This window comes from Pseudomonas sp. TE21394 (assembly GCF_054057835.1).
Genome location: NZ_JBSRZR010000001.1, coordinates 4,273,669 through 4,724,763, shown reverse-complemented (window position 1 = coordinate 4,724,763; position 451,095 = coordinate 4,273,669). Strand labels below are relative to the sequence as shown.

The 451,095-nt window shown below is 64.1% G+C and carries 418 protein-coding genes and 10 pseudogenes (2 of these 428 cut by a window edge); 200 read left to right on the top strand and 228 right to left on the bottom strand.

From position 1 onward, the window contains the following. On the top strand, positions 1-1,355 hold the 3' portion of the coding sequence (locus ACVWZT_RS21720; RefSeq protein ID WP_457471311.1) for an efflux transporter outer membrane subunit. It extends 49 nt beyond the left edge of the window; the window shows 1,355 of its 1,404 coding nt (coding positions 50-1,404); its start codon lies beyond the left edge, outside the window; the stop codon is at positions 1,353-1,355. Between the two features lie 86 nt (positions 1,356-1,441). Here the strand turns inward: ACVWZT_RS21720 and ACVWZT_RS21715 are convergent, their stop codons facing one another. Both ACVWZT_RS21715 and ACVWZT_RS21710 read right to left on the bottom strand, forming a co-directional pair. Further along, positions 1,442-1,999, bottom strand: coding sequence for a TetR/AcrR family transcriptional regulator (locus tag ACVWZT_RS21715; protein ID WP_457471310.1), 558 nt, complete (start codon positions 1,997-1,999; stop codon positions 1,442-1,444). Positions 2,000-2,231: 232 nt separating this feature from the next. Beyond that, a complete protein-coding gene (locus ACVWZT_RS21710; protein WP_457471308.1) occupies positions 2,232-2,912 on the bottom strand; it encodes a TetR/AcrR family transcriptional regulator in 681 nt (226 codons plus the stop codon). A 164-nt stretch (positions 2,913-3,076) separates the two neighbouring features. On the opposite strand from ACVWZT_RS21710, the pseudogene ACVWZT_RS21705 reads away from it, so the two are divergent. After that, a pseudogene (locus tag ACVWZT_RS21705) lies at positions 3,077-3,330 on the top strand (transposase); the annotation flags it as partial. Between the two features lie 246 nt (positions 3,331-3,576). On the opposite strand, the gene ACVWZT_RS21700 reads toward ACVWZT_RS21705, so the two are convergent. Beyond that, a complete protein-coding gene (locus ACVWZT_RS21700; RefSeq protein ID WP_457471306.1) occupies positions 3,577-4,527 on the bottom strand; it encodes a hypothetical protein in 951 nt (316 codons plus the stop codon). 300 nt (positions 4,528-4,827) lie between these two features. Between ACVWZT_RS21700 and ACVWZT_RS21695 the strand changes: the two genes are divergently transcribed. Further along, the gene (locus tag ACVWZT_RS21695; RefSeq protein ID WP_457471305.1) at positions 4,828-5,418 is read left to right on the top strand and encodes an ImmA/IrrE family metallo-endopeptidase; all 591 of its coding nucleotides are present in this window, start codon (positions 4,828-4,830) and stop codon (positions 5,416-5,418) included. A gap of 483 nt (positions 5,419-5,901) precedes the next feature. Here the strand turns inward: ACVWZT_RS21695 and ACVWZT_RS21690 are convergent, their stop codons facing one another. Beyond that, complete coding sequence (locus ACVWZT_RS21690; RefSeq protein ID WP_457471304.1) at positions 5,902-6,309, bottom strand: hypothetical protein; 408 nt, start codon at positions 6,307-6,309, stop codon at positions 5,902-5,904. A gap of 439 nt (positions 6,310-6,748) precedes the next feature. On the opposite strand from ACVWZT_RS21690, the gene ACVWZT_RS21685 reads away from it, so the two are divergent. Next, the gene (locus tag ACVWZT_RS21685; protein ID WP_457471303.1) at positions 6,749-7,363 is read left to right on the top strand and encodes a class I SAM-dependent DNA methyltransferase; all 615 of its coding nucleotides are present in this window, start codon (positions 6,749-6,751) and stop codon (positions 7,361-7,363) included. A gap of 62 nt (positions 7,364-7,425) precedes the next feature. Here the strand turns inward: ACVWZT_RS21685 and paaX are convergent, their stop codons facing one another. Beyond that, a complete protein-coding gene (paaX, locus tag ACVWZT_RS21680; RefSeq protein WP_296233392.1) occupies positions 7,426-8,349 on the bottom strand; it encodes a phenylacetic acid degradation operon negative regulatory protein PaaX in 924 nt (307 codons plus the stop codon). Between the two features lie 77 nt (positions 8,350-8,426). Next, positions 8,427-9,026 carry a phenylacetic acid degradation protein PaaY gene (gene paaY, locus ACVWZT_RS21675; RefSeq protein ID WP_457471302.1) on the bottom strand — a complete coding sequence of 200 codons (600 nt, stop codon included), beginning with the start codon at positions 9,024-9,026 and terminating at the stop codon, positions 8,427-8,429. A 352-nt stretch (positions 9,027-9,378) separates the two neighbouring features. On the opposite strand from paaY, the gene paaF reads away from it, so the two are divergent. The 16 genes and pseudogenes from paaF (at position 9,379) to ACVWZT_RS21595 (ending at position 25,085) form a co-directional block, all read left to right on the top strand. After that, a complete protein-coding gene (gene paaF, locus ACVWZT_RS21670; protein ID WP_457471300.1) occupies positions 9,379-10,152 on the top strand; it encodes a 2,3-dehydroadipyl-CoA hydratase PaaF in 774 nt (257 codons plus the stop codon). A gap of 34 nt (positions 10,153-10,186) precedes the next feature. Next, positions 10,187-10,978, top strand: a complete 792-nt coding sequence (paaG, locus tag ACVWZT_RS21665) for a 2-(1,2-epoxy-1,2-dihydrophenyl)acetyl-CoA isomerase PaaG (protein ID WP_296233395.1) — start codon at positions 10,187-10,189, stop codon at positions 10,976-10,978. Between the two features lie 2 nt (positions 10,979-10,980). Then, positions 10,981-12,498 (top strand): 3-hydroxyacyl-CoA dehydrogenase PaaH, encoded by a 1,518-nt coding sequence (gene paaH, locus ACVWZT_RS21660; RefSeq protein ID WP_457471298.1) that lies wholly within the window; start codon positions 10,981-10,983, stop codon positions 12,496-12,498. Beyond that, positions 12,491-12,931 carry a hydroxyphenylacetyl-CoA thioesterase PaaI gene (gene paaI, locus ACVWZT_RS21655; RefSeq protein ID WP_296233397.1) on the top strand — a complete coding sequence of 147 codons (441 nt, stop codon included), beginning with the start codon at positions 12,491-12,493 and terminating at the stop codon, positions 12,929-12,931. Before paaH ends, paaI begins: the two co-directional genes overlap by 8 nt. Further along, positions 12,924-14,144 carry a 3-oxoadipyl-CoA thiolase gene (gene pcaF / locus ACVWZT_RS21650; RefSeq protein WP_457471296.1) on the top strand — a complete coding sequence of 407 codons (1,221 nt, stop codon included), beginning with the start codon at positions 12,924-12,926 and terminating at the stop codon, positions 14,142-14,144. Before paaI ends, pcaF begins: the two co-directional genes overlap by 8 nt. Before the next feature lie 118 nt (positions 14,145-14,262). After that, complete coding sequence (paaK, locus tag ACVWZT_RS21645; RefSeq protein WP_457471294.1) at positions 14,263-15,582, top strand: phenylacetate--CoA ligase PaaK; 1,320 nt, start codon at positions 14,263-14,265, stop codon at positions 15,580-15,582. Between the two features lie 194 nt (positions 15,583-15,776). Further along, complete coding sequence (gene paaA, locus ACVWZT_RS21640) at positions 15,777-16,766, top strand: 1,2-phenylacetyl-CoA epoxidase subunit PaaA (protein ID WP_296233400.1); 990 nt, start codon at positions 15,777-15,779, stop codon at positions 16,764-16,766. Positions 16,767-16,791: 25 nt separating this feature from the next. After that, positions 16,792-17,073 (top strand): 1,2-phenylacetyl-CoA epoxidase subunit PaaB, encoded by a 282-nt coding sequence (paaB, locus tag ACVWZT_RS21635; protein WP_170029893.1) that lies wholly within the window; start codon positions 16,792-16,794, stop codon positions 17,071-17,073. 8 nt (positions 17,074-17,081) lie between these two features. Continuing rightward, a complete protein-coding gene (gene paaC / locus ACVWZT_RS21630; protein ID WP_457471292.1) occupies positions 17,082-17,840 on the top strand; it encodes a 1,2-phenylacetyl-CoA epoxidase subunit PaaC in 759 nt (252 codons plus the stop codon). Next, positions 17,827-18,360: a 1,2-phenylacetyl-CoA epoxidase subunit PaaD gene (gene paaD, locus ACVWZT_RS21625; RefSeq protein WP_457471291.1), complete on the top strand. Its 534-nt coding sequence runs from the start codon at positions 17,827-17,829 to the stop codon at positions 18,358-18,360. The genes paaC and paaD overlap by 14 nt, the downstream gene beginning before the upstream one ends. 15 nt (positions 18,361-18,375) lie before the next feature. Next, positions 18,376-19,452 (top strand): 1,2-phenylacetyl-CoA epoxidase subunit PaaE, encoded by a 1,077-nt coding sequence (gene paaE / locus ACVWZT_RS21620; protein WP_457471289.1) that lies wholly within the window; start codon positions 18,376-18,378, stop codon positions 19,450-19,452. A gap of 78 nt (positions 19,453-19,530) precedes the next feature. Then, positions 19,531-19,839 carry a DUF485 domain-containing protein gene (locus tag ACVWZT_RS21615; protein WP_457471287.1) on the top strand — a complete coding sequence of 103 codons (309 nt, stop codon included), beginning with the start codon at positions 19,531-19,533 and terminating at the stop codon, positions 19,837-19,839. Next, positions 19,830-21,398, top strand: a pseudogene (locus tag ACVWZT_RS21610) (cation acetate symporter); the annotation flags it as partial. The gene ACVWZT_RS21615 and the pseudogene ACVWZT_RS21610, both read left to right, overlap by 10 nt. Before the next feature lie 36 nt (positions 21,399-21,434). After that, positions 21,435-22,667: an OprD family porin gene (locus ACVWZT_RS21605; protein WP_457471285.1), complete on the top strand. Its 1,233-nt coding sequence runs from the start codon at positions 21,435-21,437 to the stop codon at positions 22,665-22,667. 36 nt (positions 22,668-22,703) lie between these two features. Next, positions 22,704-24,761, top strand: coding sequence for a phenylacetic acid degradation bifunctional protein PaaZ (gene paaZ / locus ACVWZT_RS21600; RefSeq protein WP_457471283.1), 2,058 nt, complete (start codon positions 22,704-22,706; stop codon positions 24,759-24,761). A 153-nt stretch (positions 24,762-24,914) separates the two neighbouring features. Beyond that, complete coding sequence (locus ACVWZT_RS21595) at positions 24,915-25,085, top strand: hypothetical protein (RefSeq protein WP_296233410.1); 171 nt, start codon at positions 24,915-24,917, stop codon at positions 25,083-25,085. 26 nt (positions 25,086-25,111) lie between these two features. Here the strand turns inward: ACVWZT_RS21595 and ACVWZT_RS21590 are convergent, their stop codons facing one another. Together ACVWZT_RS21590 and ACVWZT_RS21585 are read right to left on the bottom strand one after the other, a co-directional pair. Then, positions 25,112-25,381 carry a DUF6555 family protein gene (locus ACVWZT_RS21590; RefSeq protein ID WP_296233412.1) on the bottom strand — a complete coding sequence of 90 codons (270 nt, stop codon included), beginning with the start codon at positions 25,379-25,381 and terminating at the stop codon, positions 25,112-25,114. Positions 25,382-25,525: 144 nt separating this feature from the next. Then, positions 25,526-25,735: a con-10 family general stress protein gene (locus tag ACVWZT_RS21585; protein WP_114170448.1), complete on the bottom strand. Its 210-nt coding sequence runs from the start codon at positions 25,733-25,735 to the stop codon at positions 25,526-25,528. A 264-nt stretch (positions 25,736-25,999) separates the two neighbouring features. On the opposite strand from ACVWZT_RS21585, the gene ACVWZT_RS21580 reads away from it, so the two are divergent. Both ACVWZT_RS21580 and ACVWZT_RS21575 read left to right on the top strand, forming a co-directional pair. Further along, positions 26,000-30,139: a CheR family methyltransferase gene (locus ACVWZT_RS21580; RefSeq protein WP_457471280.1), complete on the top strand. Its 4,140-nt coding sequence runs from the start codon at positions 26,000-26,002 to the stop codon at positions 30,137-30,139. A gap of 91 nt (positions 30,140-30,230) precedes the next feature. Then, the gene (locus ACVWZT_RS21575) at positions 30,231-30,629 is read left to right on the top strand and encodes an NUDIX hydrolase (RefSeq protein ID WP_296233417.1); all 399 of its coding nucleotides are present in this window, start codon (positions 30,231-30,233) and stop codon (positions 30,627-30,629) included. A gap of 24 nt (positions 30,630-30,653) precedes the next feature. On the opposite strand, the gene ACVWZT_RS21570 is transcribed toward ACVWZT_RS21575, so the two are convergent. Both ACVWZT_RS21570 and ACVWZT_RS21565 read right to left on the bottom strand, forming a co-directional pair. After that, a complete protein-coding gene (locus ACVWZT_RS21570) occupies positions 30,654-31,205 on the bottom strand; it encodes an ATP-dependent Clp protease proteolytic subunit (RefSeq protein ID WP_296233421.1) in 552 nt (183 codons plus the stop codon). Positions 31,206-31,255: 50 nt separating this feature from the next. Then, a complete protein-coding gene (locus ACVWZT_RS21565) occupies positions 31,256-31,642 on the bottom strand; it encodes a low affinity iron permease family protein (RefSeq protein ID WP_296233423.1) in 387 nt (128 codons plus the stop codon). 192 nt (positions 31,643-31,834) lie between these two features. On the opposite strand from ACVWZT_RS21565, the gene ACVWZT_RS21560 reads away from it, so the two are divergent. From ACVWZT_RS21560 to ACVWZT_RS21540, 5 genes are read left to right on the top strand one after another with little or no spacing between them, the layout of a single operon-like run. Further along, the gene (locus tag ACVWZT_RS21560) at positions 31,835-32,752 is read left to right on the top strand and encodes a DUF72 domain-containing protein (RefSeq protein WP_457471278.1); all 918 of its coding nucleotides are present in this window, start codon (positions 31,835-31,837) and stop codon (positions 32,750-32,752) included. Then, positions 32,749-33,534 (top strand): endonuclease/exonuclease/phosphatase family protein, encoded by a 786-nt coding sequence (locus ACVWZT_RS21555; protein WP_457471276.1) that lies wholly within the window; start codon positions 32,749-32,751, stop codon positions 33,532-33,534. Before ACVWZT_RS21560 ends, ACVWZT_RS21555 begins: the two co-directional genes overlap by 4 nt. Next, positions 33,531-34,733: a cardiolipin synthase ClsB gene (gene clsB / locus ACVWZT_RS21550; RefSeq protein WP_457471275.1), complete on the top strand. Its 1,203-nt coding sequence runs from the start codon at positions 33,531-33,533 to the stop codon at positions 34,731-34,733. The genes ACVWZT_RS21555 and clsB overlap by 4 nt, the downstream gene beginning before the upstream one ends. After that, positions 34,733-35,680, top strand: a complete 948-nt coding sequence (locus ACVWZT_RS21545) for a lysylphosphatidylglycerol synthase domain-containing protein (protein ID WP_457471273.1) — start codon at positions 34,733-34,735, stop codon at positions 35,678-35,680. Before clsB ends, ACVWZT_RS21545 begins: the two co-directional genes overlap by 1 nt. A 33-nt stretch (positions 35,681-35,713) precedes the next feature. After that, a complete protein-coding gene (locus ACVWZT_RS21540; protein WP_457471271.1) occupies positions 35,714-36,142 on the top strand; it encodes a hypothetical protein in 429 nt (142 codons plus the stop codon). A 79-nt stretch (positions 36,143-36,221) separates the two neighbouring features. On the opposite strand, the pseudogene ACVWZT_RS21535 reads toward ACVWZT_RS21540, so the two are convergent. Then, a pseudogene (locus ACVWZT_RS21535) lies at positions 36,222-36,456 on the bottom strand (metallothionein). Beyond that, positions 36,453-36,917 carry a phosphotransferase system, HPr-related protein gene (locus ACVWZT_RS21530; protein ID WP_296233435.1) on the bottom strand — a complete coding sequence of 155 codons (465 nt, stop codon included), beginning with the start codon at positions 36,915-36,917 and terminating at the stop codon, positions 36,453-36,455. The pseudogene ACVWZT_RS21535 and the gene ACVWZT_RS21530 overlap by 4 nt, the downstream one beginning before the upstream one ends. Before the next feature lie 151 nt (positions 36,918-37,068). Between ACVWZT_RS21530 and ligD the strand changes: the two genes are divergently transcribed. Then, positions 37,069-39,588: a DNA ligase D gene (gene ligD, locus ACVWZT_RS21525; RefSeq protein ID WP_457471270.1), complete on the top strand. Its 2,520-nt coding sequence runs from the start codon at positions 37,069-37,071 to the stop codon at positions 39,586-39,588. Between the two features lie 35 nt (positions 39,589-39,623). Here ligD and ku read toward each other — a convergent pair whose 3' ends face one another. The 9 genes and pseudogenes from ku to ACVWZT_RS21480 form a co-directional block, all read right to left on the bottom strand. Further along, positions 39,624-40,484: a non-homologous end joining protein Ku gene (gene ku, locus ACVWZT_RS21520; RefSeq protein WP_457471269.1), complete on the bottom strand. Its 861-nt coding sequence runs from the start codon at positions 40,482-40,484 to the stop codon at positions 39,624-39,626. A 74-nt stretch (positions 40,485-40,558) separates the two neighbouring features. After that, positions 40,559-41,464: an SDR family oxidoreductase gene (locus ACVWZT_RS21515; RefSeq protein ID WP_457471267.1), complete on the bottom strand. Its 906-nt coding sequence runs from the start codon at positions 41,462-41,464 to the stop codon at positions 40,559-40,561. A 112-nt stretch (positions 41,465-41,576) separates the two neighbouring features. Further along, entirely contained in the window at positions 41,577-42,164 is a 588-nt protein-coding gene (locus tag ACVWZT_RS21510) for a phosphorylase family protein (protein ID WP_296233443.1), read from the bottom strand. A gap of 45 nt (positions 42,165-42,209) precedes the next feature. After that, complete coding sequence (locus tag ACVWZT_RS21505; RefSeq protein WP_457471265.1) at positions 42,210-43,367, bottom strand: carboxylate-amine ligase; 1,158 nt, start codon at positions 43,365-43,367, stop codon at positions 42,210-42,212. 6 nt (positions 43,368-43,373) lie between these two features. Beyond that, on the bottom strand, positions 43,374-44,327 hold the full coding sequence (locus ACVWZT_RS21500; RefSeq protein WP_457471264.1) for a methyltransferase: 954 nt from the start codon (positions 44,325-44,327) through the stop codon (positions 43,374-43,376). Further along, positions 44,327-45,673, bottom strand: a complete 1,347-nt coding sequence (locus ACVWZT_RS21495; RefSeq protein WP_457471262.1) for an iron-containing redox enzyme family protein — start codon at positions 45,671-45,673, stop codon at positions 44,327-44,329. Before ACVWZT_RS21495 ends, ACVWZT_RS21500 begins: the two co-directional genes overlap by 1 nt. A gap of 21 nt (positions 45,674-45,694) precedes the next feature. After that, positions 45,695-45,892, bottom strand: coding sequence for a hypothetical protein (locus ACVWZT_RS21490; RefSeq protein WP_296233449.1), 198 nt, complete (start codon positions 45,890-45,892; stop codon positions 45,695-45,697). A 62-nt stretch (positions 45,893-45,954) separates the two neighbouring features. Continuing rightward, positions 45,955-46,074, bottom strand: a pseudogene (locus ACVWZT_RS21485) (KGG domain-containing protein); the annotation flags it as partial. 304 nt (positions 46,075-46,378) lie between these two features. After that, positions 46,379-47,260, bottom strand: a complete 882-nt coding sequence (locus ACVWZT_RS21480; RefSeq protein WP_296233451.1) for a Dyp-type peroxidase — start codon at positions 47,258-47,260, stop codon at positions 46,379-46,381. A gap of 182 nt (positions 47,261-47,442) precedes the next feature. On the opposite strand from ACVWZT_RS21480, the gene ACVWZT_RS21475 reads away from it, so the two are divergent. After that, entirely contained in the window at positions 47,443-48,336 is an 894-nt protein-coding gene (locus ACVWZT_RS21475; RefSeq protein ID WP_296233452.1) for a bile acid:sodium symporter family protein, read from the top strand. A gap of 33 nt (positions 48,337-48,369) precedes the next feature. Here the strand turns inward: ACVWZT_RS21475 and ACVWZT_RS21470 are convergent, their stop codons facing one another. Then, positions 48,370-48,837, bottom strand: a complete 468-nt coding sequence (locus ACVWZT_RS21470) for a sterol desaturase family protein (protein ID WP_457471259.1) — start codon at positions 48,835-48,837, stop codon at positions 48,370-48,372. Positions 48,838-49,225: 388 nt separating this feature from the next. On the opposite strand from ACVWZT_RS21470, the gene ACVWZT_RS21465 reads away from it, so the two are divergent. Both ACVWZT_RS21465 and ACVWZT_RS21460 read left to right on the top strand, forming a co-directional pair. Continuing rightward, positions 49,226-49,939 (top strand): MgtC/SapB family protein, encoded by a 714-nt coding sequence (locus tag ACVWZT_RS21465; protein WP_296233456.1) that lies wholly within the window; start codon positions 49,226-49,228, stop codon positions 49,937-49,939. A gap of 28 nt (positions 49,940-49,967) precedes the next feature. After that, positions 49,968-50,477 (top strand): GNAT family N-acetyltransferase, encoded by a 510-nt coding sequence (locus tag ACVWZT_RS21460; RefSeq protein ID WP_457471257.1) that lies wholly within the window; start codon positions 49,968-49,970, stop codon positions 50,475-50,477. A gap of 40 nt (positions 50,478-50,517) precedes the next feature. On the opposite strand, the gene ACVWZT_RS21455 is transcribed toward ACVWZT_RS21460, so the two are convergent. Further along, complete coding sequence (locus ACVWZT_RS21455) at positions 50,518-52,086, bottom strand: sensor domain-containing diguanylate cyclase (protein ID WP_457471255.1); 1,569 nt, start codon at positions 52,084-52,086, stop codon at positions 50,518-50,520. A 151-nt stretch (positions 52,087-52,237) separates the two neighbouring features. Between ACVWZT_RS21455 and ACVWZT_RS21450 the strand changes: the two genes are divergently transcribed. Further along, positions 52,238-52,738, top strand: coding sequence for a DUF4142 domain-containing protein (locus ACVWZT_RS21450; RefSeq protein WP_296233462.1), 501 nt, complete (start codon positions 52,238-52,240; stop codon positions 52,736-52,738). A gap of 8 nt (positions 52,739-52,746) precedes the next feature. Beyond that, positions 52,747-52,998, top strand: coding sequence for a hypothetical protein (locus ACVWZT_RS21445; RefSeq protein WP_457471253.1), 252 nt, complete (start codon positions 52,747-52,749; stop codon positions 52,996-52,998). A gap of 76 nt (positions 52,999-53,074) precedes the next feature. Here the strand turns inward: ACVWZT_RS21445 and ACVWZT_RS21440 are convergent, their stop codons facing one another. After that, the gene (locus ACVWZT_RS21440; RefSeq protein ID WP_296233465.1) at positions 53,075-53,239 is read right to left on the bottom strand and encodes a DUF6021 family protein; all 165 of its coding nucleotides are present in this window, start codon (positions 53,237-53,239) and stop codon (positions 53,075-53,077) included. 57 nt (positions 53,240-53,296) lie between these two features. Continuing rightward, the gene (locus ACVWZT_RS21435) at positions 53,297-54,283 is read right to left on the bottom strand and encodes a DNA-binding protein (protein ID WP_457471252.1); all 987 of its coding nucleotides are present in this window, start codon (positions 54,281-54,283) and stop codon (positions 53,297-53,299) included. Positions 54,284-54,523: 240 nt separating this feature from the next. Between ACVWZT_RS21435 and ACVWZT_RS21430 the strand changes: the two genes are divergently transcribed. The 3 genes from ACVWZT_RS21430 (at position 54,524) to ACVWZT_RS21420 (ending at position 57,210) form a co-directional block, all read left to right on the top strand. Beyond that, positions 54,524-55,129: a helix-turn-helix transcriptional regulator gene (locus ACVWZT_RS21430; RefSeq protein ID WP_457472131.1), complete on the top strand. Its 606-nt coding sequence runs from the start codon at positions 54,524-54,526 to the stop codon at positions 55,127-55,129. A 138-nt stretch (positions 55,130-55,267) separates the two neighbouring features. Continuing rightward, positions 55,268-56,266, top strand: a complete 999-nt coding sequence (locus tag ACVWZT_RS21425; protein ID WP_457471250.1) for a threonine/serine dehydratase — start codon at positions 55,268-55,270, stop codon at positions 56,264-56,266. Beyond that, positions 56,263-57,210 (top strand): ornithine cyclodeaminase family protein, encoded by a 948-nt coding sequence (locus tag ACVWZT_RS21420; RefSeq protein WP_457471248.1) that lies wholly within the window; start codon positions 56,263-56,265, stop codon positions 57,208-57,210. Before ACVWZT_RS21425 ends, ACVWZT_RS21420 begins: the two co-directional genes overlap by 4 nt. Before the next feature lie 12 nt (positions 57,211-57,222). On the opposite strand, the gene codA is transcribed toward ACVWZT_RS21420, so the two are convergent. Genes codA through codB form a run of 3 tightly spaced genes read right to left on the bottom strand, consistent with a single transcriptional unit; the run spans position 57,223 to position 60,948 of the window. Beyond that, a complete protein-coding gene (codA, locus tag ACVWZT_RS21415) occupies positions 57,223-58,464 on the bottom strand; it encodes a cytosine deaminase (RefSeq protein ID WP_457471246.1) in 1,242 nt (413 codons plus the stop codon). Between the two features lie 4 nt (positions 58,465-58,468). Continuing rightward, entirely contained in the window at positions 58,469-59,686 is a 1,218-nt protein-coding gene (locus ACVWZT_RS21410; protein WP_457471245.1) for a PucR family transcriptional regulator, read from the bottom strand. Then, the gene (gene codB, locus ACVWZT_RS21405; protein ID WP_457471243.1) at positions 59,683-60,948 is read right to left on the bottom strand and encodes a cytosine permease; all 1,266 of its coding nucleotides are present in this window, start codon (positions 60,946-60,948) and stop codon (positions 59,683-59,685) included. The genes ACVWZT_RS21410 and codB overlap by 4 nt, the downstream gene beginning before the upstream one ends. Before the next feature lie 445 nt (positions 60,949-61,393). On the opposite strand from codB, the gene ACVWZT_RS21400 reads away from it, so the two are divergent. The 4 genes from ACVWZT_RS21400 to ACVWZT_RS21385 all read left to right on the top strand — a co-directional run bounded on the left by ACVWZT_RS21400 (position 61,394) and on the right by ACVWZT_RS21385 (position 69,240). After that, complete coding sequence (locus ACVWZT_RS21400; RefSeq protein ID WP_457471242.1) at positions 61,394-64,786, top strand: Ig-like domain-containing protein; 3,393 nt, start codon at positions 61,394-61,396, stop codon at positions 64,784-64,786. Positions 64,787-64,823: 37 nt separating this feature from the next. Then, the gene (locus tag ACVWZT_RS21395) at positions 64,824-65,807 is read left to right on the top strand and encodes an SCO family protein (protein WP_457471241.1); all 984 of its coding nucleotides are present in this window, start codon (positions 64,824-64,826) and stop codon (positions 65,805-65,807) included. An 81-nt stretch (positions 65,808-65,888) separates the two neighbouring features. Next, positions 65,889-68,213, top strand: a complete 2,325-nt coding sequence (locus ACVWZT_RS21390; RefSeq protein WP_457471240.1) for a putative bifunctional diguanylate cyclase/phosphodiesterase — start codon at positions 65,889-65,891, stop codon at positions 68,211-68,213. Between the two features lie 76 nt (positions 68,214-68,289). Continuing rightward, on the top strand, positions 68,290-69,240 hold the full coding sequence (locus ACVWZT_RS21385) for a site-specific integrase (RefSeq protein ID WP_457471238.1): 951 nt from the start codon (positions 68,290-68,292) through the stop codon (positions 69,238-69,240). 60 nt (positions 69,241-69,300) lie between these two features. Here the strand turns inward: ACVWZT_RS21385 and ACVWZT_RS21380 are convergent, their stop codons facing one another. Both ACVWZT_RS21380 and ACVWZT_RS21375 read right to left on the bottom strand, forming a co-directional pair. Beyond that, the gene (locus tag ACVWZT_RS21380; protein ID WP_457471236.1) at positions 69,301-70,440 is read right to left on the bottom strand and encodes a glycerate kinase; all 1,140 of its coding nucleotides are present in this window, start codon (positions 70,438-70,440) and stop codon (positions 69,301-69,303) included. 142 nt (positions 70,441-70,582) lie between these two features. Next, the gene (locus tag ACVWZT_RS21375) at positions 70,583-71,680 is read right to left on the bottom strand and encodes a sugar diacid recognition domain-containing protein (protein WP_457471235.1); all 1,098 of its coding nucleotides are present in this window, start codon (positions 71,678-71,680) and stop codon (positions 70,583-70,585) included. Between the two features lie 163 nt (positions 71,681-71,843). Between ACVWZT_RS21375 and ACVWZT_RS21370 the strand changes: the two genes are divergently transcribed. The 3 genes from ACVWZT_RS21370 (at position 71,844) to ACVWZT_RS21360 (ending at position 76,007) form a co-directional block, all read left to right on the top strand. Continuing rightward, positions 71,844-73,172, top strand: coding sequence for an MFS transporter (locus ACVWZT_RS21370; RefSeq protein ID WP_457471233.1), 1,329 nt, complete (start codon positions 71,844-71,846; stop codon positions 73,170-73,172). A gap of 232 nt (positions 73,173-73,404) precedes the next feature. Continuing rightward, positions 73,405-74,925 (top strand): FAD-dependent oxidoreductase, encoded by a 1,521-nt coding sequence (locus ACVWZT_RS21365; RefSeq protein WP_457471232.1) that lies wholly within the window; start codon positions 73,405-73,407, stop codon positions 74,923-74,925. 71 nt (positions 74,926-74,996) lie between these two features. Next, positions 74,997-76,007, top strand: a complete 1,011-nt coding sequence (locus ACVWZT_RS21360) for an aldo/keto reductase (RefSeq protein ID WP_457471231.1) — start codon at positions 74,997-74,999, stop codon at positions 76,005-76,007. A gap of 58 nt (positions 76,008-76,065) precedes the next feature. Here ACVWZT_RS21360 and ACVWZT_RS21355 read toward each other — a convergent pair whose 3' ends face one another. The 8 genes from ACVWZT_RS21355 to hisN all read right to left on the bottom strand — a co-directional run bounded on the left by ACVWZT_RS21355 (position 76,066) and on the right by hisN (position 84,075). Further along, complete coding sequence (locus ACVWZT_RS21355) at positions 76,066-77,136, bottom strand: metal-dependent hydrolase (RefSeq protein WP_457471230.1); 1,071 nt, start codon at positions 77,134-77,136, stop codon at positions 76,066-76,068. Positions 77,137-77,291: 155 nt separating this feature from the next. Continuing rightward, positions 77,292-78,053, bottom strand: a complete 762-nt coding sequence (locus ACVWZT_RS21350; RefSeq protein WP_296233492.1) for a 1,6-dihydroxycyclohexa-2,4-diene-1-carboxylate dehydrogenase — start codon at positions 78,051-78,053, stop codon at positions 77,292-77,294. Positions 78,054-78,194: 141 nt separating this feature from the next. Further along, the gene (gene benC / locus ACVWZT_RS21345; RefSeq protein WP_457471227.1) at positions 78,195-79,205 is read right to left on the bottom strand and encodes a benzoate 1,2-dioxygenase electron transfer component BenC; all 1,011 of its coding nucleotides are present in this window, start codon (positions 79,203-79,205) and stop codon (positions 78,195-78,197) included. Between the two features lie 74 nt (positions 79,206-79,279). Further along, positions 79,280-79,765: a benzoate 1,2-dioxygenase small subunit gene (benB, locus tag ACVWZT_RS21340; protein WP_457471226.1), complete on the bottom strand. Its 486-nt coding sequence runs from the start codon at positions 79,763-79,765 to the stop codon at positions 79,280-79,282. Next, positions 79,762-81,120 carry a benzoate 1,2-dioxygenase large subunit gene (benA, locus tag ACVWZT_RS21335; RefSeq protein ID WP_457471224.1) on the bottom strand — a complete coding sequence of 453 codons (1,359 nt, stop codon included), beginning with the start codon at positions 81,118-81,120 and terminating at the stop codon, positions 79,762-79,764. The genes benB and benA overlap by 4 nt, the downstream gene beginning before the upstream one ends. Positions 81,121-81,234: 114 nt before the next feature. Beyond that, on the bottom strand, positions 81,235-82,191 hold the full coding sequence (locus ACVWZT_RS21330) for an AraC family transcriptional regulator (protein ID WP_457471222.1): 957 nt from the start codon (positions 82,189-82,191) through the stop codon (positions 81,235-81,237). 251 nt (positions 82,192-82,442) lie between these two features. Continuing rightward, positions 82,443-83,174: a hypothetical protein gene (locus tag ACVWZT_RS21325; RefSeq protein ID WP_457472130.1), complete on the bottom strand. Its 732-nt coding sequence runs from the start codon at positions 83,172-83,174 to the stop codon at positions 82,443-82,445. Between the two features lie 109 nt (positions 83,175-83,283). Further along, on the bottom strand, positions 83,284-84,075 hold the full coding sequence (gene hisN / locus ACVWZT_RS21320) for a histidinol-phosphatase (protein ID WP_457471220.1): 792 nt from the start codon (positions 84,073-84,075) through the stop codon (positions 83,284-83,286). A gap of 126 nt (positions 84,076-84,201) precedes the next feature. On the opposite strand from hisN, the gene ACVWZT_RS21315 reads away from it, so the two are divergent. Beyond that, a complete protein-coding gene (locus tag ACVWZT_RS21315; RefSeq protein ID WP_296233502.1) occupies positions 84,202-85,092 on the top strand; it encodes a universal stress protein in 891 nt (296 codons plus the stop codon). A 240-nt stretch (positions 85,093-85,332) separates the two neighbouring features. Continuing rightward, positions 85,333-87,474 carry a TonB-dependent siderophore receptor gene (locus ACVWZT_RS21310; RefSeq protein WP_457471218.1) on the top strand — a complete coding sequence of 714 codons (2,142 nt, stop codon included), beginning with the start codon at positions 85,333-85,335 and terminating at the stop codon, positions 87,472-87,474. A 30-nt stretch (positions 87,475-87,504) separates the two neighbouring features. Here the strand turns inward: ACVWZT_RS21310 and ACVWZT_RS21305 are convergent, their stop codons facing one another. The 4 genes from ACVWZT_RS21305 to ptrR all read right to left on the bottom strand — a co-directional run bounded on the left by ACVWZT_RS21305 (position 87,505) and on the right by ptrR (position 90,459). Continuing rightward, entirely contained in the window at positions 87,505-88,026 is a 522-nt protein-coding gene (locus ACVWZT_RS21305) for an acyloxyacyl hydrolase (RefSeq protein WP_296233504.1), read from the bottom strand. Between the two features lie 195 nt (positions 88,027-88,221). Continuing rightward, on the bottom strand, positions 88,222-88,968 hold the full coding sequence (locus ACVWZT_RS21300; protein WP_296233505.1) for a phytanoyl-CoA dioxygenase family protein: 747 nt from the start codon (positions 88,966-88,968) through the stop codon (positions 88,222-88,224). Positions 88,969-89,022: 54 nt separating this feature from the next. Beyond that, positions 89,023-89,466, bottom strand: coding sequence for a carboxypeptidase regulatory-like domain-containing protein (locus ACVWZT_RS21295; protein WP_457471217.1), 444 nt, complete (start codon positions 89,464-89,466; stop codon positions 89,023-89,025). A gap of 126 nt (positions 89,467-89,592) precedes the next feature. Continuing rightward, positions 89,593-90,459 (bottom strand): putrescine utilization regulator PtrR, encoded by an 867-nt coding sequence (ptrR, locus tag ACVWZT_RS21290; RefSeq protein WP_296233592.1) that lies wholly within the window; start codon positions 90,457-90,459, stop codon positions 89,593-89,595. A 107-nt stretch (positions 90,460-90,566) separates the two neighbouring features. On the opposite strand from ptrR, the gene ACVWZT_RS21285 reads away from it, so the two are divergent. Next, the gene (locus tag ACVWZT_RS21285; RefSeq protein WP_457471216.1) at positions 90,567-91,952 is read left to right on the top strand and encodes an aldehyde dehydrogenase family protein; all 1,386 of its coding nucleotides are present in this window, start codon (positions 90,567-90,569) and stop codon (positions 91,950-91,952) included. A 35-nt stretch (positions 91,953-91,987) separates the two neighbouring features. On the opposite strand, the gene ACVWZT_RS21280 is transcribed toward ACVWZT_RS21285, so the two are convergent. Both ACVWZT_RS21280 and ACVWZT_RS21275 read right to left on the bottom strand, forming a co-directional pair. After that, a complete protein-coding gene (locus tag ACVWZT_RS21280; RefSeq protein ID WP_457471214.1) occupies positions 91,988-93,898 on the bottom strand; it encodes an AAA family ATPase in 1,911 nt (636 codons plus the stop codon). Between the two features lie 59 nt (positions 93,899-93,957). Then, on the bottom strand, positions 93,958-94,893 hold the full coding sequence (locus ACVWZT_RS21275; protein WP_457471212.1) for a helix-turn-helix domain-containing protein: 936 nt from the start codon (positions 94,891-94,893) through the stop codon (positions 93,958-93,960). 182 nt (positions 94,894-95,075) lie between these two features. Between ACVWZT_RS21275 and ACVWZT_RS21270 the strand changes: the two genes are divergently transcribed. From ACVWZT_RS21270 to ACVWZT_RS21255, 4 genes are all read left to right on the top strand, one after another. Then, the gene (locus tag ACVWZT_RS21270) at positions 95,076-96,434 is read left to right on the top strand and encodes a glutamine synthetase family protein (RefSeq protein ID WP_296233510.1); all 1,359 of its coding nucleotides are present in this window, start codon (positions 95,076-95,078) and stop codon (positions 96,432-96,434) included. 70 nt (positions 96,435-96,504) lie between these two features. Beyond that, positions 96,505-97,593, top strand: a complete 1,089-nt coding sequence (locus tag ACVWZT_RS21265; RefSeq protein ID WP_457471210.1) for a polyamine ABC transporter substrate-binding protein — start codon at positions 96,505-96,507, stop codon at positions 97,591-97,593. A 13-nt stretch (positions 97,594-97,606) separates the two neighbouring features. Next, positions 97,607-98,902: an NAD(P)/FAD-dependent oxidoreductase gene (locus ACVWZT_RS21260; protein ID WP_457471208.1), complete on the top strand. Its 1,296-nt coding sequence runs from the start codon at positions 97,607-97,609 to the stop codon at positions 98,900-98,902. 110 nt (positions 98,903-99,012) lie between these two features. Next, positions 99,013-99,693 (top strand): DUF3313 domain-containing protein, encoded by a 681-nt coding sequence (locus ACVWZT_RS21255; protein WP_457471206.1) that lies wholly within the window; start codon positions 99,013-99,015, stop codon positions 99,691-99,693. A 128-nt stretch (positions 99,694-99,821) separates the two neighbouring features. Here the strand turns inward: ACVWZT_RS21255 and ACVWZT_RS21250 are convergent, their stop codons facing one another. Next, a complete protein-coding gene (locus ACVWZT_RS21250; RefSeq protein WP_457471204.1) occupies positions 99,822-101,198 on the bottom strand; it encodes an L-serine ammonia-lyase in 1,377 nt (458 codons plus the stop codon). A gap of 146 nt (positions 101,199-101,344) precedes the next feature. On the opposite strand from ACVWZT_RS21250, the gene ACVWZT_RS21245 reads away from it, so the two are divergent. After that, positions 101,345-102,295, top strand: a complete 951-nt coding sequence (locus tag ACVWZT_RS21245) for a LysR substrate-binding domain-containing protein (protein ID WP_296233516.1) — start codon at positions 101,345-101,347, stop codon at positions 102,293-102,295. A gap of 27 nt (positions 102,296-102,322) precedes the next feature. Here ACVWZT_RS21245 and ACVWZT_RS21240 read toward each other — a convergent pair whose 3' ends face one another. The 11 genes from ACVWZT_RS21240 to ACVWZT_RS21190 all read right to left on the bottom strand — a co-directional run bounded on the left by ACVWZT_RS21240 (position 102,323) and on the right by ACVWZT_RS21190 (position 114,393). Further along, positions 102,323-103,744 (bottom strand): undecaprenyl-phosphate glucose phosphotransferase, encoded by a 1,422-nt coding sequence (locus ACVWZT_RS21240; RefSeq protein WP_296233517.1) that lies wholly within the window; start codon positions 103,742-103,744, stop codon positions 102,323-102,325. 171 nt (positions 103,745-103,915) lie between these two features. After that, positions 103,916-104,668, bottom strand: coding sequence for a WecB/TagA/CpsF family glycosyltransferase (locus ACVWZT_RS21235; protein WP_457471202.1), 753 nt, complete (start codon positions 104,666-104,668; stop codon positions 103,916-103,918). Continuing rightward, positions 104,668-105,855, bottom strand: a complete 1,188-nt coding sequence (locus ACVWZT_RS21230; RefSeq protein ID WP_457471200.1) for a glycosyltransferase family 2 protein — start codon at positions 105,853-105,855, stop codon at positions 104,668-104,670. Before ACVWZT_RS21230 ends, ACVWZT_RS21235 begins: the two co-directional genes overlap by 1 nt. Further along, the gene (locus ACVWZT_RS21225) at positions 105,852-107,054 is read right to left on the bottom strand and encodes a glycosyltransferase (protein ID WP_457471198.1); all 1,203 of its coding nucleotides are present in this window, start codon (positions 107,052-107,054) and stop codon (positions 105,852-105,854) included. Before ACVWZT_RS21225 ends, ACVWZT_RS21230 begins: the two co-directional genes overlap by 4 nt. Before the next feature lie 60 nt (positions 107,055-107,114). After that, positions 107,115-108,116 (bottom strand): VirK/YbjX family protein, encoded by a 1,002-nt coding sequence (locus ACVWZT_RS21220; RefSeq protein ID WP_457471197.1) that lies wholly within the window; start codon positions 108,114-108,116, stop codon positions 107,115-107,117. Between the two features lie 10 nt (positions 108,117-108,126). Then, positions 108,127-109,104, bottom strand: coding sequence for a glycosyltransferase family 2 protein (locus ACVWZT_RS21215; RefSeq protein WP_457471195.1), 978 nt, complete (start codon positions 109,102-109,104; stop codon positions 108,127-108,129). Positions 109,105-109,109: 5 nt separating this feature from the next. Further along, complete coding sequence (locus ACVWZT_RS21210) at positions 109,110-109,634, bottom strand: serine O-acetyltransferase (protein ID WP_457471193.1); 525 nt, start codon at positions 109,632-109,634, stop codon at positions 109,110-109,112. Between the two features lie 8 nt (positions 109,635-109,642). Then, on the bottom strand, positions 109,643-110,599 hold the full coding sequence (locus ACVWZT_RS21205; RefSeq protein WP_457471192.1) for a glycosyltransferase family 2 protein: 957 nt from the start codon (positions 110,597-110,599) through the stop codon (positions 109,643-109,645). Beyond that, on the bottom strand, positions 110,592-111,209 hold the full coding sequence (locus ACVWZT_RS21200) for an acyltransferase (protein WP_296233526.1): 618 nt from the start codon (positions 111,207-111,209) through the stop codon (positions 110,592-110,594). Before ACVWZT_RS21200 ends, ACVWZT_RS21205 begins: the two co-directional genes overlap by 8 nt. 104 nt (positions 111,210-111,313) lie before the next feature. After that, a complete protein-coding gene (locus ACVWZT_RS21195) occupies positions 111,314-112,780 on the bottom strand; it encodes an FAD-dependent oxidoreductase (RefSeq protein ID WP_457471189.1) in 1,467 nt (488 codons plus the stop codon). A gap of 236 nt (positions 112,781-113,016) precedes the next feature. Beyond that, positions 113,017-114,393: an oligosaccharide flippase family protein gene (locus ACVWZT_RS21190; protein WP_296233529.1), complete on the bottom strand. Its 1,377-nt coding sequence runs from the start codon at positions 114,391-114,393 to the stop codon at positions 113,017-113,019. 93 nt (positions 114,394-114,486) lie between these two features. Between ACVWZT_RS21190 and ACVWZT_RS21185 the strand changes: the two genes are divergently transcribed. The 3 genes from ACVWZT_RS21185 (at position 114,487) to galE (ending at position 119,714) form a co-directional block, all read left to right on the top strand. Then, on the top strand, positions 114,487-116,013 hold the full coding sequence (locus ACVWZT_RS21185) for an O-antigen ligase family protein (RefSeq protein ID WP_457471187.1): 1,527 nt from the start codon (positions 114,487-114,489) through the stop codon (positions 116,011-116,013). A 5-nt stretch (positions 116,014-116,018) separates the two neighbouring features. Continuing rightward, positions 116,019-118,631 (top strand): cellulase family glycosylhydrolase, encoded by a 2,613-nt coding sequence (locus tag ACVWZT_RS21180; protein WP_457471186.1) that lies wholly within the window; start codon positions 116,019-116,021, stop codon positions 118,629-118,631. Positions 118,632-118,739: 108 nt separating this feature from the next. Next, a complete protein-coding gene (gene galE / locus ACVWZT_RS21175; RefSeq protein WP_296233533.1) occupies positions 118,740-119,714 on the top strand; it encodes a UDP-glucose 4-epimerase GalE in 975 nt (324 codons plus the stop codon). A gap of 95 nt (positions 119,715-119,809) precedes the next feature. Here the strand turns inward: galE and ACVWZT_RS21170 are convergent, their stop codons facing one another. The 9 genes from ACVWZT_RS21170 to ACVWZT_RS21130 form a co-directional block, all read right to left on the bottom strand. After that, positions 119,810-120,616 carry a CpsD/CapB family tyrosine-protein kinase gene (locus ACVWZT_RS21170; protein ID WP_296233534.1) on the bottom strand — a complete coding sequence of 269 codons (807 nt, stop codon included), beginning with the start codon at positions 120,614-120,616 and terminating at the stop codon, positions 119,810-119,812. A gap of 10 nt (positions 120,617-120,626) precedes the next feature. After that, the gene (locus ACVWZT_RS21165) at positions 120,627-122,189 is read right to left on the bottom strand and encodes a GumC family protein (RefSeq protein WP_296233536.1); all 1,563 of its coding nucleotides are present in this window, start codon (positions 122,187-122,189) and stop codon (positions 120,627-120,629) included. A gap of 19 nt (positions 122,190-122,208) precedes the next feature. Next, the gene (locus ACVWZT_RS21160) at positions 122,209-123,324 is read right to left on the bottom strand and encodes a hypothetical protein (RefSeq protein ID WP_296233538.1); all 1,116 of its coding nucleotides are present in this window, start codon (positions 123,322-123,324) and stop codon (positions 122,209-122,211) included. 24 nt (positions 123,325-123,348) lie between these two features. Next, positions 123,349-123,903 (bottom strand): polysaccharide biosynthesis/export family protein, encoded by a 555-nt coding sequence (locus ACVWZT_RS21155; protein WP_296233540.1) that lies wholly within the window; start codon positions 123,901-123,903, stop codon positions 123,349-123,351. Between the two features lie 226 nt (positions 123,904-124,129). Further along, positions 124,130-124,306 carry an EPS-associated small membrane protein EppA gene (eppA, locus tag ACVWZT_RS21150; RefSeq protein ID WP_289135584.1) on the bottom strand — a complete coding sequence of 59 codons (177 nt, stop codon included), beginning with the start codon at positions 124,304-124,306 and terminating at the stop codon, positions 124,130-124,132. 249 nt (positions 124,307-124,555) lie between these two features. Further along, complete coding sequence (locus ACVWZT_RS21145; RefSeq protein WP_457471185.1) at positions 124,556-125,098, bottom strand: helix-turn-helix domain-containing protein; 543 nt, start codon at positions 125,096-125,098, stop codon at positions 124,556-124,558. Between the two features lie 99 nt (positions 125,099-125,197). Beyond that, positions 125,198-126,616: a short-chain fatty acid transporter gene (locus ACVWZT_RS21140; protein ID WP_296233543.1), complete on the bottom strand. Its 1,419-nt coding sequence runs from the start codon at positions 126,614-126,616 to the stop codon at positions 125,198-125,200. A 191-nt stretch (positions 126,617-126,807) separates the two neighbouring features. Continuing rightward, entirely contained in the window at positions 126,808-127,464 is a 657-nt protein-coding gene (locus ACVWZT_RS21135) for a CoA transferase subunit B (protein WP_186674200.1), read from the bottom strand. Positions 127,465-127,499: 35 nt separating this feature from the next. Continuing rightward, the gene (locus tag ACVWZT_RS21130) at positions 127,500-128,198 is read right to left on the bottom strand and encodes a CoA transferase subunit A (protein WP_457471182.1); all 699 of its coding nucleotides are present in this window, start codon (positions 128,196-128,198) and stop codon (positions 127,500-127,502) included. Between the two features lie 140 nt (positions 128,199-128,338). Between ACVWZT_RS21130 and ACVWZT_RS21125 the strand changes: the two genes are divergently transcribed. After that, positions 128,339-129,244 (top strand): LysR family transcriptional regulator, encoded by a 906-nt coding sequence (locus ACVWZT_RS21125; RefSeq protein ID WP_296233547.1) that lies wholly within the window; start codon positions 128,339-128,341, stop codon positions 129,242-129,244. Then, positions 129,232-130,053, top strand: coding sequence for an aldo/keto reductase (locus ACVWZT_RS21120; protein WP_457471180.1), 822 nt, complete (start codon positions 129,232-129,234; stop codon positions 130,051-130,053). The genes ACVWZT_RS21125 and ACVWZT_RS21120 overlap by 13 nt, the downstream gene beginning before the upstream one ends. A 95-nt stretch (positions 130,054-130,148) precedes the next feature. Here the strand turns inward: ACVWZT_RS21120 and ACVWZT_RS21115 are convergent, their stop codons facing one another. The 4 genes from ACVWZT_RS21115 to lexA are packed head-to-tail and all read right to left on the bottom strand — an operon-like array spanning position 130,149 to position 135,879. Then, positions 130,149-133,229: an error-prone DNA polymerase gene (locus tag ACVWZT_RS21115; RefSeq protein ID WP_457471178.1), complete on the bottom strand. Its 3,081-nt coding sequence runs from the start codon at positions 133,227-133,229 to the stop codon at positions 130,149-130,151. Then, on the bottom strand, positions 133,226-134,644 hold the full coding sequence (locus ACVWZT_RS21110; RefSeq protein ID WP_457471177.1) for a Y-family DNA polymerase: 1,419 nt from the start codon (positions 134,642-134,644) through the stop codon (positions 133,226-133,228). The genes ACVWZT_RS21115 and ACVWZT_RS21110 overlap by 4 nt, the downstream gene beginning before the upstream one ends. Before the next feature lie 6 nt (positions 134,645-134,650). After that, on the bottom strand, positions 134,651-135,271 hold the full coding sequence (gene imuA / locus ACVWZT_RS21105) for a translesion DNA synthesis-associated protein ImuA (protein ID WP_296233553.1): 621 nt from the start codon (positions 135,269-135,271) through the stop codon (positions 134,651-134,653). Further along, positions 135,271-135,879: a transcriptional repressor LexA gene (gene lexA / locus ACVWZT_RS21100; protein WP_457471174.1), complete on the bottom strand. Its 609-nt coding sequence runs from the start codon at positions 135,877-135,879 to the stop codon at positions 135,271-135,273. Before lexA ends, imuA begins: the two co-directional genes overlap by 1 nt. A 99-nt stretch (positions 135,880-135,978) precedes the next feature. Here lexA and ACVWZT_RS21095 point away from each other — a divergent pair, with 99 nt between their 5' ends. Together ACVWZT_RS21095 and ACVWZT_RS21090 are read left to right on the top strand one after the other, a co-directional pair. Beyond that, positions 135,979-136,635 carry an HAD family hydrolase gene (locus ACVWZT_RS21095; RefSeq protein WP_296233558.1) on the top strand — a complete coding sequence of 219 codons (657 nt, stop codon included), beginning with the start codon at positions 135,979-135,981 and terminating at the stop codon, positions 136,633-136,635. A gap of 33 nt (positions 136,636-136,668) precedes the next feature. Continuing rightward, positions 136,669-137,579, top strand: a pseudogene (locus tag ACVWZT_RS21090) (LysR family transcriptional regulator). A gap of 21 nt (positions 137,580-137,600) precedes the next feature. Here the strand turns inward: ACVWZT_RS21090 and ACVWZT_RS21085 are convergent. From ACVWZT_RS21085 to ACVWZT_RS21070, 4 genes are all read right to left on the bottom strand, one after another. After that, positions 137,601-138,374: an IclR family transcriptional regulator gene (locus ACVWZT_RS21085; RefSeq protein WP_457471173.1), complete on the bottom strand. Its 774-nt coding sequence runs from the start codon at positions 138,372-138,374 to the stop codon at positions 137,601-137,603. A 65-nt stretch (positions 138,375-138,439) separates the two neighbouring features. Further along, positions 138,440-139,897: an amidase gene (locus ACVWZT_RS21080; protein ID WP_457471172.1), complete on the bottom strand. Its 1,458-nt coding sequence runs from the start codon at positions 139,895-139,897 to the stop codon at positions 138,440-138,442. Next, positions 139,894-141,204, bottom strand: coding sequence for a citrate-proton symporter (locus ACVWZT_RS21075; protein WP_296233563.1), 1,311 nt, complete (start codon positions 141,202-141,204; stop codon positions 139,894-139,896). Before ACVWZT_RS21075 ends, ACVWZT_RS21080 begins: the two co-directional genes overlap by 4 nt. Before the next feature lie 80 nt (positions 141,205-141,284). Next, positions 141,285-142,460 (bottom strand): M20 aminoacylase family protein, encoded by a 1,176-nt coding sequence (locus ACVWZT_RS21070; RefSeq protein ID WP_296233564.1) that lies wholly within the window; start codon positions 142,458-142,460, stop codon positions 141,285-141,287. A 281-nt stretch (positions 142,461-142,741) separates the two neighbouring features. Here ACVWZT_RS21070 and ACVWZT_RS21065 point away from each other — a divergent pair, with 281 nt between their 5' ends. After that, a complete protein-coding gene (locus tag ACVWZT_RS21065) occupies positions 142,742-145,258 on the top strand; it encodes an excinuclease ABC subunit A (RefSeq protein ID WP_457471171.1) in 2,517 nt (838 codons plus the stop codon). Between the two features lie 37 nt (positions 145,259-145,295). Here ACVWZT_RS21065 and ACVWZT_RS21060 read toward each other — a convergent pair whose 3' ends face one another. After that, positions 145,296-146,171 (bottom strand): AEC family transporter, encoded by an 876-nt coding sequence (locus tag ACVWZT_RS21060; RefSeq protein ID WP_457471169.1) that lies wholly within the window; start codon positions 146,169-146,171, stop codon positions 145,296-145,298. A 157-nt stretch (positions 146,172-146,328) separates the two neighbouring features. On the opposite strand from ACVWZT_RS21060, the gene ACVWZT_RS21055 reads away from it, so the two are divergent. The 14 genes from ACVWZT_RS21055 (at position 146,329) to ACVWZT_RS20990 (ending at position 161,512) form a co-directional block, all read left to right on the top strand. Next, on the top strand, positions 146,329-147,624 hold the full coding sequence (locus ACVWZT_RS21055; RefSeq protein ID WP_296233569.1) for an MFS transporter: 1,296 nt from the start codon (positions 146,329-146,331) through the stop codon (positions 147,622-147,624). 106 nt (positions 147,625-147,730) lie between these two features. Beyond that, complete coding sequence (locus ACVWZT_RS21050; protein WP_296233571.1) at positions 147,731-148,042, top strand: hypothetical protein; 312 nt, start codon at positions 147,731-147,733, stop codon at positions 148,040-148,042. A gap of 48 nt (positions 148,043-148,090) precedes the next feature. Then, positions 148,091-148,642, top strand: coding sequence for a YbhB/YbcL family Raf kinase inhibitor-like protein (locus tag ACVWZT_RS21045; RefSeq protein ID WP_457471167.1), 552 nt, complete (start codon positions 148,091-148,093; stop codon positions 148,640-148,642). A gap of 548 nt (positions 148,643-149,190) precedes the next feature. After that, positions 149,191-150,300 carry a 3-deoxy-7-phosphoheptulonate synthase gene (locus tag ACVWZT_RS21040; protein WP_457471165.1) on the top strand — a complete coding sequence of 370 codons (1,110 nt, stop codon included), beginning with the start codon at positions 149,191-149,193 and terminating at the stop codon, positions 150,298-150,300. A gap of 32 nt (positions 150,301-150,332) precedes the next feature. After that, positions 150,333-150,614 carry a peptidylprolyl isomerase gene (locus ACVWZT_RS21035; protein WP_003258780.1) on the top strand — a complete coding sequence of 94 codons (282 nt, stop codon included), beginning with the start codon at positions 150,333-150,335 and terminating at the stop codon, positions 150,612-150,614. A gap of 13 nt (positions 150,615-150,627) precedes the next feature. Next, a complete protein-coding gene (locus tag ACVWZT_RS21030) occupies positions 150,628-152,553 on the top strand; it encodes an extracellular solute-binding protein (protein ID WP_457471164.1) in 1,926 nt (641 codons plus the stop codon). Continuing rightward, positions 152,550-153,608 carry a microcin C ABC transporter permease YejB gene (locus ACVWZT_RS21025; RefSeq protein ID WP_457471162.1) on the top strand — a complete coding sequence of 353 codons (1,059 nt, stop codon included), beginning with the start codon at positions 152,550-152,552 and terminating at the stop codon, positions 153,606-153,608. The genes ACVWZT_RS21030 and ACVWZT_RS21025 overlap by 4 nt, the downstream gene beginning before the upstream one ends. Next, positions 153,608-154,624 (top strand): ABC transporter permease, encoded by a 1,017-nt coding sequence (locus tag ACVWZT_RS21020; RefSeq protein ID WP_296233581.1) that lies wholly within the window; start codon positions 153,608-153,610, stop codon positions 154,622-154,624. The genes ACVWZT_RS21025 and ACVWZT_RS21020 overlap by 1 nt, the downstream gene beginning before the upstream one ends. Positions 154,625-154,660: 36 nt before the next feature. Further along, positions 154,661-156,043, top strand: coding sequence for a sigma-54 interaction domain-containing protein (locus tag ACVWZT_RS21015; protein WP_457471159.1), 1,383 nt, complete (start codon positions 154,661-154,663; stop codon positions 156,041-156,043). Positions 156,044-156,313: 270 nt separating this feature from the next. Next, complete coding sequence (locus ACVWZT_RS21010) at positions 156,314-157,705, top strand: GntP family permease (protein ID WP_457471158.1); 1,392 nt, start codon at positions 156,314-156,316, stop codon at positions 157,703-157,705. A gap of 10 nt (positions 157,706-157,715) precedes the next feature. Continuing rightward, entirely contained in the window at positions 157,716-158,486 is a 771-nt protein-coding gene (gene hbdH / locus ACVWZT_RS21005) for a 3-hydroxybutyrate dehydrogenase (protein ID WP_457471156.1), read from the top strand. Positions 158,487-158,541: 55 nt separating this feature from the next. Beyond that, positions 158,542-159,021 carry a serine protease inhibitor ecotin gene (eco, locus tag ACVWZT_RS21000; protein WP_296233586.1) on the top strand — a complete coding sequence of 160 codons (480 nt, stop codon included), beginning with the start codon at positions 158,542-158,544 and terminating at the stop codon, positions 159,019-159,021. A 164-nt stretch (positions 159,022-159,185) separates the two neighbouring features. Beyond that, positions 159,186-161,138, top strand: a complete 1,953-nt coding sequence (locus ACVWZT_RS20995) for an acetoacetate--CoA ligase (protein ID WP_457471154.1) — start codon at positions 159,186-159,188, stop codon at positions 161,136-161,138. Between the two features lie 98 nt (positions 161,139-161,236). Continuing rightward, entirely contained in the window at positions 161,237-161,512 is a 276-nt protein-coding gene (locus tag ACVWZT_RS20990; RefSeq protein ID WP_296233266.1) for a peptidylprolyl isomerase, read from the top strand. Positions 161,513-161,518: 6 nt separating this feature from the next. Here the strand turns inward: ACVWZT_RS20990 and ACVWZT_RS20985 are convergent, their stop codons facing one another. Then, positions 161,519-162,142, bottom strand: coding sequence for a LysE family translocator (locus tag ACVWZT_RS20985; protein WP_457471153.1), 624 nt, complete (start codon positions 162,140-162,142; stop codon positions 161,519-161,521). 129 nt (positions 162,143-162,271) lie between these two features. On the opposite strand from ACVWZT_RS20985, the gene ACVWZT_RS20980 reads away from it, so the two are divergent. Together ACVWZT_RS20980 and ACVWZT_RS20975 are read left to right on the top strand one after the other, a co-directional pair. After that, positions 162,272-163,081 carry a helix-turn-helix transcriptional regulator gene (locus ACVWZT_RS20980; protein WP_296233263.1) on the top strand — a complete coding sequence of 270 codons (810 nt, stop codon included), beginning with the start codon at positions 162,272-162,274 and terminating at the stop codon, positions 163,079-163,081. A gap of 106 nt (positions 163,082-163,187) precedes the next feature. Further along, positions 163,188-163,802, top strand: coding sequence for a LysE family translocator (locus tag ACVWZT_RS20975; RefSeq protein WP_457471151.1), 615 nt, complete (start codon positions 163,188-163,190; stop codon positions 163,800-163,802). Here the strand turns inward: ACVWZT_RS20975 and ACVWZT_RS20970 are convergent. Then, on the bottom strand, positions 163,750-164,475 hold the full coding sequence (locus tag ACVWZT_RS20970; RefSeq protein ID WP_457471149.1) for a metallophosphoesterase: 726 nt from the start codon (positions 164,473-164,475) through the stop codon (positions 163,750-163,752). The genes ACVWZT_RS20975 and ACVWZT_RS20970 overlap by 53 nt on opposite strands. A 74-nt stretch (positions 164,476-164,549) precedes the next feature. Between ACVWZT_RS20970 and ACVWZT_RS20965 the strand changes: the two are divergent. From ACVWZT_RS20965 to ACVWZT_RS20955, 3 genes and pseudogenes are all read left to right on the top strand, one after another. Further along, positions 164,550-165,064: pseudogene (locus ACVWZT_RS20965) on the top strand (DUF3016 domain-containing protein). A gap of 72 nt (positions 165,065-165,136) precedes the next feature. Further along, positions 165,137-165,865 carry a carbon-nitrogen hydrolase family protein gene (locus ACVWZT_RS20960; protein WP_296233258.1) on the top strand — a complete coding sequence of 243 codons (729 nt, stop codon included), beginning with the start codon at positions 165,137-165,139 and terminating at the stop codon, positions 165,863-165,865. A gap of 12 nt (positions 165,866-165,877) precedes the next feature. Then, the gene (locus tag ACVWZT_RS20955; protein WP_457471147.1) at positions 165,878-166,117 is read left to right on the top strand and encodes a hypothetical protein; all 240 of its coding nucleotides are present in this window, start codon (positions 165,878-165,880) and stop codon (positions 166,115-166,117) included. A 4-nt stretch (positions 166,118-166,121) separates the two neighbouring features. Here the strand turns inward: ACVWZT_RS20955 and ACVWZT_RS20950 are convergent, their stop codons facing one another. From ACVWZT_RS20950 to ACVWZT_RS20915, 8 genes are all read right to left on the bottom strand, one after another. Next, positions 166,122-166,622 carry a methylated-DNA--[protein]-cysteine S-methyltransferase gene (locus ACVWZT_RS20950; RefSeq protein WP_296233256.1) on the bottom strand — a complete coding sequence of 167 codons (501 nt, stop codon included), beginning with the start codon at positions 166,620-166,622 and terminating at the stop codon, positions 166,122-166,124. Between the two features lie 79 nt (positions 166,623-166,701). Further along, positions 166,702-168,387 carry a fatty acid--CoA ligase gene (locus ACVWZT_RS20945; RefSeq protein ID WP_457471145.1) on the bottom strand — a complete coding sequence of 562 codons (1,686 nt, stop codon included), beginning with the start codon at positions 168,385-168,387 and terminating at the stop codon, positions 166,702-166,704. Further along, complete coding sequence (locus tag ACVWZT_RS20940; RefSeq protein ID WP_457471144.1) at positions 168,384-170,162, bottom strand: acyl-CoA dehydrogenase C-terminal domain-containing protein; 1,779 nt, start codon at positions 170,160-170,162, stop codon at positions 168,384-168,386. The genes ACVWZT_RS20945 and ACVWZT_RS20940 overlap by 4 nt, the downstream gene beginning before the upstream one ends. Further along, complete coding sequence (locus ACVWZT_RS20935; RefSeq protein ID WP_457471142.1) at positions 170,155-172,620, bottom strand: efflux RND transporter permease subunit; 2,466 nt, start codon at positions 172,618-172,620, stop codon at positions 170,155-170,157. The genes ACVWZT_RS20940 and ACVWZT_RS20935 overlap by 8 nt, the downstream gene beginning before the upstream one ends. 15 nt (positions 172,621-172,635) lie before the next feature. Beyond that, the gene (locus tag ACVWZT_RS20930; protein WP_457471140.1) at positions 172,636-173,631 is read right to left on the bottom strand and encodes a WD40/YVTN/BNR-like repeat-containing protein; all 996 of its coding nucleotides are present in this window, start codon (positions 173,629-173,631) and stop codon (positions 172,636-172,638) included. Between the two features lie 21 nt (positions 173,632-173,652). After that, positions 173,653-175,011, bottom strand: coding sequence for a DUF1329 domain-containing protein (locus ACVWZT_RS20925; protein WP_296233248.1), 1,359 nt, complete (start codon positions 175,009-175,011; stop codon positions 173,653-173,655). 38 nt (positions 175,012-175,049) lie between these two features. Further along, positions 175,050-177,005 (bottom strand): DUF1302 domain-containing protein, encoded by a 1,956-nt coding sequence (locus tag ACVWZT_RS20920; protein ID WP_457471138.1) that lies wholly within the window; start codon positions 177,003-177,005, stop codon positions 175,050-175,052. Between the two features lie 74 nt (positions 177,006-177,079). Beyond that, on the bottom strand, positions 177,080-177,658 hold the full coding sequence (locus tag ACVWZT_RS20915) for an RBBP9/YdeN family alpha/beta hydrolase (RefSeq protein WP_296233246.1): 579 nt from the start codon (positions 177,656-177,658) through the stop codon (positions 177,080-177,082). 193 nt (positions 177,659-177,851) lie between these two features. On the opposite strand from ACVWZT_RS20915, the gene ACVWZT_RS20910 reads away from it, so the two are divergent. Further along, a complete protein-coding gene (locus ACVWZT_RS20910; protein ID WP_457471136.1) occupies positions 177,852-178,856 on the top strand; it encodes an AraC family transcriptional regulator in 1,005 nt (334 codons plus the stop codon). A 90-nt stretch (positions 178,857-178,946) separates the two neighbouring features. Here ACVWZT_RS20910 and ACVWZT_RS20905 read toward each other — a convergent pair whose 3' ends face one another. The 7 genes from ACVWZT_RS20905 to ACVWZT_RS20875 all read right to left on the bottom strand — a co-directional run bounded on the left by ACVWZT_RS20905 (position 178,947) and on the right by ACVWZT_RS20875 (position 185,394). Further along, on the bottom strand, positions 178,947-179,969 hold the full coding sequence (locus tag ACVWZT_RS20905) for a YeiH family protein (RefSeq protein WP_457471135.1): 1,023 nt from the start codon (positions 179,967-179,969) through the stop codon (positions 178,947-178,949). Further along, positions 179,966-180,292: a Rieske (2Fe-2S) protein gene (locus ACVWZT_RS20900; protein WP_457471133.1), complete on the bottom strand. Its 327-nt coding sequence runs from the start codon at positions 180,290-180,292 to the stop codon at positions 179,966-179,968. The genes ACVWZT_RS20905 and ACVWZT_RS20900 overlap by 4 nt, the downstream gene beginning before the upstream one ends. Then, the gene (locus tag ACVWZT_RS20895) at positions 180,289-180,942 is read right to left on the bottom strand and encodes a DsbA family protein (RefSeq protein ID WP_296233241.1); all 654 of its coding nucleotides are present in this window, start codon (positions 180,940-180,942) and stop codon (positions 180,289-180,291) included. Before ACVWZT_RS20895 ends, ACVWZT_RS20900 begins: the two co-directional genes overlap by 4 nt. Beyond that, entirely contained in the window at positions 180,939-182,255 is a 1,317-nt protein-coding gene (locus tag ACVWZT_RS20890) for an MFS transporter (protein ID WP_296233239.1), read from the bottom strand. The genes ACVWZT_RS20895 and ACVWZT_RS20890 overlap by 4 nt, the downstream gene beginning before the upstream one ends. 189 nt (positions 182,256-182,444) lie before the next feature. Beyond that, positions 182,445-183,497 (bottom strand): BKACE family enzyme, encoded by a 1,053-nt coding sequence (locus ACVWZT_RS20885; RefSeq protein WP_296233238.1) that lies wholly within the window; start codon positions 183,495-183,497, stop codon positions 182,445-182,447. Positions 183,498-183,551: 54 nt separating this feature from the next. After that, positions 183,552-184,400 (bottom strand): TauD/TfdA dioxygenase family protein, encoded by an 849-nt coding sequence (locus ACVWZT_RS20880; protein ID WP_296233237.1) that lies wholly within the window; start codon positions 184,398-184,400, stop codon positions 183,552-183,554. 13 nt (positions 184,401-184,413) lie between these two features. Then, positions 184,414-185,394 (bottom strand): quinone oxidoreductase family protein, encoded by a 981-nt coding sequence (locus ACVWZT_RS20875; RefSeq protein ID WP_457471130.1) that lies wholly within the window; start codon positions 185,392-185,394, stop codon positions 184,414-184,416. Between the two features lie 227 nt (positions 185,395-185,621). Between ACVWZT_RS20875 and ACVWZT_RS20870 the strand changes: the two genes are divergently transcribed. Both ACVWZT_RS20870 and osmE read left to right on the top strand, forming a co-directional pair. Then, positions 185,622-185,828 (top strand): hypothetical protein, encoded by a 207-nt coding sequence (locus ACVWZT_RS20870; RefSeq protein ID WP_457471129.1) that lies wholly within the window; start codon positions 185,622-185,624, stop codon positions 185,826-185,828. A gap of 60 nt (positions 185,829-185,888) precedes the next feature. After that, positions 185,889-186,245, top strand: a complete 357-nt coding sequence (gene osmE / locus ACVWZT_RS20865; RefSeq protein WP_296233233.1) for an osmotically-inducible lipoprotein OsmE — start codon at positions 185,889-185,891, stop codon at positions 186,243-186,245. 2 nt (positions 186,246-186,247) lie between these two features. On the opposite strand, the gene ACVWZT_RS20860 is transcribed toward osmE, so the two are convergent. The 8 genes from ACVWZT_RS20860 to ACVWZT_RS20825 form a co-directional block, all read right to left on the bottom strand. Further along, positions 186,248-186,607 (bottom strand): hypothetical protein, encoded by a 360-nt coding sequence (locus ACVWZT_RS20860; RefSeq protein ID WP_457471127.1) that lies wholly within the window; start codon positions 186,605-186,607, stop codon positions 186,248-186,250. A gap of 113 nt (positions 186,608-186,720) precedes the next feature. Next, positions 186,721-187,191 carry an anti-virulence regulator CigR family protein gene (locus tag ACVWZT_RS20855; protein ID WP_296233230.1) on the bottom strand — a complete coding sequence of 157 codons (471 nt, stop codon included), beginning with the start codon at positions 187,189-187,191 and terminating at the stop codon, positions 186,721-186,723. A 94-nt stretch (positions 187,192-187,285) separates the two neighbouring features. Further along, positions 187,286-188,473 (bottom strand): HlyD family efflux transporter periplasmic adaptor subunit, encoded by a 1,188-nt coding sequence (locus tag ACVWZT_RS20850; RefSeq protein ID WP_296233228.1) that lies wholly within the window; start codon positions 188,471-188,473, stop codon positions 187,286-187,288. After that, the gene (locus ACVWZT_RS20845) at positions 188,463-190,625 is read right to left on the bottom strand and encodes a type I secretion system permease/ATPase (RefSeq protein WP_457471125.1); all 2,163 of its coding nucleotides are present in this window, start codon (positions 190,623-190,625) and stop codon (positions 188,463-188,465) included. The genes ACVWZT_RS20850 and ACVWZT_RS20845 overlap by 11 nt, the downstream gene beginning before the upstream one ends. Continuing rightward, on the bottom strand, positions 190,615-191,886 hold the full coding sequence (locus tag ACVWZT_RS20840; protein ID WP_296233225.1) for a TolC family protein: 1,272 nt from the start codon (positions 191,884-191,886) through the stop codon (positions 190,615-190,617). Before ACVWZT_RS20840 ends, ACVWZT_RS20845 begins: the two co-directional genes overlap by 11 nt. After that, positions 191,886-199,535 (bottom strand): Ig-like domain-containing protein, encoded by a 7,650-nt coding sequence (locus ACVWZT_RS20835; protein WP_457471124.1) that lies wholly within the window; start codon positions 199,533-199,535, stop codon positions 191,886-191,888. Before ACVWZT_RS20835 ends, ACVWZT_RS20840 begins: the two co-directional genes overlap by 1 nt. A gap of 778 nt (positions 199,536-200,313) precedes the next feature. After that, entirely contained in the window at positions 200,314-202,125 is a 1,812-nt protein-coding gene (locus ACVWZT_RS20830) for a DAHL domain-containing protein (RefSeq protein ID WP_457471122.1), read from the bottom strand. After that, positions 202,122-203,060: a cytochrome-c peroxidase gene (locus ACVWZT_RS20825; protein ID WP_457472128.1), complete on the bottom strand. Its 939-nt coding sequence runs from the start codon at positions 203,058-203,060 to the stop codon at positions 202,122-202,124. Before ACVWZT_RS20825 ends, ACVWZT_RS20830 begins: the two co-directional genes overlap by 4 nt. 158 nt (positions 203,061-203,218) lie before the next feature. Between ACVWZT_RS20825 and ACVWZT_RS20820 the strand changes: the two genes are divergently transcribed. After that, positions 203,219-204,586 (top strand): HD domain-containing phosphohydrolase, encoded by a 1,368-nt coding sequence (locus tag ACVWZT_RS20820; protein WP_457471121.1) that lies wholly within the window; start codon positions 203,219-203,221, stop codon positions 204,584-204,586. An 84-nt stretch (positions 204,587-204,670) separates the two neighbouring features. On the opposite strand, the gene ACVWZT_RS20815 is transcribed toward ACVWZT_RS20820, so the two are convergent. Next, on the bottom strand, positions 204,671-204,964 hold the full coding sequence (locus tag ACVWZT_RS20815; RefSeq protein WP_457471119.1) for a hypothetical protein: 294 nt from the start codon (positions 204,962-204,964) through the stop codon (positions 204,671-204,673). Positions 204,965-205,071: 107 nt separating this feature from the next. On the opposite strand from ACVWZT_RS20815, the gene ACVWZT_RS20810 reads away from it, so the two are divergent. Together ACVWZT_RS20810 and ACVWZT_RS20805 are read left to right on the top strand one after the other, a co-directional pair. Then, the gene (locus ACVWZT_RS20810; RefSeq protein WP_457471118.1) at positions 205,072-205,737 is read left to right on the top strand and encodes an SOS response-associated peptidase; all 666 of its coding nucleotides are present in this window, start codon (positions 205,072-205,074) and stop codon (positions 205,735-205,737) included. A gap of 83 nt (positions 205,738-205,820) precedes the next feature. Continuing rightward, positions 205,821-206,858, top strand: a complete 1,038-nt coding sequence (locus ACVWZT_RS20805; RefSeq protein WP_296234819.1) for a sensor domain-containing diguanylate cyclase — start codon at positions 205,821-205,823, stop codon at positions 206,856-206,858. Between the two features lie 228 nt (positions 206,859-207,086). Here ACVWZT_RS20805 and ACVWZT_RS20800 read toward each other — a convergent pair whose 3' ends face one another. Continuing rightward, positions 207,087-208,058, bottom strand: a complete 972-nt coding sequence (locus ACVWZT_RS20800) for a GlxA family transcriptional regulator (RefSeq protein ID WP_457471117.1) — start codon at positions 208,056-208,058, stop codon at positions 207,087-207,089. A 139-nt stretch (positions 208,059-208,197) separates the two neighbouring features. Between ACVWZT_RS20800 and ACVWZT_RS20795 the strand changes: the two genes are divergently transcribed. Further along, complete coding sequence (locus ACVWZT_RS20795; RefSeq protein WP_457471116.1) at positions 208,198-208,839, top strand: HD domain-containing protein; 642 nt, start codon at positions 208,198-208,200, stop codon at positions 208,837-208,839. A gap of 260 nt (positions 208,840-209,099) precedes the next feature. On the opposite strand, the gene ACVWZT_RS20790 is transcribed toward ACVWZT_RS20795, so the two are convergent. Both ACVWZT_RS20790 and ACVWZT_RS20785 read right to left on the bottom strand, forming a co-directional pair. Then, positions 209,100-209,549, bottom strand: a complete 450-nt coding sequence (locus ACVWZT_RS20790; RefSeq protein WP_457471115.1) for a carboxymuconolactone decarboxylase family protein — start codon at positions 209,547-209,549, stop codon at positions 209,100-209,102. Between the two features lie 301 nt (positions 209,550-209,850). Continuing rightward, entirely contained in the window at positions 209,851-210,018 is a 168-nt protein-coding gene (locus ACVWZT_RS20785) for a hypothetical protein (protein ID WP_457472155.1), read from the bottom strand. 519 nt (positions 210,019-210,537) lie between these two features. Here ACVWZT_RS20785 and ACVWZT_RS20780 point away from each other — a divergent pair. From ACVWZT_RS20780 to ACVWZT_RS20770, 3 genes and pseudogenes are all read left to right on the top strand, one after another. Continuing rightward, positions 210,538-211,285 (top strand): annotated as a pseudogene (locus tag ACVWZT_RS20780) (site-specific integrase); the annotation flags it as partial. Between the two features lie 20 nt (positions 211,286-211,305). After that, positions 211,306-212,892: an ABC-F family ATPase gene (locus tag ACVWZT_RS20775; protein ID WP_170029732.1), complete on the top strand. Its 1,587-nt coding sequence runs from the start codon at positions 211,306-211,308 to the stop codon at positions 212,890-212,892. A gap of 185 nt (positions 212,893-213,077) precedes the next feature. Then, on the top strand, positions 213,078-214,256 hold the full coding sequence (locus tag ACVWZT_RS20770) for an MFS transporter (RefSeq protein ID WP_457471113.1): 1,179 nt from the start codon (positions 213,078-213,080) through the stop codon (positions 214,254-214,256). On the opposite strand, the gene ACVWZT_RS20765 is transcribed toward ACVWZT_RS20770, so the two are convergent. Further along, positions 214,218-215,264, bottom strand: coding sequence for an alpha/beta hydrolase family protein (locus tag ACVWZT_RS20765; protein ID WP_296234834.1), 1,047 nt, complete (start codon positions 215,262-215,264; stop codon positions 214,218-214,220). The two genes, ACVWZT_RS20770 and ACVWZT_RS20765, sit on opposite strands and share 39 nt — an antisense overlap. Positions 215,265-215,464: 200 nt before the next feature. Between ACVWZT_RS20765 and yghU the strand changes: the two genes are divergently transcribed. The 4 genes from yghU to ACVWZT_RS20745 all read left to right on the top strand — a co-directional run bounded on the left by yghU (position 215,465) and on the right by ACVWZT_RS20745 (position 219,859). Further along, positions 215,465-216,304: a glutathione-dependent disulfide-bond oxidoreductase gene (gene yghU / locus ACVWZT_RS20760; RefSeq protein WP_296234836.1), complete on the top strand. Its 840-nt coding sequence runs from the start codon at positions 215,465-215,467 to the stop codon at positions 216,302-216,304. 141 nt (positions 216,305-216,445) lie between these two features. Next, a complete protein-coding gene (locus ACVWZT_RS20755; protein WP_457471111.1) occupies positions 216,446-218,149 on the top strand; it encodes an amidase in 1,704 nt (567 codons plus the stop codon). Positions 218,150-218,270: 121 nt separating this feature from the next. Continuing rightward, positions 218,271-218,945: a helix-turn-helix transcriptional regulator gene (locus tag ACVWZT_RS20750; protein WP_457471109.1), complete on the top strand. Its 675-nt coding sequence runs from the start codon at positions 218,271-218,273 to the stop codon at positions 218,943-218,945. Further along, positions 218,942-219,859, top strand: coding sequence for a pyridoxal-phosphate dependent enzyme (locus ACVWZT_RS20745; RefSeq protein WP_457471107.1), 918 nt, complete (start codon positions 218,942-218,944; stop codon positions 219,857-219,859). The genes ACVWZT_RS20750 and ACVWZT_RS20745 overlap by 4 nt, the downstream gene beginning before the upstream one ends. Positions 219,860-219,877: 18 nt before the next feature. Here the strand turns inward: ACVWZT_RS20745 and ACVWZT_RS20740 are convergent, their stop codons facing one another. Beyond that, entirely contained in the window at positions 219,878-220,048 is a 171-nt protein-coding gene (locus tag ACVWZT_RS20740; RefSeq protein WP_170029725.1) for a KGG domain-containing protein, read from the bottom strand. A gap of 272 nt (positions 220,049-220,320) precedes the next feature. Here ACVWZT_RS20740 and nspC point away from each other — a divergent pair, with 272 nt between their 5' ends. Next, complete coding sequence (nspC, locus tag ACVWZT_RS20735) at positions 220,321-221,418, top strand: carboxynorspermidine decarboxylase (protein WP_457471106.1); 1,098 nt, start codon at positions 220,321-220,323, stop codon at positions 221,416-221,418. 31 nt (positions 221,419-221,449) lie between these two features. Beyond that, positions 221,450-222,694: a saccharopine dehydrogenase family protein gene (locus ACVWZT_RS20730; protein ID WP_289131435.1), complete on the top strand. Its 1,245-nt coding sequence runs from the start codon at positions 221,450-221,452 to the stop codon at positions 222,692-222,694. 57 nt (positions 222,695-222,751) lie between these two features. On the opposite strand, the gene ACVWZT_RS20725 is transcribed toward ACVWZT_RS20730, so the two are convergent. Together ACVWZT_RS20725 and ACVWZT_RS20720 are read right to left on the bottom strand one after the other, a co-directional pair. After that, positions 222,752-223,792, bottom strand: a complete 1,041-nt coding sequence (locus ACVWZT_RS20725) for a class I SAM-dependent methyltransferase (RefSeq protein ID WP_457471104.1) — start codon at positions 223,790-223,792, stop codon at positions 222,752-222,754. 119 nt (positions 223,793-223,911) lie between these two features. Then, entirely contained in the window at positions 223,912-224,775 is an 864-nt protein-coding gene (locus ACVWZT_RS20720) for a type 1 glutamine amidotransferase domain-containing protein (protein ID WP_296234845.1), read from the bottom strand. Between the two features lie 118 nt (positions 224,776-224,893). Between ACVWZT_RS20720 and ACVWZT_RS20715 the strand changes: the two genes are divergently transcribed. From ACVWZT_RS20715 to ACVWZT_RS20695, 5 genes are all read left to right on the top strand, one after another. Further along, the gene (locus ACVWZT_RS20715; RefSeq protein WP_296234858.1) at positions 224,894-225,829 is read left to right on the top strand and encodes a LysR family transcriptional regulator; all 936 of its coding nucleotides are present in this window, start codon (positions 224,894-224,896) and stop codon (positions 225,827-225,829) included. A gap of 48 nt (positions 225,830-225,877) precedes the next feature. After that, positions 225,878-227,215: a UDP-glucose dehydrogenase family protein gene (locus ACVWZT_RS20710; protein WP_457471102.1), complete on the top strand. Its 1,338-nt coding sequence runs from the start codon at positions 225,878-225,880 to the stop codon at positions 227,213-227,215. Continuing rightward, the gene (locus ACVWZT_RS20705) at positions 227,203-228,177 is read left to right on the top strand and encodes an NAD-dependent epimerase/dehydratase family protein (RefSeq protein WP_457471100.1); all 975 of its coding nucleotides are present in this window, start codon (positions 227,203-227,205) and stop codon (positions 228,175-228,177) included. Before ACVWZT_RS20710 ends, ACVWZT_RS20705 begins: the two co-directional genes overlap by 13 nt. Positions 228,178-228,478: 301 nt before the next feature. Continuing rightward, entirely contained in the window at positions 228,479-229,699 is a 1,221-nt protein-coding gene (locus ACVWZT_RS20700) for a putative DNA modification/repair radical SAM protein (protein WP_457471099.1), read from the top strand. Beyond that, positions 229,690-230,538, top strand: a complete 849-nt coding sequence (locus tag ACVWZT_RS20695) for a TIGR03915 family putative DNA repair protein (RefSeq protein ID WP_457471097.1) — start codon at positions 229,690-229,692, stop codon at positions 230,536-230,538. Before ACVWZT_RS20700 ends, ACVWZT_RS20695 begins: the two co-directional genes overlap by 10 nt. Positions 230,539-230,610: 72 nt before the next feature. On the opposite strand, the gene ACVWZT_RS20690 is transcribed toward ACVWZT_RS20695, so the two are convergent. From ACVWZT_RS20690 to icmH, 7 genes are all read right to left on the bottom strand, one after another. After that, positions 230,611-230,868, bottom strand: coding sequence for a PAAR domain-containing protein (locus ACVWZT_RS20690; protein ID WP_296234852.1), 258 nt, complete (start codon positions 230,866-230,868; stop codon positions 230,611-230,613). Then, complete coding sequence (locus ACVWZT_RS20685; protein ID WP_457471095.1) at positions 230,865-231,656, bottom strand: DUF6708 domain-containing protein; 792 nt, start codon at positions 231,654-231,656, stop codon at positions 230,865-230,867. Before ACVWZT_RS20685 ends, ACVWZT_RS20690 begins: the two co-directional genes overlap by 4 nt. Before the next feature lie 13 nt (positions 231,657-231,669). Next, positions 231,670-234,897, bottom strand: a complete 3,228-nt coding sequence (locus tag ACVWZT_RS20680) for a T6SS effector BTH_I2691 family protein (protein WP_457471093.1) — start codon at positions 234,895-234,897, stop codon at positions 231,670-231,672. After that, positions 234,894-235,601 carry a hypothetical protein gene (locus ACVWZT_RS20675; RefSeq protein WP_457471091.1) on the bottom strand — a complete coding sequence of 236 codons (708 nt, stop codon included), beginning with the start codon at positions 235,599-235,601 and terminating at the stop codon, positions 234,894-234,896. The genes ACVWZT_RS20680 and ACVWZT_RS20675 overlap by 4 nt, the downstream gene beginning before the upstream one ends. Positions 235,602-235,662: 61 nt before the next feature. Continuing rightward, complete coding sequence (locus tag ACVWZT_RS20670) at positions 235,663-235,833, bottom strand: hypothetical protein (RefSeq protein WP_457471089.1); 171 nt, start codon at positions 235,831-235,833, stop codon at positions 235,663-235,665. Then, positions 235,833-237,911, bottom strand: a complete 2,079-nt coding sequence (locus ACVWZT_RS20665) for a type VI secretion system Vgr family protein (RefSeq protein WP_457471088.1) — start codon at positions 237,909-237,911, stop codon at positions 235,833-235,835. The genes ACVWZT_RS20670 and ACVWZT_RS20665 overlap by 1 nt, the downstream gene beginning before the upstream one ends. Positions 237,912-237,926: 15 nt before the next feature. Continuing rightward, entirely contained in the window at positions 237,927-238,793 is an 867-nt protein-coding gene (gene icmH, locus ACVWZT_RS20660; RefSeq protein WP_457471086.1) for a type IVB secretion system protein IcmH/DotU, read from the bottom strand. A gap of 224 nt (positions 238,794-239,017) precedes the next feature. Here icmH and treS point away from each other — a divergent pair, with 224 nt between their 5' ends. The 3 genes from treS (at position 239,018) to ACVWZT_RS20645 (ending at position 242,503) form a co-directional block, all read left to right on the top strand. Next, a complete protein-coding gene (gene treS / locus ACVWZT_RS20655; protein ID WP_457471084.1) occupies positions 239,018-241,084 on the top strand; it encodes a maltose alpha-D-glucosyltransferase in 2,067 nt (688 codons plus the stop codon). Between the two features lie 81 nt (positions 241,085-241,165). Further along, entirely contained in the window at positions 241,166-241,792 is a 627-nt protein-coding gene (locus ACVWZT_RS20650; protein ID WP_296232833.1) for a riboflavin synthase subunit alpha, read from the top strand. Positions 241,793-241,801: 9 nt separating this feature from the next. Then, complete coding sequence (locus tag ACVWZT_RS20645) at positions 241,802-242,503, top strand: YoaK family protein (RefSeq protein WP_457471083.1); 702 nt, start codon at positions 241,802-241,804, stop codon at positions 242,501-242,503. Here the strand turns inward: ACVWZT_RS20645 and proP are convergent, their stop codons facing one another. From proP to ACVWZT_RS20610, 7 genes are all read right to left on the bottom strand, one after another. Continuing rightward, positions 242,504-244,006, bottom strand: coding sequence for a glycine betaine/L-proline transporter ProP (gene proP, locus ACVWZT_RS20640; RefSeq protein ID WP_457471081.1), 1,503 nt, complete (start codon positions 244,004-244,006; stop codon positions 242,504-242,506). It abuts the gene before it with no gap. A gap of 140 nt (positions 244,007-244,146) precedes the next feature. Continuing rightward, positions 244,147-245,121 carry a porphobilinogen synthase gene (gene hemB, locus ACVWZT_RS20635; RefSeq protein WP_457471079.1) on the bottom strand — a complete coding sequence of 325 codons (975 nt, stop codon included), beginning with the start codon at positions 245,119-245,121 and terminating at the stop codon, positions 244,147-244,149. 120 nt (positions 245,122-245,241) lie between these two features. Then, positions 245,242-246,135, bottom strand: coding sequence for a PA4780 family RIO1-like protein kinase (locus tag ACVWZT_RS20630; RefSeq protein WP_457471078.1), 894 nt, complete (start codon positions 246,133-246,135; stop codon positions 245,242-245,244). Between the two features lie 87 nt (positions 246,136-246,222). Beyond that, positions 246,223-247,614 (bottom strand): GABA permease, encoded by a 1,392-nt coding sequence (gabP, locus tag ACVWZT_RS20625; RefSeq protein ID WP_457471077.1) that lies wholly within the window; start codon positions 247,612-247,614, stop codon positions 246,223-246,225. A 150-nt stretch (positions 247,615-247,764) separates the two neighbouring features. Next, positions 247,765-249,015, bottom strand: coding sequence for an L-2-hydroxyglutarate oxidase (gene lhgO / locus ACVWZT_RS20620; RefSeq protein ID WP_457471075.1), 1,251 nt, complete (start codon positions 249,013-249,015; stop codon positions 247,765-247,767). 113 nt (positions 249,016-249,128) lie between these two features. Further along, positions 249,129-250,106, bottom strand: coding sequence for a glutarate dioxygenase GlaH (glaH, locus tag ACVWZT_RS20615; protein ID WP_457471074.1), 978 nt, complete (start codon positions 250,104-250,106; stop codon positions 249,129-249,131). Continuing rightward, on the bottom strand, positions 250,103-250,414 hold the full coding sequence (locus ACVWZT_RS20610) for a hypothetical protein (protein WP_457472154.1): 312 nt from the start codon (positions 250,412-250,414) through the stop codon (positions 250,103-250,105). Before ACVWZT_RS20610 ends, glaH begins: the two co-directional genes overlap by 4 nt. Between ACVWZT_RS20610 and csiR the strand changes: the two genes are divergently transcribed. The 3 genes from csiR (at position 250,305) to ACVWZT_RS20595 (ending at position 253,156) form a co-directional block, all read left to right on the top strand. Then, positions 250,305-251,003 (top strand): DNA-binding transcriptional regulator CsiR, encoded by a 699-nt coding sequence (csiR, locus tag ACVWZT_RS20605; RefSeq protein WP_296232850.1) that lies wholly within the window; start codon positions 250,305-250,307, stop codon positions 251,001-251,003. The genes ACVWZT_RS20610 and csiR overlap by 110 nt on opposite strands. Before the next feature lie 103 nt (positions 251,004-251,106). Next, positions 251,107-251,787, top strand: coding sequence for a response regulator transcription factor (locus tag ACVWZT_RS20600; protein ID WP_225778030.1), 681 nt, complete (start codon positions 251,107-251,109; stop codon positions 251,785-251,787). Further along, positions 251,765-253,156: a sensor histidine kinase gene (locus ACVWZT_RS20595; RefSeq protein ID WP_296232853.1), complete on the top strand. Its 1,392-nt coding sequence runs from the start codon at positions 251,765-251,767 to the stop codon at positions 253,154-253,156. Before ACVWZT_RS20600 ends, ACVWZT_RS20595 begins: the two co-directional genes overlap by 23 nt. Before the next feature lie 136 nt (positions 253,157-253,292). Here the strand turns inward: ACVWZT_RS20595 and cysS are convergent, their stop codons facing one another. Together cysS and ACVWZT_RS20585 are read right to left on the bottom strand one after the other, a co-directional pair. Further along, complete coding sequence (cysS, locus tag ACVWZT_RS20590; protein ID WP_457471073.1) at positions 253,293-254,675, bottom strand: cysteine--tRNA ligase; 1,383 nt, start codon at positions 254,673-254,675, stop codon at positions 253,293-253,295. A 9-nt stretch (positions 254,676-254,684) separates the two neighbouring features. Further along, positions 254,685-256,388 carry a glutamine--tRNA ligase/YqeY domain fusion protein gene (locus tag ACVWZT_RS20585; protein ID WP_457471072.1) on the bottom strand — a complete coding sequence of 568 codons (1,704 nt, stop codon included), beginning with the start codon at positions 256,386-256,388 and terminating at the stop codon, positions 254,685-254,687. Between the two features lie 248 nt (positions 256,389-256,636). Here ACVWZT_RS20585 and ACVWZT_RS20580 point away from each other — a divergent pair, with 248 nt between their 5' ends. Beyond that, on the top strand, positions 256,637-257,137 hold the full coding sequence (locus ACVWZT_RS20580; RefSeq protein ID WP_296232857.1) for a peptidylprolyl isomerase: 501 nt from the start codon (positions 256,637-256,639) through the stop codon (positions 257,135-257,137). Next, positions 257,134-257,856 (top strand): UDP-2,3-diacylglucosamine diphosphatase, encoded by a 723-nt coding sequence (locus ACVWZT_RS20575; protein WP_457471071.1) that lies wholly within the window; start codon positions 257,134-257,136, stop codon positions 257,854-257,856. The genes ACVWZT_RS20580 and ACVWZT_RS20575 overlap by 4 nt, the downstream gene beginning before the upstream one ends. Before the next feature lie 95 nt (positions 257,857-257,951). Here the strand turns inward: ACVWZT_RS20575 and pvdQ are convergent, their stop codons facing one another. Further along, complete coding sequence (pvdQ, locus tag ACVWZT_RS20570) at positions 257,952-260,264, bottom strand: bifunctional acylase PvdQ (RefSeq protein WP_457471070.1); 2,313 nt, start codon at positions 260,262-260,264, stop codon at positions 257,952-257,954. 197 nt (positions 260,265-260,461) lie between these two features. Here pvdQ and ACVWZT_RS20565 point away from each other — a divergent pair, with 197 nt between their 5' ends. Further along, entirely contained in the window at positions 260,462-260,836 is a 375-nt protein-coding gene (locus ACVWZT_RS20565; RefSeq protein ID WP_457471068.1) for a fe2+ zn2+ uptake regulation protein, read from the top strand. A gap of 36 nt (positions 260,837-260,872) precedes the next feature. Here the strand turns inward: ACVWZT_RS20565 and ACVWZT_RS20560 are convergent, their stop codons facing one another. Continuing rightward, complete coding sequence (locus ACVWZT_RS20560; RefSeq protein ID WP_133324186.1) at positions 260,873-261,061, bottom strand: hypothetical protein; 189 nt, start codon at positions 261,059-261,061, stop codon at positions 260,873-260,875. Between the two features lie 152 nt (positions 261,062-261,213). Between ACVWZT_RS20560 and ACVWZT_RS20555 the strand changes: the two genes are divergently transcribed. From ACVWZT_RS20555 to ACVWZT_RS20540, 4 genes are all read left to right on the top strand, one after another. Beyond that, the gene (locus ACVWZT_RS20555; RefSeq protein WP_457471066.1) at positions 261,214-261,672 is read left to right on the top strand and encodes a hypothetical protein; all 459 of its coding nucleotides are present in this window, start codon (positions 261,214-261,216) and stop codon (positions 261,670-261,672) included. A gap of 250 nt (positions 261,673-261,922) precedes the next feature. Next, positions 261,923-262,303, top strand: a complete 381-nt coding sequence (locus ACVWZT_RS20550) for a Mor transcription activator family protein (RefSeq protein ID WP_170029688.1) — start codon at positions 261,923-261,925, stop codon at positions 262,301-262,303. 66 nt (positions 262,304-262,369) lie between these two features. Then, positions 262,370-263,032, top strand: coding sequence for a DUF2589 domain-containing protein (locus tag ACVWZT_RS20545; protein ID WP_457471064.1), 663 nt, complete (start codon positions 262,370-262,372; stop codon positions 263,030-263,032). 64 nt (positions 263,033-263,096) lie between these two features. Then, positions 263,097-263,651: a DUF2589 domain-containing protein gene (locus ACVWZT_RS20540; protein WP_457471062.1), complete on the top strand. Its 555-nt coding sequence runs from the start codon at positions 263,097-263,099 to the stop codon at positions 263,649-263,651. Positions 263,652-263,669: 18 nt separating this feature from the next. Here the strand turns inward: ACVWZT_RS20540 and ACVWZT_RS20535 are convergent, their stop codons facing one another. Genes ACVWZT_RS20535 through ACVWZT_RS20525 form a run of 3 tightly spaced genes read right to left on the bottom strand, consistent with a single transcriptional unit; the run spans position 263,670 to position 269,786 of the window. After that, positions 263,670-267,344 (bottom strand): translocation/assembly module TamB domain-containing protein, encoded by a 3,675-nt coding sequence (locus tag ACVWZT_RS20535; protein ID WP_457471061.1) that lies wholly within the window; start codon positions 267,342-267,344, stop codon positions 263,670-263,672. After that, complete coding sequence (locus ACVWZT_RS20530) at positions 267,341-269,083, bottom strand: autotransporter assembly complex protein TamA (RefSeq protein ID WP_296232875.1); 1,743 nt, start codon at positions 269,081-269,083, stop codon at positions 267,341-267,343. Before ACVWZT_RS20530 ends, ACVWZT_RS20535 begins: the two co-directional genes overlap by 4 nt. A gap of 52 nt (positions 269,084-269,135) precedes the next feature. Continuing rightward, entirely contained in the window at positions 269,136-269,786 is a 651-nt protein-coding gene (locus tag ACVWZT_RS20525) for a GNAT family N-acetyltransferase (RefSeq protein WP_296232876.1), read from the bottom strand. 165 nt (positions 269,787-269,951) lie between these two features. Between ACVWZT_RS20525 and xthA the strand changes: the two genes are divergently transcribed. Further along, entirely contained in the window at positions 269,952-270,764 is an 813-nt protein-coding gene (gene xthA / locus ACVWZT_RS20520) for an exodeoxyribonuclease III (RefSeq protein ID WP_296232878.1), read from the top strand. Between the two features lie 76 nt (positions 270,765-270,840). On the opposite strand, the gene ACVWZT_RS20515 is transcribed toward xthA, so the two are convergent. After that, positions 270,841-271,593: an anti-sigma factor family protein gene (locus tag ACVWZT_RS20515; protein WP_296232880.1), complete on the bottom strand. Its 753-nt coding sequence runs from the start codon at positions 271,591-271,593 to the stop codon at positions 270,841-270,843. Next, positions 271,590-272,111, bottom strand: a complete 522-nt coding sequence (locus tag ACVWZT_RS20510) for a sigma-70 family RNA polymerase sigma factor (RefSeq protein ID WP_457471059.1) — start codon at positions 272,109-272,111, stop codon at positions 271,590-271,592. Before ACVWZT_RS20510 ends, ACVWZT_RS20515 begins: the two co-directional genes overlap by 4 nt. Before the next feature lie 124 nt (positions 272,112-272,235). Here ACVWZT_RS20510 and ACVWZT_RS20505 point away from each other — a divergent pair, with 124 nt between their 5' ends. From ACVWZT_RS20505 to ACVWZT_RS20485, 5 genes are all read left to right on the top strand, one after another. Then, a complete protein-coding gene (locus ACVWZT_RS20505; RefSeq protein ID WP_457471058.1) occupies positions 272,236-273,288 on the top strand; it encodes a catalase family peroxidase in 1,053 nt (350 codons plus the stop codon). Then, on the top strand, positions 273,285-273,818 hold the full coding sequence (locus ACVWZT_RS20500; protein ID WP_296232883.1) for a cytochrome b: 534 nt from the start codon (positions 273,285-273,287) through the stop codon (positions 273,816-273,818). The genes ACVWZT_RS20505 and ACVWZT_RS20500 overlap by 4 nt, the downstream gene beginning before the upstream one ends. Before the next feature lie 85 nt (positions 273,819-273,903). Further along, a complete protein-coding gene (locus ACVWZT_RS20495) occupies positions 273,904-275,109 on the top strand; it encodes an MFS transporter (protein WP_457471056.1) in 1,206 nt (401 codons plus the stop codon). An 82-nt stretch (positions 275,110-275,191) separates the two neighbouring features. Then, complete coding sequence (locus ACVWZT_RS20490; RefSeq protein WP_087500627.1) at positions 275,192-275,737, top strand: cupin domain-containing protein; 546 nt, start codon at positions 275,192-275,194, stop codon at positions 275,735-275,737. Between the two features lie 52 nt (positions 275,738-275,789). Further along, the gene (locus ACVWZT_RS20485; protein WP_296232888.1) at positions 275,790-276,071 is read left to right on the top strand and encodes a DUF7693 family protein; all 282 of its coding nucleotides are present in this window, start codon (positions 275,790-275,792) and stop codon (positions 276,069-276,071) included. Here ACVWZT_RS20485 and ACVWZT_RS20480 read toward each other — a convergent pair. Both ACVWZT_RS20480 and ACVWZT_RS20475 read right to left on the bottom strand, forming a co-directional pair. Continuing rightward, on the bottom strand, positions 276,044-276,658 hold the full coding sequence (locus tag ACVWZT_RS20480) for a 2-hydroxychromene-2-carboxylate isomerase (protein ID WP_457471055.1): 615 nt from the start codon (positions 276,656-276,658) through the stop codon (positions 276,044-276,046). The genes ACVWZT_RS20485 and ACVWZT_RS20480 overlap by 28 nt on opposite strands. A 30-nt stretch (positions 276,659-276,688) precedes the next feature. Next, complete coding sequence (locus tag ACVWZT_RS20475; protein WP_457471053.1) at positions 276,689-277,420, bottom strand: SDR family oxidoreductase; 732 nt, start codon at positions 277,418-277,420, stop codon at positions 276,689-276,691. Positions 277,421-277,509: 89 nt separating this feature from the next. Here ACVWZT_RS20475 and ACVWZT_RS20470 point away from each other — a divergent pair, with 89 nt between their 5' ends. Next, a complete protein-coding gene (locus tag ACVWZT_RS20470) occupies positions 277,510-278,073 on the top strand; it encodes a TetR/AcrR family transcriptional regulator (RefSeq protein WP_457471052.1) in 564 nt (187 codons plus the stop codon). Continuing rightward, a complete protein-coding gene (locus ACVWZT_RS20465) occupies positions 278,060-278,650 on the top strand; it encodes an eCIS core domain-containing protein (protein WP_457471050.1) in 591 nt (196 codons plus the stop codon). The genes ACVWZT_RS20470 and ACVWZT_RS20465 overlap by 14 nt, the downstream gene beginning before the upstream one ends. Before the next feature lie 51 nt (positions 278,651-278,701). On the opposite strand, the gene ACVWZT_RS20460 is transcribed toward ACVWZT_RS20465, so the two are convergent. Next, positions 278,702-279,694: a bile acid:sodium symporter family protein gene (locus ACVWZT_RS20460; RefSeq protein ID WP_457471049.1), complete on the bottom strand. Its 993-nt coding sequence runs from the start codon at positions 279,692-279,694 to the stop codon at positions 278,702-278,704. A 120-nt stretch (positions 279,695-279,814) separates the two neighbouring features. Between ACVWZT_RS20460 and ampC the strand changes: the two genes are divergently transcribed. Then, positions 279,815-280,957, top strand: coding sequence for a class C beta-lactamase (ampC, locus tag ACVWZT_RS20455; protein WP_457471047.1), 1,143 nt, complete (start codon positions 279,815-279,817; stop codon positions 280,955-280,957). Positions 280,958-281,257: 300 nt separating this feature from the next. Continuing rightward, on the top strand, positions 281,258-281,590 hold the full coding sequence (locus ACVWZT_RS20450; RefSeq protein WP_296232897.1) for a hypothetical protein: 333 nt from the start codon (positions 281,258-281,260) through the stop codon (positions 281,588-281,590). Between the two features lie 46 nt (positions 281,591-281,636). Here ACVWZT_RS20450 and ACVWZT_RS20445 read toward each other — a convergent pair whose 3' ends face one another. The 4 genes from ACVWZT_RS20445 to ACVWZT_RS20430 all read right to left on the bottom strand — a co-directional run bounded on the left by ACVWZT_RS20445 (position 281,637) and on the right by ACVWZT_RS20430 (position 283,680). Beyond that, a complete protein-coding gene (locus tag ACVWZT_RS20445; protein WP_296232898.1) occupies positions 281,637-281,948 on the bottom strand; it encodes a hypothetical protein in 312 nt (103 codons plus the stop codon). A 139-nt stretch (positions 281,949-282,087) separates the two neighbouring features. After that, entirely contained in the window at positions 282,088-282,276 is a 189-nt protein-coding gene (locus ACVWZT_RS20440; RefSeq protein WP_003253897.1) for a hypothetical protein, read from the bottom strand. A 139-nt stretch (positions 282,277-282,415) separates the two neighbouring features. Further along, entirely contained in the window at positions 282,416-282,736 is a 321-nt protein-coding gene (locus tag ACVWZT_RS20435; RefSeq protein WP_296232900.1) for a YbjQ family protein, read from the bottom strand. Positions 282,737-282,795: 59 nt separating this feature from the next. Continuing rightward, entirely contained in the window at positions 282,796-283,680 is an 885-nt protein-coding gene (locus ACVWZT_RS20430) for an EamA family transporter (RefSeq protein WP_296232901.1), read from the bottom strand. A gap of 234 nt (positions 283,681-283,914) precedes the next feature. Here ACVWZT_RS20430 and ACVWZT_RS20425 point away from each other — a divergent pair, with 234 nt between their 5' ends. Beyond that, the gene (locus tag ACVWZT_RS20425) at positions 283,915-285,312 is read left to right on the top strand and encodes a purine-cytosine permease family protein (RefSeq protein ID WP_296232902.1); all 1,398 of its coding nucleotides are present in this window, start codon (positions 283,915-283,917) and stop codon (positions 285,310-285,312) included. 160 nt (positions 285,313-285,472) lie between these two features. On the opposite strand, the gene ACVWZT_RS20420 is transcribed toward ACVWZT_RS20425, so the two are convergent. Beyond that, complete coding sequence (locus ACVWZT_RS20420) at positions 285,473-286,084, bottom strand: FMN-dependent NADH-azoreductase (protein WP_457471044.1); 612 nt, start codon at positions 286,082-286,084, stop codon at positions 285,473-285,475. Positions 286,085-286,216: 132 nt separating this feature from the next. Here ACVWZT_RS20420 and ACVWZT_RS20415 point away from each other — a divergent pair, with 132 nt between their 5' ends. Both ACVWZT_RS20415 and ACVWZT_RS20410 read left to right on the top strand, forming a co-directional pair. Beyond that, positions 286,217-287,119, top strand: coding sequence for a LysR substrate-binding domain-containing protein (locus tag ACVWZT_RS20415; RefSeq protein WP_296232904.1), 903 nt, complete (start codon positions 286,217-286,219; stop codon positions 287,117-287,119). Continuing rightward, on the top strand, positions 287,112-287,498 hold the full coding sequence (locus tag ACVWZT_RS20410; protein ID WP_457471042.1) for an MmcQ/YjbR family DNA-binding protein: 387 nt from the start codon (positions 287,112-287,114) through the stop codon (positions 287,496-287,498). The genes ACVWZT_RS20415 and ACVWZT_RS20410 overlap by 8 nt, the downstream gene beginning before the upstream one ends. Here ACVWZT_RS20410 and ACVWZT_RS20405 read toward each other — a convergent pair. Both ACVWZT_RS20405 and ACVWZT_RS20400 read right to left on the bottom strand, forming a co-directional pair. Beyond that, positions 287,480-287,893 carry a DUF1294 domain-containing protein gene (locus ACVWZT_RS20405; RefSeq protein WP_457471039.1) on the bottom strand — a complete coding sequence of 138 codons (414 nt, stop codon included), beginning with the start codon at positions 287,891-287,893 and terminating at the stop codon, positions 287,480-287,482. The genes ACVWZT_RS20410 and ACVWZT_RS20405 overlap by 19 nt on opposite strands. Continuing rightward, entirely contained in the window at positions 287,886-288,716 is an 831-nt protein-coding gene (locus tag ACVWZT_RS20400; RefSeq protein ID WP_457471037.1) for an undecaprenyl-diphosphate phosphatase, read from the bottom strand. Before ACVWZT_RS20400 ends, ACVWZT_RS20405 begins: the two co-directional genes overlap by 8 nt. A 240-nt stretch (positions 288,717-288,956) precedes the next feature. Between ACVWZT_RS20400 and ACVWZT_RS20395 the strand changes: the two are divergent. From ACVWZT_RS20395 to ACVWZT_RS20340, 12 genes and pseudogenes are all read left to right on the top strand, one after another. Then, positions 288,957-289,775 (top strand): annotated as a pseudogene (locus ACVWZT_RS20395) (cache domain-containing protein); the annotation flags it as partial. 138 nt (positions 289,776-289,913) lie between these two features. Continuing rightward, a complete protein-coding gene (locus tag ACVWZT_RS20390; RefSeq protein WP_414707190.1) occupies positions 289,914-290,648 on the top strand; it encodes a methyl-accepting chemotaxis protein in 735 nt (244 codons plus the stop codon). A gap of 113 nt (positions 290,649-290,761) precedes the next feature. Further along, positions 290,762-291,328 (top strand): nicotinamide riboside transporter PnuC, encoded by a 567-nt coding sequence (gene pnuC, locus ACVWZT_RS20385; protein WP_457471036.1) that lies wholly within the window; start codon positions 290,762-290,764, stop codon positions 291,326-291,328. Further along, positions 291,325-291,894, top strand: coding sequence for an AAA family ATPase (locus ACVWZT_RS20380; protein WP_457471035.1), 570 nt, complete (start codon positions 291,325-291,327; stop codon positions 291,892-291,894). Before pnuC ends, ACVWZT_RS20380 begins: the two co-directional genes overlap by 4 nt. 297 nt (positions 291,895-292,191) lie before the next feature. Then, complete coding sequence (locus tag ACVWZT_RS20375) at positions 292,192-292,629, top strand: hypothetical protein (protein ID WP_296232910.1); 438 nt, start codon at positions 292,192-292,194, stop codon at positions 292,627-292,629. A 1-nt stretch (position 292,630) separates the two neighbouring features. Continuing rightward, a complete protein-coding gene (locus tag ACVWZT_RS20370; RefSeq protein WP_457471033.1) occupies positions 292,631-293,209 on the top strand; it encodes an adhesin in 579 nt (192 codons plus the stop codon). Between the two features lie 50 nt (positions 293,210-293,259). Next, positions 293,260-294,711 carry a heme utilization protein gene (locus tag ACVWZT_RS20365; protein WP_457471031.1) on the top strand — a complete coding sequence of 484 codons (1,452 nt, stop codon included), beginning with the start codon at positions 293,260-293,262 and terminating at the stop codon, positions 294,709-294,711. Positions 294,712-294,773: 62 nt separating this feature from the next. Then, positions 294,774-295,454 carry a C39 family peptidase gene (locus ACVWZT_RS20360; protein WP_296232913.1) on the top strand — a complete coding sequence of 227 codons (681 nt, stop codon included), beginning with the start codon at positions 294,774-294,776 and terminating at the stop codon, positions 295,452-295,454. Between the two features lie 45 nt (positions 295,455-295,499). Further along, positions 295,500-296,252: a hypothetical protein gene (locus ACVWZT_RS20355; protein WP_457471029.1), complete on the top strand. Its 753-nt coding sequence runs from the start codon at positions 295,500-295,502 to the stop codon at positions 296,250-296,252. A gap of 46 nt (positions 296,253-296,298) precedes the next feature. Continuing rightward, a pseudogene (locus ACVWZT_RS20350) lies at positions 296,299-297,580 on the top strand (hypothetical protein). Between the two features lie 135 nt (positions 297,581-297,715). Then, the gene (locus ACVWZT_RS20345) at positions 297,716-299,917 is read left to right on the top strand and encodes an LTA synthase family protein (protein WP_457471028.1); all 2,202 of its coding nucleotides are present in this window, start codon (positions 297,716-297,718) and stop codon (positions 299,915-299,917) included. Positions 299,918-300,012: 95 nt separating this feature from the next. Continuing rightward, the gene (locus ACVWZT_RS20340; protein ID WP_457471026.1) at positions 300,013-300,741 is read left to right on the top strand and encodes a DUF899 domain-containing protein; all 729 of its coding nucleotides are present in this window, start codon (positions 300,013-300,015) and stop codon (positions 300,739-300,741) included. Positions 300,742-300,810: 69 nt separating this feature from the next. On the opposite strand, the gene ureG is transcribed toward ACVWZT_RS20340, so the two are convergent. From ureG to ACVWZT_RS20270, 14 genes are all read right to left on the bottom strand, one after another. Beyond that, entirely contained in the window at positions 300,811-301,434 is a 624-nt protein-coding gene (gene ureG / locus ACVWZT_RS20335; RefSeq protein ID WP_296232919.1) for an urease accessory protein UreG, read from the bottom strand. Between the two features lie 11 nt (positions 301,435-301,445). Further along, complete coding sequence (locus tag ACVWZT_RS20330) at positions 301,446-302,120, bottom strand: urease accessory protein UreF (RefSeq protein WP_296232920.1); 675 nt, start codon at positions 302,118-302,120, stop codon at positions 301,446-301,448. Further along, on the bottom strand, positions 302,120-302,665 hold the full coding sequence (locus ACVWZT_RS20325) for a HupE/UreJ family protein (protein ID WP_296232921.1): 546 nt from the start codon (positions 302,663-302,665) through the stop codon (positions 302,120-302,122). The genes ACVWZT_RS20330 and ACVWZT_RS20325 overlap by 1 nt, the downstream gene beginning before the upstream one ends. A gap of 17 nt (positions 302,666-302,682) precedes the next feature. Then, a complete protein-coding gene (gene ureE, locus ACVWZT_RS20320; RefSeq protein ID WP_296232922.1) occupies positions 302,683-303,192 on the bottom strand; it encodes an urease accessory protein UreE in 510 nt (169 codons plus the stop codon). Positions 303,193-303,202: 10 nt separating this feature from the next. Beyond that, on the bottom strand, positions 303,203-304,906 hold the full coding sequence (gene ureC / locus ACVWZT_RS20315) for an urease subunit alpha (protein ID WP_457471023.1): 1,704 nt from the start codon (positions 304,904-304,906) through the stop codon (positions 303,203-303,205). Beyond that, positions 304,903-305,220 carry an urease subunit beta gene (locus ACVWZT_RS20310; RefSeq protein ID WP_457471021.1) on the bottom strand — a complete coding sequence of 106 codons (318 nt, stop codon included), beginning with the start codon at positions 305,218-305,220 and terminating at the stop codon, positions 304,903-304,905. The genes ureC and ACVWZT_RS20310 overlap by 4 nt, the downstream gene beginning before the upstream one ends. Before the next feature lie 19 nt (positions 305,221-305,239). After that, positions 305,240-305,542, bottom strand: coding sequence for an urease subunit gamma (locus tag ACVWZT_RS20305; RefSeq protein ID WP_186674355.1), 303 nt, complete (start codon positions 305,540-305,542; stop codon positions 305,240-305,242). A 9-nt stretch (positions 305,543-305,551) separates the two neighbouring features. Next, positions 305,552-306,385 carry an urease accessory protein UreD gene (locus ACVWZT_RS20300; RefSeq protein ID WP_457471019.1) on the bottom strand — a complete coding sequence of 278 codons (834 nt, stop codon included), beginning with the start codon at positions 306,383-306,385 and terminating at the stop codon, positions 305,552-305,554. Between the two features lie 230 nt (positions 306,386-306,615). Further along, positions 306,616-307,530 (bottom strand): site-specific integrase, encoded by a 915-nt coding sequence (locus ACVWZT_RS20295; RefSeq protein WP_296232926.1) that lies wholly within the window; start codon positions 307,528-307,530, stop codon positions 306,616-306,618. 234 nt (positions 307,531-307,764) lie between these two features. Continuing rightward, positions 307,765-310,038: an ATP-dependent DNA helicase gene (locus ACVWZT_RS20290; protein ID WP_457471017.1), complete on the bottom strand. Its 2,274-nt coding sequence runs from the start codon at positions 310,036-310,038 to the stop codon at positions 307,765-307,767. Then, complete coding sequence (locus ACVWZT_RS20285; protein WP_296232929.1) at positions 310,035-311,684, bottom strand: VRR-NUC domain-containing protein; 1,650 nt, start codon at positions 311,682-311,684, stop codon at positions 310,035-310,037. The genes ACVWZT_RS20290 and ACVWZT_RS20285 overlap by 4 nt, the downstream gene beginning before the upstream one ends. Before the next feature lie 126 nt (positions 311,685-311,810). After that, the gene (locus ACVWZT_RS20280) at positions 311,811-313,184 is read right to left on the bottom strand and encodes a GntR family transcriptional regulator (protein WP_457471015.1); all 1,374 of its coding nucleotides are present in this window, start codon (positions 313,182-313,184) and stop codon (positions 311,811-311,813) included. Then, positions 313,184-314,569 carry a hypothetical protein gene (locus ACVWZT_RS20275; protein WP_457471014.1) on the bottom strand — a complete coding sequence of 462 codons (1,386 nt, stop codon included), beginning with the start codon at positions 314,567-314,569 and terminating at the stop codon, positions 313,184-313,186. The genes ACVWZT_RS20280 and ACVWZT_RS20275 overlap by 1 nt, the downstream gene beginning before the upstream one ends. 512 nt (positions 314,570-315,081) lie before the next feature. After that, positions 315,082-316,104, bottom strand: coding sequence for a zinc-dependent alcohol dehydrogenase family protein (locus tag ACVWZT_RS20270; RefSeq protein WP_296232934.1), 1,023 nt, complete (start codon positions 316,102-316,104; stop codon positions 315,082-315,084). 206 nt (positions 316,105-316,310) lie between these two features. Between ACVWZT_RS20270 and ACVWZT_RS20265 the strand changes: the two genes are divergently transcribed. From ACVWZT_RS20265 to ACVWZT_RS20255, 3 genes are all read left to right on the top strand, one after another. Further along, positions 316,311-317,225 (top strand): LysR family transcriptional regulator, encoded by a 915-nt coding sequence (locus ACVWZT_RS20265; RefSeq protein WP_112249302.1) that lies wholly within the window; start codon positions 316,311-316,313, stop codon positions 317,223-317,225. A 305-nt stretch (positions 317,226-317,530) separates the two neighbouring features. Further along, positions 317,531-318,124, top strand: coding sequence for an N-acetyltransferase family protein (locus ACVWZT_RS20260; RefSeq protein ID WP_457471011.1), 594 nt, complete (start codon positions 317,531-317,533; stop codon positions 318,122-318,124). After that, the gene (locus tag ACVWZT_RS20255; protein WP_296232938.1) at positions 318,121-318,480 is read left to right on the top strand and encodes a cupin domain-containing protein; all 360 of its coding nucleotides are present in this window, start codon (positions 318,121-318,123) and stop codon (positions 318,478-318,480) included. Before ACVWZT_RS20260 ends, ACVWZT_RS20255 begins: the two co-directional genes overlap by 4 nt. Positions 318,481-318,592: 112 nt before the next feature. On the opposite strand, the gene ACVWZT_RS20250 is transcribed toward ACVWZT_RS20255, so the two are convergent. Next, positions 318,593-319,135, bottom strand: coding sequence for an AAA family ATPase (locus tag ACVWZT_RS20250; RefSeq protein ID WP_457471009.1), 543 nt, complete (start codon positions 319,133-319,135; stop codon positions 318,593-318,595). Between the two features lie 802 nt (positions 319,136-319,937). Between ACVWZT_RS20250 and ACVWZT_RS20245 the strand changes: the two genes are divergently transcribed. Together ACVWZT_RS20245 and ACVWZT_RS20240 are read left to right on the top strand one after the other, a co-directional pair. Then, positions 319,938-321,185 carry an MFS transporter gene (locus ACVWZT_RS20245; protein WP_457471007.1) on the top strand — a complete coding sequence of 416 codons (1,248 nt, stop codon included), beginning with the start codon at positions 319,938-319,940 and terminating at the stop codon, positions 321,183-321,185. A gap of 7 nt (positions 321,186-321,192) precedes the next feature. Further along, complete coding sequence (locus ACVWZT_RS20240) at positions 321,193-322,446, top strand: arsenic transporter (RefSeq protein WP_457471005.1); 1,254 nt, start codon at positions 321,193-321,195, stop codon at positions 322,444-322,446. Positions 322,447-322,511: 65 nt separating this feature from the next. Here ACVWZT_RS20240 and ACVWZT_RS20235 read toward each other — a convergent pair whose 3' ends face one another. Beyond that, a complete protein-coding gene (locus ACVWZT_RS20235) occupies positions 322,512-323,399 on the bottom strand; it encodes a MerR family transcriptional regulator (RefSeq protein WP_296232945.1) in 888 nt (295 codons plus the stop codon). A 147-nt stretch (positions 323,400-323,546) separates the two neighbouring features. On the opposite strand from ACVWZT_RS20235, the gene ACVWZT_RS20230 reads away from it, so the two are divergent. The 7 genes from ACVWZT_RS20230 to ACVWZT_RS20200 all read left to right on the top strand — a co-directional run bounded on the left by ACVWZT_RS20230 (position 323,547) and on the right by ACVWZT_RS20200 (position 329,041). After that, positions 323,547-323,993, top strand: a complete 447-nt coding sequence (locus ACVWZT_RS20230; protein ID WP_457471004.1) for a PAS domain S-box protein — start codon at positions 323,547-323,549, stop codon at positions 323,991-323,993. Between the two features lie 104 nt (positions 323,994-324,097). Then, a complete protein-coding gene (locus tag ACVWZT_RS20225) occupies positions 324,098-324,520 on the top strand; it encodes a nuclear transport factor 2 family protein (RefSeq protein ID WP_457471002.1) in 423 nt (140 codons plus the stop codon). Next, the gene (locus tag ACVWZT_RS20220) at positions 324,517-325,269 is read left to right on the top strand and encodes an SDR family NAD(P)-dependent oxidoreductase (protein WP_457471000.1); all 753 of its coding nucleotides are present in this window, start codon (positions 324,517-324,519) and stop codon (positions 325,267-325,269) included. The genes ACVWZT_RS20225 and ACVWZT_RS20220 overlap by 4 nt, the downstream gene beginning before the upstream one ends. 5 nt (positions 325,270-325,274) lie before the next feature. Next, a complete protein-coding gene (locus ACVWZT_RS20215) occupies positions 325,275-326,522 on the top strand; it encodes an NAD(P)/FAD-dependent oxidoreductase (protein WP_296232950.1) in 1,248 nt (415 codons plus the stop codon). Further along, on the top strand, positions 326,519-327,328 hold the full coding sequence (locus tag ACVWZT_RS20210; RefSeq protein ID WP_457470999.1) for a DUF1365 domain-containing protein: 810 nt from the start codon (positions 326,519-326,521) through the stop codon (positions 327,326-327,328). Before ACVWZT_RS20215 ends, ACVWZT_RS20210 begins: the two co-directional genes overlap by 4 nt. Beyond that, positions 327,303-328,550, top strand: coding sequence for a class I SAM-dependent methyltransferase (locus tag ACVWZT_RS20205; RefSeq protein WP_457470998.1), 1,248 nt, complete (start codon positions 327,303-327,305; stop codon positions 328,548-328,550). The genes ACVWZT_RS20210 and ACVWZT_RS20205 overlap by 26 nt, the downstream gene beginning before the upstream one ends. Positions 328,551-328,552: 2 nt before the next feature. Continuing rightward, entirely contained in the window at positions 328,553-329,041 is a 489-nt protein-coding gene (locus ACVWZT_RS20200) for a DUF2878 domain-containing protein (protein WP_457470996.1), read from the top strand. Here the strand turns inward: ACVWZT_RS20200 and ACVWZT_RS20195 are convergent. From ACVWZT_RS20195 to ACVWZT_RS20145, 11 genes are all read right to left on the bottom strand, one after another. Next, entirely contained in the window at positions 329,015-329,161 is a 147-nt protein-coding gene (locus ACVWZT_RS20195; RefSeq protein ID WP_170029600.1) for a DUF2256 domain-containing protein, read from the bottom strand. The two genes, ACVWZT_RS20200 and ACVWZT_RS20195, sit on opposite strands and share 27 nt — an antisense overlap. Next, entirely contained in the window at positions 329,158-330,699 is a 1,542-nt protein-coding gene (locus tag ACVWZT_RS20190; protein WP_457470994.1) for a cryptochrome/photolyase family protein, read from the bottom strand. The genes ACVWZT_RS20195 and ACVWZT_RS20190 overlap by 4 nt, the downstream gene beginning before the upstream one ends. Then, entirely contained in the window at positions 330,693-330,998 is a 306-nt protein-coding gene (locus ACVWZT_RS20185) for a DUF6482 family protein (protein WP_457470992.1), read from the bottom strand. The genes ACVWZT_RS20190 and ACVWZT_RS20185 overlap by 7 nt, the downstream gene beginning before the upstream one ends. After that, entirely contained in the window at positions 330,995-331,531 is a 537-nt protein-coding gene (locus ACVWZT_RS20180) for a DUF3833 domain-containing protein (RefSeq protein WP_457470991.1), read from the bottom strand. The genes ACVWZT_RS20185 and ACVWZT_RS20180 overlap by 4 nt, the downstream gene beginning before the upstream one ends. Before the next feature lie 14 nt (positions 331,532-331,545). Further along, positions 331,546-332,061 carry a chalcone isomerase family protein gene (locus ACVWZT_RS20175; RefSeq protein WP_296232962.1) on the bottom strand — a complete coding sequence of 172 codons (516 nt, stop codon included), beginning with the start codon at positions 332,059-332,061 and terminating at the stop codon, positions 331,546-331,548. A 107-nt stretch (positions 332,062-332,168) separates the two neighbouring features. Beyond that, positions 332,169-334,607: a TonB-dependent siderophore receptor gene (locus tag ACVWZT_RS20170; RefSeq protein WP_457470989.1), complete on the bottom strand. Its 2,439-nt coding sequence runs from the start codon at positions 334,605-334,607 to the stop codon at positions 332,169-332,171. 76 nt (positions 334,608-334,683) lie between these two features. Beyond that, entirely contained in the window at positions 334,684-335,514 is an 831-nt protein-coding gene (locus ACVWZT_RS20165; RefSeq protein WP_296232966.1) for a FecR family protein, read from the bottom strand. Then, the gene (locus tag ACVWZT_RS20160) at positions 335,511-336,035 is read right to left on the bottom strand and encodes an RNA polymerase sigma factor (RefSeq protein WP_457470988.1); all 525 of its coding nucleotides are present in this window, start codon (positions 336,033-336,035) and stop codon (positions 335,511-335,513) included. Before ACVWZT_RS20160 ends, ACVWZT_RS20165 begins: the two co-directional genes overlap by 4 nt. Positions 336,036-336,128: 93 nt before the next feature. Further along, complete coding sequence (locus ACVWZT_RS20155; RefSeq protein ID WP_296232969.1) at positions 336,129-336,773, bottom strand: DUF2238 domain-containing protein; 645 nt, start codon at positions 336,771-336,773, stop codon at positions 336,129-336,131. A 33-nt stretch (positions 336,774-336,806) separates the two neighbouring features. Further along, the gene (locus ACVWZT_RS20150) at positions 336,807-337,031 is read right to left on the bottom strand and encodes a DUF2188 domain-containing protein (RefSeq protein WP_457470986.1); all 225 of its coding nucleotides are present in this window, start codon (positions 337,029-337,031) and stop codon (positions 336,807-336,809) included. Between the two features lie 14 nt (positions 337,032-337,045). Further along, entirely contained in the window at positions 337,046-337,204 is a 159-nt protein-coding gene (locus tag ACVWZT_RS20145; protein ID WP_225778124.1) for a hypothetical protein, read from the bottom strand. A gap of 46 nt (positions 337,205-337,250) precedes the next feature. On the opposite strand from ACVWZT_RS20145, the gene ACVWZT_RS20140 reads away from it, so the two are divergent. From ACVWZT_RS20140 to ACVWZT_RS20130, 3 genes are all read left to right on the top strand, one after another. Then, positions 337,251-337,559 (top strand): hypothetical protein, encoded by a 309-nt coding sequence (locus ACVWZT_RS20140; protein WP_296232973.1) that lies wholly within the window; start codon positions 337,251-337,253, stop codon positions 337,557-337,559. A gap of 20 nt (positions 337,560-337,579) precedes the next feature. Then, positions 337,580-338,275 (top strand): type 1 glutamine amidotransferase domain-containing protein, encoded by a 696-nt coding sequence (locus ACVWZT_RS20135; RefSeq protein ID WP_457470984.1) that lies wholly within the window; start codon positions 337,580-337,582, stop codon positions 338,273-338,275. A 192-nt stretch (positions 338,276-338,467) separates the two neighbouring features. Continuing rightward, the gene (locus tag ACVWZT_RS20130; protein ID WP_296232975.1) at positions 338,468-338,878 is read left to right on the top strand and encodes a response regulator; all 411 of its coding nucleotides are present in this window, start codon (positions 338,468-338,470) and stop codon (positions 338,876-338,878) included. A gap of 58 nt (positions 338,879-338,936) precedes the next feature. Here the strand turns inward: ACVWZT_RS20130 and ACVWZT_RS20125 are convergent, their stop codons facing one another. The 4 genes from ACVWZT_RS20125 to ACVWZT_RS20110 all read right to left on the bottom strand — a co-directional run bounded on the left by ACVWZT_RS20125 (position 338,937) and on the right by ACVWZT_RS20110 (position 341,188). Further along, positions 338,937-339,743 (bottom strand): DUF3618 domain-containing protein, encoded by an 807-nt coding sequence (locus ACVWZT_RS20125; RefSeq protein WP_457470981.1) that lies wholly within the window; start codon positions 339,741-339,743, stop codon positions 338,937-338,939. Then, positions 339,740-340,168: a phage holin family protein gene (locus tag ACVWZT_RS20120; RefSeq protein ID WP_296232978.1), complete on the bottom strand. Its 429-nt coding sequence runs from the start codon at positions 340,166-340,168 to the stop codon at positions 339,740-339,742. The genes ACVWZT_RS20125 and ACVWZT_RS20120 overlap by 4 nt, the downstream gene beginning before the upstream one ends. Further along, positions 340,168-340,764 carry a hypothetical protein gene (locus ACVWZT_RS20115; protein WP_457470979.1) on the bottom strand — a complete coding sequence of 199 codons (597 nt, stop codon included), beginning with the start codon at positions 340,762-340,764 and terminating at the stop codon, positions 340,168-340,170. The genes ACVWZT_RS20120 and ACVWZT_RS20115 overlap by 1 nt, the downstream gene beginning before the upstream one ends. Positions 340,765-340,936: 172 nt before the next feature. After that, positions 340,937-341,188: a hypothetical protein gene (locus tag ACVWZT_RS20110; protein ID WP_296232980.1), complete on the bottom strand. Its 252-nt coding sequence runs from the start codon at positions 341,186-341,188 to the stop codon at positions 340,937-340,939. Between the two features lie 178 nt (positions 341,189-341,366). Here ACVWZT_RS20110 and ACVWZT_RS20105 point away from each other — a divergent pair, with 178 nt between their 5' ends. Together ACVWZT_RS20105 and ACVWZT_RS20100 are read left to right on the top strand one after the other, a co-directional pair. Then, the gene (locus ACVWZT_RS20105) at positions 341,367-342,587 is read left to right on the top strand and encodes a zinc-dependent alcohol dehydrogenase (RefSeq protein WP_296232981.1); all 1,221 of its coding nucleotides are present in this window, start codon (positions 341,367-341,369) and stop codon (positions 342,585-342,587) included. Next, positions 342,584-343,000 carry a short chain dehydrogenase gene (locus ACVWZT_RS20100; protein WP_457470977.1) on the top strand — a complete coding sequence of 139 codons (417 nt, stop codon included), beginning with the start codon at positions 342,584-342,586 and terminating at the stop codon, positions 342,998-343,000. The genes ACVWZT_RS20105 and ACVWZT_RS20100 overlap by 4 nt, the downstream gene beginning before the upstream one ends. A 52-nt stretch (positions 343,001-343,052) precedes the next feature. Here the strand turns inward: ACVWZT_RS20100 and ACVWZT_RS20095 are convergent, their stop codons facing one another. Together ACVWZT_RS20095 and ACVWZT_RS20090 are read right to left on the bottom strand one after the other, a co-directional pair. Beyond that, positions 343,053-343,577, bottom strand: a complete 525-nt coding sequence (locus tag ACVWZT_RS20095) for a hypothetical protein (RefSeq protein ID WP_296232983.1) — start codon at positions 343,575-343,577, stop codon at positions 343,053-343,055. 149 nt (positions 343,578-343,726) lie between these two features. Further along, the gene (locus tag ACVWZT_RS20090) at positions 343,727-343,960 is read right to left on the bottom strand and encodes a PLDc N-terminal domain-containing protein (protein WP_457470976.1); all 234 of its coding nucleotides are present in this window, start codon (positions 343,958-343,960) and stop codon (positions 343,727-343,729) included. A gap of 188 nt (positions 343,961-344,148) precedes the next feature. Between ACVWZT_RS20090 and ACVWZT_RS20085 the strand changes: the two genes are divergently transcribed. From ACVWZT_RS20085 to ACVWZT_RS20075, 3 genes are read left to right on the top strand one after another with little or no spacing between them, the layout of a single operon-like run. Then, positions 344,149-344,652: a CinA family protein gene (locus ACVWZT_RS20085; RefSeq protein WP_296232985.1), complete on the top strand. Its 504-nt coding sequence runs from the start codon at positions 344,149-344,151 to the stop codon at positions 344,650-344,652. Between the two features lie 11 nt (positions 344,653-344,663). Next, positions 344,664-345,170: a hypothetical protein gene (locus ACVWZT_RS20080; RefSeq protein WP_457470974.1), complete on the top strand. Its 507-nt coding sequence runs from the start codon at positions 344,664-344,666 to the stop codon at positions 345,168-345,170. Positions 345,171-345,182: 12 nt separating this feature from the next. After that, a complete protein-coding gene (locus ACVWZT_RS20075; RefSeq protein WP_296232988.1) occupies positions 345,183-345,626 on the top strand; it encodes a DUF421 domain-containing protein in 444 nt (147 codons plus the stop codon). Here ACVWZT_RS20075 and ACVWZT_RS20070 read toward each other — a convergent pair. Together ACVWZT_RS20070 and ACVWZT_RS20065 are read right to left on the bottom strand one after the other, a co-directional pair. Beyond that, the gene (locus ACVWZT_RS20070) at positions 345,610-346,680 is read right to left on the bottom strand and encodes a M28 family peptidase (RefSeq protein ID WP_457470972.1); all 1,071 of its coding nucleotides are present in this window, start codon (positions 346,678-346,680) and stop codon (positions 345,610-345,612) included. The genes ACVWZT_RS20075 and ACVWZT_RS20070 overlap by 17 nt on opposite strands. Positions 346,681-346,749: 69 nt before the next feature. After that, a complete protein-coding gene (locus ACVWZT_RS20065; RefSeq protein WP_296232992.1) occupies positions 346,750-347,046 on the bottom strand; it encodes a DUF6555 family protein in 297 nt (98 codons plus the stop codon). Between the two features lie 191 nt (positions 347,047-347,237). Here ACVWZT_RS20065 and ACVWZT_RS20060 point away from each other — a divergent pair, with 191 nt between their 5' ends. Both ACVWZT_RS20060 and ACVWZT_RS20055 read left to right on the top strand, forming a co-directional pair. After that, positions 347,238-347,702, top strand: a complete 465-nt coding sequence (locus ACVWZT_RS20060; protein ID WP_296232993.1) for a hemerythrin domain-containing protein — start codon at positions 347,238-347,240, stop codon at positions 347,700-347,702. Between the two features lie 50 nt (positions 347,703-347,752). Next, on the top strand, positions 347,753-347,998 hold the full coding sequence (locus ACVWZT_RS20055; protein ID WP_296232995.1) for a hypothetical protein: 246 nt from the start codon (positions 347,753-347,755) through the stop codon (positions 347,996-347,998). A gap of 18 nt (positions 347,999-348,016) precedes the next feature. On the opposite strand, the gene ACVWZT_RS20050 is transcribed toward ACVWZT_RS20055, so the two are convergent. After that, positions 348,017-348,730, bottom strand: coding sequence for a DUF72 domain-containing protein (locus ACVWZT_RS20050; protein ID WP_457470969.1), 714 nt, complete (start codon positions 348,728-348,730; stop codon positions 348,017-348,019). A gap of 146 nt (positions 348,731-348,876) precedes the next feature. Between ACVWZT_RS20050 and ACVWZT_RS20045 the strand changes: the two genes are divergently transcribed. From ACVWZT_RS20045 to ACVWZT_RS20020, 6 genes are all read left to right on the top strand, one after another. After that, the gene (locus ACVWZT_RS20045) at positions 348,877-349,050 is read left to right on the top strand and encodes a hypothetical protein (protein WP_457470967.1); all 174 of its coding nucleotides are present in this window, start codon (positions 348,877-348,879) and stop codon (positions 349,048-349,050) included. A 245-nt stretch (positions 349,051-349,295) separates the two neighbouring features. Beyond that, a complete protein-coding gene (cyoA, locus tag ACVWZT_RS20040; protein ID WP_457470965.1) occupies positions 349,296-350,219 on the top strand; it encodes a ubiquinol oxidase subunit II in 924 nt (307 codons plus the stop codon). A 5-nt stretch (positions 350,220-350,224) separates the two neighbouring features. Continuing rightward, positions 350,225-352,198, top strand: coding sequence for a cytochrome o ubiquinol oxidase subunit I (gene cyoB, locus ACVWZT_RS20035; protein ID WP_457470964.1), 1,974 nt, complete (start codon positions 350,225-350,227; stop codon positions 352,196-352,198). A gap of 3 nt (positions 352,199-352,201) precedes the next feature. Further along, the gene (cyoC, locus tag ACVWZT_RS20030; RefSeq protein ID WP_296233002.1) at positions 352,202-352,813 is read left to right on the top strand and encodes a cytochrome o ubiquinol oxidase subunit III; all 612 of its coding nucleotides are present in this window, start codon (positions 352,202-352,204) and stop codon (positions 352,811-352,813) included. Continuing rightward, entirely contained in the window at positions 352,813-353,151 is a 339-nt protein-coding gene (cyoD, locus tag ACVWZT_RS20025) for a cytochrome o ubiquinol oxidase subunit IV (protein WP_296233003.1), read from the top strand. The genes cyoC and cyoD overlap by 1 nt, the downstream gene beginning before the upstream one ends. A 45-nt stretch (positions 353,152-353,196) precedes the next feature. Further along, complete coding sequence (locus ACVWZT_RS20020) at positions 353,197-354,321, top strand: mechanosensitive ion channel family protein (RefSeq protein WP_457470962.1); 1,125 nt, start codon at positions 353,197-353,199, stop codon at positions 354,319-354,321. A gap of 34 nt (positions 354,322-354,355) precedes the next feature. Here the strand turns inward: ACVWZT_RS20020 and ACVWZT_RS20015 are convergent, their stop codons facing one another. After that, complete coding sequence (locus ACVWZT_RS20015) at positions 354,356-354,574, bottom strand: hypothetical protein (RefSeq protein ID WP_225778150.1); 219 nt, start codon at positions 354,572-354,574, stop codon at positions 354,356-354,358. 281 nt (positions 354,575-354,855) lie between these two features. Between ACVWZT_RS20015 and ACVWZT_RS20010 the strand changes: the two genes are divergently transcribed. Next, on the top strand, positions 354,856-355,365 hold the full coding sequence (locus tag ACVWZT_RS20010) for a ferritin-like domain-containing protein (RefSeq protein ID WP_296233005.1): 510 nt from the start codon (positions 354,856-354,858) through the stop codon (positions 355,363-355,365). 43 nt (positions 355,366-355,408) lie between these two features. Here ACVWZT_RS20010 and ACVWZT_RS20005 read toward each other — a convergent pair whose 3' ends face one another. From ACVWZT_RS20005 to ACVWZT_RS19990, 4 genes are all read right to left on the bottom strand, one after another. Next, positions 355,409-356,287, bottom strand: coding sequence for a manganese catalase family protein (locus ACVWZT_RS20005; RefSeq protein ID WP_457470960.1), 879 nt, complete (start codon positions 356,285-356,287; stop codon positions 355,409-355,411). A 60-nt stretch (positions 356,288-356,347) separates the two neighbouring features. Then, positions 356,348-356,635 (bottom strand): general stress protein, encoded by a 288-nt coding sequence (locus tag ACVWZT_RS20000; RefSeq protein WP_457470958.1) that lies wholly within the window; start codon positions 356,633-356,635, stop codon positions 356,348-356,350. A 345-nt stretch (positions 356,636-356,980) separates the two neighbouring features. After that, positions 356,981-357,778, bottom strand: a complete 798-nt coding sequence (gene xth, locus ACVWZT_RS19995; protein WP_457470956.1) for an exodeoxyribonuclease III — start codon at positions 357,776-357,778, stop codon at positions 356,981-356,983. Continuing rightward, a complete protein-coding gene (locus tag ACVWZT_RS19990) occupies positions 357,775-358,017 on the bottom strand; it encodes a hypothetical protein (protein ID WP_186674449.1) in 243 nt (80 codons plus the stop codon). Before ACVWZT_RS19990 ends, xth begins: the two co-directional genes overlap by 4 nt. Before the next feature lie 159 nt (positions 358,018-358,176). On the opposite strand from ACVWZT_RS19990, the gene ACVWZT_RS19985 reads away from it, so the two are divergent. Continuing rightward, the gene (locus ACVWZT_RS19985; protein ID WP_296233010.1) at positions 358,177-358,584 is read left to right on the top strand and encodes a low affinity iron permease family protein; all 408 of its coding nucleotides are present in this window, start codon (positions 358,177-358,179) and stop codon (positions 358,582-358,584) included. 77 nt (positions 358,585-358,661) lie between these two features. Further along, complete coding sequence (locus tag ACVWZT_RS19980) at positions 358,662-360,449, top strand: thiamine pyrophosphate-requiring protein (protein WP_296233012.1); 1,788 nt, start codon at positions 358,662-358,664, stop codon at positions 360,447-360,449. Between the two features lie 77 nt (positions 360,450-360,526). Here ACVWZT_RS19980 and ACVWZT_RS19975 read toward each other — a convergent pair whose 3' ends face one another. The 11 genes from ACVWZT_RS19975 to pedF form a co-directional block, all read right to left on the bottom strand. Continuing rightward, positions 360,527-361,141 (bottom strand): hypothetical protein, encoded by a 615-nt coding sequence (locus ACVWZT_RS19975; RefSeq protein WP_457472126.1) that lies wholly within the window; start codon positions 361,139-361,141, stop codon positions 360,527-360,529. A 666-nt stretch (positions 361,142-361,807) separates the two neighbouring features. After that, positions 361,808-363,532: a PAS domain-containing hybrid sensor histidine kinase/response regulator gene (locus tag ACVWZT_RS19970; protein WP_296233014.1), complete on the bottom strand. Its 1,725-nt coding sequence runs from the start codon at positions 363,530-363,532 to the stop codon at positions 361,808-361,810. Beyond that, positions 363,516-364,679, bottom strand: a complete 1,164-nt coding sequence (gene ercA, locus ACVWZT_RS19965; protein WP_457470953.1) for an alcohol dehydrogenase-like regulatory protein ErcA — start codon at positions 364,677-364,679, stop codon at positions 363,516-363,518. The genes ACVWZT_RS19970 and ercA overlap by 17 nt, the downstream gene beginning before the upstream one ends. Positions 364,680-364,768: 89 nt before the next feature. Beyond that, positions 364,769-365,041 (bottom strand): pyrroloquinoline quinone biosynthesis peptide chaperone PqqD, encoded by a 273-nt coding sequence (gene pqqD, locus ACVWZT_RS19960; protein WP_296233017.1) that lies wholly within the window; start codon positions 365,039-365,041, stop codon positions 364,769-364,771. Between the two features lie 51 nt (positions 365,042-365,092). Then, entirely contained in the window at positions 365,093-365,164 is a 72-nt protein-coding gene (gene pqqA, locus ACVWZT_RS19955; RefSeq protein WP_003253598.1) for a pyrroloquinoline quinone precursor peptide PqqA, read from the bottom strand. Positions 365,165-365,434: 270 nt separating this feature from the next. Beyond that, on the bottom strand, positions 365,435-366,955 hold the full coding sequence (exaC, locus tag ACVWZT_RS19950; protein WP_296233018.1) for an acetaldehyde dehydrogenase ExaC: 1,521 nt from the start codon (positions 366,953-366,955) through the stop codon (positions 365,435-365,437). Between the two features lie 164 nt (positions 366,956-367,119). Then, a complete protein-coding gene (gene pedH / locus ACVWZT_RS19945) occupies positions 367,120-368,904 on the bottom strand; it encodes a PQQ-dependent alcohol dehydrogenase PedH (RefSeq protein WP_457470950.1) in 1,785 nt (594 codons plus the stop codon). 167 nt (positions 368,905-369,071) lie between these two features. Continuing rightward, on the bottom strand, positions 369,072-370,004 hold the full coding sequence (locus ACVWZT_RS19940) for a quinoprotein relay system zinc metallohydrolase 1 (RefSeq protein ID WP_457470948.1): 933 nt from the start codon (positions 370,002-370,004) through the stop codon (positions 369,072-369,074). Between the two features lie 41 nt (positions 370,005-370,045). Continuing rightward, on the bottom strand, positions 370,046-370,807 hold the full coding sequence (locus tag ACVWZT_RS19935) for a quinoprotein dehydrogenase-associated SoxYZ-like carrier (RefSeq protein ID WP_457470947.1): 762 nt from the start codon (positions 370,805-370,807) through the stop codon (positions 370,046-370,048). A gap of 43 nt (positions 370,808-370,850) precedes the next feature. Further along, a complete protein-coding gene (locus ACVWZT_RS19930; RefSeq protein ID WP_457470945.1) occupies positions 370,851-371,726 on the bottom strand; it encodes a substrate-binding periplasmic protein in 876 nt (291 codons plus the stop codon). Between the two features lie 5 nt (positions 371,727-371,731). Further along, positions 371,732-372,193, bottom strand: coding sequence for a cytochrome c-550 PedF (gene pedF, locus ACVWZT_RS19925; protein WP_296233026.1), 462 nt, complete (start codon positions 372,191-372,193; stop codon positions 371,732-371,734). Positions 372,194-372,446: 253 nt separating this feature from the next. Here pedF and exaA point away from each other — a divergent pair, with 253 nt between their 5' ends. Continuing rightward, positions 372,447-374,327 (top strand): quinoprotein ethanol dehydrogenase, encoded by a 1,881-nt coding sequence (gene exaA / locus ACVWZT_RS19920; protein WP_457470943.1) that lies wholly within the window; start codon positions 372,447-372,449, stop codon positions 374,325-374,327. 64 nt (positions 374,328-374,391) lie between these two features. Beyond that, positions 374,392-375,051 (top strand): pentapeptide repeat-containing protein, encoded by a 660-nt coding sequence (locus ACVWZT_RS19915; protein ID WP_457470942.1) that lies wholly within the window; start codon positions 374,392-374,394, stop codon positions 375,049-375,051. A 106-nt stretch (positions 375,052-375,157) separates the two neighbouring features. Here ACVWZT_RS19915 and ACVWZT_RS19910 read toward each other — a convergent pair whose 3' ends face one another. Both ACVWZT_RS19910 and ACVWZT_RS19905 read right to left on the bottom strand, forming a co-directional pair. Next, positions 375,158-375,796 (bottom strand): response regulator, encoded by a 639-nt coding sequence (locus ACVWZT_RS19910; protein WP_457470940.1) that lies wholly within the window; start codon positions 375,794-375,796, stop codon positions 375,158-375,160. Beyond that, on the bottom strand, positions 375,793-377,070 hold the full coding sequence (locus ACVWZT_RS19905) for a histidine kinase (protein ID WP_457470939.1): 1,278 nt from the start codon (positions 377,068-377,070) through the stop codon (positions 375,793-375,795). The genes ACVWZT_RS19910 and ACVWZT_RS19905 overlap by 4 nt, the downstream gene beginning before the upstream one ends. A gap of 157 nt (positions 377,071-377,227) precedes the next feature. Between ACVWZT_RS19905 and ACVWZT_RS19900 the strand changes: the two genes are divergently transcribed. The 6 genes from ACVWZT_RS19900 to ACVWZT_RS19875 all read left to right on the top strand — a co-directional run bounded on the left by ACVWZT_RS19900 (position 377,228) and on the right by ACVWZT_RS19875 (position 382,545). After that, the gene (locus tag ACVWZT_RS19900) at positions 377,228-378,421 is read left to right on the top strand and encodes an ABC transporter substrate-binding protein (protein WP_457470938.1); all 1,194 of its coding nucleotides are present in this window, start codon (positions 377,228-377,230) and stop codon (positions 378,419-378,421) included. Positions 378,422-378,453: 32 nt separating this feature from the next. Further along, positions 378,454-379,443 carry a YVTN family beta-propeller repeat protein gene (locus ACVWZT_RS19895; RefSeq protein WP_457470936.1) on the top strand — a complete coding sequence of 330 codons (990 nt, stop codon included), beginning with the start codon at positions 378,454-378,456 and terminating at the stop codon, positions 379,441-379,443. Further along, positions 379,440-380,180, top strand: coding sequence for an ABC transporter ATP-binding protein (locus tag ACVWZT_RS19890; protein WP_296233037.1), 741 nt, complete (start codon positions 379,440-379,442; stop codon positions 380,178-380,180). Before ACVWZT_RS19895 ends, ACVWZT_RS19890 begins: the two co-directional genes overlap by 4 nt. Next, the gene (locus ACVWZT_RS19885; protein WP_457470935.1) at positions 380,177-380,968 is read left to right on the top strand and encodes an ABC transporter permease; all 792 of its coding nucleotides are present in this window, start codon (positions 380,177-380,179) and stop codon (positions 380,966-380,968) included. Before ACVWZT_RS19890 ends, ACVWZT_RS19885 begins: the two co-directional genes overlap by 4 nt. Before the next feature lie 294 nt (positions 380,969-381,262). Next, entirely contained in the window at positions 381,263-381,823 is a 561-nt protein-coding gene (locus ACVWZT_RS19880) for a PQQ-dependent catabolism-associated CXXCW motif protein (RefSeq protein ID WP_457470933.1), read from the top strand. Positions 381,824-381,879: 56 nt separating this feature from the next. Continuing rightward, a complete protein-coding gene (locus tag ACVWZT_RS19875) occupies positions 381,880-382,545 on the top strand; it encodes a response regulator (protein WP_457470931.1) in 666 nt (221 codons plus the stop codon). Positions 382,546-382,550: 5 nt separating this feature from the next. On the opposite strand, the gene ACVWZT_RS19870 is transcribed toward ACVWZT_RS19875, so the two are convergent. From ACVWZT_RS19870 to pstS, 9 genes are all read right to left on the bottom strand, one after another. Continuing rightward, positions 382,551-384,461 (bottom strand): PAS domain-containing hybrid sensor histidine kinase/response regulator, encoded by a 1,911-nt coding sequence (locus tag ACVWZT_RS19870; protein ID WP_457470930.1) that lies wholly within the window; start codon positions 384,459-384,461, stop codon positions 382,551-382,553. Beyond that, positions 384,430-385,593 carry a nitric oxide-sensing protein NosP gene (gene nosP / locus ACVWZT_RS19865; protein WP_457470928.1) on the bottom strand — a complete coding sequence of 388 codons (1,164 nt, stop codon included), beginning with the start codon at positions 385,591-385,593 and terminating at the stop codon, positions 384,430-384,432. Before nosP ends, ACVWZT_RS19870 begins: the two co-directional genes overlap by 32 nt. Positions 385,594-385,869: 276 nt before the next feature. After that, positions 385,870-387,054, bottom strand: coding sequence for a porin (locus ACVWZT_RS19860; protein ID WP_457470926.1), 1,185 nt, complete (start codon positions 387,052-387,054; stop codon positions 385,870-385,872). Between the two features lie 267 nt (positions 387,055-387,321). After that, complete coding sequence (locus ACVWZT_RS19855; RefSeq protein WP_296233048.1) at positions 387,322-387,921, bottom strand: hypothetical protein; 600 nt, start codon at positions 387,919-387,921, stop codon at positions 387,322-387,324. Next, positions 387,921-388,619 (bottom strand): hypothetical protein, encoded by a 699-nt coding sequence (locus ACVWZT_RS19850; RefSeq protein ID WP_457470924.1) that lies wholly within the window; start codon positions 388,617-388,619, stop codon positions 387,921-387,923. Before ACVWZT_RS19850 ends, ACVWZT_RS19855 begins: the two co-directional genes overlap by 1 nt. Positions 388,620-388,665: 46 nt before the next feature. Beyond that, positions 388,666-389,427 (bottom strand): phosphate ABC transporter ATP-binding protein PstB, encoded by a 762-nt coding sequence (pstB, locus tag ACVWZT_RS19845; RefSeq protein ID WP_296233200.1) that lies wholly within the window; start codon positions 389,425-389,427, stop codon positions 388,666-388,668. A 73-nt stretch (positions 389,428-389,500) separates the two neighbouring features. Further along, positions 389,501-390,394, bottom strand: a complete 894-nt coding sequence (gene pstA / locus ACVWZT_RS19840) for a phosphate ABC transporter permease PstA (RefSeq protein WP_186676964.1) — start codon at positions 390,392-390,394, stop codon at positions 389,501-389,503. Beyond that, a complete protein-coding gene (pstC, locus tag ACVWZT_RS19835; protein WP_296233051.1) occupies positions 390,394-391,359 on the bottom strand; it encodes a phosphate ABC transporter permease subunit PstC in 966 nt (321 codons plus the stop codon). The genes pstA and pstC overlap by 1 nt, the downstream gene beginning before the upstream one ends. Before the next feature lie 72 nt (positions 391,360-391,431). Next, a complete protein-coding gene (gene pstS, locus ACVWZT_RS19830; RefSeq protein ID WP_296233053.1) occupies positions 391,432-392,463 on the bottom strand; it encodes a phosphate ABC transporter substrate-binding protein PstS in 1,032 nt (343 codons plus the stop codon). 289 nt (positions 392,464-392,752) lie between these two features. Between pstS and ACVWZT_RS19825 the strand changes: the two genes are divergently transcribed. From ACVWZT_RS19825 to ACVWZT_RS19815, 3 genes are all read left to right on the top strand, one after another. Then, positions 392,753-393,118 carry a hypothetical protein gene (locus tag ACVWZT_RS19825; RefSeq protein ID WP_457470921.1) on the top strand — a complete coding sequence of 122 codons (366 nt, stop codon included), beginning with the start codon at positions 392,753-392,755 and terminating at the stop codon, positions 393,116-393,118. A 46-nt stretch (positions 393,119-393,164) separates the two neighbouring features. Then, complete coding sequence (locus tag ACVWZT_RS19820) at positions 393,165-394,604, top strand: MFS transporter (protein ID WP_457472124.1); 1,440 nt, start codon at positions 393,165-393,167, stop codon at positions 394,602-394,604. 95 nt (positions 394,605-394,699) lie between these two features. Continuing rightward, positions 394,700-395,080: a termination factor Rho gene (locus ACVWZT_RS19815; protein ID WP_296233056.1), complete on the top strand. Its 381-nt coding sequence runs from the start codon at positions 394,700-394,702 to the stop codon at positions 395,078-395,080. A gap of 26 nt (positions 395,081-395,106) precedes the next feature. On the opposite strand, the gene ACVWZT_RS19810 is transcribed toward ACVWZT_RS19815, so the two are convergent. Next, entirely contained in the window at positions 395,107-395,355 is a 249-nt protein-coding gene (locus ACVWZT_RS19810; RefSeq protein ID WP_296233057.1) for a hypothetical protein, read from the bottom strand. A gap of 326 nt (positions 395,356-395,681) precedes the next feature. On the opposite strand from ACVWZT_RS19810, the gene ACVWZT_RS19805 reads away from it, so the two are divergent. The 5 genes from ACVWZT_RS19805 to ACVWZT_RS19785 all read left to right on the top strand — a co-directional run bounded on the left by ACVWZT_RS19805 (position 395,682) and on the right by ACVWZT_RS19785 (position 401,462). Next, the gene (locus tag ACVWZT_RS19805; protein WP_457470919.1) at positions 395,682-396,908 is read left to right on the top strand and encodes an MFS transporter; all 1,227 of its coding nucleotides are present in this window, start codon (positions 395,682-395,684) and stop codon (positions 396,906-396,908) included. A 653-nt stretch (positions 396,909-397,561) separates the two neighbouring features. Further along, complete coding sequence (locus tag ACVWZT_RS19800; protein ID WP_457470917.1) at positions 397,562-398,971, top strand: circularly permuted type 2 ATP-grasp protein; 1,410 nt, start codon at positions 397,562-397,564, stop codon at positions 398,969-398,971. Between the two features lie 3 nt (positions 398,972-398,974). Then, positions 398,975-399,925, top strand: a complete 951-nt coding sequence (locus tag ACVWZT_RS19795; protein WP_296233062.1) for an alpha-E domain-containing protein — start codon at positions 398,975-398,977, stop codon at positions 399,923-399,925. Continuing rightward, entirely contained in the window at positions 399,922-400,701 is a 780-nt protein-coding gene (locus ACVWZT_RS19790) for a transglutaminase family protein (RefSeq protein WP_457470915.1), read from the top strand. Before ACVWZT_RS19795 ends, ACVWZT_RS19790 begins: the two co-directional genes overlap by 4 nt. A gap of 38 nt (positions 400,702-400,739) precedes the next feature. Next, the gene (locus ACVWZT_RS19785; RefSeq protein WP_457470913.1) at positions 400,740-401,462 is read left to right on the top strand and encodes a peptidase; all 723 of its coding nucleotides are present in this window, start codon (positions 400,740-400,742) and stop codon (positions 401,460-401,462) included. Between the two features lie 65 nt (positions 401,463-401,527). On the opposite strand, the gene aroE is transcribed toward ACVWZT_RS19785, so the two are convergent. Genes aroE through ACVWZT_RS19760 form a run of 5 tightly spaced genes read right to left on the bottom strand, consistent with a single transcriptional unit; the run spans position 401,528 to position 405,366 of the window. Next, a complete protein-coding gene (gene aroE, locus ACVWZT_RS19780) occupies positions 401,528-402,346 on the bottom strand; it encodes a shikimate dehydrogenase (RefSeq protein WP_457470911.1) in 819 nt (272 codons plus the stop codon). After that, positions 402,343-403,575: a CaiB/BaiF CoA transferase family protein gene (locus ACVWZT_RS19775; protein ID WP_457470909.1), complete on the bottom strand. Its 1,233-nt coding sequence runs from the start codon at positions 403,573-403,575 to the stop codon at positions 402,343-402,345. The genes aroE and ACVWZT_RS19775 overlap by 4 nt, the downstream gene beginning before the upstream one ends. After that, positions 403,572-404,027 (bottom strand): MaoC family dehydratase, encoded by a 456-nt coding sequence (locus ACVWZT_RS19770; RefSeq protein ID WP_296233070.1) that lies wholly within the window; start codon positions 404,025-404,027, stop codon positions 403,572-403,574. The genes ACVWZT_RS19775 and ACVWZT_RS19770 overlap by 4 nt, the downstream gene beginning before the upstream one ends. Then, entirely contained in the window at positions 404,024-404,422 is a 399-nt protein-coding gene (locus ACVWZT_RS19765; RefSeq protein ID WP_296233071.1) for a VOC family protein, read from the bottom strand. The genes ACVWZT_RS19770 and ACVWZT_RS19765 overlap by 4 nt, the downstream gene beginning before the upstream one ends. Beyond that, positions 404,419-405,366, bottom strand: coding sequence for a ketopantoate reductase family protein (locus tag ACVWZT_RS19760; RefSeq protein ID WP_457470907.1), 948 nt, complete (start codon positions 405,364-405,366; stop codon positions 404,419-404,421). The genes ACVWZT_RS19765 and ACVWZT_RS19760 overlap by 4 nt, the downstream gene beginning before the upstream one ends. A 93-nt stretch (positions 405,367-405,459) precedes the next feature. On the opposite strand from ACVWZT_RS19760, the gene ACVWZT_RS19755 reads away from it, so the two are divergent. From ACVWZT_RS19755 to ACVWZT_RS19745, 3 genes and pseudogenes are all read left to right on the top strand, one after another. Further along, positions 405,460-406,371: a LysR family transcriptional regulator gene (locus tag ACVWZT_RS19755; RefSeq protein ID WP_457470905.1), complete on the top strand. Its 912-nt coding sequence runs from the start codon at positions 405,460-405,462 to the stop codon at positions 406,369-406,371. A gap of 133 nt (positions 406,372-406,504) precedes the next feature. Next, entirely contained in the window at positions 406,505-406,966 is a 462-nt protein-coding gene (locus tag ACVWZT_RS19750) for a hypothetical protein (RefSeq protein WP_296233075.1), read from the top strand. Positions 406,967-407,161: 195 nt separating this feature from the next. Next, positions 407,162-407,557 (top strand): annotated as a pseudogene (locus tag ACVWZT_RS19745) (tetratricopeptide repeat protein); the annotation flags it as partial. A 10-nt stretch (positions 407,558-407,567) separates the two neighbouring features. On the opposite strand, the gene ACVWZT_RS19740 reads toward ACVWZT_RS19745, so the two are convergent. Next, on the bottom strand, positions 407,568-408,272 hold the full coding sequence (locus ACVWZT_RS19740) for an SDR family oxidoreductase (protein WP_296233077.1): 705 nt from the start codon (positions 408,270-408,272) through the stop codon (positions 407,568-407,570). Positions 408,273-408,360: 88 nt separating this feature from the next. Then, a complete protein-coding gene (locus tag ACVWZT_RS19735; RefSeq protein ID WP_457470903.1) occupies positions 408,361-409,266 on the bottom strand; it encodes a LysR substrate-binding domain-containing protein in 906 nt (301 codons plus the stop codon). A gap of 203 nt (positions 409,267-409,469) precedes the next feature. Between ACVWZT_RS19735 and ACVWZT_RS19730 the strand changes: the two genes are divergently transcribed. Together ACVWZT_RS19730 and ACVWZT_RS19725 are read left to right on the top strand one after the other, a co-directional pair. Continuing rightward, the gene (locus ACVWZT_RS19730) at positions 409,470-410,375 is read left to right on the top strand and encodes a LysR family transcriptional regulator (RefSeq protein WP_296233081.1); all 906 of its coding nucleotides are present in this window, start codon (positions 409,470-409,472) and stop codon (positions 410,373-410,375) included. A gap of 99 nt (positions 410,376-410,474) precedes the next feature. After that, entirely contained in the window at positions 410,475-411,071 is a 597-nt protein-coding gene (locus ACVWZT_RS19725; protein WP_457470901.1) for a hypothetical protein, read from the top strand. 20 nt (positions 411,072-411,091) lie between these two features. On the opposite strand, the gene ACVWZT_RS19720 is transcribed toward ACVWZT_RS19725, so the two are convergent. Then, the gene (locus tag ACVWZT_RS19720; protein ID WP_457470899.1) at positions 411,092-411,970 is read right to left on the bottom strand and encodes a DMT family transporter; all 879 of its coding nucleotides are present in this window, start codon (positions 411,968-411,970) and stop codon (positions 411,092-411,094) included. Between the two features lie 247 nt (positions 411,971-412,217). On the opposite strand from ACVWZT_RS19720, the gene ACVWZT_RS19715 reads away from it, so the two are divergent. Continuing rightward, positions 412,218-413,042, top strand: coding sequence for an aldo/keto reductase (locus tag ACVWZT_RS19715; RefSeq protein WP_457470897.1), 825 nt, complete (start codon positions 412,218-412,220; stop codon positions 413,040-413,042). Positions 413,043-413,067: 25 nt separating this feature from the next. On the opposite strand, the gene ACVWZT_RS19710 is transcribed toward ACVWZT_RS19715, so the two are convergent. From ACVWZT_RS19710 to ACVWZT_RS19695, 4 genes are all read right to left on the bottom strand, one after another. Next, positions 413,068-413,562 (bottom strand): GNAT family N-acetyltransferase, encoded by a 495-nt coding sequence (locus ACVWZT_RS19710; protein ID WP_296233087.1) that lies wholly within the window; start codon positions 413,560-413,562, stop codon positions 413,068-413,070. A 104-nt stretch (positions 413,563-413,666) separates the two neighbouring features. Beyond that, complete coding sequence (catA, locus tag ACVWZT_RS19705) at positions 413,667-414,602, bottom strand: catechol 1,2-dioxygenase (protein ID WP_457470895.1); 936 nt, start codon at positions 414,600-414,602, stop codon at positions 413,667-413,669. A 43-nt stretch (positions 414,603-414,645) separates the two neighbouring features. Further along, entirely contained in the window at positions 414,646-414,936 is a 291-nt protein-coding gene (catC, locus tag ACVWZT_RS19700; protein ID WP_296233090.1) for a muconolactone Delta-isomerase, read from the bottom strand. Between the two features lie 63 nt (positions 414,937-414,999). Then, the gene (locus ACVWZT_RS19695; protein ID WP_457470893.1) at positions 415,000-416,127 is read right to left on the bottom strand and encodes a muconate cycloisomerase family protein; all 1,128 of its coding nucleotides are present in this window, start codon (positions 416,125-416,127) and stop codon (positions 415,000-415,002) included. A gap of 134 nt (positions 416,128-416,261) precedes the next feature. Here ACVWZT_RS19695 and ACVWZT_RS19690 point away from each other — a divergent pair, with 134 nt between their 5' ends. Beyond that, positions 416,262-417,134 (top strand): LysR family transcriptional regulator, encoded by an 873-nt coding sequence (locus ACVWZT_RS19690; protein ID WP_296233093.1) that lies wholly within the window; start codon positions 416,262-416,264, stop codon positions 417,132-417,134. A gap of 165 nt (positions 417,135-417,299) precedes the next feature. Here the strand turns inward: ACVWZT_RS19690 and ACVWZT_RS19685 are convergent, their stop codons facing one another. From ACVWZT_RS19685 to ACVWZT_RS19675, 3 genes are all read right to left on the bottom strand, one after another. After that, the gene (locus ACVWZT_RS19685) at positions 417,300-418,793 is read right to left on the bottom strand and encodes an aldehyde dehydrogenase (RefSeq protein ID WP_457470891.1); all 1,494 of its coding nucleotides are present in this window, start codon (positions 418,791-418,793) and stop codon (positions 417,300-417,302) included. Between the two features lie 70 nt (positions 418,794-418,863). Then, entirely contained in the window at positions 418,864-420,246 is a 1,383-nt protein-coding gene (locus ACVWZT_RS19680) for an aspartate aminotransferase family protein (RefSeq protein ID WP_457470889.1), read from the bottom strand. A 43-nt stretch (positions 420,247-420,289) separates the two neighbouring features. Then, positions 420,290-421,132 (bottom strand): helix-turn-helix transcriptional regulator, encoded by an 843-nt coding sequence (locus ACVWZT_RS19675; protein ID WP_296233096.1) that lies wholly within the window; start codon positions 421,130-421,132, stop codon positions 420,290-420,292. Positions 421,133-421,408: 276 nt separating this feature from the next. Between ACVWZT_RS19675 and ACVWZT_RS19670 the strand changes: the two genes are divergently transcribed. Then, positions 421,409-422,785: an APC family permease gene (locus ACVWZT_RS19670; RefSeq protein ID WP_457470887.1), complete on the top strand. Its 1,377-nt coding sequence runs from the start codon at positions 421,409-421,411 to the stop codon at positions 422,783-422,785. A gap of 154 nt (positions 422,786-422,939) precedes the next feature. Next, the gene (locus ACVWZT_RS19665) at positions 422,940-424,298 is read left to right on the top strand and encodes an 8-oxoguanine deaminase (protein ID WP_457470885.1); all 1,359 of its coding nucleotides are present in this window, start codon (positions 422,940-422,942) and stop codon (positions 424,296-424,298) included. A gap of 71 nt (positions 424,299-424,369) precedes the next feature. Here ACVWZT_RS19665 and ACVWZT_RS19660 read toward each other — a convergent pair whose 3' ends face one another. Continuing rightward, positions 424,370-424,861, bottom strand: a complete 492-nt coding sequence (locus ACVWZT_RS19660; RefSeq protein ID WP_457470883.1) for a GNAT family N-acetyltransferase — start codon at positions 424,859-424,861, stop codon at positions 424,370-424,372. 154 nt (positions 424,862-425,015) lie between these two features. On the opposite strand from ACVWZT_RS19660, the gene ACVWZT_RS19655 reads away from it, so the two are divergent. Both ACVWZT_RS19655 and ACVWZT_RS19650 read left to right on the top strand, forming a co-directional pair. Beyond that, on the top strand, positions 425,016-425,615 hold the full coding sequence (locus ACVWZT_RS19655; RefSeq protein WP_457470881.1) for a biliverdin-producing heme oxygenase: 600 nt from the start codon (positions 425,016-425,018) through the stop codon (positions 425,613-425,615). Between the two features lie 183 nt (positions 425,616-425,798). Next, the gene (locus ACVWZT_RS19650; protein WP_457472122.1) at positions 425,799-426,167 is read left to right on the top strand and encodes a hypothetical protein; all 369 of its coding nucleotides are present in this window, start codon (positions 425,799-425,801) and stop codon (positions 426,165-426,167) included. A 41-nt stretch (positions 426,168-426,208) separates the two neighbouring features. Here ACVWZT_RS19650 and ACVWZT_RS19645 read toward each other — a convergent pair whose 3' ends face one another. Further along, positions 426,209-426,355, bottom strand: a complete 147-nt coding sequence (locus ACVWZT_RS19645) for a DUF2986 domain-containing protein (protein WP_296233101.1) — start codon at positions 426,353-426,355, stop codon at positions 426,209-426,211. 154 nt (positions 426,356-426,509) lie between these two features. Between ACVWZT_RS19645 and ACVWZT_RS19640 the strand changes: the two genes are divergently transcribed. Both ACVWZT_RS19640 and ACVWZT_RS19635 read left to right on the top strand, forming a co-directional pair. Further along, entirely contained in the window at positions 426,510-428,288 is a 1,779-nt protein-coding gene (locus ACVWZT_RS19640) for a phosphoethanolamine transferase CptA (RefSeq protein ID WP_457470880.1), read from the top strand. Positions 428,289-428,403: 115 nt separating this feature from the next. Then, complete coding sequence (locus ACVWZT_RS19635; protein WP_457470879.1) at positions 428,404-428,877, top strand: hypothetical protein; 474 nt, start codon at positions 428,404-428,406, stop codon at positions 428,875-428,877. 48 nt (positions 428,878-428,925) lie between these two features. Here ACVWZT_RS19635 and ACVWZT_RS19630 read toward each other — a convergent pair whose 3' ends face one another. Then, the gene (locus ACVWZT_RS19630; RefSeq protein ID WP_296233105.1) at positions 428,926-429,831 is read right to left on the bottom strand and encodes a LysR family transcriptional regulator; all 906 of its coding nucleotides are present in this window, start codon (positions 429,829-429,831) and stop codon (positions 428,926-428,928) included. 193 nt (positions 429,832-430,024) lie between these two features. On the opposite strand from ACVWZT_RS19630, the gene ACVWZT_RS19625 reads away from it, so the two are divergent. Beyond that, the gene (locus ACVWZT_RS19625) at positions 430,025-430,411 is read left to right on the top strand and encodes a VOC family protein (RefSeq protein WP_296233108.1); all 387 of its coding nucleotides are present in this window, start codon (positions 430,025-430,027) and stop codon (positions 430,409-430,411) included. A gap of 154 nt (positions 430,412-430,565) precedes the next feature. Here ACVWZT_RS19625 and ACVWZT_RS19620 read toward each other — a convergent pair whose 3' ends face one another. From ACVWZT_RS19620 to ACVWZT_RS19610, 3 genes are all read right to left on the bottom strand, one after another. Continuing rightward, a complete protein-coding gene (locus ACVWZT_RS19620; protein ID WP_296233110.1) occupies positions 430,566-432,245 on the bottom strand; it encodes an MFS transporter in 1,680 nt (559 codons plus the stop codon). A 181-nt stretch (positions 432,246-432,426) separates the two neighbouring features. After that, the gene (locus ACVWZT_RS19615) at positions 432,427-432,837 is read right to left on the bottom strand and encodes a VOC family protein (protein WP_296233112.1); all 411 of its coding nucleotides are present in this window, start codon (positions 432,835-432,837) and stop codon (positions 432,427-432,429) included. A 71-nt stretch (positions 432,838-432,908) separates the two neighbouring features. After that, positions 432,909-433,835, bottom strand: coding sequence for an alpha/beta fold hydrolase (locus tag ACVWZT_RS19610; protein ID WP_296233115.1), 927 nt, complete (start codon positions 433,833-433,835; stop codon positions 432,909-432,911). 186 nt (positions 433,836-434,021) lie between these two features. On the opposite strand from ACVWZT_RS19610, the gene ACVWZT_RS19605 reads away from it, so the two are divergent. Continuing rightward, a complete protein-coding gene (locus tag ACVWZT_RS19605; protein ID WP_457470876.1) occupies positions 434,022-438,920 on the top strand; it encodes an NEL-type E3 ubiquitin ligase domain-containing protein in 4,899 nt (1,632 codons plus the stop codon). Between the two features lie 3 nt (positions 438,921-438,923). On the opposite strand, the gene ACVWZT_RS19600 is transcribed toward ACVWZT_RS19605, so the two are convergent. Further along, positions 438,924-441,395: a UvrD-helicase domain-containing protein gene (locus ACVWZT_RS19600; RefSeq protein WP_457470874.1), complete on the bottom strand. Its 2,472-nt coding sequence runs from the start codon at positions 441,393-441,395 to the stop codon at positions 438,924-438,926. 220 nt (positions 441,396-441,615) lie between these two features. On the opposite strand from ACVWZT_RS19600, the gene ACVWZT_RS19595 reads away from it, so the two are divergent. Continuing rightward, positions 441,616-442,314, top strand: coding sequence for a pirin family protein (locus ACVWZT_RS19595; protein WP_296233120.1), 699 nt, complete (start codon positions 441,616-441,618; stop codon positions 442,312-442,314). Between the two features lie 57 nt (positions 442,315-442,371). On the opposite strand, the gene ACVWZT_RS19590 is transcribed toward ACVWZT_RS19595, so the two are convergent. After that, a complete protein-coding gene (locus tag ACVWZT_RS19590) occupies positions 442,372-442,860 on the bottom strand; it encodes an isochorismatase family cysteine hydrolase (protein ID WP_457470872.1) in 489 nt (162 codons plus the stop codon). 214 nt (positions 442,861-443,074) lie between these two features. Beyond that, on the bottom strand, positions 443,075-451,095 hold the 3' portion of the coding sequence (locus ACVWZT_RS19585; RefSeq protein WP_457470870.1) for a peroxidase family protein. It continues 3,073 nt past the right edge of the window; only the last 8,021 of its 11,094 coding nucleotides appear in the window; its start codon lies beyond the right edge, outside the window; it ends in the stop codon at positions 443,075-443,077.

The window sequence follows — 451,095 nt, the reverse complement described above, 5'->3', positions numbered from 1 at the left end:
CCGGTTGCTCCCTGGCGCCCACCTACCAGCGCCCAGAAGCACCGGTGGCGGCCAAATGGGGCGATGCTGCCGGTCCTGCCGGCCGTTCGGTGGAGCAATTGCAATGGCAGGCGTTCATCGTCGACCCGGTGCTACGTCAGCTGATCGCCAGTGCCCTGGACAACAACCGCTCCTTGCGCCAGACCCTGCTCGACATCGAGCAGGCCCGTGCCCAATATCGGATCCAGCGAGCCGACCGGGTGCCGGGGCTGAACGCCAGCGCCGCCGGCAATCGCCAGCACCTGCCGTCGACGCTTTCCAGCGATGGCCTGGAAGGGGTCAGCAGCACCTATCAGGTGGGGCTGTCGCTGCCGGAATACGAAGTGGACCTGTTCGGCCGTGTCAAAAGCCTGAGCGATGCGGCACTGGAACAGTACCTGGCCACCGAGGAAGTCGCGCGTGCCGCGCGCATTGCCTTGATCGCCGAGGTGAGCCAGGCCTACCTGACCTTGGACGGTGCCGAGCGGCGCCAGGCGCTGACCCGCCAGACCTTGGCCAGCCGCGAGGACTCTTTGGCGTTGGTCGGTCAGCGTCGCGCTGCCGGTACGGCCACGGCGCTGGACCATCAGGAGGCGTTGGGGCTGGTCGAGCAGTCTCGTGCCGAACTTGAGGTCACCGTGCGCCAACAGCGCCAGGCCTACAATGCGCTGGTGCTGTTGCTGGGCAGCGCCGAAGCGGCCAAAACGATGCCCACTGAACGCCCGGATGAGCCCATGGTGCTCAATGACATTGCGCCGGGTACACCCTCGGCATTGATCGAGCGTCGCCCCGATATCCTCGCCGCCGAACACCGGCTGCGTGCGCGCAATGCCGATATTGGCGCGGCGCGGGCAGCGTTTTTCCCGCGTATCAGCCTGACCGGCAGCTTTGGGACTGCCAGTGCGCAGATGTCCGGGCTGTTCGACGGCGGCTCGCGTAGCTGGACCTTCATGCCGCAATTGTCGCTGCCGTTGTTCGACGCCGGGCGCAACCGTGCCGGGCTCAGCCTGGCCGAGGCACGCAAGGACTCGGCCGTGGCCGCCTATGAAGGCGCGATCCAGGTGGCCTTCCGCGAAGTGGCCGATGCGCTGGCCGCCACCGAAACCCTGCGCCGCGAGCAGGCTGCGCGAAGGGCACTGGCCGATACCAGCCGGGTGACCCTGGCGCTGGCCAAGGCACGTTACGAGGGGGGAGTGGACAACCATTTGCGCTACCTGGACGCCCAGCGCAACAGCTACGTGAACGAAGCGGCCTTCATCGACGCCAGTACCCAGCGCCAACTGGCGTTGGTCGACCTGTTCCGCGCACTCGGTGGTGGTTGGCCGAGCAAGGGCTGAAGTAGCCTCCTTTGGTTGGCATGTCCAGCCACTTGGCCCCAGGGATCAATACCCTGGGGCCTTTTTTTAAAGCGTGCGCAGACAGCTCAGCGGGCGGGTGCCGCTGCGCCGTCGAGGAACATCAGTTCCAGCGTCTGCACGGACGTCGCGCTGGCCGCCCGCCCGCGTCGTTCGGCATCGACGATGCCGTACACCATGCTCAGGAACATTTCGGTGAAGATCGCCGCGCTGATATCGATACGGAACGCCCCCGCCTGCTGGCCGCGCAGGAAAAAGGCATCCAGGGCGTCGGCATAGGCTCGCCACGGGCGGTTCGCTTCGCTGTCGTCGAACGAGTCCGGGCGGTACTGGAAGAGCAGGAAGATCATCATCTCGCGATGCTTGAGATGCTCGACGATTAGGCGATGCAGGGCTGCGGTCGGTTCGCTGCCGTGCAAGTCAGCGTTGCCGATGACCTGGGAGAGGACCTGGTCGCCGTAGCGTTTCAGCATGTTCACCAGGTTGTCACGGGTGCCGCAGAAACGGTGCAGGGTGGCCTTGCTCACGCCCGCCGCCTCGGCCAGCTCCTTCAAGGTGGCTCGGGGGTGGACGACGATCGCGTCGGCCAGCGCTTTGAGCAAGCGCTCATCGGTAGGGAGGTGCATCAGAAGATTCCACACTGCGTATCGTATAGGCATTGTGAAGGAAAACGGCTTATAGGGCACCATTTGAGTAAATAATGTCTCAACCAAGGCTTGCAGGTCGCAGCCGTGCGGGCGCTTGCTTGCGCGTGCACCAGGCACCGCCTTCCTCGGCGTGGCTGAACGAGGGAGGCGGCGAAGTCCAGGGTAGAGTGACAAGCACTTCTGAAAAGGCGCCGGGATTACCGAAGGCGGCTTAGGGCTTGGCGGTTTTGGGTGGAGAGATCATGACAATGAAGGCGTCAATCAAGGCCTTCCCGCGCTCTGCGCTAACGTGCTCGGATTCGAAAGGCAGCATCATCAGCCAGCCATCACTGAACGCGGCAATGTGATCGGCTAACGCATCGGCCGGCACATCTTCACGGATCTGGCCCTGTCGCTGGCCGGCCTCCAGCACAGAAGTGGCGACCTCGCGGAAGTTTGCATAGCGCTGCTTGATAACGCTGGCGAACGCGGGCTGGTGCCGGGCATGGGTGAGCAGTTGTAGCCATGCAAGCCAGTTGCCTGGCTCGTCAAGGCTGATCCATTGGTGCCACTGCTCGATGAGCGACTTGATGTCGACCTGATCGAGGTCGATGTCCAGCAATGCGTCGACCTTGTCGAACAGGGTCTGCGCAACGGCACTGACCATTTCTTCCTTGTTGGCAAAGTAGTAGGTCACCGCGCCTGTGGTGCACCCGGCGTGCTGCGCCACCTTGCGCATTGTGGCGCCGGCATAGCCTTCTTGCGCGATCACCGCGATTGCTGCCGCCAGCAACTCGGACCTTTTGGCGTCGCGATCTCCAACCGGGCGCCCACGACGGGCAAGCGGTTCGGATTCGCATTCATTGGCCTTGGCCTTGGCGTTGGGGGCAGGGCGGGGGTGTGCTTCAGGCATAGGGAGGCGATTTCATCGGTCAACCAAAAGAAGCGGCAGTTTGCCACAGCACGGCCGACGCGCGCGACGTCAGTGGTTGGCGGGGCTTGTGCTCTTACCTACCGGCTTTGGTCGGCCAAGTGAGCGGCGATGAACTGCATTGCGACCTTGGCTGGTAGGGGCCGTTGACCGAAAAAGGCAAACCTGTCGCCGATGTCGCCCAGCGCCTGGGCATGTGCGTGCTCAGCCTTTATGCCTGGATCAAGGTCTACAACAAGCCCCAAGAGCGGCGTCAGCAAGACAATGATCAGCAGGCTGAACTGCGCAAGCTGTGCGCTGAACTCAAGCGCGTTACAGAAGAGCGAGACATTTTCGAGAAGGCCGCCGCGTAATTTGCCAAGGAGTGCGGCTTACGTACGCCTTAATCAAGAAGCACTCGTATGAGAAAGGCTAGTTTCTGAGCTTGGAGAGTGTCTAGGAAACCAGGGGCGATTCAGTTCTTGTGCCAGCAGGCGGGCGATGCTGGAGCTGTAGCGTGGATACATAACAATTCGATAGGCCCCTCAGCCTGGACGCCATAGGACTGTATCTCCCGGGATAGTCTGAGCGCGTAGTGCTCGCTTAGCATCCATGGCAGGCCCGAACCACCATCGGCATATGCGTCGGGTGGCTCAGGCTTCACTAGCTACTTGTCGTACTTGGAAGGCAATGGGCAGTCGTAGTTAACGTCAACCATGTCCAAGTTCTTCAGCTCGAAATTGGCGTAGCTCGTCCCCTGTGACGTCCGTACTGTGGGTTGTCCGTACAGAAACACAAACGCAGTGGGTTTGGACTGCTGAGAGATCTTTGCAAGCCTGGTAGCCATGAGGTTTTTGAGTTTGTAGCGCTCGACGAGCGTGTCCGAAACGAAGCTTGAGGTCGTCAGGCTTTCGGTTCCGCGCATCAAGCATTTCTTGAACTTGATTCGGTACGCGTCATTTTTTCTAGTGCGATCGATGTAGGCCCACCCATAGTAGATGACAGGGTGGTCGGGGAGGTCATTCAGATCCTGCTCCCAGATACATTTGAAAATGCTGCCGTAGGCCACATCCTGGCCGGCAATATTGAGCCGACGAAACTCCAAGGTGTTGTCGGATCGATATCGGATATACCGGCTTACTACAGAGCGCACGGAGTAAATGGGGCCTACGATCCCCGATTCACCCAGCTTGGTCGCGTAAGGCCTTGTGGTTCTAGCGCGTTGTTTCGCCACATGCACATCAGCGCTGGGATCCAGAGTCGGTTCGTCATAGTACGAGTCGGGTCGGTCAAGCTTGAACACGTCAACAATGGACTCGTCGACGGTTTTGCGCTCCTGCCCGTCGGGGCCGCTCGGCTCAACCTCAAGGTCGATCACCTTCCCGTTGATGATCCCGCATGCCTCACTATGCTCTCCGTAAATCTTGAAGTGCGGCACGACCCGCATGCTCTGCACCTCCTTGTCCAAATTCGCACAGGTCACCTGGGCCGCACAGTCCGCTCCAGGGCAAACGAAGGCTCGTTTATTGGTAATTACACCTGCCCAAAACAGGTCATAGGCTCGATCGGGATCGACAAAATCTCCAGCCTCAATGCTGAACGCAACATCCAATGCCATGCTTCTTGTCAAACCTCCGGTAATCCTTTCGATGGCCCCCCAACGCTACAGCGGGCGACATCAAGGGTTTGATGTGTGGATAGCGGTCTGGCACGCCCTCGTCGGCCACCGCCGTAGCCGAATCCTCGCACACAATCTGGAGCAGGGCGAACCTAAAGATGGCGAAATGAAATCACCTTATTTCTTATGCCAAACCCCTCCACCGTTCATCTGAAAACCCATGTAGTGGGTTAGCCATATATTGAAACCACTACATGTTGGGCTAAATTGTCTTTGACAGCCTACATGTGGTATTCTGCCATGAACGAAGCTTCAATCGAGAAAGCAGCGACTGACCTGCTCGTGCAGATTTACCGTGATCGCCGGTACCTGTGGCCAGATCAAGAAATTCCACCGATGATGATGCGCAGCCCCCGAATCGCCGCCATGGTCTGCGGCTACGACTATCACGAATATCCCACCCTGGGAGACACCCAGTTCAACCGGCATAAAACCGGTACTCGCATTGCAGGCCTGATTGACCGTCAATCCAATAAGATCGCTGTCGCGACCGAGTTTGGTGACAAAGTTCAGCTCTTCACGGGGGCCCATGAAGTCGGCCATCTTGTGTTGCATGAGGAAACCGTCATGCATCGCGACCGCGCGTTTGATGGCAGCCCGTTGCAAACACCACGTGCACCCGCAGAGCGACAGGCCGATCGCTTCGCGGCCTGCTTCCTCATGCCTCAAAAGCTGGTGAGGGAACGTTTCGAATTTATGTTCTGCTGCAAGGGACAGCTGCGCTTCAGCGACGTGATTGCCTATCACCTCGACCCCAACAATCCGGATCGGCTCCTCTACGCGCCAAAAGAGTCGGGAGAACGTGAACTGGCTCTGGCGCGATGGCCATAAAGCGGGCAGGGGGCACAGCATACAAGCGAAGGCATTCCTGGGCGCGACTGCAAGAGGAGTGAGCAGGCGTCAGTATGGACGCTCGAAGAGACGAGACGAGGCCTGATGGCCGAAACACGGTTAACGACAGCCGTCCCCGCAGGGCCACGATCAACCCATCCATCATTAGAATGCGAATATCAGTTGTCACTCAGGAACACGCTTGCGACTAACCAACATAACAGTCAAACCGCGAATCTTCTCAGAGGCACTGGAGATCTCTGGATCATCAGATCCAGCTGCGCTATTAGCCAAAGCGTCTCTGATGGAAGCAAGGATGCGTCCGAGCACTTTCGGATAGTAAGAACCCCGATCATCTTTGGGAAAATTGGAATCGATGGGAGGGGGCGGAGCGGATCAATATTCAGGTAACGCAGGTAACGACCAAAGACTTCATCGAAATGGGGTGCCAACGGCAGCCAGCCATCCTTCGCTGAGCAAAGCTCAACCCAACGTCGCAACGTTTTCACGTGAGGCTGAAGTATTTTTGAGGTAAAAATCCAGAAACTGCGTCGCGCAGCGAATCTCTCGCTTCCAGACATTTTTCTCGATCTCGCCGTCATCACCAATTGATCTGGATTCAAGGAACGGGCGCCAGATTGGGTTTATAGACCAACCCTCAAATGCGACACCGGGTTCCTGTACGAAGCGAGCCTGTTTGCCGTACACAGTCCAAGCTTTTGGCGGGTTGAGCACAAACTCTGCGTAGTTCTCAAAGTCTTTGCGGCGCCAGTCAACGACTGACAGACCATGAGCAAAGCTCCAATTGAGCATTTTCTCCAGGACCCATAATGCAGCTGTGGTACTGGCGGTGAGGATTTCTGCGCCCCAATTGTGAGCAATCCAATTCACATATCGGTCGACGTATCAGATGTTGATGAAGGGATGGGCTGCCGGGTGTATCTGCGCTAGCCGATCAGCCACAGCTAGATTCGTAGGAAAGGATCGAAGCTGATTTGGCTCCAGTAAACGTAGGGAGGGAAAATCGGGAATGGGATGAACGGCCGAGTCATGAAAGAACCGGCGCTAGAATGAGGGATGGCTCCTTTAACCTGTAGCAGAAAGCTGCAGCATTGCCATGGTGAATGTCATGGTCGAATGGGATTGAGGGCGAGTGGGATCAACCAAAGGTATGTGGGATAGGACAACAACATAATGAACACAAATGACATAGCACTTAATTTAACATAATACTCATTATGCGCAGATTCGTATTTCCCACGAAGGCTACGCTCCGATACATTTACCCATCGCAGACGTTCGACCTTCACACCCACGGATGCCCCAATCCATGCCTTATCATCCATCCGCCGATCAGATCATCAGTCTCTACGATCGCCACGCATCGAGCTGGAACGATCTGCGCTCCAATCATTTCGTTGATCGCAAATGGATCGAACGCTTCCGCTCGTTGTTGCCACCTACGGCAATCGTTCTGGACCTGGGTTGCGGCTCCGGTGTACCTGTAGCACGTCATCTGATCGATGCCGACATGTCTGTTGTCGGTGTAGATTCGTCCACCCAGATGCTCGCCTTGTGCAGCAAACGATTTCCAACGCAGGAATGGATTCTTGACGACATGCGTACGCTAGCGCTCGGTCGCCAGTTCACTGGCATTCTCGCCTGGAACAGCTTTTTCCATCTCAAGCCTGACGACCAGCGCCAGATGTTCCCGGTGTTCGAGCGCCACGCTGCACCCGGTGCGCTGCTGATGTTTACCAGTGGGCCTGCACATGGTGAAGCCTTGGGTAAATTCCACGGTGAAACGCTCTATCACGCTAGCCTGGATCCTGAGGAATACACCGCTCGATTGAACGACCACGGTTTCGGGGTGCTGGAGCACATCGTGGAGGATGCGGAATGTGGCGGGCAAACGGTCTGGCTAGCCCGGCGCCTGCCCGGATAACATGCGTTTCACATATAACTACACTAAATATTCATTTAGCGTAGTTATAACTGAGCGATCCCCTACAGCAGGCCGCCAAAACGCTTGTAGAACCCTTCATTCACATCCGGCAGCGGACCATCAGCCGTCTCCAACGCAGCATTCAGCCACTCTTCTGCCTTGGCAAATACCAGGCGATACAGGTTACGGCACAGCTGTCGCGCGGCCCTTCCCTCCCAATCACCTGGCAGCAGCTCGTCCGGCAGTTGCGGATCGCGCAGCAACAGCCGGCGGTATTCGTGGATCAGCAGCGTACGGGCCAGGAAGCAATCCTGCCCATCCAGTTGTTGCTGCTCTTTCAAGCCTTGCCAGAGCGGCCGGAACAGTTGGATGAACTCGCTGTACTGCTGCCCCAGCTCGTCAATGCGCCAGCTTTCCCGGACCTGCGCGCGCATGGCCTTGGAGGCAAGCACTTCCTGGGTATGGGTTTCGAAGACGATGCTGTCGTCAGCGGCTTCCAGCTCGCGCAAGGTCGCCGTCAAGTCGGCGCGGTCAGCGCGTGGGCAGCCCAGCAGGTTCGGCGCCATGGCACCAAACCCCTGCCACTCCAGTTCTTCACGCAACGCTTTGCGCTTGCCAGCTTCGAGCTGCGACAGCAATACCAAGGTCCAGGCGCCGTCCCAGGCGGGTTGGCTGGGGCTGTAGACCCTTTTGAAAGCTTTTTCGAAGCGCCGCCGGCCAGTACCCGTCAGGCTGTAATAGCTGCGCCGACCAACCTTCTCGGCGGTCAGCCAGCCTTCCTTGGTCAGGCGGAAGATCGACGTGCGAATCAGCCGCTCGTTGATGCCAACCGGTTCCAGCAGGTTGATCAGGCTGCCCAGCCAGACGGTGCCACCGTGGGGTTCGATGGCGTCGCCGTACAAAGTGATGATCAGGGAACTGGCACGGATCGGCGTCTGTTCCTGGAAGCGGGTGATCAGGTTGTTCAGTGGGGCAAGATTGCTCATGGGCGAACTGTGCGCGGATAAAGCACCGACTATACCTGTGCGGCAGACCGTCTGACCATGGCGTGACGCTGCCAGGCTCATGCCGGTGTCGAACCTTTGGGTCTGACACCGGTGTCTTCCATGCGTGGGCGCTCGGGCTCGGCTTCGTTCAGTGGCAGGCATTCAACCATGCTATTCATGCAGCGTTGTGCCAGGTGTTGGTACTCGGCGGTGCCGCGCTGCTTCCAGGCTAGCTCCTGTTCGCTCAGCGAACGTTTGACCTGGGCTGGCGACCCCATCACCAGGCTTTGTGCCGCGCATGCGAAACCCGCTTTGACGAATGCAGTAGCCGCAACGATGCAGCGTGGCGCCACCCGGGCACCGTCCATGACCACGGCGTTCATGCCGACCAACGAGTCTTCACCGATGCGGCAGCCGTGCAACACGGCGCCGTGCCCGACATGCCCGTTGCGTTCGACCACCGTATCGCCCCCGGGGAAGCCATGCATCACACAGGTGTCCTGCAGGTTGGCTCCCTCCTCCAGCACGATGCGGCCGAAATCCCCCCGCAGCGATGCCAGTGGGCCCACATAGCAACGCGGGCCGATGATGACGTCGCCAATCAGCACGGCGCTGGGGTGCACATAAGCGGTGGGATGAACCACGGGCGTCAGGCCGTCCAGTCGATAGCAAGGCATGGCTAAAGCTCCTGAAATGATAAAAATCGCTTCCGGATCTTGTATCGCATTTAAGCGGCCGTCAACCGCCTGGCTCATGTATCACTTTTTCCGCCGGGGATGACTTTCGTAATCCGCAAAGCCCAGCGAATAACCTCCGCGCTGCAATCTGTCCAAGCGCTTGGGTAGAGTGGCTGTCATGCTGGCGTCCATGCATACAAGATACAGCAAATCATTTTTAATGTTGCATTAGTGTATCGCATGGTGCATATACTGGTGCCACCTGGACGTGGCCCAGCATTACGTCCCTGCAGACAATTCCAATAAATGCCGGCCCCACGAGGTGCCGTGCGAGCAGCCAGAGGAACCCGACATGCCGCGATATCTCGACGTGCAGGCGCCCGAACAGGCCGTCCGGCTCATTACCCTGCAGCGGTCCGAGGCCTTGAACGCCTTGTGCACCGAGCTGCTCGCAGAACTGGCCGCTGCACTGAGGGCGGTCGAGAAGGATGCACAGGCCCGCGTGGTCATCATCACCGGTGATCGCAAGGCATTCGCCGCCGGCGCGGATATCCGCGAGATGGCCGAGCGCGATCTGGTGGGCATCCTCAATGATCCCCGCGTTGCTCACTGGCAGGACATCGCTGCTTTCAGCAAGCCACTGATCGCTGCGGTCAACGGCTATGCCCTGGGCGGCGGATGTGAGCTGATGATGTGCGCCGACATCGTCATCGCCGGCACCGATGCACGCTTCGGCCAGCCGGAAATCAACCTCGGCATCATCCCCGGCGCCGGCGGCACCCAACGCCTGCTGCGGGCCGTAGGCAAGCCGCTGGCCATGCAAATGGTCCTGACTGGCGAGACCATCACCGCTCGCCACGCGCTGCAGGCGGGCCTGGTCAGCGAAGTCACCCTGCCCGAACTCACGATAGAACGCGCCATGCAGGTCGCCCGCAACATCGCTGCCAAGGCGCCGCTGGCGGTGCGCCTGGCCAAGGAAGCACTGCTGAAGGCCGCTGACACCGACCTGGCCAGCGGCCTGCGCTTCGAGCGTCATGCCTTCACCTTGCTGGCCGGCACCGCCGACCGTGACGAAGGTATCCGCGCTTTCCAGGAAAAACGCCAAGCCCGCTTCCAGGGCCGCTGATCATCCTTCCCTAGCCTGACGAAGCGAGTCTGTCATGACCTTCCAGCACATTCTGTTTTCCATCGAGGACGGCGTCGCCCTCCTCTCCTTGAACCGTCCCGAGCAGCTGAACAGCTTCAATACCGCCATGCATCTGGAAGTACGCGAAGCGCTCAAGCAGGTGCGCCAGAGCAGTGATGCACGGGTGCTGCTGCTGACCGCCGAAGGCCGCGGCTTTTGTGCCGGCCAGGACCTCTCCGAGCGCAATGTCGCACCCGGCGCCGAGATGCCGGACCTGGGCGAATCAATCGAACGCTTCTACAACCCGCTGGTGCGTACCCTGCGTGACTTGCCATTGCCGGTGATCTGCGCGGTCAATGGCGTGGCGGCCGGCGCCGGTGCCAATATCCCGCTGGCCTGCGACCTGGTGCTGGCGGCACGTTCGGCCAGCTTCATCCAGGCGTTCTGCAAGATCGGCCTGGTGCCGGACTCCGGGGGGACCTGGCTGCTGCCGCGCCTGGTCGGCATGGCACGGGCCAAGGCCCTGGCCATGCTGGGTGAGCGCCTCGGCGCAGAACAGGCCCAGCAATGGGGGCTGATCCACCGCGTGGTGGATGATGCAGCCCTGCGCGACGAGGCCCTCACCCTCGCCCGCCAGCTCGCCACCCAGCCAACCTATGGCCTGGCCCTGATCAAGCGCGGCCTGAACGCCAGCTTCGACAATGCTTTCGATGAACAGCTGGAGCTGGAGCGCGACCTGCAACGCCTGGCCGGGCGCAGCGAGGACTACCGTGAAGGGGTCAGCGCCTTCGTCGACAAGCGCACCCCGGCATTCAAGGGGCGTTGATCATGAGTGCACTTGCAAGCAATGCACCGGTGGCGGTGATCGGCGCGGGTGCCATGGGGGCTGGCATCGCCCAGGTCGCAGCGCAGTCCGGTCACCCGGTCAAACTCTACGACAACCGCCCTGGTGCTGCTGTGCAGGCGGTGGCCGGTATCGATCGGCAACTTGCCCGGCTGGTGGAAAAAGGCACCTTGCAGCCCGCCGAACGGGAAGCGATCAGCGCCCGGCTGTGCCCGGTGGAGCATATTGAGGCCCTGGCCGATGCGCGCCTGGTGATCGAGGCCATCGTCGAGAACCTGCACGTCAAGCAAGCGTTGTTCACCCAGCTGGAAGCCCTGTGTGCCGCTGACTGCATCTTGGCCAGCAATACGTCGTCGCTGTCCATCACCAGCCTGGCCGCCGAGCTGGAACGCCCGCAACAGGTGGTCGGCATGCATTTCTTCAACCCCGCACCGCTGATGGCGCTGGTCGAAGTGGTGTCGGGCCTGGCGACCGCGCCGGCCGTTGCTGCATGCATCCATGCCACCGCCAAGGCCTGGGGCAAGCAGCCAGTGCATGCGCGCTCCACGCCAGGTTTCATCGTCAACCGCGTGGCGCGGCCATTCTACGCGGAAAGCCTGCGTCTGCTGCAGGAAGGCGCAGCCGATTGCGCGACGCTGGACGCGCTGTTACGGGATGCCGGCGGATTCCGCATGGGCGCATTCGAGCTGACTGACCTGATCGGCCATGACGTCAATTACGCGGTCACCTGCTCGGTGTTCGAAGCGTTCTATGGCGACTTCCGCTTCCAGCCTTCGTTGATGCAGAAGGAGCTGGTCGACGCCGGCCGTCTCGGACGCAAGACCGGCCAGGGTTTCTACAGTTATGCCGAAGGGGCCGAGCGTCCGCGGCCACACGAACTGTACAGCTCGGCCACAGCCGAGGCCTGCGTCGTCGAAGGCCATCTCGGGGTGTTGCAGCCGCTGGTCGAGCGCCTGCGCGCAAGCGGCATCACCGCGACCCAGCGTGCCGGTAGTGGCCTGATCCACGTCGGCGATGCCACCTTGGCGCTGTCGGATGGCCGCCTGGCCAGCCAGCGGGCACGGCAAGACGGCCTGCGCAACCTGGTGCTGCTGGACCTGGCATTGGATTACCGCAGCGCCACGCGCCTTGCCATCAGCTGGTCGGCGGACACCAGCGACCACGCGCGCGACCAGGCGGTGGCCTTGCTGCAGCGCGCCGGCCTACGGGTTACCCCTGTCGCCGACCTGCCCGGCCTGGTGGTGTTGCGGACTGTGGCCATGCTCGCCAACGAGGCCGCCGATGCCGTGTTGCAAGGCGTCGGCAGCGCCGCCGACATCGACCTGGCCATGCGCGTGGGCGTCAACTACCCCTGTGGCCCGCTGGCCTGGGCGGCGAACATCGGCATTGCCCAGACCCTGCGTGTGCTCGACAACCTGCAGCGCAGCTACGGCGAGAGCCGCTACCGCCCTTCCCTGCTGTTACGCCGCTGCGAAGCCGAAGGAGGCAGCCTGCATGACTGAAGTCGAACTGGCACAAGCCTGTGCCGACACCTTGTACGCCCGCGACCTGGCCACCCAGGGCCTGGGCATCCAGCTGCTGGCCGCCGGCCCTGGCCAGGCATCCCTGCGCATGCTGGTACGCGCCGACATGATCCAGGGCCATGGCACCTGCCACGGCGGCTTCCTGTTCGCCCTGGCCGATTCGGCGTTCGCTTTCGCCTGCAACAGTTATGACCAGGCCACCGTCGCCCTGGGCTGCAGTATCGACTACCTGGCCCCGGCACTGCGCGGTGACGTGCTCACCGCCCAGGCCAGCGAGGTCAGCCGCAAGGGCCGCACAGGCCTGTACCAGGTCCGCATCGAGAACCAGCGTGGTGAATTGTTGGCGATGTTCCATGGCAAATCCTACAAAGTGCGCGGCACGGTGCTGACGCAGGAGACGCAAGATGACTGAACACACCCAGGCCGATGCCTTGATCATCGACGCCGTGCGCACCCCCATCGGCCGATATGCCGGGGCCTTGAGCAGTGTGCGGGCCGATGACCTGGCGGCCATTCCACTCAAGGCGCTGATCCGCCGCCACCCGGAACTGGACTGGAAGGCCATCGACGACGTGATCCTCGGTTGTGCCAACCAGGCGGGCGAGGACAACCGTAACGTGGCGCACATGGCCAGCCTGCTGGCCGGGCTGCCCATCGAGGTGCCCGGCACCACCATCAACCGCCTGTGCGGTTCCGGCCTCGACGCCATTGGCACTGCCGCCCGTGCCCTGCGCTGCGGCGAAGCCGGGTTGATGCTGGCCGGTGGTGTGGAGTCGATGTCGCGTGCGCCGTTCGTCATGGGCAAGGCGGAGCAGGCGTTCGGCCGCGCGGCCGAACTGTTCGACACCACCATTGGCTGGCGTTTCATCAACCCTTTGCTGAAGGCGGCCTTCGGCACCGATTCCATGCCGGAAACCGCCGAAAACGTTGCCCAGCAGTTCGGCATTTCGCGTGCCGACCAGGACGCGTTCGCCCTGCGCAGCCAGCACAAGGCTGCTGCGGCCCAGGCGCGTGGCCGCCTGGCACGGGAAATCGTGCCGGTCGAAATCGCGCAGCGCAAAGGCCCGGCCAAAGTGGTCGAGCACGACGAGCACCCGCGTGGTGACACCACCCTGGAGCAGCTGGCCAGGCTTGGCACCCCGTTCCGCGAAGATGGCAGCGTCACCGCCGGCAATGCCTCCGGTGTCAATGACGGCGCCTGCGCGCTGTTGCTGGCCAGCAGCGTCGCCGCCCGTCGCCACGGCCTCAAGGCCCGCGGGCGCATCGTCGGCATGGCCGCGGCCGGGGTTGAACCGCGGCTGATGGGCATGGGGCCGGTACCGGCCAGCCGCAAGGTCCTCGAGCTGACCGGGCTGACCTTGGCCGACATGGACGTCATCGAACTCAACGAGGCCTTTGCCGCCCAGGGCTTGGCGGTACTGCGCGAGCTGGGCCTGGCCGACGACGACAAGCGGGTCAACCCCAATGGCGGAGCCATCGCCCTGGGCCACCCGCTGGGCATGAGCGGTGCACGCCTGGTCACCACTGCCCTGCACGAATTGGAGGAAAGCGCCGGGCGCTACGCCCTGTGCACCATGTGCATCGGCGTGGGCCAAGGCATCGCGATGGTCATCGAACGCCTTTGAGCGGCGCCGACCACCGGCCCGTTACCGAACCGAACGCAGCCGTATATGCTGCGCTCATGACACTCACCGCGCAGCCTGCAACCGCTGTGCGGCGTACAAGAACAATTCGAGTGAAGCCATGAACATGTACCATGATGCCGATCGTGCCCTGCTGGACCCGATGGAAACCGCCAGCGTGGATGCCCTGCGCCAGCACCAGCTGGAGCGCCTGCGCTGGAGCCTGAAGCACGCCTACGACAACGTACCGCTGTACCGCCAGCGCTTTGCCGAGTGCGGCGCCCACCCCGACGACCTCAAGTGCCTCGAAGACCTGGCGAAGTTCCCGTTCACCGGCAAGAACGACCTGCGCGACAACTACCCCTACGGCATGTTCGCCGTGCCCCAGCAGGAGGTGGTGCGCCTGCACGCCTCCAGCGGCACGACTGGCAAGCCGACGGTGGTCGGCTACACCCAGAACGACATCGACACCTGGGCCAACGTGGTGGCCCGCTCGATCCGCGCCGCCGGTGGGCGCAAGGGGGACAAGGTGCATGTTTCCTACGGCTATGGCCTGTTTACTGGCGGGCTGGGCGCGCATTATGGCGCCGAACGCCTGGGTTGCACGGTGATCCCCATGTCCGGCGGCCAGACCGAGAAGCAGGTGCAGCTGATCCGCGACTTCCAGCCCGACATCATCATGGTTACCCCGTCCTACATGCTCAACCTGGCCGACGAGATCGAGCGCCAGGGTATTGACCCGCACACGCTCCGGCTGCGGCTGGGTATTTTTGGGGCCGAACCCTGGACCGACGAGCTGCGCCGCTCCATCGAGCAGCGCCTGGGCATCGATGCCCTCGACATTTATGGCCTGTCGGAAATCATGGGCCCTGGGGTGGCGATGGAATGCCTCGAAACCAAGGACGGCCCGACCATCTGGGAAGACCATTTCTACCCCGAGATCATCGACCCGATCACCGGTCAGGTATTACCGGACGGCCAGCTGGGTGAGCTGGTGTTCACCTCGCTGAGCAAGGAAGCGTTGCCCATGGTGCGCTACCGCACCCGCGACCTGACCCGGTTGCTGCCCGGCACCGCCCGGCCGATGCGGCGGATCGGCAAGATCACCGGTCGCAGCGACGACATGCTGATCATTCGCGGGGTCAACGTGTTTCCGACCCAGGTCGAGGAACAAGTGCTTAAAATAAAACAGCTTTCCGAGCTTTACGAGATACATTTGTATCGAAAAGGAAACCTGGACAGTGTGGAGGTGCATGTGGAGTTGCGTTCGGACTGCCAGCACCTTGATGAAGGCCAGCGCAAGCTGCTGGTGGCTGAGCTGACCCGGCAGATCAAGACCTATATCGGAATCAGCACTCACGTCTGCCTGCAGCCCGGTGGCACGCTCAAGCGCTCCGAAGGCAAGGCTTGTCACGTGTTCGACAAACGGTTGGCCAGCTGATTCATTCGGCTGCCTGTCTGGCCCCGGCATCGTCCGGGGCTTTTTTTGCGTTTTTCCGACTGGCCTCTTCGCGGGTTTACCCGCGAATGGGCATCAATGTGATATACAAATATTATTCGATACAAATGAAATTGTTTGACGTTGTGTTTTGTATCGCTTACAAATGACTCATGCCTTAGCAGGAGTCGCAGCACATGTACGCACAGCTAGTGGAAACCGGAGTCAAGCGCGTCAAGTCGCTGGAAGAGATGTCGCCCGAGGAGCGCAACTTCCAGGAAAAGATCGACGCCGAAATCAAGATAGAGGCCAAGAACTGGATGCCCGAGGCCTACCGCCAGACCCTGATCCGGCAGATCTCGCAGCACGCCCATTCGGAAATCGTCGGTATGCTCCCAGAAGGCAACTGGGTCACCCGTGCCCCCAGCCTGAAGCGCAAGCTGCAGCTGATGGCCAAGATCCAGGACGAAGCCGGCCATGGCCTGTACCTGTACAGCGCCATGGAAACCCTGGGCGCCGACCGTGACGAAGAGATCGCCAAGCTGCACGACGGCAAGGCCAAGTATTCGAGCATCTTCAACTACCCCACCCTCAGCTGGGCCGACATGGGCGCGGTGGGCTGGCTGGTGGATGGCGCCGCCATCGTCAACCAGGTGGTACTGCAGCGCACCTCCTACGGCCCTTACTCGCGCGCCATGATCCGTATCTGCAAGGAAGAGAGCTTCCACCAGCGCCAGGGCTACGAAATGCTCCTGACCATGATGCGCCACGGCACCCAGGCGCAGCGCGACATGGTCCAGGACGCCATCAACCGCCTGTGGTGGCCGGCGCTGATGATGTTCGGCCCCAGCGACGAACATTCCCCCAACAGCGCCCAGTCCATGGCCTGGAAAATCAAGCGTCAGACCAACGATGAACTGCGTCAGCGCTTCATCGACCAGACCGTGCCGCAGCTGGAGCTGCTTGGCTGTACCGCCCCTGATCCGGAACTGAAGTGGAATGCCGAGCGCGGCCACTATGATTTTGGCGAAATCCAGTGGGACGAGTTCTACGAAGTGATCAAGGGCAATGGCCCGTGCAACCAGGAACGTGTCGCCACCCGGCGCAAGGCCATCGAGGACGGCGCCTGGGTACGCGAGGCTGCGGTGGCCTACGCGCGCAAGCAACAGAACAGGAACGCCGCCTGAGCGGCGATTGATGCGGAGATCGAAAATGTCTGTCTGGACCCTCTATGAAGTGTTCGTGCGCAGCAAGCACGGCCTTAACCACAAGCATGTCGGCAGCGTGCACGCTGCCGATGCGGCCATGGCCATCGAGAACGCCCGCGAGCTGTATACCCGCCGCAGCGAGGGCGTAAGCCTGTGGGTGGTACCCTCGGCCCTGATCACCGCCTCCTCCCCTGACGACAAAGACCCGCTGTTCGCCCCGGCGGACGACAAGGTCTATCGCCACGCCAGCTTTTACGAACTGCCCGACGAAGTCGGGCACATGTGAGGTTGGCCATGCACAAGCACGATCTGATCCCATACCTGCTGCTGCTCGGCGACAGTGCCCTGGTGCAGGGCCAGCGCCTTTGCCAATGGTGTGGCCGGGCCCCGGCCCTCGAAGAAGAACTGGCCCTGATGAACGTGGGCCTCGACCTGGTCGGCCAGGCGCGTAACTGGCTGGAATATGCCGCCGAGCTGCTGGATGATGGCCGCGACGCCGATGCCCTGGCCTTCCGTCGCGACGAGCGGGCCTACCGCAACCTGCTGCTGGTCGAGCAACCCAATGGCGACTTCGCCGTGACCATGACCAAGCAGTTCCTTTATGACGCTTGGCATTTCGCTGTGCTCCAGGGCCTGGCCGGCTCTCGCGACGAGCGAATTGCCGGGATCGCTGCCAAGGCCCTGAAAGAAGTCACCTACCACCTGCGCCGTTCCAGCGAATGGGTACAGCGCCTTGGCGGCGGCACCGAAGAAAGCCGCCAGCGCATGCTTGCAGCCATCCCGGCACTGTGGCGCTTCACCGTTGAACTCAGCACTGGCAGTGCCAACGAGGTAAAACTGGCCCAGGCAGGTATCGCCGCCGACCCGGCCAGCGTCGGCGCAGGCTGGCTGCAGCAGGTTGGCGAAGTCTTCGCTTCGGTCGAACTGCCGCTGCCCAAAGCCGCCAGCCAGTTCTACCTGGATGGGCGCAAAGGTCTTCACACCGAGCATCTTGGCCTGCTGCTGGCCGAGATGCAGTTCCTGCCAAGGGCCTACCCCGATGCAACCTGGTGAGCTGATTGCCGGCGACCGTGGCGCCCGCGCTCCACGCGCGGACGACCTGGCACGTGCCTGGGCGGTGCTGGCCCAGGTCATGGACCCGGAAGTGCCCGTGGTCAGCGTGGTCGACCTGGGCATCGTCCGTGGCCTGGACTGGCGTGCTGGCCATCTGCACCTGGTGGTCACGCCGACCTACTCCGGCTGCCCGGCCACCGAGGTGATCGAGGCGGATATCCGCCAGGCGCTGGAGCAGGCGGGTTTCCCGGCCCCTGCGCTGGAGCGCCGGCTGACGCCGGCATGGACCACCGACTGGATCAGCGAACTGGGCCGCGAACGCCTGCGTGCCTATGGCATCGCCCCGCCGCAAGGCAGTGGCAGCAAGCGCAGCCTGCTCGGCGAGGTGCCCCAGGTGTGCTGCCCACAATGCGGCAGCGCCCATACCGCATTGCTCAGCCAGTTCGGCTCCACCGCTTGCAAGTCGCTGTACCGCTGCCGCGAGTGCCTGGAGCCGTTCGACTATTTCAAATGCATTTGAGCCGTGGAGAACGCCATGAGCCCGTTTCACAACCTGACCATCAAGCAAGTACGCAACGAGACCCGCGATGCGGTATCGATTGCCTTCGACGTGCCCGAGCACCTGCGCGAGACGTTCCGCTTCACCCAGGGCCAGTACCTGGTCATGCGCACCCAGCTGGACAACGAAGAAGTCCGCCGTTCCTATTCCATCTGCAGCGCCGTGCAGGACGGCGAGCTGCGCGTGGCGGTCAAGCGCGTGCCTGGCGGGCGCTTCTCGGCGTTTGCCAATGACGTACTCAAGGCCGGCCAGCAGCTGGAAGTGATGCCGCCGTCGGGCAGCTTCTTCGTGCCGCTGGACCCGGCCCGCCAGGGCAATTACCTGGGGGTCGCCGCCGGCAGCGGCATTACCCCGGTCCTGTCGATCATCGCCACCACCCTGGCCAGCGAACCGCACAGCCGCTTCACCCTGCTGTACGGCAACCGCTCCAGCTCCGGCGCACTGTTCCGTGACAGGCTCGAAGACCTGAAGAACCGTTACCTCGACCGCCTGAACCTGATTTTCGTGTTCAGCCGCGAACAACAGGATGTCGACTTGTACAACGGTCGCATCGATGCCGACAAGTGCGGCCAGCTGTTCTCGCGCTGGCTGGATGTTGCCAGCCTGGATGCGGCGTTCATCTGTGGCCCGCAGGCAATGACCGAGACCGTGCGCGACAGCCTCAAGGCCAATGGCATGGCCAAGGACCGCATCCACTTCGAACTGTTTGCCGCCGCCGGCAGCGAAGCCCGACGCGAAGCCCGCGAGGCGGCGCGCCAGGTGGACTCGGCGCTCAGCCACATCACTGTCATCAGCGATGGCCGCGCCCTCACCTTCGACCTGCCACGCAATACCCGCAACGTGCTGGACGCTGGCAATGCCGTCGGCGCCGAACTGCCGTATTCGTGCAAGGCCGGGGTGTGCTCCACCTGCAAGTGCCGGGTCATCGAAGGCGAGGTGGAAATGGACAGCAACCATGCCCTGGAGGATTACGAAGTGGCGGCCGGGTACGTGCTGTCGTGCCAGACCTACCCGGTGAGCGACAAGGTGGTACTCGACTTCGACCAGCTCTGAAACCGCCCAAACAGCAGCGACAGGCAACACCCGCGTGACCTCATCAAAAACAATTACAACACCCAGAGATCGCAACCCATGACCCCCGAACGCATCGAAAGCATCGTCAACCACCCCGACTTCCAGCACCTGGTCCGGCGCAAACGCCGCCTGAACGGCGGCCTGACCCTGGCCATGCTGGTGACCTACTACGGCTTCGTCCTGCTGGTGGCGTTTTCCCCCAGCACCCTTGGCCAGTCTCTCAGCGGTGGCGTGACTACCGTCGGCATGCTGGTGGGCGTGCTGATGGTACTGCTGTCCTTCGCCCTCACCGGCATCTATGTGCATCGTGCCAACAACGCGCTCGACCCGCTCAACGACAAGGTCAAGCAGGAGTGCGCACAATGAACTGGACAGCCATCTCGATGTTCATGGTGTTCGTCTGCTTCACCTTGCTGGTCACCCGCTGGGCTGCCCTGCGCACCCGCTCGGCCAGTGACTTCTATACCGCCGGCGGGGGCCTCAGCGGCATGCAGAACGGCCTGGCGATCGCCGGCGACATGATCAGCGCCGCCTCGTTCCTGGGTATTTCGGCGATGATGTTCCTGAACGGCTACGACGGCCTGCTGTATGCGCTGGGCGTGCTCGCCGGCTGGCCGATCATCCTGTTCCTGATCGCCGAGCGCTTGCGCAACCTGGGCAAGTACACCTTCGCCGACGTGGTCAGCTACCGCCTGGCGCAAACCCCGGTGCGCCTCACCTCGGCATTCGGCACCCTGGTGGTGGCGCTGATGTACCTGGTCGCGCAGATGGTCGGCGCCGGCAAGCTGATCGAGCTGCTGTTCGGCATCAGCTACCTGTATGCGGTGATGCTGGTCGGCGTGCTGATGGTCGCCTACGTCACCTTTGGCGGCATGCTCGCCACCACCTGGGTGCAGATCATCAAGGCAGTGATGCTGTTGTCCGGCACCAGCTTCATGGCGTTCATGGTGCTCAGGCACTTCGGCTTCAGCACCGAGGCGATGTTCGCCAGTGCCGTGGCCGTGCATGCCAAGGGCCAGGCGATCATGGCCCCAGGCGGTTTGTTGTCCAACCCGGTGGATGCCATTTCGCTGGGGCTGGGCATGATGTTCGGCACGGCCGGCCTGCCGCATATCCTGATGCGCTTCTTTACCGTCAGCGACGCCAAGGAAGCGCGCAAGAGCGTGTTCTATGCCACCGGCTTCATCGGCTATTTCTACCTGCTGCTGATCGTCATCGGCTTTGGCGCCATCGTCATGGTCGGCACCGAGCCGTCCTATCGCGATGCCACTGGCGCGATCATCGGCGGTGGCAACATGGTCGCCGTGCACCTGGCCCAGGCGGTGGGTGGCAACCTGTTCCTCGGTTTCATCTCCGCCGTGGCCTTCGCCACCATCCTCGCCGTGGTTGCCGGCCTGGCGTTGTCGGGAGCTTCGGCCGTATCTCACGACCTGTATGCCTGCGTAATACGCCAGGGCCAGGCCAGCGAACAGGAGGAAATGCGCGTGTCGCGCCTGGCCACCCTGCTGATCGGTCTGCTGGCGGTGATCCTCGGCCTGCTGTTCGAGTCGCAGAACATCGCCTTCCTCTCCGGGCTGGTACTGGCGGTGGCCGCCTCGGTCAACTTCCCGGTACTGCTGCTCTCGATGTTCTGGAAAGGCCTGACCACCCGTGGCGCGGTGTGCGGCAGCATGGCCGGGCTGCTCTCGGCGGTGCTGCTGGTCGTCCTGGGGCCGGCGGTGTGGGTCAACGTGCTGCATCACGAACGCGCGCTGTTCCCATACAGCAACCCGGCGTTGTTCTCCATGAGCCTGGCGTTCCTCGGCGCCTGGGTGTTCTCGGTCACCGACAGCTCCGAACGGGCCAGCCAGGAACGTGGCCGCTACCTGGCGCAGTTCATCCGCTCCATGACCGGAATCGGCGCTGCTGGCGCCAGCAAGCACTGACTCCAAGGAAGAACAACCATGTCGGCTAGAACAACAATGAACCGCACACACTTGCTGTCGGCCGCCTGGCTGGCGAGCCTCACCCTGCCGTTGCCGGCGCTGGCGGACTTCGTCGGTGACAGCCACGCCCGCCTGGAGCTGCGCAACCACTACCTCAACCGCGACTTCCGCCAGAGCAACGCAGCGCAGGCCAAGGCCGAGGAATGGGGCCAGGGCTTCACCGCCAAGCTGGAGTCGGGTTTCACCGAGGGCCCGCTTGGCGTTGGCCTCGACGCCATGGGGCAGCTGGGGATCAAGCTCGACTCCAGCCGCGACCGCCGCAACACTGGCCTGCTGCCCTTTGGCCCGAACAGCCATGAACCGGTCGACAACTACAGTGAACTGGGCCTGACCGGCAAGCTGCGGCTGGCCAAGAGCACCCTGCGTGTAGGCACCCTGCAACCGATCCTGCCGGTGGTGGTGTACAACGATACCCGCCTGCTGGCCTCCACCTTCCAGGGCGGGCTGTTGAACAGCCAGGACCTCGCCGGCCTGACCCTCAATGCCGGCCGCCTGACCCAGGCCAACCTGCGTGACTCCTCGGGCCGCGATGACATCGGCTACGGCGCCGCCAGCAGCGACCACCTGGACTTCGGCGGCGGCAGCTATGCCATTACCGCTGGAACCAGCGTCAGCTACTACTACGCCAAGCTCGAGGGCATCTACCGCCAGCAGTTCGTAGGCCTGGTCGATACCCGGCCGCTGGGCGAGGGCCTGAGCCTGCGCACCGACCTGCGCTATTTCGATAGCCGCGAAGACGGCGCCGAACGTGCCGGCACCATCGATAACCGCAACTTCAACGCCATGTTCACCCTCGGCGTGCGGGCCCACAAGTTCACCGCCACGTGGCAACAGATGTCCGGCGACAGCGCATTCCCGTTCGTCAACGGCGGCGATCCGTTCACCGTCAACCTGGTTACCTACAACACCTTCACCCGCGCCGGGCTGGACTCCTGGCAGCTGCGCTACGACTACGACTTCGTCGCCATGGGCATTCCCGGCCTGAGCTTCATGACCCGCTACACCGACGGCCGCCACGCCGAAACCGCCACGCTCAGCAACGGCCGTGAGCGCGAGCGTGACACCGACATCACCTACGTCATCCAGAGCGGCCCGTTCAAGGACGTCAGCCTGCGCTGGCGCAACGTCACCTTCCGCTCCGGCAATGGCCTGACCAACGCCGTGGACGAAAACCGCCTGATCATCGGCTACACCCTGGCGCTGTGGTAACAGCTCCCCTTACCTCTGTACAGCATGGAGAACAGCATGTCTGCCGCCCCTACCCTGCAAAGCTTCATCGCCGGCCGCTGGCTCGGCCAGCACGGCGCCCAGGCCTTGCGCAGCGCCCTCGACGGCCACGTGCTTGCCTATAGCCCCGAGGAACGCCCGGACTTCGCCGAGGCCGTGGATTTCGCCCGGGCCCGCGGCATCGCCAGCCTGATGGCCATGGACTTCCAGCAACGCGCCGCGCGCCTGAAAGCCCTGGCCCTGTACCTGGCCGAGCGCAAGGAGCAGCTCTACGCCCTGTCCCACCACAGCGGCGCCACCCGTGCCGACAGCTGGATCGACATCGAAGGTGGCAATGCCACGCTGTTCTCCTATGCCGGCTTCGGCAGCCGCGAGTTGCCCTCGGGCAACCTGGTCCACGAAGGCCCGGCCATCCCGCTGGGCAAGCAAGGTCACTTTGCCGGCAGCCACATCCTGGTGCCGCGCGCCGGCGTGGCGGTGCATATCAATGCCTTCAACTTCCCCATCTGGGGCATGCTGGAGAAGTTCGCGCCAACGTTCCTGGCCGGCATGCCCTGCATCGTCAAGCCAGCGACCTCGACCAGCTACCTGACCGAGGCCGTGGTGCGCCTGATGCACGCCTCCGGCCTGTTGCCGGAGGGCAGCCTGCAACTGGTGGTCGGCAGTACCGGCGACCTGCTCGACCGCCTGCAAGGCCAGGATGTGGTGACCTTCACCGGCTCTGCCGACACCGCCGCCAAGCTGCGTGTCACGCCGAACCTGGTGGGCAATTCGGTGCCGTTCACCGCTGAAGCCGACTCGCTGAACTGCGCCATTCTCGGCCCGGACGTGACCCCGGACAGCGAGGAATTCGAGCTGTACATCAAGGAAGTGGTGCGGGAAATGACCACCAAGGCCGGGCAGAAGTGCACCGCCATCCGCCGCGCCATCGTACCGGCCAGACACCTTGATGCCGTTGCCTCGCGCCTGCGCGAGCGGCTCGCCAAGGTGGTGGTCGGCGATCCTTCGCTGGAAGGCGTGCGCATGGGCGCCCTGGCCTCTCATGACCAGCAGCACGATGTCGCCGAGCGCGTGCGCAGCCTGTTGCAGAGTTGCGACCAGCTGTTCGGCGCCAGTGACGGTTTTGCGCCGCGTGGCGAAGGCGTGGCCGAAGGTGCGTTCTTCGCCCCGACCCTGCTGCAGGCGCGCGACCCGCATGCCGAGGGTGGGGCCCACGATATCGAAGCGTTCGGCCCGGTCAGTACGCTGATGGCCTATGACGACCTCGACGAAGCCCTGGTGCTGGCCGCCCGTGGCAAAGGCAGCCTGGTGGCCACCCTGGTCACCGCTGACCGTGGCGTCGCCGCCAAGGCCATCCCGGTCGCTGCTGCCTGGCATGGCCGCCTGCTGGTGCTCGACCGCGAAGCGGCCAAGGAGTCCACCGGCCACGGCTCGCCACTGCCGCAACTCAAACACGGTGGCCCGGGGCGTGCCGGTGGCGGTGAAGAGCTGGGCGGCCTGCGCGCAGTCAAGCACTACCTGCAGCGCGCGGCGGTGCAGGGTTCGCCGAGCATGCTCACGGCAGTTACCGGCGAGTACGTGCGCGGTGGCGCAGTGATCGAAAGCGAAGTACACCCGTTCCGCCGTTACTTCGAGCAGCTGCGCATCGGCGAATCGCTGCTCACCCACCGCCGTACCGTGACCGAAGCCGACCTGGTCAACTTCGGCTGCCTGTCGGGCGACCACTTCTACATGCATTTCGACGAAATCGCCGCCAGGCAGTCGCAGTTCGGCAAGCGCATCGCCCATGGTTACTTCGTGTTGTCGGCGGCCGCCGGGCTGTTCGTGTCCCCGGGTGCGGGGCCGGTATTGGCCAACTACGGCCTGGATACCCTGCGCTTCATCAACCCGGTAGGCATCGGCGATACCATCCAGGCACGCCTGACCTGCAAGCGCAAGATCGACCAGGGCAAGACCAGCCCGCTGGGGCAACCGCAAGGCGTGGTGGCATGGGACGTGGAGGTGACCAACCAGCTGGGTGAGCTGGTGGCGAGCTACGACATTCTGACCCTGGTGTTGAAACAGCCGGCAGCATGATCGCTGCCACTGGTCGGCATCTGCCTCGATGCGAACGATCGTCCCCCGCGTCATCGGGTTCTGATGGCATGAGGGGTGGTCAATGGCTTCGCCTCTCACTCCTGTGTTGGCCCGCCGGCCTGGCGGGCCTTTTTTACTGCAATGGAGAAGGGCATGAACGACAAGCAGTGGCTGGGCGGCGGGAATGTGCAGGATGACTGGCCGGAACTGGCGCCGGACGAGCGCAGTGACAAAGTGGACGATCCCGATACCGACCCCAATCTGACGGATGACGAGCAGAATCGGCCTGGGGTACCCGCCAGCGATCCCGAATCCGGGGCTTGAACGGCCGGTGTATCGGCGAGCCGGTCTCAGGCGGTAGTGACAGGGTCTTGCAGCGGCTGGCCAGGCTTGCTGCCGGAGGCCCGCCAGCTCACATCCGTCACCCCATAGCGCTCGGCCATGGGTTTGCTTACCTTGCGGATCTTTTCGCGGCCGAACTTGGGAATGATGCCGATACCGGCGTCGCAGCTGGCCCAATGCCAGGCTTCGGCATTGTCCATCCGTTCCAGGCGGATGATGAAGCTGCGCTGCTTGCCGTGTAACCGGTAGTCGATGATGTACAACTGCGGATTAGGCATCGCGTGGCCCTCCTCTTTTCCATGGATGACTTCGTGTTGAGTCGAGCGCGCCGCGAAGATTCAAAAAGATTGTGAAACGCTTCGTATGAAAGATGGCCCGGCGCAACCTGCGCCGGGCCATCGCTGCTGTTGCCAGCCGCCGCGCTACTGGTTGCGACCGCCGCCGTGGCTGTTCTGCCCACCTTTGCGGCCTGCTTCCGAGGCGCGTTCGCGGTCATTGGCGAAATTGCCGCCGGAGGCCTGGCCACCTTTCTGCCCGGCGCGGGACGCTTTTTCGCGGTCGTTGGCGAAGTTGCCCGGGTTGGTTTCCTTGGTGCCGCCACGTTGGCTGGTTTGATCTTGATCGCGAGCCATGTCGTTTCTCCTTGCGGTTGGAATGGTAGTCACGGTCCGTATACCGTGCCTTTACTCCGAACCCAGGCGGCGCTGTGCGGTCATTCCAGTTGCGGGTTTGCGGACGAGTGGCGCCAAATGACCGGTAGGTCGCAAATTGGCGCACTGCCTTTTAACCCTCTGTCCACCCCCTCGCGATTGCCGCGCCAGCCTGCCTATAATGGCATCTCACAAGCCCGGCGATGCGTCGATGGGCCTTCTGTCAGGTCTGTACAAGGCACCGCCATGAAGTCGACTGCTAACCAGCCCGCCTCGCCGCAAAATCCCAACCTGAGCCCCAGCCACCTGGACTTTCCCGTGGTCGGCATAGGCGCCTCGGCAGGTGGCCTCGAGGCCTTGTGCACGTTGTTCCGGCAAATGCCGGCCGATTCGGGCATGGCATTCGTCATCGTCCTGCACCTGTCGCCCGACCACCAGAGCGTGGCCGATCGCATCCTCCAGGAAACCACCACTATGCCGGTGCGCCAGGTGACCGAGCCGGTGCCGATCGAGCGCAACCATGTTTACGTGATATCGCCCGCCAACCGCTTGTCGACCAACGACGGTTACCTGCGGGTAACGCCGGCCAATCGGCGGCGCGGTGACCATGTGGCCATCGACCTGTTCTTTCGTGACCTGGCTGACGTGCACAAAGACCATGCTTTCTGCGTGGTACTGTCCGGTAGCGGAGCCGATGGCGCGGTCGGGCTGTCACGCATCAAGGAACAAGGCGGCGTCACGCTGGTACAGGCGCCCGATGACGCGCAGTACGACAGCATGCCGCGGGCGGCCATCGACACGGGTATGGTCGATATCATCCTGCCGGTTGCGGAAATTCCACAGAAACTGCTGGAGCTATGGCAGAACGCTTCTCGGGTGAAGCTGCCGCGGATCGATGACGATACCCTGCCGCCGGCGCTGGGCACCCGGGCAGGCGACGCGCAGGCGTCCGAGCCGTTGCTCGAGGAGATTCTCCTGCAACTGCGCAGTGTCACCGGGCATGACTTCCAGCATTACAAGCGTGCCACCGTGCTCCGGCGTATCGAGCGCCGCCTGCACGTGACCGGGCAAGCCGACCTTGGCGCTTACCTGCGCTTTTTGGAACAGCATCGCGAAGAGGCGACTGCGCTGTTGGCCGACATGCTGATCGGTGTCACCAACTTCTTCCGCGACCGCGAGGCCTTCGAGGCGCTGGAACGCCATGTGCTGCCGCAGCTGGTCAGCCAGCCCGAGCCCGCCGAGGGCGCGAGCGAAATACGCATCTGGTCTGCTGGATGCTCCACCGGCGAAGAGGCCTACAGCCTGGCCATGCTCGCCTGCGAGCAACTGGCCATGGAGCAGCGCGACAGCCAGGTCCAGGTATTTGCCACCGACCTGGATGAGCGGGCGATCGGTGTCGCCCGCGCCGGTTCCTATCCGGAGGCGATCGTCACCGACGTTCCGCCTTCGCGACTGCGCCAGTTCTTCGTCAAGGAAGACCAGCACTACCGGGTACGCAAGGAAATTCGCGAGAAGGTCCTGTTCGCCCGGCACAACCTGTTGTCCGATCCGCCGTTCTCGCAAATCGGCCTGATCGTCTGCCGTAACCTGCTGATCTATCTCGACCGCGAGATCCAGGAGGACATCCTGCAGATGTTCCATTACGCCTTGCGGCCGGGGGGATATCTGTTCCTGGGCTCGGCAGAGTCCGCCGACCTGGCAGGTGAACTGTTCGCCGTGGTCGACAAGCGCAACCGTATCTACCGTGCCCGCGACGTGAGTGCGTTGGGTCGCCGCTCAGGCCGCCAGTTGCCGGGGCCGGACATCAACCGTCTGCCCCAGGCTGCCGGCAGGCAGGACAAACCCGGGCGTAAACCCGCCTACGCCGAGGTGCACCACCGGGCGTTGGCCCGTCGGACACCGCCCAGCCTCATCATCGACGGCGAAGGTACCATCCTGCACCTGAGCGAGGGTGTCGGGCGCTTCATGCAACTGGCGGGCGGCGAACTCAGCCGCAACCTGTTGAACCTGGTGCTGCCAAGCTTGCGCCTGGCCCTGCGCAGCACCTTGTTCCAGGCTCGCCAGGGGCCTGAAGCAATAACCTCCCGGCCGGTGGAGCTGGACGAAGGTTCCGAGCGGGTGCAGGTGGAAATCACCGTGCAGCCGCACAAGGACGAAGTGAGCGCTGGCGAGTACCTGCTGGTGGTATTCGAAGCGCACGCCGCTGGCCCGTCGTTGCCCAACGCCGAGTCGATCCGCCAGACCGACAGCATGGTGTTGCACAACCTCGAGCGCGAGCTGCAGCGCACCCGCCTGCAGTTGCAGGAAACCATCGAACAATGGGAAATCTCCAGCCAGGAACTGACCGCCTCCAATGAAGAAATGCAGGCGATCAACGAGGAACTGCGCTCCGCCAGCGAAGAGCTGGGCACCAGCAAGGAAGAGCTGCAGTCGATCAACGAGGAACTGCTGACGGTCAACTTCGAGCTGAAGAACAAGGTCGAGGAAACCGACAAGGTCAACGACTATCTCAGCAACCTGATCGCCAGCACCGATATCGCCACGGTCTTCGTCGACCGCAACCTGCATATCCGCTGGTTCACCCCGCGCGCCACCGACCTGTTCAACATGCTGCCGGTCGACACCGGCCGCTCGCTGCTCGACATCACCCATCGGCTCGACTACCCCGCGCTGGCCAATGATGCCCGCACCGTGGCCCAGGGCGAACACATCATCGAACGCGAGGTCGGCGGCCATGACCAACGCTGGTACCTGGCGCGGTTGCTGCCGTACCGTTCGAGCGAGCAGGACATCGATGGCACGGTGCTGACCTTCATCGACATCAGTAAGAGCCGGGCGGCCGAGGAGCGCGTGCGCCTGGGTGAGGAGCGCATGCGCGTGGTGGCCGAGAGTACCCATGACTTCGCCATCATCCTGCTCGACGAACAGGGCCTGGTCACCGACTGGAACACCGGCGCCAGCCTGATGTTCGGCTACGGCAAGGCTGACGTGCTGGGCCAGCATTACCGCCTGATCTTCACCGAAGAGGACCGTGCCCACGGCGTTCCCGAACAGGAGCTGCATGCAGCCCGGGTCAACGAACGTGCCCAGGACGAGCGCTGGCACGTGCGCAAGGATGGCAGCCGGTTCTACTCCAGCGGCGAGATATCCCAGCTCAAGGGCAGTACCCTGCGCGGGTTCGTCAAGATCGCCCGCGACCTCACGGGGCACAAGCGCCTGCACGACGAGCAGAGCAAGCAGTTGGCCGAGTCGCAGAGCAACAGCCACATGAAGGACGAGTTCTTCGCCATCATGTCGCATGAACTCAAGCATCCGCTCAACCTGATCCAGCTCAACGCGGAAATCCTCCGGCGTTTGCCGACGGTCGCCCAGACTGCAGCGGCGAGCAAGGCAGTGAAGGCCATTCGCGAGGCCGTCAGCAGCCAGGCGCGAATCATCGATGACTTGCTCGATGTCGCACGCATTCGTACCGGCAAGCTGAAGCTGAAGACCGCGCCGGTGGATATCTGCGCCATTCTGCAGGGCATCCATGCGTTGGTGCAGAGCGAGCAACCTGCCTGCCATGTGGCGTTGGAGCTGCCGGCTGATGGTTTGCCCTTGTTCATCGACGGTGACAGCACACGGCTGGAACAGGTGGTCTGGAACCTGCTCAACAATGCGCTCAAGTTCAGCCCGGCGGGCGGGTTTATCCGCCTGGTGCTGAGCCATGATGAAGCACAGGTGTGGGTGCGTGTCATTGACCAGGGGGTTGGCCTGCCGGCGGACAGCCTGGAGCATATTTTCGACCTGTTCAGCCAGGCCACGCCGCAAATGGGCAACCACTCGCGTGAAGGCCTGGGCATCGGCCTGTCCCTGGTCCGCCAACTGGTCGAAGCACACGGAGGCAGTGTCCACGCGGATTCGGCGGGCATCGGCCAGGGCTGTACGTTCACCGTCAGCCTGCCGCTATTGGAAGCGGGTCGGCGGCCAGCCGCGGCGCCAGCGGATGCCGCAACCGACGGCCGCCTGAGTGGCATCCACGTATTGTTGGTGGATGACTCGCCGGACGTGCTGGAAGTGATGCAGCAGTTGCTGGAAATGGAGTGCGCCCAGGTCAGCGCCTTCACTGACCCGCGTCAGGCGCTGGAAGCGGCCGCGGCCAGCACCTACGACATCATCCTCTCGGACATCGGCATGCCGGTCATGGATGGCCACGCCTTGATCAAGGCCCTGCGCGGTCTCAGCCACCTGCAGACCACCCCGGCGATCGCGTTGACGGGCTATGGCGCCAGCGCCGACCAGCACAAATCACGCCAGTCGGGGTTCGACCGGCACTTGAGCAAACCGGTCGGTTACGACGAGTTGGTCGAGGCGATCGAAACCTTGCATGGGTCCGAACCCTACTGACCATCCATCCTTTTTTGCCAGGGTAAACACAACGTTCATTGCGCTTCGGGTGACTAATTCCCTATAGGAATAGCGTCACCCAGGAGTGTGCATGAAACCGCTGAAAGCTCGCGCAACCGTTATTTGCCGCCACGCCAAGCACGCCCATAAATGGCTCTGGGTCAGGAAACCCAAGGCAGCGTGGACCCTGCCGGGCGGCAAGGTCGAACCGGGGGAAACGCCGCTACAGGCTGCCGAGCGCGAGCTGCTGGAAGAAACCGGCTTGCAGGCGCAGAGCTTGACCCTTTTGATGCGCCATGAAACCCCAGAACGCGTGCATTACGTATTCGAAGCCGAATTCGCCGACGCGCCGCACCCCACCGCCCAACGCGAAATCGCCGACTGTTGCTTCGCCCATATTGACCGGGTGCCGGTGCTCAAGGATGAGATCAGACTGCTGATCCGCTCGTTGCTGGCATGTGACCAGGCGACCGCCGCTTCCATTCGCTAGCACCTGGCACCGGCCTGGGCGTGCTCAGGCGTGCACGCTCCACTGGCAGGCATCCGCCCCGATCGGCAATTCATCGATGGCGTGAATCATGCCGCTCTCCAGCGCCTCCTGCGGGCCCAGAATTCGTGGGTACGCCATCAGGTAGCGCGGCACGTCCAGCACCTCGCTGCTGCCCTCGGTACGCTCGGCGACAATCTGCGCATAAAGACGCAGGTCGTAATCCAGGCTCATGGCGTATTCGGCCATGCGCGAATGGTCCACCGAACCGTGCAGTGTCCAGTGGAACGGGTGGAACAGGAACTTGCTATGGGCGCAGGCAGTGCGGTGTTCGCCCGCCAGGAACAAGATGTTGCCCATCGACTCCACGGTTCCCAGGTTGTGCGTGTGCAGCGGGATCGGCAGCCCGCGCAGGAAATTGTACAAGGTGAAGCCATAGCTGCATTCACCGCCCATGGTGGCGATGTTCAGCTGCAACAGCTCGGCGCCCTGTTGCAGGGCTTTCGCACACGTGCTGATGAGGTTGCCGCAGGTGGAGGAGTTGATCGGGCCGGTAAAGTGAATGATGTGTCTGGGCATGCTTGCCTCCAGGAGTTAACGGTATTCATTCCAGTGAAATGGGCAGGCCGTCAGTCTGCGGGCGGGTCGTGTCGCTGGTCGCGGCCCTCTTCGCGCTCGCCCATGCGTTGGTATTGCTTGCGCAGTGCGTGCAGTTCGGCGGGATCCATGTCTTCCAGGTCGAGCAGCGCCTTGTGCGCGCGTCTGGTCGTGCGCAGCAGTTCGTCAATCTTGATGTGCAGCTCATCGTTGTCGCGGTTTTGCGTGTTCTGGATGAGGAACACCATCAGGAACGTGATGATGGTGGTCGACGTGTTGATGACCAGCTGCCAGGTGTCGTTGTAGTCGAACAGCGGCCCGGTCAGGGCCCAGGCCATTATCAGCAACAGGGCAATGGCGAAACTCAGCGGGCGGCCGGTCCAGTTCGCCAGCCATTGCGCGAAACGGTCGAATTTCATGGCATCGCTCCTCACCGTAACCACAGCTGTGGCAGCGTGCGCCACCTTCAGGCTGCTAAAGGGTGGAATCGCAAGGGGCGGCAAAGTTCAATCCCGGCGCTGGATACACCGCCGATCGATCCTGCTTGAACCCTCGTGCAACTGCGCCGGTCGCAATTGATGAACCGGTGCAACGAGCAATAAGGAGGCAGCGTGAGCGAAGTGCGCATTGGCATTTCAGGATGGCGCTACGGCCCCTGGCGAAAGGATTTCTACCCCAAGGGCTTACCCCAGGACGACGAGCTGGCGTTTGCTTCACGGGCGGTCAATACCATCGAAATCAACGGGTCGTTCTATAGCCTGCAGACACCAGAGCGCTATCGCAGCTGGGCCCGGGCCACCCCGGATGATTTCGTTTTCGCGGTCAAGGCGCCCCGCTACATCACCCATATACGGCGCCTGAAGAACATCGAACAGCCAATGGCCAACTTCTTCGCTTCCGGGCCCTTGCTGCTCGGGGACAAGCTGGGGCCGTTCCTGTGGCAGTTTCCGCCTAGCATGAAATTCGATGAGGCGCTGTTCCAGGCGTTCCTGCAGCTTCTTCCGCGTGACCGCGCCGCGGCGCGGCGCTGTGCCGAGGGGTGCGCCGAGCGCCTGCAGGGCAACGGCGGCACTGCCATCGAAGGCAATCAGCGCCTGCGCCATGCGGTGGAAATACGCCATGAGAGCTTCTTGTGTGAAGCCTTCGTCAAGCTCCTGCGCAAACATCAGGTGGCCTTGGTCGTCGCCGACAGCGCCGGTAAATGGCCCTATGTGGAAGACGTGACGGCCGACTTCGTCTACATGCGCCTGCATGGCGACGTAGAGTTGTACAGCAGCGGCTATACCTCGCGGGCACTGCGACGCTGGAAAGAGCGCATCCTGCTCTGGAGCGAAGGCCACCAGGCCGACGACGCCGAGCTGATCGTGCCAGGGCCGCCACCTGGTGCCGCGACACGTGACGTCTATTGCTACTTCGACAATGACCAGAAAGTCCATGCCCCCTACGACGCCCGGCGCCTGCTGGAAAAACTGCACCTGGATCACCACTTGATGACCGAACCCGGTGTGGAACCCGAGGTGGACCTGTGAACAAGACCTTGCCCACGCCCCGTTGCATCATCGACAAGATCACTGCCGTGCACCGGCTGAACGTGCTCACCCTCAACGTGCACAAGGGTTTCACCTTCTTCAACCGGCGCTTCATCCTGCCGGAACTGCGCGAGGCCGTCCGCGCCACCGGCGCCGACCTGGTATTCCTGCAGGAAGTGCATGGCAGCCACCAGCAGCATGCCGTGCGCCACCCGCAATGGCCGGACACGCCACAGTACGAATTCCTGGCCGACAGCATGTGGCCGCAGTTCGCCTACGGGCGCAACGCCGTGTATCCCCACGGCGACCATGGCAATGCCCTGCTCTCGAAGTTTCCCATCACCCGGTTCGACAACCTGGACGTTTCTGTCCACGGCAACGAACAACGCGGCCTGTTGCACTGTCAACTGGAGGTGCCCGGCCATGAGCAGGTGCATGCCGTATGCGTGCACCTTGGCCTGCGCGAGGCCCATCGACAAAGCCAGGTGAAGCTGCTGCTCGAGTTGCTGGACCGCTTGCCGGCCTACGCGCCGGTGATCATTGCCGGTGATTTCAATGACTGGCGGCTCAAGGCCGATGCGGTGCTTTCGCAGCGCCTGGTCGAGGCCTTTGGCGAGCGGTTCGGTACCCCCGCCCGCAGTTTCCCTGCGCGCATGCCGCTGTTGCGGCTGGACCGCATCTACCTGCGCAACGCCATGCCCGGCAAGGCGCAAGTATTGTCCAACTATCCGTGGTCGCACCTGTCCGATCACGCCCCTCTGGCTGCGGAGATCACGCTGTGAAACGACCCTGGGTGGATGGCAACAGCGTAGAGCTGTTGATCAATGGCGAGGCGTTTTACCCCCGCGTATTCGAGGCCATCGGCCAGGCGCGCGAGGAGGTCCTGCTGGAAACCTTCATCATCTTCGATGACAAGGTCGGCCAACAGCTGCAACGGGTACTGATCGATGCGGCACGCCGCGGCGTGCGGGTGGAGGTGGTAGCCGACGGATACGGTACCGCAGACCTGCCAGCCAGCTTCATTGCGGCGATGACCGATGCCGGGGTGAGCTTTCACCTGTTCGACCCGCAGCCACGCCTGGTGGGCATGCGCACCAACCTGTTCCGGCGCCTGCACCGCAAGATCGTGGTCATCGACGGCGAACGGGCGTTTATCGGCGGTATCAACTATAGCGCAGATCATCTGGGCGATTTCGGGCCCATGGCCAAGCAGGACTATGCCGTGGAAGTCACCGGCCCGGTGGTGGCGCAGGTGCATGCCGTCAGCCGTCGCCTGATGTCGCCTGTGCTCGAACCGCCCAGCGAGGTACGCCCGGTCACCGCGCCGACTGGCGACATCACTGCCGTACTCGTCGAGCGTGACAACGGCCAGCGCAGCACCGCCATCGAAGCGTATTACCTGGAAGCCTTGCGCAATGCCCGTAAACGCGTAATGGTGGCCAACGCGTACTTCTTCCCCGGTTATCGGCTATTGCGCGAGCTGCGCAATGCCGCCCGGCGCGGTGTCGAGGTTATCCTGATCCTGCAGGGCCAGCCGGACATGCGCTGGGTCAGGGCGCTTTCCCGGCTGCTGTACAACTACTTGCTGCGCGACGGTGTGCGCATTCACGAGTACTGCGAAAGGCCCCTGCACGGCAAGGTTGCCCTGGTGGACGATGAATGGTCGACAGTCGGCTCGAGCAACCTCGACCCGTTGAGCCTGGCCTTCAACCTCGAAGCCAACCTGTTCATTCGCGACCGCCGCTTCAACCAGCAACTGCACCAGCACCTGAGTTCGCTGGCCAACCAGCAATGCAAGCCGGTGACACTCGAGCGCATGGTTCGCGGCTATTGGTGGCGGGCACCGCTGATATTCCTGTGCTTCCACGTGATCCGCCAGTTCCCGCGCATCGCCGGCTGGTTGCCTGCCCACCGCAAGCGCCTGAAATCGTTGCAGCCGGAGGTAGAGACGCAAGGCAACCTGCACGAGGGCAACACCTGATGGAGCGAAAGCGTTGGCAAACCTGGGCAAAGCGCCTGTTCACCCTTCTGTTCCTGGTTCTCATCCCGGTGCTGCTGTTCACCTTGGCACGCAACCTGGACTGGAACGAAGTGCGGCAGTCCTTGCTCGCCTACAAGCCTGGCAGCCTGGCAATCGGGCTGGCAATGGCGCTGTGCAGCTTCCTGATCTTTGCCAGCTACGACCTGCTGGCCCGCACCTATACCGGCCATAACCTGCCCGCGCGGCAGGTGCTACCGGTGGCCTTCGTGTGTTATGCCTTCAACCTCAATTTCACCACCTGGGTCGGCGGCGTGGCTTTGCGCTACCGGCTTTACAGTCGCCTCGGGCTGGACACGCCAACCATCACGCGCATTCTCACCCTCGGCCTGCTGACCAACTGGATGGGCTACATGCTGCTTGCCGGCGGTGTGTTCGCCTTGCGCCTGGTGGAGCTGCCGTCCAATTGGCCGGTCGGCACAGGCGGGCTGCAACTGATTGGCTTCCTGTTGCTGGCCATCACCGTTGCCTACCTGCTGGCGTGTGGCATGGCCAAAAAGCGTACCTGGCAATGGCGCGACCATGAACTGACCTTGCCTTCCCTGCGCCTGGCGTCATGCCAGGTGGCGCTTGGAGCCAGCAACTGGGCGGTGATGGCGTTGCTGATCGACTGGCTATTGCCTGAACAGGCGTTCTACCCGGCGGTGCTTGGCGTACTGCTGATCAGTTGCGTGGCGGGCGTGGTGGCGCACATCCCGGCCGGGCTGGGTGTGCTGGAGACGGTTTTCCTCGGCTTGCTGCACGGCCAGTTCGGCCAAGGCAGCCTGGTGGCGGCCCTGCTGGCGTACCGTACGCTGTATTACCTGATCCCGCTGGTGTTGGCGGTGATGACCTACCTGATACTGGAAAAACGCGCCAAGGCCATGCGCCGGCGCGAAAAAACGGCTTGAATATCGACAACGGCCCAAGGCCGGGAGGTGATCATGCGAATTGCCTTGGTGACACTGATGCTCATGAGTCTGGTCAGTGGCAAGGTGCTCGCCGAAGCCTGCGATGTAATGACCCGCTCATCCAGCGAAGCGGTGCGGCCAGTGGAGCAGCACACCTGCTACACCTACGGCAATATGCCGCCTGAAGCGATCAACTGGTCCTGCAGCAACCAGAACAAGGACATGCTCAGTACGGAGAAGCGCAAAGTGGCGCGCTGCGCCGACGGCAGCGTGGGCAGCTGCATTGCCCCGCTGACCCAGGAAGCCTTGGCCAACCCCAAGGCCGCGGGGAATGACCAGCCTTCCACCCGCCCGACCTTGCCCAAGGATGCCCGGGTGGTGACCTACTACTACGACACGCCGAGCCTGGGCCAGGCGCGGACGGACTGCGAGCGCAGCAATGGTATCTGGCAGACCCATTGAAGCCACTAGCGGGGCTGCTTGCAGCCCTTCGCGGGCGCACCCGCGAAGGAGCGGCAAACGGCCATTTCAACGGCGCTCATCACGGCGAGATCGGATCACTCGCCGGGAAGGTTTCATCCAGCGCATTGTCGACATTGCTTTCGTTCGGCTGCGCTACCTGGGGCTACCTGGGCGCAGTTGCAGCCCGGCATGCGGCAGGGTTCGCCGTTGCGATGCCCGGTAGCACAGGCCTCACAGCAGTAAGCCTTGCCATCCTGAGGCGCGGCATCGACGGTGCAGGTACATTCCTGGCAGGCACAACGTAATTCATTCATGGCTTGCCCTCCTCGTCTTCATCGATCACGTCGTCGGTCCACGGTTCGCCATCCAGCGGCGCGGAGCGGGCCAGCTCGGCCTCATCGAGACCGATACCGCCGCCGATCTCGTCGGCGTCAACGTGGCGCAGGGACTTGTCCGCCGGGCCGCCATGGCCAGGTTCGTACGGGTCACGTGCGCCCGACTCGTCGAACAGGGTATCCGGGCTGAGGTCGTCGTAGCTGACGTTGTCTTCGTGCAAACTGTCGCCCAGCGTCTCGCCACCCGTCATGCCGCTTTGCGCAACGCGGCGGGCCGGGAATTCGTGGGCGACTTCCTGCGGCGGGCGCTCATCACCCGCCCGTCCTTCGCGGTCGTCGAGGCGATCATTGAAGTCCAGCTCATGCACGCTGCCCATGCGGTCTTCGGTATCGTCGATCTCGGTCGGCGTGTAGGGTTTGGGGTCTTCAGGTCTGGACATGGATTGTCTCCCTCCGTTGGCTTACTCATGGTCGACTACGCCAGGCGCCGGAAGATTCAGAGTTTCTTGCAAAACTGCAGCGGCTTTTTTGAACTCCCCCTGCCCCGGCTGCCTCCCAACGATAAGACAGCGAATCGCCCCGGAGCCTGCCATGGCCAAGCCCCTCGAGGAATACGCGCGCAAACGCGATTTCAACGCCACGCCCGAACCCAGCGGCGAGCAGAAGCGTACCCGGCGCGCCCATGCCCTGCAGTTCTGCATCCAGAAGCACGATGCCAGCCACCTGCATTACGATTTCCGCCTGGAACTGGATGGCACGTTGAAGAGCTGGGCCATCCCCAAAGGCCCATCGCTCGACCCCAAGGTGCGCCGCCTGGCCGTGCACGTCGAAGACCACCCTTTGGACTACGCCGATTTCGAAGGCCACATCCCCGAAGGGCATTATGGTGCAGGCGACGTGATTGTCTGGGATCGCGGCATCTGGGAGCCGGAGGGTGACGCCCGCGAGGCTTATGCCAAAGGCAAACTGCGTTTTCGCCTGCAGGGCGAAAAGCTCAGCGGTGTCTGGAACCTTTTCCGCACCCACCTGGCCGGGAAGAAGGAGCAGTGGATGCTGGTCAAGTCCCACGACAGCCAGGCGCGCAGCGAAAGCGAATACAGCATCGTCGACGCGCAGCCCGACAGCGTGCTCAGCGACCGTACCCTGCTGCCCAAGCGCGGCAGCGGCAAGCCGGCCAAGGCCAAGCCGGCAGCCGGCAAACGCTCGGCCACAGGTAAAACTGCGCCGTTGCCAGACCTGTTGCAACCGCAGCTGGCCACGCTGGTCGACTCGCCACCGGCAGGCGACTGGCGCTACGAAGTGAAGTTCGACGGCTACCGCATCCTGGCGCGCATCGACGGCGATGACATTCGCCTGTTTACTCGCAACGGTCATGACTGGAGCGCGAAAATGCCGCGCCAGGTGGCTGCCCTGCGTCAACTTGGGGTTGACTCGGCCTGGCTGGATGGCGAGATGGTGGTGAACAACGAGCACGGGGTGGCGGACTTCCAGGCCCTGCAGAACGCGTTCGACACCGCCCACGACGAACAGATCACCTATTACCTGTTCGACCTGCCGTTTCTCGGCGGCCGTGACCTGCGCCAGGTGCCGCTGCAGGACCGGCGCGAAACGCTGCGCCAGTTGCTGGAAGCCAATGAGTCGGACAACCTGCTGTTCTCGGCCGATTTCGACCAGCCGGTGGAGTCACTTCTGGACAGTGCCTGCCGCCTGGACCTGGAGGGGCTGATCGGCAAACGCGTGGACAGCACCTACGTCGGGCGGCGCAGCGCCGACTGGGTCAAGCTCAAGTGCAAGAAACGCCAGGAATTCGTGATCGTCGGCTTTACCGAGCCGAAAGGCAGCCGCAATGGCTTCGGTGCCCTGCTGCTGGCACTGCATGACAACGACAGCGGTGAGTTGCGTTACGCCGGCAAGGTCGGCACCGGCTTCAGCGCCACGACGCTGGAGAGCATCCATGCGCGGCTCAAACCGCTCGAAATCGCCAAGCCCGCCCTGCCCAAGCCTCCTACCGGGGCTGAGGCCCGCGGCGTGCACTGGCTGAAGCCACACTTGCTGGCCGAAGTGGCCTACGCGCAGATGACCCGCGAAGGAATCGTGCGCCATTCGGTATTCCACGGCCTGCGCGACGACAAACCGGCCACCGCCATCGACCTGGAGCGCGCCATGCCCGGCAACACCTTGCCCAAAACCAAAACCAAAGCCAAAGCCACAGCCAAGCCCGGCAAGACCCCGGAGCACATGGCAGACCTGCGCCTGACCCATCCCGAGCGCGTCATCGACGCCAGCAGCGGCGCCACCAAGCGTGACGTGGCGGAGTATTACGCCGAGGTCAGCCAGTGGATCCTGCCGCAGCTCAAGGACCGCCCGGTGGCTTTGGTACGCGCCCCTGACGGGCTGGCAGGCGAGTTGTTCTTCCAGAAAAACGCCGGCCAGCTGCACATCCCCAATGTGCTCAGCTATGACAAAGCCGAAGCCGGCCAGGCGGCGATGATCATCAATCGTCCCGATACCCTGCTGGGCGCCGTGCAGATGAACATGCTCGAATTGCACACCTGGAACGGCACCGACAAGGACTTCGACAAGCCCGACCGCTTCGTCCTCGATCTCGACCCGGACCCCGCGCTGCCCTGGAAAGCCATGCTGGAGGCCACCCAGCTGACCTTGACCCTGCTCGACGAGCTGGGCCTGAAGGTGTTTCTGAAAACCAGCGGCGGCAAAGGCATCCATGTGGTCGTGCCGCTGACCCGCAAAGCCAGCTGGGACGAGGTGAAAGACTTCAGCCACGCCATCGTCAATTACCTGGCCAGGCTGTTCCCCGAGCGCCTGAGTGCCGTGTCCGGGCCGAAGAACCGCGTGGGGCGCATCTTCATCGACTATCTGCGCAACGGCAAGGGCGCCACCACCGCCTGCGCCTACTCGTTGCGGGCGCGCGAAGGGTTGCCGGTGTCGGTGCCGATCTGGCGGGAAGAGCTTGCCCAGTTGAAGGGCGCCAACCAATGGAACATCCACAATCTGCGAGAGCGCCTGGCGGAAGTCGACGACCCCTGGGCGGACATGGGCAAGGTGCGTCAGTCGATCACCGCGCGCATGCGCAAGCTGCTGGGCCAGTAGGAAGCTGGTCTGGCAACTGGCTCGGTTGAGGAAAGTCAGGACGCCTTGCGCGTGCGCTTGGCGGGCTTCTTCTCTGCCGCCGGCTTTTTCTTGCTGGGCGCCCCGCCCTTGCCGCCAAGGCTGCGCTTGAGCAGCTCGGTAAGGTCGATGATATCGGCACCTTTTTCCGTGCCGGTTGCCTCGCCTGTTTCCACCGTTTCGATCTTGCCTTTGCTGGCCTTTTCTTCCACGAGGTCGAGGATGGTCTGGCGGAAGGCGTCATGATATTCATCTGGCGACCAGGCACCGCTCATGTCCTCGACCAGCCGCTTGGCCATCTCCAGCTCGCGCTTGTCCACCTTGGCTTCGGTGACGCTGCTGTCCAGCTCCAGCGTGTCCAGCCCACGCACCTCTTCCGGCCAGCGCAGGGTAATCATCACCAGCGCCTCGTCCAGCGGCCGCAGCAAGGCCAGGTGCTGGCGGGTATGCAACACCACCGTGGCCAACGCCACCTTGCCGGTGCTGGCCAGGGTTTCACGCAGCAATGCGTAGACCTTGCCGCCACGCCGGTCGGGGCTGAGGTAATAAGGCGTGTCGAAATGCTGCAGGGGAATATCACCGGCTTCGACGAAGGAAAAGATATCGATGGTCTGCGTCGCCTCGGGGCGGGCCTTGCGGATCTCTTCCTCGCTGATCACCACATAGCGGCCCTTTTCATACTCCACCCCTTTGACGATGTTTTCCTTGTCGATTTCCTTGCCGGTGACCTTGTTCACCCGCTTGTAGCCCACCGGTTCCATGCTGCGCTTGTCGAGCCAGTCGAAGTCCACACGCTCGGTGCGCACTGCGGTATTCAGGGCCACGGGGATGTGCACGAGGCCAAAGCTGATGGCGCCTTTCCAGATTGCCCTTGCCATGAATCTGCCCCCCGGGTTGCCTTGTCGATACCACAAGTGACTGCACCCAGCCGCGAAGGTTTAGCCGGCCAGCCCTATGGCAGCGGATTGCCGCCGGTCACACCGAACACCTCGCCGGTAATGTAGCTGGACTCCTGGCTGGCCAGCAGCACGTACACCGGCGCGCACTCGGCCGGCTGGCCAGGGCGCTTCATTGGCGTCTGTGCGCCGAACTCGGGGATTTTCTCCGGCGGCTGGCCGCCACTGGGCTGCAGTACCGTCCAGATCGGCCCCGGGGCCACGGCGTTGACCCGGATGCCGCGCTCGATCACTTGCTTGGCCAAGGCCTTGGTGAAGGCAACGATGGCGGCCTTGGTGGTGGCATAGTCGAGCAAGGTGGCCGATGGCTGGTAGGACTGGATCGAGGCCGTGTTGATGATGGTGGCGCCCGCCGGCATCAGCGGTACCGCAGCCTGGCACAGCCAGAACAGGGCGTAGACATTGGTTTTCAGGGTGTGGTCGAACTGCTCGTGGGTGATCTGGCTGATGTCCTTGCGCGCCTCCTGCTTGCCGGCGACATTGACCAGAATGTCCAGGCCACCGAGCTGTTCGTGAGCCTGCTCGACCAGTTCCTTGCAGAACTGCTCGTCCTTGAGGTCGCCGGCAATCGCAACCGCCTTGCGGCCTTCGGCTTCGATCAGCTTGATCACCTCACGGGCATCGGGTTGCTCGATGGGCATGTAGTTCAGCGCGATGTCAGCCCCTTCGCGGGCAAAGGCGATCGCGACTGCGCGGCCGATACCAGAGTCTGCGCCGGTGATCAGCGCCTTGCGCCCGGCCAGGCGGCCGAACCCTTTGTAGCTGGCTTCGCCGTGGTCGGGCTTGGGCTGCATGTTGACGTCCAGGCCGGGCGCGGGTTGGCCCTGGGCCGGAAACGGTGGGTGCGGATACTGGGTCAGCGGGTTCTGCATGCTGAACTGGTCTTTGGGTTTGTTGGGCATGGGAGCCACTCCTCTGCTGAAACCGGGCTGGCCCGCAAAAGGGCCGATACCGGTTTCGAGGACAACCCCCGGTCGATGGTTTGCAAAACCTGGCGCTAGCGCCGACCAGCGGTCACACCTGGCTGAACAACACCCGCTTGAATGCCTGCGCCGCCAGGTGCACCTGCACCGCCCAGTCCCCGGCCGCATCGCTGCCGGCATCGTCGGAGATATATTTCAGGCAGACGAAGGGAATGCCTTCGCTGCGCGCGATCAAGGCCAGCACGTAGGCCTCCATGTCGACCACGTCGTACGGTGCGTCGCCGTGGTTGATCTCGAAACTGTCGCCACTACCGCAGGTTTCCAAGGGCAAGCCGGGGATCACCACGCCATGCTCCAGCAGTACCGGAATATCCGACAGCGGCGTTTCGTAACGGGCGAAGCCCAGCGGGGTCACATCCATGTCACGCTGCAAGAAGCGGTTGCAGCACACCACTTCGCCTTTGCCATGGCGCAGGCTGCCAGCAGACCCCAGGTTGACGATCAGCCTGGGTTTGCTGGTGGCGATGGCTCGTGTCAGGCTGATGGCGGCATTGACCTTGCCGATGCCGGTGAACAAGGTGTTCATCCCGGCGAACACGCTGCCCGCCTCGGCCTCGAGAGCGAAGACGAACAAGGTGTCAGCCAGTGAAATATCAGGGAATTGCTGGGTCAACATCATGCTTCGGGTGTCCGGGTGGCTGGCAAAGGGCGCCGCCATTGTCGTTCAACCCTGCGCGATTGCAAGTGCCGTGGGGTTGCGAAGAGGGTATTTGCCGACCTCCGCCAGTACCTGGTCGACTACCAGGCGTAGCGCTTGCGACGCAGTCTTGCCGCTGCCGCGGGCGTGCTCGAAGCAGGCCAGCTGGCGGTCTGCACTGGTGCCTTCGGCCACGATCCGGTGCGCATGCAGCATTGCGCGCTCGGCGTCTGCCGTGTCCACTGGAAATGCCTCTTGCAACTGGGCGAGCCAGCCGTGGGCGGAAACAGCCTGCTGTTGCCGCTGGCCGATGAAGGAACCGTGGCGGCCATGGCGCATGGCACGCCAGTAGTTTTCCTGCGCTACCCAGCGCAGCTCGCGGGTCAGTGGCTCGGGTTCGTGCCCCCTGTGCACACAGTGCTCGACGATATGCCGGAACAACCCGGCGATACACAGTGCATCTTCCAGGTCCGGGCACGCATCACAGATGCGCAGCTCAACGGTCGGGTAGCGCCGCGACGGGCGCACGGCCCACCAGAAGTCGCCATCCTTGGCCAGCGACCCGGTACGCTGCAGCAAGGCCCGGTAACGCTCATAGGCGGACCAGTCAGGCAACGGTTCGGGCAAGCCCATGTGTGGCCACTCGCCACAGATCACCCGGCGGTAACTGAGGTAGCCCGTATCCTGGCCGCACCATAACGGCGACGAAGTGCTCAGCACCAGCAGCAGCGGCAGCCACGGCACCAGGCGATTGATCAGTTGCATTCGGTCGCACCCTTCCGGCACGCCGACATGCACATGCAAGCCATTGACCAGGCTGCGTCGCGCCACGTGCTGGTAGTCATCGAACAACTGCCGGTAATGCGCCGCGGTGGCCGGTTTCTGCTTCTGCCACTGGGCAAACGGGTGGCTGGCGGCGCCGTACAGGCCCATGCCGTCCTGCGCCAGGGCTTCGCCAAGGCGCTGCCGGCTGTGGGCAAGGAACTCCCGTGCCTGGTGAAGGTTGGCGAATACCGGGGACGCCACTTCGATCTGGCTGCGGAACATCTCCTGGGCAAACGACGTGCCCAGCCCTTCCCGGCAGCGCCTGGCCACAGCTGGCAGCGGCGCCACCGGAACGCGGCCGGTGGCAAGGTCTACCAGCAGGTATTCTTCTTCGATGCCGAAGGTGCAAGGCGCTGGCATAGCGGCTCAGCCATTGCGGGTGACGGTGAGGGTGACTGCGGCGATGCGCTCGACCTGTTCATAGCCGCGTTCGCCCAGTTGCTCGCCGAACACGTCCGGGTCGACCTCACGGTAGACCCAGGACCACTCAGGGCCCGCCAGGCGCAGGCGGATCGCTTCGAGCAACGGGTCCCGGCCTTCGATAATCGCCACCCCGGTATAGAGCAACAACGAGCCACCGGGGCCGAGCCGCTCGCGGGCCAGTTCGACGATGCGTAGCGATAGCTCGGCCCCCATCGTTCCACCACCGTGACGGTAGGTGCGCTCCTGCACATCGAACATGTACGGCGGGTTGGCGACGATCAGGTCGAACAGGCCGGTAATGCCGTCGAGCAGGTTGCTAGGCTCTACCGAGACATTGCTCAGCCCCGCCAGCGCTGCATTGATCGCGGTGTAGCGCAATGCGAGTGGGTTGATGTCCACCGCGGTGACTTGGGCGTGCGGCACGGCCTGGGCCACCAGCAAGGCACCCACACCAGTGCCGCAGCCAATGTCCACGGCATGCTCGACGCGCTTCGGGTTGCGTTGCAGGTGGTCATGGATCACCTGGGCGAAACGGTAGCTGTCCGGGCCGAAGAACACGGCGTCGCTGGCTTCGGTGGGGTAAGCCGAGTGCACCAGCAGCAAGTTTTCGATGGTGGACCAGCGCACAGTGCTCACCAACCACTCACCCCGCGTGGCCAGCACCTGAGCCTGGCGTAGCTGATCCAGCTCGTCGGCAGATACCAGCGACGCGAGAAACGGGCGGCTCCAGCCGAATACATCGCGCAGTGTCCTCGCCCGCTCCGCCCCCGGGCGAGCATTGACCCGGGCATGGGTGGCCGGGGTGACACAGGTGAAGCGGTAGCCGTCGGCACGCAGGCGCTTGCCTAACTGCAGCAAAGCCTGGTCTGCCTGGATCTGTCGTGGGTCAAGCTGCATCAGCGAGGTTCCTCCTGGGCCAGGCCGGTGGCCCGCAGGTAGCCCTGGGTCGCCAGCAATCCTTCCGGTGTGGCATGACGGTTACCGGCCATGCTGTCGATCAAGGCCTCGATGTCGGCCTCGATGTCGGTTTCCTGCGTTGTGCGCTCCAGTGGTGCATCAAGCTGCAATGACGCTTCCCAGCGGCCCGGCATCACCCGTGAGACAGGGGCTTGCCAGCCCGCCGCGATCCAGTCGTGCCACAGTTGTTTTTCGTAGGCGGTGAACACACCGTACATGGGCGCCGCCGGGCCATCGATGAGGGCCCACCAGCGGCTGTTGCCTGGCGCCTCACCGCGGCGGATCCAGCCCTGCGCTTGCAACGCATCGAGGAACGCGGGCATGCAGCCTGGCTCGGCCAGCCACTGGTTGACGGTGCGCTTCTGCAGGCGGCAATGGTCGGAATGCATGAACTGCCCGAAGTGTCGCTTGTGCTCAAGTACTCGTAGCAGCTCGGCCTCCAGCTCGAAGCTGTTGATCAGGCTGGGCGTATCGACACCCAGGTCATTCAGGCGGTAGCCCAGGCGAACGCGTTGGTAGAAAGCGCCCACATCATCCGCCGGGCACAACTGGCGCAGCGCCTGGATGGACAGGTGCGCATGCCCGCTCGCGGCGTTGTCGATGGTCACGTGCAACTGGAAGTAATGGCCATCGATGCCCAGTTCCGCCAGTTCGTAGGTGGTGATCAGCAAATGCAGTGGCGGTTGTTCGTAGCCCAGGTTGTAGCCGATGAGCTCGGCAAGGAAGTCGTCGGCGTTCCGCCCCAGGGCCAGTTGCAAGACGCCTTGCAGGTAACGCTGGTCGTCCAGTTCAGGCAGGTCGAGACAGCCCAGCCGGCTCAGCAGCCGTTGGTAGATCAGTACGTGGTTGCAACGCGGATCGCCACCGCCCAATTCTTCCAGGTAGGTACGGATCAGGCCGTGATAACGCGGATCACGCCACTGCCGTAAGGTGCCATGCAGCCATGCCCCGTCCACTGCCTTGGTGGGGGCGACTTGCTGCAGGAACCACAATGCCTGGGCGCGATTGGCAAAGTAGCGCCGTGGGCTGCCCTGGCGGCGTTGCGCCAGGTAGGCTGCGTAGGCTTCAGCGACCTGTGCAGCATGCCCGGCGCTCCAGGCTTCCAGGTGCTCAGGGTGGGCAGGCAGGTCATCCTGCATACCTTGCACCCGAGCCAATTGTTCGCGCAACCACGCGGCGCTCTCGGCGTCACTGCCGGCCAGCAATGCCTGGTAACGGGCGTGCAGGCTGGGCCCTTTCGCCGAAGCCGGTACCTTCGCGGCGGTCTTGCAGGTCATCACCGTCATGCCGTATTCCTTTTGCGGGTGTTATTGGCTGGGTTTCTGCCCGGGCATCGGTTCAGGGTCTGGCGCAGGTTGCGTAGCCGGCTTGTCGCCGGGCTGCTGCATCTGCAGGGACGGTTTGCTCTGGTCGGCATCCTTCGCGGGGTGATCGCTGTCACGGTCGAAACAGCCGCCGACCAGTGTCAGGGCGCCCAGCAGGGCTATCAGGGAAGGCAATCGCATGGGGGCACTCCTTTTCGGCATAAATCGCAGTGCCAGGCTACCCCGGCACTGCGTAGCCTCACTTACGAACGGCCGCCCTTGCGGCTCGATTCACTGCTGCGGCCGCCACCGGAATGCTGGCCGCCCTTGCGCCCGGCTTCGGAGGCTTTCTCGCGGTCATTGGCAAAGTTGCCTGGGTTCTTGTTACCACCCTGGCTGCCTTGTTGATTGCCGCTACGGCTGTTCTCTTTGTTGGCCATGGTCTTAAACCTCATATGACTTTGGAATGCACAGCATTAGCTGCCGTACACCTGTTCGGAGTTCGGTCATATCGAGGGATTCGGTTTATTGCGAAGCGTTCGGACCAGCGGCATTAAATAAGCGGCAACGCCATATTTGGCGCGCCACAGAGTCGCATGGCGGGGCCTTCGGGATGGGCAGCCCAGCGGCAGCATTGCGCGACCGCAGTGCCCCTGGTGAATGTACCAGGGGCGGGATGCCCGGCTGTCAGGCCGATAGCAACAGGCGCAGGTCGACACCCGCTTCTGTCATGGGAGGGCACCAGTAATAGCCACCGCTCAGCGGCCGGCTGAAGCGGTACAGGCCGTCAATGATGCCGTCCTCCAGGCCGCTCATGCGCCGCAACTGCACCTCGAAGGCGTCGAAGCTGCGGCCCAGCGCGACGAACGCCAGGCCTGCTCCACGGGTGTCTGCCCAGGACACCGAGCGACGTACCATGAACGCCTCCGGCGCGAAGCTCTCCTGGGCGGTCCGCTTGACATGTGCAGATGCCGGCGCGTCATCCAGTTCTTCGTTGTCGCTCAGGCGGCGACCGATAATGTCGTCCTGCGCCTGCTGGGGCAGCGACTTGAAATACTCCAGGTCATGCTTCCACAGCTGGAACGCAGCAAAGCACGAGCCGTCGAGGCCTGGCAGGCCGGCCTTGAGGATGGCGGCCTCGACCGCCGCCTCATCACGTGGGTTCTCGGTGCCGTCTTCATAACCGGTCAGGTCTCGGCCGCCCTGGTGGAGGAAGCCGTCCACGTGGTCCACCAGGCTGAACGCCGGGCTCAACAGCTGTTCCAGCGCTTGGGCGTGCAAGTACAGGTCGCCACGTTCCTCGCCGCGCAGCCACAGCCACAGGGCATGCTGGGTACTGGGGTTCTCCACCACAGCGTCCAGCTGCGGAAAAGGCCTCAAGCCATCGACAAGGCCGCCCAGGGCTTTAGCCAGTGGCGCACCGACGCCCAGCGACAGGCCCACGCCGTCAACCTGGCTGGCCAGCGCATCCAGCGCTGCCGGCACCGCTTCCAGTGTTTCGATGGCGAAGAACAGGTGACGGGCGTGAACCGGCACCGGTGTGGCAAGCAGACCTTGCTGAAACGGCATGACAGGCTAATCCTCGGTAAAACCGGGAATGCTACTGTGCCGACAGGCGTGCTGCAACGCGACATGCCGCCTCGCTGGGCGGCGGTAACGGCAACAAATGGTTACTAAAGCTGGCGCTTTGCGATTAGCTATCAATCACGGCCGGCCTACACTTCTGCAACCTATGGCCGCGGGGACCTGCCATGACTGCTTCACCGTTGCTCACTGCCGTTCTTCCGCTGGCCCTGGGCATCATCATGCTCGGCCTTGGCCTGTCGCTGACCCTGGCCGATTTCGCTCGCGTGGTGAAGTACCCCAGACCGGTGGTGGTGGGCCTGGCCTGCCAGCTCCTGCTGCTGCCGCTGGTGTGCTTCCTGATCGCCAACGGCTTCGCCCTCGAACCAGCACTGGCGGTCGGTCTGATGCTGCTGGCCGCCTCGCCAGGCGGCACCACGGCCAACCTGTTCAGCCACCTGGCCCATGGCGATGTGGCCTTGAACATCACCCTGACGGCGGTCAATTCGTTGATCGCGATCCTGACCATGCCGTTGCTGGTGAACCTGTCGCTGAGCTGGTTCATGGCGTCGGACCAGGCCATCCCGCTGCAGTTCGCCAAGGTCATGCAGGTGTTTGCCATCGTCCTGCTGCCGGTGGCGCTGGGCATGCTGGTTCGCCATTTTGCCCCCGCCTTTGCCGCCCGCATGGAGAAACCGATGAAGCTGCTGGCGGCGCTGTTCCTGGCCTTCACCATTGTCCTGGCCCTGGCCAAGGACTGGCAGACCGTGGTCGAATACGCACCGCTGGTGGGCCTGGCCGCGCTGCTGTTCAACCTGCTGAGCCTGGCCGTGGGCTACTGGGTGCCGCGCCTGCTGGCGATTCCCAAGCGCCAGGCGATTGCCATCGGCATGGAGATCGGCATTCACAACGGCACCTTGGCGATTGCCCTGGCGTTGAGCCCTTCGCTGCTGAACAACGCGACCATGGCAGTGCCGGCGGCGCTGTACAGCCTGATCATGTTCTTCACCGCGGCAGGGTTTGGCTGGTGGGTCAGCCGCGGGCTCGTGGCGCTGCAGGCCAACGGTGAGGCAGTGAACTGAAGACAGTGCCGGCGCCAGGGCCAGCCGCAATTGTCACGGCCGGCTGCGCCTGCTGCGCAACTGCCGTCTCAACTCCTGCAACGGCGGTGCGTAGAAGAACCCGAACGATACGCTCCCGGTGCGCCCCTTCACCGCATGGTGCAACCGGTGCGCGCGGTGCAGACGCTTGAGGTAGCGGTTGACCGGGCGTGGCTTGCGCGGCCAGTGCCGATGAGACAACCCGTCATGCGCCACGACGTACAGCATCCCGTAGCCCGCCACGCCACCGCCAATCCACTGCAAGGGCGCATAACCGCTCTTGCCCAGGGCAACCAGCGCCGTGGCGACCAGCCCCAGGGCCAGCAGGTACAGGTCGTTGGTTTCGAGCATGCCCAGCTGTGGCTCATGGTGCGAGCGGTGCAGCCACCAGCCCCAGCCATGCATGATGTACTTGTGAGCCAGCGTGCCAACGCCCTCCATGACCACCAGGGTGGCAAACAGCACGGCGAGATTGAACAGCATGGAACGTTCCGGGTGGTGGCGAAGGGAGGCGCAAGGGTACCGATTGCCGGCATTTTTTTCCATGCAGGCTGGGCAGTTGCGAGCGTCAGGCTGATGACAACCACTGTCACGTTTTCACCCTTGACCTCTTCTACCACGCGGCGTAAGGTCCGCAACGCAAATTTTGCATTGCCGAAACAGGAGACCGCCTTGGACAGTAGCCCCAGTGACATGCGACAGGCCCCCGTGGCCCAGTAGTCCGGCAGTGTCCGTCCCTGTCTGGCTGCCCTGGCTGGACGGTGGTTTCTCACCCCTCTTCCCCTCCTCGTGGTCCTGCGCATTTTCTGGTTTTTCAACCGCGCCTGATGGTGGCGTTCATGCGGGCACGCGCCCGTGGAAGAGGTTTGCTATGGATTGGAAAGTATTTCTGCTGCGCGTCAGCACCGCTTTGCTGTTGGGTGCGCTGATTGGCGCCGAACGTCAACTGCGTCAACGTCTGACCGGGCTGCGCACCAATGCACTGGTCAGTACTGGCGCCTGCCTGTTCGTGCTCATGACCCAGGCGGTGCCAGGCATGGTGCCTGGTGACGCATCGCGAATCGCTGCCTATGTGGTGTCGGGCATCGGCTTTCTCGGCGGCGGCGTGATCATGCGCGATGGCTTCAACGTACGCGGCCTGAATACCGCAGCCACCTTGTGGTGCACCGCCGCCATCGGCGTGCTGTGCAGCCTGGGCTTGCTGCTAGAGGCAACGCTGGGCAGCCTGATGGTGCTGTGTGCCAACATCCTGCTGCGGGACATCGCTCAGCGCCTGGACCGCCAGGAAATGGTGCCGGCCAGCGAGGTGGAACAGCGCTTCGAAGTACGCATCGTTTGTCGCAACGAGGATGAGATCCAGGTTCGCAGCCTGATGCTGCACAGCCTGGGCGATCCGCAGTTGCGGTTGCAGTCACTCCACAGCGAAGACCTGAGCAACCCCGCCCGCCTGGAGGTACGTGCCGAACTGCTGGGCGCCGCGCAGGCGCCGGCGCAGCTCGAGCGCCTGGTCAGCCGGGTAAGCCTGGAAAAGGGGGTAAGCTCGGTGCGCTGGCAACTGCAACCCCAAGTGTCCGGGGCAGACTAGGACCTACCACTTTCGAAAAGACTGATTCATGCGTATCCGCCCTACTCTCGAGCACGATATCCAATGCCTGCCTGAGGTGGAACGCTCGGCTGCCCGGGCCTTCGCTGACTGGCCGACACTGGCGTGGCTGGCGCAGGCCGAGGTGCTGGGTGTTGATGCGCACCAAGCCTTCGTCACTGCGGGCACCAGTTGGGTTGCCGAAGACCCACAAGGACGTGTGCTCGGTTTTGCCTGTGCCCGGCGCGAGCGGCATGCGTTGCACCTGTGCGAGGTTTCCGTGCGTCGGGAGGCCCAGGGGCAAGGTGTCGGGCGCGCCTTGTTGCGGCAGGTGGTGGACGTCGCGCGCCGGGAGGGTGCCCACGAGCTGACCTTGACCACGTTTGCCGATGTGCCGTGGAATGCGCCGTTCTATGCACGTTTCGGCTTTGAAAAGGTTGATGAGGAGCGGCTGGATACGCGCCTGCGAGACATCCTTGCTGTTGAACGTGCCCATGGCCTCGCCGGGCGCTGTGCCATGCGCCTGGCTTTAGGGCGCTGACCCCTGGCGTGTAGTGCGCCGCCAGCCGCGGCGAGCAGGCTCAGGAATCCGCTTTTGCCCAGCTTTTTTCCGCCACGCAGTAGGTGTCCCGGCCCTGACGTTTGGCCTGATACAAAGCCGCATCCGCTGCCGCCATCAGCCGCTCGGCGGTGACTTCCTCCTGCGCCGGGTTCCCCGTGGCTATGCCGGCACTGCAAGATACCCGTCCAAGTGGGCTGCCGGCATGTTCCAGCATTTGCCGGCGCAACAGCTGCTGTACCTCCTGCACCAGCAGTTCCGCTCCTCGGGCGTCGGTGTCGGGCAGCAGCAGGGTGAATTCCTCGCCGCCATAGCGCACTGCCAGGTCGGCCGGGCGCTTGAGCGCCTGTTGCAGTACTTCGCCGATGCGCCGCAGGCATTGGTCGCCCGCCGGGTGGCCATAGCGGTCGTTGTAGGCCTTGAAGTAGTCCAGGTCGAGCATCACCAGGGTCAGCGAATAGCCTTGGCGCCGCGCCCGACGCAGCTCCGCTTCGAACACCGCATCCAGCCGCCGACGGTTGCCCAGCCCGGTCAGGCTATCGGTCAAGGCCAGCGACTTGAGGGTCTGGTGTGCCTGGTGCAGCGCTCGCTCGATGACGATCCGCTCGCGCAACTGGCGCAGTACCACGCCACCGAATGCCGCCAGCCCCAACAGCATGATCAGCAACACGACCATTGATTTGATTGCGTCGTGCCGCCAGGGCGCGACGATCGACTCTCGCGACAAGCCCGCCTCCACCACCAATGGGTAGCTCGACAGCGCACGATAGGCATATAGCCGCGGCGTGCCGTCTACCACCGCGACTGCCTCCACCAGGCCTTCTGCTGCGTAAGGCAGGTGGTTGCGGAATACCTCGCTGTTGGCCAGGCTGCGGCCGACCACCTGTTCGACGAAGGGCCGCCGGACCAGGATGGTGCCGTCGCGCATGGCCAGGACCAGCGCGCCACGTTCGTCGATCTTGAAGTCGCCGTAGTAATGCACGAACCAGTCGACTTTGATAGTGCCCAGCAACACCCCGGCGAAGCTGCCGTCGGCATGCTCCAGCCGCCGGGAAATGGGAATGATCAAGGCCCCCGTGGAGCGGCTGCGCACCACAGGCCCGATGTGTACGTCTCGGTCGCTGTGGGTGCGGTGATAGATGAAGTAGCCGCGGTCGGCATTGTTGGCGTTGGGCGGTATCGCTGCCTGGTCGGTGACGATCCAGTTGCCCTGTGCGTCGTACACGAACAATCCATGCAGCTGGGGCATGATACTTTTCTGCTGTACCAGCAAGGCGTGCAAGCGCGGCCGGTCGATGTGGTCGAAACCATCTCCCTCCAGCCGCTCGGCCAGGGCTGCGGTGATGGCATCCACCTGGCGGATGGAGTCTTCGGCGTGTTGCGCCGTGGCCCTGGCCAGGTTGGTGACCATGTTCTCGGCATTGGTGAAGGCATACCGGTAATCGCGCCAGATGCGCCAGCTTTCGACCACGACGAAGGCCAGCATCACCAACAGCATGAACGCCAGCACCAGGCGGAACAGCGCCACGGCACGGCCCTCAACGGTTATGGCGAAAAGCCCGTCCTCGTCCTTATTCCTGGCTGCGCACATTGAAATCCCTGGCCACCCACGTTTGCCGCTGTTCACTATAGTTCACCAGCATATGGACACCGCCGGCCAGGAAAAAGATTAAACCTTTGCCCCGCATTCACCCTCAACCGTACGCGACACTGAGGTCGCGTCACGGTTTAAGGAGTGAGGCATGAGCAATCTCTTCATCAAGCGCGTCGGTTTTTCCATGGTGCTGGGCCTGGCATCGGTACATGCACTGGCGGCGAGTTCCGATGATTTTGTCGAAGCCGCCACCGAGTCCGGCATTGCCGAAGTGGTCACCGGTAAGCTGGCCCAGGAGAAGAGCCAGAACACCGAGATCAAGACATTTGCCCAGCAAATGGTCACTGACCACACCCAGGCCAACCAGAAACTCGCTGATATCGCCCGCAAGCTGGACATTTCCGTACCCGATGAGGCAGCGATCACTGACAAGGTCAAGAAAATGATCCTGGAATGGCGCGAAGAGTCCTTCGACAAGGCCTACATCAACAACCAGGTGGATGCTCACGAAAAGGCGGTGGAACTGTTCAAGAAAGAGGCTGCCTCGTCTGACAAGGCCGAGCTGAAGGCCTTCGCCAGCGAAACCCTGCCCAAGCTCGAGCAGCATCTGGAGCACGCCAAGGCACTTCAGGCCAAGCATGGCAAGTGAGGCCCGCCATGACTAACGATGCATTGAAGGCCGAGGTTCTGACCCGCCTGCTGCACGCCCACCCTCAAGGGCTCGGTAAGGAGGTGCTGGACAATTACCGCGGTGAGAAAGCGGTGGCCGGCATGCTCAAGACCTTGCAGGAAGCCGGCCTGATCCAGGACGGCAGCGTGACGGTCAGCAGCGACCACCAGATCAGCGTGAACTACCCGATCAAGCTGTCTGCGGCGGGCGTGGAGGCTGCCGAGCAAGCCGACACTTGAGTGTCGGCTTGCTCGGCCCTTGCTGTCGTCGGCAAGCCAGCGCCCTTTGGGTGGCTGGCTTGCCGGCAATTCGCCCCTAGCGCTTTTTCTCGATGTCTCTGGGGGGCTTGGCCGGCCCTTGAGGGTCGACTTGCGGGTCCTCGAGATCGGGTGAATCCGGGTCGAAGCCCAGGTCAGGCTTGTTGTCGGCCTGCTCGGACGAATGAGGCCCTTCTTTGCGTTCGGGTTGGGTTTCAGGCATGGCGCTATCTCCACCGGGAATGTATACGGAAGAAAGCCCCGGCCCGAAAAAGTTTGATCAATCTTCAGCCTCGGCCAATTGCGCCTTGCACTGCGCCAACGCTTCATCACGTTCCACAAGCTGCTGGGCAAGCTGCTGCAACTGCCGCGCCTGTTCCGCGCACAGGTCGCGCTGTTGCTCCAAACGTTGCGCCTGAGCATCCAGCTGCCGACGCATTTCCTCGCTGGCGCCCTGCGCCTGGGCCAGGATCGTGCGCAGGCCCTGGATCTGCGCGTCACGCTGCTCCAGCAATTCATCCTGCGCCCTGCAGGCGCTGGAGGCCTGGCGGTGTTCACCCAGCAAACGCTCGTTATCACGGTGCAGGCGGGTCAGCTCGTCCTGTTTGACGATCATGCCCTGCTGCAACTGGCGCACTTCCACCTGCAGTTGCTGCAGTTGCGCTTCGTGACGGCGTTGTTCCTGCTCGCGCTGTTCGCGGCTGGCGGTGCGGTAGTGTTCCAGCGCGTCGCGGGCATGGCGGTGCTTGTCTTCCAGCGACTTGATCTGCTCGTCCTTGTCCGCCAGGCGCAGCTGCAGTTCGCCCAGTGACTGGTTGAGGCTGGCACTGCGCAGCTGTTCGGCTTGCAATGTGCTTTGCGTAGAAAGCAGCTTTTCCGATTCGGCGGCCAATGCGGTTGCGTCGATCTGATGCTGTTGTTGCGCAGCAGCCAGCGCCTGCCTGGTGGTTGCCAACTGCGCTTCGAGCTGCTCGCGCTGTTCGCTGAAGCGGCGCTCGGCCTGCTCGACCTTCAGGTCCGCCTCATCCTGCAGTTGGTTGGCCAACTGCCCGACCATTCGGCTCAACACCTCGCTCAGCGCAAGGCCGCCAGCGGCGGCCACAGGTTGCTGACCGCTCAGCTCCTTCAGGTAGCGGTGAATGGTGGTTTTGGAACCGGTGTTGCCCAGCTCGATACGGATGGCATCGATGCTGGGGTTTTCGCCCCGGGCAATCAGCGCCTGACGCGCCTGCTGCACTACAACCTTGTTGATACCACCCCGGGCCATGTCTGCTCCTACAATTTTGTAATGTGATACGTACCATGTAATTACATACCGATTATGCGGGCCAGCGGCCGTTCCGGCAAACCATTGCTGACAAGTAATAATCACGGCTTATCGCATGTGAGTGGTAGAACAAGCGGTTTCTGGCCGCCAGCAAACGTACGCCGCGGCGCTTGCAAGACGCCTTGTGTCGGTGGTGCTTTGCAGCCACCATGGTGCCTGGCACTCGACCCGCGACCGAAAATGACCCTGGAAAACTACAAGGCAATCGCCGACAGCATCGCGCTGCTGCTGTACCCGCACGCAGAAGTCATCATTCACGAACTGCGCAGCCAGACCGTCGTTCACATCGCCAACAATTTCTCCCAGCGTGAACTGGGCGACGATTCGGCGATCGACCACGAACTGGAAGACCTGCTGAACGGGGTCAACCTGGGCCCGTATGAAAAGCTCAACTGGAACGGCCAGAAGATCCGCTCCATCAGCAGTGTGCTGCGCAACCAGGCTGGTGAAGCCGAGCACCTGATGTGCATCAACCTGAATGTGTCGGTGCTGGAGCAAGCCCGCGCGGCGCTGGATGCGTTCTTCCAGATGAGCCGGCTGGTGCCGCAGCCCGATTCGCTGTTCCGCAACGACTGGCAGGAACGCATCAATACCTTCCTGCATGCCTGGCTCGGGGAACGCAACCTGTCCCTGCAGACATTGCGGGCCAAAGACAAGCGCAACCTGGTGCAGGCATTGCATGCCGAGGGCGCGTTTGAGGGGCGTAGCGCTGCCGATTACATCGCCAAAGTGCTCAACATGGGCCGGGCGACGGTGTACAAGTACCTGAAGGAACTGCGCACCTAGGCGGCAGGCAACGCCTTCAGTTTTGTACAGGACGTTGCGAGCCAGGCAGTGGCGCGAGTGGCAGGTGCATCCCCTTGCCAGCCATGGACAATATGTCTATGGTGGACATACTTTCCATGCGCCTTCAGGAGTGCAGTCATGTTCCCCGCCACAGGTTCACCCACCGTCGATGCCACTGACCTCGACACGCTGTACCAGGCGATCAAGGATGCCCATGTGGCGCTGCGCCCAGCCGTCAGCATCACACCGCTGACCTACAGTGCCCGGCTCTCGGCCATCAGCGGCTGTCATGTGTTGCTCAAATGCGAGCATTTGCAACACACGGGCTCGTTCAAGTTTCGTGGGGCCAGCAACAAGATCCGCCTGTTGCCTGAGGAGCAGCGCTGCAAAGGGGTGATCGCCGCATCTTCCGGCAACCACGGGCAGGCGCTGGCACTGGCAGGTAAAGGCGCTGGGGTGCCGGTCACCGTGTACACCAGCAACGGCGCATCGGCCTACAAAGTACAGGCCATGCGCGCGCTTGGCGCTGAAGTGGTGGGTTTGCCCAGCGACCCGTTGGGGGTCGAACTGGAGGCTGCCAGGCAGGCCCAGGTCCAGGGCAAACCATTCGTCTCACCCTATAACGACCCGCAGGTCATTGCCGGGCAAGGCACCATCGGCTTCGAGCTGTTCGAACAGGCACCGGACCTGGACGCCGTGTTCGTGGCCGTCGGCGGTGGCGGAATGATCTCCGGTATAGCTGCGGCCCTGCGGGTACTCAAGCCAGGTACCGATATCATCGGCTGCTGGCCAGAAAACGACCCGGCGCTGGAGCAGTCGCTCAAGGCCGGCAAGATCATCGACGTGGCCGCGCGCGAAACGCTGTCCGATGGTACAGCCGGCGGCGTCGAGCCTGGCAGCATTACCTTCCCGCTGTGCCAGGCGTTGCTGACCGACACCGTGCTGGTCAGCGAGGCCGAAATCAAGGCCTCCATGCGCGAGATCGCCAGCAGTGAACGCTGGATCATCGAAGGTGCCGCGGCCGTCGCCGTCGCCGGCATGCAGAAGCTTGCCGAGCGTTACCGTGGCAAGCGCGTCGCGGTGATCCTGTGTGGTCGCAACATCGTGCTGGACGCGTTCCTCGAGGCTATCCAGTGAGGTGCTTCAGCAAGGCGCAAATCGTGGCCAGCCTCGACCCCGAGGTCGCACTGCGTGGCCTGGAACAAGGCTTCATCGCCTTCTCGGCGGGCAAGGTCCAGGTGCCACCGATCCAGGGCTTCAGCTTCCCAGGCGCGAACGGCGACTGCTGCGTTAAGTCGGCCTATATGGAGGGTAGCGCCACCTTCACGGTGAAAATCTCGACTGGCTTCTATGACAACCCGGGCAAAGGCCTGCCGAGCAACGATGGCTTGATGCTGGTGCTGTCTGCGCAAACCGGGCAGCCCTTGGCGCTGCTGCATGACGAGGGTTGGCTGACCGGCATGCGCACCGCCCTGGCCGGGCGTATTGCCGCACGCTTGCTGGCACCGCCGCAGGTCACTGCCATCGGCATATTGGGCGCGGGCATGCAGGCGCGGATGCAGCTTGAACAGCTGGGCGCCATTACCGATTGCCGTCAGGTCATGGTCTGGGGCCGGCAGGACAGCGGGCTGGCCGCCTACCGTGCGTTTGCCCGCACGCTGGGTTATGAAGTGCGCACCACGCAGGACGCCGCCGAGGTCGCTGGGGCGGCAAACCTGATTGTCTGCACCACCCCTTCCCGCCTGCCGCTGTTGCGCAGCGAGTGGGTCCGACCCGGCACGCACATTACCGCTGTGGGTGCCGACGGGCCCGGCAAGCAGGAGCTGGACCCGGCACTGGTGGCCAGGGCCGCGCGCATCGTCGTCGACTCGGTAACGCAGTGCAGCCAGTACGGCGAGGTTGCCCACGCCTTGCGCAGCGGCCAGATCGACACGACGCAACTGATCGAACTGGGTACCTTGCTGGCCAGCGGCGCCCCTGGGCGGGAGCACCCTGACCAGGTTACCCTGGCCGACCTGACCGGTGTGGCGGTACAGGATGCACAGATCTCAAGCTGTGCTCTGGCAGCGTTGACCGCCTGAGGCCACGCCGCCTCAGGCAAAACGCTGTACTTGCTCCGGTGTCCGCTGCATCAGCACCTTGCCATGGCGCACCGAGACCAGCGCATGCCCCTGGCTGCGTACCATTTCGTAATCGTCCGGCGCCGACAGCAGCAGCAGGTTCGCCGGCCGCCCCTTCGCGATGCCGTAGCCCTCCCCCAGGTTCAGGGTACGGGCGCTGTTGTCGGTGATCAGGTCCAGGCAGCGCTGCAGGTCTTCGTAACCGAGCATGTGGCAAATGTGCAGGCCGGCTTCGAGAATACGCAGGATGTTGCCGTTGCCCAACGGATACCACGGGTCGACGATGGAATCCTGACCAAAGCACACGTTCATCCCGGCACGATCGATCTCGGCCACGCGGGTGACGCCTCGGCGTTTCGGGTAGTTGTCGAAACGCCCTTGCAGGTGAATGCTCTCGGTCGGGCAGGAGACGAAATTGATACCCGACAGCTTGAGCAGGCGAAACAGCTTGTAGCAGTAGGCATTGTCGTAGGAGCCCATGGCCACCGTGTGGCTGGCTGTAACCCGGGCCCCCATGCCGCGCACTCGGGCTTCCTCGGCCAGCACTTCCAGGAAACGCGACTGGGGGTCGTCGGTTTCGTCGCAATGCACGTCCACCAGGCAGCCGCTACGCTCGGCCAGGTCCATGAGGAACTTCAGCGAGGCCACGCCCTGGTCGCGGGTGTTCTCGAAATGCGGAATGCCGCCCACCACGTCGGCGCCGATGGCTACCGCCTCGGTCATCAGCGCCCGGCCGTTGGCATATGACTCGATGCCTTCCTGGGGAAAGGCCACGATCTGCAGGTCGACCAGGTGACGCACTTCGTCACGTACCTCGACCATGGCCTTGAGCGCGGTGAGCTTCGGGTCAGTAACATCGACATGGGTCCGCACATGCTGGATACCATGGTCCACCAGCATGCCGATGGTCTTTTTCGCGCGGCTCTTGATGTCGTCGTGGGTGGTGATTTCCTTGCGCTCGGCCCAGCGTTCAATACCTTCGAACAGGGTACCGCTCATGTTCCACTTCGGCTCGCCGGCCGTCAGCGTGGCATCGAGGTGGATGTGCGGTTCGACGAAAGGCGCCACCACCAGGTTCTGCCCGGCATCCAGGTCACCCGCGGACGTGGGCGCCACCTCATCGGCCTGGGGCACGATGGCGGCAATGCGCGCGCCGTCCAGTTCGATGCGGAACAACCCAGGCTTGCCGCGCAGGCGTGCGTTGATAATGTTCATGCTGTTACTCCTTGCAGTGGTCTTCGCTCATACGCCAGATCAACAGGGCGACCGAAGCATTCATGCGGAAAAGCGGGTCGTCGAGCGACTGCCCGCTGAGTTGTTCGATGCGCACAATGCGCTGATTGATGGTATTGCGATGCAGCCCCAGGCGCTGCGCGGCCCTGAGCGCGTTGCCGTTTTCCATGAGCAAGGCATCCAGGGTGTGCACCAGCGCATGGGCGTGCTTGCGCCCCGGGGCAATCAGCGGCCCGAGGGTGCGGCTGACGAAGTCATCGATCAGCGAGCGGTCGAGAATACCTTGCAGCAGGCGCAGTACGCCCAGTTCGCTGAAATTGCAGTAGCCATTGGCCGGGCGCAAGTGCTGCGCCACATCCAGTGCCTGGCGCGCCTCGTTGAGGGCCTGGCGGTAGTGGGCGCAATCGTCGGCGAGGCTCGACAGGCCCATGTGCAGGCCCAGTTCACCGGTCGCGGCGCGCAACTGCCGGTACAACGCCGCCAATATATCGGGCAGGTCGTGCGTGTCGGCCAGCAACACCACGAACAGGTCGCCAGGTAATTGCGCGCTGACGCTGCCCGGGCGTTGCCGGCACCAGGCATCGAGCTGGTCCTCCAGGGCCTGGCGGGTCGCTTGCCAGGTCCGCTCGCCGCGGGCCAGCCCGTGCCGCTCGAACACGCCGTCCACGCCTGTCAGGCGTACTGCCAGCACGCGCCGCGGTGCATCCAGCGCCAATTGCAGGTGCGCTGCCCGCTGCCGGGCAATCGCCAGGCTCGGGTAGTCACCGGTGAGTAGCTGGCCGAGGATGTCATTGCGCGAGCGCCGGGCCTGGCTCATCTGCACCAGCGCCGTACCGATCAGGTGGGTGACCACCACCATCTTCAGTGCGTACGGCTGCTCGATCAGCGGCAAGCCCAGCTGCTCGGCACGGGCAATAACGGCGGGCGGGATGCTGCGTATGAAGCTGCCGCCGGTTAGAATCACCATTCCGGCAATGCCCACAGCCTCACCATCCTCCATCAGGCTCAGCAGGTTGGCCTCGCCGCGTGGATGGTTTATTCCGGTGACAAACACCAGTTCACCCCCCATTACCCATTCGGCGATGCCTTCGTTCTCTGCCACATAAGGCCAGCGCACCCGCCGGTACAGGTTGCGCGCCCCGGCCAGCACGCGCAGTTCGTGCAGGCCGGGCAACTGCAGGATCTGCTCCAGCGCCAGGCTCACGGCTCGGTGCCTGCCTGGCCTGGTGCCCGGCGCCGTGCGCCCAGCTCGACGAGGACGATGTAGCACAGGGCCGAGGCGCCAATACCGACCAGTGGGGCGATCCACGGCGAGGTGCAGGCCAGTGCCGCGCCCACGGCATAGGCCACCAGCCCGGTCAGGTTGTAGCGCGGCAGGCTTGCCGTGCCCAGTGCCGGGAACCTGCCGCGATGGCGATACCAGAAATCGGCCATGATCACCCCACCCACCGGCGGAATGATCGAGCCCAGCAGCACCAGGAACGGGATCAGCATTTCGTACATGCCGCCGATCGCCAGCACAATCCCGACCCCGGCTGCCGCCAGCGTTGCGCTGCGCCGACGCTCGCTGCGCAGCAGGTGGCAGGCGGCGGCCGAGACGTTGTAGATGGTCGGCCCCTGGATGGTCCACAGGTTCAGGCACAGCATGACCACCGCCGCGAACGACAGGCCCTGCAGCATCATCACCTCGACGATATCGGCCTGCTGGTAGACCATCGCGCACCAGGCTCCGGCCACCACCATCAAGCCGTTGCCCAGCAGGAATGCCACCACGCTGGCAATGACCGCCACCCGGCCGCTACGCGCCAGCCGAGTCCAGTTGGTTGCCTGTGTGGCCCCACTGGCGAAGGTGCCGAAGACCATGGTCACAGCAGCCGAAAAGGTCATGGTCTCGTGCGGTAGCACCGCGGCCAGGCCGGCAAGGCCACCGGCATCGCGGGTGGCGATGTACATCGACACCAACAGCAGCACGAACATCAGCGGCACCGACACCCGCGACAGCACATCCAGCCCCTTGAAACCGATGATGGCCGTCATGCTGAAGCCCAGGCCGAACAGCACCATCAGCGGCATGCTGACGCCCTCCGCCAGCCCCAGCAGCCGGACCAGCACGATGGCCACCGTGGCCGTACCCCAGGCATACCAGCCCAGTTCGGCGAAACCCAGCAGGAAGTCGGAAAGCCGGCTACCCGCCTCGCCGAAGCAGAAGCGCCCCATCAGCACGGTGTTCAATCCGCTGCGCGAGGCGATGAACGCCAGGGCTGCGGCATACAGGGCCAGCAGGCTGTTGCCGATGGCGGCTACCCATAACATGTCGACAAAATTGAAGGCCATGCCGAGCTTGCCGCCGGCGAACATCGTGCCGGTAAAGAAAGTGAAGCTGAACAGGACCATCGCGATCGGCAGCAGGCCCTTGCGGGCGGACTGCGGGGCTTCGCTGAGCGGAAATTCGCTGGATGAGCTCATTGCACGGGGCTCCAGGTTGTAGTCGGGAGCAGGGAGAGCAAGATGCAGGCCGCTTTTACTGCGCCGGCCATGCTGCCCGGAGCAGGCGCGTCGCACTACAAGCGATGTGCAATGTGCACATTGAAGCGCAGAACATGGGAATTGGAAGTGTGCCGCGTGACTTCATTTGAGGCGCAAGCGCACCAAAGCAGGACGGGGTTGTGTCGTTGCCGCCCAGCGAGACATGGCGTCTGGAAGCAGTCAGGCGCCATGCCCCAGACGTTGGGTAATGGGTGACCCGCGAGTGGGGGGCTATCCCCGTTTTTGACGCCGTGGCTGGTCACGCGCCCTGGACGCCGCAACGGCCTGATTGCCAAGCGGTTATGTTCCTGGCACTTGGCACAAGCGTTGCTCGGGCCGTGGTAACCAGCAAAACGCCACGAAGCCGTGAGCGAGGCACAAGCCAATGAAAACACCTGTCGCGACCCGCCCTTCCAGGCATGTATTCCCGCTCTCCTCCGTCACTGCGCTGATGCTCGGCCTCGGGTTGGCCACGGCGGTAGGCGCCCCCATGGATGACAACAGCATGCCCCCGCCGACCGACCCGTCGGCCTATACCGACCAGCCAGCCGATCCGACCCAGGCCTTGCTCGACCTCTACAGCATGCCAGAGGGCAACCAGGGCTCGCTCGAGTTGGCCAATGGCGCGTACGGCGATCGCAACACGGTGCTCGCCAACAATGTATTGCCACCGACCCTGCAAACTGCCAACAAGTACCCCACCAACGGCAAACCCAGCCCCTTGTTCGGGGCGCTGCCGTTTACCCAGCAGTTGCTCCTGTTCGAAGAGTTCGGCACGGAAAAACTCGACCCCACGCTGCCGCCTGCGCCCCTGACCTTCCCTGTACCCACCCTGGGTGCCGCACCGGCGCAGGACCCGGACGTGGTCGCCCGTAGCGGCCCCAGCGGCAGCGCACTGGAAGCCTTCCTCAAGCAACCGGGCCTGTACCCGTTTCCGACCCAGTATTCCAACGTGCTCGACCGCAACCCGTGGAAGGCGCAGATCGAGATGTTTCTCAACCGGCACCCTGTCGGCTCGCCGGCCGAAGGCCGGCCACCAGGAAAAGGCTGGTCGCACCAGCGCTGGAACGAGTTCTATCCGCAGGCGGGGTTCAAGACCGCCCAGGCTGGTGCGCGCATCAACCTCGGGTTGCGCGACCGTAAACAGTTGCACAACTATGCCGTTGGCGAGTTCGCCCCGGGCGGCCTGTATTACCAGACCTCCGAAATCCCGAACACGCAGGGTACCACCCGCGGCATCGACACCCGCTTCCACCCGAAAATGCCGCTGCAGAACCACAAGTCGGTGTGGACCTTCGACGGTACGTTCCCGCCCAAATTGCTGATGGTGCGCTACGGCCAGCCAATCCTGATGCGCCACTACAATGCCTTGCCCATCGACCCTGCAGCGAACAACGGGTTTGGCCTGCACACCATTTCCACCCACGAGCACAACGGCCACTCACCCGCTGAAAGTGACGGTTTTGCCAACGCGTACTTCTTCCCGGGCCAGTACTACGACTACCGTTGGCCGTTGCAGCTGGCCGGGTATGACACCATCAACACCCGCGCCCAGGACCCACGGGCGGCGTTCCCCTGCTCGCCGGGCGACACCCTGTTTGTCAACGATGCCAGCCCAGGCCTGAAAACCTGCCAGAACGGCAGCATCAAGATTCGCGGTGACTGGCGCGAAACCATGAGTACCCACTGGTTCCACGACCACATGATGGATTTCACGGCGCAGAACGTCTACAAGGGCAACGCCGTGATGATGAACTACTACAGTGCCCTGGACCGTGGCAACGAAGCCTTGCAGGATGGCGTGAACCTGCGCTTCCCCAGCGGTTCCGGCATGCCATGGGGTAACCGCGACTACGACGTCAACCTGATGATCGCCGACAAGGCCTGGGATGCCAAAGGCCAGCTGTGGTTCAACCCGTTCAACACCGACGGTTTCCTTGGCGACCAGATCCTGGTCAACTGGCAGTTCCGGCCCACCCTCAAGGTACGTGCGCGCAGCTATCGCTTCCGTATCCTCAACGGCTCGGTGTCGCGCTACTTCAAGTTTGCCGTGGTTCGCGAAATCGCCGGCACCAGTGGCGAATTCAAAGGCCCGGTCGGCTCCAACGTGTCGTATGCACGGGTGCCGTTCCACATGATCGCCAATGACGGCAACATCATGGAACATGCTGTGCCGTTCGACGGCAGCATGGACCTCAACGGCGACGGCAACCTGCAGGACAACAACGGCATCCTGCCGCTGCAGGCCATCGCCGAGCGCTACGACATCATCATCAACTTCGCCAGGAACGGCATCAAGGTCGGCGACAAGCTGTACTTCGTCAATCTCCAGGAGCACCAGAGCGGCAAAGGCCCGGAAGGCGCCATTGCGCTGGCCGACGTGCTGTCGGAAAAGTACAAGGCGGTGATCAAGCAGACCAGCCAAGGCCCGCAGTGGGACAACGGCGACCCGGCGATCGGCAAATTCCTGCAGCTGGTGGTTCAGCCCTACAGCGGCCAGGACCTGAGCATGAACCCGGCGGCCTACGAGCCGGCCAAGCCAGGCAAGGCTGCGGGCATGAAGATGCTGCCGCTGACGATTGACCGCAACTCGGCTACCGACCTGGCCAAGCTCAAGGATGCCCGCCACCGCGAATTCATCTTCGGGCGCTCCGACGGTACCGACAGCAAGCCCTGGACGATCAAGAGCGAAGGCGGCTTCGGCTACAGCATGGACCCCCGCCGCATAACTGCTGCGCCGCAACTGGCCAACCAGTCCACCGATGCTGGTTTCAGCGGCGACGGCACCCTGGAAGTGTGGAAAATCATCAACGGCGGCAATGGCTGGAGCCACCCGGTGCATGTGCACTTCGAGGAAGGCGTGATTCTCAGCCGCGACGGCAAGGCCCCGCCAGAGTGGGAAAAATGGGCCCGCAAGGACGTGTACCGCATCGGCCCGGAGGCCGACTCGTCAGAGGAAGTGGAAATGGCCATCCGCTTCCGCGAGTTTGCCGGTACCTACCTGGAGCATTGCCACAATACCCAGCATGAGGACACCTCGATGCTGCTGCGCTGGGACCTCGAGCACCCGGGCCAGTTCCAGGTCATGCCGACACCTTTACCGGGCTGGGACGGCGTGGAATACGTGGCTTCGGTTGGCCTGCCAACCTTCCGCACCAACAACACGGGCGACGACGATCCGGACAACAAACCGCCGGTTGCAGCCAACGACAGCGCCGCGACCACTGCCGGCAAGCCGCTGACCCTGAGCGTGCTGGCCAACGACACCGACCCGGAAAACAACCTGCCGTTGACAGTTGTCGGCCTCAGCCAGCCGGACTCCGGCCAGGGCAGTACCAGTACCGATGCCACCAAGGTGGTGTACACCCCACCGGCCAGCGTGACGACGCCGTTCACCGCCCGTTTCAACTACACGGCCCGCGACGCCAAGGGTGCCGAATCCGTGGCCCCGGCCACGGTCAGCATCGCGGTCAGCCCGGCTGCGGTGATGGACCAGATCCAGGTGACCAGCGCTACGGTGCAGGTGCTCAGCGCCAACCAGTTTACCTGGGAGGTCACCGGGACCACCACGGTGGCTGCAGGCAACAGCATCAGCGTGACCGCAGCCACCACCGCCGGCCCGTTGAACCTGGGCGTCGCCAGCATGACGGCCAGCGGCAGCGGGGCCACCTGGCGGTTGCTGGTGACCACCAGTGGCTATGGCCCGGCCACGCCAGCGACGGTGACCGTGAAGTCGACACTCGGGCAGAGTGTGACAGCGCCGGTCAGGTACAAGTGATTTGCAGCCGGGCTACCGGTAACCGGAGGACCGTATCATGTCCGGCACATGGCGCATTCTGCTCGTGCTCTCGCTGTTCGCGGCCAGCATTCCCTTCTGGCCGCTACAGCCGCAACAGCCCAACGCAGCACAAACTGCATCGCCCTGGGGGGCCGACTATTTCCCCAACATTCCGTTGCTGACCCAGGACGGCGAGAAAGTGTATTTCTTCGACGACCTGATCAAGGACAAAGTGGTCGCCATCAATTTCATCTTTACCGGCTGCTCCGACTCCTGCCCGGTCGAAACCGCACGCCTGCGCCAGGTGCAGAAGATCCTCGGTGACCGGGTGGGCCAGGACATCTTTTTCTACTCCATCAGCATCGACCCCTTCAACGACACCCCCGCTACCCTCAAGCGCTACGCCGAAAAGTTCGGCATCGGCCCCGGCTGGACGCTGCTCACCGGCGAACCGGCCGACATCGAACAATTGCGCCGCAGCCTGGGCCTGTATATCGAAGGCCTGGAAAACGGCCGCTCCAAGGATCACAACCTGAGCCTGATCATTGGCAACCAGGCCAGTGGCCGCTGGATGAAGGCTTCGCCTTTTGAAAGCCCGTACATCCTCGCTGACCGCCTGGGCAACAGCCTGCACAACTGGAAGCAGGCCATCGCCAAGCCGCTGGACTACGCCCAGGCGCCGGAGATTCGCCCGCTCAGCAGTGGCGAGCAGTTGTTCCGTACGCGTTGCTCGTCCTGCCATACCTTGGGTAACAGCGAGCCGGGGCAGCGCGGAATCGGCCCCGACCTGCTGGGCGTTACCCGCCAGCGTGACGCCGAATGGCTGGCCCGCTGGCTCAAGGAGCCCGACCAGATGCTGGCGCAGAAAGACCCCCTGGCCATGCTGCTGTATGAACAGTACAACCGCCTGGCCATGCCCAACCTGCGCCTCAGCGATGGCGAAGTCGGTGCGTTGATGCGTTACATGGAGGAGGAAACCGCGCGCCTGCAGGCTCCACTGGCGGATAAGGGAACTCCTTAAAGGCTATTGGCCATCAGTCATGAAGTTGTCACCTTACTGTCGTATTTTCAGGCCATTACCCAGGGTCGGGAACTGTCAGCAGTGATTCGCCGTTCGCTTTCCTCCGCCAGCCTACTGCGGCTGCTGATTCTCATGCTCTGCGCCGCAACCTTGGCCTTTCTCTGGGGGTTGCACCTTGCACAGAAGGCTAGCGCAAGGCAGGACGCCTTGGCGGCCAAGGCTGCCGAGCACCTGAACCTGGCCAGCCTCGTTGGCGAAAGCCTGCGCCAGCTGGTCGACCGCGCCCAGGCTGTTGCTCGGGCCACCCAGGACGACATGAAGACGCTGCGCCTGGGCAATTCAGGCCTGGCGAAGCGGCTTGGCGAAGACCCGGTATTCGAGCGCATGGGCCTGTACGACCGCCAAGGCCGGCTGCTATCGGCCAGCCATGCCGACGTCGCCGCCGAGCTGCCCCAAGGCTGGTTGCAGCAGCTGCAACAACACGTCGCCGAGCACGGTTTCAAGCCGCTCCTGCCCAGCGTGCAGGCCCCCAGCCAGCCGGCCACCGCGCCCGACTGGCGGCTTTCCTTCGTGCTGCCGCTGACCAACCTGCAAGGTGATGCAATCGACACCATCCTGGTGGTGCAGCTGGACAGCGGCTACCTGGCGCGGCTGCTGCAGCACATCGACCTGAGCGGCAGCGGGCTGGTGCGCCTGCTGCAGGGCGATGGCCTGGAGCGGCTGCGCATCGACACCAGTGGCGTGATCGTGCCCGATGACGCGCTGCAGCCAGGGCTGCCAGGTAACACCAGCGAGGCCGGCATGCTCACCCAATACGCGACCGGCGTCCCGTACCAGAGCCTGTTCCGGCGCGTACCCGAGCGGGGTTTCAGCATCGTGGTCAGCCAGCGCCAGGACGAGATCCTGGCGCCTGCCACGCGGGCCGACGCCCGGCAGTTCTGGCTCACCCTGGGCATGACCCTGATGATTCTCGCCAGCCTGCTGTGGACCTTGCGCCTGCTGCGCAAGCGCCAGGAGGCCTTCAGTGCGCTGGAGCAAGCCCAGCAGGTCAACCGGCAACTGATCGAGCGCCTCGAGGACGAGCACCGGCGCAGCAGCCACGCCGCCGCCACCGACCACCTCAGTGGCTTGCACAACCGCCGCCAGTTCGTCGAGGTGGCCGGTCAGGTGCTGACTCGTCAGCGCGGCAGGCGCCGGCTGATGGCGATTCTGTTCATCGACATGGACCGTTTCAAATCGATCAACGACTCGCTGGGGCACAAGGTCGGTGACCTGCTGCTGCAAGCCGTGGCCGGGCGCATCCAGCGCCTGCTGGAGCCTGGCGACGAAGCGTCGCGCTTTGGTGGCGACGAGTTCGTGGTGCTGCTGGCCGGCGAACGCAGTGAAGCGCAGATCAATGCCTGGGTTCGTGAACTGGTGCAGAAACTCTCGGCCACTTACGCCCTGGATGGCCAGGAGGTCAATACCAGCCCCAGCGTTGGCGTCAGCATCTGCCCGCGCGATGGCCAGGACATCGACAGCCTGATCCGTAGCGCCGACGCGGCGATGTACTCGGCAAAGCAGGCCGGGCGCGCCCAGTACCGCTTTTTCGACCCGTCACTGAACCTGGCCGATATCCAGGCCTTCACCCTGGAACAGGCCTTTGGCAGCGCTTTGGCCGAGCGCCAGTTCGTGCTGCACTACCAACCGCAGATTCGTCTCGACACCCAGCAGGTGCTGGGCTACGAAGCGTTGGTGCGCTGGGACCACCCCGAGTTCGGCCTGCTCTACCCGGACCGCTTCATCGGCCTGGCCGAGCGCAGCGGTTTCATTGTCGAGCTGGGCTGGGAGGTGCTGCGCCTGGCCTGCGAAGCCTTGGCAGGTTGGGCCGCGCGCGGCGGCGAGACGCGGCTGGCGGTGAACGTATCCGCCCTGCAACTGCGTCAGGCGGGCTTTGCGGCCCAGCTGCTGGACCAGTTGCAGCAGTACGGCATCGCCCCACAGCGGCTGGAGCTGGAAATTACCGAAACCACCATTCTCGACCCCGAAGGCACGGCAGTGGCGCACCTGCACTGCCTGCGCAGTGCCGGCCTCGGTATCAGCCTGGACGACTTCGGCCGTGGTTATGCCGGCTTTGCCCACCTGCACACGCTACCGTTGAGCAAGCTGAAGATCGACCGCTCGCTGATCGCGCCGCTGTCCAACAGCCATGACGACAGCCCGATCGTGTCCTCTACCATCATCCTCGCCAAGCGCCTGGGCCTGGAGGTGGTGGCCGAGGGTGTGGAAACCCGTGAACAGGTGGTGTGCCTGAAGCTGGCCGGCTGCGATATTGCCCAGGGCTACCACTTCAGTCGGCCGTTGTCGCCAACGCAGCTGCGTGACTACCCGCCGTTCAAGCGCAGCGGGGCCCAGGCTTGCGTGTGATGCCGGTGCCTGCAGCGCAGGACAGGCACGGCGTTTCGGTTTATCGTGGTGTCCATCGCCAACCGACCCTCGCACCATGACCGACATCGAGCGCTACCTGCGCGCCGCCACCCGTGACAACACCCGGCGCAGCTACCAGGCCGCCATCGAGCACTTCGAAACCCACTGGGGCGGCTTCCTCCCGGCCACGGCCGAGACCATCGCCCGTTATCTGGCCGACCACGCCGAACAGCATGCCGTCAGCACCCTGCGCCAACGGCTCGCCGCGCTCAGCCAGTGGCACGTTGCCCAAGGCTTCCCCGACCCGACCAAGGCCCCATTGGTACGCCAGGTGCTGCGCGGCATCCGCTCCTTGCACCCGAACCCGCCCAGGCAGGCCGCGCCGTTGTTGCTGCAGCACCTGCAAAGCGCCGTGCAGTACTTCGAAGCGGAGGCCCACCAGGCCCGGGAACGGCATGACCTGGCCGCCCTGCGTCGGGCCCGCCGCGACGCGGCCTTGCTGTTGCTGGGCTTCTGGCGCGGTTTTCGTGGCGATGAACTGGCGCGGCTGCGCGTCGAGCACATCCAGGCCCAGGCCGGTGTCGGCATCACCCTGTTCCTGCCGCGCAGCAAGGGCGACCGGGAAGCGCTGGGCGTGCAACACCGCACCCCGGCGCTGAAGGCACTGTGCCCGGTGACGGCCTATCTGCAATGGCTGGAGGTGGCCGGCATCGCCCACGGGCCGGTGTTCCGCAAGCTCGACCGCTGGGGCAACCTGAGCGAAACCGCACTCAACAGCAACAGCCTGGTCGGCCTGCTGCGGCGCATGCTTGAACGCGCCGGAGTGCCGGCGGCGCTGTACACCGGTCATTCGTTGCGCCGTGGCTTCGCCACCTGGGCAACGGCCAACGGCTGGGAACTGAAAGCGTTGATGAGCTACGTGGGCTGGAAGGACGCCAAGTCAGCCTTGCGCTACATCGACGCGGCGCAGCGCTTTGGCGAGCTGGCCGTGCTTCCGGCCAGCCAGGCCCAGACGCTGCTACCCTGAAGTTGCTGGCGACCGCCTTCGCCGGCGCCATGTCGGAGCGAGCGTGCCTGTATCGCGCGGTCAGCTCTGCCTTGCACGGCGCCACAAGCGGCCGATATCACAGGCGCGCGCCCGCAGCAGTTCGGCAGCATCGGCACAGGCCTGCTCCAGGCTCATCGGCCCGCCGGCCAGGGCAAAGGCAGCGTCGACGCCATGGGCGTACAGCTGCTGGTAGCCTTCACCCAAGGTTCCGGCCAGCACCACCACTGGCACCCCATGGCGCTTGGCCAGCCGCGCCACGCCCAGTGGCGTCTTGCCGCGCAGGGTCTGGGCATCGAAACGTCCTTCGCCGGTTATCACCAGGTCAGCGTCCCGCACCAGTTGCTCCAGGCCGGCCAGCTCGGCCACCACTTCCACCCCTGGGCGGAACTGCGCCCCCATGAACGCCCGGGCCGCGAAGCCCATGCCACCGGCCGCGCCACAGCCAGGATAGTCACGCTCGTCCTTGCCCAGCAGTTGCGCACAGTGGTTGGCAAAGTGTCCCAGAGCCTGGTCCAGCGCCTGCACCTGTTGCGGGCTGGCCCCCTTCTGCGGGCCGAAGATCGCCGAAGCGCCGTTGGCGCCACAAAGTGGGTTGTCGACGTCTGCTGCCACTTCGAACTGCACCTCGGCCAGGCGCGGGTCAAGGCCGCTGGCGTCGATGCGAGCCAGCCTGGCCAGGGCCAGGCCGCCCTCTTCCAGTGCCTGCCCGTCAGCGTCCAGCAGGCGCAGCCCCAGCGCCCGCAGCATGCCGCTGCCGGCATCGTTGGTGGCGCTGCCGCCGATAGCCAGCACCACCCGTTGCGCGCCGGCGGCCAGGGCAGCGGCAACCAGTTCGCCGGTGCCCCAGGTGCTGCTGCGGCAGGCATCGCGCTGGCCGGTCGGCACCAGTTGCAGGCCACTGGCCTGGGCCATTTCGATGATTGCCGTACGGCTTTGTGGCAACCAGCCCCAGCCGGCTTCGATGCGTTGCCCCAACGGGCCACGCACGGTCTGCTGGCGCAGTTCGCCATGGCTGGCGGCAAGAATGGCCTGCATGGTCCCTTCGCCACCGTCGGCCATCGGGCACTCGAGCAGCTCGGCTTGCGGCCAGGCTTCGCCCAGGCCCGCGGCGATTGCGCGGGCGACACCGGCGGCGTCGAGGCTGTCCTTGAACGAGTCGGGGGCGATGACGATCTTCATGGGGATTCTCCTGTCCTGATCAGCGGCATGCTGACAGGTGGCCGCCACGCTGGCCTCGGTCGCTTGCACAAAACCTGGGACGGGTTGTTTGGGCAAATGCCTTCGGACCCGGAGCAGGCTTTTTGCCAGGAGCGGCCAGCGGTCAGTCGGCAGGCAGCAACTGCAAACCCAGGTACAAGCTGAGCATACCCTCCATGCGCAGCGGGTCCACTTCAGCCAACTCGGCGATGCGCTCCAGGCGGTAGCGCAGGCTGTTGCGGTGAATGCCCAGCGCGTCGGCACAGGCCTGGCTCTGGCCGTCATGGGCACACCAGGCGCGCAGGGTGGTGAGCAACTGGCCGTTGCCGTCCTTGGCACGGATACGCTGCAGCGGCTCCAGCAATTCAGCCAGCGCATCATCGTTGCGGTGCCGCCACAACAGCGCTGGCAACCGGTAGCGCTGCAGGCTGAGCAGGCGCTCGCCAGGTACCACCTCGCGCCCATAGGCCAGCAGGTCACGCACCCGGCGGTAGCCCCGGCGCAGTTGCTCCAGGCTTTGTGCGGCGCTGCCCAGAGCCAGACGCTCGACCACCCAGCCATGGCGTTCCAGGCGCTCCAGCAGGCGCGGCTCGTCGAGCGCCACCCCGGCGGGGCGGCACCACAGCAACGACTGGCGGGCCGGGCTGACGCACCAGCTGTCCGGGTAGCGGCTGGTCAGCCATGCGGCCAACGCCTCGCCAGGCGCCCCCGATGCCAGTTCGAACAGGCAGGGCACACGTGGCAGCTGGGGTTTGAGCCCCAGCTGCCGGGCTTCGTCAAGCAGCCGGGGCGAGTCACCGCTGCCGCCCAGCAGCAGCGCCAGCAAGTCGTCGCAGCGCTGCCGCCGCCATTGCTGGTCGGCTTGCAAATGACGCTGGGCCAGCAGCATTTCGGCGGTCATGCGCACCAGCTCGCCGTAAGTGCGCAACTGTTGCGGGTCGCCGGTCAAGCCAAGCACGCCCATCAGACGGCCATCGAGCATCAGCGGCAGGTTCACCCCCGGCTGCACGCCCTTCAGGCATTTGGCCGCGTCAGTATCCAGTTCGACGATCCGGCCGTTGGCCAGCACCAGTTGCGCGCCCTCGTGACGGGTGTTGATACGCTCCGGTTCGCCGCTGCCAAGGATCAAGCCCTGGCTGTCCATCACATTGACGTTGCACGGCAGGATGGCCATCGCCCGGTCAACGATATCCTGTGCCAGGTCATGGTCGAGTTCGAACATTCAAGGGTCCTTGCAGTGTTAGGCTTTTGGGCTGGGGCACAGCAGTGCGGCGCAAGCGCTGTGCAAAAGCACAAAGACAGGCACGCCGCCGTCCCCGAGACTCGTCAGGGCGAGCGCCGGAACAGGCGACGCGGCGACAACCATAACAACAGAGAACCCGATCATGGCATACAGCCCCGCCCCTGACCAAGGCACGGACACTCACCGCAATGCGCTGTACCGGCGCATCACCCTGCGGCTGATTCCGTTCATTTTCATCTGCTACCTGTTCAACTACCTGGACCGCGTCAACGTCGGCTTCGCCAAGCTGCAGATGCTCGACGCGCTGCAATTCAGCGAAACGGTGTACGGCCTTGGCGCCGGCATCTTCTTCATCGGCTACGTACTCTGCGGCCTGCCGAGCAACCTGGCGCTCAACCGCTTCGGTCCGCGGCGCTGGATCGCGCTGATGATGATTGCCTGGGGCAGCCTGTCCACCTGCCTGCTGTTCGTTACCACACCTGCCGAGTTCTACGCATTGCGCCTGCTGACCGGCGCCGCCGAAGCCGGCTTTTTCCCCGGCGTGGTGCTGTACCTGTCGCGCTGGTTCCCGGCGGCCCGCCGCGGCCGCATCATGGCCCTGTTCATGTCGGCGATCCCGGTATCCGGCCTGCTCGGCGGGCCGTTCTCGGGCTGGATCCTCGAGCACTTCGCGGCCGGCCAGCACGGCCTGGCCGGCTGGCAATGGATGTTCCTGATCCAGGGCCTGCCAACGGTTGCGCTGGGTGTGCTGGCGGTGTTCCTGCTCAGTGATGGCTACCACAAAGCCAGCTGGCTGAGCCCGGCAGAACGCCAACTGATCGCCGCCGACCTGCAGGCCGACGCCGACCACAAGCCGGGCACCACCGGCGACGGTCTGCTCGCCGTGCTGGGCAACCGGTTGATCTGGACCTTCGGCTTCGTCTACTTCTGCATCCAGAGCGGTGTATACGCGATCAACTTCTGGCTGCCGTCGATCATCAAAAACATGGGCTTCGACAACCCGTTGCTGATCGGCTGGCTCAGTGCCATCCCGTACTTGCTGGCCGGGGTGTTCATGATCCTCTGCGGGCGCTCGGCCGACCTGCGCAACGAACGTCGCTGGCATTTGGTGGTGCCGATGCTGATGGGCGCCACCGGCCTGCTGATCGCGGTGAACTTCGCCAGCAACCCGGCCATCGCCATCCTCGGCCTGTCGATCGCCACCATGGGCGCCCTCACCGGCCTGCCGATGTTCTGGCCGATGCCGACCGCGCTGCTCAGCGCCAGCGCGGCCGTTGCCGGCCTGGCGATCATCAACTCGGTGGGGCAGATGGCCGGCTTCCTCAGCCCATACCTGGTCGGCTTCATCAAGGACCAGACCGGCTCCACCGATGCCGCGCTGTATTCGCTGGCGGCGTTGATCGTGCTCGGTAGCCTGGTGGCCTTGCGCGTGACGCGCGCCGGGGCGCTGGACACAGCACGGGCCAGTTGAACCCTTCTTGGGTAAACCCGCTCCTGCACGGTTTCGAATGCTCGCCGTACCTGTAGGAGCGGCTTCAGCCGGTGCACGCCATCGCGTGCGCTGCCTGCTTCGCGGATAAATCCGCTCCTGCACACGGCTTCGAGCCGACGCCAGCAGTGGCGTGCCTCTCCGATCGTCAGCCCGACGCATCCCTGCTCCAGCCCAGGCGTCAAATGGTTGCAAGGCCCTCAGGAGAACGCCGATGACCCAGCACGCCGTGGCCAGCCTGGCCCAACTTGACGAACACCGCCCCCTGCGCGTGCAGGCCGGCAGCGAAGAGCTCATCCTGATCCGCCAAGGCGACCAGGTGCACGCCTACCAAGGCAGTTGCCCCCATGCAGGCGCTCCGCTCGATGAAGGCGTGGTGTGTGGCGGCCTGCTGGTCTGCCCTTGGCACAAGGCCGCGTTCGCCGTCGACGAAGGCGCGCTGTGCGAGCCGCCGGCCTTGACCGACCTGCGCCGCTACAAGGCCTGGGTCGAAGGCGACCAGGTGTGGGTCGATGACCAGGCCTTGCCCGCCATCGAACCACCCCGGCACAGCGACGCCCGCTGCTTCGTGGTGGTCGGCGCCGGTGCTGCCGGCAGCGCCGCAGTCGCGACCCTGCTGGCGCATGGCTTCGCCGGCCGCCTGGTCTGGATCGACCAGGAACGCCAGCCCGCCTACGACCGTACCTCACTCAGCAAATTCGTGATCGCCGGGCAGATGTCGCCCGACGAAGTGCCCGCCCTGCTCGGCGCCGGCGTCCTGCGCAAGGGCCGGCTGGAACGCAAGCATGGCAAGGTGCGCCTGCTGGACAGCGAGAAGCGCCAGGTGACCCTGGCCGACGGCCAGCAGATCGACTATGACGCCTGCCTGCTGGCCACCGGTGGCAAGGCGCAGCGGCCGGATATCCCGGGCGTCGAGCTGCCCGGGGTGTTCACCCTGCGCTCGCGGGAGGATGCCGCGCGGTTGCTTGACGCTGCCGAGCCCGGCCAGCCGGCGGTTGTCGTCGGCGACGGTTTCATCGGCCTGGAAGCGGCCTCGGCGTTGCGCAAGTATGGCGTGCAGGTGCACCTGGTTACCCGCCATCAGCTGCCCCTGGCCCGCCAGCTGGGTGAACGGATCGGCCGCACTGTTCGCGAGCTGCATGAGCGCAAAGGGGTCGTCTTCCATGGCCCCACCGAAGTCCAGCGCATCGAAGGCCAAGGCAAGGTCGAGGCGGTGTTGCTGGCCAATGGCGAACGCTTGCAGACGCCCCTGGTGCTGCTGGGTACCGGGGTAAGGCCAGCCACCGCGTTCCTTCAGGGTGTGCGGCTGGGTGCCGACAAGTCGCTGCAAGTGGATGCCGAAATGCGTGCCGCAGAGGGCCTGTGGGCTGCGGGCGATATCGCCACCTTCCCGCTCAGCGGGCGCCCGGTGCGTATCGAACACTGGCGCCTGGCCCAGCAGCACGGGGTGATTGCCGCTGCCAACATGCTCGGCGAACAGCGCCGCTACGCCGACGTGCCATTCTTCTGGACCTACCAGCACGGCCGCACCTATGAGGTATTGGGGCATGCGCGGGACTGGAACCGTATCGAATTCGTCGGCGCGCCGGAGCAAGGCGACTTCATCGCCCTGCAATGTGTCGATGAACAGGTCGAGGCGGTCATTGCCAAAGGCTATTCCGATGCCATGGCGACGCTGTCCCAGCGCATGAAGCGCCCCTTGAGCCTGGTGCAGGCTTTGGCCCTGATCGGCTGAGCGATGCCTTTCAATGCGCCCCGCTTGCGTGTAAAACAGCCAGTTCAGCCGACTGCAAAAGGACCACGCGCATGATCTACCGCCGCCTCGGCCATAGTGGCCTGCAGGTTTCCGCCCTGACCTTGGGCAGCATGATGTTCGGCGAACAGACCCGCACCGAGGACGCCTTGCGCATCATCGACAAGGCCTGGGACCAGGGCATCAACTTCATCGACACAGCCGACGTCTACAACGCCGGGCGCTCGGAAGAAATCGTCGGCGAAGCGGTCGCCCGCCAACGCCAGGACTGGATCGTCGCCAGCAAGGTCGGCTTCGGCCCGGCCGATGGCCTGCCCAACCGCAGCGGGCTGTCGCGCAAGCACATCTTCAACGCCCTGCACGCCACCTTGACGCGCATGGACATGGACTACCTGGACATCTACTACCTGCACCGCGAAGACCACCAGGTGCCGCTGGAGGAAAGCGTGCAGGCCATCGGCGACCTGCTGCGCCAGGGCAAGATCCGCTATTGGGGCGTATCCAACTTCCGCGGCTGGCGTATCGCCCAGGTGTGCCACATTGCCGAGCGCCTGGGTGTTCCCAGGCCGGTGATCAGCCAGCCGCTGTACAACATCGTCAATCGCCAGGCAGAAGCCGAGCAACTGACAGCTGCCGCCGCCCATGGCCTGGGCGTGGTGCCGTACAGCCCGCTGGCGCGTGGCGTGCTCAGCGGCAAGTACGCACCGGGCGCCGCACCGGCCACTGGCAGCCGTGCCGGGCGCCAGGACAAGCGCATCATGGAGGTGGAGTGGCGCCAGGAGTCGCTGGCCATTGCCCGACAGATCCAGGCCTATGTGCAGGCAAAGGGCGTGGGCATGGTCGAGTTTGCGATTGCCTGGGTACTGAACAACCGGCTGGTCAGCTCGGCGATCGTCGGGCCGCGGACGGAAGAACAGTGGGATACCTATGGCGGCGCCCTGGCGGTGCAGATCACTGCCGAGGATGAAGCCTTCATCGATTCGCTGGTAACCCCCGGGCATGCGTCGACGCCGGGGTTCAATGATGTGGCGCATTATGTGAGTGGGCGGTTGGCCCGCAGCTGACCCTCCTGTGCTGGCCTCTGCGTGGGTCATGCCCGCGAGGAGGCCAGCCGGGTCCAGCTCAGTGTTCGGCCGTACGGCCCCCCAGGTAACGGTCGGTCCAGGCAGCCAGCGGCAACGGCGGTTGCTGTTCGACGATACGTCGCCAGATCAGCACCAGGTCATCGCCATTGAACATCGACCCCGGCCCGGCGCCCTGCCACAGCGATGGGGCATCGGCAATCCAGCGTCCCCGGCTGTCGCGATGAGCCATGCTGAAGCGGAACGTATAGTTGCCGGGTATCCCCATGCGCAGGTCGGTAACCACCAGCGCATCGCCGACCTGGTCGTAACGCAGCCAGTCATCGGTGAACCAGCGCAAGCGTTGGTGCAAAGGATGGTCGGCGAGCGCTCCGGCCAGTTCAAGGTTACGCGGCAAACGCTGCATTTCCGGAGCCTGCCGGTCGAACATGCTGCTGATGCCTTCGTAGTAACCGCCGTCCGGGGTCTTGGCCAGCACGCGCCAGACCAGGCTGTTGAACGCGATAGGCACCGCACGCACCTCGCTTACGACAATGCCTTGCTGGTCGAGCGCTGCCTCGAAGCGCTGCTCGGCGGCCATGCGCCCGGCCAGGCCGAAACCCAGGTAGGCGGTGCTGAACAGCAGGGCCAGGCTCAGCCACCGCGCCGCCTTGGCCGTCACCCCCCGGATGCTTGCATAGATCACTGCTGCCAGCAGCGGCAGGGTGTAGACCGGGTCGATGATGAATACCGCTGCCCAGCTCAGCGGGGTGGTCTGCAACGGCCAGAACAATTGGGTGCCGTAGACCGTGAAAGCATCCAGCACTGGGTGGGTGACCAGCACCAGCCAGAATGCCAGGAACAGCCTGGGCAAGGTATAGCCTTTGCCGGGCCAGCACCTGCCGACCAGCCAGGCCAGCAACAAGGCCAGCCCGCTGAGCACGAACAGCGAGTGGGAAAAGCCGCGGTGGTAGGTCATCTGCGACACCGGGTCGGCGTAGCGGATGATCACGTCGAGGTCGGGCAGCGTGGCCAGCGCCGCACCATACACTAGCGAACGACGGCCCTGGATGCGGCCAAGCACGGTACCTTGCAGGGCGGCGCCGAGAACGGCTTGGGTGATTGAGTCCAAGGGTGGCATTCCTGAAGGGTCGGTTTGCGAAAGCTACCTCCATCCAGCCGCGAGGCGCAATTCCCCTCTCACAAAACGCGTACACCGGTTTGGTGCAGGAGCGGCCTTGCCGGGTTCCTGTCCAGAACCATTGACGTGTATGCCCGTACAACCGCTCAGCCGAGGTCGCCTCCCCCCACCGGCAACGTCACGCCGGTGATGTACGAGGCCTCGTCGGAAGCGAGGAACAGAATTGCGCCCACCTGCTCGTCGATGCTGCCGTAGCGGTGCATCAGGCTACTGTCGAGGGTCTGTTCGACGATCTGCTGGTACCAGCGCTTTTCCTGCTCGGTCTGTTCGGCGCTGTTGCGCGGCACGCGCCGCGGTGGCGCTTCAGTGCCGCCGGGCGCAGTGGCGTTGACGCGGATGCCGCGACCGGCCGTCTCGAACGCCAGGCAGGCGGTGAGCGCGTTGACGCCGCCCTTGGCTGCCCCGTACGGCACACGGTTGATGCCACGGGTGGCGATCGACGAGACATTGACGATGGCGCCGCTGCCACGCTCGAGCATGTAGGGCAAGGCGGCGTGGCAGCACCACAGCGTGGGGAACAGCGAGCGGCGCACTTCGGCTTCGATCTGCTCCACCTGGTAGTGTTCGAAAGGCTTGGCCCAGATGGTGCCGCCGACGTTGTTTACCAGGATGTCGAGGCGGCCGAAGGCAGCCACCGCGCTGGCCATGACCCGCGCGCAGTCGGCATGCTGTTCGAGGTCGGCAGTGAGGGTGAGCATACCCTCGCCGGCCAGTTCGTGGACCAGCTCGGAGCGGTCTACCGCGACCACTTGCGCGCCTTCGGCCTTGAGCCGCCAGCACACGCCCCGGCCGATGCCCTGGGCGGCGCCGGTGACCAGGGCGACCTTGCCTTGGAATCTGTCGTTCATCTTGCACATCTCCGCCTGCCCGCAGTCCCTGTGGGGGGCGGGTTTACCCGCGAAGACATCCCAAAGCCGCTGTATCTGCTGGCCTCTTCGCGGGTGAACCCGCTCCCACAGGGGGCGGTGTAATGTTCGGAATAAAAGGGATCAGGCCGCCGCCGCGAACTTCTCGTAGTAGAAGTTCGTCGGGGTGATTCCCTGCTCACGCACGTACTGGCTCACCGCCTCGACCATCGGCGGCGGGCCGCACAGGTACACGTCGACATCGCCATCGTTGAGGTGGTGCGGCTCGATGTGCTGGGTCACGTAACCCTTGCGTGGGTATTGGCTGTCGGGGTTGGCCACGCAGGCGCTGAAGGTGAAGTTGGGTATGCGCGCCGCCAAGGCCTGCAGGCGGTCGAGCTCGACCAGGTCGAAGTCGTTGGTCACCCCGTAGATCAGGTGCAACGGGTGCGCGCTGCCCTGCTCGGCGATCTTCTCCAGCATTGCCGTGAACGGTGCCAGACCGGTGCCGCCGGCCAGCAACAGCAGCGGGCGCTGGATCGGCCGCAGGTAGAAGCTGCCCAGTGGCCCGGTCAGGGTCATGCTGTCGCCGATCTTGGCCAGGTTGCTCAGGAAGCTGCTCATCAGCCCGCCCGGCACGTTGCGGATCAGGAAGCTGACCTCACCATCCTTCTGCAACGAGCTGAACGAATAGGCGCGGCTCTGCCCGCTGCCCGGCACCATGAGGTTGACGTACTGGCCGGGCAGGAAAGCCAGGCGGCTGAGAGCCTCCCCCCTGAGTGACAGGGCAATGGTGCTGGCCGACAGCTGGCGCAGGTCGCTGATCGCGGCCTCGAAACAGGCCTGCTCGGTCTTGCACAGCTGCGACGAGGCTGGAATGCGGATCACGCAGTCGCTTGCGGCGCGCATCTGGCAGGTCAGCACGTAGCCGTCGGCGATTTCGTCGTCGCTCAGGGCGTCTTCGATGAAGTTGTCGCCCTGCTCGTAACGCCCGGACTCGGCCTTGCACTTGCAGGTACCGCAGGCGCCGTCGCGGCAGTCCAGCGGAATGTTGATGCCCTGACGGTAGGCAGCGTCGGCCACGCTTTCATGGCCGCTGGCTTCGATGAAGCGGGTTACCCCGTCTTCGAAATTCAATGCGATCTGGTAGCTCATGTTGCACCTCGCGGGGCGAGCCGGGCCACGGCGCATCGCAGGACGCACCGGGCAGCACTGGCAAAAACCCTGGTTCAGATGTGGTAGATGTCGATGACCTGGCGCACGTAGTCGTTCTTCAGCACCACCTTCTTGGCCTTGATCAGCGGCTGCTCGCCGCGCAGGTCGAGGGTGTAGAAACTGCTGCCGAAGTAACTGTCGGTGGTCTTGTAGCGAAAGCTCAGGGTGTGCCAGTTGAAGCGCACCTGGCATAGCCCCTCTGCCTGCCCGACGATCTCGATGTTGCTGATGTTGTGCGAGGTGCGGGTGTCGGGCACGGTCGCGCTGGACCGCTCGGTCTTGATGCGGAACACGCGGTCTTCCAGGCCGCCGCGGTTGCCATACCAGATCAGCGAGATTTCGCTTTGCGGGTCTTCGGTCAGGGTGTCGTCATCGTCCCAGCTCGGCATCCAGAAGGTGGCATCGCTGGCGTACAGCTCCAGCCACCGGTCCCACTGGGCATCGTCCAGGTAGCGCGCCTCGCGGTAGAGGAAGTCGCGCACGGTGTCATACAGGCTCATTGCACGGCCTCCACGGGGATCAGTTGCTGTTCGTCCTTCAAGGCCTGGATCATGGTGTCCTGCCAATACTTGTGCTGCAGCACGAACAGGCCTTCGTCCTCGGTGCGCACGCCAGACAACAGCGGCTTGAGCTCGATCTCCCTGGCCGCCTCGTCGGCGCCTTGCACCCAGTGTGCAGCCCCACGGGACATGTCGTTCCAGCCACTGCCGCCGCCGTAGCCGGTCTGGCACGAGCGGAACTCTTCGAGGTCGTCCGGGGTGGCCATGCCGCTGACATTGAAGAAGTCTTCGTACTGGCGAATGCGCTTGGCGCGGGCATCGGCGCTCTCGCCTTTCGGTGCAATGCAATAGATGGTGATTTCGGTCCTGTTCACCGAAATAGGCCGGGCGATGCGGATCTGCGAGCTGAACTGGTCCATCAGGTACACGTTCGGGTACAGGCACAGGTTGCGCGAGTTCTCGATCATCCAGTCGGCACGCGCCTGACCGAAGTCGGCCGCCAGCTGTGCACGGCGCTCATAGGCCGGGCGATCTTCCGGGTTGGCCCAGCGGGTCCACAGCAGCAGGTGGCCATGGTCGAAAGAATAGAAACCACCGCCCTGCTTGGCCCAGGCACCGGCGCTCATGGTCTTGATCTCCTCGCCGGCTTCGCGCTGCTTGCGCTGGTTCTGGGTGGCGGCATAGTTCCAGTGCACGGAACTGACGTGGTAGCCGTCGGCACCGTTTTCCGCGGTGAGTTTCCAGTTGCCTTCGTAGATATACGAACTGGCCCCACGCAGCACTTCCAGGCCTTGTGGCGACTGGTCGACAATCATGTCGATGATCTTGGCCGACTCGCCCAGGTGTTCAACCAGCGGTTTGACCTCGGCTTTCAGGCTGCCGAACAGAAAGCCCCGGTACGACTCGAAGCGCGCCACCCTGGTCAGGTCGTGGGAGCCATCGCAGTTGAAGCTGTCGGGGTAGCCAGCGTTGCCTGGGTCCTTCACTTTCAACAGCTTGCCGCTGTTATTGAAAGTCCAGCCGTGGAACGGGCAGGTGTAGCTGGAGCGGTTGCCGCGCTTGTGCCGGCAGAGCATGGCGCCACGGTGGCTGCAGGCGTTGAGGAAGGCATTCAGCTCACCGTCCTTGTTGCGCGCGATGAAGATCGGCTGGCGCCCCATGGTCAGGGTGAGGAAGTCGTTGTTCTCGGGGATCTGGCTTTCGTGGGCCAGGTAGATCCAGTTGCCCTCGAAGATGTGTTTCATCTCCAGATCGAACAGGCGTGGGTCGGTGAACATCTCGCGCTTGCAGCGGTAGATGCCCTTTTCACGGTCGTCCTCGAGCAAGGCATTGAGGTAGTCGAATCCCAGTGACATGGCCAGGGTCTCCCTTGTTATTGTTTGGACCTGGTCAGGTTAGGGACTGGTAGGCGGCGGCAATATCCGCTTTGTGCGCGGTACTATCCATTTTGTGCAGGTTGTAGTGGTGGCTCAGCGCCGATTGCGCAAGGTCTCCGAGGGCAGCTCGCCAAACTGCTGCCGATACACCTCGGAAAACCGCCCCAGGTGCAGGAAGCCATAGTCCATGGCCAGTTCGGTCACGCTGCGCACGCTGCAACTGGCATCGCCCAGGCAGGCATGCACCTGTGCCAGCTTGCGTTGGCGTACATACTGCTTGGGCGTGGTGCCCAGGTGGCGGTCGAACAGTGCATACAACGAGCGCAGGCTCATGCATGCCTGCTCGGCCAACGCTTCGGCGCAAAGCTCGAGCTTCAGGTTGCGTTCGATATAGTCGAGGATGCGTTCCAGGCTTGCACCAGTTGAACCCAGGCACTCGCGGCGGATATTGGTGCTCATCAGCGTCAACAGCTTGCTGGCGACGATCTGGCTGTAATGGCCCTGCACCCTTGGCAGCGAATCAGTGACTTCCGCTTCATGGCAAACCATCGCCAGCAGGTTGACGAAGCCGTCCAGCTCTTCCAGCCGGTAGTGGTTGCGCAGGAAGCGTACGCCGCCATCGGGCCGATGCCAGCGCTGTTCGTCACAGATCGACTCGAGCAGCCGGGACGGCACCTTGAGAATGAATTTCTCGCAGTCTTGCGAATAGGTCAGGTCGACCGGGTCATCCGGGTTGATCAGCAGCAACTCGCCTGGCACCAGGTGCTGCTCACGCTTGGGCCCGCGCCACAGGCAGTTGCCATTGAGCAGTACCTGCAGGTGGTAGATGGTTTCCAGCGCTGGCGAGGTGACCCGCACGCTGCCACCGTAGCTGATGCGGCACAGGTCGAGTTCGGCAAACTTGCGATGGCTGAGGCTGGCTTGCGGATGGGTAGTGTGGGACAGGCCGATGCAATGCTGGCCGACATGCTGGTTGACATAATCGGACACAGCATAAGGGTCGGCGTGATGAAACACGCTACTACGCTCGCTCAGCAGGCGGCTTTCCATAGGCAAGACACTCGGTATCGTTGTTGTTCTGTTCGCCGCGTGCTACGGCCCGTTGGACTGTGGTTGCGGCTGTCACGGCCAGTCTATCGAGCCGGTTGGCGGACGCGCGGGCAAGCGACAACCGGTACATCGGCTCACTTAAGCAAAATGGCCGGGGGTGGGCAATGCAGCGGCGCGAATGGCTGGGCGATTGGCGCACAGTTTGCTGCCCACAGGTGTTCGGTTATCGAACGCTTTTTCTCGGCCGCCTTTCATTGCACAGGCAGAAAGTTCATCAACAAAAGGCTCTGGGCATAATTCAGACCAATCCGCCGGTAGCGCTCATCCAGCAACTCGGCAAGCAAATCCAGGCGTGCCACGATCTTGCCGAACTCCACGGCAAAGCTGAGGTTGCTGCCTTCCTCGGAGATTTCATTGGAGAACAGTAACAGCTCGCCATTGGCATCCTGCCGCTGGCTCAGCATCCAGGTAGCCTTTTCGATATTGCGTGCAGCGTTGTTGACGAACAGCGGGTCGATCGTATCGGTCATGTAGAACTCGGTACGACCGCCATGCGCGGTGATCAGCATGCCGCCGATGGCGTAGATGAACGCGCCTACCCGATCGCCGCGAAACTCGGGGCTCAGGGCATAGCTCAAGGCCGCCAGGTCGCGGCGCTGGCCCAGTTGCGGCAGTGGCTGGCGTTGTTCGATGGCGATGCGGATCTGCCGCTCGGCAGTGGCTGCATCCACGTACCCGGACAGCTTCCACTGGCTGGGGTTGCGCAGGTACAGCTTGTTCATCAGCAGGTACAGGCTCTGCAGGTTGTCGCGCATGGACAGCGTGGCCATGCGGTCGACGCTGGTCTGGAACAACTCGCTGGGCTTGCCTTGACTGAACTGGTCGAGCATGTCACGGCCCTGGTCCTGGGTGCAGGCGCACAGGCAGGTGACGGCACCGGCAAGCAGCAGGCGCGCGAGAATGTGGGTATTGCTTGCAACCATCGGCACCGGGTCGATATTCGGCGGCTGCACCGGGGATCGGCGCAGCCTGGCCAAGCATAGAGCCCGGAAAGGGGAAAAAGTGCAGTGACAAGCCGTTGCAACACATCGCCTACATGGCGTGGCGCAGCATCTCCACCATCTGCGCATGCAGCGCCGGGTCACCGCAAGCCACCACGCACCCACCCTGCTGCGCGCTGCTGCCATCCCACGCGGTGATCACCCCACCCGCCCCTTCGATGATCGGCATCAGCGCCTGGACGTCATACGGCTGCAGGCTGGCCTCGACGATCACGTCGACAAACCCGCTGGCCAGCATGCAATAGGCATAGCAATCGCCGCCGTAGCGCAACAGCCGCGCCTTGCCGGCAACCGCCTCGAATGCAGCCTTGCGTTCAGCGGTGTCGAACATGTCCGGGGTGGTGCACATCAGCGTGGCCGAGGCCAGGCCACTGCAGGCACGGGTGTTCAACGGCGTACCGTTGCGCCAGGCACCTTCCGGCGTGCCGACGAAGCGCTCGCCGGTGAATGGCTGGTTCATCACCCCGACCAGCGGCTGCGTGCCGTCGTTAAGGGCAATCAGTGTGCCCCATAGCGGCAGGCCGGTGATGAAGGCGCGGGTGCCATCGATCGGGTCGAGTACCCAGGTCAGCGGGCTGCTGCCAACCGCCACACCGGCTTCCTCGCCGAGAATGCCATGCTCGGGGTAACGGGCCTGGATCAGCGCGCGCATGGCATCTTCGGCCGCCTTGTCGGCCACGGTCACCGGGTCGTACAAACGCCCGCCCTTGTCCTCGACATCCAGGCTGGCGCGAAAGTAGGGCTTGATCGCTTCAGCGGCAGCATCGGCCAACTGCTCGGCAAAGGCGCGGTACTCGCCGATCTGTGCAGCACTCAGGGACATGGGACAGGCCTCGTGACAAAGATGGGGCACGCATCATACCCGACACATCGCCCCGCTGTACGCTGCACCGGTCTAGACTGAACATGACCAGATCACCCGGGGGGCTGCCACACGTGGAGGTGTGCGATGAGCCAGTTCAAGCGTCTGTTCGTCATGCTCGGCCCGCAGATGCGTCACACGCCGGCGCTGCAGCGCGCGGCGGCGTTGGCGGAATCCAACGGGGCCTTGCTGGACATCAATGTGTTCGTCGACGACGTCGACACCTTCGGCCTGATGAGCGATAGCCGCGAACGCGAACGGCTGCTCAGTGACAACCGCCAGTGGCTGGCGGACGAAGCCGAACAACTGGCCAACGCCGGCCTGGATGTGTCCACCGAGTTGCTGCTCACTCGTGATCCATTGGGCAGCGTGCTGGAACGGGTCGAACGCCTGGGGTGCGACCTGCTGATCAAGGACGTGCAGCACGAACCCGTGCTCAAGCGCCTGCTGGTGACGCCACTGGACTGGCAGTTGCTCAAGGACAGCCCGGTGGCCGTGCACCTGGTCAGCGATATCCGCCTGCCCCTGCCCCGGCAGATCGCTGCCGCAGTGGACCTGAACAGCCACGGTGCCGGCGAGCACCTAGACGAGCAGGTGATCCACTGTGCCCATGCGCTGGCCCTGCAGTGCAACGCCGAACTGCACCTGCTGCATGTGTGCGATGCGGCCAGGACCCACATTGCCGACTTCGGCGCCGGCACGGTCACCATGCCCGGCTTCGATGGCAACCTGCGGACCGCCCAGCGAGCGGCGTTCAACCGCCTGGGCGACCACCATCAGATCCCGCTGGAGCGTCGGCACTTCCTGGAAGGCTCTGCAATCAAGGCCATTGCCCAGTTCGTCGGCCACAGCCGGGCAGATGTAATCGTGATGGGCAGCCACCGGCACGACGCCCTGCAGACCTTCCTGGGCGGGACCACGGCGCATGTGCTGGAGCACCCGCTGTGCAATGTGCTGGCAATCAAGGCGGTCCGCTGAGTGCCGGCCTGCCTGAACCAGCCTGTTCGCGCCCGCCCCCACAGGTTCGTCACAAATGCCATGAGCTGTGATGGACTTGCAGGAGCGGGCGTGCTCGCGAAAGCGCCAGCGCCGATTGACCCGCCCGGTATCTGGTACACCAGTGCCATATAAAAATAATGCATTTGATAATGATTCGTAGTAGTTTTGCCTCGTTTCAGCTCCCTACCTTCAGCGCCCTACCTCAGGATCGTCCCGTCGATGCGTCGCACGTTCGTTTCGCTTTGTGTGCTTCATGCCGTCTCCCCGTTGGCCTTTGCCGAGCCAGAACCGCTCGGCACGCCGTCCCAGATCGAACTGCAGGCGCTGAGTATTACCAGCAGTGCCGACAGCGAACGTGCCGATGGCCCGGTGGAGGGCTACAAGGCCACCCGCTCGGCCAGCGCCACCCGCACCGACACCGCGCTGCACGAAACCCCACAATCGGTCAGCGTGGTGCCCAAGGATGTCCTGCAAGACACGGGCGCCACACGTCTGCAGGACGGCCTGGACTACGCCGGCGGTGTCGGGCGTGCCAACAATTTCGGTGGTCAGGGGCTGACCACCTTCACCGTGCGCGGTTTTACCACCGGCGAGTTCTACCGCAACGGCTTCCCGATCAACCGCGGTTACCCCAACGCCCCGGACGCCAATACCGTCGAACGCCTGGAGGTGATCCGTGGCCCGGCCAGCAGCCTGTATGGCCGCGGTGATCCCGGCGGTACCTTCAATGTGGTCAGCAAGCAGCCGCTGCCGGAGTCGAAGGTTACCCTGGGCAGCCAGTTCGATGACCAGGGCATGCACCGTGCCACCCTGGACGCTACCGGGCCGCTGAACCAGGATGGCTCGCTGGCCTACCGCCTCAACCTGCTGGGTGAAGGAGGCGACAGCTTCCGCGACGACGTGGAAAGCGAGCGCTATGACGTTGCGCCGGTGCTCAGTTGGCAAGTCAATGACACTACGAAGATCGTCTTCGAAGGCGACTTCATGCGCAACAATCACCCGCTGGACCGTGGCCTGACCCGCTTGCCCGGCCAGCTCGGTACTGCCTCGCGCGACACCAACATCTGGGAAAAAGGCAGCGACAACCTGCTGCACAACGACAACAACATGGCCCAGCTGCGTTTCGAGCACCTGCTCAATGACAACTGGACACTGGGCGGCGGCATGCAGTGGCTCGACGGCTCGCTCAAGGGCAACGCCGTGGAGGCCAACGCATTGCAGGCCGATGGTCGTACACTGGGGCGCAACTTCAACTACCGCAAGCTGGAGTGGACCGACCGCGACTACCAACTCAACCTCACGGGCCATTTCGACACTGGCGGCTTCAGCCATACCCTGCTGACAGGTATCGAGTACGAGGACTACGACTACAACTCAATCATTCAACGCTCCGCCAGCGGTGCCGGCGCCTATCCGATCGACCTCTTCGACCCGGTTCTGGGCCAGCCCCGCCCAGCTCTGACCCGCATCACTACCCACGACAAGGAAAACCTCAAGACCTGGGCTGCATTCATCCAGGACCAGGTGGCCCTCACCGAGCGGCTGAAAGTGCTCGCCGGGGTTCGCTTCGAGCGTTTCGAGCATGATTACGACGACAAGCTGCCGGCGAACCGCGACTTCAGCAAGGCCGAAAACGGCGTCACGCCGCGCTTCGGCGTGATCTACGATCTGACCGATACCGTCGCGGTGTACGCCAACACCGCCCGTTCGTTCAAACCCAACACTGGCACGCCCGCCGGCAACGGCAGCGGTGGCTTCGACCCGGAGAAAGGCAAGTCCTACGAACTGGGTGTGAAATGGGAGGCGCTCGATCGGCAACTGAGCGTCGACGCGGCGATCTACCACATCGTCAAGGAAAACGTACTGGCCAACGACCCGAACGACCCCACCGGTACCTACAAGATCGCCGCCGGTGAAGTGCGCAGCCGTGGCCTGGATATCAACATCGCCGGCAACCTCACCCCTGAATGGCGGATGATCGGGGGCTATGCCTACGTGGACGCCGAAGTGACCGAGGACACGACGCTGCCCAAGGGCACCCACCTGGCCAATATCCCGCGCAACAGCTTCAGCCTGCTGAATACCTACGAGTTCCAGGATGGCCCGGCCAAGGGGTTGGGGTTGGGCGTCGGCGTGAAGTACGTGGATGACCGGGCCGGGCAGACAGCTGCCAGCACCTACACCATGGAAAGCTACAGCGTGGTCGACCTGTTGAGCTTCTACAAGGTCAACGAACACGTGCGGCTTAATCTGGATGTGAAGAACCTGTTCAACAAAGGTTATGACGAAGGAGCGTTCAACAACTACGTCTACCCGGGAGCACCACGGACGGTGCAGGCTGGCGTTTCCTATACCTTCTGAATCGCCGGGGCCGCTAAGCGGCCCCCGGTCTCAGAAACCTTTGCTGTAGAACAGCGAGTACGACTCGATCCCATCGTTAGGCTGCTTGAGCCCGGCATTGGAGTAATGCATCGCGCGGATCCCGACCTTCTGCTCCCCGGGCAACTTCAGGCCAAAGCCGATGCGGTCTTCGAAGTTGAATGCCGAGCCCAGGCGCTGGTCGCCGACGTCGGTCTTGGAAAACGCCGCCAGGCCAATACCGGCCTCGATGTACGGGGTGTAGCTGAACCCGCTGAATTCGTAGGTGAATACCGGGCTGAACGACAGCGAATGGGCGCCACTGGCCTCACCGCCTTCCCAGTAGGTGTAGGCGGCATCCCAATAGCCGCTCACGTAGCCGGTGCTGCTTTCCAGCCATTTCTTGTCCCAGTCGAACGACAGGCCGATACGGTAGGTCATGTCGCCTTGGCCAGTGGCGCCAATGGCGCCGGACACCTGCGCTGCCTGGGCCAGGTTGGCCCCGGCAAACGCCAGCACCGCAGCGGCCAGCGAAGCTGCTAGACGGGTTTTCATCAATAACTTCTCCTGATGGTCTACACGACAAGCGGGGTCTTGTGCCCCTCGATATTGTGGGTAACCGCTACCTGAGCATCGGTCACACGAAGTAATACTTTTCTGATTATTATCCAGATAATCCGAAAGTTGAAAGTCTATTGCCACTATTGGCTAATGACTTCGCTCAGCATCTGGCGTGCCGGGGATGGCGCCTCAGTCGTACTCCGCTTCCGTATGTTCACCCAGCAGGCGTCGTTGCCGGGGCGTGGCCGCCTCCAGCACCTGCGGATTGAAGCGCCAGTTCAGGTAAGGTGAAAACTTCTGCGCCACCATGCGACGGCCATAGTGAACCTGCAGCATGTCGCGCTCACGGGCATGGCTGCAGTTGGCGCCACCGCCATGCCAGACATCACTGCGAAACAGCAGCGCGTCCCCGGCCTTGCACAGCACCGGCTCGGCCTTGCGGCCCTGCCACTGGTCTTCGCCAGCCTGCGGCGGTCGCGCCGCGCGGTGGCTGCCGGGCACGATCCAGGTCGGCCCGATCTCCTGGTCGATGTCGCTCAGGTACAGCTGCGCCGTCAGGATCTGCACGGGTTGCAGGAAGTCGCCGCGTTCGCTGAGCCAGTCGGGCAACTGCATGGGCAGGTGGTCCAGGTGCAGGGCCATGCCTGGGTAGCCCGGGTGGCTGCGCCACGCGGTCTGCCCGATCACATGGCAGTCGGCGCCCAGTGCCGCCTCGGCCAGGGCAATCAGCGCTGGCAGGTCGAGAAACGGCAACCACAACGGGTTGCGGTTGAACACGCATTTGTAGTGTTCCAACAGCCCCTGGTAGTCCCAGTGGATGGGCTGCAAGTCATCGATTGCGCAGCGCAACAAGGCGATGCGCAAGGGGTCGAGCACCGCCGGTAGCAGCACGTAGCCCTGCTTGTCCAACGTTTGTAGTTGCTGCTCCAGGCTCATGACAATGCGCCTCTTGCAGGCGGGAGTACACCCGTACTCCCGCCGCGTTCGCCATCAACGCCAGTTCAGGTTGACGGTCGCCGGTGATTTGCCGTCGACTGTCACGTCCTGTTGCACCGTCTCGCCCTGGGCGGTGCCAGTGATCTTGTATTTGCCCGGCGGCAATTGTACGTACAGCAGCGGCCCGGCATCCTGGATGCTGAGCACAGGCTGCCCTTGAGCATTCTGGATATCCACGCTGGCACCGCTCTGGAACTTGCCTTCCGGGCCAGTCGAGAGTTCGACGTGAAGATCATAGCCCGGGGTCTTGCGCAGGGCATTGGCCTCGTCCTGGCCGATGCCGCCTTGCAGGTAGCGGACGCCGTTCTGTTCCTGTGGCTGCAACTGCACGGCCTGCATGTCGATCGGGGCATTCAGGTCGGCGCCGGCCGCCAGGGTCCAGGGCAGCGCCAGGCCGACCAGCAGTGCCACGCCAAGGGCATAGTGATGTTTACGCATGGTACGACCCTCCGTTCGAGGATGGCTTACCTATTATCTGATCGTGCTCAGCAAACAGTGTTCGTGCAGATGCGTGGTCGCCTGGATGAAATTCGCTTTGATGGGCAACTGTGCGCTGCCTGGACATCAGCTTGTGCGGCGTTCTTCAAGTAGCTTCACGAACATGCTCAAACTGCGCGACACCGTACCCCGTCGCCACACCAGCCAGGTTTTCAGGTAGCGGAAGTCCTCTGACATCGGCCAGGCGCTGACTGTGCTGCAACCGGGCATGTTGTCGAGCATGCTGCGTGGCATCATGGCAAGGCCGGCGCCGGCGCTGACGCAGGCCAGCATGCCGTGGTACGACTCCATTTCGTGGATCTTGCCTGGTACCGCCTGGTCCTGGACAAACCAGTTCTCGAAGTGGTGGCGGTAGGAACAGTTGGCGCGGAAAGCATAGATGTTCTCGCCATTGACCTCCCGGGCGCGGGTTACCGGGGCATGGTTGAGTGGTGCAATGACCATCATTTCTTCCTCGAATACCGGCATGCCCTCCAGCGTCGGGTGCAGCACCGGCCCGTCGACGAATGCCGCCACCAGGCGCCCGGACAACACGCCCTCGAGCATGGTCCCCGATGGCCCGGTAGACAGGTCCAGGTCGACCTTGGGGTAGCGTTGGTTGTATGCCGCCAGCAAGGCCGGGATGCGCACTGCCGCCGTGCTTTCCAGCGACCCCAGAGCGAAGGTGCCTTGCGGGTCCTCGCCGGCCACAGTCAGGCGCGCCTCGTGAACCAGGTCGAGGATACGCCGGGTGTATTCGAGGAAGTTCCAGCCTGCCGGTGACAGGCGCAGGCGGCTCTTTTCACGAATGAACAATGCCACGCCAAGGTCTTCCTCCAACTGCTTGATGCGTGTAGTCAGGTTCGACGGCACCCGATGGATGTGCTGCGCGGCGGCGCTGATACTGCCCTGCTCTGCTACCGCCTTGAAGATCTCCAGTTGCACCAGGTCCACAGTCATTCTCCAAACGTGAATGTTTCGCTCATTATTATTCAGTTTTCATTAAAGCCCTAGCCCACTAGTCTGGCGTCTCGGATCAACGACTACGAGAGTGTCCCGCCATGAGCGCGATCAGCAGCCTGAGCCACGCCATCTCCCTCGACCCGTACAGCGGCGAGCAGATCGGCGCTTACCCGTTCGACACCGACGCCGCACTGGAAGCGGCGCTGCAACGTGCCAAGGTTGGCTTCCGCCAGTGGCGCCAGGTGTCGCTGGGTCAGCGCAGCGAATACTTGCTGGCGCTGGCCAGCACGCTCGAAACCAAGGCCGAAACCTTCGCGCAGATGATCAGCCGCGAAATTGGCAAGCCGATCGCCCAGGCCCGTGGCGAGGTCAGCAAATGCGTCGGCCTGTGCCGCTGGTACGCCGAGCACGGCCCGGCGATGCTCGCTGCCGAGCCGACCCAGGTGGAAAAGGCCCGCATCGAATACCGCCCGCTGGGCCCGATCCTGGCAGTGATGCCGTGGAACTTCCCGGTATGGCAGGTACTGCGCGGCGCCGTGCCGGCGATCCTGGCCGGCAACACCTACGTGCTCAAGCACGCCCCGAACGTGATGGGCAGCGCTTACCTGCTGGGCGAACTGTTCAAGGATGCCGGCCTGCCAGAAGGCGTGTTCGAGGTGCTGAACGTCACCCCGGACGGGGTCACCCGTGCCATCAACGACCCGCGCATCGCCGCCGTGACCCTCACTGGCAGCGTACGGGCCGGCATGGCCATTGGTGCGCAGGCTGGCGCGGCGCTGAAAAAGTGCGTGCTGGAACTGGGCGGCTCCGACCCGTTCATCGTGTTGGCCGACGCCGACCTGGATGCCGCCGTGAAGGCGGCCGTAATCGGCCGCTACCAGAACACCGGCCAGGTCTGCGCAGCGGCCAAGCGCCTGATCGTCGAAGCCAGCGTCGTGGAAGAATTCACCCGCCGGTTCGTCGACGCCACGCGTGAGCTGAAGGTGGGCAACCCGCTGGAAGACGATACCTACATCGGCCCGATGGCCCGTTACGACCTGCGTGAGGAGCTGGATGGCCAGGTCCAGGCAAGCATCGTCGAAGGCGCTACCCTGCTGCTGGGCGGACACAAGGTCGACGGCGTGGCCAACTTCTACGCACCGACCGTGCTGGCCAACGTCACCCCGGACATGACGGCGTTCCGCCAGGAGCTGTTCGGGCCGGTGGCGGCGATCATCAGTGCCCGTGATGCGGATCATGCGGTTGAGCTGGCCAACGACAGCGACTTCGGCCTGGCCTCGACCATCTACACCGCCGACTATGCGTTGGCCGAGCGCATGACTGCAGCCCTGGATACCGGTGGCGTGTTCATCAACGGCTACTGCGCCTCCGACCCCCGCGTGGCGTTCGGCGGGGTGAAGAAGAGCGGCTTCGGGCGCGAGCTGTCGCACTTTGGCGTGCGCGAGTTCACCAATGCGCAGACGGTTTGGCTGGATCGCAACTGAATTGATGCCGCGGGGCCGCAAAGCGGCCCCAACACTCAATCCCGAACCTGGTCCTTGACCCAGTCCAGCATTCCGCCCGGCACGATCAGTTCATGCCGCGCCCGCGAACAGGCGGTGTACAACCCGGCCAGCATCCGCGCGCGCTCGTTGCGGTTCCCGGCCACCTGCGGCGCCACCATCAGTTCCGGCGACACCATGACCCGGGCAAACTCCATGTTCTTCACATCCCGTACCCGCCCCAGGAACAGCTTGGGCGCCTTGTCCCAGCGGTAACGGCTCTTGGCCCGGGCAAAGTGCTCGGGTGTATAGCCCTTGCGCAGCATATTGGCCACGGCAACGAATGCCTTGTCATCGCCTTTGTCCTGTTCCAGCACCTGCCAACTGGCATAACGGAACAGCATCGGGTGACGTGGCCGGGTGCCATGACGATACAGTTCGATGCAGTCCTCGACGAACAGCTCGAAGTCCTTGCGCGCGCTTTTCAGCAGCACGAACGGCACGCTCAGGTGCGTCAGGCGCTGGAACCAGCCGAACAGGCCCCACTCGTCGTCGACGATCAGTGCGGTGGGCTGTTCGGGAATGCTGACCGTGTCGAAGAAGCTGACCCGGGTGTAATGCTCGGCACTGCCGCTGAAGGCGCCCTGGATTGCCGCCGGATGTGCCTGGATCAGCGGGTTGAGCACCTTGTCCATGGCCGGCCCGGCGCGCAGTGAGCGGTCGATGCAGCGTTGGCGAATGAAGCTGCCATGGTGCGGGCTGAGGCCGTTGAGGTTCTGCAACTCGTCACCCAGGGCAATGATCGACTGCGGGCTGCGGTCGAGCACGGCGAGCATCGGCGCCGACAGTTCGTGGGCCTCGTCGACGATGACATGGGTGTAGCGGCTGTCGATCACCTCAGCGGTCAGTGACAACAGTTTGACCCGGTGATAGTCGCGTACCGGCAACTGGATTTCCCGGGCTGACGGGCGAATCAGCTCTTGCCAGTACAACCGTGCCTTTTCCAGCAGCACTTCTTGATCCAGTGGCGTGGTCCCCGGCCCGGCCCACGGCAGATGGTGCAGCTGCAATTGGCTATCGGCGCTATGGCAGAACGTCCGCACGGCGCGAATGCACAACGTTACCACCTGCCGGGCAGCAAGCGGGCCGATGTCGGGAATGCCCAGCCAGCGGACCACCTGCGCATCCTGCGGGCGCCACGACAGCTTGGTGCGGTAGGGATCGCGCAGGCGCCAACCGTTGCTGGTGAGGTCGCGGTTGAGCAGTTCGTCGGCCAGTTGGCCGAAGGTCAGCGCCGTATAGGCCGCGGCGTCCTTGACCCGCGCCTGCAAGGCGCGCAACTGGCCTTCGGTCAACGCCAGCAACAGCGTTCGCTGCGGATCGAGCAGGCGGGCGAACTGATGAATCAGGAAGGTCTTGCCAGTACCGGCGAACCCCTGCACGGCCACCGATTCGTCGATACCACTGAGAAACTCGCGCAACAGCCGGTGCTGCTGGTCGCTGAGCATCAGGTCGCTGGCCAGCGACGGCAGGTGCACCGGGTACAGCGGTGTTGCGCGCTGGCGGTAGCTGTCGGCGAACTGGAAGTTCCACTGGCCTTCGGCGTCCAGCAGTTCGTCGGCCTGGTACGCCACTTCGCTGGACAACAGGGCGATACCGTTGTCGCCGAGCATGCCCAGGCCCATCGCGAAGGCTTCACGGTCGAAGTGCTGCCCCACCTGGCCCTGGAAACGCCCGGGTGCGGCGCTCTCGACCTCATTGGCGATGCGCACGATTTCAGCGAAACGGCGCTCCTGCGCGTCAGCCGAGGCCACGGCGGGCTGGCGCGGCAGGTTTTGCACGAACAGCACTGTAGCGGCTTCCAGCAGGCTGGCGGTACTGAAGAACTCGGTAGCGGGCTCGCTGGCGAGGCGGTCGGCCTGGTCGCTGAGCAAAGGCAGGTAGAACATCGGCACCTCGGGTGGAAACAGGCCGGCACGATAGCAATTTTTGCGCGGCAATGCAGGGCTCAGTGCTGCCTGGGCTTGCAGCCGCTTTCCGGTACCCAGCCCCTGCCCCGCTTCAAGGTCTCACTGGGAAATTCCTTGAACAACTGCCGGTAACTCTCTGAAAACCTTCCCAAATGCCAGAATGACCAACGCATCGCCACCTCGGCCACGGTCGCGCCCCCGTTGCGCAACAGGTCGCGCCGCGCACCGTTGAGCCGACGCAGGCGCAACCAGTGCGCCGGTGACATTCCGGTAAACGCCTTGAACGCCTGCTGCAACTGGCGCAGGGAAACCCCGGCAACCGCCGCCAGTTCCACCAGGTTAAGGGTCTCTTCCGGGCAATCGGCCGCCCACTCGCTGACCCGCCGCATGATCGCCCGTTCCTCGTCACGCCGCCCCAGGGCCAAGCCCTGCAGGCGTTGGCAAGCGTTGTCGAGGATGAACAGGCAGTCATCCAGCAGCTGTTCCGCCAGTGCCTGCCCCTGCAACGGGCAGTCGGCCTCGCCCAGGCGGGTCAGCGTGGCGCTCAGCCAACTGCCGAACAGCGCATTCTGGCCGCTGCCCAGGGGCACCATGAACAAACCTTCGAGGCGCTGTGGGTCCAGGCCATGGCTGGCCAGGAATGCCTGGTCGAACACCACCGCCACTTCTTCGTAGTTCTCCGGTGTGATCCAGATGTTGCGGCTCTGTTCGTTCAACAGGTACAGGCTGTTCTCGCTGCGGTCGAAGCAGAACGCCAGCGAACCGCTCGGTGCCCGGAAAAACTGCTCTACCCGGGTGTTCAGGCGTTCCTCGTATACCTCAACGCCCTCCAGCCCCAGGCAACGCAACTCACCGCTGAAATGCCCGGGCGACATCTGCCGGTATTGCTGCTGCCACGCCGGGGTGACACGCACCTGTTCGGTGACATCGGTGGTGTGGAAGGCCTGGACTTGCAGGGCATTGGCGGTTGTCACGCGCGGTCCTAGTTGCACTCTTCTGGTGCATTCATTTCCGGAGAAAGTGGATAGATCGGCCACAGGGGCTGCGACCAAGATAGTCTCCAGCGCGTCAACTGGGAAGCGCAACGCCTTCGAAACCCGGTAACGGGGTTCGTCGGACACCCGCTCCCCCACTGAAACCCAACCAAGAGGTCTGTATGAACGCCCCCTTCGATCAGCTGTCCAGCTGGCTGAAAGAACACCGGATCACCGAAGTCGAATGCGTGATCAGCGACCTGACCGGCATCGCCCGCGGCAAGATCGCGCCCACCGCCAAGTTTCTTCACGAGCGTGGCATGCGCCTGCCCGAGAGCGTGCTGCTGCAGACAGTCACTGGCGACTACGTTGACGATGACATTTACTACAACCTGCTGGATGCCGCCGACATCGACATGGTCTGCCGCCCCGACCCGACTGCGGTTTACCAGATCCCGTGGGCGATCGAGCCGACCGCGATCGTCATCCACGACACCTTCGACAAGCGGGGCAACCCCATCGAACTGTCGCCACGCAACGTGCTGAAGAAGGTGCTCAAGCTCTATGCCGACCAGGGCTGGCAGCCGATCGTGGCGCCCGAGATGGAGTTCTACCTGACCCAGCGCTGCGAAGACCCGGACCTGCCGCTGCAGGTGCCACTGGGGCGTTCCGGCCGTGCCGAAAGCGGGCGCCAGTCGTTCTCGATCGATGCCGCCAACGAATTCGACCCGCTGTTCGAAGATGTCTATGACTGGTGCGAGATCCAGGGCCTGGACCTGGATACGCTGATCCACGAAGACGGCCCCGCGCAGATGGAGATCAACTTCCGTCACGGCGACGCGCTGGACCTGGCCGACCAGATCACGGTGTTCAAGCGCACCATGCGCGAGGCGGCGCTCAAGCACAATGTGGCGGCCACCTTCATGGCCAAGCCGATCACCGACGAGCCGGGCAGCGCCATGCACCTGCACCAGAGCGTGGTCGACATCGCCAGCGGCAAGCCGATCTTCGCCAATGAAGACGGCAGCATGAGCCAGCTGTTCCTGTACCACATCGGCGGCCTGCAGAAGTACATCCCCAAGCTGTTGCCCATGTTCGCACCCAACGTCAACTCGTTCCGCCGCTTCCTGCCGGACACCTCGGCCCCGGTGAACGTCGAATGGGGTGAGGAAAACCGCACCGCCGGCCTGCGCGTGCCCACCTCCAGCCCCGAGTCGATGCGCGTGGAAAACCGCCTGCCCGGTGCTGACGCCAACCCGTACCTGGCCATCGCCGCCAGCCTGCTGTGCGGCTACCTGGGCATGGTCGAGCGCATCGAGCCCAGCGCCCCGGTGCAGGGCCGCGCCTACGAACGACGCAACCTGCGCCTGCCGATCACCATCGAAGACGCCCTGCAGCACATGGAAGACTGCGAGACCGTGCAGCAGTACCTGGGCAAGCAGTTCGTCCAGGGCTACGTGGCGGTCAAGCGTGCCGAACACGAGAACTACAAGCGGGTGATCAGCTCGTGGGAGCGTGAGTTCCTGATGCTCAGCGTCTGAACCGGCCCTCGCCGCTGCTACCCGGCAACACCCCACCGAACTCGAACAACAAGACCAACGAGGTGTCCCCATGCGTCATCTTCACACCCTGATACCCGCCGCGTTCACCCTGCTGTTCGCCAGCACCGGCCACGCCACCCCCTCGGTCAGCGTGTACAACTGGACCGACTACATCGGCGACACCACCTTGGCCGACTTCCAGGCCAGCAGCGGTATCAAGGTGGTCTATGACGTGTTCGATTCCAACGAAACCCTGGAAGGCAAGCTGCTGGCCGGGCGCACGGGTTATGACGTGGTGGTTCCGTCCAACCACTTCCTCGCGCGCCAGGCCCAGGCCGGTGCCTTCATGCCGCTGGACCGCAGCAAGCTGCCCAACTGGCAGCACCTGGACCCCAAGCTGCTCAAACAGCTTGAACAGAACGACCCCGGCAACCGCTATGCCGTGCCCTACCTTTGGGGCACCAACGGCATCGGCTATAACGTCGACAAGGTCAAGGCGGCCCTCGGCGTCGATCATATCGACTCATGGGCAGTGCTGTTCGAGCCCGAGAACCTGAAAAAGCTCAAGCAGTGCGGCGTTGCATTCATGGACTCGCCCGACGAACTGTTCCCGGCCGTGCTCAACTACCTGGGCCTGAACCCGCGCAGCGAGAAGCCGGCCGACTACGCCAAGGCCGAAGCCCGACTGCTCGAACTGCGCCCCTACATCACCTACTTCCATTCCTCCAAGTACGTTGCCGACCTGGCCAATGGCGATGTCTGCGTGGCCTTCGGCTATTCCGGCGACGTGTTCCAGGCCGCCAACCGCGCCGTGGAGGCGAACAACGGGGTGAAGGTCGCCTACAGCATTCCCAGGGAAGGCAGCAACCTGTGGTTCGACCTGCTGGCCATCCCCAAGGATGCCAACAACCCTGAACAGGCCCTGGCGTTCATCAACTACCTGCTCGATCCCAAGGTGATCGCCAAGGTCAGTACCACGGTCGGCTATGCCAATGCCAACCCAGATGCCCAGGCCTACATGGATGCATCGCTGGTCGACAACCCCGAGGTCTACCCACCCCAGGAGGTGCTGGACAAGCTGTATATCTCCAGCACTCCGAGCCCGAAGATCATGCGCGTCATGACCCGCTCCTGGAGCAAGATCAAGTCCAACCGCTGAGCCGAGAACAGCCATGTCCTTCACGACCCAACACGCCGCCTCGTACTACGCCGCCACGGCACGCGATGCGGCGCCCTACCCCAGCCTGGACGGCGAACAGACGGCCGACGTATGCGTGGTTGGTGGCGGGCTGACCGGCGTCAACACGGCGCTGGAGCTGGCCGAGCGCGGCCTGTCGGTGGTACTGCTGGAAGCCCGGCGCATCGGCTGGGGTGCCAGCGGACGCAACGGCGGCCAGCTGATCCGTGGCATCGGCCATGACGTCAACGGTTTCGCCCGGCATGTCGGCCAGGACGGCGTGCGTTATCTGAAGCAGGCCGGCATCGATTCGGTAGCGCTGGTGGCCAGCCGCATCGCCCGCTACGGCATTGCCTGCGACCTGCGCTGGGGCTTTTGCGAACTGGCCAATACACCCGCCCAGTTCGCCGCGTTCCAGGATGAACTGGACGATCTGGCCGACCTCGGCTATCGCCCTGAAACCCGCCTGGTCGGTGCCGACCAGCTGCACGAAATCGTCGCCAGCGACCAGTACGCTGGCGGCCTGGTCGACATGGGCTCGGGCCACCTGCACCCGCTTGATCTGGTCCAGGGTGAAGCACGTGCCGCCCACGGCCTGGGCGTGCGCATCTTCGAGCGCAGCCCGGTGCTGCGCATCGAGCATGGCCACCAGGTGGTGCTGCACACCGCCCATGGCAAGGTGCGCGCAGCCAACCTGGTGCTCGGTTGCAACGCCCACCTCGATGAACTGGAACCGCGCCTGAGCGGCAAGGTGCTGCCGGCCGGCAGTTACGTGGTGGCTACCGAGCCACTGCCTGAAACGCTGGCCACCCGGCTGATCCCGCAGAACATGGCGCTGTGCGACCAGAAGGTCGGCCTGGACTATTACCGCCTCACGGCAGACCGCCGGCTGCTGTTCGGCGGCGCCTGTCATTATTCCGGCCGCGACCCCAAAGACATCGCTGCCTACATGCGGCCCAAGGTCCTGAAGGTATTCCCGCAACTGGCCGAGGTGCGGATTGATTACCAATGGGGCGGCATGATCGGCATCACCGCCAACCGCTTTCCTCAGGTCGGCCGCCTCAGCCAGCAACGCAACGTGTATTACGCCCAGGGCTATTCAGGGCACGGCCTGAATGTCACGCACTGGAGCGCCAGGCTGCTCGCCGAAAGCATTGCGCTCGGCCACAGCCGCGGGCTGGACGTGTTCAGTGCGGTGCCGCACCTGACCTTCCCCGGCGGCAAGGCACTGCGCTCGCCGCTGCTGGCGCTGGGCATGTTGTGGTACCGCTTGCGCGAGGCACTGGGCTGAACAGCCGCGACAGATGGGCGATTTTCATGGCGATTGAACCCAGGCACTGGCCATCTGTCGTGCACCTGCTAGCGTTGTTCTGGCCGACCCACCATGGATGCATTTTCATCATGAAATCATTGCCCCGCATTACCCTGTTGTGCGCCGCAGTGCTCGCCGTTGCTGCCTGTTCCAGCAACCGCGTGGACCCCAAGGACTACTCCGGCTTCCTCAAGGACTACAGCCGCCTGGCAGAAGCCAGGAGCCCCTCGGGCGCTCCGGTGATGCGCTGGATCGACCCCAAGGCCAACGTCAACCAGTACAGCCAGGTATTCATCGAGCCTAGCCAGTTCTACCCCCGGCCACAGCCGACGGAAGTCATCTCGGCGCAGACGCTGCAGGAAATCACCCGCTACTTCAATGAGGCCCTGCGCCGTGAGATGGGCAGCGTCGTGCCCCTGGCCAAGGGCCCCGGGCCCGGGGTGCTCGTGGTGCGTCCTGCGATCACGGCGGTGTCCACCCGCAACGAAGGCCTCAAGCCTTACGAGATCATTCCCATCGCGTTGATCTCGGCCGGCGTGAACACGGCCATGGGCGGTCGCGACCAGGATGTGGATGTTGGTGTGGAGGCTGCGTTCCTGGATGGTGCCAGCCAGAAGGTGCTGGCCCAGGTAGTGCGCAAGGGTGCAGGGCAGGAACTGGAGAACAAAACCACCAAGCTGACCCTGAACGACGTCAAGCCGGTGCTGGATGGCTGGGCCAAGGACATGCGCGCGAGCTTCCTCGAAGCGAAACAGAAAGCCCGCCAGTAACCGCCCGTACATAGGCCTTTTCGCGAAAAGGCCGCAAAGCGGCCCCGGTATTTCAGCGCAGAAAAAGGACACGGGGGCTGCTTTGCAGCCCTTTCGCGGCACAAGGCCGCGCTAACCGGTCTGGTTACTCAACACTCCACGAACGCAACAGCCAAACCGCCGCGCGAGGTTTCCTTGTAGTTGGCATGCATGTCCGCCCCGGTATCACGCATGGTGCGGATCACCCGGTCCAGCGAGATGAAATGCTCGCCATCCCCGCGCAAGGCCATCTGCACGGCGTTGATCGCCTTCACCGCCGCGATCGCGTTGCGCTCGATGCAGGGCACCTGCACCAGGCCGCCGACCGGGTCGCAGGTCAGGCCCAGGTTATGTTCCAGGGCAATCTCGGCGGCGTTTTCCAGTTGCGGCGGTGTCGCGCCAAGCACCTGCGCCAGGCCGGCAGCGGCCATCGAACAGGCCGAGCCCACCTCGCCCTGGCAGCCGACTTCCGCCCCGGAGATCGACGCGTTCTTCTTGCACAGGATACCGACCGCCGCTGCGCCCAGAAGGAAGTCCACCACATCCGCATCGCAGGCGCCGGGGTTGAACTTCATGTAGTAGTGCAACACCGCAGGGATGATCCCGGCGGCGCCATTGGTGGGCGCGGTGACCATGCGCCCGCCTGCGGCGTTCTCTTCGTTCACCGCCAGGGCGAACAGGTTGACCCACTCCATGGCACTGAGGGTGGAACCGATCACGTTGGGCTTGCCCAGCTCCTGCAGGCTGCGATGCAAGCGCGCTGCACGCCGCTTGACATGCAGGCCGCCAGGCAGGATGCCTTCGTTGCGCAGGCCGTTGTCGACGCATTCACGCATGGCCGCCCAGATCCGCAGCAGGCCCTCGCGCACTTCGGCCTCCGGGCGCCAGGCACACTCGTTGGCCATCATCAATTGCGCCACGCTCAAACCATGAGCCTTGCACAAGGCCAGCAACTGCGCAGCGCTGTCGAATTCGTACGGTAGCTGCACCGCGTTCGCTTCGCCGGGTGGCGCATCGATCTCGGCCTGCTCGACGACGAAACCACCGCCCACCGAATAGTAGGTCTGGCGCAACAGGCTGGCCTGCCCGTCCAGGGCCTCCAGGCTCATGGCGTTCGGGTGGTAGGGCAGGTTTTCGTCGAGCAGCAGCAGATCGCGGCTGTACTCGAACGCCAGCGGGTGGCTGCCATCGAGCATCAGGCAATGCTCCTGCATGACCTGGCCAATGCGCGCCTCGATGGTGGCCGGGTCGATACGGTCCGGCCACTGCCCCATCAGGCCGAGCAGGCAGGCGCGGTCGGTGGCGTGGCCAACGCCGGTGGCCGACAGCGAACCATACAGCCGCACCTCGACACGGCTTACCCGGCCCAGCAGACCTTGCTCACGCAGGGCCTGGGCAAAGGTCGCCGCTGCCCGCATGGGGCCGACGGTGTGGGAGCTGGACGGCCCGATGCCGATTTTGAAAAGGTCGAAAACACTGATAGCCATGCTAATGCCTGACCGTGAGCGAGTATGAACCCGCAGCACGGTTCTCTGAAAAAATTGAGCGGTATTGCGATTTTGCGCGATACTGCCGCGCTGGCTCACGGATGACCAACGAAACTTTCTAAGCAAGGCTTTAGTGGTACTAAACAATGCGTCGACAACTCAATGGCCAGCTGTTCGTCTGGCTGCATGTGTTTGCCTGTGCGGCCCGGCACTTGTCCTTCACCCGCTGTGCCGAAGAACTGCACATCACCCCGGGAGCGGTCAGCCAGCAGATGCGCCAACTGGAAGAACGCCTGGGTTATCGGTTGTTCCTGCGCCGGGCGCGCGGCGTGGAACTGAGCGCCGAGGGGCAGCGCCTGGCGCAGACCGTGGCCGAAGCCTACGGCAGCATCGAAGCTGAATTGCTGCGCCTGGATGCGGGCGAAATCCGTGGCACCTTGCGCCTGCGTTCGATCCCGTCGTTCCTGGCCAAATGGCTCACGCCGCGCCTGCCGCGCTTCCAGCAACGCTACCCGGACATCGAACTGCGGCTGGTGGCCGAAGACAGTGCCCAGGCATTGACCCCCGGTGATTTCGACCTGGCCATCGACCTGAACGACGGCAGTTACCCCGGCATGCTGTCGACGCCGCTGCTGGACGAGCAGATCTTCCCGGTGTGCTCTCCCGCCCTGCTGCGCGGACGCCCGCCACTGCACGGGCCGGCGGATCTGGCGCACTACCCGCTGCTGCACGACATCACCGCCTGGCGTGGCAGTTCGGAATATGCTGAATGGGAGTTCTACCTGGAAGGCATCGGTGCCGCCGGTCTCGATGTACGGCGCGGCCATACCTTCAACCGCAACCACCTGACCATCGAGGCGGCGATCGCCGGCAGCGGCGTGGCCATCGCGCGACGCACCCTGCTCAATGACGAATTGGAGCGGGGAGCGCTGATCGTGCCGTTCGGGGTGCCGATTGCCAACCACAAACGCTACGTGGTGCATTACCCGCCGGGCGGGTTGAACCAGCCCGGCGCACGGGCGGTGCATGACTGGCTGGTGGAAGAAGCACGGGGGTTCAGGGCGTTGCACCCGCTGGGCAAGGAGCAACCCGCCTGAGGGCAGTGTTCACAGGCGTGATTCGGCTCAATAAGCCTGCTTACCGGTGAATGCGTTCAACGTACGCAACAGGATCACGAAATCCAGCCACAGCGACCAGTTGTTGATGTACTCGATGTCCGAGTCGACGCGCTGGATCATCTGCTCGATGTCCTTGGTCTCGCCCCGGAACCCGCGCACCTGTGCCAGGCCGGTCATGCCAGGCTTGATATTGTGGCGGGCGAAGTAATCGACGATGTCCTGCGAATACAGCGTGTCATGCTGCAGGGCATGCGGTCGCGGCCCGACCAGCGACATTTCCCCGGTCAGGACATTGAACAGCTGCGGCAGCTCGTCCAGGCTGGTACGGCGGATGAACGCACCGACCCGGGTCAGCCGCGGGTCATTCTTCTGCGCCTGCCTGATCACGCCCTCCTCCGGCTGGTGCACATGCATGCTCCTGAACTTCCAGATACGGAACGCTTCCCCGGTCCAGCCGGTGCGTTCCTGGCGAAAGAACACCGGGCCCCGGCTATCCAGCTTGATCGCTACTGCCACGGCCAGCAGCACCGGCGAGGCAAACAGCAGGATCAGCGCCGCCAATACCCTGTCCTCGAGGTTTTTCAGGAACAGGCTCGTACCCGTCAGCGGCGTCTCCGACAAGGTCAGCACCGGAATGCCGGCGATTTCCCGCACGCTGTGGTTGATCAGGCGCAAGGAGAAGATGTCAGGCACCCAGTTCACCGCAATGCACTTGTCGAGCAACTTCAGGTACACATCGTTGATGACCTCGGAACCGCCCAGTGGCGTGACCAGGTACACCGTGCGGATGGCGTGCCGGGCGACGATCTCGTCCAGCGCGGCGATGTGCCCGAGCACCGGCAGGCGTTGCTTGCCCTCGGCAACCTCGCGCCCCGGCTCGTCAGGCTCGTCGATCAGCACGCAGCCCAGCACCCGTTCGCCGAACCAGGGGTTATTACTGATTTTCTGATAAAGGAAATTGGCCAGGTCACCGGCGCCGATGATCAGGGCATTGTCCAGCCGCGCATGTGCGCTGAAGCGCTTTTGCAGTTCTCGCACGGCAAAGTGCAGGAACAACTGGGCGATGTAGCCGATGAAGAACAGTTGCACGACCAGCAACCGCGAGTAGGTTTCGCTCTGTTTGGTCAGGAAGGCCATCACCACCAGGAAGCAGAAGGTCGCCGACCACGCCTTGAACAGCCGGAACGCCTTGATCGATAAACCGACGTTGGTGCGGTAGATCGCATAGTGATCGTAGATCACCGCCAGTGCGCCAATCAGCAACAGCAACATGATCACGTAATCGGAGGTGATATAGCCGAACCGCTCGTAGATCAGGTACCAGGCGATACCGGTGACGGCTATTCCGTCGAGACCGGCCTGGATGGCGTTACTGACGCTGCTTCTTCTCTGAAGCAAGGAACGACTGCTTCTGGGTTCGAAAACCATCTCAGACCTCATCAATTCACGCGCAGCAAGTCCTTTTGATCAAACCGCAAGCCTGGAACGGCCCATGCAAAACCAGCGAAACAGCATCGTGCAGCCCACCGCCTTGCTCTCACTGTAGCAGCCAGCCGCCATCAACGTGCCAGCCCCACCGACCGCGCGGGGTCCGTCCGTCTACACGCTGCGTCCGCTGCCCCCTGCACTGCGGCGGTACAGCAAAGCGCGCAGCAGGAACAACGGGTTGCCCGCCACATAGCGCATGAACAGGCGCTTCGGTTCGCGCGACAACCGGTACAACCATTCCCCGCCCACACGCCGCAGCCACAGCGGCGCTCGGCTGACCTTGCCGCCGAGAAAATCGAGGATCGCCCCACCACATACGATCAGGCACGGTTCACCGGTGGCCGCCAACTGCGCCGCTACCGCCTCCTGCCTGGGCATGCCCATGCCCAGCACGATCAGCTCGGGGCGCTGCTCCCTGGCCAGTTGCAGATAGGTTTCCAGGCTGGCAAATCCATCATGGACCGATACCGGCACCACCCCGAACAGGGTGGCGCTGCGCTGCGCGGCCTGGTCCAGGTAGGGTTGCCGGGTGCCCCAGAATGCCACTCGCCGCCCGCGGTAGGCAGCCATCAGCCGGGGAATGAAGTCGGTACCATTCATGTTGAGCCCGGGCCCCAGGCCGAGGTGGCGATAGAGAATCGCCATGCCGGCGCCGTCACGCAGCAGCACGTCGGCCGCCGACAATGCCTGAGCGTACGCGCCGTCGCGCACGACCAGGTTCATCGCATGGGCATTGACGAAACCGAGCACGGTCGGGCTCTGCACGACGGCCAGCCGGTCGAGCAGGCGCTGCGCGGCAGCGTCGTCAGCCACGGCTTCGAGCTTGTCGATGATGCCGGCCCAGCGCTGCTGCCATTCAGCCATCAGTCTTCATCCCGCTTCGAACGTACCCAGTCAACCTGGCGCTTGATCAGGAACCCCAGGTACATGGGGACCTTCCTTGCCGCGTAGAACGGTGCATACAGCAATACGGAAAACGGGATCAATTCACGACAGAAACGCGCCCACGCCAGCATGACGGCAAGGCCCAGCAGCGCCAGCGCCCACAGGGCGATCCACGCCGGTGCCGCGACGCCGAACAGCAGGTAAGCCGCCCAGGCCACCAGGTTGACCCCGAGCAAGGCCAGCACCAGCAATGCCAGGGGCGGCACCAGCAGGTCGAGGGTCATCGCCAGCAAGCTGCCGTTGCCTTGCCTGACGGCGGCCAGCGCACGCTTCGGAGCATCGCTCAGCATCAACCCCAGATGGCCATGCTCCCAGCGGGTGCGCTGGCTGTTCAGGCCCTGCTGACTGGCCGGGAACTGGCTGGTGATCAACGCCTCGGGGCAGAAGACCGGGGGTTTGCCTTGCTGGCACAGATCCAGGCCCAGTTTCACATCCTCCACCAGGTGCCCATTGGCCAGGTCGACCAGGGCCAGGTCACGCCAACCGAACGCCATGCCCGCGCCCATCAATTGGCAAGGCAGGCCCAGCCGCGCCCAACCGCGCGGGCGCACCAGGTTCTTGACCCGCCAGGCGAATTCGGCGATCTGGACTTTCGTTCCGGCCCCCGCCGGGGCATGCGTCAGGTACAGCGCCTGCACCGGCCGCGCGACTTCGTGGCAACGACGCGCCAGGCGCTCGATAGCGCCTTCGCCGACCCGGCAATCGGCATCTATCACGATCACTACCTCGGGCGGCTGACGGGCCAGGTGGCGCACGCCAAAGTCCAAGGCATAGCCCTTGCCACGCAAGCGCAGGTCGTGGCGTTCGACCACCTCCGCGCCGGCCTCGCGGGCCAGTTGCGCGGTGTCGTCGGTGCAGTTGTCCGCCACTACCAGCAACCGGTCGCCAGCCTGCAATTGCGGGGCGATGCTCGCCAGCGTGGCGTGGATGATCGAAGCTTCGTCATGCGCTGGCACCAGCACTGCCACCTGCGGACGCCTGTTGCCGCCCAGGGGCTGCGCCTGCCTCGGCAGGCAAGCCAGCAGCACTTGCCCCAACAGCAGCAGTACTGGCAACAGGACGATGAGCGCCAGGATGCCGAGTAACCAAGCCAATACACTGATCATGCGGATGCCTTGAAATAATCGGCCAACCGGGCCGCCTCGGTGTCGATATCATGCCGTTGCAGCACACGCTGGCGGGCCGCCTCGCCCATACGTTGCAGCACCTCGACAGGTTGCGCCAGGCACTCGGCCATGGCCGTCACCAGCTCGTCAACGGCGCCGGCGGGAAACAACCAGCCGTTCTCGCCCGGCTGAACCAGCTCGGGAATGCCCGCCACATAGGTCGTCAGCACCGGTCGGCGCAAGGCCATGGCCTCCATGATCACCACTGGCAGCCCCTCGGCGAAGCTGGGCAGCACCAGTGCGCGGGCGGCAAGGATCTCTTCGCGCACCTGGGCACTGCTGATCCAGCCGGTGATACGTACCTGGCGCTGCAAGCCATACCGGGCAATCAATGCCTCGACCTGCCCACGCATCTCGCCGTCACCGGCCAGCACCAGCTCGAAACCGACCGGTCGGGCGGCCAATATCCGCGCGGCTTCGAGCAACAGCAGTTGCCCTTTCTGCTCGCACAAGCGCCCGACACACACCAGCCGCGGCGCCGCCGGCAGGCTGACCGGCGCCACCTCGTGGAAACTGCGCTCGAGGCCGCAATGCACCACCTTCACCTTGGCCCAGTGGTCGTGTGCCACCCAGCGCAACACCTGGCTGCGCCCATACGAACTGACGGCCGCGACGAACGCGGCACGCCGCACCTTTTCGCCCATGTGCAGAAATTGCGGTTTGTCGAATTCCTCCGGGCCGTGCACGGTAAAGCTGTAGGCCGGCCCACCCAGCACATGGGCCAGCATCACCACCTCGGTGGAATTGGTGCCGAAATGGGCGTGCACGTGTTGTGCCTTGCCTGCCTGCAGCCACTGCAGCACCTGGCAGGCCTCGGCCAGGTAGACCAGGTGGTAGGGCCAGGCGCGGTCGGCGCGCAGGCCGAGGCGCATGGCCAGCCACAGCGCGCCGAAGAACTGCCGTGGCTGCCCACAGAGTACTTGCCAGGTGGGTTTGAGCAGGCCCGCGATGCCGCTTTGCAGCACATAGCGAGTCTTGTCGCGTTCGTTTGCGTCTTCGCCGTCCTGCAGTTGCGCGTCCCAGCCGCGCAGGGCAATACGCTGCACCGCTACCCCCTGGCGCTCCAGCGCAAGGATTTCGCGGCGGATGAAACTGTGGCTGACCTTCGGATACTGGTTGATGAAATAGGCAATGCGCATAGGAATCCAGATCAAGACCCGCATGATGAACCCTTGGACCTCCCACAGTACCGCCAGCGTTTACTTCAAGCTGTCGACTACCGGTGGCCGGCGTCCCGCCGATGCTCCTGCGTCAGGTGCATCCCCCTGCTTCTCTTGTAGTCCAAGGTTGTGACCGCTGCCTGCCAAAGCTGCCTGCAAACGTGCGAAAACATCGTCGAGTAGCGCCTGACGGCGGCGGTACATCGCTCGTTTCTTGGCCGCAATGTCCTGTTCCGCGCGCTGCGCCGGGGCCAGCGGCAGCTCAAAGAAGTCCGCACGATGGCAGGTCATGCCGCCATGCTCCTGCCATATCACGTCATAGTTGGCGGCCAGCTCCTGACCCTTGTCGTTGCCGAAATACGGGTGCCGGTGGTGGCGACAGGCATCAGTGACGGCGTACAGGTGTTCCACGCCCAGCATCCTGGCCAGGCACCTCAACGCTTCGAGCAGCAGGCTACGCGGGCGTAGCCCCTCGAAATCCTTGGTCAGGTCGCGGTAGATGGCCAGCGAGGTCTCGCTGTCGACGCCCTTGTGGATGCCTTGCACGGCGCCGATGAACAGGCACAGTTCGCCTTGGCTGCGGCACAGGGTAAATGCCAGGGAGGCCACGCGCAGGTCATTCTGGAACAGGTTCAGCACCAGTTCGCCTTCACGCTTGAACCAGATCGGCCGGTCGAGCAGCAGGCGGCAACCTGGCGAATGGCTGGTCAGCTCGCACACTACCCGGCTGTCGGCCCGGTCCAGCAGCAACAGCGACGGAAATTTTCCGGCCACCACCTCGAAATGCGATGCCACCACCTCCAGGCGCTGCGGCGCTTCCCAGCATTTGCTGATATAGGGCCATTGCACGACGCCGAGGCAATCCCCGCCCAGCCGGCGCCAGCGCCCCTGGCCAAGTGCCTGGGCCATGCGTTGCAGGAAGGCATTCAGCTCGGGCCAATGCCGGGCCATCTGGCGCATCAGCCGGTATTTGTTGTTCAGCGCCCGCAACGAGTAGCCCGGTTGCAGGGTGAACACGCTTCTGATGATCGTGCCGAGCATCCGTGGTCCCTCATTTGTATTCGATCAAGGCCGGTTTGCCAGCCATGAAGTGCTGGCGCAGGAACCTCAGCTGACCGAGCATTTCCGGAAACTTGCCCAATACCAGGAACACTGCCCGTAGCCAGTTCTCTCGTACCGATCGGCCTCCGCGACGAGCCAGGCGCCAGGCCTGCAGCGGGTAGACCAGCAACAACGCCAGGCCCCAGGCGCCAAGCGCCAGGCAGGTCAGCAGGGTCGCCAGCGGTATGCCCAGGCCCCAGACCCAGGCCCGGCGTGACTCGCGCAGCCAGTGCCGCTCCGGCGCCTGGCCATGCAGGTAAGCGCCTTCTGCATAAGCATGGCCGGCACGCAGGCTGCGTCGCCACCATTGGCTGAAACGAGTCATGCCGGCGTCGTGCAGGGTCATCTCGACATCCAGGCGCCAGACCTTCCAGCCCCTGGCTCGCAGGCGCACGCACAGCTCGGGCTCTTCGCCGGCGATCAGCCCGCTGCGGAAGCCGCCAACAGCGGCGAAGGCGTCTGCCCGCATCAACGCGTCGCCACCGCACGCCTTGGCTTCGCCGATCGGGGTATCCCATTCCAGGTCGCAGAGCAGGTTGTAGACCGAGCGTTGCGGGAAACGCTCGCGGCGCCGGCCACACACCACCGCCACATGAGGGTGGCGAACGAGAAACGCCTGGGCCGTGGCCAGCCAGCCAGCGTCGACCTCGCAATCGCCGTCGACGAACTGCACCAGGCGCAGCGACGGCAGCAGCCGTTGCAAAGCGGCAAAGCCTTCATTGCGCGCACGGGCGGCGGTGAACGGCTGGCCCATGTCCAGCGCCAGCACTTCCACCCCGAGGCTACGGGCCAGGTGCGGTGAACCATCGGAAGAACCCGAGTCGACGTACAGCACCTGGTCCGCGCCATGCGCCAGCGACCGCAGGCAACGCTCGAGGCGCTGGCCTTCGTTGCGGCCTATCACCACCACGCCAAGCCCGCTCGCCATGGGTTTCACCCGGCCGGCGCCGTGGTGGCCGCCCGCCTGGCCTTGACGGTGGCCGGTACCCCCACCGCCAGCGAGTCGTCCGGCACATCCACCAGCACCACGGCGTTGGCACCGATCACCACGTTGTTGCCAATGCGAATGCTGCCCAGCACCTTGGCCCCGGTACCGATATCGACATTGTTGCCGAACACCGGTGCAATCGGCTCGTTGACGTTCTTCAGGCCCACCACCACACCGTTGCGGATACGACAGTCATCGCCAAACCGGGCATAGCCGCTGATCACGATGCCGCCGAAATGATCGATGACGAAGTTGCGCCCAATCACCACTTCGCACGGCAGCTCCACACCGGTGATGATCTGCACGCATTTGTACAACACCTTGTACAGCATGGAACACAGCTTGCGCAGCAGCGCCGGGCGCACGCCATAGCGCCAGCGGCCGAAGCGGTACACCAGCAGTACCCAGAAGCCCTGGGCGCCCCAGTCGCCGCCATGGGCGCGCAGGTCGGCACGGATATTTTCGAACATGGCTCCCCCTACCGGGTCGGTTGGCTGGCGTACCGGGTCTTGAACAACAGGGACCAGGTCGCCCGACAGTGACGCCAGCAGGCACGGATCGCGCCCCAACCGCGTCGTTTCAACAGCGCCTTGAGTGCCAGCAGCAGGTCGCCCAAGGTCACCAGCAACATGTGCAGGGCAAGCCCTGCCCGCCCGTGATGCTTGCGGAAGTACAGCAATTCGCTTTCGATCTGGTAGGCCGAAATCTGTCGGCTGGCCGCCTCCAGTTCGGCTACCGAGCGGGAGCTCTCGCCGCCAATGTGCACCACTGTGGTGTGCGGGTAGAACACCACTTTCCAGCCCGCCGCCTTGACCCGCTTGCAGTGGTCGACTTCTTCGTAATAGAGAAAGTAGCGCGGGTCGAACAGGCCTACCTGGTCGAGCACTTCACGGCGCACCAGGTAGAAGCAGCCAGGCAGCCAGTCGCATTCGCGGACCGACGCGTGGTCCCAGTCCATCTCGTCGACCATCTTCAGGCGTGGAAAGAAGCGCCCTAGCCCGGTACGCCCGACGAAGACATTGAGCGGTGTGGGAAAGTAGCGGCAACTGGGTTGCAGGTCGCCATCGCGGCCCTCCAGGCGCACGCCCAGGACGCCGCACTCGGGGTGCGCCTCCATGTAATCGAGGGTCTTTTGCAGGGAATCGGCAGCCACGAAGGCGTCGGTGTTCAGCAGCAAGGCGTACTTGCCCTTCAAGTGCGCCAGCAGCTGGTTGTTGGCCCGGCCGAAGCCGACGTTGTGCGTGTTGCTTAACAGCAGCGCCTGCGGGCACACCTGGGCCATGCGCTGCACCGAGTCATCCACCGAGGCATTGTCCACCACCAGGTAGTTGGCCAGGCGTTCACCATCAGCCCGGCGCAGCGCATCGAACATCGGCTGCAGCAGGCCGGCCGTGTTGAAGTTGACCACCATGACATCGACCGGTTTGCTAGCCATTGCCGCCCTCCCCGAAGAAGTACTGGCGCCTTTGCGCCATCAGCAGCGGTTCCAGTTCGGGGTCATAGGCACCGTTGCGCTGCTTGACCAGGCCGATCCACGGGTAAGCTTCGCAACGCGCCTCGACCCGTTTGATCAACTCCTCGGTGGTGCAGATGAATTGTGCCGGGTTGCCGCCGAACACCGTGCCCGGCGGCACGTCCTTGGTCACCACCGCGCCTGCGGCGACGATCGACTCGGGACCGATGGTCACACGCGGCATGATGATCGCCCCGTGGCCGATGAAGCAGTTGTCCTTGATGTCGATGAATCCGACCGAGTCCAGGTGCTTGCCGAAGCGGTGCTCGATCAGCAACACCACCCCGTCATGACCGATCAGCGTGCAGTCGGCCAGGCCCACGCTGTTGCCAATGCGCACCAGCGAAGGGTCGAGGAACTTGCTGCCCGGGTTGGCATGGAAGTGCCTGCCCACCGAATGAAAGTTGCCCCAACGGGTAAGGAAGGCGCCCCACTCAAGCGGAGTGGGTCTGCAGAACCTGCGGTAGAACGAGGCTCCTCGCCCGGTTGCATGAACATAATGCGCTACTGCCTTGCGTATCCATCCGTTCATCCTGCCAGCCTCGCAATCAAAGCAATCTGGACTGTTTCTGAGGCGCATCCGGTCTCGTTGTCATGGGTGCCGACCGCGCGCACTCAACCCGTTTCCCACCTGTATCACCCCACTGCTTGCCTGGCTCCGCTCATCCTGGCATCGAGGTGGTCGGCCAGGCGAAGGGCAAACTGCAGCAGCGGCAGGGTCGGATTGGAAGCACCGCCTGTGGCAAAGATGCTGCTGCCGGCGATGTACAGGTTTGCAACACCGAACACCTTGCAGTTGCTGTCGACGACACCGGCTTGCGCGGAGGATGCCATGCGCGTGGTGCCCATGTGGTGGGCATGCGGCGACATCTTCAGCGGTATCGAGGTGTCATAGACAAAGTCGTTGAGCTTGATGAAGCCCAGGTTCATGTCGGCCCAGCGCTTGGCCAGCTCGCTGCCGATGCACTTGATGGTGTGCCGGTCATCGGCGCTCAGGGCCCAGTTGACGTTGACCTTGGCCAAGCCCAGCGCGTCCCTCTCGTCCAGCAGCGAAATGCGGCTGTGCGGGTTGGGAAACTGCTCTATCAGCGTGCTGATGAGGCCGTCGCCGGGGCAACTGAACTGGGCCACGAAGGCAATCTTGCTGGCGACCCCCATGTCACAGGCCAGGTTTTCCAGGAAATGCTTGACCTCGGCAGTGCGGCCGTAGGTTTGCACCTCGGTCAGCAAGGCGGCCCTGACATTGCCCTTGCCGGCCTTGTACTCGTCAGTGAAGGTATCGGTAGTGAAATACTCGCGCGGCTCAGGGGCCAGACCCGAGCGGAGGATGAAGGTGCCCAGGTCGATGTTCAGGTGTTCCATGAAACAGCCGCCGACCAGCCCGTCCTTGCTGACGATGCCCGCGCTGCGCAACGATTCGCTGTTGAGCAGCTGCCTGGCATTCTCGATGCCACCGGTGGCCAGCACGAAGTTGCTCGCCACCAGGCGCTGGCGATTGCCCTGGTAATCGGACAGCACCACGGCGGCCAGGCGGCCAGTGGCCTCGTCGAACGCCAGGTCCACGCAATTGCAATTGATGAATACATCCAGGCCTTCGGTCTGCTCGAGCGCCGCAGCGTACTTCTGCGCAAAGCGGGTCGGCGGGCTGAGCAGAAAGCGGTCTGGTTCGAATTCGTCACCGACCAGTCCGCTGTTGATTGCCGTGAAATCCGAGCCAGGCGGCAAGTCGACGATCTCCATGGCGGCCGGCAGGTAAGCGGCAATTTCCGAATAAGGGATGGGCCAGCCCGGCAGGCCGCCAATGGGCGGCGTGGCGAAATCCGAGGCGGTGAACGGCCGGCAACGGCCGGCCCAGTGGTTGGATGTGCCGCCCAGGTAACGCAGGCGGGACACCTGGGCATACAGCTCCAGGCCGGTGGATTTGCAGGCATACAAGTCTTGCGACCGCGACGAGTACTCACGCCCGCCACCCTCGGCAAGCAGCACTCGCCAGCCGGCGGCCGCCAGGCGCAGCCCCAGGGTGATGCCCGCCGGGCCAGCGCCGATGATGCATACGTCATAGACGTCGCGCAGGGTCTTCTGCGACTGAAAATCGTTGATCATGCTTGCTCGTTCCGGAAGTAACGGGACGGCAACACCCAGCCATTGATCAGCACGTACCCGTGCCTGTCGACACGGTCACCCGCACTGGCCGCTGTAACACCGAACACTGCTCCCCCGACACCCAGCAAGACACAACTCTGGATAAAGCGCCTGCGTCCCGGCTGCGCAGCACAAAAAGTCAACTTACCCATGGTCCAATAGCCTGTGTCCGTTGAAATCTCACCCGGCAAGCCGCATCACAGCCAGTTGAAAAAGGCTGTCAGCAGCGCCCCGCAAAGCGCCCCGACCAGTAGCATCGGCAGCACTATCAGTTCACGTTTGAGGCTGAAGATACCCAGCTTGCAATTCACATACACGATCAGCACCAGCGTTGGCAGGGTGTGCAACGCCACGCCCCAGATCGCCCAGTCGACACCGCCAAGCGCCAGCAACAACGGCAACAACCCCCACAGCGAGACCAGGCGGATGATGTTGTCGATGGCCTGGTACTTGGTCAGGCCCAGGGCAATCCACACCTGGTGTGCCAAGGTATAGCGCAAGGTGAGGAACGACAGCGAAAGAATCGCCAGCATCGGCCCGGCTTCACGGTAGCGGTCGTCGTACAGCCAGCCGATCAGCAGCGGGCTGGCGGTGAGGAACCCACCACAGATGAACAGCACCAGCAGGTCGACCAGCAGGCGAAAGCGGTGGTAAAGCGCCTTCAGGCGCTCCTTGTCATCGGCCCTGGCCGCTTCGCTGAAGGCCGGCAGCGCCACCGCCCCGAAAACCTTCATCAGCGCGGTCTGCACGGCACCCAGGATCAGCACGGCAATCGAATAGACGCCCAGTTGCGCTGTCGTCATGCTGGCACCGAACCAGATGCGGTCACCGTACATGGCCAGCACGCCGACCATCGACGACAACAGGATCCAGCGGCCAAACACGATCAGTTCTTTCAGCGCATTGCGCTCCCAGTGCAAGCGGTTGTGCGGCCCCTCGAGCACGGTGTGGCCAAGCAGGGTCCAGGCCAGGGCCGACACCAGGCCGGCGATGACCAGCGCCCAGACCGAGCGGGTCAGGTAGCCCAGCACCAGCATCACCACCAGGCCCATCACTTGCGAGGCAAGGTCGACCAGCACCACGCGCTTCTGTTGGAAAGTTCGTACCGCCACATCTATCTTGGTGGACTGGAACCCCCAGATCACCGCCGACAGCCCGGTGGCTGCCAGTACCCAGGGCAACACGGGTTCGGCATAGGTTGCGTCCGCCGGCCACACGTCAGCCAGCTGGGCAAACCAGGCGGCCAGGGCCAGCAGCAAGGTCAGGACAAACAGCACGAAGCCGCGGATGATCTGCACCGTCCATGCGGTATCGAGAAAATCCGGGTCGTCGCCGCGCGGGCTCTGGACGATGTTCTGCCGCAGGCCGACATCGGACAACAGATGCAGCAGTACCGAAACGGTGTTGGCAATCACCATCACCCCGAACATTTCCGGCACCAGCAAGCGGGCCATGAGCAGATTGCCGCCGAGGCGCATCAGCTGTGACGCCACCTGCGAGACCAGGTTCCACGACCCGGCCCTGAGGGCCCGCTGGCGCAGGCTCGCGGTGGCTGACACATCAATCGACGGCATGACTTCGATCTCTGACTGACTAAAAAGTCACTATAGTTTCAATTAGCCACGACGCTAGCCGATGTCCCACCGAGGGAAAGGTGCACTTAGCCGATGCCTGAACATTTTCGCGCCTTGATCGTCATCCTGTTCCTGGCTAGCGTGGTCTTCCTGCTGGCCCGGCGGCCTGCTACCGAGCTGATCCCGCCTGGCGACTTCAAGCGCAGGCGCAACCTGTGGTTCCTGCTGACCGTGCTGGCCTTCGTCTCGCACAGTTTCTGGCTGTACCTGGGTGCAGGCGCGGTGATCCTGTACCTCGCCGGGCGCCGCGAGCACAACCCCATGGCGCTGTTCTACATGTTGCTGTTCGTGATCCCGCCGGCTTCGTTGCAGGTGCCGGGGTTTGGCCTGGTCAACTACCTGGTCGACCTCAACCATATCCGCTTGCTGACACTGTGCGTGCTGTTGCCGGCTGCGCTGGCCCTGCGCCGGCAAGGTGACACCCTGCGTTTTGGCCGCACCTGGCCCGACCGGCTGCTGGCAGCCGGGCTGCTGCTGATGAGCGCGCTGTACCTGCGTGAAACCACCCTGACCGACACCCTGCGCCAGACGCTGTACCTGTTCATCGACGTGCTCCTGCCGTATTACGTGGCCAGCCGTGCCCTGCGCCAGATCAGCGACTTCAAGGACACCCTGCTGGCCTTCGTGCTCGCGTCGTTCGTGCTGGCCCTGATCGGCGTGGCCGAATACGTGCGCCATTGGCTGTTGTACAGCGCCCTGATCGATGCCATGGGCGTGCCGTGGAGCATGTCCGGCTACCTGAGCAGGGGCGGTTCGTTGCGCGCCAGCGTCACCACCGGCCAGGCCATCGTCCTGGGTTATGTGATGAGCGTGGCCATCGGCCTGTTCCTGTTCCTTCAAGGTTACCTGCGCCACCCCTGGCAGCGGCTGATGGGCGTGCTGCTGCTGGCCGCCGGGCTGTTCGCGCCGCTGTCGCGCGGCCCGTGGATCGGTGCCATGGTCATCGTGGTGGTGTTCATCGCCCTGGGCAGAGGTGCGCTCAGGCGCCTGGTGCTGCTGGCCGCGGCCGGCATGCTGGCCCTGCCCCTGCTGACTGCCGTGCCGGGTGGCGACAAGGTACTGGACCTTTTGCCGTTCATCGGCAATGTGGACAGGGAGAACATCACCTATCGCGAGCGGTTGATGGACAACTCATGGATCGTCATCCAGCGCAACCCGCTGTTCGGCTCGTTCGATTTCCGCAACACACCGGAAATGCAGTCGATGATCCAGGGCGAAGGCATCATCGACATCGTCAACACCTACATCAACCTGGCGTTGCGGGTCGGCCTGGTCGGGCTTGGCCTGTTCGTGGCGTTCTTCGCTGCCGTGCTGCACGGTATCCGCAAGGCCATGCGCAGTTTCCCCGACAAGGACGACGAGCGCCGCCAGCTCGGCCGCGCATTGCTGGCGACGCTGGTCGGCATCCTGGTGATCATTTTCACTGTCAGCAGCATCACCTTCATCCCGGTGGTGTACTGGACCATCGCCGGGCTGGGCGTGGCTTATGTCCAGATGGTGCGCCGGCTTGACGACAGCCAGGTCACCGCGCTGGCCGACGCGGATCTTCAAACCGGGTAATGCCTATGAACCTGCCCCACCTGCACCGCTCAATCGTTCAAACCCTGCGGGCCTCGGCCATGGCTGGCCTGGCCTTGCTGCCATGGGCGGGCTGGGCATCGGAATGGCAAGCCAGTGTCGATGAACAGAATGGCCTGCCCACGGTCACCCACGGCGGTGGGCCGGTGATGAAAGCCAGGTTCGACTTCTGGGCGGCCAACTGGAGCTGGACGGGCTTCGAGACCACGGTCAAGGTCAACGGCCCCTACCACTACACCCTTCAGGGTAAGAACAAGGCACTGGATTTCGACCTGACAGCGGATATCCGCAAGCCGCAGGCGCAAACCCTGAGCTGGGTCTTCGACCTCGACGCCCACAGCCGCCAGGCCGGGGTAATGGGCGGCGGCCTGGTGTTCCAGTTCGACCCGGCGCACATTGCCGGGGACATGGGCGCCCCACAGCTGCTGCCCGGCAAGCGTGGCTGGTCATGGGGCAAGCCCGACCAGGGCCGACGCATCGAGATGCGCTTCGATCCGCCGCTGGCCAGGTTGTATTTCGAACGCGGCAACCCATCCGAGGTGCGTGCGTTCATCTACGACGACCCGATCAATGCCGGTCGGCAGCAGATCAAGGCGGTATTGAACATTACCGGCGACATCGACCTGGGGCCAACCCCCAGCGAGCGCTTCGGTCTGGCCGACCCGGCCAGCTGGCCCGATGACCAGCTGGACTGGCGCACCTCGCCGGTAGACCTGTCATTTCTCAACGCAGCGGAAAAGCCCGCAGGCAAGCGCGGCTTCGTCAAGGCTGTCGGCGAGCAACTGATGTTCGCCGACAACACCCCGGCGCGCTTCTGGGGCACCAACCTGTCCGCCTATGCATTGTTCAAGAGCCCGGACGAAGAAATTCGCCTGCAGGCCAGGCGCCTGTCGGCCCTGGGCTTCAACCTGGTGCGCCTGCACCACCACGACTCGCCGTGGGTCAGCCCGAACGTGTTCGGCGATGGCACCCTGGTGCGCACTACCCGCCAACTCGATGCCGAGTCGCTGCGCAAGCTCGATGTGTGGATCAAGGCGCTCAAGGACGAAGGCATCTATGTCTGGCTGGACATGCATGTACAGCGGGCGCTTACCGCCAACGACAACATTGACGACTTCGATGAAATCGCCAAGGGCCAGGACCGTGTCGACCTGAAGGGTTACGCCTATGTGAACCGCAGCATCCAGCAGGCCATGCAGCGCTTTGCCGAGCAGTACCTGAGCCACGTCAACCCCTACACCGGCCTGGCCTACAAGGACGAGCCGGCCATTGCGGCGCTGCTGATAACCAACGAGAACGACCTTACCCAGCATTACGGCAACGCCTTGCTGCCGGACAAGGACGTGCCCCGCCATAGCGCGCGCTACATGGACGCGGCCAGGGCGTTCGCCCGCCAGCATGACTTGCCGGGCGACCTTGTCTGGCGTGCCTGGGAGCACGGCCCGTCGAAGCTGTTCCTCAATGACCTGGAGCAGCGGTTCAACGTCGAGATGATTGCGCACCTGCGCAACCTCGGCGTGAAAGTGCCGATCGCCACCACCAGCACCTGGGGCGGCAATGGTCTTAGTGCGCTGCCGGCACTGAGCACAGGCGATGTGATCGATGCCCACAGCTACGGCGCCAACGGCCAGCTGGAAAAGAACCCGCTGAGCAGCGACGGCATGATCGACTGGCTGGCCGCCGCCCAGGTGGTCGGCAAGCCAATGACCGTCACCGAGTGGAACGCCGAACCCTTCCCCCTGCCCGACCGCCATTCGCTGCCGCTGTACGTGGCCGCTACTGGCAGCCACCAGGGCTGGGACGCCATGCTGCAGTATGCCTACAGCCAGCAAGCCTTCAATCCCGGCTGGCGCACGGCGGATAACTGGCACGCCTACAACGACCCGGGCATGCTCGCCACCCTGCCTGCTGCCGCCCTGCTCTACCGCCGCGCAGACGTGCGCCAGGCCACTACCCGCTACGTATTCGCGCCGACACCCGCCATGCTGTACAACCAGGAGATCACCCCGCGCAATTCGCCACTGTTGCGCACGGCCATGGAAAAGGGCCAACTGCAGATCGCCCTGCCGCAGACGCCGCAACTGCCCTGGCTGCAACCGGCGGCCATTCCGGCCGATGCACAGCTGCTGCAGGACCCGGGGCAAGCCTTGCTAGCGGCCAACGCCAGCGAAGCGGTGACCGACACCGGTGAACTCAGACGCAACTGGCAACAAGGCATCTACACCATCGACAGCGCGCTGACGCAAGCCGCCACCGGTTGGCTGGGTGGCCGCTCGATCAGCCTTGGCGCTATCCAGGTGCAGGCACAGACACCCTATGCCAGCGTCGTGGTGCAAAGCCTGGACGGCCAGCCCCTGGGCCAGTCGCGCGAATTGCTGGTGTCGCTGGGTACCCGTGCCGTGCCCAAGGCCGATGCAAATACACCGTTCAACGTCGAGCCGCTTGCCGGCGCCCTGACCATCAAGGCGCCTGCCGGCCTGAAGCTGTTCGCCCGCGAGGCGCCGGCGCAGCTGAAACCTTTGCCGGTGGCTTACCAGGATGGGCATTACCGCATCACGCTGGACGGCCAGTACATGTCCAATTGGCTGTTCTTGAAATAGGGCATATGGCCATCTACCCTCAGACAGACCTGTAGCTGAAGCGCCCGCCCGGTCTCGACCAGGGATGATTCACTGCGGCTGTACAACAGCAGAGTCCGGGAGGCATGGATGAAGTTTCTGGTTGTCGGTGGCGCAGGCTACATTGGCTCGCACATGGTCAAGCACCTGCTCGGCACTGGCCATGAGGTGGTGGTCGCCGACCTGGTCGCGCCCGGCCCAGGCGTGCAGTGGGCGAAGCTGGACATCGCCGACGAGCCCGCGCTGGACGTGCTGTTCGCCGTTTGCCATTTCGATGCGGTGTTCCACTTTGCCTCGTTCATCCAGGTGGGCGAATCTGTCAGCGCGCCCGGCAAGTACTACCAGAACAATGTCGCGGCGACCCTTACCCTGCTGCAGGCCATGGTCAACGCCGGTATCCGCTACCTGGTGTTTTCTTCCAGCGCTGCCGTTTATGGCAACCCGCAGTATGTGCCGATCGACGAAGCGCATGCCAAGGGGCCGATCAACCCGTATGGGCTGAGCAAGTGGATGGTCGAGCAGATTCTCGAGGACTTCGACCGCGCCTATGGCCTGAAGTCGGTGTGCCTGCGCTATTTCAATGCTGCGGGCGCCGACCCGCAGGGTGAGCTGGGCGAGCGACATGACCCGGAAACCCACCTGATCCCGCTGATCCTGCAGGCCGCTTCGGGCCGGCGTGACGCAATCACGGTGTATGGCCGCGACTATGACACCGCAGACGGCACCTGCATACGCGACTACGTGCATGTCAGCGACCTGGCAGCGGCCCATGCGCTGGCGGTGGACTACCTGCTGGCCGGCGGCGAGCGCACCGCGTTCAACCTGGGCAATGGCCTGGGCTTTTCCGTGCAGCAGGTAATCGATATGGCCCGCGCCGTGACCGCCCGGCCGATACGCAGCCTCGATGCCCCGCGCCGTGCCGGCGACCCGCCGCGGCTGGTGGCGGATGCCGGCAAGGCCATGCGTGTGCTGGGCTGGCGCCCGGAATTTGCCGAACTGGAGCAGATCGTGCGGCATGCCTGGCAATGGGAACTGCAGTATCCGTGGCCGGTGCGCCAGCGCTAGGGCGCACCGGCGCAGCCGTGGCCCTGTATTGGGTCGCCCGCTGCGCGGGCAAACCCGCTCCCACAGGGATGCGCTGGTCTGCTTGCAGGCAAGGTTCAGTAATAAGTTCGCGGTTGCTCATCTGCCTTGTTCAGCACCGTGCCGACCAGGTTCACCCTGGCCAGGTGGTGCAGGCAATCCTCGATTTCCTTCTTGTTGTTCATGCCGTTGGCCACCACCAGCAATACACAGTCGAACTTGGGTATCACGGTGATTGCATCGTCAGAGCTGAGCAACGGTGGCAAATCGAAAATGCAGATGCGCGATTCATAGCGGTTGCGCAGGTCGCTGATCAGGTTGCCCACCTTCGGCGAGGACAGCATTTCGGTAGACATCGGCACCGGCACCCGGGTTGGCAGCACCACGAACCGGGGCAAAGTCGGGTTGACCAGGCAGTCCTGCAACTCGGCCTGGTCGCTGAGGAACTCGTTCAATGACTGCTCCATGGGCAAACCCAGGCTACTGCCGACTTTCGGCCGACGCAGGTCGAAATCCACCAGCAACGCGGTCCGGGTAGTGTAGTGGGCGATACTCATGGCCAGGTTGATGGCCAGCACGGTCTTGCCCGCTTCAGGCGTTGGCGACGTGATGGCCAGGGTCCGCCAGCCGTTTTCTTCCATGGTCCTGAGCACTTGCGTGCGCAGCAGGTCGATCGGCCCGTTCATGTTGGAGTTCTTGTTGTACGCCACGATGCGGTGGCGCTCCAGATGCTCCGCGCGCAGCGGCACCACCTTGGTGTTGACGTAATCGAACTGGCCAGGCACTTCCGCCAGCGCCGTGCCGGGGGCGGGTGACAAGGCCTGGGGGGTACCCGGGGTCACCGGGTGAAGATTGTTGCCCACAGCCGGCTTGGTCCTGTCCATCACTGCTTCCTTATGCAAACCGAGACATGACTTTCAACAGCAGCACATCCAGTGGCATGTAGAACACGTGCACCAGCACTATCAGGATAGCTACCAGCACCAACGCCGCCAGCAACAGCCAGTTGCGCCAACGCCTGCGCCGGGCCACGTCGGCCTTGGTGTCGATATACGGCAGCGCCACCAGCACCCGTCGGCCCAGCAGGTTCTCCAGAGCACCGACGCCGCGAATGCGCTGGTTGAACATTTCCAGCAACATCACCAGCGCCCCAGCGCCCGCCGGTGCCAGCACCAGGCCCAGCGCGGCGATCTTCTTGCGGTTGGGCTTGACCGGCTTCTCCGGCAGCAACGGTGGCTCCAGCAGGACAAAGCGCTCGGCCTTGTTTTCCTGCTCGAGGCTTTCGGTAATCTTCGCGCCCATTTCCTTGGCACGGATTTCTTCATACTTCTTGCGCGCGTTGTCATGGTCACGCATCAGCGTGACCAGGCCCCGCTCGACCTGCGGCGCCTCGAGAATCTCGGCCTCGTAGCCTTCCATCTTCCTGGTCAGTTCGCGCTTCTGCTCGGCCAGTGAAGCGATGCGCACCTGTGCCGCGCTGATCCTGGCCCGCACACGGGCAGCGTCGAGGCTGCTGGTGGAAACCGCCGCCGTGGCATTGCCGCTGGCTTCGAGGGCCTGGATCTTGCGCTTGACCGCCACCACATCGGGGTGAGCTTCCTTGTAGCGGCTCAGCAGCCGGGCATACTCGGCCTTCAGGCTTGGCAGGTCCTGGGCTTCATCGGCAGCGGCCATCCGCGGGCCATCGACGGCCTTGGTGGCCAGCCCGGCATTGGCCGCAGACAATTCCAGTTCCAGGTAACGCAACTCTTCCTGGGCGGCCTTGTAGTCACGGTCGACCTCGCGGAATTCCAGTTCCGAGCGCGACAGCATGTTCATGCGCAGGGTCTGGTGCTCGGGCAAGGCATTGGCATGGGCCTGCTTGAAGTCCGCCAGCTGGTTCTCCAGGCTGGCCAGCTCGGCCCCCAGCTTGTTCGCTTCCTGGGTCAGGAATTCGGTGGTTTCGTTGGCGCGCTCGGTGCGCTGCTTGAGGTTCTCGTTGAGGAACAGCGTGACCAGTTCGTCGGCGACTTCCTTGGCCACTTCCGGCTGGCGGTGCTCGAACGACACATTGAACGCCACGGTCGCTTCACCGCGCCCGCGTACATAGGTGGTGAGGCTCTGGACCACGGTGGCACTGCGCATCTGCTCGATCCGGTCGCTTTCGCTGAAGCGGTGGTCGGCAAACAGGTTGTACTTGCCGATGATGCGCAACAGGTTCTCGCGGGTCATCACCCGCTGGCGAATCACCTCGATGCGTTCATCGGCAAAACTGGTGTTGTTGGTCGAGACCAGTTCGGGTGAAATCTGCTGCGACTCCACCAGGATGGTGCCGGTCGCCTGGTAAATGGGTGGCACCATCACGGCAACTGCGACGGTCGCCGCCAGAATGACTACGATGCTGCCCCCCAATAGCAGGGCCCGGTCCTTGATTATGGCGATGTAATCTCTGAGGGACAGCTCGTAATCGGACTTCATGGGGCCACCTACCTGAAGTTCAGATGTCGGGGTACCTGTACGTCAATGTCAAACCCACGATCGTAGCGCTCGCATCGGCTTCGTGATCCTGCTGCCGTTCCTTGTACATCAGCGACAGGCGCAGGTCCCAGTACGGCGAAAACTCGCGGCTGGCCCACACGCTGTAGGTCTGCAGGGTGTTGGGCGTCTGCCCTTTGCTGTCCTGCCAGGCGGCATCGGCACCTACCCGGGTGCGCTCACCGAGCGCATAGCTCCATACACCGCGCACCTGGTCCAGTTCCGCGAAGCCGCCTTCGGCGCTGGCTACCGTGCTGCGTTCGGCGGTGAAGCTGGCAAGCGCACGCACTCCGGTGTACAGCAACGCGACACCACCCTCCCCGCGCCCGCCACCTTCGCTACCAGAGACCTGAGTGGCCCCCACGTGCGCATCGGCGCTGAAGCTTTCGGACAACTGATACTTCACCCCGACCGCCGGGCTGTAACTGTTCGAGGCCGTCGCCGTCTGGTCCTGTTCGGGCTCGTAACGCCGGACACCGAAGCGGCTATACACATCAGCCCGCTCGCTCCAGGCGTAGGTCCAGGTGAACACGTTGCCCAGTTCCTCGTAACCCGTCAGCGTACTGATGTCATAACGGGCACGGTTGTAGGTGGTCTCGTTGCTCAACGTGCTGCGCTCGGTAACGGCCTGGCTCCAGTTGCCGCTCAAGGTATAGAGCTTCTGCGTGCCATCGGTGGTGACCACGCCGGTATCCAGCACCGTTCCCGACAACGTCGAGCTTTCGTTGTAACGTGCCAGCAGGCCAAAACGCCCGCGTTCGGTCTGGCGTTGCCAGCCCAGGCTCACATCAGGGTCCTCACGGTTGTCCACCACTGCCGTATCGGACGAGCGCATCACATGCATGCCCAGCCCCAACCGCAGTTCGTCACGATCGAAGGTGCCGATCAGGGTGTAATCGGGCGCGATGATCGTGCGCGTTATGCCCTTTTCTCCCGACGACAGCAGCAACGGGTTGCTGTCATATTCGACCGAAGTTGGTACTACTACCGTCGACTGCCAATTTGCCGCCAGCACCGCGTCCGTAAATGGCAATACCAGGATTGCCGTTGCAATGCGAGTTGTTCTAAGAAGAGGCATCAAATGTTCTTATTAAAGGCGAGATCAAGGAACGACCAGCGTATCGCCAGCCTGAAGTTGGATGTTGGTAGACATATCCCTGCCAGACACCAGGTCTTTATATCGCACAGGCAGTATTTTTTGGGAAGTGCCGGTACCGCGCACCACCTTGATTTCGCTTTCATCGGCAAACTTGTCGAGGCCACCCGACATGCTCAGCGCCTGCAGCACTGCGGTAGGGCCGGCCATTTGTACCGGCCCGGGCTTGATGACTTTGCCTTGTACATAGACCAGGTTGCCGGCGATGCTCTTGACGACAACGCTGACGTTCGGGTCGGGGAGGAATTTTTCGAGTTTGGCGGCAACTTGTTTTTCAACCGCCGTCACATCCAGCCCGGCAACTTCGATGCGCCCGGCCAGAGGGAAAGTGATACTGCCATCGGGCAATACGGTGGCTTCCTGACGCAGGCTGTCTTCCTGCCACACCGAAACCATCACCACATCGCCGGGGCTGAGCAGGTAGGTACTGTTCGGCTCGGCATTGCCGGCACCAGACCAAACCGCCAACAGGCAAAGCACGGCAAACATTGAACGCAGCATGAGGGTCCCTCCGGCCCAAAGGCCCGACGAAGAGCACTGAATGAGAACAGCCCGCCAACTCTCGCTCCGCTTTGCGGCCTACACTCGCCGCGACGGCCTCACCTTCCTTGACGCCCTTACCTTGACGCTGTGCAGCCTGAGTTGCATTGTTTGCAACCATGGACCTTCAGGGGCTACTGGCAATATAGCAACGGTTGGCAAATTGACAAGGAAGCCCGCGGCAGGCTCAGATTTTCCTTCTATTGGCGACCGCCACAAAACCCACGACAGCAAAGGCAAACAACCAACCTGCGGTTGAAACAGGCATGATACTGTTCTGGTTGATGTATAAATCCGCAGCGCGCGCCGCGCCACTTAACAACGCCAGCAAAAACATCGCCTTGATTATCAGAGCCGTGCGCATACGCCCCTCCTTTAAAGAGGAAATTCAATGAGTTATTGGCGTGGTGTTGCGGGAGTTGTTGGGCTGTTGAATTGAGCTTATGAGCACAAACCCACTGCGTCAATGATCCGACACAATAATAAAATTCAATGAGCACATGGCCAGCTCGTCAAAATGCCGACAGGCAGATTGTGCGTCAGCGTGTGCCCCGGCTGGCGGCAACGTTTCATCGGTGAGAACAGCCGAAGCCTGGACACAAGGCCCCGTCGTTCATTCCTCGGTGTGGTGTACAACAACCAGCAATTGCGCCGGCAGTGGCCCCACCGAGCGTAACCGGTGCGGGGTCTGAGCGTTGAAATGCAGGGCATCGCCTTGCTCCAGCAGGACCCGCTCGTTCATGAAATCCACTTCTACCTGCCCACTATGGACAAACAGGAACTCCTCGCCCAGGTGTTCCTTGAATGTGGGGTCGCTGAACTCGAGCGGCGGCTGGATCAGGAACGGCAACAGGCTGCGTTGCCCCACCTGGCTGGTCAGGGCCGCGTAGCCCGGCCCGGTCCCGTCGCCCACCAGGGCCTGACGCTCGGCATGGCGCACCAGGCTGTAGCGGCCCGGGCCGGCCTGTTCTTCGGCGAACAGTTCTTCGACATTGACGTTGAGCGCCCGCGCCAGTTTCAGCGCGGCGGCGATAGACGGTGTGTTCAGGCCACGCTCGACCTTGGACAGGTAACTCTTGGTCATGGCGGTCTTTTCGGCCAGTGTTTCCAGGGTCATCCCCAGTTTCTTGCGCAGCAGTTTCAATCGGATAGACATGTGACGCGGGTTTCCCAGGCGAAGGCGGCCTGGCAATGATACGTGTACTGCCGAGGAAATGCTGGGGCTGCTACGCAGCCCCACACCTGCTGTCGAACTTCATGGCATGACCGGCGGCACATATTGCAGTGTGGTACCCAGCGCCCACAGCAGCACCAGCACCAGCGGCACATGCACCAGCAACTGCACGAACGAGAAGCCGATCAGGTCACGTGCCTTGAGCCCCAGCACACCCAGCAGGGGCAGCATGTAGAACGGGTTGATCAGGTTCGGCAACGCCTCGGCGGCGTTGTAGATCTGCACCGCCCAGCCGAGGTGGTACTGCAGGTCGTTGGCCACCAGCATCACGTAGGGTGCCTCGATGATCCACTTGCCGCCCCCGGAGGGGATGAAGAAGCCCAGCACTGCCGAATACACCCCCATCAGCACGGCGTAGGTGTCATGCGTGGCAACCTGGGTGAAGAACACGGAAATGTGGTGGGCCAGGGTCTGTTCATCGACGCCCTTTACCTGGGTGAGGATGGCCGCGATCGAGCCATACAGCGGGAACTGGATCAACACCCCGGTGGTAGTCGGGACCGCACGGGCCACTGCATCGAGGAAGCTGCGCGGGCGCCAGTGCAGCAAGGCACCGAGCATGATGAACAGCAGGTTGTAGGTATTCAGCCCGGAGATGGCGGTAATTGCCGGTTTGCTGGCGAACTCCTGGTACAGCCAGCCGGCAGCCAGCGCCACCAGCAGCAGGATCAGAATCGGGCTGTGCTCCAGCCACTCGCCCGGACGGGTGCGCTGCGGCGCCGGTGGCGCGCTGAAGCTGGGGTCGACCCCGCAGTCCTGGGCGCTGCGCGCGCTGTTCGGCCCTGGCGCGGTGGCGTAGGCGATGACCAGCGAGACCACCACCAGCGCGGCCAGCATCACCCCGGACTGCCAGAGAAAGATGGTTTCGGTGAACGGGATCACCCCGGTAATCGACAGGATCGAGGGTGGCAGGCTGGCCGGGTTGGCCTGCAGTTGCGCAGCCGAAGACGACAGGCCCAGTGCCCAGACGGCGCCCAGCCCCAGGTAGGCGGCGGCGCCGGCAGCGCGGTAGTCCATCTGCAGTTCGGTACGCCGCGCCAGGGCGCGCACCAGCAGGCCGCCGAACACCAGCGACAGGCCCCAGTTGAGCAGCGAGGCCAGCATCGAGATCAGCGCCACCCAGCACACCGCAGAGCGGCCATTGCCGGGAATGCGCGCCAGGCGGTCGATCAGCCGTGCGGCGGGCGGCGAACTGGCCACCACGTAGCCGCCGATGACCACGAAGGCCATTTGCATGGTGAACGGGATCAGGCTCCAGAAGCCATCGCCAAAGGCCTTGGCGGTATCGGTCGGTTTGGCGCCCATGGCCAGCGCGCCGATGCACACCAGCAGCACTGCCAGAGCAGCAAACACCCAGGAGTCAGGGAACCAGCGTTCGGCCCAGTTGGAGCAGCGCAAGGCAAAGCGGGCGGAGCGACTGTCTTGGATTTCAGCGGCCACGGTTCAATTCCTCTTGTTGGTATTATCGGAAACATCAGCAAACGCAAAACCCCTGTAGCAACGGCCTTGTGTCGCCAAAGGGCCGCGAAGCGGCCCCCTCGATCTCGGCGTCGATGCCAAAATCGCGGGGCTGCGTCGCAGCCCTCTGGCGGCACAAGGCCGCTGTTACAGGGGCAATGTGCGGCGAATGCCTAGAAGGTCATTTCCTTCACGTCATCCGGTACGATCAGCTTGCCTGCGGTCTTCTCGATGATTTCTTCAACGCTCACCCCCGGCGCGGTTTCGCGCAGGATGAAGGCGCCGTCTTCGATTTCCAGGTAGGCCAGGTCGGTCAGCACCTTGCGGATGCAGCCGGCACCGGTCAGCGGCAAGCTGCACTGCGGCAGCAGCTTGGACTCGCCGTCCTTGGAGGCGTGGGTCATGGTGACGATGATGTTCTCGGCACCGGCTACCAGGTCCATGGCGCCGCCCATGCCCTTCACCAGCTTGCCCGGAATCATCCACGAGGCGATGTTGCCGTGCACGTCCACCTCGAAGGCACCGAGCACGGTCAGGTCGACGTGGCCGCCACGGATCATGGCGAAGGATTGCGCCGAGTCGAAGATCGAGGCGCCACGACGGGCGGTGACGGTCTGCTTGCCGGCGTTGATCATGTCGGCATCCAGGGTGCTTTCAGTCGGAAACTCGCCCATGCCGAGCAGGCCGTTTTCCGATTGCAGCATGACATCCATGTCGGCGGGCACATAGTTGGCCACCAAGGTCGGAATGCCGATACCAAGGTTGACGTAGTAGCCGTCTTTCAATTCACGGGCGACGCGTTGCGCCATCTGTTCGCGGGTCAGTGCCATGGTCAGGGTCTCTTTGTTGTTCTGCTGGACGGCGCTCAGGCCTTGACGGTGCGCTTTTCGATACGCTTCTCGAAGGTGCCGACGATGACGCGGTCGACGTAGATGCCCGGGGTATGGACTTCGCTGGGCAGCAGCACGCCGGGTTCGACGATCTCTTCCACTTCGACCACGGTGATCTTGCCGGCGGTGGCTGCCAGCGGGTTGAAGTTTTGCGCGGTGTTGCGGTACACCACGTTGCCATAGTGGTCGGCCTTCCAGCCCTTGACGATGGCGAAGTCACCGGTGATGGATTGTTCGAGGATGTACTTGCGGCCGTTGAACTCGCGCACTTCCTTGCCTTCGGCTACCGGGGTGCCGTAGCCGGTGGCCGTGTAGAAGGCCGGGATGCCGGCACCGCCAGCACGCATCTTCTCGGCGAGGGTGCCTTGCGGGGTCAGTTCCACTTCCAGCTCGCCGCTGAGCAGCTGGCGTTCGAATTCGGCGTTCTCGCCTACGTACGAGGCAATCATCTTGCGAATCTGCCGGTCTTCCAGCAGCACGCCAAGGCCGAAACCATCGACGCCGCAGTTGTTGGAGACCACGGTCAGGCCCTTGACGCCACGCCGCTTGATTTCGCTGATGAGGTTTTCCGGGATGCCGCACAGGCCAAAACCGCCTGCCAGTACCGTCATGTTGTCGGTCAGGCCTTCGAGGGCCTGCTCATAGGTTGCAACGCGCTTGTCCAGTCCGGCCATGCTGATCCGCCTTTTGTAGTTGTTGAACCGACGAGGCTGTCGGTGAGCGTGTGACGACATCTTCACCGCAAGCGACTGATTTGTTAATTTTGTTTTCATCATCGATTGATAATTTTTGCAAAACAACCAGCAGGCCAGTCATGAACGTCAAGCAACTGCGTGCCTTTGTCACGGTGGCCAAGTACCAGAGCTTCGCCCAGGCCGGTGAACACCTGCATGTCTCGCAACCGGCCCTGAGCCTGACCATCAAGGCCCTGGAAGAAAACCTGGGGGGTGCCCTGCTCAGCCGTACCACCCGCAGCGTCAGCCTGACCGCCGAGGGCGAGGTGCTGCTGCCGCTGGCCCGGCGCCTGCTGGCCGACTGGGACGACACCGAAGAGATGCTGCGCCAGCGCTTCACCCTGCAACTGGGCCGGGTGTCGGTGGCGGCCATGCCGGCCTTCGCTGGCAACCTGCTGCCGCATTCGCTCAAGGTGTTTCGCCAGCGCTACCCGAAGGTCAACGTCACCGTGCACGATGTGATCAACGAGCAGGTACTGGAACTGGTGCGCCATCGCCGCGTCGAACTGGGCATCGGCTTCGAGCCGGACAACATCGATGGCCTGGACTTTCACCCGCTGTACATGGACCGCTTCGTCGCCGTGGTGCCTGCCGACTCGCCCCTGGCCCGATTGCCCCAGGTCAGCTGGGTGCAACTGCTGGCCGAAGACTTCGTGGCCCTGCAGCGCCCATCGGCGGTGCGCCTGTTGATGGAGCAGAACGTGGCGGCACGGCACGGCAAACTGGCGGTGGCGTTCGAAAGCCACCAGCTTTCGACGATCGGCCGCATGGTTGCCAGCGGCCTGGGGGTGAGTGCCGTACCGGCGCTGTGCATCAACCAGATGCAGGAGCTGGGTGCCCGCTGCGTGCCCCTGGTCGAGCCGACGGTCGAACGCCGCATTGGCGTGATTGCCCTCAGCGAGCACAGGCTTTCCACGGCGGCGCAGGCGCTGCTCGAGGTGTTGCTTTCCAATACCCGCATTCCGGAGGTGACATGCGTTACATGACACTGGCAGGTTCGAGCGTTCCGGCCATCGGCCAGGGCACCTGGTACATGGGTGAAGATCCAGGCCGCCGGGCGGCCGAGGTGGCGGCGCTGCAACAAGGCATCGAGCTTGGCCTGAGCCTGATCGACACCGCCGAGATGTATGCCGAAGGCGGCGCGGAAACGGTCGTTGGCCAGGCCATTGCCGGGCGCCGTGACCAGGTGTTCCTGGTCAGCAAGGTCTACCCGCACAATGCCAGCCGGCGCGGCATGGCAGCCGCCTGCGAACGCAGCCTTGCGCGCCTGGGCACCGATTGCATCGATTTGTACCTGCTGCACTGGCGGGGCCAGCACCCGCTGGAAGAAACTGTCGATGCATTCGAGCGCTTGCGCGAGCAAGGCAAGATCAGGCGCTGGGGCGTGTCCAACTTCGATGTCGACGACCTGCGCGAATTGCACAACCCCGATTGCGCGACCAATCAGGTGTTGTACAACCCGGCCCAGCGCGGCATCGAGTTCGACTTGTTGCCGTGGTGCAAACAGCGCGCCCTGCCGACCATGGCTTATTGCCCGCTCGCCCAGGCTGGGCGCCTTTTGCAGCACTCGGTGCTGGCGCAAATCGGTGAGCGACACGGCGCCACGGCGGCCCAGGTGAGCCTGGCCTGGGTGACCCGCAACGACGGGGTGATCGCCATCCCCAAGGCCGTGACACCCGAGCATGTGCGGCTGAATGCGGCGGCGGGTTCGCTGACCTTGAGCAGCGAGGACCTGCGGGCGATCGACCGCGCGTTCCCGCCGCCGACGCGCAAGCAGCACCTGGCGATGGTCTAGCGACAGGCACGAATCGAACGCGATCCTTGTAGGAGCGGTCACCACGTCACCTGCTTCGGGGATAAATCCGCTCCTACGGGGGTACCCGTAGTGCTTTAATGGAAATCCCGGCTGCGCACCTCCAGCCCCTGCAGCAACTGGCTGACATCTTCCAGCCGCCGCGCAATCAAGTGGCGCACTCCGTCGGCCTGCTCCAGCCGCCCGCTGACCTTGAGCAACTGCGCCCCCACCAGCGCCCGCCGCTGCCGCTCGGCCAGGTCGCGCCACACCACGACATTGACCATGCCGTGCTCGTCCTCCAGGGTGACGAAGGTCACGCCACTGGCCGTCTGCGGCCGCTGGCGGCCCACCACCAGCCCGGCCACGGCAATGTTGTCACCATGCTCGACACCTTGCAGTTCGTGCGAACTGCGGCAGCCCAGCGCCCTCAGACGTGAACGCAACAAGGCCAACGGATGCGGCCCAAGCGTGGTGCCCAAGGTCTGGTAATCAGCCATCAGGTTCTCCGCCAGGCTGGGGACAGGCAGTTCGACGTCGCCTTCCGGCACGGTTTCCACGTCGGCGAACAAGGGCAGCTGCGGCTGCACCGCCGCCACCTGCCAGCGCGCCTGATGGCGATCACGAGCCAGGGCGCGCAGCGCGCCAGCATCGGCCAGCTGGGCGCGGGCACGCGCGTCGAGCCTGGCGCGCAGGCACACGTCCTCGACATCGCGCCATGCCCGCTGCGCCCTCGCCTGCACCAGGCGCCTGGCATCGGCCTCGGCAAAACCACGCACCAGGCGCAAACCCATGCGGATGGCCAGGGCCTCGCCCGCGTCAGGTTCAAGCGTGCAGTCCCAATCACTGTGGCAGACATCCACCGGCCTGACCGCAATGCCCTGGCGCCGGGCTTCTTGCAGCAACTGGTCGGGGCTGTAGAAACCCATGGGCCAGCTGTTGACCAGCGCACAGGTAAAGATCGCCGGTTCATGGCACTTGAGCCAGCTGCTGGCATAACACAGCAAGGCAAAGCTGGCCGCGTGCGATTCCGGGAAGCCGTAGCTGCCAAAGCCCTTGATCTGCTCGAAGATGCGCTCGGCGAACGCCAGCGCGTAGCCATTGCGCAACATGCCCTGCACCAGCCGCTCGCGGTGCGGCTCCAGGCCGCCATGGCGCTTCCACGCAGCCATGCTGCGACGCAACTGGTCGGCCTCGCCGGGGCTGTAGTCGGCGGCGACCATGGCCAGCTCCATCACCTGCTCCTGGAACAACGGCACCCCCAGGGTGCGCTCGAACACGGCCTTGAGCTGCGGCGAGGGGTAGGTCACCGGCTCCTGCTTCAGGCGTCGGCGCAGGTAAGGATGGACCATGTCCCCCTGGATCGGCCCGGGGCGCACAATCGCCACCTCGATGACCAGGTCATAGAAGGTTACCGGGCGCAGCCGAGGCAGCATGGCCATCTGCGCACGCGACTCGATCTGGAACACGCCCATGGTCTCGGCGCGGCTGATCATCGCGTAGGTGGCCGGGTCTTCGCCGGGAATGGTCGCCAGGGTCAAGTTCCGGCCACGGTGGCGTTGCAACAGGTCGAAGCAACGGCGCAGGGCGCTGAGCATGCCCAATGCCAGCACGTCGACCTTGAGCAGGCCGACCATGTCCAGGTCGTCCTTGTCCCACTGGATCACCGTACGCTCCGGCATCGCGGCATTTTCCACCGGCACCAGTTCGTCCAGGGGTTGCTGCGAAATGACGAAACCGCCCGGGTGTTGCGACAGGTGCCGGGGGAAGCCGATCAACTCACCGGCCAGCACCAGCACCCGCCGCAGCGCAGGGCTGCCCGCCTCGAAACCGGCCTCGGCCAGGCGCTGGTCATCGGGTATGCGATCGCTCCAGCGGCCACAGCACTTGGCCAGGGCATCCACTTGGTCGGCCGGCAACCCCAGCACCCGCGCTACATCCCGCACCGCACCGGCGGCATGGTAGGTGTTGACCACCGCGGTGAGTGCCGCGCGGTGCCGGCCATAGCGACGGAACACATACTGGATCACTTCCTCGCGGCGGTCATGCTCGAAGTCCACGTCGATATCCGGCGGCTCGTTGCGCTCGCGCGAGAGGAAACGCTCGAACAGCAGGCGGTGCTCCATGGGGTCGAGTTCGGTGATGCCGAGGACGAAACACACCACCGAATTGGCAGCCGACCCCCGGCCCTGACAAAGAATGCCCTGGCTGCGGGCGAAGGCGACGATGTCGTGCACGGTCAGGAAATAGCTCTCGTAGCCCAGCTCCTCGATCAGCGCCAGCTCCTTGGCCAGCACATCCCGTACCTTGCCACTCGGGCCCTGCGGCCAACGCAACGGCAACCCCTGCTCGCACAGTACCCGCAGCCAGCTCGCCGGGGTATGGCCCTGGGGTACCAGCTCGCGAGGGTACTGGTACTTCAACTCACTCAACTCGAACTGGCAGCGCGCCGCGATGGCCAAGGTCTCGGCCAGCAGTTCGGGGGGATAGAGTTCGCCCAGTTGCGCCTGGCTGCGCAGGTGCCGCTCGCCATTGGCAAACAGAAAGCGCCCGGCCTCGGCCACCTGGCAGTGCTGGCGGATGGCGGTCATGCAATCCTGCAAGGCGCGGCGGCCACGCACGTGCATGTGCACGTCACCGCAGGCCACGGCACGGATGCCGACCCTTGCGGCCAGGCTGCGCATGCGTTCGAGGTGCAGGGCATCGTCACTGCCGCGGTGCAGGTGCACGGCCAGCCACAGGCGCTCAGCGAACACGCTGTACAGCCATTGCCCCGTGGCGGTATCGGTGCCGTCATCGGCCACCCACAGGGCCAGCAGGCCATGCTGGTGCTGCAGCAGATCATCGCGAAACAGCTGGTATTCGCCCTTCTGCGCGCGCCGCCGGGCCCGGGTGATGAGCGCGCAGAGGCTCTGGTAGCCCGTCAGGTCCTGCACCAGCAGCACCAGTCTGGGGCCGTCCTGCAACTGGACTTCACTGCCCACGATCAACTGCAACTGGTGTTTCCTGGCCGCCTGCCAGGCCCGGACGATGCCGGCCAGGGTGCATTCGTCGGTGATCGCCAAGGCCTGGTAGCCCTGCTCGCGCGCACGGCGGAACAGCTCGTCGGCGCTCGACGCGCCGCGCTGGAAGCTGAAGTTGGACAGGCAATGCAGTTCGGCATAACCCGGGGTGCTCATGCGAACCAGCCTTGCAGCCACAACGGGCCAGCCTGGCTCAGGTCGCGGTAGGCCCAGCCACGCAGGCCATCGCGGGTTTCGATGCGGTAGTAGTCACGGCGCACGTCACCGCCATCCCACCAGCCCGACTCGATACGCTCGGCATGGCCCTGCACGCGGTAGCAGGTTTCGTCCAGCCTCATCGGCGCCGCCAGCAACCAGCCCGGGCGGCTGCCAGGGGCCACCGGCAAGCTGCCCGGGCCGCCCTGCTCTACCCGCTGCCAGGCGCATTCGGGGCGGTGGTCGGCGGCCACGCTCAGGCTCTTGACCGCGTCATCGCCAAGGCGCGCGCGCAGCCGTTCACGCAATTGCTCCCAGGGTTGCGCCTGTTGCGCCCGTGGGTCGAACAACGCCTGGTGCTGCGGCACGAACGGTGGCAAGTCCTCAGCCACCAGCCGCAGGTTGCGCACCGGCGCGGGAATGCGCAGCGGTTCCAGGCGCCCGCGTGCCAGCTCGAACAGCATTGCGGCATCGCGTTCGGCGGCCAGCAGGCCCACCTTGAGCAAGGTGTCCGGCCCGTCGGCGTGCTCCAGGTGCAGGCAGAACCGCTGCACGCCGCAATCACGCCCGGCGAGGAAGGCGGCCAGGTCGTTGAGCATGCGCCGCAACGGAAACAGCAGGGCCTGGTGTGATTCGACGTCGAAGTTCAGCTCCAGCCGGGTTTCGAAACGGTCGGGTGGCTGGTAGAAGGCCAGGCCCAGGTTGCGCAGGCCAAGCAACTGGTCAAGGTGCAGCTGCACCTGGGCCGCAAAGCGCCTGGCCAAGGTATCGCGGGGCAAGGCCAGTACCTGGCCCAACTGGCGCAGGCCCATGCGCGCAAAGGCCTCGGCAGCCTGCGCCGGCAGGCCGATACGCTCGATCGGCATGCCCAGCAGCGCCGCCCGGGTGGCATCGGCATCGCCAACAGCCAGGCCATCGTGGCCGTTGGCAAGCATGCGCGCCGCCACCGGGTTGCTGGCCAGGACGATGCGTTGGCGCAGTCCCAGCTCCGCCAGTTCCTGACGCAGGCGTGCCTCGAACGCCGGCCAGGGGCCGAACAGTTGCAAGCTGGAGCCCACCTCCAGCAACAGCGCGCGTGGGTAGTGCAGGCTGACCTGGGCACTGAAGCGGTAGGCCCAGGCCGCCAGCAACTGCTGCACCTGATCGATGCGCCTGGGGTCGGCTTCGACACAACTGAAGCCCTCGGCCAGGGCGCGTGCGGCGGTCAGGGTTTGCCCGGCACGCAAGCCGAGGGCGGCCGCTGCCGGGTTGACCGCCTGCAGCACCCGGCGTTGGGTCGGCCCGGCAAGCAGCACCAAGGGGGTATCGGGGTCGTCACGCTCGCGCAGGACCGTGTCCAGCGCCAGCTGCGGAAACAGGATGCAGGCCCAGAGCATGATGCATCAGCCCCGCCCCGGGCAGGCGATGGGCAGCGCCGGTGGCATGCCGCCCCGGCTTTTCAGCACACGCCATTGCGCCGGGCGGGTGTCGATGGCAATGCGCAGCGCGGCGGGTGAAGGGTTGTGCGCTGCCTGTTGCGGCCGGCAGGCAAAGGCCAGTGCCTGGCCGGTTTCGGCGGCCACCTGCAGGCGCCGCAGGGCGCGGTCATCGGCCCGTTCCGGCCAGCACAGCACCGCCGCACAACTGCCGGAGCGCAGGCACTGTTCGGCAGCCCACAAGGCATCGGCAGGTTCGGCGTCCACCTGCACCAGCCAGCGCAGGTCCACCCCGGCAGCCTGCCAGGCCGGGGCGTAAGGAATGAAGGGCGGTGCCACCAGCACCACCCGGCCAGCGTCGGCACTCAGGCGCGCCAGCGTTGGCCACAGCAATTGCAATTCGCCACAGCCGGGGCTGGCCAGCAACAGTTCGCTGAGGGCCGCTGCCGGCCAACCACCTTCCGGCAGGCGTTCGTCGAGAGCGGCATGACCGGTGGGCTGCAGCCCCTGCGGCCGCGCCTGGGCCTGCCGGCCGCGCCATACCCGGCGCTGGTCGAGCAGCCGGTCGAGGTCGACCACCGCGCCCATCAGTCACGCCTCAGCAAGCCGCAGAATACGCCTTCGATGAAGAACGCCTGTTCAGGGCGGACATCGATGGGCGCATAAGCCGGGTTGCGCGGCAACAGCCGGTAACCGCGGCCCTGGCGCTGCAGGCGCTTGATGGTCACTTCACCGTCCAGGCGCGCGACCACGATCTGCCCGTCGCGGGCGTCGGCCTGCTGCAGGATGCCGACCAGGTCGCCGTCGAAGATGCCGTCGTCGATCATCGAGTCGCCACGCACTTTCAGCAGGTAATCAGGGGTACGGCGGAACAGGCTGGGGTCGAGCAGCAACTGCTCGTGGATGTCGAGGTCCGGGCCGATGGGGGCGCCTGCCGCCACCTGGCCGAGCACCGGTATTTCGAGGATTTCCGGTCGGCGCAGCGGTTCGGCCAGGCGAATGCCGCGCGCCTGGTTCGGCGTGACATCGATGTAGCCGGCCTGGCACAGGGCGGTGATGTGCTTGCGGGCGACGCTGCGCGAGGCGAAACCGAAGCGCGTGGCGATATCGGCCAGGCTCGGTGGCTGGCCGTGGTCGGCGATGCGCTCGCGGATGAAGTCGAGGATCGCGCGGCGTTTGGGGGTCAGAGTATCCATGGAGCACATTTGTACTCTTTCCGGAGCACGCTGAACAGCCCCCTTCGTCGTCAGCTTTCGCTATGATGCCCAGGCGCGTGTTTTTTATCTGGATACCCAATGCTGACTGCCCTGCTATTCGACCTCGACGGAACCCTTACCGACACCGACACCTTGCACCTGCAGGCGTTTCGCCAGTTGCTGCACGAGCATGACGGCCGCGAACTGAGCCAGGCACAGTTCGAGGCCCAGGTCAGCGGCCGCGCCAACGGCGAGCTGTTCGCCGAGCTGTTTGTTGGCGCCAGTGCCGAGCAATGCCGGGCACTGGCCGAGCGCAAGGAGGCGCTGTTCCGCGCCCTGTCACCCAGCCTGGAGCCGATGCCGGGCCTGCTGCGCCTGCTGGAACATGCCCGCGCGCATGCGCTGGGCCTGTGCGTGGTGACCAACGCACCGCGGCTCAATGCCGAACACATGCTGGGCGCCATGGGCCTGGGCCGGCACTTCGAGCACGTGCTGGTGGCCGAAGAACTGGCGCGGCCCAAGCCGGACCCGCTGCCCTACCTGACCGGGTTGCAGCGGTTGGGGGCCGAGGCCGGGCAGGCACTGGCCTTCGAGGACTCGCTGCCAGGGGTGGCGGCGGCGAGTGGCGCAGGGATCTTCACCGTGGGCGTGGCCACGACCCAGACGCCGGAACGCTTGCTGGCGGCGGGGGCCGGGTTGGTGATCGAAGATTTCAACGACACCGCATTGTGGGCGTTGATCAAGGCCATGCAGTGACCTGACGCCGCTCCTGCAAAAGGCGCTCGAGCCATGCTCATCGACGAAGAACTGACCCTCAAGAAGCTGGAAACCTTCCTCGCCTTCATGCGCACCGGCAACCTTGGCCGCGCCGCCGCCGAGCTGGCGACCAGCGCCGTCAGCGTGCACCGCGCCATCCATTCGCTGGAAAGCGCGCTGCGCTGCCCGCTGTTCAAGCACGAAGGCCGCCAGCTGATCCCACTGGAAAGCGCCTATGTGCTGGAAAAGAAAGCCCGCCAGTTGATCCAGGACGCCGAGCAGATGGTGCGCCAGACGCGTGAAGCTGCCGGCTTCTATGCCGAACGGTTCCGCCTGGGGGCGCTCTACTCGCTGACGGTGAAAACCGTGCCCAAGCTGGTCATGGGCCTGAAGCTGCGCCGCAGCGAACTCAATATCGACCTGACCCTGGGCTCCAACGTCGACTTGCTGCAACGCCTGAAAAACCATGAGCTGGAGGCCATTCTCGTTTCGCTCGACGAAAGCGTCAGCGACGCGGCCTGCGCGCATTTGCCGCTGTTCTCCGACGACATTTTCCTCGCCGTGCCCACCGACTCGCCTTTTGCCGGGCAGGCCGAGGTGGACCTGGCCGACCTGGCCGACTCCACCTTCATCACCCTGACCCAAGGCTTCGCCACCCACCGCGATGGCCACGGGTGTTCCAGCAGGCCGGCTTCGAGCCCAAGGTGGCCATGCAGGTCAACGACATCTTCACCCTGCTGAGCATGGTCAGCTCGGGCGTGGGCTTTGCCCTGCTGCCCGGGCGTATTGCGGCGGTGTACGAAAACCGGGTCAGGTTGATCGCCCTGAAGCCGCAGTATCGCGTGCAGCAGCATATCGGTGTGGTGTTTCTGAAGGCGCGGGAGCGGGAGCCGAACCTGTTGGCACTGTTGGCGGAATGCCGGATGTATAGCCTGGAGCGCTGACTGGGCATTTTTTCGGTTTCCTCAAATCGTCAAAGCCCGCTGCACCTCGCCCACCGTTGTCGCCAGGCTGCGCAGATGCAGGCTCGACACCCGCTCCACCGGTGCCTGGTCCAATGGCCAGTGCAAGGCAATGCTGCCCACCAGGCGCCCTTGGGCATGCACCGGCAAGGCGATCGCCCGGATCAGGAACGGCAAGCGCACCGGGTATTCCCAGTGCCCTTCGGTTCGTTGGCCGAACCCTTTGCTGGCGTCTTCCTCGATATCACGCAGCACCGCCTCGTCGCCGAGCTGCTCGTGGGCCGCCAGGCGCTGCACTTCAGCCTCTGCCAACTCGCCCAGGCATGCCCGGCCCATCGCCGAGTGAAACAGGCTGGCATGGTGGCCGACGATCTGGCAGGTGTGCGGGTAGCGCTTGCGCAATATTTGCGGAACAACACTCTCCATCACTTCCAGGCGCTCGCCGTCGAAGCACGACAGGTCGGCGACCAGCCCGGTGCGCTCGCTCAGCTCCAGCAGCATGGGCGCGGCGCTTTCCACCAGACGCCGCTTGAAGCGCAACTGGCGGTCGCCGAACAGGCGCCGGGCGCTCAGGCGGTAACGCCGGTCGCTGAGGCCACGGTAGACCCAGCCCTGCTCCTGCAGGGTGGCCAGCATGCGCGATACCGTGGCCTTGGGCAGCGCCGTCAGGTAATGCAGTTCTTCCAGGCCCAGGGCCTGGTGTTCTCCCAGCAGGTCGACGATGGCCAGCGCCCTTTCCACCGAACGCACACCGCCTGTGTCTGTCGTGATCCCCATAGGAATGACCTCCCTGTAGCTGGATGCTCAGGATAGCCAGCAAGATCCGCGCCTGCGCGGCGCCTTCATGGCATATGCAGGCGCAGAGGTGGGCGCCGCTCGACCCAGCGGGTGAGCTGTTCGTGGGCGTAGGCCAGCTGCAGCAGCGCATGGTCGGCCTGGGCCGGGCCTATGATCTGCAGGCCCATGGGCAGCCCGGCGGCATTGAAACCGACCGGCACGCTGATGCTCGGCAAGCCGGCCAGGGTCGGCCCGATCACCACTTCCATCCAGCGATGATAGGTGTCCATCGCCCGCCCTCCGACCACCGTCGGCCACGGCTGCCGTGCATCGAAAGGGAACACCTGGGCCGTTGGCAACAGCAGGAAATCGTAACGCTCGAACAGCTTGGCCAGCGCGCGGTACCAGGCGCTGCGGTCCAGCGAAGCCTGGTACAGCGCCGCCGCGCTCAGTTGCAGGCCACCCTCCACTTCCCACTGCGCCTCGGGCTTGAGCAGGGCCCGCGTGGCCGGGTCGGCATAGGCCGCCGCCAGGTTGCCGTGCACCAGGAAGTGGCGATGGGTCAGCCAGCATTGCCACAATCGCGCCAGGTCGAACGCCGGCTGGCACGCTTCGACCCGGCACCCCAGTTCAGTGAAGTCCGCCAGTGCCGCTTCGCACAGGTTCAGCACCCCGGCGTCCATCGCCAGATAGCCCTCGTAGTTGCCCAGCCAGCCGAGCCGCACACCACCAAAATCGCGCTGCAAGCCTGCAGCAAAATCATACCGGCCCTGGCTCAGCGACAATGGCGCGCGCTCGTCAAAGCCTGCCTGGACCGACAACAGCCGTGCCACATCCACCACGCTACGCCCCATCGGCCCCTCGGTGGCCAGCTGCTGCACGAACAGTTCCGGCGCCGGCCCATGGGGCACCCGGCCCTGCGACGGGCGCAGGCCATACACGTTGTTGAACGCCGCCGGGTTGCGCAGCGAGCCCATCATGTCACTGCCGTCGGCGACCGGCAGCAGGCGCATGGCCAGCGCCGCTGCCGCCCCGCCGCTGCTGCCACCTGCCACCAGAGCCGGGTCGTAGGCATTGGTGGTGGTGCCGAACAGGCGGTTGTAGGTCTGCGAGCCGAGGCCGAACTCGGGCACGTTGCTCTTGCCGACAATCAGCGCGCCGCTGGCCCGTACCCGCGCCACGCTGATCGCGTCCTGCCCGGGCACCTGCTCGGCAAACAGCGGCGAGCCCAGCGTGGTGCGCAGCCCTGCGGTGGCGGCCAGGTCCTTGATTGCCTGGGGCATGCCATGCATCCAGCCGCGCGAATGGCCACCGGCCAGCTCGCGATCACGTTCGTCGGCCTCGGCCAGCAGCGCCTCGGCCGGGCGCAGCGACACCAGCGCATTGACCTGCGGGTTGAACCGTTCGATATGCGCCAGGTAGGCCTGCATCACCTCCCGGCACGACACCTGGCGAGCATGGATGGCCTGCGACAGTGCCTCGGCGTCAAGGGCAACGATGGGGTCGATGGCAAGCGGCATCACGGTTTCACTCCCAGGTTCAAGGCGGCAGGTTTGAGCGTGCGTGGGGCTTCCTTCAGGCAATAGGTGCCCAGCAGCGTCAGCAGGCAGGCAAACAGGACGTAGAATGCGGGCGCCACTGGCGTGCCGAGCACCTTGCTCAACCAGGTGACGATCAACGGAGCGAAGCCACCAAACACCATCACCGCCACGTTATAGGCCACCGACACACCGGTGGAACGCACCTCGACCGGAAACTGCTCGGCCAGCGCCGTGGGCGCCGGGCCGAAGAACCCACCGATGGCGGTGCACAGCAGCAATTGCATCACCAGCAAACGCTCCAGCGATGGTGCCGCGGCCACCCACACATACAACGGATAGACCATGACGAAGAAGGCCAAGGTAAAGGCCATCAGCACCGGCCGCCGCCCCAGCCGATCGGACAACGCCCCGGAAAGCGGAATCACCACGGTCATCAGCCCCACGGCGAGCATCTGCACCAGCAGCACCTGGTCCAGCGGCAGCCCGAGGTTCTTGTGGGCGAAGGTCGGCATGTTCACCAGCACCACGTAGAACGATACCGTCGCGCCACAGGCCAGGCCCATCGACACCAGCAGGCTGCGCCGGTATTCGCGCAGCACCTGCCACAGGCTGGGCGACTGGCCCTTGGCCTGGCGGCGCGCCACGACGAACGCCTCGGGCTCTTCCATGTGCTTGCGGATCCACAGCCCAACCGGGCCGATCAGCAGGCCGAGCACGAACGGAATACGCCAGCCCCAGCTGTCCAGCGCTTGCGGCGTGCACAGGTGGGTCACCAGGGCCACCATCGCCGCACCGGAAAACACCGCCAGGCACTGCCCGACCAGTTGCCACGAGCCATACAGGCCCTTGCGCCGAGCCGGCGCGCTCTCCACAAGGAATGCCGTGGCACTGGCGTACTCGCCGCCAGTGGCGAAGCCCTGCAGCATGCGCGCCACCACGATCAGCATTGGCGCAGCCATGCCGATGGCCAGGTAGTCCGGGGCAAAGGCAATCATCGCAATCGACACCGTCATCAACCGGATGATCAGCTGCATGGCCGCCTTGCGGCCCTTGCGGTCGGCGTACATGCCCAGCAGCACGCCACCCACCGGGCGCATGAAGAAGCCGACGCCAAAGGTGGCCAGGGCCATCAGCAGCGACGCGTATTCGTCGTCGGAGGGGAAGAACTGGCGGGCGATGATGCTGGCCAGAAAGCCGTAGACGATAAAGTCATACCATTCCAGGGCATTGCCGACGACAGCGGCGACCACTTGCCGGGTACGCGACACGCCGGTGTTCGAAGTCTGCATAGGAAAAACTCCACACAAGGATTGGGTGATCGCCCGGCGCAGGCGCGGCCGGGTTCCAGCGGCAGTCTCAAAAGCAAGGCTCAGGCGGGCGCGAGCCAGCGCTCTGCCAGCGCGCCCCAGTAGGCGGCGCCGGTAAGCAGGATGTCGTCGTTGAAGTCATAGGCCGGGTTGTGCACCATCGGCCGCGATACGCCATTGCCGATGAACAGGTAGGCGCCCGGGCAGCGTTGCAACATCCAGGCGAAGTCTTCACTGCCCATCAACTTGCGGGTGTTGCCATCCACGGCCTCGGCCCCCAGCAACTCCACCCCGACCTGGGTGGCGAAGGCATTTTCCGCAGCATGATTGACCAGCACCGGGTAGGCCGGGCGGTGTTCGATGGTGGCACGGCAGCCGAAGCTCGCGGCCTGGCTGACGATGATCGCCCGCACCCGCTCCAGGGCCTGCGCCCGCACCTCGGCGTTCAGCGCGCGCAAGCTCAGGCGCAGCAGCGCCTGTTGCGGAATCACGTTGGCGGCCTCGCCGGCCTGCAAGGCGCCGACAGTAACCACCGCCGCCTCCTGCGCATCGATATTGCGCGCCACCACGGTTTGCAACGCCATGACCACACTGGCCGCCGCCACCAGCGGGTCGACCGTCAGGTGCGGCATCGAACCATGCCCGCCAACCCCGTCGAGGGTCACCGTGAGCAGGTCCTGCGAGGCCATCATCGGCCCCTCGCGAAAGCCCAGGTGCCCGGCTGGCAGCCCGGGCATGTTGTGCATGCCGAACAGCGCATCACAGGGAAAGCGCTCGAGCAGGCCATCGGCCAGCATCGCCTCGGCGCCGCCCTGGCCCTCCTCGGCCGGCTGGAAGATCAGCGTCAGCGTGCCGTCGAACTGCCGGGTCGCCGCCAGGTAGCGCGCGGCGCCAAGCAGCATGGTGGTATGCCCGTCATGGCCGCAGGCATGCATGCAGCCCTGGTGCCGGCTGCTGTAGGCGGCGCCGGTGGCCTCGTGGATAGGCAGCGCGTCCATGTCGGCGCGCAGGCCCAGGCGGCGTGGGCTGCTGCCATGGCGCAGGACGCCGACCACACCGGTCTTGCCGATGCCGCTGTGCACTTCATAACCCCAGGTCTCGAGCAATCGGGCGACCAGCGCCGCGGTGCGGTTTTCTTCGAAGCCCAGTTCCGGGTGAGCGTGGATATCGTGACGGATTGCGTGAAGGTCGCCGGCCACATCGTTCAGCCAGGCCAGGATGTGCTGATGTCGGGACATGTAGAGTCTCCTCGCGCGGGTGGTTTCCCGTTCTTGTTGTTCGCCTTGAGGTCACGACGGTTGAGGCAGGTCGTGCTGGACGACAGGTTTGCGCGAGTGGCGCGGGAGCACAATTGAATGTGGTTCCACGCTGCGGAACCGGTTGGGAATGAGAACTGCCAAGGCCCGGATCACGACGGCCGTGCACAGCCTGCATGGAAGCGGTTTCAGACGCGAAGAGGCCGGCACAGCCCAGGCAAATGCTGCTACCGTGAGCGCTCCCGACCGCCGAGGACCGCCCGATGCCGCCACAGCCAACCACCCCCACCGGTTTCATCCGTGTCCGTGGCGCCCGCGAGCACAACCTGAAAAATATCGATGTCGATATCCCCCGCGACGCCCTGGTGGTGTTTACCGGCGTATCCGGTTCGGGCAAGTCCTCGCTGGCCTTCTCGACCCTGTACGCCGAGGCGCAGCGCCGCTATTTCGAATCGGTGGCGCCCTATGCCCGTCGCCTGATCGACCAGGTGGGGGTACCGGACGTGGATGCCATCGAAGGCCTGCCGCCAGCGGTGGCCTTGCAGCAACAACGCGGCACGCCAAGTGCGCGTTCCTCGGTGGGCAGCGTGACCACCCTGTCCAGTTCGATCCGCATGCTCTATTCCCGTGCAGGCCACTACCCGGCTGGCCAGGCCATGCTGCATGCCGAGGATTTTTCGCCGAACACGCCCCAGGGCGCCTGCGCGCAATGCCATGGCATGGGCCGGGTCTACGAGGTCAGCGAAGCGACCATGGTCCCCGACCCATCGCTGACCATCCGCGAACGTGCGGTGGCGGCGTGGCCGATGGCCTGGCAAGGGCAGAACCTGCGCGACATCCTGGTTACCCTGGGCTATGACGTCGACATCCCCTGGCGCGACCTGCCGCAGGCACAGCGTGACTGGATCCTGTTCACCGAAGAAACCCCCACCGCGCCCGTGTATGCCGGCCTGACCCCGGCCCAGACCCGCGCGGCGCTCAAACGCAAGCAGGAGCCCAGCTACCAGGGCACGTTCATGGGCGCGCGGCGCTATGTGCTGCACACCTTCATGCATTCGCAGAGCGCACAGATGCGCAAGCGCGTGGCCCGCTTCATGCGCCCCAGCCCCTGCCCGCTGTGCCAGGGCAAGCGCTTGAAGCGCGAGGCGCTGCAGGTGACCTTCGCCGGCCTGGACATCGCCGAGCTGTCGCAGCTCCCGCTGCAGGCACTGGCCGCGCTGTTGCGCAAGGTGGCAGCGGCGGACTACCTGGCGCAACAGCACGACGCGCCGACCCTGGAAAAACGCCTGGCCGCCCAACGTATCGCCCACGAACTGCTCGAACGCCTTGACACCCTGCTGGAGCTTGGCCTGGGCTACCTGGCCCTGGAGCGCAGTACCCCAAGTTTGTCTTCCGGCGAACTGCAGCGCCTGCGCCTGGCAACGCAGTTGAATTCGCAGCTGTTCGGCGTGGTCTACGTGCTCGATGAGCCATCCGCCGGCCTGCATCCGGCCGACAGCGAAGCCCTGTTCGCCGCGTTGCAGCGCCTGAAGCAGGCCGGCAACTCGGTGTATGTGGTGGAGCACGACCTGGACACCATGCGCCGTGCCGACTGGCTGGTGGATGTAGGGCCGGCCGCCGGCGAGCATGGCGGGACCATTCTCTACAGCGGCCCGCCCGCAGGCCTGGCCCGGGTCGAACAATCCTGTACCCGCAGCTACCTGTTCAACGCAGCGGCGCACGCCACGCACACGCCACGCCAGGCCTGCGACTGGCTGAAGCTCGACGGCATCACCCGCAATAACCTGCACAACCTCAGCGCCGCGTTCCCGTTGGGCTGTTTCACTGCTGTCACCGGCATTTCCGGCTCGGGCAAGTCCAGCCTGGTCAGCCAGGCCCTGCTGGAGCTGGTGGGTGCCCACCTGGGCCATGCCGAGACGCGCAACGAGCCCGAGGAGCAGAGCCTGGAAGACGCCCCCGAACAGGCCAGCAGCGGCCAGGTGAGCGGCGGGCTTGGCAGCATCAAGCGCCTGGTTCAGGTCGACCAGAAGCCGATCGGCCGCACACCCCGCTCAAACCTGGCCACCTATACCGGCCTGTTCGACACAGTGCGCAAGCTGTTCGCCGCCACCGAGCAGGCCAGGGCCCATGGCTTCGATGCCGGGCGCTTTTCTTTCAACGTGGCCAAGGGCCGTTGCGCCAACTGCGAGGGCGAAGGTTTCGTCAGTGTCGAATTGCTGTTCATGCCCAGCGTCTATGCGCCCTGCCCGACCTGCCAGGGTGCCCGCTACAACCCCGACACCCTGGCAGTGACCTGGCAAGGCATGAACATCGCCCAGGTGCTGCAGTTGACCGTCGACCAGGCCCTGCAGGTGTTCGCCGAACAACCACCGGCACGGCGCTGCCTGCAAGTGCTGCAGGACATCGGCCTGGGCTACCTGCGCCTGGGTCAGCCAGCCACTGAACTGTCCGGCGGCGAGGCGCAGCGCATCAAACTGGCCACCGAGCTGCAACGCATGGCCCGTGGCGCGACGCTGTATGTACTGGACGAACCCACCAACGGTTTGCACCCACGGGACATCGACCGCCTGCTGGTGCAACTGAACCGCCTGGTCGATGGCGGGCACAGCGTGGTGGTAGTGGAACATGACATGCGGGTGGTGGCGCAAAGTGACTGGGTGATCGACATCGGGCCGGGAGCCGGGGACGCCGGGGGCCAGGTGGTGGTCAGCGGGACACCGCAACGGGTGGCGCAGTGCGGGCAAAGCCGGACCGCGCCGTTTCTTGCCAAAGCCCTGTAAGCCCAGCACCGGCCCCGGCGCAGCGGCCGGTGCAGGCCTACAGCCACCAGGCCAGCACCACCGGCAACCAGGCAAACGACAGCATGGTCGAGCACATCACCAGGTTTGCCACCTGCTCTGGCTCACGCCTGGCGCGCACCGCCATCAGGTAATTGAACACCGCCACCGGCATCGCCGATTGCACCATCAACACCGCCCGCTCCAGGCTGTCCATGGCCAACGCCATGCCCACCACCCAGCCCACCGCAGCGCCCAGGCCGATGCGCAAGCCGCCCAGCAGCATGCCGCTGCCGACCTGGCGCAGGCGAATGCTGGCCAGCGACACACCCAGGGTCAGCAACATCAGCGGTATGGTCGTGCCGCCCAGCAGGTTGGCGGTATTGGCCAGCCAGCGCGGCAGTTCGAAGTCGAGAAAGATGATCGGCATGGCGCCGGCCAGGCTGATCACGATGGGGTTGCGCAGCAATGCCTTGAACGACGCGGCAGTCCCGGAAATGGCCATGCCCAGGGTGAACTGCACGATCGACAGGGTCAGGAAGAACGCCACTGCCAGGGCCAGGCCATGTTCGCCGAAGGCATACAGGCTGATGGGCAGGCCCATGTTGCCGGTGTTGGGGAACATGAACGCCGGCAACAGCACCCGCCAGTGTCGGCCGGTGGCGCAGCATACCAGCCAGCCGGCCAAAGCCATGCCCAGGGTGCACAGCAGGCAAGCCATGGCCATGCTGGCGAAGGCTTGCGGCTGCAGTTCGGTACGGCTGAGGGTGGACAGCACCAACGACGGGGTGCCGATGGTCATCACCAGCCGGGCGATGAATTCGGTGGGGTAGTCCAGGCCCTTGCGGGCCCAGGCATAGCCGATACCGGCAACAATGAACACCGGGGCCAGGACTGCGAACAGTGAGGCGAACATGGGGCCTGCCTTCCTTGGGAATGGGGCCGCATTATGCCGCAGACTGCGGCGTCTCGTCGCATGCCTGGCCCCCTTGGGCAAAACCGCTCAAGCCCTTAGAATCGCGCGTCCTTTTCGCCCGTCGCCCTGGCGGGCCGCCCCCCCACTCGAGGTACCTATGTCTCCGCGTTTGCTGGCCATGGCGCTGGCGCCCCTGCTCGGGCTGTTCATCATTGCCCTGGGCAACGGCTTCATGTCTTCCCTTACCACCCTGCGCCTGGGCGCTGCCGGCGAATCGGCCACCACCATCGGTGTGGTCTCGTCTACCTACTTCATCGGCCTGACCCTGGGCGCGATCTTCAACGACCGGCTGATCCTGCGTATCGGCCATATCCGCGCCTACACCAGCTTCGCCGCGTTGATCGCGGTGACCATCCTGCTGCAAGGGCTGTTCTACGAAGTCACCTGGTGGTCGCTGCTGCGTCTGGTCAACGGCTGGGCGGCGGTGGGCGTGTTCCTGGTGATCGAGAGCTGGTTGTTGCTGGCCGGGGACGCCAAGATCCGTGGTCGTCTGCTGGCGCTGTACATGATCGCCTTCTACGGCGCCGGGGTGATCGCCCAGGCCGGCCTGGGCGAAATCACCCAGCTGGGTGACACCGCACCGTTCATGCTGGCCGGCGTGCTGGCTGCGCTGTCGGTGCTGCCGATCGTGATCCTGCCACGGGTGTCGCCTTTGCTGGACCAGGTCGAACCGCTCAAGCCGCGGCAGTTGCTGGGCGTCGCACCATCGGGCCTGGTCGGCTGCTTTGGTTCGGGTGTGGCCATCGCTGCCATCTATACCCTGCTACCGCTGTACCTGCAACGCATCGGCCTGGAGGTGGGTGAGGTCGGCAACATGATGGCCTGGGTAATCCTCGGGGCCATGCTGCTGCAATACCCGGTCGGGCGCTGGTCCGACCGCAAGGACCGCCAGGATGTACTGATCGCCCTGGCAGCGCTATGCATGCTGCTGTCACTGGTGACGGTATTCCTGCCATCGGACTCGGTCCTGCTGCCGGCCATGTTGTTCCTGCTCGGTGGCGGCGTGTTCACCCTGTACCCGGTGGCGGTCAGCCACGCGGCCGACCGGGCGCCGTCCGATGCGCTGGTGCCGATGATCCAGGGCCTGTTGCTGATCAACTCGCTGGGGTCCGCCATGGCGCCGGTGGCGATCTCGCCGATGATGACCGAATTCGGCGAGCCCGGCCTGTTCTGGGCCTTCGCCGTGGTCAACCTGGCCATGGTGTGCTTCTTCATGTGGCGCCGTGGCAAGCGCCCGGCGGCAGAACACCCGGCGCCGTTCACCGCTTCGACCACCTTCTCGCCGACCGGGGCCGAGTTGCGAGTGACTGAAGACCTGATGCACGCAGCCCAGGAGCATCCACCGCTGGCCGACAACGAGCCTGTGCCCGGCGGCCGTAGCGCAAGCCACTGAACGAAGGGGCTGCTGCGCAGCCCCGTTACCACTCGTCGCGCCGATGGCACCGCGCCTCTCGTCCCCGGCCAAACGAATGACAGATCATCTGCCCAGGAGTGTTGCCATGATCCGCATTCGTCCCCTTTCGCTATCCCTCGCCCTGGCCCTGGCCACATTGGCCGGCACCAGCCTCGCGGCTGGCGAGAGCACCAATACCGACACCCGCCCGCAAGCCGACCAGAGAGGTGGCAAGACCGCCGGTGAAGGCAGCAGCGTCAACAGCCCGGGCAGCAGCAGGGACAACGACAGCAGCGACACCGGCAGCAACAGCGATGCCGCCGACGGCGCCGCTGGCGGCTCCAACAGCACCGGTGAGGCCACCGGCTCCGGCGCGGGCCACACCGGCGGCAATGCCGAGGACCAGGACAGCCGTTGAGGCAGCGCTGGGCTACACTGCGCCGAAACGCCCCAGCGAGGATTCGCCATGCACCTCACACCCTGGCTGCTGGTTGCCCTGCTCGCGGGCGGTCCCCTGGCTGTCACGGCTGGCCAGGGCGCGCTGTCGATCAGCTCATCATCGTTTACCGACGGCGGGATAATCGCCTTGGCACAGGTTGGCCTGGACCCGGCCTGCGGCGCCGGCGAAGAGCGCAGCCCGCAACTGAGCTGGGACAACCTGCCCGCAGGCACGCAGTCGCTGGCCCTGATCCTGTTCGACCCGGACGGCGGCAAGGGCCTCGGCGTGGTCCACTGGCTGGTCTACAACATCGACCCGGGCCAGGATGGACTGAAGGAAGGCGCCGCCGGCCTCACCGGGCAACGCGTTACGGTGGGGCGCAATTCGCGGGGCACGCTCAGCTACCGTGGCCCCTGCCCGCCAGCCGGTGACAACCCGCACCACTATGTGTTGACCCTGATCGCCACCGACCTGCCGCCAGGCACCTTGCCCGAAGGGCTGGACCGCACCAGCCTGCTGCAGTTGCTGCAAAACCATGCGCTGGGCGCGCAGAGCCTGGTCGGGCGCTACGGGCATTGAACCGGTCAGCCCAAGTAACAAATGATCAACGCCATAGCATTTACTCATTGAATGGGCTGGCCGAACTGAAGTAAGCTCGGGCTCATTCACTGGAGAGCAACATGCCGAAACACACCCGCAACCACGCCAACCACACCGGTCGCAACCTGCGCCCTGTGCTGGCTGTTGCCGGCTGCATGGCAGCTGCCAGCTATTACTTCGGGTATTGGTTTAGCCACTAGGCGCCGATACCCACACGGCGCCCACCTTCGAGGGGCCGCCGAACATGAGAATACTCAAACCCCCGGTCGGCCCCCGACCGGGGGTTTTGCTTTTCAGGCCTTTGTCCCACACCGATGCACATTGAGGACCGATTCATGAACTACGCCACTTATTACTCCGCCAACAGCTACGCCTGGCGATTTAGCCAATCCCGTTCGGGCCAGCCTGCCGCCTCCGTTCGGTCTACCACAGGTGGCAACGCAGCAACCCATTCAACGATCTGTCGAACACCTCGATAGGGCCGACAGCGCGGGCCACAACCCGCCGTCCGCCCAGGGAAATACGCCATGCAAGCTTCCAGCCTCGCCCTGCCCCTGACCCAGCCGCAAGCGGCCAATACCACCGTCAGCCAGCGTCTGCCCAGCCCGCACCTGCTCAAACAGCAAATGCCGCTGTCGAGCGAACTGGCCCAGCAAGTCCATGCCCAGCGCCAGGCCATCCGCGACATCCTCGACGGCCACGACCAGCGCCTGCTGGTGATCGTCGGCCCATGCTCGATCCATGACCCGCGCTCGGCCCTGGAATATGCCGACCGCCTGGCCGCCCTGAGCCGCGAAGTTGGCGACCAGTTGCTGCTGGTAATGCGTGCCTATGTCGAAAAACCGCGGACCACGGTCGGCTGGAAAGGCCTGGCCTATGACCCGCACCTCGACGGTAGCGACGACATGCACGCAGGCATCGCCCTGTCCCGCGGGCTGATGCTGAACATGCTCGAACGCGGCCTGCCGATTGCCACCGAGCTGTTGCAACCGATGGCCGCCGGCTATTTCGATGACCTGCTGGCCTGGGCCGCTATTGGCGCGCGTACCACCGAATCGCAGATCCACCGCGAGATGGTCAGTGGCCTGGAGTTGCCGGTAGGCTTCAAGAACGGCACCGACGGCGGCATCGCCATCGCCAGCGACGCCATGCGCAGCGCCGCCCACCCGCACCGCCACTTCGGCATGGATGCGCAGGGCTACCCAGCCATCATCGAGACCTTGGGCAACCCGGATACCCACCTGGTATTGCGAGGTGGCCACAAAGGCCCTAACCACGATGCAGAGAGCATCGCCATGGCCCGCCAGGCACTGGCCAAGGCCGGGCTGCAGGCGCGCATCATGGTCGATTGCAGCCACGCCAACAGCGGCAAGGACCCGGCGCGCCAACCTGCCGTGTTCACCGACGTGCTGGCGCAGCGTTTGGCCGGCGACCGCTCGATCGTAGGCGTAATGATCGAGGGCCACCTGTTCGATGGCTGCCAGGCACTGGGCAAGGGGCCACTGAAATACGGTGTGTCGATCACCGACGGTTGCCTGGGCTGGGCGTCGACCGAAACCCTGTTGTGCCAGGCCGCGGAACAACTCCGCCAGGCCGCGTGCAAGGCTGGCGAGACATACCCCGGACAAGTGCGCTAGGCTTGCCTCTTTTCCCCCAAGGAGCAGTACCCATGGCCCGTGCAACCGCCCGCCACATCCTGGTCAGCAGCGAAGAGAAATGCAACGAACTGAAAGCCCAGATCGAAGCGGGTGCCGACTTCGCTGAAATCGCCAAGGCCAACTCCACCTGCCCGTCCAGCCGCCAGGGTGGCGACCTGGGCTCGTTCGGCCCGGGCCAGATGGTCAAGGAGTTCGACACCGTGGTGTTCAGCGCCCCGGTCAATACCGTGCAAGGTCCGGTGAAGACCCAGTTCGGCTACCACCTGCTGGAAGTGACCAGCCGCCAGGACTGAGCCCTCAGCGCCGGTGAAGGTCCCTGTGGAAGCGGGTTCCCCCGCGGACGCGTCAGCGCAGGCAGCCCGGTTGCCTGCATGGCCGCATTCGTGGGCAAGCCCGCTCTTGCAGGGGGTGCGTTGCCTGTTCCTGCTTTGCCTTGCCTTCGAAGCCCACGCCGCCCCCACCCACGCCCTCACCGTCTACGGCGAAGCGCCCCGTTACAACGCCAGCTTCCAGCACTTCGACTACGTCAACCCCGACGCGCCCAAGGGCGGCATCCTGCGCCGTTCGGCCATCGAGATCGGCCAGTTCGACCATATCCTGCCGTACATCGACAAAGGCATCGGCGTCAGCGAGGTCGATGGCCTGCTCTACGCGCCACTGGCCATGCGTTCGTTCGATGAGCCCTATACCGTCTATGGCTTGATTGCCCGGCGCATGGAGCGCGGCCCGGATGACGCCTGGCTGCGTTTCGACATCGACCCGCGTGCCACCTTCGCCGATGGCAAGCCGGTGCGCGCCGAAGACGTGCGCTTCACCTTCGAGCTGCTGATGAGCAAGGGCAGCCTCAGGTACCGCACCCAGTTCGCCGACGTTGCCGGGGTGGCCGTGGAAAGCTCGCGGCGTGTGCGTTTCGACTTCAAACCCGGGCACGGTCGTACCCTGGCGCTGGACCTCGCCAGCCTGCCGGTGCTGCCCGAGCACGACTGGCAGCAGCGCGATTTCGCCAACGGCGCCGGCTTCGACAAGCCAGTCGGCAGCGGGCCATACCGTATCGGCCGCATCGACAACGGCCGCAGCATCACCTTCGAGCGTGACCCGAGCTGGTGGGCACGGGACCTGCCGGCCAGCCGTGGCCGCTACAATTTCGACAAGCTGCGCATCGAGTACTTCGGCGACACCGAGGTGGCGCGGCAGGTGCTCAAGGGCGGCGGCTACGATTACAACCGCGAGTTCTCCGCCACCGCCTACACCTTGGGCTACGTCGGCGCGCAACTGGATGACGGGCGCCTGCAGCGTGCCCATCTGGGCCCGGCCAAGCCGCAGGTTGCCCAGGGCTTCGTATTCAACCTTGACCAAGCGCAGTTCAAGGACCGTCGCGTACGCCAGGCACTGGGCCTGCTGTGGGATTTCGAATGGAGCAACCGGCAGATGATGCGCAACCTGTATATCCGCCAGCAGAGCGTGTTTTCCAACACCCCGCTGGCCGCGCGCCAATTGCCCGATGCCGGTGAGTTGAAACTGCTCGGACCGTTGCGTGGCCAGGTACCGGACGAAGTCTTCAGCCGCGTGTTCAGCGCGCCGGTCACCGATGGCTCGGGGATCATCCGCCAACAACAGTTGCAGGCCCTGGCCCTGCTCGAACAGGCCGGCTGGCACCCGCAGGGCGATCGCCTGGTCGACAGCCAGGGCACGCCGTTGGCATTCACCTTCCTCAACGGCCAGGCGGGCATGGAGCGCCTGCTCCTGCCGTGGAAGCGCAACCTGGCGCAGATCGGCGTGACGCTGAACATCCGCAATGTCGACTCGGCCCAGTACGTCAACCGCCTGATGGCCCGCGATTACGACATGATTGTGACCGGCTACCCGGTCAGCCTGTCGCCTGGCGCCGAGCTGTACAACTACTTTGGCTCGGCAGCGGCCCACGACCCCGGCTCGAACAACCTGATGGTGTTGCAGGACCCTGCCGTGGATCACTTGGTCGACGGCCTGGTGCGCGCTGCCACCCAGGCCGACATGCTGCAGCATGCCCGCGCCCTGGACCGGGTGCTGCAATGGAACTACTACTGGATCCCCAACTACTACCCGCCTGGCAGCTCCACCGTGTGGTGGAACCGCTTCGGCCGGCCCAAGGTCCAGGCTGCCTATGACGAAGGCCTGGACACCTGGTGGGAGATCAGCCCCAGCGCGCTGACCAATGCGCAGATGGCCGAGCGCCTGAAGGCTTCGCCATGACCGGTTACATCCTGCGCCGCCTGTTGCTGATCATTCCGACCCTGCTGGCGATCCTGCTGGTCAACTTCGCCATCGTCCAGGCGGCGCCGGGCGGCCCGGTGGAACAGGCCGTGGCGCGCCTGCAAGGGCTTGGCGCCGGTGCGCCCGCTGCCCGGGCCGAGGTGGTGCATGGCGAGTCCCGCGCCAGCCGTGGGCTGGACCCGAAGCTGATCGAAGAGATCAAACGCCAGTACGGTTTCGACAAGAGCGCCCCCGAGCGCTTGTGGCTGATGCTCGGCCAATACGCCCGGCTGGACTTCGGCACCAGCTTCTTCCGTGGCGCCAAGGTCACCGAGCTGATCCTCGACAAGCTACCGGTTACCCTGTCGCTGGGCTTGTGGGCCACGCTGATCACCTACCTGGTCTCGATCCCGCTGGGCATTCGCAAGGCGGTACGCCATGGCAGCCGCTTCGATGCCTGGAGCAGTGCGTTGATCGTGGTCGGCTACGCCCTGCCCTCGTTCCTGTTCGCCCTGCTGCTGATCGTGGTGTTCGCTGGCGGCACCTCGCTCAACTGGTTCCCGGTGCGCGGCCTGGTCTCGGACAACTTTGACGAACTAAGCCTGCTGGGCCAGGTCGCCGATTACTTCTGGCACCTGGTGCTGCCGGTAGGCGCGCTGGTCATCGGTGGCTTCGCCACTCTCACCCTGCTGACAAAGAATGCGTTCCTCGACGAGATTTCCCGGCAATACGTGGTCACCGCCCGGGCCAAGGGCCTGAACGAGCGACGGGTACTGTATGGCCACGTATTGCGCAATGCCATGCTGCTGGTGGTTGCCGGGTTGCCGCAGGCGCTGATCACGGTGTTCTTCGCCGGCTCGTTGCTGATCGAGGTGATCTTCTCGCTCGATGGCCTGGGCCGCATGAGCTATGAAGCGGCAGTGTCGCGAGACTACCCGGTGGTGTTCGGCACGCTGTTCATCTTTACCCTGGCGGGCCTGTTGATCCGCCTGGTCGGCGACCTGTCGTATACCCTGCTCGACCCGCGCATCGACTTCGACACGAGGGCGCACTGATGCTTTCGCCGGTCGCGCGCCGTCGCCTGCAGCGCTTTCGCCGCAACCGCCTTGGCTGGGTGTCGCTGTGGCTGTTCGCCTGCCTGTTGCTGTTGAGCCTGTGTGCCGAGCTGGTGGCCAACGACAAGCCGTTGCTGCTGGGCTACAAGGGCGAGGTGTATGTGCCGGCGCTCAAACGTTACACCGAGCAGCAGTTCGGCGGTCAGTTGCCGTTCCAGCCCGACTACCGCAGCGCCTATGTGCGCCAGCTGATCGCCGACCAGGGCGGCTGGATGCTGTTCGCGCCGATCCCGTTCAGTGCCGATACGCCCAATTACGACTTGCAGGTGCCCACGCCCAGCCCGCCCAGCGCCAGCAACTGGCTGGGCACCGACGACCAGGGCCGCGACGTGCTGGCTCGAGTGTTGTACGGCACCCGGGTATCGTTGCTGTTCGCCTTTGCCCTGACCGTGGTCAGCGTACTCATCGGCGTGGCGGCCGGCGCCCTGCAGGGCTACCACGGCGGCTGGGTCGACTTGCTCGGCCAGCGCCTGCTGGAGGTTTGGTCAGGGCTGCCGGTGCTGTACCTGCTGATCATCCTCAGCGGCTTTGTCGAACCGGACTTCTGGTGGTTGCTGGGGATCATGGCGCTGTTTTCCTGGCTCACCCTGGTCGATGTGGTGCGCGCCGAATTCCTCCGAGGGCGCAACCTGGAGTACGTGAAGGCGGCCCGGGCGCTGGGCTTGGCGGACAGCCAGGTGATGCTGCGGCACATCCTGCCAAACGCGATGAACGCCACGCTCACTTACATACCGTTCATGATGACCGGGGCAATCACGACCCTCACTGCACTGGACTTTCTTGGTTTCGGCATGCCGGCCGGAAGCGCTTCGCTGGGTGAGCTGGTGACCCAGGGCAAACAGCATCTGGAGGCGCCGTGGCTGGGCTTTACCGCGTTCTTTGCACTGGCGGTGATCCTCTCGCTGCTGGTGTTTATCGGCGATGCCTTGCGCGAGGCGTTCGATCCCAGGGGGTAGGCCAGGCCTGCTCATACATGTTTTGGAATTTGACCCATGCACGACAGCGACAGCCTCAAGGACTACCCCCAGGTTCGGCAACTGGCGATCCGCTCGCTGTTCGAGATCATCGAGCAGTCCAGCGAAGGCACGGTGATCGTCGACCGCCAGGCGCGCATTGTCTGGATGAACGAACGCTATGCCCGGCGTTTCGGCCTGGCCGATGCCGCCGGCGCCATCGGCCAGCCGTGCGAGGCGGTGATTCCCGGTAGCCTGATGCGTGAAGTGGTGACCAATGGCCGGCCGATCCTGCTGGACATGCTCGACACCCCGAACGAGCCGCTGGTGGTCATGCGCCTGCCGATCCACGACGACCAGGGTGGTTTGATCGGCGCCATCGGCTTTGCCCTGTTCGACCAGCTGCGCAGCTTGTCGCCGCTGCTCAAGCGCTATTCCAGCATGCAGCAGGAGCTGGCCTCGACCCGCTCGCAGCTGCGCGCCCGCCAGGCCAAATACAGCTTCGCCCAGTTCGTCGGCAGCAGCGCCGCCAGCCTGGAGGCCAAGCGCCGCGCCCGGCGTGGCGCAAGCAGTGATTCGCCGGTGTTGCTGCTGGGCGAAACCGGTACCGGCAAGGAACTGCTCGCCCATGCCATCCACGCAGCGTCGGCGCGCGCGCACAAGGCCTTCGTCAGCATCAACAGCGCCGCGATCCCTGAGACGCTGCTGGAGGCCGAGTTCTTCGGCACTGCCCCCGGCGCCTTCACCGGCGCCGACCGCAAGGGCCGCAGCGGCAAACTGCAACTGGCCGAAGGCGGCACGCTGTTTCTGGACGAGATCGGCGACATGCCGCTGGCGCTGCAGAGCAAGCTGTTGCGCGTGCTGCAGGAGAAGGAGTACGAACCGGTAGGCTCGAACCAGATGCTGCGCAGCGACGTGCGCATCATTGCCGCCACCTCGATCGACCTGCAGGCAGCCATCGCCCGCGGCGCGTTCCGCGCCGACCTGTATTACCGGCTCAACGTGCTGCCGATCGAGGTGCCACCGCTGCGCCAGCGGTTGGAAGACCTGCCGGCCCTGTGCGAAGCCATCCTCAGCGAGCTGGGCAGCCAGTATGAGCTGGAGCCGGAAGCGCAGCAGCTGCTGGCACGGCATGCGTGGCCGGGGAACATCCGCGAATTGCGCAATGTGCTGGAGCGCGCCACCTTGCTGGCGGACCAGCCGCGGCTCGGGGCTGGCGACCTGCATACGGCGTTGGGGCCGTTGAGCCCGGTGGCGCAGGCGCCCATACGCCAGAGCTACCGCGAGGCCTGCGCGCAGTTCGAGCGCGAGTTGATTGCCAGGACATTGGCCGAGCATCAAGGAAACGTGCCTGAGGCTGCAGCGGCGTTGGGGTTGGGACGGTCGACCTTGTACAAGAAGATGGTGGCGCTTGGTCTCTGATTCGAGACTTTTATTTTCTATTTGGAGACGGCTGTAATGGCGCTGCCCTCGTTCGCGACACGAGGCTGCTCCAACCGGTGATCGCGACGTCCGTGTAGGGGCGGCCTTGCGTCGCGACGGGCGGCAAAACGGCGCGAAAATCTCAAATTAGAGACTGAAATCCACATAAAAACAAAATAATCATATAAATCAATCAGTTACAAATTGGCACGATTCCCGCAAAGGCCTGGGCACCGATAAAAACAAGACTCACCCAGGAGACCTACCCCGATGACCGTGCTCATCGCCCTCGCCGCCTTGGCCCTGCTGATGCTCGCCGCCTACCGTGGCTACAGCGTAATCCTTTTCGCCCCGATCGCCGCCCTCGGCGCCGTGCTGCTCACCGACCCGGCCGCCGTGGCTCCCGCATTCACCGGGGTGTTCATGGAGAAGATGGTCGGCTTCATCAAACTTTATTTCCCGGTGTTCCTGCTGGGGGCGGTGTTCGGCAAGCTGATCGAGCTGTCAGGCTTCTCCCGCTCGATCGTCGCCGCGGCCATCCGCGTGCTGGGCACGCGCCAGGCCATGCTGGTGATCGTGCTGGTCTGCGCCCTGCTCACCTACGGCGGTGTTTCGCTGTTCGTGGTGGTGTTCGCGGTGTACCCGTTCGCGGCCGAAATGTTCCGCCAGAGCAACATCCCCAAACGGCTGATTCCGGCCACTATCGCCCTGGGCGCGTTCTCGTTCACCATGGACGCCCTGCCCGGCACCCCGCAGATCCAGAACATCATCCCCAGCACCTTCTTCAACACCACCGCCTGGGCTGCGCCCTGGCTGGGCCTGATCGGCACGCTGTTCGTGTTCTGTGCCGGCATGGCCTACCTGCAGCGCCAGCGCAACAAGGCGCAACGTGCCGGCGAAGGCTACGGCAGCAACTTGCGCAACGAACCGGAAACCGCCGCCGACCTGGCCTTGCCCAACCCCTGGCTGGCCTTGTCGCCGCTGCTGCTGGTGGGCGTGATGAACCTGCTCTTCACCCACTGGATCCCGCAATGGTACGGCCCCAGCCACAGCCTGCAACTGCCCGGCATGAGCGCGCCGGTGCAAAGCGACGTGGCCAAGCTCACGGCAATCTGGGCGGTGCAGGCGGCCTTGCTGGTGGGCATCCTGATGGTCCTGGTATGTGCCTTCGGCGCCATTCGTGCGCGCCTGGCCGAGGGCAGCAAAAGTGCCGTGGCCGGCGCCTTGCTGGCGGCGATGAACACCGCCTCGGAATACGGTTTTGGTGCGGTGATCGCCTCGCTGCCGGGCTTCCTGGTACTGGCCGACGCCCTGCGCGGCATCCCCAACCCGCTGGTCAACGAGGCCATCACCGTGACCTTGCTGGCCGGTATCACCGGTTCTGCCTCAGGCGGCATGAGCATCGCCCTGGCGGCCATGGGCGACAGTTTCATCGCCGCGGCCAATGCCGCCAACATACCGCTGGAAGTGCTGCACCGGGTAGCGGCCATGGCCAGCGGCGGCATGGACACCCTGCCGCACAATGGCGCCGTCATCACCTTGCTGGCGGTGACCGGGCTGACCCACCGCGAGGCCTACAAGGACATTTTCGGTATTACCCTGATCAAGACCCTGGCGGTGTTCGTGGTCATCACCATGTTCTACGCCACCGGCATCGTCTAAGGAGCATTGCATGACCCTCAACGGCAAGACTGCACTCGTCACCGGTTCAACCAGCGGCATCGGCCTGGGCATTGCCCAGGTGCTGGCCCGCGCGGGCGCCAACATCGTGCTCAATGGCTTTGGCGACCCGGCAGCGGCAATAGCCGAGATCGCCCGCCACGGGGTGAAGGTGGTGCATCACCCGGCCGACCTTTCGGACGTGGCCCAGATCGAGGCCCTGTTCACCCTGGCCGAACAGACCTTCGGCGGCGTCGACATTCTGGTCAACAACGCCGGCATCCAGCATGTGGCGCCGGTGGAGCAGTTTCCGCTGGAAAGCTGGGACAAGATCATCGCGCTCAACCTGTCGGCCGTGTTTCACGGCACCCGTCTGGCCTTGCCTGGCATGCGCACGCGCAACTGGGGGCGCATCATCAATGTTGCTTCGGTGCATGGCCTGGTCGGTTCGACCGGCAAGGCCGCCTATGTGGCGGCCAAGCACGGGGTGGTGGGCCTGACCAAGGTGGTGGGCCTGGAAACTGCCACCAGCAACGTGACCTGCAATGCCATCTGCCCAGGTTGGGTGCTGACCCCGCTGGTGCAGAAGCAGATCGACGATCGTGCGGCCAACGGTGGCGATCCGCTACAAGCGCAACACGATCTGCTGGCTGAAAAGCAGCCCTCACTGGCTTTCGTCAGCCCCGAGCAGCTGGGCGAGCTGGTACTATTCCTGTGCAGCGAGGCCGCAAGCCAGGTTCGCGGTGCCGCCTGGAACGTCGACGGTGGCTGGCTGGCCCAGTGAGGGACGGCCTGGATCTGGCGCTGGCCTTGCATTCGTTTATCTGCAAGGAGGCCCTATGCGCCCAACCCCGATGACCGCGACCCTGGCCCTGACCCTGGTGGCTGCCGCGCACGCGTCAGCTGCCAGCCTGAAGGATGTCGCGCCCTACCCCGAGGCGGAAAAAGGCTTCACCCGGCAGGTCATTCACCTGCCCGCGCAGGCCGATGAATCGGCCTACAAACTGGAAATACTTGCTGGCAAGACCTTGCAGGTGGACTGCAACCGTCAACGCCTGGGCGGCAGCCTGGAGGAACGCACCCTGGAAGGCTGGGGCTACAGCTACTACCGCCTGGACAAGGTCAGTGGCCCGGCCAGCACACTGATGGCCTGCCCCGACGGCAAGAACACCGAGGCCTTCGTGCCTGTGGTCGGCGAAGGCTTCCTGCTGCGCTACAACAGCAAGCTGCCAGTGGTGGTGTATGTGCCCAAGGATGTCGAAGTGCGCTACCGCATCTGGAGCGCATCGCCGGACGTGCAAAAGGCTAAAGTAGAGTAGACACCGTTCCTTGTAGGAGCGGCCTTGCGCCGCGATGGGCTGCGAAGCAGACCCGGATTTTCAGCTTCGCAGCACAAATTGCCGGGCCTGCTTCGCAGCCCATCGCGGCGCAAGGCCGCTCCTACAGGTTCACTCCCATATCTGGCAGTAGCAGGAGGTTCGGCATGAACGATGTGCTCTGGCGCCCCTCCACGGCGCAGATCGAGGCCAGCCGGATGGATGCCTTCCGCCGCTGGGTCAACCTGCGCTACAACCTGCAACTCGATGACTACCAGGCGCTGCACCGCTGGAGCATCGAGCAGCGCGCGGCTTTCTGGCACTCCCTCGCCGACTATTTCCACGTTCACTGGCACACCCCGCCCAGCCAGGTGCTGCGCGAAAGTGCGCAGATGCCCGATGCCCAGTGGTTTGCCAACGCCACCCTGAATTTCGCCGAGCACCTGCTGCGCCGTCGCGACGACCGTCCTGCCGTGATCGCCATACGCGAAGACGGTCAACGCCAGGTATTCACTCATGCCCAGCTGGCCGCCCAGGTAGCCGGGCTACAGAACGCCCTCAAGGCTGCCGGCATCGTCCCTGGCGACCGGGTCGCCGCCATCATGCCCAATACCTGGCAGACCCTGGTCGCCATGCTGGCTTGCACCAGCCTTGGCGCTGTCTGGTCCAGCTCGTCACCCGAGTTCGGTGTGCACGGCATCATCGACCGTTTCGGCCAGATCGGGCCCAAGCTGCTGATCGCCTGCGCCGGCTACCAGTACGCCGGGAAAGACATTGACCAGGTGGACAAGGTCAACCAGGTGTGCGCGCAGTTGCCCGGCCTGCAACAGCTGGTCGTGGTACCGCATACCCGCAGCGGCACGCACGCCGCCGAGTTCCAGGCCGCCAGCGTCAGGCTGTGGGATGACTTCTACCAGCCCGGGGGCGAGCCGCGTTTCACCCCGCTGCCGTTCGACCATCCGCTGTATATCCTCTACTCCAGCGGTACCACCGGCGTGCCCAAGTGCATCGTCCACCGCGCCGGTGGCGTGCTGTTGCAGCACCTCAAGGAACACGGCCTGCACAACGACCTGAAGGCCGATGAGGTACTGTTCTACTACACCACGTGCGGCTGGATGATGTGGAACTGGCTGGCCAGCGGCCTGGCGCTGGGCGCTACGCTGGTGCTGTACGACGGCTCACCCTTGCACCCGGGGCCAGAGCGCCTGCTCGACCTGATCGACGCCGAGGGCATCCACGTCTTCGGCACCAGTGCCAAGTACCTGACGGCGCTGGAGCAGGCCGGCCTGGAGCCGGCGGCCAGCCACCGCCTGAGCGGCTTGCGGCTATTGCTGTCGACAGGCTCGCCGTTGTCGCCGCACAGCTACGACTACGTGTACCGCAAGTTCAAGGCCGACCTGTGCCTGGCCTCCATGTCCGGCGGCACCGACATAGTCTCCTGCTTCGTGTTGGGCAACCCGACCCTGCCGGTGCGCCGTGGCGAAATCCAGTGCAAGGGGCTGGGTATGGCAGTGGAGGTGTGGAACGAGCACGGTCAACCGGTGCAGGGCGAAAAAGGCGAGCTGGTGTGCACGCGCCATTTCCCCTGCATGCCATTGGGCTTCTGGCATGACCCGGACGGCCGCCGTTATCACGACGCTTATTTCAGCCAGTTCCCCGGCGTATGGGCCCAGGGCGATTACGCCGAACAGCGCGCCGAGGGCGGGCTGGTGATCCATGGCCGCTCCGATGCCGTGCTCAACCCGGGTGGTGTGCGCATTGGCACGGCGGAGATCTACCGCCAGGTGGAAAAGGTCGAGCAGGTACTGGAAAGCGTGGCCATCGGCCAGGACTGGAACGGCGATGTACGGGTGGTGCTGTTCGTGCGCCTGCGCGATGGCCTGCACCTGGACGATGCCCTGCGCCAGCAGATCCGCCAGGTCATCCGCCATTACACCACGCCGCGCCATGTGCCGGCAGTGATCGCCCAGGTCGATGACATTCCGCGGACCATCAGCGGCAAGGTGGTGGAGCTGGCGGTACGCAATGTGGTGCATGGCCTGCCGGTGAAGAACACCGACGCCCTGGCCAACCCCGAGGCGCTGGAGCAGTTTCGCGAGCGCAAGGAACTGCAGACATGATGTCTATCGCCGCTCCGACAGGCAATGCGCAATGGCTTCAGCGCGGGTGAGTCAGGCATAATGCGCACTTTTTTGCACCACGAAGCACAGGTACTGCCATGAAAGCCCAAGCCCGCCACATCCTGGTCAAGACCGCTGACGAAGCCGAAAAGCTCAAGCAGCGCATCGCCAATGGCGAGGCTTTCGATGTGCTCGCGAAAAAGTTCTCCATCTGCCCCTCGGGCAAGCGCGGCGGAGACCTGGGCGAGATTCGCCCCGGGCAGATGGTCGGCGCCATCGACCAGGTGATCTTCAAGAAGGCCCTGCGCGTGGTTCACGGGCCGATCAAGAGCAAGTTCGGCTACCACCTGGTGCAGACCTTCTATCGCGACTGATGGGCGCTAGCGCCGCGCAGCCAGCAGGCCGAGGCCGGCGCAGCCCAGCAGGGAGGCGCTGACCCGGTTGAACCGCCGGCGCGGGCCAGGCTGGCTGAACCAGCGCTGCAGGTACGCGCCAAGCCCTGCGTAGATGGCGATGGCGGCCCACTCCAGCAGCAGGAACAACCCACCCAGCCAAAGAAACTGCTCGCCCACCGGGGTGGCGCTGCCGACCGAGACGAATTGCGGCAGGAAGGCGGTGAAGATCAAAATCGCTTTCGGGTTGCCGGCTGCCACCCAGAACTCCTGGCGGGCCAGGCGCCAGGTACCGCGCGGGTGGTCAGCGGCCACCCGCGCCTCGCCCACCGGCGCCCGCCACAGCTGCCAGGCAATGTAGAACAGGTACGCCGCGCCGAGCACCTTGATCGCCAGGAACAGGTATTCGCTGGTATGCAGCACCACCGCCAGGCCCATGGCGGCCAGGGCGATCATGCCGCTGAAGGCGACGATACGCCCGCCACCGGCCACGCAGGCCGTGCGCAGGCCATAGCGGCTGGCATTGTGCAGCGACAGCAGGTTGTTAGGCCCCGGAGCCATGTTCAAGGCAAAGCAGGCCGGGATGAACAGCAGCAGGCTCGAAAGATCCATGATTTTTCCCTCTGGCAATCAGTGCCTATTCCGGCGTCTGCGGGCCTGGCGGTCAAGTTACAGCCGGTGTAAAAAACTGTATGGGTGCGCAGTGCCTGATAAGCTGCAGGCCCTACCGAGGACTCCGTGATGCCGCGTACCCATGCCGCGTTGTGGCGCGACCCGGCCCTGCCGCATGTCGAGAGCCGCCGCGCCTGCCATAGCCGGGCCTGCTACAAGGCCCACAGCCACCCGACGTTTTCCATCGGTGCGGTGGATGCTGGTGTCAGCCATTTTACTGGCGCCGGCAACGGCCAGGAACGCCTGACGCCTGGTACGCTGGTCATGGTCCCGGCCCAGCGTGTGCATGCCTGCAATCCCGAACCCGGGCAGGCCTGGAGCTACCAGATGCTGCATGTAGCTGGCGACTGGCTGGCAGAATTGCGCCTGGAGTCGGCGCTGGGCGGCGCCGGCCCCGGTGAACCGGCACGTATCTGCCGGGACCCGGAGTTGTATCGGCAGTTCTGCGAGCTGAATCGCTTGCTGTTTTCCAGCGCCAGTAGTGCGCAGAAGGATGCCGCGCTGATTGCCTTCCTGGGTGACCTGGATGTTACCGCGCATCCACCGCTGGCGCCGGCACCGGCGCTGGGGGCGAGCGCCTTGAGTGGACTGCTCGCTCGCATCGAGGGCCTCGACCCTGCGCAGTTGAGCCTCGATGCACTGGCCCGCGAGTCGGGGTTTGGGCGTTACGCGTTGATCCGCGCCTTTCGCGCGGCCACCGGGTTTACCCCGCATGCCTACCTGCTCAATGCGCGGGTCAACCGTGGCCGCCAGCTGCTCGGTGAAGGGCAGGCGCTGGCAGAAGTGGCCTACCGGCTGGGTTTTGCCGACCAGAGCCATTTCCAGCGGGTGTTCAAGGCCTATGTGGGGGTGACGCCCGGGCAATACCGAGGGGGCTGAAGGCGCGCGTGGGCGGCACAGGCTGGCGGGCTTTGCAATATTGTTCAATACGCTGTGGACGCTAGAAGGCAGAGTCTGGCTTTTCCACCACCGCAGCCACCCCTCCATGCAGCAGTTCCTGATCATCGCCCTCGCCCACTTTCTCGCCCTGCTCTCCCCCGGGCCGGATTTCTTCCTGGTCGCACGCACCTCCATCAGCAGCGGCTGGCGGGTCGCCAGCGGCGCCTGCCTGGGTATCGCCCTGGCCAATGGCGCATTCATCGCCATGGCCTTCACTGGCCTGTCGGTGCTACAGGAAGGCAGCCCGCTGTTCAGCGCCCTGCAACTGGCCGGTGCCGGTTACCTGTTGTACATCGGCGTGCTGTTCCTGCGCCACGCCGGGCGCTCCGGGCTGGGCGGCGTCACGGCCAGCCAGGCTGTGGCAGGCTGGTGGCGGAGCCTGGGCATGGGCTTCCTGTCGGGCATTCTCAACCCGAAGAACGCGTTGTTCTATGCCAGCCTGGCCAGCATGGTCGCCAGCACCGGCGCCGGCTGGAAAGCGGCCTGCGCCCTGTGGCTGTTCAGCATCGTGCTGCTGTGGGACCTGCTGGTTGCCGTGGCCATCGGCAACCCAGTGGTGCTGCGGCGTTTCGCTCGCATCCTGCCGTGGCTGGAACGGGCCTCGGGGGTCATGCTGGTGGTATTGGCCTTGGCGCTGTTGCTGCACCTGGCGCAGCGCTGAGCAGTTGCAACGTGGCCAGGTCCATGAGGCTGAAATGGCCGCTGGCCCAGCCGCCGGTATCCAGGTGCCAGACATTACCCAGCTGTTTGGCCTGCAACACCGGCGTGTGGCCGACCAGCAAGGCCCGCAGGCCTTTCACCGGCCGGGTATCGCCTTCCTTGAGGCGCCGCCGCGACCACTGGCACACCTCCAGCATCTCGGGGTCGTCATCCAGCTCCAGCCAGGTACGCAACACCTCCCAGTCGGCAAACGGACTGTCGGCATGCAGCAGGCCAACCAGGCCGCCGGCGGTTTCCACTTCGAGGGCAATGGGCAGTTGCTCGAAGCGTTCGACAAAACGCAATTGCTCGCCCGGCGGCAGGTCGAGAAACCAGCCACCGCCCGCCGCACGATACATGTCCAGGTCGAGCCGCCCACCGCGCAGGCGGGTGATCGCCAGCGCTTCGTGGTTACCCTGCACAGCATGCAGCCAGGGCTGGGCCAGCCATTCCAGCGCAGCTTCGCTGTGCGGCCCGCGGTCGACCAGGTCGCCGACGCTGAACAGGCGGTCCACCGCCGGGTCGAACCCCACCGCCTCCAGGCACGCCTGCAGGCGCTGGAAGTGGCCGTGGATATCACCCACTGCCAGGTCCCGTCCCCGCGTGTTGGCGGCTACCCGCCGAAACCGTTTCATGGCAATGTCCCTCTGCTGCTGCCGCCTTGCCGGAGTAAAATGGGGGCACGCCCGCGCCACTGCGCAGGTGCATCATGCATACCGTGCTCAGGTGTGCCGTGCTCATGGCCTTGTCACTCCACAGCATGGCACACGCAGCACCTGCCGCGCAGGTCGAAGTGCGCTTCGACCACCCGGAACAGTTCCGCGATGCCAGCCTCGGCAGCCACGGTCACGAACGTGGCGCCGATGCCTATGTAATGAAAACCCTGACCGGTACTTGCAGAAGCTGGGCCGGCGCTACCTGCAACCGGGCCAGCGGCTGGCCATCGACATCCGCGATATCGACCTTGCCGGGCGCTTCGAGCCCTGGCACGGCCAGGCTTACGGTGTGCGCTTCATGCGTGATATCTCCTGGCCGACCATCGACCTCAGCTACACCCTCAGCCAAGCTGGCAAACCCGACCGGCAGGCCCGGGAGCGGGTCAGCGACAGGATGTGCCTCAGCCGCCCAGGCCGGCTCACTGGCAGCAACGACCGCCTGTATGCCGAGAAAACCATGCTGGACGACTGGTTCCGCCAGCGTTTCGCCGCTCGTCCATCGTTCTGAAAATCCTTCACTGGAACAGGCGTTGTTAGCGGGAGTATGCTCGACTCTTCAAACTGCCAGGGATGGTTTTTCATGAAACTGTGCGCCGTGCAATCAAGGTCTTTCAAGGGCGATGTGCAAGCCAACCTGGAGCGCCACCTGGCCTGCATCGAGCAGGCCGCGGCCCTCGGTGCCGAACTGGTGGTGTTCCCGGAACTGTCGCTGACCGGTTATGAGCCAACCCTCGCCCGCCAGGCGGCCCTGCCAGTCAGCGCCGCACGGCTGGACCCGCTGCAGGCAGCCTGCGACCGGCTTGGCATCACCGTTGCCGTGGGCCTGCCGCTGCCGACCCCTGAAGGTATTCGCATCGGCATGCCGATCTTCAGCCCCGGTGTGCCGCGCCAGGCCTATGCCAAACGGCGCCTGCATGATGACGAGCTGCAGTACTTCACGCCAGGCGACCAGGCATTGCAGCTGCACTTGGGCGAACATCGCGTGGCGCCGGCGATCTGCTATGAGTCGATGTTCATGGCACACGCGGTGGCAGCGCGCGAGCAGGGCGCCGACCTGTACCTGGTCAGCGTGGCGAAAACCGCAAAGGGCATCGACGAAGGTCATGCGCATTACGCCGAGGTCGCCCGCGAGCTGGGCATGCCGGTGTTGCTGGCCAACTGCGTGGGGCCGGCCGACACCTTCATCGCTGCCGGCGGCTCGGCGGCCTGGGACCGCCAGGGGCGCTTGCTGGCCAGGCTGGATGATCACGGCGAAGGGATGATCGTGTTCGACACCCGTAGCGCTGCAGCTATCGCTGTGTCCCTGTAGACCGCTCCCGGCATGATCTATTTGACTCTGGCAGTGCTGAGCTATGCCTGCACTTACTACCTGAGCGGTCTGCTCATCCAGGGCCAACTGGCTGATGTCGCCGAGGGCCTGCGCCACCGCCCCGATGCGCCGACACCCGGCGAGTACCTGCGCAGGGTCAGGCCATACGCACGCCGAGCCCGGCGCCAGTACACCCTGCTGGCCGGCTCGATACTGGCCGTGTTGGCCTGCCTGGTCGCCAGCTGGTTCTGACAGGCTAGAAGTCCAGCGCCAGGCTTTGCCGGCCCTCCAGCGCCAACAGGTACTGCTTGGCCGCGAGGCCGCCGGCGAAGCCGGTCAGGCTGCCCGAAGCACCGATCACCCGGTGGCACGGGGCGATGATCGAGATCGGGTTGCGGCCATTGGCGGCACCTACCGCGCGCACCGCGGCAGGGTTGCCGATATGCCGGGCGATGTCGCTGTAGCTGCGGGTTTCGCCAAACGGTATCGCCAGCAGCGCGGCCCAGACCTGGCGCTGGAACGCAGTGCCGGCGAAATCCAGCGCCAGCTCGAAACGCTGGCGCTTGCCGGCGAAATACTCGCTGAGCTGGCGGGCGGTTTCCAGCAGCACCGGGCACCTGTCGTCGCGGTGCAGGGTGCCGAGGCGCACGCGGTTTTCCCGTTCCGTTTCCCACAATACGGCGGCCAGGCACTCGTTACGGGCCACCAGGGTCAAGGTGCCGACGGGTGACTGCATGAAAGTGAATGCGCTGGACATGGCTGGCTCCTGCGAGATTGCGTTGCGCCCACTGTACGCATGCACAACCTCGCCTGCATCCGCTTTCTTGCCCTCGCAATCAGGCAACCGGCCGGGCCTGTGCCGTCACTGTATCCAGCGTCTGGCGAATGCGCTTCTTGTCGAGCTTGCCCACGCTGGTCTTGGGGAGCTCTCCTACACAGCGTACTTGCCGAGGTATCGCCCACTTGTTCAACTGCCCCCGTTCGACAAACGGCTGCAGGTACCCGGCCAGTGTGGCCTGGTCGAACTGCATGCCGTCACGGCAGACCACCAGCGCCAGCGGTTGCTCTCCCCAGTGCGGGTCCGGAATACCGACCACCGCTACCGACGCGACGGACGGGTGCTGGCTGATCAGGCTCTCCAGGGCTACCGAGCTGACCCACTCGCCGCCGGTCTTGATCACGTCCTTGATTCGGTCACGAATACGTACCACCCCCGCCGCATCGATGCAGGCCAGGTCTGCGGTGTGCATCCAGCCGCCCAGCCACAAGGCTGCGCCCTGCTCCGGTTCGTGCAGGTAGCCTTGGGTCAGCCATGGCGCGCGCACCACGATTTCACCCAGGCTTTCGCCGTCGTGGGGCACCTCCCTGCCCTTACTGTCGACGATGCACAGGTCCACCAGGGCAATCGGCACGCCGGCTTCGATACGCAGCGACAGTTGCTCGGCCATGGGCAATGCCAACTGCTCGGCGCTGAGGTGGGTGATGCTGAGCAGCGGACAGCTTTCCGACATGCCGTAGCCACAATGCACGCTGATGCCGCGCTCGCTGGCGCGCTGCGCCAGGGCCATGGTCAGGGCGCTGCCACCCAACAGCATCTTCCAGCCCGCCAGGTCGGCGCGCCGCCCCTCGTCGCAGTCCAGCATCATCTGCAGCACCGTGGGCACGCAGTGGGAAAAGGTCACGCCTTCCTCGCGGAACAGACGCACCAGCCGGTTGGGCTCGTAGCGCCCGGGGTAGACCTGCTTGATGCCCAGCGCCGTGGCGACATAGGGTATGCCCCAGGCATGCACGTGGAACATCGGGGTAATGGGCATGTACACGTCGCCTGTGCGCAGCAGCGGCGCTTCGCCACAAGCCGCCAGGGTGCCCTGCTCGACCAGGGTATGCAGCACCAGTTGCCGATGGCTGAAATACACACCCTTGGGGTTGCCGGTCGTGCCGCTGGTGTAGAACAGCGTGGCCAGTGAGTGCTCGTCGAAGTCGGCGAACTCGAACTGCGGCTCGGCAGCCGCCAACAACCCTTCGTACTCGCCCAGCAGCGGTACGCCCTGCGGTTCGGGGTCAGCGTCGCTGAGGCGGATGAAGCCCTCGACCGTCGGCAGGTCATCGCGTAACTGCGCCATCAATGGCAGGAAGTCGTCATGCACCAGTACCAGGCGGTCTTCGGCGTGGCTCATGGTGTAGCGCACCTGCTCGGCAGACAGCCTCACGTTCACCGTATGCAGCACCGCACCCAGCATCGGTACGGCGAAGAAACATTCCAGCGCACGGTGGCTGTCCCAGTCGAGCAAGGCCACGGTGTCGCCAGGCTTGACCCCGGCAGCGGTCAGTACATTGGCCAGGCGCTGGATACGTTCGAGCAACGTTGTGTAGCTGTAGCGCAGCTTGTCGGCGTAGACGATCTCCTGGTTGGGCTGGTAGCGCACGCCCGACAACAGCAGGCGCTTGATCAACAGCGGGTAGGCATAGGCCTGCTCGGCCGCCGGCATGATACGGGTGGGGACTCTGGTAGCCTTGTTCATAGCTGGCCGGCCTCGAGCAGGTACAGGCTGTCGCTGCCGGCTCTGACACTGGCGCTCAGCGAATGGATGCGCGGCAGCAGGCGTGCAAAGTAGAACCGCGCGGTGCCCAGCTTGCCATGGTGGAACGGCTCGGGCGCCGGGTGGCCCTGGCAGACCACGGCCATGCGTGCCCACAGGTAGGCATAGAAGGTGTAGCCAAACACGTGCAGGTACTCCACCGCCGCCGCACCCAGTTCGCGCGGGTTGTCCTGGGCGCGGTCGAGCAACCAGGCGGTCAGCTCGTCGAGATTGCGCACGGCCGCCAGCAGCGGTGCGCTGAACTCAGCACAGGCTGCGGGCAGCGCCTCGGCAAACGCGCCGATTTCGGCGGACACACTGCGATAAGCCTGGCCACCATCGGCCAGCAGCTTGCGCCCCACCAGGTCGAGGGCCTGGATGCCGTTGGTGCCTTCGTAGATCTGGGTGATGCGGCAGTCGCGGATCAACTGCTCCTGGCCCCACTCACGGATGTAACCATGGCCGCCGAGCACCTGCTGGCCGTGCACGGTGGTCTCCAGCCCCATGTCGGTGAGGAACGCCTTGGCCAGCGGTGTGAGCAATGCCACCCTGGCCTCGGCACGGGCGCGCGCGGCGGCGTCTTCGCTGTACTTGGCCAGGTCCAGTTGCAGCGCCACATACGTGGAAAACACCCGCCCGCCTTCGTTCAACGCTTTCATGATCAGCAGCATGCGCCGTACGTCCGGGTGGACGACGATCGGGTCGGCACTTTGCGCCGGCGCTGCGGCGCCGTTCGGCGCGCGGCCCTGCAAGCGGTCACGGGCGTAGGCGATGGCGCCCTGGTAGGAGCGTTCGCCCAGGGCCAGCCCCTGGATGCCTACGCCCAGACGCTCGTAGTTCATCATGGTGAACATGGCATTGAGGCCCTTGTTCGGCTCGCCGACCAGGTAGCCGATGGCATCGTCGAAGTTCATCACACAGGTGGCCGAGGCCTTGATGCCCATCTTGTGCTCGATCGAACCGCAACTCACCGCATTGGCTTCGCCCAGCGCACCGTCGGCGTCAACCAGTACCTTGGGTACCAGGAACAGCGAGATGCCCTTCGGCCCGGCGGGCGCACCCGGCAACCGCGCCAGCACCAGGTGGATGATGTTCTCGGTCAGGTCCTGTTCACCGCCGGTGATGAAAATCTTGGTTCCGGTTATGCAGTAGCGGCCATCGGCGCTTGGCTCGGCACGGGTGCGGATCAGCCCCAGGTCGGTACCGGCATGCGGCTCGGTAAGGCACATAGAACCCGTCCAGCGCCCTTGGTACATGGGCGGCAGGTACAGCGCCTTCAACGGTTCGCTGGCATGGTTGAGCAGCGCCAGGCAGGCTCCGGCGGTAAGCATCGGGTACAGGCCGAACGACAGGTTGGCGGCATTGAGCATTTCCTCGAGCTGTGCGCCGATCACTTTCGGCATGCCCATGCCGCCATATTCCGGGGCACCGGCAACGCCCACCCAGCCATCGGCAGCGAATGCCCGGTAGGCATCGGCGAAACCGTCAGGGGTATGTACCTGCCCGGCGTCCCAGCGGCAGCCTTGCTCGTCTCCCCTGCGGTTGAGCGGCGCCACCACCTCGGCAATCAGCCGGCCGGCCTGTTCGAGCACGGCCCGGGCAGTGTCGCCATCGACCTGCTCGGCCAGGGCGGGGGTCAGCGCCCACCAGGCCGGGATGTCGAACACTTCGTTGAACAGAAAATCCATGTCGCGCAGTGGTGGAAGGTAATCAGACATGAGGCGAGCACTCGGTTTCTTGGGTTTGCGGAAGCGGCGTGGCCTGGGCCTCGGCAGGCACCGAAGCGGCCAGGTCACGCAGGAGGAAGTGCGATAGCGCAGGGATCAGCACCAGCGCGCCGAGCATGTTCCACAGGAACATGAAGGTCAGCAGCAGGCCCATGTCGGCCTGGAACTTGATCGGCGACCAGGCCCAGCCGACCACCCCGGCCGCCAGGGTGATGCCGACCAGCCCCACCACCCGGCCAGTGAAGGCCACGGCTTTCTGGTAGGCCTGGGCCAGGCTCAGCCCGGCACGCTGGTAATGCAGCTGCACGCTGAGCAGGTACAGCGCGTAGTCCACGCCGATGCCAACGCCCAGGGCGATCACCGGCAAGGTGGCAACCTTGATGCCAATGCCCATGGCCACCATCAGCGCCTCGCACAACGCCGAGGTGAGCATCAGCGGCAGGATCGCCACCAACGTGGCCCGCCAGCTGCGGAAGGTGAACAGGCAGAACAGCGTGACAGCCAGGTAGACCAGCACCAGCATGCGATTGTTGGCCTCGCGCACCACGACATTGGTGGCCGCTTCGATACCGGCACTGCCGGCAGCCAGCAGGAACTGCTGCCCGGCGCTGCTGTTGGCCTGGGCAAAGCGCTCGGCCACGGCCGCCACCTTGGCCAGGGTGTCGGCGCGGTGGTCCTTGAGGTAGGCAATGACCGGCATCAGCGAGCAGTCGTTGTTGAACAGCTCCGGGGCATTGACCGAGGCCTGCTGGGCAGCGTAGTTGAGCACGTCCTGGTTGCGCTGCAGGCTGTTCAGGCGCGGGTTGCCTTCGTAGGTACCGGCAGTGATCTGGCGTACGGCGTTGGCCAGCGACACGGTAGTCTGCACCTCTGGCAATTGCTGCAGTTCCCAGGCCAGGCGGTCAGCCAGGATCAGCGTCTGGTATTGCAGGCAGCCTTCCGGGGCGGTCTTGACCATGACCGCGAAAGTGTCGCTGGACAGCGCGTAATGCTGAGTGATGTAGGCGTTGTCGCGGTTGTAGCGCGAATCCGCGCGCAACTCGGGTGCGCCACTGTCCAGGTCACCGACCTTCAGCTGCTGGCTGCCCCAGATACCGACTGCCCCCAGCGCCAGGGCTGCCAGCAATGCGGTGCTGGCCCATTTGCGTTCGGTGAGGCGATCGAGCAAGTCCCAAAGCCGACCGAAGCCTCGATGCCGCGCGGCACGGGCATCAATAGCCAGCGCTCGCTCGGCTGCCTTGCGGCCGACCCCGACATACGACAGCGCCACCGGCATCAACAGCAACGAGGTGAAGATCAACACCGCCACACCGATGCTCGCGGTGATGGCCAGGTCCTGGATCACCGGGATATCGATCAGCATCAATACGGCAAAGCCCACCGCATCGGCCAACAACGCAGTGACCCCGGCGGCGAACAGGCGGCGGAAGGTATAACGCGCAGCCACCTGACGGTGGGTGCCACGGCCAATGTCCTGGAGAATGCCGTTCATCTTCTGCGCGGCGTGCGACACTCCGATGGCGAAGATCAGGAACGGCACCAGGATCGAATACGGGTCGATGGCATAGCCCAGCCAGGCAACGAGGCCCAGCTGCCACACCACCGCGGTCAACGAACACAGCACCACCAGCAGCGTACTGCGCACGCAGCGGGTATAGGTGTAGATGATCGCCAGGCTGGTCAGCACTGCGAGGGCGAAGAACGCCATCACCTGAACCAGGCCGTCGATCAGGTCGCCCACCAGCTTGGCGAAGCCGATCACATGGATACGGTATTGGCCGCTGGCCTGGTACTGGCTGCGTAACTGTTCGAGCTTTTCCGAGAAGGCGTGGTAGTCGAGGCCTTTGCCCGTGGCCGAGTCCTGATCGAGCAACGGCACGATCAGCATGCTCGACTTGAAATCACGCGCCACCAGGCTCCCGACGATATTGGCGCGCTCGATGTTCTGCCGCAGTTGCTCGATATCGTCTGGCGCGCCGTGATAGCTGTCGGGCATCACCGGGCCGCCCTGGAAGCCCTCCTCGGTCACCTCGGTCCAGCGCACCGCCGGGCTCCACAGCGACTTCAACCAGGCTCGGTCCACGCCCTGGCTGAGGAACAGCTCGTCGTTGATGTGCCGCAGGGTCTGCAGGTAACCCGGGTCGAAGATGTCGCCCCGGGTGTTCTCCACTACCACCCGCACGGCATTGCCCAGGCCACGCAGCGATGAGCGATGTTCCAGGTAGTTGTGAATGTAGGGGTGGCTTTGCGGCAGCATCTTGTCAAAGCTGGGGCGCAGCTCAAGACGGGTCAGCGCCATGTAGCCCAGCACCAGGGTGGCCAGCAGCATGCCCAGCACGAACGGCAGGCGGTGGTTGAACACCAGGCGCTCCAGGCCGTTGCCCGAGTGCGCGTCAAAATCGTCGAGGTTGCGGATTACCGGTAGGGTGTCTTGGCGGGTAGCGGCCATCGGGGTCTTCTCTTGTCATGGGTGCAGCGTGGAATTACCGACCGGGTTGCGCACGCCCCGCTCACCCACCAGCACCAGGCCGTTGCCGGTGTCGATAGCGAGCGCGGTCACCGGGCCCCGGGTGCTTTGCGGCACGGGGCTGAAACTGGCACCGTCATCCCGGCTGAACAGCAGGTCGCCTGCCTGGCTGGCCAGCCACAGCGTTCCTTCACGGTCGACCCCGGCAGCGCTGATGCTGGTAGTGATACCGGTGCTTACCGGCTGCCAGTGCTGGCCGCCGTCAGTGCTGCGGTAGACGTGCCCACGCAGGCCGTACACCAGCAGCAGGCCGGGCTTGCCCAGCGCGCCAAACAACGTGCCGGCATAAGGCGTTGCGACACGGATGAAGCGCTCGCCATCACGCTTGAGCAGCAGGCCCTGCTCGCCGGTGATGTACAACTCTTCACCGATGGCGGCCAGGCTGGTCAAGTGCAGGTCTTGCGGGTTGTCGCCATGGCCGAGCCAGGGTTGCCAGTGCTCGCCGCCATCCGTGGTGTGCAACAACAGGTTGAACAGGCCCACCGCATAGCCGTTGCGCGCATCGCTGAACCACACATCGAGCAGGGCGTTGTCACTGCCCGAGCCCGGCAGCCGTTCGGCCAGCAGCCGACCATCCAGTTGCTTGTGCCAATGCACACCACCATCGCGGCTGTGCAGCACCACACCGTCATGGCCGACCGCCCAGCCCAGTTCGGCGCTGGCGAAGCTCACGGCGTTCAGGTCGGCGCTGACCGGCACCTGGGCTTGCTGCCAGCGCGCGCCGTGGTCGTCGGAATACACGATGTGCCCGCGCGGCCCCACCGCCACCAGGCGTTGCCCGGCCAGGGTGACATCGCGCAAGGTGCTGCTGGCAGCCAGCGCAGTGGGCATCGCAGGCAGGTCCAGCACATCGGTGAAGGGCGCCGCCTGTACCGCGCCCTGCAGCGTGGCCAGGGCCAGCATCACCACGCTGCATCGTTTGAAGACAGACATTGCCACCTCTGCTCGGTAGGTTCAGCGAATACCGTTGCCGGCCAGCGACTCGGGCGACCACTGGGTTTTCGACAGTGGGTCGATGTAGCGGATGCCGCCGTAGGCACCAACCACGCCGTTGAGGTTGTAGGTGCCGCCGATCAGGTCGTAGATCATGAACGGCGTGGCGTCCGGGGTCTGCTTGTCGTAGCTCTGGGTGAGGAACGCGAACGAGCCGCGGTACAGCTGGCCACGGGCGTCGTACTGGTCCGACGCCAGGGCGATCCAGCTGTCTTCGTCAAGATAGAAGCGACGCTTGTGGTAGATGTGGCGCGCGCCGTCCTTGAGCTTGCCTTCCACCACCCATACCCGGTGCTTCTCCCAGCGCACGAACTGCGGCGCCAGGTGGTTGGGCGTGATCAGCTGCTTGACGTCGGTGTTGTAGGTCAGCTGGTAGGTGTTGTACGGCACGTACATTTCCCGCTTGCCGACCAGGGTCCAGTCGTAGCGGTCCAGCGCACCGTTGAAGACGAATACATCATCATAGGTCCCCGAGCCCGAGGTGCCCGGGTTGGGCGTGTCATAGGCCAGGTTCGGCGCCAGCTTTACCCGGCGCTGGCCAGGCAGGTACTGCCAGGCACTGCGGGGCTGCACCAGCGGGTTGGCCGCATCGCGCAGCATCATCGCTTCGCCGGCGCGGCGGGCAGGCCCGGTGTACACCAGCTTCATCTGGTAATAGGTGTCCTTGGCGCCGATCGGCCTGGCCATGTCCTCGTAGATCGGGTAGCTGATGTTGGCCTGGCCGGTGGTCGAAAGTGATGGCTTGCCGGCTGCATCGACGTTCCACGAGTCGTACTTGGCGGTCATGCTCACGCCCTGGTAGCGCAGCAGGAAGTTCCACATGGCCTCGGCGCCGTTCTGCGGAATCGGGAACGGGATGCCCGGCAGTACGTTGTCCACTGCGGTGCCACCCTCCTTGCTGTTGGCACCGGTGGCGTTCTTGCGGGTGTTGTCGAGCACCGCCTGGGGCAACGCCACGCTGCGGTGGGTCGGGTAGACATCGACGCGGTAGCTGGGGTAGCGCTTGAGCAGCTCGAAGGTGGTGGCGGTCAGCTGGTCTTTGTACTGCTCGGCGTTCTTGCCATCGATGACCAGCACCGGCTTGTCGCTGGCGAACGGGTCGGGGCGCATGCTGGCACCGGTCTGGTAACCCGGCGGTGGTGCCAGCAGGCCGCCCTGGTAGGCCGGGATGGAGCCATCGGCATTGCCACCCTTTTCCGCGCCAATGGCGGTCAGGCTGGTGCCCAGGCGCGCGGCCTGGTCATTGGAAACAGCGGCCTGGGCAGCATTCAGCGCAGCCAGGGACAGGCACGAGGCCAGCAGGGTACGTACGCATTTCATGATGTTTGTCTTCCTGTGCAGGCTCTGGGAAAGAGGACTCAGAAGGTCGTCTTGACAGTGAGATACAGGGCGCCACGGTCCTCGGTGGTGGCCCCGCCACCGGAGAACGAGGCATAACCGCCGCCGTAGCAGGTGTAATCCTGTTCGCCGTCCAGGGCGTTGGGGGTGCTGCCATCGGTCTGGCCATCCTTGCAGGCCTTGGTCTCACCGAAGCTGTCGACGTACTTGAGGTCGACGAAGTACTGGTTGTAGAGCGCGGCGCTCACGCCCACCGCGTAGTTGCCGGTGTTCTCGGCGCCGCCGCCCTGCACCGGCGACACGCCGTCGACGCCGACGTTGACCGATAGCGGCATGCTCAGGTCCATGCCCGGTAGCACCTGGTACCAGGTGGGGGTGAAGTTGACGGCGATGCCCCAGTTGTCGCGGGTGGCCTTGTCGATGCCGCGGTAGCTGCTCTTGCCCTTGTACAACGCCGCGTTGTGGCTATCGAGCTTGAGCAGGTTGCTGTAGAACAGTTCGCCAAGCAGGGTTGCCGAGTCGAACAGCGGCGTGTCGGCAATGGTCATCAGGCCGCTCAAGGTCCAGTGCAGGGTGTCGCCGGTGGCGCTCAGGCTGTCGCCATCCTTGGGCACGTCGTAGATCACGCCACTGCTGGGCAGGCGTGCCGGCAGCAGGCCGAAGCCGCCGCCCAGGCCAGCTTGGCCGGGGGCGCTGACGATTGTCGGGATGCTCGCCAGCGGCATGTTGTGGCGGATGTTCAAGTCGCTGCCGACACTGACGCCGCCGACATCCTTGGACAGGCTCACGCCGTAGATATCGATGTCGTCGGCATAGGCGAACTGGTAGGTAGTGCTTTGCAGCGAGTTGTAGAGGTTGCCGACCGCGCCCTGGCGGCTGCCCGGCGGGTTGCCGAACGGGCCGTTGGCGACAGTCATGCCGCGTGCATCGAGCCAGGCTTGCGGGAGGATCTCGGATGTCTTGCGGTAGTAGAACCCGAGAGTGCCGCCCAGCCACTCTGGCGACCATTTGGCCATGACGCCCCAGTCGCCGCTTTTGCCCGGTTTCAGATCATGGCCACGGCGGATGCTGGTCAGCGCACCGCGCAGCGGAATCAGCCCCGGTGTGCCGGTGTGACCGAGCAGGAAGCTTTGGGCGCCCTCGCCTACCACGTCCGAGCCGCCATAGTAGGTACCAGCTTCAGGCAGGCGGGCAGCATCCCAGTCGAAGAAGTATTGGGCACCCAAGGTCAGTTCGGCGTTGACCAGGAACGAGGTCGACAGCTGGTTGCGCGGCACGAACAGTTCCTTGGCTTCAGTGCCCGGCGAGGCAGCCAGTTTGGCCAGGTCCAGGCCGGACTGGCCGTAGCTCAGCGAGTGCACCGGGTTGAGCAGGGTTTCCCCCCAGAACAGGTTGTGCTGGCCGAGTTTGGCGCTGACCTGCGAGGCCTCGCCGACTTCACGGCTGAAGAACACGAAGGCATCCAGCACTTCACCGGACGGGCCACTGTAGTAACGCTGGGCGTAATTGCTCAGGTGCGGGCTGCCCAGCGGCACGCCGGTACCGGGCAAACCATTGAGGCTGGGGTTGATACCGGACTGGTCACCGTTACCGTTGACGAACGGGTTGCTGTTCGAACCGGTGTTGTCGTAGGCCTTGTCATACCAGCTGGCGGTACTGACACGGAAACCGGTATTGCCTTGGTAGACCACGTCCAGCTCGGTCAACAGGTCGATGCGGTTGGCAATGTTGGTGCCGGCCTTGCGGAAGTTGTAGTCACCGTCGTTGCTGTTGGGCGTGCCCAGCAGGCGCTGGTCAGCGCTTTCGGTGCGCACGCCATAGTTGTACTTGACGGTGTTGTCGAAACGCACGGCCCAGTTTTCGTCGCCAGTGTCGACTTCGAACGCTTGGGCGGCAGGCAGCGAGAGCAGACTGATGGCGCAGGCGAGCAGGCAGCGCTGTGGTTTCACAGCACGGTGAATGCGGTGTTCTGGCATTACGATGGCTCCACATATTGTTATTGTTTTTTACGCCGCCCGTCTCATGCGGGCGTGGCTGGGGCGTCCATGCGCTATTGCAGGTTCGGGTTATCCAGACGACGGACCAGGGCTTCGGCCAGTGGCCAGTGACCGAAGCCGGAAGCCGGGTTGAGGTGTCCAACGGCACCCAGGCTGACCAGTTCGCTGCCCCAACGACGGGCCAGGTCGCCAGCCGCGGTGTAGCTGGCCAGGGGGTCGTTGCTGCTGGCAGCTACGATGCTCGGGAATGGCAGCGCTGCCTCCGGCACAGGCGCCCAGCCGTGCTCGGCCAGGCTGGCCGGGCTTGGGTAGTGGGCCGGCCAGGGTGCGCCGAGGTCCGGTGGCGCCGCCAGCAGTGCCCCTTTGACTGCGCGCTGATAGCGCGCGGCCCAGTGGGCGACCATCAATACCCCGGCGCTGTGGGCCACCAACAGCACCTCGCCCTCGATCTGCTCCAGTTCACGCTGGATCGCCTCAACCCTGGCCGTGCAGCTCAGCCGGTCAACCTGCAGCGGCGGTACGCTGCGGACCTTGGCCAGGCGGCTGGCGAGCAGGGTCTGCCAATGCCCGGCGACATGCTCGCGCAGGCCAGGGACAATCAACACGGTGGCAGTGGTTTGCAGTTTGTCCACGTTGAACCTCGTATCGGGATGCAGCTCTTGAGGTTCACAGTAAACAGCGCGCCCTTGGGGTGCTTCACATTGCGCGTCAGAGGCTTTTCATTTGATGACAAAGGGCTTGCCAGGCTTTGCTTTTCAATTCATGACACGCAGGCTATAAGGCACACAACGCATGTCGGCATACCCAACATGGAAAACAACAATAATGCCTGCCCTCGTCCGTGCCGCCAGTTTGACCAACTACCTCGAAGTGTCCCGCCACCTGGGCCTGAACCCGCATGCATTGCTGGCGCAGGTCGGCCTCAGTGCCGCGTTGCTCGATGACCCCAACCGGCGGATCCCGGTTGCCAGCGTCATTGCCTTGCTGGAAGCCTCGGCCAGCGCCAGCCACTGCGAAAGCTTCGGCCTGCGCATGGCCGAATTGCGGCAACTTTCGGATTTCGGCGAAATCAGCCTGCTGCTCAGCCACCAGCGCACCCTGCGCGATGCCTTGCAGGTGATCGTGCAATACCGACACCTGCTCAATGACGCCCTGGCCATTCATATCGAGGAAGCCGGCAAGACGGTGGTCATTCGTGAGGAGGTGATCAACGGGCGCGCACCCTGCAGCCGCCAGGCCACCGAACTGGCCATCGGCGTGATGATGCGCCTGTGCGCGGCCCTGCTGGGTGCCCATTGGCACCCGATCAGCGCCAATTTCACCCACGCGGCCCCGTCCGACCTGGCAACTCATCGGCGTATTTTCGGCTGCACGCTGGTGTTCGGCAGTGAGTTCAACGGTATCGTCTGCCCCGCCGCCGATCTCGACAGCGCCAGCCCCCAGGCCAACGAAGCCATGGCCCGCCTGGCACAGCGTTACCTGGACAGCCTGCCGGCAGGCGGCACCCCGTCGCTGGAGCTGGAACTACGCAAGACCATCTACCTGCTGCTACCCATGGGCCGCGCGACCATCGAGCAGGTGGCACAGACGCAGGGCATGAACGTGCGCACCTTGCAGCGGCGCCTCGAAGAAAACGGCTTGACCTTCAAGCACCTGATCAACGGCGTGCGCCGCGACCTGGTGATGCGCTACCTGGAAAACCCCGGTTATTCGCTGGGGCGCATTGCCGACATGCTCGGTTATTCCATGCCCAGTTCATTCACCCGCTGGTTCATCGCCCAGTTCGGCATGCCGCCGGCCAGCTGGCGGGCCCGGCACGATGAAGTGTAGGAGCGGATTTATCCGCGAAGCAGGCGACCCCGTGGACGGCACCGGCTTTGCCGGTGATCGCGGCTGAAGCCGCTGCTACCAGTGAATGCGTCAGGCGGAAGGTTGCAGCCCCCAGTGCATCAACGCCAGCACCAGCAGCACCAGAAACACGCTTTCCCCAACCATCAGCGCAATGGGTTTGAAGCCGACAGAGGCCAGCGCCTTGAGCTGGGTCTTCATACCCAGGGCACTGATCGCCACCACCAGGCAGCCGCGCGACAGGTCATTGATGCCGCCCTGCACCGCCACCGGCACCCACCCGGTGCTGTTGAGGCAGGCCAGAAGCAGGAAGCCGACCGCAAACCAGGGCAACAAGGGTGGCCGCTGGCCACCAGTTTCAAGGCCGTGGCGACGGGTGATCATCGCCGCGCAGACAATGACCGGCAGTAGCATGGCCACCCGCATCAGCTTGACCACAGTGGCGATGTCACCGGTCTCGGTGGACATGCTGTAACCCGCCCCCACCACCTGAGCCACATCGTGGATGGTTGCGCCAAGGAAGACCCCGGCCTCAGCAGGCGACAAGTGCAGCCACTGGACAATCATCGGATACAGGATCATCGCCAGGGTCGACAGCGCCGACACGCCGATCACGGTGAACAGCGTCGCATGCTCCTTGCGCGGGTGCTGGGGCAAGGCGGCAGCCAGCGCCAACGCCGCCGAAGCGCCACAAATGGCCGTCGCCCCTCCGGTGAGCATGCCGAACAGCCGTGAAAAACCCAGCGCCTTGGCCACCACCACCGAGGCGAAGATGGTCACCACCACCAGGGTGACCACCAGAACCACGGGTTTCCAGCCAAGGCTGGCGATCTGGTCGAGGGTGATGCGCATGCCAAGCAGCGCTACACCCAGGCGCAGTACTGTGCGCGCGGTGAATTCGATGCCGGCCTTGCAGGGGCCATCGAACGCGAGAAAATTCAGTGCCATCCCCAGCAGCAGGGCAAACAGCATGACTGGCGCCCCATAGTGCTCACTGAGAAAGCTGGCGGCAGCGCCCACGATCAGGCTGACCACCACCCCTGGGGCGAGGGCGCGGACGCGTTGATGGGCAGCGCTCAATGCCAGTGTGTTCATTGCTCCGCCTCCTCATTATCAAACACGATGTAGACCTGCCCACCCTGTTGTTCGACCGGGTAACTGGCAACCTTCAATGCCGTGGAATTCACCAGATAGCCGCTGGCCAGGTCGAAACGCAGGCCATGCGCGCAGCACTGGATGACCCGACCTTCCAGGCGCCCGCTGCACAACGACGCGCCCTGGTGCGGGCAGCTGTCGTCGATGGCGTAGAGCGAATCGGCGACATTGAACAGCGCGACGCTGCGCCCTTCGCAGGTCAACAGCGCACGGCCGTTGCGCTCCGGGACCTGGCTGGGGGCCAATGCAATGCGCCGGCTCATGCCCGTTCAACCTCTTGCAGGGCTGCGATCATGGCGGTGAACAGCACCTCGGCGGGTTGCGCGCCAGCAATGAGTGGCCCCTGGTTGAAGCGAAATCGCGGCACGGCGCTGCCTGCGCGCCCTGCCCCATCGAGGAACGGGCTGCCGTCGTCGCGCAGGCAATCGGCAAGCTGAACAGCTTGCAGCCCGAAACGCCGGGCGATGCCGAGCAACACGCGGCTATCCCCCAGGTCACGGCCCTGGTGGAAATAGGCAATGAATAGTTGTGCCAGCAAGGCTTCCTGTTGCGAGGAACCCAGCAACCCGGCGGCCCGCTGCAGCAGCCGATGGGCATTGCCGGTATTGGGCATGCGGCGGATGCGCGAAAAATCGATGTCTTCACCGACCACGCTCGCGGCGGCGCGCACCTGCGCCTGGCGCTCGCGGAGCGCCTCCTCGCTGCCCAGGCGCTGCAGGTAGAACGCATGGAACGGCAGGCCGCTGGCCGGTAAGCCTGGCAGCAACTGTACGCCGCGCCAGTGCAGTTGGACTTGCAGCTGTGGCCGTTCGCGACGCAACAGCAACAGGGCGGCCTGCAGGTGCCGCTGGCCGATCAGGCACCATGGGCAGACCAGATCGAAGAACACCTCGACGGACAACAACTGTTTCACGGTTTCAACTCCCGGGGTGCGCCGGCAGCTTCGTGGGCCGGCGTGTGCAGACGCTCCATGTCACCTTGGTAATGCCGTTTGGCAAGGAAGAACACCAGCGCTGCGCCGATGCTCATCAGCGGTACCAGTTGGAAGGCCGCCTGCAGGCCGATCAGGTCGGAGATACGCCCGGTGACCAGCGGCCCGGTGGCCAGGCCCAAGAGGTTGTTGGCCAGGGTCAGGGTGGCGAATGCCGTGCCGTGCACCGCAGCGTGGGTGAGGTTGGCGACCATCGCACTGGACGGGCCGTTGGTGCCGGCGGCAATCATCATGCCCAGGCAGACAAGCACCAGCTGGGCGGTACCGGCTGGCAACGCGAAGGCAATGGACAACAGCGCGCAACTGCCCAGGCAATAGGCGATGGCCAGGCTGATCTTGCGCTCCGGGCGGTGCCGCCCGAGGCGATCGCAGAGCATGGCGCAGAGGATCATGCCAATGCCGCTGCACAGCACGATCACTGCTGCAATCGCCCCGGCGCGGTCGGTGTCCATGGCGTAATAGCGGTTCAGGTAGCTGGGTATCCAGACGATCACTGTGCCACCGACGAACAGCTGCAGGCCGCTGCCGACATAGGCCGCGATGACCGAACGGCTGCTGTACAGGCTGCGTAGCGGTCGGCTGGCGTTGCCCTGCATCGGTTGGACGCACTTGGGAGCAATGCGCGCTTCCTTGACGATCAGCGGGTACAACGCTGCCAGCATCAGGCCGAACAACGCCATGCCGGCGAATGCCCAGCGCCAGCCCAGGTGCTGGGCCAACACGCCGCCCAAGGCTATGCCCAATACCGAGCCGAACATGCCGCCGGCCATGAAGGCGCCGGCCAGGGTCGAGCGCATGTCGCGAGGGAACACGGCGACCACCACGGCGATGCCGACACTGCCATAGGCCGCCTCGCCGACCCCGACCAGAAAGCGCGCGATGAACATTTGCGGATAGTTTTCGGCCAGGGCACAGCCGAGGGTGGCCAGGCTCCACAGCACTGCCATCAGTACCAGGCTGCGTACCCGGCCGAAGCGGTCGGCCAGCAGCGACAACGGGAAGGTCAGCAGGCCGACCATCAGCGCGACGATGCCGCTGAGCAGGCCGAGCTGGCTGTCGCTCAGCGCCCATTCGCCCTTGAGCAGCGGGAACACTGCATTGAGCACCTGGCGCGACATGTAGTCGGAGATCAGCAGGCCGAAGGTCAGGGCGAAGACCACCCAGGCATAGCGCCGGGGGACGCTGTGGGCAGTGTCGGTGCCGGGTTTTTCGGCGCTGGCGAGGTAGGTGGCCATGTTGCCTCCTTGGGTGTGGGGCGTGAGGTTGTTCTTGTTGTTATGGGTTACAGCCAACATTCGTGTTGCTTTTGCGGGCCTCTTCGCGGGCTCGCCCGCTCCCAGAGGGACAGCGGCGACCTTTGGGCCAGTACCGCACCTGCGGGAGCGGGCATGCCCGCGAAGAGGCCGGGCCCTGCCGTACCTGCATCAGCCGCGCTGCGGCACGCCCTTCACACCCGGCTGGCGATTCGGCGCCATGCCGTTGGCCTTGAGGGTCTGCTCGATGCTGTCGTACTGCTGCCCGATGCGGTAGATGGCGCGGGCTTGCTTGCCAGTGGCAATCTCCCGTCCGAGTTCATGGGCCACGCGCACGGTCTGCTGGATCTGCTGCACCGAGGTGAAGCGCTTGCCCTGCTGGTCGATGATGGTGTCTTCGTTGCCACAGCGCGGGTGCAGGCCCATGGCCAGGGCCATGGTGTTGAACGGCAGCACGTTCTTCAGCAGCGACTCGGCGGTCAGCGTGCAACCGTCCGGCGCGCGGTGGATGAAGTTGAAGAAGTTGAACGGGTTGGGGCCGTCGAAGCCGCCACCAATGCCGATCCAGGTCAGGTTCAGCGGGCCCATGTAGTCACCGCGGCGGACGATGCGCTCGAGGGTTTCCAGGGCATGCATGCCGGTCAGCTGGAAATGCGGCTGGATGTTGCTGGCCTGCAGGCGGCGCAGGTGTTCGCGCACCCAGGCCGGGCCGGCCGGCACGGTCATCTCGCTGTAGGCGGCATGGATCGCCGGGCTGGCCAGCGAGGTGCCTTGCAGGTATTCGGGGTACAGCAGCTCCATGATGTTCATCTGCGTGGTGTTGATGGCGACGGTCACCTGGTCGGGGCGCGGCGTCAGCTCGGCAAGCATGTGCCGGGTGTCGTCCGACAGCCACTTGGCCGCCTCGCCCTCGCTTTCCGGGGCGAAGGAAATCGACCCGCCCACCTGGATGATCATGTCCGGCACCGCTTCGCGCACCCCGGCAATCAGCTCGTTGAACTTGGACAGGCGCTTGGAGCCTTTGCCGTCCAGTTCACGCACGTGCAGGTGCAACACGGTGGCGCCTGCTTCGTAGCAGTCGACGGCCTTCTGCACCTGCTCGTCCATGGTCAGCGGGATATCTTCCGGGAAGTCTTCGGGCATCCACTCGGGGCCATAGGGGGCCACGGTGATCACCACCTTTTCCATGTTTTCCGGGTGCAACGAATCGTCGAAGAATTGCATGCTGTAGTCCTCGCTATTGTTATTGTGCGGTTGCCGCCGAGCGTGGCGGCCGGCCTAGAACGTCGGGCTGCCCTTGATCCCGGCGCGCTCCATCTTGCGATGGCACGGCGGGTAGTCCATGACGGCGTAGTGCTGGGTGCTGCGGTTGTCCCAGATCGCCACGCTGTCGGGTTTCCAGCGCCAGCGCACCTGGTACTCGGGCAGGTAGGCCTGGCTGATCAGGTAGCGCAGCAGGTCACCAGCGCCGGGGTTGGCGTCCTGGCCGAAGCGCACCCGCTGCGGGGTGTGGTAATTGCTGAAATGGGTGGTGAAGGCGTTGACGAACAGCACCTGTTCGCCCGTTTCCGGGTGCGTGCGCACCACCGGGTGCTCGGCATCAGGGAACTGCGCCTTCAGCGCCAGGCGCTTTTCCAGCGGCATGGCGGCACCAAAGCTGGCTTCGATGCTGTGACGGGCGCGCAGGCCTTCGATCCTGGCCTTCACATCGCTCGGCAGGTTTTCATACGCCAGTACCATGTTCGCCCACATCGTGTCACCGCCCACCGGCGGGCATTCGATGCAGCGCAGCACGCAGCCCATGGGCGGTGCTTCGCGCCAGGTGGCATCGGTATGCCAGGCGTTTTCATAACGGTCATTGGGCTGGTCCGGGCACTTGTAGATCTGCACCAGGCCCGGATGCTCAGGGTCGCTCCCAGCCACCGGGTGGTCTTCCAGGTCGCCGAAGCGGCGGGCAAAGGCGACGTGTTCGGCGCGGCTGAAGTGCTGGTCACGCAGGAACAGGACACGGTGGCGGAGCAACTGCGCGCGCAGCTCGGCGAACAGGTCGTCGTCGTGAATCGCGTCGGCCAGGTTGACCCCGCCTACCTCGGCACCGATCGCGCAGGTCAGTTGTTCGATGTGCATGCTGTTGCCCTCTTCAGATGACGAAGATCGACGAGCCGGTGGTCTTGCGCGCTTCCAGGTCACGGTGGGCCTGGACAGCATCCTGCAACGCATAGTGCTGGTTGATTTCGATACGGATGCGCCCGCTGCTGACGTGGTCGAACAGCTCGCCGGCCAGGTCGGCCTTTTCCGCCGGGTCGGCGATGAAGTCGGCCAGTGCCGGGCGCGTGAGTTGCAACGAACCCTTGACCGCCAGCAGCTGCGGGTCGAACGGCGGGATCGTGCCCGAGGCGGTGCCGACGCAGACCATCAGGCCACGGCGCTTGAGTGAATCGAGCGAGCCCATGAAGGTGCTCTTGCCCACGCTGTCGAACACCACGTTGACCCCTACCCCGTCGGTCAGCTCACGCACGCGCGTGGCCACGTCCTCGACGCTGTAGTTGATGACATGGCTGCAACCATGCGCGCGGGCCACTTCGGCCTTGGCCTCGCTGGACACGGTGCCGATCACGTTCAGCCCGAGCAACCGCGCCCACTGCGCGACGATCAGGCCGACCCCACCCGCGGCAGCATGCAACAGCAGGCTGTCGCCAGGCTTGAAGTCATGCAGCCGCCGCAGCAGGTAGGCGCTGGTCAGCCCACGCATGGTCATGGCCGCGGCCGTTTCGAAGGCGATGGTGTCCGGCAGCTTGATCAATGCGGCAGCCGGAATCAGGCGTTCGGTGCAATAGGCGCCCAGGGTATTGAGAAAGCCGGTGTAGGTGACCCGGTCACCGACCGCCACCTGGGTCACGCCCTGGCCCAGGGCCTCTACCACGCCGGCAGCTTCCACGCCGATGCCGTTGGGCAGCGGGATCGGATAGGTGCCGTTGCGGAAATAGGTGTCGGCGTAGTTCAGGCCAACCGCCACCTGGCGCAAGCGCACCTGCCCCGGGCCGGGTTCGCCGACCTCGGCGTCCTCGTAGCGCAACACCTCGGGGCCACCGGTCTGATGGAAACGTACGACTTTGGACATGCTTGTCTCTCCAATCATCGATCTGGACGCCAGGCGTCAGTTCTGGGTGATTGGACTGTAAGCCCTTGGCGTGCGGGGCGCTTCGCATCGGACGACAGCGGGTTTTCATTTCATGACAGCGCGGCTGCCGAGCTGCGCTGCGCACTCGCTGATTTATTCATGAGCCACCTTGATGGTTGCCCATGGCCAGACTAATACTTAGGTCTCTGCCTGGGGAGGCACGAAACATGCAACCAAGATTCGTTATCGTTCCGGCTGTACCGATCGAAAAGGAGTCGTTCCACCTGGGTGGTCGCTATTACGCCGCTACCGTTTGCGGGGGCTTCGACATCTACGACAATCAGGCCAAGGAACGGCTCAAGCCCAGTTATCCAAGCAGGACGGATGCGCAGGTGCACTGCGAGCAGATGAACAAGCGCTTTGATGCAGGGTGATCGCCGCCATCCGGCGCAGGTGACTGCCTCGATCCGGTGGCTTTCCAGCGGAGCACTGCCATGAGCAAACCCTTTCCGGTCATGATCCTGGCGCTGACAGCGCTTTCTGCCTGCGCCTCGAACTCGGCGCAGTACCGCGACCAGCCACTGGTGGCGAAAGTCGACAACGGCATGAGCAAAGACCAGGTCGTTCAGATCGGCGGCAAACCTGATGCCGAGACCAAGCGCACGGCGGTACCTGGCACGTGTTTCGACTACCTGCTCGGCAAGGCCGGCAACCGCCAGCCCTACAGCGTCAGCTTCGATGGCAGCGGCAAGGTGGACCACACGGCGTTCATGACCTGCGCCGAGTGGAGCAACACCCAGCGCAAGGCCCGCCTACCCAGCATGGGCGGCTCAAGCGGCTCGGGCTACTGAACTCATTCGAGGCATTCTTTCGCGGCCTGGCGCAACTTGTCGCCTGACAGGAAACTGCCCTTGTAGAAGGTCGCGCGGCTGCCCTGGCGATAATCGACCACGTCGAGCACATCGTCGGACGCTACCGCGCTGGGTGCCGTCAGCCGGTAGCCGTGAGCAATGGATTTCTGCGTGGCCTGTGGCGCCAGCGCTTGCCACTTTGGCAGTACGCAGGCGGCATACTGCTGGGGCGATTTGTTGGTCAGTTTGCTGGCAGTCGGTTTACCGGGGCTGGCGCAGCCAGCGAGGCTGGCCCCGAGCACAGCGGCGAGAAAGATACGAAAGGTAGACATGTGCAATTGCCTGTGAGGAATCCGCGGCATTCTAGCGGGGGGCGCGAGCCGATACCAACCAACCAAAGTAGCGCAGCGATTCCCGGCAGGCAGCAACCGCTCCCCCTGGCCGTGATTGCACCTGTGGGAGCGGTTTGCCCGGTTCAATCCAGCGCGCCGTTCAGCACCTCATAGATGATTCCCGTGGCGACTGCCACCAGGATCAGGTCCACCCCCGCCTGCATCCACTCATAGCCGTCGTAATGAGGCAGCTGCCCCAGCAGCCGACCATCGAGCTTCTTGGCGATACCCGGCGGCAGCGGTTTGCCCCGGGCCAGGTTCTTCTGGATACCCGGCGGCAAAGCCGGCCCTGGATTCCAGTAACTGCGGTGCCCGGCGAGGATATCGAGCACGTAGCCACGGTCAATCGAAGGGTTGCCATGGCTACCACCACCGCCGCCACCGTGCCCCTGGCCCTGGCCTTGCGGGCCCTGGCCGTGCTGCCCCTGGCTGTGCTGGTTCTTGCCATGCCCCTGCCCTTTACCGTTATTTGGGTCGGCAAGGGAAAGCGATGGCCCCACGGCCAAGGCGATCGAGGTAACCACAGCAACTACTGACCATCGACGCTTCACCATATCTGTTTCCTTACACAAGTAAGTCGTTCCTGTACTGTAGATCAATACCCAAGTCAGCGTGAATGGCCCCGGAGGCCGAGCGATGCTGTCGCGCTCAGTACAGACGGGCTTTGATCAGCGGGCGCAACAGGTAATTGAGCACGCTGCGCTTGCCGCTGAGGATATCCACTTCCGCAACCATGCCGGGAATGATGGGCAGCACCTCCTCGCCGCGCTTGAGCTGACTACCGTCGGTGCGGATCAGTACCTGGTAATACGACTCCTTGCCGTGCGGCGTGTCTTCCTCGATGGTATCGGCGCTGATCTGCTCCAGGGTGCCCTTGAGGTCGCCATAGATGCTGAAGTCGTAGGCAGTGATCTTCACCTTCGCCGGCATGCCCGGCACCAGGAATGCCACGTCGCGCGGCTTGATCTTCGCCTCTACCAGCAGGCGGTCCTCCACCGGGATCACTTCCATGATTGCCTCGCCGGGCTGGATCACCCCGCCGCGGGTGTTGATCAGTATGGTGTTGACCCGCCCACGCACCGGCGAAACGATCCCGGTACGGCGCAGCTGGTCCTGGCGCTGCTGGACGATCGGCTCCAGGGCGCTGAGGTCGGCCTTGCGCTGTGAGCGCTCGGTGTAGGCATCCTGGAAATAGCTGCTCTTCAGTTCGCTCAGCTTGCCATTGAGGGTAGCGATATCCTGGCTCAACCGCAGCGCCTCCATCTGGCTGACGGCGCGCCTGGCGACCAGGGGGCGGACCAGGTCGAGCTGGCTTTGCGCCAGGCTGATCTGCCTCTGGATCGCCTGGCTGCCTTCGAGCAGCTTGTCCCGCCGCGACTTGAACAGCTCGCGTTCGGAGCGCGCCAGCGGTCCCTGCGGATCGACGTCCGGCGGGAACTCGATGGCGGCCTTGCCCAGTACCTCGGCATCCAGCCGGGCGATGGCCGCGCGCAGTACGCTGGCCTGGTTGGCCGATTCCTGGAAGTTGGTAAGAAAGCGCGTCTCGTCGAGGCGCAGCAATGGCTGGCCGACCTCCACCAGGTCACCTTCCTGCACCAGCAGGCGATCGAGAATCCCCCCTTCCAGGCTCTGGATTTTCTGGATGCGACTGAACGGCACCACCCGTCCGTCACCGCGGGTCACTTCGTCGAGCTCCGCCCAGAAGGCCCAGGCGACGAACAGCACGACGCTGCCGAGCAGGGTGTAGAGCAGCGGGCGGTAGACCGGGTGAGTCGTCGCCAGCAGTGGGTCGGCCAATTGCTCGCGCAGCTTTGCGGCGTGCTTCTCAACTGCCATGGCCAGCTCCTTCGGCAACTTGCGGCGCCTGCACCTGGTTACCCTGCACCACCTGGTTCAGCGGGCCGTCCATGATCACCTGGCCGTTGCGCAGTACCACGGCGCGGTCAACCAGCGCCAGCACGCTTTTCTTGTGGGTGGTGAGGATCAGCGTACGCCGGCCCAACCAGTTCTGCAGATAGTCGATTACCAGCTTTTCGCTATTCTGGTCGAAGGCTGCGGTCGGCTCGTCCAGCAGCAGGATCGGCGGGTCCTGCAGCAACACCCGCGCCAGCCCCACCGCCTGGCGCTGGCCGCCGGACAGACTGGCGTTGCCCTGGATCGGCATGTCCAGGCCCAGCGGGTGGCTACGTACGAAAGTGCCCAGCCCTACGCCATCGAGGGCTTCAAGCAACTCTTCGTCGCCCAGTGCGGCGTTCGCCAGGTTGAGGTTATCGCGCAGGCTACCGTGGAACAGCGCCACGTCCTGCGGCAAGTAGCCGATGCCACGCTGGCGGTCGGCCGGGTCGAGCTGACTGAGGGCGATGTCGTCCAGCAGCAACCGACCGGATTGCGCATCGAGCAAGCCGCTGAGCAGACGCAGCAGGGTCGACTTGCCGGCGCCGTTACCGCCCAGCAGCGCCACTCGCTCGCCGGCCTGGATGTTCAGCGCCTGTACATCGACCACGGGTGGGCTGTCGCCATGGGCCAGGCGCAGCGCCTCCAGACGGTAATGGCCGTAGAGCCGCTCGCGGTGCACGAAACGCTTGCCGGCGGGTCGCTCCTGCTCCGCCGACATGAGTTGATCGAGCCCCTCCAGTGCCACCTTGGTGTGCTGCCAGCGGCCAAGGATGGCGGCAGCCTGGGACAGCGGTGCGATGGCCCGCGAAGCAAGGATTGAACAGGCCACCAAGGCACCGACAGTCATCGCCCCGTCGGCGATCCGGTAAACGCCGAACACTACCACCCCGACATAGCACAGTTGCTGGACGATGCTCGCCGAGTAGCTCAGCGTCGAGGCCAGGGCGTGAGTCTTCATCGCGTTACCGGCCAGTTCCCCGGTAAGCGTCTCCCACTTTTGCCGGCAGCGGCCTTCGGCACGCGTGGCTTTGACGGTCTCCAGGTGCTCGAAGGCTTCGAGCAGTACACTGTTCTTCATCGCCCCTTCGCGCAGGTTCTGCCGCGACAGGTGCCCCAGCAGGCGTTGGGTCAGTAACCCCGGCAGGACCATCAGCACGCAAGCCAGCAGCGGCACCCAGACCACATGGCCGCCGATCACAGCGATGATCAACAGGAATATCGCCACAAACGGCAGGTCGCTGATCAGTGCGGCACTGGACGAAGTGAAGAACTCGCGGACCGACTCGAACTCCCGTACCTGAGTGCTGAACGCCCCGAGCGACGCCGGTTTGGCGGCAATCCGGGTGCTCAGCACGCGAGCGAACAGCAGGCTCGACAGTTGCAGGTCGAGGCGCTTGCCGAGCACATTCAGCAGGTGCCCGCGCAGGATCCGCAATACGCCGTCGACGACGATCGCCAAGGCTACGCCGCTGGCGAGGATCCACAAGGTATCGAAAGCCGCATTGGGCACTACACGGTCGTACACCTGCATGGCGAACAGCGCTGAGGCGACGGCCAGGATATTGGCTACCAGGGCGGTCAACGTGACTTCCGCATAGGAGCGCCAAAGCCGTTTGAGCGGCCCGAAGAACCAATGCTCGGGCAGGCTGCTTGCGTAGTCACCGACGCGCCCGTCCGCGCGGTAGCGGCACTTGGCGAACACCGCCGTGCCACTATAAAGCGCCTCCAGCGCGGGCAGGGCCACACATTCGCGGCCACCGCCACTCTGCGGCACCAGCACCTCGCACTGGTCACCTTCAACACCAACCAGCAGCAGGCAGCGACCATCGCCGAGCAACAGCAATGCCGGCAGCAGGTAGGCATCCATCTGTCGCAACGGCAGCTCGGCAACCCGGGCCGTGATGTCGGCGCGGCGCAATGCGCGGGCAACCAGGCGCAGTGGCAGACGCCCGTGCTCCAGTGCCATGCCGTCCACCAGTTCGGCATCACTCAGTGGCCGGTCCAGTTGCCGGCACAGCAGCAGCAGGCCCTGGCGCAGCGGGTCATCGTGGTTCAGGGGGACGACATTATCCGGCGCTTGTTCAACTTCCATGATTCAACCGATTCTCCAGTAGAGCCCCCAACAGTCCGACCTGGGCGGCCGCGCGGTACTCGATGCGCTTGCGCTCGATGTGCAGACTGATCAATTGCCGCTCGGCTTCGAAACGCTCGCGCTGGACGTTGAGCAAGTCGATCACGTCGCGCCGGCCGACTTCGAACTGTTCGCGGTACAACTCGCCGACCTGTTCCGCTTCCGTCACTTGCTGGCTCAACGACTGTTCCCGCCAACGCAGCGTGTCACCGTTGTCGAACAACGTCTGCAATTGCCGGCGAATATCGCGCTGCATCGCGTCGGCGGTCCATCGTGCCGACTCCAGCCGCTGCTGGGCGGCGGTCGGCCGGCGGAAATTGGAGAGCCCCTGGAAGGTGTCCATGCGAAAGCGCAGCGACATAACCGAGTCGCTTTCCGGACGGCCGCCGATCTCGCGGCGCAATGCCGAAGCCTCCAGGTTCAATTGCGGTAGCAATGAGGCCTTGGCTTCGCGCACTTGCGCCTCGGCAACGTTGGCGTCCTCCACTGCCTTGCGCTGCAAGGGCGACTCGCGGATCACCCGCGCCAGATCGCTGCTGGCCAGGTAGCGTTGCAGCGACATCGGCTCGGGCTCGACCAGTTCCGAAGGGTCCTGGCCGACCAGGATCGCGTATTGGTTGCGGGCGTCCTGCAGGTTGCCCTTCTCCAGCGACAGCTGCTCCTGGGCACGCGCCAGTTCAAGGTTGGCGCGGTCCAGCTCACTGCGATCGGCGTAACCGTCGCTGCCCCGCGCCTGGGTCATCTCGCGGATGCCATCCAGGCGCTGGATATGCTGGCGCACCGTCTCCACCCGACGCTCCGACGCGAGTACGTCGAGGTAGGTCTCAACGATATCCAGCGCCGCATCATCGCGCGCCACCAGCACCGCCTCGGACAACTTGCGCTGGGTTGCGCTGGCGCTGTCGACCTTGCTCGTTACCCGTCCCCAGTCATACAGCATCTGCGATACGGTGAGGTCGTAGACGACTTCACCGAGGTCAAACTCCTGCGGCCCTCCAGACATCGCGACGGTGGGGTAATAGCCGCCCTTGGCAATCTCCACCTCGGTGCCGGCACGATCGGCTTCGGCCATTGCCGAACGCACCTCGGGGTGGATCGCCAACCCCGCCCTCACCGCCTGGTCAATCGGTATGGCCGGGGCAGACAACGGCACGCCGAGGCACAGCAGCCACAGGGCTGCCTGGCCACGGGGCCTTCCCTTGAGCACAGACACCCCACGCATCACACCACGACCTGTACCGTATTGTCCTCGATCAGCAGGGTACTGCTGCCAAAGCTGTAGACATCGTAGGTGATGCCGTTGATTTCCTGGGTGGTGCCGGTATTCACGGCTCCCACCACGTTGAGGGTGTCGTTGTTCTCCCCAGTGACCTGCAGGACATTGTTGCCATCGGTGATGGCGTCGACTTCTGCCGCGGTCAGGGTCAGTACGCTTCCCGAATCGCCGCTGCCGAGGTCGATGCGCTCGATGTTGCTGAGCGTGCCGACGCCTACGGCGTTGTAGTCGAGGTCGATGCCATCGGCCAGGATCAGGGTATCGAAGCCCGCGCCACCATCAATGGCAGTGAAGTTGGTCGCGGTGACCTGGATGGCATCGTTGCCGTCACCAGCCACTACCTGGTCGCCGCTGCCCACGTTGAAGATCAGGTCGCTGCCATCGCCTGCGTTGATGTGCTCCGAGCTGCCGCTGGCTCCGGACATGACATCGTCTCCGGCGGTACCGTTGACGTCGATCTGGCCGATGTTGAGCGACAGACCGTTGGGCGTCAGCGTGATGCCGTAGGCTGCGCTGTCGTTGCCGTTGGTGTCGGTGGCGACGACGTTGAACGAGATCTGCGAACCGAGGTTGAGGATATCGGTGATGTTCAGCCCCAACTGCGTGAGAACAGTCGGGCTCAGCAGGTTCAGCGAGAAGTTGCCGCCGCTGTCCGCCTGGATCGGCAGTAGCTCGACATTCAGCGCTGGGGTAATGACCCGGATCACCACGCTGGAGTCCGGCTCGGTAGTGCCGCTGAAGCCGAACCGCGGGTTGAGCGGGTTGAGGCTGACATCGACGCCAAAATTACCGACGGTCACTGGCTGTTCAATGCTGCTGCCGACGCCGATGGTTGCCACATTGCTCGGGTTGCCGGCCGGGTCCTGGCCGCTCACCGAAACCTGGGCATTCAACAACTGGTCCAGGGTCAGGTCGATATCCAGGTCGGTGAGCAGGTTCAGCGAAGCCAGCCCGCTGTTGTCGGCCGTCAGCGTGGCGGTGGCAGTGACCCCGCCGACGTCAACGAGGACTGTCAGCTCGGTACCTGGGTCGGTGGAGATGGTCAGGATGCTGCCCACCAGCGACAACACCGGAGTCGCTGGCGCAATGGTGTCAACGGTGAACGGCACCGGGGTCGACGTGGTACCGCCATCGATATCGGCAGTAACGGTCGAGGCCCCCTCTGGGAACGGCCCCATGCCACCGCCAGGCAGAAGGGTCACGGTAATGCTGCCGGCAAGGATGTCGGCGGCGGTAAGCGTATGCGTTACCTGTGTTTCGTAGCCGTTCTGCCCGGCGAACGCAACAGTGATCACCTGGCCAGCCTGCATGCTCGGGCGGATCGCTACATCGACCTGGATACCGTCGCTGATCTCGGCTGCGTTGAGCCAGCTATCGGCAGCCTCCGGCAGGCTGATGGTCGGCGGCGCCAGATCCGGCGCGTTGATCGTCGCCGGGCCGCTGAGGTTGCCGGCAGCGTCCACGGCGACCACGGCGACCAACTCGCCGGCTATCAACGGTGGCGCGAACGGCAAGCTGAAGTTGCCGCTGCCGTCGGTGTTGACCGTGATCGGGTTGGCGGCGTCGCCGTCGATCACGATGCGTACCTGGCTGTTCGGTTCGGCGGTACCGGTCAGCAGAGCGCCATCGGCACTGATGCTCAGCAGCGGCGCCGACGGTGCTACCGAGTCGACCGTGGTGCTGGCCGGTCCGCTGGTATTACCGGCTGGGTCTTGGGCCACGGCGTTGACCACCGTACCGTTGGCCAGTGGCGTGCCGGGCGTGAACGACCAGTTGCCACTGCCATCGGCAGTCGTCTCGCCGATCGGGTTGCCGCCACCGTCGGTAAGGATCACCTTGGCTCCGGCTTCAGCGGTACCGCTGATCACAGCGCCGTTGCTCGGGTTGATGACCGGCGCAGCCGGGGCCACCGCGTCAACGGTGACGCTGGCCGGCCCGCTGGTATTGCCGGCCGGGTCCTGGGCCACGGCATTGACCACCGTTCCGTTGGCCAGTGGCGTGCCGGGTGTGAACGACCAGTTGCCGCTACCATCGGCGGTTGTCTCGCCGATCGGGTTGCCACCACCGTCGGTGAGGATCACCTTGGCTCCGGCTTCAGCGGTACCGCTGATCACAGCGCCGTTGCTCGGAGCGAGCGTCGGCTGGCCGGGCGCTACCGAGTCTACCGTGGTGCTGACCACGGGGGAGCTGGTATTGCCAGCCGAGTCCTGGGCCACGGCGTTGACCAGCGTGCCGTTGGCCAACGGTGTGCCAGGCGTGAATGACCAGTTGCCGCTGCCATCGGCGCTCGTCTCGCCGATCGGGTTGCCACCACCGTCGGTGAGGATCACCTTGGCTCCGGCTTCGGCGGTACCGCTGATCACACTGCCGTTGCTCGGGGCGAGCGTCGGCTGGGCGGGCGCTACCGAGTCTACCGTGGTGCTGACCAAGGGGGAGCTGGTATTGCCGGCCGGGTCCTGGGCCACGGCGTTGACCACCGTACCGTTGGCCAGTGGCGTGCCGGGCGTGAACGACCAGTTGCCACTGCCATCGGCGGTCGTCTCGCCGACCGGGTTGCCGCCACCGTCGGTGAGGATCACCTTGGCTCCGGCTTCAGCGGTACCGCTGATCACAGCGCCGTTGCTCGGGTTGATGACCGGCGCAGCCGGGGCCACCGCGTCAACGGTGACGCTGGCCGGCCCGCTGGTATTACCGGCCGGGTCCTGGACCACGGCATTGACCACCGTTCCGTTGGCCAGTGGCGTGCCGGGTGTGAACGACCAGTTGCCGCTACCATCGGCGGTTGTCTCGCCGATCGGGTTGCCACCACCATCGGTGAGGATCACCTTGGCTCCGGCTTCAGCGGTACCGCTGATTACAGCGCCGTTGCTCGGGTTGATGAGCGGCGCAGCCGGGGCCACCGCGTCAACGATGACGCTGGTCGGTCCGCTGGTATTGCCAGACGGGTCCTGGGCCACGGCGTTGACTACCGTAGCGTTGGCCAGTGGCGTGCCGGGCGTGAACGACCAGTTGCCACTGCCATCGGCAGTCGTCTCGCCGATCGGGTTGCCGCCACCGTCGGTGAGGATCACCTTGGCTCCAGCTTCAGCGGTACCGCTGATTACAGCGCCGTTGCTCGGGTTGATGAGCGGCGCAGCCGGGGCCACCACGTCAACGGTGACGCTGGTCGGTCCGCTGGTATTGCCAGACGGGTCCTGGGCCACGGCATTGACTACCGTAGCGTTGGCCAGTGGTGTGCCGGGCGTGAACGACCAGTTGCCACTACCGTCGGCGGTCGTCTCGCCGATCGGGTTGCCGCCACCGTCGGTGAGGATCACCTTGGCTCCGGCTTCGGCGGTACCGCTGATTACAGCGCCGTTGCTCGGGTTGATGAGCGGCGCAGCCGGGGCCACCGCGTCAACGGTGACGCTGGCCGGACCACTGGTATTGCCGGCCGGGTCCTGGGCCACGGCACTGACTACCGTGCCGTTGGCCAGTGGCGTGCCGGGTGTGAACGACCAGTTGCCGCTACCGTCGGCGGTTGTCTCCCCGATCGGATTGCCGCCACCGTCGGTGAGCAGTACCTTGGCCCCGGCCTCAGCGGTACCACTGATTTGCGCACCATTGCTCGGCTCGATCGTCGGTGCGGCCGGTGCCAAGCCGTCAACCGTAACGACTGCCGGCGCGCTTTCGATGCCGCCGGGGTTGCGCGCCACGACGTTGACCACGGTGCCATCGGGCAACGGTATGCCGGGCGTGAACGACCAGTTGCCGCTGCCGTCGGCGGTGACTTGGCCGATCGGGTTGCCGTTGCCATCAGTGAGGATAATGGTGTTGCCGGCATCGGCGGTACCGCTGATCACCGCACCATTACTCGGCTCGACCTGCGGAATCGACGGTAGCGACGAATCCACCGTCGTGCTACCAGGATTGCTTGTGTTGCCGGCAGCATCGGTCGCCGTGGCGTTGACCACAGTTGCATTTGCCAGTTGCGTGGCTGGCGTGAAGCTCCAGTTGCCGCTGCCATCGGCCGTTACCTGGCCGATCGGATTGCCGCTGCCATCGGTCAGGGTCACGGTGCTGTTCGGCTCGGCAGTACCATTGATCACGGCGCCGTTACTCGGGTTTACCACCGGCGCGCCCGGAGCTACAGCGTCCACCGTGGTGCTGCCTTGACCGCCAGTGTTGCCGGCCGGGTCCCGCGCCACGGCATTGACTACCGTGCCGTCCGGCAACGGGGTCGCGGGGGTGAAGCTCCAGTTGCCACCACCGTCGGCGGTGGTCTGGCCGATCGGGTTGCCGTTGCCATCGGTGAGGATGACCGTGCTGCCCGCCTCGGCGGTACCGCTGATCTCACTGCCATTGCTGGGATTGACCACGGGTGCGGCGGGTGCCACCGAGTCCACCGTGATGGCAGCCGGTGAGCTGGTGTTGCCGGTCGGGTCGGTCGCCGTGGCGTTTACCACGCTGCCGTTGGGCAACGGGCTGCCGGGGGTGAAGCTCCAGACGCCGTTGCCATCGGCGACGACCTGGCCGATCGGGTTGCCGCCAGCGTCGGTCAGGGTCACGGTGCTGCCCGCTTCGGCGGTGCCGCTGATGGTGGTGCCATTGCTCGGATTGATGACTGGCGCCGCTGGCGCGCTGGAATCTACGGTGACCGTCGCTGCCGGGCCGGTGTTGCCGGCCGCGTCGCTCGCCGTGGCATTGACCACGGTACCAGTGGGCAGCGCTGTACCCGGAGTGAAGCTCCAGTTGCCACTGCCATCGGCCGTTACCTGGCCGATCGGATTGCCGTTGCCATCGGTCAGGGTCACGGTGCTGTTCGGCTCGGCGGTACCGCTGAGGCTGCTGCCGTTGCTCAGATTGATGGTGGGCGTGCCCGGAGCCACAGCATCGACGGTGGTGCTGCCTTGCGGGCCGGTGTTGCCGGCCGGGTCCTGGGCCACGGCATTGACCACAGTGCCGTCCGGCAACGGGGTCGCGGGGGTGAAGCTCCAGTTGCCATTGCCGTCGGCGGTGGTCTGGCCGATCGGGTTGCCGTTGCCATCGGTGAGGATGACCGTGCTGCCTGCCTCGGAGGTACCGCTGATCTCACTGCCATTGCTGGGATTGACCACGGGTGCGGCGGGTGCCACCGAGTCCACCGTGATGGCAGCCGGTGAGCTGGTGTTGCCGGTCGGGTCGGTCGCCGTGGCGTTTACCACGCTGCCGTTGGGCAACGGGCTGCCGGGGGTGAAGCTCCAGACGCCGTTGACATCGGCGACGACCTGGCCGATCGGGTTGCCGCCAGCGTCGGTCAGGGTCACGGTGCTGCCCGCTTCGGCGGTGCCGCTGATGGTGGTGCCATTGCTCGGGTTGATGACTGGCGCCGCTGGCGCGCTGGAATCGACGGTGACCGTCGCTGCCGGGCCGGTGTTGCCGGCCGCGTCGCTCGCCGTGGCATTGACCACGGTACCAGTGGGCAGCGCTGTACCCGGAGTGAAGCTCCAGTTGCCGCTGCCGTCAGCCGTTACCTGGCCGATCGGATTGCCGTTGCCATCGGTCAGGGTCACGGTGCTGTTCGGCTCGGCGGTACCGCTGAGGCTGCTGCCGTTGCTCAGGTTGATGGTGGGCGTGCCCGGAGCCACAGCATCGACGGTGGTGCTGCCTTGCGGGCCGGTGTTGCCGGCCGGGTCCTGGGCCACGGCATTGACGACGGTGCCGTCCGGCAAGGCCGTTGCCGGGGTGAAGCTCCAGTTGCCGTTGCCGTCGGCAGTGGTCTGGCCGATCGGGTTGCCGTTGCCATCGGTGAGGATGACCGTGCTGCCCGCCTCGGCGGTACCGCTGATCTCACTGCCATTGCTGGGATTGACCACGGGTGCGGCGGGTGCCACCGAGTCCACCGTGATGGCAGCCGGTGAGCTGGTGTTGCCGGTCGGGTCGGTCGCCGTGGCGTTTACCACGCTGCCGTTGGGCAACGGGCTGCCGGGGGTGAAGCTCCAGACGCCGTTGCCATCGGCGACGACCTGGCCGATCGGGTTGCCGCCAGCGTCGGTCAGGGTCACGGCGCTGCCCGCTTCGGCGGTGCCGCTGATGGTGGTGCCATTGCTCGGATTGATGACTGGCGCCGCTGGCGCGCTGGAATCTACGGTGACCGTCGCTGCCGGGCCGGTGTTGCCGGCCGCGTCGCTCGCCGTGGCATTGACCACGGTACCAGTGGGCAGCGCTGTACCCGGAGTGAAGCTCCAGTTGCCACTGCCATCGGCCGTTACCTGGCCGATCGGATTGCCGTTGCCATCGGTCAGGGTCACGGTGCTGTTCGGCTCGGCGGTACCGCTGAGGCTGCTGCCGTTGCTCAGGTTGATGGTGGGCGTGCCCGGAGCCACAGCATCGACGGTGGTGCTGCCTTGCGGGCCGGTGTTGCCGGCCGGGTCCTGGGCCACGGCATTGACCACAGTGCCGTCCGGCAACGGGGTCGCGGGGGTGAAGCTCCAGTTGCCATTGCCGTCGGCGGTGGTCTGGCCGATCGGGTTGCCGCTGCCATCGGTGAGGATGACCGTGCTGCCCGCCTCGGCGGTACCGCTGAGCCCGGTGCCATTGCTCGGGTTGACCACCGGTGCCGAAGGTGCCACGCCGTCGATGGTTATGTTGGCGGCTGGGCTGCTGTTGCCGGCGGCATCCTTGACCACCGCCTCGACTACGGTGCCATCGGGTAGTCGAGTGTCCGGGGTGTACGACCAATTACCGTTGCCATCAGCAGTGGTCTGGCCGATGGCGTTGCCGTCGCCGTCGGTGAGGACCACCGTACTGCCCGGCGCGGCGGTACCGCTGAGGTTCGATCCGTTGCTCGGGTTGATCTGCGGCGCGTCAGGGAAGTCAGGGGCTTGCACGGTCGCCGCCGGGCTGCTGTTACCGGCAGGGTCGGTCACTACCACAGTCACCGTCTCGCCGTTGGTCAATGGCGGGTTCAGTGGAATCTGGAACTTGCCGTCGGGGCCGACCAGCACGCTGACATCCGCTCGCCCGTCGCCGTTGCTGTCGACCCCCACGGTGGCGCCAGGCTCGGCCGTGCCACTGATGCTGCTGCCATTCGCGGCGATCTGTAAGCCGCTGGCCGGTGCTGGGGGCGTGGTGTCAGGCGGTACGCTACCATCGACACTTGCACTGCCACCTCCTCCGCCACCGCCGCTGTTGGCGATGGCGACACCGCCACCGACGATCGCAGCACCGGCCAGCAGTGCCGCGCCGGGACTCAGCCCGGCAATGGTACCGTCAGTGGCAGTCAGTGACTCGAACCCGGCCAGGCTTTCCTGGGCCACATAGCCAGCCATCAATGGCCCATCGCCAGCGACCGCCGGCAGGTCGACGGCCAACAGTTTGTCCCGGTCTACCAGATACAACTGGCTGACAGGTTGCCCCTCGACATAGAAGTTGGCGATGCGCAGGTTTTCGCCGGACTTCAGTTGCACGATCAGGTCAGTACCACTTTTTGAATACCCCGCCACACTTTCAGGCGCCAACTCCAGAGCAACATTACTACTTTGGGAGAGGGTCAGTATTCCGTTGCTGGGGATCGAAATGGGGGCGGCAGAGGAAACACTTTGAGCGAGAGGAGATATTTTCGCCTGTATCGACATGACTGACAGTCCCTTTGTCAACATTACGACCGAGTGGTCGCACTCGTTGATTCAGAAATAGCATGCCGCCGATAAAACGCCAGTATCACTTTATCAATAGTTCTGGCGGATACGCCGGTACCGTTACCCCACCTTGCAGTTGCACTTGTGCAACGAGCGTATGCAGCATTCTACGGGGGCATGGGCCTTCTGAGCCGAACAATCCACTCGAGTAAAAGTTGCGGCTTATCCAAGTTTTACATTCAGCTTGAGCAAGCACATTCATACCCTTGTGTTCAGTTGAGTGATTGCGGAGGAAAGTGCAATCCATTTGCATCTATCACGGTGTAAAAGGACGCCTGCCACAGCCTGTGGCGATAGGATTAAGTTTCATTTGCGCAGCGGAAGTTGGGCAGGACTATCCGGGCAAGGTCATTGAATAGCGCAGGTAGAAGTAACTTGATAGTGGCGCGGCAATCCGTGGGTCACTGACAGGTCGAGCGCGGCTAGGCTGCAACGCGCAACATGGCGCTACCCCCGATGGAGTATTCGCCAGCAAACATACAAGCCGAAAGCCCCGCTTCCGGGTGTCGCTCCCCAAAGGTGGGAAGGTCAGGCGATGGCCTGCAGAAACACCCAGGTCGCGGCGAAATCCAGTAGCAACACGGCCGTCACCACGAAAATCATGTAGAAGCGGTCGTCCCGGTTCATTGTTGCGCCCTCCGGAGGTTCGATTTCCCCTGGGTCACAGCAATTTGCATTCCACCCTTGCTGTCCCCTCCCCGAGGCTGAGGCGAGCTCAGGCCGAGCGGGACTGGTGGATAGGCAGTTCCACCCTGAACGTCGTACCGACACCCACTTCACTGGTTACATGGATTTCGCCTCCATGACGTTTGATGATGCCGTACGAAAGCGACAATCCCAGCCCGGTGCCCTGGCCAATCGGTTTGGTCGTATAGAACGGATCGAAGATCTTCTGCAGGCTCTCGGCCGGAATGCCACACCCGTTGTCCGCGACCTCGATCCACACCCACGCGTCATTGGCACCGGTACGCAGGGTTATCCTGCCACGCTCGGCGCCCATCGCCTGGGTGGCATTGACCAGCAGGTTCATGACCACCTGATTGATCTGCGAAGGCAGGCATTCGACCTGCGGCAAAGGGTGGTAGTCCTTGACCAGGTCGGCCTTGTGCCGGAGTTCGCTGGCCACAATGTTCAACGTTGATTCTATGCCCTGCTGCAGGTCTGCCAGCTGCCAATCCTGGCTGCTGTCCACCCGCGAGAAGTCCTTGAGGTCCTTGACGATCCGCGCAACGCGGCTGATACCATCCTTGGATTCGCGGATCAGTGCCGGGATATCCTCCAGCAGGTAGTCCAGCTCGATTTCCGTACGCAGCTTCGCCAGCTCCGCGCTCAGCCCATGCGGAATCAGGGTGTTTTCGGCGTCAGCATAGGCCTTGAGCATGTTCTGCAGACGGCCGAAATAATCGTCCAGGGCGCCGAGGTTGGACGAGACAAAACCGATCGGGTTATTGACTTCATGGGCAACACCCGCGGCCAGCTGGCCGAGCGAGGCGAGCTTTTCCGACTGGACCAGCTGGTTCTCGAGCAGCCGGCGCTCGTCCACTTCGCGTTGCAGGGCTGCGCTGGCCTGGCCAAGCGCCTGGGTACGCCGTTCAACTCGCTGCTCCAGTTCGTCGTTGGCGCTGACCAGCGCCCGGTTGACCCGGTTTATTTCGGCGTAGCTGCGCATCAGCCACACCCCCATGTACAGCAACAGCAATACCAGCAGGGTGGAAAACACCAGCAGGTAGAAATGGTAGCGCTGGGCCGTCAGCGTGGCTGCCTGCTCGTCGCGGTCCAGCATCAGCGCAATGGCGTCCAGGCGTTCGGCGATCGGCACGGCCTCGATCGCTTCAAGCAGCTGATCGACCTTGGGTTGCTCGTGCAGGATCAACTCGATGTGTTTGCTGATGGTATCGATGGGTGCCTGAAAATCGACCGGCAGGCGCTCTTTGTTGACTGAAAGATTGTTCAGGCCGACAAGGATATCGGCAGCCTTGTCCTCGGTGGTGGTGTGGGCAAATTCCAGGCTGCTGAGCATCAGGTCGTAGGTATCGCTGGTGATCCTGCGCAGGCGGAGCGCGTCGGCGTCGACCAGTTGGCCAAGGTGCACCTGGATGACATCGGCTGCATCCGGGAGAAAAGCCAGGGAGTTTCGCAGGATTGCGTTGTGCGTCTTGAAACGCGAAACCAGCAGGATCTTGTCATCGAAGGCTTGCTGGTAATCGCCAAAGGCGGCCTGCCAGCCGGGTATCGCGGTTTTCCCGATGCGTGCCTCAAGCGTGCGGAACTCCCGCCACAGGCGTTTCATTTCCATCAGCGGCAGCACCAGCGGGTCGTAATTGTAGTTGGTGGTAGTGCGCGCCTTGAGCACCGCACTTTCCCACTGGGCGTCGTACTGCTTGATCTGGCGAATCAGGTCACGCGCCTGGGCGTAGCTACCGCTTTCATCAGACTTGGACATCCAGTACAGATAGACCAGCACGGACGCCAGCAGCATGGCGCAGGCAGCCAGCAGCAGCAGGCTGCGCCGAGCATTCAGTTTCATAGAGGTTTGCCCTCCCACTGGCCGGTGAGGGTCTGGAGAAACTTGATGATCAGCGCTTTATCACCCTCTCTTGGGGTACGCCCCAACTGATAATGGAACATGGCGTCGACGGCGGCCTCCAGGGTGGGTACCGAACCGTCATGAAAGTAAGGGGCAGTGACCGCTACGTTGCGCAGGCTGGGGACTTTGAACAGGTTCATGTCCTCCGGGTCGCCGGTCACCTTGTAGCGCCCTTGATCGGCCACCGCGGGGTTGCCTCGGTTGGCGAAATAATCATCGAACACACCCAGCTTCTGCAGCATGTTGCCGCCGATGTTCACGCCCTGATGGCAGGCGATGCAGCCGTATTCCTGGAAGCGCTGATAACCATACTTCTCTTCCAGGCTGAGGCTGCTGGTGTCCCCCTGCAGGTAGCGGTCGAAGCGTGAAGCAGGTGTCAACAGGGTACGCTGGTAGGTGACCAGGGCATCTTCGATATCGTGAGCGGCCACGGGTTTGCCATAGGCTGCGGCAAACCCCACGCGATAGGCCGGGTCGCCGGCAATTCGCCGGACCACCGTGGCCCAGCCATTTTCTGTTTCGCTTGCGCTGGCGGTTGCCAGGTGCACCAGGCCGTCAAACGATTGTGCACGCCCATCCCAGAACTGCAGGAAGTTCAGGCTCGCATTGAAGACGCTGGGGGTATTGACGGCCATGGGTTTGCCATCGGCACCCGGCGAGCGCGCCTGACCGTCTGCGCCCGCCCGATCCAGGCGATGGCAATCGGCGCAGGACTGGGTGCCATTGGGCGACAGCCGTGGGTCGTTGAACAATTTGCGGCCCAGCTCCACCCGCGCAGGGTCAAGCGCAGGCACCGCCGGCAAGGGCGTCAGCGGCCCACCGATGCTCTGAGCCAAGGCCAACGCCGGCGATACCGTCAGCAACGTGGCAACCATGCGAACCTGCAGACCGATCAGCACAGCACAAACCTCCCTGGCAAGATGCACGCTGTCTCGGAGCATAGTGAGGCCAATCGAGAAAAGCGAACGCCAGGGCAAATGTCATCTAGGCTGTAACCAGGGAGCGTCTGAGTGAAACCGGCCAGGAGGGACCCATGGAGCTACCCGTTACCGATGGTGCAGCAGACAAAGCCGTGATACTTCTGGTGGACGACGAACCCTCGATTCTCAATAGCCTCCGTCGTTTGCTCCGCAGCCAGCCCTACGAAGTCCTTGTTGCCGAAAGCGGCGCCGATGCCCTGCAACTGCTTGAGCAGCGGCCGATCAATCTGGTGATGAGCGACGCACGCATGCCCAACATGGACGGTGCCACGCTATTGGCACACGTGCATGAGCGGTTCCCCGCCACACTGCGTATTCTGCTTACCGGGTACGCTGACACGGACACCATCGCAAAAGCCATCAATGATGGGCACATCTACCGCTACATCAGCAAACCCTGGAATGATGAAGAACTGTTGGTCACCTTGCGCCAGGCCTTGGCCCACCAGCATTCGGAAAGCGAGCGAAAGCGCCTGGAACAACTGTCCCAGGCCCAGATCCAGCAACTGAAGGCGCTCAACGAGAGCCTTGAACAGCGCGTAGCGGCGCGCACCGCCGAGTTGCAGCAGACGGCCGACATGCTCGACCTTGCCTATGAAGAACTCAAACGCAGTTACGTAACCAGCACCGAGTTCTTTTCGCAGCTGGGCAACATGCGCCTGCCCAAGGCCAAGCAGACCAACCGGCAAGTCATCGACCTGATACGGGTGTACTGCACCAGCCATGGGCTGGACGAAGCGACCTGCCGCAACCTGACCATGGCGGCTGCGCTTTACAACATCGGCAAGATGAGCTGGACCGACAGCATGCTCACCTGCCCGGCCGATCTCATTCCTCCCCAGGAACGCGAGCTGTACCGCTCATACCCGAAACAGAGCGAAGCGCTGGTGATGACCCTGGACCCCATGAAAGAGGCCGCGCAACTCATCCTCCACCATCAGGAGCGCTGGGACGGCAGCGGTTTTCCGGGCCACCTCAAGGGCGCGGACATCCCGTTGGGTGCCCGCTGGCTGAAAATGGCCGTGGATTTCATCGAATTGCAGCGCGGGCTGGTCCTCGAGCGCCAACTCAATAGCGATGAGGCCCTGCTGTATATCCGCAAATATGCCGGGAAATTGTACGACCCGGACCTGGTGGAAGACTTCGTTGTTGTTTGCGCCGAGTACATGCGCGACATCACCCTGACCGACCCGGCCATCAAGGTGTTGAGCACGCACGAGTTGGCAGATGGCATGATCCTGGCGCGTAACCTCCATGCCGACAACGGCATGTTGCTGTTGAATGCCGGCAAGGTACTGAGCGGCCTGCTGGTAAAGAAACTGATTGCCTTCGAAGAAATGGAAGGCGGCAAATACAGTGTGTTCGTCAGAATTCCCGAGGAGGCCGGCAGCGTGCAACCCGCGCCGGCAACGGCGGGCTGACTCAAGCCGGGGCGAACAAAACCCGCGGGGGTTTCTCCAGGCGGGCAAGGCCCCGCCACATGGCAGCTGGGCTGCAGACCGTGATCATTCCGCCCGACACCACCACGACTGGGCGAACAATATCCCGTCGATTTCCTCGACCCCGTTGATGTTCATCCCGAGCTGGGCCATGCCATTGACCCTGGCATCGTGCAGCCGAGGAATGATGTCCGGCCCGGGCGTCGGGTTGAACAGCCAGGCCTGGGTCGACACCCGGCCCAGCGGTTCGCTGTGGTGGTCGCCGATGTGGACATCGGCACGCAATGCCGGAACCTTCCGCAACTGGTCGGATGGTATGGCGATGCCGCGCTCCCGGCGACAAACGATGAGGAAATACATACTGCACCGATACTGTATATGGATACAGTATTTGAGCACCGTCCTGCAGCGCCGCACCAGTACCACTCGGCGGACTATGCTTACACGGCAAGGCAGGAGGGTGACGTATGTGTGGCAGGCTGAGCCAGTACCGGGGCGTCCATGACTTCGTTGCAACCCTGAGCCTGCCGCAGGCGTGGAGAAACAACGTCGGCGACCAGCCGCTGGGCCAGTACAACATCGCTCCGACTACGCCAGTCGCCGTGCTGCGGGTGGATGCCGCAGGCCTGCGGGCGGACCTGGTGACATGGGGATGGCGGCCGCATTGGGCGACTGACCGCGCTGCGCCAATCAACGCCCGCGTGGAAAAGGTGGCGCAAGGCCCGTTCTTCCGTGCGATCTGGCCATACCGGGCGATAACGCCCGTCGACGGCTGGTACGAATGGGTTGATGAAGGCGGGCCGAGGAAACAGCCTTATTTCATACGACGTCGGGATGGCCACCCTGCCCTGTGCGCATCTATCGGCCAGTTTACCGGCAACGCGGGCGATGGCTGCGTAATCATCACCGCAGATGCGCAAGGCGGCCTGGTCGATGTGCACGACCGCAGGCCTGTCGTGCTCTCGCCGGAATCGGCACGCGCGTGGCTCGCCGCCGACATGCCGAGCGCGCAGGCGGAGCAACTTGTGCTCAACCTCGGCGAACCCGCTGATCGCTTCGAATGGTACCGGGTGAGCGCGGCCGTGGGAAATGTGCGCAACCAGGGCGCCGAGATGATTGACCCGCTGCCATGACCTATGCTGTGCTTGTTTCGCCCCCCATACGGTAGTCGCCAGCCAGTTGCAGAAGCAACGAACCGAGGAATGGAGCCCCTGATATGCCAGCTTGCCCCTTGCCCGTAGACGAAGCGCTGCGCCAGCGCACACTCGACGACATGAACCTGGTCGATACACCTGCCGAACATTATCTTGATACCTTGGTGCGGCTTACCCAGGACCTGGCTCACGTCGACACTGTGCTGATCAGCCTCATCGACCAGGACCGCCAGTGGTTCAAGGCACGCATAGGGCTCGAGGCCAACGAGACGACACGCAGTATTTCCTTCTGCGGCTACGCGATTCTCGGCGAAGATACCTTGATGGTTCCCGATGCCAGGCAGGATACGCGCTTCGTCGACAATCCACTGGTGCTCAACCCGCCCTTTATCCGCTTCTATGCCGGCCACCCCTTGCGCGCCGGAAATGGCAAAGCGATCGGTACGTTGTGCATGTTCGACCCTCGGCCGCGCGAGCTCAGCAAGGCGCAGCAGGCGCATTTCAGGGACCTGGCCACCCTGGCGGAAGGCTATCTGCAACTGCGTGCCCTGGCGCAGATCAACCGCGACCTGCGCCTCGAAATGGACCGTGAACAGCGCAAAGCCTTGCTCGACCCGTTGACCCAGCTATGGAACCGCGGCGCGCTGGCGGCTTTTGAAGGGCACCTACGGCGATTGGCGGACCAGCATCACTCGCAGCTGGGGGCGATCTATGCGGACCTTGATCATTTCAAATCGATCAATGACAAGTACGGCCATGCCGGTGGCGACAAAGTGCTCTGCGAATGTGCCCGGCGTCTGCGCGCGGCACTGCGTCCCGATGACCTGCTGGTACGTCACGGCGGCGAAGAATTTGTCGCCATCTTGCAGGTCAAGGACGGCGACGAACTGCGACGCATTGCCGAACGAATCCGGGAACTGGTCGGTAGCACAGCGATGCAGTTGCCCAACGGTCAACAGAAGGTCAGCCTGAGCATAGGCTGCACCCTGTTCGCCAGTGCGGAATCGATGGAGGACGCGCTGAACCGCGCTGATACCGGGCTGTACGCCGCCAAACAGCAGGGACGCGACCAGGTCGTCTACCGGGCGCCACCCGTGTGAGCGGAGCGTGGACCCGGGGCTGGCAACAGGCCGTCGTGCTTCATGTTCCGCCTGTCATAACGTGACAGACGCCCGCAATTGGCCAGCACGCATAGGCATCGAGACCCATTTCCGGTGTTCTGCCGACCTAGCGCCCGCTTTCGACCCAAAGCGGCCCTTGGCGCCGGGCTGCTAAAGTCCCAAAGCCAGTTTGGAGCAGTACAGCCTTTTATCAAACGGTCCCTGTTCTCAACAAGGTCGCGCATAGCGTTTGCGGTATTCCGCAGGGGTAACGCCCATATGACGGACGAAAGCTCGGCGCAATGTGTCTGCGTTAGCGAATCCACACATGGCAGCTACCTGCTTGGGCGCATCATTTCCAGCCTCCAGCCGTTCGCGAGCAGCATTCACCCTCATCTGCTCCACCCAAGCTGCCGGCGTCATGCCCACATCATTTTGAAAGATTCGGGCAAAATGCCTTGGGCTTATGCCCATACGCTCTGCCAGATTCGCAACCCCATGATCCAGAGCCGGATTTGCCGTGACATACCGCTGCAATGCCTGTAGAGCAGAGCGCCCTGTGGGTGAAGTAGATCCTTGACGGCTGAACTGCATCTGCCCACCGGTTCTTTTGAAGTACATGACCAAGTGGCCTGCTACGTCCTTCGCGATTTCATCGCCCAAATCCTCCTGAACCAACGTAAGCGCAAGATCCAGCCCAGCCGTTACACCCGCAGCTGTCCTCAAATTTCCGTCATGGACCTGAATGGCATCCGCCTCCACGGTAACTTGTGGGTATCTTTCAGAGAGAGGCTGCGCCACAGCCCAGTGGGTAGTGACCCGACGGCCATCAAGTAGCCCCGCAGCTGCAAGGGCAAATGCGCCAGTGCATACCGAACCGAAGCGCCTGCACAACGGAGCACGCTGGCGCAGCCAATCCAGAATCCCTGATCGAAGGTACTGGTCGGCAGCTTGAGGGGTTCCGGCTATCAGCAAGGTATCAATTGCATCAATCTCCTCTCCGATCCAGGCATCAGGAAGTAACCGGGTACCCGAAGAGCTCACCAATGGACCAGGTTCACAAGCAAGTAGAAGTAACCGATAGGCTTCGTACCCAGCTTGCCGGTTGGCTTCAGCGAATACGTCCAAAGGACCGCAAGCATCCAGAAGTTGAACCCCTGGCATGCCCAGAATAGCGAGAGTTACTGGGGGGTGAGACATAACGGCTCCTGAATGGAGGGCAGAGCGCCCAAGTCCGATACTGGCTGACAATGGCAGGATTTGACGCAACAAGTCAATTGATGCCATGCACCTGGGCACTCAGACTGGAGTCCTCACTCACCCTACCCAGGATCTCCATATGACTAACGCCATTGCTGGCATTCACGTACCTCAGAGTTCGATGGCCCGAGAAATCACCGAGCTTGTGCGGGACACCGCCTCGCCCCTTCTTTTCCATCATTCGAGCCGTGTCTTCTATTTCGCATCGCTTGCTGGTAAGCGACTGGGCCTGAAATACAACGACGAGCTTCTCTACGCAGGTTGCATGTTCCATGACATGGGCCTGACCCACCAGCACAGCAGCGATTGTTGTCGCTTTGAAGTCGATGGAGCGAATGCCGCGCGTGATTTTCTCCAAGCTCATGGCATCAATGAACGCGACATAGAACGCGTATGGACTGCAATTGCACTTCACACCACTCCAGGGATTCCAGAGCACATGCACCCGCTCATTGCATTGGTCACTGCTGGCGTAGAGACCGATGTTCTCGGGTTACACCACGAGAAGCTCAGCGCAGCTGAGCGGGATGCCGTGGTTCAAGCACATCCACGTGGCGATCAATTCAAAGAAGCCATCATCCAGACGTTCTATGACGGCATCCGCCACAAGCCGCAAACGACATTCGGCAACGTCAAGGCTGATGTGATAGCCGACAAGGAGCCTGGCTTCCTGGCGGGTAACTTCTGCAGCATTATTCGCCAGTCCTGCTGGCCGAGCTAAAGGAAAGGGGCCGCATTACGGCCCCTTCGTTTCCGGGTTGCCTAGGCAAAGTCTTGACCACAACGAGCAGGCGAGCAGCTTGGCTACCTGAGGCTTGAAGGTGTCTACGAAAACAGGAGCCATTCGGCCCGCTATCTGTAGATCGAGGCGATGCGGCTAAAATTGATGCCGATTTCCACACCCTTGCAAGGCGGAAAGCCGAGCTCCAACTTGGCGACTTCCCAGGTAGGCTCCGCTTCCCAAGGTCAGGCGGTTAACCGCTAAGCCTTCGCGGCAGGTTTGAGCCTGAACGTAACCCCCATCCGGTTGAAAGCATTCATTGCAGCAATTGTGGCAGTCAAATCTACCAAGTCTCGCTCGTTGAAAACTGCGGAGGCAGCAGCGTAAGCCTCGTCCGAAACATGGGTCTCGCCCACGTTGGTCACCTCTTCTGCCCACTTCAACGCAGCGCGCTCCAGGTCGGAGAAGAGGTGCTCCGCCTCATGCCAAACCGCGACTAGCAGAACCTTATCAACGGACATGTGGCCTTTGATCAAGTCGCGAGAGTGAAGATCGATGCAATACGCGCAACCATTGATCTGCGATACTCGAAGGAAAACCAGATGGATCAACTCCGGAGGCAGATTCGTTCCGGTGGTTACATAGTGGTGTAACCCGGTCAGCGCTTTTGCCGCACCGGGAGACTTTTCAAACCAATTCATGCGAGCCATACCTACTCCATAAGCGCTTTCGTAAACACAGACGCATTTTATGGCGTACGCGGCTCGGCTCATGGAGCCAATCCGCTGTAATTTCTGGGCTCCAATATTTTTGGATATCAAGCGCCGAATGAGGCTAGCTTTATGCAGCGGAAGGTGGCGGGTCGCTTTTCTAGATAGGAACGATCAGTCAGCATAAAAGACCAGAAGTAGCGATACGGTTTCTTCCAGCGGGGCGGCAGCATCGCACAGTTGCGCTCGAATACAGGCCCCTCTGTCTCAAGTGTTGAGGGCGCCAGGTAGAAGAACAGGTTCAGTGCGCGCCCTGCAGCCGCCAGCGATGCAATCGGGTACCGATGGGCTGGCCGATCAAAGTGGCGAAGCGGCTCTGGCGGGCTTTCGCATTCCAAAGGAATGTCAGATGGCTATCACCGAAATCGGCTGCAGGGCCCATGCTCGACGCAAGATCTTCGACCTGCATGTGGCGAACATGTGTTCTCCGGACGCCTACAAAGTACCCGCCAAGGGGTAGTGTTCAATACGGCACTCATGGGGATGGCCATCACCTTTACACGTCCCATCCAGATATCGGTAGTTGATGTGCATCAACTGGCCTTTTTTGGGCCACTGCCTGCGTGGGAGCGTGCTTTGGTAATCAGCAGTTTCCGGTACGAATGTGATAGTCCCCCCCTTTTCCGGACATTCTGCCGTAGTCGATGCCTGGCTTACCTTCACGACCTGGGCCTGTAGCTTTGGATAGGGAAGCTTCAACACATCAGTGATAAGGAGCTCCATACGGCAAATTTGCCAGGTCGATGCTTGTACTGGCTGGCACATTACGAAGAAGGCAACGGCAAATAGGGCGTAGCGAGTTGCACGGTAGTCCATTATTGGCCCTGCATTGAATATTGATATCCGAGGCATTATCAGACGTGGGCTCACCGAATCATAGGGCAACCCTGTCTCGCGCGCATTCAGCCAAGTCGATGCCCGTCCAAGAGCTGGCACCAGGCTGAACTATAAAGGCACTCTGAGCCTATGCTGGGTGCCGCACCTCGCCTTGGTGCATATTGATTTGATTACATCGACGCCCCTGAGGCGAATCTTCGCCACCGCCGCCTGGACTTCACCGCCGGTCAAGCGCAATGCGATGGTGAAGCCGTCAACCATCCTGCGCTCAGCGGTGGTACTGGACGGTCTGATCACCAGGAACGCGGCTGAAGCCATACAGCTGCCAGCACGCTCGAGGAAAGAGGTCGTTCCTTTTACCTTGGACGAGGCGAATCTGATCATTGCCGAGATATACAAGCATCCTCATCGGCCGAGCAAGAACTAGGATAGGTTTTCGTTGCTCAACGACAGGGCCTTGCACGCCTTGGAGCTCGCCAGGCAGTACGCAGAGCGCCGCAGGCTGGGCAAAGGGCAACTTATCGAATCGCCGTTCGTCTTCCCGCCTGGGAAGAATGGAGAGCACGTCAAGCAGACGTCGGACCTGCACCATCAGTGGCGCCCGATCCTCAAAGGCTTGGGTCCGATACCGCCCCCGTATAACTGCCGCCACACCTATGCGACAATATGCTTAATGTCTGGTCTCAACCCCCGCATTTATCGCCCAGCAGCTCGGGCATAGCGTGCAGATGCTCTTGTCGACTTATGCGCGCTGGATTAACTCGTAAAACGACTGGCAGGAGCTGGAAAAGCTCCAAATTGGTCCGAAATTGGTCCGTAGCTGCGAAGAAGCCACGTAAGTTATTGATAGGTAAGCTCCTTGATCTCCACCGCCAACATCACCATGCAGTTCGGCTCCAAGCCGCTGTTCGAAAACGTTTCCGTCAAATTCAACAACGGCAACCGCTACGGCCTGATCGGCGCCAACGGTTGCGGCAAGTCGACCTTCATGAAGATCCTCGGTGGTGACCTGGAGCCATCCGCCGGCCAGGTCATGCTCGAACCGAACACGCGCCTGGGCAAGCTGCGCCAGGACCAGTTCGCCTACGAGGAATTCACCGTGATCGACACGGTGATCATGGGCCACGCCCAGCTGTGGAAGGTCAAAGCCGAACGCGACCGCATCTATTCGCTGCCGGAAATGACCGAGGAAGACGGCATGGCCGTCGCCGAGTTGGAAACCGAGTTCGCCGAAATGGACGGCTACACCGCCGAATCGCGCGCCGGTGAACTGCTGCTGGGCCTGGGTATTCCACTGGAGCAGCACTTCGGCCCGATGAGCGAAGTGGCCCCTGGCTGGAAGCTGCGTGTGCTGCTGGCCCAGGCGCTGTTCTCGGACCCGGACGTGCTGCTGCTCGACGAACCGACCAACCACCTGGACATCAACACCATCCGCTGGCTGGAAAACATCCTCACCGCGCGTAACAGCACCATGGTGATCATTTCCCACGACCGGCACTTCCTCAACAGTGTCTGCACCCACATGGCCGACCTGGACTACGGCGAGCTGCGCCTGTTCCCGGGCAACTACGACGAGTACATGACCGCCGCTACCCAGGCGCGCGAGCAACTGTTGGCCGACAACGCCAAGAAGAAGGCGCAAATCGCCGAGTTGCAGACCTTCGTCAGCCGCTTCTCGGCCAACGCCTCCAAGGCCAAGCAGGCCACCTCGCGCGCCAAGCAGATCGACAAGATCCAGCTGGCCGAGGTCAAGCCATCGAGCCGGGTAAGCCCGTTCATCCGCTTCGAGCAGACCAAGAAGCTGCACCGCCAGGCCGTGACCGTCGAGAAAATGTCCAAGGCGTTCGACGACAAGGTGCTGTTCAAGGACCTGGGCTTCACCATCGAAGCCGGCGAGCGCGTGGCGATCATCGGCCCCAACGGTATCGGCAAGACCACCCTGCTGCGCACCCTGGTCGGTGAAATGACCCCGGACAAGGGCGAAGTGAAGTGGACCGACAGCGCCGAAGTGGGCTACTACGCCCAGGACCACGCTCACGATTTCGAAGAAGACATGACCCTGTTCGACTGGATGGGCCAGTGGACCTCCGGTGAACAAGTGATCCGCGGCACCCTTGGGCGCATGCTGTTCTCCAACGACGAGATTCTCAAGTCGGTGAAGGTGATCTCCGGTGGTGAGCAAGGCCGCATGCTGTTCGGCAAGCTGATCCTGCAGAAGCCGAACGTGCTGGTCATGGACGAGCCGACCAACCACCTGGACATGGAATCGATCGAGGCGCTGAACCTGGCGCTGGAAAACTACCCGGGCACCCTGCTGTTCGTCAGCCACGATCGGGAGTTCGTGTCGTCGCTGGCCACCCGCATCATCGAGCTGTCGGCCGATGGTGTGGTGGACTTCAGCGGCACCTACGATGACTACCTGCGTAGCCAGGGTGTGCTGGTCTGATTGAAGGGCCAGGCCTGGCCATTTGCGTGGCCGGGCCGGCTTCTTCGCGGATAAACCGGCGAACAATCCACCCCTGTCCCGAACGCTGCCCTTCCCCAACGAATAATTCGTTAGCCTGCTTTCTTTTCCTCCACGCAACGGCCATGATGGGGACCACGCCCAACCGCCCGCCCGCGAACGAGCCCATGACCGCGCAACAACCTGCCGCCGGCATCACCCGGCAGATCCTGTCGATCGTCTTCTACACCTTCATTGCCTTTCTTTGCATCGGCCTGCCGATCGCCGTGCTGCCCGGCCATGTGCACGACCAGCTGGGCTATGGCGCAATCGTCGCCGGTGCGACCATCGGCCTGCAGTATCTGGCCACCTTGCTCAGCCGCCCCTTTGCCGGGCGGGTGGCGGACACCCTGGGCGGGAAACGGGCCATTCGTTTCGGTCTGCTGGGGATCGCCGGCTGCGGGCTACTGACGTTGCTGTCGGCCCTGACCGTGACGCTACCGCTGCTGAGCCTGGCACTACTGCTCGGCGGTCGGGTGCTGCTGGGTATCGCTCAGGGGCTGATCGGTGTGGCCACGTTGAGTTGGGGTATCAGCCAGGTCGGTCCCGAGCACACCGCGCGGGTGATCTCATGGAACGGGATTGCTTCCTACGGTGCCATCGCGATTGGCGCGCCCCTGGGCGTGCTGGCGGTAGATGGGCTGGGCTTTCGCGTGCTGGGGCCAGCGCTGCTGATACTGGCGCTATTGACCCTGCTGGTGTTGCGCAAGCGTTCGGACGTGGTCGTGGTCCGCGGCGAGCGCCTGCCGTTCTGGGCGGCCTTCGGACGGGTCGCGCCGTGCGGCCTGGGCCTGACCCTCGCGTCGATCGGCTACGGCACCCTGACCACCTTCGTTACCCTTTACTACCTGGAGCGAGGCTGGGTCGGCGCAGCCTGGTGCCTGAGCGCCTTTGGCCTGTGTTTCATCCTTTCGCGGCTGCTGTTCGTCAACGCAGTCAACCGGTTTGGCGGCTACAACGTCGCCGTGGCCTGTATGGCCACCGAAGTGCTCGGGTTGAGCCTGCTGTGGCTGGCACCTTCGCCGCCGTGGGCACTGGTTGGCGCCGGCCTTACCGGCTTCGGGCTGTCGCTGGTGTACCCCGCGCTGGGGGTCGAGGCGATCAGGCAGGTACCTGCCAGCAGCCGCGGCGCCGGGCTGGGCGCCTACGCGGTGTTCTTCGACTTGGCCCTGGCCATCGCCGGGCCGCTGATGGGCGCAGTTGCCGTGCACCTGGGGTATGCGTTGGTCTTCGCTGTGGCGGCCCTGCTGGCCCTGGCGGGCGTCGGCCTAACGCTGTGGCTGGCGCGGCAGGCTCGTCGCGGCTGAGCGCTCGGCCGGCTGCGGCGCGCCCAGCGCCTGGCTGAAGAACGCTGCGGTTTCGCGCTGCAGCGAATGGTGGATATTGCGGCGATCCACACCTTCGGCGTCCTTGCACAGCGCCGGCATGCGCGCGTATTGCTCGCTGTCGCAACGGGCCATGAACACGAAATGCCCAGCGCCGGCCAGCAGGCGATAGTCTGCAGTAACCGGCAGCTTGCGAGCCAAGGCTTCGGCGTTACGATCCACCGCCACCAGCTGGTCGTTGTCACCGCTATAGATCAGCACCGGCAAGCGCACCCCGGCCAGGGTATGGCGGTCGAACAACAAGCTCAGCGGCGCCATCAGCATCAGCGCGCCCACCCGCTGGTCAGCCATGGGCGCCAGCTCGCTGCGGTCGGCGATCAGTACCCCGTGCGTCCTGCAGGCATCGGCGTCGTTCGGGCGCTCCAGGCAATACCGGCGCAGGCGGTCCAGGTCGGGGCGCGCACCGGAAACAATCAAGGCGGTTTCACCGCCGGCCGAATAGCCGATCACCCCCACCTTGGCGTTGTTCAGATAAGGCCCCAGCAAAGCATCCTCGCGGGCCGCGGTGATCGCGGCACTGACTTGCAGCGGCCGGCCATACAGGTTGCTCAGGGTCCCCAGGCGGCTGTGATCGCGGGCATTGTCGCCCGGGTGCACCACCGCCACCACCACAAACCCCCGACGCGCCAGCGAGGTGGCCAGGTAATGCAAGGCCAGCGGGCTGCCAGTGTTGCCATGAGACAGCACCAGCAAGGGGAATTGGCCCAACGCTACCGGCGCTTCTTCAGCCACGTCGATCGGATAGCCGTCCAGGCGGCTGCTGCGGGTTCTGCCAACAGCCGGGTAGAACGCCAGTGCTTGCATGGGCCGGGCGTCGACCGGATCGGACAAGCTCATGTGGTGCAGGCCGGCAACCCAGGGCGTGGCCTCGGCTTGGGTCAGCAGGCCGCCGCACAGAGCCAGGGCCAGCAGGCAGCGTGGAAGAGTCATCGGCCGACGGGTCCTTGCCGGGTGAAGCGATTACCCAGCATAGAACCGCGCTGGCCAGTGGCGGATGAAACCTGGATTAAACCGATGCCGTGCGCGTGACGCTTGCGTACGGTGCATTTGCGCTTTTCATCGAACCCGTGGCATAGATACAGGCCGACGTCTTCAAGTGTTCATATCGCGCCACCCAAGGAGATTCCTGCATGAGCAAGCCCGCCTACGTGCCACCCAAGGTCTGGCGTAACGACGCAGCGTCCGGCGGCCAGTTCGCCAGCATCAACCGCCCGGTTGCCGGCCCGACGCACGACCAGGACCTGCCGCTGGGCAAGCACCCGCTGCAGTTGTACTCACTGGCCACGCCCAATGGCGTCAAGGTCACCATTGCCCTGGAAGAACTGCTCGCCCTGGGCCACCAAGGCGCCGAATATGATGCCTGGCTGATCCGCATCGGCGAAGGTGAGCAATTTTCCAGCGGTTTCGTTCAGGTCAACCCCAACTCGAAGATCCCCGCATTGCTCGACCGCAGCGTCGAGCCGCCGGTGCGGGTGTTCGAGTCGGGCTCGATCCTGCTGTACCTGGCAGAAAAATTCGGCGCCCTGCTGCCCGAGGCGCCGGCAGCCCGCACCGAGAGCCTGAACTGGCTGTTCTGGCAGATGGGGGCGGCACCTTACCTGGGCGGTGGCTTTGGCCACTTCTATGTCTACGCGCCGGAAAAGTTCGAGTACGCGATCAACCGCTTCACCATGGAAGCCAAGCGGCAGCTGGATGTGCTCGATCGGCGCCTGGCGCAAAGCCGCTACCTGGGCGGCGAGCAATACAGCATCGCCGATATCGCCGTGTGGCCGTGGTATGGCCAGTTGGTGCGCGGTAACCTGTATGGCGCGGCGGAGTTCCTGGCGGTGGACGAATACCCGCATGTACAGCGCTGGGCCGAGGAAATTGCCCTGCGACCGGCAGTGCAGCGCGGCACCCGGGTGAACCGTACCTGGGGAGATGAAAGCAGCCAGGTGCCAGAGCGGCACGCGGCGTCCGACCTGGACTGAAAGACGGTCGGGGGCCGTTACCCGGCCCCCGACAATGCCCGCCTGCATGAAACCATTTGCCCCCGCGCAAACCTGCGCCGGCCAGGCCCTTCTTGTACACTCCTCGCATTAGCCCCCACCTGCACATTTTTTGGTGAAAGCATGATCGAGGTAACCGAGGTTTCCATTGCCGAGCTGCGCGACGCACTCGAGTCGGGCCGCACGACGGCGGTCGAACTGGTCAAGGCCTACCTGGCGCGCATCGACGCCTATGACGGCGCCGACACCGCCACCGCCCTGAACGCCGTGGTAGTGCGCAACCCGCAGGCTCTGGCCGAGGCCGAGGCGTCCGACGCCCGCCGCGCCAAAGGCCAGCTGCTGAGCCCGCTGGACGGCATCCCCTACACGGCCAAGGACAGCTACCTGGTCAAAGGCCTGACCGCTGCTTCCGGCAGCCCGGCGTTCAAGGACCTGGTAGCCCAGCGCGACGCTTTCACCATCGAGCGCCTGCGTGCCGCCGGCGCCATCTGCCTGGGCAAGACCAACATGCCACCGATGGCCAACGGCGGCATGCAGCGCGGGGTGTACGGCCGTGCCGAAAGCCCTTACAACGCCAATTACCTGACCGCACCGTTCGCCTCGGGCTCGTCCAACGGTGCCGGCACCGCCACTGCAGCCAGCTTCAGCGCCTTCGGTCTGGCCGAAGAAACCTGGTCCAGCGGCCGTGGCCCGGCGTCCAACAACGGCTTGTGCGCCTACACGCCGTCGCGCGGGGTGATCTCGGTGCGTGGCAACTGGCCGCTGACACCGACCATGGATGTGGTGGTGCCGTATGCCCGCACCATGGCCGACCTGCTGGAGGTCCTCGACGTGGTGGTTGCCGACGACGCCGACAAGCGCGGCGACCTGTGGCGCCTGCAGCCCTGGGTACCAATCCCGCCGGCCTCCCAGGTGCGCCCCGCCAGCTACCTCGACCTGGCCGTGGATGCCAGCGCGCTCAAGGGCAAGCGCTTTGGCGTGCCGCGCATGTACATCAATGCCGACCCCGCGGCCGGCACCTCCGAGAAACCCGGCATCGGCGGCCCGACCGGCCAGCGCATCAACACCCGCGCCAGCGTGATCGCGTTGTGGCAGGAGGCACGCCAGGCGCTGGAGGCGGCCGGCGCCGAGGTGCTGGAAGTGGACTTCCCGTTGGTATCCAACTGCGAAGGCGACCGCCCGGGCGCGCCGACCGTGTACAACCGCGGCATCGTCAGCAAGGCATTCCTGCATGACGAACTGTGGGAACTGTCTGGCTGGGCGTTCGACGACTTCCTGCGCGCCAATGACGACCCCAAGCTCAACCGCCTGGCCGACGTCGATGGCCCGCTGATCTTCCCCCACGACCCGGGCACCCTGCCCAACCGTGAGGACGACCTGGCGGCTGGCATGGACGAATACGTCAACATGGCCAAGCGCGGCCTGAAGAGCTGGGACCAGATCGAGACCCTGCCCGACGGCCTGCGCGGCCTGGAAAAGACCCGCAGGATCGACCTGGAAGACTGGATGGACAACCTGGGCCTGGACGCGGTGCTGTTCCCCACCGTGGCCGACGTGGGCCCGGCGGATGCCGATGTCAACCCGGTTTCGGCCGACATCGCCTGGAGCAATGGTATCTGGGTGGCCAATGGCAACCTGGCGATCCGCCACCTGGGCGTACCGACCGTGACCGTGCCGATGGGCGTCATGGCCGACATCGGCATGCCGGTGGGGCTGACCTTCGCTGGCCGGGCTTACAGTGACAACGCGCTGCTCAGCTTCGGTGCAGCCTTCGAGGCGACCGGCTCGCGCCGCATGATCCCGCCGCGCACGCCGCCGCTGGGTTAAGCGACAGCGGGCCGCTTGGCGGCCCATTCGCGGGTTCGCCGGCGGTTGGGCTTGAAAAAGCAAATCGCAAAATTCAACTTTACGTGTAAAAATACACAAAACGTTGATTTTGCGATTTGCCATGTCCCTGATGCCCGAAGCAGAACGCCGGCTCACCCTCACCGTCCTCAAGGCCGCCATCCAGGCCATGGGCAGCGTTGCCCCACGCAACCTGGAAATACTCCTGCACGACCTTGACCACCCGGAACGCTCCGTGGTGGCGATCGTCAACGGCCACCTTTCCGGCCGCGGTGTCGGCAGCCCGATCCTCGCCGCCCCGGAACAGGACCAGGGCTTCAAGGCGCTCATGCAAGCCTCGGCCGATCAGCAAGGCTGCGCGCCGGTGGTCGTTCCCGACTACCCCACCACCCTCAAAGGCCGCACCTTGCGCAGCGCCACGGCGATCTTCCGTGACAGCACCGGCCACCCCTTCGCCAGCCTTTGCGTCAACACCGATGTCACCGGCCTGGACGCCGCCATGAGCTTCCTCCAGCAATTCCAGCCCCTAGCTACGGCCCCCACGGTCACCGAGCCCGCCGACATGGAGCTGCTGATGAGCGAGATCATCCAGGCCTCGCTGCAGCGCAGCGGCCAGGGGCGGATGAACAAGCAGGCCAAGGTCGAGGCTGTACGGGTGATGCAGGAGCGTGGCCTGTTCATCGTCAGAGGCGGGGTGGAAAAAGCTGCCAGTGCCCTGGGGGTGACCCGCTACACCATTTACAACTACCTCGAGCAACTGCGCGGAGCCAGCCGATGACCTTGCATATCCCTACCCCCTTGATCGAATCCCGCCCGCTGTCGCTGGCAGCCGGGTGCAACATCTGGCTCAAGCTCGATGCCCTGCAACCCTGCGGCTCGTTCAAGTTGCGCGGTGTCGGCCATGCCTGCGAAGTGCAGCATGCCCGTGGCGCGCGGCATTTCGTTTCCTCCTCGGGCGGCAACGCGGGTCTGGCGGTCGCCTATGCCGGGCGCAAGCTGGACGTGCCGGTCACCGTGGTGGTGCCCGAAACCACCACCGAGCGGGCCAGGGAACTGCTACGCCTGGAAGGCGCCAAGGTGGTGATCCACGGTAGTTCCTGGCAGGAAGCCAACACCCTGGCGCAAACCCTGGTGGCCCAGGGTGATGCTTTCATCCACCCGTTCGACGACCCACTGCTGTGGGCCGGGCACGCCAGCCTGGTGGATGAGGTTGCCGAGGCCGGCCTGAAGCCGGATGCGGTGGTGCTGTCGGTAGGCGGTGGTGGCCTGCTCTGCGGGGTGGTCGAGGGGCTGCAACGCAACGGCTGGGGTGATGTACCGGTGCTGGCCGTGGAGACCACAGGCGCGGCGTCGTTGCATGCGGCCTTGCAGGCAGGGGAGCCGGTGGAGCTGGACCGTATCGACTCGGTGGCCACGTCGCTGGGGGCAAAGCGTGTTGCCGATCAGGCACTGGCCTGCGCAACCCGGCACCCGCTGCACAGCCATGTAGTCAGCGACCGTGCCGCGCTCGAAGCCTGCGAGCGCTTTCTGCTGGATCATCGTGTGCTGGTAGAACCGGCCTGCGGTGCCGCGCTGGCGTTGGCTCATGACGCGGTCGCGCTGGCCGGCTACCGTAACGTGCTGGTGGTCGTGTGTGGCGGGGCCACCGCTACCCTGGCGCAGATCCACGCCTGGCTGGCCGTGGCCGAATAAAGCGCTGGCGCGGTGAAGTCAGCCTTCGCCGCGCCGACGCGAACCGCCGTGGCTGTGTTGCCCGCCCACACGTGCTTTCTCCGCACGGTCCTGCTTCAGGTCCTTGCCAGACCCGCCCTTGCGCCCCGCGTCATGAACCCTTTGCGGATCATCGGCAAAACCGTGGCCGTTGTCGTGATGCTTGGTCATGCTCCATCTCCTGAATCGAACAGTGCCCAATGTTGGAGGCCTGACCGGGCAGATGATTGCCTTGCCCTGACCAATGGCTCAGGTCAACTGCCGAGGTCATGGATAATGATCAGGATGGTCACATGAACATGTTCTACTGAGCCCGCCACGACCGGAAAAGCCACTGCAAGGTCAGCAACCCTGACGAAATGCACATCCCACCCTTTCGGTCTGCGGCGAGTGAAGGCACAATGCGTGTCCTTTTTTTGGCCGGCCTGGCCGGGGGCCTTTAAATGATCAAGACGCCGTACTACCTCATCGATAAAACCAAGCTGCTGGGCAACATGGAGAAGATCGCCTACGTGCGCGAACACTCCGGTGCCAAGGCACTGCTCGCCCTCAAGTGCTTTGCCACCTGGTCGGTCTTCGACCTGATGCAGCAGTACATGGACGGCACCACTTCTTCTTCGCTGTACGAGCTCAAGCTCGGCCGCCAGAAGTTCGCCGGCGAGACCCACGCCTACAGCGTGGCCTGGGCCGACGACGAGGTCGAGGAAATGCTCGAGAACTGCGACAAGATCATCTTCAACTCGATCGGCCAGCTGCAGCGCTTCGCCGAACAGTCCGAAGGCAAGGTCCGCGGCCTGCGTGTCAACCCGCAGGTCAGCAGCTCCGACTACCTGCTGGCCGACCCGGCCCGCCCGTTCAGCCGCCTGGGCGAATGGGACCCGGCCAAGGTCGAACAGGTGATTTCGCAGATCTCCGGCTTCATGTTCCACAACAACTGCGAAAATGGCGACTTCGGCCTGTTCGACAAGATGCTCGGCCACATCGAAGAACGCTTCGGCCACCTGCTGCACCAGGTTGAATGGGTCAGCCTCGGTGGCGGCATCCACTTCACCGGTGAAGACTATGCCCTGGACGCCTTCTGCGCGCGTCTGAAAGCCTTCTCGGAAAAATACGCCGTGCAGGTGTACCTGGAGCCGGGCGAAGCGGCCATCACCAACAGCGCCTCGCTGGAAGTGACCGTGCTCGACACGCTGTACAACGGCAAGCACCTGGCCGTGGTCGACAGCTCGATCGAAGCGCACATGCTCGACCTGCTGATCTATCGCCTCAACGCCAAGATGGCCCCGAACGACGGCGCACATAGCTACATGGTCTGCGGCAAGTCGTGCCTGGCCGGCGACATCTTCGGCGAATACCAATTCGACCGCCCGCTGGCCATCGGTGATCGCCTGTCGTTCGTCGACGCGGCGGGTTACACCATGGTCAAGAAGAACTGGTTCAACGGTCTGAAAATGCCATCCATCGTGGTCAAGCAACTCGACGGCAGCGTCGAAGTGGTGCGCGAGTTCGGTTTCGAAGACTACGTTTCCAGCCTGTCGTAAGACCGGCTTTCAGTAAGGAGCAAGGGATAAATTGAAGAAGAACGTTCTTATCATTGGTGCAGGAGGTGTCGCCAAGGTGGTGGCCCACAAGTGCGCGCAGCATAACGACGAACTGGGTCGTATCGCTATCGCGTCACGGAACATCTCCAAATGCCAGGCCATCATCGACAGCGTCAAGGCCAAGGGTAGCCTCAAGGTACCCGCCGACATCCAGGCCTTCTCGCTCAATGCCCTCGATGTCGAGGCGACCAAGGCACTGATCCGCGAGACCGAATCGCAGATCGTGATCAACGTCGGTTCCGCCTTCCTCAACATGTCGGTGCTGCGTGCCTGCATCGATACCGGTGTCGCCTACCTGGACACCGCCATCCACGAAGAGCCGGGCAAGATCTGTGAGACCCCGCCGTGGTACGGCAACTACGAGTGGAAACACCTCGAAGAGTGCCAGGCGAAGAACATTACCGCCATTCTCGGCGTCGGTTTCGACCCGGGTGTGGTGAACAGCTACGCCAAACTGGCGCAGCAACAGTATTTCGACAGCATTGACTCGATCGACATTCTCGATGTCAATGCCGGTTCGCATGGCAAGTACTTTGCCACCAACTTCGACCCGGAAATCAACTTCCGCGAATTCACCGGGCAAGTCTGGAGCTGGCAGAACAGCCAGTGGACCAGCAACAGCATGTTCGAAGTCAAGCGTACCGACGACCTGCCAGTAGTCGGTTCGCAGAACCTGTACCTGACTGGCCATGATGAAGTTCATTCGCTTTCGAAGAACCTCAACGTGCCGAACGTGCGTTTCTGGATGAGCTTCGGCGAACACTATATCAACGTGTTCACCGTGCTGAAGAACCTGGGCCTGCTCTCCGAGCAACCGGTGAAAACCGCCGAAGGCCTGGAAGTGGTACCGCTGAAGGTGGTCAAGGCCGTACTGCCGGACCCCGCCTCGCTGGCCCCGGGCTACACCGGCAAGACCTGCATCGGCGACCTGGTCAAGGGCACCAAGGATGGCCAGCCGCGCGAAGTGTTCATCTACAACGTGGCCGACCACGAAGAAGCCTACGCCGAGACCGACAGCCAGGGTATTTCCTACACCGCCGGGGTTCCGCCGGTGGCTGCCGCCCTGCTGGTTGCCCGTGGCGAGTGGGATGCCAAACGCATGGTCAACGTCGAGGAGCTGCCAGCAGAGCCGTTCCTCAAGGCGCTGGACGTGATGGGCCTGCCGACCCGCATCAAGGATGAAAAAGGCGACCGTCCGTGGGACGCTGAAGCCTAAGCAGCAAGCCAGAGGGGGTGCCGACAAGGCGCCCCTTCTGCTTTGCAGGCCCGGCCTCTACTTGCGGGCCTCCAGGATCAGGTTGAACGGTGTCTGCGTCGCCCGCCGGAACCGGCCGAACCCCGCCTCCTCGAACACCGCACGCAAGCGCGCCTCCCCGGCCTGGGCGCCCAGCCCCAACCCCACCTCCTGGGATAACGAGTTCGGCGTGCAGATGAAGGTCGATGCCGCATAGAACAGGCGCCCGACCGGTGTCAGGTTGCCCTCCAGCGAGTCCTCGGCATACGGTTCCACCAGCATTACCGTGCCATCGGCTTTCAAGGCGCGGTAAGCATGCCTGGCGGCCCCCACCGGGTCGCCCATGTCGTGCAGGCAATCGAAGAAGCACACCAGGTCATGGTCATGTCCCGGATAGTCCTTGGCACTGGCCTGCTGGAACGTCACCCTTCCCGCCAACCCCGCTTCGCGCGCACGCTCGTTGGCCGTGGCGATGGAAGGCCCGTGGTAGTCGTAGCCAATAAAGGTGGAGGCCGGAAACGCCTCGGCCATGACCAGCGTCGAAGCACCATGCCCGCAGCCGACGTCGGCCACCTTGGCGCCCGCCTGCAACCTGGCCACCACGCCCTCAAGCGCCGGTAGCCATTCGGACACCAGAAAAGTGCGATAACCCGGCCGGAAGAATCGCTCGGTGCCGCTGAACATGCACGGGTGATGATCACCCCAGGCCAACCCGCCGTCACCGCGCATTGCTGCAACCAGCTTGTCCTTGTCATGGAACAGCGCCGCCACTACCGCGGCGCCACCGGCCATGTAGGCGGGGGAGTCTTCCAGCGCCAGGGCCTGTTCTTCGGGCAATACGAAGCGGCCCTGGTCATGCACCATGTAGCCCGACGCAGCCTGGGCATTGAGCCACTCGCGCACCAGCCGTGGGTGGCAACCGGTCTTTGCCGCCAGTGCCTCGGGGGTGGTCGGCTGGCTGTCGGCCATGGCCCGGTAAAACCCCAGTTCGTCGCCGAGTATCACATTGGCCAGGGTCGCCGCGGCGCCCATGTCGCCTACCAGCTTGCCCATGAAATCGTGAAGCCTTGCCTCGTCCATGACCTGCCCTCCTCTGCAAGAAGGCCATCGCCAGCGAGGGACGTCCGCTCCGGGGAGGCGGTGGTCGGTTGGATGGTGTTGGCCTGCCGAGCGCTACCCGGTGCAGGCCACTGGTAAGTCTAGTTGCCCTGTTCGCGGCGCTGTGCCTGCTCGGCCAGTTTTTCCAGCAGTGCCTTGGCCAAGGCCTTGTCCGAGAACGGGTTCTGCGCGGTGATCAGTTCGCGGTCCACCACCACGTTGGGTTGCCAGGCCTTGGCGTAACCCATGTCGCCCCCCGCCATCGCCATGGCGCCAGCCGGGTAGAACAACAGCCGCTGGCCGTTGAGCGAGCCCTCGAATACCTGCTCTTCAGGATCGGAGAAGATGGTCATCCGGTAGCCCTTGTACACCCAGTCCCTGGCCGCCGGCTTGGCGCCCCGTGCCAGCGCGGCCTGGTAGCCTGCCGGGTCCTGCTGGGCCGAGAGCAGGGCGATGGGGCCATGGCAGATGGCTGCGGTAGGTTTGCCGGCCTGGTGGAAATGCCGCAGCAAGGCGCCCACCTCCGGGTTGTTGGCGAGGTCGATCAAGGGCGCATGGCCACCGGGGATGAACAGCCCGGCATAACGGCTTGGATCAGCTGCCAGTACCTCGCTCACCGACAGGGTATCGTCGATGTCAGGCAGGCTTTGGACGACCTTTTCGATGCGCTTCATCTCGGCCGCATCACCGGCAAAATAGCTCGGGTCGATCGAGCGCGGGTCGACGCTCGGGGCGTTGCCCTTCGGCGTTACCAGCACCAGCTTGTAGCCAGCCTTGAGCAACTGGTCGGCTGGCACGCCGAACTCGTTGAGGTAGTAACCGGTGGGGTAGCGCTTGCCGTCCTGCAACGGCAGCTGGTGCTCGCTGGACAACAGCACCAGCACCTCGCCCCTGGGCGCGGCCTGGGCACCGGCGGCAAGCAGGGTAACAGCCGCGGCAAGGGCAAGCCTGGACATCTGGATCATGCAGCAATCTCCTCGATCACATCCGTGGGCCGTCCGTGCATGGCGGCCCGATGCGCTCATGCTAGTGGCTGGGCTATGATTCGATAATTCGAAAGCTCGCATGCCTGTGATCCAGAAAATGAATATCGCCAGCAAGGACTTCAACCTGCTGTACCTGTTCCATGTGCTGTACCAGGAACGCAACGCCACCCTCGCCGCCCAACGCATGGCGCTGAGCCAGCCGGCGCTCAGCCACAAGCTCAACAAGCTGCGCCATCAGTTTGGCGACCCCTTGTTCGTGCGCGCGCCCCGCGGCCTGACGCCAACACCACGTGCCCACGAACTGGCGCCGCAGGTGGAACGCCTTGTGGTGAGCCTGGAAGGTTTCTATGAGCGCTGCGAAGGCCGGGACTTTCTCGCCCGCCCTGCCCGCCTGCACCTGTACAGTACCGATTATGTCGAGCAGACGCTGCTACCCGGGCTGCTGCCGATCCTGCGCAGCGAGGCGCCGAACCTGACCCTGGTCACCCACAACACCCGCGGCCAGCTACCCCGTGAAGCGCTTGAGAAAGGCACCTGTGACCTCGCCGTGGCCGGGTTCTATACCGACCTGCCCGACACCTTTCACCAACAGCGCCTGCTCAGCGAACCGCTGGTGGTGCTGGCGTCACGCAGCCATCCTGGCCTGGGGAAAGGCCTGGACCTCGACGCTTTCCTCGCCAGCGACCATCTGCTCACCACCCTCACTGGCGACCTCGATGGCCTGGTCGACCGCGCTTTGCACAGCCAGGGCAAACAGCGCCGGGTGGTGGCAGGCCTGTCGAGTTTCATCGCCCCTGCGCGCCTGCTGCGCGGCACCGACCTGCTGCTGACCTGCTTGCGCTCGCTGGCCATCGAGGCCACCGCACGGGATGACGAGTTGGTCATGTACCCGCTGCCGCTGGCCCTGCCGGTGATCGAGGTGATGCAGATCTGGCACGAGCGCACCCATGCCGACCCGCTGCGGCGCTGGTTCCGCCAACAGCTATGGGCGGTCGCCCAGCAGGCTGCCCGCAGCACGGGTAACAATTCCTAAACAACAATGTGACATTTTTTTTCAGCTTTCTCGCCAAGGAGCTGTCAAATGAAGGTCACGGTGTTCGGTACCGGCTATGTTGGCCTCACCCAGGCAGTGTGCCTGGCCCAGGTGGGGCACTCGGTGTTGTGCATGGATGTCGACGCCGCACGGGTCGCCACCCTCAATGCAGGCCATTGCCCGATCTTCGAGCCCGGCCTGGCACCCTTGCTGGAGAACAACCTGGCTTGTGGCCGGTTGCGCTTCACCACCGACGCCGGCGCAGCGGCGCACTTTGCCAGGCTGCAGTTCATCGCCGTCGGTACCCCGCCGCAGGCTGATGGCAGCGCCGACCTGAGGCAAGTCTTCGCGGTGGTCGACAGCATCCTCGAACATGCCGACGGCCCCAAGGTGATCGTCAACAAATCCACCGTCCCCGTTGGCACAGTGCACCGCATCAAGGCGCGCATTGCCCAGGCCGTGGCCGACAGCAGCCGCTTCCAGGTGATCAGCAACCCCGAGTTCCTCAAGGAGGGCTCAGCAGTGGACGATTGCATGCGCCCGGAACGTATCATCATCGGCGGCGCGCAACCCGCCGAGGTAGAACTGCTGCGCGAGCTGTACCTGCCGTTCAGTCGCAACCGCGAGAAGCTCATGGTGATGGATGCGCGCAGTGCCGAGCTGACCAAGTACGCGGCCAACTGCATGCTGGCGACCAAGATCTCGTTCATCAACGAAATCGCCAACCTGGCCGAGCACCTGGGCGCCGACATCGAGATGGTGCGCCGTGGCATAGGTTCGGACCCGCGCATCGGCTACGACTTCATCTATGCCGGCTGCGGCTTCGGTGGCTCGTGCTTCCCCAAGGATCTGCAAGCCCTGCGCCGCTGTGCCGAGGCCGAAGGCTTCGAGCCGCAGCTGCTGCGTGCGGTGGAGTCGGTCAACGAGCGGCAAAAGGGCCGGCTGTTCGGCAAGATCCAGCGCCACTACCGTGGCGGCCTGCGCGGCAAGGTCTTCGCCCTGTGGGGGCTGTCGTTCAAGCCCAATACCAACGACATTCGCGAAGCCTCCAGCCGGGTGCTGCTGGAAGCGCTGTGGGCCGCCGGTGCTCGGGTACAGGCCCATGATCCGCAGGCCATGGACGAGATCCAGCGGCACTATGGCGCACGTAGCGACCTGCGCCTGGTGCCCTGCAAGGAGGATGCGCTACGCGGTGCCGATGCCCTGGTGATCGTTACCGAATGGCAGGATTACCGCGTGCTTGACCTGGACAAAGTGCTGCAGCAACTGGCCGACCGGGTGGTGTTCGACGGGCGCAACCTGTTCGAACCGGAGCACATGGCCGCCGCCGGCCTGACCTACTATGGCATTGGCCGTGGCCAGGTGCAGCCGGCATGTCGGTACTGATTACCGGCGTGGCCGGTTTCATCGGTTATCACGTTGCGCGGCGCCTGTGCGAGGCCGGCATCGAGGTGGTCGGCATCGACAACCTCAGTGCCTACTACAGCGTCAAGCTGAAGCTGGGGCGCGTGCAGCAACTGTTCGACTTCGCCAACTTCCGCTTCCATACCCTCGACATCACCCACCCGGCTGAACTGCAGCAATTGTTCGCCGGGCAGCCGTTCAGCGAGGTGATCCACCTGGCGGCGCAGGCCGGGGTGCGTTATTCGCTGGACCACCCCGGTGCCTATGGGCGGGCCAACCTGGTTGGCTTTCTCAATGTGCTCGAGGCCTGCCGCCAGCGGCCGCCCCGCCACTTCATCTATGCCTCCAGCAGCTCGGTGTACGGGGCCAACGTCAAACTGCCGTTCAGCGTCGACGACCCGGTCGAGCGCCCCCTGTCGCTCTATGCCGCCAGCAAACGCGCCAACGAGCTGATGGCGTACAGCTATGCCCACCTGTACCAACTGCCGACCTCCGGGCTGCGTTTCTTCACCGTCTACGGCCCCTGGGGCCGCCCGGACATGGCTCTGTTCACGTTCACCCGCGCCATTCTCGAAGGCCGGCCAATCGCGGTCTACAACAACGGCCTGATGGCCCGCGACTTCACCTACATCGACGACATCGTCGAGAGCATCGTGCGCTTGCGCCTGAAGCCGCCAGTGGCGGCCGGAGGGCAACCGCCCTGTCAGTTGTTCAACATCGGCCGCGGCCAGCCGGTACGGCTGCTGCAGTTCATCGAATGCCTGGAGCAGTCCTTGGGCATCCAGGCCCAGCGCGACTACCTGCCGCTGCAACCCGGTGACGTGCTGCAAACCTGGGCCGATGTGGGTGGGCTGGAGCGCTGGATCGGCTACACCCCCGGCACATCGCTGGCACACGGCGTCAATGCGTTCGTGGCTTGGTACCGCGACTACTACCGGGTCTGAACCGCCTGGCTACGACAGGGTCACAAGCCGCCCATGACAGCCCCTAGTGCCGAGCGGCAGCGCCCAGGCATGTCTGTCACTTCGCCTGGACGGGCCCTGCCGGTAACCCGCCAGCGTTGCGCCGCCCCCGGAATGCGGCGGCGCTTGCAGGAGCATTCAGCGCCCACACCTTCTGCGCCGGGTTCAGTTGGCCGTTCGAACACGTGCCACAGGACACGATGAGTTGCATGAACTTCAAATGCACTTGCAATCGGCGCCTTCTCAAAATACTGTATGAATAATCAGTATACGGTATGACACCATGCAACTCATCGCCAAACTCGGCATCCTCGCCGACGCCGCCAAATACGACGCTTCCTGCGCTAGCAGCGGCGCGCCCAAGCGCAATTCGCGGGGGGGTGATGGCCTGGGTGCCACCAACGGCATGGGCATCTGCCACAGCTACACCCCCGACGGCCGTTGCGTGTCGCTGCTCAAGGTGCTGCTGACCAATTTCTGCCTGTACGACTGCCAGTACTGTGTGAACCGCCGCTCCAGCAACGTGCCCCGCGCCCGTTTCACACCTGAGGAAGTGGTGCGCCTGACCCTGGATTTCTACCGGCGCAATTGCATCAGCGGGCTGTTCCTCAGCTCCGGCATCATCCGCTCGGCCGACTACACCATGGAGCAGTTGATCCGCGTGGCTCGGCTGTTGCGCGAGGAACATCACTTCCGCGGCTACATCCACCTCAAGACCATCCCCGATGCCGACCCGCTGTTGATCGAACAAGCCGGTCGCCTGGCCGACCGCCTCAGTGTCAACATCGAACTGCCCACCGAAGCCAGCCTGAAGCGCCTGGCGCCGGAAAAGCAGGCCCACACCATTCGCCAGGCGATGGGCGTCATCCACCAGGGCCAGCAAGCCGTGGCCAACGAACCCAAGGCCCCGCGCTTCACCCCTGCCGGGCAGAGCACCCAGGTGATCGTCGGTGCCGACAATACCGACGACAGCACTCTGCTGCGCAATGCCGAGTCGCTGTACCAGGGCTATGGCCTCAAGCGCGTGTACTACTCCGCCTTCAGCCCGATCCCCGACAGCCCGGGCAGCGTGCCCTTGGCGGCACCGCCGCTGCTGCGTGAACACCGCCTGTACCAGGCCGACTTCCTGTTGCGGGGTTATGGCTACCAGGCCAGGGAACTGCTCGGCCAAGGCGATAACCTGGCCTTGGACATCGACCCCAAGCTGGCCTGGGCGCTGGCCAACCGAGAGGTGTTTCCGCTGGATGTGAACCGCGCTGAACCCGCGCTGCTGGCGCGCATTCCGGGTATCGGCCTGCGCAGCGTACAGCGCCTGGTGGCGCTGCGCCGCGAGCGGCGCATTCGCTATGACGACCTGATCCAGCTGCGTTGCGTGCTGGACAAGGCGCGGCCGTTCATTGTCACCAGCGACTACCGCCCGGCCCAGGCCGAGCTGCGCAGCGGCCTGTTGCGGGCCCGTTTGCGAGAGCCACAGGCACCGGTGCAGATGGGGTTGTGGGGATGATTGCGCTGGACTGCGATGACCTGTTCGTGACCTGGCGCGAGCAGGCGCGCGTGTTGTTGGGGCATGGTGTTGATCCCGCGGAAGTTACCTGGTCGCAGGGGCCGATGGCTGACTTGCTGGCCATACCGACAGCGCTCCCTGAAGGCCCCGGCCCGTTTCGTGCCAAGGTACCGGCGGCCCTGCTCGACCTGTTGGAACAGGCCGCACGCTACCGTGGCGAGCAACGCTGGAACCTGCTGTACGAGGTGCTCTGGCGTGTGGCCCACGGCGACCGCACCGCAATGCTGGCGGGGGATCGGCTGGGCAGCGAACTGCATCGGCGGATCAAGCAGGTCAGCCGCGAGGCGCATCACTTGCACGCCTTTGTACGTTTCGTGCCGTTGCCAGACGCCTTGGCCACCCACCTGCAGCTAGACCTTGTGGCTTACCACGAGCCGGCCCATGACATCCTCGAAAGCGCCAGCCCGCACTTCGCCGACCGCCTGGGGCGCCTGCGCTGGTTGATCGCCACCCCGCGCGATGGCATACGCTTCGATGGCCAGGCGTTCGACTACCACCGGCAATGCCCCGATACCTGGCGCGGCTGGGCACGCAATGCCGAGGACCCGGGTGCCGAGCTATGGCGCACCTATTACCGCCATACCTTCAACCCCGCCCGCCTCAACCCCGATGCCTTGCGTCTGCACATGCCGGGAAGGTTCTGGCGACACTTGCCCGAGGGCATGCTGATACCGCAACTCGAAGGTCTGGCGCGCCAGGGCAAGCAACGCGACGGCCAGGCGCTGGAAGTGGCAGCGCAGGCTGGCAAACAAATCAGCAAGCCAACACGGTCGGTGTAAGAGCCAGCTCGCCCGCGAAGCAGGCGGTACGGTGCTTGGGTTACTCCAGGTGCCCGGGGCAAGCCGTTAGCGTCAATCCAGCATCCAGCCCGTATCGCCCTCTTCCAGCACACCACCATGATCGGTTCGATCGCCCTTGCGCGCCACAGCTGCACCTTCAATCAGAAAGTGCGCAGCACCACTGATTATTACGGCGCCACACGTGGTGCGGTCGCCTACTCTGGCAACCGGCCTGCCATTGAAGGTGTACGCGGAACTGCCGCTTTCTACCTGGTTGGTGCCATGTAGCGGGCAGACATGCCGATGGCCTACGAGTACCACGGGTTTCAACGGATCTCTCCTTCAGACGGGGCAGTACGGGACTCACGGTCAATGTCCTCTGGCCAATGAACCTTTGGCGCCAGACAGTGCATGTGGCTCAAGCCATCGTCGTCGTTCCAGTCACGGGGTGGGTGGACGAACTTCGGCAGCGCTTCAGGGCCTTGCTGCATGAACAGCCGGGCGATGGCCCAGTAGGCTTCGCCTCGGTAGAGGTCGTGGCTGAAGAGCACGCGGTCGATGACTTCGTCGGTTTCGGGGTTGCGGACCGACAGCATGACGTTTTCGGTCACCCCACCGTGACCGGGGGCGTAGACTCTGTAGACTTCGGCGGTTACGTCGTCCCAGTTGTAAGCGACTGGTTTGACGCCCCAGTGTTTGCGGCTGAGCAAGTACAGGTAGTGGTATCTGAACTGATATATATAGATTTTTCGGCGTAAGCGATTAAAACGTATTGGCTCGTCTCGCGGAAGTTCTAAATCTAGCCTGACAAATGCGCTGACGAGCCATATGCAAATTAGAGGCCCGAGTATCAAAATAATCATCATCATCCAATCGAAGGCCTGGGCGTAATCAATGAGGCCCCAATACACCTGTATCGCTATGCCAAACAAGAATAGCAGCATCGGAATACCAAGCAACGCCAATACGCCACGTAGAAGCAAAGTGGATCTAGGCAACTCTATGTACACATCATTGGCATGACTGGGCGGCGGATTGACATTGCTTAAACTCAGGCGGGATATGGGCACTTCATTAACGCTCGGTAGATCGTAGCTCCAGCCTAGCGCTCGTTTCATTATTGCTCCTGGCTCACGCGCCCTCATTTTCCCTCCGTTGGCTTAGCTCAATATACGCACTTTCAATTTGTCGATCCGGCCAATACATCACCAGCAATGTTGCTGCGACAATGGAGTGCGTTCCAATCGTCGGGATGAGCTCTATAACCCCAGAGATAGACAGCTGAGGCAGCTCATTGAGTCCCGAAACAGGAAAGTATTGTTTGTTAATAGTGAAATCGCTATTGTAGTCGGGTAGCCTCGGCGGAGAAAAACTAGAGAAATTGACCGACGTGGAAACGCCAGTTGAGCGATGTGCATGAAGCTCATCGACAATCAGCGTCTCTCCTCCCGTGTAGTCCGGGAATTGGCCATCACCTCGGCGATGAACTATTAGGTACCAGCGATACGCTGATGCGCCATCTCTATAGTGAGGTAGCACAATCTTAAATTTTAGTTTTTGTTCCCGTTCAAGGCTGATCAGTCCTCCTATCCGTGGAGCGGCAGGGTCGCTTGCTAACTTCGATTCAAAGTGGAATTCTGCCTGTACACCCAGCGTAGCGGCGTTGAGCTCTGCAAATGCAATGTCTGCAGACTCCGGACTATTCCAGTGAATGACTGGCGTCTCATCTGCCTTTCCAAAACAGCATCGTCGAGCCCACCGCTCCAGAGCAGATGACTCATTTTCTTCAGCGCTTTTGCTTAGCGCATATGCAATCAGCGCCAGCATCACAGCGAGGCCTACAGGTCCCAATAAAGTGGACTTCAATACTGCTCCAGCGAAGGCAATGGCACTGGCCCCGTGAAAGCTCACAGCCAACCAATATTGCGTGGCTGCTACACCATCTCCCGCTGCCGATGCGCGTTTAGCAGCAGAGATTGCCTGTGCTGCTTCAATAAAACCGACGACAGCGCCTACCACAGCACCGATCTTCACCAAGGTCTTGCCGGTGGCAGTAGCACCGTTAACCCATGGCATACCGCTATAGGCACTTGCCCTCAGGATAAGCCCCACCAGCTCAATCTGCCCACCCAACACGCCCAGATAGGATCCTTGCAACGCCAACTTGGCCTCATGCGCCTTGGGCCCAATTTCCGCTTCCGCCTTTTCCTGATTCCTGCCCAGGCTGTCCTGCTGCAGATACAACCCGCCTATCGCCAACAGCACTTCCCAGCTCCCAGCCACCCCGCGCAACCCGGAAAAACCGGTTCTTACCAATCGCGCCGCCTGCTGCGAGGTGATCTTCATCCCTTGCAACAACCTGCGCGCATCGCTTTCCAACGTCCCCGCCGCCACCGAGATGTCCACCAGGGCAAGCTGCGCCAAGCTGCTCGCCTGGTTCACCCCTATGCTGGCTTCCTTGAACAACCGCCCATGCACTTCCTCGGCCGTGCCCTCGACCCACACCGTCACGCTGATCATCGTGTGGGTGAAGCGCGGGTCGAGCACGGCCAGGCTCATCAGCCCGTGCTGGATGATCGGCCGCACCTTGCGCATCGCCTTCATCGAGCCAAACTCGAAATCGTCGATGTTGCGTTGCATCCGGTCCCGCGCCGCGGCAATGGAGGCATTGGCCTTGTGCTGCAATTCGCGTAGGTGCTGGCTCTGCAGGGCGTAGTACTCGCCCAGCTTCATCTTCACTTCCAGCTCGATCAGCTGTACGCCGTTGTAGAGATACTGCGTGGCGCTGTTCAGTTGCCGCACGGCTTTCTGGATGCCAGGCGACAGGCAGGGCGCCAGTCGCTGACTGGCTGCATTGAGCGCGCTTTGCGTTTCGGCGATGGCCTGCTTGAGGGTCGTGCGCAGGCGCAAGCCGGCGTCGTCGCTGGCAATGATCTTGCTCAACATGCCGTAGAGCTTGTCGCTGTCGTTCCAGTTGATCGCTTCTGTGGCAGAGAAACTGGGCAGCAGCCCGGCCAGCAGTGCCTGGTCGCGCATCAGCAAGGAGCGATAGGGCGGGCTGTTCGGCTCCTGCAGCCATTTCAACCAAAGCAGTTCGCTGGTGCCGGAAGCGGGAACATGCGGTTCAAGGCTGGTGACGACCGCTTCTGTAACGCCGCCACCCAGACACAGGGCCATGGTCTTGGTGTAGGCCACCCCGGACTCACGGTCTTTACCGTCGTAGTCGTACGCCTCGACCACCTTGAACATCGGCGTATCGAACAAGGCAACGTACGCTTGCGCGTCCTGGTCGATGTAACGCTGAAACTCACGTTCCTGCTGGTCGTATTCAGCCTGGAACGCGGCCCGTTGCGGTTCGTGATAGCGCTGTTCAAGCCGCTCGTCACTCTCCTGCTGCTTGCGCTCGACCAACTGTTGTCGCGCGACTGCCGGGTCGGTGAACACCGGCGGGCCATCACCGCTCAGCGGCTCCAGCGACGGCACTTCCTGCGCGGCCCGCTCCCGCTTGGTGGCACGGATGATCTGCAGGATCTGCGAGGTTTGCAGCTGATAGACGCGCATCGGCTCTTCGCGCCAGGCCTGGCGCTTCACGACCCAGTTCAGGCGTTGCTGGTTGTACTCCTGGATCAGCCCGACGGTGTCGTCGAGCACCACGGCCAGCACGCCGTTTTCCAGTTGGTGGCGGTTCATCGCATTGATCAGGTAGCCACGCAAGGCGAACCGGCGCAGCCAGCGGCTATGGAAGCCATGGGCGCTGTCGAACGGTGAGCACGCCTGCTGTGCGTACTCGAACACCTGCTTGTCGACCTGCAAGTTGTCGGGCGTCATGGCGATGCCCAGCAGCTCGGGATGGTTGCGCGCCTGGGTCAGGTCCAGCCCTGCGAAGCGTTGCGCCGGTGCCTGGCCCCGCTTGTAGGCGTTCAGCACACTGACCGGCCAGGCGTCGCTGGAAAAGGCCAGCCAGGCACTGCTGTATCGGTCGGTGTCGAGGTTGAGAAAGGCCGAGGGAATGTCGTGGTCTTCATGCACGCACCTTTCCGGCAAAGGGGCTGGCGGGCCATACGGTGGCTCGTACGGGTTGAAGCGGCGCAGATGGCCCTGCGAGCTGACGGCATAGGCGTGCCAGACCTGCTGGTCGAGCAGCACGTACAGGTAGCCCATGCGCAAGGTGCGCAAGCCGATCCTGGTCGAGATATGCAGGTTATCCGCCACGGTGACGACACACTCGGGGCGGGTGTCTGGCACCAGCGCGCGGCGCAGCGGCAGGATCGGCAGGCCCTGGCGCTCGCAGGACATGCACTGGTCGTGCGGCAGGCCGGCTTCGGCCGCCGCGATGGCGATGCGTTGACTGATGGTCATGAACGACTCTCGGATGTCGGCAGGGATTCGGTCAGGCGGCGCCATTGCTCCTCGGAGTAACGGGCCAATGCAGGCGCAAGGGGGCGTTGTTGCCCAACGAATGAGCTGATCAGTTCGCGAACCGCAGCAACGTTGTGCAACCGAGGATGAATACACAGTTGGTGGAGGGCAAAAACCGCGATGTCCTCCGCTTCGCTCAACCCCAGCGCCCGCGCATCATCGATGTGGTTCGATGCACGCACGGCGGCAAACGGCGGAATCGAACATGGGTAGGCCTCGCTCGCCCCAGCCCGCAACGCTCTCCAGATGCCCAAAACGCATTCCACCAACGCCGCATCGTCCTGGATCCGCTGGGCAGGCTCTGGCAGAGGATGACGCTGCTGACCCAGCCCTTTCAGGTTTACCAGCCGCCCTCCACTGCTGAGGAACAACCATTTGCTGACCGGCCACCACGGGCCCTGCTCAACCTGCTGGTAGGTCGCTGCGAGCAGTTCCAGGCGAACCGGTTCGTAGACTGGATAGAAACTGAACGCCCCTTTGCCATCGGGTACCCGGCACAAGGCCGCTAGGTGCGAAGCAATCGTGACCGATGGCGCCTCACTGAAGAGCCAACCGCACAGGTAGCGCCGACGCTGATACAAACCTTGCTGCGCCGCCCGCGCTGTCTGTTCCAGCAATGAGCGACTGGGCGCGGCTCCAGGCATAGCCAGACAAACCAGTACGGGATACAAATGGGGCGCATGGGCTAGATCGGCCCTTGGCACGTTAATCAGTGCAGGCTCGCCCAAAGCGCTGCGCAGCTGCGCAGCTGCGCAGCTGCGCAAGCAAGGCGTGGTCGCCATTGTCAGGAAGCGCAAGCGGGTCGATCAGCACATGGCAATGCAAATGGGGTTCGTACTGTTTTTCAATGAGGTTGGCCAGGCCTTCGAAGCCCATCAGAGCTGGCCCTCACACTTGTCGCTGGGGTTCGGCGTCAGCAACAGTGACTGGGCGTCGCCTGTGCCCTTGGCGAGCGCCGTGGTTCGCCCCTGCAGGTCGAGTGCCAGCCCATTGATGGTGATGCCTCGCTCATCCAGCAGAATGCTGCCACCCGCGGTTCTGAATTCGATGCGTTCGCTGGCCCGCACCTGGTAGATCGTCGTGTGGTGCTCCATACCCTGCCCGACAGTGACCTTTTGCATACCTTTGACGACAAGCTCGCTGTCATTACCGACAGACACCTGCTGATTGCCTCCCGTTGATCCGCTCCGGTTGTTGCCGACCTTCTCGACCAGGTCCTGCCTGATATCCAGGCGGCAGGTCTGCCCGACCAAGCGGGTATGGTCGCGCCCGACTTCTTCGCGCAAGTCATTGCCGATGCTGGATTGCTCGTCATGCCCTACCTGCTCGACACGGTTGCGCCCGACACGCGTGGTCTCATCATTGCCAACGACATTGTTCTGGTCCCGCTGGGCGTGGATGAACACCTCCTCCTTGCCCAGTTCATCCTCGAAACGCAGCTCGTTGAAGCCGTTGCCCTTGTGGGTCTGGCTCTTGATGGTCATGCGCGTCTTGTGCTGCGGCAAGTCATAGGGCGGCAATTGGTCGCCGCAGTAGGTACGCCCGATGATCAGTGGCTGGTCGGGGTCGGCGTTGACGTACTGGATGATCACGTCCTGGCCGATGCGCGGGATGGCCATCGAGCCCCAACTGCCGCCCGCCCAGCCCTGCGACACGCGCACCCAGCAGGAGCTGAATTCGTTGTCCCGGCTCTCGCGGTCCCAAGGGAAGCTGACCTTGACCCGCCCCCATTCGTCGCAATAGATCTCTTCACCCGGCGGGCCGACCACGGTGGCCATGTGCGGGCCGTCGATACGTGGTTTGGCCAACGGCGCCGGGCGCCATTCGCCTCTTCCCGGCACCAGCACCGCTGCCTGCTGGTAGCGCGTGCCTTGCTCACTGCCAGCAGCCTCTTCCTGCAGGCTGGTGAACTGGATGCCCTCGTGGTGCACGCGGATAGTGCGCCAATGCACATTGAGGTCCTCGCGAGGATGTTCGACCAGGGTGAAGCTCAACCCCGGTTGCAGGCGCACATCGTCACCCTCCACCTCGGCGAGGCGGGCGTCATGGCGCAGGGCCGTGAGGCGGGTGGCGGTGAAGGGGACACCGACCGCATCGCGCTTGTAGCGGCCTGGATAGTCGAAACGCTCATAGTCCAGCGACTGATGGGTGATGCTGCTGTCGCTCGCGCGATGTTCCTGGCGGTACTGCGGGTTGGTGAAGGTGTAGTCCCGTTGCACCTGCTTTGCGGTACGCACCTGCTCGCTGTAACGCAGGCTCCACAGGCAGGGTCGGGCCTGATCACCACCGCTGTTGGCGCGGTACAGCACCCGGTCGGGACCGACGTCGTCCTCTTCATGGAAGCCTTCGTCATCGTCTTCGCATTTGATGGCACCACGACTGAGCTGACCCAGCGCCAGCAGCCGATCGCTGATGACCAGCTGGTGATATTTCGGCGTGTGTTCGAAGCGGTAGACGAAACCCTCCTCGGCGGCCAGGCGGGCCATGAAGTCGAGGTCGGTTTCACCGGCCTGTACGCAGAACTCTCGCACCTGATGTGCGCTGGTACTGTTGATTTCGAAGCGGCTGATGCCCTGGCGCTGGAGCATCAGTTCGAGAATCTGCGGCACGCTCTTCTGCTGGAAGATGCGCCAGTTCGAACGCAGCCCGGCCCGCGCCAGCACGGGTTCGACCAGCGCGCGGTAACGGGTGCGGAAATGGCCTGTCTCACCCTGGCTGAAGCGGCTGACCAGGCCGTGCACATAGCGTAGCGGGCGTTTGCCGCGCCACAGGGTGAACAGTGCCGGTTTGTCGAGCACCGCGCCGAAGTCGACGTCGCTGTCGAAACTGATCAGCTCCAGGCTCAGCTGGAACGGTGAGCTGAGCGCTTCGTCGAGTTCGAACGAAACCACTTCGAACTCAAGCCGGCTCGCCAGCGGCTGAAAGGTAAAGCGCAACTCGGATTGGCTAGGCATGCAGGTTACCCCTGGCTACGGCTGCAGAATGATGCTGTCGAGCGATTCCAGGACCTCGCCGGTGATCAGGCTCAGGCGGTAGCTGTAGTAGCAGTAGGCGCACACCATGGCGACGGCAGACACCACCAGCGGGCTCCACCAGGGCCAGGTCCGGCGCCGCCGGCGATAGGGACGATCGACAACGTTGGTGTAGGGGTCGCAAATGCTTGCGGGGGTGGGACCACGCAGTTCGCGAAGAACCTTGTGCATGCGTGAAATCAGCGCATTGATGATTTCATCGCCCTTGGGATCGAGCGCGTACTTGCCCTTCAGGCCCAGGCAGAAACAGAAGTACAGGAACTCCAGCACATCCTGGAACTCCGCAGGCGACTGCATCATTCGCTCCAGCAGCACGAAGACCTTTTCGCCACCGTGGGTTTCGTGGTGGAACACACTCAATAACGGTTCCTGGCTCCAGCACGAATTGCAGCCCCAGGGGCGGCTCATTACCGCCTCGTCCAGGTACAGGCACAGCGCGTAGGAGTACGCTTCGAGATGCGCAGCGGGATAGCCGTGCTGCTGGATTTCCTCGCGGATGGCGCTGATCTGCGTTTGCAGGGTCTTGTGCACGTATTCGATGTTTGGCAGGTCATCCAGGGTGCGCAGGCGAATGACCAGGCCGAACAACGGGTTTGCCGCGTCGAGCATCAGGTTGTCGAGGCCGCCGCGTAGCTGGAACTCAGGGTCGGCCGGGTAACCTGCCAGCTCTGCCGCCGCAGCCAGGTAGGGCGACTGAGCTTCCTGCGGCGCCTCGAGCATGGTGTTCAGGCTGTTTTCCATGACGTCGTGAGCAGCCTTGGCGCCCCCGATTTCTTCAGGTGGGTTGAAGCGTGGCCGGGGCATGAGAAGGTCCTTGTCTTCCAGCAGACTGAAGGCATGAACGCTATCGGGGAAGCCATTCTGGGAGAAGTCGGGGCCTTCCCAAGCCGTTGTAGGACATTTCGACTGGCCTGTGCCGGGTCTGGAAACAGCCCCAAACGCATCGCCTGCAACCAATGCATCCAAGTGAAACGTTCCGCCTGCAAAGCCGTCATAACCTGAGCCGGTGAACGCAATGAGGAAGCGCAATGACCCAGCCCGACCCGTCCTATGTCAAATGGCTCGAAGAGCGCGCCATGCTTCAGGCAGCCCAGCAGCGTACCCATCTGTACTCAGGCCAGTCGCGCCTGTGGCAGCAGCCTTACGCCGAAGCCCAGCCGCGCCGGGCCATCGAGATCGCCTCGGTCTGGCTGACGGTCTACCCTGACGCCATCATCGCCCCCGAGGGCTGTTCGGTACTCGGCGCCCTGGCCCACGAAGCGCTGTGGAAACGCCTGTCGGAGATCGGCGTCCAGGGCCTGCACACCGGCCCGATCAAACTGTCCGGCGGCCTTCGTGGCCGCGAACTTACGCCCAGCGTGGACGGCAACTTCGACCGCATCAGCTTCGACATCGACCCGCAGTACGGCAGCGAGCAGGAGCTGATCCAGATGAGCCGCATGGCCGCCGCACACAATGCGGTGACCATCGACGACCTGATCCCCTCGCACACCGGCAAAGGCGCCGACTTCCGCCTCGCCGAGCTGGCCCACGGGCCCTACCCGGGGCTGTACCACATGGTCGAGATCCGCGAGGAGGACTGGCCGTTGCTGCCGGACGTCCCCGCCGGACGCGATGCGGTCAACCTGCTGCCGGCACAGTGTGATGAACTCAAGGCTCGGCACTACATCGTCGGCCAGTTGCAACGGGTGATCTTCTTCGAGCCCGGCGTGAAGGAAACCGACTGGAGCGCCACGCCGCCGGTGACCGGGGTGGACGGCAAGACCCGGCGCTGGGTATACCTGCACTACTTCAAGGAAGGCCAGCCGTCACTGAACTGGCTGGACCCGACCTTCGCCGCGCAACAGATGATCATTGGCGATGCCCTGCACGCCCTGGACTGCCTGGGCGCGCGCGGCCTGCGCCTGGATGCCAACGGCTTCCTCGGCGTAGAAACGCGCGCCAGCGGCACAGCCTGGTCGGAAAGCCACCCGCTGTCGCTGGTCGGCAACCAGCTGATCGGCGGCATGATCCGCAAGGCTGGCGGCTTCAGTTTCCAGGAACTGAACCTGACGCTCGACGACATCGCGCAGATGTCCAAGGGCGGTGCCGACCTGTCCTATGACTTTGTCACCCGGCCCGCCTACCAGCATGCTCTGCTGACCGGCGACACCGAGTTCCTGCGCCTGATGCTGAAAGAGATGCATGCCTTCGGCATCGACCCGGCCTCGCTGATCCATGCCCTGCAGAACCACGACGAGCTGACCGTGGAGCTGGTTCACTTCTGGACCCTGCACGCCCATGACATGTACCTGTACAAGGGCCAGACCCTGCCCGGCGGCATCCTCCGTGAGCACATCCGCGAAGAAATCTACGAGCGGCTGTCCGGCGAACATGCACCCTACAACCTGCGCTTCGTCACCAATGGCATCGCCTGCACCACAGTCAGCCTGATCGCCGCGGCACTGGGCATCCGCGACCTTGGGCAGATCGGCCCGGCAGAGGTCGAGCTGATCCAGAAGGTGCACCTGTTGCTGGTCATGTACAACGCCATGCAGCCGGGCGTGGTGGCACTGTCCGGCTGGGACTTGGTGGGCGCCCTGCCCTTGCCCGCCGAAGCGGTGGCAGAGCGGATGACGGATGGCGATACCCGCTGGATTCACCGGGGCGGTTACGACCTGGCCGGGCTCACCCCCCAGGCCGAAACCTCGGTGCGTGGCCTGCCGCGGGCGCGGGCGCTGTATGGCAGCCTGGACAGCCAGCTGGAAAACGGCGATTCGTTCGCCTGCAAGGTGAAAAAGCTACTGGCGGTGCGCCAGGCCTATGGTATAGCCAGCAGCCGCCAGTTGCTGGTATCCGACGTCAACAGCCCCGGGTTGCTGGTGATGGTGCATGAGTTGCCGGCCGGGCGCGGCATCCAGATCACTGCGCTGAACTTTGGCCAGGAAGCGATAGCCGAGGAATTGCAGTTGACCGGGTTCACCCCGGGGCCGGTGGTGGACATGATCAATGAGACGGTCGAGGGGGACCTGACCGAGGACGGGCGGCTGATGCTCAACCTGGACCCGTACGAGGCGCTGTGCCTGCGTATCGTCAATAGCAGCGGGCATGTCTGAACCAGCCTGGCCAGGCTTGCATTTGCCGCGCCACGGGCATAGCGTTCGGAAGTTTTCTTTCTCTGTGCCCAGGAGCAACCCATGTATACCGGCATCGTCCAGGCTGTCCGCCCGCTGCTTGAAGTGACCAGCTACCCGGGCCACAACCAGTTCACCATCGACCTTACCCCGGCGCTGCTCGACGAACTGAAGATCGGCGCCAGCGTCAGTGTCGAGGGGACTTGCCTGTCGGTGACCGAGATTGACGGCACGCGGGTCAGGTTCGACGCCATGACCGCCACCCTCGAGCGCACCAACCTGCGCTTCTTCAAGCCTGGCCAGGGCGTCAACATCGAACGCTCAGCGAAGATGAACGCCGAAGTCGGCGGCCACCTGATGGCTGGGCACATCGCCACCACGGCAGAGATCGTCGAGCTGTCGATCCAGCCGACCGGCGCCTTCATCAGGTTCCGCATGCCGGCGCAATGGGGCAAGTACGTATTTGCGCGCGGTTTCATCGGGGTCAACGGCTGCAGCCTGACGGTCGCCGACGTGGAAGACAACGTAGTCACCATCAATCTGATCCCCGAAACCCTGCGCCAGACCACCTTCGCCCGTTACCAGGCCGGCGAGTTGCTGAATATCGAGGTCGACCACCAGACCATGGTGCTGGTGGATGTAGTGGAACGCACCATCAAGAGCACCCTCGCTCGCGAACTGCCGCGCTGAGGACCAGGCATGCTGCCCAACGCCCTCCCCGCACGCACGGCACGCCGGCTGCGCCTGCAGATCCTGCGTGGCCGTGTCGGCCTTGGCCTGGTTGCCGGCCTGTCGGTCCTTGCCGGCATGACCGACGCCATCGGCCTGCTGGCCTTGGGCGACTTCGTGTCGTTCATGAGCGGCAACACCACGCGCCTGGCAGTGGCCATCAGTGAAGCGGACCTGGCCATGGTGCTGCGCCTGAGTGGCGCCGTGCTCGGTTTTGTCGCCGGTAATGCACTGGGCGTGCTGTTGGCGCGCGGCTTCCGCCGCCGGGCCTGGCCAGTGCTGCTGGTGGTCGCCGTACTGCTGGCCTTCGCCGCAGGCTGGCGCCTGGGCAATACCTTCCCGGCGCTGCTCGCCGCCACCTTGGCCATGGGCATGATCAATGCCGTGGTCGAACAGGTGAACGGCCTGCCAATCGGCCTGACCTACGTCACCGGCGCCCTGTCACGCTTCGGCCGTGGCCTGGGGCGCTGGCTGCTGGGCGAGCGGCGCAACGGCTGGCGGGTGCAACTGGTGCCCTGGGCCGGCATGCTGCTAGGCGCTGCGCTAGGTGCCTGGCTGGAGCAACGCCTGGGTCTGCAAGCCCTGGCCGGCAGTTGCACGCTGGCCTGCGTGCTGGCCTTGGTGTCGCGCTTCATTCCCCGCTCGTGGCAGCGTGGCTACATGCCACGCTGATCAGTCGATGCGCGGGTGCTGCTGCACCAGCAACTTGCGCTTGGCCTCCAGTTCGGCAATCTGCGCATCGATGTCCTCGATCTTCTGCTCGATATTGTCGTGGTGCTCCTGCAGCAGTTCGCGCGCTTCCTCGATATCCGATGCAGCCGGTGCCGCGCCGCGTAGCGGCTTGTTGGCGGTTTCCTTCATGGTCAGGCCGGTGACCAGCCCCACCGCGGCAATCACCATCAGGTAATAGGCCGGCATGTACAGGTTGCCGCTGCTCTCCACCAGCCAGGCAGCGAGGGTCGGCGTAAGCCCGGCAATCAGCACCGAGATATTGAAGGCGCTGGCCAGGGCGCTGTAGCGGATGTGCGTGGGGAACATGGCTGGTAGCGTCGAGGCCATTACCCCAATGAAGAAGTTCAGCAGCACGGCAATGATCAGCAGCCCGGCAAAAATCACCCCTAGCACACCGCTGTTGATCAGCATGAAGGCTGGGATGGCCAGCACGAATAGCCCGACGCTGCCGACGATGATGAACGGGCGTCGGCCGAACTTGTCGCTGAGCAGCCCGATCATCGGCTGCACGAACAGCATGCCGATCATGATCGCGATGATGATCAGCACGCCGTGGTCTTCGCTGTAGTGCAGGTTGTGCGACAGGTAGCTGGGCATGTAGGTGAGCAGCATGTAGTAAGTGACGTTGGTGGCGATCACCACGCCGATGCAGGTCACCAGGCTGCGCCAGTGCTGGGTGGCGACTTCCTTGAACGAGACCTTGGGCCCGGAGGCCAGCCCTTCGCGGTCGCCCTGCTCCAGCTTGTCGACGTGCTGCTGGAAGGCCGGCGTCTCCTCCAGCGCGTGGCGCAGGTAGAGGCCGATGATGCCCAGCGGCAGGGCGAGGAAGAACGGCAGGCGCCAGCCCCAGTCGAGGAACTTGTCCTCCCCCAGCACGGTAGAGATCAGCACCACCACGCCGGCCCCCAGCACGAACCCGGCAATCGAGCCGAAGTCCAGCCAGCTGCCAAGAAACCCGCGCTTGCGGTCGGGCGCGTATTCGGCGACGAAGATCGAGGCGCCGGTGTACTCGCCCCCTACCGAGAAGCCCTGGGCCATCTTGGCCAGCAACAACAGGATCGGCGCCCAGATGCCAATGCTGGCATAGGACGGTATCAAGCCAATGGCGAAGGTGCTGAGCGACATGATCACAATGGTCGCCGCGAGGACTTTCTGCCGCCCGAAACGGTCACCCAAGGCACCGAAGAACAGCCCGCCCAATGGCCTGATCAAGAAGGGCACTGAGAACGTGGCCAATGCCGCGATCATCTGCACACCGGGGTCGGCGTTGGGAAAGAACACCTTGCCCAAGGCGTAGGCGACGAAGCCGTAGACACCGAAATCGAACCACTCCATGGCATTACCCAGGGCGGCTGCGGTAATCGCCTTGCGCATCTTGGCGTCGTCGACGATGGTGATGTCCTTGAGGCCGATTGGCTGGACGCTTTTCTTGCGAGGTTTCATGTCCGTATCCCTGTCGATAAATGCTCTAAGGGATGAGATACAACGGGACACTAAATAATTCAGCGCTTACTGCTTTTTCGTGCTTTCTCGGCAGCTGGAAGCCGCTGCGATGACAGCGGCTTACACGCGCAAAGGCCCGGTCAGATACCGTCGCGGGCCAAGTCCATGGCGAAGTAGGTGAGGATCAGGTCGGCACCAGCACGCTTGATCGCGCCGATGCTTTCACGCACCACCCGGCCTTCATCGATGGCGCCAGCCAGGCCGCCGAACTTGATCATCGCGTATTCGCCACTGACCTGGTACGCGGCCAGCGGCAGGCGCGAGGCAGCACGGATATCGGCAATCACGTCGAGGTAGGCGCCGGCCGGCTTGACCATCAGCACGTCGGCCCCTTCCTGCTCGTCGAGCAGCGACTCGCGCACTGCTTCGCGGCGGTTCATGGGGTTCATCTGATAGCTTTTGCGGTCCCCCTTCAGCGCGGTACCGCCGGCTTCGCGGAACGGGCCATACAGTGACGAAGCAAACTTCGTGGAATAGGCCATGATCGCGGTGTCGTGGAAACCGGCACTGTCCAGCGCGCTGCGGATGGCCTGCACCTGGCCGTCCATTGCCGCCGAAGGGGCGATGAAATCGGCACCGGCAGCGGCGGCGATGACTGCCTGCTTGCCCAGGTTGGCCAATGTGGCATCGTTGTCCACGCCGTGGTCATGCAACACGCCGCAGTGGCCGTGGCTGGTGTATTCGCAGAAACAGGTGTCGGACATCACTACCATTTCCGGCACGGTGTCCTTGCAGATCCGCGACATGCGCGCGACCAGGCCGTTTTCGTTCCAGGTGTCGCTGCCAACGGCGTCCAGGTTGTGCGAAACGCCAAAGGTCATCACCGACTTGATGCCGGCACGGGCATAGCGCTCGATTTCCTGGGCCAGCAGCTTCTCGGGGATGCGGTTGACGCCCGGCATGCTGGTGATCGGCACGAAGTCGTCGATGCCCTCTTCAACGAAGATTGGCAGGATCAGGTCTTCAAGGCGGAACTCGGTTTCCTGGAAGATCGTGCGCAGGGACTCGTTCTGGCGCAGGCGGCGAGGACGAACGGACGGGAATTGGTTGGACATGACTGCTCCAGGGAATTTGAACGGCGTATACCTTATGCCTGTCCCGCGCCAGTGAAAAGGCCAAATGACGAGATATTGTCGTGCGTCAAAGGCAAAGGTTGCTGCGGCACAGGCGACCTGTTATCGAAGCCAGGGCGGCGTCGGCTCATCGGCCCCAGCCGGCCCATGCTCGGCTTCGGCGCGCGCCGCACGCCGGCGCGCATCATCCCGCCGGGCCGCATCGATCTCGCGCATGATGCCAGCGACGTCGGCATCCTGCGCGGCCTCCTCGTACAGCCCTGTCAGCGGGCTATCCGGGCGCAGTTCGCCCGCCTCGTACAAGGCCCACATTTCCTGCGCGTACCGGGTATTTTTCAGCTCCGGCGCAAAACGCCCGAAATAGTGCGCCATGTTGGCCACATCGCGTTGCAACATGCTGAAGGCATGGTTGTTGGCCGCTGCATCCACAGCCTGCGGCAAGTCGATGATCACCGGGCCGTCGGGGCCGAGCAGCACGTTGAACTCCGACAGGTCGCCATGCACCAGACCGGCACACAGCATCAGCACGATCTGGCGGATGACGAAGGCGTGGAAGGTGCGGGCTTCCTCGGCCTCCAGATGCACGTCGTTCAGGCGCGGTGCCGCGTCGCCGTCGGCGTCGGTCACCAGCTCCATCAACAGCACGCCGTCCTGGAAGTCGTAGGGGTGTGGCACGCGCACGCCGGCAGCGGCCAGCCGGAACAACGCCGCCACTTCGGCGTTCTGCCAGGCATCCTCGGCTTCCTTGCGGCCATACTTGCTGCCCTTGGCCATGGCCCGCGCCTGACGGCTGTTGCGGACCTTACGGCCTTCCTGGTACTCGGCGGCCTGGCGGAAACTGCGCTTGCTGGCTTCTTTATAAACCTTTGCGCAGCGTACCTGGCTGCCGCAGCGCACGACATATACGGCAGCTTCCTTGCCACTCATCAATGGCCGCAGTACTTCATCGACCAGGCCGTCTTCGATCAGGGGTTCGATTCTTTTCGGTGTCTTCATCAGGCTGCGTTCGGGGTCCTGGCTGTGATGGCGGACATCCTCTCACAGCCGGGAGCGACTTGCTCGTCTGTCTTCAGCGCGCCAGGATCATGCGCCCTGCCCCGCACCACCTGGCACCATCCCGCGTGCGCGGCGCCGGGTAACCAGCAGGCCGGAACACACCACCAGCAGCGCCAGCACCAGGGTCGACACCACCTCTATGCGGTGGTCCGGACGGAACAACATCAATACCAGCACGGCGCTGATGAACAGGATCACCGCCCAGGTCAGCCACGGGAACAGCCACATGCGGTAACCCAGGGTCCTGCCCTGGATGGTCAGGCGCTGGCGCAGGCGCAACTGGGAAACGGCAATCACCAGGTACACCAGCAAGGCAATCGCGCCGGAGCTGGCCATGAGGAAGCCGAATACCTTGGCCGGTACCAGGTAATTGGCAATGACCGCCAGGAACGCCGCCCCGGTGGACAGCAGTACCGCCACCACCGGCGTGCCACTACGGCTGGTCAGTTGCGCGCAGGCCGGCGCATCACCGCGGCGACTCAGCGAGTAGACCATGCGCGAGGCGGTGTACAGCGATGAGTTGAGGCAACTGGTGACCGAAGTCAGCACGACAAAGTCGATGATCGCCTTGGCATGCGGCACGCCGAGGGTATCCAGCACCGTGACATAGGAGCCCTCGCTGGCCAGGCGCGGGTCGGTCCATGGCACCAGGGCGATGACGATGAAAATCGACAGAATATAGAACAGCGTGATCCGCCAGATCACCGAGTTGGTGGCCCTGGAGATGTGCTTGCCCGCTTCATCGGACTCGGCTGCGGCGATAGTCACTACCTCGGCACCGAGGAACGAGAACATGGTGATGAGCATGGCACTGAGCACCGCGCCGAAGCCGTTGGGCATGAAACCGCCCGTGTCCCACAGGCGCGACACGCCGCTGACAGCGGAGCCCGGCAGCAGGCCGAAGATAGCGCACGCCCCCAGCGCGATGAAGCCGACGATGGCCAGCACCTTGATCAGCGCCAGCCAGAACTCGAACTCACCATAGTTCTTCACGCTGAACAGGTTGGTCGCGGTCAGCAGCAAGGTGATGACCAGCGACAGCACCCAGATTTCCAGCTGCGGAACCCAGGAATTGATAATGGTGGCGGCGATGTTGGCCTCGATCGGGATAATCAGCACCCAGAACCACCAGTACAGCCAGCCGATGGTATAGCCGGCCCATTTGCCGATGGCGAGGTCGGCATAGGTAGAGAACGAACCGGTGTCCGGCGAGGCCACCGCCATTTCCGCCAGCATGCGCATTACCAACACCACCAGGGCACCGGCCAGGATATAGGCGAGGATGGTGGCCGGCCCGGCTTCGGCAATCGCCCGGCCGGAGCCGACGAACAGGCCGGCACCGATCACGCCGGCAATGGACAGCATGGTGACATGCCGTGATTTCAATCCATGACTCAAATTGTTGTTGTGGTTTTGCATGGCGCTACCTTGTTGTTTTTGTCATGCCCACGCAGGGGCCGCCGGCTTGCACGTCACCGGCGCAGGCGCGAAAAAGCCCGCCCTGCCCTGGAGGGTGAGCAGGGCAGTACGGGGTTGGTTAAACGAAACCGCAGGGTGTGTACGGCTACTTCAGCTGGCTGCCCGCTGCCGCGGCATCAGGTCGGCCTTTGGCGTATTGCTGCCCTGGCGGCTGACTTGCTCACAGACTTTCTCGACGATGTAGGCACCGATCGGGATGGCAGACGTGGCAGCCGGCGACGGGGCATTGCAGACATTGACGCTGCGCGCGGTGTTGACGAACAGGAAGTCGTCGATCAGCTTGCCGTCTCGCGACACGGCCTGGGCACGCACACCGGCCGGGTAAGGCGTAAGGTCGGCCTTGGTGATGCTCGGGCAGTACTTTTGCACCTGCTTGAGGTAGCCGCCCTTGAACAGCGAGTTCTTCATCTCGATCAGGCCCGGGCGGAAGTTCTTCGCCAGTACCTTGAGAATGCCGGGGGTGGTCAGGGTCTGGAACAGGTCGCCAGGGCTGATGTCAGTCTTGCGATAGCCCTCGCGCTTCATCGCCAGTACGGCGTTGGGGCCGACGGTGACGGTGCCGTCGATCATGCGCGTCAGGTGCACCCCGAGGAACGGCATGGATGGGTCGGGAATCGGGTAGATCAGGTGGTTGACGATCTGGTTGTGCTGCTGGGGCAGCAGGTAGTATTCACCCCGGAACGGGCAGATGACGAACTCGGTGCGCAGGCCCAGCATGCTCACCACGCGGTCGGCCATCAGGCCCGAGCAGGTCACCAGGAAGCGGCTGCGCAGCTCGTCGCCCGGGGTGCGCACGATCACTTCGCTGGCCAGTTCCTGCAAGCCGACCACCTCGGCGCCATAACGGATTTCGCCACCGGCACGCTGGAATTCGGCGCCCATCGCCGCTGTCACCTGGGCGTAATTGACGATGCCGCTGGAGGGCACGAAGATGCCGCCCAGGCCCACGATGTTGGGCTCGCGCTCGTGCAGCTCGGACGCTGACAGCCAGTAGCGTTCCAGACCATTGGCCGCGGTGCGCTCCCACAGCGCCTTCATGCGTTGCATTTCCAGTGCGTTGGTGGCCACCAGCAGCTTGCCGCACTCGTCGAAGCGGATGCCGTGCTGGGTGCAGAAGGCTTTGGTGGCCTTGTTGCCTTCCAGGCAGAAGCGCGCCTTGAGGCTGCCCGGGGTGTAATAAACGCCGGCGTGGATCACGCCGCTATTGTGGCCGGTCTGGTGGCGGGCCGGTCCGGACTCTTTCTCCAGCAGGAGAATCTTCGCATCCGGATAGACCTTGACCAGGTGCATGGCCGTGGACATGCCCACAATGCCACCGCCGATGATGATGAAATCGTACACAGCCTTACCTCACACGCAGGCTTTGCCTGGCTGGCTCACCAAGGTCGCACGGACCCTGGTGGCATCGTCTGTTACCTGAACGCACGGGCGGGCGCCCGCCCCGCGCATTGTCATTATTGCCCGCGCTGGTACAGCGGTTTGGGGAAGGCGAGGTAACCGCGCTGGCGCATCAGCTCGCGGCGCAGGCCTTCATGTGGCGTGAAACGGTCGCGGCCATGCAGCCAGAACAGGTTGTTGATGAGCAGGAAGCTGCCCACGCCGACCGGTACCGAAAGCTTCTTCGCACTGCCTTCCAGCGATTCCGACAAGGCGTTCAGCCAGATGCCTTCTTCATAGTTTGCCGGCTGCACGAACTGGTCAATGTAGCGCATGGTCGGGCGGCCTTCAGCATCGGTGTCGAATACCGCGTGGAACACATCCTCGGACACCTTCTTGCTCGGCGGCGCGGTCCAGCGCATTTCGCGACGTGCCAACGGGTGGCGGAAGAACTCGTCGCACTGCTCCCAGTCATCCAGGTGCAGCAACAGCGAGTTGCCGCCTTCCATGTTCTTTTCGTCGATTTTCAGCATCAGCACGTAGTCGGTGATCTGGTTGACGAAAGTGCCGTCATTGTGCAGCTCCATGACACGGTGCGGCTGGCGCAGGTAGCTGTCGGAATTGTCGGTATTGACCACCACGAAGCGGGCATAGAACTGGCCACTCATGGCGTCGTAATTGCTGCGCCCGATCAGGTGTGCGCAAGCGGTGGTGAACTTGACCATGTCTTCGGCCTGGCTCACGTCATCCAGGCCGACCGGGTTGATCAGCATGCCGCCGCTGGTGCGATCGAGGATGGTGTTGAGCAATACCGGACGCAGGGTGCCCTGGCACAGCTCATCGAGGATCTCGCCGACGCGGAAACGCAGGAACGACTTGTATTCCAGCGCCTGTACCGGCCACTGGGCAACGGCCTGGACGAACGCTTCGACCGTTTCGCGGGTAAAAGTGATCTCCAACAGGCGCGGCGACTGTGGTGAAGGGGCGATGGTGTAACCATGCGGTTCGAGCGGCAGTGGCATCACAAGTTCGTCGATCTGCGTAAAAGCGTTCATGGCAATGTCCTGGCAAGAAAAGGTTGATGGCGCCGTCCGGTCATGACGTGGATCTGTGCGGGTGTCACAGAAAATATCGCCATAAATATAAAATGTCTACATTTTTGTTTTTCAGCGACAATTTTCTCGTTTGTCCATTGTTTTTCGCCAGCAGGCGCTTTCGGTATGATCGCCAAAACGGTTTGAGGAAACAGGACCTTGGAAGCGCTCGCCCCCCGACAAAACTCAGCATTCAGCGGGTATGAGAGGCTCAAGAAGGACATCATCCGCGGCGTGTTCAAGCCCGGGGAAAAGCTGTTGATGAGCACGCTGAAGGAACGTTACGACCTGGGTGTCGGCCCTTTGCGCGAGGCGCTGTCGCAGCTGGTAGCCGAGCATCTGGTCAACGCGATCAGCCAGAAGGGCTACCGCGTGGCGCCCATGTCGCTGGAGGAAATGAACGACATCTACGATGCCCGCGCCAACCTGGAGGCGATGATCATCACCCTGGCCATCGAGCGCGGGGATGATGCCTGGGAAGCGTCGATACTGGCCCACTCGCATACCCTGGCCAAGGTGGTGGAGGTGAAAACCCGCGAGCAGCGCCTGGATGTCTGGGATGAACGGCACAAGGCGTTCCACACCGCGATCGCATCGGGTTGCGGCTCCCGGCATCTGCTGCAGGCGCGTACCTACCTGTTCGACCAGGCCGAACGCTACCGGCACCTGTGGCTGACCCAGACAGTGTTTTCCGAGCAGGCCCTGGAACTCAAGCGCCAGGAACATGCGGCACTGGTCGAAGCGATTCTCGCCCGGGACGCCAAGCGCGCCAGTGCCATGATGCGTTCACACCTGATGACCCCGGTGCCGATCATTGCCCAGATCATGCATGCCGAAGGCATCGGCGCGCACGTGTAAGACGCGGCCCTGCCCGTCCAGGCGCCTAGATGAATTTTTCTTAAATCGCCGGTTGACTATTCTTTGGCACAATCAACTTTCCATCAGATGCCCGGAAACCAGCATGCCTCGCGTACTGACCATCGAAGACGACGCCGTCACCGGCCAGGAAATCGTCGCCGAACTTACCAGCCACGGCCTGGAAGTGGATTGGGCCGACAACGGCCGTGAAGGCCTGGCCAAGGCCATTGCCGGCGGCTACGACCTGATCACCCTGGACCGCATGCTACCCGAGGTCGACGGGCTGACCATCGTCACTACCCTGCGCAACCTCAAGATCGCCACGCCAATCCTGATGATCAGCGCCCTCTCGGATGTCGACGAACGGGTGCGCGGCCTGCGTGCCGGCGGTGACGACTACCTGACCAAACCGTTCGCCTCCGACGAGATGGCTGCACGGGTCGAGGTCCTGCTGCGCCGCAACAGCGTGCCCGTCACCCAGACCCGCCTGCAGGTTGCCGACCTGCAACTGGACCTGATCAGCCATGAGGCCCGACGCGGCGATCAGACGCTCAACCTGCTACCCACCGAATACAAGCTGCTGGAATACCTGATGCGCCACAGCGGCCAGGTGATCACCCGCATGATGATCTTCGAAGAAGTCTGGGGCTACCACTTCGACCCGGGCACCAACCTAATCGACGTGCACATTGGCCGCCTGCGCAAGAAGATCGACTCTCCCGGCCAGTCGCCGCTGATCCGTACGGTGCGGGGCTCCGGCTATGCCATTGCTGAACCCGTCTAAAGGCTGGAGTTCCTCGACCAGCCGCCTGCTGGCGCTGTACAGCTTCCTGTTCGTGGCCTGGAGCAGCATCCTCATGGGGGTGCTGTATTTCGAAGTGTCCAGCTACCTGAACAAGCTCACCCGCCATTCCATGCTGCAGCGCCAGCACCTGTTCGCCCACATGAGCGGCAAGCAGCTGGATGACGCCCTGGTCGCCAGCCAGGCCCTGGAAGAGCGCAGCTTCGACGCCTATGGCCTGTTCGACGGCCAGCTCAAGCCGCTTGGCGGGCGCATTCGCACCATCCCGGCGGAACTCAAGCTCGATGGCAAGGTTCACGAGCTCAAGCGCTGCCTGGACGCTGCCGACCCACACATGCCGCGCGACAGCTGCGATGCCGTGGCGATCAAGGTGCAGGACGGTCGCTGGCTGGTGCTGGTACGTGACAACGGCTCGCTGTTCGTGGTCACCCGGATCATCCTGCATGCACTGCTGTGGGGCATCTCGTTGACCCTGATCCCCGGCTTTGCCGGCTGGTACCTGCTGCGTCGCAGGCCGCTCAAACGCATCCGCGCGATCCAGGCCCAGGCCGAGCTGATCGTCGCCGGCGACCTCACCCACCGCCTGCCGTTGTCGGCCCGGCGCGACGAGCTGGACATGCTCGCGGCCATCGTCAACGCCATGCTCGATCGCATCGAGCGGTTGATGCACGAGGTCAAGGGCGTCTGCGACAACATCGCCCACGACCTGCGTACCCCGCTCACGCGCCTGCGTGCCCAGCTCTACCGTATTCGCCAGCAGAGCGACAGCGATTCCACCCAGGCCGAGGCGCTGGACCAGGCCATCGGCGAGACCGACACCTTGATGGCACGTTTCCGCGGGCTGCTACGGATCAGCGAACTGGAAGACCGGCAACGCCGCGCCGGTTTCGTACAGCTGGACCCACACGCCTTGCTGGTGGAGCTGCATGACTTCTACCTGCCCTTGGCCGAAGATGGCGGCATTCGCCTGGAACTGCAGCAGCCCACGGAATTGCCGGCCTTGCATGGTGACCGCGAACTGTTGTTCGAGGCCTTGGCCAACCTGGTGGGCAACGCTATCAAATTCACTCCCGAAGGTGGCCAGGTGCGAATGAGCGCGACGCAAGACGACAACGGCCTGCACCTGGCCATCGAAGACAGCGGGCCAGGCATTCCCGAAGACGAACGCGCTGCGGTGCTGAAGCGGTTCTATCGCAGTGAGGAAGGCCATCGCCATGCAGGGTTCGGGCTGGGGCTGTCGATCGTTGCGGCGATCGTCGACCTGCACGGGTTCGGGCTGGAAGTGGGAGCAAGCGAGTTGGGTGGGGCCAAGCTGGTTCTGCATTGCCCGTTGGCCACGTCAGGCAAGTAGACAATGGGGCTGCTTTGCAGCCCATCGCGGCACAAGGCCGCTCCTACAGGGGCGACGCAAGCATCCTATGCTGCGCTATTCCTGTAGGAGCGGCCTTGTGCCGCGATGGGCCGCAAAGCGGCCCCGTCTGTACTGATCAGTCAGCCAGGCGCCAGGTAGTACTACCCTTGCTGTCTTCCAGCACAACCCCCATGGCGGTCAGCTGGTCGCGAATACGGTCGGATTCGGCCCAGTTCTTGTCCGCACGCGCCTGCAGGCGCGCCTGGATCAAGCCCTCGACCTCGGCGGCATCCACCTTGCCTTCAGCACCGGCACGCAGGAAGTCATCGGCGTCCAGCTGCAGCACACCCAGCACGTCGCCCAGTTCGCGCAGTCGCCCTGCCAGGCCGGCAGCCGCGTCCGGGTCGCTGTCACGCAGGCGGTTGATCTCGCGCACCAGGTCGAACAGCACGGCGCAGGCTTCGGGGGTGCCGAAGTCGTCGTTCATCGCCACGCTGAAACGCTCGACAAACGCTTCGCCACCCTTGGCTGCAACCCGCGGCAGACCACGCAAGGCGTGGTAGAAGCGCTCCAGGGCACCCTTGGCATCGCGCAGGCTGTCTTCCGAGTAGTTGATCGCGCTGCGGTAGTGGCTGGCCACCAGCAGGTAACGCACCACTTCCGGGTGGTACTTTTCGAGCACGTCGCGAATGGTGAAGAAGTTGTTCAACGACTTGGACATCTTCTCGCCGTTGATACGGATCATGCCGCAGTGCATCCAGGCGTTGGCGTACTGCTTGCCGGTGGCTGCCTCGCTCTGGGCGATCTCGTTCTCGTGGTGCGGGAACTCCAGGTCGCTGCCACCGCCATGAATGTCGAAGCTTTCGCCCAGGCAGCAGGTGGACATCACCGAGCACTCGATGTGCCAGCCCGGCCGGCCCGGCCCCCATGGCGATGCCCAGCTCGGCTCGCCCGGCTTGGCGCCTTTCCACAGGACGAAATCCAGCGGGTCCTGCTTGGCTTCATCAACCTCGATGCGCGCACCGATACGCAGGTCTTCGATCTTCTTGCGCGACAGCTTGCCGTAGCCGACGAACTTGCCGACCCGGTAGTACACGTCGCCGTTGCCCGGGGCGTAGGCGTAGCCCTTGTCGATCAGGGTCTGGATCATCGCGTGCATGCCGGCGATATGATCGGTGGCGCGCGGTTCCTGGTCCGGCGGCAGGATGTTCAGGCGCCGCTCGTCTTCGTGCATGGCGTCGATCATGCGCGCGGTCAGGGCGTCGAAGGTTTCGCCGTTCTCGTTGGCCCGGTTGATGATCTTGTCATCGATGTCGGTGATATTGCGCACATAGGTCAGCTCGTAGCCGCTCTTGCGCAGCCAGCGGGTAACCAGGTCGAAGGCCACCATGCTGCGGCCATGGCCGAGGTGGCAGTAGTCATATACGGTCATGCCGCACACGTACATGCGCACCTTGTTGCCATCCAGTGGCTTGAAGACTTCCTTGGCTTTGCTCAGGGTGTTGTAGATGGTAAGCACGGCGGTTCCTCAGCTGCCCCAGGAGTCACGCAGGGTGACAGTGCGGTTGAACACCGGGCGGCCCGGCTGGCTGTCTTTCAGGTCGGCGCAGAAGTAGCCCTCGCGCTCGAACTGGAAGCGGTCCTCGGGCTGGGCTTGGGCCAGCGACGGCTCGGCACGGCAGCCGTGCAGCACCTGCAGCGAATCCGGGTTGATGTTGTCCAGGAAGCTGCCGCCCTCCTCGGTCTTTTCCGGGTTCGGCGAGCGGAACAGGCGGTCGTACAGGCGCACTTCGCACTCGACGCTACCCTCGGCCGGTACCCAATGGATAACCCCCTTGACCTTGCGGCCTTCAGGGTTCTTGCCCAGGGTGTCCGGGTCGTAAGAGCAGCGCAGCTCGACGACGTTGCCGTCGGCATCCTTGATGGCCTCGTCGGCGCGGATCACGTAGCTGCCGCGCAGGCGCACTTCACCGGCCGGTTCCAGGCGCTTGTAGCCCTTCGGCGGCGCTTCCATGAAGTCGTCGCGGTCGATGTACAGCTCACGGGAGAACGGCAGCACGCGTACGCCCATGTCCTCCTTCGGGTGGCGCGGCAGCTCGAGCTGCTCGACCTGGCCTTCCGGGTAGTTGGTGATGACCACCTTCAGCGGGCGCAGCACGCACATGGCGCGAGGTGCCGTACGGTCCAGGTCGTCACGGATGCTGAACTCCAGCATCGACATGTCGACCACGCCGTCGGAACGGTTGGTGCCGATCATTTCGCAGAAGTTGCGGATCGAGGCCGGGGTGTAGCCACGGCGACGGAAGCCGGACAGGGTCGACATGCGCGGGTCGTCCCAGGCTTCGACGTGCTTTTCGTCGACCAGCTGCTTGAGCTTGCGCTTGGAGGTAATGGTGTAGTTCAGGTTCAGGCGGCTGAACTCGTACTGGCGCGGGTGGGCCGGCACCGGCAGGTTGTCGAGGAACCAGTCGTACAGCGGACGATGCCCTTCGAACTCCAGGGTGCAGATCGAGTGGGTGATGCCCTCGATGGCGTCCGACTGGCCGTGGGTAAAGTCGTAGTTGGGGTAGATGCACCACTTGTCACCGGTCTGGTGGTGGTGGGCATGGCGGATGCGGTACAGGATCGGGTCGCGCAGGTTCATGTTCGGCGACGCCATGTCGATCTTGGCCCGCAGCACGCGCTCGCCGTCCTTGAACTCACCGGCCTTCATGCGGGCGAACAGGTCAAGGTTCTCTTCTACGCTGCGCTCACGGAACGGGCTGTTCTTGCCGGGCTCCTTGAGGCTGCCACGGTATTCCTTGGCCTGCTCGGGGGTGAGGTCGCAGACATAGGCCTTGCCGCGCTTGATCAGCTCGACCGCCCAGTCGTGCAGCTGGTCGAAGTAGTCGGAGGCGTAGCGCACATCACCGGCCCAGTCGAAGCCCAGCCACTTGACATCGCTCTGGATGGCGTCGATGTACTCCTGGTCTTCCTTGGCCGGGTTGGTATCGTCGAAACGCAGGTGGCAGACGCCACCGAATTCCCTGGCCAGGCCGAAGTTCACGCAGATCGACTTGGCGTGGCCGATGTGCAGGTAACCGTTGGGCTCCGGCGGGAAACGGGTGACGATGCGGCTGTGCTTGCCCGAGTCCAGGTCGGCCTGGATGATCGGCCGCAGGAAGTTCGCAGGGACAGCGGGGGCGCCTTTGGCAGCGGCGTTGGGCGCGTTGTCGGCAGTGGGCTTGCTCATAGGATCCTTGAATGCACGTAGCCGGCCTGGGTAGGCCGATTGAATCAAAGGGCCTATCATAGCCGAAGCAGTCAAGCTGCTGACAGTCGGGCCCGGACAAACAGGCGTGATTTATCACGGCTTTTTGCCGCAGCCTGGCAAAATGGCCAGTGCGCGCCATGTGTCGCGACCGCCTGATCCTGCGTCAGGTGGTAACCCGCGCCCTGCGCACCCTAATTCCCGATTGCCTTGAAAGAGCGAGTTTCAGCATGTCCAAAGTCAAACTGAGCACCAACCACGGCGACATCGTCCTGCAACTGGACGCCGAAAAAGCGCCGCTGACTACCGAAAACTTCGTTCAGTACGTCAAGGATGGCCACTACGACGGCACCGTATTCCACCGCGTGATCAAGGGCTTCATGATCCAGGGCGGCGGCTTCGAGCCTGGCATGAGCCAGAAGAAAACCCGCGCCAGCATCCAGAACGAAGCCGACAACGGCCTGAAGAACAAGAAGTACAGCATTGCCATGGCCCGTACCATGGAGCCGCACTCCGCCTCGGCGCAGTTCTTCATCAACGCCGCCGACAACGACTTCCTCAACCACAGCGGCAAGAACGTGCAGGGCTGGGGCTACGCGGTGTTCGGCGAAGTGATCGAAGGCCGTGAGATCGTCGATGCCATCGAGAAGGTCGCGACCGGTTCCAAGGCCGGCCACCAGGACGTGCCGAAAGACGACGTAGTCATCGAGAAAGCCGAGATCATTGAGTGATCCTGCTGATCTCCGATCTGCACCTGCAAGAAGAACGCCCGGACATTACCCGGGCGTTTCTTGATTTGCTCGATGGCCGTGGCCGCCACGCGGAGGCCTTGTACATTCTCGGCGACTTCTTCGAAGCATGGATCGGCGACGATGCCATGACGCCGTTCCAGCAGTCAATCTGCCAGGCCTTGCGGCGCTTGAGCGACAGCGGTACGGCCATCTACCTGATGCATGGCAACCGTGATTTCCTGATTGGCCAGGCCTTCTGCGAAGCTGCGGGCAGCACGTTGCTGGCCGATCCCAGCGTGATCGAACTGGGCGGCGAACAGGTGTTGCTGATGCATGGCGACACCCTGTGCACCCGCGACCTCGGTTACATGAAGATGCGCCGCCTGCTGCGCAACCCGCTGAGCTTGTGGGTGCTGCGTCACCTGCCGCTGGCTGCGCGCTACAAGCTGGCGCGCAAGCTGCGCAACGAAAGCCGCTCGCAAACGCGAATGAAGGCCACCGAAATCGTCGACGTTACCCCGGAAGCAGTGCCGCAGGTGATGGCCGCGCAGGGTGTGCGCACGCTGGTGCATGGCCATACCCACCGGCCGGCGATCCACAAGCTGGTGGTCGATGGACAACCGGCGCGGCGTATCGTGCTGGGTGACTGGGACCGCCGGGGTTGGGTCTTGCAGGTTGATGAACAAGGCTTTCAGCTGGCGCCGTTCGAGTTTTCCTGACGCTGTAGCACTGGCACAAACTGGTTGCTTCGCGGATAAATCCGCTCGCAGGGACTGCACCGCTTGCTGTCATGGTGCAGTGCCTGGGAAGCGCCTCAAGGCTGACTGGCCAGCGCGCCCTTGTCTTCCTCACTGATCACATACTGCCGGTATTCAGGATCGGCCCGGATTTGTGCCTCGGTAAACGGTAATGGCAGCAGTTGCTTGGCCGCGAAGGCCTTGGTCTGGTCGCCGAAGTGCGCCGAACCGGCTTCGCTGGACTGAGAGAACGCCAGCAACCCGCGCGCCTCCGGCCCCTTGTCGGTAAAGCTGACCAGTTGCAGGTAGCTGGTACCACTGACCACCAGCCGCTTGCCCTGCCCGTGCGGCACGCTGTGGATCGCGTTGTACACGCCCAACCCTTGCGGGCCGCCCGGCACCGGCGTGCCATCGACTGCCTGTTGCACCTGGCCCCAGCGCACCTGCCCTGCCACACCACTCTCACTCACCTGCCTGAGCGAAGCCAGCGCCGCCTGGTGCAGACGCTTGCGTACCGCTGCCTGCTCGACCGCCAGGCCACGCGGGGTGTGCTGTGGGTCAGCCGGGTCGAAGGCCACTCGCCAGCTTTGCGGGTGCTCGGCCAGCGCCTCGAACAGGTTGTTGAAGTGTACCAGGCCAATGCCACTGTCGAGGTCGGCCTTGCCGTTCCAGGCCGCCAGGCTGCTGCATACGGCCTGCACGTCTGCGGCGGCGCCACGGCACCACTGCAGCAGGTCGGGCAGCACCAGGCTGGCCAGGTAGACCTCATCGTCGGTCACCATGCGTTGCAGATCATCGATACCCAACCGGGCCTTGCCCTGCAGGCGTTCTAGGGCAAAACGGCCACGCATGCCCAGCGGCTGGTCGCTACGGCTTATCAGCGGCGAATAGCCGGTCAGCGGCTGCGCCGGGTTGGTCATCCAGGCCGGGTCGTTGGAGTTCTGTACGAAATCGCTGCGCTGAAGGCTTGGCAGCAGGCGTGCCGGGAAGATACCCGGCTGTGCCGCCTGCGTATCCACCTTCCATGCGCACGCGCTGCGCGAACCATCCAGCACTACCAGGCGACCCTGGGCCTGCGGATTGCTGCAGGTGTCCAGCAACTGCTGGTCAACATAGGGCACCACCGACTGGTTCAGGTACAAGGCCTGGCCGTCCTGGTCCACCGCCAGCGTGTTGACCCAGGGAATACCCTGCAACTGGCCGATCGAACCCTGCAGCGTTGCCAGACTGTCGGCGCGGTTGATCTGGTACCACTGCTGCAATACCCGGGTGTTTTCCAGGTTGGCATCGCGCAAGCTATAGGCCGTGCGGCTGTCCCAGTCCAGGCGCCCCGGCCATTGCACCACCGGGCCGAAATGCGAGCTGTAGACCTGGCGATGTACCTGGCTCAGGCTGCCATCCTCGGCCTTGACTGCAACGCTGATGGTCTGCCGGACCAGCGGCAGCGATTTACCATCGAGCAGGTAGCGGGTCGGGTCCTTGGGATCGAGCTGCAGACGGTACAGGGTAAAGTGCTGCGACGTATCGACCGTGTGCGTCCAGGCCAGGTGCTGGTTGAAACCGATGTTGACCACGGGCAGTCCCGGCAATGCCGCCCCCATCACATCGAGCTTGCCGGGAATGGTCAGTTGCATCTGATAGAAGCGCATGCCCCCCCTCCACGGGAAGTGCGGGTTGGCCAGCAACAGGCCGCGACCATTGGCCGAACGCCGGGCGCCCAAGGCCACCGCATTGCTACCGCGCTCCAGGGCAAACCGCTCCTGCCGAGCCAGCGCCGCGGCATACCCGCTGGTGGCCTGCCGGTTGGCCAGACTTGGCGGTTGCGCGCCCGCCAGGGCTTCGACGAACTGCCCGACACCCCCTTCGGCCAACAGCCGGCGAGTCAGCTTGACCAGGTCTTCGCTACTGATCGGTCGCAGCCACTCGCCGTTGCCGCACTCGGCGGGCAACCCTTGGCCACGGCGCTCGGCCAGGGCCCGGTTGTAGCCACTGGCATAGCCCGCCAGCAGCGCCTGGACCGAGGCCGGTTGCGCCTGCAAGAACGCGTTGACTGCCGAGGGGCTGTTGAGCCAGGTGAAGAACAAGTCACTCGCCAGGTTGTCGCGCTGCTCCAAGGTCTTGCCGCTGGCGCCGAAATATCGGGACCGTTCGCCGCTTACGGTCAGCACCTCGTTGCCCAGCAGGCACAGGTTGTCCTGGGCATAGGCGTAGCCGATGCCATAGCCCAGGCCCCGCTCATCCTTGGCCACGATATGCGGCACCCCGTAGCTGGTGCGACGAATCTGCGCGCTGGCATCGCCTGCGGCGGGCTGCGCCGGTACACCTGCGCTGAACACCACCAGGGCGGCGGCCAGACCAGCGCAAGTCATGGGACGGAAAAGTGGAAACACAGGTATTCCTCGATTTCGGGGCTCATCCCGATCAGACGAATACCTGAATGAAAATTTTACGGACCACCCGCTGATGAAACGTCTTGAACAGAAACCGGCATTTTTTTCACTGAAGGGCTGCAGTTTTTCCCTTCTCATTCGTCTTAGTCAGTGAGGCACCCACTATTTCGGGTTCGTCGACGAAAAGGAGCATTCACATGTACAACCCGCAATCCTCGATCCAGGCCGGGCACGCCCCGGGCAAAGCGCCCCAGGAACAGGACGCACTGGCCGACGAACGCACCGGCAACGAACAGATCCGCGAGTTGTTGCGCACCTTCGGCCTGCGCACCAGCCTGATCCGCCTCAAGGTGATCGACGCCCTGCATGTCGCCCAGCGCAGCGGCCGCAGCATCGGTGTGCGCGGTGTGCACGCCCAACTGGAACAGCTGGATATTCCGCTGTCGTTCCTCAGCGTGCGCGAAGTGCTCAAGCGGCTGTGCGCCGAGGGCGTCATCCAGTTGGGCAGCGACAAGTGCTACAGCCTCAACCCGCAGGCACGCGCCGTACTGGAGCAAACGCAGTCAAGCTGAACGTACGGCCGGCCACAGCTGGCCGGCCCGCACAGGTCAGGGCTTGACCTTGCGCCGCAAGATGCCGTTGATCACCACGACCACCACAGCGATGGCAATCGCCAGTATCTGGAAGGTCTGTTCACTGATCGTACCCTGCTTCTGCAGGTGCGACAGGCCCAGCATCAGGCCCAGTACAACCAGGATGATCAGAAGGGAATATTTGAGGCGCTGCACATGTGTCATCGAAGGTTCCTTGCAACATCTGGGGCAAATGGCTCGCGACGAGCCGCGGTAATGATACAACGGCCACCGGCCACCGCGCTGCATTTCCTGCTGGGTGCGGCGGCGCTTGCCTGCAAGCATGGCGCTCCCAAGCACCCACCGCCGGAGGCACCATGTACAAACCCCTGCTGTTCGCATCCCTGCTTCTCACGCCCTTTTCCCTTCATGCATTGAACACCCGCCAGGTTTCGACCGAGCAACTGTTCGAACTGGGACGCGACCTGGCGGCCCAGGCCGGCGCCAGCCAGTGGCAACAACTATGGCAACGCGTGCGCCAGGCTGGCTACCTGCAGGAAAACCGGGCATCGGTACATTTCAGCGTAGCGCCGGCACTGCTGCCCGAGCTGGCCCGGCAAACCTTGGCCCAAGCTGACCAGGTACAAGCGCAGCAACAAACCCTGGCGTTGTACCGACGAAACTTCGCCGACCAGGTCATAGGCCAGCGCAACGGCCAGCCGCTGCATGCGCTGTGCCTGCTGGTCGATTGGCGCACGTTGCCACAGAACATGCTCCATGCTCCCGAGGCCTATCTGCGCGGCGCCAGCCTGCTCAGCAGCTATCCGTGCGATTGAGGGTCACCAGACCCAGCAGGCCGATCCAGAAGCTACTCGATGGGAAACCACGCACCACGGTCAATTGTTGAAGCCATGTCCTACAGCGCCGGATATCGCTGCCTGCAAAACCTGTTCTCCGAGGCTACAAGGCCCAACCCCTATGCCGCCTAGCGACCTGCTTTGCCCGTCGCAGAGAATTCAGTCACACCGTCGACATAACGCCGCTGGTGATCGGGTAGTAATCCCATCCATCCCCAAGGAGCGCCACATGGAATTGCCAGACTTGAGCCACATCGATATCAGCCAACTGCCCCATTCGTTGCAGGCCCTGATCGACTGCATCGGTATCGACAACGCCTACCAGCTCACTTGTGCCTACGGCGGCAGGCCGAAGTACATCCCCAAGCACCGCGAGCGCACCAAACTCGCCGATGTGCTGCCGGCAGATGCACTTGATGCGCTGATCAAGCGCTTTGCCGGGGTCGCCCTGGAGATTCCCAAGGCTGACCACTTCCTGCGCCAGTTGCGCAACCAGCAAATCCAGAAAGAAAGCGCCAGCGGCTTGTCACGCAGCCTGCTGGCCAACAAATACGGCCTCAGCCTGCGCCAGATCGGCAACATTCGTCGCCAGGAAGCGTGCGTGCGCTGAGCCCCACCCACCGTGGCCGGTCGCTAACGATCGCTTGTCACACCCAACCAGAGAGAGAGACCAGTCATGATAGATAACAGCCTCATCGGATCCGTCATCAACTCCTTGCCGATGGATCGCATGATTGCCGGCCCGCTGCAAGCGATGGTCCAGGCCCAGGTCACCGCGAGCAAGTCGTACGCCGACTTCCTGATGCAAGTCTGCATCCAGGACGGCAAGGCGGTCGCCATCCAGTTCGACTACGACGAAACCATCGTCGACGAACAGGGCGAATACAAGGGCGTGGTCAGCAAGACCATGAAAGTGCCGCTGCTGGCGGCCATCACCCACCCGAACATTGCCATCGAAGAAGGCAAAGTCGAATTCGAACTGACCATCCAGCAGTCGGCCGAAGACACATCCAGCAGCGATAGGAGCGGCGAAATGGCCGCCTCGCTGGGCTGGGGGCCGTTCAAACTGAGCATGAAGGGCAGCATCAGCCACAAGTCCACGCAAACCCGCAAGACCGATACCCGCGCCCGCTATGCCTTCAACACCACCATCAAGCGCCAGGATCCGCCAGAGGCGCTGATGCGGGTGATCGACTTCCTGACCGACGCCGCCACCAAACCGACCGTCGTCCAGTCAGCAACGCTGGAAAGCCCCGAGGCGATCTCCAGGGCCGACACGCTGAGTAGCAGCGGCGCCAGCGTCGGAGCAGGTGCAGGAGCTGGCGCCCCGACTCCTTGAGCCACGCAAACCCGCCCCCCCACCCGCGTGGTGGGGGAACCACCCGCCCAAAGGAGCCAAGTGAGTGAGCAAAGTTCCCGCCCCGATGACCTCCATCGACCTGCGTGAAATTACCCGCGGCCTGCAAGAAGCCGCCAGCGCTACCAATAGTCTTATCGCGCAGCAGTACATCAACTTGTTCGATCAGTTCTTCGATTGCGACACCGAAACCTTGGGTGCGCCCATGAAAGCCAAGATGGTCGAGGTAGCCATGGACAGCCAGCACATCATGCGCGTGCCGCTGTTCGCGCTGGTCTCACCCAAAGGCCTGGCGCTGGAACGTATGCAGGTCGACCTGTCGGTGCGGGTCAAGGGCACCGAAGCGCAACAGGCACTGCTGACCGCTGGCGAAAACAATGCGGCGAGCTTCAAGGTCACGATCGGCGGCCAGAGCCGTCAAGGTGAAAGCCGTGACCCCGACGAAGTACAGATCCGCATGCAGTTCCAGGCCAGCGAACCACCTGAAGCCCTCAGCCGGCTGATCGAGCAGTACACCAACCTGATTATTCCGGTACGCGCTCCCAGTCCGCCACCCTCGCCCGATAGCAACGAGTTCATCGAGGCGGCCACCGTCCGTTGACGGCCGCCCTTGCGCGGCTCAGAAGTCGCGCTTGTAGAAGATGTCCAGGGAGCTGGCCAGCCCACTGGCAGCTTCGAGGTAGACCTTCTTGCTCAGCTTGTAGCGCAACGCAATGGTGTTGGCAGGCTCGAACACACCTACCCCGTAGCGCAGGCTCAGTTTCTCGGTAAGGTTGCCGCTGGCGACCACGCTGGTGGTGGTGCCGGAACCTTCGGTGTCCAGCTGGAAATCATCGATCCCCAAACTCGAAGCCAGGCTGCCGGTGATGCCGGCGCTACCCGCCAGGCCCAGGCCCAGAGCGGCCTCGGCAAGCATGTTGCTGTCTTCGCCGGAAGCACCCAGTGGCCGTCCCAGCACCAGATATGACAATGCCTGTTCCTGGCTCATGGCCGGTTCCGAGAACACCTTGGTCGTGGGTTGCTCGGCATTGCCGGTCAGGCGGATACCGGCAATCACGTCATCAACCTTGCGGATCGCTTCGATGTCCAGGTACGGCTGGTCGATCGGCCCGGCAAACAGTAGCCGCGCCCGGCGAATGGTCAGGCGCTGGCCGTAGGCACGGTAGCGCCCGTCGGCCAGGCTCAGCTCACCACGGGTATCGAGATTGTCGCCGATGTGCACATGGCCGAGCAGGTTGGCCGTCAGACCAAAGCCACTGAATGACAGCTTGTCTTGACCCACCTCGACGTCGATGTCCATGGCCATCGCCATGGGAGGAGTGCCCTCTTCGGTCTGGTGGCCGACGATCACCGTGTCCTCCGAAACTTTAACGGTGGACGGTGGCAGTTCACGCACGGTGATGGTGCCTTTGGGCACTTGCACCTTGCCGGTGACTGCCAGCTTGTCATCGACCAGGCGCAAGGTCAGGTCAGGGGCGACCTCCAGCGTTGCATAGGGCTCGACGGTAACGGGCAGTTGCTGGCCTTGCAGGCGCAAGTCCATGCCCAATGCCTGGCCCCAGGTGAGGTTGCCGCGCAACTGTCCCCGCCCCGCCTCGCCACTGCGCCAGTCACCCACAAGCTGTACCTGCTCACCGGCAATCAACGCCTGCAACGACAGGCCTTCGAGGCTGACCGGCAGTTCGGCGCCACTGACCTCGCCGCCGCTGAGCATCAGGTTGCCGTTGACCTGCGGCGCCAGCAGGGTACCCGATAGCCGTCCAGTGCCATTGAGTTGCCCGGCCAGGCGCTCGACCATCGGCACGAACGGGCGCACCACTGATACGTCGAGACCGGCCAGGCGGAAATCACCTGACAACGGCTTGTTCTTGCCCAGCGGGTCGAGGCGGGTATTGACGTTCAGCTCACCCAGGCGCTGGCCGCGAAACACCAGGCGGGTATCGATGCGCCGCGGCGCCAGTGCGCTGTCCAGGCGCAGGGCCTGGTAGGGGAAATCGACCCAGCGTTCCTGGTCACGCACTCGCAGGGTACCGCCACTGGCGTCGACGACGATGCTGCCCTTGGGACCGCTGGCGGGAATGTCCAGATTGATGTCGGCATTGAGCAGGCCCTGCCAGGCGAAGTCTTTCGGCAACCATTGGGCCAGGCTGTCCAGCGGGAACTGCTTGAGGTGGTAGCGCAAGCGCGGATCCGGGGCCAGGCGCTGGTCCTCGCCACACAGGCTGGCCTGACCGGAGCGCCAGCAATGGGCACCGAAATCCAGCTGGCCGCTGGCCAGCCGCTGCAGGCGGGCCGGTGTCTGCAACTGCCAGTCCTGGCCACCGGCCTGGATTCGTCCGCTGGCCAGGCGCCCACGCCAGTCCCCCTTGCTCAGCTGGCCATCCAGGCCCAGGTCGAGTTTGAGTTGCGGGCCGTCCAGCGCCAAGGCCAGGGCTTGATGGCGGATATCGCCCTTGCCGTTGGCCTGCAGGTCACCCAATGCCGTGTCACCCAGGTGGATGCCGCTGGCCTTGAGCACGACGACGCCGTGCTGGGCGTTATCCAGGCGGGCATCCAGGCCCAGCTGCTGCAGGCGGTTTTCAGCCAGGGCCAGGCGTTGGCCTTGCACGGCCAGAGTACCTTGCGGGGCTTGCAAGGTACCAGCGACGTCCAGCCGGCCCTTGACCTGGCCCTGCAGCCTTGGCCACAACTGGCCCAGCCGCGGCAGGTCGAGGTCGATCCGCCCGGCCAGGCGTTGTTGCAGGCTGCCACTGCCATTGATTCGGTTGTCCCCCAGCTGGATGGCCAACGCGCCCAGCGTCCAACGCTCCCCTGCCCCCTGGGCGTCGACCTTGAGCACTGCCGGCTGGCCGCGCAGACGGCCTTTCAGGTCAAGCTGGGCCTCCAGGCTCAGCGCATCACCTTTGAGCTCGCCCTTGCTGCGCAGCGGCCCGGCCAAGGTGCCTGGCAGCTCGGCCAGCCAATAGGCCGGGTCGAGCGCCGAAAGCTGCAAGGCAACGTCCCATGCCAGGTGTTCGGCAAAACCCACGGCAACACTGCCTTCAGCCTTGCCTTGCCCGGCACTCAACGCCAGCTGCGGCAGCTTGACCTGGCTCAGGTCCCCCTGGAACGGGCTGGCCAGGTTGAACGGCCCGGCGGGGCCATCCAGGTCGCCGTCGAAGGTGCCCTGGTAATTGCCATCGCGGTAATGCACCTGCGCGATGAAGCGCTTGAGCGTGACCTGGGGCGGCGTCTCCAGCGGATACAGACGCAGCCACGGAAATTCCTGCCAGTCCACCTGGGCATCGGCGACCAGGCCTTGCTGCCAGTCAGCCGTGGCTTGCAGCTTGACGCGCTGGGTGTCGCTGGCGCTCAGGTCCAGGGCATCCAGCCTGGCCCCTTTACTGTCGACCAACCCAGACAACAGCAGGGCCACTGGCGACTGTTCGGCAGGCAGGCTGGCAGAGCCCGACAGCTGATAGCCGCTGAGCAAGTTGCCCTTGGCATCGAGCTTGAGCTGGTTGAACTGCAGGGTGTCGTGTAGCGAAGCGGCCGGTTTGAATGCCTCGGAGCGGACCTGCAAGGCTGCCGGCAGATGCTCGGCCAGCGCCTGCAACTGCCCGCTCAGCGTAGCGTCGAGGTAGCCGCTGCTGGTCCCGGCAAGCTTCAAGGTATTCTGCAGTTCGCCGCTGGCGGTCAGCGCCACCTGCCAAGGTTTGCCGTCGACAGCGGGCAGTTGCAGCTGTGCCTGCAATTGTACCGGCCAGTCACCTTCGGGCTGCAGGTCGCCCTGCAGGTTCAACTGCAGGTCATCACGCCGCAGCTGCAGGCTGTCAATACGCATCCCGCTGCGTGTCCAGTGTGCAGCCAGGTGCAGGTTACCCAGCAGATCACTGCCGTCCAGGCGCAACTGGCCAACCTTGACTTCACCCAACTCGACCGCCAACGGCAAACGCAGGGCCGGCAATTGCAGCGGGCCGCTTTCGCTCGGCTCGGCCCCTGGGGCGAAGGCCATGTCGATGCGCTGCGCCTGCAACTGGTCGATGCACAAAGTGCCGCGCAGCAAGCAGGCAGGCGACCAGGCCAGCAGCGGTGCCTGCAGCTCTACCCTGCTGCCACCATCGTCCCAGACCAGCCGGCTGGCTTGCCAGCTAGCGCCCAGGCGGCCCTGGAAATCCGCCACCTCAAGCCCGGGCACCTGGCCCAGCGTCCAGCGGCTGCCCGCCTCGGTCCCCAGCATGAGGCCCACGACCACACCCAGGCTCGCAATGCTCCCGAGCAGGCCTGCCAGGAGATACTTGATCACGCGTTTCACAGCTCAGGCCCCATGGAAAAGTGCAGGCGAATGCCCCCTTCGTCATCCAGCGCCCTGGCCAGGTCCAGGCGCAACGGCCCGACCGGCGATACCCAGCGCACACCGAAACCGACGCCGGTCTTCAGGCTCGGCAGTTCAAGGTCGTTGAACGAGTTGCCTTGGTCGACGAAGGTAGCCAGTCGCCACTTCTCGGTCAGCGAATATTGGTACTCGACACTGCCTGCTACCAGATAGCGCCCGCCAATGCGGTCACCATCGCTGTTTTTCGGCGACAGGGTCTGGTAGTCGTAGCCGCGCACGCTCTGATCGCCACCGGCGAAGAAGCGCAATGAGGGTGGAATGTTGTTCTTGAAGCCATTGGTCGCACTGCCTCCGAACTGCACCCGGCCGAGCAGCCTGTGGTTGTGGCCCAGGGTGGTCAGGCCCTTGAGCAGCACGTTGCCATGCAACAGGTTGGTGTCCGAAACCAGCCCTTCCTTGGCGGCCTGCACATCGAACTGCAGGCGGTAGCCGTTATGCGGATCGATGCGGTTGTCGCTGCGCAGGAACGAGAAGCTCACCCCCGGCATCAGCAGGTTGCTCAAGCCGGAATCGTCGCCCAGGCGATACTCTTCCCGCTGGTACTTGAGCGAAACCACCCGCTGCCAGCCACTGGGCAACTTGCTGTGCCACTCAGGGCCGACCGTCAGCAGCTTGCTGAGCGTGTCGGTGCCGGCGATTTCCTCGTTCTGGTAGCCACCGGCAAAGCGCAGCTTGTCGGTGAGCGGCGGGTCGAGCGGTATGTCGTACCACAGGCCAACGTTCTGCCGCGGAGCCGACAGTTCGGTTTCCCAACCATAGCTATGGCCCTGGGGGTTGACCCAGTGGCGGGTCCAGTTGGCCTTGCCGCGGGGGCCGACGTCGGTCGAAAAGCCCAGACCCAGGCCGAGTGTGCGCGGCTTGCGCGTTTGCAGGTGGACATCCACCGGGACCTCTTCGCCGACAGCGGCGGTAGGCGCCGCATCCACGCGCACGCCTTCGAAGTAGCCGCTCGATTGCAAGTCATTGTTCAGTTCGGCCACCAGTTCGGAGTCGTAGGGTGTACCTGGCTTGAACGAAACCATGCGCTGCAGCAGGTCGTCGTCCAACGGGGTGTCACCACCGAAGGTCACGGCGCCCAGCCGATAGCGCGGGCCGCTCTGGTACACCAGTTCGATATCGGCTACGCCAGCCTGGGGGTCAACCGCCAGGCGCTGGCGGCTGAAACGCCCACTGAAGAAGCCATAGCGTGACGCCTGGTTCTGGATCAGCCGCTTGGCATCTTCGTAGTGGCCATGGTTGAGCTGCTCACCGGCACGCAGCGCCTTGCTGTCGGGCAGGCGAAAAGCCGTCAGCTCGCTGGCGGGCCCTTCGATGCGCACGGTGACGTTGCGCAGGCGAATCGGCTCGCCCGGGTCGATGGTGATGATCAGTTGCGGGGAACGGTCAGCCGCGCTGGCAGGCTTGACCTCGGTGTCGATCTGCGCCTGGTAGTAGCCAAGTGCCTGCGCGGCTTTGCGCGCCTGCTCCTCGGCGCCGCGACTGAAGCGCAGCAACGCTTCTTCATCACGGTCGCCAAGGGTACCGATATAGCCTTCGACATTGGCCTTGAGCGCCTTGTTGGCTGGTTCAACCTTCACCAGCAGCTCGCTCTGGCCCCATGCTGCGAAACTGGCAGCCCAGATAACCAGGCCCCAGGTAAATCTTCCTGAATACGTCATGCGGCGCATGCTACCAGAGCCGCGCGCTCAAGTGAGCCGCTGCGCTGCCCGCCTAGGCAAAAGCGGAATCGGAAGAGACCGGGTTGGGATGAAAGAACACCCTCTCTCGGATTGGTCCTACAGCGACCTCGCCAATTTCTTCGTAACCCAGACGCTGGTAAAACGCCAGGTAGTGCTCGTTGCCGGTGTCCAGTACCACTCCTTGGGTATTCGCGTCCGCTGCGCACCAGTCGTGCACAGCTTGCAACAATTGTTCGCCGTACTGCTTGCCCTGAAACTGCGGATGCACGCCGAGCAACGGCAGCACATGAACCTTGTCGGTGGGCAGGCAACTGGCAAGCGCAGCCTGGTAGTCCATGTAGCGACGCGTACAGCGCAGGCCGGTGCCCAGCATCATGCGCAGGCGCCAGGCCCAGCTATCGGCCACGCCCAGCCGGCGCAGCGGTGGCACGATCAGGGCCAGGGCGATCAGGCGGTCGTCCAGCAGCAGGCCGATGGCGGGCAATTGCAGGTAGAAATGCTGGCGAACCCATTCGCGCACCATCACCCGCAAACGCCGCTCATACCCCGGGCGCTGGGCCTCGAAGATATAGGCACAGGTCGGTTCGTGGCGGTAGGCGTTGTACAGCAGCGAACGCGTCTCGCGGCTGTAGCCGTCATCGAGCAGGCAGACACGGGCCGGAGCGGCGGTGGTTTCGGGCATTGCGGACAGACCTCCTGGAATGGGCATACAGTGCCTTGGAGGTGCCTCAGCGTACATCGTTCACCCCCCTGCAAAGCACGTTAGCAGCAGCCTCGCGAAGCCGCCATGCTGGTGGTGATGGGCGATGTCGGCTAGCATCGCGCCTTTTACCAGGATTGTCTTTCCATGAAGATCGTCTGTTTCAACATCAATGGCCTGCGGGCCCGCCCGCACCAGCTGGCGGCGCTGATCGAAAAGCACCAGCCGGACGTGATCGGCCTGCAGGAAACCAAGGTCAGCGACGATCAGTTCCCAGCGGCCGATGTGCAGGCACTGGGTTACCACGTGCACTACCACGGCCAGAAAGGCCACTATGGCGTGGCCCTGCTCTCGCGGCAGGCACCGCTGAGCCTGCACAAGGGCTTTGCCAGCGATGAAGAAGATGCCCAGCGCCGCTTCATCTGGGGCACCTTCGCCGACGCCGACGGCACCCCGGTCACCATCATGAACGGCTACTTCCCGCAAGGCGAGAGCCGCGACCACCCCACCAAGTTTCCGGCCAAGCAGCGCTTCTACAGCGACCTGCAGGCGCTGCTCGAAGGCCAGTTCCGCAACGACCAGCCACTTCTGGTGATGGGCGACATGAATATCTCGCCGCAGGACTGCGACATCGGCATCGGCCCGGACAATGCCAAGCGCTGGCTGAAGACTGGCAAATGCAGTTTCCTGCCGGAAGAGCGCGAGTGGCTGGAGCGTTTGAAAGGCTGGGGCCTGGTTGACAGTTTCCGTCACCTGCACCCGGACGTTACCGACCGTTTCAGCTGGTTCGACTACCGCAGCCGTGGCTTCGAAGACGAGCCCAAGCGTGGCCTGCGCATCGATCTGATCATGGCGTCACAGCACCTGGTGCCACGCATCAAGGCGGCAGGAGTGGACTACGAGCTACGCGGGATGGATAAACCGTCGGACCACGCGCCGATCTGGTTGGAGCTGAGCTGATCGCACTGCCCGGGCGGCCCCGCATGACCGGCCTTTGCGTTGCAAAGGGCCACACCTGCGGGGCCGCCGCTGATTTTCACAACCCCAAGCGCAACGCCTCGCCCACCCCTGCCCCGCGCACGTCGTCGGCCGCGCTGACCAAGGCAAAGTTGTAGGCCCCGTGCGACCAATAGCGCGCCTCCAGCTGGCCCTCCACGCGCTGCCCGTCGGGCATGCGCCGGTACTGCTTGCCCGGTGAGCGCAGGAACAGGCTGATGCGCTGCCCCTTGCCGTCCTCGAACACCAGCAACGCCGCCGGGCCTTGCTCGTTGCTCAGCAGGCGCGCGCCAACCGGCGTGAAGCCGTAGCCTGCCAGGTCTGGCAACTGGCCCACGCGGCTGAAATGCCGGCCCAGCCAGTCGCGCAACTGCGCCGGGTCGCTGGCCTGGATATCCAGCGCCTCGCTGTCGGCGAACAGACGGTGCGCCTGGACGGCATCGGCCATCGGCAGGCTGGCCTGCGTCAGGCTCAGGTCGCGTACCTGCCAACCGCCCAGGCCGCCCACACCCAGTGCCAGCAGCAGTACCGCTGCCGTCGCCCAGCGTCGCTGACGGCGCTGGCGCACTTGCCGCTGCAACCGAGCAAAGTCCAGCTGTGCCGCCCCGGGCAGTTCGGCAAAGCCGGCCAGCGCTGCGCGCAACCGGCGGGCATCGGCACGCCAGCCCTCGACCTTGGCCGCTGCCTGCGGGTTGGCCGCCAGCCAGGCCTGCACTTCGGCGCGGCGTGCGGGCTCGAGGCGCTCATCGACATAAGCGTGCAATTCTTCTTCGCTGGGGATCAGGCGCGTCATTTGAGTCTCCGCAAGGCCGTTGGCTGGGGGGCACCTTCGGTGAGTTGGCGCAAGGCATTGCGCGCGCGCGACAGGCGCGACATCACGGTGCCGATGGGGACGCCAAGCGCCTGGGCGGCCTCCTTGTAGCTCATGCCTTCGATACTGACCAGCAGCAACAACGCACGTTGTTCTGCCGTCAGCCGGGCAAACGCCTGCAAGTCGGCCTGGGCCAGGATGGTGGCTTCGAGGTTGTCGCCAGCCGGTTCCTCGTCACGCTCGCCACCGCCAAACCAGGACAGCCAGCGCGCATGCAGGCGCTCACGGCGTTTAGCGTCAAGGAACAGCCGGTAGAGAATGGTGAACAGCCAGGCGCGCAATGCATCGGCGTCACGTTGTTGATCGCGCCGGCTCAAGGCCCGCTCTACCGTGGCTTGCACCAGGTCATCGGCGCTGCCCGGCTCGCGCGTCAGCCACACGGCAAAGCGGCGCAGGCGGGCCAGCAGCTCGCGCCACTGGTGGTCGTCCAGATCGTGCATGGCAAAGTCCCGGCCTCTGAAGGTGTCAGTGTAAGGGGCAGACGCCTGTCATGAAATTTTATTCCAGCCGAGGGAATAAGCCTTTGCCGACGGCGTCGTACCGGCACCTTCACTGAACCGGACAATGACCATGAACTCACCCCTGCACGGCCAGGCCAGGGCCTTGCGCCTGGCGGCCATCGGTGCCGTGATGCTGGCCGCCGGCGCCAGCTTTGCCTATGCCGCCGGCTGGCTCGGCGAGCCCCGGCTGACGCCACAACGAATCATCGACACGTTCGAAGCCCAGGCTGGGCACTACCCAGGCTATCGCAAGAACCACGCCAAAGGCCTGTGCGTCAGCGGCTACTTCCAGGCCAGCGGGCAGGCCGCCAGCCTGTCCACGGCGCGCGTTTTCAGCCAGCAGCGGGTGCCGGTCACCGGCCGTTTCGCGATCGGCGGCGCCAACCCGTTCGCCCCCGATACCGGCATACCGGTACGCAGCCTGGCTATCGAGCTACGCACCGATGACGGCCAGGTCTGGCGCACCGGCATGAACAACCCGCCGGTGCTGGCGGTCAGCACCCCGCAAGGGTTCTATGAGCAAGTGCTGGCGAGCGCGCCGGACCCGGCTACCGGCAAACCCGACCCAGGCAAACTGCAGGCATTCTTCGCCGCGCACCCGGAAAGCGCGGCGTTTCGCCAGTGGATAGCCGCCTACAAGCCCAGCAACAGCTTCGCCAGCACGCAATACCACAGCATCAATGCCTTCCGCCTGATCGATACAGCCGGCGGCGCCCACCCGGTACGCTGGCAACTTGAGCCACACACCGCGTTTGCCGCGTTGCCTACCCAGGTCGATGACCAGCAGTTCCTGCAACACGACCTGCAGCAACGCCTGGCCCAGGGCCCATTGCGCTGGACCCTGCGCCTGGTCCTGGCCGAGCCGGGCGATGCGGTGGATGACCCGGCCCGCCCGTGGCCTGCCGAGCGGCGCAGCGTGGATGCCGGCACCCTGGTGCTGGAACAGGTCGATGCCCCCGAACAAGGCGCCTGCCGTGACCTCAACTTCGACCCGCTGATCCTGCCCCACGGTATGGAAGCGTCGGCTGACCCGATCCTCGCCGCCCGCTCCGCCGCCTATTCGGAATCCTTCAACCGCCGCAGCCGTGAATCGCTCAGCACTGGAGCCCGCCCATGAGACCCGAAGCCTTCCACCCGGTCGCCCGCCTGCTGCACTGGCTGATGGCCATCCTGATTCTGGCCATGTTGTTCATCGGCGTGAGCATGGTCGCGGACCTGTCGCCGCGCCATACCGTGCTGATCGGCCTGCACAAGGCTACTGGCCTGGCCCTGCTGGTGCTGGTAGTGCTACGCATCGGCGTACGCCTGGCTCTGCCCCACCCGCCTTTGCCAGGCGACCTGCCAGCTCCGCAGCGCTGGGCAGCCGGGGCCTCGCACCTGCTGCTGTATGGCTTGATGCTGGCCATGCCACTGCTGGGCTGGGCCATGCTGTCGGCGGGGGGCTACCCGCGGCCGCTGGGCCTGCCGGCGATCGCCCCACACGACCTGCAGCTCTACGCCGTGTTGCGCCAGGCGCATGGCTGGGCCGGCTACCTGCTGTTTGCCACCGTGCTGGTGCACGTGGGGGCTGCATTGATGCATGCGTGGGTGCGTCGTGACGGGGTGTTGCGCAGCATGTGGCCCGGCCCTTTGCGCCGCAACCCGTGACCGCCAGCAGACCGGGCGCTCGACAACCGATGACGATTCCTGATCAACTTGGCCTTCTGTCTGCCGCACTGCCCTGGACTGCCTGATGAATGCTGCAAAGGATCCTGCCACTCTCCTCCCGGCCAGCGCGCTGGACCTGCGCCCGCTGCTGCTGGCCAACATGGCCTGTACCTTGTCGATGATGGCCTTTGTCGCCCTGATCGGCCCGATTGCCCGGCAGCTCGGCATGGCCACCTGGCAAGCCGGTGCCGCGGTTACCGTGGCGGGAGTGGTCTGGGTGCTGCTGGCACGCCCCTGGGGGCGCGCAGCGGATCGCTTCGGCCGTCGGCGCGTCCTGCTGCTGGGCAGCGCCGGCTTCACCCTGGCCTATTGGCTGATGTGCCTGTTCATCGAAGGTGCATTGCGCTGGTTGCCGGGCGCGACGCTGGCGTTCATCGGCCTGACCGTGGCGCGCGGCTGCATCGGTGCCTTCTATGCCGCCATACCGGTGGGCTGCAACGCGCTGATCGCCGACCATGTCGAACCCCAACGCCGGGCCCGAGCCATGGCCGCGCTGGGCGCCGCCAACGCCGTTGGTCTGGTGGTTGGGCCAGCATTGGCCGCGCTGTTGGCGCGGCATAGCCTGAGCCTGCCGTTTCACATACTGTCGCTGCTGCCAGCCAGCGCCTTCCTCCTCCTGCTGTTCAGCCTCAAGCCACAGGCGTTGCCGCACCGCCATGTCCCGCGCCCGGTGCAGCTGAACGACCCGCGTCTGCGTCGCCCCCTGCAGGTTGCATTCTGCGCCATGCTCAGCGTCACGGTCTCGCAGATCGTGGTCGGCTTCTTCGCCCTCGACCGCCTGCACCTGGGCCCAGCCGAAGCCGCCCAGGCCGCCGGCATCGCCCTGACCACAGTGGGCGTGGCACTGATCCTGGCGCAAGTACTGCTGCGCCAGCTGGAGTGGCCACCACTGAAAATGATTCGGCTGGGCGCCACGGTGTCGGCCCTGGGTTTTGCCTGCGCGGCACTCGCAATCACCGCACCGTGGCTGTGGGCCTGCTATTTCGTCGCGGCGGCGGGCATGGGCTTTGTGTTCCCGGCGTTTTCGGCGTTGGCGGCCAATGCCATGCACGCGTCGGAGCAAGGCGCTACAGCCGGCGCCATCGGCGCGGCGCAGGGCATGGGCGCGGTGATCGGGCCGCTGGCGGGCACCTTGGTATACGCCCTGGACCCAAGCTTGCCGTTCCTGGCCGTTGCGGCCCTGTTGCTGCTCGTCGGGCTGTGGCCGATACCCAGCGCACAACGGCCCTGACAAGCACAGCGCGCAAGCGTGCAGAGTGTGTTTTAATGCGCATCGCTCATTATTTTTGACACCTCTTGAATACAAGGCGGCTATGGACACGGGGACGCGACTCAAACTGGTGCGTGAACGCAACAACCTCTCCCAACGGGAACTGGCCCGCCGCAGCGGGCTGACCAATTCGACCATTTCGCAGATCGAGCAGAATCGCGTCAGCCCTTCGGTCAGTTCCCTGAAGAAACTGCTCGAAGGCATCCCCATGAGCCTGGCCGAGTTCTTCAGCTTCGACGAGCCGGTGCGCGAAGAGCGCTACGTGTTTCGTGCCGGTGAACAGCCAGACCTGGGCCGCAATGGCTTGCGCATGCTGCTGGTGGGCGCCAGTGTCGAAGGCCGACAGATGCGCATGCTGCGTGAACTGTACGCACCGGGTGCCGACTCGGGCGAACCGATCGTGCATGCCGAGGGTGAAGAGTGTGGCCTGGTCACCCGCGGTACCGTCGAGTTGTGGGTCGATGGCCAGGTGAGCGTGCTCAACTCGGGCGACGGCTACTACATCCCCACTACCCTGCCGCACAGCTTCAAGAACATCGGCCCGGACGAGGCCGAGATCATCAGCGCCAACACCCCGGCGAATTTCTGATCCGGCCGAACTGCCGCGAAGGGCCGCACAGCGGCCCCCCGACAGGAGCAGCATGAACACTCGGACTATCTACCAATGTCTGCGTGATGCAGCGCTTGGCATCCATGCCTTGTCCGTTGAAGCCCGCCACGATCACGGCCTGGTCGATATCGATATCCAGGGCTGGCAGCTGACCCTCGTTATGGATGCCGAAGGCCTGGCCCAATGCATTCACTGCAAGGCGCCCAACGGTGAACAGGCCGGACTCGAGGATTGGCAGCGCTATGGCACCAACCCGACCGACCTGCTCAGCCTATGGGAACGCACTCAGCTGGAACGGCTGCTGTCGCCCTGACACAGCGCCTGCTCGACAAAGTCCAGGCGGTCCTGGCCAAAGAACATCTCGTCGCCGACAAAGCAGGTCGGCGCACCAAACACCCCGCGCCCCACAGCTTCTTCGGTCACCTGCCTGAGCGCAGCCTTCACCTGCTCATCCGCCGCCAGCGCGCGGAATGCCTGCGGGTCGAAGCCGCCCTGGCTGAGCGTATCGTCAAGGATCGCGCTATCGCCCAGGTTGCGACACTGCACAAACAGCCCAGTGAACAGCACCGCCAGTAACGCCTCGAACCGCTCCGGCGAGCGCAGCTGGGTGCCCAACGCCCCACGCATCAGGGTCAAGGTGTTGACCGGGAACCCCGGCGGCAGCTCGAATGCAACCCCATAGCGCGCGGCGAAGCGCGCCAGGTCGATGAACATGTGACGCCCCTTGGCCGGGATCATGACCGGCGAGGCGTTACCGATGGCCTGGAAAACCCCACCCAGCAGCATTGGTCGGTAGCGCAGCGTGGCACCTTGGCGGGCACACAGCCCTGGCAGCTGGGTCCAGGCCAGATAGCTGGCCGGGCTACCCAGGTCAAAAAAGAAGTCGACAGTCTTGTGCATGATGACGGTCCTTGCTCGGTGAAAGGGGCTTTACCAACGTTCCAGCCAGGGGCGCAGGTCCAGCTCGAAGGTCCAGGCGTCGCGGGGCTGGGTGTGCAGGAACCAGTAGCTGTCGGCAATGTGGGCCGGGTCGAGAATGCCATCCTGATCCTTGAGGGCGTAGCGCTCGGGGAAACTGTCACGGATGAAGGCAGTGTCGATGGCGCCATCCACCACCACGTGGGCGACATGGATGTTTCGCGGCCCCAGTTCGCGCGCCATGCTCTGCGCCAGGGCGCGCAAGGCGTGCTTGGCCCCGGCGAATGCCGCAAAACCCGCCGCGCCACGGGTGCCCGCGGTGGCGCCGGTGAACAGCAGCGTGCCGCGCTCGCGCTGGACCATGCGCCGGGCCACCGCCTGGGCGGTGAGGAACCCGGCAAAACAGGCCATTTCCCAGATCTTGAAGTATTTGCGCGGGGTTTCTTCAAGCACACTGCAGGGCACATTGGCTCCAATATTGAATACAAATGCTTCGATCGGGCCGATATCACGCTCAATGGTATCAACCAGCGCCGCCACGTCCTCCTCCTTGCGCGCATCGGAGCCAAAGCCGTGGGCCTGGCCGCCGGCAGCGCGAATTTCGTCCAGCAGTGGCTGCAACCGGTCAGCCTGACGCCGGGTCACACAGGCGATATAGCCCTCGCGGGCAAAGCGCTTGGCAATCTCGCCGCCAGTCGCATCGCCCGCCCCTACCACCAGCACTACTTTCTGTTGTTCTGGCATGCCTGCACCCATTAGTGAATGATCGTTTAGTAAACGAACGCTATGTTATGATCGCCGCCACCGTCAAGCCCGCCCGCAGAGGCAAGCGAATGCGCTACACCAACGAACACAAGCAGCAAACCCGTGAGCGGCTGCTGGCCAGCAGCGGCGCCCTGGCCAAGCGCGGGGGCTTTGCCAGCACCGGCGTGGCCGGGCTGATGAAGGCGATCGGCCTGACCGGCGGCGCCTTCTACAACCACTTCCCGTCCAAGGACGACCTGTTCACCGAGGTAGTGCGCCAGGAACTGTGCAATAGCCCGCTGGCGCGCCTGGCCAACCAGGAGGCCAGCCGCGAACGCCTGGGCCGTTGCCTGCAGCAGTACCTGAGCCTGGCCCACCTGCACAATGCCGAAGGTGGCTGCCCGCTGCCGCCGTTGGGGGTGGAGATTGCCCGGGCCCAGGCCCCCGTGCGCGCGGTGGCCGAGCATTGGCTGGTGGAACTGCACCGGGCCTGGAGCGCGACCCTGGAGGACGACGAGTTGGCCTGGGTGCTGATCAGCCAGTGCGTCGGCGCCTTGCTGGTCGGGCGCATGCTGGCCACCGAGCGCGTGCAGTCGCAGGTGCTGGATGCTAGCCGCCACTTCGTCCAGAAGGCCCTGCATGAAGCGGATTAGTCTCCTGCTGGGGCTACTGGCCCTGCCTGCGTTCGCCGAACAAGCCTGCCCGCCAGGGCAGTACCAGGTGTGCCTGATGGGGTGTTTCTGTGCGCCCATTGACCCCGGGCAGGCCGGGCAGATTTTCAGGGACGTTGAAGTGCTGGCTTCTTCCAGCCTGACCTACGCCTTGCAGCAGGCCCGCGACCAGGCCACCGCCGACGGCGTGCAACCGATCCCGCTGCATATCCGCGCGCAACTCGAACCCTGGTATGACTTCGCCGTGCTCGACGCGGCACGTTTCCGGGTGGGTAACGAACAGCAGATGAGCGCGGCCAACGCGCTACTGCAGAACCCTGATGTGAATGCCGTGACGCTGATCGACACGATCATCTTCCGCCGCGCTTCCGACGCCGAGGACAACGTGGCCTTGTGGGCACACGAGCTCAAGCATGTGCAGCAGTATCAGCAACTGGGTGTGGAAGAGTTTGCCCGTCGCTACACGCGCAACTATGACGAGCTGGAAGCGCCGGCCTACAAGATCGAGGCTGAAGTGGGCAAGGCGCTGCGCGCGCGTGGTTCAGGGCAGGCCAGGTAAATGCCGACGGTCGCCGTGCAAGGGCGACCGGGTCGCTGGCGAATCCGCGTGTCAGGACGCCGCCGATACCTCTTCGGGCACCTGCTCACGGCTGGCGTAACGTTGCGCCAGTACCGCACAGACCATCAGCTGGATCTGGTGGAACAGCATCAGCGGCAGGATCATCGCGCCAATGCCACTGCCGACGAACAGCACCTGAGCCATCGGTACCCCGGTGGCCAGGCTTTTCTTCGAGCCGGCGAACAGGATGGTGATGCGGTCCTCCAGGTCAAAGCCCAGCAGCTTGCCGAGCAACCGGGTACCGTACAGCACCACCGCCAGCAAGATCCCGCATACGGCAAACAATCCGGCCAGGTGTTGTGGCGATACCGTGTGCCACAGCCCGGTGACTACCGCCTCGCTGAAAGCGGTGTAGACCACCAGCAGGATCGAGCCCTGGTCTACCACCTTCAACCAACGCGCATTGCGCTTGACCCAGGCGCCGATCCAGCGCCGCGCGATCTGCCCGGCCACGAACGGCACCAGCAATTGCAGGGTGATCTTCAGCACTGCGTCCAGACCCGAGCCGGTATCGCCACTGGCTCCGAGCAACAGCATGACCAGCAAGGGGGTGAGGAAGATGCCCAGCAGGCTGGATGCCGCCGCGCTGCAGATGGCCGCTGGCACGTTACCGCGTGCCAGCGAAGTGAAGGCGATGGCCGACTGCACCGTAGCCGGCAAGGCACACAGGTAGAGCACGCCCAGGTACAGTTCGTTGCCCACCAGCGGTACGAACAGTGGCTTGAACGCCAGCCCCAGCAGCGGGAACAGCACGAAGGTGCAGGCGAATACCAGCCCGTGCAGGCGCCAGTGCCCGGCACCGGCGATGATCGCCTCGCGCGACAGCTTGGCGCCATGCAGGAAGAACAGCAGGCCGATGGCCAGGTTGGTCAGCCAGCCGAAATACACCGCACCGTCGCCCGAGCAGGGCAGCACGGTGGCGATCAGTACCACCGCGAGCAAGGCCAGGGTGAAGTTGTCGAACAACATGCGCAAATATTTCATTACCGTTTCCGTGTTGTCATTGTGCAAGGGCAGACGATAAGGTCTTCGGCTTTTCGCCGCTAACGCCGGAACCCCCACCGGTATCGCTCAACGGACACTCTCCCGCAAAAGGACCCGCCCATGCCTTTCCCCCGCCTGGCCGCACTTGCCGCCGCCCTTTTCCTCAGCCTGGGCCATAGCACCGCCGAGGCCGATGACCAATTGCAGGCCAAGGTCGACCGGATCATTCGCCCGCTGATGCAGGAACAAGGCATCGCCGGCATGGCCGTAGCAATCTATGCCCGCGACCATGCTCACTACTTCAGCTATGGCGTGGCCAGCAAGGCCGACAACGTGCCGGTCAGCCGCGACACGCTGTTCGAGGTCGGTTCGCTGAGCAAGACCTACACCGCCAACCTGGTCGCGCTGGCCAGTGCCGAGGGCGCGCTGGACCTCGCCGCCCCGGCCAAGCGCTATCACCCAGCCCTGGCCGGTGCCCCCATCGGCGAGGCGAGGGTGCTGGACCTGGGCGCCTACAGCGCTGACTGCCTGCCGTTGCAGTTCCCGGATGCGGTGCAGACACCGCAGCAGGTGGTCGATTTCTTCCGCCACTGGCAGCCCCGCGCCGAAGCGGGTGTCCAGCGTTGCTACTCCAACCCCAGCCTGGGGCTGTTCGGCGACCTGGCAGCGCGGGCCCGGCATCAGCCGTTTGCCACGCTGATGAGCGAGGGGTTGCTGGCGAAAATGGGCCTGCAGAACACGTATCTGCAGGTTCCGGCCGACGCCCAGGGGCTATATGCCCAGGGCTACGACGCCAACGACCGTCCAGTGCGGGTCGGCCCTGGTCCGTACGCAGACGAGGCTTACGGCATCAAGACCAGCGCCAGCGACCTGCTGCGCTATGTGCGCCTGCACATGCAGCCGGACGGCCTGCCTGCCGCACTGGTGCAAGCGACAACCACCACCCGGCAGGGCTATTTCCAGGTTGGCGCCATGACCCAGGGCCTGGGCTGGGAGCGTTACCCGTATCCGGTCACGCTGGATACCCTGGTCGCCGGCAACGGCCCACGGCTCATCCGTGAACCTCAGGCAACCACGCGCTTGCAACCTGCCCTGCCCGCGTTGGCGGCCGCCTGGTACAACAAGACTGGCTCGACCAACGGCTTCGGCGCATACGCCGCTTTCGTGCCTGCCGAACAACTGGCCGTCGTACTGCTGGCCAACCGCAACTACCCGAACGAAGCGCGCGTGCGCGCAGCCTTTGAGATTCTCTCCGGGCTCTAGTTGCGGCTGCGATTGTCAGACAAAACGACATAATGTAGTGAGCAGAAATATTCACTACAAAATGGTTGACGCCGTTTATCGCCCTTGGGCATGATGAAGCCGTCTCCCTGATCGGGAGCGGTGGCAAGGGTGTTCCAGACGGCCTGCGCGGTAACGCAGGCCGTCCGTGGAGAGGGAAACTGTCCAAAAGGCAGCGTGAGAAAGCCCCTGTTGCGATGCTGCTGTAGCAGCCTTGGTAGTGCGCTACACCGCGATAGCGCCAACTGTGAAAAATCACTACGACTGGGTAATGGGGGCTTTATGATGAACCTGAACAACAATCCGACTATCGACCAATTGGCTCAGCTGTTCGCCGTACGCAAGGACAGCCTTGACGACCACCTGCTGTGGGTCAGCCAGACCGGTGAAGTGCGCCTAGACCGCCTGCCACCGAACACCGTCGAAGATGAATTCGAAGAGCACCTGCCCAGCATGCGTGCTCGCTTCAAGGTCTACCGTCGTGGCCAAGGCTACGTCGGCAAGAAGGCCGCCGCCGACACCGAGTTCGTCGGCCGCGTCCTGCAGACCCTGCAAAAGGAATGGCCCACTGCCCGTGAGCAGCAGGCCGTCAAGGTGATCGAATCGATCAATTGAGGGTTCATACCCTTACTTGAGCCCGGCCTGCATAGGCCGGGCTTTTTCATGCCTGGCGCCGGTGGTTGCGGGTTTCCGGCAGCGGCAAGGCACCGGTGGCCATGGCGCGGGCGCGGTTAACGCCCCAGACCAATGCACGGGTCATGGTCTCGCCCGGCCGTGCAGGGTAATACTCCTCCAGCAATGCCCGCCCGTCCCGGCCATACAAACCCAGGAACAGCTGGGTCGCCCCCAGGCGCGACAGGCGCACCTGCACGTCCAGCGTGGTGCCGTCACTGAGCGCTTCATCATGGCAGCGGCTATGCAGCTGGGCATCGGCCCACTGCCAATAAGTCTCTTCCCTGACTCGCATGAGCATTCATCCTCCGTTACAGGAATGCGACGTCAGGAAAGCACAGCCTTGGCAATCCGGCGAGCGCTACCCGGCAATGCCATGAGGCGGATCAACGAATTGCAATAAAAACCCCGCCGTTCGGCGGGGTTGTACCAGGGCGGCATCACTTTTTCAGTGGCACCCGCGGCATGAAGCGGCCTTTCTTGCTGCGCTGCAAATGTGCTGGCTGGAGCTGTTCGGAATCATCCAGCGTCATGTGGGCGAAACCCAGGCGGAATGCCGCCTGGCCGCAACGCACCTGGCTGTTGATCGGGAACGCGTCGTTCAGGTCTTCGAAAAAGGATTCGCTCATGCCCTGTCTCCCTCCAGTGGCGGACGCGCCGACAACCAGAAGGGTTGCCCAGGTAAACGCGCCCAGTGAAAAAGAGACTAGCTGGTCATTTGCAGACCGTTCGGACTGCAACCCCGAACCCGACCAGCGGCGGAGCGCTCTACTTCAGGCGCACCGCCGTGCCGGTGGCAAATACCACGACCATGCCGCCCTGTACCGACGGCATGCTGATCTCGAAATCCACTCCCACTACCGCATCGGCTTGCAACTGGCGTGCCCGCGCTTTCAGCTCGTCGGTGGCCTGTTCCCGGGCTTCGCGCAATGCGCTTTCCAGGGTTTGCGAACGGCCGCCGAAAAAATCGCGAAAACGTGCAAAGAAATCGCGCACGAAATTGATGCCTTGCACCGATTCGGAGCTGACTACGCCCAAATATTCGGCAATCGGGCGGCCTTCGAGCTGGCTGGTGGTGGAAATGATCATGGGTGCACTCCATTGGCCTGGCAAAGGAGCCCGATTCTAACAGCCCCGAGGGCCTTCCTTCATGCACTGACCGCGCGCAAGCGCTGGCCGATGCGCGCGCCGAACACGTTCACCAGCAGCCCTGCCATCACCAGCAAGGCACCCCAGCCCTGGGTTGCGCTCAGGCGCTCGCCCAGCAACAACGCCGACGAGCTCAGGCCGATGACCGGCACCAACAGGGAAAATGGCGCTACCTTGCCTGCCGGGTGGCGCGACAGCAGCTTGCTCCACAGGCTGTAGCCCAGCATGGTGGCGACAAACGCCAGGTAAGCCAGGGCCAATACCGAACTCCAGCTGATATTCGCCAGGGCATGACCGATGCGCTCCGGCCCCTCCAGCCACCAGGACAAGGCCAGGAACGGCAGCGGCGGGATCAACCCTCCCCAGATCACCAGTGCCACCAGGTCAACCGAGCCAAACCGCCGGGTGATGATGTTGCCCAGCCCCCACATGGCGCCGCCGCACAGGGTCAGCACCAGCGCCAGCACCGGGACATGGCCACCGTCTTCGCTGCCGATCAGCGCCAGGCCGCTGGCTGCCACCAGCAGCCCTAGCACGCTGGCCAGGCGCAGCCGCTCGCCGAGGAACAGCGCGGCAAAACCGAGGGTGAAAAAGGCCTGCGACTGCAGGATCAGCGAGGCCAGCCCTGGCGGCATGCCGCTGTACATGGCCTGGAACAGGAAAGCGAACTGGCCGAGGGAAATGGTCGCACCGTAGGCGAACAGCCAGCGCCACGGCAACTGCGGCCGCTTGATCAGCAGTATCGCCGGGAACGCCACCAACAGGAAGCGCAGTGCCCCCAGCAGCATCGGTGGCAAGCCATCGAGGCCAACTTTGATGACCACGAAGTTGACTCCCCATGCAACGATCACCACCAGGGCGATGAGCAGGTCCTTGAGCGGCATTGCGTTATCCTTTTCCAGGCGTTCTAGACATATTTCGTTACAGCATAAGGCCATTCCTTCACCGGCCACCAGCACAGTTGCTGCCCAACCTTACGCAACAGTGCACTGTTTTACCTTGGCAACTTCACTTGACCCTACTTGTATATACATGCTGATATTGCTGGCGATATCATCGGCCTCGCCTGCCGCCGATGACTGACTCGCCAAGACAAATACAATGAAGCGGAGCAGCGTATGTCCAGCAAACCCGTAATCGAGCGGCGCTCGATCGACTACATCCCCGAAACTGAGCGCCATGGCCGCGTGTACAGCCAATTCACCCTGTGGCTGGGCGCCAACTTGCAGATCACTGCCATCGTCACCGGCGCACTGGCCGTGGTGCTCGGTGGTGATGTGTTCTGGTCGCTGATCGGCCTGCTGCTCGGCCAGTTGATCGGCGGCGCGGTCATGGCCCTGCATGCTGCACAGGGCCCGCGCCTGGGGCTGCCGCAGATGATTTCCAGCCGCGTTCAGTTCGGGGTCTACGGCGCGGCCATACCGATGGTACTGGTATGCCTGATGTACCTGGGCTTCACTGCCACCGGCACGGTGCTCTCCGGGCAGGCGATCGGCCAGCTGCTAAGCGTCAGCGACAGCACCGGCATCCTTATCTTCGCCAGCGTCATCGTGCTCGCCACCCTGGCCGGATACCGGGTAATCCACTGGATCGGCAGAGTCGCCAGTGTGCTGGGCATCATTGCCTTCGTCTACCTGTTCAGCCGTATCATGATGTTGGCTGACATCGGCCAGTTGCTCGACAACCGCCACTTCAGCTGGGCATCGTTCCTGCTGGCCGTCTCACTGGCGGCATCCTGGCAGATCGCCTTCGGCCCGTATGTCGCCGACTACTCGCGCTACCTGCCAAGCAGCACCTCACCACTCAAGACCTTCCTCGCCGCAGGCCTGGGCTCGGTGATCGGCGCCCAGGCGTCAATGGTCCTCGGGGTGTTCGCCGTCGCCATTGCCGGCGGCCAGTTCTCCGGTCGCGAAGTGGCCTACATCGTTGGCCTGGGCGGTGCCGGCGGCACCGCAGCGCTGCTGTATTTCTGCATCGCCTTCGGCAAGGTGACCATTTCGACGCTCAATTCCTATGGCAGCTTCATGTGCATCGCCACCATCATCAGCGGTTTCCGTGGCCACCTGGTGGTCAGCCGCGCACAACGCCTGCTGTTCGTACTGGCTATCGTCGGTGCGGCCACCTTGCTCGCCCTGCTTGGCCAGCATTCGTTTCTCGGCGCGTTCAAGTCGTTCATCCTGTTCCTGCTGACGTTCTTCGTGCCCTGGAGTGCGGTCAATCTGGTCGACTACTACTTCATCACCAAGGAGCGTTACGACATCCCTGCCCTCGCCGACCCGCAAGGCCGCTATGGCCGCTGGAACTGGCCCGGGATCGTCGTCTACACCGTGGGTGTGGCGATACAGATGCCGTTCATCGACACCAAGCTGTACACCGGGCCGATGGTCGCGCACCTGGGCGGCGTGGATGTATCGTGGATGATCGGCCTGGTAGTGCCGAGCGTGCTCTATTACCTGGTGGCGCGTCAGCAGGCACACCACGCGCCAGCGTCGATGATCGTGCCTGGGACGCACTGAACCGCGCAGACACGGCCTGCAGCAACCTAGCGGCCTCGTATCGCGAAAAGGCCGCAAAGCCGCCCCAGTTTCAGCGTCAGCGCCGAGTTCTCTGGGGCTGCTTGGCGGCCCTTTTCGCGACACAAGGTCGCTGCTACAGCGTCAGCGTCTGGTACTTGACTCAGGCAGCAACGAACAGTTCGTTGGCAATTTGCGCCTGGGCAGCGTCGATCGCCTGGCTGCGCTGCTCAGGGCCGTAAGCCAGGCCATGGGCGCGAACGATTTCCAGGTCGGTGATACCGATGAAGCCGAGGAACACCTTGAGGAAGTCTTCATGCCCGGCAGCGGTCGGCTGGCCAGCGTGCAGGCCACCGGCAGTCGACACCAGCACGACTTTCTTGTTGCCGCACAGGCCTTCCGGGCCGGCCTCGGTGTAACGGAAGGTCTGGCCGGCAACGGCAACGCGGTCGATCCAGGCCTTGAGCTGGGTCGGCACGGTGAAGTTGTACATTGGCGCACCGATTACCACCGCATCCGCGGCAAGGAACTCTGCCAGGGTTTCCGCGCTCAGCCTGGCTTCGAAGGCCTGGGCTGCGTCGCGCATGTCTTCCGGGGTGCCTGCCGCTACCAGGGTGGCAGCGGAGAAGTGAGCGATGGCGTCAGCGGCCAGGTCACGGTACACCACTTGCACGTTCGGGTCGGCCGCTTTCCAGGCGTCGACCACTTCACGGCTGAGTTGGCGAGAGGCGGAATTGTCGCCCAGGATGCTCGAATCGATATGCAACAGTTTCATGGGATTCTCCTGTGAATGACGACCGCAGCGTTGGGCGATCAGGATGGGAGAATCCTATCGGGGTAGCCAATGAGTGATAAGACCTCGAAAATGCGTTAGTTTGTCCCACATATGGAACAGTGAGACATTCCCATGCAAGACCTCAACGACCTTTTCTACTTTGCCCGCGTGGTCGAAGCCGGTGGTTTCGCAGCCGCCGGGCGCCAGCTGGGCATCCCCAAGTCCCGCCTGTCGCGGCGCATCGCCGAGCTTGAGGAACGCCTGGGCACCCGCCTGTTGCAACGCACTACCCGGCAACTGAAGCTCACCGCCGTGGGCGAGCGCTACCTGCACCACTGCCAGGCCATGCTGCTGGAGGCCGAAGCCGCCGACGAAGCGGTGGCCAGCATGAGCAGCGAGCCGCGTGGGCGCTTGCGGGTGTCCTGCCCGGTGGCGCTGGCCCACGCGTTCCTGCCGGATGTCGTCAGCCGTTTTCTCGAGCAGTATCCACTGGTGCAATTGGACATGGTGCTGCTCAACCGCCGCGTCGACCTGATTTCCGAAGGCATCGACGTGGCCTTGCGGGTACGCGACCTGGGCGATGAAGACCCGGCCCTGGTCACCCGCCGCCTGCGCCAGGCACAGATGCAGCTGGTTGCCGCACCGGGTTTCGCCGACCACATCCGCGAACCCGCCGAACTGGCCTCGTTACCGGTGCTGGGCGCCGCCGAAGCGGACCGCCTGGTACACTTTCGCCTGTTCGGCCCCCACGGTAAACGGCAGGAAATCGCCCTGGAACCGCGGCTGGCCATCGATGATTTCGTAGTACGTAATGCAGCCGTACGGGCTGGCCTCGGGTTTACCGCACTGCCCAGCATGTTCTGCGAAGAAGAACTGGAACGTGGCGAACTGGTGCGCCTGCTGCCGGACTGGTCGCTACCGGGCGGCTACCTGCAGGCGGTGTACCCGCACCGCCGGGGTTTGCTGCCGGCGGTACGGGTGTGGATCGACCATCTGGCGGCGTCATTCGAGGCCTGTGGAGAACAGTATGTCTGAGCGAAGCCTGAGCGAAGCCGAGGTGGCGGCGTTCTGCCAGAGCCTGCCAGGGGCGCGGGAAGACTACAAGTGGGGCGGCATCCGGGTGTTCTCGGTGGCGGGCAACAAGATGTTCGCGGTACTCGACCTGGCGGGCGCGGGGTTGTCGTTCAAAGTGGCCGACGAGCTGTTTCTCGGCTACTGCGACCGCCCGGGGGTGCGGCCTGCGCCGTATCTGGCGCGGGCACGCTGGATCAGCATGGCGCCGCCCTACCCGATGGCGCGCGAGGAACTGTGTGATTTACTGCGGCGCTCGCACCAACTGGTGGTGCGGCGCTTGCCCAAGCGGCTGCAGGCAGGGTTGCTGTTGTGTCCTTGCGATCAACCAAAGGCTAGATAACGCCCGTCAAGAAACAGCCAGTGCGCCCAGAACACCTGGTGCAGCAGCACGATGCCCCAGCACACCAGCTGATACGAGACCTTGCGCGTCTTGTGCCGAAACAGCTGCTGCGCCAGCAGTGCCCCCGGCCAGCCACCCAGCAGCTCACTGCCATGCAGCACCTTTTCCGACGTACGCCAGGCTTGGCTGCGCGCCTGTTGTTTATCCTGCCAGTACAGCAGCAGGCTGATCAGGCTCATCGCCGGGTACAACGCCAGCAGCCACCAGGCTTGGTCGAGCCAGGCCATGCGCGCCACTCCCAGGCCTGGCAACAGGCACAGCAGGCCCAACAGCAGCAGCTTCAGGCGCACCTTGCGTACGCCCTCCCGCGGTGCTGCCCTTGTTGCCTCAGCCATGTGCCGTCGCCCAGTCAACCCAGCCGAACTGCCAGGTCGCCAGAATCAACAGGCCAAAGGCGATGCGATACCAGGCAAACGCCGCGTAGCTGTGGTTGGCAATGAACTTGAGCAGCGCACGCACTGCGATCATGGCGAAAATGAACGAGGTCACGAAACCAAGGGCAAAGACCGGCAGATCGCTGGGCTGGAACAGGTCGCGGTACTTGTAGCCAGAGTACACCGCGGCCCCCACCATGGTCGGCATGGCCAGGAAGAACGAAAACTCGGTGGCAGCCTTGCGCGACAGGCCGAACAGCAGGCCGCCGATAATCGTCGAACCGGAGCGCGAAGTGCCCGGAATCATCGCCAGGCACTGGATGAAGCCGATCTTCAGGGCATGGCTCCAGCGCATGTCGTCCACGTGGTCGACCTCCACACGGTGCTGGCGACGCTCGGCCCAGAGCATGATCACCCCACCCACCACCAATGCCGCCGCTACAGTGATCGGGTTGAACAGGTATTCATGGATCAAATCGGCGAACAGCACGCCCAGCACCACTGCTGGCAGGAATGCCAGCAGCAGGTTGCCGGTGAAACGCCGCGCCGTCGGCTGGCTGGCCAGGCCGAAGACCACGTCGAGAATCTTGCCCCGGAACTCCCACACCACCGCCAGGATCGCCGCCAGCTGGATGATGATGTTGAACGCCATGGCCCGTTCGCCAGCAAACCCGATCAGGTCGGCGACGATGATCTGGTGACCGGTACTGGATATCGGCAGAAACTCCGTCAGCCCTTCGACCACACCCAAGATGATTGCCTGAAAGGCAGTCCAAAAATCCATCATTCCCCCGCTGGAGCGCTGCTCGTTGCAGGCCCCTTGTTCTTGATTTGCTTGAAATTGCCGCGCGCGGCCTGGCTGTTTTACAGCGTCTGTTGGGCGCAATGCCAGCAGAAAAGTTCGCCCCGTCTAAAGGTTTCATCTTGCGCGGCCGACATCCTAGCAGAGCGCCTTTGCAATCGCCTCGTACGACCGCTGCAGGCTATCAGTCGCATAGCACTTAGCCATTAGTCGAGTAGGGCCATGGCGGAAAGCATGCTTGGATGCACCGGAATAAAAAGAACAATGCGGGAGCTGTGGATGAAAACCCTGAGATCGATGTCTATCAGCCGCCGCCTGTGGCTGATCCTGCTGGTCGCGGTGGCCATGCTGCTGGTGCTGGGCCTGCTGATGCTGCGCCAGATCCATGGCGACCTGTACCAGGCCAAGGCGGAAAAGACCCGCCACGTGGTGCAGACTGCCGCCGGCGTACTGGCTTATTACCAAGGCCTGGAGACGGCCGGCACGCTCAGCCGCGAGGCGGCCCAGCAACAGGCGTTGCAAGTGGTGCGCGCGCTGCGCTACGACCATGACGACTACTTCTGGATCAACGACCTGGGGCCGAAGATGATCATGCATCCGGCCAACCCCAAGCTCGACGGCCAGGACCTGTCAGGCATTCGCGACCCCGACGGCTTTGCGTTGTTCAACGAGATGGTCGCCCTGGCCCGCAAACAGGATGCCGGGCCGGTCAACTACCGCTGGCCCAAGCCCGGTGCCAGCGAGCCAGTGGCCAAAACCTCGTATATCCAGCTGTTCAAGCCGTGGGGCTGGATCATCGGCTCGGGCGTCTACGTCGATGACGTGCAGGCCGAGTTCAACCGCCAGTTGCGCGACGCCTCGCTGGTCGGCCTGGCCATTGCCCTGCTGATGGCGCTGGTAGTGATGCTGATTGCCCGCAGCATCGCCCGCCCGCTGCAGGAAGCAGTGCAGGCCATGGGCAACATAGCCAGCGGCGAAAGCGACCTGACCCGGCGCCTGGACACCCACGGCCGCGACGAAATCACTTATCTGGGCGAGCACTTCAACCGCTTCAACGGCAAGCTGCAAGGTGTGGTCGGCCAGTTGCAAGGGGCGGCCCATGCCCTCGCCCAGTCGGCCGGGCATGTGGGTGACAATGCCGGTGCCGCACAGCAGCACAGCGCCCAGCAATCGCTGCAGATGGACCAGGTGGCGACCGCCGTCAACGAGGTCACCTACGCCGTGCAGGACGTGGCCAAGACCGCCGAGCAGGCGGCCGGGGAAATGCGTACTGCGCAGCAGCAGGTGGCGCACGGCCAGCAGGCCATCCACGGCAGCCTGGCGCAGATCGACCAGCTGTCGCTGACCATTGACCAGGCCGTGCAGGTGATCCGTGACCTGGCCGGGCACAGCACACGCATCGGTGGCGTGCTGGACGTGATCCGCTCCATCGCCGAGCAGACCAACCTGCTGGCGCTGAACGCGGCCATCGAGGCGGCACGGGCCGGCGAGCAAGGCCGAGGCTTCGCGGTGGTCGCCGACGAGGTGCGCCTGCTGGCGCAACGCACGGCGCAGTCGACGGCCGAGATCCACACCATGATCGAGCACCTGCAAAGCCAGTCGGACGCTGCAGTCAAGGCCATCGACACCAGCAGCGAGGCCTCGCGCCAGACCGTCGAGCAAGCCCGCGAAGCCGGTGCCAGCCTGGACGCCATCAACCAGGTGCTGAACAACCTCACCGCCTTGAACGCCTCGATTGCCAGCGCCACCTTGCAGCAGTCGCATGTGGTCGAGGAGATCAACCGCAACGTGCTGGATACCGCCGGCCTGTCGCAACAGACCGCCGATGCGGCGCGGCAGTCCAGCGAAGCCGGCGCGGCGCTGGGGCGGTTGAGCGAAGAGCTGGAACAGCTGTTGCGGCAGTTCAAGGTGTAACGTCAGGAATACCGGGGCTGCAAAGCAGCCCCGAATGCCCCGACGCCCTACACCTGGCCCAACCGACCCGCTACAATCGCCGCTCTTTCCGATAGTCTCTCCAAGGATCGCCGATGTCCGGCCTTGAACTCATCGCCGCCGTCCTCGGCGTCATCGCTGTCTGGCTCACGGTCAAGCAGAACGCCTGGTGCTGGCCGATCGGCCTGGTCATGGTGCTGATCTATGGCTGGCTGTTCTACGAGGTAAAGCTGTATTCAGGCATGCTGCTGCAACTGGCCTATGCCCTCCTGCAGCTGTATGGCTGGTGGCAATGGAAACGCCCGGGCCATGCTGAAGACGCCCGCCAGGTGTCGCGCCTGCAGCGCCCGGCGCTGCTCACCGGCCTGGCCACCGGGGTGCTGCTGAGCGCCGCGCTGGGCGCTGCCATGGCCAACTGGACCGACGCCGCCCTGCCCTGGCTGGACGCCAGCCTGACCGGCTTCAGCTTGGTCGCGCAATGGTGGATGGCACAAAAACGCCTGCAGTGCTGGCCGCTGTGGGTGGTAGTCGACATCATCTACGTAGGCCAGTACCTGCACCAGCAACTGTACTTCACGGCGGGCTTCTTCGTCGTGCTCACCGTCATTGCCTTGCGCGGCTGGCTGGAATGGCATCGCGACCCGGCACTGGTACAGCCATGAGCGCGGTCCAGGCGATGAAAGTACTGGTGCTGTGCGGCCCGGAATCCAGTGGTAAAAGCTGGCTCAGCGGCGTGATCCAGACGCATTTCGGCGGCGTGGTGGTGGCCGAATACGTGCGCCACTTCATTGACCGGGAATGCCGCGACACCTGCTACGCCGATATTCCCACGATCGCCCGCGGCCAATTGGCGTGGGAAGACCGCGCCCGTGCCAAGGCGCCGCCACTGCTGATTCTGGATACCCACCTGCTCAGCAACATGCTCTGGAGCCAGGCCCTGTTCGGAGATTGCCCGGCATGGCTGGAGCCGGCGTTGCTCGCGCGGAAGTATCACCTGCACCTGTTGCTGAGTCCGCAAGGGGTGGACTGGGTAGCCGATGGCCAACGCAGCCAGCCAGCACTGAGCGATCGCCAGCGCTTTTTCGACGACAGCCTGCACTGGCTGCAGCGGCATCACCAGGCGTACAAGATAATCGAGGGCGATTGGCCGCAGCGCCAGTTGCTGGCTCTGCAAACAGTAGCTAGGCTGATTGATAGCGATGCGCCAGCTAGCCCCACCATGTGTTAAACCGCCGACACAGCGCGGTGGGCCAAGGCTCCCGAAACTGCGGGGGCCTTGCCCGGTTCCGCCGTCAGTGTCAACGTGCTGAAACACCGGCGCAAATCCCTTCCCGCGCAAAGCCTCCCCTTGACCTGGCCGATAGACCCCGCAGTTGCCTGTTTCACGGCTGAGACAGAACACGCCGCAGTTTGCCACGCCCTCGCGCCAACCTGTTGATCCATCACGTTTTCCCAAAAGCGGCACACCTTCTGCTTTCCCGTTCGCATCGCTGCGGGGCCAGCACGCACAGAAGGAGTTGCCGTCGTGAGGAAAACTGACAAAGGCCTTCATCACCTGCTGTTGCTGGGCTGCGTGTTGGGTTCGTTGAGCCTGACCGCGCAGGCAGACAAGGGCATCATCATCATTACCCGAGACGTGCAGACGCGTAACGCGACGGTCCCGCCGCTGATCCCCGATCCGTCCCCCACCACCGTCAATGCCAACCCGTCTGCCCATGTCCTCAGGCAAACCAATGAATTGAGCGATGGCGACTTCGCCAACATCAGCAGCGGCGCCGGCATCAGCAACATGATCACCCAGCAGACCAACCATCTCGGCGGCAACCTCGGCAATCAGACGCAACTGCCCAACCTGTCCGGCGGGCGTGGCACAGGCTCCGGCAATGGTATTGCCAACATGGTCAACTCCAGCGTGCAGCGTGGCCTCGCCCCGCTGCAGATCCTGACCGGGGGAGGCAAGTGACATGAAGTCCTCCCTGCTGGTCCTGGCCACACTGTGCAGTGCCTCGGCGCTCGCCCAATCGCCAGTCCCCGTGATCAACCACGCTGACATCGACAGCTCCGGTAGCCGCTACCAGGGCAACCTCTCGGTCAACCAGGCCGCAGGTGACCAGCAACAGCAGGCGAATGCGCGCGCCATTGCCGTCGGGCCTGAAGCACACGCCAGCACCCAGATACGACAACGGCTGGGTACCCCCGCCAACCCGGCAATGGATGCCGGCGCGGCTATCCAGGGCAACGCCTTCAGCAACGGCAGCGGTGCCCTCGGGGTCAACCAGAGCGCCGGCGCCAATACCCAGCAAGCGAACGCACTGAGCATCAGCATCGGTGCCCAGCCGCAAAGCATCGATGACAGCGTCCTCCTGCAGCAGAACGTGGCGCTGCTCAACAGCTCCGGTCCAATTGACACGCCAACTGGCCATCGCCAGGTCACCACCAGTGACCAGGCCTTCACCGGTAGCCGTGGCGTGATCCAGTTGAACCAGAGTGCCGGGGTGGGAAACCGCATGGCCAACACCCTGAGCATCCGGGTCGCGGATTGACCCGTTCAGTCAAGAACGACACTTAACCTGATAACGTACGGAGAATCACCATGAAACCCTCGATGGCAATCAAGCCTCTGGTTTTCGCAATTGCTGCGGTCATGGCTGTTGCTGTACAAGCTGAACAGAACGGCCGGAGTGGCGGGCACCACAACGGTCACCACAATAACGGGCAGCACACGCCTCCTCCCACCAGGATCCCTGTGTTTGCCACTGCCAACGCCATTGACAGCCAGCGCAGCACCGGCAACACCATCACCAACCAAGGCACCATCAACGAAGCCGAGATGAGCAGCTCGGCCACCGGTGCCAGCGGCAACGTGGGGGTCAACGTGGCAGCCGGTAACGGTAACCAGCAGGATAATGCCGCGGCCATTGCCAACGCATCGTCCGAGTCCAGCCTGGATAACAGCTTCGTGTTCGGTACCGCCGAAGCCACCGCTGACGTTCGCCAGTTCAGCAACAACAACCGCGTCGACAACTGGTCCACGCAGAACTCGGCAGTGATGACCGGCTCGGCCGATGGCGCAGAGGGCAACGTCGGCGTCAACATCGCCGGTGGCGACCTGAACCAGCAGAAGAACACCATGGCCATCGCCAACACGGGTGCTCCGCTGGGCAATGCCACTGCCACCGCCTCGGCCGAGCAGAACGGCCCGGGGCTGGTGGTCAACAACGGCGCCGACCGCACCTACCGCGTGGACACGCTGACCTTCACCACCAGCAAGAGTGGTTCCAGCTCGCGTGAGGGCACGTTCAACTCGACCGACGACCGCAGTGCTTCCTCGAGCTTCAGCGTGGCCGGCTCGCAAAGCGCCAGCTCCAGCGGCTCCAATGGCTGGAGCTCCAGTGGCTCGAGCAGCACCAACGCCAGCGGGTCGCACAGCGCCACTGCCAGCGGCTCCAACAGCTGGAACGCCAGTGGCTCGATGGCCGGCAACGCCAGTTCGTCGAGCAGTTCCAGCCTGAGCGCCACCCTGGCCGCTGCAGCTGATGCTACCCGTACCCTGAGCACCGATGACGGCCGCCGCGAGCGCACCCGCACCGACAGCTTCGATGCCTCGCTCAATGCCTCGCTCAACGTGGACGTCGACCGCTCGCAGGAAAGCGCCTATGACGCATCGTTCGAGAAGGCATTCGATTCGTCGTACGACAAGACTCGGCAATCGAGCTACGAGAAGTCTCGCGACTCTTCGTATGAAAAGGCCCACGAGTCGTCGTATGCCAATGCATCGGAATCGGCGTTTGAAAAGTCTGGCGAGAAGTCGTCGCAATCTTCGAACGACGTGTCGAAGAGCTACAGCGAAAGCAGTGCCTACGACTTGAGCAATACCGTGTCCTTCCAAGTGCTGACCCCGACCGGCTGGGCCAACCCTGTCACCAACACTGCAACCCTTAGCGGTTCGGTGAATGGCGGCAGCGGCAACCTGGGCGTGAACGTGGCGGCTGGGGTGGGCAACCAGCAAAGCAACTCGCTGGCCATTTCCAACACCTCGTTCTGATCGCTGTGCTTGAGGCCCCCTTCGGGGGGCCTTTCCAGAAGACGAAGGGAAGGCATCCGATCATGCGTATTATCGCCTTGGCGTGTCTGCTGTGCCTGGCCAGCGTGAGCGAGGCTGCACAAATGCCGCTGTCCGTCCTGCCGGGCGGCGCGGTGGTATTCAAACCCGTCCAGAGTGTGCGCGAGCGCAAGTTTGCCGACCTGGTGCAACAGAAAACCGACTTCAGCTGCGGCGCCGCCGCCCTGGCCACCATCCTGCGCCAGGCTTACTGGCTGGATGTGGACGAGCAACAGATCATCGAAGGCATGCTGGCCCACGCCGACCAGGACCTGGTGCGCACGCAAGGCTTCTCGATGCTCGACATGAAACGCTACGTGGAAAGCCTCGGCATGCGTGCCCGCGGCTACCGGGTGGCGCCCGAGACCCTGCACAGCGTGCGCATCCCGGTCGTGGTACTGATGGATGTACGCGGCTACAAACACTTCGTGGTCATGCAGAAAGTCGACAAGGGCTGGGTGTATGTCGGTGACCCGGTGCTGGGCCACAAACGCTACAAGGTCGACGATTTTCTCAAAGGCTGGAACGGCATCATCTTCGCCGTGATCGGCCAAGGCTACGACAAGAACAACGTCTTGCTCGACCCGCCCCTGCCACTGACCGCCAAGGGCCGGGTGAACGACTTCACCCCGGTGCAGGATGCCGAGCTGCTGGACTTCGGTTTCATCAAGAGCGATTTCTTCTAACGACTCGTCGAACGACAAGGGGCATGGACGCTCCGGGGAGCAAGCATGAGGAATCCACTGTGGCTGGCCATGGCGTGCCTGGCAGCCAGCCTGCCCATCCAGGCCGAAACCTTCAGGCCCGTCGAACTGAAGGACCATGAGCTGGCGAGTTTGCGTGGCCGTTATGTGATGCCGGGGCGCATCGTCAGTTTCGGCATCGTCATGACCAGCACCTGGCAGAATGCCCATGGCGACGTGATCGGCGCGACCAGCACCCTGCAGGTACAGCAGTCGACCATCAAGCCGCAATTCTATGTGTCGATGATCGACGAACAAGGCGGCGGCACGGCGTCAGCCGGGGCCCCTGCTGCCGGCAATGGTACCGTGACGGGTGGTGCCGGGCTTGCCACCACCGAGGGTGTCACCCAGGTGGTCCGCGCGGCGGGCGACAACAATACCGCCTACAACAACGTCGACATCAATGTGACCAAGGCCAGCCAGGCGCCCACCGCGCAACCGCAGGGCCAGGCGCTGGGCACCGGCCAGACGCTGACCGGCGAAAACGGCGCAGGTGCGCTTAGCGTTTCCGCCAGCGGTATGGGTGTGCAGTTCACCATCAACGCCAGCAATAACCAGGGTAGCAGCATGCAGCGCCTGGCCCAGGGCGGCCTGATGCAGAACTCGACGCTGCTGGGCAGCGGCAACCGCGTCAACAACATCACCTCACTCAACGTGGTCATGCGCGAAAGCGTGCCGACAGCGGCTTCGCTGAACGGCAGCCTCGACCAGCTGAAAGGTCTTCGTACTTTTGGATATTGATCTACGCTCAGTTCCATCAAAAGTAGTCGGCAGGGACGGCAATTCCATGCACCGATCGTTAACGCTCAGAGCTTTTGTATGTTTGACCAGCCTGGCCCCGGCCACCTTCCTCTATGCAGCTGCCGACCCAGAGGTCGAGGCCCTCAAGCAGGAACTTATCGAATTGAAGCGCCGCTACGAAGCCCAGCAGCAAGCGCTGATGGTGCTGGAGCAGCGCGTGCGCCAGGTTGAGGAAACCCCTGCAGCGCCCCCGCCAAAACGCCTTGTCAAATCCCCTGCCGAAGGGGTCAAAGGCGGGCAAACCGTCGCCTCCGGCGCGCCGGGTACCACCGGCAGTTCGTACGGCCAGGCGCTGACGGCCGATTCCGAGCCGGCGCAGAGTGTATCCAACCTGTATGACGAGGCCAGCGGCTTTTTTGGCGGTGGCAAGTTCAGCTTCGAAACCGGTCTTACCTATACCCACTACGACACCCGGGCGCTGGTGCTCAACGGTTTCCTGGCGCTAGACTCGATTTTCCTGGGCAGTATCAACCTCGACCGGATCAAGGCCGACAACTGGACCCTGGACATGACAGCGCGCTACAACCTGGACCAACGTTGGCAGTTTGATATCAACGTCCCGGTGGTCTACCGCCAGTCCACCTACTCCTCCGGTGGTGCGGGTGGTGCCGGGGCGAGCACTTCGGATGAAACCGTGACGCGCGACCCGGAAATCGGCGATATCAACGTCGGCATCGCCTACAAGTTCCTCGACGAAGACGAGACCTGGCCCGATGCCGTGGCAACCCTGCGCATCAAGGCCCCGACCGGCAAGGACCCGTATGGCATCAAGCTGCGCGAAGTGCCCGGCAACGACAACCTGTCGGTACCCGAGAGCCTGCCGACCGGCAACGGCGTCTGGGCGATCACCCCGGGCATCTCGCTGGTCAAGACCTTCGACCCCGCCGTGCTGTTCGGCAGCCTGTCCTACACCTACAACATGCAAGACTCGTTCAGCGACATCAGCCCGCAGGGTCAACAGCAAAGTCCCGGGTGACGTAAAGCTGGGCAACTCGTGGCAGATCGGCGGCGGTATCGCCTTTGCCCTCAACGAGAAGATGAGCATGTCGTTCTCGGTGTCCGACCAGTTCGCCAGCAAGAGCAAGATCAAACCGGATGGCGGCGACTGGCAGTCGATCTCCAACAGCGACTACAACGCCGCCAACTTCAACATCGGCATGACCTTCGCCGCCACCGACAATCTGACCATCGTGCCCAACCTGTCCATCGGTCTGACCGACGATGCGCCAGACTTTTCCTTCAGCCTGAAATTCCCCTACTACTTCTGATACTTGCCATTGTCCGGGCCCGTGCGCGCGGCCCGGACTTTGGTTACCAGCCGTGTAGCGAAACGTGTTCCCTGGCCCAGGCTGTTATCATCCAGCACAGATGTATGACGTTTTGATGGCAAAAGGGAATTTTTTGTGAAGAACCTGTCAGACCACCTACCTACCCGGCTTGCCGCACTGGCAACCCTGGTCCTGGTGATCCCACTGGGTACGCGCGCCATGCTGGGTTGGTCCAACCCGCTCGGTTACCTGTCCGACATGGCCCTCGGCAGCCTGCTGGTATTGCTGCTGCACCGCCGGCCCTGGTGGCTGGCCTTACCCGTGCTGCTGGCATGGGCCGCCTTGTGGGTGGCCTCGGCTGAACTGGTGAGCGCGGTAGGCAGGTTGCCTACCAGCGCCGACCTGGCCTACCTGGCCGACCCGCAGTTCATGGAGAATTCGACTGGCGGTGGCCTGGCCCATGCCTGGCTGCCCTGGGCGCTGGGCATCGGCCTGCTGGCCTGGCTGGCCAGCACCTGGGGCCACCGCAACCAACCCAGCCAGCCGCTGCCACGCAAAGCCTGGGCCATTCCGCTGCTGCTGATCGCTGGCCATTGGGGCAGCCAACACCTGGCGCCTGCCGACGCCGAGCAATGGCGGCTGTACAACCTCCCCCATCAACTGATGTCGGCCGCCGCCGGCGATCTGCAGCGCCACGTCGAGGGCTGGACGGGCCAGACCCAAACCTTCACGCCGCTGGCCAGCAGTGGCCTGACCCAATCCGACCTGCATGGCCAACGCCTGCTCGCCGGGCCGGGCACGGCCCGCAACCTGCTGCTAATCACCGTGGAAGGTATACCCGGTGCCTACCTGCGGCCTAACCGCCAGGCCCTGCATAGCCGCTTCGACACAGAGCTGATGCCCAGGCTCAGCCAGTGGGCCGAACGCGGCATGAACACCCCGGACTACGTGCTGCATACCCATCAGACCATCCGTGGCCTCTATGCCATGCTTTGTGGTGACTACGACAAGCTGGCCAACGGCACGCCCAAGGGGGTCGAGCTGCTGACCCAGAACGAACGCAACCAGGCCTGCCTGCCGGCGCAGCTGCGCCAGGCCGGCTTCACCACTCACTACCTGCAGGGGGCCGGCCTGCGTTTCATGGCCAAGGACCGCATCATGCCGCACATCGGCTTTGATGCAGTGCATGGCGTTGAATGGTTCCGCAACAGCAACTACCTGGAGTTTCCCTGGGGCAAGGACGACCGTGCCTTCTTCGAAGGTGCGCTGGGCTATGTCGACCAGTTGCAGAAACAGGACAAGCCCTGGATGCTGACCCTGCTCACCGTGGGCACCCACCAGCCGTACTCGGCACCTGACAAATACCTCGAGCGCTACGACACACCGAAACAGGCGGCCGTCGCCTACCTCGATGACGCGCTGGGTGCCTTCCTCGACAGCCTCGAGCGCCAAGGCGTGCTCAAGGATACCCTGGTGGTGATCACCTCCGATGAATCCCATGGCATCGATGGCGTGCGCCTGGCCTCGTCGTGGGGCTTCAACCTCACCCTGGCGCCTGATCAGGCGCAGTTGCCACGGATCAAGCGTGGCACCTACGGCCATGTCGACCTGGCGACCTCGCTGCTGGACTACTTTGCCCTGCCCATTCCCATGGCGCTGGGTGGGCGCTCGCTGTACCGCGACTATGACAGCGGTCGCGAAATGATCTCGTACACCAACAGCATGCTGCGCTATCACGACGGCCAAGGTGTGTTCACCGAATGTGACTTCCAGCAGCGCTGCCGGCGTTATGCCAGCGAGGGTTTCATCGCCGACCGGGCACGCTACCTTGGCCCGGGCGACAGCCTGATCGGCCAGCAGATCGCAGCGCTGGCCGGGGTGCTCGACCAATCCCTGCAACACACACCGCTGAACCTGCGCTACCAGTTCGGTGGCCCATCGCCGATCCGCCTGCGCAAGCGTATCCAGGATGACTGGGCTGACAACCTGATCGGTGCGCAGTACCTGGAAATGCCCGAGGGCACGCACACCCGCGTGCGGGTCAAGGTACGCTCGCTGGACCCAAAGCGCGCCGCCTATATCCAGCTCAAGGCCAAGCAGTCGGAACAGGACGTCCCGCTGGGCTTGCCTGAGCAGATGAAAGTCACCGCCGATGAGCCATTGGAAATGGAGTTCGGCTTTGACAACCCGACCGCGCGCAAGGCGTTTTCCTTCCACTTGCTGGGCTATGGCGGTGGCCAGGTGGAAGTGAGCGACTTCAGCGTGGTTACTGCGCTGCCCGGCGAAGATGACGTCACGGAGGAAATGGCCGACGGGCATATTGCCCATTCGGGATGACTGACGATGCCGCTCATCGGGCTGCCAGTATTGCCTGTCGATTCTGGCCACCGGTGCTCGACCAGTGTGTGAACCCCTAGAGCGGAGACAGCACCATGAGCACCAGCGAAAGCAGGCACCCGGTGGTTTCCCGCAGCCAGTGGCTGGCGGCCCGCCAGCAGCTGTGGCTGCACGAAAAGGCCTTTACCCACCACCGCGACGCGCTGGCCGCAGCGCGTCGCGCCTTGCCCTGGGTAAAGGTCGAGCAGGACTATCGCTTCCAAGGGCCCGATGGCGAACTGGACCTGGCTGGACTGTTTGCCGGTCGCAGCCAGCTGTTGGTCTACCACTTCATGTTCGCAGAGGGCTGGACCGAAGGCTGCCCCGGCTGCTCGTTCCTCGCCGACCATTTTGATGGCGCCAACCTGCACCTGGCGCACCATGACGTGTCGCTGGTAGCAGTGTCGCGGGCACCGTATGCGCAATTCCAGGCGTTCCGCCAGCGCATGGGCTGGCGTTTTGCCTGGTATTCAGCACACGGCAGCAGCTTCAACGAAGACTTCGGGGTGAGTGTTGGCCGCGAAGGCCAGCGCCAGTACAACTACGCGCCGTATGACGGTGAGGAAAGCGAGTTGCCCGGGCTGAGCGCGTTCTACCGGGAGCCGGATGGCAGTGTGTACCACACCTACTCCACCTATGCGCGCGGGCTGGATATCCTGGTCAATACCTACAACTTCCTCGACATCGCGCCACTGGGGCGCAACGAAGGCGGGACCATGGACTGGGTACGGCACCATGACCGCTATCAAGGGCAGGCAGAGCCAGGCCATTGCTGCCACGAATGACCCAAGCCGAGCGCAGCGCTGGTAGGAGCGGCCTTGCGCGACACGAGGTCGCCCCTACAAGCTGTCACATCACGCGCGCACGCCCAGCATGCCGCGCTCGACGATGAAATCGATCACCGCCTGCAGCCCCTCGCCCTTCTTGAGGTTACTGAAGGTCCACGGCCGCTGCGGGCGCATGCGCTGGGTATCGCGCGCCATCACCTCCAGCGAGGCGCCCACATAAGGCGCCAGGTCGGTCTTGTTGATGACCAGGAAGTCCGACTTGGTGATCCCGGGGCCACCCTTGCGCGGTATCTTCTCGCCCTCAGCCACGTCGATCACGTAGATGGTCAGGTCGGCCAGCTCCGGGCTGAACGTGGCGCTGAGGTTGTCACCGCCACTTTCGACGAAAATCACCTCCAGGTTGCCAAACCTGCGCGCCAGTGCTTCGACCGCCGCCAGGTTCATCGAGGCGTCCTCACGTATCGCCGTGTGCGGGCAGCCGCCGGTTTCCACGCCGACAATGCGCTCCGGCTCGAGGGCACCGGCTTCGGTAAGGATGCGCTGGTCTTCCTTGGTGTAGATGTCGTTGGTCACTACCGCGATCTGGTAGTGGTCACGCATGGCCTTGCACAAGGCCTCGAGCAATGCGGTCTTGCCGGAGCCGACCGGGCCGCCGACACCGACGCGCAGGGGTTGTTGATAGCTTTGCATGCAGGCAGTCCTCAAGAGCGGAACAAACGGGTGTATTGGGTTTCGTGACGCGACGAGGCAATCGCCAACATCGGCAAGCCACTGCCGAGCTGGTCATCGCCCAGGGCCAAGGCCTGGTCAAGGGCGGCCGGCAAGCCTGCGCCCAGTTCGCGTAGCAAGGTCTGGGCAGCCTGCTGGCCGAACGGCACCAGCTTGACCCCGGCCATTACCGCGCCCTCCAACCAGGCAAAGGCATGGCCCAAGGCCAATTGGCGCAGCGGGATTGCCCAGTGCGCGGCCAGCCAGGCCATGCCGCCCAGCTGGGTAAGCTCAAGGCTGGCACGCCAGGCTGGATCCTGGCCCAGCTGCCAGCCGTCGAGCAGCCGTGCCAACGCCGCACCGCGTTGCTGTTCTTCCAGGCGCAGCTCGGCGGTTTCGCGGTTGGCCAGCAGGAACCGGCTCCAGTGGCCGAAGGCCAGGGCGTCCTCGGCCTGGCAGGCGCGATACAGGCGGGCCAGTACCGGCCAGTCGAGGCCGGCCAGGGTGTCGTCGATCTGTTCACGCTGCCATGCGGCGAAACCGTCCACGCCGCGGACCCAACCCGCCTCGACCGCCCACTCCAGGCCTTGCGAGTAGGTGAAGCCGCCCACCGGCAAGCCCGGGCTGGCCAGCTGCAGCAGGCGCAGCAACGCCAGGTCGCTGTCCATCAACCGGCCAGTACCAGTGCGGCGCCGGCCAGCAGGCCACCGCCAAAGGCTTTCTGCAAGCCGCTGTGGCGGCGCAACAGGCAACCGACGGCAAAGCCGACCGCCAGCAGCAACCCGCTGACGGCGACAAAGCCGGCGCTGAACTGCCAGAACGCGCTTGGCGTCGCTTCCACGCCATGGGCCCAGCCATGGAACAGGGCGAACACCGGCATGGCCATGGCCAGCAGCAGTTGCCGAGCGGGTAGCAACACGGCCGCTGCAGCCACCAGCAGCGACACGGCGATCAGGGTTTCCATGCCCAATACGTCGCCGAACAGATGACCACACAGCGCACCGCCGAACATGGCCACCAGGGTAGCTGCAGGCAGCGCCAGGCTGCGCCGGGTCAACGCGGCAAGTACGCCGGTGCCGAGCAACATCAGCAGGTGGTCAAGACCGGTCAGCGGGTGCAGCAAGCCATCCTGCAGCGGCTGGCTGTCGTGGCCCGGGTGGGCGAAAGCCGGCAGCGCCAGCATCAGCAGAAACAGGGCGAACGTCTTTTTCATTGGTTGCTCCAGGCAGTTCAGGAATGGGCGGGCAAGCGCACGAACGGGTGATCGTGCGCATGACCATGGCTATGGCCATGACTATGGTTATGCGATGCGCTCTGATAGGCCCCCGCCTCCGGCTCGAACGGCGCTTGCTCGGCCTCCACCGTCAGGCCCAGGCCACGCAGCATGTCGTCGAGCACATGGTCGTGCTGGAAGCGCAACAGGCCGGGTTCGATCTGCAACGGCACATGGCGGTTGCCCAGGTGATAGGCAGCGCGCGCCAGCAGGTGCGGGTCGGCGCAGCGCACCGTGGACACAGCCTCCGGCGCCGCCAGCACGCGGATCAGCTGGGTGCCCTCGGCGTCGCCCAGCAGTTCGCCGCCGCGTAGCAGGTGGCCGCGCTCAAGCATCAGCCCGGCTTCGCGGCCATCATCGAGGGTTACCCGCAGGCGGCTCTTGATCCGGCTGTCCACATCAAGGGTGACGCTGCCGGTTTCGCCGTGCGTGCCGGGGTCGTTGATTCGGCGGGTCAAGACAATCATCGTTCCTCCTTCAGAACAGGAAATAGCGCTGGGCCAGCGGCAGTTCGCGGGCCGGCTCGCACACCAGCAGTTCGCCATCGGCACGCACCTGGTAGGTCTGCGCGTCGACTTCGATCAGCGGTTGCAGGGTGTTGTGGAGCATGTCGGGCTTGCGCACCCGACGGCAGCCCTGCGCCACGCCGATCAGGCTGCGCAGGTTGAGTTGCTCGGCCAGGCCGCGGTCCATCGCCGCCTGCGGCAGGAAGGTCATGCGCGTGGCATGCCGCGCCGCGCCCAGGGCGCCGAACATCGGCCGGTAGTGCACCGGTTGTGGCGTGGGAATGGAGCCGTTGATGTCGCCCATGGGGGCGGTGACGATCATCCCACCCTTGATCACCAGCGCCGGCTTGACCGCAAAGAATGCCGGCGACCACAGCACCAGGTCGGCCAGCTTGCCCGCTTCCACCGAGCCCACTTCATGGCCGATGCCATGGGTCAGCGCCGGGTTGATGGTGTACTTGGCGATGTAGCGCTTGACCCGGAAGTTATCGCTGTAGCTGGTGTCCGGCGCCAGTGGCCCACGGCGTAGCTTCATCTGGTGGGCGACCTGCCAGGTACGCAGCACCACCTCGCCCACCCTGCCCATGGCCTGTGAGTCGGAGGACGTCATGGCAAAGGCGCCCATGTCGTGCAGGATGTCTTCTGCGGCAATGGTCTCGCGGCGGATGCGCGACTCGGCAAAGGCCACGTCCTCGGCGATGCTCGGGTCCAGGTGGTGGCAGACCATGAGCATGTCCAGGTGCTCGTCCACGGTATTGACCGTGTACGGCAGGGTCGGGTTGGTCGAGGACGGCAACACGTTGGCCTGCCCCGCCGCGCGGATGATGTCCGGCGCATGCCCGCCGCCAGCCCCTTCGGTGTGGAAGGTATGGATGGTGCGTTCGCCGATCGCCACCAGGGTGTCTTCGATGCAGCCGGATTCGTTCAGTGTGTCGGTGTGAATCGCCACCTGGATGTCCATTTCCTCGGCAACCCCCAGGCAGCAGTCGATGGCCGCCGGTGTCGAGCCCCAGTCTTCGTGCAGTTTCAGGCCCACGGCGCCGGCGGCTATCTGCTCGCGCAGCGCTTCGGGCCGCGAAGCATTGCCCTTGCCGAGCAAGCCGATGTTGATCGGCAGGCTGTCGGCGGCCTGGAGCATGCGCGCCAGGTACCAGGGGCCGGGGGTACAAGTGGTGGCGTTGGTGCCGGTGGCTGGGCCGGTGCCACCGCCAATGAAGGTGGTCACGCCGCTGTTCAGCGCCTCGTCCACTTGCTGCGGGCAGATGAAGTGGATATGTGAATCGACGCCGCCTGCGGTGACGATCTTGCCTTCGGCCGCGATCACCTCGGTACCCGGCCCCACCGGCACAGTGACGCCCGGCTGCACATCGGGGTTGCCAGCCTTGCCGATCACCGCGATGCGCCCGCGCTTGATACCGATATCGGCTTTGACGATACCCCAGTGGTCAATGATCAGGGCGTTGGTCAGCACCAGGTCCATGGCCTCGGCAGCCAGCATCTGGCCCTGCCCCATGCCGTCGCGGATGACCTTGCCGCCACCGAACTTGACCTCTTCGCCATAGACCGTGAAATCCTGCTCGACCTCGACCCACAGCGCGGTGTCGGCCAGGCGCACGCGGTCGCCCACGGTGGGGCCGAACATGTCGGCATAGGCCCGGCGTGAAATACGGCTCATGCCTTGCCCTCCAGCGCACCCATCACCTTGCCCTGGAAACCATATACCTCGCGCTTGCCGGCGTAGGCCACCAGTTGCACGGTGCGCGCCTGCCCCGGCTCGAAGCGCACCGCGGTGCCGGCGGCAATGTCCAGGCGAAAGCCCAGGGTCGGCGCGCGGTCGAACACCAGCGCCTGGTTGACTTCATAAAAGTGATAGTGCGAGCCGACCTGCACCGGCCGGTCGCCATGGTTGGCCACGCTGACGCTGACCGTCGCGCGGCCGCTGTTCAGCTCGATGTCGCCGTCGGCGACCTGGATTTCACCTGGGATCATGCAGGGCTCCTTGGCTATTTCAGACGATGGGGTCATGCACGGTCACCAGCTTGGTGCCATCCGGGAAGGTCGCTTCGACCTGCACGTCGTGGAGCATTTCGGCAATGCCCGGCATCACCTGCTCACGGGTCAGCACTTCGCGCCCCAGGCTCATCAGTTCGGCTACGCTGCGGCCATCGCGAGCGCCTTCGAGCACTGCGGCACTGATCAGCGCTACCGCTTCCGGGTAGTTGAGCTTCAAGCCACGGGCCAGGCGCCGCTCCGCCAGCAACGCGGCGGTAAACAGCAGCAGTTTGTCTTTCTCTCTCGGGGTAAGCTCCATGGCGCTCTCTCAGGTGGCCCAGATACGCGGGGGGCAGGCAGGCAGGCCAAGGACAGCCGGGCGCAGCACATGCCACAGGCGTTGCAGGGTGCGTTGCAGGTGTTGGTTGTCATGGTCGAGCAGACGTATCACCAGCAACGACCCGAGCAGGGTCGCGCCGGCCGGGTTGCCCAGTTGTTCGAGCAGCGGGCGAACCTGCCCCAGGACGGCCTGGTCGGCAGGTGCAGCGCAAAAGGTGGCCAGCAGCGGGTGCCCGCCAAGCTTCTCCAGGCGCCCGCCTTCGACACGCAGGCGCTCGTGCAGGCCCACTTCGTCGGGCAGTTCGATGTGCAGGCGGCTGTCGACGGCACCTTGGTCAAAACGCTCGCTCATCACCGGGCGCCCCAGACATAGGGTTTCCCAGGCCAGCAGGCGTGCCCCCGGCTCGAGGGTGAAACGGCTGTCGAGGCTGGCGCGGGCGCCGGAGAAGAATATGCTGTCCTGCGGCAGCCACTCCAGGGTGCTGCCGGCGGCCAGGTGAAAGCGCTGTGCCAGCCGCGCGGTCGGGCCGATGCTGCGGTAGAACTTGCTCGCGCCGGGCATGGTCAGCAGCGCGTGGCTGCCCGGCTCCAGCTGGATGTCCAGTTCCAGGCGGTCGCCGCCGACGATGCCGCCGGGTGGGTGCAGCACGTAGACATGGCACGGCGCACCTTCCGGATAGAAAGGCCGCTGCACCAGAAGAGGTCCGGAATGCCGCCACGCACCAAGGCGGGTCACCGTGTCGCGCCTGACGAAGCGCAACTGCAGGTAGGCGCTCCAGCCAGTGTCGTCTAGTGTTTGTTCGATCTGCTCCGCGAGCGACATCCTGCGGCCCCTGAAATCCGTGGCCTGCTGGCCGTTTAGAGGGTCAGGCATGCACGCCTGGGGCGCGCGCGGCCTGACCACTCGATCAAATTCGCAGGCTGGATATAGCAGGTTGTGGGCCAACTTCGCAGGTGAACGAAGATGAAACATCCGTGCCAGCTGATCGGGTTTCGGGCATACGGGGGGGTTGGCGCACAAAGCAGGGGCGTGATCGGGCCCTGTTCAGGTGCTCAGTAGTCGAAGCGGTCCACCGCGCGCCGACGCTCGTTGTCATCACGCCGGTCATAGATGGCCGTGGTCTGGATATTGGCGTGGTGCGCGAGTTTCTGCGCAATCGACAGGTCGTGCTCTTCGATCACCCGGGTAATGAATGCCCGGCGGAAGTCATGTGGCATGATCTTCACCCCTACCTGGGCACCGCGCTGGCGTGCGATGTAATAGATGGCGTGCTTGGTGATACGCGCCCGGGTGATGTGGCTGCCACGGCGGATGCGGTTGAACAGGAACGGGTCGTCCTCGGCGCCTGCCGGCAGGTCCTGGCGGCGCAGGTCGAGCCACGCCTGCAACTTCTCGAACGCCCATGGCGGCGCGTACTTGATCAGTTGGCGGTTGCCCTTGCCCAGCACCTGCAGGCTACGCGCCTCGAAATCGACCTGGCCGAGATCGATGTCCACCGATTCGGACTTGCGCATGCCGGTACCGTAAAGCAGGGCAATGATCGCCGCATCCCGTACGCCCTGTGGCCGGGGGTCGGCCGCGCATACATCCATCAGCTCGCGAATCAGGCTACGCCGCAGGTTGCGCCCCGGTGGCAGGCGGCTGCCACTGTCCGGCTTGACCTCGCGAATGCGCAACAACTGTTCATGTTCGATCAGCCCCTGACGCCAGGCTTCGTTCACCACCCCGCGAATGGCATTGACGTACAGCGACGAGCTGTTGGGCGCGTAACCATCGGCGCGCAGCGCCGCGACCAGGGCGATCACATGGCCAGGCTCGAGCCGGTGCCAGGGCACGTCAACGATATTGCAGTCGACAAAACCCAGTCGATCGGCAGCGTCCTGAAGAATGTAGCGCATGGTTTGCTGGCTGGATGGGGCCAGGCGGGCCATGTACTGCAGCAGCGGGTTTTTCGAGAGATCGGACAAAACGTGAATCCTGTAACGAAGCGTTGGCAACGGCGGACCGCACCAGCCCCTGAAGCAAGCCAAAACGACAGACATAGAAGACGACATGATAGTGCCGCAGGCAACTCATCATCACTCTGAGACAATGCCATCACCTTGATATGAAAGGGGTTTGCAGCTGGCACGGATCGTGATCTTACCCCAAATGCAGCCTCCTGACCGAACCAACCGGGATGCCCAAGCGATGCATGCGGGCTAACCAGCACTCAGCTGCTCGGCCACTGGCCACCATCCCGGGAACATCTGCTGAACCCGGGGCTCGGCGAAACGTTCGTCGATCAGCACCAGCACGCCTCGGTCCTGGTCACCGCGGATAACCCGGCCCGCTGCCTGAATGACCTTGCGTACACCCGGGTAGAGGTAGGCGTAATCGAAGCCCGCACCGAACTGCCGGCCCAGGCGCTGCTTGAACTGTTCATTGACTGGGTTTACCTGCGGCAGCCCGAGCGTGGCGACGAACGCGCCGATCAGCCGCGTGCCGGGCAAGTCCACGCCCTCACCGAAGGCACCACCCAGGACGGCAAAACCGACGCCACGGCCATCCGCCACAAAGCGGTCGAGAAAGCCCTGGCGGGCGGCTTCGTCCATACCGGGCTCCTGGCGCCACCAGGGAATCCTCGCATGCTGCTCGGCCAGCAGTGTGGCCACCTGCTGCAGGTACTCGAAACTGCTGAAGAACGCCAGGTAGTTACCGGGCATCCGCGCATACTGTTCGGCAATCAGCGCGACGATCGGCGCCAGCGAGGCCTGGCGTTGCTGGTAGCGGGTGGACACCTGGCTGGCGATACGGACTTGCAGCTGTTCGGCGCGGAACGGCGCCGCCACCTCCAGCCAGGCGGTATTTGCCGGCATGCCCAGCAGGTCGCTGTAGAAATGCCGCGGGCTCAGCGTGGCGGAAAACAGCGTCACGCTGCGCGCCGCCTGCATGCGCGGGGCCAGCAGGCGCGCCGGGTTGACGTTGCGCAGGCTCAGGCTGGCCAGCCGCCGCTTGCGCGGCCCCTGGCGCTGGCTGATGTCGAACAGGAAATGCTCGTCGAACAGTTCGGCGACCCGGCTGAACTGCAAGGCCTGGTAGAAGAACTGCAGTACTTGCGGGTCGATTTGCCCAGGCGCCTGGTTCATCTGCTCCTGGATCAGCCCGATGCACTGCTGCAGTGCGCGCAACAGCCCATCCGGCAGCGCGTCGCTGGCCTGGTAAGGCGCCCGCTGCTCCTTGTATAGCGCGTTCCACTGCCGGTTCAAGCGGTCCAGCGCACTGACCAGCCCAGGCGGCTTGCTCTGACGCAGTGCCAGCAACTGAGCCTGGTCGAGGCTGGCGCTGTACATGCCACGCCCGCGCTCGACCAGGTTGTGCGCCTCGTCCACCAGCACCGCTACGCGCCACTGGTTGGCCTGGGTCAGGCCGAACAGCAAGGCGTGGGCATCGAAATAATAGTTGTAGTCCGCTACCAGCACGTCGACCCAGCGCGCCATTTCCTGGCCCAGGTAGTACGGGCACACCTGGTGCGCCAGGGCCACGTCACGCAGCTGTGCGCGGTCGAGCAGCGGCAACGCGGCCGCTGCTTCGCGCGCGGCGGGCAGGCGATCGTAGAAGCCCGCCGCCAACGGGCAGGACTCGCCGTGGCAGGCCTTTTCCGGGTATTCGCAGGCCTTGTCGCGGGCGATCAGTTCCAGCGTGCGCAGGGCCGGTTGCGGCGTGGCCTCGGTGATCTGCTGCATGGCATCGAGGGCCAGGGCCCGGCCTGGCGTCTTGGCCGTGAGGAAGAACAGCTTGTCCAGTTGCTGCGGCGCCATGGCCTTGAGCAGCGGGAACAAGGTGCCGAGGGTCTTGCCGATGCCGGTGCTGGCCTGGGCCATCAGGCAACGGCCAGTGCTCACCGCCTTGTACAGGGTTTCTGCCAATTGGCGCTGCCCCTGGCGAAACGCCGGATACGGGAAGCCGAGCGCCTGCAGGCCCTGGTTACGCTCGGCCAGGCGCTGCTCCTGCCGGTGTGCCCAAACCAGGAAGCGTTGGCACTGGGTTTCGAAGAAGGCTTGCAGTTCGGCGGCGGTGCAGTGCTCGCTGACCAGCGTCTGGCCGTCGGTGTCCACGTCCAGGTATACCAGTGCCACCTCGATGGCCGACAGTTGCCGTGCCTGGCACATCAACCAGCCGTAGACCTTGGCCTGTGCCCAGTGCAACTGGCGATGGTTGGCCGGCTGGCGCGCCAGGTCGCCTCGGTGGGTCTTGATCTCTTCGAGGCGATTGCAGGCAGGGTCATAACCATCGGCGCGGCCACGCACCTTCAGGGTTTCGAAGTGCCCTTCCAGGGCGATTTCCGACTCGTAGCCCGCAGCGCGCCGTGCCACGACTCGCCGATGCCCCTCGATCCCCTCCTGGGCGGTGGGCGATGGTGTGAAGCGCAGGTCCAGGTCGCCGACCTTGGCGCTGAATTCGCACAGGGCGCGCACCGCCACGCTGTAACTCACGGCGTATCGCTCCAGCGCACATGGCATACCGCGACAGGCAGGCCGTGCGCCCGGCAGAACGCCAGCCAGCGCAGCTGGTTGTCCTGCAGGCGGTCGCCGGGGCCCTTGACCTCGACCATGCGATAGCGGCCCTCCCCGGGCCAGAACTGGATCAGGTCGGGCATGCCGGCGCGGTTGTTGCGGATGTCCTGCAACAGGCGCAGGAAACACTGCTTCAGATGCACCGCGGGCAGGCAGGCCAGCGCCTGTTCAAGCAGCGCCTCGCTGAGCATGGACCAGAACACGAAGGGCGATTGCAAGCCTTGCTTGGCGGCGTAGCAGTCGAGAATGGCCTGGTGATGGCTACCGTCGTCAAGCCGCCCCAGGCAACGTTCGAACAGTGTGCTGCGCCGTAGCTGGAAGTCGCTGTCATGCAGGTCCTGGGGCGCAGCCTGGAACGGGTGGAAGAACGCGCCAGGCACCGGGGCGAAGATCGCCTCCCAGCAGAGCAGGCCGAACAGGCTGTTGAACAGCGTGTTCTCCACGTAATGCACCGGTCCACCGTCCTCGGCCAGGTGCTGGCGCACGGCCTCCTCCACCCCCAGTGCGGCGTGTTCGCGTGGTAGTTCCAGCTCGATAAGTTCAAGGGCAGCCTCACGCCGGCGTGGCTGTGGCGGGCCGCCGAGCTTGCGTGCCAGGCGTGGCAACATGCGCTCCAGCGCCTGCACTTCCAGTGCGTTGGCCGGTGTCGCCGCCATGTGCAGCGCCAGGGCATGCGCCTCGGACCACTGCTCGCTGCGCTCCAGCACCCGCACCTGGCGGATGCGCGCCTGGGCATGCTGGCATTGCGCGTAGACAGCCATGGCCTGCACCCAGTCGCCCTGGCGCTCGCACTGCTGGCCCAGGGCGAATTGCAGGCGCGCATGACGCCGGGCCAGCCACGGGTTGTCGCTGTGCAGGCCGTGCAAGGCGGTGAGGATCGCCCCCGGGTCGTCGCCCTGCTCCAGACGCTCTGCGCACTGGTGCAAGGCCATGGCCAGGTCGACTTCGGCGCGTTTCTGCAAGGCTCGCGAATCGTTGCTGAATGGCACCTGCTCATAGCGCAACAAGCCCAGGTCGGCGAGGACGAAGTCAGACCAGTCCTGGTGAAGGTTGCCGAAAAACAGCAGGCGCATGCGGTCACACAAGGGCTGCTGGCACCACTGCAGGATGCGCACGCCACTGTCGGGGAACCACTCGGTCAGTGCCCGGGCTTGCAGGCCCAGCGGTTGCAGCTGTGCCAGCAGTTCATGCTTGGCGGCACGCGGACGGCTCAGGTACCGGGCAAAACAGCGGGCAAGTTCGTCCTTGCGCAACAGGGTGAACAGCTGTTCCAGCGCCAGTTGCCCGGGCTCCTGCACCCAGCCGAGGGCCAGCAACGGCTGCAGCGCCTGCCCGGTGTCGCCGATTTCGGCGTAGTCGAGGCGGTCGCTGCGAAACAGCTCGCCCTTGCGCATGACCATGCGCACCATGAGGGCCTGCGCCGGGACAGCCAGCTGGCTGAAGGCGCGGATGAAACCCAGGTCCTGATCGTCGAGCAGGTCTGCGTAGCGTTGTTCTACCCACTGCATTACCTGGCGGAAGTTGTGCAGGTAGTAGAACGGGTCATCGACGGAATGGGCGATCACTGGGCTGGGTCAGGCGGCTGGAATGGATACTGGTTATACATACAGATCAACTGGCTGACAAGTGCCGCAGGTCGTGCCGCGGTCAACCCTCGGCGCGGCAGCTGCGCAGCGCCCGGCGTTGTTCCATCACTGCTCCCGCGCCCCTCGACCGACCGTCCCGGCGGGCCGCCCGCAGCGCAATTCCAACGCCTGGGCCAGGCGTTCCACGGCCTGTTGCAGGACCTCCGCCTGCTCGCCAACCCATACCATTGCCAGGTACTGCTGATACCGCCCCTGCAGGCTGAACTGCCCGCCCGCAAGCGCATGCAGTGCCGAGCCAGTCAACGCCGCGACAATGTTTTCCCAGACCAGCGGCTGGCGAAAACGCACCCAGAGTGCCTGCCCGCCCTCGGGCATTTCCAGCACCACGCGCTGGCCGAATTGCAGCTCCAGCGCACGCGCCAGGCATTGCGCGCGTCGTTGCAGGTCCGTTCGCAAGCGGACCAGTTGCGCCTCGACCTCACCCCTGCCCAGCATCTGCGCAAGCGCCTGCAGGCGCAGTGGCGCAAGCCGGAACCCGCGCTCGGCGAACGCCCCGGCCAGCACGGCCCCCTGCCCCAGAACATAGGCATAGGGGGCCTCGGCCCCTATGACAGCCTCGAACGCCCCCATTACCAGCAACCAGCGCGGGTCGGCCCAGTCACGCAGGCGCCTGGTCGGGGGCCCGCAGTAGCAGTGGTCACTGTCCAGATCGTTTTCCAGCAGCCACACCGGGTGGCGGGCCAACAGCTCGCCCAGCTGCTGCTGGCAGTGTGGCGTGACCAGACGCCCCTGAGGCATGCCAAGGCACGACGGCATGACCACCATGCCCACTGGTTCGCTTTCCAGCAGCCGGGCCAAGGTACGCAGGTCCGGGTTACCGCGCGGGTCTGCCGGCACTTCCAGCACGCGCATGCCGGTGCGTTCCAGGGCCCGCAGCACTTGCGGACAGCAGGGCGAATGGACGAGCACGGTCTCCCCCTGCAAGGCCAGCGCTGCCAGCAATGTTTCCAGCAGCGCGGGAACATCAGGGGCCAGTTGTACGTCCTCGGCACGCCAGTACTGGCCGGAGGAACGGGTGTAACGCGCTGCCAGCGCATTGCGCAGACGGACGCTGCCGAGTTCTGCCCAGCCCGCGGCACTGTGCGCACGCTGGCGCGCCAGGCGCCGTTCATGGCTGAACAGGGCACGTTCGAGCGTTGGCTGCGCCGGCAATGGCGCCTGGTGGGGCATGGCCGCAGCTGCACGTGTCGCAGCACCTTGTATGTAGTAACCCGATCTCGGCAGGCATTGTACCCGGCCCTCCTCCTCCAGCAGGTTGTAGGCGCTCTGCACGGTGGCCAGCGATACCCTCAGCCGGCGCGACAGCGCGCGCAGCGACGGTAAACGGCATGTGCCCGCCGCCGGCGCCTCGTCGATCAGCGCTATCAGGTAGCGGTACACCTTGCGATAGGCAAACTCGCCGCGAACAGCCCGCGCCATCAGGGTTGCCCCGCCACATCACGCCACCGCCCTGCCGCGCAGCGCGGCACCCAGCGCAGGTGGATATCGCGCTGCGCCAGGTTGCTCATCAGGCGCCAGGCCGTCAGGCGCAAACGCCCGCCATAGATCGCCCGCAGCTGCCCCAGCGACAGGCCGCTGGTGTTGACCAGCCAGTCCTTGACCGCCTCCGGGCAGCTTTTACCCTGCAGGGCCCGGTGCAGATAGGGCAACGCCACCAGCATGTCGGCATGCCGACACTGCAGGAACCGCTCGAGGTTCCTCCCCTGCCTGGCGAACGGCCTGAACAGTACGCACACCAGTTGGGTCTGGTTGATACCGTAGGCTTTGCCAAACTGCACCGGCTGCACATCGCCGTGGCGATTGTCGCCAGCCTTGCCAGCCAGGCTTAGGGCAGGTCGATCGGCCTGTGGTTCCAGGCTGTAGTCGTACAGTTCATGCAATTGCACCAACGCCGACGGTTCGATGAACGCCGCCAGCGGCCAGGCATCCCGGGCGCCCTCGTCACAACAGCCGAGCATCACGTCGAGCTGTTGCACATCCAGCAGATGGGGTAGCAGGTCGTCGATGGCAAACACCCGCACCGGCGCCTCTTCCGTGACAACGCTTGCGGCAGGTTCGCCCTGCGCGTCCAGCGCCCCGTCGACGGTGCCGTGCAGCCAGCCCAACCCCTGGGCCAGCGTTGCCACGCACTGATGCACCTGCTGCGAACCGTGCGCGCCTGCCAGGCGCAGGCTGCGCCGGGCCCAGGCCAGATACTTGCGCCGCTGCCGCGCGGGGACGGCAGTGACCAGGACGTCGGCAGGCGCCTGGTCCCGCAGTGCAAGGCCCACGGTTTCGGCCAGCTCCAGATGCAGCCGGCTACCCAACAGGGCTTCGGGCGTGGCATCGACCAGGTGGCCAAAGACCAGCATGGCATCCCGCGCTTGCCGCCACCGCTCGCCTGCAGCCGCAGGCCGACAGCTGAACGGCACTACCTCGCGCCCCTCGATCATCTCCAGCCGCACCCGTTGATCATCCTGCATGAACAGGCCACTGAAGCAGCGTTCATGGCCTTCGAGCGTAGCGCGGTCCGCGCTCGGCAAGCTGACCACCAGCACCCGCAACTGGAAGGTGACCGGCGCACGCAGGGCAATGCTCAACTGCGCGGCACGCAGCATGGCCAGTAGCCGCGTACTACGGCGGTCGCTGCCCTGCAGCACCAGCAGGCGGAAGGTGCCGATGTATTCGGGCCCACCTGCTGCAACCAGCAACCGTTGTATCAGCAACTGCAAGGAGGCACGCTGGGCCTGGGACATGTGACTCAGCAAGCGTTCGAGCACCTGCTGGTAGATATAGTGCATTGCCTGGTCGTGAATAGCAGTCACGAAATCACCTCATCAACTTCAAGCTACCCAAGCAAGCCGAACAGTGAATTGCTCGAGCAAATGCCTCGGCGTTTCCAGAAGAAATTTCCTACAACTAAATGGAAGTAATGACGTAACCACTCTCTGTCGCCAAGCCATCGAAAAGAACGCACCAGCACGCCAGTCCACTGCTACCAAATACCGCCCTGGCTCGGGCATAGCCCTGCTCATCCCACGCTCCTTGTGCAAACTATCATCGGGCCATTATCGAGGGATGGAAAGCGAATAGAAGATACAGATCAGGGTATAAAAACCATTCAGAGAAAACGGAAAAACACATTGACCGCAGGAAGGCGATAGTTCAACACAGAAAACCTGGCAAGATATTTCGTTATGCCACGGAGGCCCAGTTTGTAAGTAATCCGGTTCGCTGGTTGCTGTAAGTAATTTCTGTTTTTAATAGTTGACTCATTTTCCAGGGTGCAAAAAAAACCCGGGGCAAAGCCCGGGTTTCCTGACCATTCGAACAACCCTCAGTGCTGCGCCATATCCAGCACCACACGCCCGCCGCACGGGCATTGGTCCATGTAGCGGTGCGCCTCCACCACCTGCTCGAAGGGGTACACCTTGATGATCTGCGGTGTCAGCAACTGGTCGGCCGTGAACTGGTTGATATCGCGCAGGGCACGCTGCAACGCCACTTGGTCCTGGCTGATACCCAGCTCCGGCTTGCCAGTGAAGTTCCCGATGCAATGCACATAGAACTGGATGTTCTTCTGGAACGCCGCGCACGCCGGGAACGGTGTCTGGTTGCCACCTTGCAGGCCATACAGCACCAGGCTGCCACGCGGCGCCAGGACATCGCCCAGCAGCGACATCTGCGGCCCGCCCATGCCGTCGAGGACCATGTCCACGCCACGGCCATCGGTGTACTTGCCAACCTGCAGCAGCAAATCCTGCTCTTCGGTGACGATCACCTTGTCAGCCCCCAGGCCCAGCAGGTATTCACGCTGTTCCGCTTCCTTGGTGGCGGCGAACACTTTCAGCCCGAGAGCCTTGCCCAGTTGCACGAACGCCGGGCCCGCGCAATGGCTGGCGTCGGTGACCAGCGCCGTTTGCCCGGCCTTGGCCCGGGCCAGGTCGACATAGGCGAAATAGGCGATCAGCAGCGGCGTGTAATGCACGCTGGCCTCGATCGGTGTGAGTACATCCGGGTAGCGGGTAATGGCGGTACGTGGCAGTACGATTACGTCGCCATAAACCGGGTGCTGGTTGGCACTGGTGGCCGGGAAACTCGCCACCCGGTCGCCAACCACGATGTCCTCGACACCTTCGCCAACCGCAGTCACCACCCCGGCCATTTCGTGGCCGATGCCTGCCGGCAGGCGTGCCTGGGAGGGGGCCAGGTTCTGCCGCCAGAGCACGTCATACCAGCTGACGCCAACCGCTTCGACGCGGATTTGCACCTCGTCGACAGCGGGTGACGGTTCGGCCTGCTCCTCGCAACGGAGCACATCGGCAGCACCGAACTTGTGGAACCGGATCATGCGGGACATCGCATACCTCGCCTTTGTGAACCTCTAATTACCCTGAACTCTATCCGGGCTTTACCGGTTAGACCATCAGTGGTCATTAATAGTCGACATGCTTGTCATCGATTGGGCACCAGACTTTCCTTGCGATTGGCCCCCGTAAACCCGTGCAGGGTACCAGCCTTTGGCCTTAAGATTCACCCCTGCCCCCTTTCAGGCGAAGCGCCCCGATGAATCGAAACGACCTGCGTCGCGTAGACCTCAACCTGCTGATTGTGTTCGAAACGCTGATGCACGAGCGCAGTGTGACCCGTGCGGCGGAAAAGCTGTTCCTCGGTCAGCCCGCTATCAGTGCGGCCCTGTCACGCCTGCGCAACCTGTTCGACGACCCGCTGTTCGTGCGCACCGGCCGCAGCATGGAACCTTCGGCCAGGGCGCATGAGATCTTCGCCCTGCTATCCCCTGCACTGGACTCGATTTCCACCGCGGTCAGCCGCGCTGCGGAATTCGACCCGGCCACCAGCAACGCGGTGTTCCGCATCGGCCTGTCGGACGACGCCGAATTCGCCCTGCTGCCGCAGTTGCTCAAGCGTATCCGTGCCGAAGCACCGGGCATCGTGCTGGTGGTGCGCCGGGTCAACTACCTGCTGATGCCGACGCTGCTGGCTTCCGGCGAGATCTCGGTGGGGGTCAGCTACACCAGCGAACTGCCAGCCAACGCCAAGCGCAAGGTGCTGCGCCGCAGCATGCCGAAGCTGTTGCGCGCCGACAGCGTTCCCGGCGCCATTACCCTGGACGACTTCTGTGCCCGGCCGCACGCGCTGGTGTCGTTCGCCGGTGACCTGTCGGGGTTCATCGACGAAGCCCTGGAGGAAATCGGTCGCAAGCGTCATGTGGTGCTGGCGGTGCCGCAGTTCAATGGGTTGGGGAGCTTGCTGGCGGGCACCGATATCGTGGCCACGGTGCCGGATTACACGGCCGATGCGCTGACCGCAGCGGGTGGGCTGCGGGCGGAGGACTTGCCGCTGGAGGTGCGCAGTTTCGAACTGCACATGGCCTGGCGCGGGGCCCAGGACAACGACCCGGCGGAGCGCTGGTTGCGCTCGCGGATACAGATGTTTTTCGGTGACCCCGATAGTCTTTGACTGGGGTCAACCAAGCGCCATAGCCCTTTGAATACATGGCGTTAGCTATTGGCTGTAGACCAGCGCTTCGCGGCCCCTCATCGCCGGCAAGCGTGGCTCCCACAGGTACAGCGCAGGCCTGAAGGCTGGTGATTTTCCTGTGGGTCAGAGCCTTTAAACAGCCAGGTAACCTTGGGCAGCGTCGCACACCGTGCCGATGGTGTTCGCCCAGAGCATGATGGCAACCGTTCTACCCGCCTACCCTGCCACCCTGTCAAAGGGGGAATCCTTGGACACCAACCACCCGAGCCCATGGAACACTTTACATGCCTATCGACTTCAGGCCCGCCCAAGCCTCGGACGCACATGATATCGCGCGCTTCTTTCAACTGACATCGGAGGGCATGGCCGATTACATCTGGAGCAAGCTTGCCGCACCTGGAGAAGCACTGCTGAGTGTCGGTGCGTCTCGCTATGCCAGGGAACAGGGCGACTTTTCCTACAAGAACTGCCTGATGGCCACTTTCGAAGGACGTGTCATCGGCATGATGCATAGCTATGCCTTGCGCGAGAGCCCCGACAGGCCTGCCGAGACAGACCCGGTCCTTGCGCCTTATTCAGACATGGAAATACCCGACACCTTGTACATATCCAGCCTGGCCCTGGATGAGGCATGGCGCAGCCAGGGGCTGGGCGCCCAGTTTCTGCGCCTCGCCCAGCAGCGCGCCGAGGACGCTGCCCTGGACGGGCTATGCCTGATCGATTATGCAGAAAACCACGGTGCACGCCGCTTCTACGAACGTCACGGTTTTCAAATTGTTAAAACCTGCCAGATCGTTCCGCACCCGATGCTGGGCGTAACCGGTGAAGCCTATTTGATGTATCGCCCTGCCCATAACGTGCTCGAGAAAAAACCATGACCAAGAAACTTACCGTGTTCCGCGAACTGGATATCGAACCGGTGCGCGACCTTCCGTTCTTTGAAGAGGTCGTGGAAGGCACCCCGCATACGCTGACGTCCAAGTACTATCACGATGAACAGCAAGGCCGCATTTCCGGAGAATGGGAAGCCAGCACCGGAGCGTGGCGCATCGACTACAAGGTCTGGGAGTTCTGCCATGTCCTGAGTGGACGCTGTGTCATCGAGCTCGAGGGTTGCGCTCCCATCACCCTGGCCGCTGGCGACACGTTCATTATCGAACCGGGCGCCAAGGGCAAATGGACCGTGCTGGAGGACATGAAAAAGAACTTCGTGATCCTATTGCCCGCTATCTAGGCACGAGGTCGCGTTTCATCGAGCGCAGCGCAAGGACTGAGCTGCGCTGTCGCGCATGGAGCCGAGCCTTGGTGGGAACCGCCTCAGGTCGCGAAAGGGGCGCAGCACGGCCCTACGATCTTGAGGCTGCCTGGTCAGGCTGTGTGCCAATACTCGCCAGGAAAACCTCGGTATCGCGATTGCTTCGCAGGCAGACCGTGCGACAACCCGACGGGGCCATCGCCACCAATCGCTTCATGGCCTCCCGAGACGAGGTTCTTGTCCGCCACATGAACCTGAAAAAGGCTGGCAGGTTGGCCAGCAGTTCCGGGCAGTTGTCCGGCAAGTCCGCTCGGGTTCGACCACGGTTCAACATCGTCCTGAGGAGCACGCGCCAGAATCGAAGCGGCGCCGGGCGATCAATCCATATCAACATGTCGGCACGGGCCAGGCGGTGGTTCCACGTGGCCGAATGCCCGCCTTCGAAGATCCAGCACTCACCGGCCTCGACCTCGTGGCAAAGACGCGTCTTCTCCTCCCGGCTCCGTTCGACCCATCCGGGCTGCCAATGAATCCTGTCGATGTGCACGACCGGCAAGCCTGTGCGTTCGCCAAGCTTGCGTGCCAAGGTACTTTTCCCAGACCCTGGCTGACCAATGATCATCACCCGTTGCATTGAAACTCCCTGTCGCCATGCCAGCTGGATGTCAGGCTCGCCATTGTACGCAACAGTTCCTGCCGTTTGCGCCGCGGCGCATGGCCTGAACCCTTCCCGCCATCTGCAACGTCCCACATTTCCTGATAGGCTGCCCCGAGGACCAAAGCCCTACCAGCTCTCAAGGACGTAGATGAACCCGCCAAGCATTGTGCGTTACTGGCATGCGGTCGAGTTGCTGCAACCGCAAGCCGTTCCCAAGCTGAAAAAGCGAGACGCCGACTACCAGTCCTTTTTCCAGGACATACCCAGCACTGCCCCAACCTGCTGAACGTTGCTGCCACCCGGGCCAAGCGACGGCTGTATGTCATTGGCGATCGGACAGATTGGCAAAATCGACAGTTGTTTTGCGATGTGATGGATCTGCTGCCTGCACTTCCACCGCTGGTGATGGCTAGCAACAGCGGTACACCTGCGTAAACACCTGCCATGGCGACGAGCCTCTTCCCCAGAGGTTCATGCTCAATCTGCGGAGCTTGCGCCTTGGCGTGGCTACTGTATTTCAAGGTCGCGCACGGTATGATTGGCCCACGCCAGGATTGGCGGTGTGCCATGGCCTTCAGCAGGATCGCCAGCCCGGAAAATCGGATTTTCATCAAGTACTACCGTGAAACGTGACATTCTCCTCGTTGTTCCACTGCCCTCGGCCATCGGTCGCTCACCCGCTTCGTTACCCCATCGCGAAGCGCCCCTGCCTATCGGCTGAATCCGGCACTCGCGGCTACCGCTCGCGCTCCCCCATGACTTTCACGAGACGACCTCCTTGGCAAATTCAAGGCCCCTCGCTTCCCATCACCGTGCCCTCGACTGGCTGAACTTCTTCCTTGCCGACGTACGCGACGGCCTCGGCCCTTACCTGGCCATCTACCTGCTCGCCGTGCACCAGTGGCAGCCGGCCAACATCGGCTTGCTGATGAGCCTGGCCGGCATCGTCGCGCTGCTGGCGCAGACGCCGGCCGGGGCCCTGATCGACCGTACCCCGGCCAAGCGTGCGGTGCTGGTGATTGCGGCCCTGCTGGTCACCGGCAGTTGCCTGTTGCTGCCGCTGATTTCGTCATTCGGCTGGGTAGCCCTGACCCAGACGGTCAGTGCCCTGGCAGGCTCGGTGTTCGCCCCGGCGATAGCCGCCATCTCGCTGGGTATCACCGGCCCCAGGGCGTTCACCCGGCGGGTCGGGCGCAACGAAACCTTCAACCACGCCGGCAATGCCTGCTCGGCGCTGCTGGCCGGCGGCCTGGCCTACCTGTTCGGCCCGGTGGTGGTGTTCTACCTGATGGCGGTCATGACCGTGGCCAGCATCGTTGCCGTCGCGCGCGTGCCCGCCGCAGCGATCGACCACCAGTTGGCGCGCGGGCTGGCCCATGGCCCGAGCGGTGATGACCACCCTGCCGGGTTCAAGCTGCTGCTGCACAACCGCACCCTGCTGGTCTTCGCGGTGTGCTGCGCGTTGTTCCACCTGGCCAATGCGGCGATGCTGCCTCTGGTGAGCCAGAAGCTGTCGCAGGTCGACCTGCGCCTGGCCACCCCGCTGACCTCCGCCTGCATTGTCGCGGCGCAGCTGGTGATGGTACCCATGGCGCTGCTGGTGGGGGCCAAGGCCGAGCACTGGGGGCGCAAGCCGTTCCTGCTGGCCGGCTTTCTCATCCTGCCCCTGCGCGGGGCCTTGTACGTGGTGTCCGACAACCCGTTCTGGCTGGTCGGCGTGCAGCTGCTCGACGGCGTCGGCGCGGGTATCTTCGGCGCGCTGTTCCCGATCGTGGTCAAGGACTTGACCGACGGCACCGGGCGCTTCAATGTCAGCCTCGGTGCGCTGGCGGCGGTATTCGGCCTGGGTGCCGCGCTCAGCCCTGGCATCGCCGGGCTGGTGGTTCAGGCCGCTGGCTATGATGCAGCATTCCTGACCTTGGCCGCGATTGCCGGCGCCGCCTTCTTGCTGGTGCTGGTCGCGCTGCCCGAGACCCAGCCCGACGCTTCGCCATCACCCTCCTTGACGACCCTTGCCGGAAACTGAACAGCCCATGCCAGTCAGCGAACACGCATCGATCATCTGGGCGATAGCCGCCCTGGCCACCGCTGGCGTCATCTTGCGCCCCTGGCGCATCCCTGAATACGTCTGGGCCATGGGCGGCGCCTTGCTGCTGGTCGGCCTGGGCCTCATCACAGCGCCCAGCGCCCTGGCCGCGGTGGCCGAGGGCAGCGACGTCTACCTGTTCCTGGTCGGCATGATGGTGCTGGCCGAGCTGGCCCGCCAGGAGGGGCTGTTCGACTGGCTGGCACGCTACGCCGTGCAGCACGCGCAAGGCTCCGGGCAACGGCTGTTCGACCTGGTGTTCCTGGTTGGTACGCTGGTCACCGTGTTCCTTTCCAACGATGCCACGGCAGTGGTACTCACACCCGCGGTGTATGCGGCGTGCAAGGCGGCCAAAGCCGAGCCTTTGCCGTACCTGTTCATCTGCGCGTTCATCGCCAACGCAGCCAGCTTCGTGCTGCCTATCTCCAACCCGGCCAACCTGGTGGTATTCGGCAGCAACATGCCACCGCTGCCAGACTGGCTCAGGCAGTTCACCCTGCCATCGCTGGCGGCAATCGCCCTGACCTACCTGACGCTGCGCCTGGCCCAGCGCCGGCAGATCAACCAGCCGCTGGCATTGAGCGTGCACACCCAGCCGCTGTCGGCTGGTGCCCGCCTGTGCGCACTGGGCATCGCGCTGACCGCCGCCTTGCTGCTGGGCGCCTCGGCACTGGACATGGCGCTGGGCCTGCCGACGTTCGGTGCCGGCGTCGCGATCACGGCGCTGATCCACCTGCGCCAGCGGCGCAGCCCGATGCCGGTACTGCGTCATGTCGCGTGGGGCGTGCTGCCGCTGGTGGCGGGCTTGTTCGTGCTGGTCGAAGCGGTCGCCCAGACCGGCCTGGTCGTGCGCCTGGCCCAGGCGCTGGCCACGCTGGCAGAGGCTGCGCCGGGCCAGGCCAGCTGGCTGGCGGGCGTGGGTGTCGCCATTGCCAGCAACCTGATGAACAACCTGCCCACCGGGTTGATGGCCGGGTCCATGGGTTCGCTGGTGCAACTGCCGCAACAGACGACGGCTGCGCTGCTGATCGGCGTCGACCTGGGGCCGAACCTGTCGATTACCGGGTCGCTGGCAACGCTGCTGTGGCTGGTCGCGATCCGTCGCGAAGGCGAGCATGTGAGCGCCTGGCAGTTCCTGCGCCTGGGGCTGCTGGTGATGCCCCCTGCCCTGGTGGCGGCGCTGTTGACGTTGCAGGTGTGATGTGGGGCTTCACGGCAGCCAAGCTGCCCTCGCACCATCCTGCCTATGTGCCGCCCAGCTACCGCTCACACATCCAGGGTGCCTCTGAGCAACGCATTGAGCACCGCTGCCACATCACCGCCCTGGGTATCGAGCAGGCACACGGGCGCGCCGTCGAGTGGCGCCTGCGACAGCACAGGCCCCGCGCCCGCCAGAGCCAGCGGGCAGGCGATCTCCATCTGCAGCCAGCGCAGGCGCTTGGCCAGTGCGGCATTCAGCGGCCCTTGCATCGCCACCACGAGCGCTGCCGGTTGCGCCGCCGCACACACCAGTGCCACCTCCTCCAATGGCAGCGCACCACCCAGGGCCTCGATGCGTTGCTGCTCGCCACTGAGCACCAGCGCAGTACCCAGCAGTACCAGCTCTGGCTGTTCATCGCCAGCCACCAGCAGCACGCGCGGGGCATCGGCCTGGTTCAGCTGCAGGCGCAGCAGTAGCCGTGCCCGCAGGAAATAATCGAGAAACAGCCATTGGCTGCGCGCCCCCAGCGCGTCGCTGCCGCGCAGTTCCTGCCACACCGGCAGCAACACCTGCCCGAACACGACCGCTTTCGGCAACAGGGTGAACAGCTGCCCGTGCAACGCTTCCAGCGCCTGCACATCGTAGGTTGCAGTCGCCCGTGCCAGCGCCGCCCGCCAATCGGCGAACTGTTCGTCGCCCTGCCGTTGCTCGACAGGCTGCCGGTTCAGCAACGGGCCGACCTTGCTGATCGGCAGGCCATTGGCAGTCCAACGCAGGATGTCGCGGATACGCTGTACGTCGCTGGCCGTGTACAGGCGATGCCCGCCTTCGGTGCGATGCGGCTGGATCAGGCCATGGCGGCGTTCCCAGGCACGCAGGGTAACCGGGTTGATGCCGGTGAGGCTGACCACGTCACGCATGGGCAGCAAATCGGTGGGGTTCGTTTCAGTCATACCGGGATTCGTCCGCAAGGTGCGCTCATTCTAGCCCCATCCACCCCTTCTGCGGCGAGCCGGTATGGTCCATCATGGGCAAAACGCGTCGCCTGGCCTGGCCGGCCAGGCTGCGCATACCCCAGACAGACTCCCGGGTGGGCTTGAATGATCAACGCAAAGCTCCTGCAACTGATGGTCAACAACTCCAACGACGGCATCGTCGTCGCCGAACAGGAAGGCACCGACAGCATTCTCATCTATGCCAACCCCGCCTTCGAACGCCTGACCGGTTATCGCAAGGAGGACATCCTGTACCAGGATTGCCGCTTTCTACAGGGCGATGACCACGATCAGGCGGCGCTGGAAAGCATTCGCCAAGCGATCCGTGAGGGTCGCCCTTGCTGCCAGGTGCTACGCAACTATCGCAAGGACGGCAGCCTGTTCTGGAACGAGCTGTCCATCACACCGGTGCACAACGACGCCGATGAACTGACCTACTACATCGGCATCCAGCGCGATGTCACGGCGCAGGTGCACGCCGAACAGCGGGTGCGTGAGCTGGAGGCGGAAGTCGCGGAGTTGCGTCGGCAGCTCGCCGTAAAGAAATCCTGAGCAAATAATTGTACAAGACCGTTGCGCTTGTACAATTTTCGCCATAGGCTTCAGTCATACCTGTACAAGTTAGGTGATTTGTACAGTTTTAACTGGAGCTGCACATGTCCGTCTACCTTCAGCGGTTCGCCGAGCGGTTTGCCTGCCTTCAGCGCGACAACCTGCACATTCTTGGCGAGTTATATGACGATTCGGTCACCTTTCGCGATCCCCTGCACCATATCGAGGGGCTCGATGCGTTGCGCGCCTATTTCGGCCAGTTGTATGCCAACGCGCGCGATATCAGCTACAGCTTCGCCGGCTACGACGAGGTGCGACCAGGCCAGGGCTACCTGCGCTGGCACTTGCGCTTCTGCCACCCGCGGCTGAACGGCGGCAAGCCCGTCAGCCTGCAAGGTTGCAGTTTCCTGCAGTGGCGCGAACGGGTGTTCAGCCACCAGGACTACTTCGACGCTGGCGCGCTGTTGTATGAACACGTTCCGGTCCTCGGCGGCGCAGTTCGCTGGCTCAAAGGGCGGCTGGCATGACCCGCTGCTGGTTGACCGGCGCAAGCAGCGGCATCGGCGCCGCGCTTGCCGAGCGACTGCTCGAACAGGGCCACCAGGTCGCCGTGGGCGGGCGCCATGCCGAGCGCCTGGCGCCGTTGGCGCAACGCTTCCCCGGCCAGGTACTGCTGGCCGTCGGAGATCTCGACGACCCGCACCAGGTCGAACAGATCGCCGCCCGGATCAGGCAGGCCTGGGGCGGCCTCGACATCGCCATCCTCAATGCCGGCACGTGTGAATACCTGGAACCGGGGCACTTCGACCCGACCCTGGTCGAGCGGGTGCTGCGCACCAACCTGCTGGCTACCAGCCACTGCCTGGCGGCCGCCCTGCCCCTGCTACGCGCCGGCCGTCGCCCCCACCTGGTGGTGGTAGGCAGCTCGGTCACCTGGCTGGCCCTGCCTCGGGCCGGCGCCTACGGTGCATCCAAGGCGGCCTTGCGCTACCTGGTGGAATCCCTGCGCATCGATCTGCTCAATGAAGGCATCGACGTCACCCTGGTCAGCCCGGGGTTCGTCGATACGCCGCTGACCCGGCGCAACGATTTCCCGATGCCACAGATGTGGACTGCCTCCCGCGCAGCACGCTACATCATCAGCCGCTTGCCACGGCGGCCGCTGGAAATCAGTTTCCCGCGCGGCTTCATCCTGGTACTGCGGCTGCTCGGCAGCTTGCCGGCCCGCCTGCGCCTGGCCATCGGGCAGCGCCTGGTACGCAGGCAGGAAGGGTGAAAGCCATGCGTATCGCGATCATTGGCAGCGGCATTTCCGGCCTGACCTGCGCCCACCTGCTGTCGCGCCGACATCAAGTGACGGTGTTCGAGGCTGACAGCTGGATCGGCGGGCATACCCACACGGTCGATGTCAGCTGTGGCGGTAGAACCTATGCCATCGACACCGGTTTCATCGTCTTCAACGACTGGACATACCCGCACTTCATCCGCCTGCTCGAGCGCCTGGGCGTCGCCTCACAGCCGACCGAAATGAGCTTCTCGGTGCACGACCCGGCAAGCGGCCTGGCCTACAACGGGCACAGCCTGAACACCTTGTTCGCGCAACGCCGCAACCTTCTGTCGCTGGGTTTCTGGGGCATGCTGAGGGATATTCTGCGCTTCAACCGCGAAGCGCTGGCGGACCTCGACGGCCAGCGCCAGCAGGCAGCTACCACCCTTGGTGAGTACCTGCGCGCCGGGGGCTACGGCCAACGCTTCATCGACCACTACATCATCCCAATGGGCTCGGCGATCTGGTCGATGTCGCGCGCCGACATGCTCGCTTTTCCGCTGGCGTTTTTCGTGCGCTTCTGCCGCAACCACGGCTTGTTGTCGGTCAACCAGCGCCCGCAGTGGCGGGTTATCCAGGGTGGCTCGCGCAGTTACGTGGAACCGCTGTGCAAACCGTTCGCCGACCAGCTACGCCTGGAGTGCAAGGTCCATCGGGTGGTACGCGACGACGGCGGGGTCACCCTGCACAGTGCCGCCGGCACCGAGCGCTTCGACAGTGTCGTGTTCGCCTGCCACAGCGACCAGGCGCTGGCCTTGCTGGAGGCGCCCAGTATCCAGGAGCGCGAGGTGCTCACGGCTATCCGCTATGCCAGCAACGACGTGGTGCTGCATACCGACACCCGCCTGCTGCCGCCGGTCAAGGCAGCCTGGGCCAGCTGGAACTATCGCCTGGGCGGGCCCGCCCAGGCGCCGGCGGCGCTGACCTACAACATGAACATCCTGCAAGGCCTGCAGGCGCCGGAAACCTTCTGCGTCAGCCTCAACCAGACCGCGCTGATAGACCCCATGCAGATCCTTGCCCGCTTCCAGTATGCCCACCCGCAATACAGCCTGGCGGCGACCGCGGCTCAGGCACGCCACGCCGAGCTGCAGGGCCATCTGCACAGCTACTACTGTGGCGCCTACTGGGGCAACGGCTTCCATGAAGACGGCGTGGCAAGCGCCTTGAAAGTCGCCGAACGGTTCGGAGAAACACTGTGAACAGCAGGCTTTGCCAAGGCTGGGTCAGTCATCGCCGGCTGCTGCCACGCGCGCATGCGTTTCGCTACCGCATCGGCATGTTCGACCTCGACCTCGACGACACCGCCAGGCTGCCGAAGCTATCACCCTGGCTGGGGCGCTGGCGCCTTGCCCCGCTGTGCTGGCGCGAGACCGACTACCTGCCAGGCTTGACCCGCCAGGGGCTGAGCCTGGCCGATGCCGCCCGCCACCTGGTCGGGCTGGCCACCGGGCAGGCGCCCAGCGGTTCGGTTCGCCTGCTGACCCAGCTGCGTTGCTGGGGGTTGTCGTTCAACCCGGTGAGCTTCTACTTCTGTCACGATGCCGAGGCACACCTGGTGGCCATCCTGCTGGAAGTGCGCAACACGCCCTGGCGTGAACGCTTCCATTACGTGCTGCCGGTGCAGGCCGGCCTCGACCGGCCCTACCGCATGGCCAAGGCCTTCCATGTGTCACCGTTCATGCCGCTGGCCATGGACTACCGCCTGCGCTTTCACCTGGACGCCGAGCATGTGCGCCTGCACATGGAAAACTGGCACGCCGGGCACAAGGTCTTCGAGGCCGACCTGGCGCTGCAACGGCAGGCGCTCGATAGCCGGTCGTTGCACCGCCACATCCTGGCGTTCCCGTGGATGAGCCTGCGCACCCTGTCGGCCATCTACTGGCAGGCATTGCGCCTGCTTTTCAAACGTACCCCTGTCCATGACCACGCTGCCAGCCAGGGCAACCTGGCCGTCGGCCAACCCTGTGAGGATCCTGAGCATGCACAATCCCAGCGTGAGCGTTAGCAAGTCCGCCGGACTGGTCCCATGGCTGGGCGGCCTGGTGCTTGCTCAGCTCGGCAAGCTGCGCCACGGCTACCTGCGAGTGAGCCACGGTGGCCAACAATGGTGCTTCGGCAGCGCCGACAGCCCCTTGCAGGCTGAACTGGAAATTGTCGACGACAAAGCCTGGCGCCTGATTGCCTGCAACGGCTCGATCGGTGCCGGCGAAGCGTACATTCACGGCTACTGGCGCAGCCCTGACCTGGCCGCCGTGACGCGCCTGTTCGTGGCCAACCTCGAGGTCCTCGACGCCATGGAAAGCGGCCTTGCCCGCTTGGGGCGGCCGGCACTGCGGCTGCTGCATTGGCTGAACCGCAACAGCCGACGCGGCGCCAGGCGCAATATCCTGGCGCATTACGACCTGGGCAACGCCCTGTTCGAACAGCTGCTCGACCCGACCATGATGTACTCGGCAGCGATGTTCGAGCACGAGGGGCAAAGCCTCGAGCAGGCCCAGTTGAACAAACTGGAGCACATCTGCCGGAAACTCCGCCTGCACCCCGGCGATCACTTGATCGAGATCGGTTGTGGCTGGGGTAGCCTGGCCATTCACGCCGCCACCCAGCATGGCTGCCGGGTGACTACCACGACGCTGTCGGAAGCCCAATATGCGTATACCCGCCAGCGCGTGGAGGCGCTGGGCCTGGAGCAGCGCGTGACCGTGCTGCGCGAGGACTACCGCGACCTGCGCGGCACGTTCGACAAACTGGTGTCGATCGAAATGATCGAGGCCGTCGGCCACCGCTACCTGCCCGACTACTTCAACCAATGTGCCCGGCTGCTCAAGCCGGACGGCCTGATGCTGCTGCAGGCCATCACCATCCGTGATCAACGCTACCACCAGGCCCGCCGCTCGGTGGACTTCATCCAGCGGTACATCTTCCCCGGCGGGGCCTTGCCCTCGTTGACCGTGCTGCTGCAAAACGCCACCCGGCATACACCGCTGAACCTGGTGCACCTGCAGGATTTCGGCCTGGACTACGCGCGCACACTGCGGCATTGGCACGACAACCTGCGCCAGGCGCGCAGCGCGTTGACGGCCTTGGGCTATGACGACGCGTTCCAGCGCCTCTGGGAGTTCTACCTGTGTTATTGCCAGGGCGGCTTCGAGGAACGTGCGATCGGCGTAGCGCAGTTGTTGCTGGCCGCGCCCAAAGCCTTGCGTGCCCCACTGCCCGAGCGTTGAGCATGACCAAGCGTGGGCTGCTGGCCAACGCCGTGTGGCTGCAGGCGGGTTGGTGGCTATGTGTGTATGGGGCCCATCGGCCCTGGTTACTTGGCCTGGTGCCCATCGGCCTGGCCTGGCATTTCGCCTGCTGCCGGGACCGCCAGCGCGAGTTGCACGCAGTGTTGCGCTGCACCCTCGCCGGCTGTGTGCTCGACAGCCTGCTGGGTATGCTGGGGGTGTTCCGCTTCGACAGTTGGCCGCTGCCGCTGTGGCTGGCCTTGCTCTGGAGTGTGCTGTGCTGCGGCCTGCGCCACAGCCTGGCTTGGCTGGCCCGGCGCAGCTGGCTTGCCGCCCTGTTCGGCGCGGCAGGTGGCCCGCTGGCCTATGTGGGTGGGGCCAGGCTGGCCGAGGTCGAGCTGCCGCTGGGTACGCTGGCGACCGCTACGCTGCTGGCGGCGGTCTGGGCGCTGGCCCTGCCCTTGCTATTGCGCCTTGCCACGTGGCGCTGAGCGCCGGCAGCGCTGCGAACAGTAGAGCACCTGCTCCCAGCAACGCGCCCAGCGTTTGCGCCAACTGAATGGCCGGTTGCACACCACGCACAGCTTGCTTGGCAGGTGCTGCTTCTTCACAGCGACGCCCCTGCATCGAGTTGCGCCAGCAACTGCTCGCCACGCGCCCACACCGCTTCCCGTCGCGCCGTCGGCATACCGTCCAGGCTGCGATACACCAGCTGCAGCCGCGGGTTGCCGGCCAATTGCCGGCGATGACGGATCAGGAAGTGCCAGTACAGCGCGTTGAACGGGCATGCCTGCGCTTCGCTCACCTGCCTGACGTTGTAGGCGCAAGCCTTGCAATGATCGGACATGCGCTGGATATAGCGGCCACTGGCGCAGTACGGTTTGGAGCCGAGAAAACCACCGTCGGCGTGCATGACCATGCCGAGGGTATTGGGCAGTTCCACCCAGTCGAACGCATCCAGGTACACCGCCAGGTACCATTCGCAGATGGCTGCGGGCAGTATCCCGGCGAGCAAGGCGAAGTTGCCGGTCACCATCAGCCGCTGGATATGGTGGGCATATCCCAGGCGCAGCGTCTGGCCGATGGCTTGCGCCATGCAGCGCATGCGCGTGCGCCCGGTCCAGTAGAACTCCGGCAGCGCACGCTGGTTGCCCAGGTGGTTGAGCGCGGCATATTCGGGCATGCGCAGCCAGTAGATACCGTGGACGTATTCGCGCCAGCCGATCAGCTGGCGGATGAACCCTTCGGCGGCATTGAGTGGCACTCGCCCGTCACGCCAGGCGTGCTCGACATCATGGCACAGGCGGCGCACGTCCAGCAGGCCGATGTTCAGGGCGGCGCTGATGCGGGCATGAAACAGGTACGGTTCGTCTTCGGCCATGGCGTCCTGATAGTCACCGAACGCTGCCAGGCCAAAGTCCAGGAAGTGCTGCCACAGCTGTTCGGCCTGAGCGTGGGTAACGGGGTAGGAAAAGCCTTCGAGCGCACCGTAGTGGCCAGTGAAGCGCCGGCTTGCCAGGCTGATCACCGCCGCCGTGATGTCATCCACGGCGAACTGCAGTGCAAAGGGCCCCCGCAGCCCACGTGGCAGGGCCTTGCGGTTGTCGCTGTCGAAGTTCCAGGCACCGCCGGCAGGGCCGCCATCGGCTTCCAGCAACAGCCCGCAGCGTTTGCGCATGCCACGGTAGAAATGCTCCATGCGCAGCTGCTTGCGCCCCTGCGCCCAGCGCGCGAAAGCACCCCGCGAGCACAGGAAACGCGTGTCCGGGTGCCATACCAGCGGCAGCCCGGCCTCGCGCAAGGCGTGTTCGAGCCGCCACTCGCCACATTCGGTCAGGTGGATCTCGGCGCAGCCCAGCGCCTGCTGCCAGCGGCGCAGCTCACCGGCGATACTGCCGCTATTGCCAGGTGCCTCAAGTTCGACGTAGCGCACCTGCCAACCGCGCTCGCGCAGGGCCTGGGCAAAGTGGCGCATGGCACTGAAGATCAGCACGATCTTCTGCCGATGGTGCGGCACATAGGTAGCCTCGTCATGCACCTCGGCCATCAGCAGCGTGTCGCGGGCCGGGTCCAGCGCTGCCAGGCTGGCCAGGTCGAACGATAGCTGGTCGCCCAGTACCAGGCCCAGGCGTGGCGGGCGCGCTACCATTGCGTACCCAGTGACACGGGCACCCGCAGCGGCGCGATGGGGCCGTCGCGCTGGCCGCACATTTCGTCATGCACCACTTGCTGCACCAGCATGCAGGGCAACGCCGGCCACCCGGCAAGCAGCTCGCGCACCTCGGTTGTCGAGCGCAGGCGCGTGGCCTGCCCGTGCTCATCGCTAAGGGTCACCGGGCCGGCGCCGGTCATGGCCCGCAGCACGTAGAAACCGCCCTCCAGCGACAGCAGTTCGAGTTCGTTGACGGCGCCGGCGGCGGCCAGCTCGGTAAGACGTTGCAGGTTCATGGTGTGACCTCCGGCATGCGGCGAAAGAACAAGGTAACCTGGCCAATCTCCACGCCCAGCTTGCTCATGCTCGAGCGGTTGATCAGCGTGTCTTCATCCATCAGGTACATCCAGTCGTCCAGTTCCACTTCCCAGTGCTTGCCGTCAACCGGCAGGTCCAGGCGGTAGCGCCAGTGCAAGGCGTTACCCGCCAGCTGCCCGCGAGCCTCGCCGATCACATCGCCCGCCGTGCCCTTCCACTGGCCGCGGCCGTCCGGCACCAAGGTCCAGGTGCGCTGCTGTCGGGTGCCATCGCTGTAGGTGAAGTGCTCGTCGAGGATCAGCCGCTCACCGTCGCGTCGGCTGTCGATGCGCACATGAAAGCGCTTCACCACCTCGCCGGAACGCTTCTGGAACATGCCCCAGGCTTGTACCGGCCGCGAGAAGAAGGCCACCAGGTCGAGGGCTGGCGTTTCCCGGGCGTAGTGGTCCACGTCGACATTGCCGCAGCTGGCCAGAAGCAGGCAGGCGGTCATCAGCAGCACCTTGTACATGTTCACCCCCATGATCAACGGCCCAGCAGGCGGCCGCGCAATTGCTGGTCCCTGGCACCTTCGCCCAACCAGATGGCGAAAAATGCCTTGGCGAAGGCGATATCGCTGATTTCGCGGCGCAACTGGTCATCCACGTAGAAGCGGCACCCCACGCCCGGCAGATACACACCGGTGATCCGTTGGCCTGGACTCACATCGACAAAGGCCGCTTCCATCAAGCCGCGCCAGGCCGCCAGTTGTTGCGGCGCGGCGCCCAGCCTGCGCATTTCCTTCAGGCTGGCCTGCACGAGGGTGTCGCGGGACAGTTCCACGTGGTAGCGCAGTTCGAGCGCGAACGGTTGCTGCCAACCCTGTACAGGCCCGCCGGACCAGAGCCGGGCCGTGTACAGGCGCAGCCCGAACCAGGTGAATTCGCCGCTGCCGGACAGCTGCGCAGCGGGAATTGCCGACCGCCAGTCGGCGGGGGCCGGCCCGGCGAGCAGGAGCAACAGGGCCAGCCCTGCCCAGCGCGCTACAGTGGATGTCGCCATCGCCTCGACTCGAATACTATACAAAATTAAATTATTGTACAGTTATAGCCGAATATCTATACAGCGCGACCTGCCATCGGTCCCCAGCTGCTGCTCGACAGGTAGCGTCACCAGTTGTGCGTATAGCTGGCGGTCACCACCGCGCCTGGGGCCGGCAAGTGGCTGGTATTGTTGTTGTTGCGCAACAACTGGCTGTAGAGCGGGTAGTAGTCCCGGTTGAACAGGTTCTGGATGCCGACGCTCACCTTGTCGTCAGCGGACACCTGGTACTGGCTGATCAGGTCGACGGTCGTATAGCTGCTCACTTCATGTCGACCAAAGCTGTCCAGGCCATCGAGCCTGTAGTCCTTGCCGTCGAAGAAGGTGGCTTGCAGGCGGTTGCTCCAGTCCGGGGTCGGCTTGTACTGCACGTAGGCGGTCAGTTTCAGCGGCGGCACACGGTAGCCGGTCATGTCCTGCCAGCCTTTGCCGTCCGGCTTCTCGCGCCCGCGCATCCAGCTGGCACTGCCTCCGGCCCCCCACACCGCATCGTCCGACAGCCAGTCGGCGCTGGCTTCGACCCCATAGATGCGCTCCTTGGTCCGGGTAAGGATCAGGCCATTGTTGAAGCTCTGCACATCGCCCAGCTTGGAGGTGGTGTAGAACACGGCCAGGGTGGCGAGCGTGTTAGCGCCCAGCTCACCGCGCCAGCCGAATTCATAGTTGTTGGTCTTGACCGGCTCCAGGTTCGAGGCGCCGAGGTCGAACCCACGCCGTGCATTACGCAACTGGATGCCCACGTCAGGCAGCTGGAAGCCCTGGCTGAAGGAGGCGTAGAGCTCCTGGCCAAGCACTGGTGAATAGACGATGCCGAAGTTCGACAGCAGCGCATCGTAATGGATTTTCCCGCCCTCCACCGCCACCGGTGAAGCCGCCCTGGATTCGGACAACGGCACGAAATCATCGAATTCGGCAGTGGAATACTCGTAGCGCAAGCCGCCGTCCACCGACCAATGCTCGTCGAAGCGATGCTGCAGCTGGGCGAACGCACCGGCGCTGCGGGTCTTGAGCGGTGGCATGTAGGTCAGCCTGCCGATCTTGGCGAAGACCAGGCCGCCGCTGGCATCGTAGGCCGCCGGGTCGAACACATCGATCGGCATGTCGCTGCGTTCCTGGTTGTAGTCGCCGCCCCACACCAGCTCGGTGTTGCCACTGTCGCCAAGCGGTGTACGCAAGGTCAGGCGGCTGCCGAACACCTCGCTGTTCTGCATGATCTGGTCGACATTGCCACCACGGGTGGCAACGGCGCGGGCATCGAAGGGCGTGAAGCGGGTGAAGTAGTCCCGGTAGTACAGCTGGGCAGACAGCTTGCTGCCGAGAATGTCGAGGTGCTCGTATTCCAGGTTCAGCAGGGTGTTGCGGATATGGTTCTGCTCGTCCAGGTCCAGGCCCTTGATCGCGTTGGCCGGCAGCGAACCGGCCGGGGCCTTGGCGACGCTGGGGTCGGTGGCGTAATCGGTATCCTGGCGTGCCTCGTAGTGGCTGGCCGCCAGCTGGATACGCTGGTTGTCGTCCAGGTGCAGCCCCAACTTGCCGCCAACGTTGTAGATATTCGAATCGAACAGGTCGCCCTGGCTGGGCTCCGGGGCAATGCGGTCGCCGTGCGCATCGTACGAAGCACCGATATGCCGGGTACCGAAGTCGAAGGCATAGTCGACTGCGCCCTGCGAGCCTGCGAGGTACTGCTGGAACTGCCCGCCCAGGCCATCGCTGCCCAGGCGGGTCAACGGCGAGGTGGCGCTGAGGCTGGTTTCGGCGCGGTTGTCACCACCGGCAGGCCGGGTGGTGATGGAGATGATCCCGCCAGTGGCGCCGCTGCCATAGATGGCGCTGCTGCCACGGATGACCTCGACCCGTTCGATCAGTGCCGGGTCGATGTTGGCCAGGTTGCGCGACGAGTCGCGGTTGGTATTGAGCGGCACCCCGTCGACCAGGACCAAGAGGCTGCGCCCGCGAAGGGTTTGCCCGTATTCAGTGACCGTGCGGCTGGAGTCGGACATACCCGGCACCGCCTTGGCCAGTACCGTGGCCAGGCTCTCCGAGCCCTGGCGCAGCTCCTGCAGTTGCTCGTGCTCGATAACGGTGGACTGCCGCGTCGCCGAGACCAGGCTGCTGCTGGTACGCGAAGCGGTGATTTCCATCTGCGCCATTTCCACCGGCGCACTCTGGGCTGGCGGCACAGCTGCGGTTGCCCCCTGGGCAACGACGACGAAGGTGCGTTCGTCCCTGGCCTGGGCTTGCAAGCCGCTGCCCTCGAGGAGTACCTGAAGTGCTTCCTCGGCAGTGAAGCGGCCCTTCAGCGCAGGGGTCTGGCGACCTGCGCCGAGGTCGCTGGCGAACAGGATCTGCACCGAAGACTGTTGCGCCAGGGCATTGATGGCCTCACCCAACGGCGCAGCAGGCAGATCGACGGTGACCTTGTCCCGGCCTTCGGCCGACATTGCGACAAGTAAGCTACTGGCCAGCAGTGATAGGCGGAGTTGACGACTGCGGAGCGGTAAATGCACTTCTCGAATTCCTTTGTGGCTGGGCTTTTTTCACTAGCCGCCACGGGCGTCGGGAAACCCTACCTGCGCCTGAGAATTATTTTCGCAGCGGTTTGCGCCGAATCTGCACGCTGCCGTCCGCCTGTTGTTGCACGGCAACGGGCAGGATGCTGGGTAACAGCTGCAACAGCCGGTCGACATTGTGCGCGTCGAACACCCCGCTCAGCTTGAGCGCGGCCAGGCTTGGGTCGTCCAGGCGAATGGCTGCCTTGCGATAGTGGCGCAACAGGGAAACCGCTTCATCCAGCGGCGTCTGTTCAAAGACGATGCGGTCCTCCTTCCAGGCCATTGCCCTGGCGGGGTCGACCTTGGCCACCGGCAGCAGTTGCCCGCCAATCGCATCGACCTGCTGCCCTGGCCTGAGGCTGACAGGCGTATTCCCCGCAGCGGCGACCTGCACGCGCCCGCGCGCCAGTGTCACACGCACCTTGTCGTCATCCAGACGGCGCACATTGAACAGCGTGCCGAGCACCTCGACTTGCGTCAGCCCCGCTGACACCACGAACGGGCGGTACACCGCCGAGGACACATCGAACAGGACCTGACCGGCTTGCAGGCCGGCTTCGCGGCTGCGCAGCCGCCAGCTGACATCGACACGGGTGCCGCTGTCGAGCAGCAACTGGCTGCCATCGCCCAGCAGCACGGTGCGTCGCTCGCCAATGGCGGTGGCGAACCGCTCGGTCTTGTACACGGGGTTCAGCCAGGCCAGGGCGGCAAAGGCAAGCGCAACGGTCAGCGCCACACCAGCCGACCTTGCCGGTTTCGAAGGCGCAGGCCTGGAAGGCGGCACAGGGAACAGTTGCTTGAGCTGCTCACGATGTCGCCCCAGGGCATCGTCCAGTGGCGCCTGTTCGGGCGTGTTGCTCATGCAGTCACCTCGTCGCGCCCAAGGCGTTCCCTGCAGGCCGCCACACCCAGGCGCAGATGCTTCTCTACGGTCTTGATGGAAATACCAAGGTGTTCGGCTACTTCGGCCTGGGGCATCTGGTGAACCTTGTGCAGGATGAAAACGGCCTGGCAGCGAGGCGGAAGGCTGGCGATGGCATTGGCCAACAGCTGGAATTCGCGCTCGGCGTCATACCGGCTGACGGGCGTCGGGGCCGGGCAAGCCGCCTCTGGCAGCTCGGCGAACGCCTGCACCCAGGCCCCGCGGCGGCGATCGCTGCGGTAGCGGCTGACAGCAGTGTCGCTGGAGATCTTGCGCAGCAACGCCAGTGGCGCACGAACGTCATCTTTGTCGCCGCGCTCGAGCAGCTGCACGCACACGTCGTGCACCACGTCGCGTGCCATGCTTCGGTCACCGAAGCGTCGGCGAATGTGGTCCACCAACTCGTCATAATGACGTACCAAGGTAGACAGTAGCGTCGGTTTGGCGGGCTCGAACGACACGATACATCCTGCAAGAGCGCTAGGCTGCGAAGAGAGGCACGAAGTGTAAATGAGAAATAATCGCGAATAAACACCCACTTCGCTTTCGCCGACCTAGGCAGGCGGCCCGGGCCGATTGCGCGCAACCAACCGCTGGATGACCAGGCACGCGCATGCACCCGCCAATGCCAGGGCCATGTCCTTTTGTGCGTCCCAAGGGTCTTTCTGAGTGGCCAGGAATGCTTGCGCCCGGTCTTCGCCCAGGTACTGTCCACCTACCCATTCGAACAATTCATACAGGGCCGACGTCGCCAGCACCATCGCCACCGCACACACTGCCAGCCACAGGCCATTCAGGCGTGCCTGGCGTTGCAGCAGTTCCCTGATCGGCCAGACGCACAGCAAGCCATAGCTCAGATGCACCAGGCGATCGAACTGATTGCGTTGCCAGCCCATCGCAGTATTCAGCGAATGGCCGGTGAGCGCATCCAGCCAGGCGTCGTAAGGCACCTTGGCGTAAGTGAAATGCGCCCCCAGTTCGTGGATTGCCAGCAGCATGACGATGGCCAGATAGGCAGGTGGCGAAAACCGCCAGCGGCGACAGGTCAACGCCAGGGTCAGTAACAATGCTACCGGTAGAACGTTTTCGACCAGCCAATCTGCCCGGTCCAGCGGCGCCAGCCCGGAGGCCAGCACCATCACCGTGGCCAGGGCCAGAAAACCTGCGGTCTGCCGGGGTGTACTCACCTTCTCGCGCATGCCGATCACCCGTGCGCCACGACCACCGCAAAATCAGCCCTTGGTGCGTCTCGGGTCGGCGGCGCGCGGATAGGTACGCTCTTCTTCAATGCTGCCGTCGGCCTTGTGGATTTTTACCGAGGCAGTCTTGCCGGCAAAATAATCAGGCAGCAGGCCGAGCAACTCGGCTTTGCTCGCACTACGCCTGGAAGCCCAGTCGGCCCCTGTCTTCCTGAGTTCCCAGCCGTCCCCCGCCGGGCTCACATGGTAAGTGTCCATCGCGCTGCTCCTGTTCAAAGCGCCTCGCCGTCATCGTCGATGTCCTGCTCGGACTCGGCCGCGTCCGTGGCATCGGCATCGTTCAGCGGTGGGGAGGTGGGCTTGAGTGGGTCGTTGATGAACGGGACCTTGCCCGGTCCCTGCTGTTCAAGTCCTTCGGTTTCTGGTTGCATGACGAATCCTCCAGGTCACTTGCCATTGGAGGCCGCATGCGCGGCAATGTTCAGTTTTACCCGCTTCACCTCGGCCCTTGTGCCGCTCGCGCCCGGCACACTGCGTCGCCCGGGCGGCTGGTGTTCACAGCTGAGTATCGCCAAAGGCAACGTTCATTTCCTGAAAAGCCCGGCATTGGCAAGCCCGCCGCGACTACTGGCCCGCTTGATCGCAAGACGTGACATCGCCCACCCGGCAGACATCCGCGCCACGTTCGGCAATGCTGTGGTGCTGCGGCTCCTGGAAAGTCATGGAACGCTTTGCTGCGCCAACCCTCCCACAGTAATGCAGGGCGAGCCGCGCACTGCCCATTGACGTTCGGAGGACATGCTTGCATGAAAAAAATCTTGATGGTCCTGACCTCTCATGACCAGCTGGGCGACACCGGCAAGAAAACCGGTTTCTGGCTGGAGGAATTCGCCGCGCCCTACTACGTGTTCATCGATGCCGGTGTCGATGTCACCCTCGCTTCGCCCAAGGGCGGGCAGCCGCCGTTGGACCCGAAGAGCGATGAGGCCGACGCCCAGACCGAGGCAACCCGGCGCTTCGCCCTCGACACCGAAGGGCAAATGGCCCTGGCCGACAGCGTACCGCTCGCGGAAATCGACCCCTACCACTTCGATGCGGTGTTCTACCCCGGCGGGCATGGGCCGTTGTGGGACTTGGCCGAGGACGCCAGTTCGCGGACCTTGCTCGAGGCGTTCTATGCCTCGAACAAACCGATTGCAGCGGTGTGCCATGCACCGGGTGTGCTGAAGCACGTGAAGGCACCCGACGGGCACCCGGTGGTCACGGGCAAGCGGGTGACCGGCTTCGCCAACAGCGAAGAACAGGCGGTCGGGCTGAGCGAGGTGGTGCCGTTTCTGGTGGAAGACATGCTCAAGGCCAACGGTGGGGAGTATTCCAAGGCTGCCGACTGGGTCAGCCATGTAGTCGAGGATGGCCACCTGATCACCGGCCAGAACCCTGCGTCGTCCGAAGCCGCGGCAAGGGCACTGCTCAAGCGCCTGAGTCATGAGCCCGATGCCTGACCTGGCCGATAACCCCATGCAATGCCGACGCGTGGCGCTGCCCGGTAGGCTGCACAGATCCGCTCAGTAAAAAATGAATTTTCGGCAAGCAGTCGCTGTCGCATGATAGCGCACTGCCACTGCCTGCATTGAGCGTCGCAAGCTGACCCGGACTCCCCTTCTTTCCACCCGTGCGCGATGTTGAGTATTGCCATGAACACCTACGAGTCACCCGCTGTTTACCCAACCATCCTGCTGGTGGAGGACGAGCCGATCCTGCGTGAACTGCTGACCTGCGCCCTGCAAGAGCTGGGCGCCTCGGTCTTTGCGGTGGGTACTGCCGAAGAAGGCCGGCGCCTGTCGCTGCAGCAGGCATTTTCGCTGCTGCTCACCGACGTCAGAACGCCCGGCCCGTTGAACGGGCTGGCGCTTGCGCAGGAGATTCGTGAGCGTCAACCGGCGACCCGGATCATCGTCATGAGTGGTTACCACGACGCAGCCAGCACCCGGTTACCGACGGGTGCGGTATTTCTGCCCAAGCCCTGGTCCCTTGACCAGTTGCTCGCGGTCATTGGCGAGCAGTTGGGGGAGATCGAACCGCCGGTCGTCAGGCCTGCGGCCTGACCCCGGCAGCTGCCCCTCCAGCGCATGCCGAAGGGGTGGCGCTGGACACGCAGCAGGTTCAGGAATTGAAGCCCAGCCCTGATGACAGGTCAGAGCCGTCAGTGCTGCGGCCTGGCTGCACCGGCTGTGTGTCGGTGCCCTGGGCAAGGGTCTGGGAGACCGTGGCCTTCACCTCGCTGCCTTTGGTCTTCAGGGTTTCCGCCAGCCGATCACTGCTGGCGCCCATGAGCTGATCCTCCTTGTGGGTACCGGGTAGCGCCGCGCCCAACGCAGCCCCCAGGGCAATGCCCAGCGCGGCCAACAGCAGCGGCTGCTCGTGCAGCAAATGGTCAAGCTGGCCTTTCAGTACCGTTGCCTGGTCGCCGACCTTGTGTGCGGAACCGCGCAGGGTATCGGCAGATGCCCCCATGGATTCACGCGCACCGCTGCCCAGTTCACCGGCGCGGTCGCGCATGTCGTGCGCTTTCATGCGGACTTTCTGGCTGGCGTCGTGCATCGCCTCGCCTGCCGATGCGAAGGCGCCCTTCACGGTGTCCACCGCCTCGCCAAGCTTTTCGCCAAGCCCTGGCCCCTGGTGCGCCGGCCCCGGGTTGAACGGGCGGTTCTGGTTGAGCCCGAGCCACGCCAGGCCCAGCACGGTCAGGGTGGCCGGCACGGGGTTGTTCTTCAGGGTGGTGCCCAGGTTGGTGAAGAACTCGCCGCCATTGCCCTTGGCGTAGGCCAGCACCCGGTCGACCATTTGACCCGGGCTCAGCCGCTGTTCCAGTGCATCGACCAGGTCGCTGATATGCTCGCGCTTGGCATTGATTTCCTGCTCGAGTTGCTCCGGGTCCTTGTGCGCTTCGTGTTCGAAGGAGGTGGTCATGGGAGTTTCCTCGTCAGCGTGTCCTTGTCCTGTTGCATGGCATGCAAGGTGCGGTCAGGGGCCAGGTGGCCAGGCTCGAACTGCTTCTTGCCCGACTGCAGCATGATGAAGCCGATCACCACCGTGACCGCACCCACGATCAGCGCCGCCAGCCATGGCTGGACCACCAGGGCCAGTGCGTAGACCGCGGCCAGCAACAGCATGATGAACCCCGCCAGGACCACGATTGCTCCGGCCGCCACCGCTGCAGTGCCAGCCTTCAGGGTAGCCAGGTTGTGCTGCAGCTCGGCCTTGGCCAGGGCCAGTTCCTTGGTGAACAGCTCTGGCACCTCACGCATCAACTGACGCAGCAAGCCACCGATGCCGACCGGGTCGTCAGCCGGTGTATGCAACCCTGGGGTAGTGTGTAAAGGATCCTTGTTCATCATTCGCCTCCTTTGAGCGGGTCACGTTCGAACGGGCCGCCACTGACCGGCGCGCCGGCACCGGGCCCGATCGGGTCGACCGGGGTATAGGGTTCACGGGTAGAGACGTCACTGCCCCGGTCGGGCGTGACTGGCTGCGCTGGCCGCGGCTCGGTGAAGCCAGGCTCTGGTACCGAGGGTGAGCCCGCATGGGGATCGCTGGCACGCATGAAGCGTGAAATGGCAAAGCCGACGGCCACGCTGCCGGCGAGGAACAACGCCGGATTGCTCCGCGCCAGCTGCGCACCGCGTTGCAACAGGCTTTCGGCGCTTTCGTGACGCACCTGCTCGGCAAAGTCGCCCATGCACTCCGCCGCCTGGGTCAGGTACCGCGACAGGCCAAGGCTGTCATTGCCTTCCAGGGCGGCTGCGGCCGACCGTGCGCCTTCCTGCAAGGAGTCGAGCTGGTCGGCTGCACTGTCGCGGTAATGCTCCAGCTGCTCGCTGCCTTTCTGCCTGGCCTCACCCAGCAAGGCCCCTGCTTCTTCGCCAATGGCATGTACGTGGTCCGCGTTGCGGTCGGGCGGAGAGGTCGAGCTTTGATCGGTCTTTTCCATCATTACGTCCTCGAAGCGGGTTGTTGGACAAATGCCGGATTTCTGCAGGCATTCCATTCGAGGGACGTAGCCACGCGTCGATGAGTTCACTCGTGATGATCTGTGACATCTGCCCAGCGGACCAATGAACCGCGCGCCTGTAATCCGGGGACCGTGCATTGGCGCAAGAGCTTCAGTGGCCGTGGTAATCAGCGCCGGCAATAGCCTTGAGGAAGGCGCGGTCCGCCAGCCGCCGCAGGTCACGGCACTGCTCCCAGCACACCAGGCCAAGGCGGTCCATCTCTTCGGCCTGACGGAGCAGTTCCTCGTGATGGCTGCTGGGGCAGTCACGCCTTCGCTCGACATCGTCGAACAGGCAGAACCAGCGGTTGATCGCCTCGAGCCGGCGCTGCTCCATGCTGATCTGCCCGCTAAGCGCATTCATGTCGGCCGCCCTCCAGTGTTTGTCAGTCGAGCCCTGACGACGAAACAAGGTTCATTCGAACGCGCTCACCGAGGCGCCGGGTTCGCCACTGAATGATTCCACCTGAACTTTCCCGCTGCCCCTGGCTTCCCCTGCATAGAGCAGCATCAAACCCACCCGCATTGCAGGAGCTGAACCCATGAGAGCATTGACATACCACGGGGCCCAGGACGTCCGGGTCGACAATGTCCCTGACCCGGCCATCCAGGACGAGGACGACATCATCCTGCGGGTTACCGCTACCGCCATCTGCGGATCCGACCTGCACCTGTACCACGGCAAGATCCCGCAGACCGAGCCCGGCGATATCTTCGGCCACGAGTTCATGGGCATCGTCGAGGAGACCGGCCGTGGCGTCACCAACCTGCAGGTTGGCGACCGGGTGGTGATCCCCTTCGTGATCGCCTGTGGCAGTTGCTTCTTCTGCCAGCTCGAGCAATTCGCCGCTTGCGAAACCACCAACACCGGGCGTGGCGCGATCCTCAACAAGAAGGGCATCCCGCCAGGTGCTGCACTGTTCGGCTACAGCCACCTGTACGGCGGCGTACCCGGTGGCCAGGCCGATTTCGTGCGGGTGCCGAAGGCCAATGTCGGCCCGTTCAAGGTGCCCACCGCCCTGCCCGACGACAAGGTGCTGTTCCTCTCGGACATCCTGCCGACGGCGTGGCAGGCCGTGACCAATGCCCAGGTCGGCCAAGGTTCGACCGTGGCCATTTATGGCGCCGGTCCGGTCGGCCTGCTGAGTGCAGCCTGCGCACGGATGCTCGGCGCCCAGACGATCTTCATGGTCGATGACAACGACTACCGCCTGGCATTCGCCCGCGACGCCTACGGCGTGGTACCGATCAACTTCGAACAGGATGACGACCCGGCCGACAGCATCATTCGCCTGACCCCAGGCATGCGCGGCGTGGATGCAGTGATCGATGCGGTCGGCTTCGAGGCCAAGGGCAGCACCACCGAAACGGTGCTGACCACGCTGAAAATCGAGGGCAGCAGTGGCAAGGCGCTGCGCCAGAGCATCGCCGCCGTGCGCCGTGGCGGTGTGGTCAGCGTGCCGGGGGTGTATGCCGGGTTCATCCACGCCTTCATGTTTGGCGATGCTTTCGACAAGGGCCTGACCTTCAAGATGGGCCAGACCCATGTGCAGAAGTTCCTACCCGAACTGCTCGAACATATCGAAGCCGGGCGCCTGGCGCCTGAACTGATCGTCAGCCACCGCCTGGCCCTGGAAGAAGCGGCCATGGGCTACCGGATGTTCGACCAGAAGCAGGACGACTGCCGCAAGGTCATCCTCGTGCCGGGCGCCGCTGCCGGCACCTTGGGGCCAGACCACGCATTCGGGGGGAGCCGACCATGATCGATCCGGCAACCGGCATGAGGCCGGGCGAGCGATACAGTGTGGAAAGCCTGGAGCGGGCGCATCAGTTTCCCGGGTTCTTCCTTGACGGCAGATACTACCTGGGACCCGAACTGCTGACCGCCGCCGGTTGGCTCGAAGGGCAACGGTTCATCTATGACGCGCTCGACGCCACCGGCGAACCGGTGTTCCCGGGCCGTGCGGCTGGCGATATCAAGGACCTGACCTTGACCCTGGTCGACGGCACGCCTCTGCAGTTGACCCCCATCGATGCCTGGGCAGTCGAGAGCGATCGGCGCAGACTGCCGGGCGGGCGCCCCAAGCGGCACGACAAACCTGGCTTGCTGGCTGTCACGGCCATGCTGCTGTTGAGCGGCTGCGCACTGGCCGCACTGCGCCGTAGTCGACACTGAGCCAGTACGGGGCCTTCTTGGCAAAGGCCCCTGCGCCCAGAACGGCACGACCTCAGGCCAGCTGAATGAACACCGCGTAACCCCCCAGCACGATCCAGAACACCAGGAATATCCACGGTGTGCGCAGCGAAAACAGCAACGACTTGCGGTGGCCCGCCTGCGAGGTTTCGGCCTCGCTGAACAGCGGCGACTCATCATAGGCCAGGCCCATCAATGGCTCGCTGCGCAGCAGGTGGCTCTGTTTCAGTTGCCAGTGCTCGATGATCTTGTAGGCGGCCCGGATGCCCGGCCAGGCATTGAGTGTACTGAGCACTCCAAGCAAGGCGAGAAACGGCGGCACGATCAGGGTGAACATCTCGCCCCAGCTCTGGTTCAGGTTGCCCATCGACGATACGAATGCAATGACCAGAAAGGACTGTGCCGTGAGGTAGGCGTCGGTGCGATTGGCAAGGATGCTGGTTTCGTACTGGATCTCATGGCGGTAGAAATCCAGCCGCTCCTTTGGCGAGCCGAACATGCGGGCGTTGTGTTCGTCGATTTCGTGCTCGGGGGTAGCGGGAGTGATGATGCGTGGCACGATGGCTCCTGGAAGGTGAAAGTGATGTGGCCTGCACAGGGTTCGTCGAGCCGGTACGGCCGGTGTGGGCGCGGGTTGCCCCGCAGACACCAGCACAACCGGTGCCATGCAGCGCCTGCCCGCAACGACCGTACTACCGCCCCGGCGCCCTATCCCTTGCTGTGTTCAGGTGAAGACGGCCCGGTGCCGCGCTTGATGCCGCGCGGTCCAAGCACACCCCAGATGGCCAGGCCGACAATCGGCAGGGCCAGCAACAGCAGCGCCCACATGGCCTTGGTTACATCGCGCTTGTCGCTACGGAACACGCTGACGATGGCCCACAGGTCGACCAACAGAATGATCGCCGCCACGGCGATCCAGAAATACGTTACAGGCTCGGTCATGATCGCCTCTCCTCTGGTTAGACCGGCAGCGGTGCAATGCTGCGCACCACCACCCTCCTACTAAGAGGAAGCCACCAGGCCGGGCAAAGTTCAGCAGGCTTTCCCCGGCGTTGATGGGCGGCTCACATGCACTGAACCAACCGTGCAAGAAATACGTCCACCACAAAACAACGCATGAGTGACCTGCCATGGCGACCGACCCCCTACGCGAGGCCATCGATTACCTGAAAACCCACAAGCTGGTGCTGACTACTGCAGAATCCTGCACGGCCGGCGCCATGGTTGCGCTGCTGGCGGCAGTGCCCGGCACCGGTGAGGTGCTGGAAAGCGGCTACGTGGTATACGCGCCCAGCGCCAAGAAACGCCTGCTCGGCGTCAACCCACAGACCATCGAACGCTACGGGCTGACCAGCGAAGCGGTAGCCTGGGAGATGGCCCTGGGCGCCCTGAAAGACAGCGATGCCACGGTAGCGATTGCCTGCACCGGTGTCGCCGGGCCGGAGCCGCAGGATGCCATCCCACCTGGCACCCTGTGTTTCGCCTGGGCATTCACCGGTGAACCGCTGGCCGTGTTCACGCGTACCCAGCGCTTTTTTGGCGAACGGGCAGATATCATGCGCCAGGGCGCGCTGTATGGCTTGTCGCACCTGGCCCATTACCACCAGCGCTGGTTGCGCGGCGAACGCGCCTGAGGGCCAGGCGCATGAGCGACGACGAGCTGGTTTCGAGGCATCACCCGGTCGAGGAAGACATGCGCATGCAGCAGCGTGTGTGGCGCTTCGAACGGGTCGGCTGGTACGTGCTGGTGGCGATCGTGCTGCTGGCCTTGGCCGGGCTGTTTGGCAACGGCCCGCTCAGTGACGCTCGGGTGGCCAGTGATGATGGTCGCGTGCAGGTCGAGTATCAGCGGCTCAGCCGCAGCGGCACCACCGACAACCTGCGCATCACGGTACGCGGCAAGCCGGGGGAGCCGGTGGTGGTGGAGCTTGGCGGCAGCCTGCTGCGCGAAGCCAGCATCGAAACGATACAGCCCGAGCCGCAAGTGTCACGTTCCCATGGCCAGTCGCTGCAGTTGCAGCTTGGCACCAGCGAGGACGGCGTCGCTATCCTGTACCTGACCTTGCGCAGCGAACATGTCGGCAGGCTCGAAGGTGTGGTCAGGGCAGGACAGAGCAGCGCCGTGCATTTCGCCACCTTTCTCTACCCCTAGGAGTTCGACGACATGGATTCGATCCTGCGCGCCACAGCCATGTACATCGCCCTGATGCTGCTGTTTCGCGTGGCCGGCAGGCGCTCGCTGGCCGACCTGACCACCTTCGACTTCGTCCTCCTGCTGATCATCGGCGAAGCGACCCAGCAGGCATTGCTCGGCGAGGATTTCTCCTTTATCAATGCCATGCTGGTGATCGCCACGCTGATCGTGCTGGATGTCGGCCTGTCACTGGCCAAGCTCAATTCCCGACGCCTGGCACGCCTGCTCGACGGCCACGCGACCCTGGTGGTGGAACAGGGGCGTTTCCTCCATCAGCGCATGCGGCGGGCACGCCTGACCGAAGACGATATCCTCGAGTCGGCCCGCGACAGCCAGGGCCTCGAACGTGTCGAGCAGATCAAGTTCGCCATCGTCGAACGCAACGGCAAGATCTCGATCATCGCGCAGGAGTGACCGCACCGTCCGGTTGCAGCACATACGCCAGCAGGCTGGCGGCACAGGCGCTGATGCCCTCCAGCAGTATCATCTCGAAACCGTGGGTGTTCTCGGTCGGGATGGCAATGCACCCGGCGCGGGCATCGGTCCCCGTGCTGAGCACTGCGCTCGCGTCCGAGGCGAAATCCACCAGCAGGGCCGGCTGCGGTGTGTACCCTGCCCTGCGCGTGGCGGCCATCAGCGCCTGCACCACACTGCGGCTGTAATAGCCCTTCTGGTCCCCGGTATTGATGATCGGGTCGGCTGACAGGCGGGTGCCGTATTCGTCCAGCACCGGTCCGACCTCCACCGCAATCGTCGTGTCGCCCGGCAGCCTGGCGGCGGCATACATGGCGCCGGCGTTGGATTCTTCTTCTTGGGTGGTCAGCACGAACCAGACATCCTGGCGCAGTTCGCTGCGCCGCCGTTGCAGCAGGTGCGCGCAATGAATCACCGCTGCCAGCGGGGCGCGGTCATCGAGAAAATGCGCGGCAATGCAGTCCTCGACCTTGTACGGTTGCCGCCAGTGCTGGCTCAGTACCACTCGCGTGCCCGGGCGCACACCGGCCTGCTCGAGTGCCAGTGGGGTCAGGCGGGTGACGACGTAGACATCCTTCCATTGCACGGCCCCGGACAACACATCACGGCCACTCCCCGACTGCCCGCTGTTGTGCATCGAACCGTAGGACAGGACACCGGGGAGCATCCGATGATCGGCCATGATGTCGACCGGGCACACGCCGAAACTGATGGGCTGCGCACCACCCAGCGCCAGCACCTCGAGGTTGCCGTCCGGCCTGACCTTCTTGACGATCATGGCGATTTCATCGAGGTGAGCCATGATCCGTATCGCCGCTGCTGGGTCGGCCGGGACCGCCGAGCGGATGACACCGATAACGTTGCCGGCGCTGTCGTCATGCACCTCTTCGCAACAGGCGGCCAGCGCTTGCCGGGCTACAGCCCGGACCTCGTCTTCCTGGCCGCCCGGGCCACGCGCCAGCAACAAGGTATTGAGTAACGGCAGAATCTCCACAAACCTTCCTCTGCGATCAAGGGCCGCAGGTGCGGCCCTGATTGACAACGTCATGGCCAGCAAGGCACTTCACGCCTCGCCGGAAGACCCGCTCGAGAACTTCTTCACATCGATGGGGGGCGCGACGAACTCAGGCCCCTGGCCCGATGCCCGCCAACGCACATTGGCCAACCCGTAACGCTCGGCCATCGGCCGGCTGACCTTCTTGATCTTGTGCTGGCCAAACCTGGGGATGATTCCCACGCCGGCATCGCAACTTGCCCAGTGCCAGGCTTCGGCATTGTCCATGCGTTCCTGACGGATGATGAACGTCCGATATTCCCCATGAAGCTCGTACTCGATCACAAACAACTGCTGTCCTGCCATTGGGCTCTCCTCCGTTGATTCAGGCTAATTGAGCCCGCGACTGACAAAAAGATTCATTTATTCTGACTCGCTGGTCATCGCCCCCCGTGCCGCTGCGCCCCGGTGCGTTGATCAACCGCTTTGAACCTTGCGCCCAGCGCTTCACTCCATCGAAGGCAACCGTGATTTTTCCGAGCCCGAAGAGGTGATTCATGAACGCAATCGATCTGTTGGTCCAAGACCATGAACTGGTGAAGAAGCTGCTGGAAGAGCTGTCCTCCACCACCGAGCGTGCGGTGAAAAAACGCAGCGAGCTGCTCGAACGCATCAAGCAGGAGGTGTCCATCCATACCGCCCTCGAAGAGGAAATCCTCTACCCGGCGATCAAGCAGGCCGGTGGCAAGGAAGAGGCGAAGATGTACTACGAGGCCAAGGAGGAGCACCGTGCCGTCGATTCCCTGGTGCTGCCGGACCTGCTGCAGACCGACACCGGCACCCTCGAGTTTGCCGGCCGGGTCAAGGTCATGAAGGAGCTGCTGGAGCATCATATCGAAGAAGAGGAAAGCGAGCTGTTCCCGACCGCCCGCAAACTGCTGGGTAACGCGGCGCTGGAGGAGATGGGCCAGGCCATGCAAGCCCAGAAGAAACTGCTCAAGGGCGAGCAGAACGCCGCCTGATAACGGCCTGCGCGCCCCGCCGGGCGCGCAGGCGCGCGTGGAAGTGTGTGATGGAATATTGGATCGACTGGTTGCAATGGCCCGCCATGGCCCTGACCGTGCTGGCCGCCTGGTGCATTGGCTCGCGCCGCCCTGGCCGACGCAAGCTGGGTTTCTGCTGTTTCATCGCCAGCAACCTGCTGTGGGCGATCTGGGGCTGGCAAGTCCAGGCCTGGGCACTGATCATGCTGCAGGTCTGCCTGTGCGCGATGAACCTGCGTGGATGGAAAAAGAACACCGCCATGGAAGCGGGCTGAACGCCCGCTTTGTCTGACTCAGCGCAGGTAGCGCTGAAGCCTCAAGGCGTCCCCCACTGCAGCACCGGAGGCCGTGTTGTCGAAGATGCACCAGGTCGGCACGCCAGCGGCGCGGCTGCGCTGCAACTGCTCGGCCAGGCGCCGGAGACAGGCGTCGGGGTAGGTGCTGTGATAGATGCGCGGTTCGCCATGCAGGCGCCAGTAGACCAGGCCGGGCCAGCCGCCTGGCTGGGCATCGGTGTCGAAGCGCGAAGGGCTGGCTGCTACCTGGGCGATCTGCAGGTCGGTCAGCATCGAGTGTGCGGCCTGCCAGCTGACGTGCCTGGGCTCCAACGCTACCGGCCCGGCATAGCGGGTTCGCAGGTCTGCAAAGAACTGCCGGGCGGTGTCGGGGGCGTAATCCAGCGAAGGGGGCAATTGCACCAGCAGGCAGCCCAGGTGCTCGCCCAACTGGCCGCACTGGGCGAGAAACGCTTCCAACGCTGGCATGGCCCCGCGCAGGCGCTGTTCGTGGGTAATGCGCTTCGGCAGCTTCACCGCAAAGCGAAAATCCGCCGCGACGGACGCTGCCCAGCGGGCATAGGTCTCGGGCCGATGCGGCCGGTAGAACGAACTGTTGATCTCGACGGCGTTCAAGCCCGTGGCGTAGCGCTGCAGGTGGCTACCGGGCGCTGGAAACTCATCGGCGTACTGGCGAGGCAGACTCCAACCTGCGCAACCCAGATGAATCATTACCTATCACTCCTGATCGTTCCCCGGTGACGGGCTCCCTCAATGGAACATCCCCGAGACGCGACGTTCCATTGGCGACATCCAGTTGAACAGCTGGCGAACCAGGGCGACCTAAGTCAGGTAACCAACCTGCAAGGAGACACGTCATGATCGACCCCAACCACCCCGACCCGTATGTCGACGAGGTGCCGCACAATCCCGGCGAGCCTGTTCCCGAACCTGAACCTGAACCTGAACCTGAACCTGAACCTGAACCTGAAGAGGAAGCGCCCGATTGGCCGGAAGGCCAGGTGCCACCCGAGGAACAGTCCGACGGCTGAGGTTCAGCCGCCAAGTGAGTCGACACCGGACGCCTGACGCCCGGTCGCCATCCGCAGAGCGCGTCCCTCAACCGCGCCCGGCCCATGGTTTCGCCGGGCATAGGCTGGTTCGTCCAAGGAGGCGCGACAGCCACTGCGCACCACCACTCGTCGCCTATGCGCAGATTCCTTACAACCTTCCCCCGCCTGCCCTTCTTCTAACTCAACGAGCCTGAACATTCGGTAACACAATACGGGACTAGAACATGGCAAAGGCATATACGGAAGCCGCCAGGCTGCTCGGCCTGCTGGTGCTGGGGGGCATCGCGCTGCAGTTGTCCGGGTGCGACATGGTGCTGTTCAACCCCAAGGGCCAGGTCGGCGTCGAGCAGCGCAACCTGATCATCCTCGCCACGCTGCTGATGCTGATCGTGGTGCTGCCGGTGATGGTCATGGCGCTGGTGTTCTCGGTGCATTACCGGGCCTCCAACGTCAAAGCGCGGTACACGCCGGAGTGGAGCCACTCGCGGGCTATCGAGCTGGTGGTCTGGGGCGTGCCGCTGGTCATCATCATCGTCCTCGGCATCGTCACCTGGCGCTCCACCCATGCGCTGGACCCCTACCGCCCGCTACAGTCCGACGCCCGCCCGATCAAGGTGCAGGTGATCGCCACCGACTGGAAGTGGCTGTTCGTCTACCCCGAGCTGGGCATTGCCTCGGTCAACGAGCTGGCCATGCCGGTGGACACGCCAGTGGACTTCCGGGTGACTTCGGACGGTGCCATCACCTCGTTCTTCATCCCCGCCCTCGGCGGGCAGATCTACGCCATGGCCGGCATGCAGACGCAGCTGCACCTGATCGCCAACCATGCCGGCAGCTATACCGGCATCGCCGCCAACTACAACGGCCCCGGTTTTTCCGACATGCACTTCAAGGCCCTGGCCCTCGACCCGACCGGCTTCGACGCCTGGGTGGCCAAGGTCCGTGGTTCGCAGCGGCGTCTCGATCAAGCCAGCTACACGCAGCTGGCCAAGCCCAGTATTGCCCACCCGGTGGAGCACTACGCCGCCGTCGACGAACACCTGTTCCAGTCACTGATCGACAAGTACCAGGGCGTCAAGCGCTCGCGCGAGGTCGAGCGACGTCTGAGCGACCCACAAGCTGATGCAGCGCAACCCGGCAAGGAGTAACGCACATGTTCGGAAAACTGACCTGGGATGCCATCCCCTTCGGCGAGCCCATCATCATGTACACGCTGGCGGTGGTCGGGCTGATCGGCATCGGCGGCATCGGCGCAATCAGCTACAAGCGCAAGTGGACGTACCTGTGGCGGGAATGGTTTACCACGGTCGACCACAAGCGCATCGGCGTGATGTACATCGTGGTCGCCCTGGTGATGCTGCTGCGCGGCTTCGCCGATGCGCTGATGATGCGCACCCAGCAGGCCATGGCCGCCGACGGCTCGCCGGGCTACCTGCCACCGGAGCACTACGACCAGATCTTCACCGCCCACGGGGTGATCATGATCTTCTTCATGGCCATGCCGTTCGTGGTCGGCCTGATGAACATCGTGGTGCCGTTGCAGATCGGCGCCCGCGACGTGGCCTATCCGTTCCTCAACGCGGTCAGCTTCTGGCTGTTCGTTGCCGGCGCCCTGCTGGTCAACATTTCCCTCGGCATCGGCGAGTTCGCCCGTACCGGCTGGGTCGCCTACCCGCCGTTGTCCGGCATCGGCTACAGCCCGGGCGTCGGCGTGGACTACTACATCTGGTCGCTACAGATATCCGGCATCGGCACCTTGCTCACGGGCCTGAACTTCTTCGTCACCATTCTCAAGATGCGCACCACCGGCATGACCCTGTTCCGCATGCCGGTGTTCACCTGGACCGTGCTGTGCACCTCGATCCTGATCCTGGCGGCCTTCCCCATCCTCACTGCGACGTTGTTCATGCTCACCCTGGACCGCTACCTGGGCATGCACTTCTTCACCAACGAACTGGGCGGCAACCCGATGATGTACATCAACCTCATCTGGGCCTGGGGCCACCCGGAGGTGTACATCCTGATCCTGCCGGCCTTCGGCATCTTCTCCGAAGTGGCCTCGACCTTTTCGCGCAAGCGCCTGTTCGGCTACTACTCGCTGGTGTGGGCGACCATCGTCATCACCGTGCTGTCGTTCATCGTCTGGGTGCACCACTTCTTCACCATGGGCGCCGGGCCCAATGTCAACGCGTTCTTCGGCATCATGACCATGATCATCGCCGTGCCGACCGGGGTGAAGATCTTCACCTGGCTGTTCACCATGTACCGGGGGCGGGTGCGCTTCGAAACGCCGATGCTGTGGACCGTGGGTTTCATCGTCACCTTCAGCATCGGCGGCATGACCGGCGTACTGCTCGCCGTGCCGGGTGCCGACTTCCTGCTTCACAACAGCCTGTTCCTGATCGCGCATTTCCATAACGTGATCATTGGCGGCGCAGTGTTCGGCTACCTGTGCGGCCTCACCTACTGGTTCCCCAAGGCCTTCGGCTTCAAGCTCTACGACCCGCTGGGCCGTGCGGCGTTCTGGTGCTGGCTGGTCGGTTTCTATTGCGCCTTCATGCCATCGTACTTCCTTGGCTTCATGGGCATGACCCGGCGGCTGAACCACTTCGACGTGCCGGAGTGGCGGCCGTTGTTGCTACTGGAGATGCTCGGCGTGCTGATCATCCTGTGCGGTGTGGCCTGCCAGGTCATGCAGCTGGTGGTGAGCATCCGCAAGCGCCACGAAAACCGCGACCACACCGGCGACCCGTGGGACGGCCGGACCCTGGAATGGGCCACCGCCTCGCCGCCACCGTTCTACAACTTCGCCGAGCAGCCCGTGGTACATGGCATCGATGCCTATTGGGGGATGAAGGAGAAAGGCGTGAAAACCCTGGTGGAGGCAGACTTCAGCAAGATCCACATGCCATGCAACACCAGCCTCGGCGTGGTGCTCGGGGCCCTCGCCACGGTGATGGGCTTTGCCCTGGTCTGGCACATCTGGTGGCTGGTCATCGCCAGCCTGCTGGCCACGCTGGCGACGCTGGTGGTGCGCAGCTATGACCAGCACACCGAGTACTACGTGTCGGCCGAGGAAGTCGAGCGCGTGGAAACCGAACGGCGCCAACTGCTGGCGGAGGCCTGAGCCATGTCCCCTATCGTGCTGCAAGAAACCGCCCATCAGCAAGAGCAAGGCTACGAGGATGCCGGTTCCCTGAGCCTGTTCGGCTTCTGGGTGTACCTGATGACCGACTGCATCCTCTTCGCCACGCTGTTTGCCACCTACGCCGTGCTCGGCCAGGCGGTGGCCGGCGGGCCGAGCGCGGCGGACATCTTCGAGCTGCCGTATGTACTGGTCGAAACCTTCCTCTTGCTGTTAAGCAGCATCAGCTACGGCTACGCCATGCTGGCCAACCACCGCAAGGACAAACGCCGGGTGCTGCAGTGGCTCGGGGTGACCTTCCTGCTCGGCCTGGGCTTCATCGCCATGGAACTCAACGAATTCCACCACCTGATCGCCGAAGGCGCCGGCCCGCAGCGCAGTGCATTCCTGACCGGCTTCTTCACCCTGGTTGGTACCCATGGCCTGCATGTGCTGGTCGGCCTGATATGGATGGCCTTGCTGATGATCCAGGTGCAGCAACGCGGCCTGTGCTGCGTCAACTCCACACGCCTGAGCTGCCTGAGCCTGTTCTGGCACTTCCTCGACATCGTGTGGGTGTGCGTGTTTACCGTCGTCTACCTGTTCGGGGTGATCTGATGTCCAGTGAAAGCCAGGTCCACAGCAGTGCCGGTGCCAGCCAGAGCAGCCATCAATCCTACAACGTGGGTTTCCTGTTGGCCGCCATCCTCACCCTCGTGCCCTTCGCGCTGGCCATGTACCCCAGCCTGCCGCGCCATCTCACATTTCTGCTGGTGACGGTCTGCGCCGTGGTGCAGATCCTCGTGCACATGCTGTTCTTCCTGCACCTGAGCACGGCACGGGAACAACGCTGGAACCTGGTGGCGCTGGTGTTCACGGTGGTGATCATCGTGCTGCTGGTAGGGCTGTCGTTGTGGATCATGTACTACGTGCACGCCAACATGCTGGGTCTGTAGGCCCGGCCCCTTTCACCCGACCCTGACGGAAGGAGGCAAGCCCTCATGAGTGATCGCATCATCGCACTGTTCGCCGAGACCACGCTGTTCGGCATTTCCATCCTCAACCTGTTGCTGGCATTGGCCGTTGCCATCGTCACGTTCCTGGTCGCGCGGGCGGCCATCAGCTTCGTGCTGCGCCGTGTCAGGCGCTGGTCCGAACACGACGGCGTACTGAGCCAGGTGCTGGCCAAGGTCCTCGCGGGCACCAGCAATTTCCTCTTGCTGCTTGCCTCGCTGCTGGTCGGCCTGAGCATGCTCGACCTGCCCGAGCGTTGGCTGACGCGGGTCGGCAGCCTGTGGTTCGTGGTCGCGGCGTTGCAGATCGGGTTGTGGGCCAACCGCGCCATCGGCCTGGGCCTGAGCCGCTACTTCACGCGGCACAGCAGCAGTGGGCTGAACCAGGGCAGCGCGCTGGCCACCTTGTCGGCCTGGGGCGCCCGGGTATTGCTGTGGTCCGTGGTCCTGCTGGCGATGCTGTCCAACCTGGGCGTCAATATCACCGCCTTCGTCGCCAGCCTGGGCGTGGGCGGCATCGCCGTCGCGCTGGCGGTGCAGAACATTCTCGGTGACCTGTTCGCCTCGTTGTCGATCGCCGTGGACAAGCCCTTCGAAGTGGGCGACTTCATCGTCATCGGCGCGCTGGCCGGCACGGTGGAACACGTCGGGCTGAAGACCACGCGCATCCGCAGCCTGGGTGGCGAGCAGATCGTGATGGCCAACGCCAGCATGATCAGCAGCACCATCCAGAACTACAAACGCCTGCAGGAGCGGCGCATCGTGTTCGAGTTCGGCCTGTCCTACGACACGCCCACCGAGGCGGTGAAGAAGGCGCCGGCGATCGTCGAGGAAGCCATCAAGGCGCAGGACCAGGTCCGCTTCGATCGCGCTCACCTGCGCGGCTTTGGCAAGGAAGCGCTGGAGTTCGAGTGCGTGTACATCGTCAAGGACCCAGCTTACAACCTGTACATGGACATCCAGCAGGCCATCAATTTCCACCTGCTCGAGCGCTTCTCGAAAATTGGCGCCCAGTTTGCCGTACCGGTGCGCGCCATCAAGGTCACCGCCCTGCCGGAAGAAGCCCGTACCCAGGGGCAAGGCCGCGGGAGCCTGGGTATTCGTGGAGCATGAAGGGGCATCCTGCCCCATTCATGCAGCCTGAGGTTCAGGGCTGCTGGTAATGGCCCGGCGAAGTGCCGGGCTGGTGCTCGTGTTCCAGGCGCTGGACCTGCACATCGGTGAAAGAAGTTGCCTCGTTGCGGTGCAAGCCTTGCAGGTAATCACGCGCAGCCTCCCTGCTCAGGTCTTCTTCGTCACTGCGCAACTCGCAGGTGCCCGGTTGGTTGTCGAGAATGTAGCTGATCAGGTACAGGTACTTGGCCATCGGAAGAACTCCTACTGGGCTGGATGTAAACGGACGACGCACTGGGTTGATCCGGGGGCGGGCGATTCCGTTCAACAACGATGACGGCTGGCCGCAAAACATTCGTTGCGGCGCAGGAAGGCACCGACTGCGCCGGTGATACGCGGCCATGCCCGCTGCCACCTGGCTTGTGCACGCCTTTGGCGCCGCAGCATCGGCTGCCATCCGTCGAGTGGTTCGACCGTTCCAGCCCGTACGGGCCTCACAACAGTACCTATCACTGGAACGGAGAGGTACTTGAAATGGCAACGGTACAAGACAACCTGCTGGACTGGCTGCGCGACGCCCATGCCATGGAGCAACAGGCCGAAAGCATGCTCAAGGGCCAGGCCGAGCGCCTCGAGCACTACCCGCAGCTCAAGGCCCGTATCGTGCAGCACATCGAAGAAACCCAGGGCCAGCAACGCCTGCTGCTGGAATGCATCGAGCGGCTGGGTGGCAGCACATCCACCCTCAAGGACCTGGCCGGCAAGCTCATGGCATTCGGCCAGGCCGTCGGGGGTATGGTCATGAGTGATGAAGTGGTCAAGGGCGCCATGTCGGGCTACGTGTTCGAGAACATGGAGATCGCCTCTTATACGGTCCTGATCGAAGCCGCCGAGGCGGCTGGCGACAACGCCACGGCCGAGGCGTGCAGGTCAATTCTGAAAGAAGAGGAAGCCATGGCCCAGTGGCTGAAGGAGCACCTGCCAGAAATCACCCGGGCGTTCCTGGCTCGCTCCGCCGACCCGGATGCCGAAGCCAAACGCTAGAAAGGGCCCGCAGCGGATCGCATGAGCCGTTGCGGGGTTTCCATTACAGCGGCTCGTCACCGTTGACTTTGCCCAGTTCTGCCCCGGTCAGGGGCTGCAACTCGGGGTTGGACAGGGTTCTGGCCTTCATCGCTTCGGCCGCAGCCGCCGACTGTTCGTCGAGCCGCACCGTCGCCATGCCGTCGCCACCGTCCACCGCCGGCTCGGGCTGGTCGACATAGATCCAATCCTGGCCCTCGTTCCATGAGCCACGCATCTCGCCGCCGTGGGACATGTTGAAATAGGTGCGGTTGACCTCCGGGTCGCCAGGCAGCTTGCCTTGCGGGAAGTTCGGCTGAATCGAGTGCAAGGCTTTTTCGAACGACAGCTGGTGAGCGATTTCACGGCTCATCAGGAAGCCCAACGCATCCTTGATACCCGGGTCGTCGGTGACATTGATCAAGCGTTCATAGACGATCTTCGCCCTGGCCTCTGCGGCAATGTTGGAACGCAGGTCCGCCGTCGGTTCGCCGATAGTATCGATGTAAGCTGCGGTCCAGGGTATGCCACCGGAGTTGACCAGCGCTGCGCCACCGCCATACAACAGGCTGGTGATATGTGAGTCGTTGCCGGCCCCGGTCAACGACCGGTACAACTCGCCTTCGGCCTCTACCCCTTCGGCCAGACGCCCCTTGGCGCCCTTGTTCAGCATCACCACGATCGAGCCGATGATCTCCAGGTGGCTCAGTTCTTCTGTGGCAATGTCGAACAGCATGTCCTTGCGCCCCGGGTCATCCTCGGTCACCGCCTGGGTGAAGTAGCGCATCGCTGCGGCCAGTTCGCCCTGCGGGCCGCCGAACTGTTCCAGCAGCAGGTTCGCCAGGCCGGGGTTCGGCTGCGCGACGCGAACCGTATACTGCAGTCGCTTGTTGTGCATGAACATTGGCAAATCCTCATCAGCGTGCCGAGGCGGCCAAGGCCACCTCGGTCGGTTCAACGGTGTTCAGCGGTTGTCATCGCTGTTGCGGCCACCGCCCTGGCTGTGCTGGCCGCCTTTGCGACCGGCTTCGGAAGCTTTCTCGCGGTCGTTGGCAAAATTGCCGCCGGAGGCCTGCCCACCCTTCTGGCCTGCCTCGGAAGCACGTTCAGGATCGTTCTTGAAATTGCCACCCGACGCCTGGCCGCCCTTGTGACCGGCTTGCGATGCCTTCTCACGGTCGTTGGCGAAATTGCCAGGGTTGCTGTTGGCGCTACCGCCCTGGTTGCTGCGTTTGTCGTCGTTGTTAGCCATGATGGTTCACCTCATGTGGTTAACACAGGTTGGTCTGTGTTCACTAAATGACCGAAGGCAAACGCTGCAGGGTGAAAGTGTTTTCACTATCGCTGACGAAATGCTTTAAGCACTTGGGCACAAGATATTCGGGCTAACAAACCCTCTGCCGGGTATTGCTGCAGGTCTGCATCCGAGGTGCCAATTGTTTGCAAGCGTCAGGTCGCGGACAGCTGCTTGCCCAGGCGCGTGAAGCAGAAGCTCGAGTTCCACCCTATGAAGCTGCAAGTGTTGGCTACCGCGCGGTAGCCAGGGAGGCAGGCACCGGCCATGGCCGATGCCATGAGACGGTGCACGCTGGAGCCGCTAGGTCTGCCGGCGCCGCGTGCCCAGTTCGATCCATGTTGGCGCATGGTCGCTGGCCTTGGCTTCGTTACGCACCCAGGCATCGACACCCGCGCGCTTCAGGTATGGCGCCAGATCAGGGTTGAGCAACAGGTGGTCGATACGCAGGCCGGCGTTGCGCGTCCAGTGGTTGCGGAAATAATCCCAGAAGGTGTAGATCCGCTCGTCCGGATACAGCTGGCGGATGGCATCGACCCAGCCCTGGCCCAGCAAACGGGCGAAGCACGCCCGCGACTCCGGCTGCAGTAGCGCATCCTTCAACCAGGAGCGCGGATTGTAGATATCCATGTCGGTGGGGACGACATTGAAATCACCCGCCATCACCGTAGGGTGGCCATTGCCGTGCAAACCCTGGGCATGCTGGATCAGGCATTCGAACCAACGCAGCTTGTAATCGAATTTCGGCCCCGGTTGCGGGTTGCCGTTCGGCAGGTAGAGGCATGCCACCAGCACCCCATGCACTGCCGCTTCCAGATAGCGGCTTTGCGTGTCGTCCTCCATGCCTGGCAGGCCACGACGCACCTCCAGCGGCTCGCTGCCCCGCGCCAGAATGGCCACGCCGTTCCACGACGGCTGGCCCTGGTAGACACAGCCATACCCCGCCGCCTCTAGCGCCTGCCGGGGAAACTGCTGATCCGCCGCCTTGAGTTCCTGAAGGCAGGCGATGTCCGGCTGTTCCCGTTCCAGCCAGGCCAGCAACGCCGGCAGGCGGCTGCGAATGCCATTGATGTTGAAGGTGGCGATCTTCAGCGCTTTCATGCGTCGGGGTCACTGACATGCGCCTGCACGGCATCTTCCAGGGCGTGCACGTGGGCATCGTCGGCCAGTGCCTTGAGTGCCAGCCAGTCGTCCCAGTCAATGGCGCCGTCGTCGCGCAGGGCTTCGGCGGTGCGCACCAGTTCATGGTGGTAGGCATCCGGTGACTCGCGCCGGTAGCTGATGTCGTCGTACTGGGCGTACCAGGCCGCAAGCTCGGGGATGCTGCGTTCAATGCTCATCAGGGGAGCCCTCCACTGTACCCTTTGCATGTAAGAGCCCCCTCGTCGCGCGACGTTCAACTTCAGCGCGGCATACCGTGCGTCCCAGGCCAGCTGAAAAAAACAACTTCCCGATTGCTGTCACGGTCCCAAGCTACAGGCGCACCTGGAGACCAGATCATGAAATTCGCCCAATTCTGCCAATGGCTGTCCAACCACGCCGGACGCCCTCGGACATTCCTCATCGCGCTGCTGCTCATCGTCACATGGGGCATTACCGGGCCCTGGTTCCATTACAACGATACCTGGCAGCTGATCATCAATACCTCCACCACCATCATCACGTTCCTGATGGTGTTCCTGATCCAGAACACCCAGAACCGCGACAACGACATCATCCACGTCAAGCTCGACGAGCTGATTCGTGCGACAAAGCACACGGAGATGTCGGTACTCGACCTGGAGGACATGGACAGCAAGACGCTGCAGGCACTACGCAAGGAGTACCGTGCCCTGGCTGAACGCGACCGGGGCGAAGGCCTGCACCTCGACGCCGAGTCGAAGGAACAGCGTGACCAGCAACGCTAGGGCGCGGTCATGCGGGTGAAACTTTCACCCGGCGCGCCAAGTCCAGACCCCTATCGATGACAGCCCGGGAGACGAGCATGACTGGCACGGTAGGCGATTTTCTGGTGGAGCGTCTGTATCAATGGGGCGTAAGACGCATCTTCGGTTACCCCGGCGATGGCATCAATGGCGTGTTCGGTGCATTGGCCAGGGCCAATGGCAAGATCCAGTTCATCCAGGCCCGGCATGAGGAGATGGCCGCCTTCATGGCCAGCGCGCATGCCAAGTTCACTGGCGAACTCGGCGTATGCATGGCCACCTCCGGCCCCGGCGCTTCACACCTGCTGACCGGCCTGTACGACGCCCGCATGGACCATCAGCCGGTGCTCGCCATCGTCGGCCAGCAGGCACGCGCGGCACTCGGTGGGCACTACCAGCAAGAGCTGGACCTGCTGTCGATGTTCAAGGACGTGGCCGGTGCTTTCGTCCAGCAGGCCTCGACGCCGGCACAAGTGCGCCACCTGCTCGACCGTGCGGTGCGCACTGCCATCGGCGAGCGCCGGGTCACCGCCATCATCCTGCCCAACGACCTGCAGGACCTGCCCTACCACGAACCGGCCAGGGCACACGGCACCGTGCATTCCGGCGTCGGCTACAGCAGGCCCAGGGTGCTGCCTTTCGAGGCGGACCTGCAGCGCGCCGCCGAGGTGCTCAATGCCGGACGCAAGGTGGCAATACTGGTCGGCGCCGGTGCCTTGCAGGCCAGCGAGCAGGTCATTGCGGTGGCCGAGAGGCTGGGTGCCGGTGTGGCCAAGGCGCTGCTGGGCAAGGCCGTGCTGCCCGACGACCTGCCGTGGGTCACCGGTGCCATCGGGCTGCTCGGCACCGAACCCAGCTACCGGCTGATGAGCGAATGCGACACCTTGCTGATGATCGGTTCCGGCTTCCCTTACGCTGAGTTCCTGCCCAAGGAAGGCCAGGCCCGCGGCGTACAGATCGACCTGCAACCGGACATGCTCAGCTTGCGCTACCCGATGGAGGTGAACCTGGTCGGCGATGCCGGTGAAACCCTGGCGGCGCTGTTGCCGTTGCTTGAGCACAAACCCGAACGGGGCTGGCGCGACGCGATCGAAAGCTGGCGTGCGCAGTGGGACAAGACCCTGGCCAAACGCGCCCACGTCAAGGCTGAGCCGCTGAACCCGCAGCGCGTGGTGTACGAACTCTCCCCGCGCCTGCCGGACCACGCCATCATCACCAGTGACTCCGGTTCCTGCGCCAACTGGTTCGCCCGCGACCTGCAGATTCGCCGCGGCATGCAGTGCTCGCTGTCCGGTGGCTTGGCCAGCATGGGCGCCGCCGTGCCCTACGCCATCGCCGCCAAGCTCGCCCACCCGCAGCGCTGTGTGGTGGCGCTGGTCGGTGACGGCGCGATGCAGATGAACAACCTGGCCGAGTTGATTACTGTGGCAAAGTACTGGCGGCAATGGGAAAACCCGCAATGGATCTGCGCGGTGTTCAACAACCAAGACCTCAACCAGGTCACCTGGGAGCAACGAGTGATGGAGGGCGACCCGAAGTTCGAGGCATCGCAATCGATCCCCGACGTGCCCTATCACCTGTTCGCCATATCAATTGGCCTGGAGGGCATCCATGTAACCCGCGAGGAAGACATCAGCCCCGCCTGGGAGCGTGCGTTGGCAGCTGATCGGCCGGTGTTGATCGAATTCAAGACCGACCCGGACGTGCCTCCGCTGCCGCCGCATATCAAGCTGGAACAAGCCAAGAAGTTCGCCAGCGCCCTGCTCAAGGGCGACCCTGACCAGACCGGTATCATCGTGCAGACGGCCAGGCAAGTTCTCAGTTCGGTATTGCCGGGCAAAAAATGAGCAACCAGGTGGCCGCCATCAGCTCGCCGCGAACCGGTTTCCCGGTTCGCGGCGCAATCGATGGGTCGCTCAGGCAATCAGCCTGGAATACCGGCAAACTGCCAAACAGGCAGTCGAGCCGGTTCGGCCTCGCTGCGTTTGCGCGCCCACTGGGTCAGGGCGGCCATCAGGGCAAAGCCAAGCAGGATCATGACGGGGTAGGCCAGCAGCAACTCGGTCAACGAGTACTTCCAGGCCAGTGGCCGACCGACACCGAGCATGGCCGCATACAACCAGGATACGCCGGACAGCGCACCGGAGAACAAAGCAAACATGCGCATGCTGAAGTTCAGTTCGAGCAAAGAACCCGCTTTGAGCAGGGCAGGCAAAACATAGCGATGCAAGAGCATGCCGTTGAAAGTCAACAACAGGACGATAATAAGCTTTGCCTGAAGTTTGGGGTTGGCAAAATAATTCATGCCTTTGTCAAGGTAGTCGATACCTACTACGGCGGCCCCGGTCAGCCATAAAAAAATGAGAGCATTGGCCACCGACCGTTGCAAACTTGTCATATGTTTGCCGTCTTGCCGGGTATTCGTATGGCCCTTCAGCAAGTTCCTGACCATCTCCACATCGCTGGCGAAGACCAGGCCGATGGCAATGCAGCAGGCCAACAAATGAACGTAAATCACTGACAACCGCACCAGCTCCATGGATTCTTTTTGCCCGAAAAGGCTAATAATTGTATTGATCTCCACGACGTATTCTCCACGTAATGCGTTAATGCTAGATGATCTTGCCATAGGCGTGCGAAAGGAGTGCTCGCAGCGGCAAGAGCAAATTCATATCGTTTTAAGTGCAAACAGCAAATGATTATTTCAGGTGCACAAACAGGCACCCGAACAGCCTCGGTCAGGCATGGCGTTACTCCACTATTCAAAAAAAGGAAGCCCCCACAAACATCCCTGCGATGCTGATGAGGTTGAACGTCCATAAGTTCCGGGGCGAGTGCGCGAGGGCGAGATCCGGCGGGGAATGCCCTGCTGGCAAATAGGAGTCACACACGTCCAAATCGTTCATTTCTCGAGCGAAACGACCGACAGGCGGCGCACTTTATTGAGTTAGTTAGTTTGCTAAGTTATTGCAATTTGACCGCTTGGATAGTTTTCCCTGACAACTGGATCCAACTTGGCGAGTGGCGTTAGGTTGCTCTATTCCGCTGTTTCCATGTAAGCGGTTTGCACACTGCCCTTGCCTGTTGTGCCATTCGTTTGGTCTGATCTTGCAGTTTCATGAACTTGAGCCGAGCCTGCGAAAGCGGCTTCAGCCGCGAACACGGTGCCATCGATGCTGCTGCGCATGCCTGCGCCGACGGTGGCCTAGCCCAGCAACTGGCTCAATACCGCACGCAATTTCCCCGGCTTGACAGGTTTGTTCAGCAATGGCGCACCGAGCTTGTGCAAGGACCGGCGGCACTGATCGCTGCGGTCAGCGGTGATGATCACCGCAGGAATGGCCTGGCCGAAATGTTCGCGCAAATGCCTGACCACTTCGCAACCGACAACACCGTGGTCCAGGTGAAAATCGGCCAGGATCAATTCCGGCGCCCGGCCTTCCAGGGCCAGCAATGCCGCGGCCTGGTCGGTGGCAGTCAGCACTTCGCAGCCCCACTGCTCAAGCAGCGCCCCCATGCTCTCGAGGATGCTCACCTCATTGTCCACCACCAGCAGCCGGCGGCCTGGCAACGGGTTGCCGGTGCCCGGTTGCGGCGCTGCCGGGTGCACCGGCAGCGGTACCGCTTGGCCAAGCGGCACTTCAATGCTGAACACCGAGCCACGTCCCGGCCACGAGCGCACCTCGACCCGGTAGCCAAGGATCTTGGCAATCCGTTCGACAATGGCCAGCCCCAGCCCCACACCCTTGCGATCGGCAGCACGGCCTACGTCCAGCTGGTTGAACTCGAGGAATATCGCCTGCAGCCGATCCTGCGCGATACCCCGCCCGGTGTCCCAGACCTCCAGGCGCAAGTGCCTGCCCCGGCGCCTGGCACCTAACAGGACCCGGCCTTCCTCGGTATAGCGGCAGGCGTTGCTGAGCAAGTTGCGCAGGATTCGCGTCATCAGCCGCAGGTCGGTGCTGATGGCATAGTCGCCAATCCGCGCGCGCAGCTTCAGGCCCGCTGCGTCGGCCACCGTGCGGAATTCCGAAACCAGCGGCGCGAACAGTTCGTCGAGACGGTACAGCGCCACATCCGGCTTGACCGCGGCCTGGTCAAGCCGGGAAATGTCGAGCAGGTCGGTGAGCAGGTCTTCGGCGCCTTCGAGGGCTTGATGGGTACGCTCCACCAGCACTTTTTCCGCTTCCGGCAAGGGCCGTTCGCGCAAGGTCGAAATCAGCAGCCGCGCCGCATTCAGCGGCTGCAACAGGTCATGGCTGGCTGCAGCGAGGTACTTGTCCTTGCTGCGGTTGGCGGTTTCCGCAGCATCGCGGGCAACCCTCAGGGCACGGGCGATCTGTTTGCGCTCGGCGATCTGCTGTTGCAGGTTGCGGTTGGCCTCCAGCAGTTCGTCGGTGCGCGCGGCCACCCGTTGCTCGAGCTCGTCGTTGAGTTGCTGCAGGCGCTGCTGGGCCAGCTTGCGTTCGGTGATATCGGCGACGAACCCTTCCACCAGGCCCTCATGCCCAGGCTTGAGCAGCAGGTTCATCAGCACATCGAGGTGGCTACCATCCTTGCGCCGCAAGCGGGTTTCGTAACCGTGCAGGCTACGCTCACGGGCCAGGGTCGCGGTGATGGCGTGCAATTCGTCGGCCTCGACGAACAGGTCACTGGCAAAGTCCGTCAGGCATTGCAGCAATGCTTGCGGGCTGTCGTAACCGAGCATGCGCGCCAGCGCCGGGTTGGCCGCACGCATGCCGTCTTGCAGGCTGGCCTGGAAGATCCCGTGCACGGCATTCTCGAACAACCATTTGTAGCGGTTGCGTTCTGCCTCCAGCTCGTCCAGGCGCGCCGCCAGCTCCGGGTAATGGCTCTTGCGTGCCGAGTGATCGCCCAGCCCCAGCAGCCCGGCCAGCGCCCGCTGCTGGTCGTCAGAGGGCCTCGCCATAAACCACCTCGACATCACGCTGGCTCGACGCACGCGGGTTGGTAAGGATGCACGGGTCACCCATCGCGTGTTGCGACAGGAACGGAATATCGGCTGTGCGCACGCCGTGCAGGCCCAAGGTTTCATGGAAGCCGATGGCATGCTTCAAGGCGATCAGGTGTTCCACCAGGCGCGCGCAGATCTGCCGATGATTGAGGCCGCGGCAGTCGATGCCCAGCACTTCGGCAATCACCTTGAAGCGCTCCGGCGCCGAGCTGTAGTTGAACGCCACCACGTGCTCCACCAGCACTGCATTGCACAAGCCATGTGGCAGGTCGAGGAACCCGCCCAGGCTGTGCGACATGGCATGCACTGCCCCCAGGATCGCGTTGGAAAACGCCAACCCGGCCTGCATGCTGCCCAGCATGATCTTCTCGCGCAAGGCAATGTCGCCGGGGTTGGCGATCATCTCCACGAGGTTGCCGTTGATCAGGCGCATGGCTTCCAGCGCATGGGGGTCGGTCAATGGGCCGTGGCCAGTGGAAACGAAGGCTTCGATGGCATGCACCAGCGCGTCGATGCCGGTGCAGGCCGACAGGAACGGATCCATGCTCAGGGTGGTCTGCGGGTCGATCAGCGACACGTCCGGTACCACCGCCTTGCTGACAATGGAGAACTTCATGCGCTCCTGCTGGTTGGAAATGATCACGAACTGCGACACATCGGCCGAGGTACCGGCCGTGGTCGGGATCAGGATCAGCGGCGGGCTGGGCACGCGGATCGTGTCCACGCCCTCGAATTCGAGGATGCTGCGCCCGTGGGCGACCACGATGCCGATGGCCTTGCCGCAATCCATCGGGCTGCCACCGCCGACAGCGACGATCACATCACAGTGGTTCTGCCGGTAGATCTCGGCACCGAGCATCACCTCCTCGACCCGTGGGTTGGGCGACACGCCGCTGTACAGGCAGTAGTCGATGCCCTGTGCCTGCAGGCTGGCCTCGACATCGGCGACCCAACCGGCGGCAATCACACCGGGGTCGCTGACTACCAGCACCTTGCGCGCGCCGAAGGTCTTGGCGTAATTGGCCACGTTATGCCGGCAACCGGCACCGAAAATGATTTCAGGCGAAACGAACTTGCGAAGCGGGCTGAAACTCTGGCTCATCGGAAAGCCTGTTCTTATTGTTCTGGAAGGTAACCGCCAGCGTAAAGCATCCCGTGGCGAAAGCAACCAGACCAAAGCCTGGCCACGGCTCATTCGACCCAGCACTTGGCGCGGGCCACCTCCAGGAATGCCAGCACGTCCTCGTCGAGCCCGGTCGCCCCGGGGAAACGCTGCGCTAACCGGGCGATGACTGCCGCCACGCTACGCTGGCCGTCGAGCAGTTCGAGCACCCAGGCGGCACTGGCGTTGAGCTCGATGACGCCCGCCGCATGCTGCAACACGGGGCACGCCAGGTGCGGCTCCCAGCGCAGACGGAAGCCGCGGGCCAGGGACAGGGTCTGCTCGGGATCGATCAACTCCATAGGGGCTTGGTACACAAGGGCCGGCCATCGCAACGATGGCCGGCCCGGACATCAACGATTGGCGAAATACATCGTTACTTCGAAACCGATGCGCAGGTCGGTAAAGGCGGGTTTAGTCCACATGGGGCGGTCCTCTTGTTATGCCGGGCGATTCCGGTAGAGGCATTAATGCATGCTGGGCGCCAGGGCCGAATGCTACTTTGGAACGAGCTTGCGAGGTGCGTTGGTAGGAGGATCGGTTGCGCGATACCTGTAGAAGCGGCCTTGTGCCGCGAAAGGGCTGCAAAGCAGCCCCAGGAATATAGCATGAACGCACAGATCGCCGGGGCCGCTTCGCAGCCCTTTCGCGGCACAAGGCCGCTCCTACAGTCGACCGCGTCAACCGACCAGATGTTAGAAGAAGCCCAGCGGATTGATGTCGTAGCTTACCAGCAGGTTCTTGGTCTGCTGGTAGTGGTCGAGCATCATCTTGTGGGTTTCGCGCCCCACCCCCGATTTCTTGTAGCCACCGAACGCGGCATGCGCCGGGTACAGGTGGTAGCAATTGGTCCACACCCGCCCAGCCTTGATCCCGCGGCCCATGCGGTAGGCACGGTTGATGTCGCGGGTCCACAGGCCTGCACCCAGGCCAAACTCGCTGTCGTTGGCGATGGCCAGGGCCTCGGCTTCGTCCTTGAAGGTGGTCACGCCCACCACCGGGCCGAAGATCTCCTCCTGGAACACACGCATCTTGTTGTGGCCCTTGAGCAGGGTCGGCTGGATGTAGTAACCGCTTGCCAGGTCGCCGGTGAGCCGCTCGGCAGCACCACCGGTGAGCAACTGGGCGCCCTCCTCCCGGGCAATCTCCAGGTAGGAAAGGATCTTGTCGTACTGCTGCTCCGAAGCCTGGGCACCGACCATGGTCGTGGTGTCCAGCGGGTTGCCGCGGGTGATCCTGGCGATCTTCTTCATCACTTCGGCCATGAACGGCTCGTAGATCGACTCCTGGATCAACGCCCGCGACGGGCAGGTGCACACTTCGCCCTGGTTGAAGAACGCCAGCACCAGGCCTTCGGCAGCCTTCTCGATGAAGGCCGGCTCGGCCTGCATGATGTCGGCGAAGAAAATGTTCGGCGACTTGCCGCCCAGCTCGACGGTCGAGGGGATGATGTTCTCGGCGGCACATTTCATGATGTGCGAGCCCACCGGGGTGGAGCCGGTGAAGGCGATCTTGGCGATGCGCTTGCTGGTGGCCAGGGCCTCGCCGGCTTCTCGGCCAAAGCCTTGGACGATGTTCAGCACGCCGGCAGGCAGCAGGTCGGCGATCAGCTCGGCGAACACGGTGATCGACAGCGGTGTCTGCTCGGCCGGCTTGAGCACCACGCAGTTGCCGGCGGCCAGGGCCGGCGCGAGTTTCCAGGCGGCCATCAGCAGTGGGAAGTTCCACGGGATGATCTGCCCGACCACGCCCAAGGGCTCGTGCATGTGGTAGGCCACGGTGCCTTCGTTGATTTCCGCAGCACCGCCTTCCTGGGCGCGGATGCAGCCGGCGAAGTAGCGGAAGTGATCGGCCGCCAGCGGTACGTCGGCATTGAGGGTTTCGCGCACGGCCTTGCCGTTGTCCCAGGTTTCGGTCACGGCCAGCACTTCCAGGTGCTGTTCGATACGGTCGGCGATCTTCAGCAGCACCAGGGCCCGCTCCTGCACCGAGGTCTTGCCCCAGGCATCGGCAGCGGCATGCGCCGCGTCCAGGGCGCGCTCGATGTCCTCGGCGCCAGAGCGCGGGAACTCGGCAATCGGCTGGCCATTGACCGGCGAGCTGTTGGTGAAGTACTGGCCGCCCAGCGGCGCCACGAACTCACCATTGATGAAGTTGCCGTAGCGTGGCTTGAAGGACACGATGGCGCCAGGGGTTCCGGGTTGTGCGTAGATCATGCTGAGCCTCTGTGGTCGATGCCTGTCCGGCGACAGGCGATGAACCGATGGTAAAAAGCCCCGCCTGCCGGGCGAATGCATCGTTGGCAGCGGGGCTCTCGTCATTTGGTAGTAGGGCCGCTTGCCGCCGCCGGGTAGCTGGCGGCAGGCGGCAGTGCATGGCATCAGCGCTTGGCGCTGGCGGTCTGCAGCTGCTTGGGCAACTTGAAGGTCCAGAGCATGCCGCCCTGGTTGAAGTCCTTGACCCGCTTGGCCACTTCGCCGCCCCACAGCGGCACCGCGCCGCCCCAGCCGGAGACCACCGAAACGTATTGCTCGCCGTCCATTTCCCAGGTGATCGGCGAACCGAGCACGCCGGAACCGGTCTGGAACTCCCAGACCTTGTCACCGGTCTTGGCGTCGAAGGCCTGCAGGAAACCTTCCGGCGTGCCGGTGAACACCAGGTTGCCCTTGGTGGTCAGCACCCCGCCCCACAGCGGCGCGTAGTTCTTGTGGCGCCATACTTCCTTGCCGCTGACCGGGTCGATGGCACGCAACACACCGATGTAGTCTTCGTTGAGCGGCTTGATGGTGAAGCCGGCACCGAGGAACGCCGCACCCTTCTTGTAGGCGATGCCTTCGTTCCAGATGTCCATGCCCCACTCGTTGGTAGGCACATAGAACAGCCCGGTGTCCTTGTTGTAGGCCATCGGCATCCAGTTCTTGGCGCCGAGGAAGGCCGGGGCGACGAATACCGAGCTACCCTTGGCTTCGCTGCCTGGTGCGCCTGGGCGGCTGGCCTCGTTGTAGATCGGCCGGCCGTCCTTGTCCAGGCCGCTGGCCCAGGTGATCTTGTCGACGAACGGGAAGCCGCGGATGAACTTGCCATTGGTGCGGTCCAGCACGTAGAAGAAGCCGTTGCGGTCGGCGGTGGCGGCAGCCTTGATCTCCTTGCCGCCGGCCTTGTAGTTGAACGAGATCAGCTCGTTGACGCCGTCGAAGTCCCAGCCGTCATGCGGCGTGCTCTGGAAATGCCACTTGATGGTGCCATCGTCTGGGTTCAGGGCCAGGCGCGACGAGGAGTACAGGTTGTCGCCCGGGCGCAGGTGCGAGTTCCAGGGGGCCGGGTTACCGGTACCGAACAGAACAAGATTGGTTTCCGGGTCGTAGTAGCCGCCCAGCCAGGGCGCTGCACCACCGGTCTTCCACAGGTCGCCAGGCCAGGTCTTGCCCGCCTCACCGCCGGAAATGCCGTTCTCGATCGCCTTGCCGTCCTTGTACACATACCCCATGTGCCCTTCCACGGTCGGGCGCATCCACAGCAGTTCGCCGTTTTCCGGGTTGTAGGCCTGGATCTTGCCCACCACGCCGAACTCGCCACCAGCAACCCCGGTGATCAGCTTGCCGTTGACGATCATCGGCGCGGCGCTGATGGAGTAGCCTTCCTTGTGATCGGCCACCTTCTTGCTCCACACCACCTTGCCGGTGTCCTTGTTCAAGGCGACCAGCTTGGCATCCAGGGTGCCGAAGAACACCAGGTCGCCATACAGCGCCACGCCACGGTTGATCACGTCGCAGCACGGGCGGATGTCATCGGGCAGGCGCGCATCGTATTGCCACAGCTTCTTGCCGGTGCGGGCGTCCACGGCAAACACCCGCGAGTAGGAGCCGGTCAGGTACATCACGCCGTCCTTGACCAGCGGCTGGGCCTGCTGGCCGCGCTGCTTCTCGCCGCCGAAGGAGAACGCCCAGACCGGCCGCAGGTCCTTGACGTTGTTGCTGTTGAGCAGGTCCAGCGGGCTGTAGCGCTGGCCCTGCACGCCCAGGCCGTTGGTCACGATCTGCTGCGGGTTCTTCGGGTCCTGGAGGATTTCTACATTGCTGACAGCAGCGTGGGCCGTGCTGGCAAGCAGCATGGCGCTGAGCACCAGGCTCACGGCGAACACAGGGCGACGTGGGGATCGGGTCATGACGGCTACCTTTGGTTTTTTTGTTGTGCCCGGGAAAATTTCCCGGTGTGCCGAGAATTCTTGGTCGCTGCCTGCTTGCCAACAATTGCCCGCAGTGCGGAGTTTTCTAGTTCCTTGGTATGGGGCTGCGCACCAAGGCCTGCGCACGCCATCTGCGAGCTGGCGCGTCAGTCATCGGTGTCGATGCGCCGCAACTGTTGACGCTCGTAGCGGGGATACAGGTGGCTGACACTGCGGATCAACTCATATCGGGTCAGGCTGATACCGGCGAAACGCTGCGGGATCGGGCTGCGGATCATCTCCGCCATGTCATCGCCACGCGCCGCACCGGCGCGCATCAGCCCGTCCAGCCAGCCCAGGTAGTCACGCATCTGGGCAAACGGCCGGGCATCACTGGCCAGCGGGCCATGGCCGGGTACCAGCAGCTTCCAGGGCAGCGCCTGCAGGGTATCCAGGTCATTCAACCAGACCTCCAGCCCCGGACTGTTGGGCGTGGTCAGCGCCCGCTCGTAGAACACCAGGTCACCGGCAAACAGCACGCCGGTGGTTTCATCCAGAATCGCCAGATCGGCACCGGTATGCCCGCCTAGCGCCAGCAACCGCAGCCGGCGCCCACCTACCTCATGAATACCTGGCTCGAGCACCCGGGTCGGCAACACCACCTCGGTGCCGCGCATCCAGTCGCCGACCAGGCGATACATGTTCTCGGCCATGGCCTCGCCCTGCTGGCGCAGCAGCTCGCCGGTGCCGCCCAGCGCGCCGATCGGCACATCGGCGAAGGCCTGGTTGCCCAGTACATGGTCCGGGTGATGGTGGGTCAACAACACCTCGACCACCGGCTTGTCGGTGGTGGCGGCGATCGCCCGGCGCAGCGCTTCGCCGTAGCGCTTGGACGGCCCGCTGTCGATCACCACCACCCCGCTGTCGGTGACAATGAACGCGCTGTTGACGATGTTGCCGCCGTTGTCCTTGGCGAAATTGGCGGTACTGCCTTCAAGCAGCCAGGTGCCTTCGGCGATCTGTCGAGGCTGCAGGTGATATTCCAGGCCTGCCTGGGCTGGCAGGCCCAGGCACAGCAGCAATAGCATGAAGCAACGCATGTCGGGTGTCTCGGGTCAGTCAGTTGAAAAGGGCAACCTGCTCAGGGCAGCGCCGCCTCGAACCGGTTGCCGCTGTTGTCCTGCAACAGCAAGCGGGTCGGCCCGGGGACCAGGATGTCGAAACCCAGATTGGGGTTTTCGCTGACCGCCGGGTAAAGCTGCAGGCTGGCCAGGCGCTGGCCGTCCGCGCCTTGCAGCTCGGCATGGTTGAGGAAGAACTCCGGAATGCCGCTGACCAGGCCGTTGTCCATCGGATGGGCCACCTGCAGGCGCAAGCGGCTGCTGTCGCCGCGCGGGTAGCGCCCGCCCAGCACTTCGCCGAGGTGCTCCTCCCAGCCGGGCTGGGTGCGGACCACGCTGGGCGCGGTGCAACCGCCGCCGGCGGCATCGATCAGGGTCGAGCCGACATGCCACAGGCCGTCGCGTGTCAGCACCGCAGCGCGCAGCGGCGTGGCCTGTTCGATGCGAATGCGGATCGACAACCAGGGCAACACGCGCTCGCCGGGTTCGAAATCGACAATCCGCGGCAACGGGTTGAGCTCGGCCCAGGCCAGGATCCGCACCACTTCGCCGCTGAATGCCCGCGCGTCGATTTCCAGCGGCACCTGGCGTGCATCCTCGGCAAACGGTGGCGCCAGCAGCTTGACCCGGTCATCGAAGACGAACGCGGCGTGGCCCAGCAGCTGTTTGTGGTAGAAGTCCCACATCACCGACGGCACCGGGTCCGACGTGGCATTCGGTTCGCTGGCCTGGGCTGCCCAGGGCAACCAGCAGGCCAGCAGGAAAGTCGCTCGCCAATTCATGGCCCGCTCCTTGATGGCACGATTATCCATTGAGCCAGCGCTGTTACTGATACATCTCCGGCACCTCATAGCGCAGGCCGTAACTGGCGTAGATCGCTTTCATCCGTCCTTCGCGGATCAGCGTCTCGAGTGCTTCCTCCAGCGCATAGGCCAGCTGCCGGTTGCTCTCATGCACCGCCATGCCGATGTCCCAGGCCTGCTTGCCGAGGTTCGGGTAGGCGTTTTCCGCCAGCGCCAGCTGCGCGTCGGCGGCCTGGTGCAGTTGCCAGTCGACCTCGCCGCGCATGGCCATCACCGCGTCCACCTGGCCAGCCTGCATGGCACCGAAGGCCTGCTGCACGTTGGGGTAATGGTGGGTCCTGGCACTGAGCATGCCGTTGAACACCGAGGTCAGGTAGAACGACGGCACGCTGTCCACCTCGACCCCGATGGGGTGCTGCTGGAACACCGCGACACTGGCCACCGAGGCCAGGCGGCGACGATCGTAGGCCACTTGCCAGCGCTCCTGCTGATAGGGGCCGAACATCACCACCTGGGCGTTTTCCAGTTCGCCGACATCGTTGCGCCGCTGTGCGTAGGCGTGGTCGTAGGGCACCCGCATCATCAGGTCGGCCAGCTGCTGGTTGCGCAGCGGGCTGCCGCGCCAGATGTAGTCGCGCAGGTCGTCGTCGAGCTTTTCCCCGGGCGGCGCCCAGATCAGCTGCAGGCGCACCCCCAGCGCACTGGCCAGGGCCTGCGCCAGCTCCACGTCGACCCCGCGCGGCTGGCCGTGATCCTCGAAGCTGTAGGGAGCGAAATCCTTGTACACCGCCACCTTCAATTCCCCGGCGGCGATGATCGCGTCGTAGTTGCGCACCTGCGCCTGGGCTGCCACGCACCACAGCAGCAGGCCAGTCAACAGCACCGCCAACAGGCGCATGGCCGTCACTCCTCGACGTGCACGCTGTCCAGGTAGGTGCGTACCGCCCACAGGGCTTCCTGGCTCAGGTAGTCGGCCATCTTCGGCATGTACACCCGGCCGTCGCGAACCGCGCCGTGGCGCACTCGCTCGACGAACCACTCGTCGCCAGCCTCACCGGCGTCGAGCATGCGCAGGTCCGGGGCGATACCGCCAGACTTCGCTTCCAGGCCATGGCAGGCGGCGCAATTCTGGTTGTAGGCCGAGGCGCCAATTTCCACGGCCTTATCGTGCTCGGGTGAATCGCGATACGGGTTGACCGCTGCCCAGCCGTCGCCGTCCACGGCTACACCGGCATCCTTGACCGGGGTCAGGCCTTGGGTTTCCACAGCCTGGGGCACCACATTGCCATGGGCCCAGACCGTACCGGTCAGCACAGCGCCGGCCAGCAGGCCTGCAGCAAGCAAGACGTTTCGTTGTGTTGTCATTGTTATGCCCTCACCATTGCACGCATGGCCTCAACCACAGAGGCCGTGCCGCCATCTTAGGAACAGCCTGTGCAGCGCCGTATCCTGCTTTGGTGGCCGGGCCTTAGTCCCTTGGTAGTAGGGCATGTGGCGAAGGGCCAAAAGAGGTGCCGGGCGGGAACTTTTCCCGGCCAGCGCGGGAAGTTTTCCGTATCCCGCGACAATCGCCCCAGCTCACCCTGTGCAGGCCAAAACTCCACAGGGAACTGCAACCATGACAACAACAACGCTACCTGCCCTTTCCCCTTTGAGCCTGAGCCTGCGGGCCGTGCTGCTGGCCGGCAGCCTGGCCCTGGGCACGGTGGCCACGGCGGCACCTGCGAGCAACAACGTGACCTGGGAAGATATCGCCAACGATCACCGGACCACCCAGGACGTGCTGCAATACGGCATGGGCACCAATGCCCAGCGCTGGAGCCCGCTGGCCCAGGTCAATGACCAGAACGTGTTCAAGCTGACCCCGGCGTGGTCCTTCTCCTTCGGCGACGAGAAGCAACGTGGCCAGGAATCCCAGGCCATCGTCAGCGACGGCGTGGTCTACGTCACCGGCTCCTATTCGCGGGTATTCGCCCTCGATGCGCGGACCGGCAAGCGCCTGTGGACCTACAACCACCGCCTGCCGGAGAACATCCGCCCGTGCTGCGACGTGGTCAACCGCGGCGCGGCGATCTATGGCGACAAGATCTACTTCGGCACCCTCGACGCGCGGGTAATCGCCCTCGACAAGCGCACCGGCAAAGTGGTGTGGAACAAGAAGTTCGGCGACCACAGCGCCGGCTACACCATGACTGGCGCCCCGGTACTGATCAAGGACAAGAACAGCGGCAAGGTGCTGCTGATCCACGGTAGCTCGGGTGACGAGTTCGGCGTGGTCGGCCAGCTGTTCGCCCGCGACCCGGACACCGGCGAGGAAGTGTGGATGCGGCCGTTCGTGGAAGGCCATATGGGCCGCCTGAACGGCAAGGACAGCACGCCCACCGGCAACGTCAAGGCACCGTCCTGGCCGGATGACCCGACCAGCGAAACCGGCAAGGTCGAAGCCTGGAGCCACGGCGGCGGCGCCCCTTGGCAAAGCGCCAGTTTCGACCCCGAGAGCAACACCATCATCGTCGGTGCTGGCAACCCGGGCCCATGGAACACCTGGGCACGCACCTCGAAGGACGGCAACCCGCACGACTACGACAGCCTGTACACCTCTGGCCAGGTTGGCGTCGACCCGAGCACCGGCGAGGTGAAATGGTTCTACCAGCACACCCCTAACGATGCCTGGGACTTTTCCGGCAACAACGAGCTGGTGCTGTTCGATTACAAGAACAAGGACGGCAAGCTGGTCAAAGCCACCGGCCATGCCGACCGCAACGGCTTCTTCTATGTGGTCGACCGCAGCAACGGCAAGCTGCAGAACGCCTTCCCCTTCGTCGACAACATCACCTGGGCCAGCCATATCGACCTGAAGACCGGGCGCCCGGTGGAAAACCCCGGCCAGCGCCCGCCCAAGCCGCTGCCAGGGGAAAGCAAAGGCAAGCCGGTGGAGGTCTCGCCGCCGTTCCTCGGCGGCAAGAACTGGAACCCCATGGCCTACAGCCAGGATACCGGGCTGTTCTACATCCCCGGCAACCAGTGGAAAGAGGAGTACTGGACCGAGGAAGTGAACTACAAGAAAGGCTCTGCCTACCTGGGGATGGGCTTCCGCATCAAGCGCATGTATGACGACCACGTCGGCACCTTGCGTGCCATGGACCCGAGCACCGGCAAGCTGGTGTGGGAACACAAGGAGCCGCTGCCACTGTGGGCCGGGGTGCTGGCGACCAAGGGCAACCTGGTGTTCACCGGCACCGGTGACGGCTTCTTCAAGGCGTTCGACGCCAAGACGGGCAAGGAGCTGTGGAAGTTCCAGACCGGCAGCGGCATCGTCTCGCCGCCAATTACCTGGGAACAGGACGGCGAGCAGTACATCGGCGTGACTGTGGGCTACGGCGGCGCGGTGCCACTGTGGGGCGGCGACATGGCCGAGCTGACCAAGCCAGTGGCCCAGGGCGGCTCGTTCTGGGTGTTCAAGATCCCCAGCTGGGACAAGCAGACCGCACAACGTTGACCCTCGGCGGGGAGCGGGCCTTCGCCCCTCCCCGTACCGTCACCTTCCTGCCGGGACCTTTGCCATGAACTACCTGCCATTGGCGTTGCTATTGGTACTTTCCCCTACCTTGGCCATGAACGCCGACGACGCTGAAAGCGATACCCCCTTGACCATCAACGGCTGCCGGATCGCCGAAGCCAGCCAGTGCCCGGGGGCCGACCTGCGTGGCGTCAACCTGGCCAACCAGGACTTGCGCAAGATGAACCTGGCCGGCGCCGACCTGCGCGGTGCCGACCTGCGCCACGCCCGGCTGGACCTGGCCAACCTGGAAAAGGCCCGCCTGCAAGGCGCCAACCTGACCCGTGCCAGCCTGCAGCAGAGCAACCTGCGCCTGGCCGACCTGAGCGACAGCAAGCTGGTGGCGATCCAGGGCTGGGGCTTGTTCGCCCAAGGGGCGCAGTTCGCCAAGGCCGACCTGGGTGCGGCCTACCTGGAATTCGCCCGGTTGTCCGGGGCGAAGATGCACCAGGCCAACCTGCGGGCGGCGGATCTGGAGATGGCCTGGCTGAGCAAGGCTGATCTGCAGGGGGCGAACCTGGGCGATGCCAACCTGCAGGAGGCCAAGTTCGGCCAGAGCAACCTGGAGGGCGCCGACCTGCGTGGGGCGCGGCAGCATTACGGGAATTTCCAGGATGCCAACATGCAGGGATGCAAGGGCTGCCCCGAGACCTGGGACAGATGAAGGGTCCGGCGTGACAGGTTCAGCGCCTGGGAGACCGAGCGCCGACCGCGCGGCGCATCGCGAGCTGCGCTCGGTCTCACAGGCGCCGCATCTGCCAGGCCGAACCTCACCCCGCCACCCGCACCACCCCCAAGTCGATCCCCAAATGCACCAGCTCGGCATGTGAACTGACCTGCAGCTTGCTCTTGAGCAAGGTCAGGTGATTGGACACGGTCTTGGCACTGATGCACAACTGCTCGGCAATCACCCGCACCGGCGTACCCTTGGCCAACATCACGAAAATCTCCAGCTCACGCTGGGTCATGCTCTGCAAGCGTGGGTCGCTGGCCCCCTGATGCGCAGTGCAGGCAAGCTGGGTGGCCAGCGGTTGCTCGATATAGGCCTGCCCGGCCAGCACCCGCTGCACCGCCTCGATCAGCACTTCAGGCGCCGAATTCTTGGTCAGGTAACCCGCGCCCCCCGCGTCCAGCGCCTGGCGTACCAGCGGCAGTTCATCGTGCATGCTGAAGAACAACACGCGCAGTTGCGGCAAGCGCTGGCGCAGGCGCCGGGTGGTTTCCAGGCCGCTGATACCGGGCAGGCCGAAGTCCATGATCACCAGGTTGGGCACCTGCTCCTGCACCCGCGCCAGCGCCTCCTCGCCACTGCCCGCCTCGCGCACCTGCACCGTCGGCAGCACCGCCCGCAGCAAGCTGGCATAACCCTGGCGGACCACGGCGTGGTCATCAACCAACACGATATTCATTGCACCTCCATGGGGATGTTCAAGGCCAGCGCCCAGCCGGCACCCGGGCGGCTGAGGATGCGCAGTTCACCGCCCAGGCTGCGGGCGCGCTCAGCCATCGAGTGCAGGCCGACCCCGGGGCGCAGCGGTTGCGGCGCGCCGCACCCGTTATCGCGAACCAGCAGGCGCAAGCCCCTGGCGCTGCGTTGCAGGCGCACCCGCACCTGGCTGGCCGCAGCGTGGCGGGCGACGTTGGTCAACGCCTCCTGCAACAAGCGATACAGGTGCGTGCGGCTCGCCCCGGGCAGTGCTGGCAGACGCGCGCCGACCCGCAGGCGACAATCGATGCCTTGGCTGGCCTGCCATTGGTTCACCAGCAGGGCTAAAGCCTCCGCCAGCGGCATGTGTTGCAGCGCCAACGGATACAGGTCATGCACCAAGGCGCGAAACCCCTCCTGCAGGCGCTGACAATCGAGTTCCAGGGTGCGGGTGGTCTGCTCCACCGCGGTGGGCTGGTCGGCCACCATGCGCAGCAGGCACAGCTGGGCACGGATGCCCGCCAGGTATTGGCCGAGGTCGTCGTGCAGGGTTTGCGCCAGCTGGGTGCGTTCGCGCTCCTGCACGGCCAGCAGCGCCTGGGTCAGTTGGGCATTGTCGGCCCGAGCCTGTTCCAGCGATGCAGCCATGTGGTTGAAATGCCTGGCCAGCTGGCGTGCCTCCGGCAGGCCAGCCTCGCGCAGGCGCGCGCTCAACTGCCCGCCGGAGACCTGGCGCAAGGCCTGCAGCAGTTCATCCAGCAAACCCATGCCGCGGCGCACGGCCCAGCGGATGGTCAGCAGGCTCAGCAACAGCGCCAGGCCGCACAGGCCCGCCAACTGTTGCAGCGAGTCGCGGACTTCGTCGATCTCATCCCGCGCATCCACGGCAATCGCTACCCGGCGGCCATCACTCAGCTGCAGCAACCGGGTAGCGTGGTGGCGCTCGCCGAGCAGGTGGCGGCCAAGCCAGGCATCCACGCCACGCGCCTGCGGCAGCGGCAGCGCTTCATCCGCCGCCAGCCAGTGCACCCGCACGTGGCGCAGGCTTTGCGTCAACCGTGGCTGCAGACGCGCGGGGTCGCGCTCGGCGGTATCGCCAAGGTACGCCACTACCGCTTCGGCCGATTGCAACTCGCGCTCGACATCGGCCACCGCCTGGTGCAACAGCACCCCGGCACAGGCCAGCATCACCAGCAGGAAAAACACAGTGACGCAAAGGTTGATCCGCCACAGGGCCGACAGGTCAATCAGGCGCATGCGCGGTTTTCCTCAGTGTGGCGAGATTGCGGTCCATCGTAAGACCGGGGCCAGCGTGGCGAATTACTACCTTGGTACCGGCCAGGCGCTACTTTCTGCATATTTCCCCGGCGTGGTGGGCTTCCTATGCTGGCGCCATCTGCCGTGGAGTCGCTCTATGCGCCAGCCTGCCCACCTTGTCCTGACCTGCCTGCTGGGCGTCGTCGCCACCCTGTCTGCGGCCCCGGCTTCCGCCGCCGCGGGCCAGGCTGGCGAGCCCTTGCAGGTGCGCATCGGTTACCTGGGCTATCGCCCCGACCCTGGCCCGCTGCTGTCCAATGTCATCCCCGAGCCCGGCGACGCCGGGCTGCAAGGCGCCAGGCTGGCGATTGTCGACAGCAACAGCAGCGGCCGCTTCCTGCAGCAGCAATTCCAACTGACCGAAGCCAGCGTCGACAGCCCCGCAGCCCTGCTGCAGGCCGCCAAGGCCCAGCGTGAGCAAGGCCTGCGGCTGTTCGTGGTCAATGCCCCCGCGGCCAGCTTGCGCGCCGTGTCTGCGGCACTGCCTGACAGCTTGCTGTTCAACGCCGGCAGCCCGGACGACAGCCTGCGCAGCAGCCAGTGCCTGGGCAATGTGCTGCACAGCCTGCCCGGCCGCGCCATGCTGGCCGATGCCCTGGCGCAATTCCTGGTGTTGCGCAAATGGCAGCGGGCGCTGCTGATCGTCGGCCAGACCGATGACGACCGCGCCTACGCCGCTGCCCTGCGGCGTGCCGCGAAACGCTTCGGCCTGCAGCTGGTGGCCGAGAAACCCTGGACTTTCGACAACGACCAGCGCCGCAGCGCCCAGGCCGACATGCCGCTGTTCACGCAGACTGCCGAGTACGATGTGGTGCTGGTGGCCGACGAGCGCGGCGACTTCGGCGAATACCTGCCCTACCAGACCTGGTACCCACGCCCGGTCGCCGGGACCCAGGGCCTGACCCCGACCGGCTGGCACAAGACCGTGGAAACCTTCGGCGCGGCGCAGCTGCAAAAGCGTTTCGAGGCCCAGGCCGGGCGCTGGATGAACGACCGCGACTTCGCCGCCTGGATGGCCGTGCGCAGTGTCGCCAGCGCAGTCAGCAAACTGCGCCAGGCCGAACCGCGCACCGTGCAGCAGTTGCTGCTCAGCGAACAACTGCCGCTGGACGGCTTCAAGGGCCGCAAACTCAGCTATCGCCCGTGGAACGGTGAGCTGCGCCAGCCGATTCCGCTGGTGCAGCCACGGGCGCTGGTCAGCACTTCGCCGCAGGAAGGTTTCCTGCACCCGTTCAACGAAATGGACAGCCTGGGCTACGACAAGCCCGAAGTCAGCTGTAGCTACCCTTGAGCCGATAACCACAACAAAAAAAGGATTTCGCCATGCCTCGCCGCCTGTTCCACCGGGCCCTGCTTTGCCCCAGCCTGCTCTCGGGCGCCCTGGCGCTCGCCAGCGGCCAGGCCATGGCCGCCACCGCCTGGGTCTCGAACGAGAAGGACAACAGCCTCAGCCTGATCGACCTGCACACCCTGCAAGTCACCGAGACCCTGCCGGTAGGCCAGCGCCCGCGCGGCCTGCTGCTGTCCCACGACCACAAGCTGCTGTACATCTGCGCCAGCGACTCGGACCGGGTCCAGGTGATGGACGTGGCCACGCGCAAGATCATCAAGGAGCTGCCCTCCGGCAAGGACCCCGAGCAGTTCGCCCTGCACCCCAACGACCGCTGGCTGTACGTGTCCAACGAGGACGACGCACTGGTAACCGTGATCGACACCCAGACCGACAAGGTGCTCGGCCAGATCGATGTCGGCATCGAGCCTGAAGGCATGGCGGTGAGCCCGGATGGCAAGTGGGCGGTCAATACCAGCGAAACCACCAACATGCTGCACTGGATCGACACCAGCACCCAGACCCTGGCCGAAAGCACCCCGGTCGACCAACGGCCACGCTTTGTCGAATTCAGCCAGGACGGCACGCGGCTGTGGGCCTCGGCGGAAATCGGCGGCACTGTGACCATCCTCGACGTGGCCACGCGCCAGGTGCTGAAAATCCTCAACTTCCAGATCAAGGGCGTGCACCCGGACAAAGTGCAGCCGGTTGGGATCAAGCTCAGCGCCGATGGCAAGTACGCCTTTGTCGCGCTGGGCCCCGCCAACCATGTGGCGGTGGTCGATGCCAGAACCTTCGAGGTGCTTGACTACTTGCTGGTGGGGCGGCGGGTATGGCAGCTGGCATTCACCCCGGATCAGAGCCAGTTGCTGGCCACCAACGGCGTCAGCGGTGACGTATCGGTAATCGATGCGAAGAACCTCAAGGTGCTCAAGTCGGTGAAGGTCGGCCGCTACCCCTGGGGTGTGGTGGTGACGCCATGAACACGCTGGAAGTGAGTGACCTGAGCTTTGCCTATGGCCAGCGCCAGGCGCTCAGGCAGGTCACGTTCAGCCTGGCGCCCGGGCGCTTCGCCGCGCTGCTGGGTCCCAACGGGGCCGGCAAGTCGACCCTGACAGCGCTGCTTACGCGGCTTTACGACCTGCAGCAGGGTGACATCCACGTGTGTGGCTGTTCCCTGCGCAACGCCGCGCGTCCGGCCTTGCGCCAGTTGGGCGTGGTGTTCCAGCAAAGCACCCTGGACCTGGACCTCAGCGTCGAACAGAACCTGCGCTACCACGCCTCGCTGCATGGCCTGTCGCGGCGCCAGGCCAACCTGCGGGTGGAAGCCGAACTGGCCCGCCAGGGCCTCGATGAGCGCCGGCGCGAGCCAGTCCGGGCATTGAACATCGGCCATCGACGCCGGGTCGAGATTGCCCGCGCGCTGCTGCACGAACCGCGCCTGCTGTTGCTCGATGAAGCCAGCGCCGGCCTCGACCCGGCCAGCCGCCTGGCGCTCAACCAGCACCTGCGGCTGCTGTGTCGCGAACAACGCCTCAGCGTGCTGTGGACCACCCACCTGCTGGACGAAGTCCAACCCAGCGACGACCTGCTGATCCTGCATCAGGGGCGCCTGGTGGCCTGTGGCACGGCCGCGGCCCTGAGCCAGGAGCACGGCGGCGACCTCGACCACGCCTTCGCCCGCCTGACCAGCGCACCTTCAGGAGCCAATGCCCTATGAACGCCTACTGGCAATGCTTCAACGGCATTCTGCTGCGCGAATGCCTGCGTTTCGTCCTGCAGCGTACGCGCTTTCTCAGCGCCCTGGTGCGCCCGCTGCTGTGGCTGCTGGTGTTCGCCGCCGGGTTTCGCGCGGCCCTGGGCATCGCCATCATCGAGCCCTACGACACCTATATCCCCTACGAGGTGTACATCATCCCCGGTCTGGCCTGCATGATCCTGCTGTTCAACGGCATGCAAGGTTCGCTGTCGATGGTATATGACCGCGAGATGGGCAGCATGCGGGTGCTGCTGACCAGCCCGTTGCCACGGCCGTTCCTGCTTGCCAGCAAACTGTTGGCGACCTCGCTGATCTCCCTGCTGCAGGTGTACGCCTTCCTGGCCATTGCCTGGCTGTACGGCGTGCAGCCACCGGCCGCAGGCTTGCTGCTGGCGCTACCGGCACTATTGCTGGTGGCATTGATGCTCAGCGCCCTGGGGTTGTTGCTGTCGAACGCGATCCGTCAACTGGAGAACTTTGCCGGGGTGATGAATTTCGTGATTTTCCCACTGTTCTTCCTGTCTTCGGCGCTGTACCCGCTGTGGAAGATGCAGGAGGCCAGCCAGTGGCTGTACTGGCTGTGTGCGGTCAACCCGTTCACCCATGCGGTGGAACTGGTGCGCTTTGCCTTGTACGAGCGCCTGAACCCGCTGGCGATGGCGGTGTGCCTGGGCCTGACCGCGCTGTTCGCCCTGCTGGCGATCCTCACCTTCAACCCCCAGCACGCGGCATTGCGCAAGCCGCGCTGATTGGCAGCTGTCCCCCTGCGGGCCCCTTCGCCGGCCCCGTTGAATGAACAGCGTCCGTATGGGAGCGGGTTTACCCGCGAAGAAGGCGACGCGCTGCATGGCACCGGCTTGGCCGGTGTTCGCGGGTAAACCCGCTCCCACAGGGAATCGCGCACGCATTCGGATATTGGGCAGGATCAGGCCAGAGGCACCCGGCTTTCTACTACTTTAGTACTGCCTTTGCTGTCTGATCGTCGCATTCACAATGCACCGCCGCTGGCATGTAATGGGCCTATAACAAAAAGGATGACCCCCATGCCCCGTGCCCTGCCCCGGCTGCCGCGCCCCTTGCTGGTGGCCTTTTCGCTGAGTCTGTCGCTGGGCATCGCCCAGGCCGGCACGGAGCCGTTGTTTTCCGCCGACGGTTATCGCACCGGCGTCTACCGCAGCCCGACACCGCAACAGGTGGACGGCGCAAAGGTCATCGACACCGCCACGCTGCAAGGCCTGCTGAAGCAGACCCCCGCCCCAGTGCTGATCGATGTCTATCGGCGCCAATGGCTGCAAGGCCGCTTCATCGAGGACGAACCGCACAGCAATATCCCCGGCAGCCGCTGGTTGGCCAACACCGGTGACGGCGAGCTGAGCCCGGCCTGGCAAGGCTACTTCGCGCGCCACCTGCAAGACGCCACCGCCGGGCGCCGGCAGCAGCCACTGGTGTTTTACTGCCGCTCGGATTGCTGGTTGAGCTGGAACGCGGTAAAACGCGCAAAAGCCTTGGGCTATAACCACCTGTACTGGTATCGCGACGGCCTGGACGCCTGGCAGCAGGCCGATCTGCCGGTCGCCCCCGCGCAACCGGAACCCTTCCCCTGAATTCACTTGCCGCATGCGTGCCCCGCTCCATCCCATAAAAACGAGGTGAAAAGGCCATGTACAAAATTCTGATTGCCGACGATCACCCGCTGTTTCGCGAGGCCATCCACAATGTCATCAGCGACGGGTTCCAGGGCTGCGAAGTCACGGAAACTGCCGACCTCGACAGTGCCCTGGCGCTGACCCGCGAACACGACGACCTCGACCTGATCCTGCTCGACCTGAACATGCCTGGCATGCACGGCCTCAACGGCCTGATCACCCTGCGCAACGAGGCCCCCACCACACCGGTGGTGATCGTCTCGGCCGAGCAGGAAAAGCAGATCGTGCTGCAGGCCATCACCTACGGGGCGGTGGGGTTCATCACCAAGTCCTCGCCACGTTCGCAGATGATCGACGCGATCGAGCAGATCCTCAACGGCAATGTCTACCTGCCGCCCGATATCATCCGTGCCCAGAAAAGCAGCACCAGCCGGCGCCTGAACGATACCCCGAGCTTCCCGCCGGAAATGCTCCAGGCGCTGACCCGCAAGCAATTGCTGGTGCTCGAGCGCATGACCAAGGGCGAGTCGAACAAACAGATCGCCTACACCCTGGACATCGCCGAAACCACGGTCAAGGCCCACGTTTCGGCGATCCTGCGCAAACTCAACGTGCACAACCGGGTGCAGGCAATCCTCAGCGCCGGCGATATCGACTTCGGCGATTACCTGCGCCGCTGAACCGGCTATGCGCCAAGCGATGGCTGGCTGCTGGAAAGCAGGTGGCTCATCGCCGTTTTCAGCTTCATCGGCCGCACCGGCTTGTGCATCAGGGTGTGGCCCAACTCGCGGATCTGTTGCTTGAGCTCGTTGCTGTAGTTGGCGGTGATCATCAACGCCGGTAGCGGCTGGGTACGGCGGGCGTTGATCCGCGCCACCGCATCGACACCATTGCAGTCGTTGTCGAGGTGGTAGTCGGCAATCAGCAGGTCGGCATCGGCGTGGTAGTTGTCCACCTGGCGGGCCAGGTCTTCTTCCGACAATGCAGTCACCACCTGGCACCCCCAGCCCTCCAGCAAGGTGCGCATACCGGCGCAGATGGCGGCATCGTTATCCAGCACCCAGACCCGTGCCCCGCGCAGGCGTTCCAGCATCGGTTCGCTGATCGCCAGGCTCGGCTGGGCCTTGGGCGCGGTAGTGGTCACAGGCACCTCCACCGCGAACACCGAGCCTTTGCCAAGCCAGGAACGCACCCGAATGCGGTGGCCAAGGATACCGGCGATCTTCTCCACGATCGCCAGGCCCAGGCCCAGGCCACGGTCCTGCTGCGGGCGCTGCACATCGCCGCGGCGAAATTCCTGGAACATTTCCTCCAGGTGCTCTTCGGCGATGCCGATGCCGCTGTCCCATACTTCGATGCGCAGGCCACCTCGCAGACGCCGGCAGCCCAGCACCACGCGCCCACGCGGGGTATAGCGAATGGCGTTGCTGAGCAGGTTGCGCAGGATCCGCGCCAACAACTGAATATCACTGCGCACCACGGCCGAACAGCTCACGAAATGCAGCGCCAGCCCTTCGCTGCGGGCCACCTGGGCATACTCGGCGGCCAGGTTGTCCATCAGTTCGCCAAGGGCGAAGGGTGCGACGTCGGCCTTGATCACCCCGGCGTCCAGCTTGGAAATATCCACCAGGGTGCCCAGCAGGTTCTCCACATCCTCCAGCGAGTTGCTGACATTGCGTACCAGCTGCGTGCTGTGCTGCGGCTCGCGGCTTTCGAGCAGCGCACTGGTGAACAGCCGCGCTGCGTTCAACGGTTGCAGCAGGTCATGGCTGACCGCCGCGAGGAACTTGGTCTTCGACAGGTTGGCCTGTTCGGCCTCGCGCTTGGCCTCGCGCAGGCGCGCTTCGGCGCGGCTGCGCTCCTCGATCTCCCGCAGCAATTGTTCATTGAGGCTGGTCAGTTCGGCCGTGCGCTCACGGACCCTTTGCTCGAGGTGCTGATAGGCCTGGTGCAGCGCCTGCGCCGTATTGCGCCGCTCGGTGATGTCGCGGATCAGCACGAAGATACCGGCCACTTCGCCACTGGCCAGGCGGTTCGGCACGTAGGAACGCAGCATGTAGCGTTCCTGCCCGCTGCTGTTGGTTTCAGCGAACTCGAACGTGACGCTCTCGCCTGCCAGCGCGCGTACCACATAAGCTTCCAGGCGCTGGTAATGCTGTTCGCTGTGGGCCTCGCGCAGGCTCAGGCCGAGCATCACGCCGGGTGGCCAGCAGTACCATTCTTCGTAGACCTTGTTGGTGAATTCGTAGACCAGCTCGGCGTTGAGGTAGGCGATCAGCGCCGGGACATTATCGGTGATCAGGCGGATCTGGTGCTGGTGGGCAGTCTCGGCCCGCTGCCGCGCCTCGCTGAGCAGGCGGTTGACCGCCTTGAGCTCGGCCATCGCCTGGTTCAGGGCATCGGTGCGCTCGCGCACCTGCTCGGCCAGCACCACCGAGTGCTGGAACGCGGCGTAGGGGTCGTTGCCGCGGGTTACGCCGGACTCGACACGTTCGATCAGGGCGCCGTTGATACGTTGCAGCTTGTGGTTTTCATGCTGCAGCCGGGCGACCTCGGCCTGCAGGTCAGCGATTGACGGGAGGCCGGTTGCGGGCAATGGCGACGCCGGTGAAGGTCTGGTTGATGTGCATGCCATTGAACTGTTCTCCGTAGGTGTTGAAGCCGATCACCCGCTGCTCGCGCAGGAATGCGCCGATCGGCTCCAGGCCGTGCTGGCCTTCCAGTTCCAGCCGCCGCAGGAAGCAATCGCAACCGATGCTCAGCAACAGCGGGCCAAGACGCTGCTGCAGGCCGTCGAACAGCTGGTGCAGATTGGGCAACAGCGGGCCGGGCGTCATGGCGGTGAGGACGATGCCGTTCTCCACCGCGCAGTAGAAGCTCAGGCTCTGGTCCGGGTGAACTTGCTGGATCGCGCGCACGTAGTACTGGTCATGGATGCGCACGGCCAACGGGTGGGCGGCGAATACCTGATGATCGAGCTCGGCCACCGGCACGCCGATGTGCCGGGCGTACTCCTCGGCTGCCGGCTCGGCATTCAGTTCATAGACCCGGCGCAAGGCACTGTCGGCGCCCGTGACCACCAGCTTTTCCTGCCGCGGCAGGATGTGGTGGGTGGTGAACACCTCGAAGTCGAGCCAGGTATTGACCAGCACCACCACCGCCGCGCCATTATGGAACGCGCCGCCGAAATACACGTGGGTGCGGGTCAGGTAGTTGTCGTCGCCGGCCGAACCGCCAAAATGCGGAATATCCCCGAGGGCGGCGCTGAGTGCGGCGAGCACCATCTCTTCACGGCTGGACAGGCCGTCGAGCAGGGTCAGGGCAAAGCTGTGGCCCTTGATCGGCGCCAGGGTATTGCTGCGGCAGGTACCGACCAGGCGCTCGACCATTTGCTGGGCATCGATCAGGCTGAAGTGCTCCATCTCGTCGATCAGCCCGGTGGCGATGGAAAAATGCCGATGGTCGAACCCGACCGCCGTGATGCAGTTGCGGCCATAGCCCAGCGGGGTGATTTCGCCGGCGCTGGTACAACCGACCAGGCGGATTCCGCCAAACCCCTGCTCCAGGGCCTCGCCCAGCACCTGCAGGTCGTATTCGGCGGAACAGAAGAACAGCACGAAGCCCAGATGCGGGTGCAGCAACTGCACTGCCAGCTCCTGGGCTGCCAGCCGGGCGTCGGTTGCCTGGGACATGGCACTGACCACACCGTCGTTGTGAGCCTGCTGCATCCTGGTCTCCGGCGCGGGTTGGCTGAGCAAAGAGTGTACGAAGGCGACCATTGGCGACGAATGCTACTTGGGTAGCAGGTGGGCGGTTCCATGGTTGTAATAGCGCTCCCTGACGATTGCCGGGGCCGCTGCGCGGCCCTTTCGCGGCGCAAGGCCGCTCCCACATCGACCGCGCAAGGCCAATTTCACGAACCCTGCGCGGTAACTGTGGGAGCGGCCTTGCGCCGCGAAAGGGCTGCACAGCAGCCCCAGCAATCTTGAGTCGAGGCCGAGGACCTACCAGGTGAGCACCGCCCCAACCGCAAAGGTATCGGTGTCTTCGTCCTGCGCACTGGTTTCATGACCCTCGATGGAGAACTGGTTGTACTCGGCAACCAGCTTGAGGTTGTCATTGATGTCATGGAACAGCGCCACTCCACGAGTTTCGTAATCCGCACCACTGTCGACCGCACCGTTGCCATCGTCCTTGGTCTTGCCATAGGACAGCGCCACACGGTTCTTGCCGAACTTGTACGAGCCCTGCAGCAGGTAGCCGTCACTGTCGACATTGCGCAGGGTCGGTTCGCCAGCGTTGTTGGTGAAGAACGGGTTGATGCCCTTGGCCTGGAACCCCGAACCGGTCAGCGACAGCCCGCCCATCTTCGCCTGCACGCCGTAGCCGACACCTTTGGAAGTAACCGACTGCACTGCCGGGTCGGTGTTGTCGGAGGTCTGGTAGCTACCGTTGACCCAGCTGTAGATCTGCGCCCCGCCCAGGTCGAACTGGTAGGTGATCTCGCTTTCGGTGCGCGGGTTTTCCTGGTAGGCCTTGCCGGTCGGGCTGCTGTCGTTGGTGTCCACCGGGTCCATGATGCCTACCGCGACGCGCAGGCCGTCCATCACCGGGGTGCGGTAGGTGATCTGCGAGGTGGGGAACGGGTATGGGTAGCCGCTGCCGATGTTGCCGAACGATACCCCGCCGCCGTCCACCAGGCCCAGTGTGTCACTGACCTGGCCATAGCCGGCCAGCAGTTCGTCGAGCAGGATGTTGGAGCGGGCGAACAGGCCGAAATCCTTGCCGATCAGGACCTCGCCCCATTCCGGGTTGGCCACGGTACCGTAGAACTGGCGTACGTCGATGGCGGTGTCGGTGCCGTTGGTTTCGCTGTCGTTGATGGTCACCCAGAACGAGGCGCGCGCGCCGAGCTTGAGGTCGTCCACCTGCTTGCCCATGTTGAAGCCCAGGTAGTTGGGCAGGAACCCCATCTTCACCCGCGACTGGCGGCGGTCGAACTGCTCCCCCTCGCGGTCGACATCGCTGTTGACATAGAAGGCATTGATATAGCCGTCGGTGGAAAACGTCGTCTGGTCCTTGTCGTACAGCATGATCTCGGCCTCGGCGATACTGCTCAGGCAAAGGCTCGACAGGCTGACGGTGACAGCCGCCAGCAAACGGGGGGACAGATTCTTATTGTTGTACATGGCGCGCTCCGAAACGGGGACGGGATGTCGGAGGCGATTATCAGAACCGGACAAAGGGCCAGAAACGCTGCTTTGGAGCGGGCTGGCGGGTGCTTTGGGTCGGCGTGTGGGGCCTGAGCATTCGGGCCCGCTACCGGATTGGGCCGGGAGGCAAGACTTAGGGTTTAGGTATTAATGGCAGGCAGGTACCAATACAAAAGCCCGCCCGCGCAGAAACCGCAGAGCCCTTGATCTGGCCATTAGCCATGGACGCGCAATCGCTTGGCTTCAGGACGCCAGTGCTTGTGAACGTAGCCGCACCGGCACTTCATAGCGGTGCGGTTGCTGCCAGGCCAGCTGGGCCTGAACATCGACCGCGGCATCCTTGACCTTCTGCACCCAGTGTTCATCTTTCGGGCACACCACCAGCACACGGAAACCGTGGTCGACGCCTTCCAGCCGCACCCCCTCGGAATCATCCACATGCAGATCGATGTCGAACGCCGAGGGCAATTTCGACGGTGCATGGCCAAGCCCGTTCATGGCCAGGACATGCTGGTGCCGGTCGCTGTTGACCACCCCGTCGACACGGATGCCGTAAAGCATCAGCCAGCGGCGGATGTAGGACGGTGTGCGCCCCGACGAGGTATAGATCCAGATGCTGCAGCCCTGGCGGCGCAGGTCGCGGATCAACGCGCGCGTGCCACTGCGCAGGGGTTCGCCCAACCAGCGATGGACAAATGCCGGCAGCCTGCTGTGCTCGGCAGCGGCGTGGTCCGGCTGGCAGGCGAGCGTGTCGTCGATGTCGAACGAAATGCGCACCTTTGGCCGGTTGAATCGGCGCTCGACGGCCTGCCAGCCACGCTGCAGCAGTGAAGACCCGTGCATCAGCGGCACCTCTTGCAGGCTGGCACAGGCATGCCGCCCAGGAAAAACTGGCCCGGTTCAGGCGCCTTCGCTTCAAGGAACGCGGCGTACTTCTTCTTGATCTTGGGTAGTTCGTACAAGGCCTTGACACCATGTTTGGCGGAATTGCGGATGACCGATGACGGGTTGAAGTAGCCCTCGGCGTTGTCCAGCGACAGCACGAAGGGTGGCAGCCCGGCGCGCATCAGCAGGTAGCTGACGAGCAGCGACCCGGTGCGGTTGTTGCCTTCGATGAACAGCTGCGGCTTGCTGAGGATGCGCACGTAGACACCGGCGGCGCGCTTCCAGATCGAATCACTGCGGTACGCCCAATACCAGTTGTACAGATCCTTGATACCGCCTTCGACGTTGTTGAAGAAGCGCGCCTCGGTCGCGGCAAGATGCGCGGCGAACTCCCGGCGCCGGGCAGAATCGCTGCCACACAGCACAGTGGCATTGATCTCCAGCATCAGGTTCAGCTGCTGCAGGTCGAAAAGGTCGATACCGCGTGCGACATACTCGTCAATCAGGGCATAGCCTTCAACCACATTCAGCAGCACCTCGTCGGTGAACGGATCGCGCGGCTCGGTGAAGTGTTCGCTGAGTTCGGCAAAACGGCCCTGCACCTCACGCAGTGCGCGCTCTACCGCTGACAGATCAAGACGACGCGTGGCTGGCATTGGAAATCCCGAGTAACACTTCAACGGAAAATGATGCGGCCAAGGTTCAGCTGAACTTGCCGCTGATGTAGTCAGCGGTCAGTTGCTCGCGCGGGTGCTGGAAGATCTGCGTGGTCGGGCCCATTTCCACCAGGTAGCCGGTGCGGGTGCCCTGGGAGATGTCGACCGAGAAGAACGCGGTTTCATCAGCCACGCGAATCGCCTGCTGCATGTTGTGGGTAACCAGCGCGATGGTGTAGTCCTTCTTCAATTCGACCATCAGTTCTTCCACCCGGCGGGTGGCGATGGGATCGAGCGCCGAACACGGCTCGTCCAGCAGCAGCACTTCCGGCTCGGTGGCGATGGCGCGGGCGATGCACAGGCGTTGCTGCTGGCCACCGGACAGCGACAGGCCGCTGACCTTGAGCTTGTCCTTGACTTCGTCCCACAGCGCGGCACCCTGCAGTGCATGCTTGACGCGGTCGCCGATGTCACCCTTGTAGCGGTTCAGGCGCAAGCCGAAGGCGACGTTGTCGAAGATGCTCATCGAGAACGGGTTGGGCTGCTGGAACACCATGCCGATATAGCGGCGCACCACGACCGGGTCGACCCCCTTGCCATAGACATCCTGGCCGAGGAAATGCACGTGGCCTTCGAAGCGGAAGCCCTTGACCAGGTCGTTCATGCGGTTGAGGCTGCGCAGCACGGTACTCTTGCCGCAGCCTGACGGGCCGATGAAGCCAGTGATCTGGTTCTTGCGGATCGGTACGTGGCTGTCGCGCACGGCCATGAAGTTGCCGTAGAAGATCTTGTCCAGCTTGCAGTCCATGACGATGGGTGCTTCGCTGACCACGGGAGCGGCTTTTTGCGCAGTGGAGACGTTCAAGATCGGGTGCTCCCTTTCAATACTTGGGCTTGCCGAATACTCGGCTCAGAATGTTGATTACCAGCACGATCATCACCAGTACCAGCGAGGCTGCCCAGGCGAGCTCGAGCTGGTTGTCGAATGGCATGCCGGAGAAGTTGTAGATCAGCACGGCCAGCGAGGCCGTAGGGTTCATGACGGCCAGGTCGCCGTCATGCAGGATCCAGTAGTTGCTGAACAGGGCGGTGAACAACAGCGGCGCCGTTTCGCCAGCGGCACGTGCCACGGCCAGCATGACCCCGGTGAGGATGGCCGGCAGGCCGGTAGGCAGGACGATTTTCCAGATCACCTGGGCCCGGGTGCAGCCCATGCCATAGGCGGCATCCTTCATGATCTTGGGCACCATCTTCATCGACTCTTCCGCGGTCAGCACGACGATGGGCAGCATCAGTACCGCCAGGGCCACGCCGCCTGCGGGCGCCGAGTAGGTACCGGTGGTCATCACCACCAGGGCGTAGGCGAATACCCCGGCCAGGATCGATGGCAGGCCGGTGAGCATCCGGGCGGCGAAGCGCGCAGCGTTGGCCAGCTTGCTGTCCGGGCCGAGTTCAGCCAGGAACACGGCGGCCAGAATACCCACCGGCACAGCGATGGCAGCGGCAATGCCGACCATGACGAAGGTGCCGACCATGGCGTTGCCAAAGCCCCCGCCCATCTCGAAACCGGTGGGCGGCAGCTCGGTGAACACCTCGAGGTTGAGGCGTGCGCCACCACGGGTGATCAGCATGTACAGCACGGACACCAGCGGCACGCTGGCCACCAGTGCCGCACACCAGGCCAGCGTGGTCAGCACCAGGCTGCGCAGGGAGCGGCCTTCCAGCTTGCGCTGCAGGCTGGGCAAAGCCTTGGTCGGGGTGGTCAGGTCGGTCATCATTTGTTACCCCGCTGGGCGTAGAGCATGATCATCGAGCCGAGTACGTTCACCAGCAGGGTGATGAACATCAGTACCAGGGCGGCGTACATCAGTACTTCGACCTCGTTCGGCCCAGCCTCCGGGAAGTTCAGCGCCAGCAGCGCGGCCAGGGTGTTGGCCGGGGCGAACAAGGACACGGATATGTTGTTGGCATTGCCGACCAGCATGGCCAGTGCCATGGTTTCGCCCAGTGCCCGGCCCAGGCCGAGCACCAGCGAACCGAAGATGCCGGTGGCCGCGGACGGCACCATCACCTTGAGGATCGCCTCCCAGTGGGTGGCGCCCAGGCCATAGGCCGCCTGCTTGGTTTTCATCGGCACGCTGGTCAGCGCATCCTGCGAAACGGCGGCAATGGTCGGCAGAATCATGATGGCCAGTACCAGCGCGGCAGGCAGCAGCCCGGGCCCGCTCAGGGACGTACCGAAAAAGGGAATCCAGCCCAGCTCGCTGTTCAGCCAGGTGGTCAGCGGGCGGATGGCCGGGATCACCACGTAGATCCCCCACAGGCCGTAAACCACGCTGGGGATCGCAGCAAGCAGCTCGACAATGGTGCGGAACACTGCTGCCAGCTTGGCCGGCAGGAAGTCCTGGGTGAGGAAAATGGCCATGCTGACGCCGAAGAAACCGGCGATCAACAGGGCGATCAGGGCGCTGTAAAGGGTGCCCCAGATCGCCGGCAGAATACCGTACTTGCCTTGGTTGACGTCCCAGACACTGCCGAACAACACATCGAAGCCGTGCTTCTCGATGCCGGGCAGTGCCTTGCGCCCTACTTCGTAGACCAGCGCGAAGACCAGCGCCAGCACCAGCACCACACCGATGCGTGCCAGCGCACGGAAGGTGCGATCAACCAGGAAGTCTTTCGCAGACGGCGGCTGGCACGCGGAGTGAGGGTTTTCCGGGATGGCGAAAGGTGTGTTCATGGGCAGGTTCCGGGACTGGGGACAAACGTCCCCGGCATGGCGGCATGACCACACCGGGAGCGCCTGGCGGTATTACTGGATGTTGGCGGACGCTTTGCGCACCTGGTCGACCACCGATGGCGGCAGCGGGATGTAGCCCATCGAGTCGGCGACTTTCTGCCCTTCGGTCAGGCTGTACTCGACCATCTCGCGCATGGCCTTGGCCTTGGCCGGGTTGCCGTTGTCCTTGCGGAAGATCATCCAGGTGTACGAGGTGATCGGGTAGGACTTGGCGCCGTCCGGGTCAGGCAGCCAGGCCACCAGGTTTTCCGGCATGTTCACCGCAGCCAGCGCCTCGGCACCGCTTTCGGCGTTCGGCACCACGTACTGGCCGGCCTTGTTCTGCAGCTGGGCGAAGTCGACCTTGGCCAGCTTGGCGAAGCCATATTCGATGTAGCCGATGGCACCCGGGGTCTGGCGCACGGTGGCGGTTACCCCATCGTTCTTCGGCGACTTGATGAACTTGTCGCTGGCCGGCCAGTTGACGGTGTTGCCTTCACCCAGCGTTTGCTTGAAGTCGGCGTTGATGGCCGCCAAATGCTTGGTGAAGACCGCGGTGGTACCGCTGGAGTCGGCGCGCACGACCACGGTGATCGGGGTGGCTGGCAGTTTCAGCTCAGGGTTGGCCGCGACGATCTGCGGGTCGTTCCACTGGGTAATCTTGCCGAGGAAGATGTTGGCGTACACATCGCGCGGCAGTTTCAGCCCCTTTGGGTTACCTGGCAGGTTGTAGGCCAGGACGATTTCACCGGCGGTCATCGGCAGCAACTGTACACCTTCACCGACCTTGGCGATTTCTTCCGGCTTCATGGCCGAGTCGCTGGCAGCGAAGTCGACAGTCTTGTTCAGAAAGTCCTGAACACCGGCCCCGCTCCCCTTGGACTGGTAATCCACGGTGACGCCGTCAGTTTCCTTGCTGAAGGCCTTGAACCAGGTCAGGTAGATAGGTGCTGGGAAGCTGGCGCCGGAACCGGTCAGGCGTACGTTCTCTGCGGCGAACGCGACCGAAGTGGCGCAGACAGAAACGGCAACGGCAAGTGCAGCAGACTTCATCAGGCGTATCATGGAAAAGCGCTCCGTGTGATGGCCGGCACACTTTGCAGCAGCAATGTTACAGCTTTGTGACCGACGAAAGGCATGCCGCGGGTTAGAGCCGCCCGCTCGCGCCATCACGGCGTAGCCTGGCTTCCGAAAGACCCGACGCACGCGCAGGCGCCAGCCGCAACCTTAAACCGCCGATATGTCGTTTGCATGACTGCCTCCATGGCCCCGGCGCCCGTCTGTCGCCGGCACGGCACCCATGCGCAGGTTGCGGGCCGAACAGTGGGTGACCCACTGTAAAAGGAGATTCACCATGCAACCGATAACGGCTCGATCGATGCTGCTCGCCTTGTACCTGGGTATCAGCGCCCCCCTCGCGCTGGCCGCCACGGATGTGATCGACCAGCCCGCCCCGGGCAGCCAGCCTCACGATAATGGCCATATGAACGGCCAAGGTGGAGCGAGCGGCTCCGGCACCCCGGCTGATGGCATGGGTACAGGCACGGGCGGCACGGATGACAATGGCACCGACAGCACGGGTGGCGATGGCACTACAGGTGGTTCGGGCAGCGGTAGCGACACGGGGACCGGGGCTGGCAGCGGAACGGGCAGCGGCACCGGCGGCGGCAGTGGCGGTTCGAGCGGTGCGGGTGGCGGCGGCGCAGGCTCCGGCAGCTGAGGCTGGCAACCGAGGGCCTGGCGTGACGACAGCTCCCGGCAAAGCCATGGCGCGGGTGCGCCTGCACAGCACCGACATACCAGCCCGCCTCGACCGGCTGCCCTGGACGCGCTTTCATACGCTGCTGGTGCTGGCGCTGGGCATCACCTGGCTGCTCGATGGCCTGGAGGTGACCTTGGCCGGCTCGGTGTCGGGCGCCCTCAAGGACAGCCCGGCCCTGGCCATGAGCAACACCGACATCGGCCTGGCGGGAGCTGCCTATATCGCCGGCGCGGTGCTCGGCGCGTTGTGCTTCGGCTGGCTGACCGACCGCCTGGGGCGGCGCAAGCTGTTTTTCATCACGCTGTTCCTGTATATCGGCGCCACCGCGGCCACGGCGTTTTCCTGGGACCTATGGAGTTTCCTGCTGTTCCGCTTCTTCACCGGCGCCGGCATCGGCGGCGAGTACACTGCGATCAACTCGACCATCCAGGAATTTACCCCGGCGCGCTATCGCGGCTGGGTCGACCTGACCATCAATGGCACTTTCTGGATCGGCGCAGCGCTAGGCGCGGTGGCTGCGGTGGTGCTGCTCGACCCGGCCGTGGCCGGTGGCGAACTGGGCTGGCGCCTGTGCTTTGGCATTGGCGCAGTTCTGGGCCTGGTGATCATGCTGATGCGCCTGTGGATACCCGAGAGCCCGCGCTGGCTGGTGGTTCACGACCAGCCGGAGGAAGCCGAGCGCATCGTTGCCGAGATCGAACGCCACTACCGCCACCGCGGCATTGCCATACCGCCGGTGCAGGCCCCTCCCCTGCGCCTGCGCGCGCGTAGCCATACGCCGCTGCGCGAGGTCTTCCACAGCCTGTTCATCGAGCATCGGCGCCGGGCACTGGTAGGCCTGACCTTGCTCACGGCCCAGGCCTTCTTCTACAACGCGATCTTCTTCACCTACGCGCTGGTACTGACCGACTTCTATGGCGTGCCGTCGGCGCAGGTGGGCTGGTATGTGCTGCCGTTCGCCCTGGGCAATTTCTGCGGGCCGTTGCTGCTGGGCCGGCTGTTCGACTCGTTAGGCCGGCGCATCATGATCAGCGCGACCTACCTGGTGTCAGGCGTCCTGCTGGCGCTCAGCGGCTACCTGTTCCAGCAGCAACTGCTCGATGTGACCCAGCAGACCATCGCCTGGATGGTGATCTTCTTCTTTGCCTCGGCTGCGGCCAGCTCCGCCTACCTGACAGTGGCAGAGACCTTCCCGCTGGAAATCCGCGCGCTGGCGATCGCCGTGTTCTACGCCTTCGGCACCGGGCTTGGCGGCCTCATCGGCCCGACCCTGTTCGGCGCGCTGATCGAGTCGGGTGAACGCCTGAACGTGCTGTATGGCTACCTGCTCGGCGCGGCGCTGATGATCATCGCCGCGCTCACCCAGGCAGTGTGGGGCGTGGCTGCCGAGCGCCGCTCACTGGAGCACGTGGCCAGGCCATTGTCGCAGGTCAGCGACACCTGAACCGGGCCGGGCAACGGACCGCTCGTCCATTGCCCGGCACTCTGCCGGTGCACCCGTTTCAACCGTTCAGGCAAACCCAAGCAGGAGAAAAGACCATGCCACGCGGTGACAAGGACAAATACACAGACAAGCAGAAGCGCAAGGCCGAACATATAGAGGAAAGCTACGAACACAAGGGCGTGTCAAAGGATGAAGCCGAAGCGCGTGCCTGGGCGACGGTCAACAAGCAGTCCGGAGGCGGCGAGAAGAAAGGCGGCTCCGGCAGCAAGACCTCTTCTGCAGAGCAGAAAACCGCGCGCTCGGATTCGGCCAAACGCGCCGCCAAATCGCGTCAGGGCCATTCACGCACTTCGGGCGCCTCGCTGGAGACGCAGAGCAAGGAAAGCCTGTTGAAGGAAGCGCGCAGCAAGGACATCAAGGGGCGCTCCAGCATGACCAAGGCACAGTTGGTGGAGGCGCTGCGCAAGCACGCTTGATGCACGCTCAATGCATACAACGCGGATCAGCCCATGGCACCCAGACCGTTGCCAGCCATGGGCGCGTCCTCGGCATCCGGGCACCGGTTGCGGCATTCACATTCGAACTCGGCTTGCGCGCGGGTTGGAAGATTCAGGCTAAGGCGAACCTTTTCTTGCGTGTCATAGAGGTCGTAACCCTCCCCCAGGGCTGCGGGAAAGCCAAGCCCGCGGGGATAGGTCTCTTTCTTGAGAGGCACAGCGGGAACCACAACGAAACGCGTCTGCATGATCATCCCCTTCGGCAGTACCATAGTATTAGTATGGCTATGTGAAAGCATCAAGCTGACTCATGCAATAAATCTCGAGGCGCAGTACCTGCGCCTGATTTCCTTGATGGGCGGCCGAACCGCGGCGCTCCTTGCTGCAGACAATCGGCTTCTTCCCTATACTGCCGGACCCACAGCGTGGCACTGCGCCAGGCATCGCATCGATTGCATCGATGATTACTATCGAACGACGCGCCTGTTGGCCAGGCAAAACCGCCCCTTACAATCGCTTTCAGATTTTCCCCCGCTTGTACGCCTGCTCCAGGCGACTCCCTGTTTCGGAATCCAATACCATGCCAAATTCCAGCCCGGCCCCTCGCGGCCTGCCCGAACATGCCCAGCAAAGCGTCAAACAGCAGTGGCTGGCGATCCTCTCGGTCGCCGTCGGCGCCTTTGCGCTGGTGACCAGCGAGTTTCTGCCGGTGGGCGTACTCAATGATGTTGCCAGCGACCTTGGCATCAGTGCCGGCCATGCCGGCCTGATGGTGACCCTGCCCGGCATCATGGCCGCCCTTGCCGCGCCGCTGTTGTCGGTGGGCATCGGCGCCCTGGATCGTCGCTACCTGTTGATCGGCCTGACACTGATCATGATCGTTGCCAACGCGGTGGTGGCCTACGCCAGCGACTTCAGCCTGCTGCTGTTCGGGCGCGTGCTGCTGGGCATCAGTATCGGTGGCTTCTGGGCCACCGCCATCGCCCTCAGCGGCCGCCTGGCGCCGAAGGGCGTCGGCGTTGCGCAGGCCACCTCGATCATCATGGTCGGGGTGACCCTGGCCACCGTGCTGGGCGTGCCGGTGGGCACCTGGCTCAGTGGCCTGATGGGCTGGCGCATGACCTTCCTGCTCACCGCGCTGCTGGGTGTCCCCGTACTGCTGGCTCAGGTGCTGTTGCTGCCCCGGCTCAACCCGGACAAGGCCATTCGCATCAGCGACCTGCCGGCGCTGTTCATCAACCCACTGGCGCGCGTCGGCCTGATCGCCGTGTTGCTGATCGGCCTGGCGCACTTTGCCGCGTACACCTATGTCGCCCCGTTTTTCAAGCAAAGCGCCGGCTTCGATGGACCGACCATTGGCTCGTTGCTGCTGCTTTATGGCGTGGCCGGGGTTATCGGCAACCTTTTTGCCGGTTTCGCCGCCAACCGCAGCGTGCGTCACACCCTGCTGCTGGTCGCGTTGATGATCGGCATCAGCACCGCCCTGTTCCCGCACTTCGCCACCGGCCTTACCGGCGCGGCGATGCTGATCGGGCTGTGGGGCTTCGCCTTCGGTGCGTTCCCGGCCTGCGCCAGCATCTGGATGTTCGTGGTCGCGCCGAAGGATGTCGAACGCGGCATGCCGCTGTTCGTTGCGATGTTCCAGGTGATCATTGCGTTGGGCTCGTTCTTCGGCGGGCGCATCGTCGACCAGCTGGGCAGCGCGGTGCTGTTGAGCCTGGCCACCGCACTGGTGGGCTGTGGCTTCGCTGCGGTGCTGGTGCTCGGGCGCAAGGTCAGCAACAGCCTGGCGGTCCAACCTGGCTGACGGCCCGATTGGCTTGGGCCAGGCCCCGCTGCTGGTACGCTTGCATCATCCTGTGCCGGGTCGACAGATCGGCGGGTATCAAATGTTCGATTCGCAATGACTCCACCGTGATGTCCGGGAAATGCCGGCCATCAGCTTTTTTCTGAGGGATAGCGAGCGGCTAGGGCTGTAGTCGTGATTCGCTCCTGGGCTCTGTACGAAAAGAGATGTCGCATACAGAGATTTAGTACAGAACGTAGCACCAGGTTGGAGTCGTTGTTGCACAGGCCGATGCGTGGGACGTCGATAGCCCCTTGGAAAGCGGCAAGCACCAACTCGGGTCAAACCCTGCGGTCAGGCGCAGAACGCGCCTTTTTGATGCATGCCCGCCGGCAGCCCTGCCCACAGCCCCGTCCCGGGTGTGCGCTGTGCAACAGTAACCAGCACAGAAAAGCCGTCCTGAATCAAAGGGTTGCCGCTCATTCACCACCACTTCCGCGCTACGCCGGCCTTTCGGCACCTTCATTGCAAAGGCTTCTCCACGCCAGGCGCACTTGCCTGACCGAACCAGAGGCTCACGGCAGACACAGGACCCACCTACCCCAGCAAGGCTGCACCGAGAGATTTGAGATGAACCGCAATGAAGCTGCCGGCAACGGTGGCAAGGAGTGGGTATGTCCCGGGCATTTTTCAATGAAATGTATGACACGAACGGAAGTTGCCGCCCGCACTACCAAGAGTTCGCCCGCTGGTTGGCCAACACCCCGCTGGAGTTGCTGGAGCAACGCCGACGCGAAGCCGACCTGCTGTTCCACCGCGCCGGCATCACCTTCACCTTGTACGGTGACAAACAGGACACCGAGCGCCTGATCCCCTTCGACATCATCCCGCGCAGCATTCGCGCCAGCGAATGGCGCATGGTCGAGCGCGGCTGCATCCAGCGCGTGCAAGCCCTGAACCTGTTCCTGGAGGATATCTACCACGACCAGCGCATCCTCAAGGCCGGCATCATCCCGCCGGAGCAAGTGCTGGCCAACGAGGGTTACCAGATCGCCATGCAGGGCCTCGGGCTGCACCGTGGCCTGTATGCCCATATCGCCGGCGTCGACCTGGTCCGTGATGGCGATGGCAGCTACTTCGTGCTGGAAGACAACCTGCGCACCCCCAGCGGGGTCAGCTACATGCTCGAAGACCGCAAAATGATGATGCGGCTGTTCCCCGAGCTGTTCGCCGCCCAGCGTATCGCCCCGATCGACCACTACCCCAACCTGCTGCTGGACACGCTCAAGAGCGCCAGCCCGCTGGACAACCCTACCGCCGTGCTGCTGACCCCCGGCCGCTTCAACAGCGCCTATTTCGAACATGCCTTCCTGGCGCGGGAAATGGGCATCGAGCTGGTCGAAGGCGCCGACCTGTTCATCCGCGACGAGCATGTCTACATGCGCACCACCGCCGGCCCGCAGCAGGTCGACGTGATCTACCGTCGCCTCGACGACGATTTCCTCGACCCGCTGTCGTTCAACCCTGACTCGATGCTGGGCGTGCCGGGGCTGATCTCGGTGTACCGCGCCGGCAATGTGGTGCTGGCCAATGCTGTGGGCACCGGGGTCGCCGACGACAAGTCGATCTACCCCTATGTCGACGACATGATCCGCTTCTACCTGAGCGAAGAGCCGATACTGAACAACGTACCCACCTGGCAGTGCCGCAGGCCGGCCGACCTGTCGCATGTCCTGGCCCACCTGCCCGAGCTGGTGGTCAAGGAAACCCAGGGCTCCGGTGGCTATGGCATGCTGGTCGGGCCGGCGGCGACCAGCGCCGAGATCGAGGCGTTCCGTACCCGCATCAAGGCCCGCCCGCACGCCTATATCGCCCAGCCTACCCTGTGCCTGTCCACCTGCCCGACCTTCGTCGACAGCGGCATCGCGCCGCGCCACATCGACCTGCGCCCGTTCGTGCTGTCCGGCAGTGAAACCCGCCTGGTGCCAGGCGGCCTGACCCGCGTGGCCTTGCAGGAAGGCTCGCTGGTGGTCAACTCGTCGCAGGGCGGCGGTACCAAGGACACCTGGGTGGTGGAGGACTGAACCATGCTTTCAAGAACCGCTTCCGACCTGTACTGGATGTCCCGCTACCTGGAGCGCGCGGAAAACCTGGCGCGCATGCTCGAGGTCAGTTATTCGCTGTCACTGATGCCCCAGGCCGGGCGCAGTGACGGGCATGCCGAGTTGGCCATGTCGCTGCTGGCGTCAGGGACGCTGGACGACTACCGGCGCCGCCACAGCGAACTCGACAGCGAGCGCATGCTGCACTTCTTCGCCCTCGACGCGAGCAACCCCAGCAGCATCTATTGCTGCCTGCAGGCGGCCAGGACCAATGCCCACGCAGTGCGTGGCCGTATCACTGCCGACATGTGGGAGAACATCAACGCGACCTGGATCGAGATGCGCAACATTGCCGGCAATGGTCTTGGCCGTTATGGCATCAGCCAGTTCTGCGACTGGGTCAAGGAACGCTCGCACCTGTTCCGCGGGGCAACCTCAGGCACCATCATGCGCAATGATGCCTACAGCTTCATCCGCCTGGGGACGTTCCTGGAGCGGGCAGACAACACCCTGCGCCTGCTCGATGCCCGCTATGAAATGTTTGGCGAGGCGTCCGAAGAGGTCAGCGACGACTCTGCCCGCGGCTATTACCAGTGGAGTGCCTTGTTGCGCGCACTGACCTCCTACGAAGCCTTCAACGAGCTGTACCGGGCCGCGCCCAGTGCACGGCCGGTGTCCGAACTGCTGTTGCTGCGGGTGGACGTGCCCCGCTCGCTGCACGCCTGCATCGAGGAACTGGACCAGATCCTTGCCAGCCTGCCGGGCAGCAACCGCCGCGCCGCCCAGCGCATGGCCGCCGAACTCAATGCGCGCCTGCGCTACACCGCCATCGACGAGATCCTCGAAGCCGGCCTGCACCCGTGGCTGAGCGACTTCATCGGGCGCATCAACCAATTGGGCCAGGCAGTCCACCACTCCTATCTGGAGGTCGTATGAAACTGTCCATTCGCCATGACACCACCTACAGCTATGCCAGCGAGGTGTGCAACAGCATTCAGTTCCTGCGCCTGACGCCGCGCAGCAGCGAGCGTCAGCGTATCGACGAATGGCAGCTGGAACTGCCCTGCGAGGTCAAAGGCCAGATCGATCCGTATGGCAACATCCTGCACGTGCTGACCCTGGACAAACCCCACGGCCACCTGGCCCTGACCGCCAGTGGCCAGGTGGAGATCGACCCGGAACGCGAGCAGGAGGCTGGCGAGCAGTCGCCGCTGCCGTTCCTGCGCGGCAGCCACCTGACCCAGGCCGATGACAGGCTCAAGGTCTTTGCCAGCCGCCACTGCGGTGAACACCGCGACCGCGCGGCGTTGATCGGGCTTATGCACGGGCTGGCCGAGCACATGCCCTACAGCCCGGGCGCAACGTCGGTGGGCACCACCGCCATCGAAGCGTTCAGCGGCGCAGCCGGGGTCTGCCAGGACCACACCCACGCCTTCCTCGCCTGCGCACGCAGCCTGGGGATACCGGCACGCTACGTCTCCGGTTACCTGTGCACTGAAGACGAGCAGCACCTGGCCAGCCATGCCTGGGCCGAGGCCTGGGTCGACGGCGCCTGGTACAGCTTCGACATCACCAACCGCCTGACCCGGCCGGAGCGTCACCTGAAGCTGGCCGTGGGCCTGGACTACCTCGATGCCTGCCCGGTCAGGGGCGTGCGCCGTGGCGGCGGCGCCGAATCGCTGCAGGCCAGCGTCCATGTGCATCGACAGTGACAGGCGCCGCCCATTACTGGAAAAACAAGGAAACCAGCATGACCTACTGTGTCGCCATGCACCTGGCGGACGGGCTCGTCTTCATCAGCGACTCACGCACCAATGCAGGCATCGACCAGATCGCCAGCTTTGCCAAGCTGTTCGTGTTCGGTGTGCCGGGCGAACGCCTGATCGTCCTGCAGACCGCCGGCAACCTGGCGACCTCGCAGTCGGTGGTGAACCTGCTGCGCCAGCGCACCCGCGGCCCCGGTACCCACCTGCTGAACGTGGCCACGCTGTACGATGCGACGGTGCTGGTCGCCGACACCCTGCGCGAAGTGGTCAGCCGCGATCGCAGCAAGTTGTCGGCCGGCATCGACCTGAGCAGTTCGTTCATCGTCGGCGGCCAGATCGCCGGCGACCCGATGGCCATCTACAACGTCTACGCGCAAGGCAATTTCTTCCAGGCCACGCCGGACACGCCGTTCCTGCAATTGGGCGAAAGCAAGTACGGCCGACCGATTCTGGACCGCAACCTTGGCTACCACACGCCGCTCGATGAAGCCTTGCGCTGCGGCCTGATCTCGTTCGACTCGACCATTCGCAGCAACCTGTCGGTGGGAATGCCGCTCGACCTGCTGGTGTACCACAAGGACAGCCTGGAAGCGCCGAAACGGCAGCGGATCACCAGCGACGATGCCTATTACCAGCAGATCCGCAGGCAGTGGAGCGACGGGTTGAAAAGGCTGCTGGCCGAGCTGCCTGCACCGCCCTATGGCTGAATGGCCTGGCGCTGATTTGCCGGCTGGCGTTGAATCTCTGTAGAAGCGGCATGCCCGCTCAGGACCTATGCCAGGGGAATGGTCAGGCGGTCGATCACCGCCCGGGTTGCCGGGCGCACCCCGCGCCACCAGGCAAACGCCTCCGCCGCCTGCTCCACCAGCATACCGACACCGTCGGCCAGACGCGCCACACCTTGTCCCTGGGCCATGCGCAGGAACGGCGTCAGGCCTTTGCCATACACCAGCTCGTACGCCAGCCGTGTCTCGCCCAGCACATCGTCCGGTAGCGGGGGCAGCTCACCGCTGAGGCTCGCGGAGGTAGCGTTGACCACGATGTCGAATGCCTGCCCCTGCAGTTCCTCATAGCGGCTTATGCGCAGGCGCGGGTGATCCAGTTCGTTGCGCAGGGTCAGCGCCTTGGCCATGTCGCGGTTGGCCAGCACCAGCTCGCGCGGCCCGGCCTGCAGGAACGGCAGCAACGCACCGCGCACCGCGCCACCGGCGCCAAGCAGCAGCACCCGGCGATTGGCCAATGGCTCAGCCAGGTTTTCTTCGATATCGCGCAACAAGCCAATGCCATCGAAGTTCTCGGCGACGATTTGGCCATCCTCGAACTTCAACGCATTGGCCGCCCGCGCCAGCTGTGCGCGCTCGCTGCTCTGGTCGGCCAGCTCGAAAGCGCGCAGCTTGAACGGCGCGGTGATGTTCATGCCCAAGCCGCCCTCACTGCGGAACCGCAGCACCTGAGCCTCGAAACCCGCGAGGTCGCCCTCGATGGCGCTGTACAGCAGGGACTGGCTGGTAGCCTGGGCGAACAGACCATGGATCAAAGGGGACTTGGTGTGGTTGATCGGCCGGCCGATCACTGCATAGCGGTCGTTCATGATGCATCTCCGTGGGTGAACAGCACACCGTCTGCCTGCAAGGCGGCGATTTCTTCAGGGCTGAAGCCAAGCCCGGCGGCCACTTCGGCATTGTGTTGCCCCAGGTCCGGGGCTACCTGGCGGATCGTGGTATCGCAGTCAGAAAAACGGAACGGCAGGTTCGGCAGGCGCAAGGTGCCGTAACGCGGGTGCTGCTGTTCGAGCACCATGCCACGCGCCTGGATCTGTGGGTCGGCCACCACTTCGTCGATGCGCTGCACCTTCGCGCTGGGGATGTCGACCGCATCGAGCAGCTGCAGGATATCCGCGACCCGACGTGCGCCGACCCAGTCACGGACCACGGCGAGGATAGCCTGGCGGTGGGCGTTGCGACCGTTCAGGCTGTGGTAGCGGCTATCGCTACCGAACCCGGGCGGGCCACCGTTGGTTTCGAGCATCGCGGCAAAACGTTTCCAGGCATCGTCGACCTGGGCGGCGATCACCAGGTCGCCATCGGCGGCGCGAAATACACCGTACAAGGTGGAGGTCGGCATGTCATGGCCGGTCTGTTCGGGCAGCACCGTGCCGTCGGACAACGTATAGCACTGCACGGCGTATTCATGCATCGACACCAGCGTGTCATACAGGGCCATGTCGATGTGCTGGCCACGGCCACTGTTGACCCGGCCCAGCAACGCCGCATTGATCGCTGCCACGGCATGGATGCCGGTGTACATGTCGCCCAGGGAAATGCGCAGCAACGGCGGCGCTTCGCCCGGCACGCCGACCATCTGCATGATCCCGCTCTTGGCTTCGGCGATCAGGCCGAAGCCGGCGCGGTGGGCATCCGGCCCGGTGTGGCCATAGGCGGAGATCGAGCAGTACACCAGGCGTGGGTTGCGCGCGGCCAGCTCGGCATAGCCCAGACCCAGTTTGTCCAGGGCACCGGGGCGGTAGTTTTCGATGAACACGTCGGCCGAGTCGGTCAGGCGCTGCATGAACGCTTTGCCGCGCGGGTCCTTCATGTTCACGCTGACACCCTGCTTGCCCATGTTCAGCTGCAGGAAGTAACCGCTCTGCTGATCGTCCAGGGTGAATGCGTGCTGGCGGCCGGCATCACCGCCGCCGGGCCGTTCGACCTTGATCACCTCGGCCCCCAGCGCGGCCAGGCAGCGCCCCACGTAGGGCCCGGCGAGGAAGTGGCTGTAGTCGATCACGCGGATACCCGCCAATGGCAGTGCCTGGCTCATGGCTGCGGCCTGCGCGGCACCATCAGCCGGTGCTCGCCACGCTGCACGACCTCGCCGTGCTGGTTGATCAGCTCCGACGGCAAGACCACGATGCCCCAGCCCGGGCGGCTGTTGCTCGGGCGCATCGCTCCCACGCGCATGCGCACGTGCAGCACATCGCCGACCTTGATCGGCAGCACGAAGTCCCAGGTCCAGCCCAGCGACATGCCGGGCACGAAGCGGTACTCGCACTGGGTCTTCAGGCCGTCGGCGATCGACAAGCCGAACAGCCCGTGGGCAACCAGGCAACCGAAGTGGCTCGCGTTGGCATACGCCTCGTCGACATGTACCGGGGTGTGGTCACCGGTGAGGTCGGCGTAGGCCAGGATGCGCTCGCGGGTCACGTTGTAGCTGGGGCTGATGCAAACATCGCCTTCGCAGGCATCGTCCCAGTATTTTTCCACCACGCTCATGCCTGCACCTGCGCACGTGGGTCGATGGCCAGTGCCTGGGCGACGCACTGCGCCGGCCTTGCCTGGATGAATTCGATGGCCAGGCCGTCGGGCAGGCGCAGCCAGTTGCGGCCCTGGGGCATTTCACTGACGCCAAAACGTCGGGCGGCCGCCAACGCGGCCTCCAGGTCTTCGCACATGATGCCCAGGTGCGCCAGGCGCCCTTCCGGGCCGGTGAAGTCCGGCTGGTGGATGAACTGCAGGCCACCGAGGGTCCAATATTGCGCTGGCTGCTCGACGTCGCCCTGGACCTCACGCATGGTCATGCCGCACACCTCGCTGAAAAAGCGGATGTGCCAGTGAATGTCGCGCACCCAGAAAGCAACATGTTCGAGGTAGGCTTTTGGCTGGCTCATGAATGACTCCTTATCTGCTGATCGGCCATGGCGCGCTCGATACCTTTGATACAGGCCACCAGGGTCGCGTTGACCGGCGTAGCCACGCCGTGGCGCTGGCCCCAGCGCACGACGGAGCCGTTGATGAAATCGATCTCGGTGGCCGAGCCCTTTTCCAGGCTCTGCAGCATCGAGGTGCGGAAGCTTGCCGGCAGGCCTTCGGCGGCCAGCCGCCACGCGGCGTCCGGGTCGGCAAGGCTCAGGCGGATACCGGCGCGTTCGGCGACAGCGATGGCTTCGGCGACCGCGGCCTTGGCGGTGCTTTCCAGCAGCGGCTCGCTGTACAGCTGGCCATAGCTGAGCCGGGTAATGCCGCTGAGCGCGCCAGTGGCGACATTGACCAGCAGCTTGTCCCACATGGTGCCGAGAATGTTGGCGCTGACCGTGGTGGCGAGCCCGGCGCCGTTGAATGCTTCGGCAATCGCCTGCACGCGTGGTGTGTGCGTGCCATCGAGTTCGCCGATGAATGTCTGCTTGCCGGCTACCCCGGCACGGATCGAGCCCGGTGCCAGCAGCACGCCGCCAACGTAGGTCTTGCCGGCCAGCACCCGCTCCGGGCCCACGGCCTCGGCCAGCAGGTCTTCGTGGCCGAGACCGTTCTGCAGCGACAGCACCAGCGTCTGCGGGCCGATCAGCGCGGCTGCCCCTGCGATCGCCTCGCGGGTGTGAAACGACTTGACCAGCACCACCACCAGGTCCGCCATTCCCACATCTTCAGCAGCACAGGCGGCGTTCACCTGCACCTGGCGCACGCCGCGCTCGTCCTGAACTTGCAGCCCGTGCCGCTGCATCGCCTCGACATGCGCGCGGCCCCGGTTCAACAGCCAGGTTTCATGCCCCGCCTCGCTCAAGGCTGCACCAATGGCGCAACCCAGAGCGCCGGCGCCCAGAATGCAGATTTTCACGTCGCAGACCTCCTGTGGTTTGCGACTACCTTATGCAGCGGGCCTTATTGACGCTATACAATGCCCTCAATACATGTATTGAGTTTCACAATAATGAGCACACTCGACACCTTGCCCGATCCCAAGCTGCTGCAGCTGTTCGATGTGCTGTACCAGTGCCGCAGCGTGACCCGTACGGCTGAACAACTGGGCCAGAGTCAGCCGACAGTGAGTATCTGGCTGGGTCGCTTGCGCGAAGAACTGAACGACCCGCTGTTTGTCCGCACCCCGGGCGGCATGGCCCCCACCCCGCGGGCTGACCAGTTGATCGGGCCCTGCCGCGAAGTGCTGGAGTCGCTGCGGCGCCTGACCACCTGGGCGCCGCAATTCGATCCGGCCACAGCGCAGCGGCGTTTTCGCCTGTGTGTCAGCGATGCCAGCCACATCACCTTGCTGCCCAGCATCCTCAACCACTTGCGCAGCCACGCGCCAGGCATTCGCCTGGAGGCGGCACGCATCGATGGCAATACCGAAAGTGCCCTGGAATCGGGCGAAGCGGACCTGGCCATCGGCTTCGTACCCTGGCTGGGCGCCGGCATGTACCAGCAGGTGTTGTTCGAACAGGACTGGGTCTGCCTGAGCAGCCCGCAACACCCACGCCTGGGCCAAGGTATCAGCGTGGCGCACTACCAGGCCGAAGGGCACGTGCAGGTCAGTGCCGGGACCGGGCAGAAGTTGCTCGAGGCCGGCCTGGCGCGGGCCGGCATCGAGCGCAGGATCATGCTGGAGCTGCCGGGGTTTCTCGGCCTGGGCATGATCGTCGGGTCGACCGACCTGGTGGCCACGCTGCCGCGGCACATCGGCCAGACACTGGCCGACATGCATGGTTTGCAGGTGCACGATTGCCCGTTTGCGGTGGAAGGCTTCACGGTCAAGCAGCATTGGCACGCCCGGTACCAGCAGGACAGTGGCAATCGCTGGATGAGGGAGGTGATCCGGGCGTTGTTCCAGGCCCACAAAATCTAGCATAGGTACGTTTCACTGCCCGGCCAGCGCAAATCAGGTCCAGGTGCATCCGGTCAGGGTATTGGAACTAAAAATGCAACCTCCTGTCGTATGGGCTATCGAGCACCCCTGCGCCTTCTGGAGGCGAACAAACATGAGAAAAACCCTGGTTGCCCTGTTTACCTGCGCCTTTGCGTTCGGCGCAACGGCACTGTTGCCAGCCGATATTTCGCCCATGGCTTCGGCCTATGCCAAGGGCGGTGGCGGTGGTGGTGGCGGTCACGGCGGTGGTGGTGGTCATGGCAATGGTGGCGGCCATGGTGGTGGCCTGGGCGGCGGTTTTGGCGGTGGCAAGGGTAGCCACTCTGGTAACGGCATGGGCCAAAGCGATGACCATGCCGGCAAGGCCACGCGCGACCGTGGCTTGAGCGGTAACCACTACGGCAGCTCGCGCAACAGTGACAACGGCCACGGCACTACCACTTCCGGTATTGCACAATCCAGAGACACCCGCGGTCTGGCGAAATCGACGGCGATCTCTGGCACTACGCCAGGTGACCACAACGCCAAAGGGCTGAGCGGCGCGGCCCGAAATTCGTCGAAGAACGATCGTTGAGGCTCGACACGGCCATCGTCGGACACGGTTGAGAACCTGCACGCCCGGCCAACTGCCGCAGCGTGCAGATCAATCCCACAGCGCACCCAACCCCTGGTGCGCCCCGGCTATGCTGGCCGGCCCCCGGCCAGCATTGTGACGCCCACCCTTGCCCACCGACCAGGGCCTGGCAAAGCCTTGTCGAGACCACCGCCAATGCCTAGCACACCTGTCCTGTCCGCCTTGCTGTTGTTGTTCAGCGCCACCCTCGTACCCGAAGCACTGGCCGGCGAGCGCTGCGCATCGGCACGCAGCAACAATGCCTCGACCGTGCTGATCGAAACGGCTTCGCAGCAGTATGCCGAAGGCCAGCTGGACCAGGCGGCGGCCACCCTGGAGCGCGCGCTGCACATCTAGCCGAACAATCCGGCAACCTTGCACTACCTGGGCGTGCTGCGCCTTCAGCAAGGGCAGTACGAACAGGCCGAAACCCTGGCGCTGCGCTCCAACCTGCGTGTCGGCGCCAACCATGCGTTACGCAATCGCAACCTGCAGCTGATAGAGGCCGCGCACAGTGCCCGGCGCTCAGGCATGCTGCCGACCGCTGCGCAATGACGGCGACCTAGACACTCCGCGTCAGGCCGCCATCGACCCTGATGTTCTGCCCGGTGATATAGGCGGCCCCTTCGCTGGCCAGGAAGGCGATGGTCGCGGCAATTTCGTCGCTGGAGCCATAGCGCTTGAGCGGTACGCTGTCGCGGCGCTGCTCGGTGGCCGGCAGGCTGTCGATCCAGCCAGGCAGCACATTGTTGATGCGCACGTTGTCGGCGGCGTAGGTGTCGGCGAAGATCTTGCTGAACGCAGCCAGCCCCGAACGGAACACCGCCGAGGTGGGGAACATCTCGTTGGGTTCGAACGCCCAGGCGCTGGAGATGTTGATGATGGTCCCGCCCTTCTGCCGTTGCATGATCGGCGTTACGAGGCGGGCCGGGCGGATGACATTGAGCAGGTAGGTATCCATGCCCTTGTGCCAGTCTTCGTCGCTGATCTCCAGGATTGGCGCGCGTGGCCCGTGCCCGGCGCTGTTGACCAGCACGTCGACGCGCCCCCACTGCCCGACCACGGCATCGACCAGGCGCTGCAGGTCGGCAACCGACTGGTTGCTGCCAGTAATGCCAATACCGCCCAGTTCACAGGCCAGCGCTTCGCCCTTGCCCGACGACGACAGGATGCCGACCTTGAAACCCTCGGCGGCCAGGCGGCGTGCCGCTGCGGCGCCCATGCCGCTGCCACCGGCGGTGATGATGGCTACTTTTGCTACAGACATGTTGCCTCCCGTGATACCCAGCATTGTGTTTGCAAGTGCGTTCACACTAGCAGCCACGCTGGCAGCGAGGGAGGCAGCCCGGCCTCGCCTAGACGATAGATTTTCTATCGTGCGCTTGCGCCTGTAACCACGCCCTGACGATCTGCAGGGTGGCAGACGGCTGCCTTTTGCGCGGCCAAACCAGGTAGAACGCCCTGTCCAGCTGCAATTGCTGCGGGAACACCTGCACCAGGCGGCCGGCGGCAATGTCGTCGCTGACAAAGGCCTGGCTGGCCAGGGTAATGCCCTGCCCGCCAATCGCAGCGTCAATGGCCAGCGACGTCTGGTTGAAGCGCACGGTGCGGGCGCTGGCGGGCGGATGGCCTAGGAACACCGCGGCGTAGAACTGCGGCCAGAAGTTGTGCGCATCGTGCAACGCCACATAGCGCTGCAAGGCGCCGAAATCCCCGGGTCGCCCCATTTCGGCCAGCAACCCCGGGCTGGCCACCGCGATCACTGCGGGGGCCATCAGCAACTCGGCATTCAGGCCCGGCGCAAATGGCGGCTGGCCATAACGTACGGCCAGGTCCACGCCGTCGGTGTGAAAATGACACAGCCGGTCGGTGGCCAGCACCCGCAGGTCAATCTCGGGGTTGCGCTCGGCAAAGTGCCCGAGCCTGGGGATCAGCCATTTCGAGGCAAAGGTTGGCGTCACGCTGACGGTGAGCTGGGACGGCGCCGGGCGCAACAGCCGCGTGGCTTCGTCGATCATCGCCAGGGCGCTGCGCACGCTGGTGCTGTAGGCGTGCCCGGCATCGGTCAGGCCAAGGCCACGCGGCAGGCGCTCGAACAGGCGCACCTGCAGGCTGGCCTCCAGCCCGCGCACCTGCTGGGCAACCGCCGCCTGGGTCACGCCAAGCTCCTCGGCCGCCAGGCGGAAGTTCAAGTGACGCGCCACCACTTCGAACACGCGTAGCGCATTGAGCGAAGGCAACCCGGGGTAACCTGCAGGCATGGCGATGGTTTTTCTATCGGCTGAATATTGCGCGAGGCTAACCTTGTCAGCCTGGGAAGTCGATGCCCTGGCGCTTGCATGGCCCTGCAGCGACGGTTCACAGCTGCGCATGCTGTAAGCCCTGCGCACATCCCTACAAGGCACAACGCCCTGCAGCGTGCTTCACTACACCGCCAAGCCCTCTGTCCCGGAACCCGAGCCCCATGAACCGCAACGACCTGCGCCGCGTCGATATGAACCTGCTGGTGGTGTTCGAAGCCCTGATGATCGAACGTAACCTGACCCGCGTCGGCGAAAAGCTGTTCATCACCCAGCCCACTGTCAGTGCCGCGCTGGCGCGCCTGCGCGAGCTGTTCGACGACCCGCTGCTGATCCGCAACGGCCGTGCCATGGAACCCACGCCCAGGGCCATGCAGATCTTCGCCGAGCTGGGGCCGGCCATGGATGTGATCTCCGCCGCCATCAGCCGCGCCCGCGAGTTCGACCCGACCAGCAGCTGCAACGTGTTCCGCCTGGGGTTGTCGGACGATGCCGAGTTCGGGCTGTTCCCGGCCCTGCTCCAGGCCCTGCGCGAAGAGGCACCGAACATCAGCGTGGTGGTGCGGCGAGCCAACTTCCTGTTGATGCCGGGGCTGTTGTCCAGTGGCGAGATCTCGGTAGGAGTGAGCTACACCACCGACCTGCCGGCCACCGCCAAACGCCGCAAGCTGCGTGACATCGGCGTGCGTGTGCTGCGTGCCGACGACCGTCCGGGCCCGCTGAGCCTCGACGAATACTGCGCGCGCCCGCATGTGATGGTGTCGTTCTCGGGCGACATGAGCGGCAACATCGACCTCGACCTGGCGCGCATCGGCCGCTGCCGCAAGGTGGTGCTGGCGGTGCCGCAGTTCGGCAGCTTGCGCGCCTTGCTGCGCAACACCGAGCTGATCGCCACGGTGCCGGACTATGCCGCCTGCGCCTTGGCCGACGATGGCAGCCTGCGCGCCGACCCGGCGCCTTTCGAGATCACCGAGGCCGAGCTGTCGATGGTATGGAGCGGTGCCCAGGACAACGACCCCGCCGAGCGCTGGTTGCGCGAGCGCATCCTGCAGTTCATGGCGGCGCGGTAAACCATCGACCTCATCGATAGCCACCATGAATGCCATCGAGTTCCGCTGCGCCTGGTGCGGGCGGAAGATAGCGGCATTCACTGATGGATGAGGCTTCCCATGAAAACCGGCATGATCGCTGCCCTGCTCGCCTTGCTGGCCACCCTCGGCGGTTGCGCCAGCCCAGCCAGCACCGCCACCCAGCCCTACGCGCATTTCTATGCGGCCACCGCTATTTCCGGCGTGGCCCTGGCCCCTGGCCAGCGAGTGGCAGTGTTACTGGGGCGGGATACCGAAGCCACCCTCGAATACCTCGGCAGCCATCAAGCCCAGGCTGCCACGCCGACCCGGGGCCAGCGCATACCGGTGGCGACCCTGAACAGCGAGAGCCAGGCGTACGACTGGCTGGCACGCTCGCTGGCGCAGCAGTTCGCCGAAGTGACCTTCTATGACGACCTCGACACGCTGCTGGGCGACCACCCCGATGTCATCGTGCTGCTCGATACTGAAAGCCGCCTGGCCAGTGCCGAGATCGAAAGCCGGGTGGTGGCGCGCTTCTTTGACGACCAGCTGACCTACATCGGCCGGGCCGAAGGCCGCGCGCACAAGCGCCTGGGCGACGTGGCGCGGGTGGCCGAGGATGAACGCGCGGTACAGGCCGATGCCTTGCGCGACTTTGACGATTCGTTGCAAGTGCTGTTGAACTGCCGGGCATGAAGGCGCGATCGCGGGGTTTGCTACTTGCCCCGCTGCATCCACGCCGCGCCCAGCCCACTCAGGCAGATCACCGCGATACCGACCAGGCTCAGGGTATCCGGTACCTGGCTGTAGGCCACCAGGCCAAGCAACCCGGCAAACACGATCTGGCAGTAGCTGAACGGCGCCAGCAATGCCGGCGCGGCATGGCGGAAAGCCTGGGTCAGCAGCAGGTGCGCGGTCATGCCGAAACCGCCCAGCGCCAGCATCAGCAAGGCGTGGTCCCAACGTGGCATTTCCCAGAAGAACGGCACCAGCGCGCTCATGGCCAGGGTATTGCACAACCCCGCATAGAAGTTGCTGGTGGTCGGGCTGTCATGCGCCGCCAGGATGCGCGTCAGCAATTGATAGAAGCAGAAGCCCAGCGCCGAACCGAACGGGTACAGGATGGCGGGGGTGAACATCGCCCCTCCCGGATGCACCACTACCAGCACACCAATGAAGCCCATCACCACCGCGACCCACTGCCCCACCGTGACCCGCTCCTTGAGCAGCGGCGCCGACAGCGCAGTGACCAGTACCGGGGCGAGGAAGTTGACCGCAGTCGCTTCGGCCAGCGGCAGGTACTGCAGGCCACTGGTGAACAGCAGGCTGGTACTCAGCAGGCTCAACGCACGCAAGGTCTGCAACAGCGGGCGGCGCGTGCGCAACACGTTGAGCCCGGCCCTGGGCAGGAAAATACCGGCCATCAGCAGGGTATGCACCACATACCGGGCCCATACCACCATGATGACCGGGTACAGGCCGCCCAGGAACTTGGACAGGGCATCGTGACTGGCGAACAGGAACGTCGCCATCACCACCAGGGCAATGCCGCGCAGGGGTTGGTTGACTCCGGACAGCGGTGTGCTGGAACTCATGGCACTCTCGATGACGGCGCGGCTGGGTGCGGCGCCCGGGGAAGGCCCGCGCAGGCATGGCCCGGCGGATGCAACAGCTGGAATTCTAGAAGAGATGCCGCAGCATAAGGAAGTTTCATCGCCGCTCGCCCAGGCCGATTGCAGATTCTGTTCGCTGATCGACCACTTTTCGCCCGGCACGCATGGCCCGTGCCGTGCTGATCGCTGACCATCGACTGCGATCCCCCGCAGCTGACAAGGAATCTACATGCAAAGGCTCACTACCCGTAACGGCCTGAACCTGCCTGCGATCGGCCTGGGCACCTGGCCAATGACCGGCACCGAGTGCACCCAGGCCGTACGCCAGGCATTTGAACTCGGTTACCGACACATCGACACCGCCGCCGCCTACGCCAACGAAGCTGCCGTCGGCCAGGCTTTGCGCGACAGCGACGTGCCACGCGAGCAGATCCACCTGACCACCAAGGTGTGGTGGGACCGCCTGGCACCCAAGGCCATGCGCCAGTCGCTGGAAGACAGCCTGCGCGCCCTCGGCACCGAGCAGGTCGACCTGTTCCACATCCACTGGCCTGGTCAGGACTGGGACCTGGTGCGCAGCATCGAAACCCTGGTGGCACTACGTGACGAAGGCAAGGCACGCAGCATCGGCGTGGCCAATTTCCCGCTGGGGCTGCTGCGCCAGGTAGTGGAAAGCCTGGGCGCGCCGCTGTCGGCGATCCAGGTCGAATACCACGTGCTGCTCGGCCAGCAAGCGTTGCTGGAGTATGCCCGCCGCCACGACTTGCTGCTCACCGCCTACACCCCGCTGGCCCGCGGGCAGGCGGCGGCACAGCCGCTGATCCAGGCGATTGCCCGCAAGCATGGCGTGCTGCCCAGCCAGGTGGCGCTGAAATGGTTGCTGGACCAGGATGGCGTGGCAGTGATCCCCAAGGCCGGCAGCCGCGCCAACCAGCTGGCCAACCTGGCGGCAATGAACGTGCAACTGGATGACCAGGACCGCGCGGCGATTGCCGGCTTGCCGAAGGACCAGCGGGTGGTCAGCCCGGCGTTTGCACCGGACTGGAACAGTTGAGTGCGGCCCGCCTTGCAGCTAACGACTAATGACGCGCGCCCGTCACCAAGTAATTGACCAGGTCAGGCTCGTTCTCCAGGGCGATCGCCTGCGCCGGCCGCGATAACCCCGCCAGCACGGCGTTGCAGAAGGCCACGGCAGGTGCATCCTGGGCGTAACAGCGCAGCAGCCAATCGCCCTCGCCGGCCAGCAGTTGCAACGCCACCGCCCGGCCGATGCCCTGCCGTCGGTACTTTTTCAGGATGAACAAGTCAGCCAGCTCGAATGCCTCGATACCGGGCAACTCGCTGCGCTCCACCAGCACGAAGCCGGCAATGAAGCCGTCTGCCAGCACCAGGTAGGCGCCCCAGCCAGCGGCCTGCCAGTAGCGTTGCAGGTGCGCGTCATGGATGTAGAAGCGACCATCCACCTCGACGTCTTCCTGCTCCCAGTCGGAGGACTCGTAGGCGTAGAACTGGTACAGGTTGCGGATCAGCGGGGCCTGGTCGGCGGTGGTGGCCAGCAGTTCGATGGGCAGCATGGTGCGGGGCTCGGGCAAAAGACGGATACCAGTTTACTTGCTCCGGGCAATAAAAAGCCCGGGCCTTCCCCGCACGGAAAGGCCCAGGCAAAAAGCTTCAGGGCTCAGTTGCTTTGCAATGCCCGCGGACGATGGCTGCGCGCCTCGGCCGCCGGGGCCTTGGCTGCCTGCAGGTGGAAGTCGAAGGCCAGCTCGGCAAAGCGCTCGCCCAGTACACCGCGGTCGCGGGCTTTCGCGGCATCCTCGACAAAGTGCAGCTCGCCGACCAAGCCGTCACGGGTGGCATAGGCAAAGTCATCCCACAGGTACTGGTCACCGGCAAAGTTGATCTGCGTGGTCAGATGACGGTGCCCGGGCGCCGAGATGAAGAAGTGCACATGCGCCGGGCGCTGGCCGTGGCGACCGAGCAGGTCCAGGCATTCCTGGGTCGGCCCCTGCGGGTCGCAACCATACCCCGAGGGCACGATGGAACGTGCGCGGTAGCGGCCCTCGGCGTCGGTGATGATGCGGCGGCGCAGGTTGTATTCGGACTGGCTGGAGTCGAAGTAGGAATACGTGCCTTGGGTATTGGCATGCCACAGGTCGACGGTGGCACCGGCCAACGGCTTGCCGTCAGCACCGAACACCTGGCCCTGGAGGAACATCACCACGCCCGGGTCAGTGCCATCGTCCATCCGCGCCTCACCCTGCGCCAGCGGCGCACCCGCCACATACAGCGGGCCCTCGATGGTACGCGGGGTGCCGCCGGTCAGGCCGGCCTCGGCGTCCTTGGCGTCCTGCAGCAGGTCGAGGAAGTGCTCAAGGCCCAGGCCCGCTGCCAAGAGGCCGGCTTCATTGCGCCCGCCCAGGCGGTTGAGGTAGTCCACGGCATGCCAGAACTCGTCCTCGGTGATTTCCAGGTCTTCGATAAGGCGGGCGCTGTCCTGCAGTACCCGCAGGATGATCTGCTTGAAGCGCGGGTTGCCTTCGGCATGGCCCAGGCCGGCCACTTCGCTGAAGAACGCTTGAACATCGGCAGTGTGGGAAATCTTTGTGGTCATCGTGCTTTCCTCATCTTGTTCTTGTCAGGCACACAGGTGCGCATCAGCGGTCGTCGCTGTGGATCGACGAGGGGTGCCGGCACAGGCCGTCGACCTCGATGTCCATGTACGGGAACAGTGGCAGTTGCACCAGCGTATCGTGTAGCGCTTCGACACTGGCGACATCGAACACGCTGTAGTTGGCATAGTGCCCGGCAATGCGCCACAGGTGGCGCCAGGTACCTTCGCGCTGCAGGCGCTGGGCCAGTTCCTTTTCGTCGGCCTTGAGCCGGGCGGCCTGGGCCGGGTCCATGTCGAGCGGCAGTTTCACGGTCATCTTCACGTGGAACAGCATGGCGAGGTACTCCTTGCGTATGACTGGATCGTTTGGTTGGCAGACCCCTTGGTCGGAGCGGGTTTACCCACGCACACGGGCGAAGCGCGCCAGGCGCTTCTCGTCCAGGCTCAGGCCCAAGCCTGGGGTGCGTGGGATGTGCAACTGGAAGTCGCGGTACTGCAGCGGCTCGTTGACGATCTCTTCGGTGAGCAGCAGCGGGCCGAACAGTTCGGTGCCCCAGGTCAACTGGCGCAGGGTAAGGAAGGCATGCGCCGAAGCCAGGGTGCCGATCGAACCTTCGAGCATGGTCCCGCCATACAGGGCAATACCGGCGGCCTCGGCAATTTGCGCGGTGCGCAGTACCGCGCGCGGGCCACCGTTCTTGGCGATTTTCAGGGCAAAGATGCTGGCCGCGCCGTCGGCGGCCAGGCTGAAGGCGTCTTCGACGCTTTCGATCGATTCGTCGGCCATGATCGGTGCCGGGCTGCGCTGGTTCAGGCGCACCTGGCCGGCGCGGTTGCTGCGTGAAATCGGTTGCTCGATCAGGTCGATGCCGTTGTCGCCGAGCACCTGGCAGGCACGGATGGCCTGGGACTCGTCCCAGTACTGATTGACGTCGACCCGCACGCTGGCGCTGTCGCCCAGCTCGCGCTTGATCGCCAGCACGTGCTTGAGGTCCTGCGCTACCGGGTTGGCGCCGATCTTCAGCTTGAACACCCGGTGCCGGCGACTTTCCAGCATGTGCCGGGCTTCGGCGATGTCGCGGGCGGTATCGCCGCTGGCCAGGGTCCAGGCCACTTCCAGGCTGTCGCGCACGCGGCCGCCCAGCAGTTCGCTGACCGGCAGGCCGAGGCGCTTGCCCTGCGCATCAAGCAGGGCGCTCTCGATGCCCGACTTGGCAAACGTGTTGCCCTTGGCCAGCTTGTCCAGCTGGAGCATGGCGGCATTGATATTGTCGGCGGGCAGGCCGACCAGCGCCGGCGACAGGTGCGCATCGATGTTGGCCTTGATGCCCTCGGGGCTTTCGTAGCCGTAGGCCAGGCCACCGATGGTGGTGGCTTCGCCGATGCCTTCGATGCCATCGCTGCAGCGCACCCGCAATACCACCAGGGTCTGCTGCTGCATGGTGTGCATCGCCAGCTTGTGCGGGCGGATAGTCGGCAAGTCGACGATAATGGCTTCTATACGTTCAATCAACGCGCTTGTCATTGGTGCCAGTCCCGTTCTATCGGGCTGCCAGCGGTAGGCCCGAATGGTGCATTTACTTGATCGCTCAAGGATTGCGCGAGACCCTGACGGCCGTCCAATATCGAATGAATCTCCCACCATACCCTGGAGGTCTGATGGAACTGCGCCACCTGCGTTACTTCAAGGTGCTGGCCGAGACCCTGAACTTCACCCGCGCCGCCGAGCTGCTGCACATCGCCCAGCCTCCACTGAGCCGGCAGATCAGCCAGCTCGAGGACGAACTGGGCACGTTGCTGGTGCTGCGCGAACGACCGTTGCGGCTGACCGAGGCAGGTCGCTTCTTTTACGAACAGACCTGCACCGTGCTGCAACAGCTGCACAACATCAGCGACAACACCCGCCGCATCGGCCAGGGCCAGCGCCAATGGCTGGGTATCGGTTTCGCCCCCTCGACCCTGTACACGGTGTTGCCGGAGCTCATCCGCGAACTGCGCCAGGACAGCGAGCTGGAGCTGGGCCTGAACGAGATGACCACCTTGCAGCAGGTGGAAGCGCTGAAAAGCGGGCGCATCGACATTGCCTTCGGGCGCATCCGCATCGATGACCCGGCGATTCAGCAGCAGGTGCTATGCGAAGACCCGTTGGTGGCCGTGCTGCCCAAGGGCCACCCGCTGGCGGGTGCGCCGCTCACCCTCGCCGAATTGGCGCGCGAGGCGTTCATCCTGTACCCCGCCAACCCCCGGCCCAGCTATGCCGACCATGTACTGGCACTGTTCGCCCACCACGGCATGAGCATCCGCGTCAGCCAGTGGGCCAACGAACTGCAGACTGCCATTGGCCTGGTGGCTGTCGGCGTGGGCGTGACGCTGGTGCCGGCCTCGGTGCAACAACAGCACCGCACCGATATCGCATACGTCGCCCTGCTCGACAGCAGTGCCGTCAGCCCGATCATCCTCAGCCGGCGCAAGGGCGACGTCAGCCCGATGGTGCAGCGCTGCCTGGCATTGATTGCCCGGCAAGCCAGGTAAGGCTTGAATGCAGGAGCGGATTTATCCGCGATGCAGGCGACGCAGTGGATGGCGTCGGCTGTGCCGGTGATCGCGGCAGAAGCCGCTCCTGCAGCCGGCACAGTACCTATGAGGGCGGCCATGCCGGCGGAGAGCCGCAGGGCCGCCCCGATCGATCAACCGGCATCAGCCGCGCAGTTGATACCAGGTGGTCTTGAGCTGCGTATACTTGTCGAACGCATGCAGCGACAGGTCGCGACCAAACCCGGACTGCTTGCCACCGCCGAACGGCACCGCCACGTCCAGCGCATCGACCGTGTTCACCGACACCGTGCCGGCCTTCAGCGCCCGTGCCACGCGGTGGACCTGGTTGAAGTCATCGCTCCACAGCGACGCCGCCAGGCCGTAAATGCTGTCATTGGCCAGGCGCACGGCCTGTTCCTCAGTGTCGAACACGCTGACCGCCAGCACCGGCCCGAATACCTCCTCCCGTGCCAGGTTCATGTGGCCCCCGACATCGGCGAAGATGGTCGGCTCGATGTAATTGTCCGAACCGTCGATCGTCAGGCGCCGGCCACCACACACCCTTCGTGCACCCTCCTGCCCTGCCCGGGCGATGGCCGCCTCGATCCGGCCGGTCTGCTGCGCATCGACAATCGCACCGGCCCGGCTCGCCGGGTCCAGCGGATTACCCGGCAGCCACTGGCGGGCCTTGGCCTGCAGGCGCTCGATGAATGCGTCATGAATGGACCGTTGCACATACAGCCGCGAGTTGGCCGAGCACACCTCGCCCTGGTTGAAAAAGATGCCGAACGCGGCCTTTTCCGCAGCCAGGTCCAGGTCCTGGCAGTTCTCAAACACCAGGTTGGGGCTCTTGCCGCCGCACTCCAGCCACACCTGCTTGAGGTTGGACTGCGCCGAATACTGCATGAAGTACTTGCCCACCTGGGTGGAGCCGGTGAACACCAGGCAATCCACGTCCGGGTGCAGGCCCAGCGCCCGCCCGGCCTGCTCGCCCAGGCCCGGCAGCACGTTCAGCACGCCCTCCGGCAGGCCGGCCTGCAACGCCAGTTCGCCCAGGCGCAGGGCCGAGAACGGTGACTGCTCGGCGGGCTTGAGTACCACGCTGTTGCCGGCGGCGAGGGCCGGGGCGAGCTTCCACGCCGCCATGTCCAGCGGGAAGTTCCACGGCACTACCGCGGCGACAACGCCCAACGCCTCACGGGTAATGGTGGCCAGCGCGTTGGGTGCGGTGGGGGCCACCTGGTCGTACAGCTTGTCCAGCGCCTCGCCATACCGGGCGAACACATGGGCCGAGCCCGGTACGTCGATGTTGTAGGCGTCCATGACCGGCTTGCCCATGTTCAGCGAGTCCAGCAGGGCCAGTTCTTCGCGATGGGCCATGATCAGCTCGGCCAGGCGCAGCAGGACCTTCTTGCGCTCGAGCGGAGCCATGCGCGGCCACGGGCCTTGTTCGAAGGCACGGCGGGCACTGGCGACGGCCAGGTCCACTTCGGCCTGGCCGCAGGCGGCAAGCTGTGCCAGCACGGTATTGGTGGCGGGGTTGATGGCGGCGAAGGTGGCGCCGTCCTGCGCGTTGACGGGCTTGCCGTCGATCAGCGCCTGCGCCGGGAGGGACAGGCCCGAGGCGCGTTGTTGCCAGAATGCGAGGGTGTACATTTGTACTCCTGGTAACGGTTGGAGCAGTTTTCTTCAGGGTCCACAGGCATTGCGATACGCTGACAAATCCTTAGAGCTTGCCGACCAGGCGCGCCGTGCGGTCCACGGCGATGCGGGTCTTTTCCACCAGCTCGTCCAGCTCGCTGTGGTTGGCGACCAGCGCCGGCGCCATGATCATCCGGCCCAGGGTCGAGCGAATGACCACCCCCTCCTCGAAACCGAAGGTGCGACATTGCCAGGCCAGGTCATTCTCGTTGGCAAAACGCCTGCGCGTTGGCTTGTGCTCGGCGAACTGCAATGCTGCCACCAGGCCCGCGCCCTGCACCTGGCCGATCAGCGGGTGGTCAGCGAACACTTCACGGAGGATGCGCTGCAGGTACGGCCCGGTGTCGTCCCTGACCTGGCGCACGATGCCTTCGTCGCGCAGCGCTTTCAGGTTGGCGATGGCCACCGCCGCCGCCACCGGGTGGCCGGAATAGGTCAGGCCATGGGCAAACACCCCGCCCCGCTCCACCAGCGCTTCGGCAATGCGCTTGCTCAGCACCAGGCCACCCATGGGCACGTAGCCACTGGTCAGGCCCTTGGCGATCGACAGGGTGTCAGGCTGGAAGCCGAAATATTCATGGGCAAACCATTCTCCGGTGCGGCCAAAGCCGCCGATCACTTCATCGGCACACAACAGCACATCGTACTGGCGGCAGATGCGCTGGATCTCGGGCCAGTAGCTTTCCGGCGGGAAGATCATGCCACCGGCGCCCTGGAAGGGTTCGGCGATGAAACCGGCGACGTTTTCGGCACCCAGCTCAAGGATCTTTGCTTCCAGTTGCAGGGCACAGCGGCGACCGAACTCGGCCGGGCTCAGGTCGCCGCCCTCGGCGTACCAGTAAGGTTCATCGATGTGTGCCACGTCCGGTATCAGCCCGCCCATTTCGTGCATGAACTTCATGCCGCCGAGCGCCGTGGCAGCGAGGGTCGAGCCGTGGTAGCCGTTCCAGCGGCCGATCATGATCTTCTTGGCCGGCTGGCCGACCACCTGCCAGTAGCGGCGCACGGTGCGGATCAGCACCTCGTTGGCCTCGGAGCCGGAGTTGGTGTAGATCGCGTGGCTGTAGTGCGCGGGCAGCAGGCTGAACAGCAGCTCGGAAAGTTCGATCACCGCCGGGTGGGTGGTGTGGAAGAACATGTTGTAGTAGGCCAGCTGGTCCATCTGCGTGGCGGCGGCGGCGGTCAGGTCGCGACGGCCATAACCGAGCTGGGTGCACCACAGGCCGGACATGCCATCGAGGTAGCGCTTGCCCTCGCTGTCCCACAGGTGCAGGCGTTCACCGCCGACGATCACCCGTGGCCCTTCGGCGTTCAGCGCCTTCTGGTCGAGGAAGGCATGGATGTGGTGGGCGGCATCGGATGCCTGGTAGTCGCGGGTCTGGCGTAGCGGGGCGAAAGGCGCATTCATTGTTGGTTTTCCTTTGCGGTGGGGGGGGGCGGGCTGCCGGCGCTCAGCGCAGCTTGCCCATGTAGCTTTCCAGCGGGTCCTTGCCCAGCACGCCCTGGGCATTGGCCAGCGCGTCGATGAACAGGGAGAACAGTTCGGACTGGGTGCCGATGTCGAGCTTGGCGTAGACGTTCTTGCGGTGCGACTTGATGGTGTCTTCCGACACGCCCAGGCGCTCGGCCAGCGATCTGGTGGAGTGCCCACGCAGGATCAGCTGCGCGATACGGCACTCACGCTCGGTGAGCAATGAGCTGCCGAAATTGTTCAGGGCCGCATGGATGCGCTGCTCGAGAAGGTTCTCGAAGCGCCCGGCACGGCTGTCGAGCCCGGCGAAATGCCTGCCGAGCACTGCCAGCACCCAGGGCGTGATGCAACCGAACAACGCGCGGCTGTGCCCATCGAGCTTGTCGGTGAAGGCCAGCGACACGGCCAGGCTGTGCCCGGGCACCCGCTGCAGGATGTAGTTCAGTTCATCCTGCAGGTGCGAATGGCGGTAGAACGACTGGTAGTACTCGCTCACCTCGAAATGGTCCGGCGCCACCTCGAACAGGCCATAGCAGCCGGATTCGACCTGTTCCACGCAGGCACCGTAGAACGGGTCGAGCAGATAGAAGCCCGACAGGTAGCGGCTGACATTGCCTTCGGGCTGCCAGGGCGCCTTGTCATCCTGCTCGAACAATGCGCTGGGCATGCCGTGGTGCGGGTAGAGGTACACCGTGGTCGCCTGGATCGGGTGAATCACGCCCAGTGCGGCGAACAAGGTGGCAGCAAAGCCCGGGCGGCCGATGGCCTCGGTGACCTTGGCCTGGTGCTCGAACCACTGTTGTGTAAGCAATCGATGGGTCACGGTGGGCCTGCCATTTCAAGTAGGGCACCGCCGCAATGCGGTGCGTTGTCGGGGAGATACTCCCATGGCGGCGCCTGCATCGAAATCACCCTTTGGGGTGAGCGCCGGTGCGCGCCGTCCGGCTCACCCCAAAGGGTGATTCCGGGCACCTGCAGGGTGTGGGAGGATCAAGCCGCCCCACGCTGCGAGCCCCGCGCTCGACCTCCTTGCACAACGCCCCGGTAGCGAGCCCGCTCGCCTGCTGCGGTGCCCTGCATCCCTTTCCAGGAGCTAGCAATGCATACAACAACAAGTACAGCTCATTCTCCCGCCGCGCATGCCCCCGGTTCGATCCCGAGCGGGCGTTTGCGCACCTCCATGGGCATGACCGCACTGATCCTGTTCGGCCTGGCCTACATGGTGCCGCTGGCCGTGTTCACCACCTACGGGCTGGTTACCCAGATGACCAAGGGGCACCTGCCCACCGCCTACCTGCTGACCCTCGCCGCCATGCTGCTGACCGCCTACAGCTATGGGCGCATGGTCCAGGCCCACCCCTATTCCGGGTCGGTGTATACCTACGCGCGCAAGGCGTTCGGCAGCCACATCGGCTTCATTACCGGCTGGACGCTGCTGCTCGACTACATCTTCCTGCCGTTGCTCAGCTACCTGCTGATCGGCATCTACATGGCGGAGTATTTTCCGGCCATCCCCGCCTGGCTATGGGTGCTGGGCTCAATTGCCCTGGTGACCTGCCTCAACCTGGTTGGCATTGAATCAATCACCCGGGTCAACTGGCTTCTGGTGATGCTGCAACTGGTGTTCATCGTCGTGTTCGTTGCCCTGTCGATACGCAACATTGCCGGCCAGGCCGAACCGGCTTCGCTGCTGGCGCCCTTCCATCACGACGGCTTCAGCGTGCCACTGATCATGACCGGCGCTGCCGTGCTGTGCCTGTCGTTCCTCGGCTTCGATGCGGTATCGACCATGGCCGAGGAAACCAGCAACCCGACCTATCGCATTCCGATGGCCATTCTGGCGGTGTCGCTGATCGGTGGCCTGCTGTTCCTGCTGGTGTCGTACTGCGCGCAGATGGTGTTCCCCGACTGGGGCAGCTTCGCCGACCCCGATTCGGCCTCGGTGGACGTGATGCGGCGGGTGGGCGGTGAGTTGCTGGTGACCGCCTTTACCGCCACCTACGTGGCCGGTTGCTTCGCCTCGGCCATGGTGTCCCAGGCCAGCGTGTCGCGGGTACTGTTCGCCATGGGCCGCGACGGTGCACTGCCCCGGGCGTTCGGCCGACTGGTGACGAAAAAGCGCGTGCCGGCCGTGGCCATCGTGGTGGTCAGCCTGCTGTCGCTGGTCGCCCTGGTGATCACCCTCGACACCGTGGCCAACATGATCAGCTTTGGCGCGTTGTTCGCGTTCTCGGCGGTGAACCTGGCAGTCGTCAAGCACTACCTGGTCGACCACCGTTTGCGTGGGGCCCGCAACTACCTGCTGTATGGCGTGGTACCTGGCCTGGGCTTTCTCAGCACGCTGTGGCTGTGGGGCAGCCTGACCAGCCTGTCGTTCAGCATCGGCCTGTGCTGGATGGGCCTGGGCCTGGTGATGCTGCTCGGGCTTACGCGGGCGTTCCGGGTGAAGCTACCGGAGTTGCAGATGGCCGAATGACGGGCGCGCCTGAACGATCCGGGCGGGCGCGGGTTCACCCGGACCGTGGCGGGTTCGAACATAGCGGGTGTATACAATCCTTGCGGACTCTGTTTACATATCGCAGCGCCTACGACAGCGACAATCGTCGCTGGGTATTGCGCAGGCACATGCTATGCCCAAGACGCTATTGGTAAAAAACGCCGCCCTGCTGGTCACCATGGACGGCGAACGCCGCGAGATCAGCAACGGCGGCCTGTTCATCGAAGACAACCTGATCCGTCAGGTCGGCCCCAGCGACACCCTCCCCCAGCACGCCGACGTGGTGCTGGACATGGCCGGCAAAGTGGTCATCCCTGGCCTGGTCAACACCCACCACCACATGTACCAGAGCCTCACCCGCGTGGTGCCGGCGGCCCAGGACGGCGAACTGTTCAACTGGCTGACCAACCTGTACCCGATCTGGGCGCGCCTGACCCCCGAGATGATCGCGGTGTCGACCCAGACCGCCATGGCGGAACTGATCCTGTCCGGCTGCACCACCTCCAGCGACCACCTGTACATCTACCCCAACGGCTGCAAGCTCGACGACAGCATCCACGCCGCCGACGAGATCGGCATGCGCTTCCACGCCGCCCGCGGCAGCATGAGCGTGGGCCGCAGCCAGGGCGGCCTGCCGCCGGACACGGTGGTGGAGAAGGAAGCCGACATCCTCAAGGAGTCCCAGCGCCTGATCGAGGACTACCACGATGCCGCTCACGGCGCGATGCGCCGCATCGTGGTGGCGCCTTGCTCGCCGTTCTCGGTCAGCCGCGACCTGATGCGCGAAGCGGCGCTGCTGGCGCGCCAGTACGGCGTGTCGTTGCACACCCACTTGGCCGAGAACGTCAGCGACATTGCCTACAGCCGCGAGAAGTTCGGCATGACCCCCGCCGAATACGCCGAGGACCTCGGCTGGGTCGGTCACGATGTGTGGCATGCCCACTGCGTACAACTCGACCAGCACGGCATCGAGCTGTTCGCCCGCACCGGCACCGGTGTGGCCCACTGCCCGTGCTCGAACATGCGCCTGGCCTCGGGCATCGCCCCGGTGCGCAAGATGCGCGACCATGGCGTGCCGGTGGGCCTCGGGGTCGACGGTTCGGCCTCCAACGACGGCGCCAGCATGATCGGTGAAGTGCGCCAGGCCTTGCTGCTGCAACGGGTCGGCTTCGGCCCCGACGCGATGACCGCGCGCGAAGCGCTGGAAATTGCCACCCTCGGCGGCGCCAAGGTGCTGAACCGCAATGACATCGGCGCCCTCGCCCCGGGCATGGTCGCCGACTTCGTCGCCTTCGACCTGGGGCACGTGGCCTATGCCGGCGGCCAGCATGACCCGCTGGCGGCGCTGGTGTTCTGCACCCCGACCCAGGTGCATACCAGCGTGATCAACGGTCGGGTGGTGGTGCAGGACGGCCAACTGCTCACCGTCGACCTGCCACGGGTGCTCGAGCGCCACAATCGACTGGCGCAGCAGCTGGTCAGCGGCGGATAAAGCGGCAGGCCTCGTGTCGCGACAGGCTGCCAGCAACCCTGTCGCGACCCGGGCCGCGCACGCTGAATCGGTCAGAGGGCCATCACCATCTCATGCCAGGCCATGCCACCGTGCGCCGACGGCGATGGCTGCACGTACTGGTAACCCATCTTCTGGTACAGCGGCACATGCTGCTGTTTGCACATCAGGTGGATGCTCTGCTTGCCCGCGGTCTTCATGCGCCTGACGAACTCGTCCATCAGGCACCTGGCGTAGCCTTTGCCCTGGTGCGCCGGGTCGACCACCACCGACATGATCACCACATTCGGCGCTAGCGGGTCATGCCCGACCAGTTCCTTGAAGGCTTCATCGGCCATCACCACCTGATGGGCGCAGCCGCTGTTGATGAAGCCGACGACCTCTCCCGCCTGCTTCAGCATCAGGAAGCCTTGCGGATACTGCGCGATACGGGTGCGGATCTTGTCCAGCGTGGCCGCCTCGTCCCCTTCGTACGCGCCGATCTCGATGGCGTAGCAACGCTCGGCGTCTGCGGCGGTGGGGGTGCGGAACTGCGGGGTGCTCATGACGGGTTTCCTTGACGATGATTGGCAAAGCGGCCGCCATGGTAAATGACTCCCCAGCAGAGCGGCAGCTTTCTCAAACCTGTTACTTGGCGCTTGCTGTAGGCCAGGGATGACAAGCATCATGGCGCATTGCCCACATGCTATGGATACGCCGATGGCCTCAGTGCCGCTATCGCTCACCGAACCCAGCCGCTGCAAACGCTTGAAGGCTGCCAGCAGCCAGGCCCACGACGATGTCGATCAACGAGTAATGGCGGCCAGGCCTTTCGAGAGCCACGAACGCTACGGCCGCTTCCTGCAGGTGCAGCATCGCTTTCACGGCAGCCTGGTGGCGATGTACCGCGACGAACAGCTCAACCTGCTGCTGCCTGGGCTGGCGCCCCTGTCGCGTTTCGCAGCGATCGAGCATGACCTGGGCGATCTGGGGCTGCCAGTGCCGGCGCTCCCTTCACAGGTCTGTGCCAGCCCGGCCCAGGCGTTGGGCTGGCTGTATTGCAGCGAGGGGTCGAACCTTGGGGCTGCGTTTCTGCTCAAGCATGCCCAGCGCCTGGGGCTGCACGCCGGCCTCGGCGCTCGTCACCTGGCGCCGCATCCGCAGGGCCGGGGGCTGCCCTGGCGGCAGTTCGTCGCCAGGCTGGACGGCTTGTCGCTGAATGCGCAGGAAGAAGCCGAGGTGGTCGCTGGCGCGATTGTGGCGTTCGGCAGCTATCAGATGCACCTTCGCGCGGTGTTTGCCTGTATCAGCAACCGCTGATCAGGTTGTTTCAAATGTTGTACAAGTTGTTGCCATAGCGAACTTTTTTCCGTTTGCCGGTCTATGTGGGAGGCACAGAAAGGTAGCGGGACGCGAGACAGAATCGCCAACCACCTGCTGGCCAGATGGCTCAATTGTTCTCAGAGGTTGGCTTCGCTCATGAAAATACATGTCGCAAGGTTGATGCTGCTCGGCCTGTTCTCGTTGGCGGCGATGGGCACGGCATCGGCAACCCCCATGAAACCGTCCGTAGCGGCTGCCCCGGCGGTGCAGTCACCCCAGCAGCCTGCCGCTAACCCCTGGGCGAAGCTGGCCAGTGTGGCCGATGGGCAGCCCGCCACGCTGCTCGCCCATGGTGACGACCGCTGGCATGACCACAGAAGCGACTGGCGCCGCGAACAGTGGCGTCGCGAGCAGGCCCGACGTGACTGGGAGCGCCGCCGCCACTGGGAATACCGCCGCGACTGGGAACGCCGGCGAGACTGGGAGCGCCGCCATGAGCGGGCCATGCACCAGCGCTACCATGACGATTATCGTCACTACCGCCGTTGAGGCGCGGCAACTGGCGCGGCCTTGACGGCTGCGCTGGTTGGTCAGGTGGCGGTATCCGCCGCCGCCTCGGCTTCCATCTTCAGGCGGTCCGCCTTGCAAATGTACTTTGGCTTGCGTGGTGCCAGCTTCGCACTGGCCTTCTTGGCATGCGCCTGCAACAGCTGCTTGATCTTCTTGCGACGGTTCATTCTCACTCGACCTGTCAGTGCGGATTGCCTGGGCACATCATACCTTGCCAGGGCCAGCGCCTGATTGACGTTATTTTCACACGCGGCAGATTAGCGTCACGGCTTTTCCGGCGCCGGGCAGATCCGCTGGCCGCCATGGTACGACGAGGCATCCGTGTCACACACTTCTTCCCCTTCTGCGCCGCAGCGCGTGGACTGGGCCGGCCTAGGCTGGCTCCTGCTGTTTTTCTGGTACTTCTCGGGCGTGACCCAGGCGCTGCTGCTGTTCAGTGGCACCACCGGTTTCGCCGGTTTCCGCGATGCCCTGTTCCTCAGCAGCCTGTGGCTGGCCCCGGTACTGCTGCTGCCACGCTTCACCCGTGCCACGGCCGCGGTCATCGGTGTGGTCCTGTGGGCTGCATCGCTGGTGGGCTTGAGCTACTTCGCCATTTATCGTCAGGAGTTCTCGCAAAGCGTGATCTTCGTGATGTTCGAGTCCAATACCGCCGAGGCCGGTGAGTACTTCAGCCAGTACTTCAGCGTCGGCCTTGGCCTGGCACTGCTGCTGTACACGCTGGTCGCCGTGTGGCTGTGGAAGCGCGTGCGCCCGGTGCGCCTGCCGCTGCGCAGCCGCCTGCCAGTGGTTGCCCTGTTGCTGTTGGCCAACCTGGTGTATCCGTTCTACAAACAGCTGGTCACTCAGCAGCGCAGCTTTGCCGACGCGGCAGAAAAGGTCCAGCAGCGCATGGAACCGGCCGTGCCCTGGCAATTGCTGGTCGGCTACCGCCAGTACCGTCAGCAGTTGAACAACATGCAGCAACTGCTGGCGCGGAATGCTGCGCTGCCGCCCTTGCAGGACCTGCGTGACAGCAGCGGTCCCGCGCCACGCACACTGGTGCTGGTACTGGGCGAATCGACCACCCGCGAACACATGCACCTGTACGGCTACAACCGTGACACCACGCCCAACCTCGATGCCCTGGCGGCCAGCGACGACGGCCTGACGGTGTTCCGCAACGTGGTGTCGCCACGCCCCTACACCATCGAAGTGATGCAGCAGATCCTCACCTTCGGCGACGAGCAGAACCCGGACCGCTTCCTCACCGATCCGTCGCTGATCAACCTGATGAAGCAGGCCGGCTACAAGACCTTCTGGATTACCAACCAGCAGACCATGACCAAGCGCAACACCATGCTGACCACGTTCTCGCAGCAGACGGACGCGCCGGTCTACCTGAACAACCAGCGTAACCAGAATGCCAGCCAGTACGATGAGGTGGTGCTGGCGCCGTTCGACAAGGCCCTGCAGGACCCGGCACCGAACAAGTTCATCATCGTGCACCTGTTGGGCACGCACATGGACTATCGCTACCGCTACCCAGGCGACTACGCGCATTTCACCGACCGCCAGGGCGCGCCCGCCGTGCTGACGAGCGAGCAGGTGAAAACCTACAACTTCTACGACAACGCGGTGCGCTATAACGACTACGTGGTCGCGAGCCTGATCAAGCGTTATTCGGCCACTACCCCCAATGGCTTCCTGCTGTACCTGTCTGACCATGGCGAGGACGTGTACCGGTCCGGTAACCACGACCGCCTGGGGCGCAACGAAGGCGCGCCGACCCGGCCGATGTACACCATCCCGTTCCTGCTGTGGACCTCGCCAAGCTGGCGGGCCGAGCACCCGCGCGACTTGCAGGCGATGGTCGACCGCCCCTACAGCAGCTCGCACCTGATCCATACCCTGTCCGACCTCGCCGGGCTGAGCTACGACCGCTACGAACCGGGCAAAAGCCTGGTAAGCCCACAGTTCGTGGTGGCCCCGCGCTGGATTGGCGACCCGTACCGCAAGGATAGCCTGCGCGAGTTCGACCACCTGCCACTGGACAAGGCCGAGCCGCTGCAGGAGACCGTCAGCAACGGCCCAGCGCAGAACGACGCAGGCCTGAACTGACGTTTGCTGCGCAGGCTGATGCAGTTCCTGTCGGAGCGGATTCACCCGCGAAGCAGGCGCCGCGCAGAAGGCGAACTATTCTGAAAGTCGGGATCCCGCCCGCTGGAGGTGTAGCATGCGTAGATTGACGTGGGGTTACCTGTTGGTGCTGCTGTGCGCGGCACCGGCCGCCCTGGCGCAGTCGGTGGTGCCGCTCAAGGGCCAGGGCAGCCAGCAGATGCAGCTGGATATCAATGATTGCAACACCGTCGCGACCAATGCTGAGCACAGCGCCGCGACGGCCACCGCCCCGCATGTCGGTGGCCGTGTGCGCGGTGCCGCCGCCGGCGCGGTTGCCGGAGCGGCAGATGCGCAGGTGCGTGGTAACCAGCACGACGCGTTGTACGACCGGGTCGGCGAGGATGCCAAGCAGGAGTACCGGCAGAATCGTGCCGGAGAAGTGGCCGCCGCCGGGGCGGCAGTCGGTGGCATGCGCCAGCGTCAGGAGCGGCGCCAGGACCGCCGCGGCCAGGACCAGGCAAAGGCCCAGGCCCGTGCCAGTGCCTACAGCGGCTGCTTGCAGGGGCGCGGCTATCAGGTCAACCCCTGAGCAGCAGGCACGCCATGCCAGGGCCGTGGGCGGCATGGCGTGCCCGTTTCAGAACTTCGCGAGCTCTTCGCGGCAGAACTCGACAAACAACTGGGCCGGCTTGGTCAGTTGCACTCGTTTCAACCATGCCGCGGCCAACCCGGATAACGCTACCGGCTCGGCAATATCCACCATCGCCAGGCGCTGGCCGTCATAGCTGTACGGCGAATGCGGGCGCGTCACCAGCAACGAAAAGCCGAAACCCTGGCCAACCATGCCACGCACCATCTCGATTGATGGCGAGCTGAAGATGATGTTGGGCGTCAGGCCCATTTCATTGAACAGGCTGACGAAGTAGGTGCGACTCGGTGCCACGTCCAGCAGAATCATCGGCTCAGGGCACAGGTCGCGCAGCGACACCTGGGCCTGGCCGGCGAAGCGGTGCTGCTCGGGCAGCAGCACGTAGGGCTTCTGCGGCGGCATCAGCGGCTCGGCCTCGATGGTGCCGTCCAGGTCATGGTCGTAGAGAAACGCCAGGTCGAAGGTGCCGGCGGTCAGGCCCTGGATCAGGTCTTGCTGTTCGCCGTCACGCAGCCGGATATCCACCCCGGGGTAGCGTTGGCGAAAGCCGGCGATCAGGCGTGGCAGGTACAGCGGGGCGACGGTTTCGAAACAGCCGATGTCGATCTGCCCAGCCACGGTGTCGTTATCGGCCAGGGCGTTCTGTTCAAACTCGTGGGCCATCTGCAACAGCGACTTGGTCTTGGCATAGAAACGCTTGCCGCTGGGTGTCAGCGACACGCCCTGGGCGTGGTGGCGGATGAACAGCTGCACACCAAAGCTTTCCTCCAGGCTCTTGATCGCCGTGGAGATGGACGGCTGGGCGATGTACAGCTGGCGCGAAGCCTCGGCAACGCTGCCGGCCTCCACGGTGGTCACGAAGTATTTGAGTTGTCGCAGGGTATAGGCAGCCACGGGCACCTCGCTGGCGCCGCTCCGGGCGCTGGAATCATGCTTGCCACTTTACCCTCGGCAGCTGTCACGCGGGGGCCGGATGATGAAGGATTTAGCGATGGCTTGAACAGGTTTTTCGTAAGGGTGCCACTGGTCAAATACCCCCAACCGTCTTTACTGGTATTCATCGGCCCCAAGCATACGGTGTGTGTCTATGAAGATCGTGGTCACCAGCATTCTTGTCGACGACCAGGCCAAGGCCTTGGCTTTCTACCACTACGTACTCGGTTTCGAGCCCAAGCATGACATCCCCATGGGCCGGCATCGCTGGCTGACCCTCACCTCCCCCAACGACCCCAACGGCGTCGAACTGCTGCTGGAACCCGACGCGCATCCGGCTGCCAGGGCCTACAAGGCCGCGCTGAAGCAGGACGGTATCCCGGCCACCTCGTTCGGCGTGCGCGACATCCAGGCCGAATACACCCGGCTGTGCGCCGCAGGCGTGCTGTTCACCCAGCCACCCACCGCCCAGGGGCCGGTCACCGTGGCGGTGTTCGATGACACCTGCGGCAACCTGATCCAGATCGCCCAGAAGCACTAGCGGCTAGCCAGGCACTGGCGGCAGCCGCAAGGCCGTCGGCCTGGGTCGTGAGGGCAATGCTGTTGCCTTCGAGGTTCTGCAAGCGCACATCGGCTGCCGGTGCTGGCCCGTTCGCAGGTGAACACGCGAATGGGCCAACACAAGCGCCCCTCTCTCATGCGTGATGAATTTCCCGGTCCTTGGTCTCCGGCAGGAAGAAGATGCCCAGCACCGCCGTCATCACCGCAATCACGATCGGGTACCACAAGCCGTAATAGATATCACCGGTCGCCGCCACCATGGCAAACGCCACGGTCGGCAGGAAGCCGCCGAACCAACCGTTGCCGATATGATAAGGCAGTGACATCGAGGTATAGCGGATACGCGCCGGGAATAGCTCTACCAGCCAGGCGGCGATCGGCCCGTAGACCATGGTCACGTAGATCACCAGCAGCGTCAGCAGCAACAGCACCATCGGGTAGTGGATCTTCGCCGGGTCGGCCTTCTCCGGGTAGCCTGCCTCTTTCAATGCGCCGCTGAGGGTGGCGGTAAAGGCCTCGCTCTGCGTCTTGAAGTCCGCCGCTGCCAGGCTGCTGCCGTCGAAGCTGGGCAGGACCCGTTCACCAATGCGGATCTGCGCCACGCTGCCTGGCTCGGCCGCTTCGTTGGTATAAGGGATGGCCCGTTTGGCCAGCAAGCTCTTGGCGATATCGCACGAACTGGTGAATTTGGCCTTGCCCACCGGGTCGAACTGGAACGCGCACTGGTCTGGGTCGGCTACCACCACCACCGGGTTCTGCTCCTGGGCGACGAACACATCCGGGTTGCCGTACTGGGTCAGCGCCTTGAAGATCGGGAAGTAGGTCAGCGCCGCGATGATGCAGCCGGCCATGATGATCTTCTTGCGCCCAATGCGGTCGGACAGGCTGCCGAAAAAGATGAAGAACGGCGTGCCGATCAGCAGCGAGCCGGCAATCAGCAAGTTGGCGGTCTGTGGCTCGATCTTGAGCATCTGCAGCAGGAAGAACAGTGCGTAGAACTGCCCGGTATACCACACCACGGCCTGCCCGGCAGTGCCGCCCAGCAGTGCCATGATCACCACCTTGAGATTGTCCCAGCGGGCGAACGACTCGGTCAGCGGGGCCTTGGACGCCTTGCCCTCGGCCTTCATCTTCAGGAACACCGGCGACTCGTTGAGCTGCAGGCGGATGTACACCGAAATCGCCAGCAGCAGGATCGACAGCAGGAACGGCACACGCCAGCCCCAGGCCTCGAACACCTCGGTACCCATGGCCGTGCGACAGGCCATGATCACCAGCAGCGACAGGAACAGCCCGAGAGTGGCAGTGGTCTGGATCCAGGCGGTGAAAAAGCCGCGACGCCCCTTTGGCGCATGCTCGGCTACATAAGTGGCCGCGCCGCCGTATTCGCCACCCAGGGCCAACCCCTGCAGCAGGCGCAGGGTGATCAGGATGATCGGTGCCGCCACGCCGATGGTGGCGTAGCTGGGTAGCAGGCCGACCACCGCCGTCGACAGGCCCATGATCACGATGGTGATGAGAAAGGTGTACTTGCGCCCGATCATGTCGCCCAGGCGGCCGAACACGATGGCGCCGAACGGCCGTACGGCAAAGCCGGCGGCGAAGGCCAGCAGAGCGAAGATGAACGAGGTGGTTTCATTGACCCCGGCGAAGAAATGCTTGGCGATGATCGCCGCCAGTGAGCCGTACAGGTAGAAGTCGTACCATTCGAACACTGTCCCCAGGGACGAGGCGAAGATGACCTTGCGCTCCTCCCGGGTGATACCGCGTTGGGGCCCACTACTGCCCGTGGTTGTGCTGTCGAGAACCGCCATGGGGTGCCTCCGTCTTGTCGTCATGCAGGCCGGGAGCACCTCAACCGCTGTTGTACCGTCGCACCCAGGCCCTGGGGGCTTGCTTTGGTTATGCGAAGCACGACGAGGCGGGCCGCCTCGGATCGCAGCAAGGTATCTGAAGCATAATAGGCTTTGGCGGGATATCCACTATCGGCCGCCGCTACGACACTGGCCCTTTCAACTCGACCTGGTTGCCATCCGGGTCGTAGCAGTACAGCGATGGCCCTTCGCCTTCAGCGCCGTAGCGCCTTTCCGCAGGCGCCACTGGCACCCCTGCAGCCTGCAGGTACGCCCTCAGCGCCGCCTCGTCGAACGGCTCGATGCGCAGGCAGAAATGGTGCAGGTTGCGCCCCTCGGGCCCCGGTGCCGCACCGCCAGGCTGGCCCAGCGGGCCATCGAGGGTGACCAGGTCGATCATGGCCGTGCCGGTGGCCAGGTGGACCATGCCCAGGTCTTCGCGCACGCGACTGATGGTGCAGCCGAGCAGCTCGGTATAGAACGCAATGCTACGCGGCAGGTCGCTGACCCGCAGAACGAGGTGGTCGATGTGCTTGATGGCGAACGGGCGCATGCCGGGGCTCCTTGTGGCAGTCGGCTTCCTGTAGTGGACGTCAGCACGATAGCCCAGCGGCGCACCTCCCGCTATTCGTTCACCAGGCGTTGCAGCACGCCGCCTTCATGGCGGGCCAGGATCCGCAGCAGCTGGTCGACCAACGCCCGGTCCGGGGAATCCAGGTGGAAGTGGTGCCCGCCTGGGTGCCACGACACCTTGGCGTGGCCAGGCAAGGCTGCCTGGCGCCGGGTAAAGGCTTCGCCGGTGAATGCCCCCTGACGGCCGAACAGCAGGTAAAGCGGGCAGCGGATCTGACTGAGCAGCTCGCAGGCTTCGCGCTCGGTCAGCGGCATGGGTTCGGGCAGCACCAGGCGCGGGTCGTGGCGCCAGCAATAACCATCGCCCAACTGCAGCAGGTCGCGCAGCGCCAGCAGCCGTGCCGCCGCTTCCGACAGTTCGGTGTCCAGGCGTTCGCGACGTTGCTCCAGCGCAGTGTCCAGGTCTTCGAAGCGGCACACGTCGGGCTCGGCGAAGCCCTGCAGCTGGCTACGCTGGACCATGCGCTTGAGCCGGTAGGACCGGGCCAGATGTTCGACGCGGTCATCCTCGGCCACCGTGAACGGTGCGCCCATGCCGTCGAGGAAGGTCATGCTGGCGATACCGCTGGTCATGGCCGCCAGCAGCGATGCCACACCGGTGCCCATGCCATGGGCCAGCACATGAAACTGCCCCAGGCCCAGGCTTTCGGCCACCGCCAGCATGTCCTCGGCGTGCTCCCACAGGTAATAGGCACTGTCGTGGCGGCGATGATCGGAGCGGCCGTGACCGACCAGGTCGGGGGCCACCACGAAGCAACCATCGAGCATCGGCGCCAGGCGCTCGAACGAGGCGGCATTGTCCAGCCAGCCATGCAGGGCCAGCACCGGTATACCGTCCTCCGGGCCCCAGCAGCGGACTGCTATTTCAATGCCGTTGTGGTCCAGCAAATGGTCCCTGGGTGTCGATGATGAGCGCATGGTTAGCTTCCTGTCTAAGGCCTGGCAAGACGGCGACGCCCTACCTTGGCCCGATGCCCTGCCCGCCATTGATACCTGCCCGACCCTGGCATAGGCGATACCGACACTCGTCGAGTAGTTATCTACCACTCTTTGACGACCTGCCTGTCATGCAATGGCGCCTTCCCCCTTGAGGAGCAACCCATCATGACCTCCACGACGCCGTACCACCTGCGTCAGCTCCAGCGGACCTTGCCGCATTGGCCACGCCAGCTTGCCAACCATCACGTCAGCGCCCTGCTTGGCAGCCAACGCCTGGACTACCTACAGGGCAACGGCCAGCCCTTCGACTGGTATGCAACGGCAACCGATGAACAACGCCAGGCACTGCAAGGCGCTATCGAGCAACGTGACCGCAGCCGCAATGCCCTGTTCGAGTCGCTCAAACCGCTGAAGGGTATCAGCGAGTTTTGCAAGCCACTGCTACAGGCGCACCTGGGCATTGCCGAGCCGGTGGATGAGGCGGTCTATTTCTTCCAGCCATTCAAGCGCAGACCATCGGTGCATGGTGAGCCTGAAGCCGGGTTGGGCACCACCGCGGAGGCGGATCGCTTCGAATACGACCCCGATGGCTCGCCGCGCAAGGTCACATTACTGGAAGCTGCCCTGCACAATTTCACCGACAGCCATGAAGCCGGCCCATATAGCCTGCTGCAAGCCAGCCGGAGCAACCCGACGCGGCTCGTCGGCTGGACTGCGCCCAGCTTTATCGAAGCATGCCGCAGCCTGGACCTGGGCAAACAGTACCAGGCCCACCTGGCCTCGATCTATGACAGCCCAGCGCAGGCGACTCTCGCGCGGCAATCCATCCAGGCCAGCCGCGACGAGCTGCTGGTACAGGCATGGATCGCCGTGCTGCGCGGAAAACTCAGCCCGGCAGGCTTGAAAGCGCTGCAGCGGGTGTGTAGGGGCAAGGTTCCGCTACAGTTGAAATGCTGGCGGCTGAGCCTGTACCAGACGCCCTTGCACGAAGTGATGGTGATCGGGCAGGACGTTCCCGGCAAAGTGATGCCCCGTATCGTCTACATTCCGGGTGCGCATGACTTCCCGCTGGTGGAGTATCCGTCGGCCAGCGTCGCCGCACGGAGCCTGACGGCTCGCCTGCAGGACGAGCGGCTGCTGCAGCACGTTATCCGTTATGCCCCGCAATCCCAGCAACCGGCACTGGCCAAACGCTTGCGACAGGACCTGTTCGATAGCGTGGTCGCGCCAAACACCCCGGCCATCCTGCCCAAGCCTTCGCCGCGCGTGTTGTATCAGGCTACCGAACTGCCTGCCGACCTGTGGCCCTACTGGTATCGGACCCATGTCGCCAGGCTCAAGGCCGACGCCGCCACCCTGGCCGTACCCACCGCCAAGGTGGACGCAAACGCCAGGCTGGAGCTACTGGAGCATTGGCTGTCGATTGGGCTGGACCTGGCCAACGTGGCGGCCCTGTTCGTGCCTGGCCTCAATACTCTCATGCTGGCCGTAGGCGGCGCGCAGCTGATGAACAGCGTATTCCACGGTATCGAGGCCTGGGAGGCTGATAACAAGGCAGAAGCCGCCGCGCAACTGGAATCGGTGCTGCTCAACCTGGCAATGATTGGCGCAATCGGCGCGGGCGCCAACCTGCTCAAGCATTCGCGCTTCGTCGACTCGCTGGTGAGTATCGAACATGCTGGCGGCGAACGCCTGTGGCAACCCGGCATCGACCGCTATGCCAGTCGCGAAGTACTGCCCGATACGGTACTGGCCAACGAGCAAGGGCAGTACATTCATCAGCAACGACATTTCATCCGGCTCGATGGTGAGTTGTATGAACAGGCCATGGATCCTTCAGGACAATGGCGCATCACTCACCCTGACAACCCCGAGGCGTTCCGCCCTGCCATCCGCCATGTGGGCGACGGCGCCTGGCGCGCCACGGCAGAGCACCCGCTGGACTGGCAGCAACGCCAGTTGCTCAGGCGCATCGGCCCGATAACGGACAACCTCAGCGATATCGACCTGGCGACAGCGCTACGCTGCACCGGCACCGATGAGCAGGTGTTGCGTCAGACGCATGTCAGCGAAGCACAAGCGCCGACGCTGCTGACCGATGCGCTCGAGCGCCTGGCCATCGATGAGGAAGCCACTGAGCTGATCACCCGGGTCCGCCATGGCCTCTCGGTGGCGTCCTACAAGCAATATGCACTATCTGGCTTGCTCGAACTGCCCGGCTGGCCGGCCGATCATGTAGTGAAGGTGTTCGACGGGCCAGAGCCATGGGGCCATGCCGTTATCCATGGCGACACCACGTTGCCCTCACCGGTGGTGATCGAGGTGACCCGTAACGACCTGGAACTCGGCAAGCTGAGCCAGGCCGTATTGGACCAATTGCCAGAACCGGCAGCAGACACACTGGTGCCCAACACCCACAGCGCATCACGCGCCCGGAAATTGGACGCTTTGCTGGCAGATCATCTGACGGCGCGCCGCGATGCACTGTTCGATGCGCTTCAGCGCAGCAGGCTGCAGCCGCTGGATAGCGGTGCCCAAGCGTTGCAACAACAATTCGGCAGCCTTCCCAACCGGGTACTCAATGCAATCGTCGCGCAGGCGAGTACGCTAGAGAGAACACGCATGCTCGGCAACCGCGTCCCCCTGCGCATCGCTGAAGAAGCCCGGGTGCACCAGGCCCACCTGCGCCTGAACCGCGCTCTGCTCGGCCTCTATCGCCCGACCCTGGCCAATGCCGACAGCCAACGGCTGGCGGCGGCCTTGCTGGCCGAACAACCCGGGGCCAGCGCTACCGAGCTCATGGAAATGGCGCTTGCCGATCGGCAGCGGGCCGCGCGACTGCTTGGCCAGCAGCCGATCCGGCCCGGCTATCGCTCACCTTTGCGTCTTGCCGACGGACGCCTTGGCTATCCCTTGAGCGGCCGTGGCAGCTGGCGCGACTGGATCAGGCTGGGGGGCACTTCCATTGAAGAACGCAGGCTGCAAGAGCTTTACCCCGCGCTTTCCACGCGGCAACGTCGTGCGCTGCTCGACCAGTTGCGCCAGCGCGGAGACATCGCGGAGCAATTGAGCCATATTCAGCGCGAACGGGCAGCGCTGGACCAGAGCCTGCGCTCCTGGCGCGATGAGGCCGAGGGCGAAGCCTGGCACAACCGCCGTGCATTCGGCCGCGCGCTGCGCCGCGCTGCCAGGCAGGATGACGGCAATGCCTTGATCTTGCGGCATATGACACTGGCCAGCCTGCCCGAGCTGCCGGCACGTTTCGACCACATCCAGACGCTGGAGATCCACAGCCTGGGCCTGCACACCCTACCTGCGGGATTCTTCGAGTCCTTCCCACGCTTGGAACGACTTCGTCTTGTTGGTAATCCCGACCTGCAATCCGACACGCTGTTCAACGCTTTACGCAATACACCCCAGCTACAGACCCTGGAAGTGGTCGACAGCCCATTGCTCCATCTGGACGTTACTGCCAGAAGCGCACTGGCCCGGATGCGCCGCCTGCGTGCGCTGAGGTTCAGGCACAGCCATTTGTCGCTCACCGACACCGACCTGCAAATGCTCGCAGCGCTGCCCCTGGAGGAACTGGACCTGAGCGGGAACCAGATCACGCTTACCCCGGCGCTGGCAGAACGCTTCGGCGAATTACGCCATCTGCGAGACTTGAACCTGTCCCTCAACCCGCTCAACATTCCGCCACGGCTGAGCACCTTGCTACGTTTGCGAAACCTGACTCTCAACAGCTGCGCCCTCGGCGCCTGGCCGGACGACCTGACTGCACTGATGAGCAGGCCCGACTACGCACTGCGCAACCTGGAACTCAGCAATAACGAAATCCAGCAGCTGCCCGATGTCGAGCTGATATTGCAGACCCCTTATGCGAGCAATCTGTTGAACCGGCATAACCAGCGCTGGGAGTTCCATTTCAACAACCTGCAACCCGAGACGGCTGGCCGGTTACGTGCAGCCGGTGTGGGTATTGTGGAAAATGACCACTTCCTGCCCGAAACCGAGGCACTGGACTGGCGGGCCAGCGGCAACCAGGCACAGCAGCAATTGTGGGACAGCCTGTTCGAAGGCGGCGCCAACCGCGACCTGCTCGAAGTGGTGGAGCGCGTCGGGCGCTCGGCGCAAGCGCAGAACAACCAGTACTCGCTGGCGCGGGAAGTGTGGCAACTGCTGGAAGCGGCCAGCCAGGACGAGGCACTGCGCGAACACCTGAACGAAGTAGCCGGAGACTTCCCTGCCACCTGCGGCGATGCCGGAGCCGATGGCTTCAGCACATTGCTGGTCGAGCAACTGGCCTATCGCGAAAGTAGCCAGGCAATGGTCAAAGGCCCCTATCTGTTCCAGTACTACCGACGCCTGTTCCGTCGCGAGCAGGTCAACCAACTGGCCGCACGCATCCACGCTACACGTCTGGCGCGGCAAAGCGCCTTGCTGGCCCGGGACCAGGAGATCGCGCAGAGCGGAGCGGCCCTGCCCCGCCTGCCCGACGCCGATCCGTTGGATGACATCACCCTCGACGAGCTACGCGAAGGCGGGCTCGACGATATCGAAATCCGACTGGCATTGCGCCAGTCGCTCGCGGAGCCACTCGACTTTCCTGAACCCAGCCAGGACATGCTCTATCGCGACAGTGCTCGCATCTCCGACCGCGTCGTCGACAACGTCGAAGCGGCAGTCGACGCCCTTGACCAGCAACCCGCCACACGTCAGGCCTGGATTGCCGCCCAACCAAGCTGGCGGCGTTTCCTCAGGCGGCGTTACGGCCAGCGCTTCGCAGCACTGGATGAACGCTGGTACCGGGGTATCGAGTACCTGGAATATTGCCTTGACCCGGAGAACGAGGCGGTAACAACCCTGGACGCGCCGGTACGCGAAGTGTTGAACGAAGTGCTGCCCGACGCCGTGCCAGACGCCACAGGCGCACTGCCCCGTCTCGAGCTCGACAGCCAGCGGTACAACGACGCGCTTTCGCGCCTGGGCGCCAGCCGCCAGGCAGAGGAAGACGCCCTGTACCTGCGGCTGACTGCCCAGCAAGACCCTAACCCGAGGAGCTGACCCTCACTGCCCGCGCAGGTCTTCGAAGAAGGCCTGCCGGCCATCCACCTGGCTCGAGGCGCGCGGGGCCGTCACGGCTTCACCGTTGGCAGCTTCGACATGCCAGTAACAGTGCTGTACCGCACGGGTCACCGCCACGTAGGCCAGGCGCTGCACTTCCTCCTTCTGCGCCGTGTCGAACGGTTGCGCATCGCCAGGCTTGCCCAGCCCGGCCTGGCGATACACCTGGTTCTTGTACGGTGAGCTGGTCAGGTACTGGCAGTCGCCCAGCATGAACACCGCGTCGGCCTGCAAGCCCTTGGCACTGTGGTAGGTCAACTGGCGCAGCCGGCGCTGCTCGGCCGGCAACGCCGCCTCGGCCTGCAGCACGCTGTGCAGGTGCTCGCTCATCAGCGCCCGGTCGCTGCCCTTGCGGTACAGCATCATGACCGTCTCGCCACGCTGGTAGTGCTCGATCAACGTTTCCCCCAAAGCGGCCTCGTCACGGTCGAACACCTTGACCGGCGAGCCTGGCAGTTCCGCCGCCGGGCCACTGGCCCTGGCCCTCTTGCCGGCAATCGCCGGGGTGCCCTTGACCAGGTGCTCGGCCGCATCGATCACCTGCTGCTGGCAACGGTAATTGTCGACCAGCATCACCCGCGTGTTGGCCGGCGACGGGAAGGCCTTGGTGAACTCCATGAAGTACTTGGGCGAACTGCCCCGCCAACCATAGATCGACTGCCAGTCGTCACCCACGCACAACAGCGATGAATGCCGGGCATTGCGCCCGTTGTACATGGCCGGCCCGCGCCGGCGAATCTCGGCGAGACTGGCGCGCAGCCAGCTGACGATCTGCGGCGATACGTCCTGGAACTCGTCGATCATCAGGTGCGCCAGTGGGCGTAGCAAGGGGTCGGGCAGCAGCTTCAGGTTTTCCGGGTTGTTCTCACCGAACAGGGCGAACATGCGGTTGTAGCTCATGACCGGTGGCGACTGGTCCAGCAGGTGCGCCTCCAGGGCCTTCCAGTACAGGGCCAGGGCCTCGAAGAACAACGCGTCGCTGTCACCGGGCGGAAAGCTCATCGCCGCCACGGCAGGGTTGACCTCCAGGCCGAGGTTCTCGATGAAGTTGGCGGCGCCGACGAAGGCATCCAGCAGCGGCGCCGGCGCCAACTCGCCCTTGACCTTGTATTCGAAGCCGGGGCCGGCCACCGCATCACCGGCCAGCGAAGCGGCCAGGCGCCGGGCCATGGCATAGTTGTCGAGCCAGATCAGCGGCCGGTCGCAGAAAGCCTGCAACAGGGTACGTTTGACCGCCCACTCGGCGCGCACCGCCAGCTTGGCGCCGGGGCGCTGGTACTGGGCGCTTTCTGCCGGGTCGAAACCCAGCACCACCAGCGGCCCGTGGCCAGCCAGACGGCCATGCACATGGAACTGGCTGCCACGGATCGCGACCGTCTCGCGGCAGGGTTCGATGCCCTTGATCGGCCAGGCGCCGGCGGCGAACCACAGGTCCTCGATCACGTCACACAGTTCTTCGTCACGCTGGGCGGCCAGTTGGGTCACCTGCGCGCGCTTCTGCACTTCGGGGTTGTTGGGGTCCAGCGGCTTCAGTTGCAGGGCTTCGCTGCGCAGCAGGCCGACCAGCTCGGCGAAACGCGGGCTGCTACCCAGTAAATTGCTGTAGCACTGGTTCAGTTGCTGGCGCTGGGCGTCGTTCAGGCGCAGGTCGAACGGGTTGCTCTCGGTATCGGCTTCTCGCCCGGCGGGCATCTCGTTGCCCAGCGTTTCGAACGCACGCACCTGGGCAAAGCCCGGCAGGCTGCGTACCAGTGGCAGGATGCGCGAATGGAAGGTGCGCACCAGCTCGCGCGCCTGCGCTGCCTGCAAGTCGACCTGCCACAGGGCGAAGACCTGCATCAGGCGCTTGATGAAGTCCTTGCGCGACTCGCGGGTGAAGGTGACCACGGTCATCGCATCCAGCTCGTAGCCCAGGTAATGGCGCAACAGCAGGATGCGCAGGACCAGCGAGGTCGACTTGCCCGCCCCGGCCCCGGCAACCACACAGGTGGACGGCGTGTCGCTGAAAATCAGCTTCCACTGCGCGGCACTGGGCTGGGCCGCAGCGGGCAAACGCTGGGCGACATCGGCCTTGAAGCGTTTTTTCAGCTCGGCAGTCAACGGCAGGCGCCAGTCATCGAACAAATTCTCGTCCTGACCGGGGACGGCGGCAACCTCGGGGCGAGTATCGCGAATCACCAGCACCTGGCGCCCGGCCTCATAGCCCTCCACCCGGCCGCGCTCGAAGCCCTCACGCATGCCCTCGGCATGGCCGCTGCGCTGGCCGCTGACATGGCCGAGGAACCATGACTCGCGGTGCTGCGCCCCCAGGCGGGTCAGGCCGCGGCTCAGCAGGCGCGCCGCCAGGCGGCGAAACCAGGGTAACTGGGCAGGTGGGGTAAGGTCGGCTGGGGCCTGGGTTTGCTCGTGGGCCACGGTCACTCCGGTGAAAACCAAAATCAGCGGGCATGTTCGCCGCAACGACCGAAAATCGCCAGCGAATGCTTGCAGATCAGTGGATTAGACGATGAAGCGGGCAAACCACGCCATTTTAAACATCTATTTAATCGATCATTTTGAGCCGATATTTACGCTTATTTTCGATCTTTAGTTGACGCATCATTGTCCCATTCCACTGATTCAAGGAGCAACGACCATGCTGCAACTCCGACCCTTCGAAAGCCTCGGCCACGCCAATCACGGCTGGCTCGATGCCCACCACCACTTCTCGTTTGCCGAGTACTATGACCCGGCGCGCATGCACTGGGGCAACCTGCGGGTCTGGAACGACGACCTGATCGCTGCCGGCAGCGGCTTCCCACCGCACCCGCACCGCGACATGGAAATCATCACTTACGTGCGTGAAGGCGCGATCAGCCACCAGGACAGCCTGGGTAACAAGGGCCGCACCGAAGCCGGTGACGTGCAGGTGATGAGCGCCGGTACCGGCATCGTGCACAGCGAGTACAACCTGGAAGACGTCGATACGCGCATCTTCCAGATCTGGATCGTACCGGAACGCACCGGTGAAGCCCCGCAGTGGGGCACCCGGCCGTTCCCCAAAGGTGAACGCGGCGAAGGCTTCGTGACCCTGGCCAGCGGCCGCGCGGGTGACGAGGACAGCCTGCAGATCCGTACCGATGCCCGCCTGGTGGCCGCCACCCTGCGTGCGGGTGAAACCGCCGAGTACCGCTTCGATGCCGCGCGCCGGGGCTACCTGGTGCCGGCCAAGGGGCTGGTGGAGGTCAACGGGCTGCGGACCAGGGCGCGCGATGGCGTGGCGATCGAGCAGGAGGAGGTGCTGCGGGTGACCGCCATCGAGGACAGCGAGATCGTGCTGGTGGATGTGGCCTGAAGCCCATACGCCTGATTGGTTGGCGCGATTACAGGAGCGCAGGCCAGCGACGGTTTTCTACTGGCCGTGTGCGGCCAGCCCTGCAAGCACCTCGGCGGAGGTAGTGACCTGGCGGAAGTGATGCTTCCACAGCTCGATGCCCAGCTTGCCCGACCGGTCCAGCGATGAGCCGACGGTCATGTCGGTGACCAGGGTGGGCATCAACCCCGCGTCGAACAGGGCGAAACCGGCCGCCAGCACACAGGTTTCGGTCTGCAGTCCACACACCAGCACGCGCTCCACGCCCAACTCGCGGATGTACGCGAGAGCCTCGGCGCTCTGCCCGTAACCATGCTTGACGAATACCTGGTCGGCCTCGACCAGGCTTTCGTCGTCGGCCGCCGGATGCCAGCCGAGTTGGCGCTCGAACGGGGTGACCTGTTCGTCGTGCAGTTCGACCGAGGCAATGGTGGGTATGTTCGCCGATAACCGGCGCAGGCCATCGACCAGCCACTCGGGCGGACTGAAGGTGGACTGGACATCGACAATGAGCAAAACCTGGCGCATGGGCGGATTCCGGCAGGGGCAAAAAGGCGCGGAGTATAGCGTGATCACCTTTCGCTGGCGCTGACGTTGAGCAGGCGCGGCTCCAGCGCTGGCCCGTCACGACACAAGGCCGCTGCTGCAGGCGCTACACGAGCGCTTGCAGCAGCGGCCCTGGGCCGCGACGGGATTCACAGCAGCCCGTGCATTTCAAGCCAGCGGCTTGTCGCTCGGTTCCTCACACCGACAGATTGAAGTCCGCCGCAGTCACTGTGGTTGCATCCGCCACGCCTACCAGGCGAATGGAGTCGGTAGCGCCGATGCTGACCAACGTATCGTCGCCGACATCGGCGATGGCCACGTTGGCGGCAAAGGTGGCCGCGGTGATGTTGAAGGCAGTGATGTCCAGCCGGTCCTGGCCGCCGATTGCATTGCTGTCGAAGTTGATGATCAGGTCATTACCGAAGCCTGCGGCGAACTGGAAGACATCATTGCCATCCGTAGCCATCATGGTATCGTCGCCTGCCCCGCCGTTGACCGTGTCATCACCAACCGCACCGTTGAGGAAGTCACTGCCGCTGCCACCGGAGAGGATGTCGTTGCCATCACCACCAAACAGCGTGTCATTGCCTGCGCCACCATTGAGGACGTCATTGCCAAGGCCGCCATCGAGGCTGTCGTGGTCGTCGCCACTATTGAGGGTATCGTTACCGATGCCACCGAGCAGCTGGTCGTTGCCCGCCCCACCAGTGAGCAGGTCATTGCCAGCCCCGCCTCTGATGATGTTGTCCAGCGTGTTACCACTACCGTTGAAGTTACCCACCCCGGTAAAGGTGAGGTTTTCGATGTTGCCGGACATGCGGTAGCTGGCCAGCGTAGTGAGCACGGTATCCGTTCCGCCCGCAACGACCTCGATCAACCCATCCCCGGCATTATCCACCACATAGGTGTCATCGCCGAGACCGCCCACCAGGCGGTCGGCACCCGCGCCACCATTGAGCAAGTCGTTGCCAGCGCCTCCTCTGATGGTGTTGTCCAGTGTATTACCAGTACCGCTGAAGTCACCCTGCCCGGTATAGGTCAGGTTCTCGATATTGCTGGTCATGCGGTAGCTGGCCAGCGTGGTACGCACGGTATCCGTACCGCCAGCAGCAACCTCGATCAGCCCATCACCAGCGTTATCCACTACATAGGTGTCATCACCGAGACCACCAACCAGGCGGTCCGCTCCCGCACCGCCATTGAGCAGGTCGTTGCCAGCGCCGCCGGTGATGATGTTGTCCAGCGTGTTACCGCCGCCGATGAAGTTACCCGCCCCGGTATAGACCAGGTTTTCGACATTGGCGCCCAGGTTGTAGCTGGCCAGCGTGGTACGCACGGTATCCGTACCGCCCCCCGTAGCCTCGACCACCGCATCCCCGGCGTTGTCGACCAGGTAGGTGTCGTTGCCCAAACCACCGACCAGGCGGTCGGCACCTGCACCGCCGTTGAGCAGGTCATTGCCAGCGCCGCCGATGATGATGTTATCCAGCCCGTTACCGCCACCGATGAAATTGCCCACACCGGTAAAGGTGAGGTTTTCGACGTTGGCACCCAGGGTATAGCTGGCCAGGCTGGTCTGCACCAGGTCGACACCGCCATTGAGCGCTTCGATTACCCTGTCGCCGACGTTGTCGACCACGAAGGTGTCATTGCCACCACCGCCGGTCATGGTATCGGCGCCAAGCCCGCCGTTGAGGATGTCGTTGCCAAGGCCGCCAAACAACAGGTCGGCACCGTCCAGACCGGAGATCACGTCGTTGCCCGCACTGCCGCTCAGTACATCCGGACCGTTGGTGCCGACCAGCGTCAAGGCAGGCACTGGCGCGGTTGCCGCTGAAGTTACTGCCTCCTGCGCGCCGAAGCCATCGGTGTAGCGCACGATCACCCGCAGTTGCTGACCTCCCTGATCCAGGCCCGGGGTGAAGGTGACCGCAGTGGCACCGATGATGTTGGTGAAGATGCCGCCAGTACCTTGCTGCCACTGGAAGCTGAACGCACCCAGCCCGTCCAGGTCGGCAATACTGCCGGTAAGTGCCGTCAGCGTCTGCCCCAGGGCTGGCGTGGTATCGCTGATCAGCACGGCACCGCCAGGTGCATCATTGACATTGGCCACCGGGTCGAGGATGTCGGAAGCAATGCTTTCCTGCACCCCGAAGTCATCCACGTAGCTGACCACTACCCGCATGTTCTGCCCCACCTGGTCCTGGGTAAGGACGAAGGTGCTGCTGATGGCGCCAGCAATGTTGACCCAGCCAAGGCCTCGGTTGGACTGCCACTGGAAGGTGAATTGGGGGTTGCTCAGGCCGTCGGCATCAACGATGGTTGCCGGGTTGACGGTGAGGGTCTGGTTCTGCACCAGCAGCCCGGTCACGGTCGGCCCGGCGCTCGGAGCGCTGTTCGGCGCCGAATCGACGATTTCCAGCGTGCCCTTGGCATCCTGGTACACCCCGCGTACGCGGATGTTCAGGCCCGCCACATCATCCGTGACCCGGTAAGTGGTGCCGGTAGCCCGCGACACTTCTCCGGCAGCGACAAAGGTAATGTCTTCATAGACGCCCGAACCTGGCAGCGTCTCGACTTGCCAGTAGTACGCCACAGGGCCGTTGACGGCACCGCTCGCATTGCCGGCGCCGACATTGTCGGCATCGTGCACCGCCAGGTTGCTTACCCGCAGCAGCTGGCCGCTGACCGAGGTGTCATTGCGCAGCCCGGTGGCAGCGTCGAGGATTGCCAGGTTGCCGGTCGGCCCGGCGTTGACGGCAGTGCCCACCCCGGAAGCCTGGGAGCTGTCCGAGAACTGCAGGCGCTCGATGCCGGTCAGGCGGTCGACGCCGTCACGGCCTGCTACCAGGTCGGTAACGATCACCGCGTTGCCATCGACCACCACGCTGTAGTCGCTCGCTACCCCTGAGAACACTGCCGTGTCATAGCTGTCGGTGCCGTCGAGGATCTCCCGCACGATCACCAGCTGGCCCGGGTTGTAGGTGCCATTGAGCATCAGCGGCACCATCGCCTCCATGCTGTCGTAGCTGGCGATTTCCGGGCCGGTCCCGTCGCTGTTGGCGCGCACGCTGATGCGCACGTTCAGCCACTTGTCACCGTCGAGGACATCGTCGCCGCCACGGCCTTCGATCAGGTCGCTGCCGCTGCCGCCGAGGATGATGTTGCCACCGTCGTAGAACGTCGCGCCGGCGGCCAGCAGGCCCGACAGGCCGTTGATCAGGCCAATGTTGGTCAGCACGCTGCCGTGGGCGCCGTTGGTCGGCAGGCTGGCAGCGTCTGCGTTGTCACCACGCAGGAAGTCGCCATGCGCCGACCCCGACAGGCCTTCCATGATATCGAAGCGCACCAGGGTAGAAGCGCCCGAGCCCGGTACCGGCGGCACATCGAAGAAGCGGTCGCTGTAGTCGATGGTCACGCCTTGGGCCAGGCCCTTGAAGGTCGCCCAGTCGTAGCCGGAGCCACCGATGTAGCGGTCACCGAAGCCCAGGCTGCCGACCATGATGTCATCGCCGCCTTCACCGTTGAACTTGTCGTTCTCGTTGCCGCCGATGAACACGTCGTTGCCGATGACCGGGTCGTTGCCGAGCGGGTCGAAGTTGTCGCCAGGCGCACCGTCCGAGGTGCCCTTCTCGATCCAGTCGTCGCCTTCGTTGCCCATGTCCTGCTCATTGGCCTTGCTGCCCAGGATAAAGTCGTTGCCCTGGCCGCCAATGGCTTCGGAGGCATCCTCACCGGTGACGATGAAGTCATTGCCGAAACCGCCGATGATCAGGTTGACGCCATTACCACCGTGCAGCACATCGTTGCCGTCGCCGCCCTGGATATTGTCGTCACCGCCCATGTCGCTGATGATGTCGTCGCCGGCACCGCCACGCAGCTGGTCGTTGCCGTCGCCACCCTCGATGCGGTCGTTGCCGCCATCGCCCCAGACCGTATCGTCACCCTCGCTGGACACCAGGATGTCGTTACCCTCGGTGCCACCCAGCACGATGTGCTCTGCACCGGCATAACGGATGTAGTTGGTGTCCGGGCCTGCCGTGAGCGGGCTGTCGCGGAACACCACCTGCTCGCCGTTTTCGCCCAGTGGGTCGACATTGCCCAGGCCTTCGTTGAACTGCTTGCTCTGGTCCACTTCCAGGTAGAAGCCTGGGTCGGAGAACACCAGGCCCGGCAGGTGGGTGGCCGAGGTGTTGGCCATGATCAGCTTGGCGAACGAGTTGCTTTCCAGCTCGGCGTTCATCGACAGGCCGGCAGTGCGTTCCAGGTAGTAGAAGCGGTCGCCGTCCTGCAGTTTCTCCATCTGGTTTTCGAACACGAAGTTGAAGGTGGTGCCGAGCATGCCGCCGAACGGGGTTTTCGCTTCGGCCAGGCCGCCAATCCACAGGTCGATGGCATCGACCCCGGTCACGGTCACCGCGCGCAGGTCATCGACAGTGCCCAGTACGCCATCCTTGCCAGGCAAGGTGACGTTGGCATAGGCGCCAGTGCTGTTGAGGAAGTCCAGGCGATCGGCTGGCGCGCCGTCGCCACCGAACACCAGGGCCATGGCTGCCGCACGCTTCTCCAGCAACGTGGTGGCGTCGGTGATGGTGCTGTGGGTGCCGTAGGCGGCGATGAAGTTGATCAGCGACTCCGGATGTTTCAGGTGCTGCACCAGGTCGACCCAGCTGGTGTACGGCTTGAGCTGGGTGTCGCCGGTCTGCGCATAGATGTCGCGACGCACGGCATTCAGCGAAGGGATGCCAACGTCGCGGCCACGGGCGATGTTGATCGCCGGCAGGTCAAGCGGCAGGCCGAGCAGGTTGTTGCGCAGCGCCTCGGTGACGAACTCGTCGATTTCGTTGCCGGCCTGGCGGGTGACCCCGCGCACGATGGCGCTGGTGGCATCCTCGGGGGTGACGCCACTGGCGGCATACGCCAGCGGGTTGAGGAACGCCGCGATCAGGCCCAGTTGCTGGTCCGGGTTGGCACTGGCCGGGTCCTGGATGACGTTGAAGTCGACATCGAAGCGGTCGACGGTCTCGGTCAGCATCGAGTGGCCGAAGCGGTACACGGTGTGGGCGAACTCGGCCACGATCGATGCATCGAGGTCGACGTCGTACACCTGGGTCGGGGCAAAGAACAGGTCGACCCGTGGTTGCACGGTGCGGGCGAACTCCTCGAACACCAGGTGCTGGTACTGCATTTCGGTACCGAACTTGGCCGCCTGGAACAGCCGCTCGCCATTCCACACCAGCGCGTCGATCTCGGCCTGGCTGGCCGGCAGCGCGGTCAGCGGGTTGAGCAGCCACTCGTTGAGGAACGCCAGGTCGCCCGAATCGAGCACGGTGTCCTTGGTCTGTGCCACCAGCCGGTTGTGCTCGGCGTGGAAGATCGCATGCACGGCGGTCAGGCCGATGTTTTCATTGACCCGGCCGTCGCCGGCTATGTAGTGCGCATCCAGCAGTTCATTGTCGTAGGCCAGGTTGGCACCGGTCTGCGGGTTCACCGGCACGGCGTTGCCGGTGTCGGTGTCGGCATCCGGCACCAGCACCCCAGCGCTGAACACCGGTACGGCATTGTGGGCGATGTCGGCGAGGAACTGGTGGCCGGTACGCACGGCGTTGGTCAGGTCGATCGGCGCCGCCGGGTTGCCTTCGACCTGCTGGTCGTCGGCCGTGCCGGCAATGCCATCAGCGCCTTTCATGATCACCATCGGGAAGCCATTGGGCCCCTTGATGAAGTTGCCGTAGGCGTCGGTTGCCAGCAGCGGTACGTTGTCCACATCGGCGTCGGTCAGGTTGATGCCGAGCACGTCGCGGGCCTGGGCCTTGACTACCTTCCAGGTCGCCATGCCGCCGATTTCGGTGTCGTCAGCGGTACCGTAGCGGCCGTCGGCGCCCAGGTCCCGGTTGGTGATCAATTGGCCGGTGGCAACAGGCCCGCCATCGGTCAGCACGTAGCCGCGCAGGAACACCTGGTGCGAAGGATGAGAGCTGTAGGTCTGGTTCTGGTCCACGAACGGCGTGGTGGTATTGGTGTGCTCGCGAATATCGTCGGCCGTGCCAAGCACGCCATCCGCGCCGGGCAGGTTGGTGGCCCGGGTGACCACCATGAAGTTGGTGAAACCGCCCTCCACGTACAGCGGGTCATCCGGTTTCAGCGGGATGTAGATGGTCCCCGAACCGCCCTTGGTCACCAGGTCCAGGCCATGGTCGAAGAACTGCCCGAAGAAGGTCATCCAGGCGTTGAACGGCGCGGACAGGCCAGCATCGGCGGCAGTGTTCTCGAACAGGTACACGTCGTGGTCGTCGGCAGTGCCGAACTGGCCGTCCAGGCCCGGGCTGGCGACGATGCGCACGCCATCCTTGAGCACGTCGTCATTGCCAGGCGTGCCGAAGTTGAGCACGCCGTCCGCACCGGCGTCATACGCCGTGGCATAGGCGGCCGGGTTGTTGGAGGTCTGGTCGACGACCAGGTTGCTGATGGTGCGCGGCTGCGAATCGAACACCGGGCCGCTGGTCTGCTGGTACGAGGAGCCCGGAATGGCTGGCGAGCCGGGGCCGAAGAAGCCGGCCGGTGCGCCTTCGGCCGGGTTGAACACCGGCTCGGTCACGCGCGGGAAGACGTTGTCGGCGGCACCGAACCCGGTATTGTCGATGCCATTGAGGTTCATCAGGTTGTTGCTCGAACCGTCGACCGCGCGCAGGCCCAGTGGCGCGCGGATGTTGGGCAGCAGCGAGAGGATGTCCGCCCCGTTGGCATCGGCCTCGGCGATCTTGATCTGGTCGAGGATGAAGTTGAGGTCGGAGCGCACCATGTGCAGGCCGGCGCCGCCGGCAGTGGCATCCACCACCGGCGTGGCTGGCGTCGGTACCACAGGCGCACCCGGCTGTACCACGGTCGTGGGTTGCGAGAACAGCACTTCGGTGGTGCCGTGGGCGTCCTGGTACATCGCCTTGACTCGCAGGCTCAGCCCGGCCAGGTCCGGCGACACCTTGAAGGTGGTGCCGTCGGCGCTCTGGAACGCCAGGTCGCCGGCCGGCAGCAGGATGATGTCCTCGAACACACCACTGCCGGGGGTGGCCTCGAACTGCCAGTAGTACGACACCGAGCGGTCGGCGAGCGTGCCGAGCGGGTTGGCGGCGCTGATGTTGTCGGCATCCAGCACGCCGGCCACGTTCACCGTCAGCACATCGCCCACGGTAATCGCACCGCCGTTGCCGTCGGTGATGGCCGGGCCGCCGGTGGGTTGGACGTTCAGCCCTTCCACCAGCACGCGCTGGCTGTCGGCGAACTGCAGGCGTTCGATGTGCAGCAAGGTATCCACGCCATCGCGACCCGCCACATTGTCGGTCACGGTCCACACATCATCGGCAGTGTCGAGCGTACCTTTGGTGTTCTGCGTCACCGTGTACTCGCCCTGCAACCCGGAGAACACCGCCGTGTCGAAGGCCGCACCACCGCTCGAGGTGCCGGGCAGGATCTCGCGCACGGCCTTGAGCTGGCCGGGGTTGTAGGTGCGGTCGAGCATGAACGGGATCATGTCGGCCATGCTGTCGAAGCTGGCGATCTCGGGGCCGGTGTGATTGATGTCATCCGCGGCATACACCGCGATGCGCACGTTGAGCCACTTGTCACCGTCGATCAGGTCATCGCCGCCACGGCCTTCGATCAGGTCGCTGCCATTGCCGCCCAGCATGATGTTGCCGGTGGCAAAGCCGGTGGTCGGTAAGCCGGCATCGGCCAGAAACTGCTGCAGGCCGCGAATCAGCGCAACATTGGTCAAGGCGCTGCCGGTGGCACCACCATGGTTGAGGATGGTCACGGCATCGACGTTGTCGCCCTTGAGCACATCGGCGAAGTTCGAACCGGACACGCCCTCGACCTCGGCAAAGCGGTCTAGGATGGAGGCCGGCGATGCGCCGACCGGGTTGAACACGCCAGCGTTCTGGTTCGGCGCGTTGCCATGAGGCTGAGCCAGGGCGGCCAGGGTCAGGTCGACGGTGACGCCGACCTGGTCATTCTTGTTGGTGATCCAGTCAAAACCGGACATGCCGTCCATCTTGTCCTGGGCGTCACTGCCGACGAAGATGTCGTCGCCACCCTCGCCGATCATCTCGTCGAAGCCGGCGCCGCCGACGAAGATATCGTTGCCGACCACTTCGTCACCCAGCAGCGGCGCGAAGTTGTCGCCTGGGGCACCGTCCTGCGTACCCTTCTCGATCCAGTCAT

Excerpts from the sequence above, each read along its gene's own strand:
- ACVWZT_RS21455 (WP_457471255.1), bottom strand. The coding sequence starts at position 52,086 with ATGTGCGCAGCCAGGAATAAGGACGAGGACGGGCTTTTCGCCATAACC.
- ACVWZT_RS20840 (WP_296233225.1), bottom strand. The coding sequence starts at position 191,886 with ATGCGTGGGGTGTCTGTGCTCAAGGGAAGGCCCCGTGGCCAGGCAGCC.
- ACVWZT_RS20470 (WP_457471052.1), top strand. The coding sequence starts at position 277,510 with ATGCGCTACACCAACGAACACAAGCAGCAAACCCGTGAGCGGCTGCTG.
- ACVWZT_RS21575 (WP_296233417.1), top strand. The coding sequence starts at position 30,231 with ATGAAACCGCTGAAAGCTCGCGCAACCGTTATTTGCCGCCACGCCAAG.
- ACVWZT_RS20940 (WP_457471144.1), bottom strand. The coding sequence starts at position 170,162 with ATGTCTGATTACCTTCCACCACTGCGCGACATGGATTTTCTGTTCAAC.
- ACVWZT_RS20135 (WP_457470984.1), top strand. The coding sequence starts at position 337,580 with ATGAAAAAAATCTTGATGGTCCTGACCTCTCATGACCAGCTGGGCGAC.
- ACVWZT_RS21050 (WP_296233571.1), top strand. The coding sequence starts at position 147,731 with ATGATCCGCATTCGTCCCCTTTCGCTATCCCTCGCCCTGGCCCTGGCC.
- pedF (WP_296233026.1), bottom strand. The coding sequence starts at position 372,193 with ATGACAACACAACGAAACGTCTTGCTTGCTGCAGGCCTGCTGGCCGGC.
- xth (WP_457470956.1), bottom strand. The coding sequence starts at position 357,778 with ATGAAAGCGCTGAAGATCGCCACCTTCAACATCAATGGCATTCGCAGC.
- ACVWZT_RS20595 (WP_296232853.1), top strand. The coding sequence starts at position 251,765 with ATGCCATTGCTGAACCCGTCTAAAGGCTGGAGTTCCTCGACCAGCCGC.
- catC (WP_296233090.1), bottom strand. The coding sequence starts at position 414,936 with ATGCTGTTCCACGTGAAGATGACCGTGAAACTGCCGCTCGACATGGAC.
- ACVWZT_RS20060 (WP_296232993.1), top strand. The coding sequence starts at position 347,238 with ATGAACGCAATCGATCTGTTGGTCCAAGACCATGAACTGGTGAAGAAG.
- ACVWZT_RS20150 (WP_457470986.1), bottom strand. The coding sequence starts at position 337,031 with ATGGACACTTACCATGTGAGCCCGGCGGGGGACGGCTGGGAACTCAGG.
- ACVWZT_RS20905 (WP_457471135.1), bottom strand. The coding sequence starts at position 179,969 with ATGAACACACTGGCATTGAGCGCTGCCCATCAACGCGTCCGCGCCCTC.
- ACVWZT_RS20740 (WP_170029725.1), bottom strand. The coding sequence starts at position 220,048 with ATGACCAAGCATCACGACAACGGCCACGGTTTTGCCGATGATCCGCAA.
- ACVWZT_RS19915 (WP_457470942.1), top strand. The coding sequence starts at position 374,392 with ATGAACTACCTGCCATTGGCGTTGCTATTGGTACTTTCCCCTACCTTG.
- ACVWZT_RS21015 (WP_457471159.1), top strand. The coding sequence starts at position 154,661 with ATGCACGACAGCGACAGCCTCAAGGACTACCCCCAGGTTCGGCAACTG.
- ACVWZT_RS21185 (WP_457471187.1), top strand. The coding sequence starts at position 114,487 with ATGCCTGAACATTTTCGCGCCTTGATCGTCATCCTGTTCCTGGCTAGC.
- ACVWZT_RS19625 (WP_296233108.1), top strand. The coding sequence starts at position 430,025 with ATGAAGATCGTGGTCACCAGCATTCTTGTCGACGACCAGGCCAAGGCC.
- ACVWZT_RS20990 (WP_296233266.1), top strand. The coding sequence starts at position 161,237 with ATGAAAGCCCAAGCCCGCCACATCCTGGTCAAGACCGCTGACGAAGCC.
- paaG (WP_296233395.1), top strand. The coding sequence starts at position 10,187 with ATGACCTTCCAGCACATTCTGTTTTCCATCGAGGACGGCGTCGCCCTC.
- ACVWZT_RS20725 (WP_457471104.1), bottom strand. The coding sequence starts at position 223,792 with ATGGACGAGGCAAGGCTTCACGATTTCATGGGCAAGCTGGTAGGCGAC.
- ACVWZT_RS21715 (WP_457471310.1), bottom strand. The coding sequence starts at position 1,999 with ATGCACCTCCCTACCGATGAGCGCTTGCTCAAAGCGCTGGCCGACGCG.
- ACVWZT_RS21295 (WP_457471217.1), bottom strand. The coding sequence starts at position 89,466 with ATGCGTAAACATCACTATGCCCTTGGCGTGGCACTGCTGGTCGGCCTG.
- ACVWZT_RS20645 (WP_457471083.1), top strand. The coding sequence starts at position 241,802 with ATGCTGCCCAACGCCCTCCCCGCACGCACGGCACGCCGGCTGCGCCTG.
- ACVWZT_RS20790 (WP_457471115.1), bottom strand. The coding sequence starts at position 209,549 with ATGGCTCGCATGAATTGGTTTGAAAAGTCTCCCGGTGCGGCAAAAGCG.
- ACVWZT_RS21365 (WP_457471232.1), top strand. The coding sequence starts at position 73,405 with ATGACCCAGCACGCCGTGGCCAGCCTGGCCCAACTTGACGAACACCGC.
- ACVWZT_RS20430 (WP_296232901.1), bottom strand. The coding sequence starts at position 283,680 with ATGCCGCTCAAGGACCTGCTCATCGCCCTGGTGGTGATCGTTGCATGG.
- ACVWZT_RS20175 (WP_296232962.1), bottom strand. The coding sequence starts at position 332,061 with ATGGCGACATCCACTGTAGCGCGCTGGGCAGGGCTGGCCCTGTTGCTC.
- ACVWZT_RS20925 (WP_296233248.1), bottom strand. The coding sequence starts at position 175,011 with ATGAAATGCGTACGTACCCTGCTGGCCTCGTGCCTGTCCCTGGCTGCG.
- ACVWZT_RS21095 (WP_296233558.1), top strand. The coding sequence starts at position 135,979 with ATGCTGACTGCCCTGCTATTCGACCTCGACGGAACCCTTACCGACACC.
- ACVWZT_RS20565 (WP_457471068.1), top strand. The coding sequence starts at position 260,462 with ATGTACAACCCGCAATCCTCGATCCAGGCCGGGCACGCCCCGGGCAAA.
- ACVWZT_RS20155 (WP_296232969.1), bottom strand. The coding sequence starts at position 336,773 with ATGCGCGAGAAGGTGAGTACACCCCGGCAGACCGCAGGTTTTCTGGCC.
- ACVWZT_RS20515 (WP_296232880.1), bottom strand. The coding sequence starts at position 271,593 with ATGACGCGCCTGATCCCCAGCGAAGAAGAATTGCACGCTTATGTCGAT.
- ACVWZT_RS19860 (WP_457470926.1), bottom strand. The coding sequence starts at position 387,054 with ATGTACAACAATAAGAATCTGTCCCCCCGTTTGCTGGCGGCTGTCACC.
- ACVWZT_RS21125 (WP_296233547.1), top strand. The coding sequence starts at position 128,339 with ATGAACGTCAAGCAACTGCGTGCCTTTGTCACGGTGGCCAAGTACCAG.
- ACVWZT_RS21025 (WP_457471162.1), top strand. The coding sequence starts at position 152,550 with ATGACCGGTTACATCCTGCGCCGCCTGTTGCTGATCATTCCGACCCTG.
- ACVWZT_RS21245 (WP_296233516.1), top strand. The coding sequence starts at position 101,345 with ATGCGTCGACAACTCAATGGCCAGCTGTTCGTCTGGCTGCATGTGTTT.
- ACVWZT_RS19855 (WP_296233048.1), bottom strand. The coding sequence starts at position 387,921 with ATGCACGGGTCTTCACTGCTGCAGCGTGGCTGGCAGGCCGTCGAGCGC.
- ACVWZT_RS21235 (WP_457471202.1), bottom strand. The coding sequence starts at position 104,668 with ATGGCTGAATGGCAGCAGCGCTGGGCCGGCATCATCGACAAGCTCGAA.
- hisN (WP_457471220.1), bottom strand. The coding sequence starts at position 84,075 with ATGTCCCTGAGTGCTGCACAGATCGGCGAGTACCGCGCCTTTGCCGAG.
- ACVWZT_RS21120 (WP_457471180.1), top strand. The coding sequence starts at position 129,232 with ATGCGTTACATGACACTGGCAGGTTCGAGCGTTCCGGCCATCGGCCAG.
- ACVWZT_RS21590 (WP_296233412.1), bottom strand. The coding sequence starts at position 25,381 with ATGCCTAATCCGCAGTTGTACATCATCGACTACCGGTTACACGGCAAG.
- ACVWZT_RS20700 (WP_457471099.1), top strand. The coding sequence starts at position 228,479 with ATGCAACTCATCGCCAAACTCGGCATCCTCGCCGACGCCGCCAAATAC.
- ACVWZT_RS20835 (WP_457471124.1), bottom strand. The coding sequence starts at position 199,535 with ATGTCGATACAGGCGAAAATATCTCCTCTCGCTCAAAGTGTTTCCTCT.
- ACVWZT_RS19975 (WP_457472126.1), bottom strand. The coding sequence starts at position 361,141 with ATGGAGCTGGTGCGGTTGTCAGTGATTTACGTTCATTTGTTGGCCTGC.
- ACVWZT_RS21490 (WP_296233449.1), bottom strand. The coding sequence starts at position 45,892 with ATGCGATTGCCTTCCCTGATAGCCCTGCTGGGCGCCCTGACACTGGTC.
- exaA (WP_457470943.1), top strand. The coding sequence starts at position 372,447 with ATGACAACAACAACGCTACCTGCCCTTTCCCCTTTGAGCCTGAGCCTG.
- ACVWZT_RS21055 (WP_296233569.1), top strand. The coding sequence starts at position 146,329 with ATGTCTCCGCGTTTGCTGGCCATGGCGCTGGCGCCCCTGCTCGGGCTG.
- pcaF (WP_457471296.1), top strand. The coding sequence starts at position 12,924 with ATGACTGAACACACCCAGGCCGATGCCTTGATCATCGACGCCGTGCGC.
- ACVWZT_RS19875 (WP_457470931.1), top strand. The coding sequence starts at position 381,880 with ATGTACAAAATTCTGATTGCCGACGATCACCCGCTGTTTCGCGAGGCC.
- ACVWZT_RS19655 (WP_457470881.1), top strand. The coding sequence starts at position 425,016 with ATGGCCTCAGTGCCGCTATCGCTCACCGAACCCAGCCGCTGCAAACGC.
- ACVWZT_RS20380 (WP_457471035.1), top strand. The coding sequence starts at position 291,325 with ATGAGCGCGGTCCAGGCGATGAAAGTACTGGTGCTGTGCGGCCCGGAA.
- aroE (WP_457470911.1), bottom strand. The coding sequence starts at position 402,346 with ATGAACGACCGCTATGCAGTGATCGGCCGGCCGATCAACCACACCAAG.
- proP (WP_457471081.1), bottom strand. The coding sequence starts at position 244,006 with ATGAAACCTCGCAAGAAAAGCGTCCAGCCAATCGGCCTCAAGGACATC.
- galE (WP_296233533.1), top strand. The coding sequence starts at position 118,740 with ATGAAGTTTCTGGTTGTCGGTGGCGCAGGCTACATTGGCTCGCACATG.
- ACVWZT_RS21280 (WP_457471214.1), bottom strand. The coding sequence starts at position 93,898 with ATGTTCTACCTGCCTTTGCTCAGCGACCAGGCCGACCGCCTCGCCAGC.
- ACVWZT_RS19690 (WP_296233093.1), top strand. The coding sequence starts at position 416,262 with ATGGAACTGCGCCACCTGCGTTACTTCAAGGTGCTGGCCGAGACCCTG.
- ACVWZT_RS20530 (WP_296232875.1), bottom strand. The coding sequence starts at position 269,083 with ATGACGTATTCAGGAAGATTTACCTGGGGCCTGGTTATCTGGGCTGCC.
- paaA (WP_296233400.1), top strand. The coding sequence starts at position 15,777 with ATGTACGCACAGCTAGTGGAAACCGGAGTCAAGCGCGTCAAGTCGCTG.
- ACVWZT_RS21545 (WP_457471273.1), top strand. The coding sequence starts at position 34,733 with ATGGAGCGAAAGCGTTGGCAAACCTGGGCAAAGCGCCTGTTCACCCTT.
- eco (WP_296233586.1), top strand. The coding sequence starts at position 158,542 with ATGCGCCCAACCCCGATGACCGCGACCCTGGCCCTGACCCTGGTGGCT.
- ACVWZT_RS21375 (WP_457471235.1), bottom strand. The coding sequence starts at position 71,680 with ATGTTCGAACTCGACCATGACCTGGCACAGGATATCGTTGACCGGGCG.
- ACVWZT_RS20140 (WP_296232973.1), top strand. The coding sequence starts at position 337,251 with ATGTTCAGTTTTACCCGCTTCACCTCGGCCCTTGTGCCGCTCGCGCCC.
- ACVWZT_RS19605 (WP_457470876.1), top strand. The coding sequence starts at position 434,022 with ATGACCTCCACGACGCCGTACCACCTGCGTCAGCTCCAGCGGACCTTG.
- ACVWZT_RS20390 (WP_414707190.1), top strand. The coding sequence starts at position 289,914 with ATGGACCAGGTGGCGACCGCCGTCAACGAGGTCACCTACGCCGTGCAG.
- ACVWZT_RS20215 (WP_296232950.1), top strand. The coding sequence starts at position 325,275 with ATGCGTATCGCGATCATTGGCAGCGGCATTTCCGGCCTGACCTGCGCC.
- ACVWZT_RS20005 (WP_457470960.1), bottom strand. The coding sequence starts at position 356,287 with ATGTTCATGCACAACAAGCGACTGCAGTATACGGTTCGCGTCGCGCAG.
- ACVWZT_RS19825 (WP_457470921.1), top strand. The coding sequence starts at position 392,753 with ATGCAACCGATAACGGCTCGATCGATGCTGCTCGCCTTGTACCTGGGT.
- yghU (WP_296234836.1), top strand. The coding sequence starts at position 215,465 with ATGAGCAAGCCCGCCTACGTGCCACCCAAGGTCTGGCGTAACGACGCA.
- ACVWZT_RS21170 (WP_296233534.1), bottom strand. The coding sequence starts at position 120,616 with ATGGACAGGACCAAGCCGGCTGTGGGCAACAATCTTCACCCGGTGACC.
- ACVWZT_RS19730 (WP_296233081.1), top strand. The coding sequence starts at position 409,470 with ATGAACCGCAACGACCTGCGCCGCGTCGATATGAACCTGCTGGTGGTG.
- ACVWZT_RS19805 (WP_457470919.1), top strand. The coding sequence starts at position 395,682 with ATGCCAAATTCCAGCCCGGCCCCTCGCGGCCTGCCCGAACATGCCCAG.
- ACVWZT_RS20360 (WP_296232913.1), top strand. The coding sequence starts at position 294,774 with ATGCGTATTATCGCCTTGGCGTGTCTGCTGTGCCTGGCCAGCGTGAGC.
- ACVWZT_RS20785 (WP_457472155.1), bottom strand. The coding sequence starts at position 210,018 with ATGCAGGTCGAAGATCTTGCGTCGAGCATGGGCCCTGCAGCCGATTTC.
- ACVWZT_RS20105 (WP_296232981.1), top strand. The coding sequence starts at position 341,367 with ATGAGAGCATTGACATACCACGGGGCCCAGGACGTCCGGGTCGACAAT.
- ACVWZT_RS20190 (WP_457470994.1), bottom strand. The coding sequence starts at position 330,699 with ATGGTAGCGCGCCCGCCACGCCTGGGCCTGGTACTGGGCGACCAGCTA.
- ACVWZT_RS20825 (WP_457472128.1), bottom strand. The coding sequence starts at position 203,060 with ATGGTTGCCACGTTGCTGACGGTATCGCCGGCGTTGGCCTTGGCTCAG.
- ACVWZT_RS20000 (WP_457470958.1), bottom strand. The coding sequence starts at position 356,635 with ATGGCTAACAACGACGACAAACGCAGCAACCAGGGCGGTAGCGCCAAC.
- ACVWZT_RS21325 (WP_457472130.1), bottom strand. The coding sequence starts at position 83,174 with ATGGTTGCAAGCAATACCCACATTCTCGCGCGCCTGCTGCTTGCCGGT.
- ACVWZT_RS20910 (WP_457471136.1), top strand. The coding sequence starts at position 177,852 with ATGCCTGCCCTCGTCCGTGCCGCCAGTTTGACCAACTACCTCGAAGTG.
- benB (WP_457471226.1), bottom strand. The coding sequence starts at position 79,765 with ATGAGCCTGTATGACACCGTGCGCGACTTCCTCTACCGCGAGGCGCGC.
- ACVWZT_RS21510 (WP_296233443.1), bottom strand. The coding sequence starts at position 42,164 with ATGATGTTGACCCAGCAATTCCCTGATATTTCACTGGCTGACACCTTG.
- ACVWZT_RS21205 (WP_457471192.1), bottom strand. The coding sequence starts at position 110,599 with ATGGCTAGCAAACCGGTCGATGTCATGGTGGTCAACTTCAACACGGCC.
- ACVWZT_RS20055 (WP_296232995.1), top strand. The coding sequence starts at position 347,753 with ATGGAATATTGGATCGACTGGTTGCAATGGCCCGCCATGGCCCTGACC.
- pqqD (WP_296233017.1), bottom strand. The coding sequence starts at position 365,041 with ATGGAGTTGATCGATCCCGAGCAGACCCTGTCCCTGGCCCGCGGCTTC.
- paaK (WP_457471294.1), top strand. The coding sequence starts at position 14,263 with ATGAACATGTACCATGATGCCGATCGTGCCCTGCTGGACCCGATGGAA.
- cyoA (WP_457470965.1), top strand. The coding sequence starts at position 349,296 with ATGGCAAAGGCATATACGGAAGCCGCCAGGCTGCTCGGCCTGCTGGTG.
- ACVWZT_RS20370 (WP_457471033.1), top strand. The coding sequence starts at position 292,631 with ATGAAGTCCTCCCTGCTGGTCCTGGCCACACTGTGCAGTGCCTCGGCG.
- ACVWZT_RS19670 (WP_457470887.1), top strand. The coding sequence starts at position 421,409 with ATGCATACAACAACAAGTACAGCTCATTCTCCCGCCGCGCATGCCCCC.
- paaZ (WP_457471283.1), top strand. The coding sequence starts at position 22,704 with ATGTCTGCCGCCCCTACCCTGCAAAGCTTCATCGCCGGCCGCTGGCTC.
- ACVWZT_RS20235 (WP_296232945.1), bottom strand. The coding sequence starts at position 323,399 with ATGACTGAAACGAACCCCACCGATTTGCTGCCCATGCGTGACGTGGTC.
- ACVWZT_RS20870 (WP_457471129.1), top strand. The coding sequence starts at position 185,622 with ATGCAACCAAGATTCGTTATCGTTCCGGCTGTACCGATCGAAAAGGAG.
- ACVWZT_RS21020 (WP_296233581.1), top strand. The coding sequence starts at position 153,608 with ATGCTTTCGCCGGTCGCGCGCCGTCGCCTGCAGCGCTTTCGCCGCAAC.
- ACVWZT_RS19935 (WP_457470947.1), bottom strand. The coding sequence starts at position 370,807 with ATGAATTGGCGAGCGACTTTCCTGCTGGCCTGCTGGTTGCCCTGGGCA.
- ACVWZT_RS20955 (WP_457471147.1), top strand. The coding sequence starts at position 165,878 with ATGATCTATTTGACTCTGGCAGTGCTGAGCTATGCCTGCACTTACTAC.
- cyoD (WP_296233003.1), top strand. The coding sequence starts at position 352,813 with ATGTCCAGTGAAAGCCAGGTCCACAGCAGTGCCGGTGCCAGCCAGAGC.
- ACVWZT_RS20260 (WP_457471011.1), top strand. The coding sequence starts at position 317,531 with ATGCCTATCGACTTCAGGCCCGCCCAAGCCTCGGACGCACATGATATC.
- ACVWZT_RS19755 (WP_457470905.1), top strand. The coding sequence starts at position 405,460 with ATGAGCACACTCGACACCTTGCCCGATCCCAAGCTGCTGCAGCTGTTC.
- paaH (WP_457471298.1), top strand. The coding sequence starts at position 10,981 with ATGAGTGCACTTGCAAGCAATGCACCGGTGGCGGTGATCGGCGCGGGT.
- ACVWZT_RS20630 (WP_457471078.1), bottom strand. The coding sequence starts at position 246,135 with ATGAAGACACCGAAAAGAATCGAACCCCTGATCGAAGACGGCCTGGTC.
- ACVWZT_RS21460 (WP_457471257.1), top strand. The coding sequence starts at position 49,968 with ATGCGTATCCGCCCTACTCTCGAGCACGATATCCAATGCCTGCCTGAG.
- ACVWZT_RS20680 (WP_457471093.1), bottom strand. The coding sequence starts at position 234,897 with ATGACCATCAGTCAACGCATCGCCATCGCGGCGGCCGAAGCCGGCCTG.
- imuA (WP_296233553.1), bottom strand. The coding sequence starts at position 135,271 with ATGGGCGCGGTGGTCGACCTCGACCGGCTGCTCGACCAGCGCCGGGTA.
- osmE (WP_296233233.1), top strand. The coding sequence starts at position 185,889 with ATGAGCAAACCCTTTCCGGTCATGATCCTGGCGCTGACAGCGCTTTCT.
- ACVWZT_RS20090 (WP_457470976.1), bottom strand. The coding sequence starts at position 343,960 with ATGACCGAGCCTGTAACGTATTTCTGGATCGCCGTGGCGGCGATCATT.
- ACVWZT_RS20280 (WP_457471015.1), bottom strand. The coding sequence starts at position 313,184 with ATGGCGCGGGCTGTTCGCGGCGAGTTTGCCTATCGCAAGGTGTACCGC.
- nspC (WP_457471106.1), top strand. The coding sequence starts at position 220,321 with ATGATCAAGACGCCGTACTACCTCATCGATAAAACCAAGCTGCTGGGC.
- ACVWZT_RS19765 (WP_296233071.1), bottom strand. The coding sequence starts at position 404,422 with ATGAGCCAGCCAAAAGCCTACCTCGAACATGTTGCTTTCTGGGTGCGC.
- ACVWZT_RS21225 (WP_457471198.1), bottom strand. The coding sequence starts at position 107,054 with ATGCGCATTGCCTATTTCATCAACCAGTATCCGAAGGTCAGCCACAGT.
- ACVWZT_RS21300 (WP_296233505.1), bottom strand. The coding sequence starts at position 88,968 with ATGAGCCTGGAGCAGCAACTACAAACGTTGGACAAGCAGGGCTACGTG.
- ACVWZT_RS20850 (WP_296233228.1), bottom strand. The coding sequence starts at position 188,473 with ATGGCAGTTGAGAAGCACGCCGCAAAGCTGCGCGAGCAATTGGCCGAC.
- ACVWZT_RS19980 (WP_296233012.1), top strand. The coding sequence starts at position 358,662 with ATGACTGGCACGGTAGGCGATTTTCTGGTGGAGCGTCTGTATCAATGG.
- ACVWZT_RS21285 (WP_457471216.1), top strand. The coding sequence starts at position 90,567 with ATGAGCGCGATCAGCAGCCTGAGCCACGCCATCTCCCTCGACCCGTAC.
- cyoB (WP_457470964.1), top strand. The coding sequence starts at position 350,225 with ATGTTCGGAAAACTGACCTGGGATGCCATCCCCTTCGGCGAGCCCATC.
- ACVWZT_RS19680 (WP_457470889.1), bottom strand. The coding sequence starts at position 420,246 with ATGAATGCGCCTTTCGCCCCGCTACGCCAGACCCGCGACTACCAGGCA.
- ACVWZT_RS20220 (WP_457471000.1), top strand. The coding sequence starts at position 324,517 with ATGACCCGCTGCTGGTTGACCGGCGCAAGCAGCGGCATCGGCGCCGCG.
- ACVWZT_RS19725 (WP_457470901.1), top strand. The coding sequence starts at position 410,475 with ATGAAAACCGGCATGATCGCTGCCCTGCTCGCCTTGCTGGCCACCCTC.
- ACVWZT_RS19720 (WP_457470899.1), bottom strand. The coding sequence starts at position 411,970 with ATGAGTTCCAGCACACCGCTGTCCGGAGTCAACCAACCCCTGCGCGGC.
- ACVWZT_RS19815 (WP_296233056.1), top strand. The coding sequence starts at position 394,700 with ATGCCACGCGGTGACAAGGACAAATACACAGACAAGCAGAAGCGCAAG.
- ACVWZT_RS19635 (WP_457470879.1), top strand. The coding sequence starts at position 428,404 with ATGCGTAGATTGACGTGGGGTTACCTGTTGGTGCTGCTGTGCGCGGCA.
- ACVWZT_RS20880 (WP_296233237.1), bottom strand. The coding sequence starts at position 184,400 with ATGCACATCGAACAACTGACCTGCGCGATCGGTGCCGAGGTAGGCGGG.
- ACVWZT_RS19905 (WP_457470939.1), bottom strand. The coding sequence starts at position 377,070 with ATGCGCCTGATTGACCTGTCGGCCCTGTGGCGGATCAACCTTTGCGTC.
- paaC (WP_457471292.1), top strand. The coding sequence starts at position 17,082 with ATGCACAAGCACGATCTGATCCCATACCTGCTGCTGCTCGGCGACAGT.
- ACVWZT_RS21360 (WP_457471231.1), top strand. The coding sequence starts at position 74,997 with ATGATCTACCGCCGCCTCGGCCATAGTGGCCTGCAGGTTTCCGCCCTG.
- ACVWZT_RS21310 (WP_457471218.1), top strand. The coding sequence starts at position 85,333 with ATGCGTCGCACGTTCGTTTCGCTTTGTGTGCTTCATGCCGTCTCCCCG.
- ACVWZT_RS20445 (WP_296232898.1), bottom strand. The coding sequence starts at position 281,948 with ATGCTCATGCGAGTCAGGGAAGAGACTTATTGGCAGTGGGCCGATGCC.
- benA (WP_457471224.1), bottom strand. The coding sequence starts at position 81,120 with ATGTCACTGGGATTCGACTACCTCAATGCCTTGCTCGAGGACGACCGT.
- pstC (WP_296233051.1), bottom strand. The coding sequence starts at position 391,359 with ATGAACACACCTTTCGCCATCCCGGAAAACCCTCACTCCGCGTGCCAG.
- ACVWZT_RS20250 (WP_457471009.1), bottom strand. The coding sequence starts at position 319,135 with ATGCAACGGGTGATGATCATTGGTCAGCCAGGGTCTGGGAAAAGTACC.
- ACVWZT_RS20440 (WP_003253897.1), bottom strand. The coding sequence starts at position 282,276 with ATGAGCGAATCCTTTTTCGAAGACCTGAACGACGCGTTCCCGATCAAC.
- ACVWZT_RS20050 (WP_457470969.1), bottom strand. The coding sequence starts at position 348,730 with ATGATTCATCTGGGTTGCGCAGGTTGGAGTCTGCCTCGCCAGTACGCC.
- ACVWZT_RS20205 (WP_457470998.1), top strand. The coding sequence starts at position 327,303 with ATGCACAATCCCAGCGTGAGCGTTAGCAAGTCCGCCGGACTGGTCCCA.
- pstA (WP_186676964.1), bottom strand. The coding sequence starts at position 390,394 with ATGACCGACCTGACCACCCCGACCAAGGCTTTGCCCAGCCTGCAGCGC.
- ACVWZT_RS19890 (WP_296233037.1), top strand. The coding sequence starts at position 379,440 with ATGAACACGCTGGAAGTGAGTGACCTGAGCTTTGCCTATGGCCAGCGC.
- ACVWZT_RS19880 (WP_457470933.1), top strand. The coding sequence starts at position 381,263 with ATGCCCCGTGCCCTGCCCCGGCTGCCGCGCCCCTTGCTGGTGGCCTTT.
- ACVWZT_RS20810 (WP_457471118.1), top strand. The coding sequence starts at position 205,072 with ATGTGTGGCAGGCTGAGCCAGTACCGGGGCGTCCATGACTTCGTTGCA.
- ACVWZT_RS21065 (WP_457471171.1), top strand. The coding sequence starts at position 142,742 with ATGCCGCCACAGCCAACCACCCCCACCGGTTTCATCCGTGTCCGTGGC.
- ACVWZT_RS19695 (WP_457470893.1), bottom strand. The coding sequence starts at position 416,127 with ATGACAAGCGCGTTGATTGAACGTATAGAAGCCATTATCGTCGACTTG.
- ACVWZT_RS21515 (WP_457471267.1), bottom strand. The coding sequence starts at position 41,464 with ATGCCCAACAAACCCAAAGACCAGTTCAGCATGCAGAACCCGCTGACC.
- ACVWZT_RS20265 (WP_112249302.1), top strand. The coding sequence starts at position 316,311 with ATGAATCGAAACGACCTGCGTCGCGTAGACCTCAACCTGCTGATTGTG.
- ACVWZT_RS19990 (WP_186674449.1), bottom strand. The coding sequence starts at position 358,017 with ATGAGCATTGAACGCAGCATCCCCGAGCTTGCGGCCTGGTACGCCCAG.
- ACVWZT_RS19665 (WP_457470885.1), top strand. The coding sequence starts at position 422,940 with ATGCCCAAGACGCTATTGGTAAAAAACGCCGCCCTGCTGGTCACCATG.
- ACVWZT_RS20130 (WP_296232975.1), top strand. The coding sequence starts at position 338,468 with ATGAACACCTACGAGTCACCCGCTGTTTACCCAACCATCCTGCTGGTG.
- ACVWZT_RS20100 (WP_457470977.1), top strand. The coding sequence starts at position 342,584 with ATGATCGATCCGGCAACCGGCATGAGGCCGGGCGAGCGATACAGTGTG.
- ACVWZT_RS20845 (WP_457471125.1), bottom strand. The coding sequence starts at position 190,625 with ATGGAAGTTGAACAAGCGCCGGATAATGTCGTCCCCCTGAACCACGAT.
- ACVWZT_RS21040 (WP_457471165.1), top strand. The coding sequence starts at position 149,191 with ATGCAAGCTTCCAGCCTCGCCCTGCCCCTGACCCAGCCGCAAGCGGCC.
- ACVWZT_RS19715 (WP_457470897.1), top strand. The coding sequence starts at position 412,218 with ATGCAAAGGCTCACTACCCGTAACGGCCTGAACCTGCCTGCGATCGGC.
- ACVWZT_RS20080 (WP_457470974.1), top strand. The coding sequence starts at position 344,664 with ATGAGCGACGACGAGCTGGTTTCGAGGCATCACCCGGTCGAGGAAGAC.
- ACVWZT_RS21165 (WP_296233536.1), bottom strand. The coding sequence starts at position 122,189 with ATGAAGTCCGATTACGAGCTGTCCCTCAGAGATTACATCGCCATAATC.
- ACVWZT_RS19900 (WP_457470938.1), top strand. The coding sequence starts at position 377,228 with ATGCGCCAGCCTGCCCACCTTGTCCTGACCTGCCTGCTGGGCGTCGTC.
- ACVWZT_RS20950 (WP_296233256.1), bottom strand. The coding sequence starts at position 166,622 with ATGTCCAGCGCATTCACTTTCATGCAGTCACCCGTCGGCACCTTGACC.
- ACVWZT_RS20980 (WP_296233263.1), top strand. The coding sequence starts at position 162,272 with ATGCCGCGTACCCATGCCGCGTTGTGGCGCGACCCGGCCCTGCCGCAT.
- pnuC (WP_457471036.1), top strand. The coding sequence starts at position 290,762 with ATGTCCGGCCTTGAACTCATCGCCGCCGTCCTCGGCGTCATCGCTGTC.
- ACVWZT_RS21035 (WP_003258780.1), top strand. The coding sequence starts at position 150,333 with ATGGCCCGTGCAACCGCCCGCCACATCCTGGTCAGCAGCGAAGAGAAA.
- ACVWZT_RS21130 (WP_457471182.1), bottom strand. The coding sequence starts at position 128,198 with ATGGCCGGACTGGACAAGCGCGTTGCAACCTATGAGCAGGCCCTCGAA.
- ACVWZT_RS21495 (WP_457471262.1), bottom strand. The coding sequence starts at position 45,673 with ATGACGGTGATGACCTGCAAGACCGCCGCGAAGGTACCGGCTTCGGCG.
- ACVWZT_RS21370 (WP_457471233.1), top strand. The coding sequence starts at position 71,844 with ATGGCATACAGCCCCGCCCCTGACCAAGGCACGGACACTCACCGCAAT.
- ACVWZT_RS19650 (WP_457472122.1), top strand. The coding sequence starts at position 425,799 with ATGCTGCTCGGCCTGTTCTCGTTGGCGGCGATGGGCACGGCATCGGCA.
- ACVWZT_RS21440 (WP_296233465.1), bottom strand. The coding sequence starts at position 53,239 with ATGCCTGAAACCCAACCCGAACGCAAAGAAGGGCCTCATTCGTCCGAG.
- pstS (WP_296233053.1), bottom strand. The coding sequence starts at position 392,463 with ATGATACGCCTGATGAAGTCTGCTGCACTTGCCGTTGCCGTTTCTGTC.
- ACVWZT_RS21400 (WP_457471242.1), top strand. The coding sequence starts at position 61,394 with ATGAAAACACCTGTCGCGACCCGCCCTTCCAGGCATGTATTCCCGCTC.
- ACVWZT_RS20500 (WP_296232883.1), top strand. The coding sequence starts at position 273,285 with ATGAGACCCGAAGCCTTCCACCCGGTCGCCCGCCTGCTGCACTGGCTG.
- benC (WP_457471227.1), bottom strand. The coding sequence starts at position 79,205 with ATGAGCTACCAGATCGCATTGAATTTCGAAGACGGGGTAACCCGCTTC.
- ACVWZT_RS21350 (WP_296233492.1), bottom strand. The coding sequence starts at position 78,053 with ATGAACGACAGATTCCAAGGCAAGGTCGCCCTGGTCACCGGCGCCGCC.
- ACVWZT_RS21315 (WP_296233502.1), top strand. The coding sequence starts at position 84,202 with ATGAGCCAGTTCAAGCGTCTGTTCGTCATGCTCGGCCCGCAGATGCGT.
- lexA (WP_457471174.1), bottom strand. The coding sequence starts at position 135,879 with ATGGATACTCTGACCCCCAAACGCCGCGCGATCCTCGACTTCATCCGC.
- cyoC (WP_296233002.1), top strand. The coding sequence starts at position 352,202 with ATGTCCCCTATCGTGCTGCAAGAAACCGCCCATCAGCAAGAGCAAGGC.
- ACVWZT_RS20475 (WP_457471053.1), bottom strand. The coding sequence starts at position 277,420 with ATGCCAGAACAACAGAAAGTAGTGCTGGTGGTAGGGGCGGGCGATGCG.
- ACVWZT_RS19810 (WP_296233057.1), bottom strand. The coding sequence starts at position 395,355 with ATGATCATGCAGACGCGTTTCGTTGTGGTTCCCGCTGTGCCTCTCAAG.
- ACVWZT_RS21480 (WP_296233451.1), bottom strand. The coding sequence starts at position 47,260 with ATGCCGTTTCAGCAAGGTCTGCTTGCCACACCGGTGCCGGTTCACGCC.
- ACVWZT_RS21060 (WP_457471169.1), bottom strand. The coding sequence starts at position 146,171 with ATGTTCGCCTCACTGTTCGCAGTCCTGGCCCCGGTGTTCATTGTTGCC.
- ACVWZT_RS20145 (WP_225778124.1), bottom strand. The coding sequence starts at position 337,204 with ATGCAACCAGAAACCGAAGGACTTGAACAGCAGGGACCGGGCAAGGTC.
- ACVWZT_RS19645 (WP_296233101.1), bottom strand. The coding sequence starts at position 426,355 with ATGAACCGTCGCAAGAAGATCAAGCAGCTGTTGCAGGCGCATGCCAAG.
- ACVWZT_RS21565 (WP_296233423.1), bottom strand. The coding sequence starts at position 31,642 with ATGAAATTCGACCGTTTCGCGCAATGGCTGGCGAACTGGACCGGCCGC.
- hbdH (WP_457471156.1), top strand. The coding sequence starts at position 157,716 with ATGACCCTCAACGGCAAGACTGCACTCGTCACCGGTTCAACCAGCGGC.
- ACVWZT_RS19735 (WP_457470903.1), bottom strand. The coding sequence starts at position 409,266 with ATGCCTGCAGGTTACCCCGGGTTGCCTTCGCTCAATGCGCTACGCGTG.
- ACVWZT_RS20985 (WP_457471153.1), bottom strand. The coding sequence starts at position 162,142 with ATGGATCTTTCGAGCCTGCTGCTGTTCATCCCGGCCTGCTTTGCCTTG.
- ACVWZT_RS20325 (WP_296232921.1), bottom strand. The coding sequence starts at position 302,665 with ATGAAAAAGACGTTCGCCCTGTTTCTGCTGATGCTGGCGCTGCCGGCT.
- ACVWZT_RS19610 (WP_296233115.1), bottom strand. The coding sequence starts at position 433,835 with ATGCGCTCATCATCGACACCCAGGGACCATTTGCTGGACCACAACGGC.
- ACVWZT_RS20120 (WP_296232978.1), bottom strand. The coding sequence starts at position 340,168 with ATGAACAAGGATCCTTTACACACTACCCCAGGGTTGCATACACCGGCT.
- ACVWZT_RS21135 (WP_186674200.1), bottom strand. The coding sequence starts at position 127,464 with ATGGCACTGACCCGCGAACAGATGGCGCAACGCGTCGCCCGTGAATTG.
- ACVWZT_RS20365 (WP_457471031.1), top strand. The coding sequence starts at position 293,260 with ATGAAACCCTCGATGGCAATCAAGCCTCTGGTTTTCGCAATTGCTGCG.
- ACVWZT_RS20705 (WP_457471100.1), top strand. The coding sequence starts at position 227,203 with ATGTCGGTACTGATTACCGGCGTGGCCGGTTTCATCGGTTATCACGTT.
- codA (WP_457471246.1), bottom strand. The coding sequence starts at position 58,464 with ATGAACATTATCAACGCACGCCTGCGCGGCAAGCCTGGGTTGTTCCGC.
- xthA (WP_296232878.1), top strand. The coding sequence starts at position 269,952 with ATGAAGATCGTCTGTTTCAACATCAATGGCCTGCGGGCCCGCCCGCAC.
- ACVWZT_RS20555 (WP_457471066.1), top strand. The coding sequence starts at position 261,214 with ATGTACAAACCCCTGCTGTTCGCATCCCTGCTTCTCACGCCCTTTTCC.
- eppA (WP_289135584.1), bottom strand. The coding sequence starts at position 124,306 with ATGCGCACGGCTCTGATAATCAAGGCGATGTTTTTGCTGGCGTTGTTA.
- pedH (WP_457470950.1), bottom strand. The coding sequence starts at position 368,904 with ATGACCCGATCCCCACGTCGCCCTGTGTTCGCCGTGAGCCTGGTGCTC.
- ACVWZT_RS21605 (WP_457471285.1), top strand. The coding sequence starts at position 21,435 with ATGAACCGCACACACTTGCTGTCGGCCGCCTGGCTGGCGAGCCTCACC.
- ACVWZT_RS19710 (WP_296233087.1), bottom strand. The coding sequence starts at position 413,562 with ATGCTGCCCATCGAACTGCTGGCCACCACCGCCGACCAGGCCCCGCTG.
- ACVWZT_RS19620 (WP_296233110.1), bottom strand. The coding sequence starts at position 432,245 with ATGGCGGTTCTCGACAGCACAACCACGGGCAGTAGTGGGCCCCAACGC.
- ACVWZT_RS19985 (WP_296233010.1), top strand. The coding sequence starts at position 358,177 with ATGAAATTCGCCCAATTCTGCCAATGGCTGTCCAACCACGCCGGACGC.
- gabP (WP_457471077.1), bottom strand. The coding sequence starts at position 247,614 with ATGCAAAACCACAACAACAATTTGAGTCATGGATTGAAATCACGGCAT.
- ACVWZT_RS21155 (WP_296233540.1), bottom strand. The coding sequence starts at position 123,903 with ATGCTGCGTTCAATGTTTGCCGTGCTTTGCCTGTTGGCGGTTTGGTCT.
- ACVWZT_RS21710 (WP_457471308.1), bottom strand. The coding sequence starts at position 2,912 with ATGCCTGAAGCACACCCCCGCCCTGCCCCCAACGCCAAGGCCAAGGCC.
- ACVWZT_RS20970 (WP_457471149.1), bottom strand. The coding sequence starts at position 164,475 with ATGAAACGGTTTCGGCGGGTAGCCGCCAACACGCGGGGACGGGACCTG.
- ACVWZT_RS21045 (WP_457471167.1), top strand. The coding sequence starts at position 148,091 with ATGCACCTCACACCCTGGCTGCTGGTTGCCCTGCTCGCGGGCGGTCCC.
- ACVWZT_RS20945 (WP_457471145.1), bottom strand. The coding sequence starts at position 168,387 with ATGAACAAGGCTACCAGAGTCCCCACCCGTATCATGCCGGCGGCCGAG.
- hemB (WP_457471079.1), bottom strand. The coding sequence starts at position 245,121 with ATGTCCAACCAATTCCCGTCCGTTCGTCCTCGCCGCCTGCGCCAGAAC.
- ACVWZT_RS21230 (WP_457471200.1), bottom strand. The coding sequence starts at position 105,855 with ATGATCAGTGTATTGGCTTGGTTACTCGGCATCCTGGCGCTCATCGTC.
- ACVWZT_RS20165 (WP_296232966.1), bottom strand. The coding sequence starts at position 335,514 with ATGAGCAACACGCCCGAACAGGCGCCACTGGACGATGCCCTGGGGCGA.
- ACVWZT_RS19685 (WP_457470891.1), bottom strand. The coding sequence starts at position 418,793 with ATGTACACCCTCGCATTCTGGCAACAACGCGCCTCGGGCCTGTCCCTC.
- ACVWZT_RS21070 (WP_296233564.1), bottom strand. The coding sequence starts at position 142,460 with ATGTCCCGACATCAGCACATCCTGGCCTGGCTGAACGATGTGGCCGGC.
- paaI (WP_296233397.1), top strand. The coding sequence starts at position 12,491 with ATGACTGAAGTCGAACTGGCACAAGCCTGTGCCGACACCTTGTACGCC.
- ACVWZT_RS20425 (WP_296232902.1), top strand. The coding sequence starts at position 283,915 with ATGTCCAGCAAACCCGTAATCGAGCGGCGCTCGATCGACTACATCCCC.
- paaF (WP_457471300.1), top strand. The coding sequence starts at position 9,379 with ATGCCGCGATATCTCGACGTGCAGGCGCCCGAACAGGCCGTCCGGCTC.
- ACVWZT_RS20480 (WP_457471055.1), bottom strand. The coding sequence starts at position 276,658 with ATGCACAAGACTGTCGACTTCTTTTTTGACCTGGGTAGCCCGGCCAGC.
- ACVWZT_RS20065 (WP_296232992.1), bottom strand. The coding sequence starts at position 347,046 with ATGGCAGGACAGCAGTTGTTTGTGATCGAGTACGAGCTTCATGGGGAA.
- ACVWZT_RS20675 (WP_457471091.1), bottom strand. The coding sequence starts at position 235,601 with ATGCCTGGAGCCGCGCCCAGTCGCTCATTGCTGGAACAGACAGCGCGG.
- ACVWZT_RS20510 (WP_457471059.1), bottom strand. The coding sequence starts at position 272,111 with ATGCACGATCTGGACGACCACCAGTGGCGCGAGCTGCTGGCCCGCCTG.
- ACVWZT_RS20930 (WP_457471140.1), bottom strand. The coding sequence starts at position 173,631 with ATGTCTGTCTTCAAACGATGCAGCGTGGTGATGCTGGCCCTGGCCACG.
- exaC (WP_296233018.1), bottom strand. The coding sequence starts at position 366,955 with ATGATCTACGCACAACCCGGAACCCCTGGCGCCATCGTGTCCTTCAAG.
- ACVWZT_RS20710 (WP_457471102.1), top strand. The coding sequence starts at position 225,878 with ATGAAGGTCACGGTGTTCGGTACCGGCTATGTTGGCCTCACCCAGGCA.
- ACVWZT_RS20885 (WP_296233238.1), bottom strand. The coding sequence starts at position 183,497 with ATGCAATTCTTCGACGATTCGTTGCACCCGGAAAACATGGAAAAGGTG.
- ACVWZT_RS21075 (WP_296233563.1), bottom strand. The coding sequence starts at position 141,204 with ATGCAGACTTCGAACACCGGCGTGTCGCGTACCCGGCAAGTGGTCGCC.
- ACVWZT_RS20405 (WP_457471039.1), bottom strand. The coding sequence starts at position 287,893 with ATGGCTGAGGCAACAAGGGCAGCACCGCGGGAGGGCGTACGCAAGGTG.
- ACVWZT_RS20110 (WP_296232980.1), bottom strand. The coding sequence starts at position 341,188 with ATGAATGCGCTTAGCGGGCAGATCAGCATGGAGCAGCGCCGGCTCGAG.
- ACVWZT_RS21190 (WP_296233529.1), bottom strand. The coding sequence starts at position 114,393 with ATGCCGTCGATTGATGTGTCAGCCACCGCGAGCCTGCGCCAGCGGGCC.
- ACVWZT_RS21085 (WP_457471173.1), bottom strand. The coding sequence starts at position 138,374 with ATGGGGATCACGACAGACACAGGCGGTGTGCGTTCGGTGGAAAGGGCG.
- ACVWZT_RS19775 (WP_457470909.1), bottom strand. The coding sequence starts at position 403,575 with ATGAGCCAGGCACTGCCATTGGCGGGTATCCGCGTGATCGACTACAGC.
- ACVWZT_RS20420 (WP_457471044.1), bottom strand. The coding sequence starts at position 286,084 with ATGAAACTGTTGCATATCGATTCGAGCATCCTGGGCGACAATTCCGCC.
- ACVWZT_RS21685 (WP_457471303.1), top strand. The coding sequence starts at position 6,749 with ATGCCTTATCATCCATCCGCCGATCAGATCATCAGTCTCTACGATCGC.
- ACVWZT_RS20875 (WP_457471130.1), bottom strand. The coding sequence starts at position 185,394 with ATGTCCAAAGTCGTACGTTTCCATCAGACCGGTGGCCCCGAGGTGTTG.
- ACVWZT_RS21270 (WP_296233510.1), top strand. The coding sequence starts at position 95,076 with ATGAACGCCCCCTTCGATCAGCTGTCCAGCTGGCTGAAAGAACACCGG.
- ACVWZT_RS21330 (WP_457471222.1), bottom strand. The coding sequence starts at position 82,191 with ATGGAAAGCCGCCTGCTGAGCGAGCGTAGTAGCGTGTTTCATCACGCC.
- ACVWZT_RS20720 (WP_296234845.1), bottom strand. The coding sequence starts at position 224,775 with ATGATCCAGATGTCCAGGCTTGCCCTTGCCGCGGCTGTTACCCTGCTT.
- ACVWZT_RS21010 (WP_457471158.1), top strand. The coding sequence starts at position 156,314 with ATGACCGTGCTCATCGCCCTCGCCGCCTTGGCCCTGCTGATGCTCGCC.
- ACVWZT_RS21305 (WP_296233504.1), bottom strand. The coding sequence starts at position 88,026 with ATGAAAACCCGTCTAGCAGCTTCGCTGGCCGCTGCGGTGCTGGCGTTT.
- ACVWZT_RS20085 (WP_296232985.1), top strand. The coding sequence starts at position 344,149 with ATGGCGACCGACCCCCTACGCGAGGCCATCGATTACCTGAAAACCCAC.
- ACVWZT_RS20490 (WP_087500627.1), top strand. The coding sequence starts at position 275,192 with ATGGACACGGGGACGCGACTCAAACTGGTGCGTGAACGCAACAACCTC.
- ACVWZT_RS20550 (WP_170029688.1), top strand. The coding sequence starts at position 261,923 with ATGGAATTGCCAGACTTGAGCCACATCGATATCAGCCAACTGCCCCAT.
- ACVWZT_RS21695 (WP_457471305.1), top strand. The coding sequence starts at position 4,828 with ATGAACGAAGCTTCAATCGAGAAAGCAGCGACTGACCTGCTCGTGCAG.
- ACVWZT_RS21110 (WP_457471177.1), bottom strand. The coding sequence starts at position 134,644 with ATGCTCTGGGCCTGCATCCTGTTTCCGCAGCTGGCGCTGGACACGGTC.
- ACVWZT_RS21200 (WP_296233526.1), bottom strand. The coding sequence starts at position 111,209 with ATGAACGGATGGATACGCAAGGCAGTAGCGCATTATGTTCATGCAACC.
- ACVWZT_RS21260 (WP_457471208.1), top strand. The coding sequence starts at position 97,607 with ATGTCCTTCACGACCCAACACGCCGCCTCGTACTACGCCGCCACGGCA.
- ACVWZT_RS20270 (WP_296232934.1), bottom strand. The coding sequence starts at position 316,104 with ATGTCCCGCATGATCCGGTTCCACAAGTTCGGTGCTGCCGATGTGCTC.
- ACVWZT_RS20975 (WP_457471151.1), top strand. The coding sequence starts at position 163,188 with ATGCAGCAGTTCCTGATCATCGCCCTCGCCCACTTTCTCGCCCTGCTC.
- codB (WP_457471243.1), bottom strand. The coding sequence starts at position 60,948 with ATGAGCTCATCCAGCGAATTTCCGCTCAGCGAAGCCCCGCAGTCCGCC.
- ACVWZT_RS20665 (WP_457471088.1), bottom strand. The coding sequence starts at position 237,911 with ATGCCTAGCCAATCCGAGTTGCGCTTTACCTTTCAGCCGCTGGCGAGC.
- paaD (WP_457471291.1), top strand. The coding sequence starts at position 17,827 with ATGCAACCTGGTGAGCTGATTGCCGGCGACCGTGGCGCCCGCGCTCCA.
- ACVWZT_RS21585 (WP_114170448.1), bottom strand. The coding sequence starts at position 25,735 with ATGGCTCGCGATCAAGATCAAACCAGCCAACGTGGCGGCACCAAGGAA.
- ACVWZT_RS21145 (WP_457471185.1), bottom strand. The coding sequence starts at position 125,098 with ATGTCTATCCGATTGAAACTGCTGCGCAAGAAACTGGGGATGACCCTG.
- ligD (WP_457471270.1), top strand. The coding sequence starts at position 37,069 with ATGGCCAAGCCCCTCGAGGAATACGCGCGCAAACGCGATTTCAACGCC.
- ACVWZT_RS20525 (WP_296232876.1), bottom strand. The coding sequence starts at position 269,786 with ATGCCCGAAACCACCGCCGCTCCGGCCCGTGTCTGCCTGCTCGATGAC.
- ACVWZT_RS20020 (WP_457470962.1), top strand. The coding sequence starts at position 353,197 with ATGAGTGATCGCATCATCGCACTGTTCGCCGAGACCACGCTGTTCGGC.
- ACVWZT_RS20010 (WP_296233005.1), top strand. The coding sequence starts at position 354,856 with ATGGCAACGGTACAAGACAACCTGCTGGACTGGCTGCGCGACGCCCAT.
- ACVWZT_RS19885 (WP_457470935.1), top strand. The coding sequence starts at position 380,177 with ATGAACGCCTACTGGCAATGCTTCAACGGCATTCTGCTGCGCGAATGC.
- ACVWZT_RS21160 (WP_296233538.1), bottom strand. The coding sequence starts at position 123,324 with ATGCCTCTTCTTAGAACAACTCGCATTGCAACGGCAATCCTGGTATTG.
- ACVWZT_RS19910 (WP_457470940.1), bottom strand. The coding sequence starts at position 375,796 with ATGAATATCGTGTTGGTTGATGACCACGCCGTGGTCCGCCAGGGTTAT.
- ACVWZT_RS20485 (WP_296232888.1), top strand. The coding sequence starts at position 275,790 with ATGAACACTCGGACTATCTACCAATGTCTGCGTGATGCAGCGCTTGGC.
- ACVWZT_RS20505 (WP_457471058.1), top strand. The coding sequence starts at position 272,236 with ATGACCATGAACTCACCCCTGCACGGCCAGGCCAGGGCCTTGCGCCTG.
- ACVWZT_RS19970 (WP_296233014.1), bottom strand. The coding sequence starts at position 363,532 with ATGGCGAGGCCCTCTGACGACCAGCAGCGGGCGCTGGCCGGGCTGCTG.
- icmH (WP_457471086.1), bottom strand. The coding sequence starts at position 238,793 with ATGCCCCGGCCACGCTTCAACCCACCTGAAGAAATCGGGGGCGCCAAG.
- paaY (WP_457471302.1), bottom strand. The coding sequence starts at position 9,026 with ATGCCTTGCTATCGACTGGACGGCCTGACGCCCGTGGTTCATCCCACC.
- ACVWZT_RS21385 (WP_457471238.1), top strand. The coding sequence starts at position 68,290 with ATGACCGACATCGAGCGCTACCTGCGCGCCGCCACCCGTGACAACACC.
- ACVWZT_RS20225 (WP_457471002.1), top strand. The coding sequence starts at position 324,098 with ATGTCCGTCTACCTTCAGCGGTTCGCCGAGCGGTTTGCCTGCCTTCAG.
- ACVWZT_RS20600 (WP_225778030.1), top strand. The coding sequence starts at position 251,107 with ATGCCTCGCGTACTGACCATCGAAGACGACGCCGTCACCGGCCAGGAA.
- ACVWZT_RS20855 (WP_296233230.1), bottom strand. The coding sequence starts at position 187,191 with ATGGTGAAGCGTCGATGGTCAGTAGTTGCTGTGGTTACCTCGATCGCC.
- ACVWZT_RS20240 (WP_457471005.1), top strand. The coding sequence starts at position 321,193 with ATGCCAGTCAGCGAACACGCATCGATCATCTGGGCGATAGCCGCCCTG.
- catA (WP_457470895.1), bottom strand. The coding sequence starts at position 414,602 with ATGACCACAAAGATTTCCCACACTGCCGATGTTCAAGCGTTCTTCAGC.
- ku (WP_457471269.1), bottom strand. The coding sequence starts at position 40,484 with ATGGCAAGGGCAATCTGGAAAGGCGCCATCAGCTTTGGCCTCGTGCAC.
- ACVWZT_RS20400 (WP_457471037.1), bottom strand. The coding sequence starts at position 288,716 with ATGGATTTTTGGACTGCCTTTCAGGCAATCATCTTGGGTGTGGTCGAA.
- ACVWZT_RS21115 (WP_457471178.1), bottom strand. The coding sequence starts at position 133,229 with ATGAGCACCCCGGGTTATGCCGAACTGCATTGCCTGTCCAACTTCAGC.
- ACVWZT_RS20795 (WP_457471116.1), top strand. The coding sequence starts at position 208,198 with ATGACTAACGCCATTGCTGGCATTCACGTACCTCAGAGTTCGATGGCC.
- ACVWZT_RS20820 (WP_457471121.1), top strand. The coding sequence starts at position 203,219 with ATGGAGCTACCCGTTACCGATGGTGCAGCAGACAAAGCCGTGATACTT.
- ACVWZT_RS20045 (WP_457470967.1), top strand. The coding sequence starts at position 348,877 with ATGATCGACCCCAACCACCCCGACCCGTATGTCGACGAGGTGCCGCAC.
- ACVWZT_RS20355 (WP_457471029.1), top strand. The coding sequence starts at position 295,500 with ATGAGGAATCCACTGTGGCTGGCCATGGCGTGCCTGGCAGCCAGCCTG.
- ACVWZT_RS20765 (WP_296234834.1), bottom strand. The coding sequence starts at position 215,264 with ATGACTCTTCCACGCTGCCTGCTGGCCCTGGCTCTGTGCGGCGGCCTG.
- ACVWZT_RS21530 (WP_296233435.1), bottom strand. The coding sequence starts at position 36,917 with ATGTCCAGACCTGAAGACCCCAAACCCTACACGCCGACCGAGATCGAC.
- ACVWZT_RS19770 (WP_296233070.1), bottom strand. The coding sequence starts at position 404,027 with ATGAGCGTGGTGGAAAAATACTGGGACGATGCCTGCGAAGGCGATGTT.
- ACVWZT_RS20330 (WP_296232920.1), bottom strand. The coding sequence starts at position 302,120 with ATGGACAGCGACCTGGCGTTGCTGCGCCTGCTGCAGCTGGCCAGCCCG.
- ACVWZT_RS21595 (WP_296233410.1), top strand. The coding sequence starts at position 24,915 with ATGAACGACAAGCAGTGGCTGGGCGGCGGGAATGTGCAGGATGACTGG.
- ACVWZT_RS19590 (WP_457470872.1), bottom strand. The coding sequence starts at position 442,860 with ATGCGCCAGGTTTTGCTCATTGTCGATGTCCAGTCCACCTTCAGTCCG.
- ACVWZT_RS20920 (WP_457471138.1), bottom strand. The coding sequence starts at position 177,005 with ATGCCAGAACACCGCATTCACCGTGCTGTGAAACCACAGCGCTGCCTG.
- ACVWZT_RS20585 (WP_457471072.1), bottom strand. The coding sequence starts at position 256,388 with ATGAGCAAGCCCACTGCCGACAACGCGCCCAACGCCGCTGCCAAAGGC.
- ACVWZT_RS21265 (WP_457471210.1), top strand. The coding sequence starts at position 96,505 with ATGCGTCATCTTCACACCCTGATACCCGCCGCGTTCACCCTGCTGTTC.
- ACVWZT_RS20995 (WP_457471154.1), top strand. The coding sequence starts at position 159,186 with ATGAACGATGTGCTCTGGCGCCCCTCCACGGCGCAGATCGAGGCCAGC.
- ACVWZT_RS19795 (WP_296233062.1), top strand. The coding sequence starts at position 398,975 with ATGCTTTCAAGAACCGCTTCCGACCTGTACTGGATGTCCCGCTACCTG.
- ACVWZT_RS21435 (WP_457471252.1), bottom strand. The coding sequence starts at position 54,283 with ATGGCCCGGGGTGGTATCAACAAGGTTGTAGTGCAGCAGGCGCGTCAG.
- ACVWZT_RS20545 (WP_457471064.1), top strand. The coding sequence starts at position 262,370 with ATGATAGATAACAGCCTCATCGGATCCGTCATCAACTCCTTGCCGATG.
- ACVWZT_RS21240 (WP_296233517.1), bottom strand. The coding sequence starts at position 103,744 with ATGGTTTTCGAACCCAGAAGCAGTCGTTCCTTGCTTCAGAGAAGAAGC.
- ampC (WP_457471047.1), top strand. The coding sequence starts at position 279,815 with ATGCCTTTCCCCCGCCTGGCCGCACTTGCCGCCGCCCTTTTCCTCAGC.
- ACVWZT_RS20815 (WP_457471119.1), bottom strand. The coding sequence starts at position 204,964 with ATGTATTTCCTCATCGTTTGTCGCCGGGAGCGCGGCATCGCCATACCA.
- ACVWZT_RS21445 (WP_457471253.1), top strand. The coding sequence starts at position 52,747 with ATGACTAACGATGCATTGAAGGCCGAGGTTCTGACCCGCCTGCTGCAC.
- paaE (WP_457471289.1), top strand. The coding sequence starts at position 18,376 with ATGAGCCCGTTTCACAACCTGACCATCAAGCAAGTACGCAACGAGACC.
- ACVWZT_RS21580 (WP_457471280.1), top strand. The coding sequence starts at position 26,000 with ATGAAGTCGACTGCTAACCAGCCCGCCTCGCCGCAAAATCCCAACCTG.
- ACVWZT_RS19800 (WP_457470917.1), top strand. The coding sequence starts at position 397,562 with ATGTCCCGGGCATTTTTCAATGAAATGTATGACACGAACGGAAGTTGC.
- ACVWZT_RS21465 (WP_296233456.1), top strand. The coding sequence starts at position 49,226 with ATGGATTGGAAAGTATTTCTGCTGCGCGTCAGCACCGCTTTGCTGTTG.
- paaX (WP_296233392.1), bottom strand. The coding sequence starts at position 8,349 with ATGAGCAATCTTGCCCCACTGAACAACCTGATCACCCGCTTCCAGGAA.
- treS (WP_457471084.1), top strand. The coding sequence starts at position 239,018 with ATGACCCAGCCCGACCCGTCCTATGTCAAATGGCTCGAAGAGCGCGCC.
- ACVWZT_RS19930 (WP_457470945.1), bottom strand. The coding sequence starts at position 371,726 with ATGCGCCTGTTGGCGGTGCTGTTGACTGGCCTGCTGCTGTGGTGCGTG.
- ACVWZT_RS20340 (WP_457471026.1), top strand. The coding sequence starts at position 300,013 with ATGAGCACCAGCGAAAGCAGGCACCCGGTGGTTTCCCGCAGCCAGTGG.
- ACVWZT_RS20960 (WP_296233258.1), top strand. The coding sequence starts at position 165,137 with ATGAAACTGTGCGCCGTGCAATCAAGGTCTTTCAAGGGCGATGTGCAA.
- ACVWZT_RS19595 (WP_296233120.1), top strand. The coding sequence starts at position 441,616 with ATGCTGCAACTCCGACCCTTCGAAAGCCTCGGCCACGCCAATCACGGC.
- ACVWZT_RS20805 (WP_296234819.1), top strand. The coding sequence starts at position 205,821 with ATGCCAGCTTGCCCCTTGCCCGTAGACGAAGCGCTGCGCCAGCGCACA.
- ACVWZT_RS20185 (WP_457470992.1), bottom strand. The coding sequence starts at position 330,998 with ATGAACCTGCAACGTCTTACCGAGCTGGCCGCCGCCGGCGCCGTCAAC.
- ACVWZT_RS20750 (WP_457471109.1), top strand. The coding sequence starts at position 218,271 with ATGTCCCTGATGCCCGAAGCAGAACGCCGGCTCACCCTCACCGTCCTC.
- ACVWZT_RS21255 (WP_457471206.1), top strand. The coding sequence starts at position 99,013 with ATGAAATCATTGCCCCGCATTACCCTGTTGTGCGCCGCAGTGCTCGCC.
- ACVWZT_RS20670 (WP_457471089.1), bottom strand. The coding sequence starts at position 235,833 with ATGGGCTTCGAAGGCCTGGCCAACCTCATTGAAAAACAGTACGAACCC.
- ACVWZT_RS20495 (WP_457471056.1), top strand. The coding sequence starts at position 273,904 with ATGAATGCTGCAAAGGATCCTGCCACTCTCCTCCCGGCCAGCGCGCTG.
- ACVWZT_RS21700 (WP_457471306.1), bottom strand. The coding sequence starts at position 4,527 with ATGGCATTGGATGTTGCGTTCAGCATTGAGGCTGGAGATTTTGTCGAT.
- ACVWZT_RS20860 (WP_457471127.1), bottom strand. The coding sequence starts at position 186,607 with ATGCCGCGGATTCCTCACAGGCAATTGCACATGTCTACCTTTCGTATC.
- ACVWZT_RS21475 (WP_296233452.1), top strand. The coding sequence starts at position 47,443 with ATGACTGCTTCACCGTTGCTCACTGCCGTTCTTCCGCTGGCCCTGGGC.
- ACVWZT_RS20300 (WP_457471019.1), bottom strand. The coding sequence starts at position 306,385 with ATGTCGCTCGCGGAGCAGATCGAACAAACACTAGACGACACTGGCTGG.
- ACVWZT_RS21505 (WP_457471265.1), bottom strand. The coding sequence starts at position 43,367 with ATGCCAGCGCCTTGCACCTTCGGCATCGAAGAAGAATACCTGCTGGTA.
- ACVWZT_RS20685 (WP_457471095.1), bottom strand. The coding sequence starts at position 231,656 with ATGAAACGAGCGCTAGGCTGGAGCTACGATCTACCGAGCGTTAATGAA.
- ureG (WP_296232919.1), bottom strand. The coding sequence starts at position 301,434 with ATGCAAAGCTATCAACAACCCCTGCGCGTCGGTGTCGGCGGCCCGGTC.
- ACVWZT_RS20435 (WP_296232900.1), bottom strand. The coding sequence starts at position 282,736 with ATGATCATTTCCACCACCAGCCAGCTCGAAGGCCGCCCGATTGCCGAA.
- ACVWZT_RS20125 (WP_457470981.1), bottom strand. The coding sequence starts at position 339,743 with ATGACCACCTCCTTCGAACACGAAGCGCACAAGGACCCGGAGCAACTC.
- ACVWZT_RS21570 (WP_296233421.1), bottom strand. The coding sequence starts at position 31,205 with ATGCCCAGACACATCATTCACTTTACCGGCCCGATCAACTCCTCCACC.
- ACVWZT_RS20460 (WP_457471049.1), bottom strand. The coding sequence starts at position 279,694 with ATGAAATATTTGCGCATGTTGTTCGACAACTTCACCCTGGCCTTGCTC.
- pstB (WP_296233200.1), bottom strand. The coding sequence starts at position 389,427 with ATGGACTGCAAGCTGGACAAGATCTTCTACGGCAACTTCATGGCCGTG.
- ACVWZT_RS21195 (WP_457471189.1), bottom strand. The coding sequence starts at position 112,780 with ATGATCAACGATTTTCAGTCGCAGAAGACCCTGCGCGACGTCTATGAC.
- ACVWZT_RS21470 (WP_457471259.1), bottom strand. The coding sequence starts at position 48,837 with ATGCTGTTCAATCTCGCCGTGCTGTTTGCCACCCTGGTGGTCATGGAG.
- ACVWZT_RS19615 (WP_296233112.1), bottom strand. The coding sequence starts at position 432,837 with ATGCGCCCGTTCGCCATCAAGCACATCGACCACCTCGTTCTGCGGGTC.
- ACVWZT_RS21450 (WP_296233462.1), top strand. The coding sequence starts at position 52,238 with ATGAGCAATCTCTTCATCAAGCGCGTCGGTTTTTCCATGGTGCTGGGC.
- ACVWZT_RS19750 (WP_296233075.1), top strand. The coding sequence starts at position 406,505 with ATGAGAAAAACCCTGGTTGCCCTGTTTACCTGCGCCTTTGCGTTCGGC.
- ACVWZT_RS20935 (WP_457471142.1), bottom strand. The coding sequence starts at position 172,620 with ATGGCCGCTACCCGCCAAGACACCCTACCGGTAATCCGCAACCTCGAC.
- ACVWZT_RS20180 (WP_457470991.1), bottom strand. The coding sequence starts at position 331,531 with ATGTACAAGGTGCTGCTGATGACCGCCTGCCTGCTTCTGGCCAGCTGC.
- ACVWZT_RS21220 (WP_457471197.1), bottom strand. The coding sequence starts at position 108,116 with ATGCTCGGCACGATCATCAGAAGCGTGTTCACCCTGCAACCGGGCTAC.
- ACVWZT_RS20310 (WP_457471021.1), bottom strand. The coding sequence starts at position 305,220 with ATGATCCCAGGTGAAATCCAGGTCGCCGACGGCGACATCGAGCTGAAC.
- ACVWZT_RS20650 (WP_296232833.1), top strand. The coding sequence starts at position 241,166 with ATGTATACCGGCATCGTCCAGGCTGTCCGCCCGCTGCTTGAAGTGACC.
- ACVWZT_RS21210 (WP_457471193.1), bottom strand. The coding sequence starts at position 109,634 with ATGTTCGAAAATATCCGTGCCGACCTGCGCGCCCATGGCGGCGACTGG.
- ACVWZT_RS20830 (WP_457471122.1), bottom strand. The coding sequence starts at position 202,125 with ATGAAACTGAATGCTCGGCGCAGCCTGCTGCTGCTGGCTGCCTGCGCC.
- ACVWZT_RS20415 (WP_296232904.1), top strand. The coding sequence starts at position 286,217 with ATGCAAGACCTCAACGACCTTTTCTACTTTGCCCGCGTGGTCGAAGCC.
- ACVWZT_RS20410 (WP_457471042.1), top strand. The coding sequence starts at position 287,112 with ATGTCTGAGCGAAGCCTGAGCGAAGCCGAGGTGGCGGCGTTCTGCCAG.
- ureE (WP_296232922.1), bottom strand. The coding sequence starts at position 303,192 with ATGATTGTCTTGACCCGCCGAATCAACGACCCCGGCACGCACGGCGAA.
- ACVWZT_RS20465 (WP_457471050.1), top strand. The coding sequence starts at position 278,060 with ATGAAGCGGATTAGTCTCCTGCTGGGGCTACTGGCCCTGCCTGCGTTC.
- ACVWZT_RS20715 (WP_296234858.1), top strand. The coding sequence starts at position 224,894 with ATGAATATCGCCAGCAAGGACTTCAACCTGCTGTACCTGTTCCATGTG.
- ACVWZT_RS21540 (WP_457471271.1), top strand. The coding sequence starts at position 35,714 with ATGCGAATTGCCTTGGTGACACTGATGCTCATGAGTCTGGTCAGTGGC.
- ACVWZT_RS20800 (WP_457471117.1), bottom strand. The coding sequence starts at position 208,058 with ATGTCTCACCCCCCAGTAACTCTCGCTATTCTGGGCATGCCAGGGGTT.
- ACVWZT_RS21395 (WP_457471241.1), top strand. The coding sequence starts at position 64,824 with ATGTCCGGCACATGGCGCATTCTGCTCGTGCTCTCGCTGTTCGCGGCC.
- ACVWZT_RS19790 (WP_457470915.1), top strand. The coding sequence starts at position 399,922 with ATGAAACTGTCCATTCGCCATGACACCACCTACAGCTATGCCAGCGAG.
- glaH (WP_457471074.1), bottom strand. The coding sequence starts at position 250,106 with ATGAACGCTTTTACGCAGATCGACGAACTTGTGATGCCACTGCCGCTC.
- ACVWZT_RS20770 (WP_457471113.1), top strand. The coding sequence starts at position 213,078 with ATGACCGCGCAACAACCTGCCGCCGGCATCACCCGGCAGATCCTGTCG.
- ACVWZT_RS19785 (WP_457470913.1), top strand. The coding sequence starts at position 400,740 with ATGACCTACTGTGTCGCCATGCACCTGGCGGACGGGCTCGTCTTCATC.
- ACVWZT_RS20900 (WP_457471133.1), bottom strand. The coding sequence starts at position 180,292 with ATGAGCCGGCGCATTGCATTGGCCCCCAGCCAGGTCCCGGAGCGCAAC.
- ercA (WP_457470953.1), bottom strand. The coding sequence starts at position 364,679 with ATGAGCCAGAGTTTCAGCCCGCTTCGCAAGTTCGTTTCGCCTGAAATC.
- ACVWZT_RS21180 (WP_457471186.1), top strand. The coding sequence starts at position 116,019 with ATGAACCTGCCCCACCTGCACCGCTCAATCGTTCAAACCCTGCGGGCC.
- paaB (WP_170029893.1), top strand. The coding sequence starts at position 16,792 with ATGTCTGTCTGGACCCTCTATGAAGTGTTCGTGCGCAGCAAGCACGGC.
- ACVWZT_RS19940 (WP_457470948.1), bottom strand. The coding sequence starts at position 370,004 with ATGCGTTGCTTCATGCTATTGCTGCTGTGCCTGGGCCTGCCAGCCCAG.
- ACVWZT_RS21430 (WP_457472131.1), top strand. The coding sequence starts at position 54,524 with ATGACCCTGGAAAACTACAAGGCAATCGCCGACAGCATCGCGCTGCTG.
- ACVWZT_RS19740 (WP_296233077.1), bottom strand. The coding sequence starts at position 408,272 with ATGTCTGTAGCAAAAGTAGCCATCATCACCGCCGGTGGCAGCGGCATG.
- ACVWZT_RS21425 (WP_457471250.1), top strand. The coding sequence starts at position 55,268 with ATGTTCCCCGCCACAGGTTCACCCACCGTCGATGCCACTGACCTCGAC.
- ACVWZT_RS19660 (WP_457470883.1), bottom strand. The coding sequence starts at position 424,861 with ATGAGCACCCCGCAGTTCCGCACCCCCACCGCCGCAGACGCCGAGCGT.
- ACVWZT_RS20305 (WP_186674355.1), bottom strand. The coding sequence starts at position 305,542 with ATGGAGCTTACCCCGAGAGAGAAAGACAAACTGCTGCTGTTTACCGCC.
- ACVWZT_RS20755 (WP_457471111.1), top strand. The coding sequence starts at position 216,446 with ATGATCGAGGTAACCGAGGTTTCCATTGCCGAGCTGCGCGACGCACTC.
- nosP (WP_457470928.1), bottom strand. The coding sequence starts at position 385,593 with ATGCAGCAGGCTCACAACGACGGTGTGGTCAGTGCCATGTCCCAGGCA.
- ACVWZT_RS19850 (WP_457470924.1), bottom strand. The coding sequence starts at position 388,619 with ATGCCAGCCACGCGTCGTCTTGATCTGTCAGCGGTAGAGCGCGCACTG.
- ACVWZT_RS19820 (WP_457472124.1), top strand. The coding sequence starts at position 393,165 with ATGGCGCGGGTGCGCCTGCACAGCACCGACATACCAGCCCGCCTCGAC.
- ACVWZT_RS21250 (WP_457471204.1), bottom strand. The coding sequence starts at position 101,198 with ATGGCTATCAGTGTTTTCGACCTTTTCAAAATCGGCATCGGGCCGTCC.
- ACVWZT_RS19895 (WP_457470936.1), top strand. The coding sequence starts at position 378,454 with ATGCCTCGCCGCCTGTTCCACCGGGCCCTGCTTTGCCCCAGCCTGCTC.
- ACVWZT_RS20450 (WP_296232897.1), top strand. The coding sequence starts at position 281,258 with ATGATGAACCTGAACAACAATCCGACTATCGACCAATTGGCTCAGCTG.
- ACVWZT_RS20255 (WP_296232938.1), top strand. The coding sequence starts at position 318,121 with ATGACCAAGAAACTTACCGTGTTCCGCGAACTGGATATCGAACCGGTG.
- ureC (WP_457471023.1), bottom strand. The coding sequence starts at position 304,906 with ATGAGCCGTATTTCACGCCGGGCCTATGCCGACATGTTCGGCCCCACC.
- ACVWZT_RS20745 (WP_457471107.1), top strand. The coding sequence starts at position 218,942 with ATGACCTTGCATATCCCTACCCCCTTGATCGAATCCCGCCCGCTGTCG.
- ACVWZT_RS20015 (WP_225778150.1), bottom strand. The coding sequence starts at position 354,574 with ATGGCCAAGTACCTGTACCTGATCAGCTACATTCTCGACAACCAACCG.
- ACVWZT_RS20560 (WP_133324186.1), bottom strand. The coding sequence starts at position 261,061 with ATGACACATGTGCAGCGCCTCAAATATTCCCTTCTGATCATCCTGGTT.
- ACVWZT_RS21615 (WP_457471287.1), top strand. The coding sequence starts at position 19,531 with ATGACCCCCGAACGCATCGAAAGCATCGTCAACCACCCCGACTTCCAG.
- ACVWZT_RS20890 (WP_296233239.1), bottom strand. The coding sequence starts at position 182,255 with ATGGCCACCTACCTCGCCAGCGCCGAAAAACCCGGCACCGACACTGCC.
- ACVWZT_RS21380 (WP_457471236.1), bottom strand. The coding sequence starts at position 70,440 with ATGAAGATCGTCATCGCCCCCGACTCGTTCAAGGACAGCCTCGACGCC.
- ACVWZT_RS20075 (WP_296232988.1), top strand. The coding sequence starts at position 345,183 with ATGGATTCGATCCTGCGCGCCACAGCCATGTACATCGCCCTGATGCTG.
- ACVWZT_RS20230 (WP_457471004.1), top strand. The coding sequence starts at position 323,547 with ATGATCAACGCAAAGCTCCTGCAACTGATGGTCAACAACTCCAACGAC.
- ACVWZT_RS20115 (WP_457470979.1), bottom strand. The coding sequence starts at position 340,764 with ATGGAAAAGACCGATCAAAGCTCGACCTCTCCGCCCGACCGCAACGCG.
- ACVWZT_RS20580 (WP_296232857.1), top strand. The coding sequence starts at position 256,637 with ATGTCCAAAGTCAAACTGAGCACCAACCACGGCGACATCGTCCTGCAA.
- ACVWZT_RS21500 (WP_457471264.1), bottom strand. The coding sequence starts at position 44,327 with ATGCAGCTTGACCCACGACAGATCCAGGCAGACCAGGCTTTGCTGCAG.
- ACVWZT_RS21215 (WP_457471195.1), bottom strand. The coding sequence starts at position 109,104 with ATGGCGAGCGGGCTTGGCGTGGTGGTGATAGGCCGCAACGAAGGCCAG.
- ACVWZT_RS20200 (WP_457470996.1), top strand. The coding sequence starts at position 328,553 with ATGACCAAGCGTGGGCTGCTGGCCAACGCCGTGTGGCTGCAGGCGGGT.